At 67.3% G+C, this 393,427-nt stretch carries 347 protein-coding genes and 1 pseudogene; 218 read left to right on the forward strand and 130 right to left on the reverse strand.

Annotated features, from left to right (window positions below):
* Nucleotides 1-1,316: 1,316 nt before the first annotated feature.
* Both ACGFNJ_RS25950 and ACGFNJ_RS25955 read right to left on the reverse strand, forming a co-directional pair.
* Entirely contained in the window at nt 1,317-1,814 is a 498-nt protein-coding gene (locus ACGFNJ_RS25950) for a hypothetical protein (RefSeq protein ID WP_393453193.1), read from the reverse strand.
* Nucleotides 1,815-1,980: 166 nt separating this feature from the next.
* Nucleotides 1,981-2,907: a neutral zinc metallopeptidase gene (locus tag ACGFNJ_RS25955; protein WP_393453196.1), complete on the reverse strand. Its 927-nt coding sequence runs from the start codon at nt 2,905-2,907 to the stop codon at nt 1,981-1,983.
* A 161-nt stretch (nt 2,908-3,068) separates the two neighbouring features.
* On the opposite strand from ACGFNJ_RS25955, the gene aspS reads away from it, so the two are divergent.
* Together aspS and ACGFNJ_RS25965 are read left to right on the forward strand one after the other, a co-directional pair.
* Complete coding sequence (gene aspS, locus ACGFNJ_RS25960) at nt 3,069-4,883, forward strand: aspartate--tRNA ligase (protein WP_393453199.1); 1,815 nt, start codon at nt 3,069-3,071, stop codon at nt 4,881-4,883.
* Between the two features lie 174 nt (nt 4,884-5,057).
* Complete coding sequence (locus ACGFNJ_RS25965; protein WP_393453202.1) at nt 5,058-6,023, forward strand: DUF389 domain-containing protein; 966 nt, start codon at nt 5,058-5,060, stop codon at nt 6,021-6,023.
* 27 nt (nt 6,024-6,050) lie between these two features.
* On the opposite strand, the gene ACGFNJ_RS25970 is transcribed toward ACGFNJ_RS25965, so the two are convergent.
* Nucleotides 6,051-7,307 carry a hypothetical protein gene (locus ACGFNJ_RS25970; protein WP_393453205.1) on the reverse strand — a complete coding sequence of 419 codons (1,257 nt, stop codon included), beginning with the start codon at nt 7,305-7,307 and terminating at the stop codon, nt 6,051-6,053.
* A gap of 191 nt (nt 7,308-7,498) precedes the next feature.
* On the opposite strand from ACGFNJ_RS25970, the gene ACGFNJ_RS25975 reads away from it, so the two are divergent.
* On the forward strand, nt 7,499-8,668 hold the full coding sequence (locus tag ACGFNJ_RS25975) for a phosphotransferase family protein (protein ID WP_393453208.1): 1,170 nt from the start codon (nt 7,499-7,501) through the stop codon (nt 8,666-8,668).
* A gap of 726 nt (nt 8,669-9,394) precedes the next feature.
* A complete protein-coding gene (locus ACGFNJ_RS25980) occupies nt 9,395-9,688 on the forward strand; it encodes a hypothetical protein (RefSeq protein ID WP_393453211.1) in 294 nt (97 codons plus the stop codon).
* Nucleotides 9,689-10,048: 360 nt separating this feature from the next.
* On the opposite strand, the gene ACGFNJ_RS25985 is transcribed toward ACGFNJ_RS25980, so the two are convergent.
* Nucleotides 10,049-11,599: an alkaline phosphatase D family protein gene (locus ACGFNJ_RS25985; protein ID WP_393454162.1), complete on the reverse strand. Its 1,551-nt coding sequence runs from the start codon at nt 11,597-11,599 to the stop codon at nt 10,049-10,051.
* Between the two features lie 236 nt (nt 11,600-11,835).
* Between ACGFNJ_RS25985 and ACGFNJ_RS25990 the strand changes: the two genes are divergently transcribed.
* The 6 genes from ACGFNJ_RS25990 (at nt 11,836) to ACGFNJ_RS26015 (ending at nt 19,600) form a co-directional block, all read left to right on the forward strand.
* Nucleotides 11,836-13,182 carry a replication-associated recombination protein A gene (locus ACGFNJ_RS25990; protein ID WP_393453214.1) on the forward strand — a complete coding sequence of 449 codons (1,347 nt, stop codon included), beginning with the start codon at nt 11,836-11,838 and terminating at the stop codon, nt 13,180-13,182.
* Nucleotides 13,183-13,405: 223 nt separating this feature from the next.
* On the forward strand, nt 13,406-16,069 hold the full coding sequence (gene alaS, locus ACGFNJ_RS25995) for an alanine--tRNA ligase (protein ID WP_393453217.1): 2,664 nt from the start codon (nt 13,406-13,408) through the stop codon (nt 16,067-16,069).
* Complete coding sequence (ruvX, locus tag ACGFNJ_RS26000) at nt 16,069-16,719, forward strand: Holliday junction resolvase RuvX (RefSeq protein WP_393453220.1); 651 nt, start codon at nt 16,069-16,071, stop codon at nt 16,717-16,719. The genes alaS and ruvX overlap by 1 nt, the downstream gene beginning before the upstream one ends.
* Nucleotides 16,716-18,236, forward strand: coding sequence for an endolytic transglycosylase MltG (gene mltG, locus ACGFNJ_RS26005; protein ID WP_393453223.1), 1,521 nt, complete (start codon nt 16,716-16,718; stop codon nt 18,234-18,236). Before ruvX ends, mltG begins: the two co-directional genes overlap by 4 nt.
* Nucleotides 18,226-19,041: a shikimate dehydrogenase gene (locus ACGFNJ_RS26010; RefSeq protein WP_393453226.1), complete on the forward strand. Its 816-nt coding sequence runs from the start codon at nt 18,226-18,228 to the stop codon at nt 19,039-19,041. Before mltG ends, ACGFNJ_RS26010 begins: the two co-directional genes overlap by 11 nt.
* Nucleotides 19,042-19,117: 76 nt before the next feature.
* Complete coding sequence (locus tag ACGFNJ_RS26015; RefSeq protein ID WP_393453229.1) at nt 19,118-19,600, forward strand: B-4DMT family transporter; 483 nt, start codon at nt 19,118-19,120, stop codon at nt 19,598-19,600.
* Between the two features lie 697 nt (nt 19,601-20,297).
* Here ACGFNJ_RS26015 and aroB read toward each other — a convergent pair.
* From aroB to ACGFNJ_RS26035, 4 genes and pseudogenes are all read right to left on the reverse strand, one after another.
* Nucleotides 20,298-21,416 carry a 3-dehydroquinate synthase gene (gene aroB, locus ACGFNJ_RS26020; RefSeq protein WP_393453232.1) on the reverse strand — a complete coding sequence of 373 codons (1,119 nt, stop codon included), beginning with the start codon at nt 21,414-21,416 and terminating at the stop codon, nt 20,298-20,300.
* Between the two features lie 1,048 nt (nt 21,417-22,464).
* A pseudogene (locus ACGFNJ_RS26025) lies at nt 22,465-22,983 on the reverse strand (shikimate kinase); the annotation flags it as partial.
* The gene (gene aroC / locus ACGFNJ_RS26030; protein ID WP_393453235.1) at nt 22,980-24,191 is read right to left on the reverse strand and encodes a chorismate synthase; all 1,212 of its coding nucleotides are present in this window, start codon (nt 24,189-24,191) and stop codon (nt 22,980-22,982) included. The gene aroC and the pseudogene ACGFNJ_RS26025, both read right to left, overlap by 4 nt.
* A 121-nt stretch (nt 24,192-24,312) precedes the next feature.
* Nucleotides 24,313-24,789 carry a prepilin peptidase gene (locus ACGFNJ_RS26035; protein WP_393453238.1) on the reverse strand — a complete coding sequence of 159 codons (477 nt, stop codon included), beginning with the start codon at nt 24,787-24,789 and terminating at the stop codon, nt 24,313-24,315.
* Nucleotides 24,790-25,015: 226 nt separating this feature from the next.
* Here ACGFNJ_RS26035 and ACGFNJ_RS26040 point away from each other — a divergent pair, with 226 nt between their 5' ends.
* The 7 genes from ACGFNJ_RS26040 (at nt 25,016) to ACGFNJ_RS26070 (ending at nt 30,239) form a co-directional block, all read left to right on the forward strand.
* Nucleotides 25,016-26,143, forward strand: a complete 1,128-nt coding sequence (locus ACGFNJ_RS26040; RefSeq protein ID WP_393453240.1) for a M24 family metallopeptidase — start codon at nt 25,016-25,018, stop codon at nt 26,141-26,143.
* Between the two features lie 47 nt (nt 26,144-26,190).
* Nucleotides 26,191-26,754: an elongation factor P gene (gene efp, locus ACGFNJ_RS26045; protein WP_393454164.1), complete on the forward strand. Its 564-nt coding sequence runs from the start codon at nt 26,191-26,193 to the stop codon at nt 26,752-26,754.
* 13 nt (nt 26,755-26,767) lie between these two features.
* Nucleotides 26,768-26,893: a hypothetical protein gene (locus ACGFNJ_RS26050; RefSeq protein ID WP_393453242.1), complete on the forward strand. Its 126-nt coding sequence runs from the start codon at nt 26,768-26,770 to the stop codon at nt 26,891-26,893.
* A gap of 8 nt (nt 26,894-26,901) precedes the next feature.
* A complete protein-coding gene (nusB, locus tag ACGFNJ_RS26055; RefSeq protein WP_393453245.1) occupies nt 26,902-27,411 on the forward strand; it encodes a transcription antitermination factor NusB in 510 nt (169 codons plus the stop codon).
* A 397-nt stretch (nt 27,412-27,808) separates the two neighbouring features.
* Nucleotides 27,809-28,699, forward strand: a complete 891-nt coding sequence (locus tag ACGFNJ_RS26060) for a hypothetical protein (RefSeq protein ID WP_393453247.1) — start codon at nt 27,809-27,811, stop codon at nt 28,697-28,699.
* 26 nt (nt 28,700-28,725) lie between these two features.
* Nucleotides 28,726-29,385 carry a hypothetical protein gene (locus ACGFNJ_RS26065; RefSeq protein WP_393453250.1) on the forward strand — a complete coding sequence of 220 codons (660 nt, stop codon included), beginning with the start codon at nt 28,726-28,728 and terminating at the stop codon, nt 29,383-29,385.
* Nucleotides 29,367-30,239 carry an inositol monophosphatase family protein gene (locus ACGFNJ_RS26070; protein WP_393453253.1) on the forward strand — a complete coding sequence of 291 codons (873 nt, stop codon included), beginning with the start codon at nt 29,367-29,369 and terminating at the stop codon, nt 30,237-30,239. The genes ACGFNJ_RS26065 and ACGFNJ_RS26070 overlap by 19 nt, the downstream gene beginning before the upstream one ends.
* A 997-nt stretch (nt 30,240-31,236) precedes the next feature.
* On the opposite strand, the gene ACGFNJ_RS26075 is transcribed toward ACGFNJ_RS26070, so the two are convergent.
* Entirely contained in the window at nt 31,237-32,496 is a 1,260-nt protein-coding gene (locus ACGFNJ_RS26075) for an SLC13 family permease (protein ID WP_393453256.1), read from the reverse strand.
* 35 nt (nt 32,497-32,531) lie between these two features.
* Here ACGFNJ_RS26075 and ACGFNJ_RS26080 point away from each other — a divergent pair, with 35 nt between their 5' ends.
* The 3 genes from ACGFNJ_RS26080 to ACGFNJ_RS26090 all read left to right on the forward strand — a co-directional run bounded on the left by ACGFNJ_RS26080 (nt 32,532) and on the right by ACGFNJ_RS26090 (nt 40,243).
* Nucleotides 32,532-38,270: a TIR domain-containing protein gene (locus ACGFNJ_RS26080; RefSeq protein ID WP_393453259.1), complete on the forward strand. Its 5,739-nt coding sequence runs from the start codon at nt 32,532-32,534 to the stop codon at nt 38,268-38,270.
* 147 nt (nt 38,271-38,417) lie between these two features.
* Nucleotides 38,418-38,969, forward strand: coding sequence for a DUF4334 domain-containing protein (locus ACGFNJ_RS26085; protein ID WP_393453262.1), 552 nt, complete (start codon nt 38,418-38,420; stop codon nt 38,967-38,969).
* A 38-nt stretch (nt 38,970-39,007) separates the two neighbouring features.
* Nucleotides 39,008-40,243, forward strand: coding sequence for an FAD-dependent oxidoreductase (locus ACGFNJ_RS26090; protein ID WP_393453265.1), 1,236 nt, complete (start codon nt 39,008-39,010; stop codon nt 40,241-40,243).
* A 392-nt stretch (nt 40,244-40,635) separates the two neighbouring features.
* On the opposite strand, the gene ACGFNJ_RS26095 is transcribed toward ACGFNJ_RS26090, so the two are convergent.
* Both ACGFNJ_RS26095 and ACGFNJ_RS26100 read right to left on the reverse strand, forming a co-directional pair.
* The gene (locus ACGFNJ_RS26095; RefSeq protein ID WP_393453268.1) at nt 40,636-41,214 is read right to left on the reverse strand and encodes a serpin family protein; all 579 of its coding nucleotides are present in this window, start codon (nt 41,212-41,214) and stop codon (nt 40,636-40,638) included.
* Nucleotides 41,215-42,027: 813 nt separating this feature from the next.
* Nucleotides 42,028-42,651, reverse strand: coding sequence for a TetR/AcrR family transcriptional regulator (locus tag ACGFNJ_RS26100; protein WP_393453271.1), 624 nt, complete (start codon nt 42,649-42,651; stop codon nt 42,028-42,030).
* Nucleotides 42,652-42,789: 138 nt separating this feature from the next.
* Here ACGFNJ_RS26100 and ACGFNJ_RS26105 point away from each other — a divergent pair, with 138 nt between their 5' ends.
* Nucleotides 42,790-43,605, forward strand: a complete 816-nt coding sequence (locus ACGFNJ_RS26105; RefSeq protein ID WP_393453274.1) for an oxidoreductase — start codon at nt 42,790-42,792, stop codon at nt 43,603-43,605.
* A 34-nt stretch (nt 43,606-43,639) separates the two neighbouring features.
* The gene (locus tag ACGFNJ_RS26110) at nt 43,640-44,482 is read left to right on the forward strand and encodes an alpha/beta fold hydrolase (protein ID WP_393453277.1); all 843 of its coding nucleotides are present in this window, start codon (nt 43,640-43,642) and stop codon (nt 44,480-44,482) included.
* A 47-nt stretch (nt 44,483-44,529) separates the two neighbouring features.
* Here the strand turns inward: ACGFNJ_RS26110 and ACGFNJ_RS26115 are convergent, their stop codons facing one another.
* Nucleotides 44,530-46,173 carry an FAD-dependent oxidoreductase gene (locus tag ACGFNJ_RS26115; RefSeq protein WP_393453280.1) on the reverse strand — a complete coding sequence of 548 codons (1,644 nt, stop codon included), beginning with the start codon at nt 46,171-46,173 and terminating at the stop codon, nt 44,530-44,532.
* 362 nt (nt 46,174-46,535) lie between these two features.
* Here ACGFNJ_RS26115 and ACGFNJ_RS26120 point away from each other — a divergent pair, with 362 nt between their 5' ends.
* Entirely contained in the window at nt 46,536-47,573 is a 1,038-nt protein-coding gene (locus tag ACGFNJ_RS26120; RefSeq protein WP_393453283.1) for an NAD(P)/FAD-dependent oxidoreductase, read from the forward strand.
* A 96-nt stretch (nt 47,574-47,669) separates the two neighbouring features.
* Here ACGFNJ_RS26120 and ACGFNJ_RS26125 read toward each other — a convergent pair whose 3' ends face one another.
* Nucleotides 47,670-48,650 carry a zinc-binding alcohol dehydrogenase family protein gene (locus tag ACGFNJ_RS26125; protein WP_393453286.1) on the reverse strand — a complete coding sequence of 327 codons (981 nt, stop codon included), beginning with the start codon at nt 48,648-48,650 and terminating at the stop codon, nt 47,670-47,672.
* 85 nt (nt 48,651-48,735) lie between these two features.
* Between ACGFNJ_RS26125 and ACGFNJ_RS26130 the strand changes: the two genes are divergently transcribed.
* Both ACGFNJ_RS26130 and ACGFNJ_RS26135 read left to right on the forward strand, forming a co-directional pair.
* A complete protein-coding gene (locus ACGFNJ_RS26130; protein WP_393453289.1) occupies nt 48,736-49,311 on the forward strand; it encodes a TetR/AcrR family transcriptional regulator in 576 nt (191 codons plus the stop codon).
* Nucleotides 49,312-49,371: 60 nt separating this feature from the next.
* Nucleotides 49,372-49,866 (forward strand): HIT family protein, encoded by a 495-nt coding sequence (locus tag ACGFNJ_RS26135; RefSeq protein ID WP_393453292.1) that lies wholly within the window; start codon nt 49,372-49,374, stop codon nt 49,864-49,866.
* Between the two features lie 6 nt (nt 49,867-49,872).
* On the opposite strand, the gene ACGFNJ_RS26140 is transcribed toward ACGFNJ_RS26135, so the two are convergent.
* Entirely contained in the window at nt 49,873-50,586 is a 714-nt protein-coding gene (locus ACGFNJ_RS26140; RefSeq protein WP_393453294.1) for an HD domain-containing protein, read from the reverse strand.
* 144 nt (nt 50,587-50,730) lie between these two features.
* On the opposite strand from ACGFNJ_RS26140, the gene ACGFNJ_RS26145 reads away from it, so the two are divergent.
* On the forward strand, nt 50,731-51,570 hold the full coding sequence (locus tag ACGFNJ_RS26145) for a hypothetical protein (protein ID WP_393453297.1): 840 nt from the start codon (nt 50,731-50,733) through the stop codon (nt 51,568-51,570).
* A 230-nt stretch (nt 51,571-51,800) separates the two neighbouring features.
* Here ACGFNJ_RS26145 and ACGFNJ_RS26150 read toward each other — a convergent pair whose 3' ends face one another.
* The gene (locus ACGFNJ_RS26150) at nt 51,801-52,250 is read right to left on the reverse strand and encodes an SgcJ/EcaC family oxidoreductase (protein WP_393453300.1); all 450 of its coding nucleotides are present in this window, start codon (nt 52,248-52,250) and stop codon (nt 51,801-51,803) included.
* 139 nt (nt 52,251-52,389) lie between these two features.
* Nucleotides 52,390-53,016 carry an alpha-ketoglutarate-dependent dioxygenase AlkB gene (locus ACGFNJ_RS26155; RefSeq protein WP_393453303.1) on the reverse strand — a complete coding sequence of 209 codons (627 nt, stop codon included), beginning with the start codon at nt 53,014-53,016 and terminating at the stop codon, nt 52,390-52,392.
* A 235-nt stretch (nt 53,017-53,251) separates the two neighbouring features.
* Here ACGFNJ_RS26155 and pyrR point away from each other — a divergent pair, with 235 nt between their 5' ends.
* The 14 genes from pyrR (at nt 53,252) to ACGFNJ_RS26225 (ending at nt 69,988) form a co-directional block, all read left to right on the forward strand.
* Complete coding sequence (pyrR, locus tag ACGFNJ_RS26160; protein WP_069166433.1) at nt 53,252-53,887, forward strand: bifunctional pyr operon transcriptional regulator/uracil phosphoribosyltransferase PyrR; 636 nt, start codon at nt 53,252-53,254, stop codon at nt 53,885-53,887.
* Complete coding sequence (locus tag ACGFNJ_RS26165) at nt 53,884-54,840, forward strand: aspartate carbamoyltransferase catalytic subunit (protein WP_393453307.1); 957 nt, start codon at nt 53,884-53,886, stop codon at nt 54,838-54,840. Before pyrR ends, ACGFNJ_RS26165 begins: the two co-directional genes overlap by 4 nt.
* The gene (locus ACGFNJ_RS26170; RefSeq protein WP_393453310.1) at nt 54,837-56,144 is read left to right on the forward strand and encodes a dihydroorotase; all 1,308 of its coding nucleotides are present in this window, start codon (nt 54,837-54,839) and stop codon (nt 56,142-56,144) included. Before ACGFNJ_RS26165 ends, ACGFNJ_RS26170 begins: the two co-directional genes overlap by 4 nt.
* The gene (locus ACGFNJ_RS26175; RefSeq protein ID WP_393453313.1) at nt 56,145-56,663 is read left to right on the forward strand and encodes a transporter; all 519 of its coding nucleotides are present in this window, start codon (nt 56,145-56,147) and stop codon (nt 56,661-56,663) included.
* Nucleotides 56,660-57,778: a glutamine-hydrolyzing carbamoyl-phosphate synthase small subunit gene (carA, locus tag ACGFNJ_RS26180; RefSeq protein ID WP_393453316.1), complete on the forward strand. Its 1,119-nt coding sequence runs from the start codon at nt 56,660-56,662 to the stop codon at nt 57,776-57,778. The genes ACGFNJ_RS26175 and carA overlap by 4 nt, the downstream gene beginning before the upstream one ends.
* Nucleotides 57,778-61,128, forward strand: coding sequence for a carbamoyl-phosphate synthase large subunit (carB, locus tag ACGFNJ_RS26185; RefSeq protein WP_393453319.1), 3,351 nt, complete (start codon nt 57,778-57,780; stop codon nt 61,126-61,128). Before carA ends, carB begins: the two co-directional genes overlap by 1 nt.
* Nucleotides 61,129-61,156: 28 nt before the next feature.
* Complete coding sequence (gene pyrF / locus ACGFNJ_RS26190; protein ID WP_393453322.1) at nt 61,157-61,981, forward strand: orotidine-5'-phosphate decarboxylase; 825 nt, start codon at nt 61,157-61,159, stop codon at nt 61,979-61,981.
* A 604-nt stretch (nt 61,982-62,585) separates the two neighbouring features.
* Nucleotides 62,586-62,906 carry an integration host factor, actinobacterial type gene (gene mihF / locus ACGFNJ_RS26195; RefSeq protein ID WP_014986450.1) on the forward strand — a complete coding sequence of 107 codons (321 nt, stop codon included), beginning with the start codon at nt 62,586-62,588 and terminating at the stop codon, nt 62,904-62,906.
* Nucleotides 62,907-62,914: 8 nt separating this feature from the next.
* A complete protein-coding gene (gene gmk / locus ACGFNJ_RS26200; protein ID WP_393453325.1) occupies nt 62,915-63,499 on the forward strand; it encodes a guanylate kinase in 585 nt (194 codons plus the stop codon).
* A 92-nt stretch (nt 63,500-63,591) separates the two neighbouring features.
* On the forward strand, nt 63,592-63,873 hold the full coding sequence (gene rpoZ, locus ACGFNJ_RS26205; protein WP_069166440.1) for a DNA-directed RNA polymerase subunit omega: 282 nt from the start codon (nt 63,592-63,594) through the stop codon (nt 63,871-63,873).
* 136 nt (nt 63,874-64,009) lie between these two features.
* Nucleotides 64,010-65,233, forward strand: coding sequence for a bifunctional phosphopantothenoylcysteine decarboxylase/phosphopantothenate--cysteine ligase CoaBC (gene coaBC, locus ACGFNJ_RS26210; RefSeq protein WP_393453328.1), 1,224 nt, complete (start codon nt 64,010-64,012; stop codon nt 65,231-65,233).
* Nucleotides 65,234-65,446: 213 nt separating this feature from the next.
* Nucleotides 65,447-66,658 (forward strand): methionine adenosyltransferase, encoded by a 1,212-nt coding sequence (metK, locus tag ACGFNJ_RS26215; RefSeq protein ID WP_393453331.1) that lies wholly within the window; start codon nt 65,447-65,449, stop codon nt 66,656-66,658.
* Between the two features lie 105 nt (nt 66,659-66,763).
* Nucleotides 66,764-69,484: a primosomal protein N' gene (locus ACGFNJ_RS26220; RefSeq protein WP_393454167.1), complete on the forward strand. Its 2,721-nt coding sequence runs from the start codon at nt 66,764-66,766 to the stop codon at nt 69,482-69,484.
* Nucleotides 69,485-69,574: 90 nt separating this feature from the next.
* Nucleotides 69,575-69,988 (forward strand): SSI family serine proteinase inhibitor, encoded by a 414-nt coding sequence (locus ACGFNJ_RS26225; RefSeq protein ID WP_393453334.1) that lies wholly within the window; start codon nt 69,575-69,577, stop codon nt 69,986-69,988.
* A gap of 14 nt (nt 69,989-70,002) precedes the next feature.
* Here the strand turns inward: ACGFNJ_RS26225 and ACGFNJ_RS26230 are convergent, their stop codons facing one another.
* Nucleotides 70,003-70,554, reverse strand: a complete 552-nt coding sequence (locus ACGFNJ_RS26230) for an SMI1/KNR4 family protein (protein ID WP_393453337.1) — start codon at nt 70,552-70,554, stop codon at nt 70,003-70,005.
* A gap of 150 nt (nt 70,555-70,704) precedes the next feature.
* Here ACGFNJ_RS26230 and ACGFNJ_RS26235 point away from each other — a divergent pair, with 150 nt between their 5' ends.
* The 5 genes from ACGFNJ_RS26235 (at nt 70,705) to ACGFNJ_RS26255 (ending at nt 76,711) form a co-directional block, all read left to right on the forward strand.
* A complete protein-coding gene (locus ACGFNJ_RS26235) occupies nt 70,705-71,364 on the forward strand; it encodes a PadR family transcriptional regulator (protein ID WP_393453340.1) in 660 nt (219 codons plus the stop codon).
* Between the two features lie 145 nt (nt 71,365-71,509).
* Nucleotides 71,510-72,433, forward strand: coding sequence for an esterase/lipase family protein (locus ACGFNJ_RS26240; RefSeq protein ID WP_393453343.1), 924 nt, complete (start codon nt 71,510-71,512; stop codon nt 72,431-72,433).
* A gap of 384 nt (nt 72,434-72,817) precedes the next feature.
* On the forward strand, nt 72,818-73,384 hold the full coding sequence (gene def / locus ACGFNJ_RS26245; RefSeq protein WP_393453346.1) for a peptide deformylase: 567 nt from the start codon (nt 72,818-72,820) through the stop codon (nt 73,382-73,384).
* The gene (fmt, locus tag ACGFNJ_RS26250; protein ID WP_393453349.1) at nt 73,384-74,307 is read left to right on the forward strand and encodes a methionyl-tRNA formyltransferase; all 924 of its coding nucleotides are present in this window, start codon (nt 73,384-73,386) and stop codon (nt 74,305-74,307) included. Before def ends, fmt begins: the two co-directional genes overlap by 1 nt.
* A gap of 1,024 nt (nt 74,308-75,331) precedes the next feature.
* Nucleotides 75,332-76,711, forward strand: a complete 1,380-nt coding sequence (locus tag ACGFNJ_RS26255) for an RsmB/NOP family class I SAM-dependent RNA methyltransferase (protein WP_393453352.1) — start codon at nt 75,332-75,334, stop codon at nt 76,709-76,711.
* Nucleotides 76,712-76,861: 150 nt separating this feature from the next.
* Here ACGFNJ_RS26255 and ACGFNJ_RS26260 read toward each other — a convergent pair whose 3' ends face one another.
* Complete coding sequence (locus ACGFNJ_RS26260) at nt 76,862-78,007, reverse strand: serine hydrolase domain-containing protein (RefSeq protein WP_393453355.1); 1,146 nt, start codon at nt 78,005-78,007, stop codon at nt 76,862-76,864.
* A 367-nt stretch (nt 78,008-78,374) separates the two neighbouring features.
* On the opposite strand from ACGFNJ_RS26260, the gene ACGFNJ_RS26265 reads away from it, so the two are divergent.
* The gene (locus ACGFNJ_RS26265) at nt 78,375-79,010 is read left to right on the forward strand and encodes an HD domain-containing protein (protein ID WP_393453358.1); all 636 of its coding nucleotides are present in this window, start codon (nt 78,375-78,377) and stop codon (nt 79,008-79,010) included.
* Nucleotides 79,011-79,138: 128 nt separating this feature from the next.
* Entirely contained in the window at nt 79,139-79,489 is a 351-nt protein-coding gene (locus ACGFNJ_RS26270) for an MmcQ/YjbR family DNA-binding protein (RefSeq protein ID WP_393453361.1), read from the forward strand.
* Between the two features lie 6 nt (nt 79,490-79,495).
* Here ACGFNJ_RS26270 and ACGFNJ_RS26275 read toward each other — a convergent pair whose 3' ends face one another.
* Both ACGFNJ_RS26275 and ACGFNJ_RS26280 read right to left on the reverse strand, forming a co-directional pair.
* Complete coding sequence (locus tag ACGFNJ_RS26275; protein ID WP_393454170.1) at nt 79,496-80,269, reverse strand: RNA polymerase sigma factor SigF; 774 nt, start codon at nt 80,267-80,269, stop codon at nt 79,496-79,498.
* A 128-nt stretch (nt 80,270-80,397) separates the two neighbouring features.
* The gene (locus tag ACGFNJ_RS26280) at nt 80,398-80,820 is read right to left on the reverse strand and encodes an anti-sigma factor (RefSeq protein WP_069166451.1); all 423 of its coding nucleotides are present in this window, start codon (nt 80,818-80,820) and stop codon (nt 80,398-80,400) included.
* A gap of 96 nt (nt 80,821-80,916) precedes the next feature.
* On the opposite strand from ACGFNJ_RS26280, the gene rpe reads away from it, so the two are divergent.
* Nucleotides 80,917-81,573, forward strand: a complete 657-nt coding sequence (gene rpe / locus ACGFNJ_RS26285; protein ID WP_393454173.1) for a ribulose-phosphate 3-epimerase — start codon at nt 80,917-80,919, stop codon at nt 81,571-81,573.
* Between the two features lie 126 nt (nt 81,574-81,699).
* Here rpe and ACGFNJ_RS26290 read toward each other — a convergent pair whose 3' ends face one another.
* Nucleotides 81,700-82,170: a hypothetical protein gene (locus tag ACGFNJ_RS26290; RefSeq protein WP_393453364.1), complete on the reverse strand. Its 471-nt coding sequence runs from the start codon at nt 82,168-82,170 to the stop codon at nt 81,700-81,702.
* A gap of 565 nt (nt 82,171-82,735) precedes the next feature.
* Here ACGFNJ_RS26290 and ACGFNJ_RS26295 point away from each other — a divergent pair.
* The 4 genes from ACGFNJ_RS26295 (at nt 82,736) to ACGFNJ_RS26310 (ending at nt 85,695) form a co-directional block, all read left to right on the forward strand.
* Nucleotides 82,736-83,359 carry a riboflavin synthase gene (locus ACGFNJ_RS26295; RefSeq protein ID WP_393453367.1) on the forward strand — a complete coding sequence of 208 codons (624 nt, stop codon included), beginning with the start codon at nt 82,736-82,738 and terminating at the stop codon, nt 83,357-83,359.
* Between the two features lie 78 nt (nt 83,360-83,437).
* Nucleotides 83,438-84,682, forward strand: a complete 1,245-nt coding sequence (locus ACGFNJ_RS26300) for a bifunctional 3,4-dihydroxy-2-butanone-4-phosphate synthase/GTP cyclohydrolase II (protein WP_393453370.1) — start codon at nt 83,438-83,440, stop codon at nt 84,680-84,682.
* Between the two features lie 21 nt (nt 84,683-84,703).
* On the forward strand, nt 84,704-85,183 hold the full coding sequence (gene ribH / locus ACGFNJ_RS26305) for a 6,7-dimethyl-8-ribityllumazine synthase (protein WP_393453373.1): 480 nt from the start codon (nt 84,704-84,706) through the stop codon (nt 85,181-85,183).
* Nucleotides 85,184-85,185: 2 nt separating this feature from the next.
* Nucleotides 85,186-85,695 carry a PH domain-containing protein gene (locus ACGFNJ_RS26310; RefSeq protein WP_393453376.1) on the forward strand — a complete coding sequence of 170 codons (510 nt, stop codon included), beginning with the start codon at nt 85,186-85,188 and terminating at the stop codon, nt 85,693-85,695.
* Nucleotides 85,696-86,464: 769 nt separating this feature from the next.
* Here the strand turns inward: ACGFNJ_RS26310 and ACGFNJ_RS26315 are convergent.
* Nucleotides 86,465-87,076, reverse strand: a complete 612-nt coding sequence (locus ACGFNJ_RS26315) for a TetR/AcrR family transcriptional regulator (RefSeq protein WP_393453379.1) — start codon at nt 87,074-87,076, stop codon at nt 86,465-86,467.
* Between the two features lie 102 nt (nt 87,077-87,178).
* Here ACGFNJ_RS26315 and ACGFNJ_RS26320 point away from each other — a divergent pair, with 102 nt between their 5' ends.
* Nucleotides 87,179-87,886, forward strand: a complete 708-nt coding sequence (locus tag ACGFNJ_RS26320; protein WP_393453382.1) for a nitroreductase — start codon at nt 87,179-87,181, stop codon at nt 87,884-87,886.
* 203 nt (nt 87,887-88,089) lie between these two features.
* On the forward strand, nt 88,090-88,962 hold the full coding sequence (locus tag ACGFNJ_RS26325; RefSeq protein ID WP_393453385.1) for an NAD(P)-dependent oxidoreductase: 873 nt from the start codon (nt 88,090-88,092) through the stop codon (nt 88,960-88,962).
* 1,834 nt (nt 88,963-90,796) lie between these two features.
* On the opposite strand, the gene ggt is transcribed toward ACGFNJ_RS26325, so the two are convergent.
* Entirely contained in the window at nt 90,797-92,761 is a 1,965-nt protein-coding gene (ggt, locus tag ACGFNJ_RS26330; RefSeq protein ID WP_393453388.1) for a gamma-glutamyltransferase, read from the reverse strand.
* 196 nt (nt 92,762-92,957) lie between these two features.
* Between ggt and ACGFNJ_RS26335 the strand changes: the two genes are divergently transcribed.
* From ACGFNJ_RS26335 to tpiA, 9 genes are all read left to right on the forward strand, one after another.
* Nucleotides 92,958-93,653: an HAD family hydrolase gene (locus ACGFNJ_RS26335; RefSeq protein WP_393453391.1), complete on the forward strand. Its 696-nt coding sequence runs from the start codon at nt 92,958-92,960 to the stop codon at nt 93,651-93,653.
* A gap of 211 nt (nt 93,654-93,864) precedes the next feature.
* Complete coding sequence (locus ACGFNJ_RS26340) at nt 93,865-94,302, forward strand: hypothetical protein (RefSeq protein ID WP_393453394.1); 438 nt, start codon at nt 93,865-93,867, stop codon at nt 94,300-94,302.
* Nucleotides 94,303-94,449: 147 nt separating this feature from the next.
* Nucleotides 94,450-96,543: an excinuclease ABC subunit UvrC gene (gene uvrC, locus ACGFNJ_RS26345; protein WP_393453397.1), complete on the forward strand. Its 2,094-nt coding sequence runs from the start codon at nt 94,450-94,452 to the stop codon at nt 96,541-96,543.
* A 115-nt stretch (nt 96,544-96,658) separates the two neighbouring features.
* Nucleotides 96,659-97,639 (forward strand): RNase adapter RapZ, encoded by a 981-nt coding sequence (rapZ, locus tag ACGFNJ_RS26350; protein ID WP_084655150.1) that lies wholly within the window; start codon nt 96,659-96,661, stop codon nt 97,637-97,639.
* The gene (gene yvcK, locus ACGFNJ_RS26355) at nt 97,636-98,682 is read left to right on the forward strand and encodes a uridine diphosphate-N-acetylglucosamine-binding protein YvcK (RefSeq protein WP_069165143.1); all 1,047 of its coding nucleotides are present in this window, start codon (nt 97,636-97,638) and stop codon (nt 98,680-98,682) included. The genes rapZ and yvcK overlap by 4 nt, the downstream gene beginning before the upstream one ends.
* Complete coding sequence (gene whiA / locus ACGFNJ_RS26360) at nt 98,673-99,656, forward strand: DNA-binding protein WhiA (RefSeq protein WP_069165144.1); 984 nt, start codon at nt 98,673-98,675, stop codon at nt 99,654-99,656. The genes yvcK and whiA overlap by 10 nt, the downstream gene beginning before the upstream one ends.
* 594 nt (nt 99,657-100,250) lie before the next feature.
* Nucleotides 100,251-101,270, forward strand: a complete 1,020-nt coding sequence (gene gap, locus ACGFNJ_RS26365) for a type I glyceraldehyde-3-phosphate dehydrogenase (RefSeq protein ID WP_069165145.1) — start codon at nt 100,251-100,253, stop codon at nt 101,268-101,270.
* Between the two features lie 4 nt (nt 101,271-101,274).
* Entirely contained in the window at nt 101,275-102,489 is a 1,215-nt protein-coding gene (locus tag ACGFNJ_RS26370) for a phosphoglycerate kinase (protein WP_393453403.1), read from the forward strand.
* Between the two features lie 14 nt (nt 102,490-102,503).
* Nucleotides 102,504-103,289, forward strand: coding sequence for a triose-phosphate isomerase (gene tpiA / locus ACGFNJ_RS26375; RefSeq protein WP_393453406.1), 786 nt, complete (start codon nt 102,504-102,506; stop codon nt 103,287-103,289).
* 246 nt (nt 103,290-103,535) lie between these two features.
* Here tpiA and ACGFNJ_RS26380 read toward each other — a convergent pair whose 3' ends face one another.
* The 3 genes from ACGFNJ_RS26380 to ACGFNJ_RS26390 all read right to left on the reverse strand — a co-directional run bounded on the left by ACGFNJ_RS26380 (nt 103,536) and on the right by ACGFNJ_RS26390 (nt 106,826).
* A complete protein-coding gene (locus ACGFNJ_RS26380) occupies nt 103,536-104,255 on the reverse strand; it encodes a hypothetical protein (protein ID WP_393453409.1) in 720 nt (239 codons plus the stop codon).
* Between the two features lie 276 nt (nt 104,256-104,531).
* Nucleotides 104,532-105,356 carry an META domain-containing protein gene (locus tag ACGFNJ_RS26385; RefSeq protein WP_393453412.1) on the reverse strand — a complete coding sequence of 275 codons (825 nt, stop codon included), beginning with the start codon at nt 105,354-105,356 and terminating at the stop codon, nt 104,532-104,534.
* Nucleotides 105,357-105,404: 48 nt separating this feature from the next.
* Nucleotides 105,405-106,826, reverse strand: a complete 1,422-nt coding sequence (locus ACGFNJ_RS26390; RefSeq protein WP_393453415.1) for a lipase family protein — start codon at nt 106,824-106,826, stop codon at nt 105,405-105,407.
* 192 nt (nt 106,827-107,018) lie between these two features.
* Here ACGFNJ_RS26390 and ACGFNJ_RS26395 point away from each other — a divergent pair, with 192 nt between their 5' ends.
* The 5 genes from ACGFNJ_RS26395 (at nt 107,019) to secG (ending at nt 112,133) form a co-directional block, all read left to right on the forward strand.
* Entirely contained in the window at nt 107,019-107,648 is a 630-nt protein-coding gene (locus ACGFNJ_RS26395) for a TetR/AcrR family transcriptional regulator (protein WP_393453418.1), read from the forward strand.
* Between the two features lie 9 nt (nt 107,649-107,657).
* Nucleotides 107,658-108,206, forward strand: a complete 549-nt coding sequence (locus ACGFNJ_RS26400) for a hypothetical protein (protein ID WP_393453421.1) — start codon at nt 107,658-107,660, stop codon at nt 108,204-108,206.
* A gap of 562 nt (nt 108,207-108,768) precedes the next feature.
* Nucleotides 108,769-109,677, forward strand: coding sequence for a DMT family transporter (locus ACGFNJ_RS26405; RefSeq protein ID WP_393453424.1), 909 nt, complete (start codon nt 108,769-108,771; stop codon nt 109,675-109,677).
* 441 nt (nt 109,678-110,118) lie between these two features.
* The gene (locus tag ACGFNJ_RS26410; RefSeq protein WP_393453427.1) at nt 110,119-111,714 is read left to right on the forward strand and encodes an MFS transporter; all 1,596 of its coding nucleotides are present in this window, start codon (nt 110,119-110,121) and stop codon (nt 111,712-111,714) included.
* Between the two features lie 185 nt (nt 111,715-111,899).
* Nucleotides 111,900-112,133: a preprotein translocase subunit SecG gene (gene secG / locus ACGFNJ_RS26415; RefSeq protein WP_393453430.1), complete on the forward strand. Its 234-nt coding sequence runs from the start codon at nt 111,900-111,902 to the stop codon at nt 112,131-112,133.
* Here the strand turns inward: secG and ACGFNJ_RS26420 are convergent.
* The gene (locus ACGFNJ_RS26420; protein WP_393453433.1) at nt 112,120-113,253 is read right to left on the reverse strand and encodes a YbfB/YjiJ family MFS transporter; all 1,134 of its coding nucleotides are present in this window, start codon (nt 113,251-113,253) and stop codon (nt 112,120-112,122) included. The genes secG and ACGFNJ_RS26420 overlap by 14 nt on opposite strands.
* A 68-nt stretch (nt 113,254-113,321) precedes the next feature.
* Here ACGFNJ_RS26420 and ACGFNJ_RS26425 point away from each other — a divergent pair, with 68 nt between their 5' ends.
* The gene (locus ACGFNJ_RS26425; protein ID WP_393453436.1) at nt 113,322-114,155 is read left to right on the forward strand and encodes a LysR family transcriptional regulator; all 834 of its coding nucleotides are present in this window, start codon (nt 113,322-113,324) and stop codon (nt 114,153-114,155) included.
* A gap of 232 nt (nt 114,156-114,387) precedes the next feature.
* On the opposite strand, the gene ACGFNJ_RS26430 is transcribed toward ACGFNJ_RS26425, so the two are convergent.
* Nucleotides 114,388-115,236 carry an SDR family NAD(P)-dependent oxidoreductase gene (locus tag ACGFNJ_RS26430; protein ID WP_393453439.1) on the reverse strand — a complete coding sequence of 283 codons (849 nt, stop codon included), beginning with the start codon at nt 115,234-115,236 and terminating at the stop codon, nt 114,388-114,390.
* Between the two features lie 97 nt (nt 115,237-115,333).
* On the opposite strand from ACGFNJ_RS26430, the gene ACGFNJ_RS26435 reads away from it, so the two are divergent.
* Nucleotides 115,334-116,323 (forward strand): alpha/beta hydrolase, encoded by a 990-nt coding sequence (locus ACGFNJ_RS26435; RefSeq protein WP_393453442.1) that lies wholly within the window; start codon nt 115,334-115,336, stop codon nt 116,321-116,323.
* 60 nt (nt 116,324-116,383) lie between these two features.
* Nucleotides 116,384-116,986, forward strand: a complete 603-nt coding sequence (locus ACGFNJ_RS26440) for a hypothetical protein (RefSeq protein WP_393453445.1) — start codon at nt 116,384-116,386, stop codon at nt 116,984-116,986.
* Nucleotides 116,987-116,990: 4 nt separating this feature from the next.
* Here the strand turns inward: ACGFNJ_RS26440 and ACGFNJ_RS26445 are convergent, their stop codons facing one another.
* Entirely contained in the window at nt 116,991-117,458 is a 468-nt protein-coding gene (locus tag ACGFNJ_RS26445) for a hypothetical protein (protein ID WP_393453448.1), read from the reverse strand.
* 399 nt (nt 117,459-117,857) lie between these two features.
* Between ACGFNJ_RS26445 and ACGFNJ_RS26450 the strand changes: the two genes are divergently transcribed.
* From ACGFNJ_RS26450 to ACGFNJ_RS26480, 7 genes are all read left to right on the forward strand, one after another.
* Entirely contained in the window at nt 117,858-119,189 is a 1,332-nt protein-coding gene (locus ACGFNJ_RS26450) for an ATP-binding protein (protein ID WP_393453451.1), read from the forward strand.
* The gene (locus tag ACGFNJ_RS26455) at nt 119,186-119,602 is read left to right on the forward strand and encodes a roadblock/LC7 domain-containing protein (RefSeq protein WP_393453454.1); all 417 of its coding nucleotides are present in this window, start codon (nt 119,186-119,188) and stop codon (nt 119,600-119,602) included. The genes ACGFNJ_RS26450 and ACGFNJ_RS26455 overlap by 4 nt, the downstream gene beginning before the upstream one ends.
* Nucleotides 119,599-119,970, forward strand: a complete 372-nt coding sequence (locus tag ACGFNJ_RS26460; protein WP_069165161.1) for a DUF742 domain-containing protein — start codon at nt 119,599-119,601, stop codon at nt 119,968-119,970. The genes ACGFNJ_RS26455 and ACGFNJ_RS26460 overlap by 4 nt, the downstream gene beginning before the upstream one ends.
* Entirely contained in the window at nt 119,951-120,562 is a 612-nt protein-coding gene (locus ACGFNJ_RS26465; RefSeq protein ID WP_393453457.1) for an ATP/GTP-binding protein, read from the forward strand. The genes ACGFNJ_RS26460 and ACGFNJ_RS26465 overlap by 20 nt, the downstream gene beginning before the upstream one ends.
* Entirely contained in the window at nt 120,559-121,842 is a 1,284-nt protein-coding gene (locus tag ACGFNJ_RS26470; protein ID WP_393453460.1) for a cytochrome P450, read from the forward strand. Before ACGFNJ_RS26465 ends, ACGFNJ_RS26470 begins: the two co-directional genes overlap by 4 nt.
* Complete coding sequence (locus ACGFNJ_RS26475; protein WP_393453463.1) at nt 121,839-123,059, forward strand: cytochrome P450; 1,221 nt, start codon at nt 121,839-121,841, stop codon at nt 123,057-123,059. Before ACGFNJ_RS26470 ends, ACGFNJ_RS26475 begins: the two co-directional genes overlap by 4 nt.
* A 579-nt stretch (nt 123,060-123,638) precedes the next feature.
* Complete coding sequence (locus ACGFNJ_RS26480) at nt 123,639-124,616, forward strand: hypothetical protein (protein ID WP_393453466.1); 978 nt, start codon at nt 123,639-123,641, stop codon at nt 124,614-124,616.
* A 355-nt stretch (nt 124,617-124,971) separates the two neighbouring features.
* On the opposite strand, the gene ACGFNJ_RS26485 is transcribed toward ACGFNJ_RS26480, so the two are convergent.
* The 7 genes from ACGFNJ_RS26485 to tkt form a co-directional block, all read right to left on the reverse strand.
* Nucleotides 124,972-125,454: a DUF1877 family protein gene (locus ACGFNJ_RS26485; RefSeq protein WP_393453469.1), complete on the reverse strand. Its 483-nt coding sequence runs from the start codon at nt 125,452-125,454 to the stop codon at nt 124,972-124,974.
* 58 nt (nt 125,455-125,512) lie between these two features.
* On the reverse strand, nt 125,513-127,825 hold the full coding sequence (locus ACGFNJ_RS26490; protein ID WP_393454176.1) for a transketolase C-terminal domain-containing protein: 2,313 nt from the start codon (nt 127,823-127,825) through the stop codon (nt 125,513-125,515).
* Nucleotides 127,826-128,116: 291 nt separating this feature from the next.
* Nucleotides 128,117-128,866 carry a 6-phosphogluconolactonase gene (pgl, locus tag ACGFNJ_RS26495; protein WP_393453472.1) on the reverse strand — a complete coding sequence of 250 codons (750 nt, stop codon included), beginning with the start codon at nt 128,864-128,866 and terminating at the stop codon, nt 128,117-128,119.
* A complete protein-coding gene (gene opcA / locus ACGFNJ_RS26500) occupies nt 128,859-129,767 on the reverse strand; it encodes a glucose-6-phosphate dehydrogenase assembly protein OpcA (RefSeq protein ID WP_393453475.1) in 909 nt (302 codons plus the stop codon). The genes pgl and opcA overlap by 8 nt, the downstream gene beginning before the upstream one ends.
* On the reverse strand, nt 129,764-131,323 hold the full coding sequence (zwf, locus tag ACGFNJ_RS26505) for a glucose-6-phosphate dehydrogenase (RefSeq protein WP_393453478.1): 1,560 nt from the start codon (nt 131,321-131,323) through the stop codon (nt 129,764-129,766). The genes opcA and zwf overlap by 4 nt, the downstream gene beginning before the upstream one ends.
* A 4-nt stretch (nt 131,324-131,327) precedes the next feature.
* Entirely contained in the window at nt 131,328-132,458 is a 1,131-nt protein-coding gene (gene tal, locus ACGFNJ_RS26510) for a transaldolase (protein ID WP_393453481.1), read from the reverse strand.
* Nucleotides 132,459-132,463: 5 nt separating this feature from the next.
* Complete coding sequence (gene tkt, locus ACGFNJ_RS26515) at nt 132,464-134,605, reverse strand: transketolase (protein ID WP_393453484.1); 2,142 nt, start codon at nt 134,603-134,605, stop codon at nt 132,464-132,466.
* 476 nt (nt 134,606-135,081) lie between these two features.
* On the opposite strand from tkt, the gene ACGFNJ_RS26520 reads away from it, so the two are divergent.
* A complete protein-coding gene (locus ACGFNJ_RS26520) occupies nt 135,082-136,068 on the forward strand; it encodes a heme o synthase (protein ID WP_069165202.1) in 987 nt (328 codons plus the stop codon).
* Here the strand turns inward: ACGFNJ_RS26520 and ACGFNJ_RS26525 are convergent.
* Complete coding sequence (locus ACGFNJ_RS26525; protein WP_393453488.1) at nt 136,059-137,495, reverse strand: FAD-dependent monooxygenase; 1,437 nt, start codon at nt 137,493-137,495, stop codon at nt 136,059-136,061. The two genes, ACGFNJ_RS26520 and ACGFNJ_RS26525, sit on opposite strands and share 10 nt — an antisense overlap.
* 90 nt (nt 137,496-137,585) lie before the next feature.
* Between ACGFNJ_RS26525 and ACGFNJ_RS26530 the strand changes: the two genes are divergently transcribed.
* Nucleotides 137,586-138,182, forward strand: a complete 597-nt coding sequence (locus ACGFNJ_RS26530) for a TetR/AcrR family transcriptional regulator (RefSeq protein WP_393454179.1) — start codon at nt 137,586-137,588, stop codon at nt 138,180-138,182.
* A gap of 127 nt (nt 138,183-138,309) precedes the next feature.
* Here ACGFNJ_RS26530 and ACGFNJ_RS26535 read toward each other — a convergent pair whose 3' ends face one another.
* Nucleotides 138,310-139,272, reverse strand: coding sequence for a quinone oxidoreductase family protein (locus ACGFNJ_RS26535; protein WP_393453491.1), 963 nt, complete (start codon nt 139,270-139,272; stop codon nt 138,310-138,312).
* 61 nt (nt 139,273-139,333) lie between these two features.
* On the opposite strand from ACGFNJ_RS26535, the gene ACGFNJ_RS26540 reads away from it, so the two are divergent.
* Together ACGFNJ_RS26540 and ACGFNJ_RS26545 are read left to right on the forward strand one after the other, a co-directional pair.
* Nucleotides 139,334-139,684 (forward strand): hypothetical protein, encoded by a 351-nt coding sequence (locus ACGFNJ_RS26540; protein WP_393453494.1) that lies wholly within the window; start codon nt 139,334-139,336, stop codon nt 139,682-139,684.
* A 1-nt stretch (nt 139,685) separates the two neighbouring features.
* Nucleotides 139,686-140,507 carry a transporter substrate-binding domain-containing protein gene (locus ACGFNJ_RS26545; protein WP_393453497.1) on the forward strand — a complete coding sequence of 274 codons (822 nt, stop codon included), beginning with the start codon at nt 139,686-139,688 and terminating at the stop codon, nt 140,505-140,507.
* A gap of 6 nt (nt 140,508-140,513) precedes the next feature.
* Here ACGFNJ_RS26545 and ACGFNJ_RS26550 read toward each other — a convergent pair whose 3' ends face one another.
* The 3 genes from ACGFNJ_RS26550 to ACGFNJ_RS26560 form a co-directional block, all read right to left on the reverse strand.
* Nucleotides 140,514-141,968 (reverse strand): SPFH domain-containing protein, encoded by a 1,455-nt coding sequence (locus tag ACGFNJ_RS26550; RefSeq protein ID WP_393453499.1) that lies wholly within the window; start codon nt 141,966-141,968, stop codon nt 140,514-140,516.
* A gap of 9 nt (nt 141,969-141,977) precedes the next feature.
* Nucleotides 141,978-142,175 carry a hypothetical protein gene (locus ACGFNJ_RS26555; protein ID WP_393453502.1) on the reverse strand — a complete coding sequence of 66 codons (198 nt, stop codon included), beginning with the start codon at nt 142,173-142,175 and terminating at the stop codon, nt 141,978-141,980.
* Between the two features lie 120 nt (nt 142,176-142,295).
* Entirely contained in the window at nt 142,296-143,207 is a 912-nt protein-coding gene (locus ACGFNJ_RS26560; protein ID WP_393453505.1) for a 2-hydroxyacid dehydrogenase, read from the reverse strand.
* Nucleotides 143,208-143,416: 209 nt separating this feature from the next.
* On the opposite strand from ACGFNJ_RS26560, the gene ACGFNJ_RS26565 reads away from it, so the two are divergent.
* From ACGFNJ_RS26565 to ACGFNJ_RS26615, 11 genes are read left to right on the forward strand one after another with little or no spacing between them, the layout of a single operon-like run.
* Nucleotides 143,417-144,250, forward strand: a complete 834-nt coding sequence (locus ACGFNJ_RS26565; RefSeq protein ID WP_393453508.1) for an MlaE family ABC transporter permease — start codon at nt 143,417-143,419, stop codon at nt 144,248-144,250.
* On the forward strand, nt 144,250-145,119 hold the full coding sequence (locus ACGFNJ_RS26570) for an MlaE family ABC transporter permease (RefSeq protein ID WP_393453511.1): 870 nt from the start codon (nt 144,250-144,252) through the stop codon (nt 145,117-145,119). Before ACGFNJ_RS26565 ends, ACGFNJ_RS26570 begins: the two co-directional genes overlap by 1 nt.
* A gap of 3 nt (nt 145,120-145,122) precedes the next feature.
* Entirely contained in the window at nt 145,123-146,163 is a 1,041-nt protein-coding gene (locus ACGFNJ_RS26575) for an MlaD family protein (protein ID WP_393453514.1), read from the forward strand.
* Nucleotides 146,160-147,167, forward strand: a complete 1,008-nt coding sequence (locus ACGFNJ_RS26580; RefSeq protein ID WP_393453517.1) for an MlaD family protein — start codon at nt 146,160-146,162, stop codon at nt 147,165-147,167. The genes ACGFNJ_RS26575 and ACGFNJ_RS26580 overlap by 4 nt, the downstream gene beginning before the upstream one ends.
* Nucleotides 147,164-148,210: an MlaD family protein gene (locus tag ACGFNJ_RS26585; protein WP_393453520.1), complete on the forward strand. Its 1,047-nt coding sequence runs from the start codon at nt 147,164-147,166 to the stop codon at nt 148,208-148,210. Before ACGFNJ_RS26580 ends, ACGFNJ_RS26585 begins: the two co-directional genes overlap by 4 nt.
* A complete protein-coding gene (locus tag ACGFNJ_RS26590) occupies nt 148,210-149,265 on the forward strand; it encodes an MCE family protein (RefSeq protein WP_393454182.1) in 1,056 nt (351 codons plus the stop codon). The genes ACGFNJ_RS26585 and ACGFNJ_RS26590 overlap by 1 nt, the downstream gene beginning before the upstream one ends.
* The gene (locus ACGFNJ_RS26595) at nt 149,262-150,281 is read left to right on the forward strand and encodes an MlaD family protein (protein ID WP_393453524.1); all 1,020 of its coding nucleotides are present in this window, start codon (nt 149,262-149,264) and stop codon (nt 150,279-150,281) included. Before ACGFNJ_RS26590 ends, ACGFNJ_RS26595 begins: the two co-directional genes overlap by 4 nt.
* Entirely contained in the window at nt 150,278-151,222 is a 945-nt protein-coding gene (locus ACGFNJ_RS26600) for an MlaD family protein (protein ID WP_393453527.1), read from the forward strand. The genes ACGFNJ_RS26595 and ACGFNJ_RS26600 overlap by 4 nt, the downstream gene beginning before the upstream one ends.
* Before the next feature lie 15 nt (nt 151,223-151,237).
* A complete protein-coding gene (locus ACGFNJ_RS26605; protein WP_393453530.1) occupies nt 151,238-151,825 on the forward strand; it encodes a hypothetical protein in 588 nt (195 codons plus the stop codon).
* A gap of 53 nt (nt 151,826-151,878) precedes the next feature.
* Nucleotides 151,879-152,553 (forward strand): TetR/AcrR family transcriptional regulator, encoded by a 675-nt coding sequence (locus tag ACGFNJ_RS26610; protein WP_393453533.1) that lies wholly within the window; start codon nt 151,879-151,881, stop codon nt 152,551-152,553.
* Complete coding sequence (locus ACGFNJ_RS26615; protein ID WP_393453536.1) at nt 152,550-153,161, forward strand: TetR/AcrR family transcriptional regulator; 612 nt, start codon at nt 152,550-152,552, stop codon at nt 153,159-153,161. The genes ACGFNJ_RS26610 and ACGFNJ_RS26615 overlap by 4 nt, the downstream gene beginning before the upstream one ends.
* On the opposite strand, the gene pip is transcribed toward ACGFNJ_RS26615, so the two are convergent.
* From pip to mptB, 5 genes are all read right to left on the reverse strand, one after another.
* A complete protein-coding gene (gene pip / locus ACGFNJ_RS26620) occupies nt 153,158-154,144 on the reverse strand; it encodes a prolyl aminopeptidase (RefSeq protein ID WP_393453539.1) in 987 nt (328 codons plus the stop codon). The genes ACGFNJ_RS26615 and pip overlap by 4 nt on opposite strands.
* A 202-nt stretch (nt 154,145-154,346) precedes the next feature.
* Entirely contained in the window at nt 154,347-155,303 is a 957-nt protein-coding gene (locus tag ACGFNJ_RS26625; protein WP_393453542.1) for a heme A synthase, read from the reverse strand.
* A gap of 89 nt (nt 155,304-155,392) precedes the next feature.
* Nucleotides 155,393-156,184, reverse strand: a complete 792-nt coding sequence (locus ACGFNJ_RS26630; RefSeq protein WP_393454185.1) for an ABC transporter permease — start codon at nt 156,182-156,184, stop codon at nt 155,393-155,395.
* Nucleotides 156,184-157,116: an ABC transporter ATP-binding protein gene (locus ACGFNJ_RS26635; protein WP_393453545.1), complete on the reverse strand. Its 933-nt coding sequence runs from the start codon at nt 157,114-157,116 to the stop codon at nt 156,184-156,186. Before ACGFNJ_RS26635 ends, ACGFNJ_RS26630 begins: the two co-directional genes overlap by 1 nt.
* A 106-nt stretch (nt 157,117-157,222) precedes the next feature.
* On the reverse strand, nt 157,223-158,920 hold the full coding sequence (gene mptB, locus ACGFNJ_RS26640) for a polyprenol phosphomannose-dependent alpha 1,6 mannosyltransferase MptB (RefSeq protein WP_393453548.1): 1,698 nt from the start codon (nt 158,918-158,920) through the stop codon (nt 157,223-157,225).
* Between the two features lie 83 nt (nt 158,921-159,003).
* Between mptB and ACGFNJ_RS26645 the strand changes: the two genes are divergently transcribed.
* From ACGFNJ_RS26645 to ACGFNJ_RS26690, 10 genes are all read left to right on the forward strand, one after another.
* Nucleotides 159,004-159,768 (forward strand): TetR/AcrR family transcriptional regulator, encoded by a 765-nt coding sequence (locus ACGFNJ_RS26645; RefSeq protein ID WP_393453551.1) that lies wholly within the window; start codon nt 159,004-159,006, stop codon nt 159,766-159,768.
* Between the two features lie 27 nt (nt 159,769-159,795).
* Nucleotides 159,796-160,815, forward strand: coding sequence for a zinc-binding dehydrogenase (locus ACGFNJ_RS26650; RefSeq protein WP_393453554.1), 1,020 nt, complete (start codon nt 159,796-159,798; stop codon nt 160,813-160,815).
* 202 nt (nt 160,816-161,017) lie between these two features.
* Entirely contained in the window at nt 161,018-161,818 is an 801-nt protein-coding gene (locus tag ACGFNJ_RS26655; RefSeq protein ID WP_393453557.1) for a helix-turn-helix transcriptional regulator, read from the forward strand.
* Nucleotides 161,815-163,251, forward strand: a complete 1,437-nt coding sequence (gene sufB / locus ACGFNJ_RS26660) for a Fe-S cluster assembly protein SufB (RefSeq protein WP_393453560.1) — start codon at nt 161,815-161,817, stop codon at nt 163,249-163,251. Before ACGFNJ_RS26655 ends, sufB begins: the two co-directional genes overlap by 4 nt.
* Entirely contained in the window at nt 163,251-164,459 is a 1,209-nt protein-coding gene (sufD, locus tag ACGFNJ_RS26665) for a Fe-S cluster assembly protein SufD (protein ID WP_393453563.1), read from the forward strand. Before sufB ends, sufD begins: the two co-directional genes overlap by 1 nt.
* 37 nt (nt 164,460-164,496) lie before the next feature.
* Nucleotides 164,497-165,273 (forward strand): Fe-S cluster assembly ATPase SufC, encoded by a 777-nt coding sequence (sufC, locus tag ACGFNJ_RS26670; RefSeq protein ID WP_069165193.1) that lies wholly within the window; start codon nt 164,497-164,499, stop codon nt 165,271-165,273.
* Nucleotide 165,274: 1 nt separating this feature from the next.
* Nucleotides 165,275-166,528, forward strand: a complete 1,254-nt coding sequence (locus ACGFNJ_RS26675; RefSeq protein ID WP_393453567.1) for a cysteine desulfurase — start codon at nt 165,275-165,277, stop codon at nt 166,526-166,528.
* A 3-nt stretch (nt 166,529-166,531) separates the two neighbouring features.
* Nucleotides 166,532-167,014 (forward strand): Fe-S cluster assembly sulfur transfer protein SufU, encoded by a 483-nt coding sequence (gene sufU, locus ACGFNJ_RS26680; RefSeq protein WP_069165195.1) that lies wholly within the window; start codon nt 166,532-166,534, stop codon nt 167,012-167,014.
* Complete coding sequence (locus tag ACGFNJ_RS26685) at nt 167,011-167,415, forward strand: metal-sulfur cluster assembly factor (RefSeq protein WP_393453571.1); 405 nt, start codon at nt 167,011-167,013, stop codon at nt 167,413-167,415. The genes sufU and ACGFNJ_RS26685 overlap by 4 nt, the downstream gene beginning before the upstream one ends.
* Nucleotides 167,416-168,494: 1,079 nt before the next feature.
* On the forward strand, nt 168,495-168,965 hold the full coding sequence (locus tag ACGFNJ_RS26690; protein WP_393453574.1) for a hypothetical protein: 471 nt from the start codon (nt 168,495-168,497) through the stop codon (nt 168,963-168,965).
* A 155-nt stretch (nt 168,966-169,120) separates the two neighbouring features.
* Here ACGFNJ_RS26690 and ACGFNJ_RS26695 read toward each other — a convergent pair whose 3' ends face one another.
* Entirely contained in the window at nt 169,121-169,321 is a 201-nt protein-coding gene (locus ACGFNJ_RS26695) for a type IV toxin-antitoxin system AbiEi family antitoxin domain-containing protein (protein WP_393453577.1), read from the reverse strand.
* A gap of 407 nt (nt 169,322-169,728) precedes the next feature.
* Between ACGFNJ_RS26695 and ACGFNJ_RS26700 the strand changes: the two genes are divergently transcribed.
* The gene (locus tag ACGFNJ_RS26700; protein WP_393453580.1) at nt 169,729-170,115 is read left to right on the forward strand and encodes a DUF4189 domain-containing protein; all 387 of its coding nucleotides are present in this window, start codon (nt 169,729-169,731) and stop codon (nt 170,113-170,115) included.
* 33 nt (nt 170,116-170,148) lie between these two features.
* Here the strand turns inward: ACGFNJ_RS26700 and ACGFNJ_RS26705 are convergent, their stop codons facing one another.
* Nucleotides 170,149-170,295, reverse strand: coding sequence for a DUF1059 domain-containing protein (locus ACGFNJ_RS26705; protein ID WP_069167933.1), 147 nt, complete (start codon nt 170,293-170,295; stop codon nt 170,149-170,151).
* Nucleotides 170,296-170,540: 245 nt separating this feature from the next.
* Here ACGFNJ_RS26705 and ACGFNJ_RS26710 point away from each other — a divergent pair, with 245 nt between their 5' ends.
* Nucleotides 170,541-170,972, forward strand: a complete 432-nt coding sequence (locus ACGFNJ_RS26710) for a DUF4189 domain-containing protein (protein ID WP_393453583.1) — start codon at nt 170,541-170,543, stop codon at nt 170,970-170,972.
* Between the two features lie 65 nt (nt 170,973-171,037).
* Here the strand turns inward: ACGFNJ_RS26710 and ACGFNJ_RS26715 are convergent, their stop codons facing one another.
* The 3 genes from ACGFNJ_RS26715 to ACGFNJ_RS26725 are packed head-to-tail and all read right to left on the reverse strand — an operon-like array spanning nt 171,038 to nt 173,618.
* On the reverse strand, nt 171,038-171,700 hold the full coding sequence (locus ACGFNJ_RS26715) for a methionine ABC transporter permease (protein WP_393453586.1): 663 nt from the start codon (nt 171,698-171,700) through the stop codon (nt 171,038-171,040).
* An 11-nt stretch (nt 171,701-171,711) separates the two neighbouring features.
* Nucleotides 171,712-172,749 carry a methionine ABC transporter ATP-binding protein gene (locus tag ACGFNJ_RS26720; protein WP_393453589.1) on the reverse strand — a complete coding sequence of 346 codons (1,038 nt, stop codon included), beginning with the start codon at nt 172,747-172,749 and terminating at the stop codon, nt 171,712-171,714.
* A complete protein-coding gene (locus ACGFNJ_RS26725; protein ID WP_069167929.1) occupies nt 172,746-173,618 on the reverse strand; it encodes a MetQ/NlpA family ABC transporter substrate-binding protein in 873 nt (290 codons plus the stop codon). Before ACGFNJ_RS26725 ends, ACGFNJ_RS26720 begins: the two co-directional genes overlap by 4 nt.
* Before the next feature lie 130 nt (nt 173,619-173,748).
* Here ACGFNJ_RS26725 and ACGFNJ_RS26730 point away from each other — a divergent pair, with 130 nt between their 5' ends.
* Nucleotides 173,749-174,615 carry a MetQ/NlpA family ABC transporter substrate-binding protein gene (locus tag ACGFNJ_RS26730; RefSeq protein ID WP_393453594.1) on the forward strand — a complete coding sequence of 289 codons (867 nt, stop codon included), beginning with the start codon at nt 173,749-173,751 and terminating at the stop codon, nt 174,613-174,615.
* Between the two features lie 2 nt (nt 174,616-174,617).
* Here the strand turns inward: ACGFNJ_RS26730 and ACGFNJ_RS26735 are convergent, their stop codons facing one another.
* Nucleotides 174,618-175,622 carry an isopenicillin N synthase family dioxygenase gene (locus ACGFNJ_RS26735; protein ID WP_393454188.1) on the reverse strand — a complete coding sequence of 335 codons (1,005 nt, stop codon included), beginning with the start codon at nt 175,620-175,622 and terminating at the stop codon, nt 174,618-174,620.
* Here ACGFNJ_RS26735 and ACGFNJ_RS26740 point away from each other — a divergent pair.
* Nucleotides 175,506-176,534, forward strand: coding sequence for a hypothetical protein (locus tag ACGFNJ_RS26740; protein ID WP_393454220.1), 1,029 nt, complete (start codon nt 175,506-175,508; stop codon nt 176,532-176,534). The two genes, ACGFNJ_RS26735 and ACGFNJ_RS26740, sit on opposite strands and share 117 nt — an antisense overlap.
* 50 nt (nt 176,535-176,584) lie before the next feature.
* Nucleotides 176,585-177,202, forward strand: a complete 618-nt coding sequence (locus tag ACGFNJ_RS26745; protein WP_393453597.1) for a hypothetical protein — start codon at nt 176,585-176,587, stop codon at nt 177,200-177,202.
* Between the two features lie 79 nt (nt 177,203-177,281).
* Here ACGFNJ_RS26745 and ACGFNJ_RS26750 read toward each other — a convergent pair whose 3' ends face one another.
* From ACGFNJ_RS26750 to ACGFNJ_RS26765, 4 genes are all read right to left on the reverse strand, one after another.
* Entirely contained in the window at nt 177,282-177,836 is a 555-nt protein-coding gene (locus ACGFNJ_RS26750) for a GNAT family N-acetyltransferase (protein WP_393453600.1), read from the reverse strand.
* 35 nt (nt 177,837-177,871) lie between these two features.
* The gene (locus ACGFNJ_RS26755; protein ID WP_393453603.1) at nt 177,872-178,795 is read right to left on the reverse strand and encodes a Ku protein; all 924 of its coding nucleotides are present in this window, start codon (nt 178,793-178,795) and stop codon (nt 177,872-177,874) included.
* Nucleotides 178,768-179,904, reverse strand: a complete 1,137-nt coding sequence (locus ACGFNJ_RS26760; protein ID WP_393453606.1) for a lycopene cyclase family protein — start codon at nt 179,902-179,904, stop codon at nt 178,768-178,770. The genes ACGFNJ_RS26755 and ACGFNJ_RS26760 overlap by 28 nt, the downstream gene beginning before the upstream one ends.
* Nucleotides 179,905-180,007: 103 nt before the next feature.
* A complete protein-coding gene (locus ACGFNJ_RS26765) occupies nt 180,008-180,772 on the reverse strand; it encodes an SDR family oxidoreductase (RefSeq protein ID WP_393453609.1) in 765 nt (254 codons plus the stop codon).
* Between the two features lie 222 nt (nt 180,773-180,994).
* Between ACGFNJ_RS26765 and ACGFNJ_RS26770 the strand changes: the two genes are divergently transcribed.
* Nucleotides 180,995-182,626: an ABC-F family ATP-binding cassette domain-containing protein gene (locus tag ACGFNJ_RS26770; RefSeq protein WP_393453612.1), complete on the forward strand. Its 1,632-nt coding sequence runs from the start codon at nt 180,995-180,997 to the stop codon at nt 182,624-182,626.
* A gap of 81 nt (nt 182,627-182,707) precedes the next feature.
* Entirely contained in the window at nt 182,708-182,941 is a 234-nt protein-coding gene (locus ACGFNJ_RS26775) for a helix-turn-helix domain-containing protein (protein ID WP_393453615.1), read from the forward strand.
* Nucleotides 182,942-183,012: 71 nt separating this feature from the next.
* Here ACGFNJ_RS26775 and ACGFNJ_RS26780 read toward each other — a convergent pair whose 3' ends face one another.
* From ACGFNJ_RS26780 to ACGFNJ_RS26795, 4 genes are all read right to left on the reverse strand, one after another.
* Nucleotides 183,013-183,975 carry a hypothetical protein gene (locus ACGFNJ_RS26780; RefSeq protein ID WP_393453618.1) on the reverse strand — a complete coding sequence of 321 codons (963 nt, stop codon included), beginning with the start codon at nt 183,973-183,975 and terminating at the stop codon, nt 183,013-183,015.
* Between the two features lie 11 nt (nt 183,976-183,986).
* The gene (locus ACGFNJ_RS26785) at nt 183,987-184,451 is read right to left on the reverse strand and encodes a hypothetical protein (RefSeq protein ID WP_393453620.1); all 465 of its coding nucleotides are present in this window, start codon (nt 184,449-184,451) and stop codon (nt 183,987-183,989) included.
* A 260-nt stretch (nt 184,452-184,711) separates the two neighbouring features.
* Nucleotides 184,712-185,182, reverse strand: coding sequence for an acyl-CoA thioesterase (locus tag ACGFNJ_RS26790; RefSeq protein WP_393453623.1), 471 nt, complete (start codon nt 185,180-185,182; stop codon nt 184,712-184,714).
* A gap of 36 nt (nt 185,183-185,218) precedes the next feature.
* On the reverse strand, nt 185,219-185,722 hold the full coding sequence (locus tag ACGFNJ_RS26795; protein ID WP_393453626.1) for a cupin domain-containing protein: 504 nt from the start codon (nt 185,720-185,722) through the stop codon (nt 185,219-185,221).
* A gap of 71 nt (nt 185,723-185,793) precedes the next feature.
* Here ACGFNJ_RS26795 and ACGFNJ_RS26800 point away from each other — a divergent pair, with 71 nt between their 5' ends.
* From ACGFNJ_RS26800 to ACGFNJ_RS26815, 4 genes are all read left to right on the forward strand, one after another.
* Complete coding sequence (locus ACGFNJ_RS26800) at nt 185,794-186,300, forward strand: MarR family winged helix-turn-helix transcriptional regulator (protein WP_393453629.1); 507 nt, start codon at nt 185,794-185,796, stop codon at nt 186,298-186,300.
* A gap of 729 nt (nt 186,301-187,029) precedes the next feature.
* A complete protein-coding gene (locus ACGFNJ_RS26805) occupies nt 187,030-187,851 on the forward strand; it encodes an SDR family NAD(P)-dependent oxidoreductase (protein ID WP_393453632.1) in 822 nt (273 codons plus the stop codon).
* A 24-nt stretch (nt 187,852-187,875) separates the two neighbouring features.
* Nucleotides 187,876-187,950: a 50S ribosomal protein bL37 gene (locus ACGFNJ_RS26810; protein WP_393454191.1), complete on the forward strand. Its 75-nt coding sequence runs from the start codon at nt 187,876-187,878 to the stop codon at nt 187,948-187,950.
* A 211-nt stretch (nt 187,951-188,161) separates the two neighbouring features.
* The gene (locus ACGFNJ_RS26815) at nt 188,162-188,956 is read left to right on the forward strand and encodes a hypothetical protein (RefSeq protein WP_393453635.1); all 795 of its coding nucleotides are present in this window, start codon (nt 188,162-188,164) and stop codon (nt 188,954-188,956) included.
* Between the two features lie 45 nt (nt 188,957-189,001).
* Here ACGFNJ_RS26815 and ACGFNJ_RS26820 read toward each other — a convergent pair whose 3' ends face one another.
* Together ACGFNJ_RS26820 and ACGFNJ_RS26825 are read right to left on the reverse strand one after the other, a co-directional pair.
* Nucleotides 189,002-189,568 carry a TetR/AcrR family transcriptional regulator gene (locus ACGFNJ_RS26820; protein WP_069167150.1) on the reverse strand — a complete coding sequence of 189 codons (567 nt, stop codon included), beginning with the start codon at nt 189,566-189,568 and terminating at the stop codon, nt 189,002-189,004.
* Nucleotides 189,569-189,655: 87 nt separating this feature from the next.
* Nucleotides 189,656-192,475 (reverse strand): aconitate hydratase, encoded by a 2,820-nt coding sequence (locus ACGFNJ_RS26825; protein ID WP_393453638.1) that lies wholly within the window; start codon nt 192,473-192,475, stop codon nt 189,656-189,658.
* A gap of 323 nt (nt 192,476-192,798) precedes the next feature.
* Here ACGFNJ_RS26825 and ACGFNJ_RS26830 point away from each other — a divergent pair, with 323 nt between their 5' ends.
* The 9 genes from ACGFNJ_RS26830 (at nt 192,799) to ACGFNJ_RS26870 (ending at nt 202,205) form a co-directional block, all read left to right on the forward strand.
* Nucleotides 192,799-193,365, forward strand: coding sequence for a DUF6676 family protein (locus ACGFNJ_RS26830; protein ID WP_393453641.1), 567 nt, complete (start codon nt 192,799-192,801; stop codon nt 193,363-193,365).
* A gap of 392 nt (nt 193,366-193,757) precedes the next feature.
* Nucleotides 193,758-195,176 (forward strand): NlpC/P60 family protein, encoded by a 1,419-nt coding sequence (locus ACGFNJ_RS26835; protein ID WP_393453644.1) that lies wholly within the window; start codon nt 193,758-193,760, stop codon nt 195,174-195,176.
* A 173-nt stretch (nt 195,177-195,349) separates the two neighbouring features.
* On the forward strand, nt 195,350-196,549 hold the full coding sequence (locus tag ACGFNJ_RS26840) for an AAA family ATPase (protein ID WP_393453647.1): 1,200 nt from the start codon (nt 195,350-195,352) through the stop codon (nt 196,547-196,549).
* A gap of 26 nt (nt 196,550-196,575) precedes the next feature.
* The gene (locus ACGFNJ_RS26845; RefSeq protein WP_393453650.1) at nt 196,576-197,562 is read left to right on the forward strand and encodes a DUF58 domain-containing protein; all 987 of its coding nucleotides are present in this window, start codon (nt 196,576-196,578) and stop codon (nt 197,560-197,562) included.
* The gene (locus ACGFNJ_RS26850) at nt 197,559-198,560 is read left to right on the forward strand and encodes a VWA domain-containing protein (RefSeq protein WP_069167155.1); all 1,002 of its coding nucleotides are present in this window, start codon (nt 197,559-197,561) and stop codon (nt 198,558-198,560) included. The genes ACGFNJ_RS26845 and ACGFNJ_RS26850 overlap by 4 nt, the downstream gene beginning before the upstream one ends.
* A 265-nt stretch (nt 198,561-198,825) precedes the next feature.
* Nucleotides 198,826-199,542, forward strand: a complete 717-nt coding sequence (gene fabG1 / locus ACGFNJ_RS26855) for a 3-oxoacyl-ACP reductase FabG1 (protein WP_393453653.1) — start codon at nt 198,826-198,828, stop codon at nt 199,540-199,542.
* 45 nt (nt 199,543-199,587) lie between these two features.
* On the forward strand, nt 199,588-200,424 hold the full coding sequence (gene inhA, locus ACGFNJ_RS26860) for an NADH-dependent enoyl-ACP reductase InhA (RefSeq protein WP_069167157.1): 837 nt from the start codon (nt 199,588-199,590) through the stop codon (nt 200,422-200,424).
* Between the two features lie 15 nt (nt 200,425-200,439).
* Nucleotides 200,440-201,495, forward strand: coding sequence for a ferrochelatase (locus ACGFNJ_RS26865; RefSeq protein WP_393453657.1), 1,056 nt, complete (start codon nt 200,440-200,442; stop codon nt 201,493-201,495).
* A 245-nt stretch (nt 201,496-201,740) separates the two neighbouring features.
* Complete coding sequence (locus ACGFNJ_RS26870) at nt 201,741-202,205, forward strand: hypothetical protein (RefSeq protein ID WP_393453660.1); 465 nt, start codon at nt 201,741-201,743, stop codon at nt 202,203-202,205.
* A 293-nt stretch (nt 202,206-202,498) separates the two neighbouring features.
* Here ACGFNJ_RS26870 and ACGFNJ_RS26875 read toward each other — a convergent pair whose 3' ends face one another.
* From ACGFNJ_RS26875 to ACGFNJ_RS26885, 3 genes are all read right to left on the reverse strand, one after another.
* Nucleotides 202,499-203,242, reverse strand: a complete 744-nt coding sequence (locus ACGFNJ_RS26875) for a S1 family peptidase (protein ID WP_393453663.1) — start codon at nt 203,240-203,242, stop codon at nt 202,499-202,501.
* Nucleotides 203,243-203,474: 232 nt separating this feature from the next.
* On the reverse strand, nt 203,475-204,290 hold the full coding sequence (locus ACGFNJ_RS26880; protein WP_393453666.1) for a hypothetical protein: 816 nt from the start codon (nt 204,288-204,290) through the stop codon (nt 203,475-203,477).
* A gap of 81 nt (nt 204,291-204,371) precedes the next feature.
* Nucleotides 204,372-205,199 (reverse strand): DUF3097 domain-containing protein, encoded by an 828-nt coding sequence (locus ACGFNJ_RS26885; RefSeq protein ID WP_393453669.1) that lies wholly within the window; start codon nt 205,197-205,199, stop codon nt 204,372-204,374.
* Nucleotides 205,200-205,350: 151 nt separating this feature from the next.
* Between ACGFNJ_RS26885 and ACGFNJ_RS26890 the strand changes: the two genes are divergently transcribed.
* The 6 genes from ACGFNJ_RS26890 to ACGFNJ_RS26915 all read left to right on the forward strand — a co-directional run bounded on the left by ACGFNJ_RS26890 (nt 205,351) and on the right by ACGFNJ_RS26915 (nt 213,735).
* Nucleotides 205,351-205,782: an NfeD family protein gene (locus ACGFNJ_RS26890; RefSeq protein ID WP_393453672.1), complete on the forward strand. Its 432-nt coding sequence runs from the start codon at nt 205,351-205,353 to the stop codon at nt 205,780-205,782.
* Nucleotides 205,782-207,092: an SPFH domain-containing protein gene (locus ACGFNJ_RS26895; RefSeq protein WP_393453675.1), complete on the forward strand. Its 1,311-nt coding sequence runs from the start codon at nt 205,782-205,784 to the stop codon at nt 207,090-207,092. The genes ACGFNJ_RS26890 and ACGFNJ_RS26895 overlap by 1 nt, the downstream gene beginning before the upstream one ends.
* Nucleotides 207,093-207,124: 32 nt before the next feature.
* Nucleotides 207,125-208,417 carry an ABC transporter substrate-binding protein gene (locus tag ACGFNJ_RS26900; protein ID WP_393453678.1) on the forward strand — a complete coding sequence of 431 codons (1,293 nt, stop codon included), beginning with the start codon at nt 207,125-207,127 and terminating at the stop codon, nt 208,415-208,417.
* On the forward strand, nt 208,417-210,240 hold the full coding sequence (locus ACGFNJ_RS26905) for a hypothetical protein (RefSeq protein ID WP_393453681.1): 1,824 nt from the start codon (nt 208,417-208,419) through the stop codon (nt 210,238-210,240). Before ACGFNJ_RS26900 ends, ACGFNJ_RS26905 begins: the two co-directional genes overlap by 1 nt.
* Before the next feature lie 258 nt (nt 210,241-210,498).
* Complete coding sequence (locus tag ACGFNJ_RS26910) at nt 210,499-212,142, forward strand: tetratricopeptide repeat protein (protein ID WP_393453684.1); 1,644 nt, start codon at nt 210,499-210,501, stop codon at nt 212,140-212,142.
* A gap of 915 nt (nt 212,143-213,057) precedes the next feature.
* A complete protein-coding gene (locus tag ACGFNJ_RS26915; protein WP_393453687.1) occupies nt 213,058-213,735 on the forward strand; it encodes an O-methyltransferase in 678 nt (225 codons plus the stop codon).
* Between the two features lie 110 nt (nt 213,736-213,845).
* On the opposite strand, the gene ACGFNJ_RS26920 is transcribed toward ACGFNJ_RS26915, so the two are convergent.
* Nucleotides 213,846-214,418, reverse strand: a complete 573-nt coding sequence (locus ACGFNJ_RS26920) for an exonuclease domain-containing protein (protein ID WP_393453690.1) — start codon at nt 214,416-214,418, stop codon at nt 213,846-213,848.
* A 202-nt stretch (nt 214,419-214,620) separates the two neighbouring features.
* Here ACGFNJ_RS26920 and ACGFNJ_RS26925 point away from each other — a divergent pair, with 202 nt between their 5' ends.
* Both ACGFNJ_RS26925 and ACGFNJ_RS26930 read left to right on the forward strand, forming a co-directional pair.
* Nucleotides 214,621-215,637 (forward strand): TIGR03617 family F420-dependent LLM class oxidoreductase, encoded by a 1,017-nt coding sequence (locus ACGFNJ_RS26925; RefSeq protein ID WP_393453693.1) that lies wholly within the window; start codon nt 214,621-214,623, stop codon nt 215,635-215,637.
* 147 nt (nt 215,638-215,784) lie between these two features.
* Nucleotides 215,785-216,591, forward strand: coding sequence for an enoyl-CoA hydratase/isomerase family protein (locus ACGFNJ_RS26930; RefSeq protein WP_393453696.1), 807 nt, complete (start codon nt 215,785-215,787; stop codon nt 216,589-216,591).
* A gap of 50 nt (nt 216,592-216,641) precedes the next feature.
* On the opposite strand, the gene ACGFNJ_RS26935 is transcribed toward ACGFNJ_RS26930, so the two are convergent.
* Complete coding sequence (locus ACGFNJ_RS26935; RefSeq protein WP_393453699.1) at nt 216,642-217,637, reverse strand: zinc-binding dehydrogenase; 996 nt, start codon at nt 217,635-217,637, stop codon at nt 216,642-216,644.
* Nucleotides 217,638-217,693: 56 nt separating this feature from the next.
* The gene (locus tag ACGFNJ_RS26940; RefSeq protein WP_393453702.1) at nt 217,694-218,371 is read right to left on the reverse strand and encodes a TetR/AcrR family transcriptional regulator; all 678 of its coding nucleotides are present in this window, start codon (nt 218,369-218,371) and stop codon (nt 217,694-217,696) included.
* Nucleotides 218,372-218,463: 92 nt separating this feature from the next.
* On the opposite strand from ACGFNJ_RS26940, the gene ACGFNJ_RS26945 reads away from it, so the two are divergent.
* The 6 genes from ACGFNJ_RS26945 (at nt 218,464) to ACGFNJ_RS26970 (ending at nt 224,254) form a co-directional block, all read left to right on the forward strand.
* Entirely contained in the window at nt 218,464-219,957 is a 1,494-nt protein-coding gene (locus ACGFNJ_RS26945; RefSeq protein WP_393453705.1) for an MFS transporter, read from the forward strand.
* 230 nt (nt 219,958-220,187) lie between these two features.
* On the forward strand, nt 220,188-221,099 hold the full coding sequence (locus tag ACGFNJ_RS26950) for an SDR family NAD(P)-dependent oxidoreductase (protein ID WP_393453708.1): 912 nt from the start codon (nt 220,188-220,190) through the stop codon (nt 221,097-221,099).
* A 135-nt stretch (nt 221,100-221,234) separates the two neighbouring features.
* Entirely contained in the window at nt 221,235-222,137 is a 903-nt protein-coding gene (locus ACGFNJ_RS26955; protein ID WP_393453711.1) for a DUF559 domain-containing protein, read from the forward strand.
* Nucleotides 222,138-222,212: 75 nt separating this feature from the next.
* Nucleotides 222,213-222,863, forward strand: coding sequence for an urease accessory protein UreF (locus ACGFNJ_RS26960; RefSeq protein WP_393453714.1), 651 nt, complete (start codon nt 222,213-222,215; stop codon nt 222,861-222,863).
* Nucleotides 222,864-222,891: 28 nt separating this feature from the next.
* Nucleotides 222,892-223,608, forward strand: coding sequence for an urease accessory protein UreG (gene ureG, locus ACGFNJ_RS26965; RefSeq protein ID WP_393453716.1), 717 nt, complete (start codon nt 222,892-222,894; stop codon nt 223,606-223,608).
* The gene (locus ACGFNJ_RS26970; protein ID WP_393453718.1) at nt 223,598-224,254 is read left to right on the forward strand and encodes an urease accessory protein UreD; all 657 of its coding nucleotides are present in this window, start codon (nt 223,598-223,600) and stop codon (nt 224,252-224,254) included. The genes ureG and ACGFNJ_RS26970 overlap by 11 nt, the downstream gene beginning before the upstream one ends.
* A 492-nt stretch (nt 224,255-224,746) precedes the next feature.
* Here the strand turns inward: ACGFNJ_RS26970 and ACGFNJ_RS26975 are convergent, their stop codons facing one another.
* Both ACGFNJ_RS26975 and ACGFNJ_RS26980 read right to left on the reverse strand, forming a co-directional pair.
* The gene (locus ACGFNJ_RS26975; protein WP_393453719.1) at nt 224,747-225,466 is read right to left on the reverse strand and encodes a hypothetical protein; all 720 of its coding nucleotides are present in this window, start codon (nt 225,464-225,466) and stop codon (nt 224,747-224,749) included.
* A 348-nt stretch (nt 225,467-225,814) separates the two neighbouring features.
* On the reverse strand, nt 225,815-227,305 hold the full coding sequence (locus ACGFNJ_RS26980; protein ID WP_393453722.1) for an NAD(P)/FAD-dependent oxidoreductase: 1,491 nt from the start codon (nt 227,303-227,305) through the stop codon (nt 225,815-225,817).
* A 230-nt stretch (nt 227,306-227,535) separates the two neighbouring features.
* Between ACGFNJ_RS26980 and ACGFNJ_RS26985 the strand changes: the two genes are divergently transcribed.
* On the forward strand, nt 227,536-229,047 hold the full coding sequence (locus ACGFNJ_RS26985; RefSeq protein ID WP_393453725.1) for a cytochrome P450: 1,512 nt from the start codon (nt 227,536-227,538) through the stop codon (nt 229,045-229,047).
* 90 nt (nt 229,048-229,137) lie between these two features.
* Here ACGFNJ_RS26985 and ACGFNJ_RS26990 read toward each other — a convergent pair whose 3' ends face one another.
* Both ACGFNJ_RS26990 and ACGFNJ_RS26995 read right to left on the reverse strand, forming a co-directional pair.
* Nucleotides 229,138-229,986 (reverse strand): tat pathway signal sequence, encoded by an 849-nt coding sequence (locus tag ACGFNJ_RS26990; RefSeq protein ID WP_393453728.1) that lies wholly within the window; start codon nt 229,984-229,986, stop codon nt 229,138-229,140.
* A gap of 145 nt (nt 229,987-230,131) precedes the next feature.
* Nucleotides 230,132-230,314, reverse strand: a complete 183-nt coding sequence (locus tag ACGFNJ_RS26995; protein WP_393453731.1) for a hypothetical protein — start codon at nt 230,312-230,314, stop codon at nt 230,132-230,134.
* Nucleotides 230,315-230,643: 329 nt separating this feature from the next.
* On the opposite strand from ACGFNJ_RS26995, the gene recC reads away from it, so the two are divergent.
* The 7 genes from recC to ACGFNJ_RS27030 all read left to right on the forward strand — a co-directional run bounded on the left by recC (nt 230,644) and on the right by ACGFNJ_RS27030 (nt 242,078).
* Nucleotides 230,644-234,030, forward strand: a complete 3,387-nt coding sequence (recC, locus tag ACGFNJ_RS27000; protein WP_393453734.1) for an exodeoxyribonuclease V subunit gamma — start codon at nt 230,644-230,646, stop codon at nt 234,028-234,030.
* Nucleotides 234,031-234,211: 181 nt separating this feature from the next.
* The gene (locus tag ACGFNJ_RS27005) at nt 234,212-237,637 is read left to right on the forward strand and encodes a UvrD-helicase domain-containing protein (RefSeq protein ID WP_393453737.1); all 3,426 of its coding nucleotides are present in this window, start codon (nt 234,212-234,214) and stop codon (nt 237,635-237,637) included.
* 349 nt (nt 237,638-237,986) lie between these two features.
* Nucleotides 237,987-239,900, forward strand: a complete 1,914-nt coding sequence (gene recD / locus ACGFNJ_RS27010; RefSeq protein WP_393453740.1) for an exodeoxyribonuclease V subunit alpha — start codon at nt 237,987-237,989, stop codon at nt 239,898-239,900.
* A gap of 49 nt (nt 239,901-239,949) precedes the next feature.
* Complete coding sequence (locus ACGFNJ_RS27015; RefSeq protein WP_393454194.1) at nt 239,950-240,423, forward strand: RNA polymerase sigma factor; 474 nt, start codon at nt 239,950-239,952, stop codon at nt 240,421-240,423.
* A complete protein-coding gene (locus ACGFNJ_RS27020; protein WP_393454197.1) occupies nt 240,423-241,040 on the forward strand; it encodes a methylated-DNA--[protein]-cysteine S-methyltransferase in 618 nt (205 codons plus the stop codon). The genes ACGFNJ_RS27015 and ACGFNJ_RS27020 overlap by 1 nt, the downstream gene beginning before the upstream one ends.
* 50 nt (nt 241,041-241,090) lie before the next feature.
* Nucleotides 241,091-241,819, forward strand: a complete 729-nt coding sequence (locus tag ACGFNJ_RS27025; RefSeq protein WP_393453743.1) for a 2OG-Fe(II) oxygenase — start codon at nt 241,091-241,093, stop codon at nt 241,817-241,819.
* Between the two features lie 4 nt (nt 241,820-241,823).
* Nucleotides 241,824-242,078, forward strand: coding sequence for an Ada metal-binding domain-containing protein (locus ACGFNJ_RS27030; protein ID WP_393453746.1), 255 nt, complete (start codon nt 241,824-241,826; stop codon nt 242,076-242,078).
* A gap of 78 nt (nt 242,079-242,156) precedes the next feature.
* Here ACGFNJ_RS27030 and ACGFNJ_RS27035 read toward each other — a convergent pair whose 3' ends face one another.
* A complete protein-coding gene (locus ACGFNJ_RS27035) occupies nt 242,157-242,360 on the reverse strand; it encodes a cold-shock protein (protein ID WP_069166293.1) in 204 nt (67 codons plus the stop codon).
* A 667-nt stretch (nt 242,361-243,027) separates the two neighbouring features.
* Between ACGFNJ_RS27035 and ACGFNJ_RS27040 the strand changes: the two genes are divergently transcribed.
* Nucleotides 243,028-243,978 carry an alpha/beta hydrolase gene (locus ACGFNJ_RS27040; protein WP_393453749.1) on the forward strand — a complete coding sequence of 317 codons (951 nt, stop codon included), beginning with the start codon at nt 243,028-243,030 and terminating at the stop codon, nt 243,976-243,978.
* 33 nt (nt 243,979-244,011) lie between these two features.
* Here ACGFNJ_RS27040 and ACGFNJ_RS27045 read toward each other — a convergent pair whose 3' ends face one another.
* Nucleotides 244,012-244,365 carry a hypothetical protein gene (locus ACGFNJ_RS27045; RefSeq protein ID WP_393453752.1) on the reverse strand — a complete coding sequence of 118 codons (354 nt, stop codon included), beginning with the start codon at nt 244,363-244,365 and terminating at the stop codon, nt 244,012-244,014.
* Between the two features lie 43 nt (nt 244,366-244,408).
* Nucleotides 244,409-244,540, reverse strand: coding sequence for a hypothetical protein (locus tag ACGFNJ_RS27050; RefSeq protein ID WP_393453755.1), 132 nt, complete (start codon nt 244,538-244,540; stop codon nt 244,409-244,411).
* A 354-nt stretch (nt 244,541-244,894) separates the two neighbouring features.
* On the opposite strand from ACGFNJ_RS27050, the gene ACGFNJ_RS27055 reads away from it, so the two are divergent.
* The 3 genes from ACGFNJ_RS27055 to ACGFNJ_RS27065 all read left to right on the forward strand — a co-directional run bounded on the left by ACGFNJ_RS27055 (nt 244,895) and on the right by ACGFNJ_RS27065 (nt 247,036).
* Entirely contained in the window at nt 244,895-245,491 is a 597-nt protein-coding gene (locus ACGFNJ_RS27055; RefSeq protein WP_393453758.1) for a TetR/AcrR family transcriptional regulator, read from the forward strand.
* Between the two features lie 107 nt (nt 245,492-245,598).
* Nucleotides 245,599-246,816, forward strand: coding sequence for a cytochrome P450 (locus tag ACGFNJ_RS27060; RefSeq protein WP_393453761.1), 1,218 nt, complete (start codon nt 245,599-245,601; stop codon nt 246,814-246,816).
* A complete protein-coding gene (locus ACGFNJ_RS27065) occupies nt 246,809-247,036 on the forward strand; it encodes a ferredoxin (RefSeq protein WP_393453764.1) in 228 nt (75 codons plus the stop codon). The genes ACGFNJ_RS27060 and ACGFNJ_RS27065 overlap by 8 nt, the downstream gene beginning before the upstream one ends.
* 3 nt (nt 247,037-247,039) lie before the next feature.
* On the opposite strand, the gene ACGFNJ_RS27070 is transcribed toward ACGFNJ_RS27065, so the two are convergent.
* Nucleotides 247,040-247,777, reverse strand: coding sequence for a nucleotidyltransferase domain-containing protein (locus ACGFNJ_RS27070; protein WP_393453767.1), 738 nt, complete (start codon nt 247,775-247,777; stop codon nt 247,040-247,042).
* Between the two features lie 300 nt (nt 247,778-248,077).
* Here ACGFNJ_RS27070 and ACGFNJ_RS27075 point away from each other — a divergent pair, with 300 nt between their 5' ends.
* Nucleotides 248,078-249,097, forward strand: a complete 1,020-nt coding sequence (locus tag ACGFNJ_RS27075; protein ID WP_393454200.1) for an NAD(P)/FAD-dependent oxidoreductase — start codon at nt 248,078-248,080, stop codon at nt 249,095-249,097.
* Nucleotides 249,098-249,126: 29 nt separating this feature from the next.
* On the opposite strand, the gene ACGFNJ_RS27080 is transcribed toward ACGFNJ_RS27075, so the two are convergent.
* From ACGFNJ_RS27080 to ACGFNJ_RS27115, 8 genes are all read right to left on the reverse strand, one after another.
* Entirely contained in the window at nt 249,127-249,291 is a 165-nt protein-coding gene (locus ACGFNJ_RS27080; protein WP_393453770.1) for a hypothetical protein, read from the reverse strand.
* A gap of 226 nt (nt 249,292-249,517) precedes the next feature.
* Nucleotides 249,518-251,632, reverse strand: a complete 2,115-nt coding sequence (locus tag ACGFNJ_RS27085; RefSeq protein ID WP_393453773.1) for an MMPL family transporter — start codon at nt 251,630-251,632, stop codon at nt 249,518-249,520.
* Nucleotides 251,629-252,828, reverse strand: a complete 1,200-nt coding sequence (locus tag ACGFNJ_RS27090) for a peptide synthetase (protein WP_393453776.1) — start codon at nt 252,826-252,828, stop codon at nt 251,629-251,631. The genes ACGFNJ_RS27085 and ACGFNJ_RS27090 overlap by 4 nt, the downstream gene beginning before the upstream one ends.
* Before the next feature lie 25 nt (nt 252,829-252,853).
* Nucleotides 252,854-253,900 carry an NAD-dependent epimerase/dehydratase family protein gene (locus tag ACGFNJ_RS27095; RefSeq protein ID WP_393453779.1) on the reverse strand — a complete coding sequence of 349 codons (1,047 nt, stop codon included), beginning with the start codon at nt 253,898-253,900 and terminating at the stop codon, nt 252,854-252,856.
* Nucleotides 253,897-254,178, reverse strand: coding sequence for a hypothetical protein (locus tag ACGFNJ_RS27100; RefSeq protein WP_393453782.1), 282 nt, complete (start codon nt 254,176-254,178; stop codon nt 253,897-253,899). The genes ACGFNJ_RS27095 and ACGFNJ_RS27100 overlap by 4 nt, the downstream gene beginning before the upstream one ends.
* Nucleotides 254,175-255,854, reverse strand: coding sequence for a fatty acid CoA ligase family protein (locus ACGFNJ_RS27105; protein WP_393453785.1), 1,680 nt, complete (start codon nt 255,852-255,854; stop codon nt 254,175-254,177). Before ACGFNJ_RS27105 ends, ACGFNJ_RS27100 begins: the two co-directional genes overlap by 4 nt.
* The gene (locus tag ACGFNJ_RS27110; protein ID WP_393453788.1) at nt 255,851-256,750 is read right to left on the reverse strand and encodes a hypothetical protein; all 900 of its coding nucleotides are present in this window, start codon (nt 256,748-256,750) and stop codon (nt 255,851-255,853) included. The genes ACGFNJ_RS27105 and ACGFNJ_RS27110 overlap by 4 nt, the downstream gene beginning before the upstream one ends.
* Nucleotides 256,751-256,758: 8 nt before the next feature.
* Entirely contained in the window at nt 256,759-257,808 is a 1,050-nt protein-coding gene (locus tag ACGFNJ_RS27115; protein ID WP_393453791.1) for a 3-oxoacyl-ACP synthase III family protein, read from the reverse strand.
* Between the two features lie 557 nt (nt 257,809-258,365).
* Between ACGFNJ_RS27115 and ACGFNJ_RS27120 the strand changes: the two genes are divergently transcribed.
* Nucleotides 258,366-259,859 carry a flavin-containing monooxygenase gene (locus ACGFNJ_RS27120; RefSeq protein WP_393453794.1) on the forward strand — a complete coding sequence of 498 codons (1,494 nt, stop codon included), beginning with the start codon at nt 258,366-258,368 and terminating at the stop codon, nt 259,857-259,859.
* A gap of 34 nt (nt 259,860-259,893) precedes the next feature.
* Here ACGFNJ_RS27120 and ACGFNJ_RS27125 read toward each other — a convergent pair whose 3' ends face one another.
* Entirely contained in the window at nt 259,894-260,568 is a 675-nt protein-coding gene (locus ACGFNJ_RS27125; protein WP_393453797.1) for a TetR/AcrR family transcriptional regulator, read from the reverse strand.
* Between the two features lie 204 nt (nt 260,569-260,772).
* Here ACGFNJ_RS27125 and ACGFNJ_RS27130 point away from each other — a divergent pair, with 204 nt between their 5' ends.
* Nucleotides 260,773-262,344: a succinic semialdehyde dehydrogenase gene (locus tag ACGFNJ_RS27130; RefSeq protein WP_393453800.1), complete on the forward strand. Its 1,572-nt coding sequence runs from the start codon at nt 260,773-260,775 to the stop codon at nt 262,342-262,344.
* A 30-nt stretch (nt 262,345-262,374) separates the two neighbouring features.
* Nucleotides 262,375-263,205, forward strand: a complete 831-nt coding sequence (locus ACGFNJ_RS27135) for an SDR family NAD(P)-dependent oxidoreductase (RefSeq protein WP_393453803.1) — start codon at nt 262,375-262,377, stop codon at nt 263,203-263,205.
* 4 nt (nt 263,206-263,209) lie between these two features.
* On the opposite strand, the gene ACGFNJ_RS27140 is transcribed toward ACGFNJ_RS27135, so the two are convergent.
* Together ACGFNJ_RS27140 and ACGFNJ_RS27145 are read right to left on the reverse strand one after the other, a co-directional pair.
* On the reverse strand, nt 263,210-264,043 hold the full coding sequence (locus tag ACGFNJ_RS27140) for a putative protein N(5)-glutamine methyltransferase (protein ID WP_393453806.1): 834 nt from the start codon (nt 264,041-264,043) through the stop codon (nt 263,210-263,212).
* A gap of 120 nt (nt 264,044-264,163) precedes the next feature.
* Nucleotides 264,164-265,033: a YdcF family protein gene (locus ACGFNJ_RS27145; RefSeq protein WP_393453809.1), complete on the reverse strand. Its 870-nt coding sequence runs from the start codon at nt 265,031-265,033 to the stop codon at nt 264,164-264,166.
* Nucleotides 265,034-265,259: 226 nt separating this feature from the next.
* Here ACGFNJ_RS27145 and ACGFNJ_RS27150 point away from each other — a divergent pair, with 226 nt between their 5' ends.
* The 7 genes from ACGFNJ_RS27150 to ACGFNJ_RS27180 all read left to right on the forward strand — a co-directional run bounded on the left by ACGFNJ_RS27150 (nt 265,260) and on the right by ACGFNJ_RS27180 (nt 272,286).
* Nucleotides 265,260-266,111 (forward strand): bifunctional 5,10-methylenetetrahydrofolate dehydrogenase/5,10-methenyltetrahydrofolate cyclohydrolase, encoded by an 852-nt coding sequence (locus ACGFNJ_RS27150; RefSeq protein WP_393453812.1) that lies wholly within the window; start codon nt 265,260-265,262, stop codon nt 266,109-266,111.
* Between the two features lie 279 nt (nt 266,112-266,390).
* Nucleotides 266,391-267,725, forward strand: coding sequence for an MFS transporter (locus ACGFNJ_RS27155; RefSeq protein WP_393453815.1), 1,335 nt, complete (start codon nt 266,391-266,393; stop codon nt 267,723-267,725).
* A gap of 85 nt (nt 267,726-267,810) precedes the next feature.
* Nucleotides 267,811-268,530 carry a GntR family transcriptional regulator gene (locus tag ACGFNJ_RS27160; RefSeq protein WP_393453818.1) on the forward strand — a complete coding sequence of 240 codons (720 nt, stop codon included), beginning with the start codon at nt 267,811-267,813 and terminating at the stop codon, nt 268,528-268,530.
* Between the two features lie 126 nt (nt 268,531-268,656).
* Entirely contained in the window at nt 268,657-269,199 is a 543-nt protein-coding gene (locus tag ACGFNJ_RS27165; RefSeq protein ID WP_393453821.1) for a thiamine pyrophosphate-binding protein, read from the forward strand.
* Nucleotides 269,196-269,780, forward strand: coding sequence for a thiamine pyrophosphate-dependent enzyme (locus ACGFNJ_RS27170; RefSeq protein WP_393453824.1), 585 nt, complete (start codon nt 269,196-269,198; stop codon nt 269,778-269,780). Before ACGFNJ_RS27165 ends, ACGFNJ_RS27170 begins: the two co-directional genes overlap by 4 nt.
* Before the next feature lie 17 nt (nt 269,781-269,797).
* Nucleotides 269,798-271,156, forward strand: coding sequence for an aldehyde dehydrogenase family protein (locus ACGFNJ_RS27175; protein WP_393453827.1), 1,359 nt, complete (start codon nt 269,798-269,800; stop codon nt 271,154-271,156).
* Nucleotides 271,153-272,286, forward strand: a complete 1,134-nt coding sequence (locus tag ACGFNJ_RS27180; protein ID WP_393453830.1) for a mandelate racemase/muconate lactonizing enzyme family protein — start codon at nt 271,153-271,155, stop codon at nt 272,284-272,286. Before ACGFNJ_RS27175 ends, ACGFNJ_RS27180 begins: the two co-directional genes overlap by 4 nt.
* Nucleotides 272,287-272,349: 63 nt before the next feature.
* On the opposite strand, the gene ACGFNJ_RS27185 is transcribed toward ACGFNJ_RS27180, so the two are convergent.
* Nucleotides 272,350-273,036 (reverse strand): hypothetical protein, encoded by a 687-nt coding sequence (locus tag ACGFNJ_RS27185; RefSeq protein ID WP_393453833.1) that lies wholly within the window; start codon nt 273,034-273,036, stop codon nt 272,350-272,352.
* Nucleotides 273,037-273,323: 287 nt separating this feature from the next.
* Entirely contained in the window at nt 273,324-273,749 is a 426-nt protein-coding gene (locus ACGFNJ_RS27190; RefSeq protein ID WP_393453836.1) for a MarR family winged helix-turn-helix transcriptional regulator, read from the reverse strand.
* 84 nt (nt 273,750-273,833) lie between these two features.
* Between ACGFNJ_RS27190 and ACGFNJ_RS27195 the strand changes: the two genes are divergently transcribed.
* Entirely contained in the window at nt 273,834-275,588 is a 1,755-nt protein-coding gene (locus ACGFNJ_RS27195; RefSeq protein ID WP_393453839.1) for an ABC transporter ATP-binding protein, read from the forward strand.
* Here the strand turns inward: ACGFNJ_RS27195 and ACGFNJ_RS27200 are convergent, their stop codons facing one another.
* The 4 genes from ACGFNJ_RS27200 to ACGFNJ_RS27215 form a co-directional block, all read right to left on the reverse strand.
* The gene (locus ACGFNJ_RS27200) at nt 275,589-276,497 is read right to left on the reverse strand and encodes an alpha/beta hydrolase (protein WP_393453842.1); all 909 of its coding nucleotides are present in this window, start codon (nt 276,495-276,497) and stop codon (nt 275,589-275,591) included.
* Nucleotides 276,498-276,550: 53 nt separating this feature from the next.
* Nucleotides 276,551-277,192, reverse strand: coding sequence for a nucleotidyltransferase domain-containing protein (locus tag ACGFNJ_RS27205; protein ID WP_393453845.1), 642 nt, complete (start codon nt 277,190-277,192; stop codon nt 276,551-276,553).
* A 125-nt stretch (nt 277,193-277,317) separates the two neighbouring features.
* Nucleotides 277,318-278,067, reverse strand: coding sequence for a L,D-transpeptidase family protein (locus ACGFNJ_RS27210; protein WP_393453848.1), 750 nt, complete (start codon nt 278,065-278,067; stop codon nt 277,318-277,320).
* Between the two features lie 1,134 nt (nt 278,068-279,201).
* On the reverse strand, nt 279,202-279,861 hold the full coding sequence (locus tag ACGFNJ_RS27215; RefSeq protein ID WP_393453851.1) for a cyclodeaminase/cyclohydrolase family protein: 660 nt from the start codon (nt 279,859-279,861) through the stop codon (nt 279,202-279,204).
* A 120-nt stretch (nt 279,862-279,981) separates the two neighbouring features.
* Between ACGFNJ_RS27215 and ACGFNJ_RS27220 the strand changes: the two genes are divergently transcribed.
* Nucleotides 279,982-281,022 (forward strand): LLM class F420-dependent oxidoreductase, encoded by a 1,041-nt coding sequence (locus ACGFNJ_RS27220; protein WP_069167812.1) that lies wholly within the window; start codon nt 279,982-279,984, stop codon nt 281,020-281,022.
* 77 nt (nt 281,023-281,099) lie between these two features.
* Here the strand turns inward: ACGFNJ_RS27220 and ACGFNJ_RS27225 are convergent, their stop codons facing one another.
* On the reverse strand, nt 281,100-281,438 hold the full coding sequence (locus tag ACGFNJ_RS27225; RefSeq protein ID WP_393453855.1) for an STAS domain-containing protein: 339 nt from the start codon (nt 281,436-281,438) through the stop codon (nt 281,100-281,102).
* A gap of 707 nt (nt 281,439-282,145) precedes the next feature.
* Between ACGFNJ_RS27225 and ACGFNJ_RS27230 the strand changes: the two genes are divergently transcribed.
* Complete coding sequence (locus ACGFNJ_RS27230; RefSeq protein ID WP_393453858.1) at nt 282,146-284,200, forward strand: TerD family protein; 2,055 nt, start codon at nt 282,146-282,148, stop codon at nt 284,198-284,200.
* A 3-nt stretch (nt 284,201-284,203) separates the two neighbouring features.
* Here ACGFNJ_RS27230 and ACGFNJ_RS27235 read toward each other — a convergent pair whose 3' ends face one another.
* From ACGFNJ_RS27235 to mftR, 6 genes are all read right to left on the reverse strand, one after another.
* Nucleotides 284,204-286,534, reverse strand: coding sequence for a SpoIIE family protein phosphatase (locus ACGFNJ_RS27235; protein ID WP_393453861.1), 2,331 nt, complete (start codon nt 286,532-286,534; stop codon nt 284,204-284,206).
* Between the two features lie 130 nt (nt 286,535-286,664).
* Complete coding sequence (locus ACGFNJ_RS27240) at nt 286,665-287,306, reverse strand: SpoIIE family protein phosphatase (protein ID WP_393453864.1); 642 nt, start codon at nt 287,304-287,306, stop codon at nt 286,665-286,667.
* Complete coding sequence (locus tag ACGFNJ_RS27245; protein WP_393454203.1) at nt 287,299-287,712, reverse strand: ATP-binding protein; 414 nt, start codon at nt 287,710-287,712, stop codon at nt 287,299-287,301. The genes ACGFNJ_RS27240 and ACGFNJ_RS27245 overlap by 8 nt, the downstream gene beginning before the upstream one ends.
* Nucleotides 287,702-288,091: an STAS domain-containing protein gene (locus tag ACGFNJ_RS27250; RefSeq protein ID WP_069167808.1), complete on the reverse strand. Its 390-nt coding sequence runs from the start codon at nt 288,089-288,091 to the stop codon at nt 287,702-287,704. Before ACGFNJ_RS27250 ends, ACGFNJ_RS27245 begins: the two co-directional genes overlap by 11 nt.
* 14 nt (nt 288,092-288,105) lie before the next feature.
* Nucleotides 288,106-289,011, reverse strand: a complete 906-nt coding sequence (locus tag ACGFNJ_RS27255) for an STAS domain-containing protein (RefSeq protein ID WP_069167807.1) — start codon at nt 289,009-289,011, stop codon at nt 288,106-288,108.
* Between the two features lie 129 nt (nt 289,012-289,140).
* Complete coding sequence (mftR, locus tag ACGFNJ_RS27260) at nt 289,141-289,734, reverse strand: mycofactocin system transcriptional regulator (RefSeq protein WP_393453868.1); 594 nt, start codon at nt 289,732-289,734, stop codon at nt 289,141-289,143.
* Between the two features lie 40 nt (nt 289,735-289,774).
* Between mftR and mftE the strand changes: the two genes are divergently transcribed.
* Nucleotides 289,775-290,527 (forward strand): mycofactocin biosynthesis peptidyl-dipeptidase MftE, encoded by a 753-nt coding sequence (mftE, locus tag ACGFNJ_RS27265; protein WP_393453871.1) that lies wholly within the window; start codon nt 289,775-289,777, stop codon nt 290,525-290,527.
* Nucleotides 290,524-291,840: a pre-mycofactocin synthase MftD gene (gene mftD / locus ACGFNJ_RS27270; RefSeq protein ID WP_393453874.1), complete on the forward strand. Its 1,317-nt coding sequence runs from the start codon at nt 290,524-290,526 to the stop codon at nt 291,838-291,840. Before mftE ends, mftD begins: the two co-directional genes overlap by 4 nt.
* 104 nt (nt 291,841-291,944) lie before the next feature.
* Here the strand turns inward: mftD and ACGFNJ_RS27275 are convergent, their stop codons facing one another.
* A complete protein-coding gene (locus ACGFNJ_RS27275) occupies nt 291,945-292,415 on the reverse strand; it encodes a MarR family winged helix-turn-helix transcriptional regulator (RefSeq protein ID WP_069167804.1) in 471 nt (156 codons plus the stop codon).
* Nucleotides 292,416-292,709: 294 nt separating this feature from the next.
* Between ACGFNJ_RS27275 and ACGFNJ_RS27280 the strand changes: the two genes are divergently transcribed.
* The 3 genes from ACGFNJ_RS27280 (at nt 292,710) to ACGFNJ_RS27290 (ending at nt 296,376) form a co-directional block, all read left to right on the forward strand.
* Nucleotides 292,710-294,386, forward strand: a complete 1,677-nt coding sequence (locus ACGFNJ_RS27280) for a fumarate hydratase (RefSeq protein WP_393453878.1) — start codon at nt 292,710-292,712, stop codon at nt 294,384-294,386.
* Nucleotides 294,387-294,886: 500 nt separating this feature from the next.
* Nucleotides 294,887-295,354 carry a hypothetical protein gene (locus ACGFNJ_RS27285; RefSeq protein WP_393453881.1) on the forward strand — a complete coding sequence of 156 codons (468 nt, stop codon included), beginning with the start codon at nt 294,887-294,889 and terminating at the stop codon, nt 295,352-295,354.
* 494 nt (nt 295,355-295,848) lie between these two features.
* Nucleotides 295,849-296,376, forward strand: a complete 528-nt coding sequence (locus tag ACGFNJ_RS27290; RefSeq protein WP_393453884.1) for a M15 family metallopeptidase — start codon at nt 295,849-295,851, stop codon at nt 296,374-296,376.
* Between the two features lie 1,166 nt (nt 296,377-297,542).
* Here ACGFNJ_RS27290 and ACGFNJ_RS27295 read toward each other — a convergent pair.
* From ACGFNJ_RS27295 to ACGFNJ_RS27310, 4 genes are all read right to left on the reverse strand, one after another.
* Entirely contained in the window at nt 297,543-301,727 is a 4,185-nt protein-coding gene (locus ACGFNJ_RS27295; RefSeq protein WP_393453887.1) for a TIGR02680 family protein, read from the reverse strand.
* 4 nt (nt 301,728-301,731) lie between these two features.
* Complete coding sequence (locus tag ACGFNJ_RS27300) at nt 301,732-303,150, reverse strand: TIGR02678 family protein (RefSeq protein WP_393454206.1); 1,419 nt, start codon at nt 303,148-303,150, stop codon at nt 301,732-301,734.
* Entirely contained in the window at nt 303,150-305,054 is a 1,905-nt protein-coding gene (locus ACGFNJ_RS27305; protein ID WP_393454209.1) for a TIGR02677 family protein, read from the reverse strand. Before ACGFNJ_RS27305 ends, ACGFNJ_RS27300 begins: the two co-directional genes overlap by 1 nt.
* 707 nt (nt 305,055-305,761) lie before the next feature.
* Nucleotides 305,762-306,901, reverse strand: coding sequence for an XRE family transcriptional regulator (locus ACGFNJ_RS27310; protein WP_393453890.1), 1,140 nt, complete (start codon nt 306,899-306,901; stop codon nt 305,762-305,764).
* 408 nt (nt 306,902-307,309) lie between these two features.
* Between ACGFNJ_RS27310 and ACGFNJ_RS27315 the strand changes: the two genes are divergently transcribed.
* Nucleotides 307,310-307,615, forward strand: a complete 306-nt coding sequence (locus ACGFNJ_RS27315; RefSeq protein WP_393453893.1) for a hypothetical protein — start codon at nt 307,310-307,312, stop codon at nt 307,613-307,615.
* Nucleotides 307,616-309,298: 1,683 nt separating this feature from the next.
* Here ACGFNJ_RS27315 and ACGFNJ_RS27320 read toward each other — a convergent pair.
* Nucleotides 309,299-310,183: a PAC2 family protein gene (locus tag ACGFNJ_RS27320; RefSeq protein WP_393453896.1), complete on the reverse strand. Its 885-nt coding sequence runs from the start codon at nt 310,181-310,183 to the stop codon at nt 309,299-309,301.
* A gap of 149 nt (nt 310,184-310,332) precedes the next feature.
* On the opposite strand from ACGFNJ_RS27320, the gene metH reads away from it, so the two are divergent.
* From metH to ACGFNJ_RS27350, 6 genes are all read left to right on the forward strand, one after another.
* On the forward strand, nt 310,333-313,929 hold the full coding sequence (gene metH / locus ACGFNJ_RS27325) for a methionine synthase (RefSeq protein ID WP_393453899.1): 3,597 nt from the start codon (nt 310,333-310,335) through the stop codon (nt 313,927-313,929).
* 402 nt (nt 313,930-314,331) lie between these two features.
* Nucleotides 314,332-316,080, forward strand: a complete 1,749-nt coding sequence (locus ACGFNJ_RS27330) for a protein kinase (protein WP_393453902.1) — start codon at nt 314,332-314,334, stop codon at nt 316,078-316,080.
* Between the two features lie 93 nt (nt 316,081-316,173).
* On the forward strand, nt 316,174-316,845 hold the full coding sequence (locus tag ACGFNJ_RS27335; protein WP_393453905.1) for an HAD family hydrolase: 672 nt from the start codon (nt 316,174-316,176) through the stop codon (nt 316,843-316,845).
* Between the two features lie 147 nt (nt 316,846-316,992).
* Nucleotides 316,993-317,856, forward strand: a complete 864-nt coding sequence (locus tag ACGFNJ_RS27340) for an arpA protein (RefSeq protein WP_393453908.1) — start codon at nt 316,993-316,995, stop codon at nt 317,854-317,856.
* A 66-nt stretch (nt 317,857-317,922) separates the two neighbouring features.
* Nucleotides 317,923-318,753 carry a class I SAM-dependent methyltransferase gene (locus ACGFNJ_RS27345; protein ID WP_393453911.1) on the forward strand — a complete coding sequence of 277 codons (831 nt, stop codon included), beginning with the start codon at nt 317,923-317,925 and terminating at the stop codon, nt 318,751-318,753.
* Nucleotides 318,750-320,558 carry a choline/carnitine O-acyltransferase gene (locus ACGFNJ_RS27350; protein WP_393453914.1) on the forward strand — a complete coding sequence of 603 codons (1,809 nt, stop codon included), beginning with the start codon at nt 318,750-318,752 and terminating at the stop codon, nt 320,556-320,558. The genes ACGFNJ_RS27345 and ACGFNJ_RS27350 overlap by 4 nt, the downstream gene beginning before the upstream one ends.
* A gap of 262 nt (nt 320,559-320,820) precedes the next feature.
* On the opposite strand, the gene ACGFNJ_RS27355 is transcribed toward ACGFNJ_RS27350, so the two are convergent.
* Entirely contained in the window at nt 320,821-321,798 is a 978-nt protein-coding gene (locus tag ACGFNJ_RS27355) for an NAD(P)H-dependent flavin oxidoreductase (protein ID WP_393453917.1), read from the reverse strand.
* 84 nt (nt 321,799-321,882) lie between these two features.
* Between ACGFNJ_RS27355 and ACGFNJ_RS27360 the strand changes: the two genes are divergently transcribed.
* The 5 genes from ACGFNJ_RS27360 to ACGFNJ_RS27380 all read left to right on the forward strand — a co-directional run bounded on the left by ACGFNJ_RS27360 (nt 321,883) and on the right by ACGFNJ_RS27380 (nt 325,145).
* Nucleotides 321,883-322,164 (forward strand): phosphoribosyl-ATP diphosphatase, encoded by a 282-nt coding sequence (locus ACGFNJ_RS27360; RefSeq protein WP_393454212.1) that lies wholly within the window; start codon nt 321,883-321,885, stop codon nt 322,162-322,164.
* A 45-nt stretch (nt 322,165-322,209) separates the two neighbouring features.
* Nucleotides 322,210-323,061 (forward strand): ATP phosphoribosyltransferase, encoded by an 852-nt coding sequence (hisG, locus tag ACGFNJ_RS27365; protein ID WP_393453920.1) that lies wholly within the window; start codon nt 322,210-322,212, stop codon nt 323,059-323,061.
* Nucleotides 323,062-323,395: 334 nt separating this feature from the next.
* Complete coding sequence (locus ACGFNJ_RS27370; protein ID WP_281196907.1) at nt 323,396-323,530, forward strand: hypothetical protein; 135 nt, start codon at nt 323,396-323,398, stop codon at nt 323,528-323,530.
* Entirely contained in the window at nt 323,530-324,771 is a 1,242-nt protein-coding gene (locus ACGFNJ_RS27375) for a YeiH family protein (protein WP_393453924.1), read from the forward strand. Before ACGFNJ_RS27370 ends, ACGFNJ_RS27375 begins: the two co-directional genes overlap by 1 nt.
* Before the next feature lie 137 nt (nt 324,772-324,908).
* The gene (locus ACGFNJ_RS27380; protein WP_393453927.1) at nt 324,909-325,145 is read left to right on the forward strand and encodes a hypothetical protein; all 237 of its coding nucleotides are present in this window, start codon (nt 324,909-324,911) and stop codon (nt 325,143-325,145) included.
* Between the two features lie 16 nt (nt 325,146-325,161).
* On the opposite strand, the gene ACGFNJ_RS27385 is transcribed toward ACGFNJ_RS27380, so the two are convergent.
* The gene (locus ACGFNJ_RS27385; protein WP_393453930.1) at nt 325,162-326,073 is read right to left on the reverse strand and encodes a RecB family exonuclease; all 912 of its coding nucleotides are present in this window, start codon (nt 326,071-326,073) and stop codon (nt 325,162-325,164) included.
* A 113-nt stretch (nt 326,074-326,186) separates the two neighbouring features.
* On the opposite strand from ACGFNJ_RS27385, the gene ACGFNJ_RS27390 reads away from it, so the two are divergent.
* On the forward strand, nt 326,187-327,020 hold the full coding sequence (locus ACGFNJ_RS27390) for a tRNA (adenine-N1)-methyltransferase (RefSeq protein WP_069162618.1): 834 nt from the start codon (nt 326,187-326,189) through the stop codon (nt 327,018-327,020).
* Between the two features lie 57 nt (nt 327,021-327,077).
* On the opposite strand, the gene ACGFNJ_RS27395 is transcribed toward ACGFNJ_RS27390, so the two are convergent.
* Nucleotides 327,078-327,470: a hypothetical protein gene (locus ACGFNJ_RS27395; protein ID WP_393453934.1), complete on the reverse strand. Its 393-nt coding sequence runs from the start codon at nt 327,468-327,470 to the stop codon at nt 327,078-327,080.
* A gap of 308 nt (nt 327,471-327,778) precedes the next feature.
* Here ACGFNJ_RS27395 and arc point away from each other — a divergent pair, with 308 nt between their 5' ends.
* The 3 genes from arc (at nt 327,779) to ACGFNJ_RS27410 (ending at nt 332,916) form a co-directional block, all read left to right on the forward strand.
* Nucleotides 327,779-329,539, forward strand: coding sequence for a proteasome ATPase (gene arc / locus ACGFNJ_RS27400; RefSeq protein ID WP_393453937.1), 1,761 nt, complete (start codon nt 327,779-327,781; stop codon nt 329,537-329,539).
* Between the two features lie 1,225 nt (nt 329,540-330,764).
* A complete protein-coding gene (locus ACGFNJ_RS27405) occupies nt 330,765-331,403 on the forward strand; it encodes a TetR/AcrR family transcriptional regulator (RefSeq protein WP_393453940.1) in 639 nt (212 codons plus the stop codon).
* On the forward strand, nt 331,396-332,916 hold the full coding sequence (locus tag ACGFNJ_RS27410; RefSeq protein ID WP_393453943.1) for a glycosyltransferase family 39 protein: 1,521 nt from the start codon (nt 331,396-331,398) through the stop codon (nt 332,914-332,916). Before ACGFNJ_RS27405 ends, ACGFNJ_RS27410 begins: the two co-directional genes overlap by 8 nt.
* Before the next feature lie 540 nt (nt 332,917-333,456).
* Here the strand turns inward: ACGFNJ_RS27410 and arsM are convergent.
* Nucleotides 333,457-334,269 carry an arsenite methyltransferase gene (gene arsM / locus ACGFNJ_RS27415; RefSeq protein ID WP_393453945.1) on the reverse strand — a complete coding sequence of 271 codons (813 nt, stop codon included), beginning with the start codon at nt 334,267-334,269 and terminating at the stop codon, nt 333,457-333,459.
* Nucleotides 334,270-334,376: 107 nt separating this feature from the next.
* Here arsM and ACGFNJ_RS27420 point away from each other — a divergent pair, with 107 nt between their 5' ends.
* The 6 genes from ACGFNJ_RS27420 (at nt 334,377) to ACGFNJ_RS27445 (ending at nt 340,079) form a co-directional block, all read left to right on the forward strand.
* On the forward strand, nt 334,377-334,754 hold the full coding sequence (locus ACGFNJ_RS27420) for a metalloregulator ArsR/SmtB family transcription factor (RefSeq protein WP_393453948.1): 378 nt from the start codon (nt 334,377-334,379) through the stop codon (nt 334,752-334,754).
* The gene (locus tag ACGFNJ_RS27425; RefSeq protein ID WP_393453951.1) at nt 334,751-335,473 is read left to right on the forward strand and encodes an aquaporin; all 723 of its coding nucleotides are present in this window, start codon (nt 334,751-334,753) and stop codon (nt 335,471-335,473) included. The genes ACGFNJ_RS27420 and ACGFNJ_RS27425 overlap by 4 nt, the downstream gene beginning before the upstream one ends.
* Before the next feature lie 15 nt (nt 335,474-335,488).
* Entirely contained in the window at nt 335,489-335,896 is a 408-nt protein-coding gene (locus tag ACGFNJ_RS27430) for an arsenate reductase ArsC (protein WP_393453954.1), read from the forward strand.
* A gap of 110 nt (nt 335,897-336,006) precedes the next feature.
* A complete protein-coding gene (locus ACGFNJ_RS27435; protein WP_393453957.1) occupies nt 336,007-336,741 on the forward strand; it encodes a class I SAM-dependent methyltransferase in 735 nt (244 codons plus the stop codon).
* Between the two features lie 68 nt (nt 336,742-336,809).
* The gene (locus ACGFNJ_RS27440; protein WP_393453960.1) at nt 336,810-337,919 is read left to right on the forward strand and encodes a ThiF family adenylyltransferase; all 1,110 of its coding nucleotides are present in this window, start codon (nt 336,810-336,812) and stop codon (nt 337,917-337,919) included.
* 243 nt (nt 337,920-338,162) lie between these two features.
* Nucleotides 338,163-340,079: a CocE/NonD family hydrolase gene (locus tag ACGFNJ_RS27445; RefSeq protein WP_393454215.1), complete on the forward strand. Its 1,917-nt coding sequence runs from the start codon at nt 338,163-338,165 to the stop codon at nt 340,077-340,079.
* A gap of 120 nt (nt 340,080-340,199) precedes the next feature.
* On the opposite strand, the gene ACGFNJ_RS27450 is transcribed toward ACGFNJ_RS27445, so the two are convergent.
* Both ACGFNJ_RS27450 and ACGFNJ_RS27455 read right to left on the reverse strand, forming a co-directional pair.
* Entirely contained in the window at nt 340,200-340,928 is a 729-nt protein-coding gene (locus ACGFNJ_RS27450; protein ID WP_393453963.1) for a peptidylprolyl isomerase, read from the reverse strand.
* Nucleotides 340,929-341,344: 416 nt separating this feature from the next.
* A complete protein-coding gene (locus tag ACGFNJ_RS27455) occupies nt 341,345-342,748 on the reverse strand; it encodes a PLP-dependent aminotransferase family protein (RefSeq protein WP_393453966.1) in 1,404 nt (467 codons plus the stop codon).
* 1,219 nt (nt 342,749-343,967) lie between these two features.
* Between ACGFNJ_RS27455 and ACGFNJ_RS27460 the strand changes: the two genes are divergently transcribed.
* The 7 genes from ACGFNJ_RS27460 (at nt 343,968) to ACGFNJ_RS27490 (ending at nt 351,353) form a co-directional block, all read left to right on the forward strand.
* On the forward strand, nt 343,968-344,804 hold the full coding sequence (locus tag ACGFNJ_RS27460) for a nitrilase-related carbon-nitrogen hydrolase (protein WP_393453969.1): 837 nt from the start codon (nt 343,968-343,970) through the stop codon (nt 344,802-344,804).
* A 17-nt stretch (nt 344,805-344,821) separates the two neighbouring features.
* Complete coding sequence (gene hydA / locus ACGFNJ_RS27465; protein WP_393453972.1) at nt 344,822-346,243, forward strand: dihydropyrimidinase; 1,422 nt, start codon at nt 344,822-344,824, stop codon at nt 346,241-346,243.
* A 37-nt stretch (nt 346,244-346,280) separates the two neighbouring features.
* A complete protein-coding gene (locus tag ACGFNJ_RS27470) occupies nt 346,281-347,315 on the forward strand; it encodes a TIGR03842 family LLM class F420-dependent oxidoreductase (RefSeq protein ID WP_393453975.1) in 1,035 nt (344 codons plus the stop codon).
* Nucleotides 347,316-347,553: 238 nt separating this feature from the next.
* Complete coding sequence (locus tag ACGFNJ_RS27475; protein WP_393453978.1) at nt 347,554-348,441, forward strand: ABC transporter permease; 888 nt, start codon at nt 347,554-347,556, stop codon at nt 348,439-348,441.
* A gap of 97 nt (nt 348,442-348,538) precedes the next feature.
* A complete protein-coding gene (locus ACGFNJ_RS27480) occupies nt 348,539-349,447 on the forward strand; it encodes an ABC transporter ATP-binding protein (protein ID WP_393453981.1) in 909 nt (302 codons plus the stop codon).
* Nucleotides 349,444-350,217 (forward strand): ABC transporter permease, encoded by a 774-nt coding sequence (locus ACGFNJ_RS27485; protein WP_393453984.1) that lies wholly within the window; start codon nt 349,444-349,446, stop codon nt 350,215-350,217. The genes ACGFNJ_RS27480 and ACGFNJ_RS27485 overlap by 4 nt, the downstream gene beginning before the upstream one ends.
* Nucleotides 350,214-351,353, forward strand: a complete 1,140-nt coding sequence (locus tag ACGFNJ_RS27490) for an ABC transporter substrate-binding protein (protein WP_393453987.1) — start codon at nt 350,214-350,216, stop codon at nt 351,351-351,353. Before ACGFNJ_RS27485 ends, ACGFNJ_RS27490 begins: the two co-directional genes overlap by 4 nt.
* A 24-nt stretch (nt 351,354-351,377) precedes the next feature.
* Here ACGFNJ_RS27490 and ACGFNJ_RS27495 read toward each other — a convergent pair whose 3' ends face one another.
* Nucleotides 351,378-351,884 carry a hypothetical protein gene (locus ACGFNJ_RS27495; RefSeq protein WP_393453990.1) on the reverse strand — a complete coding sequence of 169 codons (507 nt, stop codon included), beginning with the start codon at nt 351,882-351,884 and terminating at the stop codon, nt 351,378-351,380.
* A 135-nt stretch (nt 351,885-352,019) separates the two neighbouring features.
* Between ACGFNJ_RS27495 and ACGFNJ_RS27500 the strand changes: the two genes are divergently transcribed.
* From ACGFNJ_RS27500 to ACGFNJ_RS27510, 3 genes are all read left to right on the forward strand, one after another.
* Nucleotides 352,020-353,555 (forward strand): ArnT family glycosyltransferase, encoded by a 1,536-nt coding sequence (locus ACGFNJ_RS27500; RefSeq protein ID WP_393453993.1) that lies wholly within the window; start codon nt 352,020-352,022, stop codon nt 353,553-353,555.
* A gap of 88 nt (nt 353,556-353,643) precedes the next feature.
* A complete protein-coding gene (locus ACGFNJ_RS27505; RefSeq protein ID WP_393453996.1) occupies nt 353,644-355,062 on the forward strand; it encodes an amidase in 1,419 nt (472 codons plus the stop codon).
* A 13-nt stretch (nt 355,063-355,075) separates the two neighbouring features.
* Nucleotides 355,076-355,222 carry a hypothetical protein gene (locus ACGFNJ_RS27510; RefSeq protein ID WP_393453999.1) on the forward strand — a complete coding sequence of 49 codons (147 nt, stop codon included), beginning with the start codon at nt 355,076-355,078 and terminating at the stop codon, nt 355,220-355,222.
* On the opposite strand, the gene ACGFNJ_RS27515 is transcribed toward ACGFNJ_RS27510, so the two are convergent.
* Complete coding sequence (locus ACGFNJ_RS27515) at nt 355,212-356,693, reverse strand: bifunctional phosphatase PAP2/diacylglycerol kinase family protein (RefSeq protein WP_393454002.1); 1,482 nt, start codon at nt 356,691-356,693, stop codon at nt 355,212-355,214. The two genes, ACGFNJ_RS27510 and ACGFNJ_RS27515, sit on opposite strands and share 11 nt — an antisense overlap.
* Nucleotides 356,694-356,792: 99 nt before the next feature.
* Here ACGFNJ_RS27515 and ACGFNJ_RS27520 point away from each other — a divergent pair, with 99 nt between their 5' ends.
* Complete coding sequence (locus tag ACGFNJ_RS27520; RefSeq protein ID WP_393454005.1) at nt 356,793-357,161, forward strand: arsenate reductase family protein; 369 nt, start codon at nt 356,793-356,795, stop codon at nt 357,159-357,161.
* 93 nt (nt 357,162-357,254) lie between these two features.
* On the forward strand, nt 357,255-357,935 hold the full coding sequence (locus tag ACGFNJ_RS27525; RefSeq protein ID WP_393454008.1) for a TIGR00266 family protein: 681 nt from the start codon (nt 357,255-357,257) through the stop codon (nt 357,933-357,935).
* Between the two features lie 179 nt (nt 357,936-358,114).
* On the opposite strand, the gene ACGFNJ_RS27530 is transcribed toward ACGFNJ_RS27525, so the two are convergent.
* Nucleotides 358,115-358,621 (reverse strand): NUDIX domain-containing protein, encoded by a 507-nt coding sequence (locus tag ACGFNJ_RS27530; protein WP_393454218.1) that lies wholly within the window; start codon nt 358,619-358,621, stop codon nt 358,115-358,117.
* A gap of 73 nt (nt 358,622-358,694) precedes the next feature.
* Between ACGFNJ_RS27530 and ACGFNJ_RS27535 the strand changes: the two genes are divergently transcribed.
* Together ACGFNJ_RS27535 and ACGFNJ_RS27540 are read left to right on the forward strand one after the other, a co-directional pair.
* On the forward strand, nt 358,695-359,078 hold the full coding sequence (locus ACGFNJ_RS27535) for a nitroreductase family deazaflavin-dependent oxidoreductase (protein ID WP_393454011.1): 384 nt from the start codon (nt 358,695-358,697) through the stop codon (nt 359,076-359,078).
* Between the two features lie 70 nt (nt 359,079-359,148).
* On the forward strand, nt 359,149-360,063 hold the full coding sequence (locus tag ACGFNJ_RS27540) for an RNA polymerase sigma-70 factor (protein ID WP_393454014.1): 915 nt from the start codon (nt 359,149-359,151) through the stop codon (nt 360,061-360,063).
* 6 nt (nt 360,064-360,069) lie between these two features.
* Here ACGFNJ_RS27540 and yidC read toward each other — a convergent pair whose 3' ends face one another.
* From yidC to ACGFNJ_RS27600, 12 genes are all read right to left on the reverse strand, one after another.
* Nucleotides 360,070-360,954, reverse strand: a complete 885-nt coding sequence (gene yidC, locus ACGFNJ_RS27545; RefSeq protein WP_393454017.1) for a membrane protein insertase YidC — start codon at nt 360,952-360,954, stop codon at nt 360,070-360,072.
* A 90-nt stretch (nt 360,955-361,044) separates the two neighbouring features.
* Nucleotides 361,045-361,344 (reverse strand): DUF6412 domain-containing protein, encoded by a 300-nt coding sequence (locus tag ACGFNJ_RS27550; protein ID WP_393454021.1) that lies wholly within the window; start codon nt 361,342-361,344, stop codon nt 361,045-361,047.
* 70 nt (nt 361,345-361,414) lie between these two features.
* Complete coding sequence (locus ACGFNJ_RS27555) at nt 361,415-362,197, reverse strand: helix-turn-helix domain-containing protein (protein WP_393454024.1); 783 nt, start codon at nt 362,195-362,197, stop codon at nt 361,415-361,417.
* A 118-nt stretch (nt 362,198-362,315) separates the two neighbouring features.
* Complete coding sequence (locus ACGFNJ_RS27560; RefSeq protein ID WP_393454027.1) at nt 362,316-363,695, reverse strand: condensation domain-containing protein; 1,380 nt, start codon at nt 363,693-363,695, stop codon at nt 362,316-362,318.
* Nucleotides 363,695-365,149, reverse strand: a complete 1,455-nt coding sequence (locus tag ACGFNJ_RS27565) for a condensation domain-containing protein (protein ID WP_393454030.1) — start codon at nt 365,147-365,149, stop codon at nt 363,695-363,697. Before ACGFNJ_RS27565 ends, ACGFNJ_RS27560 begins: the two co-directional genes overlap by 1 nt.
* Nucleotides 365,143-366,591: a condensation domain-containing protein gene (locus tag ACGFNJ_RS27570; protein ID WP_393454033.1), complete on the reverse strand. Its 1,449-nt coding sequence runs from the start codon at nt 366,589-366,591 to the stop codon at nt 365,143-365,145. Before ACGFNJ_RS27570 ends, ACGFNJ_RS27565 begins: the two co-directional genes overlap by 7 nt.
* A 438-nt stretch (nt 366,592-367,029) precedes the next feature.
* Nucleotides 367,030-369,045: a CocE/NonD family hydrolase gene (locus tag ACGFNJ_RS27575; protein ID WP_393454036.1), complete on the reverse strand. Its 2,016-nt coding sequence runs from the start codon at nt 369,043-369,045 to the stop codon at nt 367,030-367,032.
* Nucleotides 369,046-369,331: 286 nt separating this feature from the next.
* Nucleotides 369,332-370,504 (reverse strand): PucR family transcriptional regulator, encoded by a 1,173-nt coding sequence (locus ACGFNJ_RS27580; RefSeq protein WP_393454039.1) that lies wholly within the window; start codon nt 370,502-370,504, stop codon nt 369,332-369,334.
* Between the two features lie 19 nt (nt 370,505-370,523).
* Nucleotides 370,524-372,329 (reverse strand): AMP-dependent synthetase/ligase, encoded by a 1,806-nt coding sequence (locus ACGFNJ_RS27585; RefSeq protein ID WP_393454042.1) that lies wholly within the window; start codon nt 372,327-372,329, stop codon nt 370,524-370,526.
* Between the two features lie 164 nt (nt 372,330-372,493).
* Entirely contained in the window at nt 372,494-374,116 is a 1,623-nt protein-coding gene (locus ACGFNJ_RS27590) for a hypothetical protein (protein ID WP_393454045.1), read from the reverse strand.
* Between the two features lie 169 nt (nt 374,117-374,285).
* Complete coding sequence (locus tag ACGFNJ_RS27595) at nt 374,286-375,227, reverse strand: DUF4873 domain-containing protein (RefSeq protein ID WP_393454048.1); 942 nt, start codon at nt 375,225-375,227, stop codon at nt 374,286-374,288.
* Nucleotides 375,224-376,123, reverse strand: coding sequence for a diiron oxygenase (locus ACGFNJ_RS27600; RefSeq protein ID WP_393454051.1), 900 nt, complete (start codon nt 376,121-376,123; stop codon nt 375,224-375,226). The genes ACGFNJ_RS27595 and ACGFNJ_RS27600 overlap by 4 nt, the downstream gene beginning before the upstream one ends.
* A gap of 100 nt (nt 376,124-376,223) precedes the next feature.
* Here ACGFNJ_RS27600 and ACGFNJ_RS27605 point away from each other — a divergent pair, with 100 nt between their 5' ends.
* Entirely contained in the window at nt 376,224-376,934 is a 711-nt protein-coding gene (locus tag ACGFNJ_RS27605; protein ID WP_393454054.1) for a TetR/AcrR family transcriptional regulator, read from the forward strand.
* A gap of 15 nt (nt 376,935-376,949) precedes the next feature.
* On the opposite strand, the gene ACGFNJ_RS27610 is transcribed toward ACGFNJ_RS27605, so the two are convergent.
* Entirely contained in the window at nt 376,950-377,504 is a 555-nt protein-coding gene (locus ACGFNJ_RS27610) for an NUDIX hydrolase (protein ID WP_393454057.1), read from the reverse strand.
* A gap of 64 nt (nt 377,505-377,568) precedes the next feature.
* Between ACGFNJ_RS27610 and ACGFNJ_RS27615 the strand changes: the two genes are divergently transcribed.
* A complete protein-coding gene (locus ACGFNJ_RS27615) occupies nt 377,569-378,348 on the forward strand; it encodes a DUF6882 domain-containing protein (RefSeq protein WP_393454060.1) in 780 nt (259 codons plus the stop codon).
* 3 nt (nt 378,349-378,351) lie between these two features.
* Here ACGFNJ_RS27615 and ACGFNJ_RS27620 read toward each other — a convergent pair whose 3' ends face one another.
* Complete coding sequence (locus ACGFNJ_RS27620; RefSeq protein ID WP_393454063.1) at nt 378,352-379,590, reverse strand: DUF418 domain-containing protein; 1,239 nt, start codon at nt 379,588-379,590, stop codon at nt 378,352-378,354.
* A gap of 156 nt (nt 379,591-379,746) precedes the next feature.
* Between ACGFNJ_RS27620 and dop the strand changes: the two genes are divergently transcribed.
* The 6 genes from dop (at nt 379,747) to ACGFNJ_RS27650 (ending at nt 385,222) form a co-directional block, all read left to right on the forward strand.
* Nucleotides 379,747-381,246, forward strand: coding sequence for a depupylase/deamidase Dop (gene dop / locus ACGFNJ_RS27625; RefSeq protein WP_393454066.1), 1,500 nt, complete (start codon nt 379,747-379,749; stop codon nt 381,244-381,246).
* A 162-nt stretch (nt 381,247-381,408) separates the two neighbouring features.
* Nucleotides 381,409-381,603 carry a ubiquitin-like protein Pup gene (locus ACGFNJ_RS27630; protein WP_014986166.1) on the forward strand — a complete coding sequence of 65 codons (195 nt, stop codon included), beginning with the start codon at nt 381,409-381,411 and terminating at the stop codon, nt 381,601-381,603.
* Complete coding sequence (gene prcB, locus ACGFNJ_RS27635) at nt 381,600-382,460, forward strand: proteasome subunit beta (RefSeq protein ID WP_393454069.1); 861 nt, start codon at nt 381,600-381,602, stop codon at nt 382,458-382,460. The genes ACGFNJ_RS27630 and prcB overlap by 4 nt, the downstream gene beginning before the upstream one ends.
* Nucleotides 382,457-383,224, forward strand: a complete 768-nt coding sequence (gene prcA / locus ACGFNJ_RS27640) for a proteasome subunit alpha (RefSeq protein WP_393454072.1) — start codon at nt 382,457-382,459, stop codon at nt 383,222-383,224. Before prcB ends, prcA begins: the two co-directional genes overlap by 4 nt.
* A gap of 199 nt (nt 383,225-383,423) precedes the next feature.
* Nucleotides 383,424-384,782, forward strand: coding sequence for a Pup--protein ligase (gene pafA, locus ACGFNJ_RS27645; protein WP_218023307.1), 1,359 nt, complete (start codon nt 383,424-383,426; stop codon nt 384,780-384,782).
* 62 nt (nt 384,783-384,844) lie between these two features.
* Nucleotides 384,845-385,222 carry a nuclear transport factor 2 family protein gene (locus tag ACGFNJ_RS27650; protein ID WP_393454076.1) on the forward strand — a complete coding sequence of 126 codons (378 nt, stop codon included), beginning with the start codon at nt 384,845-384,847 and terminating at the stop codon, nt 385,220-385,222.
* A 3-nt stretch (nt 385,223-385,225) separates the two neighbouring features.
* Here the strand turns inward: ACGFNJ_RS27650 and ACGFNJ_RS27655 are convergent, their stop codons facing one another.
* Nucleotides 385,226-385,519, reverse strand: coding sequence for an MTH1187 family thiamine-binding protein (locus ACGFNJ_RS27655; RefSeq protein WP_393454079.1), 294 nt, complete (start codon nt 385,517-385,519; stop codon nt 385,226-385,228).
* Between the two features lie 112 nt (nt 385,520-385,631).
* Here ACGFNJ_RS27655 and ACGFNJ_RS27660 point away from each other — a divergent pair, with 112 nt between their 5' ends.
* The 6 genes from ACGFNJ_RS27660 (at nt 385,632) to ACGFNJ_RS27685 (ending at nt 392,828) form a co-directional block, all read left to right on the forward strand.
* Nucleotides 385,632-386,627, forward strand: coding sequence for a helix-turn-helix transcriptional regulator (locus ACGFNJ_RS27660; RefSeq protein ID WP_393454082.1), 996 nt, complete (start codon nt 385,632-385,634; stop codon nt 386,625-386,627).
* Nucleotides 386,624-387,598, forward strand: coding sequence for a helix-turn-helix transcriptional regulator (locus ACGFNJ_RS27665; RefSeq protein WP_393454085.1), 975 nt, complete (start codon nt 386,624-386,626; stop codon nt 387,596-387,598). Before ACGFNJ_RS27660 ends, ACGFNJ_RS27665 begins: the two co-directional genes overlap by 4 nt.
* 31 nt (nt 387,599-387,629) lie before the next feature.
* The gene (locus ACGFNJ_RS27670; protein ID WP_393454088.1) at nt 387,630-388,655 is read left to right on the forward strand and encodes a 2-dehydropantoate 2-reductase; all 1,026 of its coding nucleotides are present in this window, start codon (nt 387,630-387,632) and stop codon (nt 388,653-388,655) included.
* Between the two features lie 111 nt (nt 388,656-388,766).
* The gene (tatA, locus tag ACGFNJ_RS27675; RefSeq protein WP_393454091.1) at nt 388,767-389,039 is read left to right on the forward strand and encodes a Sec-independent protein translocase subunit TatA; all 273 of its coding nucleotides are present in this window, start codon (nt 388,767-388,769) and stop codon (nt 389,037-389,039) included.
* A gap of 130 nt (nt 389,040-389,169) precedes the next feature.
* On the forward strand, nt 389,170-390,123 hold the full coding sequence (gene tatC / locus ACGFNJ_RS27680; RefSeq protein ID WP_393454094.1) for a twin-arginine translocase subunit TatC: 954 nt from the start codon (nt 389,170-389,172) through the stop codon (nt 390,121-390,123).
* A 2-nt stretch (nt 390,124-390,125) separates the two neighbouring features.
* Entirely contained in the window at nt 390,126-392,828 is a 2,703-nt protein-coding gene (locus ACGFNJ_RS27685; RefSeq protein WP_393454097.1) for a DEAD/DEAH box helicase, read from the forward strand.
* Nucleotides 392,829-393,427: the final 599 nt, after the last annotated feature.

Raw genomic sequence — 393,427 nt, forward strand, 5'->3', positions numbered from 1 at the left:
CAGTGAGAGTTGATTCGGGCCGGGCTGTCGACTGCGGTCGGGTGTTGGACGTACCAGTTCCAGTGGCAGGGGTGACGGGGCCCGAGCGACAGAGTGATGGGCTCGAGCAGCCAGGGGCAACGGCTCGGGTGCCTGGGCAATGGGCTCGAGTAATGACAGTCGGCCGACTTGAGTGACGAGGGTCGTCCTGGTACGGGAGACGAGAGGGCCGCCGGCTCGAGTGACGAGGGTTGAGCGGTTCGACCGGCGTGGGGTGAGTCGCTCGAGCGGCGAGGGCAACGGGCTCGAGCAGCGAGGGGCAACCGGCTCTGGCATCAAAGTTAGCTCGGGCCGGGCTGTCGTCGTCTGCGGTCCGGCGTTGGCCGTTCCAGTTCGAGTGGCGGGCCGATGAGCTGGGGCGGCGCGGGCAGCAGGCTCGAGCAGCAATGGAATTGGCTTGACCAGTGAGAGTTGATACAGGCCGGGCTGTCGTCTGAGGTCGGGTGTTGGACGTACGAGTTCCAGCGGCAGGGGCGATGGGCTCGAGTGGCGTGGGCGATGGGACGAGTGGCGGGGCGGTGGGCTCGAGCAGTGAAAGTTGATTCGGGCAGGGCTGCCGTTGGCTGCGTTCCGGTGTAGGACGTACCAGTTCCAGCGGCAAGGTGGGGTCGGCGACCAGCTCGCGTTGACCATCGAGCGGTGTCATCAAATCCCACATACCAGGAGCTATCGGGCATCAGCTACCTCAGTTCGACGCCGAAATGCGTGGCCCACTTGTGGATTCACCATTTCGGAGTTGGTCGGTTGATCACGAGGCATTGGTGGCGGCATCGCCCGAGTAGCCCCCGCCACCAGTGCCCCCTCGGCCAGAAACCAACCCCTGGGCTCCCACATGCTGGGATCGCAGGGCTCTCCGCGGCTGGCGCCTGTGGACTCGTCCTGCTGCAACAGCGAAATCCGCGGCCCTGCTGTGCATGCGCACCGGTTCTGGAGTTGGTCGGTTGATCAGTGGGAACTGGTGGCGGCATCGCGCGAGAAGCCCCGCCACCAGTTCCCACTCGGTGTGAAGTCACCGCCTTCGATCCCAGATACCGAGATGGTCGGCGCCGCTGAGTTCATTGACTGCGGCTGCCGCTCATGAACGCCGAAATCCGCACTGCTTCTGTGGATTCCACAGAGGTTCCGTACGGTTCACAGAGGGTCTGGGCTCTGTGAACCGTAGGAAATGTCTGTGGATCCTTGGATGCTGCCCGGGTGGGGCGGTAAGTCGCGTGAGCGTGCTTTGGTGGGCGTGTTGCGTTGAGGGCCTTCGGGTGTGGGCGGGTTAGGGCGGACTCTCAGTCGTGGACGAAGGCTTCGAGGAGGGTGCGGTAGAGGTTGCGGAAGCGGGTGCGGGCGGCGATCTGTTCGTCGGTGAGGCCGGTGGTGAACTCGGGGGCGTAGATCACCAGGTGTGCTTCCTGGTCCGGCGATTGCGGCATGTAATCGATGATCTGACTGCCTTGGTCGGTGACGGTCGGATCGCCGAAGTCCACGGTGGCGAGCGACTTCGTCTCGGCGATCGCGGCGTCGAGCACTTCGCGGGGGAGGTGGCCGTTGGCTCGCACGTCGACGGTCTTCACGGCTCGGCCGTCGCTGAATATCTGCAGTTGCGGGCCGAGATCACGCTTGGGGTGCCAGGCGTTCGGGAAGGTGGTCAGCGTGAACAGGGGCGTCGCCGCCACGTCGGGGTTGGACGTCGGCTGGTCGGGTTCCGGGCCTGCGGCGGCCATGGCGCCACCGCCCGCGAACATCAGCAAGACAACCAGCAGTACCGCTTTCGTTCCGCGCATCATCCACTCTCTTTGCCGCTCTGGCGTGCCCGTCGACGGTACGGTTGTCCGTCGTCGATCAGTACAGCGCCGAAACTGTCGACGTCGACTATCGCTGTGCCACCTATTATTTCAGTGCGGCAGCGTTTATGACGGGGTGCGGCAGAAAGATTCGAGGCACGACCGAAGGTCAGCGCAATGCGGGCGGGTTCTTCAAGTCCGGTGCGGAATACGTGTCACAGGACTTGATCTGGCCGGTCTTGTAGCCGGCGAGGAACCACTTCTGCCGCTCTTCCGACGAACCATGCGTCCACGCTTCGGGATTCACCCGGCCCGTCGATGCTTTCTGGATGCGGTCGTCGCCGACCGCCGACGCGGCCGAGAGTGCGTCGCGAATATCGTTGTCCGACAGCGGCTTCAGAAACGGCTGATTGCCGCCCGGCGCGGGCGTCTTGTCCGCGAAGTACGCCCAGATTCCTGCGTAGCAGTCGGCTTGCAGTTCGGTGCGCACCGCACCGGATTCGGGCCCGCGCGGATCGTCCTGTGCGCGACCGAGAGTGCCGAGCTGGTTCTGGATGTGGTGGCCGATCTCGTGCGCCACCACGTATTCCTGGGCGAGCGGCCCACCGCTCGCGCCGAACCGGTCGACCAGCTCCTGGAAGAAGGAGGTGTCGAAGTATGCGTTGCGATCGGCCGGGCAGTAGAACGGGCCGACCGCGCTGGACGCCTGCCCGCAACCGGTGCTGACGCCGCCGGAGAACAGGCGAACGGTCAGGTTGGCGAATTTCTTGCCCGTCTGCTTGGGCAGCTGGTCGGTCCAGACGGCGCGCAGGCTCTGCGTGGTCAAGGCGATCCGGCAGTCCACGTACTTGTTGGCGTCGGCGCCGGTCTTGCAGTGTGACGGAGTGCCCGCGGGGGCGGATTGGGTCTGCTGTTGATCCTGTGCACCGGTGAGGTCGCCGAGCAGCGAACCGGGGTCGCCGCCGAGCAGCAGCGCGATAACCAGCACGATGAGCCCGCCTGCGCCGCCACCGAGTGCGATCTTGCCGCCCCGCCCGGGTCCACCCCCGGAACTGACGGCGTCCGGATCGATTTGCATGCCTTCGTTGAAGGTCATCGTCGTCGCTTTCTCGTTGTTGCTACGCCTCGGACATACCCAGCCGATACAGCTTGGCACGGGTCTGGCTGGATCGGTTTCCTCTCGGCGGATGTGTCTCACTACGATGGGACCGCACCTGGTCATATCGTGCCGGTGCCGGAGTCGTCGAAAGGAACCCTGTGCTGCGCACCCACTTGGCTGGTTCGCTGCGAAGCGAGCACGCCGGTCAGACCGTCACCCTCACCGGCTGGGTGGCCAGGCGGCGCGACCACGGTGGCGTGATCTTCATTGATCTGCGCGACGCGTCGGGTGTGGCGCAGGCGGTGTTCCGCGAGGGCGAGCCCGCCGAGCAGGCCCACCGGCTGCGTGCCGAATACTGCGTGCTCGTCACCGGTGTGGTGGAGCAGCGGCCCGATGGCAACGAGAACCCGGACCTGCCGACCGGATCCATCGAGGTGAACGTCACGCAGCTCGAGGTGTTGAACGAGAGCGCGCCGCTGCCGTTCCAGCTCGACGAGCAGCCCGGCGAAGAAGCACGGCTGAAGTACCGCTACCTCGACCTGCGCCGCGAAGGCCCGGCGCATGCGATCCGGCTGCGGTCGAAGGCGAACGCGGCCGCGCGTTCCGTGCTGGCGAACCACGAGTTCGTCGAGGTGGAGACGCCGACGCTGACCCGGTCCACACCGGAGGGCGCCCGTGACTTCCTGGTGCCCGCGCGCCTGCAGCCGGGCAGCTTCTACGCACTGCCGCAGAGCCCGCAGCTGTTCAAGCAGCTGCTCATGGTCGGTGGCATCGAGCGGTACTACCAGATCGCGCGCGCCTACCGCGACGAGGACTTCCGCGCCGACCGCCAGCCCGAGTTCACTCAGCTCGACATCGAGATGAGCTTCGTGCGCCAGGAAGATGTGATCCTGCTCGCCGAGCAGATCCTGGTCGCGCTGTGGAAGCTGATCGGCTACGACATCGCGACCCCGATCCCGCACATGACCTATGCGGAAGCCATGCGCCGCTTCGGTTCCGACAAGCCGGACCTGCGGTTCGGCATCGAAATCACCGAGTGCGCAGACTATTTCAAGGACACCCCGTTCCGGGTGTTCCAGGCGCCGTATGTCGGCGCGGTCGTGATGCCCGGCGGCGCGAGCCAGCCGCGGCGTCAGCTCGACGCGTGGCAGGAGTGGGCCAAGCAGCGCGGCGCCAAGGGTTTGGCGTACGTGCTGATCAACGAGGACGGCACGCTCGGCGGCCCGGTCGCCAAGAACCTGAGCGACGCCGAACGTGACGGGCTGGCCAAGCATGTCGGCGCGGTGCCCGGCGACTGTGTGTTCTTCGCGGCAGGCCCGGCGAAGGCGCAGCGCGCGCTGCTCGGCGCCGCGCGCGGCGAGATCGCCCGCAAGGTCGGACTGATCGACGAGAACGCCTGGGCGTTCGTGTGGATCGTGGACGCGCCGCTGTTCGAGCCCGCCGCCGAGGCGACCGCCAGTGGCGATGTGGCCCTTGGTCATTCGGCGTGGACGGCGGTGCATCACGCGTTCACCTCGCCGAAGCCGGAGTCCGTCGACACCTTCGACACCGATCCTGGCGCCGCGCTCGCCTACGCCTACGACATTGTCTGCAATGGCAACGAGATCGGCGGCGGCAGCATCCGTATCCATCGCCGGGATGTGCAGGAGCGCGTCTTCAAGGTGATGGGCATCAGCCAGGAAGAGGCGCAGGACAAGTTCGGATTCCTGTTGGACGCCTTCGCTTTCGGCGCACCGCCGCACGGCGGCATCGCGTTCGGCTGGGACCGGATTGTCGCGCTGCTCGCGGGGCTCGATTCGATCCGCGAGGTGATCGCGTTCCCGAAGACCGGCGGCGGCGTCGACCCGTTGACCGACGCGCCCGCGCCGATCACCGAGCAGCAGCGCAAGGAAGCCGGGCTGGACGCCAAACCTGCGCCGAAGGGTGAGAAGGGCGCGAAGCCGGAAGCGAAGGGCGACAACGCCGACGCGTAGGCGAGGGTGGGCCTGCAGGGTATGCAGGCCTACCCGAGGGCGACGCGACGGCGGCAACGCCGCGCAGAGGCGACGCGACGGCGGCAACGCCGCGCAGAAAGCCGGGCAAACGGTACCTTTTTGACAGTTCGATCCGTCAACCCTGCCGGGCGACACTGACCACGAGGGGATTCCGTGCTGCATCTGCGCATGATCAGCCCGCCCGAGCTGACCGACAAGGTGTTGGCCGTGCTCGCCGCGAACGTCGGCGTCACGCATGTGACGCTGGCGCGCGGCGTCGCGGTGGAGCCTGCCGGTGACCTGGTGCAAGCCGATGTGGCGCGGGAGGCCGCCAACGAGGCGCTCGCCGATCTGACCAAGCTCGGCATCTGCAAGTCCGGTGGCATCACGCTCGGACCTGTCGAAACCGTGCTGTCCGAGGCGGGAGACCGGGCGGTCGAGGCCGCGCCCGGCGATCCGACCGATGCGGTGGTGTGGGAAGAGCTGCTCGCGCAGACGAAGGAAGAGTCGACGCTCAACTCCACCTTCCTCGCCTTCCTCACCATAGCCTGCCTGCTCGGCGCGATCGGCGTTGCCACCGATTCGCCGGTGACCGTGGTCGGTGCGATGGTGGTCGGGCCGGAGTTCGGTCCGTTGGCCGCCTTCGCAGTGGGCTTGGTGCGCAGGGACTTTCGGCTCGCGCGGCGGTCCGCGCTTGCCCTCGCGGTCGGGTTTCCGGTGGCGATGGTCATCACTCTGTTCGCAACGTTGGCGTGGGAGAAGCTCGGCTGGATCAAGCTGACCAGTGTGGCCAACTTGCCCAACGTCGACTTCATCTATGAGGTTGGGCCGTTCTCTTTGGTTGTCGCCCTGCTCGCTGGTGCTGCGGGCATGCTGTCGCTGGTGACCGCCAAGTCGGCGGCGTTGATCGGCGTGTTCATCTCGGTGACGACCGTGCCTGCGGCCGGATTCGCGGTCATCGCAGCAACTTTGGGTGAGTGGCACGTCGCGTTCATGTCTGCGGGGCAACTCGCGGTGAACCTGGCAGGCATCGTGGTCGCCGGGGTGATCGTGCTCGAGCTCCGCCCTCGGGCCGGCAACGAGGGCGGGCCGGTGCATCGGTTCAAACGGTGGGTCGGGATGCGTTCCCTGGTGAACTAGGGCTGATTCGGTGCTACAGCTGCTGATTCAGGCCTGCAGCGCCGAGACGACGCCGCCGGTGAGCGTGCGATAGGCGTAGGTCACCGCGATGACCGCGACCGGTCCCGCGACCAGCAGGCCGATGCCGCAGAGCAGCACGCCGACGAGCGTCACGAAGAGCACCGAGAGCGCCAGTAGCAGCACTGGCCAGACGTTGGTGACCACCAGGGTGGCGCTGGATCGCAGCGCCTCGAAGGGGCCCTGGTCTTGATCGACGACGAAGTGGATCGAGAACATGCACAGGATGCCGACAATCAGACCGGGCAGCACGCAGAACGCCGAACCGATGCTCGTCGCCACGAACGCGAGCAGGGCGGTGAGCAGGACATTGCCCGCGTTCATGAAACGGAAGTACGCGCCGAAAGGTGGTTTGGTGCCGTCGGTTTCGTACAGCGCGCCGCGCACCATGGCGGCCTGCAGCAGCCACACGCCGACCATCACCGCGAGGAAGATCAGCAGCACGGGCAGGATCGACCTCGGGTCGGTGAGCTGGACGACCGCCACGAACGCGAGATAGATGAGCAGACCGACGGCGGTCACGCCGATCCAGGGGCCTGGATTCGAGCGGAACTTCTCCCAGCCGTAGCTGATCGCCTGTCCGACATCGAGGGTGCCCGGCACGCCGACTGCCGCCTGCTGGTAGCCGTAGGTGGGTGGCGGCGCCGTGCCGGAGGCGCCCGGCGGTGGCATCGTGCCGGGGCCGGTGCCCGGCTGTCCGTAGCTGGGTTCCGGTGCGGCCTGGCCGGGTTGGGGTTGGCCGTATTCGGGCTGCGGTTGGCCGTACGTCGGCTGTGGTGCGGCGTAGGTCGGCTGACCGTAGCCGGGTTGCGGTTGCCCTTGCTCGGGTTGACCGTAGCCAGAGTGCGGTGCGGCGTAGCCCGGTTGTGGTTGGCCTTGCTCGGATTGCGGTTGGCCGTAGGTTGGCTGGCCACCGTGTTGCTGGCCGTACTCCGGTTTCGGCGGCGCGTATCCGGCCTGCGCCGACTGCTGCGAGGGTTGCTGTGGAGTCACCGGAGGTGGCGGCTCGACGGGTTCGTCGCCGTACTGCGCGGCGCCCGGTCCTTCGAACTGCGGGTATCCGGCAGGCCCAGCCATCTCGTGGCGACCGTGCCCGCTGCTCGGTTCTGCGGGGTGCGCTGTCTGACTCTCGTGCTGGCCCGGCTGCGCCGCGTGGCGTTCGTCGTCTCCGTGATCAGGAGCGTCGCCAGCTGATTCGTGGGGCGGGGGAGGCGGTGTGCCGGTCATGCCATAGACCTTTCCACTCAACTGGTTTGCGGTGTGGCGCAGAGCAGTTGACGATGAGAAAACCTGACACGTGCAATGGTGTCAAGCAACGCGCGTCGGTTCGGTAACCTCGGGGGAGACACGCCGAACGACGCGGAAAGGTTGTGTAACCGCTCGCTAGAAGTGACCCGATGCGAGTAACTTGAAGGGCGATGACCGCACTATTGGCCGAACGCGCCGCCGAAGTCGTGTCCGCAGCGCAACAGTTGCTCACAAAGCGAATGGGTGCTCCGGTAAAGCTGAGCGATCCGATCGAACTCAGCGGTAGTGGTAGAACGACGGTTCTCCGTGTGCGTGTTGCGGAAAACGCCTTCTCGTTACCGCGAACCCTCATCGTCAAGCAAGTGCGTGGGCACGCGCAGGACCGCACCACCGGCGGTCTCGCGCCCGGAGTCGCCAGCATCGACTCCGCGTTCCTGCGTGAAGCGGTGTCGTATCAGTTCACCACCGCGCTGAGCCGCGAACACCGGCCCGGCGCGTACCTGATCGCGCACAGCCTGCCCGAGCGTTTGCTGATCCTCAGCGACCTCGGTGAAAACTCCCTGCTGACCGCGCAATTGCAGTCCGGCGCCGAGCCTGCCACCCGCAATGCTCTGATGGCGTTCGCGCAGGCGATGGGCCGGATGCACGCGGCAACCGTCGGGCGCGAAGCCGATTTCGTCGCGCTGCTGCGTCGCGTCGACGTGGTGCATCGAGTCGACGGCATCGCGCAGCAGGCCGAATCCGCGATCGCCGAGGTGCCGGGGCTACTGCAACGCGAACTCGGCATCGAAGTGCCAGGCGAGATCGCCGAACGGATCGTGCGCGGTAACCGGTTGTTCTCCTCCGGGCGATTCCGCGCGTTCAGTCCGTCGGATCTGTGCCCGGACAACGTCATTCTCAACGAGGAAGGCGCACGCTTCCTCGACTACGAGTGGGGCGGCTTCCGCGACGCCACCCTCGACATCGCCTACGCGCTCGTCTCGTTCCCCGGCTGCCTGTGCGATTTCGAGCTGTCCAGGGAACGCGGCAGGCAGATGCTGGAGGCGTGGCGCTCCGAAGTGGTCGGCGTGTGGCCCGCGCTGGCCGACGACGAGCTGCTGTCCGAGCGGATCCTCGAGGCCAGGCTGATCTGGGTCTGGTTGTCGACCTACTGGTTCCTGCCGTTGGATCACGCCCGCATCGCGGCCGCCCGTGAGCACGGGCTGTCCGTGCCGCGGTCGGAGGCGCTGATCAACCGGTGGGCGGCGCTGGCCGAAGACGCCAGGTGCACCGGCGACGATGTCATTGGCGACTTCGCCGAAGATGTCTCGGCCATGCTCGAAGAGCGCTGGTCCGAGTAAGCGACCCCTCGTCCCGGCTGACGTTCGCCGGGACGAGGCTGGTTCGCTATAAGGAATCGTTAAGCGGGTTCCTGAATTCTGTTCCCTGACAATGTTCGAGGCGCCGCAGAGCTGTGCTCTGACCATGGCGGTGCTGCGGGACAATGGGAAATGCCGCTCCGATGGCTGGGGCGGGAAAGAACGGGGGCGTTCTGATGAACTACTTGCTGGTGATCATCGTTGCGGTGCTTGTTGTCGGATTCGCTGTGTTCGCCTTCTGGCGGAAAAAGAAGCGCGCCGAACCCGGGGAGTCGCTGCCTCGTGCCGAGCAGGCTGGGACCGCGCTCAGTGCGGGTCTTGGTCGTAGCTACGGGCGACGCAACAAGCGTCGGGCGCAACAGAAGTGGTGGAAGAGCGGGTCGGGGGCTGCCTACGGCGCTGGGGCTGCCGGGTTCATGGGTGGTTCCGGCTGTAGTGGTGGGAGTCATCACGGTGGTGGGTGTGGTGGGGGTAGTGGCTGCGGGGGCGGTGGGTGTGGTGGCGGAGGTGGTGGTGGCTGCGGTGGTGGTGGGTAGACCTGGGAGGTCTTGCTGGGCGGAGAGTGGTCGCCGCGCAGCACGACTCGGCGGAATAGTCACGTGCCACGTCTAAAGATCAACGGACACCATGCAATTGGGGGCGTTGGTGGCCCGCTCTGCGCGGTATTCTTGACTGTTCCAGACCACGGGGTTCGAGAGGGGTGGTCGTGTGATCGTCGTATTGCTGATCGCCGTCGCAAGCGGTGTTGTTGTCGCTGCCTTAACGGTGCTGGTTCTGCGTCGGCGTCGTCGTACTGCGGACATCACACCGTCGATGCGCCTGCAACAGTCCGGCAGTGTGCTGAGCACACAGCTCAGCAGCTTCAGCCCACGAAACCGGCAACGCCGCAAGAAGAAAGACTTCGCGGACAAAACCATGGGCGGCGCAGGCACCGACTCGAGTGGTTACGGCGGTAGCGATCTCGGCGGCGGTGGCGCGGGATGTGGTGGCGGCGGGTTGTAACACCACCCCGCACCCATCTGCACCACTTGCGCTCCCTGCGGGCGACTTGAAGTAGGAATCGCACACTTGACCCCTGCTGCAGCAGGGGGCAAGTGCATGTTCGGTGCGCCAAGTGCGCCGGATAGAAGCGACGAGGTGGCAGAACCCGTTGGTGGGCACGAACATTCGACGGTCTTGATCTCGAAGCTTGCGAAACGGGGCACAGGCAGACGGCCTGGCTGGAACATGGCCATTCACCGATGACGGTTCCGCGAGTGGTACATGGTGGAGGCGTTTGCGGCGTGTCGCCTCCGTCATGTCCCACTCGCGGGGTGCATCTCATGGAATGGGGCATGGCGGAGGGTTGTCGCCTGTGGTGGGTCAGCTCAGGGGGGACGGGCGGGGCTCGATGCGGCCGCCGGAGCGGACGGCGAGGGAAGTGCCGTGGCGGACAGCGGAATTCGGGTCGGTGACGTCGATCAGGTAGAACCAGTCCATCTGGGTTTGGTCGGGGGTGACCTCGAAGACGCCGTAGCCGTGGGAATCCAGTTCGACGTAGCGCAGGTGGTGGTTGACGCCCTTGATCGACTCCGCGATCGCCGCCCCGGGCAGCTTCAGCAGATCGCCGATGCTCGACGAGGTGACCGACGGGACGACGAACTCGGCGCCTGCCGTCTTGCCCGCCGGGTAGGTGGCGGTGTCGACGGGCAGGTCCGCGGCCCAGGAGGAATGGATGTCGCCGGTCAGGAACACCACGTCCGAGACCTGCTGGTCGGTGATCGCGCGGAACAGTCGCTGGCGATCCGCGGTGTAGCCGTCCCACTGATCACCGTTGACGTGCGGGCCCGCTTGCGGCAACCCGATGGTGCCGGTGATCGCCGCGGTGGCGGCCGGGTCCAGCGGCGGGAACAGCAGCGGCGCGATCATCACCGAGTTGCCGACCAGCTTCCAGCGCACCGGCGCGGACGCCAAACCGGCAGTGAGCCAGTCCATTTGCGCCTTGCCGGTGATGGTGCGGGCCGGGTTGTCGGCGTCGCGCGCGCCCGGCTTCGCCTCTTGATCGCGGTAGCTGCGCAGATCGAGCATGGACAGTTCGGCGAGGGTGCCGAACCGGAGCCTGCGGTAGATCTGCACGTCGCCGCCGGTTCCCTTGGCGCGCACCGGCATCCATTCCAAGTAGGCCTTGGCGGATGCGGCCTTGCGGTCCTGCCAGCTGCCCTCGGTCGCCGGGTCGTGGTTGCCTGCGCCGCCGGACCAGGAGTTGTCGGCGGATTCGTGATCGTCCCAGGTGCAGATGAACGGCTGGCGGGCATGCAGATTCAGCAGATCGGGGTCGGTCTTGTACTGCGCGTGCCGAATTCGGTAGTCGGCCAGGGTGATGATCTCGTTCGCCGGATCGTGTGGACGGACGGTGCCGTTGCGGCCGCCGTACTTGCCGCGGCCGTACTCGTAGATGTAGTCGCCGAGGTGCACGATGGCGTCCAGATCGGTGCGCGCCGCCAGGTGGCGGTAGGCGCCGAAGTATCCGGCCTCCCAGTTCGAGCAGGACACGACGCCGAAGCGCAGGCGGTCGGGGGAGTCGGAGATCGCGGGTGCGGTGCGGGTGCGGCCGACCGAGGAGGTCTGACCGAGTGCGGTGAACCGATAGAAGTAGACCGTGCCCGGCGCGAGGCCGGACACATCGACCTTGACGGTGTGATCGGAAGCCGCACTGGCGCTGGTATTTCCGGATGCGGCGACAGAGCCGAACGCCTCGTCCCGCGCAACTTCCCAACGCACGCTTGCCGATTCGCCGACCCCCGATCCGGGCGTGGCGGCATCGGACACGGTGACGCGGGTCCAGATGATGACACCGTCCGGTAGCGGATCACCGGACGCAACGCCGTGCTGGAACACCGCACCCGCGGCATGCGCGGACGCCGGATTGAGCATCGCGGTCGCCGCCACGGCGACCGCCCCGCCCTTCAGCAGCGTGCGTCGCGCGAACGGCCCAACCGGAGAATCTGAAACGATCACGTTTTCAGCCACGAGTATTGATCACATCCGATAGACGACCGACACGCAAATCAACCCGCCACCCCCAGCTCACCCGCCGCGTGTCGTCTCGCCGTGGCGTGCGGGTGCGGTGAGTGCTGGGTTGTCGGTGTTGCTCGGTAACGTTGGGCGATGTGAGTGATGGCTTGTTCGACGTGCCTGGAGATGGGGTGCCTGCGGAGCACAGCATCGACACTGTGGTGCGCCGGGATGCCGGGGCGCCGTTGGCGGTGCGGATGCGGCCCGCTTCGTTGGACGAAGTGGTGGGGCAGCAGCACTTGCTCGGGCCTGGGTCGCCGCTGCGGCGATTGGTCGAAGGGTCCGGTGCGGCGTCGGTGTTGTTGTACGGGCCGCCCGGCACGGGCAAGACCACGCTCGCCTCGCTGATCTCGCATTCGACCGGGCGACGGTTCGAGGCGCTATCGGCGCTGTCGGCCGGGGTGAAGGAAGTGCGTGCGGTCATCGACGTGGCCCGGCGCAGGCTGTCGGTCGGCGAGCAGACCGTGCTGTTCATCGACGAGGTGCATCGCTTCTCCAAGACCCAGCAGGACGCGCTGCTCGCCGCGGTGGAGAACCGGATCGTGCTGCTGGTCGGCGCGACCACGGAAAACCCGTCGTTCTCGGTGGTGTCGCCACTGCTGTCCCGGTCGCTGGTGCTGCAACTGCAGTCCTTGACCGAGGACGACATCCGGCAGGTGCTCGGTCGCGCGATCCACGACCAGCGTGGCCTCGACGATCAGTACACGGTCACCGATGCGGCGCTCGACCACATCGTCCGCATCGCGGGCGGCGACGCCCGCCGCGCGCTCACCGCGCTGGAGGCGTCCGCGGAATCCTCGCTGGACGGCACCGTCGACGTCGAACTCGTCGAAGCCAGCGTGGACAAGGCCGCCGTCCGCTACGACCGAGCAGGCGACCAGCACTACGACGTGATCAGCGCGTTCATCAAATCGATCCGTGGCTCCGACGTCGACGCCGCGCTGCACTACCTCGCGAGAATGCTGACGGCAGGCGAGGATCCCCGCTTCATCGCGCGGCGACTGATGATCCACGCCAGCGAGGACATCGGCATGGCCGACCCCACCGCACTGCAGACGGCGACGGCCGCCGCCCAGGTGGTCCAGCTGGTCGGTCTGCCGGAAGCCCGGCTTGCCCTGGCGCAGGCCACCATTCACTTGGCCAGCGCGCCGAAGTCGGGCGCCGTGATCGCGGCACTCGGCGCCGCCATGGCCGATGTCGCCGCGGGCAAGGCAGGCGCGGTACCGCCACACCTGCGCGACGGGCACTACGCAGGCGCCGCGAAGCTCGGCAACGCCCAGGGCTACAAGTACCCGCACGACAACCGAGACGGTGTCCTCGCCCAGCAGTACCCACCAGACGAACTGGTCGGCGTCGACTACTACCAACCCACCGACCACGGCAACGAACGCGAGGTCGGCCCCCGAGTCGACAAACTCCGCCGGATCATCCGGGGAAAGTAGGCGCACCCGCCTGTGCGGGCGGACTCCGAGTCCAGTGCCTACCGTCGGCATCCGCGGGTTGACGGTGGGCTCGGGGTGAGCGGCCTGCACCGTTGCACGGAGTTCGCGCCCTGCATGATCGGCAACTAGTCGCGTGACCGGAATCGCGGTGAGGTTGCCGGGTGGCCCAGAGCACCCGAGTCGATGAAAAACCACGTGCACCGCACCGGTAGGCTGGATATCTGTGCAGACCCACGAGATTCGACGGCGCTTCCTGGACCATTTCGTCCGTGCCGGTCATACCGAGGTGCCCAGCGCCTCGCTGATCCTGGCCGACCCGAACCTGCTGTTCGTCAACGCAGGCATGGTGCAATTCGTCCCGTTCTTCCTCGGTCAGCAGACTCCGCCCTACGCGACGGCAACGAGCGTGCAGAAATGCGTGCGCACCGGCGACATCGAGAACGTCGGCGTGACCACCCGCCACAACACCTTCTTCCAGATGGCGGGCAACTTCAGCTTCGGTGACTATTTCAAGCGCGAGGCGATCACCTTCGCCTGGACGCTGCTCACCAGCAGCGTCGAGGACGGCGGCTACGGCTTCGACCCGGAAAAGCTTTGGGCCACCGTCTACCTCGACGACGACGAGGCCGAGCGGATCTGGCTGGAGACCGGCGTGCCCGCCGAGCGCATCCAGCGCCGCGGCATGGCGGACAACTACTGGTCGATGGGCATCCCCGGCCCGTGCGGCCCGTGCTCGGAGATCTACTTCGACCGCGGCCCCGAATACGGCGTCGAGGGCGGCCCTGAGGCCGACGAGGACCGCTACCTCGAAATCTGGAACCTCGTGTTCATGCAGAACGAGCGCGGCGAGGGCACCGGCAAGGACAACTTCGAGATCCTCGGCCCGCTGCCCAAGAAGAACATCGACACCGGCATGGGCGTCGAGCGGGTCGCGTTCCTGCTGCAGGGCGTGGACAACGTCTACGAGACGGACCTGCTGCGCCCGATCATCAACAAGGCCGAGGAGCTGACCGGCCGGTCTTACGGCGTCTCGCACGAGGACGACGTGCGGTTCCGGGTGATCGCCGACCACGCCCGCTCCGGCGCGATGTTGATCGCCGACGGCGTCAACCCCGGCAACGACGGCCGCGGCTATGTGCTGCGCCGCCTGCTGCGCCGCATCGTGCGCTCGGCCAGGCTGCTCGGCGCGGAGAAGCCGGTGATGGGTGAGTTCGTGAAGGTCGTCAGCGACCTGATGGCGCCGTCCTACCCGGAGCTTGCCACCGATTTCCGTCGCATCGAGACGGTCGCGGTCGGTGAGGAGACCGCGTTCCTCAAGACGTTGAACACCGGGTCGACCCTGTTCGACAACACGGCGGCGGCCGTGAAGGCCAAGGGCAGCAAGACGATTGCGGGCGCGGACGCCTTCACGTTGCACGACACGTACGGCTTCCCGATCGATCTCACCCTGGAGATGGCCGCCGAGGCGGGCCTTTCGGTGGATGAGGACGGTTTCCGGTCGTTGATGGCGGAGCAGCGTAAGCGCGCCAAGGACGACGCGAATGCCCGCAAGCACGCGCACGCCGACCTGACGGTCTACAAGGAGCTGGTCGATCGCGGTCCCACCGAGTTCACCGGTTTCGACGAGCTGACCTCCGAGGCTCATGTGCTGGCCTTGATCGTCGACGGGGTGCGGGTGCCGACCGCGACGGTCGGTCAGGACATCGAGGTGATCCTGGATCGCAGCCCGCTCTACGCCGAGTCCGGTGGCCAGATCGCCGACCGCGGCAGCATCACCGCGTCGGGTCTGAAGGTGCGCGTCAACGACGTGCAGAAGATCGCCAAGAAGCTGTGGGTGCACAAGTCCACCGTGGAGCAGGGCCAGATCACCGAGGGCGATGTTGTTCTCGCGCAAGCGGATCCGGCCTGGCGTCGGGGCGCCACCCAGGGCCATTCCGGCACGCACATGGTGCATGCCGCACTGCGCCAGATCCTCGGCCCGAACGCGGTGCAGGCCGGTTCGCTGAACAAGCCCGGCTACCTGCGCTTCGACTTCAATTGGCAGGGGCAGCTTTCCGAGCACCAGAAGGCCGATATCGAGGCCGTGTCCAATGACGCGGTCGGCGCGGACTATCCGGTGAACACCTTTGTCACCGACTTGACCAAGGCCAAGCAGATGGGCGCGATGGCGCTGTTCGGCGAGAACTACGGTGACGAGGTCCGCGTTGTCGAGATCGGTGGCCCGTTCTCGATGGAGCTCTGCGGTGGTACGCACGTGCAGCATTCCTCGCAGATCGGCCCGATCACCGTGCTCGGTGAGTCTTCGGTCGGCTCAGGCATCCGTCGCGTGGAGGCGTTCGTCGGTCTGGACTCGTACAAGTACCTGGCGAAGGAGCGCGCGCTGCTGGCCGGTGTCGCGTCGTCGCTGAAGGTGCCTTCGGACGAGGTGCCCGGGCGGGTCGAGCAGTTGGTCGAGCGGCTCAAGGCGGCCGAGAAGGAACTCGAGCGCACCAAGATGGCCGCGGTGCTGTCTTCGGCGGGCAAGTTCGTCGAGGAGGCCGAGCGGATCGGCAGCGTGCTGCTGGTTGCCGTCGCCGCGCCCGAGGGTGTTCCTGCCGGTGATCTGCGGACGCTGGCCACCGATATTCGCGGCAGATTCGGCACACTTCCCGCCGTGGTGGTGTTGCTCGGCAACGCCGACGGCAAGGTGCCGTTCGTGGTGACCGTCAACAAGGGTGCCCAGGACCTCGGCTTCAAGGCCGGTGACTTGGTCGCGAGCTTCGGCCAGAGCATCGCGGGGCGTGGTGGCGGCAAGCCTGAGATGGCGCAGGGTGCGGGTTCGGACCCGTCTGGCATTCCGACCGGCCTGGCCGCGGTTCGCGCCAGGGTGGCCGAACTCGCGAAGTAATGGCATCGCGAAGCGATTCGGTGGGGGGCGGTGGCCGGGAGACGGGTGGGCTGGCGGACCCCGATAGTCCTGAGAGGTCGGCGCCGCACGGCGCCGACCGCCCCGACCCTGACACCGATCCGGGGCGCGGCAGGCGAATTGCGATTGATGTCGGAAGTGTCCGCATCGGCGTCGCCTCGTCCGACCCGGACGGCATCCTCGCCACGCCGGTCGAGACTGTGCCTCGGGCTAAGTCGAGTCGCCGTGACGGCGGGTTAGCGCCGGACATCTTTAGAATTGCTGAAATTGTGCGGGAGTACGAGGCCGTTGAGGTTATCGTCGGACTGCCCCGAACATTGCGTGGGGAGAAAGGTACTGCGGCTACCATTGCCACCGCATTCGCTGAGCAGTTGCAAGCCGCCGTGTCGCCGGTGCCTATACGGCTTTCCGACGAACGTTTGACTACCGTGTCAGCTGCACGTGCATTGCGGGACAGTGGAGTTCGCGCACGTGGCCAGCGGCAAGTGATCGATCAGGCGGCGGCCGTCTCGATCCTGCAAGGATGGTTGGACGAACGGAGTGCGGTGTTGAGGTCGGTTGAAGCGGTCCGCGCTGAGTCTGCGGGTGAATCCGCAGGCTCCGCTCATGCATCGTCTGAGGACGATGCATGACGGATCGATGGGCACGGGCCGAGGAACGGTACCGACAGCGCGAAGCTGATCGGCGTTACCGGCGTGATGACCGAGCCTGGGGTGGGCAGAACAGCAGAGACACGCGCGGCCGGACCAGCAGGGTGGTCGGCCGGGAGCAGGACGACTGGGACGACTACGAGGACGACACCACGGTCATCCCGCGCTACACCGACGACATGGAGCCACCCGAGCCGGTCGTCGAACGTCGGCGGGCGCCGCGGGAACAGCGGGCCCGGGTCGGTCGCCGGGAAGCGCCGGAGCACGAGGACGACGACGAGTACGAGGAAGAGCCGAGGCCGCGTACGCGCAGCAGGCGTTCCTCCCGGGTCGCGTCCCGAAAGGCGAAGGAGCGCAAGCGTCGTCGGCGCACCATGTGGTTGTTCGCCGGCGTGTTCGTGCTGTTGTTCGCCGGCGCCGCGGTGTTCGCGGGGATGAAGCTGGTGCAGTCGCTCGGCTCCCCGGAGGACTATGCGGGACCGGCGGGACCGCTGGTGGTGGTGCAGGTGCACGACGGCGACACCTCGAAGCAGATCGCCACGACCATGAAGGAGCGCGGCGTCGTCGCCAGCACAGGCGCGTTCTTCGAAGCGGCAGTGCGGAATTCGAACATGAACTCGGTGCAGCCCGGCTTCTACGCGATCCCGAGCCGCAGCCCTGCCGCGCAGGCGGTCAGCGCGTTGCTCGGTAAGCAGTCGCGGGTCGGTAACCTGGTCATCCCCGAGGGGCGGTTGCTGCACGACCAGTTCGAGGTCGGCACGGGCAAGCGCACCGACGGCATCTACCGAATGATGTCCGCGGCCAGCTGCATCGGCGTCGGCGCGGCCCAGAAGTGTGTCACCCCAGAACAACTCGACGCCGCGGGCGCGAGCGCCGATCTGGCCGCGCTCGGCGTGCCTGCCTGGGCCGCGCAGGGCGTCAAGGACTGCCCCGACCGGACGAGGCAGCTGGAGGGCCTGATCGCCGCGGGCACTTTGGATTTCGACCCGAGCGGCACACCGGAGGAGATGCTGCGGCAGCTGGTGACGTCGAGCGCCAAGGCATATGAATCGACCGGGTTGTTGCAGTCCGGCGGCGAGACCAAGCTGTCGCCGTACCAGACGTTGATCGCTGCGTCGCTCGTGGAACGCGAGGCCAAGCCGCAGGACATGGGCAAGGTCGCGCGGGTGATCGTGAACCGGCTCAGGGACAACATGCCGCTGCAGTTCGACTCGACCGTGAACTATGCCCTCGACCGCACCGAGGTGCAGACCAACGACGCCGACCGGCACACCGAGACGCCGTGGAACACCTACGCGATGTCCGGCCTGCCCAAGACTCCGATCGCGGCGCCGTCGCTGAAAGCGTTGAGCGCCATGGAGAATCCGGATCCGGGCACGTGGTTGTACTTCGTCACGGTCGACAAAAAGGGCACTACCCTGTTCACCGACGACTACAAGCAGCACCAGAAGTACATCCTGCAGGCGCAGCAGAGCGGAATTCTCGACAGTGGCCGCTGAGCGCAAGGCGGCGGTGCTCGGCAAGCCGATCGCGCACTCGCGGTCGCCGCAGTTGCATCTGGCCGCGTATCGGGCGCTCAGGCTGGACTGGAGCTATGAGCGCATCGAGTGCTCGGCCGAGCAGCTGCCCGGGTTGGTCGACGGGCTCGGGCCGGAATGGGTCGGGCTGTCGGTGACCATGCCGGGCAAGGAGGCCGCGCTGGCCTACGCTGCGGAGCGCACCGAGCGGGCGGTGCTGGTCGGCTCGGCCAACACGCTGGTCCGGGTCGACGGCGGTTGGCGGGCGGACTGCACCGACGTGGACGGCGTGCTCGGCGCGTTGCGTGGCGGTGGGATCGCCGACATCGACGAGGCGGTGGTGCTCGGCGCGGGCGGCACCGCGCGGCCCGCGCTGCTCGCGTTGTCCGAGCTGGGTGCGAAGACCGTCACCGTGATCGCGCGGGATGCCGGACGGGCAAGCAGCGCATTGGATCTCGCGGAGCGGCTCGGCATGAACGCGGCGGTGACCAGTTTCGATCCGGCCGCACTGGCTGGGCTGTGTGAGCGGGCGGGCGCCGTGGTGAGCACGATTCCGGCCGCGGCGGCGGCGGAGGTCGCCGAGGCGGTCGCGGGCGCGCCGGTGGTGCTCGACGCGATCTACAACCCGTGGCCGACTCCGTTGGCCGAGGCGGTGGCGCGGGCCGGGCACACGGTGGTCAGTGGGTTGCAGATGTTGCTGAACCAGGCGTATGGGCAGGTCGAGCAGTTCACCGGGCAGCCTGCGCCGCGTGCGGCGATGGCGGCGGCGTTGGACGAGGGGCACTGACCGGTCTCTCGCTGGTCGGAAAAACTGATACCGGTTCTAGTTTGGTTCGGAGTTGCGCAGGGTTATGGTGGTGCGCATGAATGCTTGGGTGTTGCGGGCCATCGTGCTCGGTGCGCTGGTCGTCTTCCTGCGCGCCGTACTCGGATTCACGATGGTGTACTGGCCGACCCACGGGGCGTGGATGCGCGTCCTCGCGCTGCTCGTGCTCGTCGCGGCCATCCTGTACTGGGGATTCCTGGACGGACGCGCCGACAGGACCGCCCAGCCCGACCCCGAACGCGGCAGCGACCTGACCCTGCTGTGGTTGAAAGCGGCAGCCGCGGCAGGCGTCGGCAGCGGCCTCGGCGCCTGGTTGATCGACTGGCTGCCCAGGTTCGACCTCGGCGACAACGGGCTGCTCTTCGAACTCACCGCGTCCGCCGCATTCATCGTCCTGCTGATCTTCATCCCCGCACTGATCGGCGTCGGCATCGGACGCGGGCTCACCGACCGCCAAGCAAACAAGGCTGCCGCCGCACAGACCCCCGCTGTACAGACCCCCACCGGCAGCCCCGCCTGACCCGACACGGGATTCATCGGCGGCCACCAGTTCCTCTCGATCCTCCGACGCGAGGCCCCTGGCTCCGTCCCACCCCCGCCCGCACCGATTCGCCGTATCCGCACCGGTTCTGGAGTTGGTCGGCTGATCACGAGGCACTGGTGGCGGCATCGCCCGAGTAGGCCCCGCCACCAGTGCCCCGTCGGCCAGAAACCAACCCCTGGGCTCCCACATACTGGGATCGCAGGCCTCTCCGCGGCTGGCGCCTGTGGACTCGTCCTGCTGCAACAGCGAAATCCGCGGCCCTGCTGTGCATGCGCACCGGTTCTGGAGTTGGTCGGTTGATCAGTGGGAACTGGTGGCGGCATCGCGCGCGACGAACGCCGCCACCAGTTCCCGCTCGGCGCGAAACCTGCTCGCGAATCCCACATATCGGACCCGGACGGTGTCGTTGGCACCGGCGGCTGCGTCTAGCCGCAGTCGCAGTGCGGATTTCGCACTCCTTCTGTGAATCCGCATCCATTCTGGGCGCCCAGAACCAGTGCAGATTCAGAGAACGAGTGCGGATTTCGGCGCTGTGTGGCGATTGGGTGGTTCTGGAGTACAGGCACTAGACCTGCTCGTCGCCGTCAGCGGGGGCGGGCTGTATTCGGCTGATCTCGCGTACGAGAACGGCGCACCGGGTGTGGGTGCGCCGTTCTCGGTGTGCGCGTGCGGGTTACAGCAGGATGCCGCTGTTGGGGGTGCCTTCGCGGGCGACTGCGGAGTAGGCGGCGGCCAGCAGGGTGGGGTCGGGGCCCTCCAGGCGGCCCGGCTTGGCGAGGCCGTCCAGCACGACGAAACGCAGGACGCCGGAACGGGTTTTCTTGTCCGTCTGCATGGTGTCGAGCAGCTGGGGGAGGGCGTCGGCGTCATAGGTGGTCGGCAGGCCGACACTTTCCAAGACGGTGCGGTGCCGGTCGGCGGTGGCATCGTCGAGGCGTCCGGCGAGACGGCCCAGTTCGGCGGCGAAGACCAAGCCGACGGAGACCGCAGCACCGTGGCGCCAGCGGTAGCGTTCGCGGCGCTCGATCGCGTGGCCGAGCGTGTGGCCGTAATTGAGGATCTCGCGGAGGCTGGCCTCCTTGAGATCGGCGGCGACCACATCGGCCTTCACCTGGATCGCGCGCCGGATCAGTTCGGGCAGCACGTCACCGGTCGGGTCGAGCGCGGCCTGGGGATCACGCTCCACCAGGTCGAGGATCACCGGGTCGGCGATGAAACCGGCCTTGATGATCTCGGCCATGCCCGCCACGATCTCGTTGCGCGGCACCGTCTCCAGCGTGGCCAGGTCGACGAGCACGGCAGCGGGCTCGTGGAAGCAGCCGACCAGGTTCTTGCCCGCCTCGGTGTTGATGCCGGTCTTACCGCCGACCGCCGCGTCGACCATGGCGAGCAGCGTCGTCGGCACGTGCACGATCTGGACGCCGCGCATCCAGGTGGCGGCCACGAAACCCGCCAGATCGGTTGCGGCGCCACCGCCGAGGCTCACCACGACATCGTTGCGGGTCAAGCCGATTCGGCCGAGCACCTCCCAGCAGAACCCGGCGACCGCCAGCTCCTTGCCCGCCTCGGCGTCCGGGATCTCGATGCGGTGCGCGTCGATGCCGGTGTCGGCCAACGCCTTGCGCACCACCTCGGCGGTCTCGGCGAGCGGCGGCTGATGGAAGATCGCGACGGTGCGCACACCCTTGGTCGCGCCGGTGACCGACTCGACGAGTTCGCCGAGCAACCCGCGTCCGATGATCACCGGATACGGGTCGGCGGTGCGCACTTCCAGACGATTCGGTTCGGTCATGCCTGCACCTCACTCACATTCGACTGCTTCGCGCGCACGACCGCACCGCGCTGCTGCTCGGTTCCGTCGTGCGCGAGACGCGCGGTGTCCATGGTTCGCTCGCGGCGCTGGCTCAAGTCTGCTGCTCCGATTCTGTGTGTGCTTCTTGATGTTTGCGAGCGCGCATCCGCGCGCGACGGGCACGCGCCCGCCTGGCCCGCCCGCTCGTACCCACTCCGGTACCCGAATCCTCGGCCCCGTCCTGAGTTTTCGCGCCGGTGTCCTCCGGTGCGGCCGCCCGCCGCGCCCGCCACCCCCGCCCGGTCGCACCGTCAGACGACGCCGCAGATTTATCGGCAGACTCAGCAGCCGGAGGGTTTTGCCCGCCCGCCCCCGCGCCCGCACTGTTCGGCTGACCCGCCGCCCTCGTAGCGCGCCGCCGCCAACCTCGCCCACCGCCCTGCACATCGGCTCTTCCATCAGGACCCGACGTGGCCTGTTCGCGGGACCAATCCGCAGAATTCCGCACCGCCGGACCGCGATCCGATGCATCGGTGCTGAACTGTCCGGTGCCGTTATGACCCTGCGCGACAGGTGCGTCTGCGCTGCGCCCGCGCCCACCGGTGGTGTCGCCTTGCGCGGCCCCACCCTGTCCGTACACATCTACGCCGTGCCCGCCTGCGGCCGAGCTGACACCCTGTGCGGTTCCGCTGTGCCCGTGCGCTTCTGCGCCTTGCCTGCCTGTGACGGCGTTGTCACTTTGTACGGTCCCGCGGCGCCCATCGGCAGCTGCACCTTGCGCACGCCCGGCGGTGCCACGGTCTTGGGTGGCTGCACTGCGCAGCGCAGTGTTTCTTTGCGAGGCTGCACCTTTGGTGTGAGCTCGGGTGTTGTCTTCCTGGGTTGTGGTGCGGCGGGCGGCGGCTCGGGCTCGGGCGCGGCGGCGGGCGCGAGAGCGGCTGCTGCCCTGTGGCTTTCCGGGGGGTGTGGGGTCGGGGGTGGTTGTTGGCTCGGCTAGCTCAGGGGGGTCGGCGTCGGCGTCGCCGCCGGGGTTCACCGATTCGAAACCTAGTTTGGCCAGGACCATCTTGACGACGCGGCCGGGGCTGCGGCCGTCGGTGCGCACGCGGACGGTGGCGACCTCGCGGTACAGCGGGCGGCGCTTGCGCATCAGCTCGCGGTACTTCGCGGCCGGGTCCGCGCCGTTGAGCAACGGGCGGTTGGTGCTGGCGCCGGTGCGGCGAAGTCCTTCGCCCACACTGATTTCCAGGTAGACGACGGTGCGGTTGCGCAACAGTGCCCTGGTGTCCTTGGACAGCACCGCGCCGCCGCCGAGCGAAACTACGCCGCGTTCGGCGAGGATGGCGCGGCGCACCACGCGTTCCTCGATCTTGCGGAACTCCGGCTCACCGTCGGTCGCGAAGATCTCCGGGATGGTGCGCCCGGTCTCGCGCTCGATGCCGACGTCGGTGTCGTACAGCTCGACGCCGAGCTCCTTCGCGAGCCTGCGGCCGATCGTCGATTTTCCCGCGCCGGGCGGTCCGACCAGCACCACGCGTGGTGCGCGCGGGTCGGTCTGCACGATCATGGCGTGCTGGCGTCGGCGGCCGCGAGGTGTGGCCGGGCGCTGATCCGCTTCACATAGCTGGTGATGTTGTCGAGCGTCTCGCTGAGCGAGTCGCCGCCGAACTTCTCCAGCGCGGCCTGCGCGACCACCAGCGCCACCATGGATTCGGCGACGACGCCCGCGGCGGGCACGGCACACACGTCGGAACGCTGATGGATGGCGACGGCTTCTTCGCCGGTCGTCATGTCGACGGTCGCGAGGGCACGCGGCACCGTCGAGATCGGCTTCATCGCGGCGCGCACCCGCAGCGCTTCGCCGTTGGTCATGCCGCCTTCGAGCCCGCCGGCGCGGTTGGTGGAGCGCAGCACCCCGTCGGGTCCGGGGCGCATCTCGTCGTGCGCCTGGCTGCCGCGCCTGCGCGCGGTCTCGAAGCCGTCGCCGACTTCGACGCCCTTGATGGCTTGAATGCCCATGAGCGCGGCGGCGAGTCGCGAGTCGAGGCGGTTCTCGCCGCTGATGAACGAGCCGAGCCCGACCGGAAGGCCGTCGACGACCACCTCGACCACACCGCCGAGGGTGTCGCCGTCCTTCTTGGCCGCCTCGATCTCCGCGATCATCGCGGCTTCGGCGTCCTTGTCGAACGCGCGCACCGGGCTCTCGTCGATGGCCGCGATATCGGCCGCGGTCGGCACCACGCCGGTGGTGTTCTGTGCGGTGCCGATCGACACCACATGCGAGAGGACCTCGACGCCGAACGCCTGCCGTAGGAAGTTGCGCGCCACGGTGCCCGCCGCGACGCGGGCCGCGGTCTCGCGGGCGCTCGCGCGCTCCAGCACGTTGCGGGCATCGTCGAAGCCGTACTTGAGCATGCCGGAGTAGTCGGCGTGGCCGGGGCGCGGGCGGGTGAGCGGGGCGTTGCGGGCCAGTTCGGCGAGCACGGCCGGATCGACCGGATCGGCGGACATGACTTCGGTCCACTTGGGCCACTCGGAGTTGGCGACCTCGATGGCGACCGGGCCGCCCATGGTCCGGCCGTGCCGAACACCACCGATGACGGTCACCTTGTCGGCCTCGAACTTCATCCGCGCGCCGCGGCCGTAGCCGAGGCGCCTGCGCGCCAACTGCGCGGAGACCTCGTCGGATGTGACCTCGACACCGGCCACCATCCCCTCGAGGATGGTGACGAGAGCGGGACCGTGGGATTCTCCGGCAGTTATCCAGCGCAACACGCCCACCATCTTCCCATGTCGGCGTGGGTGCTTCGGCACGTGGCCCACACGGGGACGGCAGCAGGCTGAGCAGGCGGGGTGGGTGAGTCCAGTGCCGGCTGGCAGGTGCGGCCCATCGCCCTCACCCTGTTCCGCTCGCGTTTGCTGTGGCCAGCGCGCATAGCGTCGCCAGGCACATCGCAGGCCCGTGCGGCACGGTGATTCGGTGTGGCGTGTCGCCGGGCTCGCCGGGCGCGCGGATCCGGCGCAGCGCGAGCAGGACGATTCCAGCACAGGCGGTGAGCAATGGCGCGGCTACTGCCGCCGACACCCAGGTCTGCGCGCCGCCGAGCGCGGCGGCGGCACCGAGTCCGACGGCGAGCTTCACGTCGCCCGCGCCGAACGCCGCGGGCAGCGTCAGGTGCACCACCAGATAGGGAACCGCGAGCAACACGGCACCGACCAGCGCGGTTGTTAGTCGTGTTGTGGACAAGGCGTATCCGAGCACCGCGACCGCACCCCATCCGGTCAGCACATTCGGCAATCGGCGGTGTCGAAAATCGATGACGCACAAGGCAACACACCACCCCAGGAGGGCGGCGAACGCGACGAGTGGCATGGCATCCAGCATCGTCGGATAACCGCCGCGGACAACCCCGTGCGGCCCGAATGTGGATAGATTCTTCGCATGTGGACACCAGGTGATCAGCATGCCGTCCGGTATGCGAAAAACGGCGGGCGTCAACGGCATTTCGACGGCGCCGTGCCCGGCAGTCAGCGCAGTGGCGGCAGGAGTACCACGTGTTGTCTGTGGCCAACCGGCGTGTCGGCGGTAGCTTTGACACATGTGTGCTGATCACGTGGGCCATGCACCCGACTACGCCGCGCGGCGTGGCGCGCTGCGGAGCCTCCTGGTGGAAAACGGAGTGGACGCCCTCCTGGTCACCGATCTGGTGAACCTGAGATACCTCACCGGCTTCACCGGATCCAACGCGGCGCTGCTCGTGCACTCCTGGGACATGCGCAATGCCGAGGAGCGCACGGTGATCGGCACCGACGGCCGCTATCGGACCCAGGTGGCCGAGCAGGTGCCCGACCTGCGCGCGGAGATCGCCAGGGCGACCGCCCGCCGAATCGTGGAACTGGCCGGTGAATGGCAGCTCGGCCGCATCGGCTACGAGAGCCACATCGTCACCGTCGACGAGCACAAGGGCTTCGTCGAACAGCGCACCGGGCTGGAGTTCGTGGCCACGCCCGGGCTGGTCGAGCAGCTGCGGATGGTCAAGGACAACTACGAGGTAGCGCAGCTGCGCGCGGCATGCGCGACAGGCGACGCCGGCCTCGCCACCCTGATCGAACGCGGCGGGCTGCGTCCTGGCCGCACCGAACGCCAGGTCGCCAGGGACCTCGAATGGGCGATGTTCGAGCACGGCGCCGACGCGGTTGCCTTCGAGACCATCATCGCGACCGGCGCGAATTCGGCTGTCCCGCATCACCGGCCGACCGAGGCCGTGCTCGCCGCAGGCGACTTCGTCAAACTCGACTTCGGCGCGCTGATCGGCGGCTACCACTCGGACATGACCCGCACCTTCGTCCTCGGCAAGCCGAGCGACTGGCAGCGCGAGGTATACGAGCTGGTCGAGGCCGCGCAACGAGCGGGCAGGGAAGCGCTGCGGCCAGGCGCGCAGGTGTGCGACGTCGACGCGGCCGCCCGCAAGGTGATCGAGGATGCCGGATACGGCGCGCTGTTCGTGCACGGCCTCGGGCACGGGGTGGGACTGCGGATCCACGAAGCGCCGGGAATCGCGAAAAACGGAACCGGTACACTCCTTTCTGGCGTGGCGGTGACCGTCGAACCTGGTGTGTACTTTCCCGGCCGCGGCGGGGTCCGGATCGAGGACACGCTCGTGGTGCGCGAAGGGGGCCCGGAGCTGCTCACCAACACCAGCAAAGACCTGACCGTCGTCGAATGACGACGGCTGACCATCATGTTGTTTACGAACTAGGAGATCCGAGGACAGTGGCGGACACCAGCGACTTCAAGAACGGCCTTGTGCTGAAGATCGACGGTCAGCTTCAGCAGATCGTCGAATTCCAGCACGTCAAGCCGGGCAAGGGGCCCGCCTTCGTGCGGACCAAGCTGAAGAACGTGCTGTCCGGCAAGGTTGTCGACAAGACCTTCAACGCGGGCGTCAAGGTGGAGACCGCGACGGTCGACCGTCGCGACATGACCTACCTGTACCACGACGGTTCGGACTTCGTCTTCATGGACGGCGACACCTTCGACCAGATCTCCATCTCCGAGCAGACCATCGGCCCCGGCGCCCGGTTCCTGCTGGAGAACATGACCGTGCAGGTCGCCACGCACGAGGGCGCGCCGCTCTACGTCGAGCTCCCGGTGACGGTCGAGCTCGAGGTGCAACACACCGACATCGGCCTGCAGGGCGACCGCTCCACCGGTGGCACCAAGCCCGCGACGCTGGAGACCGGCGCCGAGGTGCAGGTTCCGCTGTTCATCAACACCGGCGACAAGCTGCGCATCGACTCGCGCGACGGCAGCTACCTCGGCCGAGTCAACGCCTGATCCACTGCGGCGGGTGCGGCGGCGCAGCGCGGCTGTCGCCGCCAATCAATACAGCAAGCAGCGGATGGGCCCGAAGGCGGCACGCGGCGTGACCCCGGACGGGCCCTCCGCTGCCGCCATGGACAAGCGACCGGGATAATGGTGACTGTGGCGGAACAGCCAGTAGACAAGAAGTCCACGTTCAAGAAGCTCGGCGCGCGGCACAAGGCCCGCCGTCGCGCCGTCGACCTGCTCTTCGAGGCCGAAGCGCGGGACGTGGATCCGGCCGACCTGCTCGACGAGCGGGTGGATCTGGCGACGCGTGACCAGGCGGTCGCGCCGGTGCATGCCTACACCCACACGCTGGTCGAGGGCGTCGCCGACGATCTGGACCGGGTGGACGGCACCATCGAGTCATATCTGAAGGACTGGGAGCTGTCCCGGCTGCCCGCCGTCGACCGCGCCATTCTGCGGATCGCGGTGTGGGAGTTGTTCCACGCCAACGATGTTCCGCCGGTCGTCGCGGTGGATGAGGCGGTGGAGCTGGCCAAGGAGCTGTCCACCGACGATTCGCCGTCGTTCGTGAACGGTGTGCTCGGCCAGGTGGTGCTGGTCGCGCCGCAGGTGCGGGCCGCCGCGGCCGCCACTCGTGCGCCGCGTCCGGAGCCGGAGGCGTGACGAAGTAGCATCACCGGCTCGTCGGAAGTCACCGTCTACGAACGGGATTCGACCACCCCGAACCGAGTCGTCCACGCAGCCGCATGCCTTCGGGTGTGCGGCTGTTGTCGTCTCCGGGTGGCTCCCGCTGGTGGGTGTACGGAAACCAGCGGGAGCACGACCGGCATCGCTCGGCGATGCGCGAACAAGGCGGGAATAGGGTCTCCCGGCCTCGTCCACGATCTTGGTACCTCAACTGCGCTCGAGGTCAAGGCGGCGGGGTGTGCCGTGGGCCACCTGGGCCGCAGCGCCACGGCCGTGCGACCATGCCTGGACGTCCGTTGGCGCGCACGACTTCTCGCATCCCTCGTCAGGAGCGATTCGGGCCGCCTATTCTGGTGGAAACGCAGGGGAGCGCATGGCACGGCTACTGATCTGGTTCCGCAACAACGTCGACGGATCCTTCGCGGTGATCCTTGCGATCACCGTGGGACTGTTGCAGTTCCTCGACGTCATCGGCACCGACCAGGTGAATGCGGCGATGCTGCTCGTGCTCGGCCTGGTCGCGATCACGCTGCTGCGTGATCGGCACCTGTCGGCGAAGGCGGTGCGGGACGCGTCCTCGGTGCATCTGCTGTACGGGCCGGAGATCGGTCACGCGCACACCCTCGCGCGGCGCGGCACCGAGCAATGGATCTTCAAGGGCGGCACCGGAACCTATATCCGCGCGGTGACATTGCGCGAATGCGTGGAGAACGCGCGGCGCGAGCAGCGCCCGCTGCGTGTGCAACTGGAGATCCTCGACCCCGCCAACGAACAGCTGTGCAAGACCTACGCGCAGTTCCGCTCCTCGCTGTCGCCCGAAGCCGACCGGACCGGGGAGCAGTGGACCACCGACCGCACCCGCAAAGAGGCGTTCGCCACGATCCTCGCGGCCTGCTGGTATCGGCAGCGGTTCACCTTCCTCACCATCGACGTCGGTCTGTCGTCGGTGATGACGACCTTCCGCTGGGACCTGTCGTCGAGTTGCGTCATTGTCACGCAAGACAATCCGAACACCCCGGCGATGATGTTCGAGCGGGACAAGCCGTACTACCGCGACTACAACCGGGAGCTGGTCGCCAGCTTCAAACAGACCAGGCAGGTTCCGCTGAGCCGCAGCGAGGAGCTGCCGCTGGCCGACGAGCCGAGCGTTGATCAGGTTCGTGGCCTGTTCACGGTGCTCGGGATGGAACTCCCGACCGCCTTCACCGATCGCGACGTCGCCGACATCGTGCGTCGCGCGCTCCAACCCAGAAATCCGTACTAGTGAACGAATACGACCGTCTCCGAACGTTGATCGGCTCAGAAACCGCCGCCCCCGAGGTGCGGCGCTGGGCCCGCGAACTCCTCGCGGCCATCGTCGACGGTCGTAGCGCGCTGACCGCCGTGCGACATCCGCTGGGGTTCTTGTGTTTTCCCGCGTGGCGCGGTGTCGGCCTCGGCATCTGCGTGCACGTGTGGACCGAGGGCGTGCGCGCCGAACCGACCACCTCGCCGATGCACGCCCACAGCTGGGACCTGCTCAGCACCGTGCTGTACGGCACGGTGGGCAACGAAATCTTGGACGTCGACACCGCGGCGGCCCGACCGACCCACCGGCTCTTCGAGATTCACAGCGCGGCCGACGGTGATCTGGTCCGCGCCACCCGGCGACTGGTCACCTACCGCATCCGCTCGCACGAACAGTTCCACCGGGGCGAGGTGTACACGTTGCCGCACGGCGCCTTCCACGTCTCCGATGTGCGGGGCGAGGCGGCGACGGTCGTGCTCGGCGAGGATCGACACGAGCGTCCCGACCTGTCGCTCGGCACACTCGCCACCACCGACCACTGGGTGCATCGAATCTCGTGCACTCCCACCGAAACCCGGCGTGCCGCGCGAACCGTGCTCGCCAACCTGCGGGACGAACCCCTGCCGGACCACCTGGAGGACCGATGCGAGCGAGCGACGTGATGAATCTTGTGGTGCCGGACACCATCGTCGAGGTTGCCGCCGACGTCGCCGCCGCGGCGATAGCCGAAGCGGGCCAGGCGATCCGGTCCGGCCTCACCGGTGCGTTGACCGTGCGGACCAAGGATGCGAGCGGTGACTTGGTCACCGACCTCGACCTACGGTCGGAGCGCATCATCCTCGACCACATTCGCCGTGCCTTCCCGGATCACCGCATCCTGGCCGAGGAATCCGGCTGGCAGGACAGCGCCGACGACTCCTGGTGCTGGATCGTCGACCCGTTGGACGGCACCAACAACATCGCGATCGGCCTGCCCGTCTGCACCATCGGTATCGCCCTGTGCCACAACGGAATACCGGTGCTCGGCATCGTGCACGAGCCGCTCGCCGACCGCACCTGGTCGGCCGTTCGCGGCCACGGCGCCAGCGGGCCCGACGGCCCCCTGTGGGGTCGATCGCGCCGCTCCGGGTCGTCCCCGACGCTCGCCTGGCTCCAGGGCTACCCGGTCACCCGCACCGACCCGACCGCTCGCGCACTGCGCCTCACCCTGGAATCCGCGTCCCGCAGGCTGATCCAACTCTGGTCCCCGCTGCTCTGCTGGATCATGTTGAGCCGAGGCGACATCGACGGTTTCGTCGGCTACCGCGCCGGCATCGTCGACCTCCCCGCAGGCGCCCTCATCGCCCGCGAATCCGGCATCGACCTGACCGACTTCGCGGGCACCCCCCTCGCCGACCGCCTCGAACTCCCCTCCGGCGAAGTAGATTTCATCGCCGCCACCCCCGACGCCCTCGCCGACCTCACCTTCCTGGTCAAATCCGCCGCCCAAGTAACCGTCACCGGCCTCCCCACCTGACCCGCACCCCATCCGAGCGCGATTTCGTCATCGAGGGGGAACTGGTGCAGGTATCGGCCGAGAAGCCACCTGCAGCATTACCCCCTCGGCAGTAAGCCAGCCCGCCAATCCGACATACCGAGACCATCGGCATCCTGTAGACCGTCAATCGCGCCCAGCTCCGCCTCAAAGCCGAAAACCGCACCACTTCTGTGGATCCGCACCCCTTCTAGCAGCCCAGAACGAGTGCGAATCCACAGAACCAGTGCGGATCCGACGTCCTCGATCGCGAACCCCCCCGCAGCCGCACACTTTCTGTCTTCCCGCACACGATTTGGCATGCAAAATTGTGTGCGGGAACTCAAAAGGCGTGCGGGACAGAGTCTTTGATCTTGAATCTCTGTCTTTGATCTTGAAGTTCTCGAAACGGGAGCACAGCCAAGTAACCCGGCTGGGACAAGAGAACACGCGCCCGACTGCGGAGGTCAGCCGGGTACGGCAAGCGACGCCACCACGCTATCCAGTGCAAACCCTTGGCTGCCGTACTCGTCAGGAGACCGTGGACCCGAAGGAGCTTTGCCTTCGCCGAGCCCAAAGCGGCACGTGCGCAGACCAACCCGGCCCGTGGGGCGCGGCCTCGGACGGGCGCGGCTTTGGAGGGGCGCGGCTTTGGGGGTTGGTGCGGGTTTTGTAGGGCGTGTTGCGTTTGGGGTGGTGGTTTATCCGCGGGTTTGACGGTTTCCTGGCGAGCGGGACGGTTTCGGGGTTTGCACTGGATAGCGTGGTGGCGTCGGGTGCCGTACCCGGCTGACCTCCGCTGTCAGGTGCGGGTTCTCTTGTTCCAGACCGGGTTGCTTGGCTGTGGTCCGGTTCAAAGATCTTGAAAGACATCGACGGTAGTCAAATGGTGGGCGTCTCGGTGCGTACTGCCACCATATGACTCCCGTCGATGAAGTTGATCAACCATTTGACTCCCGTCGATGGGGCGGCAACCATTTCTCTCCCGTCAACGTCAACGTCAGCTCATGAGGAGGAGGGTGGTTACTGCGCCGGTGGTGCCGAGGAGGGCTAGGCCGAGGCCGGTGAGGACGAAGCGCAGCATGGGGACTCGGACGTTGTGGGTGCGGCAGAACTCGAGGCAGAGCAGGGTGGCGAGGGATGCCCACGGCGTGACGATCGGGCCGATGTTGGTGCCGATCAACAGCGCAAGGAGTTGGTTGCGGTTTTCCGGGGGGACGACGGCCTCGCCCGCGGTGTAGGCGGGGAGGTTGTTGGCCACGTTCGAGAGGGTGGCGCCCGCACCTGCCGCGCGGAATGCGCCTACCGCGCCGGAATCCGAGCCGATCAACGTGTGCATGAGGTCGGAGAGACCGAGCCGGCCGAGGGTGGGGACGACGAGGAACAGGCCGACGACGAAAACCAGCAGCTGCCAAGGGATCAGGGACAGGCGCAGAGACGCGCGGTCGAAGATGGCGAACGCAAGCACCGCGATGGCGGCGGCGATGGTGGCGGCGATACCGATGCGGTCGCCGACGAACGGGATCGCGCCGATGAACAGCAGACACGCGCCCGCGGTGGTGTAGAGCAGGGTGCGTTCTTTGGCGTTCTCCGGGCGGACCGGTTCGGGCGGCAGGTAACGGTCGGTGTCCCGGCGTCCGCGCCGCCAGTACCAGATCCACAGGCACAGCATGGTTGCCGCGATCGAAACGAGCTGGGGCGCCCACATTTTCGTGGCGAACTCGGTGGCCGTCAGCGCGACCCGGTCGGCGGCGAGCAGGTTGGTCAGGTTGGAGACCGGCAGCAGCAGGCTGGCCGTGTTGGCGAGCCACAGCGTGGTCATGGCGAGGGGCAGCGGCGGGATGCGGGCGGGCACGGCGAGCGCGAGCATCACCGGAGTGATCAGCACTGCGGTGGTGTCGAGGTTGAGCAGGATCGTGGTCGCCGACGCGAACAGCACGCACAGCAGGAACAACGCCGGATAGTAGCCACGGCCGAGAATGGCGAGCCGGTGCGCGATCACGTCGAACACCTTGGCCTGCCTGGTGAGTTCGGCGAGCACGATCACGCTGCCGAGGAACAGCAGCAGCGGACCGATTCTGCGCATGTTGTCGGCGGCTTCGTCGCGCGGCAGCAGCCCGGTGAGCACGCACAGCAGTCCGGCGATGAGCAGCGCGATCCGGACCCAGTCCAGCACGCTCAAGCCCCAGCGGGGCCGTTCGGACGGCGCAGGGGCACTCGACGGTGGGTTCCGTTCGGAGGAGTCGACCTGTTCGGGCACACCGCCATGCTATTGGCCTGGGCCATACTGGGTGCGTGACACAGCAGGGTGGGCGGCCGCGGGACTTTTTCATCAGTTACTCCCCAGCGGACGAGAGATGGGCGACGTGGCTTGCGTGGCAATTGGAGAGCGCCGGTTTCCGCACCCTGATCCAAGCCTGGGATTTCGTGCCCGGCACCAACTTCATCGACTTCATGGACCGCGGCGTCCGCGACTCGACCGTGGTGCTCGCCATCCTCTCCGACAACTACCTCCAGTCTCGTTACGGGACAATGGAATGGCAGGCCGCGTTCCGCACCGATCCCGGCAAGCTGATGCCGATCCGGATCGCCGACTGTGCATTGGAGGGCCTGCTCGCCACGCTCACCTATGTCGATCTGGTGAACGTGCCGACCGAGGAGGAGGCCCGCCGAATCCTGCTCGAGCGCGTGCGGCACCTGCACGCCGGCCGTGCGAAGCCGAGCACCGAGCCCGGTTTCCCCAACGGGGCGGCACTTCCGGATCACTATGCCGAGGAGGATCGCGTAGGCACGGTCGAGTCGCCACTGAGCAGGCGCACTCCCGTTGCCGCCCCGGCCTTTCCCGGTGCGGCACGCGGCGACGAGCACCGCACCGGCGTCAGCGTGCTGCACGTGGCGGGGCCCCGGTTCGGCCGTGGCCTGTTCGCGCCCGACGAGCCGAGCACGGCCCGCGAGCTGCAGGCCAGGATCTGGTCGAATGTCAGTCAGCTGGTCAGCAACGGCGTGCCGAAACCCGACATGATCGTGGTGACCGGCGATCTCACCGAATCCGGCCGCCCGCGCCAGGTCGACGAAGCGCTCACCTTCCTGACGGGGCTGCGGGTGCTGCTCGGACTCGAACCGGACCGGCTGATCGTGGTGCCAGGCAACCACGATGTTTCGAAGATGGCCTGCCACGCCTACTTCCTGAATTGTGAAGCGCGCGAACGCAGGCCGCAGCCGCCGTACTTCCCGAAGCTGGAGCAGTTCGCGCGGCTGTTCAGCGAGCTGTATCAGGGGCTCGACCATCTGGTGTTCGATGTCGGGCAGCCGTGGACCCTGTTCCCGATTCCCGAATTGCGGGTGGTGGTGGCGGGTTTGAACTCGACCATGGCCGCCACCCACCTGCCCGACGACGACTACGGCCGGATCGGCGAACCCCAGGCGACCTGGTTCGCCGAGCGACTACGACCGTTCGAGGAGATGGGCTGGCTGCGGCTCGGCGTGGTCCGGCACGATCCGCTGCCGGGAACCGCTGCGTCGCCGCATGATCCGGCGCTGCTGCGCGACGCCGACACCCTGTCACGGTTGCTCGGTGGGCGGCTCAACCTGCTGCTGCACGGCCCGGGTCCCGGTGGGCTGCACCTGGATCGGTTGGACGGCAAGCTACCCGTGCTGCCCGCCGCCGCGGCGGGCCGCGACGAGATCATCCACTTCACCGCGGAGGGGCTCGCCCGGTTCTCCGCGACCTCGGCACCGGCCGGGGCGCCCACCGCGAGCCTGGCCCAGCCGTGGTCGAATGCCGTTGCGGCACTGGCCTCGCACGCCCAGCACGAACTCCCCGCCGCGGAGGGGCCCGAAGAGCCGCCCGTCGAAACGCCGACCATCATCGACCCGCACGGCAGGCTGCTCGAGCGGGTGGCCGAGGTGTGCGAAACCAGGCACGAGGGCGCCAAGATCCGCCGCGTCGAGTCCGATCCGCCGCACCTGATCATCACCCATCAGCGGGACGAGGTCACCGCGCAGTGGCGGGTCGGCGTGCACGTCGGCGACATGACGCGACAGGTGGTCGAGGACTTCCTCGGCAACGAGCCGGAATACGGCTCCGAACTCGTCTATCGCGGTGCGCCACCGCCGCGTTCGCTGCGCGAGGAGGCGGCCAGCCATGGTCTGCGGGTGCGCAGCTTCACCGAGTTCCAGGGCCTGCTCGATCTGGACGACTATCTCGCCAAGCAGGTGGATCGGCTGCGCACCGACCGCCGCTATCCACCGGATCTCTATGTACCGCAACGCTTCCGGATACTCGAACATGGCGACCAGCTGATCCGCGACGATCTCGTCGCCGAACTGCTGCGCCTGGTCGCCGCGGATCACGGCCGATTCGTGCTGGTGCTCGGCGATTTCGGGCGCGGTAAGACCTTCGCGCTGCACGAGCTCGCCCGCCGGATCACCGAAACCAGGCCCGCGCTGATTCCGATCCTCATCGAGCTGCGCACCCTGGACAAGACCCATTCGGTGGACGGCCTGGTCGCCGCGCACCTGGCCAACCACGGCGAGGACCGGATCGATCTGAAGGCGTTGCGCTACATGCTCCGTGAGGGACGGGTGGTGCTGCTGTTCGACGGCTTCGACGAGCTGGTCACCCGGATCAGCTACGAGTTCGCCGCAGACCATCTGGAAACCCTGCTGCAGGCCGCGGTCGGCAAGGCCAAAATCATTGTGGCGAGCCGCACTCAGCACTTCGAGTCACGGTCGCAGGTGCTGACCGCGCTCGGCGAACGGGTCGGCATGCTGCAGGATCGGCGCATCCTCAACATCGAGGAGTTCGCGCCCGCGCAGGTGCACGCCTTCCTCACCAACCGCTACGGTGGCGACAGTGAGCGCGCCGATGCCAGGATGCGGTTGATCACCGGCATCCAGGACCTGCTCGGGCTGGCACAGAACCCGCGCATGCTCAGCTTCATCGCGGACCTCGACGAGCGGCGGCTGCGGGCGGCGGCGGGCGCCAAACAGACGGTCGGCGCGGCCGGTCTGTATCGGGAGATCCTCGAATCCTGGCTCGCGTACGAGACGGACCGCACCGCGACCACCGCAGGCTCGATGCCCGGCCTGCGGCTGCACGAATTGTGGCTCGCGGTCACGGCTTTCGCGCTGCGCATCTGGGAGACCGGCGAACCGTATCTACGGCTGGCCGAGTTGACCGACGTTGCCCAGCATCTCGTCGAGATGACCGGCTCCAATCGAATGTCGGTGCAGCAGTCCGCACATGCCATCGGCTCGGGGAGCCTGCTGGTGCGCACCGAGGACAACCTGTTCGGCTTCATCCACTCGTCGGTGACGGAATGGCTTGTCGCCAACCACATTGCCGAGCAGTTCGCGGCCGGCGTGCGCGCGCCTGCGCAGCTCGCGCACGCGCCGCTGTCGCAGCTGTCCATCGACTTCCTGTGTGACCTGGCTGATGTCCGGCTCGCGCGTGCCTGGGCCGACCAGGTGCTGGATGATCCGGTCGCCGACGAGGCCGCCCGGACGAACGCCATCCGCTTGACCACCCGGCTGCGCACCGCACCGACCGCCGACCTGCGCGGCGCGAGCCTGGCCGGGGAGGACCTGTCCTACCGCGACATGCAGGAGGTCGACCTGACCGGCGCGGACCTGACCGGCGCCCGCCTGGTCGGGGTCAACTTGGACCGGGCGGTGCTGCACGGCGCCCGGTTGGTCGGCGCGCGGCTCGATGAGGCGAGCCTGGTCAACGCGGACCTGACCGACGCCGATTTCACCAGGGCCCGCCTGGCGCGCACCAACCTGACCGCCGCGCGCGGGCCGGGCAGTCGTTGGACGCGTGCGGCGTTGCTGAACGTCACCGGCATGCCGATGGGCACCGACCTGCGGGGTGCTGCCGTGGTGCCGGGCTCGGTGGCGCGCACCGAATTCGCGCCCGCCGCGGTCGGGGTCCGGCACGGCTTCCATGCTCGCCACGGCCGGTTGCCGCAACCGTTGGCCTACAGTCCGGACGGCGGCACCCTTGCCGTCGGCAGCGATGACGGCGGCGTGCTGATCTGCGACACCGAGACGGGCCTGCCGCTGCGCACGCTGCTTGGCCATCGGGCCCGCTCGTTCGCGGTCGCCTACACCGACACTGTGCTGATCAGCGGGTCCAGCGACGGCACCGTCGACATCTGGGACGCGCAAAGCGGCGAGGTGCGCCGAATCCTGCAGGGGCACAGCGAATGGCCGTGGCCGGTGGTGCTGAATCGCGCCGGTGATCTGCTTGCCACCGGCGACGCGGAAGGCACGTTGCGGATCTGGTCGCTGCCAAGCGGCGACCTGCTGCACGCGTGTGTTCCGGACGGCGGCCGGGAATTGATCTACAGCTTGGCTTTTCACGACGGCGTGCTTGCCGCCGCCTACCGCGACGGCGTTGTCCGGCTGTGGGATGTCGAAACCGGTCGCGAGCGTGGTGAATTCGTCGGGTCGCCGGGCGCGGTGTTCCGGATCGCGTTCGATCCGACAGGTGGCTTGCTCGCGGTCGGCGGCAGCGGCGGCACGGTCGCGCTGTGGGATCCGGTGCGCTGCGAGCGGATTCGCGACATGCCCGGCCACACCGGTCGGGTCTACACGCTGGCGTTCCATCCGCGGCTTCCGCTGTTGGCCAGCGGGGATACCCATGGCGGCCTGCGCATCTGGAACACCGAGACGGGCGCCTGCGAGCACGCGCCTGCCGACCACGGCGCGGCCATCTACTGGGTGGCCTTCGATCCGACCGGCGACCTGCTGGCCTCGGGAGACAGCGCCGGGCTGCTGTGCTTGCGCGACAGCACGACCGCGGAACTGCGGCACCGGATCACCGCGCACACCGGATCGATCTGGCCGTTCGTGTTCCGGCCGGACGGCGGTCAGCTCGCCGTCACCGACGATCAATTCACCACGCGGCTCTGGGATCCCGCCACCGGGACGTCGAAACACGTCCTGGTCGGGCACGGCAGGCAGGTCAAGTCGGTGACCTTCAACGCGGACGGCAGCCTGCTGGCGGCCTGCGGCAACGACGGCGTGGTGCGGTTGTGGGATCCGATGTCGGGCAGCCTGATTCGGCGCCTGGTCGGCAGCGAGGATCGGCTGCTCACCTTCGAGTCGGCGCTGTTCAGCGGGAAGCAGCCGAATCAGCTCGGCCTGGTCGGCAACGACGGACGGCTGAGCCTGTTCGATCTCGACGGCGATCTGTACCAGCGGCATATCAATGTCGAGTCCGCACCGGTCTGGGCGGTCGCCTTCGATCCGGAAGACCGCTACGTGGCCACGGCCAACGACGACGACACCGTGATCATCTGGATGCGCACCACCGGCGCCCTGCACGCGGTGTGCGGCGAACATCGGGGACGGGTGCGGTCGATCGCCTTCAGCGCCGACGGCAGCCTGATGGCCACCGGCTGCGACGATGCGGTAGTGCGGCTCTGGGATGTCGAGTCCGGTGAGTTCCTGCGGGAAATGCGCGGGCACAGCGACCGCGTGTACGCCGTGGTGTTCTGCGGTGACCGGCTTGCCAGCGTTTCCTGGGACACGACGGTGCGGCTCTGGGATGTCGCGACCGGCGCGAGCCTGCACGAGTTGACCAGGCACGCCGGGCGGCTGTGGGCGGCGGCGGTCGATCCGGCGAGCGGGCTGCTCGCCACTGCGGGCGACGATCTGGTGATTCGCCTGTGGGACATGGCAACCGGGCGACATCTGCACACCATGGAGGGCCACAAGCGGCGGGTGTGGTCGTTGGCGTTCCATCCGTCCGGGACGCTGCTGGCCAGCGGTGGCGACGACGGCAACACCATCCTGTGGACGGTGCCCGGCGGCGACCACTCGGACGCGCAGACCGCGCCGGCCATTCGTGCGGAGCTGCTTGGTCTGCCGGAGGGGTGGGCCGCGCTGGCGCCGGACGGCCGATACAAGTTCGAGGGCAACACGGCAGGCCAGTTCTGGCAGGTGATCGGCATGTCGCGGTTCGAGTCGGGGGAGTTGGATCCCTACCTCGAGGACGTCGGGCAGCTGCCGCCGGAGGTGCCGTTCTGAGTTCCCGCGGCCACCGGGGCTGCCCGCGTCTATGCTGAAAATACCGGTGTCGCAGGGGAATAAGCGATATCGGTCGGGCGGTCGACGACACGTCCTGAGAGAAAGATAGTGTCCTTCTTGCAACGTTCCCGTGTGAGGAGATTCGCCATGGTCGAGAAGGAGCAGTCGGCTTCGGCCGACCCCACCGCGCTGCGGACCGAGCACTATGCGCCCGAGCAGGCATTGGCGCTGTTCGACAGCCTGCCCGCGGTGCTGGCGGACGAGATCACCACCGGACGCTGGCAGGGTGACGAGGTCGACACCGGACATCCCTTCGCGGGCGTACTCGTCGCGTCGGGGTGGTACGGCAAGCAGTTCGACGACGTCGACACCGTGCATCCGTTGCTGTTCGCCACCGGGGCAGGCGAGATCTTCCCGGTCGACCCGCGACGCGTCCCGCTCGGGCTCGCAGGCAAGGTGCCGGTCGCCGGCATCCAGGCAGGCAAGCGGCTGCTGCCGCTGCTGCGTCCCGTGCTGCGCACCAGCAAGCCGACGGCGCGGTTGCGCAACGTGGAATACCGCGGGGTCAGCAGTGCCGCGATGATCTACGACCACCTGCCGATCATCGATCACTTCCGGCGAGTCGACGAGCGCACACTGCTCGGCGTGATGGACATGCGCGGCTTGGCAGAGCCGTATTTCTTTCTCCTGCATCAGTAATCCGCCGCTCGCCGGCGGGCGAACGAGGAGGACAGAAGATGGAGCGCACTACCTGCCTGGTGGTCGGCGGCGGCCCAGCCGGGATGATCCTCGGACTGCTGCTGGCGCGCGCCGGAGTCGACGTCACCGTGCTGGAGAAACACAACGACTTCCTGCGCGACTTCCGTGGTGACACAGTCCATCCCACCACCCTCGACCTGCTCGACGAGCTCGGGCTCGGCGCGGAATTCGCGAAGTTGTCCGCGCGCAAGGTCGACCAGATCGCGTTGCCGACCACCTCGGGGCTGCAGACGCTTGCGTTGCTGAAAGACCTGCCAGGCAAACACAAATACATCGCCATGGTGCCGCAGTGGGATCTGCTCGACCTGCTCGCGCGGGCCGCCGACAAGGAGCCGAGCTTCCATCTGCGGATGAATACCGAAGCGACCGAACCGCTGTGGTCGGCGGGCAAGGTCGCCGGTGTTGCCTATCGGACCGCCGACGGCGCCACCGGTGAGATCCACGCCGACCTCACCGTCGCCTGCGACGGCCGCTCATCGGTGCTGCGCGCCGCCGCCGGTCTGCCGTCGCGGAGTTGGCCGACGCCGATGGACGTGTGGTGGTTCCGTATGCCGCGCAACGACACCGATCCCGCGGGCGTCATCCCGATCGTCACCGCACACCGTGCCGCGGCCCTGCTCGACCGCGGCGACTACTGGCAGTGCGCCACCCTCATCGCCAAAGGCACCGACGAGGCCGCCAGGCGCGGACCCGTCGACGAGATCATGCGCAGCATGGCCGATGCGGTGCCCTGGTTGCGGGATCGCGTCGACGCCCTCACCAGCTGGGACGAGGTCAAACTGCTCGACGTCAAACTCGACCGCCTCACCACCTGGTACACCGTCGGCATGCTCTGCATCGGCGACGCCGCCCACGCCATGTCGCCGGTCGCGGGCGTCGGCATCAACCTCGCCGTCCAAGACGCGGTCGCCGCCGCCAGAATCCTTGCCGCCCCGCTCCTTTCCGGCACCGTCAGCACCCGCGACCTGGCGCGCGTGCAACGCCGCCGCGCGTTGCCCACCGCGGTAACCCAAGGGATGCAACGCTTCCTGCACGCCAGAGCGATCCGCCCGGCCCTCGAAGGCACCATCGACATCGCCAACTCCCCACAGGCGCCACTACCTGTCCGGATCCTCCGCCGAATCCCCGTGGTACGCACCATCCCACCGTTCCTCGTGGCGCGCGGCATCCTGCCGGAACACGCTCCAGACTTCGCGCGGCGCAGTATGTATTGAGCCGAGGCGTGGCGTGCTGCCGGGACGCGCCGCGGCTCAGTACGTACTGAATCGAGAGGGCGGCGTCCTGCCGGTACGCGCCGCCGGTTTCGCGTGGCGGAGGTATGTTCGCCGTGCCGTCCACGAGTTGCCGAACCTGGAGTGAGTGGTTGTGCGGCACTTGGCGTTACATGATGCAGCATCGCGGCGCCGGACGTGGCGCGCGGCATCCTGCCGGAACACGCCCCAGACTTCGCGCGGCGCAGTACGTATTGAGCCGAGGGCGTGGCGTGCTGCCCGGAACGGGCTCCAGGTTTCGCGCGGCGCGGCGACCGTGGTGGTGGCGTTTCGGTTACCTCGGCCCGAGGGGGTGGAGGCACCGAAGGCGGAGGCGACCGAGACGGCGGTGGTGGTTAGTCGGCGGCGGATTCTGGTGTGACTATCCAGCCTGCGACCACGGCCAAGCCGGTGGGGCGGTGGACGGCGAGGAAGCCGAAGGGGCGGTCGAAAGTGGCGGAGATGGCCGTGGCGAGGCGGGGGCGTGGGGGTGCGCTTCCGCCTCGCATGGCGAAGGCGGTGACTGCGGCGGCCTCGAATCCCTTTGGCGTGAAACGCGCCAGCACGTCTTGCGCGGCCTGTGCGATGCAGAGGGGCATGGGGGAGATCGCGGGGAAGTGGCCGCGTTCGCAGTCGGCGGCTGAGCGCAGGCCCATGAGTTCCGGGTTGTCCAGCAGGTTGTGTTTCGAGCGAATAGCGAAGGGAGGCAACCGGAGTACCAGCAGATCGGTGCGTGTGGTGACCTGATTGCTGCGCACTGTGAGGCCGGGTCCATCTGTGCCTGGCGGCAACTCCGCGCGGATCGGAATCGCACCGGCCAGCGCGGCCAGGCCCGCACCGAGCACACTGCCTGGTGTGTCCGTGCCGAGCAGCAGGTGGACGTCGAGGTCGGCGGTGCCCGCGACAACGACGCGGGTGACTGGTTCCGATCCCACCAGGAGCGAGGCAGCACCGAGGTCCGAGGTCTGGCGAAACAGGCCGGGACCGAATGGTGATGCGGGGCGACATCGAAGACGCGGCCTTCGACGAGCCTGGTCCAGTCTGCGTCGAGGGTGGTCTGACTGCGGGTGCCGCACCGGCTGCACGCGATCCCGGTCTTGCGGTCGAGGCGGTGTAGCTGCAGCGGACCCTGGGCGGGTTCAGAGCGCACGTCGCGGTTGCGAGGCGGGTCATCGGAGTACTGCATGAGCCGGGTCGCGCAGCGGCCGATCCTGTCGAGGATCCGGTCCCAGGTCTCGTAGTCGCGGCCACCGGCCGCGTCGTAGCGGCCCATCATGGGCCGGCCGTAGTTTCCAGCGTAAGAACCACGATTAGGCTGGGCAGGGTCCGGGAAGGTCTCGCTATGTGGTTGGGCACGGCCGCGGAAGTCGGGCCCCGCGCTGGTCGCGCGGAGATAAAGATCGTGGCTATGAGTGAGCCTTACCTGGACGAGTTGGTCGATGTGGTGGACCTGTGCGTCGATGTCCAGCAGGTTCTGCTCAACCGGCTGGCCGCCGACGCTGACCCGGGCCGTGTCGTGGTGGCCACGCACGCTCACGAATTCCTGCAAACGCGGTCCGTGTTGGCGGAGTGGTGGCCGAAGTACCACCGTCTGCTGGCGGCAAAGCATTCGGCGACTGACCGTGCAGTCCAAGCCCTGCGACACCGCGCATGCGGTGGAGCAACTCGACTGGATGCGGGCGCAGTTCCTCGCCAACCGCCCAGACGACCGCCAAGCGGCGCATAAACCTTCGTGCCGTGCCCCTTTCTCACTGGTGGCGCGGGCGGGGCAGCAAGGCGAACGCGCTCTCCGCAATCGAGGTCAGGCGAGCGGGACCGTGACCGTACGCACCCACGACATCCGTCCCACGGATCACAGTCAACAGAAGGTGCGCAAGTCCTTCGGGATCCGCGTCAGGGTCGATGTCGCCGTTGCGCTGCGCCGCTCGTACACACTCGGCCACCGCCGTCGCGACCGCGGCGAAGCAGTCGTTGGCCAAGCGTTTCACCTCCGGGTCGGAAGCGCCGATCTCCAGGGCCATCTTGGCGGCGAAGCAGGCCGCCGCTGCCCGATCAGGGGCGGGAGGCACGTCCTCGGCAAGCGGCACCCCATGCACGGCGCGGAGCAAGTACCCGTGCAGTCGTTCCAGAGCGCCCTCATCCGGCCCGACAAGCGCCTGCGGCGCAAACTGTGCCAGCCGGGCGAAGTACCCGGTCATCGCCTGCACCAGCACCCCGTGCTTGCCGTCGAACGCGGCATAGAGGCTGCCGCGGCCCAGGCCGGTGGCGGCGCTGAGGTCGTCGACGCTCGTGCCGTTGTAGCCCGTGGTGCGGAACTGCCGCTCGGCGGCATGCAGGACATGGTCGCGGTCAAAGCTTCGTGGTCTGGCCATACCCCGACGGTAGCTCCAATCTGCCGTAGTTGACAACTCAGTACAGAACCGTTTATGTTTATGACAGTTCAGTACATAACCATCCTGACCTCACCGGACCCGGCACGACGAGTCATGCCGACAACCGAAGGAACCACCATGCAGACAGTTTCCCCCGTGGCCCTCGTGACGGGCGCCTCCTCCGGGATCGGGCGGGCGGCAGCGCTCGCCCTCGTGGACGCCGGCTTCTCGGTGGTCGGCACGAGCCGCAACGCGGCGAACGCCGAGCCGCTCGCCGGGGTGACGTTTCTCGATCTCGACGTCGCCAGCGACGAGTCTGTCCACTCCCTGGTCGAGAAGGTGATCGAACGGTTCGGCCGGATCGACGTCCTGGTCAACAACGCAGGCGTGGGCGCGGTCGGCGCCGGCGAGGAGAGCTCGATCACCCAGGCCAAGGAGGTCTTCGACATCAACGTCTTCGGCCCGATGCGGATGACCAGCGCAGTGCTGCCCCACATGCGCGCCCAGGGCAGTGGCCGCGTGGTCAACGTCTCCTCGGTACTCGGTCTGATCCCAGCCCCCTTCATGGCCGTCTACGCCGCCACCAAGCATGCGGTCGAGGGCTACTCCGAGTCCGTCGACCACGAGCTGCGCGAGCACGGCGTCCGGGTGCTGCTGGTCGAGCCGGCCTACACGAGCACGAGTTTCGAAGCGAGCAGTCTGGGACCCGACTCGCCCCTGCCGGTCTATGCCGCACAGCGGGAAGTCGCCCGAGACGTGCTGGCCACGGCCGTGCGCAACGCCGACGACCCGGCCGTTGTCGCGAAGGTGATCGTCGCGGCTGCCACCGACTCCAAGCCCAAGTTCCGCTACACCGCTGGCTCGATGGCCCGACGCGTCAGCCTCCTGCGCCGGATCGTGCCCTCGAGCGCCTTCGACAAACAAATCCGCAAGCTCAACCGGCTGGCCCGCTGACCCCGCGATACACGCGGCGCCCGAGGAGGCACACATGAAGTTCGAACACGTCACCTTCGACCTGCCACACGGCACTTTTCACGCGCTGCAGGGTGGTGATCCCGATGGTCAACCGACGCTCGTCTTGCACGGCTTCCCGGACCATCCGCCGACCGCGAAGCCCTTCCTCGCCGAACTCGGCCGCCGCGGACGTCACGTCCTCGCACCCTGGCTTCGCGGTTACGCGCCGTCCCCGACCGCGGGGCCGTTCGACTTCGCATCCCTCACCAGCGACGTGCTCGCGCTGATCGACCGCTGGTCTCCCGGGCGAGCCGTGGAGTTGATCGGCCACGACTGGGGCGCCCTGATCACCTACGATGCGTGCGTCACCGCGCCGGAGCGGATCGAACGCGCGGTCACGCTCGCCATCCCCCACCCCATCACATTCCTGAGCCAGCCGCGCCTCGCTCAGCTGCGCCGGAGCTGGTACATGGGGCTCTTTCAACTCCCCGGAAGCGGTTTGATGGCCACCGCCCGCGATCTCGCCCTTATCGACCGCCTCTGGCGTCAGTGGTCGCCCGGCCTCTCGCTCGATCCAGCTCTCCAGGCGGAGCTGCACGAGCACCTGCGGGCGAGCATGCCCGCGCCCATAAAGTATTACCGGGCGATGCTGCGACCCGGCATGCTCGGGGCTACGCGCCGCCTATCTCAGCCGATCACGGTGCCCATGCTGCAGCTCCATGGCGCCGACGACGGCTGCTTCCTCCCCCCGCAGGCCGACGACCGGCATCGGTTCGCCGCCCCGCACACACAGGAGGTCGTCCCCGGCGTCGGTCACTTCCTGCACATCGAAGCCCCCGAGGCGATCGCGGAACGGATCGCAGCATGGGCCGAGTAGCGGATCACGCGACCCTTGTTCGACCACGGCTCGTCGTAAGGCTCGGGTCAGAACGTCCTTCTGCCGGCGAGGTAGGCGTGGACTGCGGAGATGACCACGGATCCCTCGCCGACGGCCGATGCCACCCGCTTGACAGAGTTTGCACGCACGTCACCGACGGCGAACAGCCCGGGTATCGAGGTGGCGAAGCTGTCGTGGGTGCACACGAAGCCCTTAGCGTCGAGGTCGACGCCGATGTTGTGCAGCCAGGTCGTGCAGGGGTCCGCGCCGATCATCAGGAACAGTGCGGCCGCGTCGAGTCGTACGTCCCGGTCGCGGGCGCGGTCGTGCCAGGTCAGCCCGCTGAGCCGGCTGCTGCCATGGACGGCGGACAGTTCGCAGCGAGGGTGCACGGTGATCCGCTCGTGGTGGGTCAGGCGCTGCGCCAGGTAGTTCGACATGGTGTCGCACAGGTCATCGCGGCGGATCAGGACGTGGACGTGGCCGGCGTTCCGCGCGAGAAACAGGGCCGCCTGGCCGGCAGAGTTGGCGCCCCCGACCACGACGGCGTTCCGCCCGGAGACCAGGTTGGCCTCCAGTTGGCTTGCGGCGTAGTAGACGCCACGGCCCTCCATGTCGGCCAGGCCAGGCAGGTCCAGGCGCCGGTAGCGCACGCCGCTGGCGATGATCACCGCTGAGGCGTGGATGTCGTGCTCGTCGTCGAGTCGCACCCGAAACCCGCCGGGCACCTCCGACAGCCCAGTGACTGAGCGGGGTGAGAGAAGCCTGGTCCCGAACTTGACCGCCTGCAGCATCGCCGCCCGTGCCAGTTCAACCCCGGACACGCCGCGGTAGAAGCCGAGGTAGTTCTCGATCCGTGACGAGCTGCCGGCCTGGCCGCCGATGGCGACGTCCTCGACGACGACCACGTCCAGTCCCTCCGACGCCCCGTACACAGCAGCGGCCAGCCCCGCCGGTCCGGCACCCACCACCAGCAGGTCACACCGGGAATCGTCGGCGATGCCCCACAGGTCGATTCCCAGCGCGGTTGCCAGGTCACGCGTGGTCGGCGCTGTCATTACGCGGCGCTGTGCCGTGACAACGGCCGTACCGGTCTCGGGCAAGGCGCAGGTCTGTGCCAGCTCCGACCATGCCGACCGGTTCGAACGCAGCACCGTCCGGTAGGGAATCTGGTTGCGTTCAGCGAAGTCCTGGAGGCGGTGCAGGTCGCGGTCGTCGTCTCCAGCCAGTACCAGACCGCCCTCGCCCTTCCTGCTCAGGAAGCGCCGCCGGGCATCCAAAGCAGACAGCACGACATCGCTCAGCTCTCCCGAGATCTCCACCAGCCGGCGCAGTTCCTCCACTCGAACCCGCAGGATCGCGGTGTCTTTCATGGCCACGCCCTGGAAGACGGCGCGTTGCCCCATCAACATGCCCAGCTCGCCGACGAAGTCACCGGCCTCGATCACGAAGACGACCCGGTCGTCCCGGCGGTCCACGAGGAGCACGCCACCGGTCAGCACGAGGTGCAAGTCGGTGGGATCACCGGCGTCCCACAGCAACTCGCCGGGCGCGGGGTGCAGTTCCTCACCGGATGACCGCAACAGGTCGAGGGCGTGTTGGCTCAACGCCGGCCAGGCCAGCTCATCGACTTCGCCCAGCCGACGGGACGAGTAGTGGGTCAGCTCGTCCGGCACGGGGATGCTGCTCATGCTTCTCCCTTATCTGGCGGGCGAATCGCTCCGGCCACGATTCTCCTCCGCTCGTTTTCGCCGGCGTCGGCCCAGGCTCCCGCTTTCCCCGGCTCAACTCTCGCCACGGCCATCGCGGTCGTGCCCAACCATCAACGCGAGAGCCCTTCCCGGACCCTGACCAGCCTAATCGTTGTTTTGCGCTGGAAATACGGGCGGCCCCATACGCAGAAGGTAGCGCCGACCTGCCATAGTTGACAACTCAGTACAGAACCGTCTAGGTTTATGACATTTCAGTACACAACCACCCTGGGCTCGCCGGACCGGCTTGGTCCGGGCTTGCAGGACCGCGATGCCGCGAGGGCGGCTTGGAGGTTGAACTCATGACACAGGAAACCCAGCGACCGCTCTTCGGCGAGGACTCCGCGAGCGACGCGCTGCTCGAGGGGACCGTCGACGCGGTGGTGATCGGCGGGGGCGCGGCGGGGCTGAACGGTGCCCTGATCCTCGCCCGCTCCCGCCGCTCGGTCGTCGTGATCGACAGCGGCTCCCCACGCAACGCACCCGCCGAAGCCGTGCATGGCTTCATCGTCTTCGACGGCACCCCACCATCGGAAATCCTCCGACAAGGCCGCGGCCAGGTGCGCCAGTACGGCGGACGCGTCGTCCACGGCGAAGTGGTCGCGGCCGAGTCCGCTGCCCCTGCGGCGGACGGGGACTTGCGGTTCACCGTCACCCTGGCCGACGGCCGCAGCATCACCACCCGCCGCATCCTGATCGCCACCGGCCTCACCGATGTGCTGCCGCAGCTGCCCGGGCTCGCCGAGCACTGGGGACACAGCGTGGTGCACTGCCCCTACTGCCACGGCTGGGAAGTGCGCGACGAGCCCATCGGTGTCCTCGCCACCGGACCGGCCTCCATCGGTCACGCGTTGCTGTTCCGTCAGCTGACCGAGGACCTGACCTACTTCACCCACGGCACCGACCTGGACACCGACAACCGCGCCCGCTTCGCCGCCCGCGGCATCCGCGTCATCGACACCCCGGTCACCGAGGTCGTCAACGACGAAGACGGTGCCCTCGCCGGGGTGCGCCTGGCCGACGGCCAGATCGTGGCCCGCCGCGTCCTGGCCGTCGGCCCGCAGATGCAGGCCCGCACCCAGGGCCTGGAAGGGCTGGGCCTGCCCGTGCAGGACCTGCCGAACATGGGCCGCGGTTTCGCCTCCGGCACGGCCGGCACCACCGAGGTGCCGGGTGTGTGGGTGGCCGGCAACGCCACCGATCCGGTCGCCCAGGTCGGGGCCTCCGCAGCAGCCGGCGCACTGGCCGCCGCCGACATCAACAAGATGCTGGCCATCGCGGACACCGACGCCGCCGTCCACGGGATCGCCGAGGTAAACCCGAAAGTGGCCACCGGATGATCCGCCGCGCAGCCATGTGCCACTCGTTGGGCGGTCGTGCGGATCTGCCTATTGATGCGTCGGCGGGCTCGTGGGGCGGCCGTAGTTTGTGGACAGCTATGCGCTGTTTTTTGGGCGGAGGATGAGTTTGCCCAGGACTGAGCGGGTTTCGAGGAGGTGGTGGGCGTGGGCGGCTTGGTTGAGGGGGAGGACGGCTTCTACCAGTGGGGCGAGGTCGCCTTTGGCGGCGCGTTGCAGGGTTGCGGTGTGGGCGTTGGCTACTCGGGCCAGCCAGTCGGGGCCCGCGCAGCCGATCAGGGTGCGGCCGCGCGTGATCAGGTCGGTGGCGGAGAGTTGGGCGGGGGCGCCGGAGAGCCAGCCGTAGCTGAGCATGCGGCCGGTGAGCGGGGTGGTGAGGTCCAGGATGTCGAGGGCGGTGGGGCCGCCGATCGAGTCGAAGACCACGTCGAGGGTGGTGTCGCTGAGGGTTTCGCGGAGGCGGGCGGGCCATTCAGGGTCGTTGTGGTCGATCACTTCGTCGGCGCCGAGCTTGCGTGCCTGTTCGGCTTTCGCGGTGCCGCCGGCCGTGGCGATCACGCGGGCCGCGCCGTATTCCTTGGCGAGTTGGGTGAGGATGCTGCCGATGCCGGTCGCGGCGGCCTCGACGAGCACGGTTTCGGTGCCGGTGAGTCGGGCCGTCTCCAGCAGGGGGAGTGCCACCGATCCGCTCATCAGTATCGCTGCCGCGTCGGCCGAGGACAGGCTGTCCGGGATCAGGGTCGTGGAAGTGGCTGGTGCGCTGACGAATTCGGCGTATGCGCCGAAACCCTTGGTGGCCACCGTTACTCGCTTGCCGAGCAGCGTCGGGTCGACGTCCGTACCCACTTCGGTCACCACGCCTGCCGCTTGGAAACCGAAGACCAGTGGGGGCTCGACGCCGAGCGGGAACGCGCCGGACCGGAGCTTCGTCTCCGGGAACAGGACCGGGATCGCCTCGGCACGGATCACGACCTCACCCGGACCAGCCTGCGGCACGGGCACCTCCTCGGCCACCAGCACCTCGGGCCCGCCGATCCCCGTCATTACGATTGCCTGCATCACTAACCTCATAACTTGACTGTCGGTCCACTTACCTTCGCGACGATATGGACCGCCGGTCAAGTTGTCAACGAAAGTGGGTGCAATGGCCGACGGGCGTCCCAGGGAACGGGCAGACGCCGCGCGCAACCGACGTGCGATCCTCGACGCGACCAGCGCGCTGCTCGCCGAACACGGCGCCGAGGCGATCACGATGGACCGCGTTGCCGCGGCCGCCGGAGTAGGAAAGGGCACCATCTTCCACCGCTTCGGCAACCGCGCGGGCCTGCTGCACGAAATGGTCGCGGAAAGCGCCGTCACCCTGATGGATGCCATCACGAACGGGCCGCCGCCGCTTGGCCCTGGCGCGCCTGCCGGCGACCGCCTGCTCGCCTACTTCGATGCGATGACGCGCCTGGTCATCGAGAACTCGGAGCTGATGGTCGCCTACCGCACCGAGCCGCCGCATCCTCGGACAGGCGAGTTCCATGCGTTCTGGGACAACCACATCACCACATTGCTGCGCGAAGCCCGGCCGGACCTCGACGCCGAAGTGGTCGGCCGCCTCCTGCTCGCCCCGCTCGGCGGTGAAATGGTTTCGGCGATGGTCCGCTCCGGGGAAACCGCTCGACTCCTCGACGCCATCCGCGAACTGGTCGAATCCGTGCTCCGCGCACCGTGAGCACCGCCTCCGGCCTGCACTGACGCTGCCGATCACTGGCGGCCCGTCAGAATGGTTGGTATGCAACGAATTCCGTTCGATATCGACGAATACGAGCGCCGGGTACACACGAGCCCCTGCTTCGTCTGTGCCATCGTCGCCGGTACGCACGACTCCGATCTGGAACAGATCATCGCCGAGGACGACGAGCACATCGCGTTCCTGGTTCGGTATCCGACGCTGATCGGGCACGCACTCGTGGCGCCCAAGCGGCATCGCGAACACGTGGTGCGCGATCTGGATGACGAGGCGTACCAGCGCCTGATGCGCATGGTCTACAAGGTCGCGCGGGCGGTCGAGACCGTGCTGCCGACCGAGCGGATGTACGTGATGAGTCTGGGCAGCCAGCAAGGCAATTCGCACCTGCATTGGCATGTCGCGCCGCTGCCACCGGGTGTTCCCTACCGTGAGCAGCAATTCCATGCACTCATGTCCGAAAACGGTGTGCTGCCGTGGACGTTGGAGGATGCCATCCGGCTGGCGGGGCAATTGCGTGCAGCGTTTGCGGATTCGTGAGAGCGGTCAGTCGCGGGCGAGGATGGCGGCGAAACGTTCGTCGGCGCTGTCGAGTTGGTCGAGGATGTATTGCTTGACCTCGTCGGAGAGCGGGGTGTCGGGGCGGGTGACGAGATCGCGGTAGATAGGGGTGAGGGGGCGGTATTTGACGGCCAATTTGTGCATGTGGGGGCCGGTGGCATAGAGGATGCCAACGCCGTTGTCGGTGAAGTCGGAGAGCTTGATGATTCTGGCCCACGGGGCGCGGTCGAGATTGGCGGCTACGTGCTCGCGGTACTGGACGTGGCGGTCGAGGGCGGGATCTGGTTCCGGGTTGGTCACGGCGGCAACGAGTTCGGCTACTCGGGCACCGAAGCGGTCGGACAGTTCGGCGAGGGCGGCCGCGGTGGCCTCGCCGGGGCGGTCGCCGGCCAACTCGGTCGCGTGGTCTTCGACAGCGTCGTGCAGCAGGCCTGCGGCGACCAGGTCGCTGTCGCGCACCTGGTAGTGGCTGATGATCCGGATCGCCACGCGCAGTAGATGATTGAGGTACGGCTCGCGGCCGTAGCGGTCGTTGCGGTGCAGGTCGGCGGCCAGATCGAGCGCGGCGGTGAGCCGGTCGACGTCCGGTAGTTCGGCGATCTCCAGTAACAGTCGTTCACGCAGTCCGGACTCGCCGTAGACCTCGCTGATCGTATGCAGCGGCATCACGGCCAAGACCCCCGCCCCAGGATTGCTCATGATGTCAATCTAACGGGCGTCGTTGGCCTCGAGTCCAGACGGCGGGTGAACTCCCGGTGCCGCGTGCGAGCGGCGAAAACCCGTTGCAACGCACTGATCTTCTGTGATGTGCTTTGGGTATCGCGAGGCAGAAACGGAGGAAGAGTGGCCGCGCAACAGAAACGGCCGCGACCGAGTTCGGCCACCGATGCGATGCTGAAACTGCATCGACGCACCATGGTGCTCGACGGACGGGTGTACACCGTCGTCAGCCTGCGCCCCGGCAGCGACTTCCGCTTCGCCACCAACCGTTTTCACGACACCTGGCATGTGCTGTCCGACTGGCGCGGTGCGCGGGTGCTCGCCCGGCTGCTCTGGGGGCTGGCATATCAGCGGCGACCAGGCACGCTGATCGTGATCGATCCGGCGCAGCTGGACACGAATCCGTTCGACGGGGCACGGTCGGATCCGATCGTGGTGGTGCCGTCGGATCTGACCGTGTTCACCTCGGCTGCCGCTGCGGCCCTGCGTCGCCGGCTGCCGTTCCGCGACCGTTCCGCGGGCACCGTGCGCTGGCAGACGTTCGGGTTGGCCGGAGCCGTCGACGAGTGGCGGGCATGGCGGGCCAGGGGAGCCGAGGGGTGCTACACCGACTACTTTCCGGAGCCGACCGGCTGGCTGTGGGTGGATCGCATCGGCGGGCTGATCACGGTGTTCGCCGCTGCCGACCAACTGCGTGACCTCGCAAGGACGATCGCACGCATGGGCGACGAAACCTATCGCGGGATGGGCTACGAATATCTGGACTACCCCGAAACCAACGGCGAGATCCAGATTTTCCGCCAGTACCGCACGATGGTGACCTCCGCCCGCCGCGCCCGCATCGACATCGTCGGGCAGCACAGCGGCCCGATCACCGAGGAAGCCGAAGACGCCATCTGGTCCCACTCGGCTACGTTGCGGCGCAACAGGTTACGCCGTCTGGCCGACCGCGCCCCGAACTGACACCTTCGCGTAGGGGTACCGCACCGCGCCGTGCGCCACCGCTGCACCGAACTGGCGTCACCACCCATTTCAAGTGCCACACCACGTTGTGTGCCACCACGCGTCCCAGTGTCGCACCGCGCTGTGCGTCACCACCGGACTCGTTCGAAAACTCGTCGACGCAGCGCCGCACCCCTCGATGTCGTTGCGGCACTGCGTCTTCGAGCCTTATACCGTCGAGAGACGGCCGCTCATTCGGCGCTGGGGACGAGGGTGTTCTGGCGCGCTGCCGCCCACCACCGTCCGTTCTCCTTGACCAGGACGTACACCGCGATCATCGCCGGATCGATGTCGATGAGGGTGCCGTCGGCGGTGGTGGCTCGCGCCACCTTGTGTGCGATGGCCACGTCGGGGCGCACGAAGGTGATGTCGGTGACCTCGTAGCGTACGTAGAGGTCTTTCAGAAACCCGGCCAGCCCAGCACGATTCGCGGCGAGGAGTTCGTCTCGGCCGGTCAGCAGCACTCCCATCGCGTTCACGACCGTGGCGTTGGCGGCGAAGTCGGCGGTCAGCAACTCGGCATCGTTGGTGTTGTACGCGGTTTCGGAGTTGCCGACGATCGCTGTGATCGCCGCGATGTCCGCGGTGTGGTCGACGGTGGTGTCGGCAAGGACGGGTGCCTGCGAAGTGGTAGCGCTCATGACTGCACCTCGCTGGCGCTCGGTTTCGTCATGCGCGGGGCGCGCTGCAACATGATTCGCTTACTTCGTTCGCTCATGACTTCAGCTTCCAACCTGAACAATGCTTCAGGTCAAGCGGTATCGCTCAGCTCACAACCCGTCAGCGCACACCGCGAGGGCGGAACTGAATGCTGATGCGCGGACCCGTCGGCCTGCGGGACTTCGGCACCGCATGCTCCCAGGTGCGCTGGCACGAGCCGCCCATCACGAGCAGATCCCCGTGCCCGACCTGAAATCGAATGCTCTCGCCTCCACCGCGCGGCCGCAGCAGCAATGCCCTTGGCGCACCGACGGATACGATCGCCACCATCGTGTCGTGCGTCGCCCCGCGGCCGAAGGTGTCCCCGTGCCAGGCCACGCTGTCCTGCCCGTCGCGGTAGTAGCAGAGCCCGGCCGTCGTGAACGGTTCCCCGAGCTCGCGCCGATAGTGCGCGGTCAATTCCCGTCGCGCGTCGGCGAGCACCGGATCCGGCAACGGCTCGTGTTCCTCGTAGAACTTGAGCAGCCGAGGCACATCGACGACACGGTCGTACATCGGCCGCCGCTCGGCCTTCCACGGCACATCGTCGACCAGCCGATCGAACAGCGCATCAGCGCCCGACAGCCAACCTGGCAGCACATCCACCCAGGCCCCGCGGTCGAGCACTGTGCGGCGCGCATCGCGAAGCGGCCCGAATTCGGTGTCCCCGAAACCATCGAGCAGCGATCCCTGTAGCGGTGTCGACATGCCGCCGAGCGTACCGTCAATCGAACATATGTGCTAGCAAAACCCGGTGATCGAAGGACGAGCCCAGACAATCCCGACATTCCAGGACCCCTCGAGTGGTGCCCCGCACAGCTCGCCCGTGGCGCCGCTCACACCGCGATATGCCTGGTGAAAGTGGGGTAGCGGCCGCTGTTAGGCTGCTTGCCGTAAGACATCCTTTAACGGACCGTCCGGTGAGGCGGGGAAGGAGGTCGGCATGGCCGTGCCCGAAGAACGGGCCGCCAAGTCCGGCGCTGCCGAAACATCGCAGCGACACACCCCCGAGGGGGTGGAGGCGGGGCGGGAGCTGTTGTCGGCTTCCGATGTCAGTCGGACCATCGCGCGCATCGCGCATCAGATCATCGAAAAAACCGCGCTGGACGCGGGCGAGCGGGACGCGCCACGCGTCGTGCTGGTCGGCATCCCGACCAGGGGCACCTCGCTGGCCGCGCGACTGACGGACAAGATCGAGGAGTTCTCCGGCGTCCGCCCGGCCCTCGGCTCGCTCGACATCACGCTGTACCGCGACGACCTGCGCTCGCGCCCGCACCGGCCGCTGGAACGCACCTCGGTCCCGGAGGGCGGCATCGAAGACGCGCTGGTCGTGCTGGTCGACGATGTCCTCTTCTCCGGTCGCACCGTTCGCTCGGCACTCGACGGGCTGCGCGATCTCGGCCGCCCGCGCGCGGTGCAACTCGCGGTCCTCATCGACCGCGGTCATCGCGAATTGCCCATCCGCGCGGACTATGTCGGCAAGAACGTGCCTACTTCGCGCTCCGAAGACATCTCTGTCTTGCTCACCGAACATGACGGCCGAGATGGCGTCTACTTGCGACAGGAGGCTGAAGCGTGAGGCATCTGCTGACGGTGACCGACCTTGATCGGGCCACCGCGACGGAGCTTCTCGACGAGGCCGACCGGTTCGAGCAAGCACTACTCGGCCGCGACGTGAAGAAGCTGCCGACCCTGCGCGGCCGCACCGTGATGACGGTGTTCTACGAGAACTCCACTCGCACCAGGGTGTCGTTCGAGGTCGCGGGCAAGTGGATGAGCGCGGACGTGATCAATGTCAGCGCCAGCAGCTCCTCGGTCTCCAAGGGCGAATCCTTGCGCGACACCGCGCTCACGCTGCACGCCGCGGGCGCCGACGCATTGATCGTCCGGCACCCGGCTTCCGGTGCGGCACACCAGATTGCGCGCTGGATGGACGCCTGGGCCGTCTCCTCCGGCCGCGGCGGCCCCGCCATCATCAACGCGGGCGACGGCACGCACGAGCACCCCACTCAGGCACTGCTCGACGCATTGACCCTGCGTCAGCGCCTCGGCGATATCGAAGGCAAGCGGGTCGTCATCGTCGGCGACATCCTGCACAGCCGGGTCGCCCGCTCGAATGTCTTCCTGCTGGCCACTCTTGGCGCCGAGGTGGTGCTTGTCGCCCCGCGCACGCTGCTGCCCATCGGGGTGGAAAGCTGGCCAGCCCGCGTCTCGCACGCACTGGACGCCGAATTGCCCGGCGCCGACGCGGTTCTCATGCTTCGCGTGCAGGCCGAGCGAATGAACGGCGGCTTCTTCCCCTCGGCCCGCGAATACTCGATCAACTATGGCCTGTCCGAGCGCAGGATGGCGCTGCTGGACGAGCACGCGGTGGTCCTGCATCCGGGCCCGATGCTGCGCGGCATGGAAATCGCCTCCGCGGTAGCCGATTCCGGGAAGGCCGCGATCTTGCAACAGGTGACGAACGGAGTACACATGCGCATGGCCGTCCTGTTCCGGCTGCTGGTCGGTACCCAGGAGGCGGTGGCATGACCGTACTCATCAAGGGTGCTCGTGTTTACGGCGAGGGTGATCCGGTCGACGTGCTGATCGCCGACGGCGTAATCCGCGAGATCGGCACCGATCTCGCGGCCGCCGACGCGGACGTCATCGACGCCGCAGGCCAGATCCTGCTGCCCGGCTTCGTCGACTTGCACACGCACCTGCGCGAACCCGGCCGCGAGGACACCGAGACCATCGAATCCGGTTCCGCCGCAGCGGCACTGGGTGGGTACACGGCGGTCTTCGCGATGGCGAACACCAGCCCGGTCGCCGACTCGGTGGTCGTCACCGATCACGTGTGGCGCCGCGGGCAGGAGGTCGGCCTGGTCGACGTCTACCCGGTGGGTGCCGTCACCGTCGGTCTCGAAGGCAAGCAACTCGCCGAAATGGGCACCATGGCAGCGGGTGTCGGCGCGGTCCGGATGTTCTCCGACGACGGCCACTGCGTCTACGATCCGCTGCTCATGCGCCGTGCGCTGGAGTACGCGAACACCCTCGGCGTGCTCATCGCGCAGCACGCCGAGGAACCGCGACTCACCATCGGCGCTGTCGCACACGAGGGCCCGACCGCAGCGCGGCTCGGCCTGGCCGGGTGGCCGCGCGCCGCCGAGGAGTCCATCGTCGCCCGCGACGCGCTGCTCGCCCGCGATGCCGGTGCGCGCGTGCACATTTGCCACGCCTCCACCTCCGGCACCGTCGAGCTGCTGAAATGGGCCAAGGCGCAGGGGATTTCGATCACCGCCGAGGTCACCCCGCACCACCTGCTGCTCGACGACTCGCGCCTGGAGACCTACGACGCGGTCAACAAGGTCAACCCGCCGCTGCGCGAGGCCTCCGACGCCGCCGCCCTGCGTCAGGCATTGGCCGACGGCATCATCGACTGCGTCGCCACCGACCACGCCCCGCACGCCGAGCAGGACAAGTGCTGCGAGTTCGCCGCGGCGCGCCCCGGCATGCTCGGCCTGGAGACGGCGCTGTCGATCATCGTGCAGACCATGGTCGAACCGGGCCTGCTGGATTGGCGCGGCGTCGCCGCCGTGATGAGCGAGCGCCCGGCCGCCATCGTCGGTCTCGACGAGCACGGCAGGCCGATCGAGGTCGGCGAGCCCGCGAACCTGACGCTGGTCGACCCCGCCACCAGCTGGACGGTGCGGGCGGGCGAACTCGCCAGCATCTCGAACAACACACCGTTCGAGGACATGACGTTCCCGGCCCGAGTGACGACGACGTTGCTGCGCGGCCGGGTAACCGCCCGCGAGGGCAAAGCAGTGCATCGTGGCGACGGAGGTCCGTAAGTGGAAAGAACGCTGTGGGTAATCGGACTGCTCGCGCTGTTCGCCCTGTGCATCTGGCTGATGTACCGCGGCTGGCAGAACCGGGCGAAACGACAGCAGGCCAGCATCGGTGAACTGCCCACCGTGCCAGCCGACCTCGGCGCCCAGGTGCTGGAGCCGACCACCGGCCTGTACCTCGGCAGCACCATGGCGCCGAGCTGGCAGGACCGAATCGCGGTCGGCGACTTGGGCTTCCGGGCCAATGCGGAACTCACGCGATTCGAACGAGGAATTCTGCTCGAGCGCGACGGCGCGACGGTGATCTGGATTCCGCAGGAGTCCATCACGGTGGTGCGCACCGAGCGCGGGCATGCGGGCAAAGTGATGACAGAAGATGGTGTGCTGGTAGTTCGCTGGAAGCTGCCCACCGGAACCGAGATCGATACCGGGTTCCGCGGCGACGACAAGACGGTGTACCCGGCTTGGACGCAGGGCCTGCACGCGGACCAGACGAAGACGACGGGAGACGACGAGGGATGACACAAGGACAAGAAGCCGCTTTGGTGCTGGAGGACGGCCGGGTATTCCGCGGCTCGGCCTACGGCGCCGTGGGCGAGACGCTCGGCGAGGCGGTGTTCTGCACCGCGATGACCGGGTACCAGGAGACCCTCACCGACCCCAGCTATCACCGCCAGATCGTGGTGGCCGCGGCCCCGCAGATCGGCAACACCGGCTGGAACGACGAGGACGACGAGTCCGGCAAGATCTGGGTCGCGGGCTATGTGGTGCGCGATCCCGCACGCCGCGCCTCCAACTGGCGGGCCACCACCACCCTGCCCGAGGCGATGCAGAGTCAGGACATCGTCGGCATCGCGGGCGTCGACACCCGCGCGCTGGTCCGCCACCTGCGCACCCGCGGTTCGATGAAGGCGGGCATCTTCTCCGGCGCCGCGCTCGCGGACACCGACACGCTGCTCGCCCGCGTCACCGGCCAGCCGTCCATGCTCGGCGCCGACCTGGCCGAGGAGGTGAGCACCGACGCGATGTACACCATCGAGCCGGCCGGTGACCGCCGATTCACCGTGGTCGCGGTCGACCTCGGCATCAAGACCAACACCCCGCGCATGTTCGCCGAGCGCGGCATGCGGGTGCACGTGGTGCCGTCGAACGCCTCGCTCGACCAGATCCTCGAGCTGAACCCGGACGGCGTCTTCCTGTCCAACGGACCAGGCGACCCGGCCACCCAGGACGGCGCGGTCGCGCTGACCAAGGGCGTGCTCGAGCGCGGAGTTCCATTGTTCGGCATCTGCTTCGGCAACCAGATCCTCGGCCGTGCGCTCGGCCGCGCGACCTACAAGATGAAGTTCGGCCACCGCGGCATCAACATCCCGGTGGTCGAGCACGAGACCGGCCGGATCTCGATCACCGCGCAGAACCACGGCTTCGCGCTGGAAGGCGAGCAGGGCGAGCGGTTCGACACCCCCTTCGGCAAGGCCGAAGTGAGCCACGTGTGTGCGAACGACGGCACCGTCGAGGGCGTGCGCCTGGTCGACGGCCGCGCGTTCTCCGTGCAGTACCACCCGGAGGCCGCCGCCGGACCCCACGACGCCGCTTATCTCTTCGACCGTTTCGCCGGTCTCATGGAAGGAGCCTGATGCCACGCCGCACCGATCTGAACCACATCCTGGTGATCGGCTCAGGCCCGATCGTCATCGGCCAGGCCTGCGAATTCGATTACTCCGGCACCCAGGCGTGCCGGGTGCTGCGGGCCGAGGGCCTGCGGGTCTCGCTGGTGAACTCCAACCCGGCGACCATCATGACCGACCCCGAGTTTGCGGATTCCACCTACGTGGAACCGATTACGGCGGAGTTCGTCGAGAAGGTCATCGCCAAGGAACGCCCCGATGCCATCCTCGCCACCCTCGGCGGGCAGACCGCGCTGAACACCGCGGTCGCGCTGCACGAGAACGGGGTGCTGGAGAAGTACAACGTCGAGCTGATCGGCGCCGACTTCGAGGCCATCCAGCGTGGTGAGGACCGGCAGAAGTTCAAGGACATCGTCGCCAAGGTCGGCGGCGAAAGTGCCCGCTCCCGTGTCTGTTTCACGATGGACGAGGTGCGCGACACGGTCCGCGAGCTGGGTTTCCCTGTGGTGGTACGGCCGTCGTTCACCATGGGTGGCCTCGGTTCCGGCATGGCCTACAACGACGCCGATCTCGACCGCATCGCCGGTGGCGGCCTCGCCGCATCGCCGACCGCGAACGTGCTCATCGAGGAATCCATCCTTGGCTGGAAGGAATTCGAGCTCGAGCTGATGCGCGACAGCCGCGACAACGTCGTGGTGGTCTGCTCGATCGAGAACGTCGACCCGATGGGCGTGCACACCGGCGACTCGATGACCGTCGCGCCCGCCATGACGCTCACCGACCGCGAGTACCAGAAGCTGCGCGATCTCGGCATCGCGATCCTGCGCGAGGTCGGCGTCGACACCGGCGGCTGCAACATTCAGTTCGCGGTGAACCCGGCCGACGGTCGACTGATCGTCATCGAGATGAACCCGCGCGTCTCGCGCTCGTCCGCATTGGCTTCCAAGGCAACGGGTTTCCCGATCGCCAAGATCGCCGCGAAGCTGGCCATCGGCTACACGCTCGACGAGATCGTCAACGACATCACCAAGGAAACCCCGGCCTGCTTCGAGCCGACGCTGGACTACGTGGTCGTCAAGGCGCCGCGGTTCGCCTTCGAGAAGTTCCCAGGCGCCGATGCGACGTTGACCACCACCATGAAGTCGGTGGGCGAGGCAATGTCGTTGGGCCGCAACTTCTCCGAGGCGCTCGGCAAGGTGCTGCGCTCGCTGGAGACGAAGGCCGCAGGCTTCTGGACGCAGCCCGACGGCAAGTGGGCGCCGGTCGACGGCGACGTGCGCGGCGCGATCGAGGCCATCCTCACCGACCTGCGCACGCCCACCGAGGGACGCATCTACCAGGTCGAGCGTGCCCTGCGCTTGGGCGGCAGCATCGAAGAGGTCGCGCTCGCTTCGGGTATCGACCCGTGGTTCGTCGCCGAGGTCGCCGGGCTGGTCGAGCTGCGCGGGGAGATCTTGGACGCGCCGGTGCTCGACGAGCAGCTGCTGCGCCACGCCAAGCACTACGGACTGTCCGACGGGCAGATCGCCGCGCTTCGCCCGGAGTTGGCGGGGGAGACCGGTGTTCGGTCCCTGCGCCATCGGCTCGGCGTGCGGCCGGTCTTCAAGACGGTCGACACCTGCGCCGCCGAGTTCGAGGCCAAGACCCCGTACCACTACTCGGCTTACGAGCTCGATCCGGCCGCGGAATCCGAGGTCGCCCCGCAGCGTGAACGCGACAAGGTGATCATCCTCGGCTCCGGCCCGAACCGGATCGGCCAGGGCATCGAGTTCGACTACTCGTGTGTCCATGCGGCGCAGACCCTTTCGCAGGCCGGCTACGAGACGGTGATGGTCAACTGCAACCCGGAGACCGTCTCCACCGACTACGACACCGCCGACCGGCTCTACTTCGAGCCGCTCACCTTCGAGGACGTGCTCGAGGTCTACCACGCGGAAAGCGAGTCGGGGCGCGTCATCGGCGTCATCGTGCAGCTCGGCGGGCAGACACCGCTCGGCCTGGCGCAGCGGCTCACCGACGCCGGTGTCCCCGTGGTCGGCACCAGCGCCGCCGCGATCGACTTGGCCGAGGACCGAGGCGAATTCGGTGACGTGCTGGTCGCGGCCGGACTGCCCGCGCCGAAGTACGGCACCGCGACCACCTTCGCGCAGGCCAAGAAGATCGCCGCGACCATCGGCTACCCGGTGCTCGTCCGCCCGTCCTACGTGCTCGGCGGGCGCGGCATGGAGATCGTCTACGACGAGAACTCCCTGGAGGGCTACATCTCTCGGGCCACCGAGCTCAGCCCCGAGCATCCGGTGCTGGTCGACCGGTTCCTGGAAGACGCCATCGAGATCGACGTCGACGCGCTCTGCGACGGCGAGGAGGTCTACCTCGGCGGTGTGATGGAACACATCGAAGAGGCGGGCATCCACTCCGGCGACTCCGCCTGCGCCTTGCCGCCGATCACCCTGGGCCGCAGCGATATCGAGGCCGTGCGGCGCTCGACCGTCGCGCTGGCCAAGGGCATCGGGGTGAAGGGCCTGCTCAACGTGCAGTACGCGCTCAAGGACGACGTGCTCTACGTGCTCGAGGCGAATCCGCGTGCCAGCCGGACGGTTCCGTTCGTGTCCAAGGCCACCGCGGTGCCGCTGGCCAAGGCCGCCGCGCGGATCATGCTCGGCGCCAGCATCGCCGACCTGCGCAAGGAAGGCATGCTGCCCGCTGAGGGCGACGGCGGGCACGTCCCGCTCGACGCCCCGGTCGCGGTGAAGGAGGCCGTGCTCCCGTTCCATCGGTTCCGCAAGGCCGATGGCACCGGCGTGGATTCGCTGCTCTCCCCGGAGATGAAGTCCACCGGCGAGGTGATGGGCATCGACGCCGACTTCGGCACCGCCTTCGCCAAGAGCCAGACCGCCGCCTACGGCTCGCTGCCCACCGAGGGCACCGTGTTCGTCTCGATCGCCAACCGGGACAAGCGCGCCATGGTCTTCCCGGTGAAACGCCTGCACGACCTGGGTTTCCGCATCCTGGCTACCGAAGGAACGGCGGAGATGCTGCGCCGCAACGGCATTCCGTGCGAGCGGGTGCGCAAGCATTCCGAGCCCGAAACGCTGGACGGGCCGGACCGCGCGCCGCAGCCGACGATCGTCGAGCAGATCCGCGACGGCGAGGTCGACATGGTGTTCAACACCCCGTACGGCAATTCGGGTCCGCGCGTGGACGGCTACGAGATCCGCAGTGCCGCGGTCGGCGCCAACATCCCGTGCATCACCACGGTGCAGGGTGCGGCCGCCGCGGTGCAGGGCATCGAGGCCGGTATCAACGGCGGCATCGGGGTGCGGTCCCTGCAGGAACTGCACTCGGTGCTGCGTGGGTGACGACAACGGAGCGAACGGAGCGGGCACGATGAAGACCTTCGGCGCTCGATTGCAGCACGCCATGGCGCATTTCGGCCCCGTGTGCGTCGGCATCGACCCGCATCCGGCGCTGCTGGAGTCGTGGGGCCTCGGCGCGGACGCGGACGGACTGGAGAAGTTCGCGGAGATCTGCGTCGAGGCGTTCGACGGCCGTGTCGCGATGGTGAAGCCGCAGGTCGCGTTCTTCGAGACCTACGGCTCGGCCGGAATCGCGGTGCTGGAGCGCACCATCGAGGTCTTGCGTGGTTCGGGCACGCTGGTGCTCGCCGATGCCAAGCGCGGCGATATCGGCTCGACCATGGACGCCTACGCCAACGCGTGGCTGGCCGACGGGCCGCTCGGCTCGGATGCGCTGACCGCGTCGCCTTACCTCGGATTCGATTCGCTGGCACCGGCTTTGGATCTGGCCGCGGCGAATCGGCGCGGTGTGTTCGTGCTCGCCGCCACCTCGAATCCCGAAGGGGCGCAACTGCAACGGGTCATCACCGGGGACGGCCGCAGCATCGCCCAGACGATGGTCGACGCGGCTGCCGCGCGCAACGCGGGCACCGAGTTCGGCTCGATCGGCGTCGTGGTCGGCGCGACCCTGACCGAGGCGCCTGACCTGTCCGAGCTCAACGGACCGATCCTGATGCCGGGTGTCGGTGCGCAGGGCGGCGGCCCGGAAACCATCCGTGACCTGGTCCCCGCGGCGATGTTGGCGGCCGTTGTGCCGAATGTCTCGCGGGAGGTCCTCCGTGACGGACCCGACGTCACGGCGCTGCGCGCACGAGTGAGCGCGCTGCAGGACGAATTCGGCTTCCTGCAGCGATAAATCGTGGTGAACCGGCCGGAGACCAGCGCACACGCGCCGGTCTCCGGCCGGTTTCGTCCCGCGTGCTGTCATGTGCACGCATGCATATGGCCCGTAGCGGGCCCTGTGCGCCCTGCTGCGCCCATTTTCCGCCCCGGTGGTGCACTCGTCGGCCGGTGGGGCCAGGATGCACGCAGAGGGGCAATCTCCTCGCCACCGAATCGGTATCGAATCGGCACCCAATGTGGCCCGCGCCGACCGTTCGATGTGTCTGTGACGCACGACACGCGGAAGAACACCGCGACACGCGGGAAATTCCGAGAAAGTTCCTGGTCGGGCCGTCGCCGGTTTGCTGGCAACAGATGTCACGTCACCGCAACCCTCCCGCAAACCTGTGTGCTTACTGAAAACTCCCTGCTGAGGGGGCATTTCGCGATTTCGGCGGTACGATCTGCGCAGCGACAGACGAGCGGTGCGGATAGCGCCGCTCTCGCGTCTACGGCATCCGGAATCATGCGCTGACCTGGGGGGTGGGTTCGCAATCGTGGGACGTCGTGGGTACGGTCGCTGAGACTGCCGGGTTACCGGCAGGAGTTGATGCAATGAACGATGAGACGGAGGAACCGTGGCCCTTCCCCAGCTGACTGACGAGCAGCGCGCCGCTGCTTTGGAGAAGGCGGCTGCCGCTCGCCGCGCTCGGGCGGAGCTCAAGGAGCGCCTGAAGCGAGGCGGCACCAACCTTAAGCAGGTCCTCACCGATGCCGAGTCCGATGAGATTCTCGGCAAGATGAAGGTGTCCGCGCTGCTGGAAGCCCTGCCGAAGGTGGGCAAGGTCAAGGCGGCGGAAATCATGAGTGAACTGGAGATCGCCCCCACCCGGCGTCTGCGCGGACTCGGCGATCGGCAGCGCAAGGCGCTGCTCGCCCGGTTCGACTTCGACGCCTGATAACGAGGGTGGTCGAACACACGCGGAAGGGTCGACTGGTTGTACTGGTCGGCCCCTCGGCCGTTGGCAAGTCCACCGTGGTCCGTTGCGTCCGCGAGCGACTGCCCCACCTGATCTTCAGTGTGTCGGCAACCACCCGGGCCCCGCGGCCCGGTGAGATCGATGGTGTCGATTATCGGTTCGTCTCCAGAGCCGAGTTCGACACCATGATCGAAACGAACGAGCTGCTCGAATGGGCAGACATCCACGGTGGCTTGCAACGTTCGGGCACCCCGGCCGAGCCGGTACGGGCCGCCCTCGCGGCGGGCCTACCGGTGCTGGTCGAAGTAGACCTAGAAGGCGCACGGTCGGTGCGCAAGGCCATCCCCGAGGCGATCCTCGCCTTCCTCGCCCCGCCGAGCTGGGACGAATTGGTGGCCAGGCTGACCTCGCGCGGCACGGAATCGCCGGAAGTGATCGAGCGTAGGTTGGAAACCGCCAGGACCGAATTGGCGGCGTGTGACGAGTTCGACATCGTCATCGTGAACGACGAGGTGACCAGCGCCTGTGAGCAGTTGGTATCGTTGTTCGTTAGCACGAATTCCAGTTCGTGACCCCTGTCGGCTTTTTGTCGGCCACCCGCTGAGCCCAACCCGCCCCGCCGGCTTCGTCGTCGGCCACCCATATACGCGCAGGAGCACACCTAGTGAGCAGTTCGGACATCAAGACCGTTCCCGCCTACGACACCCCGATCGGCCTGACCAACCCCCCGATCGATGAGCTGCTCGAGCGCACCTCGTCCAAGTACGCGCTGGTCATCTACGCCGCCAAGCGCGCGCGTCAGATCAACGACTACTACAACCAGCTCGGCGACGGCATCCTCGAGTACGTCGGCCCGCTGGTCGAGCCCGGCCTGCAGGAGAAGCCGCTGTCGGTCGCGATGCGCGAAATCCACTCCGACCTGCTCGAGCACTCCGAAGGCGAGTAAGCGCCGAGGGTTCGCGCGATGCCGCAGCACCGAACTCCCCGTGTGGGCGGGGAAGATCCACAGCCGGAGGCCTAGTGACCGCACGGATTGTCGTTGTTGTCCCCGCGCACGCGGGGTTCAGCCACCGGAGGCGTAAGTGACCACACGGATCGTCGTCGGCGTCGGCGGCGGGATCGCCGCATACAAGGCCTGCTCGCTTGTCCGCCGGTTCACCGAGACCGGACACCAGGTGCGGGTGATCCCGACCGAGTCGGCGCTGCAGTTCGTCGGCAAGGCCACCTTCGAGGCGCTGTCCGGGAACCCGGTGCACACCGACGTGTTCACCGATGTGCCCGAGGTGCCCCACGTTCGGCTCGGCCAGGAGGCGGACCTCGTGGTCATCGCCCCGGCGACCGCCGATCTGATGGCGCGTGCGGCCCAGGGCCGCGCGGACGACCTGCTGACCGCCACGTTGCTCACTGCCCGATGTCCGATCCTGTTCGCCCCCGCGATGCACACCGAAATGTGGGAGCATCCGGCGACCGTCGCCAATGTCGCGACGCTGCGCGCCCACGGAGCGATCGTCATGGAGCCCGCGTCGGGCAGGCTCACCGGCACCGACACCGGTCCGGGCAGGCTGCCCGAACCCGAGGAGATCTTCGGGCTCGCCACGCTGCTGCTCGAACGCGCCGACGCCATCCCGCGTGATCTGGAAGGCCGCCGGTTGGTCATCACCGCGGGCGGCACCAGGGAACCGCTGGATCCGGTGCGGTTCCTCGGCAACCGCAGCTCCGGGAAGCAGGGGTACGCCCTGGCTCGGGTCGCGGCCCAGCGCGGCGCGCACGTCACGCTCATCGCGGGCAACACGATCGAGATGGCCGCGCCCGCTGCCGTCGACCTGGTGCACATCACGACCGCCGAGCAACTCAAGACCGCGGTCGACAAGCACGCCGTCGGCGCGGACGCGGTGATCATGGCGGCGGCGGTTGCCGATTTCCGGCCGACCGACGTGGCCGCCGCCAAGATCAAGAAGGGCGCGGGTGAACCCGACGTCATCGCGCTGACCAAGACCACCGACATCCTGGCCGGTCTGGTGCAGGCACGCCGCGACGGACAGCTGAGCGGCACCGCGATCGTCGGATTCGCCGCCGAGACCGGCGACGAACACGGCGACGTGCTCACCTACGCGCGGGCCAAACTGGCTCGCAAGGGGTGTGACCTGCTGGTGGTCAACGCGGTCGGCGACGGCAAGGCGTTCGAGGTCGACACCAACGATGGCTGGCTGTTGGGTGCGGACGGCACCGAGCAGGCACTCGACCACGGGTCGAAGGCATTGCTCGCCAGTCGGGTACTCGACGCGCTCGGGCCGTTGTTGAGCTGAAATCCATTGCAGTACTGGGATAATTCCCCATGACCCCGTCGTCGATGCCGTGGTCCCCGATGCCATTCAGGGCGAGCTGTCTGAGATAGAGATCTCTCGGGGACCAGCGTGTCGGCGACTTGCCATAGTCTGAGATGAAGGGTTGTGCGGTAGCAGCAGCACGTTACTGTCGCAATTCGACACGAACAACCCGTTGAGGGAGAGGGAAAAACTGTGCGCACGTCCGGCAGCCGGCTATTCACCAGTGAGTCCGTGACCGAAGGTCACCCGGACAAGATCTGTGATGCCATCAGCGATTCCATTCTCGATGCCCTGCTCGCGGAAGACCCGCGCAGCCGTGTCGCGGTGGAAACCCTCGTCACGACCGGTCAGGTCCATGTCGCAGGTGAGGTCACCACGTCGGCGTACGCCGATATTCCCCGGATCGTTCGGGAAAAGGTGCTGGAAATCGGATATGACTCGTCGGCAAAGGGATTCGACGGTAATTCCTGCGGCGTGAATATCGCCATCGGTGCGCAGTCGCCGGATATCGCGCAGGGTGTCGACACCTCGCACGAGGCGCGCGTCGGTGGTTCCGACGACGAGATCGAGAAGCAGGGCGCGGGCGATCAGGGCCTGATGTTCGGTTATGCCACGACCGATACTCCGGAACTGATGCCGCTGCCCATTGCGCTCGCACATCGCTTGTCGCGCAGGCTCACCGAGGTTCGCAAATCGGGCGTGCTGCCGTACCTGCGGCCCGACGGCAAGACTCAGGTCACCATCGAATACGACGGCGACCGTCCGGTTCGGCTCGACACGGTCGTCATCTCGACTCAGCACGCGGCCGACATCGACCTGGACAACCTTCTCGCGCCGGACATTCGGGAGAAGGTTGTCGACTCGGTGCTCGCCGACCTCGAGCTGCCGAGCCTGGACACCTCGAACATCCGGCTGCTGGTCAACCCGACCGGCAAGTTCGTGCTCGGCGGGCCGATGGGTGACGCGGGCCTGACCGGTCGCAAGATCATCGTCGACACCTACGGCGGCATGGCTCGCCACGGTGGTGGTGCGTTCTCCGGCAAGGATCCGTCGAAGGTGGACCGTTCCGCTGCCTACGCGATGCGCTGGGTCGCCAAGAATGTCGTCGCGGCCGGGCTGTCCGACCGGGTCGAGGTTCAGGTCGCGTACGCGATCGGCAAGTCGGCTCCGGTCGGCCTGTTCGTCGAGACCTTCGGCACCGAGAAGGTCGACCCGGCGCGCATCTCGTCGGCCATCGCCGAGGTCTTCGACCTCCGCCCCGGCGCGATCATCCGCGACCTGGACCTGCTGCGTCCCATCTACGCACCGACCGCCGCGTACGGCCACTTCGGCCGCACCGACGTCGACCTGCCTTGGGAGCACACGGACCGTGCGGACAAGTTGCGCGCGGCCGTCGGTCTGTAGGCGACCCATGCGGTTCAGCGTCACAGAGTGAACGAACCCGCGGCGGACACCCCCGCCACCCAGGGGGAACTGCCTGTGGGTGGCGGCCGGACCGAGGACACGGCAATGGAGCACCCGATCGCTCGGGTGCTCCCTTTGCTGTCTCCGGCCCACCTCGACCGCGACTTCGACTACCTGGTTCCGCCCGACCTGGACGCCATCGCCCAGCCCGGCGTCCGAGTCCGGGTCCGCTTCGCGGGTCGGCTGATCGACGGCTACCTCCTGGAACGCCGCACCCACAGCGACCACGGCGGCAAGCTGGTCAAACTCGAACGCGTCGTCTCCGGCGAACGCGTCCTCACCCCCGAGATCGCGAAACTCGCCACGATAGTCGCGGCTCGATACGCGGGTACCCGCGCCGACGTCCTGCGTCTGGCGATCCCGCCCCGCCACGCCCGCACCGAGACCGGCGGGTCGAAGAAGAAGGCGGGGGATTCCGATGCGGAGGAAGAGGATTCGACGACCAGTCCGTCGGACACGGCGAATTCCGTAGGGGAGGACCCGCGTGCATCGTCGGTCGCGAAAGCGCCGCGCCGGGTGAAACCCGCTGACATCGAACTCGATTCGACTCGAGCGCCCGAGGTCGGTCCTGCGGAGAGGCCGCGAGACCTTCCGGAGTCGCCCGACACGGATGCGCCGACCTGGTCCGCGCAATCTGCCGGACCAGCCTCGGTGGGTGCGGATTCCCCTGCCAGCGAAGCAGATTCGGTGGAGACGGCCATTGCTGAGGGCTCGGTCGGTGATCGGAGTGGGCCGCCTGTGGTGTCCGGCGTCGGCACTGCCGCGGAGCTGACGGTCGAGATGTCCCCTCCGACCCCCGGTCCCGCCGGCGGGGACGCTGATTTGCTCGACTCGGCCCGCGCTGATGGCGCCGCCGAGAAGTGGAGTGGCCCGCTCGGGCCACCGGGTGCTGTGTCTGACGCGGGTACCGCGCGTGCGGATTCCGCTGTCGGCGAAGTTGTTTCGGTGGATGCGGCCAGCGTTGATGGCCGTCCGGGAGTGGGGGCTGGCCTGTCGGGGCCGTCAGGTGTTGGCGGTGCGGGGACAGCAGCATCTGTCGTGGTGCCGTTGCGTGTGGACGCGACTGGATCGGATCCGGCTCTGGCGGAGGGAGATTCGGTAGGCACGGGGTCGCAGGTGCTTGCCCACAGTGGCGAGGAGCCGCTGGTTTCGTTCGATCTGGCGCCGTGGGGGCGGTATCTGCATGGTGCGGCGTTCATGACGGCGCTGGCGGCGGGGAAGGGGCCGCGGGCGGCTTGGCAGGCGTTGCCGGGGGAGGATTGGCCGCGGCGGTTGGCTGAGTTGGCGGCGGCGGTGGTTGCGCAGGGGCGCAGTGCGATTCTGATGGTGCCGGATCAGCGGGACCTCGACCGGGTGTTGGCGGAATGTGATCGGCTGGTGGGGGATTCGGCGGTCGGGTTGTCGGCGGGGCTCGGTCCTGCCGCGCGGTATCGGCGGTGGCTCGCGGTGCTGCGCGGGACGGCACGGGTGGTGGTCGGCACCAGGAGCGCGGTGTTCGCGCCCGCCAAAGACCTTGGGCTGATGGCGATTTGGGATGACGGGGACGATACCTACGCCGAGCCGCGGGCGCCGTATCCGCACGCGCGCGAGGTGGCGATGCTGCGCTCGCACGAGACGGGGGCCGCGTTCGTCGCGGCCGGGTTCGCCAGGACCGCGGAGATCCAGGCGGTGGTGGAGAGCGGGTGGGCGCACGATCTCGTCGCGGACCGGGCGGTGGTGCGTGCGGCGTCGCCGCGGATCAGTGCGCCGGGCGACAGTGATGCCGCGCTGGAACGTGATCCGATCGCCCGCGCGGTTCGTATCCCCGAGACCGCGTTCCGTGCCGCGCGCAGTGCGCTGAAGGAAGGGGCGGGCGTCTTGGTGCAGGTGCCGCGGCGCGGCTATATTCCGTCGCTTGCCTGCACGAAATGCCGGACCCCTGCACGGTGTCGGCGGTGCAACGGTCCGCTCGCCCTTCCGGATGGTCGTGCGCGACACCAGGAATCGCAGGACGCCGCGCACAGCCCGAGCTGTCGTTGGTGCGGCATCACCGAGGCGGCGTTCCGCTGCCCGTCCTGCGGTTCGCGTGCCTTGCGCGCGGTCGTGATCGGCGCCATCCGCACCGCCGAGGAACTCGGCCGCGCCTTTCCCGGCGTGCCGATCCGCGGTTCCGGCGGCGGCGCCATGCTCGACACCGTGCCGCCCGGCCCGCAGGTCGTGGTCGCCACCGTCGGCGCCGAACCCGTGCTGCCCGGTGGCTACGGTGTTGCTCTGCTCCTCGACAGTTGGGCGTTGCTCGGCCGCGCCGACCTGCGCGCCGCCGAAGACGCGTTGCGCCGCTGGATGACCGCGGCCACCCTGGTCCGCACGCACGGCCAGGTCATCGTCATGGCCGAACCGACCATCCCTACCGTCCAGGCGTTGCTTCGCTGGGACCCGGTCTGGCATGCGAGCGCCGAACTGGCCGCCCGCACCGAGGTCGGCTTCCCGCCTGCGGTCCGCTTGGCCGCGATCGACGGCACCACCGACTCGATCGCCGAGTTGCTCTCCGCCACAACCCTTCCCGACGCCGTCGACGTTCTCGGCCCGGTCCCGCTGCCGGTCGGCGCCCGCAAACCCTTCTCCTCGGGCGATTCTCCCGCCGAGGTCGAGCGCATGCTGCTGCGCGTCGACCGCAAGTCCGGCAACGCGCTGGCCCGCGCCCTCACCACCAGTCAAGCCATTCGCAGCACACACCGATCCGACGCCCCACTGCGCGTGCAGATCGACCCGGTCGACATCGGCTGACGGCATTCGCGCCGCCCGCGCTTCGTGCTGACCGCGCCACGCGCCGCGCACAATCGGGCGTTGCGCTTTTGCTCGTGATTAACTGTGCCGATGACGATCTCCTCGCTCCGCCGCATCTTCGCGACCGTGTGCTTTGCGGTCGTCGCACTCGGTTTCGCGACGGCATGTTCCAGTGACAACAAGGACGATGCCAAGCCGACGGCCAAGTCTGTCTTGACGCTCACTGTCACTCCGGCAGCGCCGAACTCGGCCCCGACCCGCGTCACGCTCACCTGTGAACCGACCGGTGGCGATCACAAGAACGCAGAGGCGGCGTGTGCCGCGCTGACCGCTGTCGGCGGTGACTTCGACAAGCTGGCCGGCGATCCCGGCGCGGTGTGCGCTCAGGTCTACGAGCCGGTGACCGGTGAGGCGACCGGCACCTGGCAGGGCAAGCCGGTGGACTGGCGCAAGACCTTCGGCAACCTGTGCGAGCTGAGCGGTCGCACCACTCCGGTCTTCTGATTCGTCGCTGACTGTCAGCAGAAGTACGCGGCCCAGCCGAGGTCTGGCTGGTGCCGCGCCCGGCCCAGCTGGTCGACCCTGCTCGTGACCTCGGCACAGACGCCGGAGAACCATTCGGTCGTCGTCGACCACAGCCGGGCCAGCTCGCCGTCTTCGCGGAGCAGCCACACCGGGGGATCGGGCTCGTCGAGGTCGGCGCCGTCGAGCACGCAGACCTGGTACCCGCCGTGGTAGTGCAGCACCAACATGCCTTCTGGGTCCCGGAATTCGGCCGGTGGCGCGGCGACCTCGTCGAAGAATTCCAGCGCCATGCTCTTCTCGTCGAGGCGCAGCTCTACCCCGAAGGCGCTTCCGTCGCCGAAGTACGGCCCGCGGTCGTAGCCGATGAGCCGCAGGATCTCGCGCAGCGCCGCCGGAACGGCTGCGGCTTGCTGTGCCACCGCCATGCCGTCGATCTCGGCATTCGTCGCCCCGGATACCGCGTCGGCGCGTAGACCGTGCGCGAGCACGTCCTGGAACAGGGCGTGGACTCGATCGATGGCGCGGGCATGGCCACTGTCGCTCATCGCATCACCCCCGACTGTCGCTGCTGACCACAAGGTAGCGCAGGTAGCGCTGCGGGCACGCCGAAATTTTCGAACATTCCCTTGCGTTAGATGCATTGCCGATATATCGTCGATAACATGAAACGAACACGAGAGCCTGAGGAGGCTGACATGGAAAACCAAGAACAACGCGAATTCGGACGGCGCGGACGCCGTGGCTGGGCCGGTCACGAGGACTTCGATCCCCGGCAGCGGTTCCGCCGTGGCGGACGGCACGGCCACGGACCCGATTTCGGGCCCGGCGGCTTCGGTCCAGGTTTCGGACCCGGCTTCGGGCCAGGCGGTTTCGGTCGCGGTCGTGGCCGCGGCGGCCGAGGTCGGCGCGGCGATGTGCGGGCGGCGGTATTGCTGCTGCTCACCGAGCGGCCGATGCACGGCTACGAACTCATCCAGCAAATCCGTGAGCGCAGCGACGACGTCTGGCGTCCGAGCCCGGGGTCCATCTACCCCGCACTCGCGCAGCTCGAAGACGAGGGCCTGGTGCTCATCGAGAAGGTGGCCGGTCGCAAGACCGCGCAACTGACCGAGACGGGCACTGCCTACGTCACCGAGCACAAGGACGAACTGGGCGACCCGTGGGCGGACGTCAAAGAAGACGTCGGAACCCAGGCCATGGACCTGCGTTCGCTCGTCGGTCAGCTGATGGGCGCGGTCGCACAGGTCGCGGCGGCGGGCACGCCGGCGCAGGCGGCACGAGCGGCGGAGCTGCTCACCGAGACCAGGAAGTCCCTATACCGAATTCTGGCCGAAGACGAGACCCCCGAAAAGTAACGGCGGGTGAAATGCCGCGTCGGAGTGCACATTTGGACGGGGTTCGGTAGATCATTGTGAGATGCGACAGTCTCGTGGTCTTTGGGGTTGGGGATATTCACAGTTTAGGCGGGCGGTGTGGCTCGTTGCGTTGACCGGAGTCGTCATGATCGGCTCCGGGGTAGCGCATGCCGCGCCCGCCGGATATCGGCCGCCTGAGGTGCCGACCCACATCGGGCCTGCGCAGACCGACCACATGGCCGCCGCGCAGTATCAGAAGAACCACAGTGACGTGGCTCCGTTTGGCACCAACAACTTCGGGTGCGTGCCGAGCGCCGAGCGGCCACGGCCGGTGGTGCTCGCACACGGGACCGACTCGTCCGCGTACTCGGACTATTCGGCGATCGCGCCGCAGCTGGCCGCGGCCGGGTTCTGTGTTTTCGCGCTCAACTACGGGGGTAAGCCCGGGGCCGACAGTTACGGCACCGAAGATGTCGTGCTCAGCGCGCATCAGATCGGCGCCTTCGTCGACCAGGTGCTCGCCGCGACCGGTGCGGCCCAGGTCGACCTCGTCGGGTTTTCGCAGGGGGCCACGGTGACGCGGTATTTCGTCAACAAGCTCGGCGGCGCGCCGAAGGTCGGACAGTGGATCGGCCTCGCGTCGCCGAGCTACGGCGGCGTGATGTACGGGCTGGTGCCGGTCGTGAACGCGGTGCCAGGCGCCATGCAGGCGTTCGCCAGGGTGACCTCGGTGGCGGCGGTGCAGCAGGCGGAAGGGTCGCCGATCATGCTCGAACTCAACGCGGGTGGCGACACCGTGCCGGGCCCGAAGTATGTGACGATCGGCAGCCGGGTCGACGAGATGATCCAGCCGTTCAGCAATATCGCCCTGCGTGGGCCCGGTGCGGAGAACATCACGCTGCAGGACCGCTGCGCGGTCGACCTGACCGGGCATTTCCACATGGTGTACGACACGTTCGTGCAGGAGTTGCTGCTCACCGTGCTCGACCGGACCGCGCCTGCGCCGGTGTGCAGGCCGGTGATGCTCGGCACCGGCATCCCCGAGGTGATCATCGCCGGGAACTCGTAAGTCGAGAGCCTCAGCGCACGTTCGCGCACGGTGAGACGAGCGGAGTGTTGGTCATCGCTTGTCCAGGGGCTGCCGGGTGCGGCGACCGCGGCGGTTGCACGTCTGTCGGGACAAAGCCTCGGTGGGTGGCGTGTGGCGACGTGCGTGAGGCAGTAGCTCTGGGTACGGCGCGTGAGGATGCGCCGCGGCGACGTGCGTGTGGCGTGAGTACGGGGATCGACGTGCGGCGGAGCTGAGTGGCGGGGTGCTTGGGCGGCCGGGCGGGGGAGTATCACCCCGCCCGACCGCACTCGAGTTTTACCAGGTGATGACTGGTGGATCGGGGACATTCGGTCGTCTCACTAGAATGAGACGACCGTGTTCGTCCGCTTCCGGGAGTTTGCCGTGACCATTCAGCCTGTTCGCCTGTTCGGCGACCCCGTTCTGCGTGCTCGCGCGGGCGAGGTCACCGAATTCGACAGGGAACTGCAGCAGCTGGTGACCGACCTGACCGACACCATGCACGACGACGGTGGAGTCGGCATGGCGGCGCCGCAGATCGGAGTGGGGTTGCGTGTTTTCGTGTACGACACTCATGACGCCGCCGGACATCTGGTGAACCCGAAATGGGAAGTCATCGGCGACGAAGAACAGGTCGGCCCGGAAGGGTGTCTGTCCATCCCCGGTGTGCGCTACGACACCAGACGAGCGCTGCGGGTGCGCGCGACCGGCGTCGACATGCACGGCGCCCCAGTCGAATTCACCGCCGAAGGGTTGTTGGCGCGCTGCGTGCAGCATGAGACCGATCACCTCGACGGCGTGCTGTTCATCGACCGGCTGGACCCGGCGGCGCGGAAGGACGCGATGCGGACCATTCGCGAATCCGATTGGTTCAGTGCGGGAGTGACGGTGCGGCAGTCGCGGTCGGTCAGCCGCACCGGCCAGCCGGGACCGTTCGGACAGGGCCGCTGATGCGCATAGTCTTCGCAGGCACCCCTGAGCCTGCCGTGCCGTCGCTGCGGCGACTCATCGCGTCCACCCGGCACGAGGTGATTGCCGTGGTGACCAGGCCTGACGCCGTCGCCGGGCGCGGGCGCAAGGTGACAAGGTCACCGGTCGGGCTGCTGGCCGACGAGCACGGCATCCCCGTGCTGACGCCGCGGCGACCGTCCGAGCCCGAATTCATCGAGCAGCTCACGGCATTGGCGCCGGACTGCTGCCCGGTGGTGGCGTACGGCGCGCTGCTGCCGCAACAGGTGCTCGACATTCCGCGTTTCGGCTGGATCAACCTGCACTTCTCGCTGCTGCCCGCGTGGCGCGGTGCGGCGCCGGTGCAGGCCGCGATCAACGCGGGCGACGAGATCACCGGCGCCGCCACCTTCTTGATCGAGGCCGGGCTCGACACCGGCCCGGTCTTCGGCACCGTGACCGAGAAGATCGACGTCACCGACACGGCGGGCGTGCTGCTCGATCGGCTCGCCGACAGCGGCGCCCGGCTGCTCGAGACGACGCTCGACGGCGTGGAAGACGGCACGCTGCAAGCGGTTCCGCAGTCCACCGACGGTGTCTCGCATGCGCCGAAGGTCACCGCCGACGCCGCGCACATCCGCTGGGATCAGCCCGCATTGGCCATCAGCCGCCGAATCCGCGCGGTCACCCCGGCTCCCGGCGCGTGGACCGAAATCGACGGCCAGCGCCTGAAACTCGGGCCTGCCGAAATGGTCGAAGAAGACCTCCCCGCCTGGACCATCGAGGTCCGCAAATCCGGCGTCTACGTCGGTACCGCCACCACCGCCCTGCGCCTGAACCAGGTTCAGCCGCAAGGAAAACGGATGATGGCGGCGCTCGACTGGGCCCGCGGCGCTCGACTGCAGCCGGGTGCGGTGTTCGAGTGACGATCCTCGATCGTCGGCAATACCCAACGCGGGCGCAGAGTTCGGCGGCGTGCGCGCTTGCTGGACGGATGTCGGCGACCGCACCGCAGGGGCGCTCAGCTCTGCGGCGCGATGTCGCTGCTGCCCGGGGCGGCCGTGCGGCCGGTTCGGGCCGACGCCGTCCCTCGGCACAGCTACCCGCCGCCCGCAGTTGTGCGGGCCTGGTGCGGTACACGCAAACCTTTGTCCGTGGCGATGCGCCGCGACCCCAACGAGAGTGGTGGAGCATGACAGCACGGCGCACGATGGCGTTGATCGACCAGGCTGGCGCCGACGCCGGTGTGGTGGTCGCATGACATCCCCGGAGGACAAGCGCGGCAACGAGTCCGGCAGTGATCGCACCGCCGGCGCTGGGCGTGCGAACGGTGCCCGGAAGGGTGCTGCCCGCGCGGGTCAATCTGCACGCGGTGCGAACGCCGGTGGACGGACCGATGCGGTCCGCCGGTCCGGCGCCGAGAGCCAGCGCGCCACCCAGGGTGGTCGGGCGGCCAGTGGTCGACCCGATAACGCCAACCAACGCACCGCCCAGAGCGGTTCCAGGTCGACCGATCGCCGCTCAGGGGGAAGCCAGCGCGCCAAGGATGCTCGAGGCGACAATTCGCGGTCCGGCACCACAAGCGATCGTTTCGTGCGCGCCGATCGGCCGCGCAACGGCAAGTCCGGCGCAACGAGCCAGAGCTCCGCACAAGGTGCTTCGCGTTCCGCCGATCGCATCCCGGGGCGTTCCGGCTCGGCGCAGAGCGGTCGGGCGGGCGGCCCACGAGATGATGCGGCGGGTCAGCGTTCGGCGCGGGCCGGTTCGGGTTCAGCGGGCCAGGGGCGTTCCGGCTCGGCGCAAGGGGGCCGGGTAGGCGGTGCGCGGGGAGATTCCGCGGGCGGTTCGGGTCAGGGGCGTTCGGGCTCGAGTCAGCGTTCGGCGCAAGGTGGTTCGGGTTCGGCTGATCGGGGTGCGGGGCGGGCGGCTGTTGCGGCGAAACGGGGTGGGGTGGCGAAGGATCGGGGGGTCGGCGCTGCGCGGGGGCGTGGTGGGGCGGAGGAAGGGGATGGTCCTCGGTTGGTGGCGCGGGATGTGCTGCGGGCGGTGCGGGAACGGGATGCTTACGCGAACCTGGTGTTGCCGGGGCTGCTGAAGGATCGGCGGATTTCCGGGCGCGACGCGGCGTTGGCGACCGAGCTGGCGTACGGGGCGTGCCGGTCGCTCGGGCTGCTGGACGCGGTGATCGAGGCGGGGGCGGGGCGGCCGATCGCGGAGATCGACGGGCCGTTGCTGGATGTGTTGCGGCTCGGGGTATATCAGTTGCTGCGGACCCGGATTGGGGCGCACGCGGCGGTGGACACCTCGGTGGCGTTGGCGCGCACCGAGTTCGGTGCGGGCAAAGCGGGATTCGTGAACGCGGTGCTGCGGCGGGCAGGGGAGAAGACCGTCGAGGAGTGGGTCGAGGCGTTGGCGCCGCGAGATCCGGTGGGGCGGTTGGCTTTCGAGTTCGCTCATCCGGTGTGGATCGCGCAGGCGTTCGCCGATGCGCTCGGTGCGCGGGCAGGGGAGTTGCACGATGCGCTCGCCGCCGATGACGCGCGCCCCGCTGTGCATCTGGTTGCTCGGCCCGGCGACATCACCGCCGAGGAATTAGCGCTGGTAACCGGCGGTGAAGAGGGCAGATGGTCGCCCTACGCGGTCTACCTCGACGGCGGCGACCCAGGCAAACTCGAGCCGGTGCGCGACGGCATGGCAGGCGTGCAGGACGAAGGCAGCCAACTGGTGGCGCTCGCGCTGACCCGCGCGCCACTCAACGGACCGGACGGCGGGCGCTGGCTCGACCTGTGTGCCGGACCGGGCGGAAAGGCGGCGCTCCTCGGCGCACTCGCAGGCATCGACGGTTACCGCGTCGACGCCGTCGAGCCCGCCGAACACCGCGCCGAACTCGTCCGCAAGTCCGTCAACGGCTTGCCTGTTGACGTGCATGTGACCGACGGCCGCAGCAGCGGCTTGGCTCCCGGCTACGACCGCATCCTGGTCGACGCTCCGTGCACCGGCCTCGGCGCGCTCCGCCGCCGACCCGAAGCACGCTGGCGTCGCACCCCCGCCGACGTCGCCGAACTCGTCACCTTGCAACGCGAATTACTCACCGCCGCATGGGATCTCCTGCGCCCGGGCGGAGTTCTCCTGTACTCCACCTGCTCTCCGCATCTTCCGGAAACCGTGGCCGTCGTCGCCGACGCCGTCCGCCGCACCGGCGCGGAACAGCTGGACACCAGAGACCTCCTCCCCGGCGTCACCGATATCGGCGACGGTCCCACCGTCCAACTGTGGCCACACCGCCACGGCACCGACGCGATGTTCATGGCCGCTCTCCGCAAACCATGACCCAGGCGCACCGCGAGCGCGTCGGTAGTCACAGCCGCACGCTGTGACTACCGACGCGCTCGCGAGCATGTTGTGGCAGAGCAGCTTTCGTCGAGGTCAGTGTCAATCGACAGCATGATCTCGGGCAGGCACGTCTGCGGGCATCGACGGTCAGGACGCGGCGCACACCGCAGTCTCGAATGCCTTCATCATCGCGTTGTCGGTGTCGGGGCCGCCGTCGACGGCCATCTGGTTGAGCGTCACCACCACCGCACGACCGTCGGAGGCGACGCCGTTGTACGTGGTGAAACCAGGGACTGTGCCGCTGTTTCCCCACACCTCCTTGCCGCAGGACACATATCTGGGGGCAAGACCGAGGCCGTACGGCCGGTTGTTTCGGTTGGTGAGTGGCACGATGCTGCGCTTCATCTCGTCCAATTGTGCTGGCGGCAACAGCTTTCCACTGAGCAGGGCGGTGAAGAACCGGTTCACCTCGGTCCCGGTCGACACCATCGCACCTGCCGCCCCGTAGAAGGACGAGTCCATATCGGTGTACTCGATGTGCTGATTGCCGACTTCGAGATACCCCGACGGATGAGGTCCGCGCAGCGCGGTTTCGCCGGCCACCGGATAGTAGGTCGCCTGCAGCCCGAGCGGCTCGATGATGCGGTGCGTGGTCTCCGCGTCCACTGGCTGCCCGGTCACTCGCTCGATCACCATTCCGGCGATCAGGTAGTTGACGTTGTTGTATTCCGCCTGCGCGCCCGGCGCGAAGTGCGGCGGCAACGCCAGCACCCGGCGGACGAGGTCGGCAGTGTCGAACCGCCGCCATCGGTTCAGAATCTCGCCCGTCTCCGGGACAGGCAGATCGGTGGGGCTCGCCAGACCGCTGGTGTGCTGCAACAAGTTCCGCACCAGGACGCTGCCGCCGTTACCGGGTACCACGCCGGGCAGGTACCGCTCCACCGGAGCGTCGAGTTCTACCTTCCCCTCGGCGACCAGTTGCAGCAGCACCGTGGCCGTGAACGACTTGGTGATGCTGCCGATCCGGACCCGCCCGTCGTCGGGGAACCGGGCACCGGTGGCGATATCGCCGACGCCCGATGAGGCCGTCCAGTCTCGCCCCTGCTCGGTGACCACGACCTGAACTCCGGGCGCCCCCGCCCGCACCAGGGCATCCAACGCCTGCATGACCTCGGCGCGACCCGATTCCGTGGGTTCCGAATTCGCATAGACGCCATAGGAGTTCATTGCGATCATGCTCACGGTCGCGCCCAGCAGGACCGTGCGTTCCAGCACACGCCGAAACGGGCTCATACGAGTAAATCCCTTCTCACACTACGGATGACCTGGCGATCGTCGACCAGGCCGATCGTCGACCCCGAGCAGGGCAGCAGTACCGACCAGGTAGTCGCCACTGAGCGGCGGCACACTTTGACAGTGTCGGTCAGCCTGCCGCGCAACAAAATACAGCCATTGTGCCAAGCGCGAGCACAGTGGAATTCCGGCGATGCCATCCGGGATTCACCGGCCGCCACGCCGAGTATCACGGGTGTCGCGGGATCCGGAAAGCCGGTATTACTCGGGGATAGCCATGGCTATGGTGGTCGGCTAGTGGAATCGGTGGTGCGACACGGCGTGGCTGGCTCCGGTAATCGGCGCCGTGCCCAATATTCTCGCCGCCATGGAATTCTCCCTGGATCTGCCGTCCAGCTCGCTTGCCGACGCGGTTATGGCGATCGTGTGGAGCTCCCTGCCGGAGCCGATCGTCAACCACAGTGTGCGTAGCTTCCTGTTCGCTGAACTGCTTGCCAAGCATCGAGGGCTGATCGACGACCCGGAGTACGACCGCGAGTTGGTGTTCGTGGCCTCGGTGCTGCACGACCTCGGGACCGGGAAGCGGGCGCCGGGTAAGGCACGGTTCGAGGTCGAGGGGGCGGATATGGCCGCGGCGCTGCTGACCACGCACGGGTTGCCCGCCGTTGACGTGGACCGGGTGTGGGAAGCGATTGCCTTTCACACCTCGGAGGGCATTGCCGAGCGATGCGGTCTGCTGCCGTACCTCACGGCGGAGGGCAGCAAGATGGACATCGGCTACAACGCGGACGTCACCGACGGATACCAGGCGGCGATCCACGCGGCCTACCCGCGGTTGAACATGGTGAAGGTGCTCACCGACGCGATCGTCGACCACGCTCGGCGCTCCGAGGCCAGTGCCCCGATCTTCTCGCTCGGCAGTCTGCTGTTCAAGGAGCGCCAGGCCACCGGCGTCACTGAATTGGAACTGCTGACCGCCGGCGTATCTCCCTGGGGCGAATAGTCGTCGCTCCACCAGCCCACGTCCTCTAGCGGACGTGGGCTGGCGGTCGAATCCGAGACCCTCCCCGCGAATCGCGTCGGATTCCATTCGTCCAATCCCGCACCGACCTCCTCCTGCACACTGACCCCATGGCTCTGACGTGGCAAGACGTAGTCGCCCTCGCAACCGAGCTCCCGGCCGTGGAGGAATCGACCTGGTGGCGCAGCCCGGCCCTGAAGGTCGGTGGCAAAGGATTCGGCCGCCTGCGGGTCGAGGCCGAGGGCGGCCTGGCGTTGGTCTGCGATCTCGAGGAGAAAGCAGCCCTGCTCGCGTCCGGCGACCCGGCGTTCTATGCGACACCGCACTACGACGGCCACGGCTACATTCTCATCGACCTGGACAAGGTCGACCCCGAGCAGCTTCGCGAATTGCTCGACGCCGCATGGTGGCTCACCGCACCGCCGAAGATCCGCAGACAGCGTGCGCCGCAACCGGATTGAGCCGCACTATTCCCGGCTGGATTGATCCCGCAGCCGGGCAAGGGTTTTCGCGAGGATGCGGGACACGTGCATCTGCGAGATGCCCATCTGCTGGGCGATCTGGGTCTGCGTCATGGATTCGAAGAACCGCATGGTGAGGATCCGGCGTTCGCGTTCGGGCAGACCCGCCAGCAGCGGGCGAATCGCGACATACTCCTCGACCCGGTCGAATTGGGTCTCCTCCTCGCCGAGGGTGTCCAGCAGCGAGGCGTCGGTGTCGCGGCCGAGCGTGGCCGCGTCGATCGAACTGGGCTGGTAGGCGTTGCCCGCGATGACCGCCTGGGTCACCTCGTCCGGGTCGACGTCGAGTTCGGCGGCGATCTCCTTCGCGGTCGGCGACCGGCCGAGGCGCTGCGACAGCGCATCGATCGCCGCGCCGATGCGCAGGTGAGTTTCCTTGACCCGCCGCGGCACTCGCATCGCCCAGGTGTTGTCGCGGAAGTAGCGGCGCACCTCGCCCATGATGGTCGGCACCGCGAACGACAGGAAGTTGGAACCGCGTTCCACGTCGAAACGGTCCACCGCGTGCACCAATCCGACGCGCGCCACCTGGGTGAGATCGTCGAACGGCTCACCGCGCCCACTGAACTTGCGCGCGATGTGATCGGCCAGCGGAATGCAGCGGCTGATCAGTTCGGCGCGCAGGGCGGTGTGCCGTGCAGTGCCAGGCGTACTCGAACGTAACTGTCCGAACAGCAGCCCGAGGTCGTCGTAACCGGCGACCGTCCTTACGGCCTCGATGGTTTCGGTTTCCTCCGCGGCATCCGCTTCGGTGACGCTCTCCGCGTCCTCGGTGCCGTCCTCGGCATCCGCTGTGACGGTATCGCTGTCGTCTCGCTCGGGCTCGAACACGGGGTCCTCGTCTGCCACTACGCTTTCCCCCGGACCCGACGGAACTCGACCGTCGTCGGATATCCGGAAACTGACGAATCGAACGAATCCTGCGTCGCCTGCACCTCATCGGTGAGCGTGCGCAACACGTGCCAGCCGAAACTGCGCTGATCGGGTAAGCCCGCCTTGGCGGCGATGCCACTGACCCGGACCAGCAGTTCGGTCTCCCCGACGGTGAATCGACAGTTCAGGCTGGTGTCAGGTCCGGCGACCGCGATCAGTGTCGAGCAGACCTCGTCGACGGCAAGCCGAATGTCGGCGACCTCGTCCAGCGTGAAATCGCTTAGTAGGACGAGAGTTTCGGCGAGCCCACGAACGATGGGCAGCTGTGTGACCGATGCGGCCACCCGAATCTCCACCGGGGTGCTGTAGAGCCCCTGTTCCGCCGATATGTTGATCACCCTATGCAGGCTACCCACTCCTGCGCTGGACAACCCTCACTACCGATAGACTGCGGCGTTGTGTCCACCCCGACTTACGCGCGCCCGGCCGCTCCCATGATCGCTCCCTCCATCCTCTCCGCCGACTTCGCGCACCTCGCGGACGAGGCACAGAAGGTGGCGACCGCCGACTGGTTGCACGTCGATGTGATGGACGCGCATTTCGTGCCGAACCTGACGTTGGGGCTGCCCGTCGTGGAAAGCCTGTTGAAGGCGACCGACATTCCGCTGGACTGCCATCTGATGATCGACAACCCGGGTCGCTGGGCGCCGCCGTACGCGGAGGCGGGTGCACACAATGTGACGTTTCACGCGGAGGCGACCGATGACCCGGTTGCGGTGGCGCGCGATATTCGCGCGGCCGGCGCCAAGGCGGGCCTGTCGGTGAAGCCGAATACGCCGATCGAGCCGTACTTGGAGATTCTCAAGGACTTCGACACGCTGCTGGTGATGAGCGTGGAGCCCGGGTTCGGTGGTCAATCGTTCATCGCCAGTGTGCTGGACAAGGCCCGCATCGTCCGCAGGCTTGTCGACGCGGGGGAGCTGCGGTTGCTCGTCGAGATCGACGGCGGCATCAACGCCGACACCATCGAGGCGGCGGCCGAAGCGGGCATCGACTGTTTCGTCGCGGGTTCGGCGGTCTACAACACGGCCGATCCCGGTGCGACGGTCGAGGCGCTGCGCAGGCAAGCCGCCGCGGTGCGCGCCGTCTGAGCGCGTCCACAGCGTCTCTCGGCGCTGTCGTATCAGTAGGTCATCTCGGTCGAGGTCGTTCGGTCGGCGCCGTCTGAGCCGCGGCACCGCCCGGTCTGTCCTCGCCGGGCTGATCTCTGAATTCGGTTACAGCCCAGGAGTTTTACGAGCTCCGACCGCACGGGTCGCTTCGATCACCGCGTTGAGCGGTGGGCGCGAGGTCGCGGCTTCCGGCGGCCGGATCCAAGTGCGGTAGCCGGTGTGCTCGTCGTCCGGCGACGGCAGGACGACCTCGCTGCCGGTGCATGCGACGGTCGCGTACATCCGGAACAGTTCGGCGGACACCGCCGCGGTGAGCGCCTCCGGCCGGTACGGCCCGGTGAGGAAGGTCCAGCGCTTGGCGCGCGGATGATCGACGACCGGTCCCGCGATGTCGGCCTGCTCGAGCCGCTGTTGCACGCGCGCGCCGAGATCGGCGGGCATCGTGATCGCGCCATAGTGTGTGCCGATATGCAGCAAAATGCGGCGGGAGGTCGGATCGATCGATGCCGGCAGGTGGAATTTGCGCCGGTACTGTACGCAGCGAACCTCCAGCGTCGAATCGAGAAGAGTGGTCACGCCGCGCCCCCAACTGTGTCGAACTTGTTTTGACCCACTGTGGTTATCTGACTTCCTCGAGTGGTGGACATCCCTGGATCGAACTTCCCTGGCGCAACCAGCGTCCCCAGGTCGAAGCGTTCTGCACTGAACTGCTCGGTGTGGAAGTTGAACGGTAAGAATCAGCTACATAACAATATTGCGTCTATTTTGATCACGGCGCAAGCAAACGTTAAAAGTGTGTTGCCAGTGGGTACTACAGGGGATTCGGGGTCGATAATTGCTCTCTAGCGGTATCGAAATCCGATCAAATGAATGTCGCCGACAGTTAAAGGGCGATATATCCACATGCTTGAAAGCAATTCAGCGCTAATTCTTTATGAGTGCTCGCTCAGTCATGAGAAGTCCGGCCGACGGTCTGCTTCTTCCGGCGGTTGCCGGGACGAGGTCCTGACAGACAGCTGAGCGGAACCGTCCTGTCGGCTACGACCGGCCGTCGTTACGCTGAACACCGGGGGCCGACCGATGGGAATACCCGCCGGATCCGGACTGTTCCGCAACCGAGGACAACGACAGGGAGTCAGGCATGTTCACAGGCATCGTCGAGGAGCTCGGCGAGATCGTCGCCACCGAGCAGTTGGCCGACGCCGCTCGGCTGACGATCCGGGGCAAGCTGGTGACCTCCGATGCGGGCCACGGTGATTCGATCGCCGTCAACGGGGTGTGCCTGACCGTGGTCGAGGTGGTCGGCGGCGACTCGTTCACCGTCGACGTCATGCAGGAGACGCTGAACCGCTCCAGCATCGGCAAACTCGACACCGGAGCCAAGGTCAACCTGGAACGCGCCGCCGCGTTGAACAGCAGGCTCGGCGGACACCTCGTGCAGGGCCACGTCGACGGCACCGGCACCGTGCTCTCGCGCACCCCCTCGGAAAACTGGGACGTGGTGCGCATCTCGCTGCCCGACTCGATCGCCCGCTACGTGGTGCAGAAGGGCTCGATCACCGTCGACGGCATCTCGCTCACCGTCTCCGGCCTCGGCGTCACCGACCAGCCCGCGGACTCGGACAGCAGGGACTGGTTCGAGGTATCCCTCATCCCCACCACCCTTGCCCTGACAAATCTCGGCTTTGCCACCGTCGGCACCACGGTCAACCTGGAGGTGGACGTGATCGCCAAGTACGTAGAACGCTTGCAGCAGCGCGGGTGACAGCGGCCGGTCGGGGAAGACCACTGCCCGACGCCGTAGTGTAGGGACGGACCCATTTCGAGATGGAGCACAACAGACGTGACCAGGTTCGACACCATCGAGCGCGCAGTCGCCGACATCGCCGCCGGTAAGGCGGTTGTCGTCGTCGACGACGAGGACCGTGAGAACGAGGGCGACCTCATCTTCGCGGCGGAGAAGGCCACCCCGGAGTTGGTGGCCTTCATGATTCGCTACACCTCCGGTTATATCTGTGTGCCGCTGACCGGCGACGACTGCGATCGACTCGGTCTGCCGCCGATGTACGCGATGAACCAGGACAAGCACGGCACCGCCTATACGGTGTCGGTCGACGCTCGCGAAGGCATCACGACCGGCATCTCGGGCGCCGACCGCGCCACCACCATGCGACTACTCGCGGCCGCCGAGGCGAAGGCCGACGACTTCACCAGGCCGGGGCACGTGGTGCCGTTGCGCGCCAAGGACGGCGGCGTGCTGCGCAGGCCAGGCCACACCGAAGCCGCGGTCGACCTGTCTCGGATGGCCGGACTGCGGCCCGCAGGCGTGATCTGCGAGATCGTCAGCCAGAAGGACGAGGGCCACATGGCCCGCACCGAGGAACTGCGCGTCTTCGCCGACGAGCACAACCTCGCGTTGATCTCGATCGCCGACATGATCGCGTGGCGGCGCAAGCACGAAAAGCATGTGGTGCGGGTCGCGGAGGCGCGGATCCCCACGGCGCACGGCGAATTCACGGCGGTCGGCTACCAGAGCATCTATGACGAGGTCGAGCATGTCGCGCTGGTCCGCGGCGATCTCGGCGACGGCGACGACGTGCTGGTCCGGGTGCATTCGGAATGCCTCACGGGTGATGTGTTCGGCTCGTTGCGCTGCGACTGCGGCCCGCAGCTGGACGCCGCGCTGGAAATGGTGGCCATGGAAGGCCGTGGCGTGGTGCTGTACATGCGCGGTCACGAGGGGCGCGGCATCGGGCTGATGCACAAGCTGCAGGCCTACCAGCTGCAGGACTCCGGCCACGACACCGTCGACGCGAACCTGCAGCTCGGGCTGCCCGCCGACGCCCGCGACTACGGCACCGGCGCACAGATCCTGGTCGACCTGGGGATTCGGTCGATGCGGCTGCTCACCAACAACCCGGCCAAGCGGGTCGGGCTGGACGGATACGGGCTGCGGATCACCGAGCGGGTGCCGATGCCGTTGCGCGCCAACGCCGAAAACCTGCATTACCTGCGGACCAAGCGGGACCGGATGGGTCACGACCTGATCGGGCTCGACGACCTGGATCTGGGCGAGACCGCCCGCTGACGCACGGAAAGGCACACATCGATGAGCGGTACCGGCGTACCGACCTTCGCGCTCGCGGATGCCAAAGACCTCAAACTCGGCATCGTCGCGTCGCGCTGGCACACCACGATCTGCGACACGCTCGTGGCGAACGCCGAACAGGTGGCCAAGGACGCGGGCGTGCTGCACGTCACGGTGGTGCGGTGCGCAGGCGCGATGGAGCTGCCGGTGGTGGCGCAGGAGCTGGCCCGCTCGCATGACGCGGTGGTCGCGCTCGGCGTCGTGATCCGTGGTGGCACACCGCATTTCGAGTACGTGTGTGATGCGGTGACCGCCGGGCTCACCCGGGTCTCGCTCGACGCGGGCACGCCGGTCGCGAACGGGGTGCTCACCACCAACAACGAGGAGCAGGCGCTGGATCGGGCCGGGCTCCCCGGGTCCGCCGAGAACAAGGGCGAGCAGGCGTGCGCCGCGGCATTGGATGCCGCGCTCACCTTGCGTGCCCTGCGGCAGTCCGTCTAGCGATGCCGGTCAGCCGCATCTTCCGACGTGGCGCGGAACCCGCCGTCGGCGAAACACCCGAGTGGGACCTGGAGGTTCGCCCGCGGCACGCGGTCCGCACTGCGCGCATTGTCGCCGTCCTGATCGCCGCCGCCTTCCTCGCCGGCGGCATCTGGTTGCGCAGCGGGTCCACCGGTGTGAATTTCCGTGTCGCCGACCAGATTGCGATGGTGCTCATCGGCCTGCTCATCGCCGGCGCCGTCCTGATGCTGACCCGGCCGCGGGTCCGCGTCGGCCCCGCCGGTGTTTCGGTCCGAAACATCCTCGGCGACAGCGACTTCCCCTGGAACACCGTTGTCGGCGTCGCCTTCCCCGACCGCAAATCCTGGGCCCGCCTCGAACTCGTCAACGACGACTACGTGCCGCTCCTCGCGATCCGTTCCAACGACAAGGCATACGCCGCCGAAGCAATGGACAAACTCCGCGCACTCGGCGCAAAGTACACCGCCACCCAGCCCCCCGAAGCCAAGTAGCCCGCCACCAGTCCCCGCTGCCCTCAGCGTCGACGGGCGACTGCGGCTGCAACGGCTGGCGCTGCTGGTCGCCGCCATCGGCCATCCCGTCAGGATCGGGTTGCTCCTGTACTGATGCAGACTGGTTATTCTTGGTGCCCAACGGTTTACGCCGCGCACAGCACTATGACGAACAGACCCTGGCCAATAGCCACTCCACCCAGGCGAATTGGTTTCGGGCCAGCGGACGACAACCGATGAGCCGGATTGCGGCGGCGAATCGGCAGTTCCGTTGAACACGCGCTTTGTCCGCAGCGGGGTGCACTACGCACACGTGCTCGCCCTCGCCCCGCGCCCCTCGCCGTGTGCCTCTCGCCGCTTCCCCGTGCCCCTCGCTGCTGGCCCGCTCACTGAGATGCGCTTGCGCGAGTGGTACATGGTTGAGGCGACACGCCGTAAATCGCCTCAGTCATGTACCACTCGTGGGCGTCGTCGGTGAATCGGCCTTGGTCACACCGCCTCTGGCCGCTTGCCTCTGGCCGCTGTTCCGCTCGCTGAGGTGTGCTCGCACGAGTGGTACATGGTGGAGAGCTCTACTCGCGTTTTGCCGCAGCCATGTACCACTCGTGGGTGTCGTTGGTGAATCGGCCTTAGTTGCATCGACTCTGGACCCGGACGCGGCCATCTCAGATGCCACCGGCTCACTTAGCCGCTGGTTGCTGAGTTCTTCGGCGGGCGTCCAATGCAGCCTTCAGCCTTCAGCCTTCAGCTTTGGGCTTTGGGTTGGTGGCTAGGTGGTCTGGCGAACCTGGCGAGTCGGCGTTGGCACGGCTGCGTCTAGTAGGGCCGCTGCTGCTGCTTTTGCGTGCTGTCCGCAGGTGGGGTCGTTGAGGACCATTGAGCGACTGGCTGTGCCGTCGGCGAGGACGGCGAGTTGTTCGCCGAGGACTTCGGGGTGTGCGGCGCCGAGTGTGCGCACCAGCTCGACCAGGCGGTCGACGAAACGTTGTTTCTGTGCGGCCGCGTACTGGTGGACGGGGCTCTGCGGGTCCGGGTATTCGGCGGCCGCGTCGACGAAGGGGCAGCCTCGGATCGGGCCGTCGCTCTCGGGGATCGTGAAGAGGGCGAGTAGCCGGTCGCGGACGGGTAGATCCGCTCGATCGAGCAGGCCTTCCATGGTTCGTCCTGACTCGAGCAGGTACCGGAGGTAGTCGACGACAAGCTCGTCCTTGCTCGAAAAGTGCGCGTACAAGGTGCGCTTGGACACCGGCGCGGCGGCGGCCACCTGTTCCATGCCGGTCGCGGCGATTCCCTGCGACTCGAACAGTGTGGTGGCCGCGGCGATGATGCGCTCACGACCGCCACGGCCGCGGCGACGCCGGATCGTCTTCACCTCGCTCACCCTCTAAAGCATACGGGACCGTGTACTTAACGGGCGGCTCAGTGGTACTCTGCGAGCGTTATGTAAACGCGCTTGTATACATAAGGATCAGGAGAAAGAGCCTTGACCGGAAATCACGCCAGCAGCATCGCGACCCGGGACGCCTTGCCCGACTACGCCGAGCGGTTGATCCGTAACCGGCGAGCCGTGCGCGCCTTCCACCCCGATCCGGTCCCGGACGAAACGATGCAGGCGATCTTCTCCCTGGCAAGCGCGGCTCCGTCGAACTCGAACACGCAGCCGTGGACCGTCGAAGTGGTCAGTGGCGCGGCACGTGATCGACTGAGCGAGGCATTGTTGGCCGCCGACGCACGCAAACACCTCTCGGTCGACTTCCCCTACGAGGACGAGCTCTACAGCGAGGTCCATCAGCAGCGCCGCAAAGACTTCGGCGAGACGATGTACACAGCGCTCGGCATCGCTCGCGAAGACCGCGCGGCGCGCGACGCCCACAACGCGGAAAGCCTGCGGTTCTACGGTGCTCCGCACGTCGCAGTGGTGTGCGCGCCCGCCAACGCGGACCCACGAATGGCCGCGGACGTGGGCATGTACGGGCAAACCCTGCTCCTGGCGATGACCGCCTATGGCGTGGCCAGCTGCCCGCAGGGTTTGATCGGCTTCTACGGCAACACGATTCGCGAGACACTGCGGATCCGGACCGGCAAGGTGCTTTTCGGCGTCTCCTTCGGGTACGCCCTCGACTGCGCCCCCGTCAACCACATCAGGATCGCCCGGGCCGACCTCGCCGAGACGACGAGATTTCACGCATAGCGTCACGCCGCCCTCGGGTGCAACCAGTCGGCATCCGATGTCGGGAGCGTGAAGTTGAGCCATTGTGTCGCCGGGTAATCGCCGAGCGACAACAGCACGTCGGACTGCCGGAAGCAGTGAATGCTTGCGGATTACCTTGTTGCTGAACAATATTCGGTCTGTGGCAGCGGCGCGGCACTTGCCGAGTGGGTAGGGTACCCAGTGTGGCGAAGATTGCGTTTCTTGGTTTGGGTCGGATGGGCTCGGGGATGGCGGCACGGCTGATGGCCGCCGGGCACGAGGTGACCGTGTTCAACCGGTCGCCGGAGAAAGCGGCGGAGCTGGTGGCCGCAGGTGCTGTGCTCGCGGCGACACCACGCTCGGCCGCGGAGGGAGCGGACGCGATCTTTGCCATGGTGGCGGATGACGCGGCCTCGCGAAAGCTGTGGCTTGGCGACGACGGTGCGTTGGCCGCCGAGAGCGCAGCAGACGCTTTCGCGATCGAATGCTCGACCCTGTCCCGGCCGTGGATGCTCGAGTTGGCGAAAAGCGCTGATGCGCGAGGATTGCGATTCCTCGACGCACCGGTAACGGGACTACCGGATGCCGCCGCGGCAGGCCAGCTGACCCTGTTCGTCGGTGCTGACCGGAATCACCTCGACGCGGCACGCGAACTCCTGCAACCGCTGTGCACCAACATCGTTCACTTCGGCGAGGTCGGCGCGGGCACCGCCTACAAGCTGATGCAAAACCTGCTCGGCTCGATACAGATCGCCGCCACCGCAGAGGCCTTGCGCACAGCCGAGCTCGCCGGGCTGGACTTGCCAACCGTCGTCGAAACCCTCTCCAGCGGTGGCGTGGCCAGCCCGACGCTCGTCTACGCCAGCCGACTGATGCTGGACGGAATCCATGATCGCGACATCGCCTTCACCGCCGCGCTACGTCTGAAGGACACCCGGATCGGCGTCGAGCAAGCCGATGCACTGAACGCGCCCGCCGGCTTGGGACACGCCGCCCGCGCCATCTTCGAGCGGCTCGTCGAAGCTGGCCACGGCGAACTCAACGAAACCAAGCTTATCGATCTACTACGCGAATGACGTTGCCGCCGCGACACCTAGGCCGTGTGCCGAAGCCCAACCAGCGCCGCCAGGGGCAGAATCCAGCTGGCGCAGGTCCTGACGGGTGTCGCCGAGAACTGCTCCGCCGCGCGAATGACGTTGCCGCCGAGGTTTCTGGGCCATGCGCCGAAGTCCTGCCGCCGTGCCAGGTGGTGACCGAGCCCTCGGTAGCATCCGTCCGGACTTCGGCACTGCCCCAACGGGTGTCGCCGAGAACTGCTCCGCTGCGGCGCCCCACTCCCTGCGGCGCACTCTCACGAGGGGACATGGTGGAGGCGACACGCCGTGAATGACTCCGTCATGTACCACTCGTTGACCGCTACCTGTGCGAACGGGACATGGCTGCACCAATTCTCGTGCTGGGGCCACTTTGAGGTGGCGGGCCTTGTATCGGGCGTCAGAGAGGTGGTTGCTGTCCCACGTTGACGGGAGAGGAATGGTTGTTGACCCATTCACGGTAGTGAAATGGTTGCTGACCTCCGTTGACGGGAGTCATATGGTGGCAAGACGAGCCGAGACGCCCACCATATGACTCCCGTCAACCTCTCCCAAGATCACCTCCCGAGGATGTTCGGCCCGGACCGCAGCCCGACGTCCTGGCGGGTCGCGTCGGTGTGAGAGTTGCGGTGGCCGACCCTCGTTGGTGTCAGCGAAGTGGTTGCCGAGCCCATCGGCGTGAGTGAAACGGTTGCGACGCGTGTCGCGAACACGCGCCATTTCTCTCACACCAACATCTCAAGATCGCTTTGAGGGCTTGGTTGGACCGGGCCTACAGCCTGTGTGCGGGGAACCTGGCGGAGCGTCGAGTCCTGGATCGACGGACGAGGTGGTTGCTGCCCCGTTGAGGGGAGTGAAGTGGTTGAGCGGAGAGAAATGGTTGCTGATCCGCGTTGAGCGGAGTCTTATGGCTGCAACACGCCGCACGACATGCACCATTTCTCTCCGCTCAACATCCCGCAAGATCACTTCCCTGAAAAGATCTTTGGACCGGACCACAGCCAAGTGACCCGGCTGGGACGAGAGAACGCGTGATCGACTGCGGAGGTCAGCCGGGTACGGCACCCGACGCCACCACGCTATCCAGTGCAAACCCCGAGACTGTCCCGCTCGCCAGGAAACCGTTCAACCCGCGGATAAACCACCACCCCAAACGCAACACGCTCCAGCAAAACCCGCACCAACCCCAAAGCCGCGCCCGTCCAAAGCCGCGCCCGTCCAAAGCCGCGCCCGTCTGAGGTCGCGCCGGTCTGAGGTCGCGCCGGTCTGAGGTCGCGCCGGTCTGAGGTCGCGCCGGTCTGAGGCCGCGCCGGTCCGAGACCGCGCCGGTCCGAGACCACGCCGGTCCGAGACCACGCCCCACGGGCCGGGTTGGACTGCGGCCGTGCCGCTTTGGGCTCAGCGAAGGCAAAGATTTCCTCGGCTCCACGGTCTCCAGTGAATTCGGCAGCCAAGGGTTTGCACCGGATTAGCGTGGTGGCGTCGTCTGCCGTACCCGGCTGACCTCCGCAGTCGCTCACGCGTTCTCTTGTCCCAGCCGGGTCGCTTGGCTGTGGTCCCGTTTCGAGAGCTTTCAAGAAGACCTCGAATATTCGCGCCCACCAACGATTCCCGCCGCCACGCCTCCGGGTCTCGCGCTCCTGTCCATGCGCTCTTGACGTACAAAACATTCACTTGACCCACGTTGCGTCAGGAGCACATTTCGTACGTCAAGTGCTACCACGGCATCGCCAACTCAGGATTCCGGCGGCGGGGCAGTGTCTTCTCTTGCCTACCTTCGCCGTTGCCTACCTTCTCCTCCGGAGAACCCCAGCCCCTACCGCGTGTCGCCGAGCACCGCTCCTTCGCGCCGAGGATCAGCCCCGCCGGTCCACCCGTCGGATGCCCGTTGCAGCGCGCTGAGTCCGCTGGACTGAGGAGCCACCGAGACCTGGTGGCCTAGTTCGCGGAGGCGGAGAACAAGTGCGTCGTGGTCGCCGTTGTCGGCGGTGTTGATGGATGGGTGTTCGCCGCCGAGGCCAGTGGTGGGGGTGTTGCCTGCGCCGAAGGAGAGGGCGGAGACGGCTTGCTGCGGGTCCAGGCCCCAATCCAGCATGCTGATCAGGGTTTTCAGGACGAACTGGATGATCACCGAGCCGCCGGGGGAGCCTGCGACATGGGTGAGGGCGCCGCGGGTGCCGTCGGGGCCCTTGTCGAAGACGAGGGTGGGGGCCATCGAGCTGCGTGGGCGCTTGTTGGGTTGGATGCGGTTGGCGACGGGGGCGCCGTCGGTGCCGAGCGGGTCGGCGGAGAAGTCGGTGAGCTGGTTGTTCAGCACGAATCCGTCGACGAGGTGGAACGCGCCGAATTCGGATTCCACGGTGGTGGTCATCGCGGCCGCGTTGCCGTACTGGTCGACGACCGAGATGTGGCTGGTGCCGTGCTCCGGCGGCTGCGGGCCGACGCCGAGCGGGACCGGGCCGAAATCGCCGGGCTGGGCGGTGCCCATGCTGCGGTTGCGGTCGATCAGGCCGGACCGCTGCTTCAGGTAGTCCTTGTTCAGCAGGGTCTGCGGCGAATTTCCGGGCAGCGGAATGAAATCGGTGTCGGCCACATACTTGTTGCGGTCGGCGTAGGCGAGGCGCTCGGCCTCCGAGATGAGGTGCACCGCCTCGGCCTTCGGTTTGCCGCCGTTGAGTGCGCTGTCGCCGCCGTTTGCGAGGTTGTCCGGTCGCAGCGCGGCCAAGTCGAAGTTCTCGAGGATGCCGAGGGTCGCCGCGACGGTGCTGCCGCCGGACGACGGATTCGGCATGCCGCAGATCTGATGGTTGCGGTAGTCGGTGCACAGGGCGGTGCGCTTCTTCGCCTGATAGTTGGCCAGGTCGGTGGTCGTGATGAGGCCGGGGGTGCGGCCGCCGGAGCCTGCGGTCACGGCGGCGACGATGTCCTGCGCGATGGCACCGGTGTAGAAGGCCTGCGCACCGTCGGTGGCGACGGCGCCGAGCACCTTCGCCATCGCGGGGTTGGTGAGCACGGTGTCGGTGGCTTTCGGTGTGCCATCGGGGTTGAGGAAGTACGCCTTCGCCGCGTCGTCGACGGCGAGATTCTTGGCCTGTTCCGCGATCTGTGCCGCGAGCCGCGGGCCGATCGGGAACCCCTTGTCGGCGAGCCCGATGGCAGGGTCGAACAGTTCGCGCCAGCTCGTCTTGCCGTGCTCGCGGTGCGCCATCTCCAGCATCCGCAACACGCCTGGTACGCCGATGGACCGGCCACTGGCCCGCGCGTTCGGCTTCGGCGCGGACTGATCGGTGTCGCTGACCCAGCGCAGATAGTTCTCGGTCGCCGCGGCGGGCGCGACCTCTCGCCCGTCGTAGGCCTCCACCGACTTGGTCGCGGCGTCGTAGTACATCAGGAACGCGCCACCGCCGATGCCCGAGGACTGCGGCTCCACCAGTCCGAGCACGGTCTGCGCCGCGATGAGCGCGTCGGCCGCGGTACCGCCGTCGCGCAGCACCTCGCACGCGGCCTTGCTGGCGACGGTGTTCGCGGTGGCGACCGCGAAGGTCTTGGTGCTGGCCGGTTTCATCCCGGACCGGTAACCGGTGGACAGCTCCGGATTGGTGCTGATGTCCTTCGTCTTGCCGCTCGCCTCGGACTGCGTGGCCGCCATCAGCGTCCCGTTCGGCGTCGCCTCGCAGACGCCGACAGCCTTGTCCGCCTCCGACGAACAGGCCGTTGCCATCCCCGCGGTGAGCAGCACTGCCGCCACAACGCTGGTCCAGGTTCCTCGCGAGCGACTCATGCCAGGGACTCTAACGGTCGGTACCGACACCGGGGGACGGTTTAACGGACGAGCCGTGCGGCGAGTTTTGTCCGGATCAGCGATGAACGCGCTTGCGCGCCACCGCTTGTCGTCAACCCTGGGAAGACCCAGGCCAGCTGGGCTGCTTGTGCTGCGCGGATCCTGACCCGAGCGCAGCCGTCGGTAGGCTGGTCCGGTGACAATCGAGGCGGTGCTGTTCGACTATTCCGGGACCTTGTTTCGACTGGGCGAGAGCCAGGCTTGGGGTGATGGGCTCGTCGCGGCCGACGGCCGCGCCTTCGACTTGGACGAGAAGACCGAGATCCTGCGCAGGATGACCGCGCCGGTCGGCCAGCTCGTCGAGTTCGACGCCGAGGGCCAGCATGCGTGGGAGAACCGTGACCTGGACCCGAAGCTGCATCGGCACGCCTATCTCGAGGTGCTGCGCAAATCCGGCGTACCCACCGACGACCAGGCGTCCCTCCTCTATGACCACATGGTCGATCCCGCCAGCTGGACGCCCTACCCCGACGTTGAAGCGGTGCTGACTTCCCTTGCGGCTCAGGGTCTGCAGATCGCTCTCGTGAGCAATATCGCCTTCGACGTGCGCGCGGCGTTCACCGTCCGCAACTGGGACAGATACATCGATGCCTTCGCCCTCTCCTTCGAGATCGGCGCGATGAAACCCGACCCACGCATTTTCGCGGCGACTCTCGACAAGCTCGGCGTCGACCCCGCGTCGGCCCTCATGGTCGGCGACAGCGCGGAGGCAGACGGCGGCGCGACCGCCCTCGGCTGTCGATTCGCCCTCGTCGACCCGTTACCCACCTGGGAACGCCCGACAGGCTTGATCGACGCGCTACGGGAGCACGGTTTCACGATCGACCACTGAACCGCAGGACGACGCAGTGTCTTCGCCTCGGGTCGGCCGAACGATCCGGCGAATCCGGCTGATATCCAAGGTCATCCGGCGCCCGTCGGCAAACTCCAGCTCAGCCAGTGGACAGATTCGCTGAATCATCCGATGAGTGAGCCGGTTTCGCGGCACCATGGATTCGCGGCGCGGTGGCGCTGTGGATCTGGCCGTGCGATCGGGAGACGTCGTGACAGCGGAGTTATCGGATTGGGATCGGGCACTGGTCACCGAGTTGCTCGGGCGAGAGGCGCTGCCTGGACCGGTCCGCGATGCGCGGGAGATGGGATTCGGGCTCGGCGCGGTCGGTCTCGCGTATCCACTGATCATGTGGCTGACGATCGGTGATGCCGCCGGCCTCACCGCGGCGACGCAGTACTTGTTCGGAGTCCCACTCGCCCTCATTGCGCTGCGGTTCACCCGCCACAGCAGCCGGGTACGCGCCGCGGCACTGGCCGCGGCACTCGCGCAGGGCGCGATGGGCGTGCTCAGTGGCGCGGGTCCGGTTCCGTTCCCGCTCTGGCTTGTCGCCTCGCTCTATTCGCTGGTCACCTCCTGCGCCATCCTGTACCAGCTGAACCGGTCCGAAGCCATGGCGTGGTTCGACCAGCCACGTCTCGCGCACTGAGCAGGCGCGCGGCGATCTTCCTGCGGTGCAGCGTGTTTCGCCCTATCGGTGTCGGCCGGGCGCGCTGACGGCGCGCCGACCCGGCCAAATCCGACAAGCCCCCAACACCTCGGCGGACCTGTCGGACCTGCTCGATAGGCTGGATGGGTGGCAGATCCAGCGACGTACCGGCCGAAGCCGGGCACGATTCCCGTAGAACCAGGGGTGTACAAGTTCCGGGACGCGCATCGGCAGGTCATCTATGTCGGGAAGGCGAAGAGCCTGCGCAGCAGGCTGAACTCGTACTTCGCCGACGTCGCTTCGCTGCATCCGCGGACGAGGCAGATGGTCACCACGGCCGCGAGCGTCGAGTGGACGGTGGTGTCCACCGAGGTCGAGGCGCTGCAGCTGGAATACAACTGGATCAAGGAATTCGATCCGCGGTTCAATGTCCGCTACCGCGACGACAAGTCGTACCCGGTGCTCGCGGTGACGTTGAACGAGGAGTTCCCCCGCCTGTTCGTCTACCGCGGCGCCCGCAAGAAGGGCGTGCGGTACTTCGGCCCCTACGCGCACGCCTGGGCGATCCGGGAAACCCTCGACCTGCTGCTGCGCGTGTTCCCCGCCCGCACCTGCTCGAACGGAGTGTTCAAGCGGCACAACCAGATCGGGCGCCCCTGCCTGCTCGGCTACATCGACAAGTGTTCGGCGCCGTGCATCGGCAGGGTCAGCGCCGAGGAGCACCGCAGGATCGTCGAGGATTTCTGCGACTTCCTGGCCGGCCGCACCGACCGCATGGTGCGGCAGCTGGAACGCAGGATGCAGGACGCCGCCGAGGACCTGGACTTCGAGAACGCCGCCCGGCTGCGCGACGACGTGCAGGCGTTGCGCCGCGCGCTGGAGAAGCAGGCGGTGGTGCTCGGTACCGGCACCGACGCCGACGTGATCGCCTTCGCCACCGACGAGCTGGAAGCCGCGGTGCAGATCTTCCACGTGCGCGACGGCCGGGTCCGTGGCCAGCGCGGCTGGGTGGTCGACAAGTCCGGTGACGCCCTCGACCTGGTTCGGTCGAGCAGGGAAGAGGCAGCAGGCGTCACTTCGGCGGGCTCCGAGCCAGATCGCGACACGCCCGAGGCAGGCAGTGAACTCGCCGTGCTCGTCGAGCAGTTCCTCACCCAGTTCTACGGCGAGCAGGTGGCCGCCGCCGAGCTGGGCGAGGGCGAACAACCCGCCACCGTGGTGCCGAGGGAAGTGCTCGTTCCCGCGCTGCCCGCCAACGTCGAGCAGATCCAGGAGTGGCTGTCGAACCTGCGCGGTTCGACGGTGCACCTGCGGGTGCCGCAGCGCGGCGACAAGAAGGCGCTGGCCGAAACCGTGCAGCGCAACGCGATGGAGGCACTGCAGCAGCACAAGCTCAAGCGCGCGGGCGACCTCACCTCCAGATCGGCTGCGCTGCAAGCCATTCAGGACGCTCTCGACCTCGACTCGGCCCCGCTGCGGATCGAATGCGTCGACATCAGCCACGTGCAGGGCACCGACGTGGTCGCCTCGCTGGTGGTCTTCGAGGACGGTCTGCCGCGCAAATCCGAGTACCGCCACTACGCGATCAAGGAGGCCGCGGGCGACGGCCGCTCCGACGACGTCGGCAGCATCCGCGAGGTCACTCGGCGGCGGTTCTACAAGCTGCAAAAAGAACGCGACCTGATGGCGACCGCGGATCAAGCCGACAACGACGCCGCCGATGTTGTCGAAATCGGCGATACTGCAATGGAACTCAACACCCGCCCCGGCATCGACCCGCAGACCGGTCGTCCGCGCAAGTTCTCCTACCCGCCGAACCTGTACGTCGTCGACGGCGGCGCACCCCAGGTCGCGGCCGCCGCCGAGGTGCTCGACGAGCTCGGCATCACCGATGTCGCGGTGATCGGCCTCGCCAAACGACTCGAAGAGGTGTGGGTGCCGGGGGAGAGCGACCCGGTGATCATGCCCCGCAACAGCGAGGCACTGTTCCTGCTGCAACGGGTGCGGGACGAGGCACACCGATTCGCGATCACCTTCCATCGCAGCAAACGGTCGCGCAGGATGACCGCGTCCGCGCTGGACTCGGTGCCCGGCCTCGGTGCGGCGCGCCGGACCGCGTTGGTGACTCATTTCGGTTCGGTGGCCAAACTCAAGCAGGCAACGGTGGAGGAAATCACCGAGGTCCCCGGCATCGGACTGGCGACCGCCAAGGCGGTGCTCGCCGCACTGCAATCGGAATAGTCGCTCGACTACCACACCGGAAGTTTCGGTTTCGCGTACGTTGTGTGTCTGCGCCCGATACCGGAACCGGTGCGGGATGATTCGAGAGGTACCCAAGAGACGGATCCGGTAGGACATGACACGCGTCGAATCGAACAACACTGCGGGCACACCGCGACAGACCGCGGAGCAGGCCAGCCCCGCGAGCGCTGTCCCAGCGGTGAACCCGCAGGTAGAAGTCGTGATCGTGACCGGACTATCCGGCGCGGGCCGCGGCACCGCCGCCCGCGTACTCGAAGATCTCGGGTGGTATGTCACCGACAACCTGCCGCCGGAGCTGATCGGCAGGATGGTCGAACTCGGCGCCTCTGCCGAACCGCCGATCCGCAGCCTCGCGCTGGTGATGGACGTGCGCAGCCGGTTCTTCACCGGTGATCTGTCGGTGGTCACCGAACAGTTGCGGAAACTCGGCATTCAGACCAGGGTGCTGTTTCTCGAAGCATCCGACGAGGTATTGATCCGTCGGTTCGGCTTCGCCAGACGCCGTCATCCGCTGCAGAGCGAGAGCAGGGACGGCACGCTCTCGGCGGGCATCGCCGCCGAACGAATTCGGCTCTCGGCTGTGAAGAGCGCCGCCGACCTGGTCATCGACACCACCGAACTGTCCATTCACCAGCTGCACCGCAAGCTGGAGGAGGCGTATGGTGGCGGCGCGCCGAGCGCGCTGCAGCTGACCGTGCAGTCTTTCGGCTTCAAGCACGGGGTTCCACTGGACGCCGACATGGTGTTGGATGTGCGTTTTCTACCTAATCCACATTGGATTCCAGAATTGCGGGACCACACTGGTCAGGAACCAGTGGTGAGCGAGTACGTGCTGTCGCGCCCCGGCGCAGGCGATTACCTACGTACCTGCCATCACCTGGTCGATCTGACGATGAACGGTTACCGCCAAGAGGGGAAGCGATACATGACGGTCGCAGTGGGCTGCACCGGAGGCAGGCACCGCAGCGTGGCGATAGCCGAGGCTCTTGGCGAGCTGATGAGCGAGATCACCGGCGGCGCCGAAGGATCCGCCGACGTGGTGCGGGTCGTCCATCGGGATCTGGGGCGCGAATGACGGGTTGGGAAACCGATCCCAGCATTGTCGCGCTGGGTGGCGGGCATGGTCTCTACGCGACGTTGACCGCGATCCGGCGACTGACCAGAAAGATCAGTGCGGTCGTCACCGTCGCCGACGACGGCGGATCGTCCGGTCGGCTACGCGCCGAACTCGGCGTGCTACCCCCCGGCGATCTACGCATGGCGCTGGCCGCACTCGCCGCCGATGCCGACGGCGTCTGGACGAAGACCGTGCAGCACCGCTTCGGCGGCACCGGCGCGCTCGCCGGTCATTCGGTCGGCAACCTCATCCTGGCCGGGCTCACCGAGGTCCTCGGCGATCCGGTGGCCGCGCTGGACGAGGTCGCGAAGATGTTGAACATCACCGGCCGGGTACTCCCGATGTCGCCCATCGCGCTCGATATCGAAGCGGATGTGGCTGGGCTGGAAGCAGATCCGCGAGTGAGCCGGTGCATTCGTGGTCAGGTCGCCATCGCGACAACACCCGGCAAGGTGCGGCGCGTGCGGTTGATTCCGTCCGATCCGCCCGCGGGCCAGGAGGCCACCTCGGCCATCGAACACGCCGACGTCGTCGTGCTCGGTCCTGGTTCTTGGTTCACCAGCGTCATCCCCCATGTGCTCGTCCCCGAACTCCGAGAGGCGCTCGTGTACACCCGAGCCAGAAAAGTCCTGGTGCTGAACCTCGCCGCCGAACCTGGCGAAACGGCAGGTTTCTCCGCCGAACGGCACCTGCATGTATTGTCCCAGCACGCACCGGAATTCGTGGTCGACGAAGTACTGGTCGATTCCGGGTCGGTGCCCGAAGGTCGCGAACGAGAACATGTGGCCAGAGCTGCGGAACAGTTGCGGGCGCGAGTAACCTTCTCCGATGTCGCCGAAGCGGGAACGGACCGGCATCACCCCGGAAAGCTTGCCGCCGCACTGGATCAATTGATCCGGCAACCTCGGTCGCAAATGGCAGGGCTTCGAGTCGAGGGACGGCACATGGGTCAGGATGTGCGTTCCGGGTTGGGTGGAAAGGAGCGCGTCTCGTGGCGATGACAGCCGATGTGAAGGACGAGCTGAGCAGGCTCACCGTGTCGCAAGTCAGTTCCCGCAAGGCGGAACTGTCGGCGTTGCTGCGGTTCGCCGGTGGCCTGCACATCGTCGGCGGGCGGGTGATCGTCGAGGCCGAGGTGGACATGGGTTCCATCGCGCGCAGGCTGCGCAGGGAGATCTTCGAGCTATACGGCTACGGCTCCGATGTGCACGTGCTCGGTGCCGGCGGTCTGCGCAAGACCTCCCGGTACGTGGTGCGCGTGTCCAAGGAGGGCGAGGCGCTGGCCCGGCAGACCGGGCTGCTCGATGTGCGTGGTCGTCCGGTGCGCGGGCTGCCTGCACAGGTGGTCGGCGGCAGCATCGCGGACGCCGAAGCCGCTTGGCGCGGAGCATTTCTCGCGCACGGGTCGCTCACCGAGCCGGGTCGTTCCTCCGCGCTCGAGGTGAGCTGCCCCGGTCCGGAGGCGGCGCTCGCGCTGGTCGGCGCGGCCCGCAGGCTCGGCATCACGGCGAAGGCACGTGAGGTGCGCGGCACCGACCGTGTCGTCGTCCGCGACGGCGAGGCGATCGGCGCACTGCTCACCAGGATGGGCGCGCACGGCACTCGCATCGTCTGGGAGGAGCGCAGGCTGCGCCGCGAGGTGCGGGCCACCGCGAACCGGCTCGCCAACTTCGACGACGCCAACCTGCGCCGTTCGGCCAGGGCCGCGGTCGCCGCGGCCGCCAGGGTGGAGCGTGCGCTGGAGATCCTCAGCGACGATGTGCCCGACCATTTGGCCGCGGCAGGCAAGCTGCGCGTGCAGCATCGCCAGGCCTCGCTGGAGGAACTCGGCCAGCTCGCCGATCCGCCGATGACGAAAGACGCTGTGGCGGGACGGATTCGACGGCTGCTCTCGATGGCGGACCGGCGCGCCAAGGAACTCGGCGTCCCCGACACCGAATCCGCGGTCACCGCCGAACTCCTCGACGAGGCGTAGCGCTGCCCCCTTCCGGTCCGCCGGAAGGGGTCAACCCAACAGCGGTGCGTCGGCTCGAATCCGCACCCCTTCCGCGGATCCGCACTGGTTCTGGCGATCCGCACTGGTTCTGGAGGCCCAGAACGGGTGCGGATTCCCAGAACTGGTGCGAACTCTGCCGACCGATGTGCGGGCGTGGACGTACTGTCGGCGGTGCCCTGCCTGAGGTCGGTCGGACCCGCACTCGTTCTGTGGGTCCGCACTGGTTCCGGCGATCCGCACTGGTTCCGGGTGCCCGCAAGGGGTGCGAATCCACGGAATGGGTGCGGATCGTGCTCGGTGGGTGGCCGGTTCGGGACAAATCGGATTGCCAGTAGGGTTGACGCCGGTTCGGCGCTGGTCGGCAGGCCGGGCTGTGAGGAAAGAGACCGGTCGGTGATCAACTTCCCTGGTTACGGTGGTGGAGTGTCACTCGGACGGTTCACCCCTGGGAACCGGATAACCGCAGCGAGAGCATCAGTTCACAACGGACAGGTGCATGTCGGTGCGGTTACGGTCGGGCACTACTGTTACAAGACATCGGAATGATCCGCTTGAAAGCTGAGGAGCGATAACGTGACTGTCCGGGTTGGTATCAACGGCTTCGGTCGTATCGGACGTAACTTCTTCCGGGCGGTGGAGGCGCTGAAGGCGCAGGGCACCACCGACATCGAGATCGTCGCGGTCAACGACCTCACCGACAACGCGACTCTCGCGACCCTGCTGAAGTACGACTCGATCCTGGGCCGCCTGCCGCAGGATGTCTCGCTGGACGGCGACGACACCATCGTGGTCGGCGACCAGCGCATCAAGGCACTGGCCATCAAGGAGGGCCCGGCGGCCCTGCCGTGGGGTGACCTCGGTGTCGACGTGGTCGTCGAGTCCACCGGCATCTTCACCGACGCGACCAAGGCGAAGGGCCACCTCGCGGCCGGCGCCAAGAAGGTCATCATCTCCGCGCCCGCCAAGGGCGAGGACCTGACCGTCGTCATGGGCGTCAACGACGACAAGTACGACGGCAGCCAGAACATCATCTCCAACGCCTCGTGCACCACCAACTGCCTCGGCCCGCTGGCGAAGGTGCTGAACGACAGCTTCGGCATCGAGCGTGGTCTGATGACCACCATTCACGCCTACACGCAGGACCAGAACCTGCAGGACGCGCCGCACCCCGACCTGCGTCGCGCCCGCGCCGCCGCGCTGAACATCGTGCCGACCGGCACCGGCGCCGCGAAGGCGATCGGCCTCGTGCTCCCCGAACTGCAGGGCAAGCTGGACGGCTACGCGCTGCGTGTTCCGGTCCCGACGGGCTCGGTCACCGACCTCACCGCGACCCTGCGCACCTCGGCCTCGATCGATGAGATCAACGCCGCGTACAAGGCTGCCGCCGAGGGCCCGCTGAAGGGCATCCTCAAGTACAACGTCGACCCGATCGTGTCGAGCGACATCGTCACCGACCCGCACTCGTCGATCTACGACGCGCCGCTGACCAAGGTCATCGACAACCAGGTGAAGGTCGTGTCCTGGTACGACAACGAGTGGGGCTACTCGAACCGTCTCGCCGACCTCATCGGCCTCGTCGGCAAGTCGCTCTGAGGCCATGGCAGTCAAGACACTCCAAGATCTGCTGACCGAGGGTGTCGAAGGTCGGGGCGTGCTCGTGCGCTCCGACCTGAACGTCCCCCTCGACGACAGCGGCCAGATCACCGATCCGGGTCGGATCATCGCGTCGGTGCCCACCATCAAAGCGCTGGTCGAGGCCGGCGCGAAGGTGGTCGTCACGGCACACCTCGGTCGCCCGAAAGGCGAACCGGACCCCAAGCTTTCGCTGGCGCCGGTCGCCGCGAAGCTGGCCGAGGAACTCGGCCGCAACGTGCAGCTCGCCGGTGATGTGGTCGGCCAGGACGCGCTCGCGCGCTCCGAGGGGCTGACCGACGGCGATGTGCTCCTGTTGGAGAACATCCGCTTCGACGCGCGCGAGACCAGCAAGGACGACGCGGACCGAGCCAAGCTCGCGGCCGCGCTGGTCGAGCTGGTCGGCGACGACGGCGCGTTCGTCTCCGACGGTTTCGGTGTGGTGCACCGCAAGCAGGCGTCGGTGTACGACGTGGCGAAGTTGTTGCCGCACTACGCGGGCACGCTGGTCGCCGCCGAGGTCGAGGTGCTCGCGACGTTGACGCAGGATCCCGAGCGGCCGTACGCGGTCGTGCTCGGCGGCTCCAAGGTCTCCGACAAGCTCGCGGTCATCGAGGCGCTCGCGCCGAAGGTCGACACGCTGGTCATCGGTGGCGGCATGTGCTTCACCTTCCTTGCCGCACAGGGCCTTTCGGTGGGCACCTCGCTGCTGCAGGAAGAGATGATCGACACCTGCAAGGACCTGCTCGACCGGTTCGCCGACGTCATCCACCTGCCGCGCGACATCGTGGTGGCCAGCGCCTTCGCCGCCGACGCGGACTCGAAGGTGGTGCCCGCGCACGAGATCCCGGACAGCTGGATGGGTCTTGACATCGGCCCCGAGTCGGCCGCCCGCTTCGCGGCGCTGCTCACCGAGGCGAAGACCGTGTTCTGGAACGGCCCGATGGGCGTGTTCGAGTTCGAGAACTTCGCCGCAGGCACGCGTGCGGTGGCCGAGGCCATCGGCACCGCGACCGGTAAGGGCGCGTTCACCGTCGTCGGCGGCGGCGACTCGGCCGCGGCCGTGCGTGCGCTCGGGTTGCCCGAGGACGGTTTCTCGCATATCTCCACCGGCGGCGGCGCGTCGCTGGAATACCTGGAGGGCAAGGAACTTCCGGGCATCGCAGTGCTGGAAGATTGAGGAGTGCTACGGCTGTGACTAGGAAGCCGCTCATCGCGGGCAACTGGAAGATGAACCTCAACCATCTCGAGGCCATCGCCCTGGTGCAGAAGATCGCGTTCGCGTTGCCGGAGAAGTACTTCGCCAGGGTCGACGTGTCGGTGCTGCCGCCGTTCACCGATCTGCGCAGTGTGCAGACGCTGGTGGAAGGCGACAAGCTGCTCCTCACCTATGGGGCGCAGGATGTTTCGATGTACGACTCGGGTGCCTACACGGGCGAGATCAGCGGCGCCATGCTGGCCAAGCTCGGCGTCAGCTTCGTGACGGTCGGGCATTCGGAGCGGCGCCAGTACCACCACGAGGACGACGCCACCGTGCTCGGCAAGGCCAAGCAGGCGCTCAAGCACGGGATCACGCCGATCGTGTGCATCGGCGAAGGTCTCAACGTCCGCGAGGCGAAGACTCACGTCGAGTACAACGTCGAGCAGTTGCGCGGATCGCTGAAAGGCCTGACGGCGGAGGAGATCTCGAAGGTCGTCATCGCCTACGAGCCGGTCTGGGCGATCGGCACCGGCAAGGTCGCCACGCCCGCGGACGCGCAGGAAGTTTGCGGCGCCATCCGCAAAGAGCTGGCCGAGCTGGCCTCGGCGGAGGTCGCCGCGGGTGTCCGCGTGCTCTACGGCGGTTCGGTCAACGCCAAGAACGTCGGTGAGCTCGTCGCACAGCCGGACATCGACGGTGCGCTGGTCGGCGGCGCCTCGCTGAAGGGTGACGAGTTCGCCACCCTGTCCGCGATCGCCGCGGGCGGCCCACTGCCGTAACAGTTTTCACTGAAGGAGCCGGGCATCGCACTAGTGGTGTCCGGCTCTTTTCGTCGTGTGCCTGAATCGGTCTCCGCCCACTCGGCGCCGGGTGCGCCGAGAGTTCGGCGAATGTCGTTGGTAGGCATCGTGTTCGAGTCGGACTCAGTGCGGCGCCTTTGCTCGTCTTCGGCCTCAGTGCCTGCGCCGGAGTCGAGCCATGCGGCCCGGTCGGCGTTCCGGCTCGGGACAGGATGTGCGCTCGCCTCAGAGTCCGCGCCAGCTGGCGGTGCGGAAGCACTCTGCCAGACAGGCGATCTCACCGTGCAGGAAGGTGACTATCTGGGGCATCGATGCTCCGGAGGTGGAGTACTGCCAGGCGTTGGTCATCGCGAAGGCTCCGCCGGTGCGCTGGTCCTGGTGGCCGGTCCATGACCGCAAGACCTCGTCGATATGGGTGACCACCGACCGGTAATGGTCGAGTGAATCGGTCGTCCCGATCGATTGCAGGAGACCGACCAGCGCGGTCAAGTAACCGCGGTAGAACTCCGCCGGGCAGGTCGGGTCGTAGCGGTCCCGCATCAGGGTTCCGTCGAAGCGGGCGTAATTCTGCATCGCGGCGATCTCGGCGTCGGTACACCAGTGATCGACCGTCAGCCCGAAAACGGGGTCGGTGGCCGGCGCGGCGGGGATCGTTGCGCCGCCGTGGCCGGGATGCGCCGGTTCCGGGACATCCTGCGACCTCGTCTGCGAACTCCGGTGGTCCTCGACGGTCCAGCCGGTGTCTGACTGACGGCGGACCTCATGCTGGATCGCGATATCGATGCCGGGAGCGCTCGCCTGCTCGGCACCGAGATATGCGGACGCGGCGTTGTATATGTCCTGCTCGGACATATAGGAGCCGAATGCCGAATCACGCGCTCGCTGCACGGCTTCCTGAATATCTTCCTGCACGCGAGGATCGTGCGGGTCGGGATAGGTTGACATGCCCAACCCTCCTTGCCTGGATGGGGCTGTCGATTTCGTGTTCTCAGCGTATCGCCGGAACGTCGCCGCCACCGCGCGTCGCGGTGTCTACTACCAAGTCCGCGTGTTCAGTAGGTAAGGCCAGGCCGCCCGCGGTGTCGTCGGCAGTCACGATCAGGTGCAGGTAGTCGGGCGTGGCAGGTGCGCGATTATTCCTGTCGGCGAGCGGCCCACCGTCGTAGGGGCTTCCCGTAAGGAGTCGCTCTTGTCGTCGAAAGACTCATCGCGCCAAGGGTTTTACTCCGCGCGCAGAGTGAGGCCGCTTCCGTTGGCGTTGCGCAGGGTGAGGACGTTGGCGTCGACGGTGGCGGTTGCCTTGCCGTCCAAGGCTTTCAGGACCGCCTGCTCGACTTCCATCACCTCGGGGGCGCAGAGCATCTTGGTGGTGCCGATCTGGAAGGTGAGGTCGGCGCCCGCGCCGGTGGCGGTGCCGATCATCCGGTTGCAGCCTGCACTGCCGGAGACCGCGCCGTCCTCGGCGATGGTGAGGGTGGGTTTCGCGTCATCGATGGCCTGCGAACGGATTTGGGCGTCCGGGGTGATGAGGCCGGTGACGATCCAGGTGGTGCCTTTGATCGGCTTGTCGGGTTGGGCGACCTTCTTGTCCTGCAGTGTCACCGTCACGTTGTTGCCCTGCAGGGTCAGCATGTCGCCGTCGACCTGCCAGGTCGGCTTGGCATCCAGCAGGCCGCTGAGCCACCCGTCGGCGCCCTGCCGGTCGTCGCCGCAGGCCATGAGGGTGCTCGACAAGCCGGACACGGTGAGCTTGTTGTTGTCGAAAGTGACTGCGCCGCCGTGGGAATTGCAGCCGGCGTCCGCGCCGATGCGGCCGTCCTTGAAGGTGATCGTCAGCGGACCGCCGCCGGGGATCGGCGTGCCGTCGACCTTGGTCGAAATGAAGGTGCGGCCCATCGGGACCGGTCCACCACCGGGTATCGGCATGCCGGAGACGGTAGTCGAGGTGGTGGTCGATTTCGAGCCCGAGTCCCCGTCCGAGCAGGCGGCGACGCCGAGAAGTGCGAGGAGAACGACCGGACCGAACCACACCAGTTTGACCGACATGGGGCCGATGCTACCGACGCTGAGCGATCCGGTCCGGTCTCCGGCAGGTCAGACCGGCATGCCGAGCAGCGAGGCCAGCGTCTGCCCGACCGCGTTGGCGAACGCGGCGGCCGCACCGGGATCGAGGATCTGCAACGGCACATCCCGGTTGGTGCAACCTGGCTTGGCAGGCACGCCGTTGAGCCGGTCGTTGAGCCAGAGCGCGGCCGAGCCCGCGCCCGAGACGGCGGCGATGCCGTGCTCGCTGATCAGCTCGCGGGTGTAGTAGACGCTGGCGTTCGGGTCCTTGCAGTAGGCGTCGTACAGGTTGTTGACCGCGTTGATCGGCATCGCCTCGTCCAGCGGCGCCTCGTAGATGTACACCGGGAACTTCGGCGTGCCGCGCCGACCAAGGGTCATATCGTCCAGTAGCGGTTGCAATTCGGGCGCGGTCATCGGGTCGCCGCCGGGGTAGTTGAACAGTCCCTTGATGTTCACGAACGGGAATCCGGCGAATTGCAGTGCGACGCACTGACCTTCGTGAACCACCCGGACCGCCTTGCCGAGCGGGTTCATGTACTGGTCGATGAAGGTGTTGAGTATCGGGTATTCCCTTGCGACACCGAACAATCCGCCGAGCACCGCGCCGCCGAAGGTCGACGTGCCGTTGTTGTATTCGAGCGACATGCGCAAGTCGGCCAGCAGGCCGCCGACCGCGGAGCCGACGATGTTCAGTTCCGGCGCGTAGGTGTGCTGCAGTTCGGCGGCGTGCGCGGTCGGAATGGCGCCGCCGGAGTAGCCCCACAGCGCGGTCCGGGTGGCGGAGCCGTTGAGGCCGGCCTGCTCGAAGTTCTCGGCGGCCCGGATGGCGTCCAAGGTGATCCTGGCGCCGAGCGGTCCGGCCGCGTACGCCGCGTTCGGGCCCTGATGGTCGGGCACGACCACCGCGTGGCCGAGCTGCAGCATGGCCTGGACCTCGATGAACTCGGCCGAGATCACCGGGTTGGTCGGGTTGGGCAGCGAACCCATCTGCAGCACATAGGACGGCGCGCAGTTCACCGACAGCGAGTCCTCGGCGAATTGGAAGGCGACCAGATTCCGCTCGGGGGTCGGCGACGGCCGATGCGGGACGATCACGGTGGCGATCGCGGGGATGGCCTCGCCGCGAGTGTTGGTGCTGCGGAAGGACACTTGCCATGCCCGCACATTCAGCGGGATCACGAAGAAGTTGGCGAGGTTGACCTGGCGGGCCGCCAGGATCTCGCCCGGCTGGGCCGCGGCGACTCGGGCCGGGTCGGGGTTGTAGAACCCGGGATCGAGATAGGGCGGGGCAGGCGGCAGCGGGAAGGGGAGGGGCGGCGCGACCGGCACCGGATCCGCATGTGCCGCGGCGACCAGCGCCGGGCACAGTGCCACGGTCAATCCCGCGGTCAGGGCAAGGCATGCTTGCGCGACCAGTTTTCTGGTGCTCCCGGTGGTGCCCATCGTCATGTGGAACTCCTCGACATCTCCGCAGCGGCGCGGCTCACGAAAAGAAAGAGAGCATTTGCTTCTTAACAGCGGAATGAATGTAGGAGCCCGCCTCTTGCTGTGTCAACGGTCACGCCGCCCCGAGTGCTGTGGCGACGGTCACGCCGACCCGATGACCGGCGGCACCGAAGGCACGGGGCAGGATGGTTCGTCATGACCAGGAGCGCAGAACCGGCACGGCCGCGCCGCACCCAACAGGAGCGCCGCGAAGCCACCGTGACCAAGCTGGTCGACGCGACCATCGCCGCGATCGGCGAAGTCGGTTACCAGCGCACCACCGTGCAGGAGATCTGCGGGCGAGCAGGACTGTCCGTCGGCGCGATGTTCCGGCAGTTCGACAGCAGGCTCGACCTGATCGTGCGGACCGCGGAAGAAATCGTCGCACGGCAGCGCATCGCCTTCACTGCGGTGATGGAACAGCTTGGCGAGCAAGCGAATTCGCTCGACACCGCCCTGCGATTCCTGCGTGCCGCGCAGTCGGACAACATCACCCACGCGCTGCGCGAGATCTACCTGGCGGCCCGCTCCGACGCCGACCTGCGGGAGCGGATCGCGCCGACGGTCGAAACCTACTACGACGAGATCGTCGCCGCCGTCGAAGCCACCGGCATCCTGAATCGGTACCCGCAGCGCCTGCGCGAGCCGCTGTTCTTCCTTGTGCTGCATCTGTTTTCGGGACAGGCCGTGGTGCGCGGGGTCTACCAGCGTCCCGAACTGGACGACGCGGTGCTCGCGCTCATCGAGGACATGCTGCAGACCTACGCCGACGCGGTCGACAAGTAGGCCGCGCCCGTGCGGGTATGGACAGTGCAGGCGCCGGAAGTGGTTGCCACGGTGCGGTCGACGGGTGTCTACCGGGCGACCTGGGATCGTGTGTCACCGAGCCTACGTCCGCCCTTCGAGGCATTGGTGGCCGAGATGACGCGGCGCGGCATCGACTGCGGTTCGACACCGCCGGTGTGGTGCTGGCCGGGCCGCGGTCTTCGCAGATCAGTTGTCCGGCGTAAGGCGAATGCGCTACTCAGCCTCCACGAATGGGCACACGGGCGGTGGTTGCTGATCCTGGACGTGCCCGCCGATCGCACGCTCACCACGTCGTACTCGCTCTGGAACGACTACCTCGCCTACCACCTGGGTTCCGATGGTCCGTCGGAGATGGACTGGACTTGTCGAACGGTCGACAAGTGGGACCAACCGCAGGTGACAGTGCCTGAGCTGCGCCAGGATTGGATCCTGCGCGCCAGGCCGTACCCGCCCGATGCAGACATTGCGGCGCGCATCGAGGCAGATCCGATACTGCGAGCGCGGGCCCGCGCGGCAGACCTCGGCGGCGGGCATTAGTATCGACCGCGTGCACCGATGCTTTCCGATAACCCCGCCGCCCGCCTCCTGAGCGAGGTGTAGGACTCCGCGCGCCACCTTATCGGTGAGTGCGCTGGTTCGGCATTCCGGCGTTTCCGCGTGCTTCGGCGATCAGTGCCAGTGCGTTTCGTAACTCCGGTGTTCCGGTATCGGCGCGTTCTATTGATCGGTATCGGTGCTTGATGCAACTCCGGTGTCCACCAGCGGTGGGTTCCAGAGATCGGTATCGGTGACTTTCGACGATCCGGCGCAGTGCGTTTCGCGACTTCGGCGGCATCGGTGCGTTCGTCATCCGCTGTCGGTATGTCCGGCGCTCCGGAATCGCCGAGGTTCGGTGATCCGGCTCGGTGCGCTTCGCATCGTCGGCGAGCTGATGCCAGTGCGGTTCGGTGCCAGTGCGTTTCGCGGCTCCGCTGTTCCAGCGGCGGTGCTAGCCGATGTCGGTGCGGTCCACAGTCCTTCGGAATTCCGTGTTTCGGGATAACCCGTGCACCTCGCTTCCGCGACCCCAACCCTTCTGTCGCAGGAGCGCGAACCCATCATGTCTGTATCTCTGTCCACCGCAGGCCGTTCCGGCCTCGTCTACCTCGTCGGCGCCGGAATGCTCTGGGGGACCGGCGGTTTGCTCGGTACCCTGCTCGGCCGCGCCACCGGTCTCTCACCCGTCGCGGTGGCCGCCTGCCGCCTCGCGGTCGGCGGTCTGCTGCTCGTCGCGCTCTTGACCGCGACTCGGCGGCCTTGGCCGCGAAACCCCTTGGCCTGGCGCAGAATCGGTGCGGTCGCCGGTCTTGCTGCCACCTTTCAAGCGAGCTATTTCGGTGCGGTCGCCGCGTCCTCGGTCAGCGTCGCGACCTTGATCACGATCGGTGCGTCGCCCGTCCTCGTCGCGCTGCTCGAACAAGTCACCGGCCGCCGCACACTGGACCGGCGCCGAGCCGCGACCATCGGGATCGCCCTCGCCGGACTGGCCTTGCTGGTCGGCGTGCCCTCCGACGACGTAAGCGCCGCCGGACTGCTCGGCGGCGCCGCACTGGCCGTCGCCGCGGCCGCCGCGTTCGCCACGGTCACCGTGCTCAGTGCCCGCCCGGTAGTCGGACTCGACGCGATGACCACCACTGGCCTCGGCTTCACCGGCGGCGGACTTTTGCTCGCACCACTGGCGGTAACCACGGGAGTGAGTTTCCACATGACCGCAGGCGGCATCGCCTTGATCCTGGTGCTCGGCCTGGTCCCGACGGCGATCGCCTACACCCTCTACTTTCGCGGCCTCCCTGACGCAGGCCCAGGCACCGCCGCCGTACTCGCCCTCCTCGAACCCCTGACCGGCGCAGTGCTCGCCGCCCTCATCCTCGGCGAACGACTGACCCCCACAGGCTTGCTCGGCGGAGCTCTCCTCGTCCTCGCCCTGATCCTGACGAGCGCCCAATCGCGCGAGAAGGACACCCTCTAGCCCGCGCCACGCACCCTGACCGCTCCGCGCGAAGCCTGTTGTCAGCGAATCGGTTCCGCGCGGACCACCGATCATTCGGCGGGACGCGGCGGAGCTGTCCGCGGCGTGTCGCCTCCACCGTGTCCCACTCGCGGGAGCGCGTCACGCCGAGCGGGACATCATCGCGGAATCCGCCTGTTGCCAGTGAATCGGTTCCGCGCGGACCAACGATCGGCCCCACCGGCGCCGCACCGGTTCCGGACGCGCCATCGCCGCGCGGTGGCGCATCGGGCGCTCGGGATCACCCGGCCATTTCAAGATCATGAGGCACTGGTGGCGGCATCGTGCGAGAGGCCACCTGCACCAGTGCCTCATGATCTTGAAGTCGTGGCTGGACGACACAAGGGGAGCCCGAGCGGGCGGTCGGCGGGGTGGTTGGGTGGGAAAGCTAAGCTTCGGTAAGTGATTACTGCCGCCCCTGCCGCCGTCTCCACCTGGGCTCCGTTGCGGTCGAAGGTGTATCGCGCCTTGTGGATCGCGCAGCTGGTGTCCCAGCTCGGGACGTGGATGCAGACCGTCGGTGCGCAGTGGATTCTGGTCGATGAGCCGAATGCCGCGGCGTTGGTGTCGTTCGTGCAGACCGCGATCACGCTGCCGGTGATGCTGCTGGCGATCCCGTCGGGGGTGATCGCGGATCTGGTCGATCGGCGGTGGTTGCTGCTCTGTGCACAATCGTCGATGGCGATACTCGCCGCAGTGCTCGCGGTGTCGACCGCGACCGGGCACACCACGCCTGCCGTGCTGTTGACGCTGCTGTTCCTGCTCGGCTGCGGGCAGGCGCTCACCGGGCCTGCCTGGCAGGCGATTCAGCCAGAACTCGTTCCGCGCGAGCAGATTCCGTCCGCAGCTGCGCTGGGCAGCATGAGCATCAATGTGGGGCGGGCGGTGGGCCCGGCGATCGCGGGCGTGCTGGTCTCGCTGTCGGGGCCGACGCTGGTGTTCACGCTCAACGCGGTGTCGTTCGTCGGCATCGTGGTGGTGCTCGCGCTGTGGCGCAGGCCAGCGAAGGATCGGCGGTTGCCCAGCGAACGTCCGCTGGCGGCATTGCAGGCCGGGACCCGTTTCATCCGCGCGGCGCCCGCGATCCGCCGGGTGCTGCTGCGCTCGATCCTGTTCATCACGCCGGCCAGCGCGCTGTGGGCGCTGCTCCCGGTGATCGCGCGGGACGAACTCGGACTGTCCTCGTCCGGCTACGGACTGATGCTCGGCGCGCTCGGCCTCGGCGCGGTGCTCGGCGCGATCGGACTGTCGCGGTTGCGCACGCTGCTGACCCCGACCCAGCGGTTGAGCACGGCCGCAGTGCTGTTCGGGGTCGCGACGGCGGCCGCCGCGGTGCTGCATGTCGTGCCGATCGTGCTGGTGCTGCTGGTTTTCGCCGGTTTCGCCTGGCTGCTCGCCATGTCGACGATGAATTCGACCATGCAGCTGTTGCTGCCCGCATGGGTGCGGGCGCGCGGGCTCTCGGTGTATCTGCTGGTGTTCATGGGCGGGCAGGCGATCGGCTCGCTGCTGTGGGGACTGATCGCGGGCGCGGCCGGACCGGTGTTCGCGCTGCTGTGCGCCGCGGCGCTGCTCGCGTGCTGCGCGGTGAGCACGGTGTGGCTGCCGATCAGCCACAACGCCGAGAACCTCGACCAGACACCGTCGGCGTTCTGGCCGGAACCGCAGCTTGTCGTCGAACCGGATCCGGCCGACGGGCCGGTGCTGGTGCTGCGCACCTACGACGTGCCGCCGGAGCATCTCGACGAGTTCACCAGTGCGATGGCGTTCGTCGGCCGGTCGCGGCAACGCACCGGCGCGATGGAGTGGCGGTTGTACCGCGATGTCGGCGTGCTCGATCGCTATGTCGAGGCGTTCGTCGTTCGGTCCTGGGCGGAGCACATGCATCAACACCAGGTTCGGCTCACCGCGCAGGATCAGATCCGCGAGCAGGCGGTGGCGGAGTACACCAACGGTGAGGACCGGATCACCCATCTCGTGGCGATCACGCCGCACTGAGTTATCTGTTACGCAGGGCCGAGGTCGGCGGTTGCGCCGGGGTTGGGTCGGCGGTTGCGCCGGGGTTGAGTTGTCCGTCGCACAGGGCAGGGTTGTCTGTCGTACAGCGCGCGGTTCTGTTGCCCGGCGACGGTTACCGAGTGCCTGATTCGGTGGGATTCGATCGACCGCATACACTGTCCCGCATGCGGATGTTCCTGGATATCCTCCTGATCATCACCAGCGTGCTGCTGGTGCTGCTGGTGCTGCTGCACCGCGCCAAGGGTGGAGGTTTGTCCAGCCTTTTCGGTGGTGGTGTGCAGTCGAGCCTGTCCGGCTCGACCGTCGTGGAAAAGAACCTCGACCGCGTCACCATCTTCACCGGCGTCGTCTGGCTGATTGCCATCCTCGGCATTGGTCTGGAGATCAAGTTCGCCTGATCAGGCGGGTCACTACACCGGCCGCGATCGTCGCAGCCGCCAGTACCAGGGCGGCGATGACGAACGCGGCCGGATAACTGTCGCCGATCACCGGCGCGACCACCAACGGACCGAGCATCTGTCCCGCGCCGTAGACGGCGGTGAGCGGTGCCGCCGCGGTGTCGTCGGAGAGCTCGCCACCGATCCGCATAGCCAGCATGACGATGCCGAGGAACGTCGCGCCGAACAGCGCCGCCGAAATCACGGCGGGCACCACCGCGCCGGAGACGGCCGGCAGTACCGCCGAAACACATTGCGCCACTAGCGCTATCGGCATGGCCACGGCGGGGGACCAGCGTCGTGCGGCGACGCCCCACAGCACCGTTGCCGGCACGGCGGCGGCACCGACCACCACCCAGATCGCGGAGCCGACCACCGGTCCGCGTTCGTCGCTGACCGCGGCGACCAGGAACGTGCCGATCACGATGTAGCCGAGGCCTTCGAGGAAGTAGGCGACGAGCAGCGCGCGCCACGCACCGGTCGATCGGATGGTGGCCTTCCGTGCGCGCAGGCCGGGCCTGATGTCGAGTCGCCACGCGGGCAGCAGCAGTACGGCGGTCAGCACGGCCGACACCAGCCACATGCTCTGCCAGCCGAGGAACGGTCGCACTGCGAGGACCAGCACTCCGGTCAGCGCGATGCCGAAGCCGACGCCGCCGAAAGCGATGCCCGCCGCCTCCCGGCTGCTGCCCGGCCTGGCGGCGACGCCCGCGCAGGCGACGAAGATGACGGCACTGGTGACCCCGGCGATCAGGCGCAGCGCGGCCGGGAACAGCGCAGGGGCAGGCGCGGCCATCAACAGTTCGCTGAGCACCAGCAGACCCGCGGCGATGCGGAAGGTGTTGCGGCTGTTCAATTCCGGCCAGCGGGTGAGCAGGATGGCGCCGAGCAGGTAGCCCGCGTAGTTGGCGGTCGCGATCATGGCGCCGTCGTGTGCGCTGATCTGGTGTGCGTCCACCATGACGGGCAGCAGCGGCGTGTAAACGAAACGGCCGACGCCCATCGCGGCGGCCAGCCCGGCGGCGGCCGCGAAGGCCGGTGCGAGGCTCTTGCGGGGAGCGGGCGCGAGAGTAGCGGTCACTCCGCGAACGTACGGCCCGTTTCGGCGTCTGTTAAATGCTTTCTGTGCACCATGTATACGCTTGATGCATGGATATCGAGCTGCGGCATCTGCGGGCATATGTCGCGCTGTGTGAGGAGGGGAGCTACACCAAGGCCGCGGCCAGCCTGCATCTGAGTCAGCCCGCGCTGACCAGGACCATCCAGCAGCTGGAGCGAATCGTGGAGGGCAGGCTCATCGAGCGCACCTCGCGGCGCTTCGACCTGACCGACGACGGCGCCGAGCTGCTCACCCATGCCCGCCGGATCATCGCCGACGTGGATGGTGTTGTCGCGCAGCTGCGGTCGCGGGCCAGCATCGAGATCGGGTTCGCGTGGCTGCTGCCGACCACCTGGCTGGCGGCGACGCGACGTCGTTACGAGGCGCTCGGTGGCCGCATCACGCTGCGCCGGGTCGACGATCCGTTGGCCGCGCTCGAGGCCAGATCCCTCGACATCGCCATCTACCGCAGGGAGACTCGGCTGCCGAATCACCTGGCGTCGCGGGTGATCGCGACCGAGCGCCGGGTGCTCGCGGTCGCCGCGAGCTCGCCGCTGGTCGAGGCGGCCGGGCTGCGCTGGGCCGACCTGGCCGGCTATCCGCTCGTGGTGAACGCGGTGTCCGGCACCACCGATGCCGGGTCGTGGGATCCAGCAGACCCGCAACGGCCGATCATCACCTGCCGGAATTTCGACGAGTGGATCGAACTCGTCGCGGCGGATCGCGGTATCGGCGGCGTGCCCGCATTGGCGCGCAGCCGGGCCCCGCATCCCGGCGTGGTGTACGTGGACATTCCTGATGCGCCGCCGTCGCACGTGTACCTGGCGTGGCACGCCAAGCCGACGACTTCGCCTGCGGTGGCACGGTTTCTCGGGGTTGCCTAGGCGGTCATGGATAGTCGGGACCTCCCGGCCCGCGTCGTGACGCGGCTTTCCGGCCGGCGGTGGCGATGTGACTCTTCCGGCCTGCGCGGTGATGTGGCTTTTCCGGCTGGCGCTGGCGATGTGACTCGTCCGGCCTGCGCGGTGATGCGGCTTTTCCGGCTGGCGCGGTGATGCGGCTCTTCCGGCCCGCGCGGTGATGCGGCTCTTCTGGCCGGCGCGGCGATGCGCTCTTCTAGTCCGCGCGCGGGATGCGGCCGTCTACGTCGGTGAAGCCGTAGGCGTCGGCGAGGTCGGCTACTCGACAGGCGGTTCCGGTGCGGGAGCGGCGGTTAGGGTCGGTGGCCAGGGCGACAACGGCGCGGCCGGGGAAGCGAGGGGATTCGGCGTCGGCGAGGTCGAAGGTGCCCTCGCCGGGCAGGGTGACCAGTCGTTGGCCGCTAGCGTCGGTCGGAACCAGTTGCAGCAGTTCGGTATCCACGATGCCAGGCCACAGGGAGACCGCGGTGACCGAGGTGTCGGACAGATTGTGGGCCATGTCCGCGGTGAGGCGATCCACTGCGGACTTGGCGACGCCGTACACCGCGTTGTGCATATAGCGCTGCGCGCCGGGTGAGGAGATGTTGACGATCAGCCCGCCCGCCTCGATCAGCAGCGGTGCCGCGAAAACGCTTGCCACGTAGTGGGATCGGACGCCGATGTCGAAGGTCTCGTCCCACGCGTCCGGCGGCACCTCCCAGAACGGCTTGCCGAGCCAGCGGGCCGCGGCGGGGGAGTTGTAGACGTTGTTCACCAGCACGTCGAGCTTGCCGTGCTCGGCTGTGATCAGCTCGAACAGTCGTCGCACCGCGGCGTCGTCGCGGTGGTCGCAGACGAACGGGATGCCGGTGCCGCCCGCGGCGTCGATGGCGGCGGCCGTCTCGTGCACCGTTCCGGGCAGTCGGCCTGGTGTGGCCGAGCGGCCGGTCACGTACACCGTCGCCCCCGCCGCGCCGAGTTCCATGGCGATGCCCTTGCCGATGCCGCGGCTCGCGCCGGTGACCACGGCGATCCGGCCGCCGAGTGCGCTGGGTATTCCGTTCACGACTACGGGACACTACCTTGAAATAGGAACACGTTCTAGATTTTGCCCAGGCTCGGCCGCAGGCGGCCTGGTTACGACCCGTGTTGTGGAGGACGCAGTGGAGTTGACCCATCGATTCGTGACGACCAACGGCGTCCGCATGCACGTGGCCGAGCAGGGCGCCGGGTACCCGGTGATCTTCTGTCACGGCTTCCCGCACACCTGGTACATCTGGCACCACCAGCTGGCCGCGGTCGCCGCCGCCGGATACCGCGCCGTCGCGCCGGATCTGCGCGGCTACGGCCAGACCGATCGGCCGGACGAGGTCGAGGGGTACACGAACCGGGCGGTGATCGGCGATCTGCTCGGCCTGCTCGACGACATCGGCGCCGAGCAGGCGGTGTTCGTCGGCCTCGACTTCGGCGCGGCGCTGGTGTGGGAGTTGGCATTACGCGCACCGGAGCGGGTGCGCGGCGTCATCGTGTTGAACAACCCGTACGCGCCGCGCCCGCCGCGCGCCCCGTCACAGCTGTGGGCCAAGGCCGCCGCGCGACACTTCCTGCACCTGCACTACTTTCAGCAACCCGGCGTCGCCGACGCGGAATTGGGCGCGCGCACAAGGGAGTTCCTGGCCCGGGTGTACTTCTCGCTGAGCGCCGACTACCACTACCTCGACACCTGGCAGTTCCCCGCGGAGGGCACCGGCTACCTGGATGTGCTGCCCGAGGCGCCGCCGCTGCCGTGGCGGTGGCTGACCGAGGCCGAATTCGACACCCTGGCAAAGGATTTCGAGCACACCGGGTTCACCGGCGGCCTGAACTGGTATCGCGCGCTCGACCGCAACTGGGAGCTGACGGCGGACTACGCCGACGCGCTCGTCACCGTGCCCGCCTACTTCATGTACGGCGAGCGCGATCCCGACATGGAGGGCTTCAGCGGCCGTGACCCGTTGACGACGTTGCGGAACTCCGTGCCCGAGCTGCGGGAGGTGACCAAGATCGCGGGCGCCGGGCACCTGGTGCAGCTCGAGCGCGCGGCCGAGGTCGACGCGTTGCTCACCGCGCACCTGCGCCACCTCGTGCCGAACCCGTCGGATGTGCCCGCATAGCGCCAAACGCCTTCCGTCGGCGTGCCGTTCGGTGTCGGTGGGTGCCGCTAGTGTTCGATCATGAGTTACAGCCTGAGCATCTACGTCGTCGAACTGGACAGGGTCAGAAGCGCTATCGGCTCGCGGGACGACAAGCTCCGGCGGATGATCGGCGGTCGCTTCAAGGCCCAACTCGCGCACGCCGACGACTGGTTCGCCGACGAGATCGGCGCGGGCGCCCCGTCGCGCTTCGACGCGGTGCGCGCCGTGATCGACGGTGGCCCGTTCCAGTCCGAGTACGGCTTCCAATACGCCTACGCCTACCAAACGATCTGCCAGTTCTACGGCCGATTCCTCGACAACCGCTATTTCTCTCCGTTCCGCGGCAGCTGGCTCGAACAGGTCGACGAGGGTCTTGCCGAGCTCGGCATCAAGGCGATCAGCGTCGCCGACTTCCGATACCACGCGCTGCCCGCGGCGCTCCCCGCACCGGACGACTTACCCGGTTACGGCGAGTGGACGCCGGAACAGTGCGCGGAAGCGTTGGTGCAGTGGGAATCCGCGACCCCGAAGCAGCGAGAGGGCATCGATCACGAGGTCCTCGCGGCCATCGAATCCTGCGTGGAGTGGATCCGCGAGGCACAGGCCAGGCCGGGCTGGGGGATCGCAGGCTTCTTCTTCTGAACGCCTAGTACTCGTCGGCCAGCTTGGGGTAGTCGGCCCAACGCGGCAACGGTTGCTGCGCCAGGTGGGCGGTGAGTCGGTCGAGCAGGTACTGCCAGCGCGGGCCGACTGCGCCCGCGTCGGCAGGGCAGAGGTGGCGGCGGATCAGCTCGACGGTGGTGACCACACCGACCTGGGTCATCCGCACCTCCAGCGCGCAGCCGTCGATGCGCACTACCAATTCGTGTGGGGCCAGGCAGTATTCGACGCGCACGACGACGGGACCGGCAACGGGCCCGTCGAGCGGCGTGATGGTCAGCGCGCCGTCGTCCTCGTCAGCGACCGTGCCGAGCCACTCGGCCAGCTGCGCGCGTTCGGTCGTCGCCGACCACACCGCGAGCACCGGCTGGCGGAACGAACGCAGGTAGTGCAGGAGAACCAGGTCGTCGCTGGAATCGTGCTCCGGTCGGACCTCGCCGAGCATGGACATCATCGCCGTGTCCCTTCGCCGCTGGATACCGTCACCCTCACTGTATTTCCAGTATTCCGGTGGCGAATTCGAATCGCGGGATCCCGGTCCGGGGTGTCGGACGCCGGGCTTCCCCGGAATCCGAACCGACGCCGGCAACATCACCGTTGAGTTGTTGAAAACAAAAGTAACGCAATACGATCCGCCTATCGTGCGACCTAGTGACCCTTCCCAGCCTTGGTGCGCCCGGCCGAGATGCGAAACCGTTTTGTGATCTGTACATTTGGTGCAGCCCGAGCGGGCAGAAGGGGTCGGGGGAACGACGTCACACCTTCTCGGCGAAACGTGAAAGTACGGAACTTGTCACAGTCATTGAACGCGCCGGAAGGCGAACATCGCGAGTCTGTCGTTCAGCGTCTGCGCATGCCGCTCCTAGCGATGTCGACCTGCGCGGCCGTGCTCTCGGTTCTCGTCGTCGTCGCCGCGGTTCTCCTTGCGCTCACCGACGTTCGCATCCCGCTGACCGCCGCCGTCGTCGCCGCGATCGTGCTGTTCATCGCGCTGTGTGCCGCCGTCACCGCGGCACTGCACTATCGCGCCGAGACCGAGCGGGCCAGGCAGGATGCGGCGGCGCTGACCGCCGAGGTAACCGCGAGGATGGCGTCCGCGGCCGAAGCGACGAACGCGCATGTGTGGGAAGCGAAGAACAGCGAGAACCGTAGGTCCGCGGCGATGGCCGCGTTCGCGGGCGCGGCCGGTCGCATGCAGGCGATGACCACCAGCATGCTCGCCGAACTGCGCGAGATGGAACACCGGCACGCCGACCCGAAGGTGCTCGCCGACCTGCTGCAGCTCGACCATCGCACCGCCCAGGCAGGCAGGCTCGCCGACAGCATCGCGGTGCTCAGCGGCGCCCGTTCCGGTCGACGCTGGGCCAAACCGATTGCGATGGAATCGATTCTGCGCGGCGCCATGGGCCGGGTGGCCGGCTATCAACGGGTGCGGTTGCGAGCCATTGCCGAGATCGCCATCGCCGGGCATGCGGCCGAAGGCGTGATGCACACGCTCGCCGAGCTGCTCGACAACGCGTGCAACTTCTCCCCGCCGACCACCGAGGTGCACGTCTACGCCGCCGAGGTGCCCGCAGGCGTCGTGCTCACCATCGAGGACAGCGGTCTGGTCATGAGCGAGTCGGCGCTGCGGCGGGCCGAACAGGCTGTGTCGAGCACCGGCCCGAACGGGCGCGGCCAGCATTCGTCGGACCTGTCGTCGCTGAGCGGGACCCGGCTCGGCCTCGCCGTCGTCGGGCACCTCGCGCGCAAGCACGGGCTCACCGTGTCCTACCGGCCGTCGGCCATCGGCGGCACCGCGGTGGTCGTGGTGGTGCCGCGGGATCTCACTGCGCGCCTGGATCGTTCGCAGCCGACCGCGCTGTCCACCGCACCCTCGTTGCCCGTCGCGGCCCCACCGCCTGTCGTCACCCCGCAGCCGGAGGCCGTTGCCGAACCTGAACCCGAACCCGAGCTCACCAGCATGGGGCTGCCGAAGCGGCGGCGGGGCAGCACCCTGGCCGCGGTCCACCCCGCAGGCCTTTCCGTTCCCAAGCCCGATGACCCGCCCGCGGCCACCCCGCCCGCGTCGACGCCTGCGTCCTTCGGTGCCTTCCAGCGCGCAGTGACCGGTCGTGATGCCGAAAGCTCTGCTGTCGCAACACCTTCCCCCTCCCCTTCCGTTGCCGTGGAGAATGATCGATGACAACGTCTGCGCCGTCGCAGCTCAGCTGGCTGCTGGAGCAACTACTCGCCCGTACCCCGCGCACCAGGCACGCGTTGCTGCTCTCCGGCGACGGGTTGAAGATCTGCCACACTCCCGAGTTGGGCATGGACAAGGCCGATCAGCTCGCGGCCATCGCGGCAGGCATCCAAAGTCTGTCGCACGGTGCGTCTATCGAGTTCGGTGACGGCAGAGGCGGTGTGCGCCAATCGATGACCGAGTTCTACGGCGGCATCCTGTTCATCGTCGAGGCGGGGCTGGCCGCGCACATCGCGGTGGTCGCCGCCGAGGACGCCGACGCGGGCCTGGTCGGCCACAACATGCGAGAACTGGTGGAGCAGTTGGGCCACTACCTCGCGTCCGCGCCGCGTGTCGGGGGAGCGAGCGTGCCGTGAGAAGGCCAGGCCGCGACGACGACCCCGACCGGCTCTACACGCTGACCGGCGGACGCAGCAAACCGGACTCCGACAGTTTCGACCTGGTTACGCTCGTGGTCAGCGAAAGCGCGCCGACGCCAGGCATGCAGTCCGAGCACGTGGCGATCCTCGACATGTGCCGTGCGCCAACGGCCGTCGTCGAGATCGCGGCCGAACTGCGGCTCCCGGTCGGCATCGCGACCATCCTGCTGTCCGACCTGCTGCACGCAGGCAAAATCACTGTGCGGCATCCGAATACCGGCCCCACCGTACCGGGCGCGCCGTGGAACGCGGTGCCCGATTCCGCCACCCTCGAGAAGGTGCTCGTTGGACTCCGCAGTCTTTGATCCTCGGCCCGCCCGCGCCGACGCACCGCTGAACAGTGCGAGCAAACACGGGCTGAAGATCGTCATCGTCGGCGGCTTCGGCGTCGGCAAGACCACCATGGTCCGGGCGGTCAGCGAGATCCGCCCGCTCGACACCGAGGCGACCATGACCAACGCGGGCGTCGGCATCGACGACCCCACCGGTGCGCCGGGCAAGTCGACGACCACGGTCGCCTTCGACTTCGGCCGGATCACCATCGACACCGAACACGTGCTCTATCTGTTCGGTGCGCCTGGGCAGGAACGGTTTTGGTTCCTCTGGGATCGCCTGTTCGCCGGTGCGCTCGGCGCGATCGTGCTCGTCGACCAGCGCCGCATCGCCGACTCCTGGTACGCCATCGATCGGCTGGAAGCCCAGCGCACCCGATTCATCGTGGCGTGCAACAACTTCGGCGGCACCTTCCGGCCCGACGAGGTGCGCGACGCGCTGGACCTGGAACCGCATGTGCCGCTGATCGAATGCGACGCCAGGTCGCGCGAATCCTGCAAGAGCGTCCTGATCAGCCTCGTCGAGCACATCTACGCCGACGCACCGCGAGTGGAGACCGTATGACCAGCTCGAGCGCCACCTCGGCCGCCACCGGCGGCTGCCCGGTCCACCCGGAATCCGCCGCCGTGCCGTTGAGTGGCCCGCGCTTCCACACCGATCCGGAGCATCTCTACCGCGAGATGCGCCGCGAGCAGGGGCCGGTCGTCTCCGTCGAGCTGCCAGGCGGCGTCCCGGCCTGGCTGGTGATCGGCTACCGCGAGCTGCATCAGGTCACCAGCGACCCCGAGCTGTTCCCTCGTGATGTCAGCCTGTGGAACCAGTGGCCGAACATTCCCGAGGATTGGCCGCTGCTGCCGATGATCGGGCAACCGCGGCCCTCGATCTATTTCACCGCGGGCGCCGAGCATCGCAGGCATCTGGCGATGGTGGAGCCTGCGCTCGAATCGGTGGACCCGTTCGAATTGCGGCGCACCTGTGAGGATGTCGCCGACCGACTGATCGACGGCTTCTGCGGCCGTGGCACGGCCGACCTGGTCGCCGAGTTCGCCGTGCCGATGCCGGTGCTCGCGCTGGCCTGGGCGCTCGGCTTTCCCGACGAGGACGGGCCGCAGCTGGCCTGGAACATGAAGCAGCTCGCCGACGGTGGCGCCGACGCACAGGCCGCCTACGGGCGGTACTACGAGCAGATGACTCAGGTGCTCGCCGCCAAGAAGGCAAGGCCCGGTGGCGATTTGGTGTCGCAGATGCTGGCCTACCCGGCCCCGTTCACCGACGAGGAGTACGTGCAGGACCTGATGGCGGTCACCGCCGCCGGGCACCTGCCGACCGCCGACTGGATCGGAAACTCGGTGCGGCTCATGCTCGTCGACGACCGGTTCGCCGCTGCGCTCGGCGGCGGGCGGCGCAGCGTCGGCGAGGCGATGAACGAGGTGCTGTGGGAGGACTCCCCGAACCAGATCCTCGCCGGTCGCTGGGCGGCGCGCGATACCAGGTTGAGCGACAAGATCATTCGCTCCGGTGACATGCTGCTGCTCGGGTTGGCGGCGGCCAACCTCGATCCGCATGTGCGCCAGCATCTCGCCGAGGGCGCCGAACCGGCGCACACCGGCAACAGCGCGCACTTCGCCTTCAGCTACGGCGAATACCGTTGTCCCTTCCCGGCTCAGCAGCTGGCCGAGATCATCGCGCGGACCAGCATCGAGGTCCTGCTGGACCGGCTGCCCGATATCGATCTCGCCGTGCCCGCGCAGAATCTCGTCCGGCGGCCGTCACCGTTCTTGCGCGGAATGTCCTCGCTGCCAGTTCGTTTCACACCAGTTCGTGCAGTTGGAGGTACCCCATGAGTGAGACATGTCCGTTCGCCATCGCGATCGATCCGATGGTCGGCGACCTGGCCGGGGAGACAGCCCGATTGCGTGCCGCTGGCCCGCTTGCGAGGATCGAACTGCTCGGCGTGCCCGCATGGACCGTCACCGAGCACGCGGTGGCGCGGCAGCTGCTCGTCGATCCTCGGCTGATCAAGGACATCAACGGCTGGTCGCTGTGGAACTCCGGCGTTGTGACGCGGCAGTGGCCGTTGATCGGCATGATCGACGCGGGGCGTTCGATGTTCACCGTCGACGGCGCCGAGCATCGGCGGCTGCGGATCAAGACCACGCAGGCGTTGTCGCCGCGGCGGCTCGACGAGATCCGGCCGACCATCGAACGGCTGACCGTAGAGCTGCTCGACGCCATCGCCGCGTCCGGCCAGGACGTCGTCGACCTCAAGGAGGTGTTCGCCTACCCGCTGCCGATGCGGGTGGTCGGCGAGCTGATGGGCGTCGACCGCGCCGATCACCCGATGCTGCTCACCTGGTACAAGGCGTTCTTCTCGCTGATGACCCCGCAGGACGAGCGACTACGGGTGATCGACGAAATGGACGTCTACTACACCGAATTGGTGCGTAAGAAGACCGCCGACCCGACCGACGACCTCACCAGCGCCCTCATCTTCGCCGCCGACGGCGGGGATCCGCTCACCGAGGAAGAAGTCGTCGGCAACCTGAAGGCGCTGGTCGCCGCTGGCCACGAAACCACCGTCGGCCTCATCCTCAACACCGTCCGCGCCCTGCTCACCAGGCCGGAACAACTTGACAAGATCCGCGCAGGCGAATTCGAGTGGAAGAACGCCGTCGAGGAAACCCTGCGCTGGGACAGCCCGGTCACCCACCTGCTCATGCGTTTCGCCACCGAAGACATCACCGTCGGCGACACCGTCATCGAGAAGGGGGAGGGTGTCGTCATGTCCTACCGCGCCATCGGCCGCGACACCGCCGTCCACGGCGACGACTCCGACGCCTTCGACATCACCCGCGCAACCTCGCACCGCCACATGACTTTTGGGTACGGGCCGCACATCTGCCCAGGCGCCGCCCTCTCCCGCCTGGAAGCCACCATCGCCCTGCCCGCCCTCTTCGCCCGCTTCCCCGACCTCCAGCTCGCGGTCCCCGTCGAAGAGATCCGCAACCTGCCTGTCCTCACCCAAAACGACCTCGCGTCGTTCCCGGTCCGCCTCGGCTGACTCTCGCCGAGATCCGCACCGCTTCTGCGCATCCGCGCCCGTTCTGTGAATCCGCACCCTCTCTGGGCGCCCCGAACGAGTGCGGATCCATATAAGGGGTGCGAATCAGCTCTTTGATCTTGAAGCGCGCTCCAAGCGCCGCCAAACAGTCGTCCGAGATCGTTCGACCTTAGATCTTGTGACCACAGGATTCGCACCTGTTCTGTGGATCCGCACCCGTTCTAGCAGCCCGGAACGAGTGCGAATGCCCAGAGAGAGTGCGGTTCTGGGTGTTCGATCTTGAAGGCGCCCCGAGGCGCCACCATGGGGCGTTCGACGGTTCGATCAGGCCACCGTCGGATTCGCACCCTCTCTGTCGATACGCACCTGCTCTGTCGATACGCACCGGTTCTGGCCTCCCAGAGGGAGTGCGGATCCACGGAAGGGGTGCGGATCCGGGTATTTGATCTTGGAACTTTCGGGACGTGACTACAGCCAGACGATCGGCTGGGTGCGGATCTTTTGTACACAGGGGCGAGTTGTGCACATTTGGGGGTCTGACGGGTGGTGCGGGGGTGTGGGGTTGGTGACGATGCGGGGATGGAACGAGCGGTCGTGCATCGGCGGAGCGTGGAACTGCAAGGTGGGCTGAGTGATGCGGAGATTCGCCATCAGTACCGCAGTGAGTGGTGTCGGGTTCGACGTGGTGCTTATGCCGATCGTTGTGTGTACGGCGAGCTGGATCAGGTCGGGAAGCACCGCACCTTGATCGATGCCGCCGTTCCCTCAATGACCGAAGAGGCGGTCGTCAGTCACCAGTCCGCTGCGGTGCTCTATGGCGTGCCGCTGTGGTGCACCCCGCTGGACCGTGTCTGTGTGACTCGGAACAGACGCCATGGCGGACGGATCAAGTCTGACGTGAAGATCCACTGCGCACCAATGGAATCCGTTGTTGAGATAGACGGGTTGCTGGTCACTGCACCAGCAAGAACTGTGGTTGACCTAGCACGAACCTTGCCTTTCGAGTCCGCGGTCGTGGCCGGGGACGCCCTGGTCCGCGAGTTCGGCCCATCGGAAGCAGATCTCGCAGCTGAGTTGGAGCGAGCCAAGTTCCGCCGTCGGGTTTCTGCGGCACGCCGGGTGGTCGCATTCCTGAACGGGCGCAGCGAAAGTGTCGGCGAGTCCCGTAGTCGGGTGATGTGTGCCAGGCTCGGTCTCCCGGTCCCGAGTCCACAAGGAAACGTCTTCGACGCAGAGGCCAACTTCCTTGGGAGAGTGGACTTCTACTTCGAAGGCACCGGTGTGCTGTGCGAGTTCGACGGCCGACTCAAATACGGACGTCTGCTTCGACCTGGCGAAGACCCGGGCGAGGCGGTCTTTGCTGAGAAGATCCGCGAGGACGCCATCCGCGCCTGCGGATTTCAACTCGTCCGCTGGACCTGGCCGGATCTGACCACCGAGCGCCCGGCCACCAGAATCCGCGCCGCCTTGACTCGGGCACGAACCACTTACTGCGACGGCTCCATCGAACAATCCCGGCTTCCTATCCCTCGCCCCTTGCCAACCCGCCCCCTGTAACCTCTCAGGGCGCAGCGCCTGGTGGATCCGGTGAGCTCGCTCCGGTTGGTGACCACTCGCACCGCACCGCTTGGCGTAATCGCCACGACGGTAACCGGGTTCGCGGTCATCGCCGCGACTGTCTGCCTCGACTCGCGGTCGATGTCGGGCCTCGGTCGGGGTTGACCGGACCTTTGCATGGACTCCGCACCCCTTTCGTTGATTCGCACCGGTTATGGGCGCCCAGAACCGGTGCGAATCTACGGAAGGGGTGCGGATTCGTGGAGGGGTGCGGGGCGGCCGGCTGCGCGGTCCCGGACACCGATGTGGTGGTTGGGCGACTGGCGGGGTAGTTACCTCTGATGCGTCGGGTAAGTTACGGCATTTCCATGAGCAGGGCAGAGCTTGCTCCGGCGGTGGACATCATGAATTTCACCAGATCGTCGTAGGCCTCATTCAGAAAGTTCAGCGCTTCCTCGGTATCCCAACCAGACCAATCGCTGGGATTGACGTCGTCTGCCGCCATTGCCGCTCTGTCGAAATGGGCACCGAGGCGTCGGAACGGTGTCGCACCGAGGTCGGTCGCGATACGGGCGACGGTGTTGCTGTCGAGGCCGAAGATGGTTTCACCGTCCGCCAGGAGCACGATCTGCAGTTCGTCCGGGGTGTCCGGCCACCCGACGACGATGCCCATGCCTTCGGCATCGAGCAGGAACTGCAGCCCGGCAAAGGCCCACAACGTATGTTCCGCATCATCACTGCTGTCACGTTCGATTAGTTCATGCGCGAGATCTGAGTCTTCCTCGGCTTGTTCGAGTTCCACGTCGGTGACGCGCTTGAACAATACGTATTTGCTCACAGATCGGACCTTACCGAGAAATGGCCAAGGCGGTAGCAGTGAGAACCCCGCGAAATAGTTACTCGGCCAGGAGCTTTCCGGCGGCGGTTTCGATCTTGGTTTCGTCGAGGAGGACGGTGTCGGCGGCGGGGCCGAGGGGGATGAAGCTGTCGTCGCTGGTGACTCGGGCGATGCGGCCTTCGAAGCCTGCGTCGATGAGGGCGGTGCAGACGGATTCGGAGACGCCGCCGCTGTGGCGGGTTTCGTCGGCGATGAGGACTCGGCCGGTGGCGCGGGCGTGGTGGAGGATGTCGTCCAAGGGGAGGGGGGAGAGCCAGCGCAGGTCGAGGACGCGGGTTTGGATGCCGCGGTCGGCCAGGCGGCGGGCGACGCGGAGGCTCATGGGGACGCCGTTGGCGAAGGTGACGATGGTGAGGTCGGCGCCGTCGCCGTAGACACGGGCGCGGCCGATGTCGACGTGCGTGTCGGAAGGTGTTGCGAGCCAGGCATTGTCGCCGGGTTCGTGGAGGTCGCGGGTGTGGTAGAGGGCGATGGGTTCGAGGTAGAGGCAGACTCGGCCGTCGATCCGCGCGGCGGAGACACAGGTGCGCAGCAGGGCGGCGGCGTCGTCGGCGCGGGCAGGGGAGGCGATGACGAGACCGGGGATGTCGCGGAGGGCGGCGATGGAGTTGTCGTTGTGGAAGTGGCCGCCGAAACCCTTCTGGTAGGCGTAGCCGGCGATGCGCACCACCATCGGATTGCGGTACAGGCCATGGGAAAAGAACTGGAGGGTGGCCGCCTCGCCGCGGAGTTGATCGATCGCGTTGTGGACATAGGCGAGGTATTGGATCTCCGGGATCGGCACGAAGCCCGCGAGTGCGCTGCCGAGGGCGGTGCCGAGGACGCTCTGTTCGTCGAGCAAGGTGTCGAAGACGCGGCGGCGGCCGAATTGCTTGTGCAGGCCTTTGGTTACGCCGTAGACGCCGCCTTTGCGGCCGACGTCCTCGCCGAAGACCAGGACGTCGGTGTCGCGGGTGAGCAGCTGGGCGAGGGTGCTGTTGATCGACTGCGCGAGCGTCATCGGATCGCCGGTCACCGAATTCAGCGCTGGGGCACTGCTTCGCCGTGCGTCGGCCTCAGCGAGGCTCGCTGTCGAGGCTGTCCCTGTGTCTCGGTTCGATGCGTTGTTCGTCGCACCGGTCTGAGTTGTGCTGGCGGACAACGGGGATCCGGAGGGCTCGCGGGTCTGGCTCGGGGCGGCGCGGAGAACGTCTGCGCGCACCTGCTCGGGGTGGGCGGGCGCAAGCGGAGCCAGCACAGCGGACGCTGAGGTCAACTTCGGCTCGCCCGCAACGAGTTCGGCCATTGTGGTGACACGGTGGATGATGTCGGCGTAGCGGTCGAGTACCTCGGCGGGGGTGGCGATGCCCGCGGTGACCAGCAGTCGCGCGGTCGCGGTGACGGGGTCGCGGAGCAGGTCGGCGGCGATGTCGGCGGGCTTGCGGTACGCCGCTTCGACATCGGAGCCCGCATGCCCCATCAGGCGGACGGTGCGCAGCCGGAGGAAGGCAGGCCTGCGGTGCTCGCGCACCCACGCGGCGGCGGCAGTCGCCGTGGTCAGCGCGTCGAGGAGATCGGAACCGTCGGCATCGAAATACTCCAGGCCAGGACGACTTCCATAGGCCTGGCGGATCCAATCCGTCGGGGTCGGCACGCTGATGCCGATGCCGTTGTCCTCGCAGAGGAACAGGATCGGCATCGGAACCCCTTGGCGGGCCGTGTGTATCGCCGAGTTGATCGCGCCGGTGGCGGTCGAGTGGTTCGCCGACGCGTCACCGAAGCTGCACAGCACCACCGCATCCGACGGCCATTCGCTCGGAACTCCCAGGCGTGCCGCGCGATCGATGGCGAACCCGAGCCCGACGGCGCGCGGCAGATGGGACGCGATGGTCGAGGTCTGCGGGATGATCCCGGCCTGCTTGCTGCCGAAAACCTTGTGCCGCCCACCGGAAATCGGATCTGCGGCCGCCGCGACCACGCCGAGCAACACGTTCCTGATCGGGTCGAGTCCAGGCACCTGCCGCGTGCGTTGCACGAAGAACGCGCCCGAACGGTAGTGCAGCAGTGCGGGATCGGTGGTTCGCAGCGCAACGCCCAACGCCGCGTTGCCCTCATGCCCCGACGAACCGATGCTGTAATACCCGCGCCGCGCGGCACCGAGCCGCCGCGCCGCCAGATCGAGTTGCCTGCTGGTCGCCTGCGACTCGAACACCTCGAGGCACACCGCCCCGGTGATCGCGCTCCCCGGCACGACCGGTTCGTCAGAGCTCCGCCTCGGCCCCGCCGTCAGCGCAGCAACTTCGGCTCGAAACCGCTCGTCCAGATCAACCATGTGCTCAGCCACCGCACGATTCTCCCGGAAAGCGGCCACCTAGTCGACCTATTCGGCGGCATTTTTCCTGATTTGACCCGCAATCGGCGGATTAGTTCGCAACGCATGCGTGACCGACCCGTGCGGCTGGGGCGACGGATCAGCGGCATGGAGCGCGATAAGTATGCCGAAAACACCACTGTAGGCGACCGCAGGGCAGCCGCCACAGTGGTGGCGTGGAACCTCAGCCCAGTGCCGAGGCGACGTTCTGATCAGCAGCCGGGTGGGGGACTCGAGGCTGGGGCGAACGACTCAGTCCGGGAGTTGCAGGGCCGATGCCGCGTCCTGGTCCAGCAGCCAGGTGGTGGATTCGAGCCCGACGGCGCCTGCCGAGGGGATGTCGACCGGATCCGCGCCCGCGATGGCGGCGGCGACGGCCTCGGCCTTGGCGGCGCCTCCGACGACCAGCACCACATGGCGGGCGCGGCGGATGGCCGGGACGGTGAGGGTGACCCGGACCGGCGGCGGCTTCGGCGAATTCGTCACGGCGACAACGAGTTCGTGTGCCTCGCGGACCGCATCGGTGTGCGGGAACAGCGAATTGACGTGCCCTTCGCCGCCCATGCCGAGCAGGTGCAAGTCGAAGGAGCCGTGTTCGGCGAGGTAGGCGTGCACGGCCGCGGAGTATTCGGCGGCAGCCTCGACCGGGTCGGGGTATTCGCCATCGGAGGCGGCGACCCGATGCACTCGACCTGGGTCCACCGGTACATGGTCGAGCAGGGCATGGCAGGCCTGCAGATCATTGCGCTCCGCATCGCCCGCGGGCACGAAGCGTTCATCGCCCCAGAAGAAGTCGACGGCGGACCAGTCGATATCGCCGGGAGACTTGCGGACCAGCTCGAGCAGTGCGATGCCGGTGCCGCCGCCGGTCAGCACGACCGACGCGGTGCCGCGTGCGGCCTGGGCGGCGACCACAACATCGACGAACCGCGCCGCCGCGCCCGCGACGAGCGATTCGGTATCGATGTGGACTTCGACCGTGTCGTTCGCGGAGTCACTCATAGGTCACCTTCTCCAGTCCGGCCAGCGCCTCTGCGTAGATTTCGTCGGCGTCGAGCCTGCGCAGTTCCTCGGCGAGGCAGTCGCGGGTTTCCCTGCGGGCCAAGGCAATGCGCTGATCCGGATCGCCGGTGCGGGTCAGCGTCGCGGTGCGGCCGGTTTGCGGGCGTTCGATCGAGACCGACACCGAAGGGCGATGGATCTCCACCCGCAACGCGCCGGTGCGCCGGCGGACCGGGCAGTCGAGGCGGGCGGCGAGCCACCCGGCCAGGATGTCCAGGGCCGGTTCCTCGCGGAGACCGGACACCAGCACCGAATCGACCGGTTCGAATGGCGGCTCGTCCAGCGCGGCGGCGAGCAGCGCGCGCCAGTAGGTGATGCGGCTCCACGCCAGGTCGGTGTCGCCGGACGCGTAGGAGCCGAGGCGCTTCTTGATGGTGGCCTGCGGGTCGGCGGCGAAGGTGGCGTCGGTGATGCGCCGAGTCGCCAAGCGGCCCACCGAATCCTTGGACGGGACCTCCGGGGCACCCCGCGGCCACCAGGCGACCACCGGGGTGTCGGGCAGCAGAAACGGGATGACGACGCTGCTTTCGTGGTTCACCAGCTCGCCTTGCAGCCGAAGCACGATCACTTCAGCCGCGCCCGCGTCGCCGCCGACGCGGATCTGGGCGTCGAGCCTGGTCGCCGCTTCGCGATCGCCGCGCGCCAAAACAACCACCCGGCACGGGTGTTCGCGGCTGGCGTCGTTGGCGGCGTCGATCGCGTCTTCGGCCTCGGAGCTGTCCAGCGTGCACACCACCAGGGTGAGCACCCGCCCCATGGTGATCACGCCGTTGCTTTCGCGCAGCTGCACAATGCGTTTGGTGACTTCGCCGGTCGTGGTGGCCGGCATGTCGATGATCATGGCCGCCGCCATTCGCGCCCGGTGCGGGCCAGCATCTCGTCGGCCGAGGACGGGCCCCAGGTGCCTGCCTCGTACTGTTGCGGCTTGCCGTTGTCGGACCAGTGCTCGATCACCGGATCCAGGATGCTCCAGGACAATTCGACCTCCGCGTTCACCGGGAACAGCGACGGCACCCCGAGCAGCACGTCGAGGATCAGGCGCTCGTAGGCCTCGGGGGAGGACTCGGTGAACGCCTCGCCGTAGCTGAAATCCATGTTGACGTCGCGTACTTCCATGCTGGAGCCAGGCACCTTCGACCCGAAGCGGGTGGTGATGCCCTCGTCCGGCTGCACCCGGATCACCAGCGCGTTCTGCCCGAGATCCTCGGTCATGGTCTGGTCGAACGGCAGGTGTGGCGCCCGCTTGAACACCACCGCGATCTCGGTGACCCTGCGGCCCAGCCGTTTTCCGGTGCGCAGATAGAACGGCACACCCGCCCAGCGGCGGGTGTCGACCTCCAAGGTGATCGCGGCATAGGTCTCGGTGCGCGACTGCGGGTCGAAGCCTTCCTCGTCGAGCAGCCCGACGACGTGCTCGCCGCCCTGCCAGCCTTCGGCGTACTGGCCGCGCGCCGTCGTCTGATCCAGTGGCTCAACGAGTTTCGTCGCCGAGAGCACCTTGATCTTCTCGGCCTGCAACTGCTTGGGCTGGAAGCTGATCGGCTCCTCCATCGCGGTGAGCGCGAGCAGCTGCAGCAGATGGTTCTGGATGACATCGCGGGCGGCGCCGATGCCGTCGTAATAGCCTGCGCGCCCACCCAATCCGATGTCCTCGGCCATGGTGATCTGCACATGGTCGACGTAGTTGGCGTTCCAGATGGGGTCGTACAGCTGGTTGGCGAAGCGCAGCGCCAGGATGTTCTGCACCGTCTCCTTGCCGAGATAGTGGTCGATGCGGAACACCGTCTCCTCCGGGAACACCCGGTTCACCAGCGCGTTGAGCTCCTGGGCGCTTTCCAGGTCGTGCCCGAACGGCTTCTCGATCACCACCCGGCGCCACGGTTTACGGCCCGCGGCGTCGGTAGTGCTCGGCTGGGCCAGTGCGTGCTCGGAGAGCTGATCGAGCACCACCGGGAACATGTTCGGCGGAATCGACAGGTAGAAGGCGTGATTGCCGCCGGTGCCGCGCTCCTTGTCCAGCTTCGCCAGGGTGTCGGCGAGCGTCGAGAACGCGGCGTCGTCGTCGAAACTGCCCTGCACGAACCGGATGCCCTCGGCCAGGTGGTCCCAGACCTCCTGGCGAAAGGGCGTGCGCGCGTGTGTCTTCACCGAGTCGAGCACGACCTTGGCGAAATCCTCGTCGGCGTAGTCGCGCCGAGCGAAGCCGACGAGCGCGAAACCAGGGGGCAGCAGCCCCCGGTTCGCCAGGTCGTAGATGGCCGGCATCAACTTCTTCCGGGACAGGTCACCGGTGACGCCGAAGATCACCATGCTGCACGGGCCCGCGATGCGCGGGACCCGCTTGTCCCGCTCGTCCCGCAGCGGGTTTTGCCAGGGCTTGAGTTTGGGGCCGGCCATCTGCTCAGTTGTTCCCGGCCGCGGAAAGCTCTTCCGCAGTGGCGGAAAGCAGTTCCGCCCAGGACGTTTCGAACTTCTCCACGCCCTCGCGCTCCAGCAGATCGAACACGTCGACGAGGTCGATGCCGACGGCGGTGAGCTGGTCGAAGACCTCCTGAGCCGCCGCCTCGGTGCCGGTGACAGTGTCGCCGCGGATCTCGGCGTGATCGGCGACCGCCTCGAGGGTCTTCTCCGGCAGCGTGTTCACCGTGTTGCCCGCCACCAGCTCGGTGACGTACATGACATCGGAGTACTCCGGGTTCTTCACGCCGGTCGAAGCCCACAGCGGCCGTTGCCGATTCGCGCCCGCCGCACCGAGATGCGCGTAGGTGGAGGTGTGCTTGCCGCCGTCGAACACGTCCAGGTACTCGGCGTAGGCCAGCCGCGCGTTGGCGATGCCCGCCTTGCCGCGCAACGCGAGTGCCGCGTCGGTGCCGATCGCCTCGAGCCGCTTGTCGATCTCGGTGTCGACCCGGGATACGAAGAACGAGGCGACCGAGTGGATCTTGCCGATGTCGTGGCCCGCGGTCTTGGCGCTGCGCAGCCCGTCCAGGTACGCGCCCATCACCGAGCGGTAGCGCGCGACGGAGAAGATCAGCGTCACGTTCACGCTGATGCCCTCGGCGATCACCCTGGTGATCGCGGGCAGGCCCGCCTCGGTGGCCGGGATCTTGATGAACAGGTTCGGCCGGTCGACGGTCTTCCACAGGTCGATGGCCTGCGCGACGGTCTTGTCCGCGTCGAACGCCAGGCGCGGATCGACCTCGATGGAGACGCGGCCGTCGACACCGTTGCTCGCCTCGAACGTGGCAGCGAACACGTCACAGGCGGCGCGCACGTCGTCGGTGGTGATGATGCGGATCGCGGCGTCGGCGTCCGCGCCTTGGGCGGCAAGCTCTTTCAGCTGTCCGTCGTAGGCGTGGCCCTTGCTGAGCGCACCCTGGAAGATCGTCGGGTTGGTGGTGACGCCGACGACGTTGCGGGTGTCGATCAGCTCGGCCAGGTTGCCGGACTGGATCCGGTCCCTGGACAGGTCGTCGAGCCAAACCGATACGCCTGCCGCGGAGAGGGCGGCGGTGTTCTCGTTTTGTGCCATTAGCGCTATCCCTTCACGTTCTCGAGTGTGCGCTGCGCGGCGGCAACGACGTTTTCGGGAGTGAATCCGAACTCGCGGAACAGGGTCTTGAAGTCGGCGGAAGCACCGAAGTGCTCGATCGAGACGACCTCGCCCGCGTCACCGACGAACCGGTGCCACGGCATCGCGATGCCCGCCTCGACAGCGACGCGTGCGGCCACCGAGGGCGGCAGCACCTCGTCGCGGTAGGCCTTGTCCTGCGCGTCGAACCACTCCACACACGGCATCGACACCACGCGGGTTCCGATGCCCTGCGACTCCAGCGTAGTGCGGGCCTCGACGGCGAGCTGGAGCTCGGAGCCAGTGGCGAGAAGGATCACCTGCGGAGTGCCGGTGGAGGATTCGGCGAGGATGTAGCCGCCCTTCTTGACACCCTCGTAGCTGGTGCCCTCCTGGATCGGCAGATCCTGGCGGGTCAGCGCGAGCGCCGAAGGGCCGTCCTGGTGCGCGGGCTCGGACACCGAGAAGTGCGAGGTGTGCTCGGCGCTGTCGCGCTCGAGGATGGTCCGCCACGCGTAGGTGGTCTCGTTGGCGTCGCCGGGACGAACCACATTGAGGCCGGGGATGGCGCGCAGCGCGGCGAGGTGCTCGATCGGCTGGTGCGTCGGGCCGTCCTCGCCGAGGCCGATGGAGTCGTGCGTCCACACGTAGATGGCGGGCACCCGCATCAGCGCGGCGAGCCGGACCGCGGGGCGCATGTAGTCGCTGAACACCAGGAAGGTGCCGCCGTACGGGCGGGTCGGGCCGTGCAGCGCGATGCCGTTGAGGATCGCGCCCATCGCGTGCTCGCGGACGCCGAAGTGCAGCGTGCGGCCGTACGGGTTGGCCTTCCACATGCCGGTCGAGATCGACTCGGGGCCGAAGCTCGGCTCGTTCGGCATGGTGGTGTTGTTGGATTCGGCGAGGTCGGCCGAGCCGCCCCACAGTTCGGGCAGCACGGGCGCGAGCGCGGCGAGCACCTTGCCGGACGCCTTGCGGGTCGCCATGCCCTTCGGATCCGCCTCGTAGGTGGGCAGATTCGCGGCCCAGCCCTGCGGCAGCTCGCGCTTGGCGAGCCGATCGAAGAGCGCCTTGTTGTCCGGGTTGGCCTGCGCCCACGCGTCGAACTGCGCCTGCCATTCCTGGTGCGCCTGCTTGCCGCGCTCGACGGTCGCGCGGGTGTGCGCGATGACCTCGGGGGCCACCTCGAAGCTCTGCTCCGGGTCGAAGCCGAGGATCTTCTTGGTGGCGGCCACCTCGTCGGCGCCGAGCGCGGCACCGTGCGCGGCGCCGGTGTTCATCTTGGTCGGGGCCGGGTAGCCGATGATGGTGCGCAACACGATGAGCGAGGGCCGCGAGAGGTCCGCCTTCGCCGCGCGCAATGCCGACTCGATGGCGACGACGTCCTCGCCGCCCTCGACCACCTGGACCTGCCAGCCGTACGCCTCGTAGCGCTTGGCGACGTCCTCGGTGAACGCGATGGTGGTGTCGTCCTCGATGGAGATCTTGTTGTCGTCGTAGATCACCACGAGATTGCCGAGCTGCTGGGTGCCTGCGAGCGAGGACGCCTCGGAGGTGACGCCCTCCTCCATGTCACCGTCGGAGGCGATCACGTAGATGAAATGGTCGAACGGACTGGCGCCTGCCGCGGCGTTCGGATCGAACAGCCCGCGCTCGCGGCGCGCACCCATCGCCATGCCGACCGCGGAAGCCAGGCCCTGACCCAGCGGGCCGGTGGTGATCTCGACGCCGTCGGTGTGCCGGAACTCGGGGTGGCCGGGAGTGAGAGAACCCCACTTGCGCAACGTCTTCAGGTCATCCAGTTCCAGACCGAAGCCGGCCAGGTACAGCTGGATGTACTGGGTCACGCTGGAGTGTCCGCAGGACAGCACGAAACGGTCGCGGCCGACCCAGCTCGGATCGCTCGGGTCGATCCGCATGGTCCGGTGGTAGAGCGAATACGCCAACGGCGCCAGGCTCATCGCGGTGCCGGGATGACCGTTGCCCGCGTTCTGCACCGCGTCGGCGGCCAGCACCCGGATCGTGTCGACGGCTTTGGTGTCCAGATCCGTCCAGTCGTCCGGGTAGTTCGGCTGAGTGAGGGCGCGGATGTCATCTGTGACTGACACGACCGAGGTTCTCCTGACATTGGTTTCGTCGACGGCGATGGTGTGGCGGCGATGAACGCGCGGCGGCGACGGCGTGCACACCGTGGTCTGTATCCAACACCCTAGATGTGCACCTTGACCGGCACGCGAGGAACCCTGTGTTTATCGGCGGTGTTGGTCGGCCGCGTGGCCGCGAACGGGTCGCTCGTAAGACTCGCTCCGTGGTGGTTGGGTCGGGTGGGTGAGGTTGCGGTTGATGGGCCACCAGGCGGCTGGGTTGGTTCGTGTTGTGGACCACATCATGAATGCTGTTGTGCGGGGCTCGGGATGGGCAGGGTTCGCGGGGGTCTACCATCCTCTGTAGTAGTAGCCGCGCCGCAACGGCTGAAGGGGCGCCGAGGCGGGCGAAGGTCCAGCTCTCGCGCATCCAGCACAGCGGGACCGAGCGCGCTGCTTGGTCCATGCCGGATGCGATGCACAGCGTGCGAGGAGAAACAGTGCGGATTGGGCAACAGCCGGGTGGCAATGGCGCGCACGGCTCCTCTCCGACGGCGCTGGACGACCGGTTCACGGGTCCCGGCTTGCCGTCACGGCTGGTGCGACGGGTGCTCGCGTACATCGCGCTGACCAAGCCGCGGGTCATCGAACTGCTGCTCGTCGCGACGATTCCGACGATGCTGCTCGCCGACCGCGGCCACATCGACATCAAGCTCATCCTGGCGACGCTGCTCGGCGGCTGGATGGGTGCGGCAAGCGCGAACACGCTGAACTGCGTGGCCGACGCCGACATCGACAAGCTGATGAAGCGCACCGCCAAGCGGCCGCTGGCCAGGGAAGCGGTGCCGACCTCGCACGCGTTCGTGTTCGGTGTGGTGCTCGGCCTCGCGTCCTTCGCCTGGTTGTGGTGGACGGCGAATCTGCTCAGCGGTGTGCTCGTCGTCGCCACCATCCTCTTCTATGTTTTCGTCTACACCCTCGGCCTCAAGCGCCGCACCTCACAGAACGTGGTGTGGGGCGGCGCCGCAGGCTGCATGCCCGCGCTGGTCGGCTGGTCCGCGGTGACCGGCGGCATCGGCTGGCCCGCGATCGCACTGTTCGGCGTCATCTTCTTCTGGACACCGCCGCACACCTGGGCGCTGGCGATGCGCTACAAGGAGGACTACCGCGCGGCAGGCGTGCCGATGCTTCCCGTGGTGGCGACCGAGCAGGTGGTGACCAAGCAGATCGTCATCTATACCTGGCTCACCGTGCTCACCACCCTGGCGTTGGCGCCCGCGACCGGCGTCGTCTACACCGCCGTCGCGCTGGTGGCTGGAGCGTGGTTCCTGCTCATGGCACACCAGCTGTACGCGGGCGTGCGACGCGGTGAATCGGTGAAGCCGCTGCGGTTGTTCCTGCAGTCCAACAACTATCTGGCCGTGGTGTTCTGCGGTCTCGCGGTGGACTCGGTGCTCGGCTGGAACACCATCGGCAGCTACTTCTGAGTGCTGCGTCGAGCGACATAGCCGTCGGGCCGGACCAGCACCTGGGTGCCCTCGGCGGCGTCGTATGCCGCGAAAGCGTGGCCGTCGACGTCGATGAGGTGCGGCCCGTCGACGGAGGTGCCCGGCCGCACGATCGTGTGCACAGCGGTGCCGGATTCGGCTGGCAGTTCAGTGGTTTCGCCGAAGTGCAACAGCGTCGCGTGCGGGCCGCGGAACAGGTCGAACAGCCGGATCGGTTGGCCGGTGGCATCTTTCAGCGGCGCGTCGGGCGCACGATCACCCGCGACGAGCCGTCCCGAAGCCGCTGGTTCGCGGTAGCTGATGTCGAGCTGCTGGGTTTCCGGGCCGCGTTTCATGGCGTCTTCGTCGCCGTCGATCAGCTTGTCGAGCAGCGCCGAACTCAGCCCGAGCACCCGGGCGGCGACCGTCCTGCGCTCGGATTCGTAGCTGTCCAAGAGTGATTCGTCGCCATTGATGGCGGCGGCCAGCTTCCAGCCGAGGTTGTAGGCGTCCTGGATGCCGGTGTTCAGACCCTGGCCGCCGGTGGGCGGGTGCACGTGCGCGGCGTCGCCTGCCAGGAAGACACGTCCGTCCCGGAACCGTTCGGCCAGGCGGATATTCGGCCGCCACACGGTGGACCAGGTGAGATCGGTCAGGGTGATATCGGTGCGTCCGGAATAGCGGTCGACGTACTCCTGCAACACCGCGAGGCTCGGTTCGGCGTCGCCGGTCAACGGCGCGCCGAACTGGAAGTGGCGTCCGCCGGACAGCGGAGTCATCGCGATGCCTTCCATCGGCTGCTCGGCGGAGGCGAACCAGTAGCCGAAATCGTGATCGAGCGCGTCGGCGCGGACATCGCCGAGCAGCATCCGCAGCGACTCGTCGGTGCTGCCCTCGAACGCGATGCCGAGCGTTTTGCGCACCGTGCTGCGGCCGCCGTCGGCGCCGACCAGGTATGCCGCGTGCACCGTCTCCGTGTCGCCGTCGCGGACGAGGGTGGCGGTGACGCCGGTGGCGTCCTGCGTGAATGCGGCCAGGGCGGTGCCGAGTTCGACACGCACCCCGAATTCCGCGAGCCGGTCGCGCAGGATCGCCTCGGTCTTGGACTGCGCGAGGAACCAGAGGTTGGGGTAGGGGACCGTCGGTGTCGGCTCGACGGGCTCGCTCATCCGATGTTCGCCGGCGAACTCGCCGCCGAGGTAGGCGCGCAGCACCGGGGCGGGCATGCCTGCGGTGTGTACCGCGTCGAGCACGCCGAGGTCGTCGAACACCTCCAAGGTGCGCGGCTGGATGCCGTCGCCGCGCGAGCCTGCGAAGAACTCGGTGGCCTGGTCGATGACGCGCACCGGAACATCGCGGCGTGCCAGTTCCAGCGCGAGCGTCAGGCCGGTGGGTCCGGCACCTGCGACGAGTACCTGGTCCAGCATGGTTCCTCCATTAGTGAACTATTATTCAGTGAATACATATTCAGTATCGGAGTTGGTACCTTGCCTGTCAAGGAGGTGGGTGCGGTGTCGATGAGTCGTAAGGAGAAGTCGGCCGAGACCGAGCACGCGCTGAAGGCGGCGGCCCTGCGGCTGTTCGCCGAGCGCGGGTACCTGAACACCAAGATCGCCGACATCACGACCGAGGCCGGGCGCGCGGCCGGGTCGTTCTACAACCATTTCGCGGGCAAGGAAGAACTACTCCAGGCGCTGCTGAACGACATCGAGACGCAGGCCGACGTGGTGGTCGAGGGACCCGACCACAACGCGGACTTCACCGACCCGGACGCGGTGCGCTTCCACATCGAGCAGTACTGGCTGTCCTACCGCAGGCATTGGGCCGTCTTCCGCTCGATGCAGCAGGCCGCGCTCGTCAACGACGATTTCGCCAGGCAGCTGGGCGAATTCGCGAAACAGCAGCTCCGCGATATCGCCGATCACCTCGACGGGTTCGCCGAGAAAGGCCTGACGCTACCCAGCACGCCGAATGCCAGCCTGGCCATGATGTTTCAGCTCACGACCGCGATGGTGCAGGGCATCGAAGACGGCACGGTGGAGCTCACCGACAAGCAAGCCGTCGACGGGCTCACCCGATTCATCTACCGGGGCCTCACGGGACGCGACTGCTGAAGGTGCTTGTCGCACAGGCGAATCGGCGCACGATATGCTGCCCGCGCAGAAGAAGTGGTGCGCGTAGGTCCGGAACTCCTGTCGCGCAGGTGGACCGGCGGGCAGTCGGGCCCGCCGGTGCGCCTGGTCAGGGAATGAGGACGATCGAGCCGGTGGTCTGGCGAGCGGCCAGATCACGGTGCGCCTGTTCGGCCTCGGCGAGCGGGTAGCTGGCCCCGACCCGGATCTGCAGGGTGCCTGCCGCGATGGCGTTGAGGACATCGGTTGCGCGCCAGAGGAGTTCGGCGCGGTCGCGGGTGTAGGCGCCGAGCGAAGGGCGGGTGACGAACAGCGAGCCGCTGGAGTTGAGGCGCTGCAGATCGAACGGCGGGACCGGTCCGCTCGCGCCGCCGAACAGCGCGAGCATGCCGCGCACGCGCAGCGAGGCGAGGCTGCCCTCGAAGGTGGCCGCGCCGACGCCGTCGTAGACCGCCGCAACGCCGACACCGTCGGTCAGCGCGCGCACCCGCGCCGGGACATCGTCGTAGCGCAGCACCTCGGCCGCACCCGCCTCCCGAGACAGCTTCTCCTTCGCGTCCGAGGACACCGTGGTGATCACCCTGGCGCCCTTGGCCGTCGCGAGTTGGGTCAGGATCAGGCCGACACCGCCCGCGCCCGCGTGCACGAGCACGGTCTCGCCTTGTTTCGGCGTGTAGATCGATTCGAGCAGGTAGTGCGCGGTCATGCCCTGCAGCAGCGCCGACGCCGCGACCGCGGGTTCGACACCGTCGGGCACCGCGATCGCGACGGCGGCGTCCACCGCGACCCGCTCGGCGTAGCTGGCTGGGGCAGCGGCCCAGGCGACTCGATCACCGACCGCGAACTCGGTGACATTCGCGCCGACTTGCGCGACCACACCCGTTGCCTCGGAACCGGGGATATAGGGCACCTCGCGCGGGTACTGGCCGATGCGGAAGTAGATGTCGATGTAGTTGACACCGACCGCCTGGACGTCGACAAGCAGCTGATCAGGGCCGATTGCCGGGTCGGGCACCTCGGTGTATCGCAGGACTTCGGGACCGCCGAGCTCGGAAACCTGGATGGCGCGCATGAGATCTGTTCTACACCCGAGGTGATTGGACCGTTTCCTACTGGTCGGTAGACTCCCTTTCATGAGTGCTCACGCCGCAACGGCCCCGGTGAAGTTGTCGGGCGCCCTCGTTGAGTCCGTCAAGGGATTCGTCGCCGACCACGGCGGGACCGCAACGGCCGTCCTGCAGCCGATCGGCCGGCTGGGTGTCCGGGTCACGCTGGTCGGCGCGGACGGCATCCTCGGTGATCGGGTCGTCGACACCATGGACACCGCCAAGGAACTCGTCGCCACCATCGATGGCCTCACCGAGGCCGACGAGTGGGACCGCGAGCTCACCTCGATCGTCACGCCGCGCTCGGGACACTGGGCGAAGATGGCAGGCTGGGTCGCCCGTCAGCGCCGGTTCCCCAAGGCGCGCAACGAGAGCTGACGTGGGCGCGCGACGGACCGGCCGACTCGGTGCCGGGTGGCAAGGCCGCCTCGGCGTCGTGCTGCTCGCCGGGTGGACAGTCCTTGCGGCGCAAGCCGTTCCGGCCGCTGCCCAGGAACCTGCACCGGCGAACGCGCTGCGCGTGTGCACGCCGGGGGACTACCCGCCGTACTCGGTCACCGACGGCGCGGGTGCTTACCGCGGCGTCGATATCGACTTGGCGCGCGGCTTCGCCGACGTGCTGCGCCGCCCCCTCGTTTTCGTGCCGCTGACGTGGGCCGGCCTGAAGACGGATTTCGCTGCGCTGCACTGTGATATCGCCGTCGGCGGCATCTCGGACCAGCCCGCCCGCCGCGCGTTCGCCGACTTCTCGATCGTCTACGGCACCGACGGGAAGACGCCGATCACCCGCCGCGAGAGCGGCACGGACTACGCGACGATCGAGCAGATCAACCGGCCCGAGGTGCGGGTGATCGCGAACCGCGGCGGCACCAACGAAGAGTTCGCGCGCAAGAACTTTCCGGCCGCGCAGCTCACCGTGTGGCCGGAGAACCTGACGATCTTCGACGAGATCGAACAAGGCCGCGCCGACGTGTTCGTCACCGACGCGGTCGAGGGCCGCTACCGGGTCCGCCAACACCCGGATCTGCAAGTTCTGCACCCGGACAAGCCTTTCGACTCGTTCGCCAAGGTGCTGCTGGTGCGCAAGGACGATCCGGTGCTCGCGACCGCCCTCAACGCATGGTTGGCCACACAACTCGCCACCGGCGCGGTGGACCGCCTGTTCGAACAGTGGATCGGACCCACCGCGTCGGCCAACTGAGTTCCGCTACCGCGGCACGTCGACCTGGCCGTTCTCGGTCCGATCAGCCGTCGAACCCACTGCGGGCAGCAGGGATTCGCGAGCCAGCGTGGTGAGCGCCCCGGCCTGCTGAATGATTTCCGCGAGCGCCGAGGTGACGCCCTGCGCGCCGTTCAGCACGGTGAACTTGTCGATGTGTTCGAACGGTGCGGCCGCCGCGGCGACGATCTGCGGCAGCTTCTCGGCGATCTGCTGGGCGATGACGGCCTCCTGGTTCTGGCTCATCGCCTCGGCGCGCTGCTGGATGCCCGCCGCCTCGGCCGCCATGTGGGCGCGGACCGCGTCCGCCTCGGCCAACCCCTTCGCCTTGATCGCGTCGGCTTCGGCTTGGCCTGCCAGCCGGGTCGCCTCGGCCTGGGCGGCCGCGCGCAGCTTGATCGATTCCGCCTCGGCGAGAGCCTGCATCTTCGTCTGTGCCGCAGCGGCTTCCGCGCGCAACCGGGTCTCCTGGGCGTCGGCCTCGGCCTGGCTGATCCTGGCGTCCCGACTGGCGGTGGCCAGCGTGGTCTGCCGGTAGGCCTCGGCATCGGCGGGCTTGCGGATCTCCACCTGCAGTTGCTGTTCCTTCTGTCGAGCCTCCAGTTCGGAGACCCGCGTTGCGACCTCGACGACCGCCTGGCGCGCGGTGGCTTCCGCGAGCGGTCCCTGCTGTGCGGCTTCCTGGCTGGCACTGTCGACCTCGGCCTGGTAGCCGGCCTTCTTGATTTGGGTGTCGCGCACCGCGAGCGCGATCTGCGCCTGCGCGGCCTGCTCCTGCTCGATGGCCTCGCGGTCGGCATTGGCCCTGGCGATCCGTGCCTTCTGCTCCACCGCTGCTTGGTGCGGAATCGCCAGATTGGCAATGTAATTGGAGCCGCTGGCGATCGATTGGATCTGGAAGCTGTCGATCACCAGACCGAACGACTCCATCTCCTGCGAGCATCGGTCGCGGACCTGCTCGGAGAACTTGTCCTGATCGCTGATCATGTCCTCGACCGTCATCGAGCCCGCGATCGCGCGCAGGTGCCCGACGAAGACGTTCTGCACCTTGGTCTCGAGTTCCTGCGCCGGGCGATCGAGGAAGCGGCGGGCCGCGTTGGCGATCGATCGATAGTCGTCGCCGACCTTGTACACCACGACACCTGCCAGCTGCAGGCTGATCTTCTGCTGACTGACACACGGCACGGTGATCTGGCTTTCGTGCGCCTCCAACGAGATTCGACGCACCTTTGTCAGGCCGGGTGCGATGAGGCAGCCGCGGCCGGTGACGATACGGAAGCCCATGCTCTCGCCGACGCCCGATGGCCCTTCGCCGGCGCGGAAGCCCGAAATGATCAGCGCTTCATCGGGTTCGGCGACCCGCCAGGACAGGCGAAACAGCGTCACCACGACAGCCAGCGTGACAACGACGATCCCGATGACGACCACGAGGAGGGCGTCCATGATGCACCTTCATTTCCAGGGAGTGACTTCGACCGTGCGGCCACCCAGGCTCCCGGTCACGAGAACCTGGGTGTGCTTCGGAATGGTTGTCTCCCCGTCGGCGGCGCGCGCCAGGAACCGTTCGGTGCCCGCGCGCACCTCGATCACGACCTCGCCGAGATGGTCGGGGCGGATCGCCGCGGTGACCCGCGCGATCTTGCCGATCACGTCTGCCGCCACCGACACCTCCGAAACCGCCGCGGTTCGACCTTTCACGGTGACTCTGACGGCTGTTGTCGCGCAAGGACTTTTACGAAACCGATACGGGCTCTCCAGCGCCCGGTTTGCTCAATATTCGCCCAGTACTAGATTTTTCGGCTCTTCGCCCGCCGCGAAGCGGATGATCTCCGCGCGCGCCACCGCCCAGCCGCGTTCGTAGGCGCCGGTGCTGTTGCCTGCGACGTGCGGGGTGAGCAGCAGTCCTGGCGCGGTCCACAAGGGGTGGTCCGGCGGTAGCGGCTCCGGGTCGGTGACGTCGAGTGCGGCGCGGAGCCTGCCCGACTTCAGCTCGGCCAGTAGGGCATCGGTGTCGACGATCGGTCCGCGGGCGACGTTCACCAGGATGGCGTTGTCGGCCATGGCGGCGAGGAAGTCGGCGTCGACCATGCCGAGGGTGCGGCTGGTGACCGGGACAGTCAGGACAACGACGTCGTGGCCGCCGAGCAGCGCGGGCAATTCGGCGACGGCACGCACGCCGTCGCGGGCCTGGGTGCCGACCAGGGTGACGGTCACCTCGAACCCGGTCAGCCTGCGCACGAGCTCGCCGGCCAGGTCGCCCGCGCCGATCACGAGAATCCGCTTGCCGACGAGGGTTTCGGTCTGATGACGAGCCCACGCCTTGGCGCGCTGGGCGTCGGCGAATCCGCCGAGGTCGCGGTAGATGGCCAGCAGCACGGCCAGCACCCATTCGGCCGAGCTGCCCCCGTGCGCGCCACGTCCGGTGGAGATGCGCGCGCCGTCGGGGAGCTCGTCGACCCAGCCCTCGGCGCCTGCGGTGAGCATCTGCACCAGGCGCAGTTTCGGCAGCTGGGTCAAATCGACTCCGTCGGTACGACTGAGGAATTGCGGCACGAGCACTTCTGCCTGCTCGGCGCCGTCGGGGAACGGCTCGCCGTGCTGGTATCGCAGGGGCTGAACTCCGTCGATCCCGGAGAGCGCCGTGACTCCGTGGTCGTCCGGCACCAGAACAATAACCGCCATGCTCGTGAGATTAGTGGCGTTGCCAACGGGCGCAATGGGTTCCGTCGGACATTTTCCGGCGAATCGGACTCTCCGGACGCATTTTCCGGTTCTCGCCACAGCTGTCTCAGTCAGTGCGATGATTTACTTCGAATCTGCCGCAGAGTGACGTATCAGTCGGCTAAATTTGGGCCCCAGCCGGGGGTGGAGCCGGTGGAAACGAGGTTGCGGTGGTCGTCGACAAGGTCGCACGGGTGTCCGAGCCGGTGGCGCGGTGGGGATTCGATCTGGTCCTCAACAGTCTGCGAACCTTCGGGCGAACCCTGCAGCTCGCGATCGCCGCGTTCGGCTACCTGGTCACCGACATCGTCAAGCTGCGCCATCCTTGGCGCGACACCGTGCAGCAGGGCTGGTTCATCGTCAGCGTCACCGCGATTCCCGCTGTGCTGGTGGCGATTCCGTTCGGCGTCATCGTGTCCGTCCAGGTCGGCAGCCTGACCCAGCAGGTCGGCGCGACCTCGGTGGCGGGCGCGGCGGGCGGGCTCGGTGTCATCCGGCAGGGCGCGCCGATGGTGACCGCGCTGCTGCTCGGCGGCGCGGCAGGCTCGGCGATCGCGTCGGACCTGGGGGCGCGCACCATCCGCGAGGAAGTGGATGCGTTGCGCACCATGGGCATTGACCCGGTGCGGCGACTGGTCGCACCGCGGCTCGCGGCCATGCTCGTGCTGACGCCGCTGCTGTGTCTGCTCGTCATCTTCATGGGGGTCTTCACCGGATATGTGGTCGCGGTCGGGTTCCAAGGGGTGACGCCGGGCAGCTATCTGTCCTCGTTCGCTGCCTTCGCGACGATGGCCGATCTCGGGGTGGCGATCGTGAAGTCGGTCATCTTCGGGGTGATCGTGCTGATCGTCGCCTGCCAGCGCGGACTGGAGGCGGCGCACGGACCGAAGGGTGTCGCGAATGCGGTGAACGCGGCCGTGGTGATCGGGGTGATCGCGGCGTTCGGCGTGAATCTGGTGATCACTCAGCTCGTTTCGATGTTCCTGCCGCAAAAGGTGGGCTGATGACCGAGGTTCCCGCCAAGTACTACCCGTTCGGCAAGGCAGGCCGGGTCGCCGAACGCGGCGCGCGTGGTCCGCTGACCCTCTTCGAATCACTCGGCCACCAGCTGACTTTCGTCATCCAGGTGCTCGCTGCGGTGCCGCACACCCTCCGCTCTTATCGGCGCCAGACCATGCTCACGCTCACCGATATCACCTGGGGCAGCGGCAATCTCATCGTCGGCGGCGGCACGGTGGCGGTGCTGATCTTCCTCGGCGTCGCGGTCGGCGGCTCGATCGGTGTCGAAGGATTCACCGCACTGAACATGGTCGGCATGGGCCCGCTCACCGGGTTCGTCTCCGCCTACGCGAACACCAGGGAGATGGCGCCGATGGTCGCCGCGATCGGTTTCGCGGCCCAGGCAGGCTGCCGGATGACCGCGGAGATCGGTGCGATGCGCATCTCCGAGGAGATCGACGCACTGGAAGCCATTGGCATCCGCCCGGTTCCGTTCGTGGTGACCACCAGGGTGATCGCGGGCATGATCACTATTGTCCCGCTCTACCTGCTCACGCTGATCCTCAGCTATCTCTCCTGCGCGGTGGTCGTGAACGTGCTGCACGGCCAGTCCTCGGGCACCTACTACCACTACTTCGATGCCTTCCTGCAACCCGGCGACGTGCTCGCCTCGCTGCTCAAAGCGACGGTCTTCGTGGTCATGATCATCCTGATCCACGGCTACCAAGGCTTTTACGCGACCGGCGGGCCGGAAGGGGTCGGCAGGGCGTCGGGGCGGGCGATCCGCGCGAGCCTGGTCCTGGTGGTGATCGCGGACATGATCATGACGATCGTCTTCTGGGGCCTCGATGTCGGAATCAAGATCTCGGGGTGACGCGTGCCGATTTTCGTTGACCATTCAGGGCGTTCGGCCGGGCAGTGGCTGCTGCGACTGCGCGGGCTGATTGTGGCCATCATCATTCTGGTGGTTGCGGTGTTCACCACGCAGTACGCCCAGGGGAAGTTCGCGGACCGGTTCCGGCTCACCATCGACGCGGCCACTCTCGGCGAGGGTCTCACGCCGGGAGCCGAGGTGAAGTTCCGTGGCTTCGCGATCGGCACCGTGCGCAAGGTCGACACGGTCGGCTACGGGCATCAGCGCATCGAACTGGAATTGGACCGCACGCAGGCAGGCGCGCTCACCGACGATGTGTCGGCGCGATTCACCTCGTCGAACATCTTCGGTTCCAGCGCCATCGAATTGGTGAACACCGGCAAGGGTGGTCGGCTGCCGGAGAACACCACCCTGTTCATCGGCGCCAACGCGAGCAATGCCACGGTGTCGAGCGTGTTCCGCAGGGCGGCGCGGTTGACCCAGGTGCTCGATTCGGAGACCGTGCGCGCGCTGTTCGACCTGCTGCTCGACAACACCGCGGCGCTCGGGCCCGCCGTGCAGTCGTTCTTCGCCACCGCGCGGGTGCTCGCCACGAATCAGCGTGCGTCACTTGGCCATTACCTGGATATCGGGGCCGACGTCAGCACCGGCGTCGCGCAGACGACGCCGCCGGTGGTCGATGTGATCCTCGGGGTGCTGGACAACAGCGCCTACTTCGGCACCGCCGAGAACCGGGAGCGGACAAAGCATTCGCTGTCCACCCTGGACACCGCGCTGCTGCTGCCGGTCGCCGATCTGCTGCGCAGGGACAACCCGGATCTGGCCGTGATCATCGGCGGCGTACTGGATCTGGTGGTGCCGATCAGCGCATCCATCGGCACCGTTGCGCCCGCGTACAACCGGCTGCCCGCGCTGCTTGCCCGTATCGACAGTGCGTTTCCGGTGATCGACGGCCGGGTGCAGCTCCAGCTGGAGGTGATCGTGAAGAACATGCCCTACCTTGCGGATTCGATCATCGCGTCCGGGCAGGGGATGCCGCGATGAACAGCGTGACCGCCTCTGGTATCAAGCTCGCCGTCTTCGTCGCGATCGTTGCGGTGTGCTCGGCTTTCGTGGTGGCCGCGCTGAATACGCCGGTGCCGGAGGACAAGGTGTCCTATGACGCTGTCTTCACCGATGTTTCGGGGCTCTACCAGGGTGATGTGGTGCGGATGTCGGGCGTTGCGGTCGGGAAGGTCGACGCGGTCTCGCTGGACGGGACGAACGCGCGGGTCCGGTTCACCGTCGATCGCCAGCGCCCGCTCTACGACACCACCGAAGCCGCAGTGCGATACCAGGATCTGATCGGGCAGCGCTATATCGAGCTGATGGCCGGGCGGCCCGGCGGCGTCCGGCTCGCGGCGGGCGCCACCATTCCGGTGGGCCGCACCATTCCGAGTTTCGATGTGTCCAAGCTTTTCAACGGCTTCAAGCCGTTGTTCGAGACGCTGGACACCGCGCAGCTCAACCAGTTCGGCACGAACATCCTGCGAGTGCTGCAAGGCGACGGCAGTGGCATCGCCCCCGCGCTCGCCGATCTCGACCGGCTGACCAAGCACGCCAAGAGCAGCGAGGCGGTGGTGGTGCTGCTGATCCACAACCTCGGCGAGATATCCCGATCGATCAGCGGAAAGTCCGCGGCGGTCGGCGCTCTCGTCCAGCAGCTCAACGGGGTGCTCAGCCAGTTCGGCAGCCGGACCGCGACCATCATCACCGCCATCGAACAGGCCAATCGCACCATGGTGCCGCTCGTTCCGCTGCTGGACGAGCTGCGGGCCGCCTACGACGACAGCTACCTGCCGTTGGACGGCCTGCTGCGCAGGGTGCTGCCGCAGACCGATCAGCTGGTCGAAATCCTCGCGCTGGTGCCGTCGTTGATCTCGGGGCTCAATCAGAACGTTCCGGCCAGCGGGGTGGCCAAGACGTACTCATGCGCGGACGGTGAGCTCGGGATTCCCGGCATCGGCACCGTCGTCCTCGGCAATCAGAAGCTGGTGGTGTGCAAATGACCGGCGCGACACAACAATTGATCGGGTTGCCCGGCCGGCTGTTCACCGAGCTCAAAGAGCTACGGGCCGCACGAGCCGAGCCGTGGCGCCAATTGCGCTGGGGGATAGCCGGGGTGCTGGTGAGTGTGCTCGGTTTGCTTGCGGCCGCGGTGCTGTACGTGGTGCCGTTCGGGGAGCAGGCGTACACGGCCGACTTCCGCACCTCCGGCGGCGCGCGGGTCGGCGACGAGGTGCGGATCGCGGGCATCAAAGTCGGCCAAGTCCGTTCGGTGGAGTTGGTCGGCGACCACGTCGAGGTGCGGTTCGGCGTGGCCCGTGATGTGCATGTCGGCGCCGAGTCGGCGGTGGAGGTGAAGATGCTGACACCGATCGGCGGGCACTATCTGACGCTGCTGCCGCGCGGCGACAAGGCGCTGGGCGGCAAGCACATTCCGCGCGAACGCACCACCACACCCTTCGAGCTGACCGACATCATCGACCTCGCCACTCCGGTGTTGAGCAAGGTCGACGCGACCACACTGCGGGGCACGATCGCCGAGGTGAACGCCGCGCTTGCCGGGCAGCCCGACGCGGTGCGCTCGATCATCGGCAACTTCAACGACCTGACCGGCGTCCTGGCCGAGCGGTCCGGACAACTGAATTCGGCGCTACGGGTGACCGACGAATACATCGGCGCCATCGCGACCGATCGCGCGGTGCTCGCCGACTTCGTGCGCGAACTCGGCACGATCGCGGTGGTGCTCGGCGAGCGGCGCGTGGAGATCGTCCAAGTCTTCGAGCTGCTGAGACGGCTGTTCGTGATCATTCACCGGCCGGTCATGGCCTACGGCGACTCGCTCGAGCCGTCGGTGGCCGAATTCGAGCAGCTGTTCAACAAACTCGTCCAGGATCCGGGCCGGATCGACACGGTGATCGCGGGGATCAAGGACTTCATCGGGAAGATCTCGGCCATGCTCGGCCCCGACGGGGTGACCGTCGACCACTCCGCCAGCGTGGTGCGCGGTCCGGCGCTGTGCATTCCGTACGAGGGGAGGGCGTGCTGATGAAGCTCTGGGGCAGAACGGGTGTCGTCGTTGCCGTCGCGGCGGTGCTCGCCTCGGTCGCGGTGGTGGTCGGCGTGAGTGGTGCGAGCGTGGTGGACCGAGTGCAACCGGCCAAGCAGCGCCTGTGCGCCGAATTCACCGACACCGTCGGCCTTTACGAGGGCAACAGCGTCACGATGCTCGGCGTCGAGGTCGGCACGGTCGCGCGCATCGAGGCACTGGGCGATCGCATGCGGGTGACGATGCGCATCGACGGGAAGCTCGATCTGCCCGCCGACGTGCAGGCGGTGACCATGTCGAGCTCGATCGTCACCGATCGGCATGTCGAGCTGACCAAGACCTATACCGGCGGCCCGAAATTCGATACCGCACAGTGCGTTCCGCTGGCGCGCACCAGGACGCCGGTCGGCATCAGCGACGCGCTCGACGCGCTCGGACGGCTGTCCGGTGACCTGCTCGGCGGTCAGCAGTCGCCGACACCGGGTGCGCCGACGGACGCGCTGCTCGACCAGACGATCAGCGGCGCGGTGCGGGCGCTGGACGGCACGGGCCCGCAGTGGAACTCCCTGCTGCAGCGGCTGTCTCAGGTGATCGGCGATCCGGCCGATCGGGATGTGGTGCTGCGCAGGCTCGTCGACAACCTCGACGAGCTCACCACCATGTTCATCACCAACTGGCCCGATATGCAGCGGCTGCTCGACAACCTGAAGAACGGCATCGCCCTGGTCGACGGATTCTCCACCGAACTCTCGCGAGCGGTCGATCTCGCGCTGCAGTTCCTGCCGGTGATCGCCCGCAATGTCGGCAAGTACGACCACCAGTCCTTCGAGTTCCTGGACCGGATCATCCCGGAAGTCCACCGGTACGCCGTGCTGGCGGGCAGCATTGTCGATCTGCTCGCGCAGCTGCCGCCGCTGTCCGGGAAGCTGGCCTCGGTGTTCGATCCGGCGACGGGTGCGGCCATGGTGAACTACCGGCCGCCGCGCTACGAGGCGGCGGACGGCAGCCAACCCGGCCTGGTCCAGGTGATTCTCGGCTCGCTGGGGGCGCCGTGAAGCGGCTGATACCGGTGCTCGCCGCGCTGACGCTGCTGTTGACCGGCTGCGGCCTGCGCGCGACGGACGTGCCCATTCCAGGGACGTATCTAGCAGGGGACACCTTCTCGGTCAGGATCGAATTCGGTTCGGTGCTCAACCTGCCCGACCGCGCGAAGGTCATCGCCGAGGGCGTCGAGGTCGGCATGCTCGACCGGATCGAGCTGGTCGGTGACACCGCCGTCGCCACCGTCGATCTGAAATCCGATGTGCGGCTGCCGAAGTCGACCACCGCCGAGCTGCGGCAGAGCACGATCCTCGGCGATATTCACATCGCGCTGCAGGCGCCGCCCGACGCAGGACCACCGTTCCTGGTGAACGGCGACGTCATCACCCGCGCGCACACCGTGCCTGCGGCCAACGTGGAAGACATCCTGCGCGCACTGTCGAACATCGTCACCGGCGGGCGCTTCGGCGAGCTCCAGGAGCTCATCGCCAGCGTCAACGCGGCCTTCCCGACCGACCCGAAAGACCTCGACCGCATCCTGACCGGCGGGCGCAACGCGCTGCACGACCTGTCGACGCACGGCGCCGAGCTGGATCGGATCCTGGCGTCCGCGGCCAGCGTTTCGACCACGCTGGAGGCCAACAAGGCCAACGTCGACCGCACCCTCACGCTCGGGCCGGGCCGCGCCGAGGGCCTGTCCGACGTGCTGTTCGGACTGGTCCAGCTGATCATCGACGGCGGCGAATTGGCCAGGTATGTCGGCGATCTCGCGTTGCCGATCCGCGGCGACATCCACGACATCATCAGCATCCTCACCCCGGCGGCGCTGACCATCGCGCGATCCGACAGCACGATCCCGATGAACGTCGACACCATGAACCGGCTGCTGCGCGAGAAGCTGATCCCGTTTTTCAGTGCGCCGCCGAACATCCGGGTGCAGCGGGTGACACCGGAGGTCGTCGCCACCGACGCGGCGGCCCGCTCGGACCAGATGATCCAGGTGCTGCGGTCGATAGGAATGGTCCGATGAAGCTCTCCGGTCCGGTCTCGCTGGCGCTGCTCCTGGTGATGACGGTGGTGTGCGCGGCGTACCTGGCGGTCGGGGTGCTCGACATCGACCCGCGCCGCAGCACGAATACCGTTACCGTGCTGATGGATTCGTCCGGTGGGCTGATGCCGACCTCGCAGGTCGATCTGCGCGGCATGCGCATCGGGAAGGTGCGCGCCATCACCGCCACCGGCACCGGACTCGCGGTCCGGATCGAGCTGGACGCGAAATACCAGGTCCCGCTGGGTAGTGAGCTGTACATCAGCAACCTGTCGGCGGCGGGCGAGCAGTTCATCGACTTCCGGCCGACCACCACCGCGGGTCCGTATCTCGCCGACGGCAGCGTCGTCCCGGCACACCAGGTGCGGATCGCGACCACGGTCAGCGAGGCGCTTGCCAAGCTGGATGTGCTGAATTCCCAGATAGATCCGGTGAAGATCGAGAAGCTCGCCGCCATCCTGTCGCAGGGGTATGCCGGGCGGGAGCAGGAGATCGCCAACCTCACCCACACGCTGACCATGACGGCCCAGCTGCTGCACGACAAGCGGGACGCGATCACCCGGTTGTACGTGAACGGGCAGCAGCTCGGCGAGAACTTCGACGGGTACGGGCCGGTAATCGGTGACTGGGCCGATGATTTCACCAACGTATTGCCCGATGTGGTGCACCTGATCGAAGGATTCCAGGGCTATTCCTATGCGGGCGAACATGTCTGGGACGAGCCGCTCGGGCCGCTGGTGCAGAAGATCGATCAGTACATCTCGCTGCTCGGCCCTGACCTCTCGCACATCGCCACCGTGCTGAAGCCCGCCACCAGTGCGTTGAAACCTGTTCGGGTGGACGCGGGTTCGATCATCGACCTGCTGTCGGCCACCTTCCCGGAGAGCGGGACCGCCCGCATCACGCTCGCCGTTCCCCAGTAGAGAGTCGAGGACATCATGACCACCGAATCCGTGGCCGAGCCGGTGCCGCAGAGCGAAACCGAGACCGGCACAACGAAGGAGCCGGGAGTCGGGCGCAGCGGGCTCGAATACGTGTTCGGCGGTATCGCGGTGCTGCTGACCGTGCTCGCCATCGCACTCGGCCTGTCCTGGCAGTCCAGCTCCGACGATCTCGCCGCACTGCGGCAGCAGAACGCCGACCGGGACAAGGCCGCAGAGGTGGCCAAGGACTATACGACGCGCTCGCTGACCTACGACCACAAGAACCTGCCCGCCTTCTTCGACGGTGTGCAGCGCGACGCTTCCGACGCACTGCGCAAGCGCTACGACGAGGTGCACGACACCTTGGCGAAGATCATGACCGAGGCCCAGGTGGTCGCCACCGGCCAGGTGCTCGGCACCACGGTGGAAGCGCAAGGCAACGACCAGTATTCGGTCACCGTGTTCGCGACCCAGAAGACGCAGAACATCCAGCAGCCGAATCCGGCGACGGTGCCGAACATCCTGGTGGTGACGGTCGCGAAGCACGGCGACGGTTGGCAGGTCGCGGACTACGGCCCGAAGGGCGAGGCACCTGGACGGTGATGGCGCGTTGGTAGGCTGACGAGCTATTTGCCCCGGTGTCGAGAGGGAGTGCCGTGCCGGACCAGCCCCGCGCGCCGCGTCGCGGCAGGCCGCCGCTCGAAGGGCTGCCGGAACGGCGCAGACAGCAGATCATCGAGTCGGCTTACGCGGTGTTCGTCGAGCGCGGCTACGAGGCGACGGCGATCGCCGATGTGGCGGCGCATGCGGGCATCGGGCAGGGCACGGTGTATCGGTATTTCGCAAGCAAGCGCGAAATCCTGGACCATGTCGTCGATTTCGGTGCCGCGAAGCTCATCACGGCGCTCGAGCCGCACACCTTGATCAGCCGCCCGTCCTCGGTTGCCGAGCTGCTTGCCGCGATCCGGGCGGCGACCGTCCGGTTGTACGCGTTGCTCGAGCAGGAGCCGGAGTTCCTGCGTCTGGTCCATGTGGAGGCGAGCGCGATCGACCGGGAGTTGAGCGATCGCCTGGTCGGCATGGAACTGCTCGTGAGTGCTTTTGTGGCGCACGAGCTTCGGCGCGGCAGCGAGGAGGGCTGGCTGCGCGCCGACATCGACTCCGACGTCATTGCGCACGCGGTGCTCGCGATGGTGGTGCCGGGAGTGCTGCGGGAGATCCGCGGCGAAAACTCGGCGCGGGAGCGCGAACAGACCGCCACCGGAGTGCTCACGATCCTCGAAAAGGCGTTGCGGCCACGCGATCCCGCCGCGGCGGGAGCAGCGCGATGAGCGCGGCCGATCGCAGTGTGAAACGTCGTGCGGAACTGGTCTTCTCGGCCTACGAGCTGTTCGTCGACAAGGGGTACCGGTCTGTCGTCGTCGCCGATATCGTCGCCCGCGCAGGCGTCAGCCACGGCACGTTCTACAACTATTTCGACAACAAGCGCGACATTCTCGACGCCGTCATCGACCACTATTTCGCGCTGATTCGCGACCGGGTCTTCGGCCGCGTCATGGCAGGCCAGCGCCCGCAGTCCCTCGACGAATTCTGTGCACTCGTCGGCCGGATCGTCGATCAGTGCTACGAATTGGTCGAGGACGAACCGGGTTTGGTGACGTTCCTGCTGATCGAGGCGACGTCGATCGACGACCGTGTCACCGAGCGTTCGATCGAGAACCTGCGCGTCTACAGCGACGAGGCCACAAATCGGATCAAGAAGGGCATTGCCCTCGGGTACATAGATCCCACTCTCGACCCGAGGCTCACCGGCGAGGTGCTGCTCTCAGTCCTGTTGTCCGCCACCCTGTCCGCGATTCGCAAGGACGCCAACGGCCTCGACCAGGACCGGGTGCGCACTGCCGTGGTCGGTTTCGTCCGCGCGTCGCTCCAGCCCTAGCGGTGGCCGAAGCGGGCGACGGCTTCGAGGACCGCCGTACGCATCTGCGGGCTGCCGGTATGGCCGGAATCGTCGATGACCTGGAGTTCGGCGTCGGGCCACGCCTTGATGAGCTCCCATGCGGTGGACAGCGGAGAGCTGAGATCGAGGCGGCCATGGATCAAGACGCCGGGGATGCCTGCCAGCTTGTCCGCGTTGTCGAGCAGTTGGTCCTCGGCGAGCCAGGCCGCGTTGGCGAAGAAGTGCGAGCAGATCCGGACGAACGCGAGCATGGCCGCATCGTCCTTGGCGCTGTATTGGCCTGGGCTGCCGAGAGATTCGTGGGAGATGACGGCGTCCTCCCAGGCACACCACGCGCGCATGAGCGCCGTCCTGGTCGCTGGGTCCGGGCTGTTGATCGCCCGGCTGTAGGCGAGGACGATATCGCCGTCGCGCTCGTCCGGTGGCAGTGCGTCACGAAACGCCTCCCACTGCTCCGGCAGGAAACGGGCGACGCCGTTGTAGAGCCAGTCGGTCTCCTCCAGCGTCGTCATCGTGACGCCGACCAGCACGATCTCGGAGACCCGCTCGGGAAACCGTTCGGCATAGGCGAGGATCAGCGTCGACCCCCAAGAACCGCCGTACAGCAGCCACTTGTCGATGCCGAGATGGGTACGCAGCCGCTCCATGTCGGCGATGAGATGCTCGGTGGTGTTGCAGGACAGGTCGACCGCCGGATCCGACGCGTGCGGCAGGCTCTCGCCGCAGCCGCGCTGATCGAACAGCACGATCCGATAGATCGCGGGATCGAAAGTCTTACGCGCCCCGCGCGTTCCGCCGCTGCCCGGACCGCCGTGCACGACGAGTGCCGGCTTGCCCGCCGGGTTGCCGCTGGTCTCCCAATAGATCTGGTTGCCGTCGCCGACGTCGAGCAGGCCCTTGTCGTAGGGCTCGATCGGCGGAAACGGTTCGACGACAGCAGTTTCGGAATTGGTAGTGCTCATCGGAGATCTCCCGGTCTCGGTGAACGGTCCGCCGCCACCGATCCAGCGGATGAACCGGCGCCTCGACACTCACCCTAGCCGCCCACCGGATCCGCACTGATTCTCGGGATCCGCACCGTTTCTGGGCACCCGCAGCGGGTGCGGATCCGCAGAAGGGGTGTGAATCCGGAGAATCAGTGCGGCGGAGGGGAACAGTGTGGTGTCAGGCGGCTGCGGCGGCCGTCACCGGTTCGCGGCTGTGCAGTGACGCCCACAGCGCAGCGGTCGCTGCGGTGCACGCGGCGGCACCACCGACGTGGATCACCACCAATGCCGCAGGCACATCGGTGAAGTATTGGACGATGCCGACCAGGGCCTGCGTACAAACCAGGCCGAGCAGCACGAAGAGGCGCTTGCGCACCGCGGCGGTGATGCCCACCGCAAACAGGCCGAACGCCAACCCGACCAGCAACGCGAGATAGCCGACGAGCAGCTGCGAATGCAGGTGGACCAGCGTGACGATCTCGATCTGCAGCCGTTCCACCTGGCGTTCGATGCTCTTGTCGCCCGCATGCGGGCCGGCTGCGGTGACCAACGTGCCCGCGATCAGCACGCCGGCCAGCGCGACGCCGCTCAGTACGGTGAGCCAGCGCAGCGGCGCTGGAGCCTGCACCGTGTCGACGCCGTCATCTGGTTCGCAGATCTTCGCGTAGAGCACCACGGACAGCCACACCATCAGCATCGAGGCGAGCAGGTGCACCGAAACGGTCCACCACAGCAGGCCGGTGCGCACGGTGATGCCGCCGATGATGCCTTGCAACAACGTGCCGCCCGGCATCAGCCACGCGTAGACCAGCACGGTGCGGCGGCGCCGGGCGCGCGTCACGGCGAGCACGATCAGCGCGGCGAACAGCGACACCACGAAAGTCAGCAACCGGTTGCTGAATTCCACGGTCTGGTGCAGCACCGGCACCTCGGAGACGCCGATCGGGGTGAAGCTGCCCGGGAAGCATTGCGGCCAGGTCGGGCAGCCGAGTCCGGAGGCGGTGACCCGGACGACGGCGCCGGTCACGGCGATGCCCGCCTGCGTGAGGATCACCACGATCGCGGTCAGCCGCTGCACCCGCAGCGAGGGGAGCGGCAGCTTGTCGACGAGTCGCAGGAAGGCCCGATACAGCACGGCACGATGCTAGAGCACGGTCAACTACACGCTGTCGTTGGTACCGGGGTGCCGCTACTCGAGACGGAAGTCGTTGGTACCGGGGTGCCCTACTCGAAACGGAAGAAGCGCGCGGCGAGCACGCCGGACACCAGGCCCCACACCGCGAGCACGGCAATGCCGAACCAGTCGATGCTGGTGCGCATCGCCTCCTCGAGCGTCACCGCCAGCGCGCCCGAAGGCACCAGCCGGGCAAGCACATTCACCGCGCCGGGCAGATCGTCGGTGGCGAACACGATGCTTGCGATGCCGAGCATGACGAACCACAGGATGTTCGCCAGCGCCAGCACGATCTCCGCCTTCAGCGTGCCGCCGAGCAGCAGGCCCATCGCCGCGAACGTCGCGGTGCCGAGCGCGATCACCAGTGCGCCGATGGCGAGCCCGGCGAGGTCGGGCCGCCAGCCGAGCACGACACCGATGACGCCGAGCAGGATCGCTTGCAGCACAACGACGATCAGCACCGCCGCGCTCTTGCCCGCGATGATGCCCCAGCGCGGCAGGGCGGTGGCGCCGAGCCGCTTCAACGCGCCGTAGCGGCGATCGAAGCCGACAGCGATGGCCTGGCCGGTGAACGCGGTCGACATGACGGCGACCATCATCACCGCGGGCACGATCTTGTCCACCCGGTCGTCGCCGAGATCGCCGAACGGCAGCAGGCTGAGCCCGACCAGCAGGGTGATCGGAATGAACATGGTGAGCAGCAGCTGTTCGCCGTTGCGCAGCAACAGGATCAGCTCGAGCCGGGTCTGCGCGAACAGCATCGCGGTGCGCGTGCTCGGCCGCGGGTCGGGGGTGAAGGTGCCGGGCGCGAAGCGGTTGGTGGCCCGGTCTGGTTGCGTCATCATCCGCGGAGGTCCCGTCCGGTGAGTTCCAGGAAGACGTCTTCGAGCCTGCGCTGGTCGATCCGAATGTCGGTGGCGAGCACGTTCACTCGCGCGCACCACGCGGTCACCGTCGCGAGCACCTGCGGGGTGATCTCGCCCTCGACCAGATAGGTGCCCGGGTTCGTCTCGCGCGGCGAGAAACCTTCCGGCAGCGCCGATTTCAGGAGGTCGAGATCGAGTTTCGGTGGGGCGGAGAACCGCAACTGCCCGGCGGCGCCGTGCGCGGTCACCTCGGCGGGGGTGCCGGAGGCGACGATCCGGCCGTGATCGATGATCACCAGCTGGTCGGCGAGCTGCTCGGCCTCGTCCATCAGATGCGTGGTGAGCACGACGGTCACCCCGTCGCGGCGCAGCGCATCGATGAGCTCCCACACGATGAGCCGCGCCTGGGCGTCCAGGCCCGCGGTCGGTTCGTCGAGGAAGACGATCTCCGGCTTGCCGACCAGCGCGCACGCCAACGCGAGCCGCTGTTGCTGGCCGCCGGAGAGCCTGCGGTACGGCGTGCGGCGATTGTCCTGCAGGCCGAGGGTGCGCAGCAGCCAGTCGGGATCAAGCGGGTCGGCCGAATAGGAGGCGACCAGATCGAGCATCTCGCCTGCCCGCGCGCCCGGGTAGGCGCCGCCGCCCTGCAGCATCACGCCGATGCGCGGTCGCAGCCGTTCCGAATCGGCCACCGGGTCGAGCCCGAGCACCCGCACCGAACCGGCGTCGGGGGACAGGAAGCCCTCGCACATCTCGACGGTCGTGGTCTTGCCCGCGCCGTTCGGACCGAGCAGCGCGAGCACCTGCGCCCGTTCCACCTCGAAGCTCACACCGTCGACCGCGCTGATGTCGTCGTAGCGTTTGACGACGCCGTCGATGCGGACAGCGAGTTCCGCGGCTGCAGTCACGAAGCAATACCGTAAGCGGTTGCCCCATGTGACCGGGACGACACCCCAGCCCGATCCCGTTGCCGGGGACCGATCCGCCACGGGCCGATCGGATCGGCGGAAGTCATCAGGCCGCTGCCCCGTGCGCAACAACCTGGCCGGTTGGCTGCGTTTTCGGCGCACGCCATGGCAGCACGTTCCTGGTGAGCACGATGAACAGGACCGTCACGATGACGGTCGCGACCGCGGCGCCGACGATCTGGAACACCTCGAACTCGGCCCCGCGCGGCATCACCACGAGGCTGACGACCGCCGAGAAACTGATCGCGGGGATACGGAACACCGGCTGGGTCGCCCATGCGGCCAGCGGCACGATCGCCCAGAGCAGATACCAAGGCTGCACCACCGGGAAGAACAAGACGATCGCACCGAACGCGACGCCGAGCGCGCCGACCGGATGCAGCCGCCCCATGCTGGTTGCCATCAACATCCGCAGCGTCACGAATCCCGCGGCAACCGCCGCGATCGGGCGCGTGATGAACAGCAGCGCGGTGGTGTGATCACCGAGCCCGAGCAGCACCCCGCCGAACCCGGTGATGATGCCGATCACCGTCGGCAGCGACAACCAGCTGCGCACCGCATTGGCCGTGTTGATGGTGAAGAGCCAGCCGAAGCCGAGCCCACTCGCCGAACTGACGAAAAGTATGGTGACCAAGGCGATTCCGCCGAGCATGGCGGCGGAGATGGCGACGTTGCGCAGGGACAGGCCCCACCGCCGTGCCAATGCCATGCCGACGAAACCGAGCGCGATGATCGCGGTGGCCTTGACCAAACAGCCGAGCGTGATGACGACGGCTCCGCCGAACATCCAGGCATAGGCCCGTCCGTCGAACGGGTGAGTGTCCTCGATGGCCCGCAGGCAGAACTCCAGGCCCGCCAGCATCAGTCCGAGCATCAGCGCGTCGTTGTGCACGCCGCCGATCAGATGGAAGAGCACCAGCGGATTCGCCGCACCGAGCCACAGCGCGGTGACCGGCGCGACGCCGCAGCGCACCGAAAGGCGCGGCAGCGCCCAGACGATCAGCGCGACGCCGGCCAGCGCGAGCAACCGGTGCACCCAGATGCCGAGAACGATGTTGTCGCCGGTGAGTTCGGCGATGCCGCGACCGATCCAGAGGAACAGCGGACCGTACGGCGCAGGCGTCTTCTGCCAGATGGTCGGCACGTTGTTGGTCAGCACATTGTCGATGCCGAGCCCGTCGACCGGACCCTCTTGATACGGGTCGATCCCGCGCGCCGCGATTTCGCTTTGTGCCAGATAGGAATACACGTCGTTGCTGAACAACGGCGGCGCGACGCTGAGCGGGATGATCCAGAGCAGCAGCGTGCGATCGAGCTGGGATCGGGTGAGCCGGTGCAGCGGCGAGCCGCCGATCCGGCCGATGGTGAAGCGGCCGAGCAACAGCCAGGCGAGCACGACGATGACGGTGCCGACCATGCACATGGCGAGCGACCCCGTGTGTGCGCGCGCGAAGATGCCGAGCACCCGGACGCCGGAGGTCGGATTCTGGTGCACCGGCTGCGCGCCGATGCCGAGCGCGCTGATCGCCATCAGCACCGTCCCGGTGGCGCCCATCAGGCGAATCCAGTGGAGTTGGGCCAGCTCCTTGCGGTCGAGGCCCGGCACCTCGGATTCGTCTCTGTGCAACACCGCGATCGTGTGATCGGCGGCAGGCACGTCCAAACCGAGTGCCCGGCGCCCGAATGCCAGTGTTGTGCGCCGCGCGCCTTCCAGTACCGCCACGAGACGAAGCGTAATCGGCATTGCCCGCGCGAGTCCGCCCACAGCCTGTCTACGGGCCTGCTCGTTCCGATCGGCAGCGCCATCGACGGGGGCACAATCAACACATGGTTTCGGAGTCCAGGCGACGGATCGAGGTCGCCGCGTGCGAGTTGCTCGCGCGGCACGGGTATCACGGATTCGGTTTGAAAGCGCTGAGCGAGGCCGCCGGATTGCCGTATGGGTCTATCTACCACCACTTTCCGGGCGGCAAGGAGGAGATCGCGGTCGCGGCGATCACCGGAACCGGCGTGCTGTGCGGGCGGATGATCCGGCAGGCGCCGACGGACGTGTTCGCGACGACGAACACCCTGTTCGAGTTCATGGTCGCCAAGCTCGCGCACTCGGATTGGGCCGACGGCTGCCCGATCGGCACCCCGGGTCTGGACGGCGGCAGCGATGTCGAGGCGGTTCGGGCGGCGTGCGGCACGGCGTTCGACGCGATGGAGCAGGCGTTCGGCGGGTTGCTCGCCGAGTTGGGGTTGTCCGGGCAGGAGGCGGGGGAGTTGGCAACGACGGTGGTCGCCGCTTACGAGGGCGCGACCCTGTTGGCCAGGGTGCGGCGCTCCGAGGAGCCGTTGCACACGGTGGCTCGGGCGATGGAGCGGCTGATCAGGGTGACGTTCGCCGCGGCGAGTCAGGCTCAGGTCCCGGTGGTTGCCGGGGAGGGCGGGCCTTCGGGCACCGGCTCGTCGGATGTCGATACGGGCATGCCGGAGGTCGAATCGGCCGACGTCGAGGCGCGGGTGATCGCGGCAGCGGCCGAGGGTGCTGCCGAAAATATTCCGGATGTGGTTCTCGACCAACGCGATTCACGCGTAACCCTTGACTAGAAAGACCGTTCTACTGAGAATCGGATCATGCAGCGTCTGATGTTGACCGGCCCCGGCGAAATGCGCTGGGAAGAACACCCCGAACCCGAGCTGACCGGGCCGAATCAGGCGCTGGTCCGCCCGATCGCCCTGGCCACCTGCGATATCGATCCTGCGGTCCTGCGCGGCCAGTTCCCGCTGCCAGGCCCGTATCCGTTCGGGCACGAGGGCGTCGCCGAAGTGGTCGCGGTCGGGGACGATGTGCGCACCGTCGCGGTCGGGGATCGCGTCGTTGTCCCGTTCCAAATCTCTTGCGGCACTTGCCGTGCCTGCCTGCGTGGCCGCACCGGCAACTGCACGAGCCACCCTCGGCTGTCCAGCTTCGGGCTCGGTCAGCTCGGCGGGCTCGACTGGGGCGGGCTCTGGGCCGATCTCGTGCTGATCCCGCACGCCGACGCCATGCTGGTGCCGCTGCCCGCCGGTGTCGACCCGGTCGCCGTCGCCAGTGCCAGCGACAACATCCCCGACGGGTATCGCGCCGTCGGCCCGCAGCTCGCCGACAACCCTGGCGCCGAGGTGCTGGTGATCGGCGGCCCGGCGGCGCCCTCGATCGGGCTTTACGCGGCGGGGCTTGCCGTTGCGCTTGGTGCTGCCCGGGTGGTCTACCTGGACGACTCCGTCGAGCGATTGGAGATCGCCAGGTCCCTCGGCGCCGAAGCGATCGAGGGGGCACGCGACACCCGCGTCGGCCGATTCCCGATCACCGTCGAATCCGCCGGTGGCGCAAAGGCTTTGCGCGCCGCGATCGACGCCACCGACTACGACGGCGTCGCCACCAGCGTCAGCGTCCAGCTCGGCGAGGTGCCGCTGCCGATCTTCGACATGTACACCCGCTGCTGCACGTTCCACACCGGTCGCGCGCACGCCCGCCCCGCGATCCCCGTCGTGCTCGATCTGGTTGCCGAGGGCCGCTTCGATCCGTCGCTGGTCACCACGCGCACAGCAACCTGGGACGAGGCCGTCGACGCGCTGCTGGAGACGCCGATCAAGCTGGTCGCCACCCGCTGAGCACCCAGCGAAGGCGGTCGGGCGACCCCATGTGACGTAACGCACTCGGTGCGATGCGCACCGGACAATTTCCGCATCACCGTGCGGCACCTCGGATTTCGTGACGGGTGGTCCGTGATCAGGGGTCTATGCAGGTCATGAGTGGTCTGAAGTCAGGGCACCCTTATTAGATTTCGGGAACGAATTAAGCCACACTGATGTTGTGAAAACCGTGGGTTTGCGGAACAACGATGAGGGAGCTGGTCGCCGGACCAGTGCCGCGTCGTCCGCTGCCCAGGGTGCGGTCGCCGAAGGGCATACCCGCGCCGCCATCGTCCAGCTGCTGCTGGAAGAAGGCCCGATCACCGCGACCGCCATCGGAACCACGCTCGGCCTCGCGCCCGCCGGGGTGCGACGCCACCTCGATGCGCTCATCGACTCCGGTCAGGCCAGGGCGAGCAGATCCGCGCCGTGGCAGCAGAAGGGTCGCGGGCGTCCGGCCAAGCAATACCAGCTCACGGCCGCGGGCCGCGGCCAATTGGGCCACGCCTACGACGACCTGGCCGGTGCGGCGATCCGCCAGCTCGGCGAGATCGGCGGCGAACAAGCCATCGCCGAGTTCGCGCGCAAACGAGCCAGGACTATCGTGGCCGGGATCGTTCCGGTCGAGGAACACACCCCGCAGCAGACCGAGGCCAAGGCCGAGGAGATCGCGGAGGCGTTCACCGAAGCCGGTTTCGCCGCCTCCACCCGCAAGGTGGGGACAGGCGTGCAGATCTGCCAGCACCACTGCCCGGTCGCGCACGTCGCGGAGGAATTCCCGCAGTTGTGCCAGGCGGAACTCGAGGCGTTCCGTGACCTGCTCGGCACCCACGTGCAGCGGCTGGCCACGATCGCCAACGGCGATTGCGCGTGCACGACGCACGTGCCGCTGCTCGTACTGCCGATTACCAAAACTTCACCACAAACCGCGGCACAGCCCGCCGCGGTACGAACGAACGACTCCGGAAGGAGTGCCGAATGACGACAACCACCGACCAGGTGCAACCGCTCACCCAGGAAGAGACCATCGCGTCCCTGGGCAAATACGGTTACGGCTGGGCCGATTCGGACGTGGCCGGAGCGAGCGCGCAACGAGGCCTGTCCGAGGCGGTTGTTCGCGATATCTCGGCCAAGAAGAGCGAACCCGACTGGATGCTCGACATCCGGCTGAAGGCGCTGCGCATCTTCGACCGCAAGCCCATGCCGAACTGGGGCTCCAACCTCGACGGCATCGACTTCGACAACATCAAGTACTTCGTGCGTTCCAGCGAGAAGCAGGCCGCCACCTGGGACGACCTGCCCGAGGACATCAAGAACACCTACGACAAGCTCGGCATCCCGGAAGCGGAGAAGCAGCGCCTGGTCTCCGGTGTCGCCGCGCAGTACGAGTCCGAGGTCGTCTACCACTCGATCCGCGAGGACCTCGAGAAGCAGGGCGTCATCTTCCTCGACACCGACACGGCGTTGAAGGAGCACCCGGAGATCTTCCAGGAGTACTTCGGCTCGGTGATCCCCGCGGGCGACAACAAGTTCTCCGCGCTGAACACCGCGGTGTGGTCCGGTGGCTCGTTCATCTACGTGCCGCCCGGCGTGCACGTCGACATCCCGCTGCAGGCCTACTTCCGGATCAACACCGAGAACATGGGCCAGTTCGAGCGGACGCTGATCATCGTCGACGAGAACGCCTACGTGCACTACGTCGAGGGCTGCACCGCGCCGATCTACAAGTCGGACTCGCTGCACTCCGCGGTCGTCGAGATCATCGTGAAGAAGGGCGGCCGCTGCCGCTACACCACGATCCAGAACTGGTCGAACAACGTCTACAACCTGGTCACCAAGCGGGCCAAGGCCGAGGCGGGCGCGACCATGGAATGGGTCGACGGCAACATCGGCTCCAAGGTCACCATGAAGTACCCGGCGGTCTGGATGACCGGCGAGTACGCCCGCGGTGAGGTGCTCTCGGTGGCGTTCGCCGGCGAGGGCCAGCACCAGGACACCGGCGCCAAGATGCTGCACCTGGCGCCGCACACCTCGTCGAACATCATCAGCAAGTCGGTGGCGCGCGGCGGCGGCCGGGCCTCCTACCGCGGCCTCGTCCAGGTGAACAAGGGCGCGTACGGCTCCAAGTCGACGGTGAAATGCGATGCGCTGCTTGTCGATACAATCAGCCGCTCGGACACCTACCCGTACGTCGACATCCGCGAGGACGACGTGACGATGGGCCACGAGGCGACCGTCTCGAAGGTCTCCGAGGACCAGCTGTTCTACCTGATGAGCCGCGGCATGACCGAGGACGAGGCGATGGCGATGGTGGTGCGCGGCTTCGTCGAGCCCATCGCCAAGGAACTGCCGATGGAATACGCGTTGGAACTGAACCGGCTCATCGAGCTGCAGATGGAAGGAGCCGTCGGCTGATGGCGACAGGTGTCATTGGCGCGGTCGAAGGCGAGAACCCTTCGAAGCCGATTCAGAACCCGGGCGCCGGAGCCGCGATCAACAAGGGCGAGGTCTTCACTTCGTTCGATGTGAACGCCTTCGAGATTCCGTCCGGTCGCGACGAGGAGTGGCGGTTCACCCCGCTGCGCCGGTTGCGTGGGCTGCACGACGGCACTGCCGTGCGTGACGGCCAGGCGAGGGTCGAGGTCAGTCAGGTCGACGGTATCCAGGTGGAGACCGTCGGTCGCGACGACGCGCGACTCGGTGCGGCCGGCACGCCCGCGGATCGGGTTGCGGCGCAGGCGTACTCGGGCTTCGAGCAGGCCACCGTGGTGTCGGTCGCCAAGGAGACCGAGGTCGCCGAACCGGTCGTCGTCACCGTCACCGGCCCGGGTGAAGGCAAAACGGCCTACGGCCACTTGCAGATTCGGCTCGGCAACTTCGCCACCGCCACCGTGGTCATCGACCTGCGCGGCAGCGGAACTTACGCCGAGAACGTGGAATTCGTGCTCGGTGACAGCGCGAAGCTGACCGTCGTCGCAGTCCAGGACTGGGCGGACGACGCCGTGCACGCCACCGCGCACCACGCGCTGCTCGGCCGCGACGCCACGCTGCGGCACATCGCCGTCACGCTCGGCGGCGAGCTGGTTCGCCTCACCGGAACCGTGCGCTACGCGGGCCCCGGCGGCGACGCGGAACTGCTCGGCCTCTACTTCGCCGATGCCGGTCAGCATTTCGAGCAGCGGTTGCTCGTCGACCACTCGCAGCCGAACTGCAAGTCGAACGTGTTGTACAAGGGTGCGCTGCAAGGAGATCCGAGCTCGCCGAAGGGTGATGCGCGGACGGTGTGGGTCGGCGATGTGCTGATCCGCGCGGCCGCCGAAGGCACCGACACCTTCGAGGTGAACCGCAACCTGGTGCTCACCGACGGCGCCCGTGCCGACTCGGTGCCGAACCTCGAGATCGAGACCGGTGAGATCGCCGGTGCCGGACACGCCTCGGCGACCGGACGTTTCGACGACGAGCAGCTGTTCTACCTGCGCGCTCGCGGCATTCCGGAAGAGGTGGCGCGACGCCTGGTCGTGCGCGGCTTCTTCCAGGAGATCATCCAGAAGATCGCGGTCCCCGAGATCCGGGAGCGGCTCGAGTCGGCCATCGAAGCCGAACTCGCCGCTGTCGGCGTCTGAACCCGAACGTACACCCCCACAAAGGAACTCGAATTCGATGACCACCCTGGAAATCAAGGACCTGCACGTCGAGGTTGCCAACCCGGACGAGTCCGGCGAGCCCATCAAGATCCTGAAGGGCGTGAACCTCACCATCAATTCCGGTGAGACGCACGCCATCATGGGTCCGAACGGCTCGGGCAAGTCGACGCTGTCGTACGCGATCGCGGGCCACCCCAAGTACACGGTGACCTCCGGCTCGATCACCCTCGACGGTGAGGACGTCCTCGCGATGTCCGTCGACGAGCGCGCGCGGGCAGGCCTGTTCCTCGCCATGCAGTACCCGGTCGAGGTGCCCGGCGTTTCCACGTCGAACTTCCTGCGTACCGCCGCCACCGCCGTGCGCGGTGAGGCGCCCAAGCTGCGGCACTGGGTCAAGGAAGTCAAGGAGTCGATGGCCGAGCTGGAAATCGACCCTGCCTTCGCCGAGCGCAACGTCAACGAAGGCTTCTCCGGTGGCGAGAAGAAGCGGCACGAGATCCTGCAGCTCGGCCTGCTGAAGCCGAAGATCGCGATCCTGGATGAGACCGACTCGGGTCTCGACGTCGACGCGCTACGCATCGTCTCCGAGGGTGTGAACCGCTACAAGGAGCGCGAAAACGGTGGCGTGCTGCTGATTACGCACTACACCCGGATCCTGCGCTACATCCAGCCGGAATTCGTGCACGTTTTCGTCGGCGGTCGCATCGTCGCCGAGGGCGGCTCGGAGCTGGCCGACGAACTCGACGCCAACGGCTACGTCCGTTTCACTCAGACAGCTACCGCGGGAGCGTGATATGACCGCCACCGTCCACACACTCGACGTGGCCCGCGTGCGGGCCGACTTCCCGATCCTGAGCCGCACGGTTCGGGACGGGAAACCGTTGGTGTACCTGGACTCCGGCGCGACTTCGCAGCGGCCGCTCGCCGTGCTCGACGCGGAACGTCGGTTCCTGACCGAGAGCAACGCGGCGGTGCACCGAGGCGCGCATCAGCTGGCCGAGGAGGCGACCGACGCCTACGAGGCCGCCCGCGCCGACATCGGCCGGTTCGTCGGGGTCGACGCCGGTGAGATCGTGTTCACCAAGAACGCGACCGAATCGCTGAACCTGGTGACCTTCTCGTTCGCCGACGACCGGTTCCCGTACCGCGTCGGTCCCGGCGACGAGATCGTGATCACCGAGATCGAGCACCACGCGAATCTCGTTCCGTGGCAGGAGCTTGCGCGCCGGACCGGCGCGACGGTGAAGTGGTACGGCGTCACCGACGACGGTCGCATCGATCTCGATTCGCTCGAATTGTCGCCTGCCACCAAGGTTGTCGCGTTCACTCACCAGTCCAACGTGACCGGTGCGATCACCGATGTCGCCGAATTGGTCCGCCGCGCAAAGGCGGTCGGCGCGCTGACGGTGCTCGACGCGTGCCAGTCGGTGCCGCACATGCCGGTCGACTTCCGTGCCCTCGGCGTGGACTTCGCCGCGTTCTCCGGGCACAAGATGTTCGGTCCCTCCGGTGTCGGTGTGCTGTACGGGCGCCGCGCGCTGCTCGAGGAGACTCCGCCGTTCATTACCGGCGGCTCGATGATCGAGACCGTGACGATGGAGGGCAGCACCTACGCGCCGCCGCCGCAGCGGTTCGAGGCAGGCGTGCCGATGACCTCGCAGGTGGTCGGATTGGGTGCCGCCGTGCGGTATCTCGAAGCTTTGGACATGGACGCTGTTGCGGCGCACGAGCATTCGTTGGTGTCCGCGGCGCTCGCCGGGCTCGGTGCCATCGACGGCGTGCGGATCGTCGGACCGACGGAGAACATCGATCGCGGCGGTGCGGTGTCGTTCGTGGTGGACGGCATCCACGCCCACGATGTCGGCCAGATCCTCGACGACGAGGGTGTCGCCGTCCGAGTCGGGCACTTCTGCGCGTGGCCGCTGCTGCGCCGGATGGGTGTGCCCGCGGCCGTGCGTGCCTCCTTCGCCGCCTACAACACACTCGACGAGGTGGACGCACTGGTTGCCGCGGTGCGGAAGGCTCAGACCTTCTTCGGGGTTGCATAGAACATGCGCATGGAGCAGATGTACCAGGAAGTGATCCTGGACCACTACAAGCACCCGCATCACCGCGGGCTGCGGGAGCCGTTCGGTGCCGAAGTGCACCACGTGAACCCCACCTGCGGTGACGAGGTGACCCTGCGCGTCCAGCTCGACGACAACGGTGATGTCGCCGACGTCTCCTACGACGGGCAGGGCTGCTCGATCAGCCAGGCCGCCACCTCCATCCTCACCGACCAGGTGATCGGCCTGCCCGTGCAGCAGGCGCTGAAGGTGGTCGACTCGTACAGTGAGATGGTCTCCAGCCGCGGCACCATCGAAGGCGACGAAGAAATGATCGGCGACGGCATCGCGCTCGCCGGCGTCTCGAAGTACCCGGCTCGGGTCAAATGCGCGTTGCTCGGCTGGCTCGCGTTCAAGGACGCGGTACTGCGGGTAACCGCAGCGGAGGAAGCAAAGCGTCCCATGGGAAACGGGGAGAAGCAGTCATGAGTGAAACACCGACCACCGAGGCCCCCGAGCAGATCGATGCCGCGGCCTCCGTTGACGGCGCCGCGTCGGTCGAGCTGACCGAGGAGGAGATCAAGCGCCTCGAGGATCTCGAAGAGGCGATGCGTGACGTCGTCGACCCCGAACTCGGCATCAACGTGGTCGACCTCGGCCTGGTCTACGGCCTCGCCGTCCAAGACGAGGTCGCAATCCTCGACATGACCTTGACGTCCGCGGCCTGCCCCCTCACCGACGTCATCGAAGACCAGTCCCGCAACGCCCTAGTCCGCAGCGGCCTGGTAGAAGACCTCAAAATCAACTGGGTCTGGATGCCGCCTTGGGGCCCCGACAAGATCACCGAAGACGGCAGAGAACAACTCCGAGCCCTCGGCTTCACCGTATAAAAAGCTTCGAGGTCTCTGACTTAAAGCTCTCGAAACGGGACCACAGCCAAGTGACCCGGCTGGGACGAGACGCCGCGTGACTGACAGCGGAGGTCAGCCGGGTACGGCAGACGAAGCAACCACGCCAATCCAGTGCATACCCCGGATTGCCGTACTCGCCAGGAGACCGTAGAGCCGAGGCGTCTTTGGTCTTGAAGTTCTCGAAACGGGAGCACAGCCAAGTGACCCGGCTGGGACAAGAGAATGCGTGATCGACTGCGGAGGTCAGCCGGGTACGGCAGACGAAGCAACCACGCTAATCGGGTGCAAACCCTGGGCTGCCGTACTCGTCAGGAGACCGTGGACCCGAAGGAGCTTTGCCTTCGCCGAGCCCAAAGCGGCGCGACCGCAGCCCAACCCGCCCCGTGGGGCGCGGTCTCGGGCGGGCGCGGTCTCGGGCGGGCGCGGTCTCGGGCGGGCGCGGCTTCGGGCGGGCGCGGCTTTGGGGTTGGTGCGGGTTTTGCTGGGGCGTGTTGCGTTTGGGGTGGTGGTTTTATCCGCGGGTTGAACGGTTTCCTGGCGAGCGGGACGGTTTCGGGGTTTGCACTGGATAGCGTGGTGGCGTCGGGTGCCGTACCCGGCTGACCTCCGCTGTCAGGTGCGCGTTGTCTTGTTCCAGACCGGGTTGCTTGGCTGTGGTCCGGTCCAAAGATCTTTCAGAAGTGATCTTGGGACGTTGACGGGAGTCCTATGGTGGGCGTTTCGGCTCGTCTTGCCACCATTGGACTCCCGTCAATGCGGGGTAGCAACCATTTCACTCCCGTCAACGGCTCGGCAACCATTTCACTCCCGCCGAATAGGGCCAGCAGCTGGTATGGGTCGGCAACCATCTCTCCGCGCGGTGGCGTATTGGCATGTACGGCAACAATTGCCCTCCCGCCGATGGAGGTTCGCAACTACTACGCTCACGCCAACGGGTCTGCACTTACTCGACTTTGTTCGATCCGAGCGAGGGTATGTACGTGGTCTGTTCACGAGAGATTGCGGGATGCCGCTCGATGGATCACGGACCGGATGGGCTCTGTGAAGAGGTGTGGGTAGTGAAGAACAAGGGGGGCTGTGGCGTAGAAGATCGTCCAGCCTTGGGTAGTGAGGCCGTTGTGGCGCGCACTGTCTCGCGCTGCCGCGTGTGGACCGGAATGCCAAGCGATGCTCTCGTATTCGAGGCCGATGCGCCACTGTCGCCAACCGAGGTCGAGCCGTCGGCATCCGTCGGGAGTGGACACCTCCAGTTGCGGTTCCGGGTGGGGCAACCCGGCATCAATGCATCGCAGTCTGGTACGGGACTCCATTGGGGACTCGGCCCGGCCATCCGCCAGCCTGATCAATTCGGCCGCCTGCCGGAACCCGCGTCGTCGATGGTGTCGTTCGATCTCATCGACGAGTGCTTCCGCCGAAAGGCCTTGCCCGACCGCGGCATCCAGTGTGGCCAGCGCGTCCATCCGATTCACTGTGCGCGCCAGGTCAACAGCCGTACGCGCCGCATTGGTGCAGAGTGTCTCGTCGACTAGCTCAACCTCGGCCGGATCTACCCGATCCTGGTGTACGACAAGCTGTTCCGACCGCCGCCGCGGCGCCCCGAATACATGGGTGGCCGCGCCGTCGGCAACTGAGAAGCCATGTAGCTCGGCGGCCGTGTCATACCCTGCGACGAGAGCGGGCAGTCCTATCGACAGCCTCGCTGCTTCGACACGCAGTGCAGGCGTCGGAGGGTGGCGTCCTCGCGGTAGACGCCACGGAAGACGCGGACCCATTCCCCGTGGAGGACTAGGGTGCGCATCTCCTGTCGCGTGTACTCGAGCCCTGCCTGTGCAGCGGTGAATACCCCGAACTGACTGTCCCGCAGCACTCTTAACTGAGCTCTCATGGGGCAAGTATTGGAGTCGCACCCCCCATCAATAGCTGGCCCACCTGTGCAAACACCCGCTCTGTGCACAACCCAGCCCTGTGGATGAGATGCACCCGTCCTAGCGATCTAGAAGAAGTTGACGGGAGTCTTCCGGTTGCTAGTTGATCTTGGATGGCAACCCTAAAACTCCCGTCAATGTCGCTGACCACCATTTGTCTCCCGCGGATGGGCACCTCGTGCCAACGCCGATGCGCTATCTCCCGGCAAGTGGAGCTTCTGGTCGCCGTCGAGGTAGGGCGTGAAAGGGTCAGTGGCGCAAGCGAATACTGGACATTCGGGGGTGGCTCGTAGATGATCGGCGCGTTCGGTTCTTTGACTGGGGAGAAATCGTGTCGATCGTGCGAACTGCTGCGTTTGGTGCAGCTTTGACGTCTACTGCCGCGCTCATGGTGGGTGCTGGGTCTGCTGCGGCGGCGCCCAGTTACTACGGGACGGTGGCGATGTCGCCTGGTACCGGGAAGGTGGTCGGGTCGACGGATCAGCCGTCGTGGGTGGTGGCCGATGCGCGGGCCATCAAGGATTGCGCCGTGTACGACTGCCGGATCGTTCTCCGGTACGCCAACGGGTGCGCGGCGGTGGCGCGGGGCGCGGACGGGCAGCTCAACGCGGAGTCGGCGCCGACGCGGGCCGAGGCCGAGCGGTTGGCGGTCGAGAAGCTGGGCGAGAGCGCGCCGCCGTTCCCGGATCTGGGCAGCGCGTCGCCGCGCGCCGCTCAGGTCGTGCTCTCGCTGTGTACCAAGAACGCGAGCTGATCGGCGCCGGACAGGCCGCGGGCCGGGGCGAGCTCAGTAGGCGATGAAGAGGATCTCGTCGCGCGAATACTCGTGGCCGGGGTGGTTCTCGGCCAAGTGGGCTTGGGTCTTCGCGACCAGGTCGTCCTCGTCGGTTCCGACGATGGTCTCGCCGCAGGGACAGTTCAGGTTTCGCTTCATAAGTTGACCTTTCTCTCGTTCGACAGCCTAACTCCGGTCCCTGCGGCGACGCTCGTGGGCTGTCCGCTTCGGCGGCCGGGCCGCGCGGGCCGGTCGCCGGACCCGTCATGTGCGTGGTCTGTTTCGAAATCCTCTGCGCCCCAGGACGGTTCGCCCTGCAAGACCCGATGTCCCGGCTTGGACAAAGCGGGCACGGTGCGGGATGATTCGACGGCAATTGTCTCTTTATATCGGGGAGGAACTCGATGTCTCTATCTCGCAAGGCTGCCATGAGCATGGTCGCGGCAGCCGCGGCCGCTATGGTCGCAGCGGGGACCGGCGCGGCACACGCCGAGCCGGATGCGGACGGCCACTACTACGGCTCGTTGGCCTTGAACACCGTCAATGGCGACACCGGATCGTCGTGGAACTACCCGGATTACGCCGGTTCGGATGAGCGCGCGCTCAAGGAATGCGGCAGCCGGGACTGCCAGGTCGTGGTGCGCTTCTCCGACGGCTGCGGCGCCATCGCACTCAAGTCGGACGGCCACTGGGCCGTCGGCACCGGTCGGGATCGGGGCGCGGCGGAGCGGGCCGCGATCGCTGCCCTCGGGCCGCTGGCGCCGCCGTTCCCGAACCTCGGTAGCGCGGCGCCGATGACCGCCGAGATCCTGGACTCCCAGTGCTCGCCTGCGTAGTCACGGCATAACGAACGAGGGGCGTACGCGCGATGCGCGTACGCCCCTCGTTCTTCGCCAGACCTTCAGCGCCGCAGGACCTTCCGGGCCAGCCAGTTGCCGAAGAACTGAATGCCCTGCACGCCGGCGATGATGATGAGCGTGGCCACCAGCGTGACCTGCCAGTTGAACCGCTGATAGCCGTGGACCAGTGCGAAATCGCCGAGCCCGCCGCCGCCGACGGTGCCCGCCATCGCGGACATGTCGACGATGGCGATCACCACGAACGTGTAGCCGAGCACCAGTGGACCGAGTGCCTCGGGGATCAGCAGCGTCAGGATGATGCGCAACGGTCCGGCGCCGACCGCGCGCGCCGCCTCGATCACGCCGGGGTCGACCGTCACCAGGTTCTGCTCCACGATGCGGGCGATGCCGAACGACGCCGCGACGATCATCACGAATGCCGCCGCCTCGGTGCCGATGGTGGTGCCGACCACCTTCAGTGTCACCGGCCCGAGCGCCGCGAGCAGGATGATGAACGGAATCGGCCTGACCACGTTCACGATCACGTTGAGCAGCAGGTTGATCGGCGCGTTCGCCAGCAGCCCGCCCTTGCGGGTGCTGTAGAGCAGGGTGCCGAGGAACAGCCCGACAAGTCCACCCACCACGAACGTGAGCAGCACCAGGTAGATGGTGGTGCCGATCGCCTCGTACAGCAGCGGCCGGAGGGTGTCCCAATTCGCTTGCATCGGTACTCCTTTCAGCCGAGTTCGGTCGAGGCGAGCGCCGCATCGCGCCGCTCGAGTTCGTCGATCACCTTGTCGACGGCCGCATCCGGGCCGTGCAAGGCGAGGGTGATGCTGCCGAAGGTCTTGTCCTGCAAGGTGCTGACCCCGCCGTACACCACCTCGAACCGGACCTCGGCGTTGGTCGCGGTGGCCAGCGCCGCCCCGATGCCGCGCTGATCGTCGACGTCGACGGTGACCAGCCTGCCGCCGTGCAGCTCACCGAGCCTGCGCAGTTCGTCCTCGGACGGCCGGTTGTGCAGCACGGTCGCGACGAACGACTGTGTCGGTGCCGCCTGCGGCGCCGCGAACACCGCGAAGGTGTCGGCGAGCTCGACGACCTTGCCCTCGGCGAGCACCGCGACCCGATCGGCCACCGCGCGGATCACGTCCATCTCGTGGGTGATCACCACGATGGTGACGCCGAGCTCGCGGTTGACCTTCTTGAGCAGCCGAAGCACCTCGCCGGTGGTCTCCGGGTCGAGCGCCGAGGTCGACTCGTCGGCCAGCAGCAGCGACGGCGAGGTCGCCAGCGCACGGGCGATGCCGACTCGCTGCTTCTGCCCGCCGGAGAGCTGATCGGGGTAGCTGCGCGCCTTGTCGGACAGGCCGACGAACTCGAGCAGCTCCGCGACCCGTGCCTTGCGCTCGGCCCGCTTCCAGCCCGCCACCTTGAGCGGATACTCGATATTGCCTGCGGCCGTGCGGGATCGGAACAGGTTGAACTGCTGGAACACCATGCCGATATCGCGGCGCAGCCGCCGCACCTGGGACTCCCGCACGCCGGTGATAGGCGTGCCGGAGACCTCGATGGTGCCGCTCGTCGGCTTCTCCAGCGCATTGATCAGCCGGACCAGCGTGCTCTTGCCTGCGCCGGAATAGCCGATCACGCCGAAGATCTCGCCGTGTTCGATCCGCAGATCGATGGCGTCCAGCGCGACCTGACGCTGCGCGCCCTTACCGAAAACCTTGGTGACCGAACGGAACTCGACCGCGGGCGGCTTGTCCGTCACTTGCCGTCGCGGATGGTCTGCTGCACCCGCTGCAGGATCTGCTCCAATTCCGGTGCGCCGCGCTTGACCTCGACGGCCGTGCCCTTGGTGACCTCGCTGTGCGCCTTCTGCACCTCGGGGTCGTGCCACAGTTCGACCAGCTGCAGAAGCTTGGGATTGTTCTTGTCCTCGGCCCTGGTCACCAGCGTGTTGATGTACGGCTCGGCCGCGGGGTTCTTCGGATCATCCTTGTACAGCGCCGACTGGGGGTCGATGCCGGAGCGCTCCAGGAAGGTGTTGTTGATGACCGAGCCGTCGACCGAGGCGAGCGAGAGCGCGGTCTGCGCCGCGTCGACCGTGGTCACCCGGACCTTGGACGCGCCCTTGTCGATGTCGGCAGGGGAGGGCGACTTCACGTCCGAGGACAGCTTCAGCAGCCCGGCCGCCTGCAGCACGAACAGTGCGCGCGCCTGGTTGGTCGGGTCGTTCGGGATCGCGATCTCCGCGCCCTGCGGCAGGTCGGCCAGCGTCTTGTGCTTCTTCGAGTACAGGCCGAGCGGCACGATGTAGGTCGAGCCGATGGGTGTCAGCGTGTCGTTGTTGGCCACGTTGTAGGCGCCGAGGAACTGCAGGTGCTGGAACAGGTTGACGTCGATCTGCTTCTGCGACAACGCGAGATTCGGTTGCTTGTAATCGGAGAAGTTGGTGATCTTCAGCGTGATGCCCTTGTCCTTGGCCCGCTGTTCGAAGATGTCCCAGGCTTTGTCCTTGTCGGTGGTGCCGATCCGCACTACCGTGTCGGAGGATGCCTTGTCGTCACCGCACGCCGTAAGGGTGAGGGCCGCGGTGGCTACCAGGACCGGGATCGCCAGTACCCGATGGAATTTCACTCGTGCTCCCGAATGCTTGTCGAACTAGAACCCGGTAATCCAAGCGATCCGGCAACCGCCCGGACAACGGTTTGAATTGTGGTGAGCAAAACCCTTCCCAGGATTGGTACGAGCGTCTAAGTTGCTCGCAATGCGCTCCATCCCTCGGCTTTTGCTGATACCGATCCTGTTCGCCTTGGCCATCGCCTCGACTTCCTGTGGTGCACAACACGACGGCAACGCGATCCGCATAGGTGTGAACGATCTCAGCCTGCCGCACTGGGCGGTCTACAAGAAGAAGGCCGCAGAGCAGGGCATCACCGTCGAGTTCGTCAACTTCACCGACTACAACCAGCCCAACCCCGCGCTGGCGCAGAAGCAGGTGGATCTCAACAAGTTTCAGCACGTGCGCTACCTGGCCAACTACAACGCGCGCAACAACGACACCCTGGTGCCGATCGGCGCGACCGAGATCTTCCCGCTGACGCTGTACTCGCGGAAACACAAGGCGGTCAGCGAGATTCCGCAGGGCGGTCAGATCACGCTCAGCAACAACCCGGCCAACCAAGTGCGTCCGCTGCTCAGCCTGGCCGCCGCCGGCCTGATCGTGCTGAAGGGCGGAGCCAGTTGGGATTCCACCCTGCAGGACGTCGACACCGCCGCCTCCAGGGTGAAACTGACCACCATCGATCCGACGCTGACCGCGCAATCGCTGGACAGCGTCGACGCGGCGTTCGTCGACGACACTTTCGCCAGGCCCGCCGGCCTCGGCAAGAACGAGACCATCTACACCGATGATCCAGAGCGGCCGGAACTGAAGCAGTACATCAACATTTTCGCCGCCCGTGCCGCGGACAAGGACAACCCGACGTTGCAGAAACTGGCACAGCTCTACCACGATCCGGAGGTCGAGGCGGCGGTGCGCGCCGAAACCGGCTACGAGGGGATCTTCAAGACCAACGACCCGGCCGACTTGCAGGCCACGGCAACGGAATTGGAAGCCAAGTTCCGTAAGTAGGGCTAGGGCCGCGCGGAGTATGCCCGCGCGGCCTCCCGCGTCGCATTCGCATTCGGTTGCAGCGCACGGGAACCGGCCAGCTTGGCGCGGACGTGTTCGGCGACCGTGATCGGCGGATACTTGCTGCCCTCGCCGACGCAGGTCGGCAGCGTCTCGATGACGGCGTCGGTGTTGCCGTCGTGGAAAAAGGCTGCGCTGCGCCGTCTTTCGATGGTGCCGTCGACGATCGGCGGCACCACCCGGTGCAGTGTGGACAGCCAGCGCTCGTTCGTCCAGCGGGCCATCAGGTCGCCGAAGTTGATCAGCAGGGCGTCGTCGGCGGGTTGCACATCGTGCCAGCGGCCCTCTTTGTCGAGCACCTGCAAGCCGGGCACCTGATCAGCCCACAGCACGGTGACGATGCCGAAGTCGGTGTGCTCGCCCATGCCGCGCAGTTCGCCGTCGAGGTCGACCGTCCCCGGTGGCAGCGCATAGTTGTTCATGCGCAACACATCCAACGAGTGGTCGGTGAATCGGTCGAAGAATCCCACCGGCAGGTCGAGCGCATCCGCGAAGATCGTCGTGAGTATTCGGACCACCTCGGCCGCCTCGGTGAAGTACCTCCACACCGGGTCCCGAAACTCGGGAGCCGCAGTGGGCCATATATTTTCGGGATAGTCCTCGGTAAGCAGCTGCACCCCCGGATAACTGGATGCGGGCATCCCGATATTGAACGCCTCGAAATAGTCGTTCATTCGAGCCGCCGCCTGCGCGCCCAAACTCAAGCTGAGATTCTCGCTCTTCGGCGGCGAATACCCACGATTCACCTCCGGCGACGTCCGGTACTGCCTCTTGACTTCGAGGTCGAGCCCGAAGAAGCCGTCGAGTGCCGCCGCCAGCCCATCGAGTACATGCTGCTCGATCCCATGCCCCCTGATCTGCATGAACCCGACCGTCCGCGCGGCTTCGTCCACCTGCCGCGCCACGGCGGCGCGCTCGTCGGCCGTGCCGCCCCGGTAGGCGGAGATGTCGATGAGGGGAACACGAAACTCCACGGCAACGTCCCTTCGGGTCGGCGTCATCTGGGCTTGAAAATTACCAGAGAACACGCCGGTCACCTGGATCACGGTTCGATAACGATCGTTTTGAACCGTCCCAAATCGGACATGTTGGTGCACAGCGGATTTGCCGCCGATTTTCCGAATGTTCTTGGCGGCATGTGGCTCTACGCTCGGTCTTCCAACCCAAGAGTTAGGGGGATCTACATGTCAGTGACGGTGCCGCTCGAGCTTCGGGTGACCAGATTGGAGGCCAGGTACATGCGGCTGAACGAGGATCGGTGTGTGTACGAAGACGCCATCCTCGAGACCAGAGACATGGTGCAGCAGACGCACCGGGCAATGCTTACGGTCAAAAACGATCTCTGGTGGTTGAGCAAGGAATCGGAGGCCAAGTTCGGTGAGCTCGAAGAAGACGTGCGCGAAATCAAGCTGGACATAGGCACGTTCAAGCAAGAGGTCCATGCGGAGTTCGCGACGGTCAAGAGTGACATCTCGGGCCTGAAGCAGGATGTGTCGGGGCTGACGCAGGACGTGTCGAGCTTGAAGCAGGATGTGTCGGGCCTGAAGCAGGACGTGTCGAGCTTGAAGCAGGATGTGTCGGGCCTGACGCAGGACATGTCGGGTGTGAAGCAGGATGTGTCGGGCCTCAAGCAGGACGTGTCGGGCCTGACGCAGGACATGTCGGGCCTGACGCAGGACGTGTCGGGCCTGACGCAGGACATGTCGGGCCTGACGCAGGACATGTCGGGCCTGACGCAGGACATGTCGGGTGTGAAGCAGGACATGTCGGGCTTGAAACAAGGCTATTCGGGCTTGAAGTGCAGCATCGATGCGATCGTGTCGCACTTCGGGATCGTGATTGCTGAGGGCGAACACTAGTTCGGCTGAAACCTGATGCGGGTGGCGTCCACACCGGAGATGATTCCGGTGTGGACGAGAAGACGTATGGGCGGACGCGGCACGCACTGCATGCGGTGGCCGAATTGTTGATTGCCGGGCCGCAGTACCGGCAGTTCGGGACTATTCGCCTGCGGGCGGTGCACGGCGGGTTCGGGGGCGTGAAATCGGGCGTATCGGTGGTCGGCGGGGAACTGGTGTGGGCCGAGGGGCGGACGGCGCTGCAGGGCACCTATCGGGATGTCGCGAAGATCGCGGGGCTGGACGCAGGGGCGCCGGAGGGGTTGTACCAGGACACGACCGGGGTGTCGCTCGACGAAACGATCGAGGTGGATCCCACGATCGCGGCGGAGATCGGCGCGTGGTTCGAGCTGGGGGACAAGACATTGCGCTGTTTGGCGCCGGACATCACGCCGGTGCTGTGGCCGGAGCATTTCGATCTGTCGATCGCGGTCGGCGAGGTGAACTACGGTGCGTCGCCCGGCGATGACGGACACCCAGGGCCGTACGCGTATGTCGGCCCGTGGACGCCACGCACCGGCCCTTTCTGGAACGCCTCGTTCGGTGCGTTGCGCCCACGCGAGGACGTGAATTCGACCTCGAGCCTGCTGGAGTTCTTCGAGCAGGGTCGCGCCGCAGCGGTCGAATAACGCACAGCCGCACCATTTTTGATTTCCCGCACACGAAATGGCACGCCGGACCGTGTGCGGGAAAGCAGCAGGGGTGCGTCTATCGGGTGGCGCGGTTGTCACCCGCCAGGCGGCCACGGCGGATCAGCGCCCGCTTGGTGCCAGGCGCGATCGCGGCCGCGGTGAGCTGCGAATCGGGTTCGGGGTCATCGGGATTCGGCCGGACGAACAGGGTGACGGTGGCGGCGGGGGTGAATCCGCTGCGCGTCATCAGCGCGGTCGAGGCCGCGTTGCGGTCCTCGACATCGGTGACGATGCGCCGCGCACCCCGCGCGAACAACGCCTCGGAGCACACATCCACCAGCCGCCGGGCGATGCCGTGGCCCTGCATGTCGGGGGCGACGGCGATCCATTCGAGGTAGGCCCAGTCGTCGCGGTTCTCGAACTCCATGGACCCGAGCACAAAACCGACCACCCGGTCGGAATCGAGGGCGACCCAGCACGCGTTGTCCGGGCTGTCCAGGTGTTCTGCCACCGACGTCAGCGACCACGAGGTGTACGGCTTGGTGTTGACGTCGAAGACTTCGTGACCGAGATCGAGGACCTGACGCAGGTGGCCGAGACCCATCGGGACGATCACTATGGCAGATTCCATGCGGAACAGTTTGCCAGTGGGATGCCCTTCGGCCCTCACGCGCCCTTGCGGGCAGCCGTCTTCTTCGCGGCCTTCTTTGCCGGTTTCTCAGCGGTCTTCTTGGCGGCCGTCTTCTTCGCCGTCGCCTTCTTCGCGGGTGCGGCCTTGCCGTTGTCGTCGGCGCTGCCCGCCGCGCGGCGTCCGCTCGCCTCCAAGCTGCGCTGCAGGGCGGCGACCAGGTCGACTACCTCGGCGTCCATCTCGGCGGGCGCGGCCTCCGGCTGCTCGGGCACCTTGCCGGTGCCGCTGGCGATGGCCTCGTCGAGCAGTCGCTTCAGCTCGATCTGGTATTCGTCGGTGTACTGGTCCGGGTCGAAATCGTCGGACATGGTCTCGACCAGCGTCTCGGCCATCTTGATTTCCTGCGACTTGGGTTCGGCGACCCCGTCCAGGGATTCGAACTCGACCGCACGCACCTCGTCGGGCCACAGCAGCGTCTGCAACACCAACATGCCGTCGCGCACGCGCAGCGCGGCGAGCCGGGTCTTCTGCCGGAGGGTGAAGTGCACGAGCGCGGTCCGGTCGATGCGCTCCAATGTCGTCGCCAGCAGCACATACGCCTTCGGTGTGCTGGAGTCGGGCTCGAGGTAGTAGCTCTTGTCGAACAGGATCGGGTCGATCTGTTCCGACGGCACGAATTGCAGCACCGGGATCTCGTGCTTCTCGGCGGCGGGCAGTTTGGCGAAGTCCTCGTCGGTCAGGATGACCTTGTCGCCCTCGGGGGACTCGTACGCCTTGTCGATGTCGGCGTACTGCACGGACTTGCCGCACACCGTGCAGACACGGTCGTATTTGATCCGACCTCCATCCTTGGCGTGCACCTGATGGAATCGGATGTCGTGGTCCTCGGTCGCCGTATAGACCTTGACCGGGACGTTAACCAGCCCGAATGCTATCGAGCCCTTCCAGATCGATCGCATAAGTCCATGATGGCGGAACCCATTCGAATACGCGAGCGAATCGGCATCCCGAGTGTCGCGAGCGCGACGCGCCGCCGCAGCGGGCCCGGTAGTGCGGTGAACAGCGTCCGCATGGCGGTCACGGTGCCGCCGAGGTCGGCGCGTTCCGACAGGTAGGCGCGTTGAGCGGCCGTCGGCATGGTGAAGAAGGCGTCGAAGAACAGCGGGAGGTCGGCGGGCGGCAAGGCAAGCAGTGCGCGCAGGCCCGCGGCCCGGAGCCGATGCACTGCGCGGGCCGAGGCGGGCCAGGCCGACTCGCCTGCCGCGACTGTGTCGGCCGCCGCCAGCGACGCGGCGACGCTGTAGCCGGTGGCCGGATGGGCGAAGCCGCCTGCTGTGCCGAAGGTATGCGGTCCCGGCCGTCCGCCTTCGACCGGGAAGCGGACGCGTTCGACGGATTCGTCGCCGGTGAGTTCGATTCCATGGGAACGCAATCGATGATGGAGCCGGTCGCGCAGCACAGTGCCGTCGAGCGCGGGCCTGCCGACCAGGCAGGTTTCCTCGAGCAGCATGGTGCCGTCGCCGAGCGGGACCGCGTAGAGGAACGACCGTGGTGCGGCCGCGGGCGCTCCGTTGTCCGCTCGCCAGTCCATGAAGAGTGGTTCGAGGCCTGCACATCGCTGTGCGTCGAGCACGACCCCGTATGCCGTCTGTTCGGCACGTGCGGGGGATCGGCCGACGCCACGCGCATCGATGACTCGCCGAGCGGTCAGCACTCGTCCATCCGCCAGCGAGACCGTGTCCGGCGTACAGCTCGCTGCTCGGCCGACGACGATCTCGGCGCCGGTCAACTCGAGCGAGGTCCGCAGCCGCTCGGTGTCGAACACGACATACGGCCGGTCGATCCGATGCGCCAGCGTTCCCCATGCCGTCGGCTGTGCCACCGTGGCGGCTACCGCCGAAGGCGCGATCCATTCGGGCAATTCATCCGCCCAGGCCGCATAGGTCGCCTGCCACGCCCGATCCGGTGCCGGATCCACCACGGCCACCGTCACGCCGCGCACAAGGCTGCGATGCGCGAGCGCGCGCCCTGCCGGGCCGACACCGCAGACGATGACGTCAACAGTCATCGCATACCGCCGTGCGCTCGGCCTGCCGATGTCTGAACACGGTGCGCCCACGCCGCTCGGCGGCCCGGCACTGCCACGCGCCGTCAGCGTGCGTGACGATCGCTCAGATCCCGCCGGTCGACAGCAGCCCGCCGTCCACCCGGACCGTCTCCCCGGTGATCCACGCCGCCTCGTCGGAGACCAGGAACCCGATCAACTGCGCCACATCCTCGGGCGTACCGAGCCGCTTCATCGGGTAGACGCTCGCCGCCCGTTCTTCGTCGGCGGAGTACAGCGCATCGGCGAACTTCGTCTTGATCACGCCCGGCGCGACCGCGTTCACCCGGATCTTCGGCCCGAGCTGCCAGGCCAGTTCGTTGGTGAGATGGATCAGCGCGGCCTTGGACGCACCGTAGGCGGCGATGACTCCGCTGGATCGGATGCCCGCGACGCTGGCGACGTTGACGATCGCGCCGCCGTGTTCACCCATCCACGCCTTGTACGCCTCCTGGATGTAGCCGAGCGCCGCAACCACATTCACGTCGAAGATCTTGCGCACCGCATCCAGGTCGGCGTCCATCAGCGCGCCGTACACCGGGTTGATGCCCGTGTTGTTGATGAGGATGTCCACCGAGCCGAACTGGGTGAGCGCCCGCTGGACCGCCTCGGCCCGATCCTCGGCGTGGCCGGAGTTTCCCGCCAACGCCACCACTTCGCCCTGATGGCCGAGCGCCCGCAGCTCCTCGGCCGCCTGCTCCAGCGGATCCTTCTTGCGCGCGGTGATCACCACGTTCGCGCCGCGACGAAGCAGTTCCGCCGCCACCGCCTTGCCGATGCCGCGGCTGGCCCCGGACACCAGCGCACTCTTACCCAACAGATCGGTAGTCATGCAACGGCAGGTTACTCGGCGGTCAACCAAGGACTTCGCGTTACCGCCGTCACACCGCGATCGCCGGATGCGGGAGTAGCGCTCGGGGCCAGGTAAAATCGGTGGTTCTTGTGCGTAATCACGTCGCACAATCGAGCAGCACGCGCTGACCGACGCCAAACCGTATCGACCCACCCTGCTGGCTGCCGTCCCCATGCACCACTGATCCGCGAGGAGACATCTGTGATCACCGCGACCGACCTGGAGGTCCGGGCCGGAGTCCGCACGCTGCTGTCGGCCCCTGGACCGGCACTGCGGGTGCAAGCGGGCGACCGGATCGGCTTGGTCGGGCGCAACGGTGCAGGCAAGACGACCACGCTGCGGATACTCGCCGGCGAGGGCGAGCCGTATGCCGGAAAGATTCTGCGGTCCAGCGATATCGGCTATCTGCCGCAGGACCCGAAGGAAGGCAACCTGGACGTGCTCGCGCGCGACCGGGTGCTGTCCGCGCGCGGCCTCGACACGCTGATCCGCGATATGGAGAAGCAGCAGGCGCTGATGGCCGAGGTGGCCGACGAGACCGAACGTGAGAAGGCGGTCCGCAAGTACGGACGCCTCGAGGACCGGTTCTCGTCGCTCGGCGGCTATGTCGCTGAGAGCGACGCCGCACGCATCTGCAACAGCCTCGGCTTGCCCGATCGGGTGCTCGCGCAGGCGCTGCGCACCCTGTCCGGTGGTCAGCGTCGTCGAATCGAGTTGGCGCGCATCCTGTTCGCGGCCTCCGACGGCAGCGGCGGCCGCTCCGACACCGTGCTGCTGCTCGACGAGCCGACCAACCACCTCGACGCCGACTCGATCACCTGGCTGCGCGGCTTCCTGCAGAACCACAACGGCGGCCTGATCGTGATCAGCCACGACGTGGAACTGCTCGCCGACGTGGTGAACAAGGTGTGGTTCCTCGACGCGGTGCGTGGCGAAGCCGACGTCTACAACATGACCTGGCAGAAGTACCTGGACGCGCGCGCTACGGACGAGCAGCGCCGCAGGCGCGAACGCGCCAACGCCGAGAAGAAGGCGAGCGCCTTGCGCGCCCAGGCCGCCAAGCTCGGCGCCAAAGCGACCAAAGCGACTGCGGCACAGAACATGGCCAAGCGTGCCGACCGGCTGATGGCCGAACTCGACGAGGTGCGGGTCGCCGACAAGGTGGCGCGGATCAAGTTCCCGGAGCCTGCCCCGTGCGGCAAGACGCCGCTGATGGCGGAGAACCTGACCAAGGTCTACGGCTCGCTGGAGATCTTCACCGGCGTCGACCTCGCGATCGACCGCGGCAGCCGGGTCGTGGTGCTCGGCCTCAACGGCGCGGGCAAGACCACGTTGCTGCGGCTGCTCGCCGGGGTCGAGAAGCCGACCGCGGGTGGGCTGGTGCCAGGGCACGGCATGAAGGTCGGATACTTCGCCCAGGAGCACGACACCCTCGACGACCGGGCCACCGTGTGGGAGAACATCCGGCACGCCGCGCCGGACGCGGGGGAGCAGGACCTGCGTGGTCTGTTGGGCGCGTTCATGTTCACCGGTCCGCAGCTGGATCAGCTCGCGGGCACGCTGTCCGGCGGTGAGAAGACGCGTCTCGCGTTGGCCGGGCTGGTGTCCTCGGCCGCGAACGTGCTGTTGCTCGACGAGCCGACCAACAACCTCGATCCGGTCTCGCGTGAACAGGTGCTCGACGCGCTGCGCACCTACGCGGGCGCGGTCGTGCTGGTCACGCACGATCCCGGTGCGGCCGAAGCGCTGTCGCCGGAGCGGGTGATCTTGTTACCGGACGGTACGGAGGACCATTGGTCCGCCGAATATTTGGAACTTATTCAGCTCGCGTGAGTTTCATCACAAGAATTCGTTGATCACGGCCCCTCGAGTGCTTAGCCTGGAAAGACGCTGCTCGGCGACTCGGAGGAAGCCATGAGCGACAGGCCCGCACAAGTCAAAGCCACCTTGGGTAAGGGAACCCGTGTCACCGGGAAGTCTCGGGACCGCCTACAGACCCAATTGAAGAAGCAGTACGAGGCAGGAGCGAGCATTCGCTCGTTGGCGCGATCAACCGGTCGCTCCTACGGCTTCATCCACAACGTGCTGGTGGAGTCGCATGTGCAACTCCGCAGCCGTGGCGGTGCCAACCGCCGCAAAGCCCAATAGCGTTCTGACGAACCAGAAACCGGTGCGGCGGTATGTTTTTCGCCGCTGCCGGTGCTCTGTTCGGTCCGCGCTCAGTACCCGCTGACCGCCCCGTCCCCATCGACGAGGAGGTTCGCGAGGCTGTGGAAAATCGGTAGGCCCGTCTTGATCTCCAGGTACGCGAACTGTCCCTGGGGGTTGACCTCGAGGAAGTAGTACTCGCCGTCGAGGCCGAGCCGAATGTCCAAGACGCCGAACGACAATCCGAGCGCGCCCATCAACGTCGCGAGTGACTTGCTCACCGAGGCGGGGAGATGCTCCGGCACGAAATCGACCGAGGTGTCCAACCGGGAGTCGACGCGGCCGACACCTGCCTGCGAGTCGATGCGCACCGTCCATTCGACGCCGTCCACCCAGACCACGCGCAGGTCGCATTCGGCATCGATGTAGTCCTGGAAGGTGGTCGGCGCCGAGCGGATGCCGGTCAGCCTGTCGTAGTCGGCCGGGGTGATGATCCTGGTCTCGGCGAATTCGGCACGGCTGGTCCCGGTGCGTTTGTAAACGACTCGGCCAGGCCGGGATTCGGCGAAGCTGCGTGCCTCGTCCGGATCATTGGTGATCAGCGTCTCCGGCACCGCGAAGCCTGCCCGCAGCGCCGTCTCCAGCTGCACGATCTTGCGCGCCGCGGTGCGATCGGCGCCGGGATCGTTGACCCAGTTGGCCGGGATGGACCAGAGCATGCCCTGGATGAACCCGTCGCATTCGGCTTGGCGGAAGTCGTCGTCGGCGGCGCGAACGCCGGCGGGCACCTTGCTGAGATGCGGGCGGCGCCACCACACCGAGCGCACGTCGTCGAGCCCCATCAAATGCGAGAGCGAACGCGTGGTGCCGAGCCGGTCGAGCCGGAAACTGCCTGACTCACGCGGAAAGTCGCGGAGGTCGAAGTGAATCGCGCTGAGGCCGTGGTGTTCTCGCAGCGTCGCCGCCATCGCGGTGCCGTGCAGATCATCGGATTCGGACACGATCAGGACCGAGCCTGCCCGGCGTGCCGCCATGCGTGCGCCGCTCAGTCGAGACTGTCGCAGTTGATACCGTCGTCGCTGGTCGCGAACGACTTGGTCTGGCAATAGGTGTAGGTGGCACCGTGTGTTCCCGGCACGTCCACGATGTTCAGCCGGTCGGCCCAGGACGCGGTGAGCTGCTGCAGCTGCTCGTCGCCGAGCGCGGCGGACGGGGATTCCGGGATGGTCATCGGCCGGTCGACCAGGTCGATGCGCAGCCTGCGGGTGAAGTCGGCGGTGGCGCCCGCACGGATGTCGACCAGGACGGGGCGGCCGTCTCGGTCTGCCGAGAGTCCGTCGGGCAGCGCAGAATCGAGGACCCGCAGCACGTCGGACCGACGGAAGGTCCACGTTCCCTCGGCGACGCGCACGGTGATGTCGCGTTCGGACTCCGCTACCAGGAAGCCCTGGAGCGGAGGAACGCGGTCAGTCTTCGGCGCGGTTCCGGGGAGGCGGAGTGCGTCGGTCATCACGATTTCTCCGATCTGCTCGCTATTTGCCACGACCCCCGAGCGTGAGCCCGATCATATCGCGCGAAGTGCGCGGATCGGTTCGTATCGAGAGATTTCACGGCCGGTGGCAAACCGGATTTCGGCACAGGATGCGCTAGCGCCGAAAGATTTTCGGCGGGCACCTGTTAGTCTCGAAGCAACTCAATAGCTACTTCCGATTGGAAAGGATGTGCTATGCATAGCCCCGGGTTGGCGGTCGTGCATCCGTAAGTGCCGATTCAAAGTCCGAGCAGGTCGGGGCGCTCGGCGAGGGCCGAGAGCCGCGCACCCGGCGCGGGGATGAGCTTGCGGGTGGTCAGATCGAGGATCCCGGAAATTGCAGCCACTTCAGCCGAGAGGGTGCCGTCGAGTTTGCGGATCTCGTGCCGGAACGTGAATGTTTTGCCCTGTCCCCAGTGGAACTCGACCGAGACGGTGATCTCGTCGCCGCCGCGGAGTTCCCGCAGAAACTTGATGTTTGATTCCAACAGGACCGGTCCGATTCCCTCGGCGATCAGCTTGTCCTGAGGCAACCCCGCCGCGCGCAGGAGTTCCCAGCGCGCGTGCTCCGCGTATTGCGCGTAGACCGCCTGATTCAGGTGGCCCTGCGTGTCGAGTTCGTACCCACGCACCGTCACCGGGACGGTGAACGGCTGCCCGGGTGTCCGGGCGTCTGGCCTGCTGTTGGACGTGCCCGATGAAGTGCCCATGTCCTTACGAAATCAGGTGGGACGGCCGTACACAAATCAGGGTCGGTTCGCGTTGCGCTCGGCCCACCACGCCGGCGCGTCGACGAAGTGGTTGTCGAACTCATCCTGCGAGGCGGCGAGGTCGGCCAGGGTCGACTCGCCCTTCGCGATTCGGTCCAGCAGTCGGAAGTACTCGAACCGCTGCACGCCGGGCATGAGGGCGATCATGATTCGCGCCCCACTGTCGGGCGTGGCGCCGAAGGCGTGCGGCATGAACTTCGGGACCACGATGGAGCCGCCCGCGCCGACGGTGACGATCTTGTCGCCGGCCAGCAGCTGCAGTTCGCCGTCCGCGACGTAGAAGAGCTCGTCGGACCGGGTGTGATAGTGCGGCGTCGCACCGTCCGCGCCTTGTTTCATCGTCACCTCCAGCGTGCTCAACGTGCCGTCGGTGTCCGCGGCGTCGAGCAGTAGTCGCATGGTGACGTTCTCGGTGCCGAGCGTCTCGGCCTCTTGCGACTGCCGGATGGCGACGTCGATGCGCGGGGCGATGCTGCTCATGATGATCTCCAACTAGTTCGGTGCTTGATAATTCGCTACCGAACTATATCTCAGCGAATAGAATCCTGTCTATGGGCGAAGCCAAAGCAGATGTCGTGGACGCGATCGTGGCGCAGTGGCAGCGGGAACGGCCGGACCTCGAGCTGGAGGCGATGGCGATCGTCGGGCGCCTCGGCAGGCTGCTGATCGTGGCGCAGCGAGTGATCGAGGAGGTCTTCACCGCGCACGGGCTGCAGCGGGGCGAGTTCGATGTGCTTGCCGCGCTGCGCCGTTCGGGTGAACCGTGGGAGCTCAATCCCTCGGTGCTCGCCGACACGTTGATGCTGTCGCGGGCCGGGATGACCGGGCGGCTCGACCGGTTGGAGTCGGCGGGGCTGGTGCGCAGGATCGCCGATCCGGACGATCGCCGCGCGGTGCGCGTCGCGCTCACCGCGGACGGGCGCAAGCTGGTCGACACGGTCGTCACCGCACACACGGAGAACGAAACCCGCATGCTCTCGGTGCTTTCCGCGAAGGACCGCGGCGACCTCGACCGCATCGCGCGCATGCTGCTCGGCAGCCTCGAGTCGGGCGCATGAGGCAGTGCTGTTGCGGCCGAGCCGGTTACCGCTCGACGTAGACTGCGGGTACCTGTCCGAGCAGGATCGGGCCCGCATCTTCGGCGAGATCGAGACGGCGGCCGGGGAAGAGTCCGGGCAGGTGTTGCCGAGCGGTGGTGCGCTCCCGAGGTGCTGTCCGCGCGGCAGATGACCGAGGCGCTGTGTGCCGCACGGCTTCCCGGCGAGTGATCTCTCGGCGTGATCCTCGGCGAAGTGCCAGCACCGGATGGGGCGCGGTCGCGGGGCGCGGCTGCACAGGAGCGCGCGGGCCGCACGGGATATGGGGGCGCGCGGGATATGAGGCGCGCGGGGGCGCAAAGGATCCGTCAAATCGGATGCCAAAGCATTGCCCCCGATCTCGCGGATCAGTTTGATCAAGGGTGTGACCGCGACATCCGGCCTTCGACGCGCGCTGCGCGGAAGATTCGGCGTCGCCGTGTGCCGAGACTGCGCACTGCCTTCTGCGTTGGAGCGCGTCGGTTTCGGTAGTGAGGACGAGCCGCCGAGTCCGGCGCCGTCGGTCTGAATCCCCACCGCGTGGCCCATTAGCGCCACGTGTCACCTGCTCGCGCCTATCTGCGCGAGTTCCCCTCTGCGACCGCAGAATCGCGACCTCTGATCGCGAATCCATTTTCCGCCTGCGTCGTTCGTGATCGCGCGACTTGTTCGTGATCTCGCGACGCGGGCACCCACCCCGATGGGAGAGCTATGTCCGAAATCTCGTCCGGCGACCGGATCGTCCTGGTGACCGGTGTCGATCAGCGCCTCGGCTACGCCACCGCCGAGCGTCTGGTGGCTGACGGCGCCACCGTCATCCTGCATGCGCAGGACAAGGAGCTCGCGGATGCCGCGCTGGAACGGCTGGTCGCCGGCGGCGCGGAGGCCCGCCGATTGCGCATGGTGCACGCCGACTTCCGGCACCTGTCCGAGGTCGACGAGCTAGGCAGGATGCTGACCGCGACCGTGCCGGAGCTCGACGCGCTGATCAACGCCGCGTCGGTGCCTGGTCCGCAGCGGCGCTGGCACACCGAGGACGGTGTGGAATCCACGCTGCAGATCAACTATCTCGCCCCGCAGCGCCTGACGATGGCGCTGGCCCCTGCCGTTGCGGCGGCGAAGGGCCGAGTGGTCACCGTTTCGTCGCGTCTGCACGTCGGCGGCACCATCGAGTACTCCGACCTGGACCGTAACCGCGGCATCTATACCCCGATGGCGGTGTACGCGCAGTCCAAGCTGGCGCTGACCATGTTCACCCGCACGCTCGCCGAGACCGGCCCGGCCGGGCTGACCGCGATCAGCGTGGCCCCTGCGGATTTCGAGATCGACATGCCGCAGCTGCGCAGCCATGCGACCGCGCCGGTCGATTCGGCGGCGGATCTGCTTGCCGTGCTGAGCTCTTCGGCGTCGCCGGTGCTCAACGGCGGCTACTACGAGGGCACTGAGCTGGCCCGCGCTGCCGCACTCGTGCGCAACTCGCGGGCGCGGACCCGCCTCGCCTCGTGGAGCCTGCGGCTCCCGCAGGCCGCGTGATCACCTCTGACGAAAGGCATCGCAGTGTCCAAGCGCGCTGACAAGAAACGCGCACGCCGCAAGAAGAAGGCCAACCACGGCAAACGGCCAGGAGCCTGAATCCTGTTGCCGGGAACCGAGTTTCGCCTGGCCCGATGGAACCCATAACGGAATCGTAACAAGTCCGATCGGCTTGTAGAACATTCCGATCGGATTGCCATCCGGCGCCGAGCATACCGAGTAGCCTGCAACGCGTGCCACCCTTTCGCTACCGGCATACCGTGGGGTTCCACCCCGGACCCGCACGGTATGCCGTGCAAGGAGATCACCGATGATCGACATCATCACCCTGCGGGGTGTCGGCGAGCCGCGAAACCCGGACGGCGCGCCAACGGGCATGCTGCGCGACGTCACGAAACTGCTCGATCCCGAACGTTTCTCGTGCTTCGAGCCGAACTGGCCTGCCTCGGTCGGGCCGGTTCCCGAGGTGTGGGGTCCGTCCCTGGACACCTCGGTGCGCCTGGGTGTCGCCGCGGGCGTCAAAGCGATCCAAGACTCGCCGAACGTCTGTGGGCTGCTGAGCTTCTCGCTCGGCGGGCTCTGCGCGAGCCACATCCTCGAGGGCGTGCGCTCCGGAATATACAAGAACACCAACGGGTCTCCGCTGGAGATCGCGTTCGTGCTCAATATCTCCAACCCGCTGCGCAAGGCGGGGGAATCTGTCGGAAACCTGTGCCCGCCTTCGACGTTCGGCCTGCACGGCCAGCGCGGCGCCTGGCCCGACGAGGTCGCGGTGCTCGAATACGCGAACCCGGGCGACATCATCACCGCCTCGCCGGCGGATTCCCCGCTGCGATTCATCGACGTCGGCATCTCGCCGTTCTCGTTCATCGAGGGCGCCCGCGTCGGCAATCTCATGCCGCTGGTCTTCTCGGAACTGCTGCGCTTCCTGCTGCGGAACCCGATCGAGAATCTGGAGCGGTACATCGAGGCCGTGCGTGGGGTGGTCGGCTATCTCACCCCGTGGCCGGACGGTCAGCACGTGCTCTACTCCGGCCACAACATGCCCGGCACCGACGTGCTCTGGACGACCCACGCCGCGAACTATCTGAACGCGCACTTCTGAAAGACAGTGGGGCGGACTCCACAGCCGCCACCAGTGTAGGTCTGCTCACTCCTTGCGGCGCACCGATGCTTCGACGAGATCCAGTACCGCAGTGAGGTTTTCGTTCGTGTGACCGGACGCGATCCGCGCGATCAGCCCGTCGAGCACCAGATCGAGGTACCCGAGCAGCACATCGGTCGGCACGTCGTCGCGCAACGCGCCCGCCGCCTTGCGCCGCTCCAGCCGCGCCAGGGTGGCGGCGGTCAGCTCCGCGGAGCGCTGACTCCAGCCTGCCCGGAACTCCGGATCGGTGCGCAGCCGCCGCGCGATCTCCAATCGTGTTCCGAGCCAATTGAATTCCTCGGGATGGGCGAGCATGTCCCGCATGACCTGCACGATGCCCTGATTGGCCGCCACGTCGGCCATTCGTTCGGCGTCCTCCTGCGCGAGCGCGAGGAACAGCGCGTCCTTGTCGCGGAAATGATGGAAGATCGCGCCGCGCGACAGCCCGATCTCTTCCTCCAGGCGGCGCACGGTGGCGCCTTCGTACCCGTATTCGGCAAAGCAGCGGCGCGCACCGTCGAGGATCTGGCTTCGTCGGGCGGCGAGGTGGTCGTCACTGACTTTGGGCATGGCGGGCGTACTCCTCCAGGCGATGTGAGAAATCCGCGCACCGCGAAAACGCGGTGCGCGGACCCTCGACGTACGGCGAGTGCGTGATCAGCCGCGAATCATGTTGCGCAGCACGTACTGCAGGATGCCGCCGTTGCGGTAGTAATCGGCCTCACCGGGGGTGTCGATCCGCACCACCGCGTCGAACGACACCTTGTCGCCGTTCTCCTTGGTGGCGGTGACCTTCAAGGTCTTCGGAGTCGTACCCTCGTTCAGCTTGGTGATCCCCTCGATGTCGAAGGTCTCGGTGCCGTCCAGCTTCAGCGACGCGGCCGACTCGCCGGCCGGGAACTGCAGCGGGATGACGCCCATGCCGATGAGGTTGGAGCGGTGGATGCGCTCGAACGACTCGGTGATGACGGCCTTCACGCCGAGCAGGCTGGTGCCCTTGGCCGCCCAGTCACGCGAGGAACCCGAGCCGTACTCCTTGCCGCCGAGCACGACCAGCGGGATGCCCGCGGCCTGGTAGTTCTGCGAGGCGTCGTAGATGAAGGCCTGCGGGCCGCCGTCCTGGGTGAAGTCGCGGGTGTAACCACCCGAGACGTCGTCGAGGAGCTGGTTGCGCAGCCGGATGTTGGCGAACGTGCCGCGGATCATCACCTCGTGGTTACCACGACGCGAGCCGAGGGAGTTGTAGTCCTTGCGCTGCACACCGTGCGAGTCGAGGTACTGCGCGGCCGGGGTGCCCGGCTTGATCGGACCGGCCGGGGAGATGTGGTCGGTGGTGACCGAATCGCCGAGCAGTGCGAGCACGCGAGCGCCGTTGATGTCGCTGACCGGGGTCGGCTCCATCTTCATGCCGTCGAAGTACGGCGCCTTGCGGACGTAGGTCGAGTTCTCGTCCCACGCGAAGGTGTCGCCCTCGGGGGTGCTCAGGCCCTTCCAGCGCTCGTCACCCTCGAAGACGGTGGCGTAGGAGCTGGTGAACATGTCCCGGCTGATCGCCGACTTGATGGTGTCGTCGATCTCCTGCGGGGACGGCCAGATGTCCTTCAGGAACACGTCGTTGCCGTCGGAGTCCTTGCCGAGGGCGTCGGCCTCGAAGTCGAAGTCCATGGTTCCCGCGAGCGCGTACGCGATGACCAGCGGCGGCGAGGCCAGGTAGTTCATCTTCACGTCGGGGGAGATCCGGCCCTCGAAGTTACGGTTGCCCGAGAGCACCGCGGTGACCGAGAGGTCGTTGTCGTTGATCGCCTTGGAGATCTCGTCCGGCAGCGGGCCGGTGTTGCCGATGCAGGTGGTGCAGCCGTAACCGCCGACGAAGAAGCCGAGCTTCTCCAGGTACGGCCACAGGCCTGCCTTCTCGTAGTAGTCGGAGACGACCTGCGAGCCGGGCGCCATGTTGGTCTTGACCCACGGCTTGGACGCGAGGCCCTTCTCGACCGCGTTGCGCGCCAGCAGGGCCGCGCCGATCATGACCGACGGGTTGGAGGTGTTGGTGCAGGAGGTGATGCCCGCGACCACGACCGCGCCGTGATCGAGCACGAAGTCACCGCGCTCCGGATCGGAGACCTTGACCGGCTTGGACGGGCGGCCGATGTTGCCGTTGGCGGCGGACGGGATCAGCACCGCGTCGTCGTCGGCGAAGGACAGCACCGCGGGGTCGGAGGCCGGGAAGGATTCCTCGATGGCCTCGTCCAGGTGGGTGTGCGGGGTGACCGCGGCCGGGCCGGACTCCGCGTCGTTGGTGTAGTTGTGGATGTCCTTGCGGAACGCGGTCTTGGAGTCCGACAGCAGGATTCGGTCCTGCGGACGCTTCGGCCCCGCGATCGAGGGCACCACGGTGTTGAGGTCGAGCTCGAGGTACTCGGAGTAGGCGGGCTCGTTGTCCGCGTCGTGCCACAGGCCCTGCTCCTTGGCGTAGGCCTCGACGAGCGCGAGCTGCTCGTCGCTGCGGCCGGTGAGGCGCAGGTAGTTGATGGTCTCTTCGTCGATCGGGAAAATCGCTGCGGTGGAACCGAATTCGGGGCTCATGTTGCCGAGGGTGGCGCGGTTCGCGAGCGGAACCTCCGCGACGCCCTTGCCGTAGAACTCGACGAACTTGCCGACAACGCCGTGCTTGCGCAGCATGTCGGTGACGGTGAGTACCACGTCGGTGGCGGTGACGCCCGGCTTGATCTCACCGGTCAGCTTGAAGCCGACGACACGCGGGATCAGCATCGAGACGGGCTGGCCGAGCATGGCCGCCTCCGCCTCGATACCGCCTACGCCCCAACCCAATACGCCGAGGCCGTTGACCATTGTGGTGTGCGAGTCGGTGCCGACGCAGGTGTCGGGGTAGGCCTGGCCGTTGCGGACCATGATGGTTGGGGCCAAGTATTCGATGTTGACCTGGTGCACGATGCCGACGCCCGGCGGGACGACCTTGAAGTCGTCGAAGGCGCCCTGGCCCCAGCGCAGGAACTGGTAGCGCTCGCCGTTGCGCTGGTACTCGAGGTCGACGTTGCGCTCGAGGGCGTCGGCGCGACCGAAGACGTCGAGGATGACCGAGTGGTCGATGACCATGTCGGCAGGCGAGAGTGGGTTGACCTTGCTCGGGTCGCCGCCGAGGACGGTGACGGCTTCACGCATGGTGGCGAGGTCGACGATGCAGGGAACGCCGGTGAAGTCCTGCATGATCACGCGGGCCGGGGTGAACTGGATCTCGGTGTCGGGTTCGGCCGACGGATCCCAGTTCGCGATCGCGCGGACGTGATCTGCGGTGATGTTGGCGCCGTCCTCGGTACGGAGCAGATTCTCCGCGAGGACCTTGAGTGCGTAGGGGAGTTTCTCGGTGCCGGGCACGGCCGAGAGACGGAAGATCTCGTAGGAGTTGCTTCCGACCTCGAGGGTGCCCTTGGCGCCGAAAGTATCGATACTTGTCGTCACGTCAGCTCCACTCATCTGTGAGGGTTTTGCCGCCGGCGGGGCTGTGCCTGCGGCTGTTCCTTGCGGGCGATCTGCGAGCAGTCGCCACGGTAGGTTCCTGGAGGGAATTCGACGCCGTGTGCGCCGGTTCCTCGCGCTACGACCCTAACAGTACGCTTGTCCTGTGAAACACGAGGGTGGCGTACGGCGTGCCGTGTGCTCGTACTCCGACTCTTGGTCGCGTACTGTGCTTTCGAGCTAGCCGGGGGAGCGTTGGGCTCACCCTGCGTTATTGGATGCACGTCGCCTCGGATGCCGATGCGGCTCGACAGACCGGATGGAAGATGACCGTCTCGCACACCTCGGTTTTCACGCCCATGGCTGCTGGACTGCCACCGAACGTCACCGAGGACATGGTCACCGACACGATCCTGCCCGATCTGGCAGACGATCGCGTCGCGACGTTGACCGGTAAGGATGAGCCCGAGCTCGCGGCAATCGTCGCAGCGGCAGGCGAACGCAACATCCCGCTGAGCATCGTGGTCGTTCCCGGTAATCCAGGCCACGACTCGAATCTACGTGATCTGGCCACGGAGGTCGGCAAGACCCAGCACGGCACCGTTTTGGTGCTCAGCGACGACTGGGTCGGCACCTACAGCGACTCGATCAGCCGGGTCAGACTCGAATGGGCCGAGGACGTCTCGAAGAGCACCCAGGGCCACAGTGCCGTTGCGGCACAGCGCTTCCTGGACAAGGTGGAGCAGCCGGAGGCGGTGTCGTGGACGACGATCGCGAGCGTTCTCGTCGTCGGCACCGTGGCGGCGGTCGGCGGGCTGTACTGGGTGAAGGTGCGGCGGGCGAAGCGCGAAGCGGCGGACGGTGTCCGGGTTGGTGCGGACGTCCGGAGTTAGCTGAGAACCCTCGACGAGGTGCCCGGCAGCGTGCAGCTGCCGGGCACCTCTGCGTTGCGGCACCGATCGCGGCGAGTCGCGCTGCGGCGCGCAGCGCTGGGGAGTAGCCGCACGCGTGGAAGACCAAGGGGTATCCATCCAGCAACTTTTCGTGACGACCGGTTTGCTTTTCCGGCTGGAAACCCTTGCTACATCCGGCTAATTCCAGGCAACGAGCAAAATCCCGCCTGTCATTGTGTGGCTGTTGTTTCTTTGGTGACGGAAGTGTCGTACCGTTCGAGTAGTTGCTGATGGGGAAGAAGTGTTGTCAGGGGTTATCTGCCGACCACGGAGCATGCCGGTGTGGCGGGAACTCGCGGGGTGAAGCGGAAGTCGGATCCATGGGAGGTGCGATGCGCAACGACGGCAAGTCCGCCTTCCGGCGTCCGATGGTGGTCGCTATGGGGTTGCTGGTGTCCGTTGCCGTGGTGCTCGCCGGACCAGCGGCCGCGGTGCCGCCGCCACCGCCGAACCCGAGCGACGGCGAGATCGCCGATGCCGGAGCACAAGTCGACTCGGGCGTGGCGGAAGTCGGGACGCTCATCAACCAGGTCGCGTCGGTTGATCAGCAACTACAGCAACTCGACGGCGAGGTCGCGCGTAAGCGCGAAGAAGTGAACAAGGCACTCGTCGACCTGCAGGACGCCCGCGACGCCGCCGACGCGGCCGCGGCGGCGGTGGTCGCCTCCCAGCAGGAATTGGCCGACGCCGGAACCCGAGTCGGCCAGGCGCGCCGCAACTTCGATCAGTTCGCGGCCCAGGCCTACACCCGCCCCGCGGCCGAGTCGATGGTCGTCTACCTAGCCGCCGCCACGCCCGCCGCCGCCCTCGATCAGGCCCAGCTGCTCTCGCTGGTTTCGAAGAATCAGCAGCAGGTGCTCGAAGGCCTACGCCGGGCCCAGATCGATCAGGGCAACAAGAATTCCAGTGCGCGCGAAGCGAAGTCGGTCGCCGACGCGGCGGCCGCCGCGGCCGAGCAGAAGAAGATCGATGCCGAGAATGCCGTCGCCGCGGCCAAAGCCGAGCTCGACAAGCAGACGGTGCAGCGCGACAACCTACTACGCCAGCGCTCGGATGCCCAGGGCCGCTTGGATTTCGCGCGACAGAACGTGGCGGGATTACAAGGGCAACGTGATGCCTACCTATCCTGGGAACAACAGCGCAGGGCAGAGGAAGCCGCGGTGCGTGCGGCCGCGGCCGCGGCCGCCGCCAGGGCCAACGGGGATCAGAACGCCCGCGATCGCGCGAGCCAGCTCGGCGCGGGCCAACGCCCGCACATCCAGCTGGAGAACATGCCACCGAACTGGCGACCCAGCCCACGTCCGGCTCTCCCGCCCATCGGCGGCTCCGCGGCCGTCGAGACGGTGGTCGACCGCGCGATGTCCCAGTTGGGCGTCATCTACGCCTGGGGTGGTGGCGACGCGAACGGGCCGACCCAAGGCATCAGCGACGGCGGCGGCGCCGCAGACGCACACGGCGATTACGAGAAGGTCGGCTTCGACTGTTCGGGACTCATGATCTTTGCCTTCGCGGGCATCGGAGTCCCGCTGCCGCACTACAGCGGCTATCAGTACAACGCGGGCACCCGGGTGCCGGTCGATCAGCGCGTCCGCGGCGACATGCTGTTCTGGGGGGCGAATGCCAGCCAGCACGTCGCGCTGTATCTGGGTGACGGGCAAATGATCGAGGCGCCGGAGTCGGGTTCGGTGGTCCGGGTTTCGCCGGTGCGTGAAGCGGGCATCATGCCCTATGCGGTGCGAATCGTCAGCTGAGCGACGCCGTTCAGACTGGCTGACGCTGCGGGCCTCGCACGCGCCCCGCATAATTGCCCGAACCGGACGTCCGAAAGTGTCGAATTCTCTTCATGTCGGGTCCGGTTGCGGCACATATGGCCATTACCTGGAATAGTTGTGGCAGCACGCACAGGACCAAGGCGAAAGCGGGGATGTTGGTGACTTCGACAGACGGTGTGAGCGGGGCGAATTTGGCGAAAGATGCGCCTGCGTCCACGCCTGGCACCCTGGAGCGAGACGTCCAGATCCTGGAGAAGGCGATCTACGAGGTCAAGCGGGTGATCGTCGGCCAGGATCGACTGGTCGAGCGTCTGCTCGTCGGCGTGCTCGCACGTGGTCACGTCCTGCTCGAAGGTGTGCCTGGCATCGCGAAGACCCTGGCTGTCGAGACCTTCGCCAAGGTGGTCGGCGGGTCGTTCTCCCGGGTGCAGTTCACCCCCGACCTGGTGCCGACCGACCTGATCGGTACCCGCATCTACCGGCAGGGCCGCGAGGAATTCGACACCGAGCTCGGCCCGGTCGTCGCGAATTTCGTGCTCGCCGACGAGATCAACCGCGCGCCCGCCAAGGTGCAGTCGGCGCTGCTCGAGGTGATGGCCGAGCGGCACGTCTCGATCGGCGGCAAGACCTACCCGATGCCGAATCCGTTCCTGGTCATGGCGACTCAGAACCCGATCGAGAGCGAAGGCGTGTACCCGCTGCCCGAGGCGCAGCGCGACCGCTTCCTGTTCAAGGTCGTCGTCGACTACCCCTCGGTCGAGGAGGAGCGCGAGATCATCTACCGGATGGGTGTCACCCCGCCGGAGGCGACGCGGATCCTCGAGCCCGAAGAGGTGGTCCGGCTGCAGAAGGTCGCCGCCAACACCTTCGTGCACCACGCGCTCGTCGACTACGTGGTCCGGGTGATCGCGGCGACCCGTAAGCCCGCCGACTTCGGCATGCAGGACGTGGCCAACTGGATCGCCTACGGCGCCTCGCCGCGCGCCAGCCTCGGCATCATCGCCGCGGCCCGCGCCGTCGCGCTGATCCGCGGCCGCGACTACGTGGTGCCCCAGGACGTGGTCGAGGTGATCCCTGACGTGCTCCGGCACCGCCTCGTGCTGTCCTACGACGCGCTCGCCGACGAGATCAGCCCGGAGGAAGTGATCACCAGGGTGCTGCAGACCGTCGGTCTTCCTCAGGTCGCCCCGCAGGCTGTCGCGCCCGCCGCACCCGCCGTCGGTTCCGGTGCGCCGCAGCAGGTTTCGCAGCAGAACGGCCCGCAGGGCGCGCCGCAGCAGGGTGGCCAGCCGGTGCCGCAGCCGCCGAACGGGCAGCAGTCCCAGCCCGCCGGCAACATCCAGAACAAGTGACCGCAGCGCCGGAACCGTTCCCCGCAGTGTCTACCAACCCCCGGTCGGCTCCGCACCAGGTCACGCCGTCGCACGCGCCGCCGTCGTTCCACGCGGGTGAATTGACCGACCCGCGGCTGTCCGCGGCGCTCAAGACCCTCGAGCTCACGGTGCGCCGCAGGCTGGACGGCGTGCTGCACGGTGACCATCTCGGCCTGATCCCCGGCCCCGGCTCCGAGCCGGGCGAGGCGCGCACCTATCAGCCGGGTGACGATGTGCGGCAGATGGATTGGTCGGTCACCGCCCGCACCACCCATCCGCACGTGCGGCAGATGATCGCCGATCGCGAACTGGAGACCTGGCTGGTCGTCGACCTCTCGGCGAGCCTCGACTTCGGCACCGCGGCCTGCCAGAAGCGCGATCTCGCGATCGCCGCCGCGGCCGCCATCACGCATCTCACCAGCGGCGGCGGCAACCGGATCGGCGCGGTCGTCGCGACAGGCGAACAACTGGTCCGGGTGCCTGCCCGCAGCGGGCGGGTGCACGCCCAGTCGCTGTTGCGCAGCATCGCGACCACGCCGCACGCCCGCGACGGCGTCCGCGGCGACCTGCGCGGCGGCATCGAATCGCTGCGGCGGCCCCAGCGCAAGCGCGGCCTCGCGGTGATCATCAGCGACTTCCTCGGCGACATCGACTGGCAGCGGTCGCTGCGGGCCATCTCGGCGCGCCACGACCTGCTCGCGGTGGAGGTGCTCGATCCGCGCGACCTGTCGTTGCCCGATATCGGCGATGTCGTGCTGCACGACCCGGAGACCGGGCGCACCCGCGAATTCAGCGTGACGCCAACGCTGCGTGCCGATTTCGCGGCCGCCGCGCAACGGCACCGGGAACAGGTCGAGCAGGCGCTGCGCAGCTGCGGCGCGCCGGTGCTCACCTTGCAGACCGATCGGGACTGGATTGCCGACGTGGTCCGGTTCGTCTCCACCCGGCGCCACAGCATGGGCGCCCCGACCGGGCGGGTGCCACGGCAGTGAGTATTTCGCATTTCACCGCAGGCTTGTGGCTCGGCTTCCTGGCCGTCCTCGCGCTGATCGCGTTGGGCTATGTGCTTGTTCAGCGCGGCAAGTACAAGCACATGCTGCAGTTCAGCAACATGGAGCTGCTGGAGAAGGTCGCGCCGTCGCGGCCGAGCCCGTGGCGGCACGTGCCGATCGCGCTGATGCTGGTCGGCCTGGTGTTCTTGACGATCGCGGCGGCCGGGCCGACCGCGGTCAAGAAGGTGGCGCGCAACCGCGCGACCGTCATGCTCGTGATGGACGTTTCGCTGTCGATGGAGGCGACCGATGTGCCGCCGAGCCGGATCGAGGTTGCGAAGAAGGCCGGTAAGGACTTCGTCGACGGCCTGCCGGAGGGGCTCAACATCGGGTTCGTCACCTTCGCGGGTACCGCCTCGGTGATGGTCACGCCGACGACGAACCACGAATCGGTCAAGGCGGCGATCGAGAACGCCAAGCTGGCCGAGCGGACCGCGACGGGTGAGGGCATCATCACCGCGCTCAACGCGATCGACACTCTCGCCTCGGTGCTCGGCGGCGCCCAGCAGCCGCCGCCCGCGCGGATCGTGCTGATGTCGGACGGCAAGCAGACCGTGCCCGCGTTCGAGGATGTCAGCCATCCGCGCCACGAATATGTCGCGGCCAGGCTCGCCAAGAACAAGAACATTCCGATTTCGACGATCTCGTACGGCACCAAGTGGGGCAAGGTCACCATTCAGCAGCCGGACGGTTCCAGTGACTCGGTTCCGGTGCCGGTCGACGACGACGCGATGCAGGAAATCGCGCGATTGTCCGGCGGTGAGTTCTACACCGCGTCGACCTTGCAGGAATTGAGCAAGGTGTACGACACCCTCGAACAGCAGATCGGCTTCGAGCTGACCAGGGGTGATGCGAGCCGCCCGTGGTTGCTGCTCGGACTGTTGATCACCTCCGCCGGTGTGATCACCGGTTTGTTGTATCGCCAGCGGTTGCCGTAACCCGATACGCCGAGTTGTGTTGACGGGTCAGCTGTTTCGCCACTAGCTGACCCGTCTTTCGGCGTTCTCGGGGTGCCGCCGTCAGATGGAGAGGTCACCGGGCTTCGTGGGCGTTATGCGAATTTCGGTGCGGTTCCTTGTTATTGCCATCGGGTATATCCGATCGTTCGGTCGAACGCCGCGCCGCCAACCCCGCACGTCGGCGCGGTGCGGTGGGTGGCGGGCGGGTCATGACCGGCGGATCCGACCAGGTAGGTTGATGCCCATGTCGAACATCACATCCCGGTCCGTCCTGGTGACGGGCGGTAACCGTGGCATCGGTCTCGCAGTCGCCCAGCGTTTGGCCGCCGACGGTCACAAGGTGGCCGTCACCCATCGTGGTTCCGGCGCGCCCGAGGGCTTGCTCGGCGTGAAATGTGATGTGACCGATAGCGATTCGGTCGACGCCGCGTTCAGCGAGGTCGAGGAGAAGCAGGGCCCGGTCGAGGTGCTCGTCGCCAATGCGGGCATCACCGACGACACCCTGCTGATGCGGATGTCGGAGGAGCAGTTCACCAAGGTGATCGACGCGAACCTCACCGGCGCATTCCGGTGCACGAAGCGCGCGAACCGGAACATGCTGAAGGCGCGGTGGGGTCGGCTGATTTACCTCGGCTCGGTGGTCGGCATGAGCGGGCAGGCTGGCCAGATCAACTACGCGTCCTCCAAGGCAGGCGTGATCGGCCTGGCCCGTTCAGTGGCCCGCGAACTCGGCTCGCGCTCCATCACCGCCAACGTGGTCGCGCCCGGCTTCATCGAGACGGACATGACCGCGGGCCTGCCGGACGACCTGCGCGAAATGATCGAGAAGTTCGTTCCGCTCAAGCGCGTCGGCCAGCCCGAAGACGTCGCGGCGGTCGTCAGCTTCCTCGCGTCCGAGGACTCGCGCTACGTCACCGGTGCCGTCCTCCCGGTCGACGGCGGCATGGGCATGGGCCACTAGTACCTTCTATCTCGACACCCTCGACCTCAGGAGAACCGAAAACCCATGGGCGGACTGCTCGAAGGCAAGACCATTCTGGTGACCGGCATCATCACCGACTCGTCGATCGCGTTCCACGCGGCCGCGGTCGCGCAGGAGCAGGGCGCCAAGGTGATCATCACCGGCATTCCGGAACGCCTGCGGCTGATCGATCGGATCGCCAAGCGGCTGCCGCAGGAAGTCCCGCCTGCCATCCCGCTCGACGTCACCAACGAGGAGAACCTCGCCGAGCTCGCGGACAAGGTGCGCGAGCTGGCGCCCGAGGGCATCGACGGCGTGCTGCACTCGATCGCCTTCGCGCCGCGCACCCTGATGGGTCCGGAGGCGCGCCCGTTCCTCGAGGGCCCGGGCCCCGACGCGGCCAAGGCGTTCGAGATCTCCGCGTGGAGCTACGCGTCGCTGTCGCGGGCGGTGCTTCCGGTGATGAACGAGCGCGGCTCGATCGTCGGCATGGACTTCGATCCGCGCACGGCGATGCCGTACTACAACTGGATGGGTGTTGCCAAGGCCGCGCTCGAGTCGGTGAACCGGTACGTGGCGCGAGAAGTGGGCGCCGCCAAGAAGATTCGCTCGAACCTGATCGCCGCAGGCCCGATCAAGACGCTGGCCGCCAAGGCCATCGCGGGCACCGCCACCGACGACGCCGCCAAGCTCAACCAGCTCAACGAGTACTGGGACGGCGCATCGCCGATCGGCTGGGACGTCGACGACCCGACGGTGGTCGCCAAGTCGATCGTCGCGCTGCTGTCGGACTGGCTGCCCGGCACCACGGCGTCGATCATCTACGTCGACGGCGGCGCCAGCCACAACACCTGGTTCCCCGAGGGTATGGCGATCAACTGAGCGAAGGAGGGCAATGTGAGTCGGGCTGCCGACGCACTGCTGCTGCTGTCCTTCGGCGGCCCCGAACGTCCCGAGGATGTGATGCCGTTCCTGGAGAACGTCACTCGGGGCCGAGGGGTACCGCGCGAACGCCTCGACGAGGTGGCTGAGCACTACCTGCACTTCGGTGGTGTCTCGCCGATCAACCGGCTCAACCGCGACATCATCGCGGCGGTGCAGGCCGAATTGGCTACGGCGGGTATCGATCTGCCGGTGTACTTCGGCAACCGGAACTGGGCGCCCATGGTGGAGGACACCGTCGCGAGCATGGCCGCCGACGGTATCCGCTCGGCCCTGGTGTTTCCGACCTCGGCGTGGGGTGGCTACTCCGGATGCCTGCAGTATCACGAGGACATCGCAAGGGCGCGTGCCGCTTTCGGCGACGGCGCGCCGGATCTGATCAAGTTGCGTCAGTACTTCAATCATCCCTTGCTGATCGAGACGTTCGCGGATGCGATTCGTGCGGCGCGGCAGGAACTTCCGGCTGAGCGCCGGGACGGGGCGCGCCTCGTTTTCACCGCGCATTCCATCCCGGTGTCCGCCGACGCCACCGGGGGGCCGCCGTTCGATGGTGGCAGGCTGTACAGCCGCCAGGTCGCCGAGGCGGCCCGCTTGTGTGCCGCCGCAACGGGATTCACCGACTACGACCTGGTGTGGCAGTCTCGTTCCGGCCCGCCGCAGGTGCCGTGGCTCGAACCCGACATCGTCGACCACCTGGATGAGTTGTCTGCCAAGACCATCGAAGCCGTCATCGTCTGCCCTGTCGGCTTCGTCTCCGACCACCTCGAGGTGATCTGGGATCTGGACAACGAGGCGAAGGAGAAGGCGGCCGAGCTCGGCATGGCGTTCGCGCGCGCGGCCACGCCCGGCACTGATCGACGGTTCGCGCAGCTTGTCGTCGAATTGATCGGTGAGCACGTGGCGGGACGCGAACAGCGCTACCTCGGTGACGTTCCCGGCTTCGGCTGCACCACGAACGGCCGCCCCTGCGCCGAGGGCTGCTGCGCCCTCCCTCCACGGCCTCGCGGCTAGTGCGGGAGTTTCCGCACACCAACTGATTTCCCGCACACCGACTTGCCGGGCGAAACGCCGTGTGCGGCATCGGAAGGTGTGCGGGAACTTCGTCAGAACGTGACGGTGGGCACGCTGGGCGTTGGCGGCGCCATCGGTCGCGTATCCCCACGAGTGGGGATACCGGCAGGTGCTGGCGTCGAATTCGGGTGCGCTAGCATCGCTCTCGCCTTCGGACCAAGCCGAAGCGGGGTGCTAGGAAATTGATGACTTATATCGACATGGTGACGACAACCGGGTTGTTGGACATGGGGGCATGGTCCGACGACACCGTGTGGACGGCGGCGCTGGAGACCAGCGAAGCGCGGCGGCGGGGTAGCAGAGGCGGCAGCGGCGGATCTTGGGTGGTCGGCGCGGTCTGCGTCGCCGTGATCGCCGTCGTGGTGGTCGGCCTCGTGTGGCTCTCCCGGCGAAACAAGAGGCAGGGGCAGAACCAGCTCCAGCAGGCGGGCAACGGCGTACCGCCGCAGCAGTTCTCGGGTCAGCAGTACCCGCAGCAGCAGGCCTACCCGGCCCAGCAGCCGGGATACCCGCCGCAGCAGCCGCATCCCGGCCAGCAGTACCCGCAGCAGCAATACCCAGGACAACAACAGCCGTACCAGCCGCAACCGCCGTACCCGTACCAGCCGCAGCCATACCCGCCCCAGGGGCAACCACCCGCGCAGTACTAACGAGACCGCGGGCGTGTCCCGTCGATCCCCACCGGGCGCGAATGGGACTCCACCGAGCCGAAACCGGCCCGTTGCCACTGCTATGTCCCGCTCGGCGACTAGGGCCGAATCCCTGCACGCCAGCGGGGCGAGGTGATGTCGAATCGCACTTGCCGCCGCCATGTCCCGCTCGATTCCCGTATTGGCGTCGGGTGGGACATCACTGAGCCGAAATCGGCGTGTCGCCGCGGCTATGTCCCGCTCGGCGACCACGGTGCATGGCGCCTGTCAGGCGCTGAATGGCGTGTGGTGGTTCAGAACAAGGCGACGGGCACGCGGGCGTAGATGCCGGGGTAGCCGGGTTCGGTGGCGCCTTTGCCCCACGAGGTGAGGGCGACGAGCTTGCCGTCTACGAGAAGTGGTCCGCCGCTGTCGAACTGGTTGGAGTCGGACTGGGTGGAACCGGCGCACAACGCTTCTCGCGGGTCGAACGAATCACCGTAGGCGGTGCAGTCGCTGTTGAGCGGGATGGTGGCGGCGTGCAGGAGGGGGTTCGCCCAGTCCTCGTCGGAGGTGGCGCCCCAACCGAGGATGGTGCCGGAATCGCCGTGCGCCGTACCGATCTGCACGGTCGGGCGCTGGACCGGGTGCTCAAGGGTGAGCACGGCGAGGTCGTTGTGAAAGGCGAGGTCGGTCTCGAACATGGTGATCCGGAAGTCGGGGTGCACCCGAACGCCGGTGACGCGCACCGAGGTTCCGTCGGTGGTGCGCAGGTCGGTGCGATCGAACGTGACGCGCAGCGCCGCGGGCACCCGTCCGGTGAACACGGCGCAGTGGGCGGCCGTGAGCACCTGGTCGGGCGCGATGAGCGTGCCTGCGCAGATCTGCCCGGACGGGCGCAGCGGCAGCAGCGGGGTGCCGATGGCAACCAGCCACGGGTATGCGGTCGCGTCGGCGGGCTGACCACCGACCACCGCCTGCGCCGGAGCGGCTCCCGGCAGGCCAAGACCGACTACCGCGGCGGCGAGAACCGCCGCGAGCGCTGCGGTGGATCGCATCGCGCACCCTTCCTCATGATCGAGTTCCTCGAAGCACACTATGCCCGCGTCACGGTTGACGCGACCGAACTGGCTCCAGCCGTGGGATCACTCGGGCCGAGGGCCCCGTCGTCGCGGCCGTCCACGTGCGTGCCCACCTGCCGGTTCCGCCGGCTAGTGCGTCACAGCATGCACAGCGACCAATCGCGTCGCAGTGTCTGCCGTTCAGGAAGAACTTCGCAGTGTCTGCCGTTCAGGAAGAACTACGGACCGGCGCATGTATAGCCGCCAACCGAGCCGCGCGGATCGCGTCCCACAGCGGCTTCAACAGCGACTCCTGCGCGCCGATCGCACTGGCCGAGGTCGGCGAGGACGCCGGTTCCCGTTGCGCCACAGTGAGGATGGCGGCGACATGGTCGGCGGAATCGAGAATCCGCTTGGCCCGCAACGGAATCGAGCCGGGGTAATCGTGCCGCGAGTAGTCGGCCAGCTCGGCCTCGATGAGCTCACGCGGATCGGAGTCCGCCGAACCGACCGAGGTCGTGTGCAGTTGCATCAGGGCGTCGGCGGCATCGCGGACCGCCTCGCGCATCGCGTATTCGGCCTCGCCGAGCGACATGTCCGGTCCTGGCGTCGGCGGGATCGGGGTGCTGTAGACCGCCCACTGCAGCGTGTCGTCGTCGGTCCACAGGGGGATGAGGCCGGTGCCCTCGGCGCCGGGCACGCCGATGAGCAGACCCTCCTCCGCCGCGATCGCATCGGCGGCGAAGGCGGTGCCGATCGGCAGGCCGCGCACATCGCCTGGGACCGGAAGGACCAGCCGCAGCTGTGCGCCAGGCTGTGCCATCGCTTCGCGAATCACCTTGAGCAGTGCCATCATTCCGGTGCCCGGCAGGTCACCGAGCGACGGCCAGGGCAGGTCGGTGCGACCGCCGGTGACCGGATCGCCTGCAGCGATGGTGTGCGTTGGCGCCCAGGCGTGCAGGGCCTCCAAGACGTCATCGGGCGCGCTACAGCCGGCCAGCCATGAGCCGGCCCACACCGTCAGCGTCGCACTAGGAGAGCACATAATTATCGAGCATAAAGGGTGTGGGTTATTCGCGGGCATTCCCGCAAAGGGCATTCCTGACCAGGGGGACGGTCGCTGGCGTCACTCCGGTTCGGTGACGAAGTCGATGAGGCGCTCGACCGCGCCGATGAGCGGCGCCTCCAGATCTCGGAACGATTCCACCGCGCCGTAGACGCGTCGCCAGCCGTCTTGCGGGGTGCCCCAGCCGAGGCGGGTGCAGATGCCGGTCTTCCAGTCCTCGCCACGTGGCACCTCAGGCCAGGCGGCGATGCCGACGGCTGCGGGGCGCACCGCCTGCCACACGTCGATGAACGGATGTCCGGTGACGAGCACGTGCTTGCCGAGCCCGGTGGTGAGTTGGGTCTCTTTGGATCCGGTGACCAGATGGTCGACCAGAACCCCGACGCGGCGGCCCGGCCCCGGCGCGAAATCGGTCAGCCGCTCTGCCAGATTGTCCAAGCCCTCCAGATGCTCGACGACCACGCCCTCGACCCGCAGGTCGTGTCCCCACACCCGTTCGACCAGCGCGGCGTCGTGCACGCCCTCCACCCAGATGCGGCTGGACTTGGCGACCTTGGCGCGCAGGCCGTCGACCCGGGTGGAGCCGGACGCGGAACGAGTCGGCTTGGCTGGGGCGGTCGCGGTCGGCCGGATCAGCGTGACCGGCTCGCCGTCGATGAGGAACGCGGCCTCGCGCAGCGCGAACAGCCGCACCGCGCCGCGTGCGTCCTCCAGCTTGACGAACTCGCCGTCGTAGCTGCGGTCGAATCCGACGACGGCGCCGCAGAATCCGCTCGCCGCGTCCTCGACGACCAGGTCGCGATCGGCCGTCACCCGCGGTACCGCCCGCTTTTTCGCTCGGGAATGTCCGGAGAAGATGTCGCCGCCATAGCTGTCATGCCCGCTCACCCGCCTGAAGCTAGCACCGCCGCTGTGGATTTCGTACCTCGGTGCGCACCGGCGCGTCTGCGCGGTGATCGCTGCCATTTCGTGATTCACCCGAGATCGGCAGTCGTGTCAGTGCCGCCCGAGATCATCGCCGCCGCACTACAGTGGTGGCGTGGCCGCAATAGTTTGGCTGGTCGCGGGCATCTTGCTTGCGGCGGCCGAGATGCTCACCGGGGACCTGACGCTGCTGATGCTAGGTGCTGCCGCGCTCGGCACCGCGGGCATCAGCTCGGTTGCGGGCACCTCGCTGGTGGTCGACGCCGTCATCTTCGCCGTGCTCACCCTGGTGTTGATGCTCGGTGTGCGCCCGCTGCTGCGGCGCCGGTTCGGGAACCCGCCGCCGATCCCGACGAATGTGGATGCGCTGCAAGGCAAGTCGGCGACCGTGCTCGAGCAGGTTGCCGAGCATTCCGGGTTGGTGAAGCTCGGCGGCGAGGAGTGGACCGCACGGCCGATGGACGAGAACGAGGTCTACGAACCGGGCACCAAGGTATTTGTCATGAGGATCGACGGCGCCACCGCCGTCGTTTGGAAGGGGCCGTAATGGCTGTACTGATCGTTGCCGCTGTACTCATTCTCTTGGTCGTGGTGGTGGTCTTCAAGTCGATCGCGCTGGTGCCGCAGGCCGAGGCCGCGGTGATCGAACGGCTCGGGCGTTATTCACGCACGGTGTCGGGCCAGCTGACCTTCCTTGTCCCGTTCGCCGACCGCATCCGCGCGAAAGTCGACCTGCGCGAGCGGGTGGTCTCCTTCCCACCGCAGCCGGTGATCACCGAGGACAACCTGACGCTGCACATCGACACCGTGGTGTATTTCCAGGTGACGAGCCCGCAGGCGGCGGTCTACGAGATCAGCAACTACATCGCCGCGGTCGAGCAGCTCACTGTCACCACGCTGCGCAACGTGGTCGGCGGCATGACGCTGGAGCAGACGCTGACCTCGCGCGATCAGATCAACGGCCAGCTGCGCGGCGTGCTCGACGAGGCGACCGGACGCTGGGGGCTCCGGGTGGCGCGGGTCGAGCTGAAGAGCATCGATCCGCCCGCATCGATCCAGGAGTCGATGGAAAAGCAGATGAAGGCCGATCGCGAGAAGCGCGCGATGATCCTCACCGCGGAGGGCACCCGCGAATCGCAGATCAAGATGGCCGAGGGCGCCAAGCAGGCGCAGGTGCTGTCCGCCGAGGGCGCCAAGCAGTCCGCGATCCTGGAGGCCGAAGGTGAACGGCAGAGCCGCATCCTGCGTGCGCAGGGTGAGCGGGCCGCCTCCTACCTGCAGGCGCAAGGCCAGGCCAAGGCCATCGAAAAGGTCTTCGCGGCAATCAAATCCGGCAAGCCGACGCCGGAACTGCTTGCCTACCAGTACATGCAGACGTTGCCCTTGGTCGCCAGGGGCGACGCCAACAAGGTGTGGCTGGTGCCGAGCGACTTCGGCAAGGCGCTCGAAGGGTTCGCCAAGAGCTTCGGTTCGCAGGGCGAGGACGGTGTCTTCCGTTACGAGCCGCCGAGCGACGACGGTCAGCCCGTCAAGGTGGAGGACGACTCCGATGTGGCGGACTGGTTCGACACTGCCGCCGACCCGGCCATCGAACGGGCCGTTCGCGCGGCCGAGGCGACGGCCCGTACCCCGGTGGAGGGTTTGATGTCACCGCCGCCCGCGGCGCCGCGCCAGCAATCACCCCACCAGGCGGTGTTACCCGGGCAGCAAGAGGGTCTGCCTGCGCCGCAGCAGGCACCGCAGCAACAGCAGCCGCAGCAACAGCAGCCGCCGCAGCAACCGCAACAACCGCCGAACTACCGTCCCGACGACCCGCAGGGTCGGCCGTGGCAGCCGCCGGAGACCTTCTCGAAGTAGGTTTTCGACACGGCGAGGTGCCTCGGGGGGTCATGCGAAGCAGGCGGGAACTACTGCAAGTGGCGCTGGTCGCGCCGCTGGCCGCCGCCTGTGCGCCGGAGCTGCTGCTCGGCAACCCCGGTGCGATCCGCATCGGAGTGTCGTGGAGCGGAACGGAATTGGCGGCGTTCCGCGCGGTGCTGGCCAGCCTCGGCTACACCGACCAGGTGGACGTCGTCCCGCTCGGCGACGATATCGAGACCGCGTTCACCGCGGGTGGTCGCTCCGCGCCCGACATCGTGATGCTGCCGCAGGCGGGCCGGGTGCGGGCGCTCGCCGAGCAGGGCAAGCTGAAACCGGTCGCCCGCGCGCTGTGGTCCGACGAGCTCGGCTCTCGGTATCCGGACGTCTGGCGACAGTTGTTGCAGTACAAGGGCGAACCGTACGGCGTTCCGTTCAAGGCCGCCGACAAGTCGATGGTCTGGTTCAACAAGCAGCTGGTCGCGGAGTACCGTCTCGGCGACCCGGCGGGCTGGACGCTCGCGGACTGGCTGGACCGGATGGAGGTGCTCGCCGAGGCACCGGTCCGGTTGCTCGCGCTCGGCGCCGCCGACGGCTGGGTGCTCACCGACGTCTTCGAGAACGCGTTGCTCGCCGAGTCGCCGCGGATCTACGACGAGGTGGCCGTCGCGGGGGGCAGGCACGCGTGGGACAGTCCCGCTGTGCGCGCCGCGTTCGGGCATCTCGGCCTGCTCTGGGGGCATCGGCACGCGTTCCCCGGCGGTGTCGCGGCCGCGTTGACCCGGCAGTTCCCCGACGCGGTGCGGGAGGTGTTCGAGCATCGGCGCGCGGTGATGGTGGTCGAGCCGGATTTCGCCGAGCCGATCGTGAATGCCGCCGTGCAGCGTTCAGGGCGCCGAGTCGAAGATGTGGTCGGTGTCGCCGCGTTTCCGGCGGTCGAACCGGGGCTTGCGCCGCCGCGGATCGTCGGCGGCGACGTCATGGTGGTGACCAAGTCGGCGACCACGCAGGCCAGAGGACTGGTCGACGCACTCGCCGCGCCGGGTGCCGCGCTGCCGTGGATCCAACAATACGGCGGATTCCTCAGCCCGAATCTACGGACCAGCGCACCGTATTCGCCGCTGCTCGAACAGTCGGCCCGCGCACTACGCACCCGCAGCGCCTTCGACCTCTCCGACCGAATCGGCGCAGTCGGCGGCCGAAACGGCCTGTGGCGCATCCTGACCGACTTCCTGATCACCGTCGGTGACGGCGCGATAGAACGACTCGACGAGGCAACCGATCGCGCGATCATCGCGCTGGATGCCGCGGATCGGGGGCGGTGATGACGGGGCCGCTTGATTACCAGGCCAATGGGTTGCGGCTCGAGCTCGCTACCCGGCGGATGAGTGGGCCGCTCGTCGCGGGTAGTCATCCGCGTCGCTGGATCGGTTGGGCCACTGGGCTTCCCGCGACGCTGCTGACGGTGTCGTTGGTGGTGGTGCCGGTGGTGTGGACCGTCGTAATCGCGGTGCGCGCCAAGCCGTTGGTGGTCGTCGCGTGCCTGCTGGTCGCGGTTGGCGCGGTCGGCGCGACTCAACTCGCCAGGCACCGTTGGGTTTCCGGGGTCCGGCTGCTGTGCTGGCCGATCGCGCTCGGACTGGTCGGTGCGGGAATGTGGTTGCTGGGCAAGGGGCTCGGCCGCGACGGCACGTGGGCGTATGTGCGGACACTGGCCTGGGTGGTGTTCGGGGTCGTCCTGCTCGGCATCGCGTTGGGCATCGCGTGGTTGGCGCGCGACTCCCGGTGGCTGTGGCGGCCTTTGATTGTGCCGTTCGGGATCTCGGCGGTGGTGTCCGGTGTCGCCTTCCGGCTGATCTTCCAGTTCGGCGGTGATTGGCTCGGCATCGACAGTGTGGCCGTGTACAAGTGGTGGTTCCGTGCGATGCTCGGTTCCGCGTTCCTGTGGACCTGGCTCGGCTTCGTCACCGGGCTCTTTCGCGCGGGCATCCTTGCCGTCGAGGCGGATCCGGTCCGCGCGGGCTACCTGCACGGTGACGGCAAACAGTTTCCGTTCCGGCGGCTGTTCGAACTGCTGCGTCCTGTCGTGCTGATCGTCGGGCTTGCCGTCGGTGTCGCGGCGGCCAGGGTGTTCGACGTGGTGCTCATCGGGGTGCCCGGCTCGCTGCAATATCAGATCGACAGCGCGACCGTGCATTGGTGGCGGCTCGCCGTCGACCCCGGTGTCGACCCGGGCGTGGCCGCCGCATACGGCTTGCCGCTGGCGGTGCTTGTCGGCTTCGTGGCGTGGTTGCTGCAGACGAATGTGCGCAGGCACCGGACGAGTTGGGCCGCGCAGGCCGGTCAGGAAGGGATGGTGGCGCGGGACGGGCTCGGCATGCGCCGCGGGCTCGGGATGTTCACGGTGTCGGTGTTGGCGCTCGCGCCGATCGGGTGGCTGATCGTGGTCGCGCTGCGCGATCGCGGTGGATTCGGATTCGGCGCGGTCACCAGGATGTTTCGCGATCCGGCGCTGGTGCGGTCACTGGAGACCACGGCATGGGTCGCGTCGTTGGCCACCCTCGTCGTGGTCACCGCGGCGGTGCCGGTGGCGTATCGGCTTGCGGCACTGCGGCCGAACCGGCCCGCCGCAGGCATCGCGGTCCTGACACTTGTCGTGCTGTCAGTGCTGCCGGTGCAGAGCTATCTCGGCCCGGTGGACGCCTTCATCGACGCAAACGAGCTGTCCGGCACGCGAATTCCGTTGATCCTGCTGCACGCAGCGGCCGGGCTGCCGATCGCGATCCTGGTGTTGCGCGGCGCACTACTCGCCGCACCAGGCACTCCCGCCGCCGACGCCCTGCACGGGCTCGCCGGCCCCGGCGCGATCGTTCGCCGAGTACTGCACTCGGCGGGCCCCGCACTCGGCGCGGTAGCGGTGCTCGAATTCATCCAAGTGTGGAACGATTTCGTGATCGGGCTGCTGATCAGCGGTGCCGGCGCAACCCCGTGGTCCTTACTGTTGTGGGGCGGCGCACGCCAATTCACCGAGAACTCAGCCCAATTGGCGGCCGGCTCCCTGATCTCGGCGGTCCTGCCGGTCGTCCTCCTGGTGCTGACCTGGCGACGCTGGCTGGTCCCCGGCCTCACCGGCGGGGTGCTGCGATGAATGTGCCCGGTGGGCGAATTGTGTTGGGGCGTAAGCAGTGTGCGTCGTACTGGCCGTGGTCGGGTGCTGCTCGGGTACTGCGGCGAGTGCGTTCGGTGGGCGAATCTCGGTGCGGTGTGGCTTGAGTCGGGCGAGGTCGGGCGGCGAGGTGAGGATATGAGCGACGGCGGCGATCAGTCGGGGCAAGGGGCGGAGGGGGGTGTCGATCGGGTTGCGCCGAGATCGTCTGTTTGGCAAGGGTTTCTGGGAACGACGTCGGTGTTGTCGTCCACGTTGCTGCTCGAGCTCGCACACAACATGGTGGTGAACTCGTTGGGGGAGAGTTCTGTCGCCAAGGTGGCGGCGAACGCGTTGCGCGGGCTGTGGGTGGTCATCGTGCTTGTGGCGGTGGCCTACGTGGGCTACCGGAGTCTGCTCTGGTACCGCGAAAGGATCCGCACCGCACATGAACTCGATCTGATCGCGGATCTCGTCGAGCCGGGGCCGCGGGTACTTGCCGTTGAGCGGGAGCCGTGCCCGGGCCCGCCGCGCATCGTGGCAGCGCTGAACGGTCACGAGATCGGCGCGGTGCTGCGAGAGCTCCCCGTTCGCGAATTCGAGGCGATCGCACTGCTCGCCGCCCTGACTGCCGCTCTCGACGCGCCTGCGCGACTGCCGCTGGAACAGGTTGCGCCGCATCCCACCGGCACCGTGCTACTCGACGACCTCCAGCACCGCGGCATCGTGACATCCCTTGGTTCGCAACGCTTCTGTCTGCGGCAGGTGCCGCGGCTGCCGGATCGGGCGACGGTGCTCGCTGGGGCGCGGTGGCGTGCAGCGTTGACCGCGCTCGTGCATTACTACGCAGACCGGGCGACCCGGTGGGCGTTCGCGCTCAATTCGGTCCGTTTCGCGGCGGGAGCGCGGCGCTGGTTCGAGTCCGAGGAACCCTATCTGCGCACGCTGATCACCAGCTGTGCGGCGCTCGGCGACGTGGTGCCGGCGACTCTCGCGCCAGAGCTGGTGCGGATCGGTGACGCACTCGACGCATGGCATGCCCGGATCGGGTTGGGGGAGAACAGCTCCGGGCTGGCCGCCGAGTTGTGTGCGGTGCATGGGTTGGAAGACCTTGTGCTGCACCGTGATCTGGCGTGGATGCGGGCGGACCGACTGCGCGCGCGGCCGCAGCGGTACCGGCCGCGCAACCTGTCGACCAGCTTGGCCGCGCGGTGGGAACATCGTGCGGCGCTGCGCCTACTGGCTACCGCGCCGACGACGGCGGTTGAGCGTGAGGCGAAGTTGGCCGCCGCGGCGGCGCGACTGGAGGCGTCCTGGTGGTTGCTGCCGCGCGAGGATGTCGCCGGTGAGGTGTGCGCGTTGATCAATCTGGCGGTCGTGCATATTCGTCAGGGCAGGCTCGATGCCGCCCAAGATCGGTTGGAGCTGGCCGAATCCCTGACTCGCACCGGTCGCGACCCGGATGGCCGTGCCCACGTCCACGAGACGCTCGGCATCGTCTGGTGGACGCGCGGTGAACCGCGACGCGCATTGCGCTGCTGGCAGCAAGCGCTGACCGGCTATCGCACCATGGCCGACGATCACGGCACCGCCCGCTGCCTGCAGCATCTCGGCTCCGCCATGATCGTCGCCCCAGAACACGGCGGCACTCTGCTCGGCGCTGACCCGCCGCTCACCCGCAGCGAAGTCCAACGCCAAGCCAGTGGCTGGCTCGCCGAGGCGCACCGCCTGCATCCCGCCGCACGCTACGCGGAACACTATGCGGGCCAGGTGCGTTCGATGCTCACCCCATCCACCCGCCGCGAGGGCATCCGCAGGCTACTTCCGCCCCGCGAATCGACCACCTCGCTCGACCAGATCGATCGTTGGCCACTGCCTATCGCAGACCCCGCCATGACGGTGTAGCCGACGGGCGCTCATCCGAGATTTATCCTTCGGCTTTCCTGGGCCCGAGCCCGAGCCGGGGGCTCAGGCCCCGGCTCAGGCCCCGGCCCCGGCTCAGGCCCCGGCTCAGGCCCCGGCTCAGGCCCCGGCCCCGGCTCAGGCCCCGGCTCAGGCCCAGGCCCAGGCCCAGGGCAAGCGCGGCTTTGGTCGGGCGGTTTGCGTTGAGAGTCTTCGGGTGTAGTGATCCGAGTTTGGTGTGCTCTTTTCCGCGAGTTCGACGGTTTCCTGGCGAGTGCGACGGTCTCGGGGTTTGCACCGGATTAGCGTGGTGGCGTCGTGTGCCGTACCCGGCTGACCTCCGCTGTCGATCACGCGTTCTCTCGTCCCAGCCGGGTCACTTGGCTGTGGTCCGGTCCAAAGATCTTCGGGAAGTGATCTTGGGGAAGTTGACGGGAGTCATTTGGTGCCGTATCGGGACGCGTGTTGCAACCAAAGGACTCCCGTCAACAGAGAGCAGTAACCATTTGACTACCGTCGATGGGATCGCAGCCGTCCCTCGGGCCATCGTCCGGTGGTCCGGCTCAGAGCCCTCAAGCGATCTTGAAGTATTGGCGTGAGAGAAATGGCGCGTGTCACATGTCGCCACCATTTCTCTCCCGTCGACGCGAAGCTTGCCACTTCGGAGTGGTTCAGCGCGAGAGTTGTTGCAACCATGTCCCGTTGGCACTCGTGAGGGCGTGTCTCGGATAGTGGGATGCGGCGGGGATTGTGGACGCTATTCGGAGGCTGCTTTGGATCGGGCGGATAGGTCCGCTCGGTTTGGAGGCTGTGACGGGGCGGATCGACAGAGCGAGTGGGGATCTGGGGGCTGCGGGTGTGACGGAGGGTACAGGTGAGAACCGGCCGGGCGCTGAGTGAGGTGGCAGACTTCGAAGTATGACGACACCTGATTGGGCGGACGTAGACCGCTACCTTGTCGACACCCTGGTGCAGGACCCGGAGACGGAGGCCGCGCTGGCGGCGAACGCGGCGGCCGAGCTGCCTGCGATCGATGTGTCGCCGCCGCAAGGGAAATTCCTCTACTTGCTGGCGCGTACGGCGCGGGCGCGCCGGGTGCTGGAGATCGGCACACTCGGTGGGTACAGCACGATTTGGCTTGCCCGCGCGGTCGGCGAGAAGGGGCAGGTGGTGACCTTCGAGTTCGAGCAGAAGCACGCTGACGTCGCGCGCAAGAACCTCGACAGCGCCGGGGTCGGCGACCGGGTGGAGATCCGGGTCGGTGCGGCGCTCGACAACCTGCCCGGGTTGGCCGAGGAGGATCCCGAACCGTTCGACCTGGTGTTCATCGATGCCGACAAGGTCAACAACTCGAACTACGTGCAGTGGGCGTTGCGGCTGACCAAGCCCGGCTCGGTGATCATCGTCGACAACGTCGTGCGCGAAGGCGGTGTCGCCGACGCCAACTCCGACAACGCGGCAATCCAAGCGAGCCGCGCCGTACTCGAATTGCTCGCCGCCGAAACAACTTTGGACGCCACCGTCCTCCAAACCGTCGGCGCCAAAGGCTGGGACGGATTCGCCTACGCGATAGTAGACGGCGACCCAACCGACTAACCCACCAGCACAGTGATGCACGCCGGCCGATCAACTGATTCGGCGGCGTGCACACGACCTTCGCGTGACTGCCTCGGCGATCTCAGCCTTCCGCACTGCGAGACCGTAGGTCAGTCGGTGGTCGTTGCTCGCCAGGCGGTGCGGGGTGTGAGGTTGAGGATTAGGGCGGCGATGTTCCATGCGTCGTCGGCGCCGGAGTGGTGTCGGCCCTCGAGGGGGAGGTCGGCGATTCGCAGTGCCTGGGCCATTCCTTGCCGCTTCTTCAGTCCGTATGCCTCGCTGAAGAGCGCCTTGGCGTTGGTGTGCTGGCTGTTGAACGGATATGCGGTGCTTGTCGCGGCGCACTGGGTGCGGAATTGTTTGCGGTCGTAGTCGCCCCAGCTGGCCCACGGACGTATGCCTGCCTCGTGGTCGACTGCGAGCAGCTTGCATGCGTCGGCGAACGCGATGCCCGTATCGACCTCGTCCTGGGTCAACCCGGTCAGCTCTGTGCAGAACTCGCTCACCGTCGACCGGGCTGGCCGCACCAGGATCCGGTGCTTGCCGATCCGCTCACCTGCCGCCAGATCGACTACGGTCAGCCCGATTTCGATGATTTCACTGACTGCACCGGGCGGCGTCGCGCCGTCCCAGCAGGTCGCCTCGACATCGACGACATTGAGTAGTCCCGTTTCCCCTCCCATGGCCGTCGAGCGTAGGGATTTTTTCTGTCGCGCTCAACAGGATTTCGGCGTTTGATGTCCCACTGAGCGGAACTCGGGTCCTGTGGAACACGCCCAACGCTTCTAATCGATCTATGGTGCCCTGCGGTTTCGATGTGACCGACCCCGAGTTCTGGGGGCCAGAATGTCTCGACGAGGTTCGTGCATCGCAGGGTGGGCGGTGATGAAAGTCGATCTGCGCCTGGACAGTGCGTTGGAAGGCACCGCGGTCAGGGCGAAGGAGCTGGTCTCGCTCGGCGCCGACGGCTTGTTCACCTTCGAAGGCGCCAACGATGTCTTCGTGCCGCTCACGCTGGCGGCCGCCGCGGTGCGGGCCGATCTGATGTCCAATGTCGCCATCGCGCTGCCGCGTAGCCCGCTGCATCTGGCGCACGTGGCTTACGACCTGCAGACGTTGAGCCGCGGCCGATTCCGACTCGGCCTCGGCTCGCAGATTCGTCCGCATATCGAAAAGCGCTACGGCGCAACGTGGTCGAACCCGGCCGCGCGGATGCGCGAGATGGTGCTCGCGATCAAGGCGATCTTCGCGGCCTGGGAGGGCAAGGCGCCGTTGCGTTTCGAGGGACGGTTCACGACGCACACGCTGATGCCGCAGGCATTCAACCCGGGGCCCAATCCGTTTGGGCCGCCTGAGGTGTGCCTCGGTGCGCTCGGCCCGCGCATGACGCGCGCCGCGGCGGAGGTGGCCGACGGGCTGTTGGTGATGCCGTTCAACAGCGCCAAGCATTTTCGCGAACGCACCATGGGCGCGGTCGCCGAGGGGCTTGCCGCCGCCGGACGGGAGCCGACGGACCTGCGGATCTACCCCCAGGTCATCGTCGGCGTCGGACGCAAGCCCGCCGAATTGTCCGCCGCCGCAAAGGGCGTGCGTGCCCTTCTGGCGTTCTACGGTTCGACGCCCGCCTATCGGCCTGTGCTCGACGTCGAGGGCTGGTCCGAACTGCAACCGGAGCTGAATGTGCTGAGCAAGCAAGGCAACAGCGCCGCCATGGCCGACCTGATCGACGACACGATGCTCGCCACGTTGGCGGTGCACGGCACGCCCGAACAGTGCGCGGCGGCGATCCTCGAACGATTCGGGGCCTACACCGACCGAGTGTGCTGCTACTTCCCTGGTTACCCGGTGTCGAACAGCCATGTCGCGGAACTGATTCAGGCTTTGCGAGCAGGTGCCGCGTGAGCGAGCGAACCATGGCCACAGCCGAGCACTCGTTCGTGACGGAGTCGAGTGTTGGTGAGGCGCAGTCAGGAGTGAGCGGAGCGGGCGAACTATGGACGCAGTCGTGCTCTCGTTCGTGACGGAGTCGAGCGTTGGCGAGGCGCACTCATGAGCGAGGTCCGCGCACAGGTCGAGGACGGGGTCGCGGTGCTGACGTTGCATCGTCCCGAGCATCGCAACGCCTTCACGAAGAAGATGGGCGCGGCGCTGGGGGAGTACTACCGCGCCTTCGATGCCGATGATGCGGTGCGCGTCGTGGTGCTGACCGGCACCCCACCGGCGTTCTGCGCGGGCGCCGACCTCTCCGGCGCCGAGGACACTTTCGCCGCCGCCGATGCCGCGACGTTCAGCGCGTCCCCGGTGTCGCCACCCGCATTCGACCTCCGTAAGCCCGTCATCGCGGCGATGAACGGGCACGCGATCGGCATCGGATTCACCTTGGCCATGCAGGCCGACATCCGGTTGGTCGCCGCCGACGCGGCATACGCGGTGCCACAGGTGCGCTTCGGCATGGTGCCGGATGCGATGTCGCACTGGACAATTCCGCATCTGGTTGGTGCCGCCGCCGCGGCCGACATCATGTTGACCGGCCGCAGGCTCGACGGCGCCGAGGTGGTCCGGCTCGGCCTGGCGAGCCGCTGTCTGCCCGCTGCCGAGGTCCTGCCCGCCGCCATGGCGATGGCGCGCGATATCGCCACCTACGTCGCACCGATGTCGGCGGCACTCTGCAAGAAGCTGCTGTGGGACACCGCACGCCACGGCTACAGCCCGGCGCAGGTGGCCGCGCTGGAGACCGACCTACACCACCGCGTGATGGGCACGCCCGACGCCGCCGAGGGCGTCCGCGCCTACCTCGCCCGCCGAGAACCCCACTGGTCGGCCCGGGTATCGGAAGAATGGACGCCGCCCGACTGACCGACCGTCCACACCGATGAGCGGAACCGCCACCGCTTCGGACGAGACCTCTAGGGAATCAACACGACCTTGCCGGTGGTCCCGCGGGTCTCCAACGCGTGATGCGCGGTCGCAGCCTCGGCGAGCGGGAATCGTTGCACCGCAGGGCGAAGCCGACCGGCGGTGGCCTCGGCCATGGCACGGTCTTCCAGTCCGCGCAGATCACCACCGGCCCGTTGGATCATCGCCTGACCGACGACCAACTCGGAGGTCACGCCGCGCGCGGCGAGCTCGTCGGCGGAGTAGGTCGGCGTCCCAACCGCTTTCGGATCGGTGCCGGAACCGCCGTAGATGAGGTGCTGCCCGCCCTTGCCGAGGAGATCGATACCCGCGTAGGCGATTTCGCCGCCCACCGAGTCGAACAGGACGGTCGCGGTGCGGTCGCCGAGGAAGTCGCGGACCTGCTGGGTCCAGCCGGGCTGCCGGTAGTCGACGGCGAGGTCAGCGCCATTCTGTTGTACCAGCGCCACTTTCGCGGGCCCACCCGCCAGCCCGATGACGGTTGCCCCGACGTTCTTCGCGTATTGCACCAGCAGCGTGCCGATTCCGCCCGCCGCGGCCGTGACGATCGCGATGCTGTCCCGGCTCAACTCGGTGAATTGCAGCACACCCAACGTGGTCCGACCGGTGCCGATCATCGCAACGGCCTCGGCCGCATCGAGGTTCGCCGGAATCTCGTGCAGCCGAGCCACTTCGGTCACTGCCAGCTCGGCATACCCTCCTGGCACCATGCCGAGGTGCGCCACCACGCGCTTGCCGATCCAGCTCGGGTCGACGTCGGCACCCACCGCATCGACGGTCCCGGCGACCTCACGGCCGGGCACGGTCGGCAATTCGGGCAGCGGGAACGGCCCGGGCTGGCCTTTGCGAATCGCGGTGTCGATGAGATGAACTCCCGCCGCAGCCACCGTGATTCGGACCTGGCCGGGTTTGGGCGCGGGGTCGGGAACCGTTTCGTAGCGCAGATTTTCGGCGGGGCCGAAGGCGTGGAGGCGAATCGCGTGCACAGTGACTCCTAGTGGTGGTGTGCGGTCGACCACCACCGTGCAACATGAACCTAAGTTCAGGTCAACTCGCGCTGCTTCGCCCGAACCTCGAAGCCGTCGCAGAGCGCGGATAGCCCGATGTAGAGCAGCTCCTCCTGGGTCAGGTCGCTGACGCCCGTGCCTTCCAGGTCGGCGAGCGCGGGCGGCACCGGAAACTGTGATTCTCCTTTCAGCATCGTGCGCAGCCCGTTGTCGCCTTCGGGGTTCATGCCCTTGCGCGCCATCAGCGACGCACTGATGTGCGGCAGGGTTGCGCCGGAGATGTAGTTCCACACGGTGAACGACATCGTCGTCGCCTCACGGGTGGACACATTCAGCTCGGCGAAGCCCTCGACCATCCACGCCAGGCAGGCCAGGCTCTGCGGCCCGAAGCTGTAGCGCGGGGTGGCGAAGGTGAGCAGCACCCATGGATGTTGCAGGTAGAGCGCCCAATCGATCTCGGCGGCGATGCGGACCCGGTCGCGCCAGGTCCATTGCTGGCCCTCCGGCGACGGGTAGGGATTGCGGCGTGCCACCTCGTCGGTCATCGCCGCGAGCAGTTCGTCCTTGTTCGCGACGTGCCGGTACAGCGACATCGCGCCGACGCCCATCGCGTCGGCGATGCGTCGCATGGACAGGGCATCCAGGCCCTCCTCGTCGGCAAGCGTTATCGCGGTGTCGATGATGGCGGCTCGGTTGAGCTTGAGCTCAGACATCCCATGACTCACTTTCACTTCCGGGGGAGGGTGCGTACACTGTACCCGAGTTCGTGCGTACGGCGTACGCGAGTTGGAGAGGAAGTTTTAGGATGACAGACGTGGAGGCGGTGCGCGCGGCGCCTGCTGTCGGCTCGCGCCGTGCCTGGCTCGGCCTCGCAGTATTGCTGCTGCCGGTGCTGCTGGTGTCGATGGACATCTCGGTGCTGTTCCTGGCCATGCCGACCCTCACCGTCGACCTCGACCCGTCCGCGGCGCAGCAGCTGTGGATCCTCGACATCTACGGCTTCCTGATCGCAGGCCTGCTGATCACGATGGGCAACCTTGGTGACCGGATCGGGCGGCGCAACATCCTGCTCGTCGGCGCCACCATCTTCGGCATCGCGTCGGTCCTCGCCGCCTTCGCGCCGAGCGCCGCGGTGCTGATCATCGCGCGTGCGTTGATGGGTGTCGGCGGCGCGACCCTGCTGCCGTCGAGCCTCGCGCTGATCTCCAGCCTGTTCCCCGACGCCCGCGAACGCGCCGCCGCCATCGGCGTGTGGACCGCGTTCTTCGCGGGCGGCTCCGCCGTCGGCCCGATCATCGGCGGCCTGCTGCTGCACCAATTCTGGTGGGGCTCAGTGTTTCTCATCAACATCCCGGTGCTGTTGATTCTGCTCGCGTTGGGTCCGTTCGTGCTGCCCGAGCATCGCGCCGGGGTGCTCGGACCGCTGGACCTGCCCAGCGTCGCGCTGTCCATCGGCGGCATCCTGCCGCTGGTGTACGGGATCAAACACATTGCGGCCGAAGGGCTCGACGTCGAAGCGATCGTGATCTCGCTCGTCGGCGCCGTCATCCTGACCGCGTTCGTGCGCAGGCAGCGCCATCTCGACGAGCCGCTGCTCGACCTGCGGCTGTTCTCCCGTGCCGGGTTCTCGGTGGCGATCGGTTCCAGTCTCGTCGGCATGATGTCGTTGGCCGCGATGAGCTATCTCACCAGCATCTACCTGCAGTCGGTCACCGGACGTGACCCGCTCGCGGCCGCGGTGCTCGGGATTCCGATGGCGGTCGCGGTGTTCATCTTCTCGATGGGCGGCGCCAGAGTCGGTCAGCGTTTCGGCGCGCGCAACAGTTTCGCGTTCGCGCTGGCGGCCTCGGCCGTGGGCAACCTCATGCTGCTCGGTGTCGGCGTGCACGGCGGAATCTGGTGGTACCTGGCCGGTTCCACCATCGCGGGCATCGGCTACGGCATCGCGTTCACCCTGGTGTCGGACGTCGCGGTCTCCTCGGTGCCCGCCGAACGGGCAGGCTCGGCCGTCGGCATCTCCGAAACCAGCTTCGAGCTCGGCAACGCGCTCGGTCTCGCCCTGCTCGGTTCCCTTGCCGCCCTGATCTTCCGCTCCGGCGGGGACTATGCCGCGACCCTCGGCGAAACCATCCAGCACGCGGGCGCCAACACCGCCCTCATCGACTCGGCCCGCGAATCCTTCGTCTCCGGAATGCATATCGCCACCGCAGTAGGCGCGACCCTCCTCCTGGCGATGGCGTTGATCGCGCTGTTCGCCTCACCCCGCCGCCTGGAACCGAGCACAGCTAGCGTCCACTAGTAGCCCGGCCAACGCGTCGGGCGCGAGCTGCGGGAGGCGTTCCACCGCAATGTAAGCGGACGAGGCCTGGGTATGGCGACGACTCCGTATCCAGGCTCCTGGGTTGTCCCCGTCGGGCCGCCGTTCGATGCCGACTGCGCGGACAAGGGGCACAGGTACGGGTCGGGAAAGCCGACAGGTGCCGTCGATACCGGGGGTGAAGTTGGCGCTCTGCTAATACAGTCGAGAGGGTGACTGACACTTCCGCGCAGAGCAATGGGCGGCCGATGGCCGAGCGAGTGGCGAGCCGGCTGCTGTATCCGACGTCCCGTCCGCGCGAGAAGTCGTTGCGCGAGGCCGTCGACGGGAAAGTCGTGCTGGTGACCGGCGCGTCGCACGGCATCGGCAAGGCGAGCGCGCGCAAGCTCGGCGCGGCAGGGGCGATCGTGTTGCTGGTCGCCAGATCCGCGGACGACCTACATCAGGTTGCCGCCGAGATCAAAGCCGACGGCGGCACGGCGCACGTCTACCCGACCGACCTCACCGACATGGACGCGGTCGAGCAACTCGCCCTGCAACTCCTCGACGAACACGGTCACCTGGACGTGGTGATCAACAACGCGGGCAAGTCGATTCGTCGGTCGATCAACAAGTCCTACGACCGATTCCACGACTTCACCCGCACCATCGACATCAACTACCTCGGCCCGGTCCGCCTGCTGCTCACCCTGATTCCGGACATGCGCGCCCGCAAACAAGGCCACATCGTCAACATCTCCACCTGGGGCGTCCTGATGCCGCCCGCCCCACAGTGGGCGGCCTACGGCGCCTCGAAATCGGCCTTCGACGTCTGGCTGCGCAGCGTCGCCGCGGAAGTCTCCAGCGACGGCGTCACCACCACCTCCATCTACATGCCCCTGGTGCACACCAGAATGAGCGCCCCGACCGACTTCAGCCGCGTCCCCGGCCTCACCGTCGACGAAGCCTCCGACCTGGTCTGCCACGCGGTCACCGCCAAACCCCGCGAGATCGCCCCCTGGTGGTCGGCCCCCGTCCAAGCCTGGACCAACATCACCCGCAACCAAGTCCAACGCTTCTTCGAACGCAGCCTCTCCGCCGCCCCCGGCTTCCAATCCCGCCTCCGCCGCCGCTCCGACCGCTAACCAACCGCACCGTCCTCTACGCACAAGGCTGGACAGTTGATCAGGGGGCACTGGTGGCGGCAACGTTCGAGAGCCCTCCGCCATCAGTGCCCCCTCACCAAAAACTGTCGGTCGCCGAGGGCATAGTGCCTGGGCATGGGGGCATTGGATGAACCGTTTCCTGGGTCGTGGGCGATGGCGGCAGGGCTGGTTTCGCGATGGGAGCTTCGGCGCAACTTCGTGCGGGTGTTCCCGGATGTCTACCTGCGTAAGGGGTGCACGCTCGACGCAGGAGGGCGTGCTCGTGCTGCAGCACACTGGGCGAAGGGGGACGGAGTCCTGGTCGGGTACTCGGCGGCGGCATTGCACGGCACTCGCTGGCTGGACCCGGATGCACCTGCACACATCGCTCGAACGGGACACCGCAGATCGCCGTGTGGGATTCGGGTGGTGCGCGCCGCCATCGAACCCGCCGAATGCTGCGAGGTCGATGGATTTCGGGTGACGACACCCGCCAGAACAGCTTTCGACCTCGGGCGCCAGCTGCCTCGCGACGAAGCTGTCGCCGTCATCGACGCGTTGTGCGCCGCCACCGGGCTGACCCCGTCAGAGATCGAGACCGTGGCGCGCGCTCATCCCGGAGAGCGCGGCATGGCCCGCTTGTCGACCATCATCGACCTGGTCGATGGCGGTGCGGAATCACCACCGGAATCACATACCCGACTGCTGCTGATCGATGCCGGGCTACCAAGGCCCACAACGCAACTGGTCGTCCGCGATGCATGCGGCGCATTTGTCGCTCGCGTCGACATGGGTTGGGAGCCCTGGCGTGTGGCTGTCGAGTACGACGGCGCCCAACACTGGACCGACCCCACCCAACGCACCAAGGACATCGACCGCATCGCCGTCCTGGAATCCCTCGGCTGGCGCGTAATCCGCGTCAACGCCACCCTCCTGCGCCACCGCCCGCACATCATCCTCGACCGCGTCCGCGTCGCCCTCCACGCACAGGGTTGGACAGATGATCAGGGGGCACTGGTGGCGGCAACGTTCGAGTAGCGTCCGCCACCAGTGCCCCCTCACGACGACGAACCATCGACACGCCCGCAACACGCCGGGGCATAGGATCGGCGGGTGGGTGAGATCGGGTCTACGAGGCTGGCGACGCTGCTTGCGTTGGCGGATTCGCGGTTGCCGATTGGTGGGCATGTGCATTCCGGGGGTGTCGAGGAGGCGATCAGCTCGGGGGTGGTGCGTGATGTTGTGACTGTCGAGTTGTATTTGCGGCGGCGCATTCGGACTTCGGGGCTGGTCGCGGCTTCGTTGGCGGCCGCGGTGTGTGCGGGGGCGCTCGAACCGGCGCGGGCCGAGGCGGAGGCCGACGCGCGGACTCCGTCGCCCGGCGCGCGCACGGCGTCTCGCGCTCAAGGGCGTGGTCTGTTGCGGTTGGCCAAACAGCTATGGCCCCAAGAGGATTGGGGCGCTGTCGGTCCGCGGCCACACCTGTCCACCGTGTTCGGCATGGTCGGTGCCGCCTGTGCGGTGACCCCGCTGGAGATCGCGGGGGTCGTCATCTACACCACCCTCACCGGTGCCGCGACCGCCGCGCAGCGCTTGCTTGCGCTCGACCCGGCTGCCGTTGCGGGCTGCACGATCCGCCTCGCCGACCTGTGTGACCGCACCGCCGCCGAGGCGGTCGACGGCCTCGCCTGCCTGTCCGACCCGCTGCAGGATGTGCTCGCCGAGCGGCACCTGCACCGCGATATGCCGTTGTTCGCCAGTTGAGTCCCCGAAAGAAAAGGAGTCACCCACCATGCCCCCGCACCTGATCGACGGTGAACCGCACGACCACACCCACGATCGGCCCAAGCGTCAGCGCACGCCGGGCGAGGCGCTGCGCATCGGCATCGGCGGCCCGGTCGGGTCGGGCAAGACGGCGCTGGTGGCCGCGCTGTGCAGGCAGCTGCGCAACGAGCTGTCGCTCGCGGTGCTGACCAACGACATCTACACCACCGAAGACGCCGACTTCCTGCGCCGCAACGCGGTGCTGCCGGATGAGCGGATCACCGCCGTACAGACCGGCGGCTGCCCGCACACCGCGATTCGCGACGACATCACCGCCAACCTCGACGCCATCGACGACCTGATCGCCGCGAATCCACCGCTGGACCTGATCCTGGTCGAATCCGGCGGCGACAATCTGACCGCCACCTTCTCCTCCGGCCTGATCGACGTGCAGATCTTCGTGGTCGACGTCGCGGGCGGCGACAAGGTGCCGCGCAAAGGTGGTCCCGGCGTGACGTTCTCGGATCTGCTCGTGGTCAACAAGACCGATCTGGCTCCGCTGGTCGGTGCGGATCTGGGCGTGATGGAGCGCGATGCCGCGAAGGTGCGTGAGGGCCGCCCGACCGCGCTGATCTCGCTGACGGACGACCCGGCCGCCACCCCGGTGCTCGCGTGGGTGCGCGAGCAGTTGAACGTCATCACCGAGCAAGACCGCACCGGCACCGAATCCACTGTTGCGCACTGAATTACGGATCATCGCGACCGCGACGGCGGTCCCCGAGATCCACGCGAGCGGCGGGCTCTCGGCCCGCCGCACCGGCGCGCACGCCGTGCACCTGATCGGCACTGCGGCCACCCCACTCGGCGGCGACGAACTCGACATCACTATCGTGGTCGGCCCGCACGCGCGGCTCACGGTGCGTTCGGTCGCGGCCACCATCGCCTTGCCGAGCGCGGCGACGCCATTGTCGGTGGCGCACTGGCGTTTCGAGGTGGCCGACGGAGCCGAGCTCGACTTCGATCCGGAGCCGACGATCGTCGCGGGCGGCGCGCACCACCACACGATCACCTCTGTCGCGCTGGCACCGGACGCCAAACTGCGCCTGCGCGAACGCATCCAGATCGGCCGGTCGGGTGAAGACCACGGCGGCTGGCGCGGCGACCTCATCGCCGACATCGGCTCAACCCCGTTGCTGCGCCACCGACTGGAACTCGGCGCGGGCACCTCCACGGACGACAGGCTCACGGCCCCCCGTGCGTTGTCCTCCGAACTGCGCTATCCCGATGATCGCCCAGCGGAAACGGTCGGCCTGACCGAGACCCGACTTCCGCTAGCCGCCGGGGGCACCCTGCTCACTCGCACGAGTGCGCTACTGGTCGCTGTCGACTGAACCGTGCTTGGCTGAGTCGTGGTTGCCCTCGGCCGCTGGCGGCGCTCTGCTCACTCGCACGAGTGCGCTTCTGGTCGACTGAACCGTGCCTGGCCGAACTGTGGCTGCCTCGACCGTAGGCAGCGCCCTGCTCACTCGGCACAAGTGCGCTACTCCTCGCTGCCCGCTGAACTGCGTGCTGACTGGGCCGCAGTGCCCCCAGACCGCCGGCGTCGCCTGCGTGGGTGCGCTGCTCGTTGCCACCGGCTCGCTGGGTGACTGTTTACGGGTTACCGATGGCCTGCTGCACCCGCCCGCTGGGTCGAAATTGCTGTTGGGTTGCGCTGATCTTGGTGGGTGGGCGACTCGCCGTTGGCGACTCGCCGGGGGTGATTCTGGATGGGAAAGAGAGGGTTAAGAGGCGGTCAGGGGGTGAAAAAGAAGGGTGGGAACCCGACAGTGTCGTCGGATTCCCACCCTTGGTGCTTTCGCTACGAACCATGGTGCGCTACATCAGTCACCGATGACCCGCGAAGGCGCGTTGAACGAGTTGACCGCGCCGACGGCGGCACCGGCCGCCGCGCCGATCGCGGCCGCGGGCACCGTGATGATGGCCGCACCGAAGCCGGCACCGAGCATGGGCCCGGCGACAACGCCGACCGGAACGAACGGCAGGCCGACGACCAGGCCGACCACGCCACCGACGAGTGCGGAGGTGGCCGCGAACGGTGCAGCGGAGGCCGCGCCGGCGAGCGCGCCCATCGCCGCGGTGCCGACGGTCTGCCCGGCGATCCGGTCCGACCTGCTGCGTTCCATGCCGATCGAGTCGAGGAAGGTCGCCAGGTTCGCCTCGGCCATGGCCGAGTTGTCGTTGATCTGGATGGCCTGTTCCTGGTCGATCCAGTCCGGCGCGGGCACCTGCACGTCGCCGAAGCGGAACATGCCGGGCGGCGGCGCGATCGGCGGCACCGGCGCGACCGGCACCGGGGCGTGCAGCACGCCGACGGGGGCCAGATACTTCTTGTCCGGCATCGGCCGCGACCACTGCAGCGAGCTGCGGGTGTTGTCGGGGATGTTGAGACCCTCGTACGGCGTCGCGTTGGGCGGTTCGGCCGCGGGCCACTGCGCGGGACGGTCGGGCTGGGACGCTGCGTTGGGTTGTGCAGGCTCGGCGTTGGCGGTGCCGGTTCCGACCAGCGCGAGGACCAGCGGTACCGCACCTGCCGCGACCATCGAGCCCACCTTTTGGCGCTGCGGGTTGGGGGCTCTGTGCTTGCCTGTGCCCATAGGTAGATCGCCTTTCGTCAGGAGGAAAAGATGTCACTTTGCGACGTCCCACATTCGGATCCACCGGGCACATGGATGGGTCAGATTTCGGGCGACACAACACCTTTGGCATTGCCGACAATTAGCTACTGACGGGTCGATTGACCGTAGTGGTGCCAGTGTGACTGGCGTGAAAAGACTTCGGCCCGAATGCCGAGGATGTCATCAAGCATTCGGACCGAAAGGTCTGTTGGATTGGTGCGAATTCTGCTCAGAGAGACGGTAAGTCGACGAAGTCGGCCAGGTGGTCTGAACTCAGCCGACCCGGCGATCGACCGCCGCCTTCGCCTTCTCCGCGAGCTTGCCGTTCGCAGGCGGTGCGCCGAGCGCGGCGGCGAGCTCGTCCGCCTCCTCCTCATCGGAGTTCACCTGTTCGAGCGCGAGCCGCGCGAACACCCACTGCTCGGTGGCGGCCATCTGACCGCGGCTGCGTCCGAGGAAGGTGACGAACCACTGGATCACGGTGATGATCCGGCTGCGATACCCGATCAGGTAGTACAGGTGCAGCGCCAGCCAGGCCAGCCACGCGAAGAATCCGCTGAACTCCAGCTTGCCCACCTGGCAGACGGCGTTGAACCGCGACACGGTCGCCATGCTGCCCTTGTTGAAGTACTTGAACGGCTTACGGTCCTGCGGCGCTTGGCCTTTCAGCCCCGCCTTGATCTGCTTGGCCGCGTACGTCGCGCCCTGGATCGCGCCCTGCGCCTGCCCTGGCACGCCGGGCACCGACATCAGGTCGCCGACCACGAAGACGTTCGGGTGGCCCTTGATGGTGAGGTCTGGCTCGACGATGACCCGGCCCGCACGGTCGACCTGGGTGCCGTCGGAGCGTTCGGCGAGCATCTTGCCGAGCGGGCCTGCCTGCACACCGGCCGACCAGACCTTGCAGGACGATTCGATGCGGCGAATGGTCCCGTCGGCGTCCTTGACGGTCACGCCGAGCGCGTCGATGTCGGTGACCATGGCGTTGAGCTGGATCTCGACGCCCATCTTCTCCAGCCGCTTCTTGGCCTTGAGGCCGAGCTTCGGGCCCATCGGCGCGAGCACCGCGTCCGCCCCCTCGAGCAGCACAACGCGCGCGTCACGCGGGTCGATGTTGTGAAAGGTGCCTTCGAGGGTGCGATCGGCGAGTTCGGCGATCTGCCCGGCCAATTCGACACCGGTGGCTCCCGCGCCGACCACGACGAAGGTGAGCAGCCGGTCCCGCATCTCCTGGCTGGTGGCCAGCTCCGCACCCTCGAACGAACCGAGGATGCGGCCGCGTAGTTCGAGCGCGTCGTCGATGGTCTTCATGCCTGGCGCGTAGGTGGCGAACTGGTTGTTGCCGAAGTACGACTGCTGCGCGCCGGTGGCCACGATCAGGCTGTCGAACGGGGTGACCGTGTTCGAGTTGAGCAGGCGCGAGGTGACCGTCTTGGCTTCGAGGTCGATGTCGATGACATCGCCGAGCAGCACCTGCGCGTTCTTCTGCTTACGCAGCACCAACCGAGTCGCGGGCGCGATTTCACCGACCGAGAGGATGCCGGTGGCCACCTGGTAGAGCAGCGGCTGGAACAGGTGTGAGGTGGTCTTGGAGATCAACGTGATGTCGACGTCGGCGTGCTTGAGGTGCTTGGTGCCGAACAGGCCGCCGAAGCCCGACCCGATCACCACCACCCGGTGACGACGGTTCTCGACAGTCTGAGTGCGCCCACCCGCCGCCCGACCGTCGCCCCTCACCGAATCGCTGCGCGATGCCGTATTCATCGATGCTCCTCGACAGTCCTGGGGTTTTGTCCCCCGAACGGTTGGTTGACAACTACCAACCGTAGTCGGGTCGGATTCCGTGGTCGCGGCGAGATCCCCATTCCTGGTGTGTCGCGTGCGCCGCGTTGCGCTGCCGCCGGACCACCGCCACCGAGGTTCAATACGGCGAACCGACCGAACGAATATGCAAAAGAGAATACGATAAACAAGGTCTTTCAGGGAGGTTTGCCATGGTCGCCGGGGACCGTGTTGTCGGCCGAAAGTCCAGCGTGCGCGGGCATTCCGACGATACTGCCGATACCGAGAACACCGCGCTGATCGATATTCCGCACGACCATTTGATAGACCGCGCGCTCGGCCTGCTTCCGGAACGCCACCACGTCCTCGCCACGCCGCCACCGGGCAGCGCGACCACCGCGGTGCACGGCGACGCGGGCCTGCCGTATCTCGGGCGGGCGTTGCAGTACATGCGCTGGGGCCCGGCCGAGATGATGGGGCGTTATCGCACCTACGGACCGGTCTCGATGAGTACCTCGCTCGGCATCGACCGGGTCCTCGTCGCGGGACCAGAGGCGCTCGACGAGGTGCTCGGCCGCAGGCGCCGCGACTTCGGCCAGGGCTGGGACTATTTCATCGGACCGTTCTTCCGGCGCGGCCTGCTGCTGCTCGAATTCGACGAACACAAATTCCATCGCCGGATCATGCAGCAGGCGTTCACCAGGGAGCGGCTGGAAGCGCATTTGGCGGCGCTGACGCCTGCGGTGCGCGCGAGCATCGAACGCTGGGTGCCCAAGGACGGGAGCGCGGAACGCACAGTGCGCCTGTATCCGACGATCAAGGACCTGACCCTCGACATCGCGGGCGAATCGTTCATGGGTGTCGATGTCGGTTCGCGGCGACGCGAACTCATCAACGCGTTCGTCGACTGCACCCATGCGGGTCTGGCGATCATCCGGCACTCGGTGCCCGGCGGCAATTGGCGCTCCGGACTGCGCGGCCGCAAAGTGCTGGAGGACTACTTCCGTTCGATGCTGCCCGAGAAGCGGCGCGCCGAATCACCGGACTTCTTCTCCGGCCTGTGCCATGCGCGCAGCGAGGACGGCGGCGTGTTCGGCGACGCGGATGTGGTGAACCACATGATCTTTCTGATCATGGCCGCGCACGACACCACGACGACAACGGCCACCGCGGTCGCCTACTACCTGGGCAAGCATCCGGAGTGGCAGGAGCGGGTGCGCGCCGAGGTGCTCGCGCTCGACGCCGAAATCGACGGTGGCGCACCGACTATCACCGATCTGGAGCGCCTGCATGAGCTGGATCTGGTGGTGAAGGAAAGCCTGCGGCTGATGCCGCCGGTGCCTGGTCTCGCGCGTCGTGCGGTGCGCGACACCGAGATCGCCGGCCATTACATTCCGGCGGGCACCTCGGTCGATCTGGCGTATCAGGTGAACCATCTGCTACCCGAATTGTGGACGCACCCAGAGTTGTTCGATCCGGAACGATTCAGTGCGGAACGGCACGAGGACAAGTCGCATCGCCTGGCCTGGTTGCCGTTCGGCGCGGGCGCACACAAGTGCATCGGCATGCATTTCGGCACATTCGAGGTGAAGACGGTCATCGCCGCGCTGGTGCGTTCGTACACCTGGCAAATCCCGCAGAGTTACCGAATGCCCTGGGGCTTCACCACAATTCCGTTCCCAAGAGACGGCGCCCCGATGCTGCTCCGCCGTCGCTCCGCGTAGCTCGTCAGCCCAGAACCACAGACCGCCCGAACGGTGCACAGGCCTCGAATTCCCTGTGCACCGTGTGAGCGGTCTGTGAGATCAACTCGTTCAGCGACCCGCGAACAGCATCTCGGCGACCTTGGTGTCGGTGTCGGCGCCCTCGGTGTATCCGCCCTGATCGCCGAGTGAGGTCGTGATCGCCAGGGTGTAGCGCTCGCCCGGCCCCGCGAAGCCGACTGAATTCACTACCCAGCCACCCTGTTCGGCGGACCAGCCATTCTTCAGGCCGGGCCGCATCGCGGGGCCCGCACCCCACACGCCCCAGTGCTGGTTGCTGTCCACCGCGCGCATCCGCTCGACGAGATAGTTGCGATCGTCGGGGTGCATGCGGGTGAGGACGTTGTCCATCAGCCGGTCCAGATCGGCGGCGGTGCACTTCTGGAACGACCAGTCCGGGAACAGCGCGGTGGTGGTCGGCTGGGGGACCAGCGTGGTCATGCCGTTGGCGCGGAAGGCATTGTTGAACGCCATCCGGTCGATGCCCGAGTACTTGGTCCACAGGATGTTGGTCGCGCCGTCGTTGGAGGTGGCGAGCATGCCCTCCATCAGCCCGCGATCCTCCGGCGAGAGCGGCGGGATCGCGCCGATTCTGGCCCGGTTCAGCAGATCCTCGGCGATCGCCAGCTTGATCGTCGATGCGGTCCATACCGCGTTCTCCGCGTTGGCGTTCGCGTACACGCCGCCGGAAACCCGGTCGCGCACAACGTAACCGGTGACGCCGGGGCGACTCTTCAGATAGGCGTCGACCCTGGTGATCCGGCTGCTCATATCGCAGTCGAAACCGGCCAGGCACCCGCTGGTGTGGGCGAGGGGTGCAGCGGCCGCACTCGGAGCCAGAATTGGTGCGCTCGGGATGAGGATCGCCGCGGCGGCGAGGACATAGGCGGATGCGGCCACACGCGGAATGGAGCGGGTGGCGGTCGAGGGATGACGCACGAGGCAACACGATCGCACATCAGCGGGCTAGATGCACGTCTTGAGCTCGGTTGCGGCATGTGCTATCAGCGGTTGCGTCCCAGCGGGTTTCGGCCATCTGGGTCGGTCAGCGGAACGCGGCGCGCAGTTCCTCGACGGTGCGTCCGTTGAGGCGGTAGCAGTGCTCGAACGCCTCGCTGTGCTGATCTCGGGGCCAGGAGTGTAGGACGACAGTGCGGCCGTAGCCACGGGAATTGACGAGCTCCCAACGGTCTCCGACGCGGCGGACCGTGAACCCGCCTCTTGGCATAAGGGGAATCACCATCGCATCCATGAACGTGAACCAGCCTTTCGGTGCAGCTCTCTCGTTCCTCCCCGGTTCAGCACTGTTGCACATTCAACGCGCGGAACTGAGCGGACACGGCGGAGGAACCTGTTCGCGTGTGGCTTAATTCACTCTCCGTCAATCGGGAGTCCGCACGGCGCTGCGCAAACCGGGTTCCGGGCCAGCGAAGTAGCGTCAAGGTCGCTGGCGTATAAACGTGCACGACCCCCGGGGCGTCTCGCCGACGCCGGAGCACACCAGGAGCCGCGAAACCCACCGCAGTTCGACACCGCAGACCGACCGAGAGGGCGCAGATGCCGCTGCACATCCACCGTGCCGAGCGCGCCGACGTGCTGGCGGACGCGCTGGCGGAGCTGCTTGCCACGCCGCTGCCCGATCCGTTCGCGGCGGAGGTGGTCGCGGTGCCCGCGAAGGGTGTGGAGCGGTGGTTGACGCAGCGGTTGTCGTCGGTGCTCGGCGTATCGGGGGCGAACGCGGACGGGGTCGCGGCGAACATCCAGTTCCCTTCGCCTGCCGCGCTGGTCAGTACGGCGCTGGCGGCGGCGAGCGGGGTGTTGCCCGAGGATGATCCGTGGGCGTCGGAGCGGGTTGTGTGGACCCTGCTGCGGGTGATCGACGCGTCGGTGGGGGAGCCGTGGTGCGCGGTGCTCGCCCGGCATCTGGGCGCGCACGAACCGACCGGTCGCGACCATCGGATCGGGCGGCGCTATGCCACTGCCGCGCACCTCGCCGGGCTGTTCGACAGTTACGCCGCACAGCGGCCTCGGCTCATCACCGAATGGGCCGCAGGCTCCGACACCGACGGCGCGGGCAATCGGGTGCCCGACGATCTGTTGTGGCAGCCCGAACTGTGGCGACGGCTGCGCGCCGAGGTGGGTGCGCCGAGTCCGGCGGAGCGTCTCGACGCGGCCTGCGCGCGGCTGCGGGATGCGCCCGAACTCGTTCCATTTCCGGCGCGCTTTTCGTTGTTCGGCGCGACGCGGATGGCGACCGATCAACTCGCGGTGCTGGCGGGCTTGGCGGCCGCTCGCGAGATTCATCTGTGGCTCCCGCATCCGAGCCCGGTGATGTGGACCGAATTGGCACGCACGCCCTCGGCGGGTGACGTGGATCACCGCTCTCGCGCCGCGGATCTCAGTGCGGCCGTGCTGCATCACCCGTTGCTGACGGGTCTCGCCCGTGATGTCAGGGAACTTCAGCAGCGCATGGCCGGGGCCGATTCGGATACCTATCATCCGATCGATACCGCGACGGAAGGGCGTGCGCCAGAAGCCGATCCGCGCGGAGTGACGCTGCTCACAGCGTTGCAGTCCGGCGTGCGTGACGATCGGTGGCCGCCGGTCGCCGACGAGTATCTGCCCGCCGACGGCACCGTGCAGGTGCACGCATGCCACGGGCCCGCGCGGCAGGTCGAGGTGCTGCGCGACTGCCTGCTCGGATTGTTCAGCGCCGACCCGACATTGGAGCCGAGGGACGTGCTGGTCATGTGCCCCGAGGTGGAGATGTACGCGCCGCTGGTGCGCGCCGCGTTCGGCCAGCGGGCGCCGGGATCGGCAGAGCAGGCACCGGATTCGGGGCACCCCGCGCATCGGCTGCGGGTGCGGCTCGCCGATCGCGGGCGCGGCATCACCAATCCGTTGCTCGCGGTGATAGGGGTGCTGCTCGAGCTGGCCGACGGCCGGGTCACCGTCACGCAGGTGCTCGACCTGGCCGCGGCCGAAACGGTCAGGCGGCGCTGCGGATTCGACGACGACGATATCGAGCGTCTGCGCGAATGGGCCGCCGAGTCCGGCGCGCGGTGGGGCATCGGGCAGCGACAGCGGCAGGCCTTCGGGCTGGCCGACTTCGCGCAGAACACGCTGAACAGCGCGGTGGACCGGATTCTGCTCGGCGTCACCGCGGGCGAAACCTCCGACGACTGGCTGGATCTCGCGCTGCCGCTGGACGACGTGGACAGCAACGACGTCGACCTGGCAGGCCGGTTCGCGGAATTCATCGACCGCCTCGCGGTCTGCCTGCGTGATCTGCGCGGGCCACGCCCCGCGCCGGAGTGGGCCGCGGTGCTCGGCCGGGCGCTGGATCTGCTGACGGACGTGCCGGATTCGCAGGCCTGGGTGCGGACCGAGGCGCGCCAGGAACTGGCCGCCGCCACCGAACACGCGGGCCAGGTGCCGCTGCGGCTCGCCGACGTCGGGGTGCTGCTGCATTCGCGGCTCGCCGCCAGGCCGACCCGTGCCAACTTCCGCACCGGCGAGCTCACGGTGTGCACCATGGTGCCGATGCGGTCGGTGCCGCATCGGGTGGTGGTGCTGCTCGGTCTCGACGACGACGTGTTTCCCCGCCAAAGCGGAGTGGACGGCGACGACGTGCTCGCCCGCAATCCGCTACTCGGCGAACGGGATCCGCGCAGCGAGGACCGGCAGCTGCTGCTCGACGCGATTCTCGCGGCCACCGAAACGCTGCTGGTGTTGCACACCGGCGCCGATCCGGTCACCGGTGCGCACCGTCCGGCCGCCGTTCCGGTTGCCGAGTTGCTCGACGTGCTGCGCGCGCACGTCGGCGCCGAGCAACTGGACGCGGTGCACCTCCGACATCCCTTGCAGGCCTTCGACCGTCGCAACTTCCGCGCCGAGCGTCCGTTCAGTTTCGATGCCGTCGCGCTGGCGGGCGCCGTCGCCGCGGGGCAGCCCGCTCAGCCGAAGCCCGCGTTCCTGCCGGAACCGCTTCCGGTGCCGGAACTCGCGGATGTCGCACTGGCCGACCTGATTTCGTTCGTCGAGCACCCGATTCGCGCCTTCCTCTGGCAGCGACTCGGCCTGCGCGTGCCCGAACACGAGGAAGACATTGCCGACCGGCTGCCCATCGAACTCGACGGCCTGGCCAAATGGGAACTGGGCGAACGCCTGCTCGCCGCCCGGCTGACCGGCGCCGACCCGAACGGGCTTCGTGCTGCGGAGTGGCGACGGGGGACGTTGCCGCCCTTCGGTTTCGGGGCCGCGGTGCTCGACGAGGTCGAGCACACCGTCGACAAGCTGGTCCGCGCGTCGCAGGCGGATTACGCGGGTACCGCCAGGGCCGTCGACGTCGCGGTGGATCTCGGCAACGGTCGCAGGCTCACCGGCACCGTGCCGGAGGTGCGCGGAGAAACCCTGGTCCGGACCACCTTCTCCCGGCTCGCCCCGAAACACCGGATCGGCGCTTGGGTCTCGCTGCTCGCCCTCGCCGTCACCGAGGATCGCTCCTGGCACGCCGTCACCACCGGCCGCGGCCAATTCGGTCGTCCCGCATGGCGTTCCGAGCTCACCGCCCCCGATATGCCTGCGGCACGCGCCATCCTGCGTGAACTGGTCGCGCTGCGCGATGCCGGGCTGAGCGAACCGCTGCCGATTGCGCCGGGCGCCACCGCCGCCTATGCCGAACGCCGCTTCCGCGGCGCCACCGTCGACGAGGCCGTGGTCGCCGCCGAGCGCGAGTTCAACGGTGGGCCCAACGGACCTGGCCCGTTCGGCGACCACACCGACCGCCACCTCCGCTACGTCTGGGGTCCCGCACCCCGCCTCGAACATCTCATGGAGATCCCCGCCCCACCCGGCGAACCCGGCGAAACCACCCGCTTCGGCGCACTGGCCCGCCGCCTGTGGGCTCCGTTGCTCGGTGCCGAAAGCCAAGGGCAACCGTGAGCGGACCAGCGACACGTCGCGTTGTCGGCTGCGCGGGCGCGCCGGGACACCGTGCCCAGTCGGGCCAGGTCGAGCTGCGCGAAGCGGTGATCGTCGGCGGCGTCACGCGTGTCGGTGCCACCACGGCACGTGCTCGGCGGGAAGAATGGCGGTTTCGGCAGGGCGACTGGGAGGTGTGCGCGTGACTGTGCAGGACACCTCGCTCGCGGAGCTCGCGGCCGCCGACCGGTTCGAGCCGTTCGGTCCGCTGCCGACGGGCACCACGGTGTTGGAGGCCAGCGCGGGGACCGGTAAAACGCACGCGATCGTCGGGCTCGCGGTGCGGTATGTGGCCGAGGCCGGGATCGATGTTTCGGAGCTGCTGCTGGTGACGTTCAGCCGGGCCGCCACCCAGGAATTGCGCGAGCGGACCAGGGGCCGGTTCGTCGCGGTCGCGGCGGGGCTCGCGGATCCGGAGCTGGCTCGCGCGCACGCCGACGAGTTGATTCGCTATCTGGCGCAAGCGGATTCGGATGAGGTGCGGCAACGAAGGGCCCGATTGCTCGCGGCGCTTTCGGATTTCGACGCGGGCACCATTGCCACCACGCACAGCTTTTGCCAGCGCATGCTCGACGAGCTCGGGCTCGCCGGCGAGCACGATCCGGGATCGCGGCTGGTCGAGACCGTCGACGAGCTGGTCGGCACCGTCGCCGATGATCTCTACTTGAACCGCTATGCCCGTGTGGAACCGCCTTTTTCGGTCAAGGAGGCGCACACGCTTGCCCTGGCCGCGGTGCACGATCGGCATGCGGTACTGACGCCGACCGGCGACTCCGCGGCGGGGGAGCGGGCGGCGTTCGCGACGGCGGTGCGCGCGGAGACCGAGCGCCGCAAGCGGCTGGCCGGGCTGCGCGACTTCGATGATCTGCTGGTGCTGCTGCACGACGTGCTCGCCGACCCCGAACACGGTGAGCGCGCCTGCCGCCGGATTCGGGAGCGGTATCGGGTCGCGCTGGTCGACGAGTTCCAGGACACCGACCCGCTGCAGTGGGACATCCTGCGCCGCGCGTTCCACGGCCACACCACGATGGTGCTCGTCGGCGATCCGAAGCAGGCGATCTACGCCTTCCGCGGCGCCGAGGTGCTCAGCTATCTGGACGCGGTCGCGCAGGCCGAGACTCGCAAAGAACTCACCACCAACTGGCGCAGCGACGCCGGTCTGCTCGCTGCGCTGGATCATCTGCACGGTGGTGCGGCGTTGGGGCACAAGGAGATCACCGTCTATCCGGTCGCGGCGACCAGGGCGTGGTCACGCCTGTCCGGACCCGAGGAGCTGGTCACCCCGCTGCGCATGCGCTGCCTGCCGCGCACCGGCGCAGGGCCGTTGAACAAGTCCGGTTTCCCCGCCGTCGGTCGCATGCGGGCGAAGGTTGCCGCCGATCTCGCAGCGGACATCGTCGCGCTGCTCGAGTCGGGCAGCACGGTCGGCACGCAGGCCGTGCCACGCGCCGCCGCACCGGGACCGTCCGGTCCAGGGCCGGATTCTCCGGTGGCCGATGGCATCTCGTTCGACGATGCGTCGCGCAGGCCGATCAGTCCCGGCGATATCGCGGTCCTGGTGCGGACCCGGTCGCAGGTCGACGTGGTGCGTGCGGCGTTGGACCGGGTCGGGGTCGCCTCGGTGCTCGCTGGCGGCACCAGCGTATTCGCGACAAGCAGCGCCACCGACTGGCTCTGGCTGCTGCGGGCGTTGGAGCAGCCGCACCGGGCCGACCGGGTGCGCTTGGCCGCGTGCACCCCGTTGCTCGGCGTCACCGCCGCCGAGATCGACAGTGGCGGTGCGGATCTGGTCGGCCGGATCAGTGCGCAACTGCGCGAGGCCGCTCGGTTGTTCGCCCGCGCCGGATTCGCCGCCGTCTTCGAAAAGATCTCCGCCGAAGCCGATCTGGCGCACCGGCTGCTCGCCATCGAGAACGGTGAGCGGCAGCTGACCGATCTGCGGCACATCGCGCAGCTGCTGGATCAGGTGGCGCTCACCGAATCGCTCGGATTGACCGCGCTGACCCGGTGGCTCGGCGACCGGGTGCGCGATCCCGCGTCCGGCACCGTCGCCGACCGCAGCCGCAGGCTCGACCGCGACGCGGCCGCCGTGCAGATCGCCACCGTCCATGCCAGCAAGGGGCTCGAATTCCCCATCGTCTACCTGCCGTTCGCCTGGGACAACGCGAAGAACCCGTACCCGGCGACGCTGCTCTTCCACGACGACACCGGCGCCCGCGTGCTCGACGTCGGTGGCCAGGACGCGTCCGGATACGCGGAACGCAAGCTGCGCAGTGAAACCGAGGAGGCGGGTGAGGAACTGCGCCTGCTGTACGTCGCGTTGACCCGCGCCATGTGTCAGGTCGTCGCATGGTGGGCGCCCGCCATCACGACCGCCGCGGCACCGCTGCATCGGATGGTCCTCGGCCGCCCCGACGGCGGCGACATCGTGCCCGCGCGGGCGGCAGTGCCCGCGGATGCCGTTGCGCCGGGACTGCTTTCGGCCTGGGCGGGCGGCGCGGCGGCCGGCGCGATCTCGGTGACGGCGGTCGCGGGCACCGACGAGGTCGCGATCCAGCGGGTTCGCGTCGAACCGGTCACCGGCGAGCTCGCCGCCGCACACTTTGCGCGCACGCTCGATCACCAGTGGCGGCGCACCTCGTACTCGGCGCTGACCGCGTCGGCGCACGGGCCGAGCACGCCCGAGTTGGACATCGAACCCGACGACGCCCGCGGTCCCGCGGACGAACCGGGCACGCCTGCCGTCGCGGAGGTCGAAGAGGTGTTCGCGGGCGCGCCGTCGCTGATGAACTCCCTGCCTTACGGTGCGGAGTTCGGCACCCTCGTGCACGGCGTGCTCGAGCTGATCGACACGGACGCACCGGATCTGGCCGCCGAAGTGCACCGCCGCTGCCAGGCGGCGATCGACGAGCTGCTCGTCGACATCGACCCCTCAGTGCTCGGCACCGCGTTGCTCGCCGTACTGCGCACCCCGCTCGGCCACGGTTCGCTCGCCGACATCGCGAACCGGGATCGACTGAACGAGTTGGAGTTCGAGCTGCCGCTCGCCGGCGGCGACACCCCGAGCGCCGATTCGGCGACCCTGCGGCAGATCGCGAACCTGCTTCGCGCCCACTTGCCCACCAGCGACGATCTTTTCGTCTACGCCGAGCACCTGGACACCCTCGACGACATCCCGCTGCGCGGCTACCTGACCGGCAGCATCGACGCCGTGCTGCGCGTCACCGACGGCGCCGACCCGCGCTTCGTGATCGTCGACTACAAGACCAACCGCCTCGGCACCGGCGACCTCACCGTCGAGCACTACACCCGCGATCGCATGGCCGCCGAGATGTTGCGCTCGCACTATCCCCTGCAGGCCCTGCTGTATTCGGTTGCGCTGCACCGCTACCTGCGCTGGCGCATGCCGACGTATGCCCCGGTCCGCCACCTCGGCGGCGCCCGCTACCTGTTCGTCCGCGGCATGGTCGGCCCCGAGACCCCGGCAGGTCACGGCGTTTTCGAGTGGAACCCGCCCGCAGCGCTGGTCGTCGCCCTGTCGGCCCTGCTCGCCGGGGAAACGCAATGAGCTGCACCCATTCTGTGGATTCGCACCTGTTCCGGCGACCCAGAACAGGTGCGGATCCCCGTAACGGGTGCGAAACGCATGCCGGCCCCGCGTGCCCCTGCGTGCGCAGGTGCGCCCTGGGATCTGCACTCGTTCTTGGGATCCGCACCCTTCCTGACCTCCCGCACACGATCTGGCATGCCAAATCGTGTGCGGGAACTCAAAACGGGTGCGGCTCGCCGGCGTCCACGTTCGATCGCGCCGGTCGGCAACGCAGCCGCACCGTTTCTGACGTCCCGCACACGGTCTCGCATGCCAGATCGTGTGCGGGAGATCAGTCGGGGTGCGTTGCTGGTGAGGGGAGTGCGCGGTGACGTCGATTCAGTTGGCGCAGCGGGGGACCGGGTTGTTGCGGACGTTCAACGAGGCGGGTGTGCTGTCTGCCGCGGACGTGCATGTCGCGGTGCGGCTGGGCAGGCTCGGCCGCGAGGAGACCGAAGAGGTGCTGTTCGCGGCGGCGCTCGCGGTGCGCGCGGTGCGGTCCGGATCGGTCTGCCTCGAGCTGCACCGGATGCGGGAGATCGGCATCGATGCGGACGAAACCTGGGATACGGGTGAGCGGATCGATCCGGCGACACTGCCGTGGCCCGATATCGAGGCGGTGGTGGCCGCGCTGCGGGTGAGCCCGCTGGTGACCGGCGGGCAGGCAGGGCCGTTGTGCCCGCTGCGGTTGGTCGAGTCGCAGCATCGTGACGACTCGGGTCCGCTGCTCTACCTGGACCGGTACTACCAGCAGGAGCAGACGGTCCGCCGGGTATTGACCGAGCGGTCCGGGCAGCACCCGGTGGTCGACCCGAATATCATTCGCCGCGAACTGGATCGGCTGTTCGACGCGCCGACCCCCGGCACACCGGACCGGCAGCGCCTCGCGGCCGCACTTGCCGCGACGCACTGGACCACGGTCGTCGCGGGCGGACCCGGCACCGGCAAGACGCACACCATCGCGCGCATCATCGGCCTGCTCGACGCGCACCGCAAAGCGAATCCCAAACTGCCCGCACTGCGTATCGCATTGGCCGCGCCGACCGGCAAGGCGGCGGCCCGCCTGCAGGAGGCGGTCCGCGAACAAGCCGACGCACTCGGCTTGCCCGATCTCACCGCGGCCACGCTGCACCGTCTGCTCGGCTGGCAGCGCGGCCGCACCACCCGGTTCAAGTACCACGAGTTCAACCGACTGCCCTACGACGTGATCGTCGTCGACGAGACGTCCATGGTGTCGCTGACCATGATGAGCAGGCTGTTCGCCGCGCTGCGCCCGGACACCAGGCTCGTCCTCGTCGGCGACCCGGATCAGCTCGCCTCGGTCGACGCGGGCGCGGTGCTCGCCGACCTCGTCGCGGGACCCGTTGCCGGCCTGCCGAACCCGTTGCTCGACGAGATCCTCGGCGCGGACTCGCCGGAATCCGCGACCCAGGAACAGCATCCGGCGGCACTGTCCACACTGGAACGAACCCGCCTGCGCGGCGGCATCGTTCGCTTGACCAGGGGTCGTCGCTTCGGCGGCCGGATCGCCGATCTCGCGGTCGCGGTCCGCGCAGGCGATGCCGACACCGCACTCGAGCTGCTGCGCGCGGGCGGCGACGAACTGTCGCTGAGCGCGCCCGACGAGATGGCCGCGGTGCGTGCGGATGTCGTGCGCGCCGCCCGCGAGGTGACCGCCGCTGCCCTCGACGGTGACGCGACCGGCGCGCTCACCGCACTCGAATCGCACCGCCTGCTGTGTGCGCACCGCCAGGGACCATTCGGCGTCGAACGCTGGGACCGGATGGCAGGCGAATGGGCGGCCGCGGCGGGTGCTGGTGCCGAGTCGCATTCCGCGCCTTGGTATCCCGGCCAACCGCTGCTCGTCACCGCCAACGATCACGAGGCCCGCATCTACAACGGTGACACCGGCGTCGTGGTGCGCATGCCCGACGGTTCGCTGCGCGCGGCGCTGCAACGCGGCAGTGAGCCGTATCTCGTACACCCCACCCAATTCCCGGCTGTTGTCACGGTATTCGCGATGACGATCCACCGCAGTCAGGGCAGTCAGTACGACACCGTCTCGGTGGTGCTGCCCGAACCGGAATCGACGCTGCTCACCAGGGAACTGCTCTACACGGCGATCACCCGCGCCCGCCGCCACGTCCGCATCATCGGCACCGACGAGTCCATCAGGGCCGGTATCGCACGCCGGGTGCTGCGCGCCAGCGGGTTGTCCCGGCCTGTCGAGAACAGCCGATGACCAGCGCATCTCACGTTTCCGGCGACCCGCGCGTCTACCCAGTGTGAGATTGCCTCCGTTCGAGGAAGTAGTGGCCGAATACGGCCCGATGGTATTACGTGTCTGCCGGGCGGTGCTCGGTCCGACAGATGCGGCCGACGCGTGGTCGGAGACTTTCCTGTCCGCGCTACGCGCCTATCCGGACCTCGACCCCGACGCGAACATCGAGGCATGGTTGGTCACCATCGCGCACCGGCGCGCGATCGACATCGGCCGCGCGCTCACCCGCGCCCCCGTCCCGGCCGAGACACTGCCCGACCGCCCGGCCACCGACCGTGGTCCGGCCGACTACGACCCTGACCTGTGGGCAGCGCTGAAAGTGTTGCCGCCCAAGCAACGTCAGGCCGTCGCCTACCACTACCTGGCGGGCCTACCGCACGCCGAAATCGCTGAACTGCTCGGCAATTCCACCGACGCCGCGCGCCGCGCCGCCGCCGACGGCATCAAGACGCTGCGCAAGCTCTACCTGAAGGATGAGACATGATGGCTACCATTGACCGCGGCGATGCGAACGGGCTGTTCGAGGGCTTGACCTCCGACAGCGCCGAACAGCTCGCCGCACTGCACCGCCGGTTGGCGGCCGCCGCGCAGGCCGAGGGCCTGCTCGATATCGCTTACCGCACACTGGATACCCCTGTCGGCACGTTGCTGCTCGCGGCGACCCCGGTCGGGTTGGTGCGGGTCGCGTACCCCAACGAGAACCACGACGCCGTATTGACCACGCTCGCTGAACGGGTCAGCCCGCGGGTGCTCGCCGCGCCCGCCCGCCTCGATGCCGTGGCCAGGGAGATCGACGAGTACTTCGCCGGGGCCCGAACACGTTTCGACCTGCCGCTCGATCTGCAGCTGACCGGCGGATTCCGTCGTCAGGTCATCGAGCAGCTTTCCGATATCGGGTACGGACGGCGTGCCAGCTACGCCGCGGTGGCCGCCGCGGTCGGCAATCCGCGTGCTGTGCGCGCGGTCGGGTCGGCATGCGCGCACAACCCACTGCCCGTGGTGATTCCGTGCCACCGAGTGGTGCGCAGCGATGGATCGATCGGCCAGTACGTGGGCGGCATCGAAGCGAAAACCACGCTGCTGACGCTGGAAGCGGCGTAAGCAGTCCGAAATTTGTTGCCGCCAGGCAACCCGCTGACCTTGGAGGCGGTATGGAAAACACAAATACCCTTGCGACAGTGGCGGATCGAGTGGATGCGGAGCCGTGGCCCGATCTCATGGAGGAGATCGACGCGTACGGTTGCGCGCAAACCGGCCCGCTCCTGACACCCGACGAATGCGCCGAGTTCACCGAAATGTGGGACAACACAGCGCGATTCCGCTCCACCATCGACATGGCGCGCTACCGGTTCGGTCAAGGCACCTATCGATACTTCGCCGAGCCGGTGCCCGAGCTGATCATGGTATTGCGTGGCGCGTTCTATCGAAAGCTGTTGCCGGTGGCCCGTTCCTGGGCCGAACGGCTCGGTGACCCGGCACCGTGGCCCGACGACTTCGCGGACTGGCTCGGCGCATGCCATGCCGCCGGGCAGTCGAAGCCGACCCCGATCCTGTTGCGCTACACCGCGGGGGACTGGAACGCCCTGCACCGCGACCTCTACGGCGATCTGGTGTTTCCGCTCCAGGTGGTGATCGGCTTGGATCGGCCGGGCATCGACCACACGGGCGGTGAGTTCCTGCTCGTCGAACAACGGCCGCGTGCGCAGTCGAAAGCCACGGTCACTGTGCTGCAGCAGGGCCACGGCCTGATCTTCACCACCCGCGATCGCCCGACGCCGTCGAGCCGCGGCTGGTCACGTGCCCCCGTTCGGCACGGTGTCAGCCGGATCCGCGGCGGCATCCGGCACACCCTCGGGCTTGTGCTGCACGACGCTCAATAGTCGCGTGTACACGTTGCTCGACGCCGCCGGTCGCCCGTACCTGAGCCTGACTTCCGGACGGTACGGCGGCCATCGGCGCGGCAAAATCTACGGCCGCCTCGACTGTCCGTCGGCGCTGCGCGCCCTCGCGCGCGGTGCGTATCGCGCGCACCGGGTCTTCTTCGCCGACGAAGCGACGGCGGTCAGCGCGGGCTACCGGCCGTGCGCGGTATGCCTGCCTGATCGGTACGCGGTCTGGAAAGCGGCGCGATCCCAATAAAAAAGCCGCACGGGGCGGCGAACATCTGGGTGGCGTGCTCCTCCCACCGAACGTGGGAGGAGCGCCAATCCGGCCAGATCAGATGGCGCGGACGTCCGTGGCCTGCGGACCCTTCTGGCCCTGGCCGACCTCGAACTCCACACGCTGACCCTCATCGAGGGACTTGAACCCGGACCCGCCGAGAGCCGAGTAGTGGACGAAGACGTCGGGTCCGCCGCCGTCCTGCGCGATGAAGCCGAACCCCTTCTCCGCGTTGAACCACTTGACGACGCCCTGTGTCATATTTTCTCCTCTTACTCGGTGATGATTTCAGTCCACGGAATTGATGTAGAAAAAGGACTCAGTGGACAGCATTCCATGCGCAAGGCCCACTTGGTTACCGCGGACGCGCGGTCGACTACCGAAGCATTCTCCGCGCGCTGCTCGGCTAACTTACCGCCGACAGCGCTGGCGCCGCGCTAGCCTACCTTTCCGAATCGATTTCGGATAGGGCCGGGTGCACAGGGTTGATGCACAGCTGATGAACAGCCTTCGGCGCGCCGTCCTGCGGGAACGCGGTGCAAGGGGCCTTCGGCACGCCGGGTTCAGCGTTTTTCGGTTGGCAGCGGAGCCCTCGGGTGTGATTTCGAGGCGAAATTTTTGGGGTGGCGTGTCGATTTTTCGCCGATTCGAGTCGAAATTTCGGTGGAGATTTGTTGGTCGACGGTGGTTGTAAAAACACCTGGACCTGCCGAAATAGACACTGCGCGCACCGATGATGCTGTCGTGCTTGGCTTCTCGGAAAATTGTCGGACACGCGGGGAAAATCGCATGATTTGTCGACCGTAAGGTGTTCAGATCGTCTTCGGAGGGCGGCGGTGCCCCTGGTTTCGGGGGCAGCGGTGGTGCCCATGGGATTTGGGGCCTCGCTTCGTGTTTGCTGGCGGTGCTGCGGCGGTATAACGGAATAGTGGCGGCTGCAAAGAGTTTGGGTGTTTTCGTCGGTACCTTGGTGGTCGCTGTCGCGGCGTCCGTCCTCTGCGTCGGGACTGCCGGTGCGGCGCCGGGCGGCGCGCACGTGGTCGAGGAAGCCTCGCTCGGTGGGTCGGTGTCGCGGATCGACGTGTACTCGCCGTCGATGGACAAGGTGGTGAGCAACAGGGTGATTCGCGCCGCGGGCGGGCCCGCGCCCACCCTGTATCTGCTCACCGGCATCGGCGGCGGCGAAGACGGCATCTCGTGGTGGGACAACACCCATGTCCGAGAGTTCTTCGCCGACAAGCACGTCAACGTGGTGATGCCGGTCGGCGGCGCGTACAGCATGTACACCGACTGGCTCGCCGACGATCCGCGCGTCGGCCGCGCCAAATGGCAGACCTACCTCACCCACGAATTGCGGCCCGTGCTCGACGCACAACTCGGCACCACCGGCCGCAGCGCCATCGCCGGAGTCTCGATGAGCGCAGGCTCCGCGATCGATCTCGCGATCCAGGCGGGCAACATTTACAGCGCGGTCGCCGCCTACAGCGGCTGCCCGTGGAGCTCCGACCCGCTCGGCATCGCGATGGTCAGCGCCCAGGTGAGTCGCGGCGGCGGCAACACCGCCAACATGTGGGGCGCGGCAGGCGATGCCGTTTGGCGCGCCCACGACGCCTACGTCAACGCCGCCGCCCTAGCCGGAAAGACCGTCTACCTCTCCGCGGCCACCGGCACCTACGGCGCCATCGACCAGGGCGGTTTGGGCTTCCCGCCGGTCGAAGCGATCGCCAGCGCCTGCACTGCGGCCTTCGCGGGCCGCCTCACCTCGCTGGGCCTCCCGCCCATCCACGTCAACCGCCCCGAAGGCGCCCACACCTGGGGCCAATTCGAAACCGACCTCTACGACTCCTGGCCCCACCTGGCCGCCGCTCTCGGCGCCTGACCCGACTCCCGCCGCCGTAACACCGAGGGCGGATCAGGAGTTGCGATTGATCAACTCGGTGAACTCCTCGGCATGCCGACCCGACACCTCGAACGTGACACGCGCAGGCTCAACCGGCCCATGCGCACCAACAACCGGCCCAGGCACCATCGACGCGACCAACTCTCGAAGCTCATCAAAGCTCAACGCCCCGAGCCCCCGCCGCTGCCAATGCATTTCGAGCGGCGACAGCGGCCCCTCGATCAGTGCGGCCAACAGATCCTCGACCCCCACATAGTTGTGTCCGTGCTCAGCGGCGATCGCCGCCGCCCGCCGCAGCGCGATGATCACGCCCGGCGCAGCACCGGTCACCGTGGTAACGGTCTCGTCCCGCTCAGTAGCCGTCACACCGATCCTTCCCCGAGGTGGACAGTGAGTCAGAGCCCAAACGCTACTCCTTGAAGCTGTAGCGGGTATGTCCGCCGGAGTCGAGGATCTCGAGGCCGGCGTAGAAGCCGCCGACGCACCAGATTCGGGTCGTCTTTCCCGGTGCCGGGCAGACGGTCTTGTCCTTCTTGGTCACCGGCTGCTCCGAGCACCGGACGACGATGCCGCCGCCCTCGACACAGTCGGAGACGCGGATCGCGTTCGCGGGTCCTGCTGCGATGATCAGGCCGACGAGGACTCCGGCGACGACACCGGTGCCGCGGCGGATAGCAGAGATAGAAAGAGCTGTGCCGCTATCTCATTGAAGACAACGGCTTCCCCAAGCGGGTGCCGCCTCCGGGGTCACCCGCATCCTTGAATACTTGGACCCGCGGGCGGGCTGATCGGTTCCCTTGTCTTGGACAGCGGGGTTGACGCAGGTGGGTGGTCGCGTGTCCGGTTTGTCCTGGCTTACGCTGCTGGTCCGGGGGATTGGCGACCGGAGGATTTAATGGAGAGTGCGAACGAGGCTGGGAGTCGGAAGCGGGATTCGGCGGGGACGCGGGCGGCGTTGTTGGGGGCGGCGCAGGAGTTGTTCGCGGAGAAGGGGTTCGAGCGGGCTACGGTGCGGGAGATCGCGGGGCGGGCGGGGGTGAATCAGGCGCTGTTGTTCCGGTATTTCGGGAGCAAGGACGAGTTGTTCCGGGCTGCGATTGCGGATCAGGGGCGGCGGGTGTTGGAGGAAGGGCCGGTCGACGGACTGTTCGGGCGGCTGCTCGCGCGAGCGCTGGCACCGGAAGGTTCGGTGGCGCAGGGGTATTGGTTGCAGGCGGCGTTGCGGTCGAGCGGGCACGACGAGGGAGTGTCGGCGATTCGGCGGGAGTTGGGCGACGAGTATGTGCGGGCGCTGTCGTCGCTGACGGACGGGCCGGATAGCGAGTTGTGTGCGGACCTGTTGCTCGCCTGGCTGCTCGGCATCGGGTTGATGCGCTCGGTGCACCGCCGAGAACCCTTGGCCGGCGCCGATCCGGCGGTGGTTGCCGGTCATGTGCTACGCGCCGCGCAAGTTCTGCTCGCCGGTGTGGACGTGAATTTCCCACCGCCGTAACGTAATCCGGGCGTTGACGGGCCATTGTGAGCTCCCTAACATCGATGTTGTAAGCACGTGCTTACATCGAATCAATGCCCCTGTCTGCTTCGGGGAAGGGAGACTGCATGACCGTGAACACCGAGGTGCGCCACTATCCTTTCGGCGCACCAGTCCGTCTCGACATGCACCCGCTCTACGCGAAACTGCGCCAGGAGGAGCCGGTTTCCCGCGTTCAACTGCCCTATGGCGGCGAGGCCTGGTTGGTCACCCGCTACCAGGACGCCAAGCTGGTGCTCGCCGACCCGAGGTTCAGCCGCGCCGCCACCGTTGGCCGCGAGGACATTCCCCGCACCTCCCCGGAACCCTCCCGCCCCAACTCACTGCTCAGCATGGACGCGCCCGAGCACAGCCGACTCCGCAAGCTGGTCGCGAAGGCATTCACCACCCGCCGGGTCGAGCAATTGCGCCCGCGCGCACAGGAAATCGTGGCTCAACACCTCACCGCGATCGAATCCGCAGGCCCGGTGGCCGATCTGGTGCAGGGTCTCGCGCTGCCGCTGCCGGTCACCGTGATCTGCGAATTGCTCGGTGTCCCAACGCAAGACCAGCACCGATTCCGGGATTTCTCCGACACCGTGCTGACCACCACCGCGCACACCCGAGCCGAGATCGCCGACGCGCGTACCGCCCTCGAGGCCTACCTCGCCGAGGTGGTGGCGCAGCGCAGGGCCGAACCGGCGGACGACCTACTCGGCGCGCTGGTCGCCGCTCGCGACAACGAGGACCGGCTCACCGAGGACGAACTGGTCAACTTGGGCATCGGCCTGCTGATCGCGGGCCACGAAACCACCGCGAACCAGATCGCCAACTTCACGTATGTGCTGCTCGCCCAACCGGATAACTGGGCCATGCTGCGCGATCAGCCGGACCTGGTGCCCGGCGCCATCGAGGAACTGCTGCGCTTCGTGCAACTCGGCTCCGGCGGCGGATTCGCCCGCGTCGCCACCGAGGATGTTACATTGAGCGGCGGCATCATCGTGCGCGCCGGCGAATCGGTGGTCGTCAACACCCAGTCCGCCAACCGCGACGAGGCCGTGTTCGACCGTCCCGAGGACCTCGATCTCACCAGAGAACACAACCCGCACATGGCCTTCGGCCACGGCATCCACCACTGCCTCGGCGCCCAACTGGCCAGGCTCGAGTTGCAGGTCGCGCTCGGTACGTTGCTGCGACGCTTCCCGGAATTGCGTTTGGCGGTACCGGCCGAGGACGTACCGTGGAAGACGGGCCTGCTGGTACGCGGCCCGAAAGCCCTTCCAGTGAAATGGAACTCGCATGCCTGAACAGTGGCGTATCGAAGTCGACCGGGACACCTGCCTCGGCTCGGGTGTCTGCGTCGGCATGGCACCCGACCACTTCACCCTCGTCGACGGCCGCTCCAGCCCACGAGCCGACACCGTCGACCCGGACGACGTGGTCGTCGACGTCGCCGATTCCTGCCCCGTCGAGGCGATCCTGGTCCGAGTAGCCGACACGGGAAAGATCCTCGCCCCAGAACAGTGAGTGTCAGGCGGTCAGCAGGGTTTCGGCCTCGCTGACCGCCCGCTCCAAGGCATCGACCCGCAGCCCGGCCACGATCGTGTCGATGTCGCGCAGCCCGGCTCGCTCCAGTAGCCGCTTTTCGTTGGTGGTCCACTCGCCGCGGGCGGCGAGGATCGCGTGCGCGGTCTGCATGGCCGCGACGGCGAGTGCGCCCGCGACTTCGGTGGTTTGGCCGCGACGGGCGTAAGCACCTCTCGCGTACCGCAGCGTCATCGAGGCTCGGTTCCGCCAAATCGGCGGCGCCGCAACGCGTAACGCCTCCGGGTACTCGGGGTTCGGTAGTCGCCCGCGCAGCACCTGGTTGACGGCGAGCTCGGCGACGACGAGGTAACTCGGGATGCCTGCGAGATGGAACATCAGCGGCTCCCAATGGAATCGGCCTGCCCTGGCCTCGGCGAGCTCGTGTTCGACCACGTCGAGGTCGCGGTAGTGCACGTCGACCTTCCTGCCTTCGATGGTGAGCCAGGCGCCGCCGTTGAAGACGCCGCCGCCCCAGCCGCCGAGTTCGGACACCTCGCCGGGCCAGCCGATGTCGCGCAGGTGTCCTGGGTCGAAACCGTCGCGATAGTAGACGGCGAGGTCCCAGTCGCTGTCCGGCGTGTGGGTGCCTTGCGCGCGCGAACCGCCGAGCGTGACGGCGCGCACACCGGGCAGCACGGTCAATTGGTCTGCGACATGCGAAAGGAAGGTTTTGTCGGTCATCGTGTAGTCCCTGCAGAAGGTGGGTAAGAAACTGCGGCCCGCATCACCGCTGAAACCCCTTCGGGGGCAGCGTCATTCGGCGGGTGCACTAGCCATCGGGTCGTCACTCCACGACACTGAGTCTATCGACCAGCAGGTATGAGCTCGACTGATTTTCCGCACAACCGAACGGTCATTCGGCTTTCTCGGGTGGGGTGCGCTAGTCCTGGCCGGGTCCCCGTCTCGACAACTTGCCAATTCGGCAACAAATATTGCCACGCGGCTTCATGTGCGCGCATGGTGATCGTGGAGGTGGTCATGATGACTGAACAGCAGAAAAACGGCTACGACGTGGTGATTATCGGTGGCGGCGCGGCCGGGTTGAGCGGGGCGCTGATGCTGGCCCGCGCCCGCCGCTCGGTGGTGGTGCTCGATGCGGGCGAGCCGCGCAACGCCCCGGCGTCGGGCGTGCACGGGCTGTTCGCTCTGGACGGAATCCCACCGAGCGAGTTGCTGGAGCGCGGCCGCGTGCAACTGCGCGAGTACAGCGGCGACGTGGTGCACGGCCGAGTCGACGCGGCGACGCGGGTGGCCGACGGCTTTGTGGTGACGACGACGGACGGCCGTGCATTCCGCGCGCGTCGGCTGCTGGTGACCACCGGCCTCGTCGATGAACTACCGGACATCCCTGGGCTGCGCGCGCGGTGGGGCCGCGACGTCGTGCACTGCCCGTACTGCCACGGCTGGGAGGTCAGGGACCAAGCAATCGGTGTGCTCGGCGTCGGACCGATGGCGGTGCATCAAGCATTGCTGTTCCGGCAGTGGAGCCCCGACGTCACGCTCTTCGCCCACACCATGCCCGCGCTGGCTGTCGCCGACGCGGAACAGCTTGCCGCCCGCGGTATTCGGGTGGTCGACGGCGAGGTTGCGTCCCTGGAGGTCGTCGACGATCGCCTTACCGGAGTGCGGCTGTCCGACGGCACCGTCGTGCCCCGCGCGGCCGTGACGGTCATGTCGTGGATGCGTGCGCGCACCGACTTCCTTGCTGCACTGGGACTTCAGCCTGTTGCGCACCCGTCCGGTCTCGGCGAGCACATTCCCGTCGACGCGACCGGCCGCACCGAAGCACCAGGCATATGGGCGGCAGGCAACGTCACCGATCTTTCCGCGCAGGTCAGCGGTGCGGCAGCAGCGGGAGCCTTCGCGGCGGCACAGATCAACGCCGACCTGGTCGCCGAGGACACCCGCCAGGCGGTGGCCGCGTGGCGCGACCCGTTCTCTGCTGAGAACGAGTCGCGGGTCAGCGAATTGGTGGGCAACGACCATCGCCACGGCCTCTGATCGACGAAAGCGCCTGGCGTATGCGCCGATCAGCTCTCCGGGCGCGGGATCAGCTCCAGATGTTCGGCCTGCACCACCGCGGTGGTGCAGGCTCGTCGACCGGTCACGAGGGTGACACCGCCACCGTGCGCCACCAGCCATCTGCCGCATACGCAGCGCAGATACCGCACCGAACCATGCGTCGAGACGAGCATCGGCGATGGCCAGGAGCACGAGGGGCAGGGGGCAGACATGGGAGCTAAGCCTGGGTATAGATCGGATGTATTGCAATCTTCGCGGCGGCGTGGCGGCGAACTGTACGAAGATTGGTTCACAAACGCGACATTCGCAGATAACTCGGTCGATTCGGGCAGGTGGAATCGGGCGTTTCGGACGGCAGCCGTGCCGAACAGGTTGAGCAGCGTTGCCGGATGCGGAGATTCAGGGAATCGGGGCGGGCGCTGTCACCTGCTCGACGGTGGCCGGGACGAGGCGACGGCGGCGGCCCGGCGTCCACCAGTTGGCCGGGCCCATCAACTTGACCAGCGCGGGGACCAGCAGCATGCGGACCAGGGTTGCGTCGATGAGCAGCGCGATGATCATGCCGAGGCCCAGAAAGCGCATGGGGGTCAACGGGGAAAGCGTGAACGCGCCGGTGACGATGATCAGCAGCGTCGCGGCGGCGGTGATCACCCGCGCGGTCTTGAGCGTGCCGATGCGCACCGCGCCCGCGGTGTCGGCGCCCGTCGTGTGCGCCTCGACCATCCGCGACAGCAGGAAAACCTCGTAGTCGGTGGACAACCCGAACACGACCGCGATGATCAGCACGAGCATGCCCGCGGCCAGCGGACCGGGGCTGACGCCGAGCACACCGGCCAGATGGCCGTCGTCGAAGATCCAGGTGAGCACGCCGAATGTGGCCGCGAGGCTGAGGAACGCCATGACAACGGCCTTGAGCGGCAACACGATCGATCGGAACGCCGCCCACAGCAACAGCACGGTGGCGGTCACCATCGCGAGGATCATCCACGGCATGGCCCGCACGATCGAATCGACACTGTCCGCGGTCGCCGCGGTGTCGCCGCCGATGCGCCACACGGTGCCGTCCGGGGGAGTCAGTGCCCGAATGTCTTTGACGGTGGCCGTCGCGCGTTCGCTGCGATCGGTGGCGTCCAGGAAAGCGTGGAACACCACGAAATCGTCGGCGCGGCCGACGGGTAGCACCTGTTTGACGCCGTCGACGTGGCTCAGCGCGGTGCTCGCGCCGTCGACGGTGGCCGATTGCGGCGGGCCGTCGACTCCTTGGAGGACGGCGGTGACACCGCTGCTCGCCGCAGGGAAGCGCGCCGTGAGTTCCTCAACGGTGCTGCGCATCTCGTTGCCCGCGGGCAACGCCCGATGGTCGATATCGCCGAGTGTCGCACCGGTGAGCGGCGCGGCGAGGACCAGCAGCACCGCGCCGACGACGACGGTGACGACGCCGGGCCGCCGCAGCACGGCGTCCACCACCCGCCCCCAGAAACGCTCGGTCCGATCCTTGCTGCCCGCCTTGCCGATTCGCGTGCCGAACAGTGCCAGCAAGGCGGGCAGCACCGTCAGCGAGAGGAACGCGGCCAGCGCCACCGCGGCGATCGCGCCGAAACCCAACGAGCGAAGCACCGCCTGTGGAAAGACGAAAGTGCCTGCGAACGCACAGATCAGCAGCAGCGCCGAGAACGCGACGGTGCGGCCTGCGGTGGCGTAGGTGCGTGCGATCGCCGCCTCGATGGCGTGCCCACCGGCGAGCTCCTCCCGGAATCTGGTCACCAGGAAGAGCCCGTAGTCGATCGCCATGCCGAGCCCGATCAGTGAGGCGATGTTCACCGCGAAGGTACTCACCTCGGTGAATTCGGTGAGCACCCGGATGACGCCCATCGCACCGAGCACCGCGAGCGCCCCGACCGCCACCGGCAGCGCGGCGGCGACCAGGCCGCCGAACACCAACACCAGGATCAGCAATGTCAGCGGCAGCGAGAGGGATTCGGCCCGGACGAGGTCGTGCTGCGACTGGGTGTTGATCTGGGTGGCCAGCGCGCTGTAGCCGGACAGCTTGGTCGGGACGCCGGGAACTTCCAGTGCCCCTTGGATATCGGGGTAGGCCGCGACCCGCCGGTTGTCGTCGCCCGCCAGGAAGACGGCGGCGATGGCCTGCCGGTTGTCGGCCGACTTCATGAACTGTTTCCGCGGCGGCACACTGTTCCAATAGGTTTCGATCGGGCGCTGCAACAGGCGCGGATCGATGGTGGCCAGCGACTGCTGCACTCGCGGGCCGATATCGTCGAGTGTCTGCCCGTCCGGCGCCGTGTACAGCGCGACCGCGTCGGGCGTCTGCGGGCCGAAGTGCTCGCGCACCAGCCGGTCGACCAGCGCCGACTCGCTGTGCGGGTCGGTGAATCCGGCGGCGCTGACCTTGTCGGCGGTGTGCGCGCCGATCAGGCCGAGTAGCAGCATCACGCCGACCACGACGGCGAGCATCGTGCGTGGCCTGGCGATGATCAGTCGGGCAACGGCAGTCATCGGACAGGCGAATCGTGGGACGCGAGATCGGCTTCCAGTGTGCTGGCGATCGTGTCGAGCAGGGCCTCCAGGCGCGATTCGATCCCGGCACCGTTGCGACACGACACCGTCAGCTCGATCTTCCCGCGCACCTCGACCATGCCGAACAGCAGCGGCATCGACCCGGTGTGCTGCGGCAGCACCCGCATCGTTGTCGGCGTCCAGCCGGGGATGGCCAGCTCGTCCAGGTCGACCTTGCCCATGTGGGACACGGTGGCCGAGACCATGTTCCGGTTGAGCCTGGCGCCGAGCCAGTTGCTCATCCGCAGCACGGCGCGCACCGCGGCGGGCGGGAACTTCGACAGGCCGCCGTTGTCGAGCTGGTTGAGTTCGGTGCGGGCCTGCAATCCGGTGCGCATCTGCGCGCTGATGGCGTCCCAGCTGTCACCCGGCGCGACGTCGAGAAACAGTGGTAGCGCGAGATTTCCGGTCGAGCGAAGGGCAGGGTCGTGCCTGCGCAGGTCGACCGGGACCATGAAGCGGGACTTGCGCCCGTTGGCCGCGGCCAGGATTGCGGAGACCCGGGCGACGAGGCCCTTTCCGGTCGCGTGAATGGTGCGGTGTCGCAACAACCATCGCACGGCCTGCGGATCTTGGCGGCCGGTTCCGGTCGGTGCGGGATAGGTCGGGAGCACCAGGGTCTGCCTGCCGGGGGCGCCGACCTGCGCCACCAGTTCGGTGTCGGCGATCGCGTCGGGCGCGCCGATCGGCGGGACGCCGCGCAGTGCGCGGAGCACGTCGTCGGCCCACATCCGCATGCCCATTCCGTCCATCACGCCGTGGAAGACCCGGAACACGAGGGTGGTCTCGGCGCCGGTCAGCAGCAGCACCTCGGTGGTCCGTTCGGGTGTCGGTCCCATCGGACTGTTCAGCACCGCATCGTTTTCCAGCGCTGTGTAGTCCAACGTCCAGTCCGGCACCACCCGCACGGTGGCCGCGACGCCGCTGTCCACCCAGTAGGCGCCGTCGCGCACCAGGCGCGCACCGGGATTGGCCTCGGACGCCACCTCGACCGCCCGCTGCAACGCGACCGGGTCGATGCTGCCGGTGCCGTGCACGGCCATGTGCATCAGGAAAGGCGGCGTCACCTCCCTGGTGAAGAAGTACAGGCGCTCGGTCGGCGAGATCTTTCTACGGAAGACGTTGTCGGGGTACATGATTGCCTCCGGTACTGCAGCGTGTTCAGCGCAGGTTTCGAGTGAGTTCGACGGCCCCGCCCTGCGTGTCGAGCCAGGCGAGGAAGGAAGCCAGCCCGCTGTCCCGGTCGACGATCGGCTGGTAGCCGAAATCACGAGCGGCGGCGCTGGTGTCGTAGGTGGCGCTGCGGGTCATCAGCGCGACGGCGTAGCGCGACAGCGGCGGCGACCAGCGGGTCGCGACAGCCGGTATCCGCCAGACGGTTTCGAGCACGGCGACCACCGCATTGATCACCTTCGGGTTCGGTTGCCTGGTCGGCGGCTGATAGCCGAGCTCCGTCGCGACCGACGCGAGGAACTCCCAGACGTTGGTCTTTTCGGCATCGGCGAGGAAATAGGCCTTGCCGCCCACCGCATCCGAGGCCGCCGCTCGCACACAGGCCTCGACGACGTTGTCGACGTGGCACAGCGACGCGTACACGGTGCGCCCGAACGAGATGTCCGGCAGCTTCCCGGTGCCGGTGCGCCCGAGCAGTCGCACGATCGGCCCCGACCGGTCGCCCGCGCCCCAGATCGCCCGCGGCCGCAGTGCGCAGGTGGTGAATCCCGTGGTATTCGCGGCCAGTACGGCGCGTTCGGCCTCGGCCTTGGTCTCCGAGTACAGGTTCAGGTAGCGGCGTGGATAGGGCACCGACTCGTCGATGTCGAGCTGGTCGCCGCCGTCGTAGTCCATCAGCGCACTCGGGCTGGAGATGAATACGAACCGGGACGCGCCGCCGCGTCGCGCGGCGTCGAGAAGCCGCTCTGTCGCGCGCACGTTCTCGTTCCAGAACTGTTCCCGCGTGCCGCGCTCGTCCACCCGTGCGGCGCTGTGGATCACGAGGTCGACGCCGTTGGTGGCCTGCACCAGCGACGCCTGGTCGGTGAGATCGCCGTAGACGACCTCGACCCGGTCGACATCCGTGCCGAGGTCGGCGAGATTGCTGGTGCGCCGCACCAGAATCGACACATCGTGCGCGCCGTCGCGCACCAGCCTGCGCACGATCGCGCCGCCGAGGAAGCCGGACGCGCCGGTGACCAGTACCTTACTCATCGGGGTTGCTCCTGTTCGGGTTGCGTTCGCCACCAGGTCATTCCGAAGATCTGGGTGAGTACCGCCGTCTCGACGGGGGAGCGGCCCGATCCTTCGGCGGCCCGCAGTGCTGGCCGGATCTGGGCCGCGTGCACCACGACGCTGAGGAACGCGTCGATCCACCACGCGGCGCGCAGCAGCCGGTTGCCCGGCACCCGATTCGTGGCGATCGCGACCACACCGCCCGCCAGGTACACCCAGCCGAGTACGGGAATCGCCCGCAGCGCTGTTGTTTTCATCGCTTTGCGTCCGCTCCGATCCGCTGTGCCGCCCACTGCGCCAACTGCTCGCGCCCGATCTTGGCGTTGTGCCGGATGTCGACGGGGAACCCGGGATGCACCAGGAAATCGTCGATCGCCCGGGTGAGCTCGAACTCGGTGCCGCGGGCCCGCAGCGCGGCCTCGACCGTCGCCGCCACCGCATCGGGTTCGAGCTCGACACAGAGCACCGGTCGTTGCGCACCCCGCGCGCCGACTCCGACGAGCGCGGTCCGCGCCACCCCGGCCACGACATTGAAGATCTGCTCGACCTGCACGGTGAACATCGGCCCTGCGGCGGTGACCACCCGCTGGCTCTTGCGTCCGCAGAACCAGATTCGGCCGTCGTCGTCGATCCAGGCGAGATCGCCGGTGCGATGCCAGATCCGATCACCGTCGACGATCTTGCCCTGCCGGTTCGCCTCCTCCGGCCAGTAATAGTGCGTGCTGACATTCGGCCCGGCGACGACGAGTTCGCCGATCCCGCGCGAGGAGTCGAGTTCGCCCGCGAGCTCCTCGACCCGCGCCCAGGTCGGCAGCGGATCGTCGGTGATGGCGACCACTCTGGCCTCGATCTGGTCCGCCGGCTTGCCGATGCAGGTGCCCTCGCCGCGGTGCGTCCGCTCCACCAGCCCGCCGAACAGCTCCCGAGATTCGATGAGCGACATGGGCAGTGCCTCGGTGGACCCGTACCCGGCGTAGATCTGCACGTCCTCACTGAGCACCTCGCGCAGCCCGGCGATGCACCAGTCCGGTACCGGTGCACCACCGGAGTAGATGCTGTGCAACGTCTTCAGCTCGGTCGGTTGCTGTTCGAGGTGCCGCAGCAGCGGGATCAGCAGCGCGGGTGAGCCGAACATCGTCTTGACCCCGAACCGGTCGATCGCGTCCGCGACGTGCGCGGGATCGGTCGAGCCGACCTTGCTTGGAATCAATGGCGGTAGCACACAGCGTGATCCGAGCAGCAGGTCGAGAATCCCGACCAGCGGCAACGTGATCAGCGAGGTGTCCGGCGCGACCCGGCCACGGGCCGTGTGCACCTGTTCCACCATCGACGCGAGATTGCCGTGCGTCAGTTCCACCGCCTTGGCGGGACCGGTACTGCCGGTGGTGAATCCGATGACGAGCACATCGCCTGGATCGGCGGGCACCCGCTCGGGCGCGGCGCCGGTCGGCGTCGTGCCCCACGCCGCGAGCCGCTCGCCGCGCCAGAACCAGCGCTTGCCAACGGTTACCGTGGTCCGCACCTTGCGGAAGCTGCGCCGGAACAGCACCCGCACCGCGTGCGCGGGTGGAATGCCGATGAACGCCTCCGCCTCGACCGCGCGCAGGCAGTGCACCATCTTGCGCAGGCCCATGCCTGGATCGATGACCACGGGCACGGCGCCGATCTTCAAGAGCCCGAACAGGATTGCGTAGAGCTCCGGACTCGGCAGCACCAGCACGATGGTGCGGGTGCCCGACCCGACCCCGGCCGCGGTGAGCCGCTCGGCGATCGTCTCGGACCAGTCGTCGAGCTCGCGATAGCTGACGTGTCGATAGGACGGCAGGTCCGCGCCGGTCTTCCCGTCGGGGAAGATGACCGCTTCCCGATCCGGTTCCGTGCGCGCGAACGCACGGAACCGGTCGATGGCCGCCCAGTAGGTCGGCGAGGTCACCCAGCGGCCCCGGGCAGCCGGTACAGCACCGCCGCCGCCGACGGCCCCGCGCCCGCCGCGACGAACAGCACATCGGTGAACCCGGCCAGCGTGCCTGCGGCGACGGCCCGATCGTAGGCCTGTGGCAGCGAGGCAGTGTGCGGGTCGCCGTCCACCAGATCCGGTGTGCGGACCGCGTCCTGGTCGATGCCGAGGGCATCGGCGAGCTGCTTGGGGAACTGTGCGCTCGGCGTCGAGGCGATGAGCGCGATGGCGGTCACGTCGCTGTGCGCGGGCAGCGCGGCTCGCGCGGCCTCGATCGCCACGCTCAGCAACCGGTCCTCGAAGTCGGGCTCGCGCTCGACCGTCATCAGGCCGCGCCCGACGCTGCCCATGGTCGCGGTGTCGACATACGCCTCGACCGCGGGAGTGCCCTCGCCGTTCACCGTGTGCACCTTGCCGAAGCCCTCCGGCCCGTCGGTGTGCGCCAGCAGCAGCGCGGCTCCCGAAGTGGCGTAAGGGAAGTCGTCGGTGGCGGCCGACCGCGTCATCGACGGGTGACCGTCGCCTGCGACGACGAGCACGTGCCCGGCACTGCCGGTGGTCAGGATGGACGAGGCGACCTGGACCGCGTTGAGCACGCCGGTCGCGCCGTTCATCAGGTCGAACGAGAAGGTCCGCGGATCGTCCTTGGCGTATTCCAGGCCGATGCCCGCCGCCTTCTGGATCAGCGCGGAGACCGCGGGTTCCACGGTGTTGGAGTCGCGGAAGACGCCCGCGTTGATGAACACGCCGATCTGGTCGGGGCGGACCCCGGCCCGCTCCAGGCTCTGCTTCGCCGCGCGGCCGCTGTTCTCGACACTGCTGAACGTGTCGGTGGCACGGCTGATTCCGGTGGACTTGATGTACACGCCCATGGCTGACCTCAGACCTTCAGAGACGAGATGGTGGTGGACAGGAAGCCGGTCACGATGCCGGAGGCGGCCGGAATCATCAGCAGCTTCGAGCCTGCCGGGATGTTCTGGTCGCTGAGCTGGTCGTGCAGCACGATGAAATGCGAAGTGGTCGAGGTGTTTCCGTATTTCTCGATGACCCGCAGATCCGGCGGCATCGGGGTGCCGAATTCGCGTTCGCAGATCGCGTTCATCCACGGGATCGCGGCGGCGCCGAACTGGTGGTGGATGACGTAGTCGAACTTCTCGTCGGCGAAGGTGCGGCCCCGCGCCTCGAGGTAGTTGATCTGGCTGTTGGTGCCCAACAGGAAGCGGTCTTCGTTGTGCATTTTGCGGTTGTCGGTGTACAGCGCAACACCCTGGCTCTTGTCGCTCGGCATGCCGAGACACAGGTGCGAGTACTCCGAGGCCGTCATCAGCTCGATGTAGTGGATCTTGTCGTTGTCGTCGACCGCCTGGTCGAGCACGACCGCGGCGCCCGAGTCGCCGACGGACAGCGACGCGAACTGCAGATCGTATTTCTCGGAAATCTCCGCGACGGCCGTGTCGGCGATGGGAGTAATCGCCTCACCGCTGACCACCATGCCGTTGCGCACGACACCCGAGCGGATCATCCGGTCCAGAATATAAGTGCCGGTGAGCATTCCGGCACAGGCGTTGGATACGTCGAAGGTAATGGCGTTCTTCGCTCCGATAAGACGGCTTATCGACCCGGCGAAGGACGGCTCCATGTACATCCGGGTGGCGTGGTTGCTTCGGGTGATCGAGGTGGAGATGATCACGTCGAGTTCCGTTGCGTCGTAGCGCGACCTGGACAGACAGTCCTGCGCGGCCTTGACGGCGATCGCGAACGAGTCTTCGTAGGACTCCGGACCTGTGTCGTGCACCCGGCGTTCCCGCACACCGGTAATTTTTTCGAGATCGAAAGACGGGGGTTCCTTCAGCCGGGAGAGCAACTCCTGGGTTGTGACGATATTCGAAGGCAGATAGGCGCCGATGGATTCGAATCGAGAATGCGACACGCGCGCTCCTGAAAGCGTCGAAAGAATACGGTTCCGGATCGTCTCTGATCTTCGGTGCGTCGGACACTACCCGACGGTAACTAGGAATGCCTACGCCCGACAGACGCCCTTGTGCACCATTCCAAGAGTTGGTGTTTCGTGAGGTATCACTAACTGGTGATCGACTGGCTAAGCCTGCTCACGTAGGTGTTTGCGGGCGGAAGATCGCGGGTGCCAACACCTTTCGAGCGGTGTGCTGTGCGATATGCGCACAGCGCGACTATGGTCGACATCGCATTACGGCGAATAGTTGGCTAACTTCCCGACTTGGGCGACGGTGCGGCTGGTTCTATAGCGAATGTGAGTGACTTCACTGCGAAGCATGCAATTGGATACCGCTTGGTATCTCGCGCAAGACTTCTTATCGTCAAACAATCAACTATGTTGCGGCCGAGCGGAACCCGAATGCCGAGCATGCTCGAGGTGACCGGCTCGGCGCGCGATGCGTCGAGCTGCGGTGGAATACAGCCACGGTGGATAGGCTTGGACCAGCATGTCTACCAGCAAAGGAGACCGCGATGACCACCGTCGCCGAGCACATCGATGTGCTCATCGTCGGGGCCGGCCTGTCCGGCATCGGCGCCGCCTATCACGTGCAGCGGGCGTTCCCCGGGCGGACCTACGCGATCCTGGAGGGCCGCGAGTCGCTCGGCGGGACCTGGGATCTGTTCCGCTACCCCGGAATTCGCTCGGATTCGGACATGTACACCCTCGGCTACCGGTTCAAGCCGTGGCTGGGTGACAAGGCGATCGCCGATGGCGCGTCCATCCTCGACTACGTGCGCGACACCGCCACCGAGAGCGGCATCGACCGGCACATCCGCTTCCAGCACCGGGTGGTTCGGGCCGAATGGTCGTCGGAGGAGAACCGGTGGACCGTGCACGCCGAACGCGCCGACACCGGCGCTGCCGTCACCTTCAGCGCCGGATTCCTGCTGTCCTGCTGCGGCTACTACCGCTACGACGAGCCGTACACCCCGGACTTTCCCGGCGTCGACCGATTCACCGGACCCGTTGTGCACCCGCAGTTCTGGCCTGCGGACCTGGACTACGCGAACAAGAAGGTGGTACTCATCGGCAGCGGCGCCACCGCCGTCACGCTCGGCCCCGCGCTCACCGCACAGGGCGCGCACGTGACCATGCTGCAGCGCAGCCCGAGCTACATCATCTCCGCACCCGAGCGCGACAACCTTGCGCTACGGGTGCGCCGTTTTCTCTCGCCCCGCGCCGCCTACGCGGTCGCGCGCGCCAAGAACGTGGCGCTGGCCACGGTGATGTATCAACTGAGCCAACGGTATCCGGCGAACATGCGCAAGCGGATCCGCGGCTGGCAGGAACGCTGGCTGCCGCCGGGGTTCGACATCGACACGCACTTCACGCCGAGCTACAACCCGTGGGATCAGCGACTGTGCCTGGCGCCCAACGGCGATTTCTTCCGCGCCATCCGTAAGGGCAGGCTGGACGTGGTGACCGACCGGGTCGAGACGTTCACCGAGACCGGCGTGCAACTCGCCTCCGGCGCCACCCTCGACGCCGACATTGTCATCACCGCAACGGGTTTGAACCTGCTCGCGTTCGGCGGCGTCGAGCTGGAGGTGGACGGTCGGCCGGTGACCTTGTCGGAGCACATGGCCTACAAGGCGATGATGCTGTCCGACGTGCCGAACTTCGTCTACGTCATCGGCTACACCAACGCCTCGTGGACGCTGAAGGCAGATCTGGTGTCGGAGTATCTGGTTCGGCTGCTGCGGCACATGGACGCGCACGGTTATGCGCGGTGCCTGCCGGTGCGTGACCCGTCGGTCGGCGCCGAATCGTTGTTCCTGAACTTCACGCCGGGGTATGTGTTGCGGGCCGCGAATCAGTTCCCGATCCAGGGCGATCGCGCGCCGTGGCGGCTGCGGATGAACTATCTGCGTGACCTGGTGGCGTTGCGGCACCGGCCGATCGCCGACGACGCACTGAGTTTCGCGCGGGCCGGGCAGACCGAGCCGGTGGGCGCCAGGGACTGACCTCCATGCGAACTCGCACCGGCGGCGCTGCGCGTCAGGGCGCGGGCGGGAAGATGTCGGGCAGCTCCAGCGCGTACTCGACGTCGGCGCGGGTGCCGAGGGTGGTCAGCAGCACGCGGATCATCGTAAGCCGGGCCGCGGCAACGGTTTCCGCATCGGGCTCGGTGCCGGGCTCGGTGCCCGCCGACACGCGGTAGACGACGTACTCGCAGACGTGCAGTGCCGCATCGAGATCGAGCGGGCTGGGCACGCGACGGCCAAGCTCGGTGAATGTCTCGCGGACCAGCGCGCGAATATCGTCGAAGGCGCGTTCCCGGTAGGCCGACACCGGCGAGGCCGGATCGTGCAGTTCGGCGAAGAGCGGGCGCAGCATGGCGCCGTGGCCGTTGGCCCAGCCGAGATAGGCGTCGATCAGCCGGATGCCGAGTTCGACCGGCGCGTCCGTCCCGGTCAACGCGATCCGGATGCCGCCGACGAGGCCGTGGTTGGAGGCGTCGAGCACGACGTGCAGCGGCTCGAGCGCATTGCCGAAGTAGCGATAGAACGTCGGCCGCGCCAGGCCTGCCTGCTCGATGATCTGTGCGACGCTCATGCCGCGAGAACCGTTGCGGGTGAACACCTCCGCGGTCGCGAGCACGATCCGCGCCCTGACCTCGTCGGCCTGTTCCTGGGTCTGCGGTGGTCTGCCCCGCCGCGTCACCTCGCTCATGACTGCGCCCCGCTCGGTCCCGATGCCCCCTGCAAGACCTGGTGTTGCCTCACAGAGCGCAGCCCGTCATGGCTGTGTTCCATGACGAAGAGCTTGACACGCGACGCGACACGGGCATTAATCTAACACTATTGTTCAGTTAATGACGGCTACCTTGCGGCCGTCCTCGCTGCGCGACCGACCGTCCTATCGAGAGGGCCGACCATGACGACCGCCTCCCCGCTCACCGCCGCCGACGCGCTGCCGACCTCGCTGGTGCAGCCGCTGCTCGCGCGTGCCGTCGCGGGCGGGGCGCCCTCCGTCGAGGTGTTCGCGCCGGCCACCGGCCGCAAGATCGCCGACCTGCCGCAGTCCAGCACCGCCGATATCGAGACGGCCTTTGCGACAGCCCGTGCAGCACAGCAGGATTGGGCACGGCGACCGATCCGCGAGCGTGCCGCGGTGCTGCGCCGGTTCCACGACATCGTGCTCGCCGAACAGGACACCGTCCTCGACATCGTGCAGACCGAGACCGGCAAGTCCCGGGCACACGCCTTCGACGAGGTCGGCGACGTCGCGGTCAACGCCAGGTACTACGCGCAGGTGGCCGCGAAACTGCTCGCCACTCGCAAGCCGCGCGGCGTGCTTCCGGTGTTGACCCAGGTCGACGTGCGGCACCGGCCCAAGGGCGTCGTCGCGGTGATCTCGCCGTGGAACTATCCACTCGCGCTCGCCGCCTCCGACGCGCTGCCCGCCCTGGTCGCGGGCAACGCGGTGGTGGCGCGGCCGGACAACCAGACCGCGCTGACCGCGCTGTGGGCGATCGATGCCGCCGAGCGCGCCGGGCTGCCGCGCGGGCTGTGGCAGGCGGTGCTCGGCCGTGGCTCGGTGATCGGCGGCGAGGTGATCGGGCGCGCGGACTACGTCGACTACACCGGGTCGAGCGCGACCGGACGCACCATCGCCCAGCAGGCGGGGGAGCGGCTCATCGGCTACTCGCTCGAGCTCGGCGGCAAGAACCCGCTCGTAGTGCTCGCCGACGCCGACGTGTCGCGGGCCGCCAAGATCGCCATCCGCGCCTGCTTCGCCTCGGCCGGGCAGCTGTGCGAAGCGATGGAGCGAATCTATGTGCACGACAAGGTGTATGACCAGTTCGTCGCCGAATTCGTCACGCACGTCGAGGGGATCTCGCTCGGCGGCGGGCTGACCTACGACAACGACATGGGCTCGCTGACCTTCCCGCGCCAATTGGCCACGGTCCGAGCGCATGTCGAGGACGCCGTGGCCAAGGGCGCCACGGTGCTCGCGGGCGGTCGCGCGCGCCCCGACCTCGGGCCCTACTTCTACGAGCCGACGGTGTTGAGCGGGGTGCGGCCGGGAATGACCGTGTACCGGGAGGAGACCTTCGGCCCGGTCGTCTCGATCTACCGGGTCGGCAGCGACGACGAGGCGGTCGAGCAGGCCAACGACACCGCTTACGGCCTCAACGCCAGCGTCTGGACCAAGGACATCGACCACGGCCGCGCGGTTGCGGCGCGGATCAACGCCGGGTCGGTGAACGTCAACGAGGGCTTCATCGCCGCATGGGGCAGCGCCGACGCGCCGTCCGGCGGACTCGGCATTTCGGGGACCGGGCGCAGGCACGGCCCCGAAGGCCTGCTGAAATACATCGACACCCAGACGATCGCGGTGCAGCGGATGCTGCCGATCGCGCCGCTGCCCGGCATGTCCGAGCAGCTGTGGGCCAAGACCATGACCTTGTACTTCGGTCTCATGAAAACACTGCGCCAGAAATAACTTTCGCGGACTCGACAGGATGGGGAACGGATGAAACTCGACACGGTTGCGGGCAAGAAGGTGCTGGTCACGGGCGCCGCCATGGGGCTCGGCAAGCTTTTCGCCGAGCGCGCGGTGCGCGAGGGCGCGGCCGCGGTGGTGCTGTGGGACATCAACGAGATAGCGCTGAAGGACACCGCCGCGGAGCTGACCGCGGCGGGCGGCACCATCCACCACTTCGTGGTCGACGTGTCGGTGCCCGAGACCATCGCCGAGGCCGCGGCGTCGGTGCGCGCCGAGGTCGGCGACATCGACATCCTGGTCAACAACGCGGGCATCGTCCGGGGAAACAGCTACTTCTGGGAGACCGAGAACCGGGCCGACATCGAGAAGACGATGGCGATCAACGCCCACGCCCCGATGTACGTCACGCTCGAATTCCTGCCCGCGATGGTCGCCGGTGCGACCGAGGCGCGGGTGTTGACGATCGCCTCCTCGGCAGGCCTGGTCGCGAATCCGCGGATGAGCGTCTACGCGGCCTCCAAGTGGGCGGCGCTCGGCTGGTCCGACTCGGTGCGCATCGAGCTGGAGCAGGCAGGCCACGAGCACGTCAGGGTGACCACCGTCTGCCCGACCTACATCAACACCGGAATGTTCGACGGCGCAAAGGGTTTCCTGTTCACCCCGATCCTCGAGCAGGACGAGGTGGTGGACACCTCGTGGCGCGAGATGAAGAACGGCACCCCGCTGGTGATCCTGCCGTGGACCTCCCGCCTCAACAAGGCGCTGTCCGGCATCCTGCCGATCAAGCTGCGCGACATGTTCCTCAACGGCGTCGGCGTGTACCGCTCGATGGAGGAGTTCACCGGCCGCTCGAAGTAGCGGCTCAGTTCGCGGATCTGGTTCCGATGACGACCGTCGCGTAGTGCTCGTCGGATTCGGCGAGCCTGGCGTGCAGGCCGTGCGCACGCAGTTCCGCGAGCGCCTGCGGGGCTTGCTGTTCGCTGGCTTCCACCAGCAGGTGGCCGCCAGGCGCGAGCCAGGAGCTGGCGTCCGCGACCACACGGCGGAAGACGTCGAGGCCGTCGGGACCACCGTCGAGTGCGCTGTGCGGCTCGTGATCACGGGCCTCGGGCGGCATGTGCGCGATCATCGCGGACGGGACGTACGGGGTGTTCGCGAGGAGGATGTCGATACAGCCGCGTAGTTCCTCGGGGAGCGGGTCGAACAGGTCACCCTCGTACACCGGGGCGCCGAGCGGGGTCAGGTTGCGGCGAGCGCAGTCGACGGCGGCGGGATCGATATCGGCGGCGGCCAGGGTCACCGGTCGACCTTCGGCGGCCAGGACGGTCGCCAGCGCCAAACCCAATGCGCCAGTGCCGCAACACATGTCGACCACTACCGAGTGCCGGGTATTGGCACGGGCCAGTGCGGCGGCCTCGTCGACGAGGAAGGCGGTGCGTTGGCGGGGAACGAAAACGCCAGGCGCGACCGTCACCCGGATGCCGTGGAACTCGGCCCAGCCGAGCAGATATTCGAGGGGTGTCCCTGCGACCCGTTGCGCTACCAGGGTTTCGAGGTCGGCGCCGTGTTCGGCCGCTGCGGCGTGCAGCAGGCGAGCCTCGTCCTCGGCGAACACACAGCCCGCCGCACGTAAGGTCGCGACGACATCCGCCGGCTCCACCGGCTGCCGTCCCCCCATATCGATATTCCCTGCCATCACCCGCACATCCTGCCGTGGCCTGCCCCGCGTGGGCCAGCGGTTTTCGGGTGAGGTCCGGCACCAACCGCTGCCCGGAATCCGCAGGCTCGGCGAGCGCGCGGATTCCGGGCGAGCACGTCAGCGCGCGGAGGCCAACTCGAAGGTGCGGGTGGCATCCAGGTAGATGCCACGCTGCGATTGCCGCGACGGCGGCGGCAGCTGGGAGACCAGTTGCTCCAGCGACGTCGTCGCCCCGACCACCTGAGTGCCCGCCACGATGAAGTCGGCGACAGCACGCCTGATGTGATTGGGCGAGGTGACGACCACCGCGCTCGTCGCGCCGATATCGCGCAGCATCCTGGTGCTGAACAGGGCGTTCTGCACGGTCGATCCGGCTCGGTTCTCCACATGGACTCGGGCGGCAGGCACGCCGTGACCGATCAGCCAGCCCGCCATGGCATCCGCCTCGGCGATGCCGTTCTGCGGATTGCCGCCCGAGACCACGATCGGCGACAGCGGCGCGGCGATGGACTGTAGCCAGGCCGCGGTGAGCCGGTTCACCAGCTCGGGACGCAGCGCGCCGTCGGGCAGCAGGCCGTAGCCGCACACGACGATGCCGGTCTGCGGGCCGATGAGGGCGGGAAACGGATTCGGCAGGGTGCCGACGGCCGAGTTGATGGCATTGAGCACGTTCGTTGTGCCCGCCGCCATCGCGGGATCGACCGCGTTGAGCCGCGCCATCGCGTCGCCGAGTGCGGGCAGGTCGCCTGCGTAATGCGACCAGATCGCCTGCAGCGAGAGGGCGTCGGCGTCGGTGGGATCGGCGCCGATCAGGTTGCGCAGGTCGGCGCGACCTGCGGCGTCGTTGCCGTCGGTGAAATTGCGCTGGGCGGAGTTGTAGAGGGCATCGGTGTCCCCGGCATGGGCGGGAACGCCGGCTAGACCGGTCAGGGTGATGGCCGCGAACAGCGTCGCGGCTAGATGTTTCCAGTGCCTCGAGATCTTCACTACAGTCGACACCTTTCCGCGAAATGCTGTGTTGGGCATACAACGGGTTGGGCACGTGCTGGCAGTTAGCCGTGGGCAAGCAGGTTCACGATACGGCGGGGTGATCTCGAAATCACGTATTAGCCGAACGGATTCTGCGGCCGGTTTTCCGGCAGTGGGACAAACCGGGCGCGGCGATCAGGGCGCGTCGCGGCGGTCGGGCGCGTCCCCGATAGGGTGTGACAACGTGGATACCGTTTCGCTGACCGGCAAGGAACTCGCCGCCGCCCTCAACGCCGACACCAAGCAGCGCGCCGCCGCGCGCACCGAGGCGGGTGCCGCGCCACGGCTCGCCCTGATCGTCGCGAACGATGACCCGGCCAGCGCCTGGTACGTGAATTCGTTGCGCAAGTCCGCCGAGCGGCTCGGAATCGCCTGCGACACGGTCGATCTCGGTGCCGATGCGTCGGTAGCGACGATCCGCGCCGAGCTCGCGGCGCGCAGCGCCGACCCGGCGACCGACGGCATCATGCTGCAGACGCCGCTGCCCGCGGGCATCACCCTCGAAGACGTGAGCTCCGCGATCGCGGCGGCCAAGGACGTCGACGGGGTCAGCCCGCTGTCGCTCGGCCTGCTCGCCTCCGGCCTCGACGGGTTCGTTGCCGCCACCTCCGAGGCGGTGGTGGAACTGTTGAAGCACCACGAGATCCCGCTGTCCGGTCGGCATGTCGCGGTGGTCGGCCGCTCGAATGTCGTCGGCAAGCCGCTCGCCCAGCTGCTGCTCGCCGAAAATGCCACGGTCACCATCTGTCATTCGCGCACCACCGACTTGCCTGCGGTCACCTCGGCCGCCGACATCGTCGTCGCGGCGGCGGGCCGAATCGGTTTGGTCACCGGCAAACACGTGCGCGAGGGTGCGGTCGTCGTCGACGTCGGCACCAATGAATCCGCGGACGGCGGCATCGTCGGCGATGTCGACGCCGACTCGGTGCGCGGGAAGGCCGCGGCGTTGAGCCCCGTGCCCGGCGGTATCGGCCCGGTCACCACCGCGTTGCTCATGCGCCACGTCGTCGTCGCCGCGGAGAACGCCAACAGCTGAACCCGCGGGCGCTTTTGCCCTTTCTTCCGATCACGGCCGGTCCGGGCCAGCGCAGTCGCGAATCCCGGTCCGGCCGTTTTCGTGCCTCCGGGAACCGGCCATGCGGCCGCAACGAACTGACGGGTCGACCCCCGCATTTCTGCCCTCTCGCCGCACATCCTCTGCGAGGCTCTTGTGCGTCAGGTCACAGAATGAGTAGCATGCTACTCGATAAGTGAGACATGTTACTTAACACGGTGGCATGCCATCGCAGCTGGTTCTGTGCTGTGGAGGAAAGAAATGGATCGCGCTATCTCCCGGGTCGACGGGGAAGCCTTGCGGGCGAAGACGATGCGGAAGATCACCCGGCGGATCGTTCCGCTGCTGGTGGTCGGCTATATCGTCAGCTATATCGATCGGATCAACGTCAGCTTCGCCAAGTTCGGCATGGAGGAGACGTTCGGGATGAGCGCGACCCAATACGGGTTCGTCGCAGGCATCTTCTTCGTCGGTTATGTGCTCGCCGAGGTGCCGAGCAACATCATCATGACCAAGGTCGGCGCCAGGATCTGGCTCAGCCGAATCCTGGTGACCTGGGGCATCATTGCCACGCTGACCGCATTCGCGGTGAACGTCGAGATGGTCTACGTCCTTCGGTTCCTGCTCGGCGTTGCGGAGGCGGGCTTCTTTCCGGGAATCCTGGTGTATCTCACTCGCTGGTACCCCAATGCCGAACGCACCAAGGTGATTTCGACCGTGATGGTGGCGATACCGGTGGCCAGCGTGCTCGGCAGTCCACTCAACGGGTGGATCCTCGACACCTTCGACGGCGCACTGGGTTTGGACGGCTGGCGCTGGGTGTTCATCGTCGGCGGGATTCCCGCGGTGCTGCTCGGCGTGGTGTTCTTCGTCGCGCTCACCGAATCGCCAACGCAGGCAAGGTGGCTCGACGATGCCGAGCGGGCGTGGCTGAGTGAGACGCTCGAAGCGGAGCAGGCCGAACGCGCGTTGTCGGCGCCGGCTGGCCATCGCGCGGCGCTGCGGAACAAGCGGGTGATCGCGTTGTGTCTGGCTTATTTCCTGCTGCTGTGCGGTGCGTACCCGCTGGCCTACTGGATGCCGACGGTGGTCAAGGAAGTCGGGCACGGATTGAGCAGCACCCAGATCGGCTGGTTGTCCGCGGTGCCGTTCCTGCTCGCCGCGATCGGCATGTACGTCACCGGCAGGCTCGTCCGCAACGAACGTTCGTCGCGACCGGTCCTGATCGCACTGGGGATTTCGGTGCTCGCCTTCCTGGTCACCGCGCTCGCGCTCGGGTCGCCGCTGCTGGCGTTCGCCGCGATCACGGTCGCCACCATGGCGGCGCAAACCGCCAAACCCCTGTTCTGGGCCGTTCCGACGGCGTACCTGGCCGGGGTCGGCGCGGCGAGCGGTATCGCGCTGATCAATTCGCTCGGCAACGCGGCCGGATTCGTCAGCCCGTACGCCTTCGGCTGGATCAAGGACGCCTCCGGCGGGCGGACCGGTTTCGCCATCGCGGTGATGATCTTCGCCAACGTGGGCGCGCTCCTGGTGATCGGCGGCCTGGCCGCGCGGGCGAGAGCGCGCCGCGCCTCGACGGTGCCGACCGCCTGAGCGACTATGCTGGGGAATCGCCCGGGGACGGTGTGCCACGGGCGATTTCCCGATGCTCATGACGAGCGGTCCATGAAGAGGTGCCTTGTCGCAGGACGCGGTAGACAGCAAGTCCGAGCAGATCGCTGCCGAGATCAGGGACGCGATCCGGCAGGGCAAGCTCGAGCGCGGCATCCTGTACTCGTCGCGCGAGCTGGGTGAACGATTCGGCGCCTCACGGACGCCGGTGCGTGAGGCACTGCTGAAGCTGGCCGACCTCGGCCTGGTCAAGATCGAACGCAACCGCGGCGCCAGGGTGCTCGGGCAAGACGGGCGCGGCATCGTCGACCTGTGCAGCCTGCGGGTGCTGCTGGAGCCGCCCGCCTGCCGCAGCGCAGCGGCGGTGATGACCAGCCGCGACGACGAGGCGATGCTCGCCGAGTATCGGATCATGGAGCGCACGGCTGATGGTGGGACCGAATACTTCGCCGCCGATGAGCGCCTGCACGAGCTGATCCTGCAGGCCAGTGGCAATCGCAGGCTGGCTAAGTTCGTCGCCGAACTGCGCCAGACGCTCGCCCTCGACGGTCGACACAGTGTGCCGAGATATCAGACCGTCGACACCGCACTGAAGGACCACTGGGCGATCATCGACGCGCTGCGTAAGCGCGACGGTGTCGCGGCCGAGCGGGCGATGCGCATTCACCTGGTGCGCTCCGGCGATCTGCTCGTCGCGCACAGCAGCGATGACAACCGTGGCTTGGTGGCGGAGTGGCGGCGCTGGGTCTCGGTGTCGGTCCCCGAGGGCGACCAGATCGTCTACTGATAGTCCCTGCTGAAACCTGATCGGTCAGGCCGCTATCCGAGAGTTGCATGCTACTCACGATGAGTAGTATGTTTCATTCACCAAGTGGGCTGCCACTAGGCAGTCGGTCCGGCGAAGGGACATTCGGTGAATTCCAACTCGTATGCGGCGTCGGTCGCCAGAGGCATCTGGGCGGCGGAGGTCGATCTGGTCGGGTACGTGCCGTCCGTCAGCGTGGCGCCCGTCATCACCGCGCTGGTCGATACCAGCGGTGGCGGCGCGGGCATCTCGGCGCGGGTGTTCCCGCTGTCGCGGGAGGAGGAGGCGGCCGGTTTGCTCGGCGCGCTGCCACTCACCGGCAAGTTCGGTGCGATCGTCATGCAGGACAACGGTTTCGGCAACGCGCTGACGGCATTGACCACGTTCACCATGGCGTACCACCTGCCGCTGCTGATCGTCGCGAACACCCGCGGCGGGCTCGGTGAATACAACTCGATGATCCACACGTTCAGCCAGCACGTGCCTGGCGTACTCGAACGATTCGGGATCCCGTACTTCGAAGTGGACCGGCGCAGTGCGGCGGCCGACTGGGAGTCGGTGGTCACCGAGGCAGGTGTGCACGCGCGCATGACATTTCGGCCCGTAGTCGTGCTCGCGCACTTCTGGGCCACCGACGGAAAGGCCGCGTGACCGTGCAGCGTATCGAGGCATTGCGGATCGTCGCCGAGCAGACCGCGGAGCTGCCCGTTGTGGTGACCTGTGCCGCCTCCAGCCGGGAGTTGGCGGCGGTGGCTGATCGCCCGAATCATCTGTATCTGCTCGACGCCATGGGGCTGGCAGGTTCGGTGGCCACCGGCGTCGCGTTGGGTATCGCGGACACCGAGGTGCCGAAGGTGGTGGCGATCGAAGGCGACGGATCGCTGCTGATGAACCCGAATGTGCTTGCCACCGGCGGATTCCTGCGGCCGGCGAAGCTGGTGCTCGTGCTGCTCGACAACGGTGTGTACGGCGCGACGGCGAACCTGCCGACCTACGGTGCACGAATCGACCTGGGGGAGTTGGCTGTTGCGGCGGGCTGGACCGTGCGCCGGGCGGCGGATCCGGTGGAACTCGCGGCGCGCCTTGCGGAGTCGCTGACGCTGGACGGGCCGGTCCTGCTGCACGTGCGTATCGCGGTGGGTAACGCGACCGGGGTGCCGAAGCTGTTGGAGAACCCGGTCATCATCGGGCGGCGTTTCCAGGATTGGCTTGCCGAGCGGGTGGGCCGATGATCACCACGATCAATCCGGTGAGCGGAAACCCTCTGGAGACATACCCTTTCACGCCGGAACATCAGGTGTCCGCATCGCTGAACCTGGCCGTTGCCGCCGCCCGTCGCGTCGGTGACGAGCAGATCGCGGCGCGGGCCGACCGGCTGCGGCTGCTCGCGACGCGGTTGCGCGCCGACGCGCCCGCGCTGGCCATGCTGATCACCACCGAGATGGGCAAGCCGATCGATCAATCCGCCGCGGAGATCGAGAAGTGCGCGACCACCTGTGACTACTACGCCGACCGCGTCGCCGACCTGCTGCGGCCGCAGGCGGTCGACGTGTTCCCCGACGGTGGGCAGGTCCGCCTCCAGCCGCTCGGCGTGCTGCTGGCGATCATGCCGTGGAATTATCCGTTCTGGCAGGTCTTTCGGTCGATGCTGCCCGCCATCGCGATCGGCAACACCGTGCTGCTCAAGCATGCCGACAACGTCACCGGATGTGCGCTGGCCGTGCAGCGGCTGTTCGACGAGGTGTGTGGCGCCGGGGTGTTGACCAGCGTAGTGCTGCCGCCGGAGCGCATCGGTCCGCTGATCGATGACCCACGCATCGCCGCGGTGGCGTTCACCGGGAGCAACCGCGTCGGCGCGCTGGTCGGTGCCAGGGCGGGCCGGGCGGTCAAGAAGGTCGTGCTGGAACTCGGCGGATCCGATCCGTTCATTGTGCTTGCCGATGCGGACGTGGCGGCCGCCGCGGCGGCCGCGGTGCGCTCCCGGTTTCTCAACGCAGGCCAGAGCTGTATCGCCGCGAAGCGAATCATCGTCGAACAACGCGTCTTCGAGGAATTCACGGCGGCGATGGTTGCCGAGCTCGACAAGCTCGTGGTGGGGGATCCGGCCTTGCCCGGCACCGACATCGGCCCGATGGCCCGCGCGGACCTGCGCGACGAGTTGCGCAGGCAGCTGCATGCGACGGTGGCCGCGGGGGCCGACGTGCTGGTCGGTGCTACTACGGATGCCGGTCCCGGCGCCTGGTTCACGCCGACGATTGTCACGGTGCCGGACACGTATTGTGTTGCCTTTCAAGAGGAAACGTTCGGACCACTCGGCGCGGTGTTGCCGGTCGGTTCGGCGGCCGCCGCGCTCGCTGCCGCCAACACCTCGGCGTACGGCCTGAGCTGCTCGATCTGGGGCACGGATCTCGGCAGGGTCGAGCAGCTCGCGGCGCGCGTCGCCGCGGGATCCGTTTTCGTCAACCGCATCTCCGAGTCCGACCCGCGCCTGCCGGTCGGCGGAGTCAAAGCCAGTGGGTACGGCCGGGAGCTGAGCAGCTACGGCGCCACCGAGTTCGCCAATATCCAGGCGGTGCGCACCGCCCGATCCGCGAGGAGCAGTCGATGACCATCACCCGAATCCGAGCCCGCGTCGTCGGCATCCCGGTGGACAAGCCGACCCGAATGTCCAACCGTGCCTTGAACGATCGCCACTATGCCTTGGTCGAGATCACCGATGACACGGGAGCCACCGGTCTCGGCTATACGTACGCGGGCACCAGCGGGGGCGCGCTGACCAAGTGTGCGGTCGACGATCTGCTCGCGCCGGTCTATCTCGGCGCCGACCACAACGATGTGCACGGACTGTGGAGCCGCGCCTACCAGGAGGCGCTGCTCGCCGGTCGACGTGGTGCGGTGATCAGGGCGTTGTCGGCGATCGATATCGCGCTGTGGGATCTGCGGGCCAAGCGCGCCGGGCTGCCATTGGTCAGCCTGCTCGGCGGTTCGACGGCGCCGCTGCCCGCCTACGCCTCGGGCGGCTATTACCGGCCCGACGACGGCGAATGGACCGTTGCGGTCCGCAAAGAGATCGAATTCAATGCGGGACAAGGGTTTTCCGATCACAAGATCAAGGTCGGCGGGCTGAGCGTCGCCGAGGACGCGCGCCGGGTCGCGGCCGCGATCGAGGCGATCGGCGATACCGGCAGGCTTGCCCTCGACGCCAACAACGCTTACCGTTCGGTGCCGGAAGCCCGCAGTGCCATCGAGGCTTTCGAGCGTGCCGCTGGCGAGGTGGGGCTGTGGTGGTTCGAGGAGCCGCTCGCACCGGATGCGATCACCGGGCATGCCGAACTCGCCAGGCAGATCCGCACGCCGGTCGCCACCGGTGAAATCCACCAGACTCGGTGGGAGTTCCGGCAGTTGATCGAGGTGGGTGCGGCACCGATCCTGCAGGCCGACGCCGGGGTGGTCGGCGGGGTCACCGAGTGGCTGCGGGTCGCGCATGCCGCGGACGCCTTCGGCCTGCAGATGGCGCCGCACTGGCATCACAATCTGCATGTGCACCTGTGCGGCGCGGTGGCCAACACCCTTGTGGTCGAGTACTTCGCCTTGGAGAAGGGCATTTACAACTTCGAGCGGCTACTCACGCCTGCGACGCGGCTCCGGTACGAGGCAGGTCGGGTGATCGTGCCGTCGCGGCCAGGGCTCGGCATCGAGCTGGACGAGACGGCGGTCGCCGAGCACGAATTGGGTTGAGTCGCTAGCTCGTTGAGCCGGCCGACGCCGCGCAGCCCTGGACCGATCGGCCGTGCCGCTGTCCTACTGCCCGGGGCCGATGGCGCTGATGAGCGTGCGCCCATTGTCCTCGGCGGTGGTGACCAGCTGCGGGTTGTAGGTGATCGGCTGCTTGCCGGGACGGTTCTCGGTGACGACGACCACGTACTGGCCCGCGAACGCGCCAGGAGTGATGGCGACACAGTAGGTGGTGCCCGCCGGAATGGTGTCGATGCCTTGCTGGATGGCGTCGGCCGACTCGACCGCGGCAGTGGGTGTGGTTGCGGCACGGGCTTCTTCGCCGGAGCGGGCCACGTAGTACGCGTGCTGGAAGGCGAAGATCGCGGCGGGACCGGAGTCGAAACCGCCGGGGTCGTTGCCCTTGATCCGGTTGCCGACCCGCTCGGCGGTGCACTGCCCGCTCGGCGAGGTGGCCGGCGCGCCGATCCGGGGTGGGGTGGTCGCCGACGAGGGCGGCTCGGAGTCACCGAGGAGGAAGAACGCGGCTCCGGCTCCGGCGGCGACCACGACGACGCCGAGCACAGGTATCAGCCACTTGCGGGTCGATCGTCGCCCCTTCGATCGATCGATCAGGCCGCTGAACTGGTCTTCGAAGTACTCCGGCGCCGGCTCGGGTTCCCGGGCCGGTGGCCCGTCGACCCAGTCGGAGTAGGCACCCTGGTATCGGTCATCGGGTGCGTGGGGTTGTTCTTGCGCACCGCGTCTCGTCATCTGTAGCCCCCGCCCGTAGTCGTTTGCAGGTCGTCGTGCACTCATCTCCGGTCGATCCATCGCCCCACCTTCATCAGGTCATATCGCCAGGCTATCCGCACCGATCTCGAAATGCAGCATGCGTGGACGCGGAGGTACTGCCGACTTCCACCGTTGCCCCGGGCAGGATACTGCCCGGTTGCTGACGGCAGGCACACGCCCGGCGAGTACCGGCGCGTAGCGAGCGGTTCGATGCGATTCGGGAGCGTGACCGTCACCGGGGTCGAGGGCCGAGCGGTCGGATTGCGTTATGAGGTAGCGGAATCCAGCTTTGCCAACAGATCACGCAGCATGTCGCGCTGGTCGGGGGAGAGGGTGGCGAAGAGCTCCTCGGCGGCGGCGCGGCGAGCCGCGGTCATCTTGGCGAGGGCGGCGCGGCCGGATTCGGTCGTCGCGACCAGAGTGACACGGCGGTTGGTCGGATCGGGCGCGCGGGTCACCAGGTCGGCGGCGGCCAAGGCGTCGACGACCGTGGTGGCCGAGCGCGGCACGATGCCGAGGTGTTCGGCCAGCGCGGTCATGCGCAGCGGTTCCGGCTGATGGGCGATGATGCGCAGGGCGCGCGCCTGTGCCGGAGTCAGGCCGAGGGGTGCGAGCCGCGCGACCTGGTTGCGCCGGATGCGTTTGGCGGCGCGCAGGAAGAGTTCGGGCAGGTCGGTCTCGGCGGACTCCATGATTCTGAGCATAACTCATTGTTTTGGGAACAATTATGAGTCATGCTCAGTTTCATGACGTAGTTTCCTTGGAAGGAGGCGCCTATGCAGCCCCCACATCACCTGCGCCGGATCGTCCGGCTGTTCCGGCCCTATCGGGCCAGGCTGGCCCTCGTGGCCGCACTCGTATTTCTGTCCTCGATCGTCGCGCTCGCCTCGCCGTTCCTGTTGCGCGCGGTACTCGACGACGCGCTCCCGCACGGGCGTACCGGACTGCTCGCCCTGCTCGCCGCGGGCATGGTCACCGTCGCCGTGCTGACCAGCGTCTTCGGCGTGCTCCAGACCTATATCTCGACCACCGTCGGCCAAGACGTCATGCACGACCTGCGGTCCGCTGTCTACACCCAGCTGCAGCGAATGCCGTTGTCGTTCTTCACCAAGACGCGCACCGGCGAGGTGCAGTCGCGCATCGCGAACGATATCGGCGGCATGCAGTCGACCGTCACGTCGACGGCGACATCGCTGGTCTCCAACTTCACCACCGTCTTTGCGGCGGTGGTCGCGATGATCGTGCTGGACTGGCGGCTCACCATCGTCTCGCTGATCATGCTGCCGTTCTTCGTGTGGATCAGCCGCCGGGTCGGCGACGAGCGCCGCAAGATCACCGCGCAGCGCCAGCAGAAGCTGGCAGGCATGTCGGCGATCGTGGAGGAGTCGCTCTCGGTGAGCGGCATTCTGCTCGGCCGCACGATGGGCCGCTCGCCGGCGCTGGTCGACAGTTTCGCGCGGGAATCGCGCGGGCTGGTCGATCTGGAGATTCGCGCGAGCATGGCAGGGCGGTGGCGGCAGTCGACGATTCAGATCGTCATGTCGGCGATGCCCGCGGTCATCTACTTCGCGGCGGGGCTCACCGTGACGGCCGGGCAGCCGCTCGTGTCGATCGGGACACTGGTCGCGTTCACCACCTTGCAGACGACACTGCTGCGGCCGATGGTGCAGTTGCTGTCCACCGGGGTGGAGGTGCAGGCCTCAATGGCGTTGTTCGGCAGGATCTTCGAGTATCTGGATCTGCGACCCGATATCGAGGAACCGGCTCGACCGGTGACGCTGGCCGACGTCGCGGGGGAGGTGCGGTTCGACCACGTCGGGTTCTCGTACGGGTCGGGTAATCGGGATGTGTTGAGCGACATCGACATCACGGTGCCCGCCGGGTCGAGCTTGGCGATTGTCGGCGAAACCGGTTCCGGTAAGACCACTCTCGGCTACCTGGTGGCGAGACTGTACGACGTGAGTTCGGGCGCGCTCACCATCGACGGAATCGACGTGCGGGACGTGTCTTTCGCGGACCTCGCCGGTGCCGTCGGTGTGGTGTCGCAGGAGACCTATCTGTTCCACGCCACTGTTGCCGAGAACCTGCGTTTCGCGAAACCCGATGCGACAGAACAGGAACTACACGACGCGGCGCGCGCCGCGCAGATTCACGAGCACATCATGAGCCTGCCCGACGGGTACGACACCCTGGTCGGGGAGCGTGGGTATCGCTTCTCCGGCGGCGAGAAGCAGCGGCTGGCCGTCGCCAGGGTCATGCTGCGCAACCCGCCGATCCTGGTGCTGGACGAGGCGACCAGTGCGCTGGACACGCACACCGAGCAGGAGGTGCAGGACGCGATCGACGCGCTGTCGGTCAATCGCACCACGATCACCATCGCGCACCGGTTGTCCACGATTCGGGACGCGGATCAGATCGTCGTGCTCGAGCGCGGACACGTCGTGGAACGTGGATCGCATGACGAGCTCATGAAGAAGGACGGCCGCTATGCGGCGCTGGTCTCCCGCGATGACGCGCTGCTCGCGGCGTGATCAGAACGGTCGCAGGTGCTGGACGAGGAAGGCGGCTTCGTCGCCGACGACCTCATCGAAGTGCGGGGGAACATAGATGTCGAAGTGGCCTGCCGGGTATTCGTGCACCTCGACATTGGTTCCGGCCTGAGCCGCATAGCGCAGGGTGCGGCGCGGCGGAGCCACCGAGTCCTCGAGGCAGACGCCGAGGAACACGGGGACCCCGATCTTGCGCAGGCTCCGGCCGGGACGATAGAGGGGCAGAGTCAGCCCGATCCGGGCGGCGACCTCGTTCACGTGGGTGAACTGCTGGGGCACCAGCCCGTTGTACCCGGGTGCCGCGTCCGGCGCGTTCATCAGCGCGACCTGGCCAGGGGCGCCGGTCAGTGGGACGGTGACCGGCGGCCTGCGCAGAATCGCGGCGACGGTATCCAAGATCGCGCGCACCGCGATGCCGAGCAAGGGCCGGAAGCCGACCGTCGGGGCGGAGGCGGGGCCGTCGGTGAACGGGCATTGCGAAACGACCGCGGCGACGCGGCGGTCGTTCGCCGCGACGCGCAATACGTGACCACCGCTGAAAGACGTTCCGAACAAGGCGATTCGAGTCGGATCGATGCCGTCGAGGGAGGTCGCGTAGTCGATCGCGGCCGACCAGTCGTCGAGCTGACGGCCGATGCTCAACAGTTGACGAGGCGTGCCGTCGCTCGCGCCGAAATGCCGGTAGTCGAAGACCAGGGCGGCGAATCCGGCCGCGGCGAAGCGTTCGGCGAACGCGTCTAGTCGCATCTCTCTGACCGCGCCGAGCCCGTGCGCCAAGATCACGACAGGGGCGGCGGCTCCGGTTGCCGACGGCCTGTACAGCCAGCCACGCACCGTGGTGCCCGCCGACTGGAACTCGATGTCGGCGCGCGTTGGTGTGGTGGTCATCATCCCATCAACTCCCGGATCCGATCAGAGCGACTTATGTCCCAATCTGGTGATCATTACATGAACGGCAGCCATGCGTGCCCCGGGTGTAGTCGGGCTACACAATCCCGGACCGTAGTGCGCTGCGCGTTGTCGAGGGCGGGCCAGGTCCGTTCGAGGTCAGCCCGGTCCTTGGGCCTGGCCAGCTTGGCTTTGAAGATGAGGACCAGGTCCGGATTCAGGTAGCGGATGCCGTCGGTGTCCTGCCAGGTGACCTGCTCCAGCGGGGCGATCATCGTGCGGTCGCGCTTGTTGACCCACGCGCCGTCCTTGTCGGGGTTGAGCAGGACGTCGACCAGCCATGGCGACATCGCGTCGGTGCGCAGCCAGACCTGGTCGGCGCTGTCGGCCAGCTCGAACTGGTCGTTCACCGGGCGTAATCCGTCCGGTCCCGCGGACCAGATGTGCAGGCGGTCGCCGAGGGCGGCGCGCAGGGCGGGCAGATCGGTGCGGAACATCGAGATGTCGACGTCGCCGTGGTCGCGATGTGAGCCGGTGAACGCGTCGAGCGCCCAGCCGCCCGATACCCACCACGGGATGGTCAGGTCGCCGACGATCGATCGGACATCCGCGGGCGTGACCGTCGCCCACGGGCCCCACAGTCGCTGGAACTCGACTTCTTCAGTGTCGCAGGGAGTTCGGACCGGGAACTGCGGCATTCGTGATCCCCTCGTGCACGTCTGTGCGTGTCACGCTAGTGGATGTGCTCGACTCGTGTCATTCGGTTGTGCGGGGGACGCGCATGGCGAGTGGTGGGTGCCGGTTCGGCACCCACCATCGCTGATCACCAGTGGAGGTTGACCGGGTCGCCGACGTTGATGTTGGAGTAGACCCAGGCGGCGTCGTCCGGGGCGAGGTTGAGGCAGCCGTGGCTGACATTCGAGTTGCCTTGCTGTTCCACCGACCACGGGGCCGAATGGATGTAAACGCCTCCCCAGGTGAGGCGTTCGGCGTACTCGCCGTTGATCACGTAGCCCTCAGGGGAGCTCAGCGGGATGCCGATGGTCCGCGAGTCGAACACGACCCGGCGGGCCTTCTCCAGCACCGGGAAGGTGCCGGACGGGGTTTCCCAGCCTGGCTTGCCGTACGAGGCAGGCATCGTCCGTGATTCACCGCCGACGGTCAGCGTGAAGGTGTGCGCCGACATGTCGCCGTCACCGAAAACGCCTGCGTTGGTGTTGAATTCGGTGCGAGCCTGGCCGATGCCCACGGAGATCCGGGCATTGGCGGGCAGGAAGCCGGTCGGCGTCCACACCGCTTCCCGGTCATTCGTCCATGCGAACGTCCCCGGCAACGGTTGCCCTGCTCGAATGTCGACGGACCGTTCGGCTGCCGTGCGATCCGCGACCGCGGCGGCGAACGTGATGGTCACCGGATGGGCAACGCCGACAAGCGCACCCGATGACGGTCCGATGGATTCCACTGAATTGGCAGGCGGCGCCCCGATCATGGTCGCGGTCGCCGCTCCTGATCCGAACGCGGCCAATGCCCCGATCAAGATCACAAAGAAAAGAAACTGTATCGAGCGCCTCATGGCTCCACCCCTTCGAGATGGTGTGGGTAGGCAGAATTTCAGTCTAAGCCGTCATGATCAACTCGGTCTACGGGTCGACCCAGGCCGTGCTGTAGTCGTAACCGACCACCATGCCCCTCCCTATGGTGCCTACCCGCCCCACCCCCACTCAAACCCCCAACCAGCCCTTTCCCCCGAACCCAGGCCCCGCCAGCTCAGCGGTTGACGGGAGGAAAATGGTTGTTGACCCGTTGAGCGGAGAGAAATGGTTGCTGCTCCGCGTTGACGGGAGTCCAATGGTGGCAAGACGAGCCGAAACGCTCACCATAGGACTCCCGTCAACTTCCCAAGATCACTTCTGAAAGATCTTTGGACCGGACCACAGCCAAGCAACCCGGTCTGGAACAAGACAACGCGCACCTGACTGCGGAGGTCAGCCGGGTACGGCACCCGACGCCACCACGCTATCCAGTGCAAACCCCGAGACTGTCCCGCTCGCCAGGAGACCGTTCAACCTGCGGATAAACCACGACCCCAAACGCAACACGCCCTACGAATCCTGCACCAGCCCCAAAGCCGCGCCCGTCCAAGGCCGCGCCCGTCCAAGGCCGCGCCCGTCCAAGGCCGCGCCCCACAGGCCGGGTTGGATTGCGCTCGTGCCGCTTTGGGCTCGGCGAAGGCAAAGATTTCCCCGGCTCTGCGGTCTCCTGTGAGTACGGCATCTCGGTGTGTGCACCGGATTAGCGTGGTTGCTTCGCCTGCCGTACCCGGCTGACCTCCGCAGTCGCTCACGGGTTCTCACGTCCCAGCCGGGTTACTTGGCTGTGCTCTCGTTTCGAGAGCTTTCAAGATCAAACAAGTCTGATTCCCGCTACCTTCCACCGGGACACCGAGAGCGGCCGACGATCCACAGACCTTCCATACGGTTCACAGGGGTTCTGGGCCCTGTGAACCGTACAGACGGTCTGTGGGATCGACCGAAGCGGTGCGGATTTCGGCGCGGACTCGCTGCTGGTGGATTCAGCGGCATCGGCGATCTCGGTATGTGGGATCCCAGGGGTGGTTTCGTGCCGAGGGGTACTGGTGCAGGTGGGTTCTCGGGCGATGCCTGCACCAGTTTCCCGTGATCAATCGACCAACTCGGCGAGGCGTGGGTTATCCGCGCAGGGAGTGGATTACGTCGGCGTGCAGGGCGTCGGCTCGGGCGGCGATCTCTTCGATACGGAGCAGGACGGGGGCGAACTGGTCGCCCGCCTCGGCAGGGAGGGAGGCGACATTGATTTCGATGTTGAGCTGAGAGGTGGTCGCCGCGGCGCGGCACGCGTTGGCGGCGGCGCCGATATCGGTGACGACGTTGGGGTTGCCGATCGGGAAGAGCTGGGTGGCGAGCGCGAGCACCTCGTCGGCCTCGTCGACGACTGCGGCCGGGACCCTGGCGGCCTCGAGGAGCGCGGCGTTGATCGCCGCGGTGCGGGTGGCGGTCTCTTCCTCGGTGGACTTCGGCAGTTTGTAAGCCGAACCGACAGCGGTGAACGCGGCAGCGTCGGCGTCGGCGAGAGTGAGCGACCGGAGGCGGGCGGCGTCGGCGGCTTCGATAATCCGGTCGATCACCGGGCGGTTGTCGGCATCCTTCGCCCGCGTCGTGTAGCGCGCGACCATCGCGACCAGAGCGGCGCCCTGCGCCGAGTGCAGCGCGGCGACCGCGCCACCGCCCGGCGCGGGAATCTTGGCGGCCAGATCGGACAGGTACTGCGTGAGGGTGACCTCGCCGAACGAGGACGCAGTTTCCTGGGACGATGTGCTCGGCTGCGACACGGGTGCGTGGCCTTTCCTACGACGGCGAGGGATGAATGCGCGGTTAACGCTACCGGTCGTCCGGGACGGTCAACCGGTCCGGTGCACCACTGATGCGTAAGCGCGGTTATGTTGAGTCCTATGCGGATCGGATTGGGCATCAACTACTCGGGCGGCTTCAAAGAGGTGGCGGCGGAAGTCGCGGACCTCGAGCGGGCCGGTCTCGACATCGTGTTCGTGCCGGAGGCGTACTCGTTCGACGCGGTGAGCGCCCTCGGTTATCTGGCGGCCAAGACGTCGACGCTGCAGCTGGCCTCGGGCATCTTGCAGATCTACACCCGCACGCCGAGCCTGACCGCGATGACCGCCGCCGGCCTCGACTTCGTCTCCGACGGCCGGTACATCCTCGGCCTTGGTGCGTCGGGCCCGCAGGTGATCGAAGGCTTCCACGGTGTGCCCTATGACGCGCCGATCGGCCGCACCAGGGAACTGGTGGAGATCTGCCGCAAGGTGTGGCGTCGTGAGCGCCTCGAATATCAGGGCAAGTATTACCAGATCCCGCTGCCCGCCGGGCAGGGCACCGGTCTCGGCAAACCGCTGAAGTTGATCAATCACCCGGTGCGCGAACGCATTCCGGTGCTGCTCGCCGCGCTCGGCCCGAAGAACGTCGAGCTGACCGCGGAGATCGCCGAAGGCTGGCAGCCGATCTTCTTCCTGCCGGAGCAGGCGAAGGCGATCTGGGGCGAGTCACTGGCCGCGGGCCTGGCCAAGCGCGACCCGCAGCTCGGCGACCTCGACGTCTATGCGGGCCCGGCGCTGGCCATCGGCGACAACGTCGAGCCGCTGCTGGAATGGGTCAAGCCGCATCTCGCGCTCTACATCGGCGGCATGGGCGCCAAGAGCAAGAACTTCTATCACACGCTCGCCACCAAGTACGGCTACGGCGCCGAGGCCGACCGCATCCAGGACCTGTACCTGGCGGGTAAGAAGGAAGAGGCGGCCAAGGCGGTCCCGGACGCGCTGGTCCGCGACATCTCGCTGATCGGTCCCGCCGGCTACGTCAAGGAGCGGGTCGCCGCCTTCCGCGAGGCGGGTGTCACCGTCCTCAACGTCGTTCCGATGGCGGCCACCGCGGCGGAGCGGGTCAAGCTGATCGAGCAGCTGCGCGAACTCTGCGACTGAGGCACTTCGAACATTCGGCGCCGGCCGCACCCTGTCGGGTGCGTGCGGCGCCGAGTTCGTTCGAGAGGTGCTCGCCGTCAGGCGCCGCGCAGTCCTGCCAGCGCCGCTTCCAGCGTGGAATGTAGCGCGAACACTTGATCGAGGCTGGTCATCCGCAACTGCCGACTGGTGGCAGGTCCGTCGGCGACGACGGCGATCTTCGTCGCGTCGCCTGCCCGCTGATGTGTCGCGACGAGCACGGCCATGCCTGCCGAGGCCAGGAAGCTGACGTCGGTCAGATCGATGATCAGCGCCGCGGGCTTGCCGCTGAGGATCGCCTCGATCGAATTCTCCAGCGCGGGGGCCGTCGCCAGGTCGACCTCGCCGGCCACCGTCAGCACCGTCGCACCGTCCTGCGAAGCGACAGTGGTGGTCATCGTTTCCGCCAGGGGATACGCGTCTCCGGAAGTGTTGGTCACCTAATCACAACACACAAGTCGTGGCGGAATCGCAACTGTGGAACACCCATGTGTCCAAACATTACCGCAGCAAACCTCTTCCGCCCCCCGATTCCCCCAGGTCGCTCGAATCGACCCACGTGCAAGTAGCGAACCGGATCCCCCGAGTGTTCCGCCGCACCCCGACCGCCAGCAGATCACTGCCAACACCCACAACAATCCCGATCGTCGCAGTCGACAACCGACGTAACCGTGGTGACCTCCCGGGGTGGCTGCTCCTTCCTGCGCGTGACAACCTCCGACACCCTCGTTCGTTGGTACCGCGGGGCTCGCCCGAAGCTCTGCGGCAGACGGTCTCGGCGTCGCGTTCGGAGACTGGGATGCCTGCTGCTGCAATTCATCGCAGGTGAATACCGACCGAATTCATTCTTTGGCCCCTGAACTCTCCCATCCGCTGCAGGCGCGCAATTACTTCCGCATCAATCCGCGCGGTGTCGAATTTATCGCGAAATAGCAGTACTTGTAGATAAATTCGTACAACCTCCAGCCATGGTGATTGGTTGGGTGGTAGGAATTCAACTCTGACTGACGTGTCCACCCGAGGAGGTTGCGGTGAGGATCGTCCGGCGAAACAGCCTGAGTCAACTGAGAGTTCACTCCGATGGCATCCAGAAGGAGATGAATTTGTGACACTTCCCACCTTGAGCAAGGGGCAGAATATCCCGTTGCCGAATGACATTGTCCGCGTTGACATCGTTCTCGGGTGGACGGAGTCGGAAATCGAGATCGATGCGTCTGCATTATTGCTGAGGGCTGACGGAAAGGTTGGTTCCGACGGCGATTTCGTCTTCTACAACCAACCCGAATCGCCCGATGGATCGGTGCGCTTCCTGGGGGCGAGCGCGACCGAAGAGGGTGCGCAGGCCCGGATCGCGATCGAGTTGGCCGTGGTTCCGGAGAACGTCCACACTGTGGCGCTCGCAGGCAGTCTGGGCACCGGAACATTCGGGGAGCTCGGCAAGCTCACCTTTCGTGTGGTCGACGGAGCGGGGCAGTCGCTGGCAGAGTATGTCACCGCCGACGCCGCGACGGAGTCTGCCTTCGTATTCGGTGAAGTGTACCGCCGCGGTGGCGACTGGAAAGTCCGCGCGGTGGGGCAAGGCTGGGATACCGGATTGGCAGGTCTAGCAACGGATTTCGGTGTCGATATCGACGACGACACCGCTCCTGGACCGACAGGCGAGCCGGTCGACGCGACACCAATTAACAACGCGGAACCCCTCAGGGCGATAGTCGGCGCGGTTGGCGCCGACCTGTCAGGACCAGACCTTGAACCGTCCGCCGAACCACCAGCCAAGGAGCCTGTGCGAAGCCGCGGCGTGCGGACCGCCAAACGAACGGTGAAGCGGGTCAAGCCGATCGAGTTCACACTCGCCGAGGTCGACACTTGGCAGCCGGCCCGACTGTTCTCGGTGTTCGGAGTTGGTGCTGGGGAGGAGCAGGAGAAACGCGCCACATCGGCGCTGATCGCAACAATGCAGGTGGTGCGCCCGTTCGCGCGGGCATTGTGCGCCAGAATGGGGGCTCCGGCAGGAGCTTTCGAAGGCTATGTCGAGGTGCAGTACGAACGGAACGACTCGAAGGTCATCCCGGATGCGGTGCTCAAGGTGGTTCGGGGCAGCCGGGTGTGGACCGGTCTGCTCGAGGTCAAGACCGGTAGCGGCAAGCTCCGGCGTGATCAACTGGAGAGCTACCTCGATGTGGCGCGCCGGAAGAAATATGACGCGGTGATCAGCCTGTCGAACGATATACCCGCAAGTCCAGGTGAGCTTCCGATCGAGGTCGACCGCCGCAAGCTCGCCAAGGTTGCTCTGCGGCACCTGTCGTGGGCGGAGGTGGCACACGAGGCGCGGATGCTGCTGGCGCACGGCGGACTCGACAACGACCTGCATGCCTGGATTCTCGGCGAGTTTCTTCGCTACCTCGATCACCCGCGGTCTGGCGCTGCCGAATTCGTCGACATGGGACGGCATTGGGTGGCTGTCCGCGACTCGGTGACAGCAGGGACCCTTCGTGGGGGCGACCCGAAGGGTTTGGCCATCGCGGATACGTGGGTGTCGCTGTCACGGCATCTTGCGTTGCGACTGACCGCCGAACTCGGGGTCACCGTCAAACACATCCTGCCGCGTCGACACCTTTCCGATCCCGCTGCTCGCAACGCCGCCGTTGCGGATCGACTTGCGGACGACGGAACGTTCGAGGCCGTGCTCCGGATTCCGGATACCGTAGGCGATCTGGTCGTGGTGGCGGATGTGCGCACGCACAAGGTTCGTTGCCGCACCACGCTCGATGCGCCGGATGAGGGCACCTCGGGTCGTCGATTGTCGTGGCTGCTCAGACAACTCGCGGAGGCGCCCGGGGATGTCCAGGTCGAGGCGGTGTTCTCGGAGCCGGGCAACGAAGTGTGCGAGCACCTCGGCAAGGTGCGCGTGGAACCGAGGATCCTGACGGGCGGCCGCGCCGGCGCGATCGTGTCCTTCTCGCTGGAACAGACCTTTCGGATGGGCAACCGCCGGTGTGGCACGGCGGCGAGCTTTGTCAGCAGCGTGACGTCGGCGACCGATGCATTCTACGGATCGGTAGTGCAACCGCTGCGGGAATGGGTGCCCGCCGCACCGAGGCAGCCGGATCCGGTGCCGTTGCCCGAAGACGTATCACTCGACGGTGAGCCCGGCAGGTAGTGGTTAGTTGGCTATGCGGCGGGGGGTGCCGCGGAGAGGGTTGGCTACGGGGAAGGTGATGGCGGGGAGGGTTACGGACATGCGGACTCGGGTGCCTGGGCCGGTGTGGTCGATGTCGAGTTCTTCGGTGAGGGCGCGCATCATGTCGATGCCGCGGCCTCGGTAGCCGGGGTCGGCGGAGCGGGGTTTCCAGACACCGGTGTCGGCGACGGTGATGACGACGGTTTCGGTGTTGCAGGTAGCGGTGAGATGGACGAGGCCTGCGGCGGGGTCGCGGGGGAGTGCGCGGCTGGTGCGGCCCATGGAGAGGTCGGTGCTCGCGGGGCGGCCGGAGGGGACGGCGCCGTTGCGGTAGGCGTGTTCGATGCTGTTGCTGCACGCCTCGTTGGCCGCGGCGACGAGATCGGAGGCGAGGTCGTGCGGGACCGCGGCGGCGGCGAGCCAGGCTTTGAGCGTACGGCGAAGGGCCGCAAGCTCATCCGGGTGCGCGGGCACGTCGAGGCGTAGCGGTGCAGGCGGCTGGCGGTAGACGACCATGGCGACGTCGTCGTCGTAGCCCGCGGTGGGCCGCAGCCGGGACAGGACCGCGTCGGCGACCTCGCGTGGCAGCTTGGCAGAGGTGCCCGCGAGCACGTCGGCGATCTTGGTGAAGCTGTCGTCGATGTCGACACCGCGCTGTTCGACCAGCCCGTCGGTGAACAGCACCAGCGTCGATCCCGGCGTCAGCGCGGTGGTGGCCTCTGGGCGCCGCGGTGGATCGAAGGTGGCCAGCGGCACCGAACGCCCGCCTTCCAGCAGTCGCCCGGTGGTGTCGACGTCGGCCAGGATCGGCGGCATGTGGCCCGCGCTGCTGTAGCGGACGAGCCCGCGCACCGGATCGAGCACCGCCGCGCACACGGTGGTGCACATCGCGCCGGGGATTCGTCCTGCGACCGTGTCGAGTTCGGCGAGCAGCTGTGCGGGCCCCGCCCCACGCAGCAGCAAAGCCCGTGCGGCCGTACGCAATTGACCCATCACGACGGCGGCGGACAAACCACGCCCGACGCAGTCGCCGACGACGACACCAATCGTGCCGTCGCGCAACGGAACCACGTCGTACCAGTCGCCGCCGATCTCGAGCGGCGGCAGCGCAGGCTCGTAATGCACGGAGAACCGGGGCGGCAACTCGATCGGCCCGAGCATGGCCCGCTGCAATGTCAGCGAGGTGGAGCGCGCCTGGTCGAAGTTGCGTGCCCGCTGCACCGCGAGGCTGAGATGGCCGATCAGCAGCGAGAACAACGTCCAGTCGGCGGCACTGATGGCGCGGGGCGCGGCGAAACGCAACCACAGTGCGGCATCACCGGTTTGGCCGAGCGGCGCGACAATCCCCTCGGAGAACTCCGACCCTTCCGGGATCGCGAACAGGCTCCGGCCGGGTCTGCGTCTGGCGCGATCCAGCATCGCCCGTGCGCGCGCGTCGAGTTCCGGGTTCTCGGGTGTGCCCTCGGTGCCGGACGCGTACACCTCCGGCTCGGCCTGCCGGTTCGGCCACACCGAAACGACCGCGGTTTCCGCGCCGACGGTGCGCCGCACCTCGTCCAGCCCGACCGCGAGCACCTCGACCACACTGGTGGCCGCGCCGACCGCGGTGGCGAGCCTGGAGGCCGCCTGATCGCGCGCCTGCGCGTCGTGCTCGGCGGTCACGTCCCGAATGGTGCCGACGAAGATGCGTTCGTTGTTCTCCGGCTTGATCAGCGCGCTGGTGCTGACCGCCAACCACACCGACCGCCCGTCCCGATGCCGGATCGGGATGATGAAACGCTGTGCCTCCGTACCGAGATCGGGATAGCGCCCCTCCGGCATCGACCACGGATGCGGCAGCGGGTAGGGCACATCGGCGGCGCCGTAACCGGTCAGCGCGCCGAACGCGGAGTTGACTTCGACGATGGTGCCCGCCGAGTCCGCGACGAAGAACCCGTCCTGCAACGACTCGACCAGCGCGGTGCGGAACGCGTCGCGCCCGGCGAGATCGTCTGCGCGGGAACGCTGTTGCTCATATCGGCCGACACCGTCGAGATAGCCGCGGGTCGCGATATCAAGCGCGGCAAGGGTTTGCAGCAAGAACTCCAACGCCGTCTCGGCGAGCCGGCCGTCCGGCACCGCCCCTTCCGCGTGCTCGACCGCTTGGACGACCCGGAAGTGGTGCTCGGTGAGATCGAGCAGGCTGACCCCTTCGACGAGCGCCCGCCTGCCGAGCTCGTAGCCCTCGGACAGACCCGCCTGGGTCGGCGAATCCAGGTGCCGCCGTAGCGCGGTCGCGTACGCGTCGAGGAAGTCGGCCAGCGTGGCACTCATGCCTGTGCCTCGCTGTCGCTCGGCCCCGGTGCGGCTGTGGTCGTCGTTCGCTCGCTCATGCTTGCGCCTCGCTGTCGCTCGGCACCCGCCCGACCGCCGTGGCGGCCGCGCTCGCGGATCGCGCGCTTGATCATGTCACTGGGCCGTTGTGCTGTGCGGGGCCGCGGTGGCGGGCGGCCAGCACCAACGCATCGTCGGTGTCTTTGGCGTGCTTGGCCAAAATGTCGGCGGTGATCTCCGCGGTGGACTTCGACAAGTCGATCCCGTCGGTGGAGTCGCTGACGATGCCGTCGGTGGACATCAGGAGCAGGTCACCCGGTCGCACGTGAATGGTCTGCGATTGCAGGTTCTGCGGTAGCCGATAGCCGACGATGCCCGCGGTCAGCAGTACGGTCGCCCGGACGGTCAAACCGACGGGACCCATGGCGAGCACCTGGGATTCGACATTGCCGACGCCGAGCCAGCGCACCGTGTCGCTGGGATCGAACAGTGCGAGCGAGACCGCGGCGCCGCGCGTGTCGGCCATGGCCCGATGACAGAGCACCATCAGGACATCCAGCGGTTCGGCGCGGTTCTCCGCGAGCACCTGCGCGGCCCGATCGGCGGCGTCGGCGGCGGCCGCACCGTGCCCCAGCCCGTCCAGCACCGCGAAAAGCACTGTGCCGCCACCGGTGTCGAGCACGACACCGCGATCACCGGAGACCCGCTGTCCAGGGAGGGCGCGACCGGCCACCGCCCATTCGATTCGGCCGATGAACCCGTCTTCATGCACCGTTGGGTACCCACTTCCACATCTCCACCAACGTGCCGCGGCCAGGTGCCGAATCTATGACGAGTCGGTCCATCAACCTGCGGGCGCCGGGGAGACCGAGACCTAGTCCGCGCCCGGTCGAGTAACCGTCCTCCAGCGCGCGGGGAATGTCGAGGATGCCGGGCCCTTCGTCCTGGGCCTGAACCACCAGCGCTTGACGACCCTCCCGATCGTCGACGAGCAACCGGACTTCGCCGGTGCCTGCGTAACTGGTGATGTTGCGGGCGATTTCGGAGATCGCCGTGGAGATCATGGTGCGGTCCGTCAGAGAGAATCCGAGCTTCGCCGCCAGTTCGCGTCCGGCTTGACGTGCGATCACGATGTCGCCCGACACTCTGACCGCGATCACCACGTTCTCAGCGGCCACTGTCACGACCGTCTCGCTGGCGTCGAGTGCTGGTCTTCCGGTTCAGCCAGGCCAGGCCCTCCTCCAAGTCGAGGGCCGTGTGCATGTCTTCGAACGTGAGCCCGAGTTGCACCATGGCGAACGCGACTTCAGGTTGCAGCCCGACGATGACCGTTTCGGCGCCGCGCAGCTGGGTCATGTGCGCGATGGTGCGCAAGGATCTGGCGGCGAAGGAGTCCATGATGTCGATCGCGGTGACATCGACGATGATGCCGTGTGCCCGATACTTGCTGACCTGTTTCATCAGGTCGTCCTGCAGGCGTTCGGTATCGGCATCGGTCAATGCGGATTGCACCGACGCGATGAGATAGGTGCCTTGTTTGAGAATCGGTACCGGCATGTGCCCGCCCTGATCTAGCGACCGTCGCGTTCGGCGACCCGTTCGGTGACTCGGGAAACCTCGTAACCCAGTAGACGTTCCGCTTCCTCGATGCCGCCTTGGAGGTCACCGACCGCGTTCATCTTCGACAGATCCAAGCCGATGGTCACCAGGGTGAGCGCGATCTCCGAGGACAGGCCGGTGATGATCACGTTCGCGCCCATCAGGCCGGAGGCGTCGACGGTCTGCACCAGGTGGTTGGCCACCGTGGAGTCGATCTCGGGCACACCGGTGATGTCGATGACGACGACCTTGGCGCGGTTGGCCCGGATCGCGCTCAGCAACTGCTCGGTGAGCTGGCGGGCGCGCTGGCTGTCCAGCACGCCGATGATGGGCAGAATCAGCAGCTGTTCACGCACCTGCAGAACGGGCGTCGACAGCTCGCGGATCGCCTCCTGCTGCTGGCGGATGACGCGTTCGCGCTCCTGGACGAAGGAGACGCCCACCGTGTTGGCGATGCGGTTCGCGGCGGGTTCGTAGGCGTCGAGCACCGCGTTGAGCAGCTGGAAGTCGGACTGGTATTTCTCGAACAGCGAGCGGGCCAGCACGTCACGCAGCAGCAGCACGATGCCGAGGATTTCGTCGGTCTCGACGCCTCTCGGGATGATGCGTTCGGACAGATCGCGGGCGTAGGCCTGCAGCGCCTCGACGCTACCGGTCTCGAGCACCTCGACGTAGTTGTCGTACACGGACGTCGCCTCGGAGAAGATCTCCTCCGGGGTCATCGCGGTCAGCAGCTGAGCGTCGGTGATGCGCCGGGCCCACACCTCACGCAGCGCGGTGCGGTTCTGGCGCAGGTGCTCGACCAACTGCGGAAGCAGATTGTCGACCGGTCCTACGCCCAGTGAATCCGCCGAAAGGCTCATGGACACCTCGGACATGGAAACTCCTGCCCCTTTCGACGGTTTGAGTCGGGATCATCAACGTGCGGTCGGCTGCGAGGCCGACACCGAGCCTAGTCATACCCCAACGAGGTTGCTGACGAAACCTGCCGGTTGTTCAACTGCGAATCAGGGGAACTGGCTGAAACCCCGTTCGAGTCCGTGCAATGCCTCCTCGAGATAGACGGTCAGATCCGCGTCGGCCCTGGTCAGCCAGGCGTCGAAGGCGGCGCGGGCGGCGGCGAGGGTGGTGCGGCCGACCGCGAGCGGGATCAGCGCGTTGTCCGGTTCGCCGAGCCTGCGCGCGGCGAAGCTGCTGACCGCGCGTTCCCAGGCGTCGTAGTGCGCGCCCGCGGTGGCGGCCAGCGCCGGGATGGTGGCGACCAACTGCATGCGGGTGCGTAGCTCGGGCACGTCTTCGGCCCGATACCGGTTGGCGTTCACGACGACTCGACGCACGGCGGTCATCATCGGAACATCGTCTGGCACGGTGGCGAACGCTGCTCGCAGAGCGGCGACTTCGTCATCGAACTGGTACCAGAGCACTTCGGCCTTGGTGGGGAAGTAGCGGAAGAAGGTGCGGCCGCTGATGCCTGCCGCCGCGGCGATCTGTTCGACGGTGGTGTCCTCGAAGCCTTGCTCGGTGAACAGCCGCATCGCGATCAGTTCGAGTTCGCGTTTGGTGGTGCCGCGCGGGCGACCGCGGGTGGTCCTTGCTGTCACGGCTATTGATTATGTCAGTGACTGACGATAATCTCCGGACATGCTCGAAAGTGTCGCAGGCCACATCGACGCTGCGGCAGTGCCGATCCACACCGTGGCGGATCTGACCTGGCCGGAAGCGGGCGAACGGGCGGCCGCAGGCACGATTCTCGCCGTCCCGATCGGCGCGACCGAGCAGCACGGGCCGCACCTGCCGCTGTCCACCGACACCGATGTCGCCGCCGAACTGTGCGCGCGACTAGCCGCGCGGCGATCCGATGTGCTTGTCGCACCGGCGATTCCGTACGGCGCGAGCGGCGAGCACGCGGGCTTTCCCGGCACGCTGTCGATCGGACAGGCCGCGCTGGAGTTGCTGATCGTCGAGCTGTGCCGTTCGGCCACCGACACTTTCGACCGGATCCTGCTCGTCAACTGGCACGGCGGCAACCTAGAGCCGCTGCGGCGCGCGGAGACGCTGCTGCACAGCGAGTCTCGCGACGTGCGCGTGTATGTGCCGCGCTACCAGGGCGATCTGCACGCGGGTCGCGCGGAGACCGCGGTGCAACTGGCACTCGCGCCGGACAAGGTCCGTGTCGAGCGCGCCGAGGCGGGCGATGTCCGCCCGCTGCCGGAACTACTGCCGCTTCTTCGCGCCAGCGGCGTGCGCGCGATCAGCGCTAACGGCGTGCTCGGCGACCCAGCGGGCGCAAACGCCGCCGAGGGCGCCGCGCTGCTCGACCGCCTGACCACCGACCTACTCGACCGAACCCGGCTGTGGTGGCCGGCAGCCTCCCCGGAAAGGACCGGAACATGAACCCCTGGTTCGAAACCGTCGCCGAAGCGCAGCGCCGCGCGAAGAAGCGACTGCCGAAGTCGGTGTACGGCGCGCTGATCGCCGGATCCGAGCGCGGCCAGACCATCGAGGACAATCAGCTCGCGTTCACCGAACTCGGTTTCGCGCCGCACGTCGCCGGTCCGATCGGGGCTCGGGACCAGTCGACAACCGTGCTCGGCCAACCGCTTTCGATGCCGGTGCTGATCTCGCCGACCGGCGTGCAGGCGGTGCATCCCGACGGTGAGGTCGCGGTGGCTCGTGCGGCCGCCGCGCGCGGGATCGCGATGGGGCTCAGCTCGTTCGCCAGCAAGCCGATCGAAGAGGTGATCGCGGCCAATCCGTCGACCTTCTTCCAGATGTATTGGTGCGGCAGCAAAGACGAGATCCTGCAGCGGATGGCGCGGGCGAAGGCGGCGGGCGCGGTGGGGCTGATCCTCACCCTCGACTGGTCGTTCTCGCACGGGCGGGACTGGGGGAGCCCGGTCATTCCGGAGCGGCTCGATCTGCGCACCATGCTGAAGTTCGCGCCGCAGACGTTAGCCAGGCCGCGCTGGTTGTCCGCGTACGTGAAGTCCGGGCACATCCCCGACCTCACCGCGCCGAACATGGCGATCGGCGACGGTCCTGCGCCCGGATTCTTCGGCGCCTACGGCGAGTGGATGGGCACGCCGCCGCCGGACTGGGCCGATGTGCGCTGGGTCTGCGAGCAGTGGGGCGGGCCGGTCATGCTCAAGGGCGTGATCCGGGTCGACGACGCGTTGCGCGCGGTGGACGCGGGCGTCGCGGCGATCTCGGTGTCCAATCACGGCGGCAACAATCTCGACGGCACCCCCGCCGCCATCCGGGCGTTGCCCGCGGTGGCCGACGCGGTGGGTTCGCAGATCGAGGTGGTGCTCGACGGCGGCATCCGGCGCGGCAGCGATGTCGTGAAGGCGGTCGCGCTCGGCGCGCGTGCGGTGCTGATCGGGCGGGCGTACCTGTGGGGTCTGGCCGCCAACGGTCAAGCGGGCGTCGAGAACGTGCTCGACATCCTGCGTGGCGGAATAGATTCGGCGCTGCTCGGCTTGCGCAAGACCAGCGTCGCCGACCTCGATCGCGGAGATCTGGTGGTGCCGGAGGGGTTCGAGCGCGCGCTCGGGGTGCCGAAGCGCAATGGATCTGCCGGTGCTGGAACGAGTTCGACGGATATCGCGGAAGCCACCGACGAATCAGCCAGTGCGGCAGCGGAATCGTCAGACCTGCGCGCCGAACCCGCAGCGGTACAACACGAGTCCGCGAGCGCCTCGGCCTGAGCGGCCTGGCCGCTCCCGCGCGGCACGGATCTGTATGGGGGAATTGACGTCCGCCGCAACGGAATCGGTCGAATACCGGGCGGTTGACAGGTCGGGATCGGGCCCTAGTTCTCGCTTGCCGAGCTTCGGTGATGCGCAAGCAGCGTGTCGTAGATGTCGGCGAGCGCGGCCAGCTGTTGCCGGTCGAGGATGTCGATCATGTGCCTGCGCACACTGAGCACGTGCGCGGGTGCGGCGCTGCCGAGTACCTCGGCGCCGCGCGGGGTGAGCCGGGCCGCCGTGCGCCGCGCATCGTCGGGGATCGGTTCACGGACCACTAACCCGCGCTTCTCCATTCGGGTGATCTGATGGGAGAGCCTGCTCTGCGACCACTCGAGTTTCGCGGCTAGTTCGGCGAAGGTGGTGCGGTGCTCCGGAGTCTTGCTCAGGAAGGCCAACACCGAGTACTCGACATACGTGAGGTTCGACTCCCGCGTCGAGTCTCGACCGACCGCCGCGGCGATGAGGTCGCGGGTGCGCACGAAGCCCACCCAGGCGCGCATTTCGACGTCATCGAGCCAACGGGGATCGGTCACGATAGCGCTCCAAACTCTGGCGTGTCATACATTGTCGCGCGTCGTTGTGCGTTGCGCGGCAAGTTGTGCAGCGCTCCAACGGTTGGACGTCCGAGCGCATTTTTGTGTGAGACGAGAGGTAGCACTGTCAGGGTTGAACGTGCAACCTTTTGTGCCAACTAGTGCGACCTTTTGTATCAACCTCTCGAGGAAGGCTTGCCTAACCACGAGCCGACCTGGTCCGGTGGATAGGCTCGCTGTGCTTGTGACCAGCCACGGCTCCCGCAGCCCGGCCCGCCCGAAGGAGTGCGTCTCGTGACCGCGCCGGACTTCCGCTATTCCGACCTGCTGCCGATCGGCGCCGACGACACGTCGTACCGCCTGCTCACCACCGAGGGCGTCAGCACCTTCGAGGTCAATGGCCGGACCTTCCTCCAGGTGGAGCCAGAAGCGCTGCGGCTGTTGACCGCCGAGGCGATGCACGACATCAGCCACTACCTGCGGCCCGCGCATCTGTCGCAGCTGCGCAAGATCATCGATGACCCCGAGGCCAGCGGCAACGATCGCTTCGTCGCGCTCGACCTGCTCAAGAACGTGAACATCTCCGCGGGCGGCATCCTGCCGATGTGCCAGGACACCGGCACCGCGATCGTCATGGGCAAGAAGTCCGAGGGCGTGCTGACCGGCGTCGACGACGCCGAGTGGATCAGCCGCGGCGTCTACGACGCCTACACGAAGCTGAACCTGCGCTACTCCCAGCTCGCCCCGATCACCATGTGGGACGAGAAGAACACCGGAACCAACCTGCCCGCGCAGATCGAGTTGTACTCCACGCCAGGCGATCCCGCGCACCCGTCGTACAAGTTCCTGTTCATGGCCAAGGGCGGCGGTTCGGCGAACAAGTCGTTCCTGTACCAGGAAACCAAGGCCGTGCTGAACCCGACGCGGATGCTGGAGTTCCTCGACGAGAAGATCCGCTCGCTCGGCACCGCGGCCTGCCCGCCCTACCACCTCGCGGTCGTTATCGGCGGCACCAGCGCCGAATTCGCCTTGAAGACAGCCAAATACGCCTCGGCCCACTACCTGGACAACCTGCCCACCGAGGGATCGCTCGCGGCACACGCGTTCCGGGACCTGGAGCTGGAGGAGGAGGTCTTCAAGCTGACCCAGTCCTTCGGCATCGGCGCGCAGTTCGGCGGCAAGTACTTCTGCCACGACGTGCGGGTGGTGCGGCTGCCGCGGCACGGCGCCAGCTGCCCGGTGGCGCTCGCGGTGTCCTGCTCGGCCGACCGGCAGGCCCTGGCCAAGATCACGCCGGAGGGTGTGTTCCTCGAGCAGCTCGAGCGCGAACCAGCGCACTACCTGCCCGAGCAGACCGACTCGATCCTCGGCGGCGACGTGGTGCACATCGACCTCAACCGGCCGATGTCGGAGATCCGCGCCGAGCTGTCGAAATATCCGGTGAAGACCCGGCTTTCGTTGAGCGGTCCGCTGGTGGTCGCGCGCGATATCGCGCACGCCAAGATCAAGGAACGGCTCGACGCCGGCGAGCCGATGCCGGAGTATCTGCGCGAGATGGCCGTCTACTACGCAGGCCCGGCCAAGACCCCCGAGGGCTATGCGTCCGGCTCGTTCGGTCCAACCACCGCGGGCCGGATGGACTCCTACGTCGACCAATTCCAGGCCGCGGGCGGGTCCTTCGTCATGCTGGCCAAGGGCAACCGCTCGGCCCAGGTCACCAAGGCCTGCCACCAGCACGGCGGCTTCTACCTGGGGTCCATCGGCGGTCCCGCCGCCCGCCTCGCCCTGGACTGCATCAAGTCGGTCGAGGTGCTCGAATATCCCGAGCTCGGCATGGAAGCGGTCTGGAAAATCGAGGTCGAGGACTTCCCCGCCTTCATCGTCGTCGACGACAAGGGCAACGATTTCTTCGCCGAAACCCAGAAGCCGATCGCGTTGCGGGTCCGCACGCGTAGTGCCGAACGCGTCTGACATCGAATCTGCGCGGCGATAACGTTCGAATGGACCTTGCGGGTTCCTGAGAGCGGCGGCTGTGTGCGCTCGCGCGGGAACGCGGACACGGGCCATCTGCCAAGAATGGGTGCCGATGAATGCGACGGTGCCCGACGCATTCATCGAACTGCTCCAGGAATGCCGTCGCGCCGAAGCACATACCCGGGCGACCCTCGCCGGACAATTGACCGGGATGCGCACACCACGGCGGAGCCTTGCTGCATGTGCTGGCTGCCCGGGGCAGTGCGTACGTCTGCGAATTGCCGGAACCGGCTCGATAACAAGGTCTTCCGCAGGTCTAGCGCACCGGCGTACCCCCTGAACTGGGCGTTCGACCTTTATAGAGGCTTATGGGCGGACACGGCGATGTCACCCCGATCGCCGGGGTGTCGTCGGTGTTTTGCGATGCACTCTTAGCGATGTACGTCGTTGATTCCAAGTGCCGTTGATCGCAGATGCCATTGAGGTCGAGGAGGGCAATGAGTACGTCCAGGGCAGTCACGACAACACTGCGTCTTTCCCAATCCGCCAGCCGGAGATTGGCCGCACGCGCCGCACGCGAAGGTACCACTTCTGCCGCATTGCTCGATCGCCTCATTCGGGAGGGTGTCGATCAACTCGATCATCCAGGCATTGTTTTTCGCGGGCCGATGACCGACCGGCGTGCCGCGCTCGTCGCGGGCCCCGATGTCTGGGAAATCGTTGCGCGGCTACAGGAATTGGACGGGCCGGTCGATCGACGGATCGAGCAGCTGAGTGCGCGGTGTAGCCTGCACGCCGGCAAGATCAAGATCGCCATCGCGTACGCCCGCGACCACGGCAACGAGATCATCGAGCGGATCGGACGCAATCGTCAAGCCGCGGAGGCGATTCGCCGCGCGGCGGCGGAGCGTGCGCCTGGTGTTGAGCGGGACCACCTCACGCTGGTCGCGCCACTGCGCGAGTGATACGGCCGAATTGTCCGGTGCTGGAGTCGAATTGTCCGTTCCAGTAGCTGTTCACATGATGGGGAGCGAATGTGTACACCGCTCCCGCGGGGTGTGGAAACAGCTCCTACCTGTGCATAACCTGCTCGGCCCGCGGGCGGCGGTCATCGGCGGCAGCCGGGTGCCGTCCGCGGGACGATCGGAGCTGTGGGCGGCGAGCAGGAGGAAACGGTACGGTCGTGAAACTCGGGAAACCACGGCAATTTTCGCGAATCGGACTGGTAGCAGCTGCCCACACATTGTGATCCACAGCACTGGGATAGATTGTGGACAGTGAAAGTTTCAGATAGATGAAACTGCTGCCGCGCAATGGATTCGGGTACGTCTGTGCCATAAGTGACGGCTATTACTACTGGTCGATGCCCATACCTGTTCGCGCGTCTCGGGTGTGAGTGCCGACTGCTTGATGTGACAGGTTCCCGCAGACATCACGGTCGGCCGCTACCATCGCCGACATGGTGTTGAGGACTGGTGTGCGGAAACGAGTGCTGATCGGCCTACCGGTGGCGGTCATGCCCGCGCTCGTCGTGACGGGGCTGCTCGCGCCGCAGGCGGCGGCGCGGACAAGCCCCATTGCTCAACGAGAAGCGCTGGGGTCGGCCGCGGGAACCGAAGGGCTCGAACCAGGTTTGGCGGTGGCATACAGCCTGGCCGAGAACGAAGCGCACGCACAGGGCGTGCCGCTCTCGATCACCTCCGGCTATCGCACACCCGCCGAACAGCAGCAACTCTGGGACAACGGCCTCACCACCTACGGCGGCCCCGACGCCGCCCGACGCTGGGTACTGCCGCCCGACGAATCGACCCACGTCTCGGGCCAAGCCGTCGACGTCGGCCCACTCCAAGGCGCGCAATGGCTCGAAGCCAACGGAACCCGCTGGGGACTCTGCCGCATGTACGAGAACGAATGGTGGCACTTCGAGCGTGCGACCGCGCCGGGCGGCGTCTGCCCCCCGATGCGCCCAGACGCCAGCCACCGGTAATCCGTCGGCGGCGAGACCGGCCGACCTCCGCAGTCAGTAACGCGTCGTCTCGTTCCAGCCGGGCCATCTGGCTGTTGTCCATTTCGACAGCTTTCAAGATCAAAGACTCTGAGCCGCACACCTTCTGCCTTCCCGCACACGAAATCGCATGCCAAATCGTGTGCGGGGAGACAGCAGGTGTGCGGGTGTGTGGGTTTCACGATCAATACGCCGGATCCTCGTCCTCACCCACCGTGTGCTCCGTGATCCGCACCCCTTCTCGGCAACCGCACTCGTTCTGTGGATCCGCACTGGTTCTGGGCTGCTAGAAGGGGTGCGGATTCGCAGAAGGTGTGCGGATATCGGCGCTAGGCGGAGCTGGCCGTGGTTGCCGGTCTCGGAGGTGTCCGCGATCCCGGTATGGGGGATCCGGTGGGCGGTTCAATGCTGAGGGGGCACTGGTGGCGGGGGCTTCTCGCGCGATGCCGCCACCAGCGCCTCGTGATCAATCGACCAGCTCCGGGGTCTTCGGAATGTGTCAGTGGACCGCTGGTTCGGCCATTGTGTGCTGGCCCACTCCGGCGTACCTCGGCCACGGGCCGCGCTGATCGAGCCTGACCGGCGACTCCTCGGCTCAACGGTTCCGCTGCGCCCGAGTAAACCGTTTCCGCACCCCCTCTGTGGACCCGCACCGGTTCTAGGCCCCGAACGAGTGTGGATCGACGGATCCGTTGTGGCCCGGCGGATCTGGTGTGGATCGGCGGATCTGGTGTGGATCGGCGGATCTGGTGTGGATCGGCGGATCTGGTGTGGATCGGCGGATCTGGTGTGGTCCGGCGGATCTGGTGTGGTCCGGCGGATCTGGTGTGGTCCGGCGGATCTGGTGTGGTCCGGCGGATCTGGTGTGGTCCGGCGGATCCGGTGTGGCCCCGCAGATCCGGTGGGGCGGTTCAGTGCCGAGGGGCACAGGTGGCGGGGCTTCTCGCGCGATGCCGCCACCAGTGCCCCTGTAATCAATTGACCAACTCCGGGGGACGCCCTCTGCGCGCGAATGCACCGTTATACGCACCCCCTCTGCGGATCCGCACCGGTTCTGGGGCCCCGAACGAGTGCGGATCGGCAGAAGGGGTGCGGATCTACAGAACCGTTGCGGATTCGTAGGCCTGCTGCGGGGCGAGGGGCCGGGATCAGCCGACCGGGGTGAGTTCGATACCGCCTTCGATGGTGGTTGGGACGCGGCGGCGGTTGGGGGAGCCGAGTGCTGCGGTCAGGTCGGTGCCGTCGTGTTCGGCGAGCAGGTCGCCGCTGTCCCACACCAGCAGGGTTGCGCTCACGGTGTTTTCGGCGGCGGCGTGCGCGAGATCGTAGTGCGCACAACCTGGCACGTGCGCGTAAGTGATCCACAGGTCGTAGCCGGTCATGAACAGGTCGAGGTCGAATTGCACGCTGAGGCCGAGCAGTTCGCTGCGGCCGTTGTCGTCGACGCCCGCGAAAGCCTCGTCCAGGGCGAGCAGGCGCGGTGCCTGCGGGTCCGCCGAATCCAGCATCACGTGCGCGGCCGCGAAGAGCGGCAGGTGCAGCGACACCGACTGCTCGCCGCCGGAGAGCGCGCTGTGCCTGGCGACGGTGAGCTTGTCTTCGCTGCCGTCGGCGGAGATGAGGGTGAACGAGAACACCCGCCAGGTGCGGTAATCCAGGGTGGCCGCGAGGATCTCGGGGTAGGAGCGTTCCGGGTGCGCGGCCCGCGCCGCCCTGATCTCGGCCGCGAAATGCGCACGGATGGTGGCGAGTTCGTCCGCGCCGAGTGCCGACGCGTCCCGGTCGAGCAGCTTGCACATCGCGCGGGCCGCATCGGAGAGCGTGTCTGCGAGCACCCAGTGCACGCCGATGGTGTTGCCGGAGGACATCCGCCGCTGCTTCATCTCCGCGCCCATCCTGGCGATGAGATCGCGGGCGTCGCTGGTGCGTTCGTAGATCTGCTGGGCGAGCCCGGTCAGCAGCGCGTCCTCCAGGATGCGGCGCTCCGCGTCGGTGAGCAGGAGTTCCTGATCCTTGCGCGCACCGTCGATGCGGGTGGCGAAGTCGGCGAGGGCCGACATGCCGTCGTCGTCCTGCACCTGCACCACGGTCAGCCCGTCGGCGGCGTCCCACTGCAGGCGGTAGTCGCGGCCGGAGCCGGCGAGCGCGGCATCGAACTCCTGCAGCGCCGCCGTCACCGCGCTGCGGGTCGACTTGCGGGTCGCTTCACTGGCGCGCACCGACGTCGTTGCGGTGCTGAGGCTTTCGAAGAGTTCGGCGACCTCCTCGGGCAGCACCTGCGGTGCCACCTCCGGACCCGCGCTCGCGATCCGGTACAGCAGTTGTTCTGGCGTCGACCAGGCGGCGTCGCTGCTCGGCCAACGGCCGTCGGCGGGCGCGCCGAGCAGCCGGAGCAGGTCCGGGCGGGCGTACGGGGCAAGGGCTTTCACGTCGGCGAGCACCTCGGTGAGTGCGGTGCCCAAGGATTCGTGCGCGGTGCGGTAGGCGGCCTCCGCATCGCCGATGGCCTCGATCGCCTCGTTGGCGGCCTTGCGTGCCGCCTTCTGCTCGGCCTTGGTCGCCTCGATCTTCGTGCGGGCCCGCTCGAGTTCCTGATCGATGTCGGCAGCGCCCGCTCCCAGTGCCTCGCGCAGGGTTTCGAGCTTGCGCAGCTGCTCCTGGTAGCCGGTGGCGGCGGCCTCGGCTTCCTCGGCGAACGCCTCGGCCAGATCCTTGGCCTCGGCGTGCCGGTCCTCGCCCTCCCGTTCCCGTTCGCGTTCCCGCTCGTGCTCGGTGCGCAGGCGGAGCAGGCCGGTGCCGGTGTTCTCGAAATGCCGGATGGCGGCGGCCAATGCGTCGAGCTCGCGGGGGTCGCGTGGGGTCCGGTGCTTCGTCGCGGCGGCCCTGAGCTTCTTCTCGACGGCGGTGACCTCGCCGACGGCCTGGTCGAGGTCGCGCTCGGCCTGGGCGGCGGCCTCGGAGCGCGACCGCATCATGCCCGCCGTCTCCGAGACGGTGCGCAATGCCGAGGTGACCGCGGTGGTCCGCGGCAATGCCTTGGCGGCGGCCGAGATTCGGGCCAGTTCCGCGGTGGCTTCGGCCTCTTGGTCCTGTGCACCCCGCTGTGCTTCCGCGGCCGCGTCGAGGGCGGCGGCGAGCTCGGTGAGCCGGAGTTCGCGGCGGCGGGCCCGCGCGGTGGCGCCGATGAACTCGGCGTCGGCCTTCTGGTGCTTGCCCACCTGGATGCCCTGCCGAAAGCCGCCCGCGGTGCCGACCGCGATCCCGGCGGGCAGCTCGCCCTTGCCCTCGTGCAGGGCGATGGACGCGAGCACGTCGGCGACGGCCTGTTTCGGCACCGTGAGCGCGTCCGAATCCTCCTCGACGACAAGGACATCGGCGAGGGTTTTGCCCTTCGGGCGCTCCTTGGCGGGGAGCGGGACGAGGAACTGGTCGGAGTCGTACTTCGATGGCAGCTCGGCGCAGATCCAGCCGTCGAGCAGATCGGCGGCCTGCAAAGCCGCCTCGATGCCCGCCGCCGCCTGCGGTGTCACGTTCTCGGCGAAGCGGACCAGCCGCCACAGCGGCGCGCCGGGCCGCTCGGCTGCCGTCCTGGCGCGTGCGGCGAAAGCCGGTGGTGCGTCGTCACTCTGGGCGGCCACGCGGTCGCGTTCGGCGCTCAGTTCGGCGATCTGCGCCGTTGCCGTCGCCGCCCGGCCTCGGGCCTCCTGGCGCTCGTTGCGGATATCGTCCAGCAGCGGCTCGGTGCGCTCGGCGAGCACCTCCGCGATCGTCGCCTCCTCCGAACCCGCCTGGGCGAGTGCCGTATCCAGCGCCTCGAACAGGCCGTCCCGGATGGGGGAGTAGACGTCGCGGTGCTCGTCCCACCAACCGCGCAGTGCGCCAGCGGCTTCGGTGCGGGCCAGCACGACGGCGGCCTCCGCGTGTGCCACCTCGGCGGCGGCCGCCTCGCTCAGTTCGCGGGCGCGTTCGGCGAGCCGTTCGGCCCTGGTGCGTTCGGCGGCCGCGGTCTCCATGAGCCCGAGTGCCTTGCGGACCGCACGCACGTCGGCGTCGCGTTCCTCGGCGTGACTGCGCACCGCGGTGGTGAGCTGCTCGGCGCGCGCCGCCTCGGCCAGTGGCGTCCACGAGATCCCGGCTTCTTCAGCGGCGGAACGTAATTCGTCCTCGCCACGAGACAGGGCGGCTGCGGCAGTGCGGACCGCGGTACGTGCCCGCTCGGCTTCCTGAGCCCGTTGATCGAGGGTCTGGCGGGCCTTGAGTGACTTGTCGCCGTGCACGCCCGCCGACGTCTCCAGCCTGCGGACCGCGTCAGCGAGGTCGTCGAGTTGCTGTTTGCCCTCGTATGCGCTGGAGCGCTGCAGGTTCTCCCGGTCGCCGAGTGCCTGCTCGTAGGCGCGGTCGGCGTCCTCGGCGCGGGCCTCGGCGGTGGCGCGCTCGGCCTCGCGGCGCTCGCGCAGGGCGGTCGCGGCGAACAGCGCGGTGCTCGCATGGGTGACCGCGTCGAGTCGGGTCCGCAACTGGTCGACGTCCGTTTTCGCCTGCACCGCAAGGTATTTGCGGTAGACGTCGACGAAGGTCCTGGTGGCGCTGTCCGCGTGCACCAGGCCCTCCAGGGTGCGGCCGACCTCCTCCATATCGCTGAACGAGCGGGCCGCATCCAGAATCAGCTGTTCGTCGAGCGGGCGCAAACCGTCGGTGAGCGCCTGGGAAAGTCCGCGCGGGTCCAGGTTTTTCGCCAGCTGCGGGCGGCGCAGCGTGAGGATCAGGTTGATCAGCTGGTCGTAGCGTTGCGTGCCGAGCCCGAACATCCTGGCGTCGATGGCATTCCGGTATTCCACCGGCCGGTCCATGATGGCGTCGGTGCCGATCTGCTCGGCCAACTGCTTGCGGGTGAACGGCCGGTCGTCCGGGCCGATCAGCGAGAAGTCGACGCCGACCCGGCCGTCGGCGACGAAGTACCAGCGGGTCACCTTGTCCGAGGAACGGGTGGCGCGCATGCCGATGCCGACGGTGACCGCCTCCGGGTCGTCCCACCGGCCGCGCGCGAACTCCATCCAGACATAGGAGTAGGCCGATTCCTGCTTGCGGTACAACAGGTTCGACTTCATGGTGCGCTCTTCGCCGGCGAACGGATTGAGCCTGCGCGGCTCGATCCGCCCGTCCAGCACGAACGGGAACAGCACCTCGAGCGCCTTGGTCTTGCCCGACCCGTTGGGGCCGCGCAGCACCAATCGGCCGTCGCCGAAGCAGAACTCCTGGTCGCGGTAGTCCCACAGGTTGACAATTCCGGCGCGGGTCGGGATGAACCGCACTCCGCCGTGAATGAGCGACATCGTCTCAGTTCCCTTCCGTGCCGGTGCGGTCGGACCCATAGGTGTCGGCCGCGGTGACGAACAGTTCCTCGGTGCGCTTCGTCCGTACCGTGACGACAGCGCCGCGATACCGCGCAAGGGCGGGCAGCACAAGCAGACCGTCCTCGATCGCATGGACGAGGCGCAGGCGTTCCAGCAGCGCAACCACTTCGGTGGTCAGGCCAGGCACGTCGGCTTGCCATTGCGCGGCGAAGGTGGCGCCGTACCGGTCGGCGAGCGCCTGCACGGTCTCGCGCACCCAGGTTGTTTCGATGAGCGGGTAGGTGACCTCGAGCGGTTCTTCCTCGTCCGCATCCGGGTCGGCCGGCGAATCCTCCGATGTCAGTGCGTCATCGAGCAGGCGGAGGTCCGCGAGCGGGGCGAAGACCGTCGATTCCGGGATCGCGCTGTCCAGGTGCGCCGCGAGCGCCCCGCCCGAATCGGCAACGCTCGGACGCTGTTCCAGCGGATTGTCGAGGTCGAGCACACGGTCGGCGATCTCGCCCGCCAGCAGCAGTCCGACCTGCGCCAGGGTGCCGGTGCTCGGAAACCTGATGTCGGACAGGCGCCCCGATATGTCGATCAGGGCGACCCCCTCGGCGCGACGCTCGGCGCGCAGGCCGGTGAACAGTTCGACGTCGGCGATGATCCGGTCCTGGCCGAGCAGCGGCCGTTCCGAGGGGGCGAGATCCTCGAGATAGACCACAGGCCGTTCGACCAGGTTCCGCCGCACCCGGCGGGCCAGCTCGGCGGCAGTCGAGGTGGGAGTCGTTGCGGCCGAACCTTCTTCGGCGAGCAGTCCGCGCACGCTGTGCAGGTGCTGCAACGCTCGCGGCGGCCGGAACAGCGCGAACACCACCGGGCGGTCGATGTCGTAGAGCGCCTCGCCCGCCTCGGGATCGCTGGCCCAGCCGCCTGCGTCGCCGTCGGCGAGGGTGAGCGCGCCACGATGGGTCAACCAGCCGACCGCGTCGACGAACGCGTCCCTGTCCGCCGCGCGATCGGTGGACAGCTCCAGTCCCTCCACCCTGCCCGCGTACGCGGCGACCTGATCGGCCAACTCCGACAGGGTGGTCTGGTCGCCCGCACGGCCGAGCGCGGCCAGAGACAATGCGAGATAGGCGTAGCGCCGCCGGTCGAAGAGGCGATCGGCGGGCGTTCGGGCAGGCTTTCCCGCATCCAGCCGATCGATGATCGGGAACACCCTTGCGGTGGTCTCGGTGACCTCCAGCCGGTAGCCGAACAGCTCGGCGAGGTCCTCGCGTAACTCGGTGGCCCAGCGGCGAATCAGCGGCAGCGCGATCCGATCCGGATAGGTCCTGGTGACAAGGTGATTCGCGAGGACAACCCGCGCCGCGCGCTGGTAGTTGTCCAGCGCGAGCGAATCAATCTTGCGCCCGTGCATCATTCGCGCTCCTCGCTCTCGGCGAAGGCCGCTCCCTGCGGCACGCTCTCCAGCCCAGCGGCAGCATCGGTCTCAGATGCTTGCGCTGTTCGCAACGCCGCATCTGTCTTGGGCCCCTTCGCGGTTCGGCGGTTGGCGTTCGTGCGAGAGGCCGTGTCAGCTCCGGACTCCCGAGTTGTTCGAGTGGGGCCTGAGTGTGGAGCGTCCTTCGGTCCGGATCCTTTTGCTGCCCGAGGCGCGTCTGCGCGAGACGGTGTTCCACGCGGTCGAGTCCTGGTCGTCTCGCGCACCTCGAGCCTGCGGTTGTTCAGATGTAGCAGCCCGTGGGCGGTGCGGACGACCGTCGAACCGTCGTGTTCGGAGACCGTGAGCGTGACGCCGCTGTCGGAGCCGGTGGTTCCGGCGACCCTGCCGCTCACCGGAACCCAGGCGGTGGATGCTGCGTCGAGCAGGCGCAACAGCACCTCGGTCTCTCGATCGTCGAGCACGCGCTCGTGCACGTCGGCGGCGGCCAGCGACTTGGCGGCGTCGGCGCGGGCGCGTTGCGCGTCGAGTTGGGCCTCGCGCAGTCGTCGAATTCCCGCGTCGTTGCGATGGATTCGGGCGGGCGCACCGGCCGATGGCGGCCTGCCGGTCTCGGCCAGCGTGCGGGAGATCTCCAAAGGTGGTGCCTCCCACCATGATCGCAGCGCCGGGATGACGTCCGCGTCCGGGTGCTCCATCGCCAGGTGCCGCGGTCTGCCGAGGCCGAACACCACGTCGAACAGTGCGTGCGCGCTGTCCGCGGACGGCGCGGCGGTGAACCAGCCCGCCAGATGCCGCAGCGCCGACTCTCTGCTCACCCCGCCGCGCCGGGTCTCGGTGACCCGCCGCAGCAGCGAAAGCACCGCGGCGATCGCGCTCATGGTGGCCTCGCGCAACCGCTCCGCCTCGGTGGTTCCGGCATGCTCGCCGGTGCCGGTCGCGACGAACCAGGTGCGCAGCCCGTCCCAGCGGGCATGCCAATCCGCCTGGCGCTCAGCGAAACTCAGCAGCACTCGCTCGTCGCAGCCCGCGGCGCGCTCGATCAGGTCCTGGACGCCGGTCTCCTCGATCTCGGCGATCGCGCCCGCCAGCCGCGGGGTGAACCGGGCCAGGTCGAGGCTGAACTCGCGCATGTGCGCGAGCAGCGCATCTTTGTGTGCCAGAAACGATTCGGGGGTGATCTCGGTGGTCCGCACCAGATCGCCGAGCGAGAGATAGAAGTGTGCCGCCCGCGCCGCCATGTCGGTCAAAGCCGCGTCGAGGCGGCGCAGCGTGCGGTAGACGCGTTCGGCGTCGCCGTCGCGATTGGCCGCGGCCAGGGTGTGCAGATCGGCGAGCAGCTCCGGCAGCACCAGCCGCGACAGCGAGGCCTCGTCGAGCCTGGCGTTGAGCACGCCAGCCACCGCGCGGTAGGCCTGGAACCCGGCCTGCGAGAACTGGTAGACGAAGTGCCGGTTGCGGTATTCGGCCAGGGTGGCGGCGCGGGTGCCGTCGTAACTGCGCTCCAGGACGCCCCATTGGTGGAGCTGATCCAGTAGCGGTCCGATCTCGGCGGCAGTAAGGCGCGGCGCGTTCGGACGGGCGCCGCGTTCGGTCGACCAGGCGGCCGCGCTGGCGGGACCCGCATCCTGCTGCGATTTTTCGGACGAGAAAGTGTCCGAGTTGTCCTCAATCGGTTGCTGGCTCTCGACGTCAGGAGCCGGTGCGGACACCTCGACCAGGTCTGGCGTCCGCAGGTTGTGTCCGTTGCGTTCGATCCACTCCGCCACATCGTCGGCGTGCAGCAGCACCACGTACGCCGCCCGCGCGCTGTCGAAGGCGCGCAGCACCCACAGGTAGTCGGCGCGGCGTTCGGCGGTGGCGAAGGAGAACAGCCGCAGCCGGTCGTCCCACAGGACGGCGTCGGCGCTCGCGGGGTCGTCGGCGGAGTCGGTCACCGGGAACAGGGTAGTAGCGGGCCGGTCGCCGACAACGCGAACGGGGCTGTTCGGCGTGCCCGTGTCCTGTTTGCCGGATGTTCGCCGTTGAAACGGGCTGTGCCGCCGTTGAAAACGGGCCGTGTCAGATGCGCTGCAGCCGAGGGAGTCCGGCGTGTTTGGGTGGGCACAAGGGGGTGGCAGCCGAAGACGCGGCGGGTGGACGAAGTACACGGGGATGGCGGCCGAGGAGGGAGCGGGCGAGTGAGCGCAGGGGGGATGGTGGCCGAGGAGGCAGTGTTTGGGTGAGCGCAGGGGGATGGTGGCCGAGGAAGCAGTGTTTGGGTGAACACGAAGGGGATCGCGGCCGAGGACGCGGCGGGGATGAACTATAAGGGGATGGTGGCCGAAGAGGCGGCGGCGCAGGGGGATGGCGGCCGAGGAGGCAGCGGGCGAGTGAGCGCAAGGGATCGCTCGAGGATTCGGCGAGATGTGGGCGAGGGCAGGGGATGGCGGTCGAGGATTCGGCGAGACATGGTTGAGGCAGGGGAAGGCAGCCGAGAAGTCGGCGAGACGTGAATGGGAGCAGGCAAGTAGTCAGCCGTGGAGTCGGCGGGGTGGGTGGGGATGGCGTGACAGCCGCCGAAGGTGTTGGCAGGGGTGGGTACTGGTCACTCGCTCGAGAGTGCGCGCAGCTGATCGAAATACACGCGCGTGCGCGGATCTCCGGGGTAGCGGGCGATGATTTCGCGCGCGGCCTCGCCCGCGATCCACATCAACGAGGGCAGCGAACGGCGCTTACCCGCGAACGCGCGCAGTCCTTCGTCGACCGCGAGTTCCAGATCGCGATTGCGGACCGCGACCACCGCGAGGGTCAGGTGCGCCTCCGACACGCGCATCGGGTTGCGCACCGTGCCGTCTGCGCGTGTCGAGTTGCGGATGACCTCGTTCGCGTAGGTCTCGGCGAGCCGATCCTCGCCCGCGACCCGGCAGCAGTCCATCGCGTAGAAGTCGAATTTCTGTGGGTCGACGACGAAGTGGTTGTCCAGGTTGATCGGATGGTCGAGTCGCTCCAAAATTGCTCGACCCTCGCCGAGTGCCGCCTCGACCTCATGGCGGTCGCCGAGCCTGGCCCATGCTTTGGCTCGTTGCGCCGCGAGTTGGACGCCGACCCCGAGGTGCTGGCTTGCTTCCAGCGCCTGGTCGACCGCGTCGATCGCGCCGCGGTTGTTGCCCTGGGTCAGTGCGAACCAAGCGGCCATTTCCGCACTCCAGCCGGTGATTTCGGCGTTCTCGGCTTCCTGGCCCAGCGAATAGGCCGCGCGCCGGGTTGCCTCCGCGGCGGTGCGGCGGCCGAGATCGTAGTCAACGCAACCAACTAGCAACGCAACCCAGCCTGCGAGCACGAGGATGTCGCGATGCTGTGCCAGAGTAAGGCGGCCGTCCAGTAGCGAGGTGATTCGCCGCAACCAACCAGTTCCCTCGGCGTGCAGCTCGTGCGGATCCGCATAGGAGTACTCGCAACACAGCCGTTCCGCGGTGATGCGGATGGCGTCGAGGGTGGCGGGGGAGACGTCCGACATGCGGAGTCTGCCGATGAATTCGAGCGTGTCCATGCCGGTTGCCGAGAGCACTTCGTCGTCCCGATTCGGCCTGGCTTTGGGGAAGAACGCCGCCGTGACGGTGTCGAAGGCGGCGGCGATGATAGGGGCGTAGAAATCATCCGGCCGCGACTCGCCCGATTCCCAGCGGCGCCAGTTACGCAGCAGTGTACTGTCTGTCGGCAGGTTGTGGGATGACTTGGCGCGCATCACGCGGACGGCGTCTGCTTGTGACCACCCCCGCGCATCGCGTTCGGAGCGCATCCTGACAGCCCAGACGGGTCGATCGTCTCCAGCGGCCACGTCGTTAGTATCGCACCAGTTAACGCCCGGTGGCCGAGATAGGGCATATGGATGTCAGTGGGTTGACATCTGCATTCGCAGTTTGGCGTTGTGCATGCTGGACATGGGAGCGGAAAGTTTGCCGGACCCATCGAGCTTCAGCCAGATGCAATTGCATCTGTTCTTGCAAGGTTGCGTGCCCCACAATGAGATGATCCTGAGGAGAACGACTCGCTAGAGCCAGATGCAATTGCATCTGTCCTTGCAAGGCGCATTGCCCCACAATGGGGTGATCCACAGAAGAGAACAGCGGTACCCAATCCAACGGAGGTTCGGGTGGAAGCGTTGATCTATGGATACTTGCGTGACGATTTGGCCGATGGCCATAGCGAAGAGCTAGAGGATGCGATGAGCACCCTCGCCCGCGAAGAGGGGCTCTGCTTCGCCGCAACGTTCCATGAATCGACTTCCGGTGACGGCACGGCATTCGTCGAGCTGACCCAGGAGCTCAAGCGAGCGGACGCGCACCACGTGGTGGTTCCGTCGCTCGATCACCTTGCCGGCCAGACCATCCCGCGCGACATCCTGCTCGCGAAGCTGGCGCGCGAGGCCGCGGCACAGGTCTGGACCATCGAGAGCTGACTCTTCGACACTGATCGTTCGAAGACTGCGCGCAACGACGGCAGGTGCACGCGCGCCGGGCATCACCCGGCCTCGGATCCGACCGCCGCCGCGCACCCGCCAGCCCCTCGTCGCGGCCACACCGGCCAGCAGCGAGGCGAGCGCCACCGCAACATGGTGGTGCCCGACCGGCGGAAACCCCTGCGAGCGCAGGAGATAACCGAACAACGCGCCGCAGGCGACCACCGCCGCGGCAACCACGACAGATCCTCGCGCCGCCCGACCGGCAGGAGCAGCCTGGTAATCACCCAGGCGCTCCCGATCGGGCGAGCCGAAACAGCGAGGTACACAAGCGAACAGGGCAGGCGCCCACGAGCAGCCGTTGCCGGCGTGTCATCGCCGCGGCAACGGCGTCCCGTCGGAGCGCCGAAATTGCCGGGCACGCAAGCCAACTGGTCGGCATTGCCGGCGCTCCCTGCCGGTGTGTTCGCTGCGGCAGTGCCATCGAGGCAGGTCTTCAGTACCACTGGACCAGCAGGAGCGGTCGGGGTCATCGCCCAGGCGCGCACGGTTCAGATGGGCGAAGTGGCGAGGTGCACAAGCAACAGGCTGGCGCTCGCGTGCGGTCGTTGCCGGCGTGTCATCGCCGCGGCAACGGTGTGCCGTCGGAGCGCCGAAATTGCCGGGCACGCAAGCCGGCTGGTCGGCATAGACGCGTACTCGATGCGAGCCCGCATCCGCTGTGGCGACATTCGTCGTAGCAAGCCGTCGGCTGCCGGATGGCAGGCAGACCGTCGAACCTGTCGGATCAGTAAGGGCCGCTGGACCGGCACGAGCTGCCGGGCATCGCCCAGGCGCCGCTGTTCGGGCAGGCGGGGACCGCGAGGCGCACAAACATGGCCGCGTGTACGAGCAGTCGTTGTCAGGTTTCGTCGCGACGACGGCATCCAGCTGGAGCGCCGAAATGGCCGGGCACGTGAGCCAACTGGCCGGTACGGCTGACAGTAGGCGTGAGTCCGTCTGCGCTGCGGCAAGAGTGGTCACACCGTACCGAAAGCCTAGGTGCGCAAGCCAACTGGTCGGGTCTGATCGACGTTCGCTGCCGCCGTCGCCGCGGCGGCCTTCTCGTGACGAACCGTGCACTCGCAGTCGGCCCATACCTTGTTGCACAGCAATGTGTTTGCCAGCCAAGACGGTCTAGCGAGCAGCAATGACTCCGCTACCAAGCCGACTGCTCGGGGTGGCGATCAACTCGACCTCACACAGCGCCCACCGCAACCATTCGGCACTCGACGCCCTTCTGGAGTTGGTCGATTGATCACGAGGCACTGGTGGCGGCATCGCCCGAGAAGCCCCCGCCACCATTGCCCCCTCAGCGCGAAACCATCCCGTTCGATCCCACATACCGGGATCGCGGGCACTGGTGGGACGGGTGACCAGGGCCGACTCCGGTCCAGCGGCGAAATCCGCACTCGTCCTGTGGATTCGCACTGCTTCTAGCGGCCTGGAGCGAGTGGGGATCCATCGAACGAGTGCGGATACGAGTCCTTGATCATGGAACCTCGAACTCACCCGGCTTTGCCTTGCCGCACACGATTTCGTCGACGATCCCGACTCCTCGCCGACAGAACTCAACAACCATTTGAGCCCCGTCGATCGATCACCACCCCCTCGGAACCGGATGGGACTGCGGGGCAACGGGGTTCAGAGTCCGAAGCTGCCTGGCCCGCGCCTGCGCAGGTACTTTTCGAACTCTGCGGCGATCGCGTCGCCGTCGATCTTGGCCATGGCTTCGTTGACGTCGACCGCGGCGTCGCCGCGTTCTTCCAACGAGCGCACGTACTCGCTGACTTCGTCGTCGCCTGCGGTCATTTCGTTGACCGCGGTCTCCCAGTCCTCGGCTTGCTTGGGTAGTTCGCCGAGGGGGACCTCGATGTCGAGCACGTCCTCGACTCGGTGCAGGAGCGCGATGGTGGCTTTCGGGTTCGGTGGTTGGGACACGTAATGCGGCACGGCGGCCCAGAACGACACTGCGGGCACGCCCGCTTTCACGCACTGGTCCTGTAGTACACCGGTGATGCCGGTCGGTCCTTCGTATCGGGTCTGTTCGAGGTTGAAGCGTTCGGCCGCTTCCTTGCTATACGCGGAGCCGGTGACCGGAACGGGACGGGTGTGCGGCGTATCGGCGAGCAGCGCGCCGAGGATAACCACGGTCTGCACCCCGAGTTGTTCGATGAACTCCAGCAGATCCTCGCAGAAGCTGCGCCAGCGCATGTTGGGTTCGATGCCGCGCAGCAGCACGATGTCGCGCTCACTTCCCGGCGGCGAGCACACCGAGAGCATGGTGGATGGCCACTGGATTTCCCTGGTCACGCCGTCAACCTGCCGGACCGTCGGCCGGTTGACCTGATAGTCGTAGTAGTCCTCGGAGTCGAGTTCGGCTAGCGGCTCGGCGTCCCAGATCAATTCCAGATGCTCTACGGCGCCACTTGCGGCGTCGCCTGCGTCGTTCCAGCCCTCGAAGGCCGCGACCAGCACCGGTTCCCGCAATGTCGGCAGTTCCGGATCGGGAGTTTCACTGGGGTTCACTCGGTCAGCCTAATGTGTGAGACGAACTGGCGTGTCGTATGCCGTGGCCGGGCCCGGCGTGTTCGACGACCGCGTTCCACTAGGGGTGTGTCCGTGCACACGCGACGCGGCGAGCAGCAGTGTCGCACCCGACCATTACGCTTGATCTCATGTCTGCGTCCACCCCCGCCGAGTTCGACACCACGCTACTCGACACGTTGCGCCGTCGTGTCGTGATCGGCGACGGTGCGATGGGCACGATGTTGCAAGCGGCGGACCTGACGCTCGACGACTTCCGCGGTCTAGAGGGCTGCAACGAAATCCTCAACGACACCAGGCCGGATGTGCTGCGCCACATCCATCGCGCGTACTTCGAGGCCGGTGCGGACGCGGTGGAAACCAACACCTTCGGCTGCAATTTGCCGAACCTCGCCGATTACGACATTTCGGACCGCATTCGCGATCTGTCCGAGCGCGGCACCCGGCTGGCCCGCGAGGTAGCCGACGAGATGGGCCCGACCGCGGACGGAACCCCGCGCTATGTGCTCGGCTCGATGGGCCCCGGCACCAAGCTGCCCACCCTCGGCCATGCTCCTTATACCTTGCTGCGCGATGCGTACACCGAGTCGGCGCTCGGCATGCTCGAGGGCGGCGCCGACGCCATCCTCATCGAAACGTGCCAGGACCTGCTGCAGGTCAAGGCGGCGGTGACCGGAAGCCAGGCCGCGATGCGTCTGCTCGGCCGCCGCATCCCGATCATCACGCACGTGACCGTGGAGACCACCGGCACCATGCTGGTCGGCAGTGAGATCGGCGCCGCGCTCACCGCGCTGGAACCGCTCGGCATCGACATGATCGGGTTGAACTGCGCGACCGGCCCTGCCGAAATGAGCGAGCACCTGCGCCATCTGTCCAGGCACGCCCAGATTCCGGTGTCGGTGATGCCGAACGCGGGACTGCCGGTGCTCGGCGCGAACGGCGCCGAGTACCCGCTGACACCGGAGGAACTGGCGATCGCGCTGCGCGGCTTCGTCACCGAGTTCGGGCTCGCGCTGGTCGGCGGCTGCTGCGGCACCACGCCCGAGCACATCCGGCAGGTGACCGAGGCGGTGCGCGAGGTCGAGCCGACGTTGCCGCCGATCGAGCAGCGCCGCACGCCTTCCCACGAGCCGAGCGTGTCCAGCATGTACACGGCGGTGCCGTTCGAGCAGGACGCCTCGATCATGATGATCGGCGAGCGCACGAACGCCAACGGCTCCAAGGCCTTCCGCGAGGCGATGCTGGCGGAGGATTGGCAGAAGTGCCTCGATATCGCCAAGGACCAGACCCGCGACGGCGCGCACATGCTCGACCTGTGTGTCGACTACGTCGGCCGCGACGGCACCAAGGACATGGAGGCCCTCGCCTCGCGCCTGGCGACCTCCTCGACGCTGCCGATCATGCTCGACTCCACCGAAACCCCGGTGTTGCAGGCCGGTTTGGAGCACCTCGGCGGGCGCTGCGCGGTCAACTCGGTGAACTACGAGGACGGCGACGGCCCGGAATCCCGGTTCCAGCAGACGATGAAGCTGGTCGCCGAGCACGGCGCCGCGGTCGTTGCGTTGACCATCGACGAGGAGGGCCAGGCCCGCACCGCACGCAAGAAGGTGGAGATCGCCGAGCGGCTCATCGCCGATATCACCGGCAACTGGGGTGTGCTCGAGAGCGACATCATCATCGACACCCTGACCTTCACCCTCGGCACGGGTCAGGAGGAGTCGCGCAAGGACGGCATCGAGACCATCGAGGCGATCCGGCTGCTCAAGCAGCGGCATCCGGAGGTGCAGACCACGCTCGGCCTGTCCAATATCTCCTTCGGCCTGAACCCGGCCGCGCGCCAGGTGCTGAACTCGGTGTTCATGCACGAATGTGTCCAGGCCGGACTGGATTCCGCGATCGTGCACGCGTCGAAGATCCTGCCGATGGCCCGCATCCCCGACGAACAGCGGGAGACGGCACTGGATCTGGTGTACGACCGCCGTGGCGAGGACTACGACCCGCTGCAGAAGCTGATGAGCCTGTTCGAGGGCGTCTCGACGTCCTCGTCGCGCGCCTCGCGTGCCGAGGAATTGGCGGCCTTGCCGCTGTTCGAGCGGCTGGCGCGGCGCATCGTCGACGGCGAGAAGGCTGGCATGGAGGCCGACCTCGACGAGGCGATGGGCCAGGTGCCGCCGCTGCAGATCATCAACGAGACGCTGCTGTCCGGCATGAAGACCGTCGGTGAGCTGTTCGGCTCCGGGCAGATGCAGCTGCCGTTCGTGTTGCAGTCGGCCGAGGTGATGAAGTCCGCGGTCGCCTACCTGGAGCCGCACATGGAGGCCACCGACGACAGCGGCAAGGGCCGCATCGTGCTGGCCACCGTCAAGGGCGACGTGCACGACATCGGCAAGAACCTGGTCGACATCATCCTGTCCAACAACGGCTACGAGGTGGTGAATCTCGGCATCAAGCAGCCGATCGCGACCATCCTCGATGCGGCCGTCGACAAGAAGGCCGACGTGATCGGCATGTCCGGGCTGCTGGTGAAGTCGACCGTCGTCATGAAGGAGAACCTGCAGGAGCTCAACTCCAAGGGTGTCGCCGAACAGTTCCCTGTCCTGCTCGGCGGCGCGGCGCTGACCCGCGGATATGTTGAGAACGACCTGACCGAGGTGTACGAGGGCGATGTGCATTACGCGCGCGACGCCTTCGAGGGCCTGCGGTTGATGGACGACATCATGACCCGCAAGCGCGGCGGCGGACCGGATCCGGACAGCCCGGAGGCCATCGCCGAGCGGGAGAAGGCGGCCGAGCGCAAGGCGCGCCACGAGCGGTCCAAGCGGATCGCCGAGCAGCGCAAAGCGGTGGAGGTGCCGATCGAGGTGCCCGCGCGCTCCGATGTCGCCGCCGACGTGCCGGTGCCGGTGCCGCCGTTCTGGGGCACCCGGGTGGTGAAAGGCCTGGCACTGCACGAGTATTCGGGGCTGCTCGACGAGCGAGCGCTGTTCCTCGGGCAGTGGGGGCTCCGTGGTCAGCGCGGCGGCGAGGGCCCGAGCTACGAGGAGCTGGTGGAGACCGAGGGCAAGCCGCGGCTGCGCGCCTGGCTCGATCGGTTGAGCACCGAGAACGTGCTGCAACATGCGGCGGTGGTCTACGGCTATTTCCCCGCGGTGTCCGAGGGGGACGATGTGATCGTGCTCAGCGAGCCCGATCCTGGTGCGGCCGAACGGTATCGGTTCACCTTCCCGCGCCAGCAGCGCGACCGTTTCCTCTGCATCGCCGACTTCATCCGTTCTCGCGAGCGGGCGCAGGAGACCGGCCAGGTGGACGTGCTGCCGTTCCAGCTGGTCACCATGGGTCAGCCGATCGCCGACTTCGCGAACGAGCTTTTCGCGGGCGACAACTATCGCGACTATCTCGAGGTGCACGGCATCGGCGTGCAGCTCACCGAGGCGCTGGCCGAGTACTGGCATCGGCGCGTCCGCGAGGAACTGACCTTGGACGGTCACGCGGTCGCCGATTCCGACCCGACCGACGTGCTCGAGTACTTCAAGCTCGGTTATCGGGGCGCTCGCTACTCTTTCGGCTACGGCGCCTGCCCGGATCTGGACGATCGTGCCAAACTGGTCGATCTGCTCGAGGCGGAGCGGATCGGCGTCGTGCTGTCCGAGGAGCTGCAGCTGCACCCGGAGCAGTCCACCGATGCGTTCGTCTTGCTGCATCCGGAGGCGAAGTACTTCAACGTCTGAGCGTGGTTACCCCGGGCATTCCGGAGGCAGTTATGCGATCAGTCGTTCCGCTGTGACGGTGTTCACGTTGGCGCGGAACAATGTTCGCGTCGGGCTAGAGCCTTCCTTACCTGCTCATATGATGTGATTCGGGTAAATTGCGACGCGCCGAGCGGATTTCGCACTTCGGCGTGGCGGGTCGCTGACCTGGGCTATCGCGTAGGCGAAATTGGTGAGGTGGATGTGGGTCGGGTGGGTATGTCATTGTCGGAAGCGTTGCAACTGCATCCGGAGCAGTCGGCGGATGCGTCGCCATCGCTGCTTACGGTGCAAAGTACTTCGGCGCGTAGCGATTTCGGGACCTCCCGGTGTCGCGCGTCACTGCAAGACCGGCTCGGCGCGTAAGCAGGAAGGCACAACATCATGACCTCGGACCGATTGATCGCGGGACGCTATCGACTCACGGATCCGATCGGCACAGGTGCAATGGGCGTTGTGTGGCGCGGGACGGATGTCCGGTTGCGGCGCACCGTCGCGGTGAAGCAGCTGATCCTCGCGCCCGGTTTGTCGCGGTCGGCGGCGCTGGAGGCGAAGCTGCGCGCGATGCGCGAGGGACGCATCGCGGCGCGACTGCATCATCCGAACGCGATCACGGTCTTCGATGTCGCCGAGGAAGACGGCCAGCCGTGGCTGGTCATGGAATACATGGACGCGCCGAGCCTCGCGGCCAAGCTATCCGGCAAGCGCACCCTCGCCCCTGCGGAGGTCGCCAAGATCGGCGCGCAGGCCGCTGGCGCGCTGGCCGCCGCGCACGACGCCGGCATCATGCACCGCGATGTGAAGCCGGCGAACCTGCTCGTCGGTGACGACGGGACGGTGAAGATCACCGACTTCGGCATCTCCCGCGCCGTCGGCGATGTCACCGTCACCGCGACCGGATTCCTCGCAGGCACGCCCGCGTATCTGGCGCCCGAGGTGGCGCGCGGCGAGAACCCGGAGCCTGCCTCCGACGTATTCGCTTTGGGCTCAACGCTGTACGCCGCCGTGGAGGGGTTGCCGCCGTTCGGTGAGGGCGACAATCCGCTCGCCCTGCTACATGCTGTCGCGCGCGGCGATATACCGGAGCCGAAGGGCGCGGGCGCGCTCGCGCCGGTGCTGATGCGGCTGCTCGCGCCGACCATCGATGCCCGCCCGTCCATGCGGGAAGCGCAGAAGGCGCTGGAAGCCGTTGCGGAGGGCCGGGATCCGGCGATGGGCACGCCCTCGCTGACCAAGGCGTTGCCCGCGCCCGGCGCCGACAACGCGACAACCGTGCTGCCGCAGTCCGGCGCCGACGCGACGAACGCAGGCGAGGCGACAACGGTGGTGCCGACCTCGATCTTGTCGAAACCCGATGCGACCAAAAGCATTTCCGCACAACCGTCGATCCCGGCGTACTCCGCTGCGGCGCCGACTCTGGCCGGTGGCGGAACGCAGCGCGCCGGTGCGACCGGGACACAGCGCACGCGCGGCGAGGATCGCAACCGGGCCATCGTCGTCGCGACCTCCGCGTTCGTCGCGGTGCTCGTGATGATCGGGCTCGTCGCCGTGCTGGTCAACAACAACCGCAGGGGCGGCGACACCGCGCCGACGCCGCAGGCCTCGGTGCCGTCCTCGGTGGTGGGGCCACCTGCCTCGGCCGACGCGGGCACCTCGGCCCCGCAGGAACCTGCGGCACCCGCAGTGACCTCCGCGCCCGGCCAACCGACGCCGAGCCCGACTCCCGCGCCGTCGTCCGCGCCGTCCACACCACCCTCCTCAGCACCGCCTTCGTCCGCGCCTCCGACGACTCCGCCGCCGACCGTCAGCGCGACCCCCTTCGGCCCGCCGACCCCGGAGAAGGTTTCCCAGTTCGTCTCGGGGTACTACGGCATGCTCCCCGGCAACCCGAGTGCCGCGTGGTCCCAGCTCTCGCCTGCGTATCAGGGCCAGGCGGGTGGCTACAACGAGTACGTCCGCTGGTGGGGCACGATCAGTTCGATCACCGTCCGCTCGGTGACCCCGAACGGAGACAATCGCGCGGTCGCGTCGCTCACCTACGTGAAGAAGTCCGGCGAGACGGTGAACGAGACCCGCTGGTTCCAGGTCGCCTCCGAGAACGGCCGGATGTTGATCACCGCATCGGGAACGTAAGCAGGGCCACATCTGCACAACTGGCCACGGTGGTGCACCTGGCTCGGCGGTTATCGTGGCTACGGCCTGATCGGTAATCGAACGAGGAGACGCGTGACCGCACGACCAGCTGCTGTTTTGTGGGATATGGACGGCACGCTCCTGGATTCGGAGAAGCTCTGGGATATCGCGATGCGCGAGCTCGCCTGGCGGCACGACCGTGAGCTGACGGCCGAGATCCGGCACACGTTCATCGGTGCGGCCGGACCGGACTCGCTGCGGCTCCTGTTCGCCGGCATCGGCGTCGAGCCGACGCCGGAGGCGATGCATGCCGCGGCGGAGTTCATCGAGCATCGGGTGTCCGAGCTGATGACCGGACCCATCCCGTGGCGGCCCGGCGCGAAAGACGCGCTGGGGTTGGTGCAGGAGGCGGGCCTGAAGTCGGCGCTCGTCACTAATACCAAGCGGTCGCTCGCCGAATTCGGTCTCGACACGTTGGGCCGCGACTTCTTCGACGTGTCGGTCTGCGGTGACGAAGTGGCGCAAGGCAAGCCGGCGCCGGATGTGTACCTGCGGGCCGCCGAGCTGCTCGGCGTCGATCCGCGTGCCTGTGTGGCCGTGGAGGATTCGCCGACCGGCACCCGCTCTGCACACGCCGCGGGCTGCGCGGTGCTTGTGATTCCGTGCGAGATTCCGGTGCCCGCCGGACCCGGACGGACCTTCCGTGATTCACTGATCGGGTTGACCATTGCGGACCTGGAACACGCACTGACACAACGCGACTGAGCAACGCGGCCGACACTCCCGACCGCGCTCTACTGAGAGTTACTGTGCCGCAACGGGAGTGCGTGCAGCTGGCAGGTGTGATCGTGATCACCGGCAATCTCGCCGAATCTCGGGCGTGTCGGCAACGCGCTCTACCAGAATGTCGCCATGGCAGCCTTGGGTGTCCTCGACGAGATCGTTGATACCGCACGGTATCCCCTCGCGGATCCGGACGACTCCGGCAGGCGCGCCGCGGTGGACCTGGCCAGTGCGGAGTTGGCCGCGGTCGGCTGCACCGTGTTGCGCGGTTTCATTCGGCCGGAATTGACCGAAACGCTGCGGGCGCAGGGCGAAGCGATGGCGCCGCACGCCTACTACGAGGTCGAGCGGGTCAACGCCTACAACATCCCACTGGATACCGAACTGCCCGAGGATCATCCCGGTCGGATCGTGCTGGAGCGCGGCAACGCGTTCGTGCCGCGCGACCGCATCCCCGGTGACGCGCTGATCCACCAGCTCTATGTCGACGAACGATTCCAGCGTTTCGTCGCGGACTGCTTCGGCCTGTCCGAACTGCACGAATTCGCCGACCCGCTGGCCGGGCTCTGCCTCAACGTCGTTGCGCCGGGCATGTCGCACCCGTGGCACTTCGACACCAACGAATTCACCGTCAGCATGCTCACCCAGCCCGCCGAGTCGGGCGGAATCTTCGAGTACTGCCCCAACATTCGCACGCCATACGCGGAAAACCTCGACGACGTGGGCGCGGTGCTCACCGGCGACGGCGAGCGCCTGATCCAGCGGCTCGACCTGCGCCCCGGTGACCTGCAACTGTTCCGCGGCCGCTTCTCGCTGCACCGCGTGTCACCCGTCGACGGTGGCACCCAACGGCATTCGGCGATCTTCGCCTACACCGACCGGCCCGGCGTCATCGGCACGGTCGAACGCACGAGGCAACTCTTCGGCCGCGTACTACCCGACCACCTGGCCGCCGCGGCCGACGTCGTCCGCGGCGACCGTTTGCTCGACTGAGCCGAACGGCCCGATCGGATCCTGCGATCGGGAACACCGCTCGACCCGAGAGGAACGATTGTGGCAGTGCCGTTACACACGACCGGGAAAGCCTCCTTCGACGACATCTACGATCGTCCCGATCCACGCGATTACTACGCCAGAATGTCCGACCTCGACTATCGGATCCCGGAGCTGGCGAAACCCGTCTTCCAGCAACAGATTCGGGAGTACCGCGCGTCCGCGCGGGTGGACACCCCGACGGTGCTCGATATCGGCTGCTCCTACGGCGTCAACGCGGCGTTGCTGCGCCTGGATGCCACCATGCCCGAACTCGCCGAGCACTACGGCACGGCGAAAGGCGACCGGTCGGCGCTCGTCGCAGCCGACCGTGCGCTCCTCGGCGCCAGTGACACCCTGTCCGACGTGCGCTTCCTCGGCATGGACGCCTCCGCGCCCGCGCTCGCCTACGCACGGGAAACCGGGCTGCTGCACGACACGGTGCACGCCGATCTCGAGTCCGGTGAACCGACCGACGAGCAGCGCGCTATCCTCGCCTCCGCCGACATCGTCATCTCCACCGGCTGCGTCGGCTACGTCACCGAGAAGACCCTGGCTCGGGTCGCCACCGCACACCCGCGGCGGCGGCCATGGATGGCACACTTCGTGCTGCGCATGTTCGACTTCATGCCGATCGCCGCGGAACTCGCCGCGCTCGGCTACCGCACCGAACGAGCGCCAGGACTGTTCGAACAGCGCAGGTTCGCCTCCGCCGCCGAGCAGACCCAGGTGCTGAACACCCTGTCCGCCAATGGAATAGACACAACCGATCGGGAAACCGAAGGCTGGCTCTACGCTGGTCTCTATCTCTCCCGACCGTTGCCGAAGCCGCACGCCGACACCGAGGACCAGCATTGACCGAACGCACCTTCGCCGCTGAAGACCACCTGCCCCGGGTGCCGCTGCCGACGCTGGAGGCCAGCTGCGACCGGTTTCTAGAGTGGTGCGCGCCGCTGCTCAGCGCCGAACAACGCGCCGAGACCGAGGCGGCGGTTGCCGACCTGCTGCGCGCGGACGGGCCCGGCCGCACGCTGCACGCGGCGCTGGCCGAATACGACGCCACCCCGGGGGTCGGCAGCTGGCTCGACCTGTTCTGGCCGTCGCGCTATCTGGGCAGGCGGGACCGGATCGCGTTGAACGCCAACTTCTTCTTCCTCTTCCGCGACGACACCCCGCTCGCCGCATCCACGGCGGCGACGCAGGTGGATCGCGCGGCCGGAATCATCTCGGCCGCAGTGGATTACAAGCTGGCACTGGACGTCGAGGCGATTCCGCCGGTGACCCAGCGTGGGCAGCAGCTCTCGATGTGGCAGAACAAGTACCTGTTCTCCGAGACCCGCATTCCCGGCGACCCGCAGGATGGGGTGCGGGTGCCGTACACCGACGAGTGGCCGGGGCCGTCGCAAGCACGGCACATCGTGGTGTTCTTCCGCGGCAGCATCTTCCGGATGGATGTGCTCGGTCCCGATGGAGCGCCGTACTCCCTCGACGACCTCACCTGCGGGCTGCGCGAGGTGCTGAAGGCCGGTGCGCGCACCACCCGAACCGATTCCGCGGTCGGACATCTCACCACCAAGGCGCGCGCCGAATGGGCGGCCAACAGGCAGGAGCTGCTCGCCGATCCGGTCAACGCGGCCGCGCTCGACACGATCGAGACCGCGTTGTTCTGTGTCTGTCTGGAGGATTTCGCGCCGCGCGACGAACAGCACGCGTGTGATCAGCTGCTGCACGGCGACAGCGCCAATCGATGGTTCGACAAGTCGGTGTCGTTCATCGTCTTCGAGGACGGTCAGGCGGGCATCAACGTCGAGCACTGCGGGCTGGACGGCACCACCATCCTGTCCTTCGTGGACACGCTGCTCGAGACGCCCGCGAACGAGCACGCCGCGCGCTCGGGAGCGCAGGCCCAGGGGCTGCCCGCGGTCGAGCTGATCAACTTCTTCCTCGAGGCGGCCCAGCGCGACGACATTGCCGCCGCAGGCGCGGATTTCGCCAGGTACGCCGCCGACAATGCCACGCAGACAGTGTCTTTCGCCGACTTCGGGACCGGCCGCGCCAAGCAGCTCGGCATCTCACCGGATGCGTTCGCGCAGTTGAGTTATCAGCTGGCCCACCGGCGCAGCAAGGGAATCACCGGCGCCACCTACGAATCCATCGCCACCCGCCAGTACCGCAACGGGCGCACCGAGGCGATGCGGGTGGTCACCCCGGAGATGGTGGCCTTCGTCGACGCGATGCAGGATCCGTCGGTCGATCAGGAGACCAAGCTCGCCGCTGCCCGCGCGGCGGCCGCCGCGCACGTCAACCGGGCCAAGCAGTGCCAAGCGGGTGACGCGCCCGAGCAGCACCTGTGGGAGCTGCAGTGGATCCAGCGCCGCCGGGGCGCGGAACTCGGTGTCACCGAACCGATTCCGCTGTACGACAGCCCGGGCTGGCTGATCATGCGCGACGACTACCTGAGCACCAGCTCCGCGCCGTCGGTCAACATCCGCTACTTCGGTTTCGGATCGACAAGTCCCACCTGCATCGGCGTCGCCTACGTCCTGCTCCCGGACCGCTGGAACCTCTACCTCGCCACCCCGACCACGGTCGCCGACCAGATGCACGAGTTCGCGGTGCACCTCCGCACCGCAGTCGCCGACCTGGAGGCGCTCCTCTCCTGAATGATCCGCACCGTCTCTGGGGATCCGCACCCGCTACGGGCACCCAGAACGAGTGCGGATCCACGGAACGGGTGCGGGTCTTCACGTACCGACCTGGCCCTCGCCCTTGATCAGTCCGCACCTCTTCTGTTGATCCGCACTCGTTCTCGGAATCCGCACCGGTTCTGTTGATCCGCACCGGTTCTGGGCGCCCAGAACGAGTGCGGATCCGCAGAAGGTGTGCGGCCCTTCGCGTTCGGGCGTGTAGCGCGCAGGTGGGTGCTCAGCCTTCGATGTGGCGTTGTAGGCTGGCGCGGGCCAGGGCGCTGTCGGCCTCGGCGATGATGCGGGCGACGAGGTCGGCGGCGTTGTCGATCGTGGTGATGAAATCGACGCCCTCGCCCGCCCACACCGGGAGCGTCGCCGGGTCGCCGTGTTCGACCTCGGCCATGAAGCGCTGCTGGGCCGCGGTGTCGGCGCGCAGATCGTCCTCACGATCGTGCCAGCGGTCGAAGAACGAATTGCGCAGCATGCGTGCGGTGTAGCGGGCCGGCCATGGGGAGTGCCGCGCGATGTCGTACACCCGGTTGCGGGTGGTGTCGTCGCCGCTGGCGGCGACGATCGCCTTCGCTTCCTCGGGCGCGACCAGCGCCTCGTGCGTCGCCTGGAATCGAGTGCCGATCAGCGCGCCCGCCGCACCGAGAGTGATCGCGGCCGCCAGCCCACGCCCGTCCGCGATGCCGCCCGCCGCGAGCACCGGTGTCGTCGGCGCGAGGTCGGCCACCGCGGGCACCATCGTCATGGTCGACCGTCCGCCGCCGCCGTGACCGCCCGCCTCGCCGCCCTGCGCGACGATCACCTCCGCGCCGACATCGACCGCTCTGCGCGCTTCCTCCAGGTCGGTGACCTGAACCATGAGGGTTGCTCCGGCGGTGCGGACCGCCTCGACGAAGGGGCTCGGATCGCCGAACGACAGCAATATCGCGCTCGGCCGGTACCTGTCGAGCACCCACTCGACCGTCTCGAGTTCCACCGCCCAGGACAAGAATCCGACGCCCCACGGGGCCCGCGCGGTCGCCGTGACGATCGACAACTGCGACGTCAGCCACTCGCGATCGCCGCCGCCTGCGCCGAGGAAACCGAGCCCACCGGCGTTCGACACGGCGGCGGCGAGCGCACCACCGGCCACACCACCCATGGGGGCCAACGCAATCGGATGACGCAATGAGAACAATTCGGTCAACGCTGTGCGGAAAGGCATGGCACCATCATGCTCCCGCCGCGGCGGGTGGCCGAGGGCCGTTGCGCGCCCGATCGGGCCGGAGCAACAGTCCCGCACACCGGTCTGAAACAATGGTTCCTCGTGAAGAACTTCGAAACCCTGTTCGCTGAGCTGCAGGATCGTGCGGTGACCCGCCCCGAGGGGTCAGGAACCGTGGCCGCGCTGGACGCGGGCGTGCATTTCCAGGGTAAGAAGGTGCTCGAGGAGGCTGGCGAGATCTGGCTGGCCGCCGAGCACGAGAGCGACGAGGCGCTCGCCGAGGAGATCTCGCAGCTGCTGTACTGGGTTCAGGTGCTGATGGTGGGTCGTGGGCTGAAGCTCGAAGACGTGTACCGACATCTGTGACGGCCGTCTTACTCCGCAGTTTCTCCTCGTGAAAGGAACCACCCCATGCTGCGCGTCGCAGTTCCCAACAAAGGCGCCCTGTCCGAAGCCGCCACCTCCATCCTGGCCGAGGCGGGCTATCGCAAGCGCACCGACGCCCGCGACCTGACCGTCCTCGATCCGGCCAACCAGGTCGAGTTCTTCTTCCTGCGGCCCAAGGACATCGCCATCTACGTCGGGTCCGGTGAGCTTGACCTCGGCATCACCGGCCGCGATCTCGCGCTCGATTCCGGTGCGCCGGTGAGCGAGCGTCTCGGTCTCGGCTTCGGCCGCTCCACCTTCCGCTATGCGGCCCCGGCCGGGCAGGACTGGAAGGTCGACGACCTCTACGACAAGCGCATCGCCACCTCCTACCCGAACCTGGTGCTCAGCGATTTGCAGCGCCGCGGCATCGAGGCGGAGGTGATCCGCCTGGACGGTGCGGTCGAGATCTCCATTCAGCTCGGCGTCGCCGACGCGATCGCCGATGTGGTCGGCTCCGGGCGTACCCTGCGTCAGCACAATCTGGTGGCGTTCGGGGAATCGCTGTGTGATTCCGAGGGTGTGCTCATCGAACGCACCGGGTCCGATCAGAAAGAGCGGACACGCAACCAGCTCATCGCGCGCATCCAGGGCGTCGTGTTCGGCCAGCAGTACATCATGCTGGACTACGACTGCCCGAAGGAGCTGCTCCAGCAGGCGGTGGCGATCACGCCGGGCCTGGAGTCGCCGACGATCTCGCCGCTGGCCGACGAGAACTGGGTCGCGATCCGTGCGATGGTGCCGCGCAAGCAGGGCAACGAAGTGATGGACCAGCTCGCCGAGCTCGGCGCCAAGGCCATCCTGGCCTTCGACATTCGCTCCTGCCGCGCGTTCTGAGTCAGGCCGCCGCCGCGCCGGTCAGTCGCCGCGCGGCGGACCGGCCTTTTCGTTCTCGGCCGAGAACGAAAGAACCACGCGCAGAAAGAGATCGGTGCGGCCACCGGGCGAGGCTCGGCATGCCAACGGCCGAAGAGGAGTTGGCACGCCGAGCCGTCCGGGTAATCGACGAAGGGCGTTCGTCATGACCGACGAAAGGCGTTGGTCGTGACCGATTATCGCCGTCTGGTTTGTCGTGTATGCGTGAATAATTCACGCTGAATACAACCGGTGTGCTGGTGAGCGGGCATTGCTACCGTGCGGCCTCTAGATGAGGAACGCAAGGAGCACGCCCGTGTCACAGACATCGCCCGACGAACGGTCGGGGAGCATATTCGCCTGGAACGAGGACTGGCTGGCGGCGATCGTCGGGCTCGCGCTGATCGCGTTGGTTCTGGTCGGCGCGATCCCGGATTGGCTGGTGCCGTGATGTCGGGCATCGAAGATCGGAACGGCACCGCGCCAACGGATTCCGATGTGGACGGCGGTGTGGTCACTGCCGCGAAGACTGAACCGGGCACCGATCCCGTCGGCGGAACCGCTACGCCTGAAACCGCGGTTACCTCGGAAACGGCAGCGCTGCAAGCGGTCTCGCGTCCGACGGTGGGTGCGATCATCGCCGGTATCGCGGTGGTCCTCGTGCTCGGCGCGTTGACCCGCTACTTCGATACCCATGTGCCGCAATGGGCGAAGGGCACCCCGTTCCAGCGGGTGGCCAAGTCGATCGAATTCCCGGTGTACGCCATCGCGATCGGCCTGATCGGCAACGTCGTCCTCGCGAAACTGTCGCTGCGCGACCGGCTCTCGGCCGGGTTCCGCACCGAGTTCTTCATCAAGACCGGCGTGGTGCTGCTCGGCGCATCGATCAACCTGAAGATCCTGGTGACCGCGGCAGGCCCGTCGATCCTGCAGGCACTGCTGCTGATCACCGCGGTGTTCGGCTTCACCTGGTGGCTCGGCGGGCGGCTCGGGCTCGACGACAAACTGCGGGCGCTGCTGTCCTCCGCGGTGTCCATCTGCGGCGTCAGCGCGGCCATCGCGGCGGCGGGCGCGGTGCAGGCGCGGCGCGAGCAGATCGCCTACGCGGCCTCGCTGGTGATCATCTTCGCGCTGCCGTCGATCTTCGTCTTGCCGTGGCTCGCCGAGGTTTTCGGGCTGTCCGACGCGGTCGCAGGCGCCTGGATCGGCGGCAACATCGACACCACGGCGGCGGTCGCGGCGTCCGGCGCGATCGCGGGGGAGAAGGCACTGCAGATCGCGACCATCGTGAAGACCACGCAGAACGCGTTGATCGGCATCGTCGCGATCGCGCTCACCGCGTACTTCACCGTGAAGGTGGAACGCACCAAGGGTGCGGCGCTGCCGTCGCTGCGACAGTTCTGGGACCGGTTCCCGAAGTTCGTCCTCGGGTTCGTCGCGGCCTCGGTGATCGGCACGCTGTATCTGCAGTCGGCCGACAAGAAATCCGGCGCCGCGCACATCGCGATCGTCAACGACCTGCGCACCTGGTTCCTGATCCTCGCGTTCGTCTCGATCGGGCTGGAATTCTCGTTGCGCGGGCTGCGTGAGGCCGGGTGGCGGCCGATCGTGGTGTTCGGCTCGGCCGTGGTGGTGAACCTGGTTGTCGGGCTGGGCCTTTCGGTCCTGCTGTTCCACAACTTCACCGTCTGACGGAGCGCGCACGGAATCGGCAACGATTCCGTGCGCACGTCTTGACCTGGGGTTTGTGTGATATGCCCACTGTCGGAAGCCGCCAATTCAGCGCGTCTTCATGAAAACTTCACGGTCGATCCGCAACACTGTGCGGTGTGTTGAGCGAAGTACACAACGAGAACGTCGAGACCACGCTGTTGGCCTCGGCACAGACGTACGGGAGGACGTCGATGCAGACGAAGGCCGAACGAGCAGACCTATGGCCCCGCCTCAGGAACGTGCTGCTAGTGGCAGGTGATGTACTCGGGGTCGTGGTGCTGATCGTGGTGGTCGCTCTCATCGGCACCCATGGCACGTCATTGGACTTCTTGACGGCGATGATCGGGCGCTGAGGTCGATCGGGCTCGCCTACTCGGCGACCGCGTCGGCAAGCGTCTCGTCCGGCGATTCCCCGATGCCGCCGTCCGGCCAACCGGGATACGGCGGCGGCGTACCGCCGAATTCAGGGCACAGGTGCTGGTAGTCGCAGTGGGCGCACAGCCAGCTTCTGCTCGGCTGGAACTCACCGGTGCGGCCGGCCTCCAGGATGGCCTGCCACAGCGCCGACAGCGTGCGTTCGAAGCGGAGCAGCTCCTCCTCGTCCGGCGCGTAGGTGAGGATCTGCTCGTCGGCCAGATAGATCAGCCGCAGCTGCGCGGGCACGATGCCGCGGGTGCGCAGCACGACGAGCGCATAGAACTTGAGCTGGAACAGCGCCCTGGTCTCCTGGGTGGGTCCGGGAGCGCGGCCGGTCTTGTAGTCGACAACGCGCAACTGCCCGGTGGGCGCCACATCGATCCGATCGACGAAGCCGCGCAACAGAACTCCGTCGTCCAGCTCGACCTCCACCCGCGCCTCGCGCGACTCCGGTTCGAAGCGCGTCGGATCCTCCAGCCGGTAATACGCCTCGACCAGCGTGCGCACCTCGCCGAGAAAACCGTCGAGCTCCGCGTCGGTGATCAGCTCGGTCACCTCGGGCCGCTCGTCGGCCACCCTGGACCACGCGGGCCGCACCAGCGTCTGCGCCCGCTCCGGCTGCCGCTCGGCCGCGGGCAGTCCGTACAGGTCTTCCAGCACCGCGTGAACCACCGTGCCGCGCACCGCGATCCGGGTCGGCGCTTCCGGAATCCGATCGATCGCCCGATACCGGTACTTGAGCGGGCACTGCTTGAAATCCATTGCCCGCGAAGGGGACAACGCCGGCCTCGACCGGCTCGCCACCGCATCGGGTTCGGGCGGCGGCGGGCCGTCGGCAGGGGGCGTGGACACGGGCGAGGACATACCTGGCAGGCTATCCGGCGGCACCGACACGCCGATGCGCAACCGACCCGCGGTATCGAGCATGCGCGGCGCCCCTGTCACTCGAGCATTGCGCTACCAGCGAACGGAGATTCATGACGGCCAGGCGGACCGGTCCATTCACCCTCGGTGACCGGGTACAGCTGACCGATGCCAAAGGGCGCCTGTACACGGTGGTCTTGGAGGAGGGCAAGGAGTTCCACACGCATCGCGGCGGGATCAAACACGACAGTTTGATCGGCGCCGACGAAGGCAGCGTGGTGCAGTCCACCAACGGCACGCCCTATTTGGCCTTGCGCCCGTTGCTGATCGACTATGTGCTGTCGATGCCGCGCGGCGCCGCGGTGATCTACCCGAAGGACGCCGCGCAGATCGTGCACGAGGGTGACATGTTCCCCGGCGCGCGGGTGCTCGAGGCAGGCGCGGGGTCCGGCGCGCTGACGTGTTCGTTGTTGCGTGCCGTCGGGCCGCAAGGCGAGGTCGTTTCGTACGAAATTCGCGAGGATCATGCCGAACACGCGATTCGGAATGTCGAGACGTTCTATGGCGAACGACCGGCTAACTGGTCGCTGACCGTCGGCGATGTGGCCGATTACGCGGGCGAGCCGGTCGACCGCGCGGTGCTGGACATGCTCGCGCCGTGGGATGCACTCCCCGCGGTGGCGAAGGCGCTGGTCCCCGGCGGCGTGCTCATCGTGTACGTGGCGACGGTCACGCAGTTGTCGAAAGTCGTGGAGGCGCTGCGGGAGCAGGAATGCTGGACCGAGCCGCGCTCGTGGGAGTCGATGGTGCGCGGGTGGCATGTGGTCGGCCTCGCGGTGCGTCCCGAGCACCGGATGCAGGGCCATACGGCCTTCCTGGTGAGCGCACGGCGGCTGGCCGAGGGCACGGTGACCCCCAAGCCGCAGCGGCGGCCGTCGAAGGGCTGACAGTCCGGCCGAGGGCGCCCGCAACCACCCTCGGCCCCCGCCTGGATCAGCCGTGAATCAGGCGGGCAGGCACGGCGCCTGCGCGAAGCTGAGCAGGATGCAGCCGGACTGGTCAGAGAGCTTCCAAGTGCCGCCGACGTTCTCCCAGGTGAGTGGCACGGCGGGCGCGGCGCCGTGCGGCGAGGTGATGGTGACCTGTGCCGTGGCTGCGGCGCCTTGTGTTGTGATGTCGGCCACTCCGTAGGTCAGGGTGCCGTAGCCTGCCAGTGCCTTGTTCATCTGATCGATGTTCGCGGTGCGCTTTTCGCCGTCGACGATGAGCTTGGTCTTCTCCGCGGTGGGAACTGCGGGGTCGGACAATTTGACCAAGACGGACTGCAGTGCCTCGGCGGTCGGCGCGCCCGCGGCGGCGCTCGCGCTCGTCTTCGGTGCCGCGCTCGACGCCGTCACGCTGGAGGAAGAGACCTTGCCGTCGGATTTGTTGTCATCGGAGCTACAGCCGGCGAGGCCTACCGTAACGGTGAGGGCGGCAGCAGCGGTAGCCACGGAAACGCGGAGAAATCTGGCGGGAAGGAGCATAGTCAGCAACCTTTCGGCTCGGTCGGCGAGCAGGCTCACCGAGTGCGGGTTAGGGCAGGCTAACATGGTCATCCGGCGGTCGATCGCAGCCCAGATGTGATCACGACGAAACCATGTCGGAAAGCGAGAACGGTTCGCGCCCGGTAGCGTTGATAGACCGGGACTGGGAGGAGCAGCACATGAGCCCCATCGAGAATTCGGATTCGGCGGCCTGGAGAGAGCTCGAGGCAGTACGCGCCGAGGCGGCTGCACTCCGAAGGCAACTCGCCGATTCGCCGGATCGCGCACGGGAATTGGAAGCCCGCATCGATTCGCTGACCATTCGCAACACGAAGCTGATGGACACACTCAAGGAAGCGCGGCAGCAGCTGGTCGCCTTGCGCGAGGAAGTCGATCGGCTCGGTCAGCCACCGAGCGGATACGGGATTCTGATCGGTGTCTACGACGATCAGACGGTCGACGTGTTCACTTCGGGTCGCAAGATGCGGTTGACGTGTTCGCCGAACATCGAGACCTCGACCCTCGAATACGGCCAGACCGTCCGCCTCAACGAGGCGCTCACGGTGGTCGAGGCAGGCGTCTACGACGCCGTCGGTGAGATCGGCACGCTGCGCGAGATCCTCGACGACGGTCGCCGGGCGCTGGTCGTCGGTCATGCCGACGAGGAGCGCGTCGTCTGGTTGGCTGGCCCGCTGGCCAAGGTCGCCGAATACGACGACATGGACGACCCCGACTCCCCGATTCGCAAGCTGCGTCCCGGCGATTCGCTGCTGGTCGACACCAAGGCCGGCTTCGCGTTCGAGCGGATCCCCAAGGCTGAGGTCGAAGACCTTGTGCTGGAAGAGGTTCCGGACGTCGACTACACCGACATCGGTGGTCTCGGCAGGCAGATCGAGCAGATCAGGGACGCGGTGGAACTGCCGTTCCTGCACAAGGATCTGTTCCGCGAGTACGCGCTGCGCCCACCCAAGGGTGTGCTGCTGTACGGCCCGCCCGGCTGCGGTAAGACGCTCATCGCCAAGGCGGTGGCGAATTCGCTGGCCAAGAAGATCGCCGAAGCGCGTGGTGAGGATGCCAAGGAAGCCAAGTCATTCTTCCTGAACATCAAAGGCCCCGAGCTGCTCAACAAGTTCGTCGGTGAGACCGAGCGCCACATTCGGATCATCTTCCAGCGGGCTCGCGAGAAGGCGTCCGAGGGCACTCCGGTGATCGTGTTCTTCGATGAGATGGATTCCATCTTCCGCACCCGCGGTTCGGGCGTGTCCTCCGACGTGGAGACCACGGTCGTGCCGCAGCTGCTTTCGGAGATCGACGGTGTCGAGGGACTCGAGAACGTCATCGTGATCGGTGCGTCCAACCGCGAGGACATGATCGACCCCGCGATCCTGCGGCCGGGCCGCTTGGACGTGAAGATCAAGATCGAGCGGCCCGACGCGGAATCGGCACAGGACATCTTCTCGAAGTACCTGGTCGACACCCTGCCGTTGCATGCCGACGACGTCGCCGAGTTCGGTGGCGACAAGGCGGCCTGCATCCGCGCGATGATCGAACGGGTCGTCGACCGGATGTACGCCGAGAGCGAGGACAACCGCTTCCTGGAAGTCACCTACGCCAACGGTGACAAGGAAGTCCTGTACTTCAAGGACTTCAACTCCGGCGCCATGATCCAGAACATCGTGGACCGCTCCAAGAAGTACGCCATCAAGGCCGTCCTCGACACCGGCAACCCCGGCCTGCGCATCCAGCATCTCTACGATTCGATCGTGGACGAGTTCTCCGAGAACGAGGACCTGCCCAACACCACGAATCCCGATGACTGGGCTCGCATCTCGGGCAAGAAGGGCGAGCGGATCGTCTACATCCGCACCCTGGTCACCGGCAAGAACGCCAGCGCAAGCCGGGCGATCGACACCGAGTCGAACACGGGTCAGTACCTGTAGATTTCGGACCGAAAGGCCGCGCTCCCGTTGGGAGCGCGGCCTTTTCGCTGTGTGCGCACTTGGTTGTGGTTGCGGACAACTGCGGCGTGAGAGAAGTGGTCGCTGGGCTTCATTGGCGTGAGAGAAGTGGTTGCGAGCCTCATCGACGGGAGTGCAATGGTTGTTGGCCCATCGACGGGAGTGAAATGGTTGATCAACTTCATCGACGGGAGTCATATGGTGGCAGTACGCACCGAGACGCCCACCATTTGACTACCGTCGATTTCTTTCAAGATCTTTGAACCGGACCACAGCCAAGCAACCCGGTCTGGAACAAGAGAACACGCACCTGACAGCGGAGGTCAGCCGGGTACGGCACCCGACGCCACCACGCTATCCAGTGCAAACCCCGAAACCGTCCCGCTCGCCAGGAAGCCGTCCAACCCGCGGATAAACCACCACCCCAAACGCAACACGCCTTACGAAACCCGCACCAGCCCCCAAAGCCGCGCCCCCGAAGCCGCGTGCTTCCGAGGCCGCGGCCCCACGGGTCGGGTTGGGTTGCGCTCGTGCCGCTTTGGGCTCGGCGAAGGCAAAGATTTCCCCGACTACACGGTCTCCTGTGAGTACGGCATCTCGGTGTGTGCACCGGATTAGCGTGGTGGCGTCGCCTGCCGTACCCGGCTGACCTCCGCTGTCGGTCACGCGTTCTCTCGTCCCAGCCGGGTTACTTGGCTGTGCTCCCGTTTCGAGAACTTTCAAGATCAAAGACAGAGATTCAAGATCAAAGACTCTCAGCCGCACACTTTCTGTCTTCCCGCACACGATTTCGCATGCCAGATCGTGTGCGGGAAGACAGAAAGGGTGCGGCTGCGGGGGTTTCACGATCAACTACGCCGAATCCTCGCTCGCACCCACCGCGCGCTCCGTAATCCGCACCCCCTCTCGGCAACCGCACTCGTTCTGGGGATCCGCACTAGCTGTGGGCTGCTAGAACGGGTGCGGATCCGCAGAAGGGGTGCGGATTTCGGGGTCAGGCAGGCTGGGCGCGGTTACCGGCCTCAGAAGTGCCAGCGCTGCCAGCTTGTGGGATCGGAGGGGTTGTTTCGGGCCGAGGGGGTAATGGTGCAGGTGGCTTCTCGGGCGACGCCTGCACCAGTTCCCCATGATCAACCGACCAACTCCGGCGCGGGGTGGGTGGCTGCTGATCGGGGTCTTGGTTGGCCGGGTGTGTTAATATTTGGCCGTGCGGTCAGAAAATGGGCTGGATGGTCAGCGGGGGTCGTTTATCGAGCAGGCGCGGCGGCGGCAGATCATCGGGGCCGCGGTGGAGGTGATCTCCGAGGTCGGGTATGGGAGTGCGTCGTTGGCGCGGATTGCCGAGCAGGCGGGGATCTCCAAAGGGGTGATCTCGTATCACTTTGCGGGCAAGGACGACCTGATGGAGCAGGTGGTGATCCAGCTCTATGTGATGGGGGGCGAGCGGATCGGGCCCGCGGTGGAGGCCGCGGACGGCGCGCGAGACAAGTTGCTGGCCTACATCGGATCGAACCTGGACTTCATCGCGGCGAACACGAAGCACATCGCGGCACTCACCGATGTGGTGCTGAATCTGCGGGGCGCGGACGGTAAGCATCGGTTCGCCACCGCGGAGGGCGAGCAGGAGATCATGGCGCCGCTGATCGAGATCATGCGCGCGGGACAGGATTCCGGCGAATTCGGCGACGAGTTCGATCCGGTGTCGATGGCGAAGACCATTCGCGACGTGATCGACGGCGCTGCCGGGCGGGCGACCCGGGAACCGGATTTCGATATGGATAGCTACTCGGCGCACGTGCGCCGAGTGATCGACGTGGCGACACGCAAGGTGGGGAACGATGAATGATCTGATGAAAACGCAAGTACGGCATGAGGATATCTCGGAACCGCGACCGCCGTTCGCGGTCGTCGGGGTAGGCGTTGTCGCGGTGCTTTCGGCGATCGCGCTGTTGGCCTCGGTGGGGCGCTACGGATTCTTCGGCGATGAAATGTATTTCGTCGCCGCGGGACGCAGGCTCGCTGTCAGTTATGCCGATCAGGGGCCGGTGCTGCCTGCGATCGCCCGGCTGATGGATCTGCTTGCGCCGGGATCCATGGTCGCCCTGCGGATTCCGGCGGTGCTGGTCACGGTCGCCGCGATTGTGATCAGCGCGCAGATCGCCAGGGAGTTCGGTGGGTCGCGCCGCGCGCAGGTGCTCACCGCCATCGCCTACGCGACGTCGCCGTTCCTGCTCGTGCAGGGAGTCCTGTTGGCCACCAACACGATCGACACCGCCCTGTGGGTGCTGATCAGCTGGTTGCTCATCCGCTGGGTGCGAACCCGCAACGATCTGCTGCTACTCGGCGCCGCGCTGGCTACGGCGGTGGACATGCAGGTCAAATGGTTGATCCCGTTCTTCTGGATCGCGGTCGCGATCGGCGCGCTGTGCTTTGGGCCACGAGAGCTGTTGCGCCGCCCCGCATTGTGGGCCGGCGCCGCGCTGGTCCTCCTGGTGACCCTGCCGAGCCTGATCTGGCAGGCGAGTCACGACTGGCCGCAGCTGCGGCTCGGCGCGGTGGTCGCGCAGGAGCAGGCGACCATCGGTGGTCGCTACACCTGGCTGCCCCTGGCCATCATTCTCGCCGGGCTGCTCGGCGGCGCACTGCTGATCTACGGAATCGTGACGTTGTTCCGCTGGGAACCTTTGCGCCCCTACCGTTTTCTCGCTCCGCTGCCGTTGCTGCTCGCCGTCGTCTTCCTCGTCACCGACGGCAGGCCGTACTACGCGGCGGGCTGCTACGCCGCGATCATGGCGGCGGGCGCCGTCCGCTGGACCGACGCCTCGGCACGCTGGCGCACCTACGTGACAATCCCGGTGGTCGTGCTTTCGGTGGCGACCGTGCTGTTCTCGCTGCCATGGCGCGCCGAATCGGACATCACGCCGGTCAAGGACGAGAACGAGGTCGGTTTGGCACTCGACGTCTACGGCAAGTTCGGCTGGCCCGAGCTCGCCGAATCGACTGCGACCGCCTACCAGGCGATTCCGGAATCCGAGCGGGCAGGCGTCGTCATCGTCGCCGACTCCTATTGGCAGGCAAGCGCACTCGACATGTTCCGCGAAAAGTACGGCCTGCCCGCCGTTTACAGCCCGAACCGCGGTTTCGGCTATTTCGGCGCCCCGCCCGACTCCGCAACCACCGTGCTGTGGGTAGGCGGCAAGGAAGCCGACATCCGCCCGCTCTTCGGCGCGATGACCCCCATCGGCCGAGCGGACGCCACTCTCGGCTTCCCCGGCGTCACCCGAGACGTCACCATCTGGCGTTGCGACCGACCCGTCAACCCCTGGTCGACAACCTGGCCCTCCTTGTTGCACTTGTGAACTCGACCGAACTGGAGAAGTGACCCCGACGGGCGGGACCTTGCGGCGAGTGAGACCTTGCGTCGGGCGGGACCTGGCGTCGGGCGAGGCCTGGCGTCGGGCGGGACCTTGCGTCGGGCGGGACCTTGCGTCGGGCGGGACCTTGCGTCGGGCGGGGTCTGGCGTCGGGCGAGGTTTGGCGGCGAGCGGGACCTGGCGGCGAGCGGGACCTTGCGTCGGGCGGGGCCTGGCGTCGGGCGGGGCCTGGCGTCTGGCGGGGCCTGGCGTCGGGCGGGGCCTGGCGTCGGGCGGGACCTTGCGGCGAGCGGGACCTGGCGTCGGCGAGGCCTGGCGGCGAGTGAGATCCAGGGTCGAGTGGGGCCCGGCGTCGGGCGGGGTCTGGCGTCGGGCGAGGCCTGGCGAGGGGTGGGACCTGGCGAGGGGTGGGGCCTGGCGAGGGGTGGGACCTGGCGTCGGCGAGGCCTGGCGGCGAGTGGGACCCAGTGCTGAGTGGGACCCGGCGCCGAGCGCGATTCGGCGCCGGGTGATCGGAGTCCGGTTCTACACGCAGCAGGACGGTCCGCAACATGGAGTTGCGGCGTCTTCGGTGCTGTGCTGCTCGACCGGCTTGACGGCCTGCACGATCGCCGAGTGCATCCCGTCGGCCACCGAATGGGTTGGTGTGATCTCGATATCGCTGAATCCGGCTGCGGTCAGTCCCGCCCGATATTCGGCGAACGACAATGCGCCTGCGATGCACCCGACGTAGTCACCGCGCTCGCCGCGCTGTTCGGCGGACAGGGTGTCCTCGGCGACGACGTCGGAGATCCCGATGCGCCCGCCGGGGACAAGCACACGAGCCATCTCGGCGAACACGGCAGGCTTGTCGACCGACAGGTTGATCACGCAGTTCGAGATGACCACGTCGATGCTGTTGGCGGGCAACGGAATCGACTCGATCGTGCCCTTCAGGAATTCCACGTTCGTCGCTTCGGCTTTGGCGGCGTTCGCCTGTGCCAGCGCCAGCATTTCGTCGGTCATGTCGACCCCGAATGCCTTGCCGGTCGGCCCTACTCGGCGCGCGGACAACAGCACGTCGATGCCACCGCCTGAACCCAGGTCGAGCACTCGTTCACCTTCGCGGAGTTCTGCGACAGCGGTCGGATTGCCGCAGCCGAGCGACGCGGCAGTGGCCGCGATCGGGAGCTCGTCACGGTCGGCCGTGCGGTACAGGCTCGCACCGAAGTTCGCGTCGATCGCGACATCGCCACTGCCGCAGCAATCGTTCGCGACGCCACCGTCGGCGACGGTGATCGCGGCCTGGGCATACCGGGCTCGGACGGTCTCCCTGAGTTCGCTCTGCTGATCTGTCATGACACACCCCTTGCTGAATATCCGGTCCGGCGATGCCCCGACCGGGTTGTATCGATGAATGTCGATACAGCTTGCGCCGCTGAATCGATGTCTGTCAATATAGATAGGTGTCGAAACACGAACTGTCAGTGATCGCGTCCACGAACGCCTGCTGCGCACCGACGCTGACCGCGCCGCTGAGCCACAATGCCGCGGTCGAACTGGCCGTCGCGTTCAAGGCGCTGGCCGACCCGGTCCGGTTGCGGCTGTTGTCGCTGATCGCCTCCCGTCCGGGGGAAGAAGTCTGCGTGTGCGAACTGACCCCGCAGTTCGAGCAGTCCCAGCCCACCATCTCCCACCACCTCAAGGTGCTGCGCGAAGCGGGCCTCATCGACTGCGAACGCCGCGGTACCTGGGTCTACTACTGGGCGATACCGCAAGTCCTGCAGCAACTTTCCGCAGTCTTGGGCGCCGCGGGCGTCGAATCTGTCAGCACGCCGGTATGAGCGCACCGCTGACGCGGCGGCTGCTCGCGGAGTTCGTCGGGACCGCACTGCTGGTCTGCATCGTTGTCGGCTCGGGCATCGCCGCCAGTCAGCTGTCGCCCGGCGATCCCGGCCTGCAACTGCTGCAGAACTCCACCACCACGGTGTTCGGGCTCGCGGTGCTGATTCTGGTCTTCGGCCCGGTGTCCGGCGCCCATCTCAACCCGGTGGTTTCCGCCGTCGACTGGCTGCTCGGCCGCCGCGCGGGCACGGGCCTGACCGGCCGTGATGTCATCGCCTATGCGTGCGCACAGACCGGCGGCGGGATCATCGGCGCGGTCATGGCCAACCTCATGTTCGACCAAACCCCGCTGCAACTCGCCACCCACCACCGCATCACCGGCGGACATCTGATCGGCGAAATCCTTGCCACCGCAGGGCTTATCGCCGTCATCTTCACCCTCGCCCGCACGGGCCGGGCGGCCTTGTCGGCGGCTGCGGTCGCGGCGTGGATCGGCGCGGCCTACTGGTTCACCAGCTCGACCTCCTTCGCCAATCCGGCCGTCACCATCGGACGCGTCTTCTCCGACACCTTCGCCGGGATCGCCCCCGCCTCCGCTGCCGGGTTCATTGCTGCCCAACTGATCGGCGCACTGACCGGGCTCGCGTTGGTCAGCGTCCTGTATCCCGGCACGGCCTCGGCGGCAGACGTCGTCACCCCGCACCGCGCCGCACACTGAAAGGCATGTCCACCAATGGTTTCCAAGCCGAGCGTCTTGTTCGTCTGCGTCCACAACGCCGGACGCTCGCAAATGGCCCAGGGTTTCCTCAGCCGCCTAGCCGGTGATGCGGTCGAAGTTCGTTCCGCGGGCACCGCACCCGCCGACGCGATCAACCCGGTCGCCGTCGAGGCGATGGCCGAAGTCGGCATCGACATCACCGGCTACACGCCCAAGATCCTGACTGCCGACACCGTCGAAACATCCACCGTGGTCATCACTATGGGCTGCGGGGACACCTGTCCCTACTATCCTGGCGTCACCTACCGCGACTGGACACTCGGCGACCCCGCGGGCCAGGACCTCGACACCGTTCGGCAGATCCGCGACCAGATCGAACAACGCGTCCGCGACTTGCTCGACACGCTCGGCATCCGGGGCTGACTGCCGAGGCCGGGACCACCGAGTGCATCCAGCGAATGCGTATCTCTACCAACACGATCGAGCCGGAAAATCGGTAGCGGTCGGACGATCGCCGCTGCCATGCTTCGACCATGGTCGACAAGCTGTTCACCGATGTCCGGCTCGCCGCGTGGTACGACCGCTTGCATCCGTGGGACGCACGTAGCGATTTCGAGTTCTACCTGCCGTTGGTGCTGGCCGCGGAATCGGTGCTCGACGTGGGCTGCGGGACCGGTGCGCTACTGCACCGGGCCAGGGAGTCCGGCCATGTCGGCCGCCTGTGCGGACTGGACCCGGCCCCGGGGATGCTCGAGATGGCACGTGCCCGTGCCGATATCGAGTGGGTGCTCGGCGACGCGAGTGCCGCGCTGGGGCAGTTCGATCTCGTGGTCATGACCGGGCATGCGTTTCAGGTTTTGGTCGAGGACGACGAGCTGCGGGCCGCGTTGGCGGCGATCGCGGCGACGCTGACCGCTACCGGTCGCTTCGTCTTCGAGACGCGCAATCCGCTTGTGCGGGAATGGGAGACGTGGGATCGGCGGTACTCGGGGGAGGCGACGGATGAGACGGGCGCGGTGGTGCGCAGCGTCTGTGAGGTCGCACAGCCGGTCCACGGCGATCTGGTGTCTTTCACGCACACGTTCACCAGTGCCGGCTGGGAACCGGAGGTCAGTCGTTCGACGCTGCGGTTCCTGGGCCCGGAGGCTTTGTCCGGCTTTCTGTCCGAGGCGGGTTTGGTCGTCGCCGAACAGTTCGGGAACTGGGATCGCACGCCGTTAACGGACACGAGTCCGGAGATCATCACCAGTGCGCGGCGCTCTGGATGAGATTCGCCCTCGCTTGCGGCAGGTTCGCCGTTATCATTGACTGAGTCAACGATTGGCGGGAGCTAGGCATGGCCTCGTTTCAGATTGGTCGGGTGGAGCAGCGAAACCCGGTGGACTTGACGGGTTTTCGCGCAGCGTTGGGCGCGCCGCCGGGGTGGGCGGCGGTGATTGTCGCGGTAGCGGATGGCGCCGAATTCGCCGAGATCTGCCGGGAGCACCACGTCGAGGTGTTGGACACCGTGGCAGGGCAGGTCGCTGAGCTGGCGCGGATTCGACTGCCGGGGGAGGGGCAGGAGCGGGAACAGTTCATCGCCGAGACATTGGCCGGGGATTCGGCGACCTATGGATGTTGGGCGTACCTGCCGTGGACGCGGCGGGTGGTGCACGTATTGGGGCCGGACGACTTCTTCGATGTGCTCACAGATCGCAACCAAGACAAGATCACTCGGGCCGAGCAACAGGTGCTGCGCGGGAAATGTGTTGGGGTACTCGGGCTGTCGGTGGGCGGGGAAGCGGCGGTGACGTTGGCGCAGGAGCATCTGTGCGGGCACATCGTGCTGGCGGATTTCGATGCGCTGGATCTGTCGAACCTCAATCGGCTCAACGCGAGTGTGGCCGATCTCGGGGTACCTAAGGCGTGGATCGTGGCTCGACGGATCGCTGAGATCGATCCGTATCTGCACGTGACCGTCTTCGATCACGGGGTGACGGCGGAGAATGCCGACGCGTTTCTCGAAGGGCTCGATCTGCTTGTCGAGGAATGTGACGATCTGCCGACCAAGTACGACATGCGGACGCGGGCCAAGGCGCGGGGACTCGATGTGGTGTACGCGGCCGACGAGCGCGGGTTTCTGAGCGTGGAACCGTATCGGACCGAGCCGGCGTTGCCGGTCTTTCACGGGCTGGTCGACGGGCGTCCGGCGCGGCGGGCCGAGTTCGCCTCGACGGCAGGGTTTTTGCGGTCGCTCACCGGATGGCTCGGCGGTTGGGGGAGCATTTCGAGTCGGTCGCGGCGGTCTGTCGAGCAAGTCGGCCGGTCACTGTCGGGCTATCCGCAGTTGGCCAGCGAGGCGCGGTTCGCGGCGGGGCAGGTGGGGCACGTGGCGCGGCGGTTGCTGCTCGGGGAGCAGGTGGCTCCGTTCCACGATCATGTCGACTTGGCTCAGTTGGTCCCGTAGCGGATCTCGGCGCTGAGCCGCTCATGCTGTATCTGGATCACGGAAACTGTTGCAGTGCAACATGATTAGTATTGACAGAATTGCGGATGAACTCGGCGAAATTCATCGGATCTCTGATCTTGCACTGGTAAGATCAGCGCGACGGAGGCGTTCTCGAAGCTGTGCACTCCGAATCCCTGGTTGCGCCTCTGCGGGAGGTGGATCACCTTGTCCGGATATCGCATGGGTGTCGGACGTCTGCTCATGGCGGCGTTGTGTGTCGGGGTTCTGGTCGGGGGATGTACCTCCGGATCCGACACCAATAAGACCGCGAGCACGCAGACTCCTGCACCAACGGAGACCGGCCCATGGCCACCGACGTCCGGGCGGGGGAAGTGCGCCGTAGACAAAGAGACCGATGTCCCCGGGACGATGCGGGACGGGACGGTCCTGCGCGCCGACGTCTATCGCCCGAAAACCAGTGATCCGGTGCCGGTGATCCTGATGCGCACGCAATACGGGAAATCCGCTGCGCAGGTACAACCCTCGCGTTATCAGACACCGGACTGGTTCGCCTCGCAGTGCTACCTGGTGGTGATCCAGGATATTCGCGGCATCGGTAGGTCGGAGGGCACGTTCACCGAGTTCGACAACGACCTGAAAGACGGCTATGACTCGGTCGAGTGGGCGGCCCAATTGCCGGGCACCAACGGCAAAGTGGGCATGTACGGCTCGTCGTATGTCGGCGCCACCCAGTGGCTCGCCGCCGTCGAGACCCCGCCGCACCTGACCACCATCGTCCCCGCCAACACGGCCTCGGACTACTACGACGGCTGGACCTACGAGGGCGGCGCGTTCCGGCTCGGCTTCGTCGAACCGTGGGCGGTCGGCACCATCGGGCTCGAATCCGCCGAGCAGCGCAAGGACACCGCCGCGGCCGACCAGATCAAGGCGGCGATGCCGGACTTCACCACATGGATGAATTTCCGCCCGTACAAGGACTTTCCGCCACTGCAGCCCGGCAACCCCGCGGTCGCGTCGTGGTACTTCGACTGGATCCGCAACTCCACCTACAACGACTACTGGAAGCGCTGGAGCATCCGCGAGCACTATCAGGATGTGAAGATCCCGGTGCTCGACATGCAGGGCTGGTACGACGCCTTCCTCGCGGGCGGCGTCGAGAACTTCACCGGCATGGTCGACAAGGGCGGCACGCCGCAGGCACGGCAGAACCAGCGCCTGGTGATCGGGCCGTGGGACCACCTCGGTTGGGGCAGGCCGACTTCGACGATCGCCCCGCTGCTCGACAAGCTCGGACCGGTCGGCAACAGTCCCATCAACGAGCTGATGCTGGCCTGGTACGACCACTTCCTCAAGGGCGTAGACAACGGCGTCGCAGGCGACAAGCCGCGCGTCGACTACTACGTGATGGGCGCCAATCGGTGGAAGACCGCGCCGAGCTGGCCGCTGCCGCAAACCCAGTGGAAGACATACTATTTCAACGGCAGCGGGGTCAACGGCGCCATGGGACGCGCAGGCAAGCTCGTCGAACAGGTGCCGACCGGCGCGGCCGATACCGACCGCTACCGCTACGACCCCGAGGATCCCGCGCCGAGCGCGGGCGGCCACTCCTGCTGCGGCGTCGGCACCGGACCGCAGGGCCCGTTCGAGCAGGGCGCGGTGGAACAGCGGTCGGACGTACTCACCTACGACACCGCGCCTTTCACCACCGACACCGAACTCACCGGCCCGATCACGGTGCAGCTCTGGGCTTCCTCGACCGCGGTCGACACCGATTTCGTTGCGCGGCTGGAGGTGCTCGGCCAGGACGGCTCGGTGATCAACCTCAACAACGGCATCATCCGGGCCGCCTTCCGCGATTCGCTCACGAACCCAACGCATCTCGTGCCCGGTCAGCCCTACAAGTTCACCATCAAGATCTGGCCGACCAGTTACCTGTTCAAGGCAGGCGATCGCGTCCGCCTCGCCGTCTCCAGCAGCGACTACCCGCAGTACGCGCCGAACCCCAACACCGGAGAACCCTTCGGCGACAACACCCGAACCCAACCCGCGACCCAAACCATCTACAAGGACGCAGAACACCCGTCCTCCGTGATCCTGCCCATCATCCCGTCCGGCGACACCGGCGCAACCACCTTCGACCTCACTCCGCACAAGTAATGGTCCACGAGTGGCACACCACGGTGAGGCGCTCTCGGCGTTTGCCACAGCCATGTGCCACTCGTGCGCCGGACATGACTGTGGCGGCGTCCACGGACGCCGCCACAGTGGGGATGAGGGTTAGTTGCGTGCGGTGGTGACTGAATTGAGGACGACGTCGGCGGCGGGGGCGCCGTCGGAGCCGCCGCCCTGCACGCCTGCGTTGCCGATCGAATCGAGGACGTCCTGGCCCGCGGTGACCTTGCCGAACGGTGTGTAGCTCGGCGGCAGCGGGCTGTCCTTGTAGACGAGGAAGAACTGGCTGCCGTTGGTGTTCGGGCCCGCGTTGGCCATCGCGACGGTGCCCGCCGGGTAGGTGGCTCCTGCCAGGTTCTCGTCGGGGATCTGGTAGCCGGGGCCGCCCGTGCCGGTCGCTGTCGGGTCCCCGCACTGCAGGACGAAGATGCCCTGGGTGGTGACGCGGTGGCACTTGGTCAGGTCGAAGTAGTGCTTTTCGCTCAGGAAGACGAACGAGTTGACGGTTTCCGGCGCCTTGGAATCCAGCGCGATGGCCACGGCACCGCAGTTGGTTTCGAGCGTCGCGGTGTATTGGGCGTTCGGGTCGGCGACACGGTCCGGCGCAGGCCACGTATCGGTGGACGCCGTCTTCGCGGGCGCCTTCGGTGCGCCGCACTGTGCGGGCGCCTGCGTCCGCACGCTCCAGGTATTCGCCGAAACACCGCCACTCGCGAACGCCGCCAGCGCCGCGGCCACCGCCGCCACGCCGACCACGCGTAGCACCCCACGCGGCACCCCGAGCCGCCAACCACGCCTGATGTCGAATTGCCGCCCTTGCACTTCGCTGCTCACCGCTAGGAATCTCCTTCATTCGGATTGCGCACCGGACGATGCCGTCGCGAATAATGCCATCTCGGCGGCCGAAGCGGGCCAGGACGGTGCGGATCGTACGAAAAACCAACGGGTACGGCCGTCTGTGGTCCCTCGCCGCACACGGTCTGACATCCGCACGCGTGTCAGTGCGGCGAGTCGGCGTGCGGGAACGCAGAAGGTGTGCGGCGACGTCGGGTGTGGTGGGTCGGTGCTGGTCGTACGAAACCAGCGGGGTGCGCGCGTTCGTGGTTCCTTGCCGCACATGGTTTGACATCCGCACGCGTGTCAGTGCGGCGAGTCGGTGTGCGGGGACTCAGAAGGTGTGCGGCGAACAGTCTGTGTCGGATGTGGCGGTAGGCGGGTGAGTGCGGACTCGGGCGGCAGTCGGTGGAAACTCAGCTGCGTCGGATGCGGCGGTAGGTGGGGGCGGCGGTGGTGGCGGCGGCGAGTTCGGTGGTGAGCCAGTCGAGGTCTGCGTCGGTCAGCGGGGAGATGGTGATTCGGAGGTGGTCGGTCGGTGGATAGTCGCCGACTATGAAGGGCCCGCCGGGCGCTGCCTTGATGCCTGCCGCCGCTAGGGAGATCATCGCGGCGTTCTCGTCGGCGACCGGCAGCCACAGATTGATGCCGTCGCCGCGCGCGACCGTGATGCCGCGCATCGCCAGTGCGCGGCGGAGTTCGGCTGAGCGCCTGCGGTATTCGGCGCGGGCGGTGGTGACGGCGTGCACGGCGGTCTCGTCGTCGAGCATGCTCAGCAGGACGCGCTGGAGGAGTCTGCTGGTCCAGCCTGCGCCGAGCATGCGGCGTTCGATGACCGGATCGAGCAGCTCGGCCGGTCCGCCGACGACGGCGAGTCGCAGATCGGCGCCATGCGATTTCGAGTAGGAGCGGATGTGGACGGTGCGCCCGGGTAGTCGGCTGCCAAGGGAACGCAGTGGGGCGGCGGCGATTCCGGCGGAGTGGTCGTCCTCGATGATGAGTGTGTCGGCGCCGTGCAGCACATCGGACAGTTCCCGGATGCGTCGCGCGGTGAGCGAGACACCGGTGGGATTCTGGGCGCGTGGCTGCAGGATCAGGCAGCTGGCTTCGTGTTCGGTGACCGCGCGCGCGAGTTCCTCGGGCAACAGCCCGGATTCGTCCATGCGCACCGGAATCGGGCGGGCGCCGAGCCGGGCGAGCAAGTCGAGAAACGGTGGGAAACACGGATCTTCGACCGCCACCGCATCGCCGAGCCGCACATGCGTGGACAGCATCCGGTCGACCGCGTCCAGCGCACCGTCGAGCACCGCGAGGCGTTCGGCCCGAAACGGCCAGTCGGCCCGCACTTTCGCGGCAAGCTCGGGCAGCACTGCCTCGCCGAGATAGTCGGCGGCGAGGTCGTTCGCCTGGTTCCGAGTCAGGTCGCGCAGCGCGGCGCCGAGGTCGGGAAGCAGCTCAGGATCGGGCGTGCCACGGGAGAGATCGATCCGAAAAGTGCTGCAGGATGGCGGATGCAGTCGCTGGTATCGGCCGACGGCAGTAGTCGCCGGTGCGCCGACAAAGGTCCCCGCCCGCCCCCGCGCCACGATCGCACCGGCGGCCGCCAACGCCCGCCACGCCTGGTTCACCGTCGCAGGCGACACCTTCAATTCCCTGGCGACTTCACGGACCGTTGGCAGCCGAGCCCCAGGCGCCAACGCCCCGGTCCGAATCTGGCGACTGACCGCCGCCGCAATCCCCGCCGACGTCCGATCCGCCAGATCCGCAATGAACCACCCACCCGCCCCCGACGCCTCAGCCCGCACCGGCTCAACGCTCACGCCCCACCCCCAACATCCGCACCCGTCCTGCCCATCGGCACCCGTTCCGCCGGCCCAGACCGGGTGCGGATCCACAGAACCGGTGCGAATCGCCCACCGGGCCCGCGCAACTCTGCGCGCCGCGCAGCTGCGCCCCGCGGTCCGCACTCGTTCTCGGGATCCGCACCGTTTCTGCGGATTCGCACCAGCTCTGGGCGCCCGGAGAGAGTGCCGATCCACAGAAGGGGTGCGGATTGCCGATCGAGTCTGCGTGGACTTGCGTGCCGCCCGGCTGCGGCCCAAGGGCCGCGCTCGTTCTTGGGATCCGTACGCGTGCTTTGCATCCGCACCCGTTCTGGCCGCCTGGAACGGGTGCGGTTCCGCAGAACGAGTGCGAATCGCCCGCCGTGCCCGCGTGACCCTGTGCACCGCGCCGATGTGCCGCGCTCGTCGTTGGGATCCGCACCGTTTCTGTGGATTTGCACCAGCTCTGGGCGCCCGGAGAGAGTGCCGATCCACAGAAGGGGTGCGGATTGCTGGCCAAGCCTGTGTGCCCTCGAGTGGCGTGCTGGGGTGGCGCGGCTGAAGCGCTGATTTTTGGATGCGCCCCGTTGGAGTGCCATGGGCCCGCACGTCCGCCGGGCTGTCCCGACTCGACTGGAGCGGAACCACACCGTTGCACGGGCCCGACTTTCCAGTCGGCACACGGCTGCACCATGTCGGTGACTACGTCTCGCTGGCTCCCGAGCCCGCCTTGCTGATTCCCACCCGCGCCTCGCTCGCCCCCGCCTACCCGACGCTCGCCTCCGCCATGACCGAGCACCGCTTGGCTGTGTCCTCGGTTCACTCGCTGACGCTCGCTCATGACTGCGCCTCGCTGGCGCTCGGCACCGCCATGACCGAGCACCGCTTGGCTGTGTCCTTGGTTCACTCGCTGACGCTCGCTCATGACTGCGCCTCGCTGGCGCTCGGCTCCGCCATGACCGAGCGATGCTCGGCTGTGTCCTCGGTTCACTCGCTGACGCTCGCTCATGACTGCGCCTCGCTGGCGCTCGCCTCCGCCATGACCGAGCGATGCTCGGCTGTGTCCTCGGTTCACTCGCTGACGCTCGCTCACAACCGTCATTCTGCGTCGGGCGGGACACCGGAACTACGGCGAATCCCAGGATTTACGGCTACGAAACTGTTTCCGCATTCTTGTAACACAACCGAATTGGTTCGGAGTGAAGTATAACAAAGCATGGGAATCGTTCGAGCGGCGCTCGTCCAGACGAACTGGACCGGCGACAAAGAGTCCATGATCAAAGCCCACGAGGATTACGCACGTCAGGCCGCCGCGCAGGGCGCGAAGGTGATCTGTTTCCAGGAGCTGTTCTACGGCCCGTACTTCTGCCAGTTGCAGGACACGAAGTTCTACGACTACGCCGAATCGGTGCCTGGCCCGACGACGGATCGATTCGCCGCGCTGGCAAAGGAATTAGGCATGGTGATGGTTCTGCCGGTGTACGAGCAGGAACAGCCCGGCCTGCTGTACAACACCGCGGCCGTGATCGACGCCGACGGCAGTTACCTCGGCAAATATCGTAAGCACCATATTCCGCACGTCAACGGGTTCTGGGAGAAGTTCTACTTCCGTCCTGGCAACCTCGGCTGGCCGGTGTTCGACACCGCGGTCGGCAAGGTCGGCGTCTATATCTGTTACGACCGCCATTTCCCGGAGGGCTGGCGTGCCCTCGGCCTGGCGGGCGCCGAAATCGTGTTCAACCCGTCCGCCACCTCGCGCGGCCTGTCCGGCTACCTGTGGAAACTGGAGCAGCCTGCCTCCGCGGTGGCCAACGAGTACTTCATCGGCGCGATCAACCGTGTCGGCATCGAAGAGTACGGCGACGACGACTTCTACGGCACCAGCTACTTCGTCGACCCGGAGGGCAAGTTCGTCGGCGAGGTCGCCTCCGACACCGACCCCGAACTGGTGATCCGCGACCTGGACCTGGACCTGATCAAGGTGGTCCGCGACCGCTGGGCCTTCTATCGTGACCGCCGCCCGGACGCCTATGGACCGCTGGTGGCTCCGTAGAGGCGGGTGACACACAGATGACGAAGACATTCATCCATGGCGGCACGGTGGTCTCGGCCACCGGATCGCAACTGCTCGACGTGCTGGTCGACGACGAAACCATCGTCGCCGTCCTGCAACCCGGCGCCACCGCGCTCGGCGCCGACCTGTCCGCCACCGCCGATGTCGTCATCGACGCCACCGGTAAATACGTGATTCCCGGTGGCGTGGACGGACATACGCACATGCAGATGCCGTTCGGCGGCACCGAGGCGTCCGACACCTTCGAGACCGGCACCCGCGCCGCCGCCTGGGGCGGGACGACGACGATCGTCGACTTCGTGGTCCAGACGCCGGGGGAGCGGCTGCAGGACACCCTCGGCGCCTGGCATCAGAAGGCCGACGGCAAGTGCGCGATCGATTACGGCTTCCACCAGATCATCGGCGAGGTGAACGACGAATCCCTCAAGGGGATGAGCGAATTGGTGTCCGAAGGGGTCACCAGCTTCAAGTTGTTCATGGCCTACCCCGGCGTCTTCTACTCCACCGACGGCCAGATCCTGCGGGCCATGCAGTCGGCGGGTGATCTCGGCGCGCTGCTGATGATGCACGCGGAGAACGGGATCGCCATCGATGTGCTCGTCGAGCAGTCCATCGCCCGCGGTGACACCGCGCCCTACTTCCACGGCACCAGCCGCCCGTGGCAGATGGAGGAGGAGGCGACCCATCGCGCGATCATGCTGGCGCAGTTGACCGGTGCACCGCTGTACGTCGTGCACGTGTCGGCGAAACAGGCGCTGGAGCAGATCGCCACCGCACGCGGCAACGGCCAGAACGTCTTCGGCGAAACCTGCCCACAGTATCTGTATCTCTCGCTCGAAGAACAGTTGAGCGCACCGGGTTTCGAGGGCGCCAAGTGGGTGTGCTCGACCCCGCTGCGCGCCAGGGCCGAGGGCCACCAGGACGAGCTGTGGCGTTACCTGCGCACCGGCGACGTGACCACGGTCAGCACCGATCACTGCCCGTTCTGCATGAAGGACCAGAAGGAGATGGGCATCGGCGATTTCAGCAAGATCCCGAACGGGATCGGCGGCGTCGAGCACCGGATGGATCTGATGTTCCAGGGCGTCAAGAGCGGACGCATCTCGCTGGAACGCTGGGTGGAGGTCTGCTGCACCACGCCGGCCCGAATGTTCGGCATGTACCCGCGCAAGGGCGTGATCAGTCCCGGCGCGGACGCCGACATCGTGATCTATGACCCGAACGGGCACACCAGCATCGGCCTCGGCAAGACCCACCACATGAACATGGACTACTCGGCCTACGAGGGTTTCGAGATCGATGGTCACGTCGACACCGTGCTGTCACGAGGGCGCGTGATCATCGATGGCGGCGCCTATCTCGGCAGCGCCGGGCACGGCCGCTTCGTCAAACGCGCGCTGTCGCAGAACCTGATCTGACCCTTAGCCGTATCCGACTTCGAACGGAGAGTGCCGCATGGACATCGGTGTGGTGCTGCAATGCACACCCCCCGCCTCGCGCGTGGTCGAACTGGCCAGACAGGCCGAAACCCATGGCTTCTCGCATGTCTGGACCTTCGACTCGCACCTGCTGTGGCAAGAGCCGTACGTGATCTACAGCCAGATTCTGGCCGCCACCCGCAAGGTGACGGTCGGCCCGATGGTGACCAACCCCGCCACCCGGGACTGGACGGTCACCGCGTCGACCTTCGCCACGTTGAACGACATGTTCGGCAACCGCACCATCTGCGGTATCGGCCGGGGTGATTCGGCGGTGCGCACGCTCGGTGGCAAGCCGACCACGCTGGCTACGCTGCGCGAGTCCATCGAGGTGATCCGCGAACTCGGCAACGGGCGCAGCGCCAGGGTAGGGGACACCATCGTGCGGTTCCCGTGGGCCGCCGAATCTCGGCTCGAGGTGTGGATGGCCGGATACGGTCCGCGCGCACTGGATCTCACCGGCGAGGTGGCCGACGGCTTCATCTTGCAGCTGGCCGACCCGGACATCACCGCGTGGACCATCGCCAGGGTGCGGTCGGCCGCCGAACGGGCAGGCCGCGATCCCGGCGCGGTGCGGATCTGTGTCGCCGCACCGGCATACGTCACCGACGGCTCCGATGCCGCGTTGGCCCACGCCCGAGAACAGTGCCGCTGGTTCGGCGGCATGGTCGGCAACCACGTCGCCGACATCGTCGCGAAATACGGGACGGGCAGCGACGTTCCAGCCGCGCTGACCGAATACATCGCGGGCAGGCAGGGATACGACTACAACCAGCACGGTCGCGCGGGCAACACGCACGCCGAGTTCGTCCCCGACACCATCGTGGACCGCTTCTGTCTGCTCGGCACCCCCGATGATCAGCTGGCGCGGCTGCGTGAGCTGGAAAAGCTCGGAGTAGACCAGTTCGCGGTGTACCTGCAGCACGACGCGAAGACCGCGACGCTCGAGGCCTATGGCGAGTCCGTGCTGCCTCGGTTGGCGCACCCGGTGACCGCCACGGAGGGCGCTTGATGGCGGCGCACGCCGGCCGGTTCGCTGACCGGTCCGTGCGCTACCTGGCCGGCGGTAGTTCGGGTAGGAGTTCAGTGCCGGGCTGTGTCGTCGTGCACAGCGGCGCAGCCAACCAGGGCAACCCGGCGGTGCGAATGGGAGGCCTGGTGACAGCGCGCGCGTTGTCGGTGCGGACGAGCGTAGGCATTCGACCGACCAGGTCGATCGGGCGCGCTCGGCGGCAGAGGTGGGAGGTTCGGTGACAGCGCGGGTGCGGTTGGCGCGGGTCGGGTATGCGGTAGCGGTGCTGGTGCTGCTGCTCGCGGCCTGGGAACTGGTGAAGTTGGTGGTGCCGGAACGCGGTGTGAGCATCGGTGACCAACGGATCCTGCCGCGCACCGGCGATGCCGCGCTACCGCACGTGTGGTCGGTGGTGACAGTGCTCGGTGAGCGCGACGGCGCAGGGACGGTCGGCGCAACACTGGTGCGGACAGCAGGATTCACGCTCGGGCTCGCGCTGCTTGCGCTGGTGCTCGGCACGGCCGTCGGTGTCGCGCTTGCGGTGGTGATGCAGCGCTTTGCGTGGGTGGAGCGCGGGCTGTTTCCGTATATCGTGGTGTCGCAGACGGTTCCGCTGATCGCGCTGGCTCCGCTGGTCGCGGGTTGGGGCGGGAAGATCGTGATCGCGGGGGAGCCGTGGCGGCCGTGGATGAGCATCGCGGTGATCGCGTCTTATCTGGCGTTCTTCCCGGTCGCGGTCGGCATGCTGCGCGGCTTGCAGGCGCCGCCGAAGGCTTCGGTGGAACTTCTCTACAGCTATTCGGCTGGCTGGTGGGACACCTTGGTGCACTTGCGGTTTCCCGCTGCCGTCCCTCATCTGCTGCCCGCGCTACGGCTGGCCGCGGCGGCGTCGGTGATCGGCGCGGTGGTCGCCGAGATCTCCACCGGCACCGCAGGCGGCATCGGCCGCCAGATCATCGTCTTCTCTCAGCAGGCCACCGGCAATGCCGCCCGGCTGTACGCAGCTGTCCTGGCCGCCGCCCTGCTCGGTGTCGTGATCACCGCCGTGGTCGGCCTCGCCGAACTGGCGCTGCGTCGCTACAACCGCCCGGCAGGCGCGGCTCGGCCAGCGGGCGGCGGCCGGTGATCGGCGGCACCGTGTCCGGCGCCACTCGCCCCGCACCGCCCTCGACTTCGCTTCAACACCGCCGCGCCCCCAGCGGCAGCTCACCAGGAGGTACCCGTTGACCGCCAAAGCACGGCCGGCCGTCGCCGGGCCGGATACCCCAGGGCGACATCCGGATTCGCCGGACGAACAGGGGGTGATCGAGGTCGTTGTCGACACCGGGTCGGTGCAGAACGACGTTGCCGCGGTCGAGCTGACCGGGGTGGAGAAGATCTACGTGGCCGGGTCGGTGCACGCGTTGTCGGAGGTGACGCTCACCGTCGCCGCCAGCGAATTCGTCTCGCTGATCGGCCCTTCCGGGTGTGGCAAGTCCACGCTGCTTCGCATCATCGCCGACCTCGAACAGCCGACCGGTGGCACTGTGACGGTGCATGGAAAGTCCGCGAGGCAGGCGCGCATCGATCAGGACTACGGCATCGCCTTCCAACAGGCAGGCCTGCTGGACTGGCGCACGGTGCAGGCGAACGTGGAGCTTCCCCTGGAACTGCACAAGGTGGGTAAAAGCGAACGACGCACGCGCAGTGCGGAATTGCTGGAGATGGCGGGCCTCACCGACTTCGCCAAGCGGTACCCGGCCGAGCTGTCCGGCGGCATGCAGCAACGCGTCGCCATCGCGCGCGCCTTGGCGCCGAAACCGTCATTGCTGTTGATGGACGAACCATTCGGCGCACTCGACGAGATGACCCGCGAACGGATGCAAGGCGAACTGCTCCGAATAGCCGGAGAAACCGAGGCCGCCGTGGTTTTCGTGACGCACTCGATCCCGGAGGCAGTGTTCCTTTCCGACCGGGTGGTGGTGATGTCGCCACGGCCGGGCCGGATCACCGAGATCGTGCCCACCGGCGATTGGGGCCGGGATCCAGTGCTCGACGGTGACGATGTGCGTTCCAGCGCACCCTTTTTCGAGGCGGTGGCGGCGGTGCGCGAGGCATTGCACCGCGGGCACGCCGGGGACCTCCCCCGATGACGCTGCCCTGGCGGACTGTGGTGCCGCCGTTGGCCTTCGGCATCGGCGGCCTCGCGCTGTGGCAGGTGCTGACCGTCGTCGCAGGCGTCCCGTCCTTCCTGCTCCCGGCACCCACCGCCATCGCGAGCGAATTCACCGGAAATTTCGACCGCATCCTCGACGCCTCGCTGGCGACCGGAACCAATGCCCTGCTCGGCCTGCTGGTCGGCGGCGTTCTCGGCATCATCGCCGCGATGCTCGCCGTCCGCTTCCACCTCGTCGAGGGCCTGCTCACCCCGCTGGCCGCCGCGGCAGCCGCCGTGCCGATCGTCGCCCTTGCGCCCCTGTTGAATTCGATGTACTCGACCACGACGGACACCCCGCGCCGGATGGTCGTCGCCATCGTGGTGTTCTTCCCGATGTTCATCAGCACGGCCAGGGGACTGCGTCAGGTGCCGCAGGTCCACACGGATCTGATGACCTCGTACGCGGCGGGCGGCTGGCAGATCACCCGCACCGTCCGCCTCCCCGCGGCACTGCCGCACCTGTTCACCGGCCTGCGCATCGCCGCACCGGGCGCGGTGATCGCCGCCATCATCGCCGAATACTTCGGCGGCCTGCAGAACGGCCTCGGCAGCAGAATCACTTCCGCCGCAGCCAATACCGCCTACCCGCGCGCTTGGGCGTATGTGGCGGGCGCGATGCTCGTCGGCCTGCTGTTCCTGGCCGCGGTCCTGCTCCTCGAACAACTCACCCGTAGACCCCGCACCACCCTCTGGAGAACCCGATGAAGAAGACCACCCGTTTGCGCGCCTGTCTGGTGCTGGTCGCGGTGGCCGCCGCCACGCTGACCGGCTGCAGCACCACCGACGGCACCTCGACCATCACGGCCGACGGACTGACCAAGGTCCGCCTGCAGTTGCAGTGGTTCAAGCAGGGCCAGTTCGCGGGCTACCTGGCCGCGGTCGACCAAGGGTTCTACAAGGAGCAGGGCCTATCCGTCGAAATCCTGGACGGCGGAACGGATATCGTCCCGCAGACGGTGCTCGCGCAGGGCCAGGCCGACTACGCCATCGCCTGGGTGCCGAAGGCGCTCGCCTCCCGCGAGGCGGGTGCGGGCATCACCGACGTGGCGCAGATCTTCCAGCGCTCGGGCACCAAGCAGGTGTCGTTCAAGTCGGAGAACATCGCGGGACCGGCCGCGCTGCGCGGCAAGACGGTCGGAAACTGGGGCTACGGCAACGAATTCGAACTCTTCGCCGGGATGACCAAGGCGGGCATCGATCCCTCGCGCGACGTCAAGCTCGTGCAGCAGCAGTTCGACATGAACGCCTTCCTCGCCAAGGACATCGCGGCCGCACAGGCCATGTCCTACAACGAGTACGCGCAGCTGTTGGAGACGAAGAATCCGGCCACCGGAAAGCTCTACACCGCTGAGGATTTCGCCACCATCGACTGGAACGACGAAGGTGTTGCGATGTTGCAGGACGCGATCTGGGCCAACACCGAGAAGCTGAACGACGCCAAATACCAAGAGCAGACGGTGAAATTCATCGCGGCCTCGCTCAAGGGGTGGGTGTTCTGCCGCAACAATGTCGACAAGTGCCGCGACATCACCGTCGCCGCGGGCAGCACGCTCGGCGCGTCGCATCAGCAGTGGCAGATCAACGAGGTGAACAAGCTGATCTGGCCGTCGCCCGCCGGGATCGGCATGGTCGACAAGGCGGCATGGGATCGCACCGTGCGGATCGCCAAGGAGACCAAGAACCAAGAGGGCGTCACCGTCCTGAAGAAGGACCCGGACGCCAGCGCCTACACGAACGAATACGTCACCAAGGCACTGGATCTGCTGAAGTCCGGTGGCACCGACGTGACCGGCGCCAGCTTCGCGCCGAGCCAGGTCACCCTCGCCGAAGGCGGTAAGTGAGCCAGCCGATGCGAAGCAGGAGATTCAGGCCTGCGGCGTCAGCTCGATGACGACACCGCCCAGCTGCCAGGTCTGGTACAGATCGGCCTTGTTCGGCGCGCCGTCGGCGGTGTAGCCGATCCCGTTGAACTTCGCGTTGGTCTTGTTGTCCGCCGCGATGATCGCGTACAGCCGCATGACGTCCTGCTCGGTCGTGTGCACCACCGGAACGAACGTCTCCGGCTTACGGCCGCGCGAGATCTGAACCGGGTCTCCGGCCTGCAGGTTCTTGACCCACGGCCGCAGCGCGGTGCCGATCAGCAGTCTGCCGTCGTGTTTGGTGTAGGCCACCGGCACGTCGTAGCGCTTGCCGGACTTGCGCCCGACGACGTGCACCGTCATCAGATAGTTGCCGACGAAACGGGAGATCCCCGGCACTCGGAGCAGTGATCGCACGATCTTGTTGGTCCTGGCCTGCGACTTTCCGATCGGCTCCGGTCCGGTAGTGGACGGTGTGCCGTAAGGGTTTTCAGTGGTTGGTCGGTCACTCATGAGCCAAGTATCGTCCTCGAATCCGGCCGGACGCACCCAAAAAGGACGCGGACGCGCCCGGCCGGTGCCGGAGCAACACGGCGATTTCCCGCTACATTCGAGCGGTCCCGTCCCGGAAAACCTCCAGGAGCTGGCGTGACCGAGGCCGAACAACGGCAGGAGCTAGTCGCGGCAGCCGATGTCCGCCCGCCGCTCGCGACGAAGGGTCTCGCCGTGATCGCGGCCCTCGCGGCGGGGGTGCTGCTGTTCTCGGCCAGCCGCTACGACTACTTCGGCGACGAGCTCTACTTCCTCGCCGCCGGCCGGCACCCCGCGTTCGGCTACGCCGACCAGGGCCCGGTGCTTCCGTTGCTCGCCAGGCTGATGGACCTCATCGCGCCGGGATCGTTCTTCGTGCTCCGGCTGCCGGTGGTGCTGCTGACGGTGCTGGCCATCGTGCTCACCGCAGGCATCGCCCGCGAGCTCGGCGGCGGCCGGGCCGCCCAACTCGGGGCCGCCATCGCGTACGCGACCTCGCCGTTCCTGCTGCTGCAGGGCAAGATGCTGACGACCAACGCCGTGGACACGGTGCTCTGGGTGATTATCACCTGGCTCGTGGTGCGCTGGGTGCGCACCCGCCGCGACGGGCTGCTGCTGTGCGCGGCGTTGGTGACCGCGGTCGACATGCAGGTGAAGTGGCTGATCCCGTTCTTCTGGATCGGGGTCGCGCTGACCTCGCTCGTGTTCGGCCCGCGGGAGCTGGTGCGCAGGCCGCTGTTGTGGCTCGGCGCCGCGATCGTGGTGTTGGTGAGCGTCCCGATGCTGCTCTGGCAGGCCGACCACGACTGGCCGCAGCTGGCGATGGGCGAGGTGATCAGCGGCGAGCAGGGCATTCTCGGCGGCAGGGCGATGTTCGTTCCGCTCGCGGTGCTGACCGCCGGCTACCTCGGCGCGGTGGTGCTGCTGTACGGCGTGTGGGCGCTGCTGCGCACCCCGTCGCTGCGGCCGTATCGGTTCCTCGGCGCGACGCTGCTCGTCCTGGTCGCGATCTTCCTGGTGATCGGCGGGCGGATCTACTACGTGGCAGGCATGTTCGGCGTGGTGCTTGCGGCGGGCGCGGTCGGGCTCGCGGAGCTGGCCCGCGGACTGCCGGCCACCGCGCGGCGGCTGCTGACCGGCGCGGGCGTGGCGCTGGCGCTCGCCGCGACGGTGTTCGTGCTGTGGTCGACGCCGTGGCGGGCAGCGTCGGCGATCCCGCCGCCCGCCGACGACGCGGAGGCCACCATCAACATCGGGGTCTACGGCGAGTTCGGCTGGCACGAGCTGGCCGACGAAGTCCGCCGCGCTACCGACGAGCTGCCGCCCGCGGAGCGAGCGGGCGCCGTGATCATCACCGACACCTATTGGCAGTCAAGCGCTTTGGATCAACTGGCCAGGGATGAGCTGCCGCCGATCTACAGTCCGAGCCGTGGTTACGGCTATTTCGGGACCCCGCCCGATGCCGCGCCGGTGGTGCTCGCCGTCGCCATGAACGAGGCGTTCCTGCGGTGGGATTTCGAGCACGTCGAGTCCGTCGGCAAGGTCAACTCGCGCCTCGGCTATCCCGGCAACACTCAGGACGTGGTCATCTGGAAGTGCAGCGGGCAGCGGCACCCGTGGTCGCAGGTGTGGCCTGCGCTGATGCACCTGTAGCGGCGGCTGGTGCCGCTCGCGAGTGTTGTTGCCATAACTAGGGATTGATGTCATGACGGCCGTCGGAGCGGTGGCTACACTCCTGCGTGTGACGCTACCCGCCGAGCACGTGCTCCCGAGCCTCACCGCAGCCGCGGCGGCAATGCGCCGCCACGAACTCACCGCGACCGACCTACTGGATCGGGTACTGGCCACCGCCGACAAATACGACCCGACCCTCGGCGTCTATCTCACGCGATTCGACGAGCGCGCACGCAAGCAAGCGGCCGACGCGGACGCGAAGTTCGCCGCCGATCTCCCGCTCCCACCGCTGGCGGGAATTCCGGTGGGGGTCAAGGACATTCTCGCCCACTCCTACGCCAAGACGACGGCGCAGAGCCTCGTCCTCGACCCGGCCTGGGGCGCCTCGGTCGGCGATTGCACCGTCGTGCGCAGGCTGGAAGCGGCGGGCGCCATCGTCACCGGCAAGGTCACCACGATGGAGTTCGCCATCGGGCTGCCCGACCCGGACAAGCCCTTCCCGATCCCGCGCAATCCGTGGGACCCGGCTCGCTGGGCGGGCGGCTCCAGTTCTGGGTCGGCCAGCGGCGTCGCGGCGGGCATGTTCCTCGGCGCGATCGGCACCGACACCGGCGGCAGCATCCGGATGCCCGCCTTCTTCACCGGAACTACCGGCCTCAAGCCGACTTTCGGCCGGGTGCCGAAATCCGGTGTGGTGCCGCTCAGTTACACCCTCGACCACGTCGGGCCGATTGCGCGCAGCGCTGCCGATTGCGCGCTGCTGCTTTCGGTGATCGCCGGACACGACGCGGCCGACCCGTACAGCGCGGCCGCCCCGATCGATGACTATGTCGGCGCGCTCACCGGCGACCTGAACGGGATCACCATCGGCGTCGATGACCTGGATCGCTACGCGACCGCAGGCATCGATCCGCTGATGCAGCAACGGTTCACGGCGGCCGTCGACGTGCTCCGGGAGGCCGGGGCGACCATCGTCCCGATCGAACTGCCGATGTACCCCGAGGCGATGGCGGTCGGCGTCGTGGTGCTGATGGCCGAGTCGCACGCCTATCACCGCCGCACCCTGCGGTCACAATGGCAGGACTACGGGAAGAGCACCCGGCTGCTGATGGCCGTCGGATCCGCCATCGGCGGCGCGGATTATGTACAGGCGCAACGGGTTCGGCGGATTGCCAAGGAACGGATGGCCGAGCTGCTCGGCACGGTCGACCTCGTTGTTACGCCGACCGGACACCTCGCCGCACCTACCATCGACAGCCTCGATCAGTTGCGACCGTTGAGCATCCTCGATTCGATGCACACACCGTATTGGAACCCGCTCGGCAATCCAGTGCTCGCCGTGCCGATTGGGTTGGGCGGCAACAAGACTCCGCTGTCGATGTCGATCGCCGGCCGGCATTTCGCGGAGGCGTCCGTGCTGCGCGCCGGTGATGCCTATCAGCGCCGCACCGACCATCACAGCCAAATCCCCACTGCCGTCCGCTGACCGGAGGATTCCGATGTCTCTCGAAACGAGCTGGTCCACCGATCCGGAGGAGAACCGGGTGCTGGACGAGCTGACCCAGGTCGCGCGGGCGATGGCCGAGCTGTTGCACAGCGTCGACAACGCCCGCTACACCGATCCGAGCGGCGGCTTCACCGGCTGACCGGTGGTGCCTCCCGGAATACGGCCAGTGCGGCAGGCTGACTGGCGAAGCCCAATCGCATTGCGCGGTGGCCGACTTCGCCGTCGGTCGCCAGTGACACCGGAGCACCGTCGACGCTGACGTCGAGCTGTGCGACGCGTCGATGCACGTAGGTGGCCGAACGATCCAGCGTCCCGGTGAACGTCGCCCAGATCAGGCGGGTCCGCGACAGGGGGAGATCCGCACGCAGATAACGGATGTCGAGGGTCCCGTCGTGCAGTCGCGGGCGCGACATCGGGATCTGATCCGCCGGATGGTAGGCCCCGTTGCCGACGAACAACATCCAGAGTGCGCTGCGCCTGCCGTCGACCTCGGCGTGCAGCGGCGCCGCGCGAAACAGCACGCGCAGCATCGAGAATCCCGCCGCGGGCCACTTGCCTACCCGCTTCTCCCAGCGTTCCCGCAAGCGCACGAAGTCGGGGTAGCCGCCGAGGCTCGCCGTGTTGACGAACACCTGCTCCACGGCGCCGTCCAAGCGCACGCGGGCGGTGTCGACGAGCACGAGCTGACCCGATTCGAGTGCGGCGAAGGTGGTCTCGGGATCCTCGACGCCGATATCCCTGGCGAAGTGATTGAGCGTGCCGCCCGCGAAGACGGCGAGCGGAACCCCGTGGCGCACAGCGGCTTCGGCGACGGTCGACACGGTGCCGTCGCCGCCGACCACACCGAACGCCGCGACGTCGTCCTCGCGTACCTTCTTGTCGAGCTCCGCACTCAGATCGAGGTCGCCGTCGAGCTCCAGCAGTTGGGCCTCGGGCAGTCGGCTACGCAGCACGGCGAGTTGCTCGCCGCCATCACTGCTGCCCGAGGCCGGGTTCACAACCAGCAGCAGCCCGCGCCCGCCGGGTAGCGGATCGGTGCGCTTGGTGTCACCGAGGTCGGCGGGCTCGTCGTCGCGCACCGCCCACCAGCGCCGGGTGGCCAGTGCGACACCGGAACCCAGTGCGGCGCCGGCCAGCACATCGGTGGGCCAGTGCACGCCGACGTGCACGCGCGAATAGGCGACCGCCGCAGCGACGGGCGCGAGCACCGCTGCCGTCTTCGGGGCTTCGAGAGCCACCGCGGTGACGAAGGCGGCCGCCGAGGCGGCATGGCCGGACGGAAACGACGACGACTGAGGCGGTTTGACGAGCCGCCGCTGCAGCGGCACCGCTTCGACCGGCGGGCGGCGGCGCGGGAACAGCGGCTTGCCGACACCGTTGGCCACACCGCTGGCCAGGCTCACCGCGACGAGTCCGCGCACGGCGGCGCGCCGCTGCGCCCGGCCGCCCGCGACGAAGAGTCCGGCGGATATCGCCATCCAGAGGCGACTGTGGTTGGCGCTCATGGTCAGGGTGCGCAGAGATCGATCGGCGGGCGTGGAGCGCCAGCGCGCGGTGCGCTCCACAAGCCGACGATCCAGCGTGTTGATCGGGCGAAGTTGGTAACGCATCGAATCGAGCATAGTGGGCGCGCCAACCCGGGTCAGGGACGCGACCGCGGACAGCCCGCGATGCCCTGGTGTGTCAGCCGTGCTCGGTACGCTTTCCGCATGACATCTGGGCAGACCGAGATCTGGCACAACCCGCGGTGCACCAAGAGCCGCAACGCCACCGCGCACCTGGACGCGGCGGGTGTCGAGTACACAGTGCGCCGCTATCTCGACGAACCGCCGACCACCGCTGAACTGAAGTCGGTGCTGAAGCGGCTCGGCGCCGAGCCGTGGGACATCACCCGCACCGGTGAGCCGATCGCGAAGGACCTCGGCATGTCGACATGGGGCCGCACGCCCGCAGACCGGGACCGCTGGCTCGCCGCGCTGGCCGAGCACCCGAAGCTCATCCAGCGCCCGATCGTGCTGACCGCCGACGGTGGCGCGGTCGTCGCCCGCGACGACGACACCCTGCGCTCGCTGGGCTGAGTTCTCGGTGGTCCGGCCGGGATTCCGTATCCCCGATACTGGGGTCGGTGTGGGCACCCGCGTGGCGCGAATCAGGCGGTAGGGTCGGCGGATATGAAGGTACAACTGCGCCACAACCCTGCCTCGACCATCGCGCGGTGCTTCCTCGCGGGCGGCGAGCCGATGCGGGTCGAGAGCGGCGCCATGGTTGCCCACTCGGCGGGAGTCACGTTGCAGGCCAAGGCCGAAGGCGGCATCTTGGCCGGGCTCAAGCGGTCGGTGCTTGCGGGGGAGTCGTTCTTCGTCTCGACGTTCACCGCGCCCGCCAACGGTGGCTGGGTGGATGTGGCACCCGCCTTGCCAGGCGACATGCTGAACCTGCAGATCACCCCGGACCGCCCGTTTTTCATCAGCCGCGGCGGCTGGATCGCGAATTCCCATGGGGTGCAGGTGGAAAGCAAGTGGGGCGGGTTCGCGAACCTGTTCGGCGGCGAGGGCGGCTTCGGGTTGCGCGCGCACGGTGACGGCGAGATCGTGGTCGGCGTCTTCGGCGCGATCGACGTGATCGACCTGCAGGCGGGCGAGCCGATCACCATCGACACCGGACATGTGGTGGCATACGACTTGTCGATGAACTTCACCATCCGGCGCGCGGTGTCCGGCCGATCGATCCAGTCGCTGAAGTCCGGCGAGGGCTTCGTCTTCGACTTCGTCGGACCAGGTCGGGTGCTGTTGCAGACGCGCAACCCCGGCGCTTTCGCCGCGTGGGCGAGTTCGGTAGCCTCCTCCGGGTAAATGGAGCGCGGCGACCGTGTGTTCGCTCTGAGTTCAGGCGGAATTCATGTCCGTCGTCAAAGCTCCGGTGCCCCACCGATATCTCTAGCAACGGAGAAAAATGGAAATCCTCAGCGTGTTCGCCAACATCTTCACCACCCTTCTGATGCAGGGCAGCGGCAGCGCATCCTGATCGCTGATCAGGTGAGCAGATCGTCGATGAACACCCGAGTGTCCGGCACGAACGGCCATTTCGGATCGCTGAGGTGGGCGCGCAGTTGCGCATCGGTCCACCACCAGCCATCGGCGATCTCTTCGGGCTGATGACGGATGGGTCCGTCATAACGCAGCTCATAGGCGAAAAGGTGGCAGCGCATGGGTCTGCCCTGCCACCTGCCGTCCCAGGAAACGCGGGCCAGTGGCCGCGGCGCGCCTGCCTCCAACACCGTGATGCCGAGCTCTTCGGCGAGCTCCCTGACCGCGGTATCCGCCGGAGCTTCCCCCGGTTCCACCACGCCGCCCGCCAAACAGTCGTGCATCCCCGCGAACACCATCTTGGTGTCGGTGCGCCGATGCACGTAGATCCGTTCGCCGTCGCTCGAGCGCACCAGCACGCCTGCACTGGCGTGCCAGCGGCCCTCGCGATAGACCGTCGCGCGGTCGGCGGACCCGACCGCGTGGCCGTCGGCGTCGTAAACCGCGATCATTTCGGTGTTCTGCACTGACACCGGTCGAGGGTAACGTGGGCGGCGCACGACCCCTCCAGAGAGGACCGCGCCGATGGTGCTTCCGCGCACGCTGGCGAAATTCAACCGGTATGCCACCAACCCCGCCGCGGGGCTGTTCGCGGGCCGCGCGCCCGGCTTCGCCGTGGTGGCGCACAAGGGCCGAAAATCGGGTCGCGCCTATCGAACTCCGGTCTCGGTGTTCCATCGTGACGGGGTCTATCGCATCGCGCTGACCTACGGCCGCGACGTCGACTGGCTCAAGAACATCTGCGCCGCAGGCGATTTCAGTCTGCAGGTGCGTGGCAAAGAGATCGTGCTGACCGACCCGGTCGTCCATCAGGACCCCAAGATGCGCTGGGCGCCCGCCGCCGTCCGCCCCTGGTTGCGGACACTCGCGGTGCAGTACTACGTCGAGGCGAGTCCCGCGAAGGACTGATTCTCGGCGCGGTGTCACAATCGGCTCCCCATCGGTGTCTTCATGTCGTCACCGAGTACATGGAGGTCAGATGGCGGACAACACCGGGAGCCGAGCGGCCGTCGAGGCCGCGACCGAGCCGTTCGTCGCGCACCGTAGCCTGCTGTTCACCGTCGCCTACGAGATGCTCGGCTCGGCCGCCGATGCCGAGGACGTCGTGCAGGAAACCTGGCTGCGCTGGGCCGACATCGGTGACGATGCCCGCGCTGAGGTGCGCGACCCGCGCGCATACCTGGTCAGGGTGGTCACCAGGCAAGCGCTCAACCGGCTGCGGACGCTGGCGCGTCAGCGCGAGGACTACGTCGGCGAGTGGCTGCCCGAACCTCTGCTGACGAGCCCCGACGTGGCCGAGGACGTCGAGCTCGCCGAGAGCGTCTCGATCGCGATGCTCACCGTGCTGGAAACGCTCGGTCCGGCCGAGCGCGCGGTCTTCGTGCTGCGCGAGGTGTTCGAGGTGCCGTACGACGAAATCGCCGAGGCCGTCGGCAAATCCGAGGCGGCAGTCCGGCAGATCGCGAACCGCGCACGCAAGCACGTGGCCGCTCGGCGTCCACGCATGGCGGTGAGCCAGACCGAACAGCACGAGGTGGTCGCCCGGTTCCTCGCGGCGATGAACACGGGTGACGTGCAGGCCCTGCTCGACGTGCTCGCGCCGGATGTCGTCCTGGTCTCCGACGGTGGCGGCATTGTGCAGTCGGTGCTGCGGCCGATCGCCGGCCACCAGCGCGTTGCCGCACTGCTGTCCCGCTTTCCGCAGTTCGCGCCGGGCATGGCGCTCAGCACAATCGTGGTCAACGGCGCCGTCGCGGCCCGGCTCGATCCGTTCGGCACGCTCGACTCCGCGGTCACCTTCGTGATCGAGGACGGCCGGATCGCCCGCATCAACGTGATCCGCAACCCGCACAAGCTCGAACGGCTGACCGCGCCGTTCGAGCTGCGCCGATGACGAACGTCATTTGCGCCGAACGGGTTTGGCCCCCGGCTTCGGTGCGGTCGCGGCGCGCGCCGCGGCGACGCGCTGGGTCTCGGCGGCCGCCTCGGTGTCGAGCCGCCGGTAGACGAAGTGCTGCTGGGCCAGGGTCCACGCGTTGTTGGTGACGAAGTAGAGCAGGATCGCCACCGGAAGCACTGCCCCGCCGATCATGGCCCCCGCAGGGAAGATCCACAGTGTCAGCGGGCGCATCAGCGCAAGCTGCGCCGGGGTCTCCTGCCGCGCGAACGACGCGCGACCGGTGAAATGCGTTGCGACGGCGGCGATCACCATGAGCGGGACGGCGATCGCGGCCACGGTTGCCAGCAGCTCGCCCGCACCGAAGAGCGTTGCCGACAACGGCGCGCCGAATATCTTTGCCTGCAGGAAGGATTGGACGTCCGCGGTGCCGAAGACGTAATTGGGTGTCATAGCGTTCGCCTCTGGCGTCATCGGTGTCGCGATGGCCTGGAACGGGAGGTGACCGACCGCGGCGGTGCGATCGAACGAGCGCAGCACATGGAACAACCCGATGAATATCAATACCTGCCCGATCATCGGAATCAATGTCGCAAAGGTATTGATGCCGTTGTCCTTATACAGTTTCTGGATTTCTTTCGCCTGCTGCGTGCGATCGTTGGCGTACTTTTTCTTCAGACCGTCGACCTTCGACTGCACTTTCTTGACCATCGCCTGGGTGCGGGCCTGCCGCAGAAAGGGCAGGAACAGCACGGCGCGGAGGGTGAGGACGAGAAAGACGACCGAAAGCACCCAGGCGAGCGCGCTCGCGGGTCCGAGGGCGGCGCCGAAGACGTAGTGCCACAACCAGAGAATGGCGGACACCGGGTAGTAAACGAAGTCGAGCATGGGAGCACCTGACTGTGGGCGTGCGTGTGCGCACGAGAACGGAAGGGTCGGCGAGAACGCCGACGCCACCCCGCGACTGCGGAGTCGGCGTCAGGCGATCGCGAACCCTGGTGCTCGTGGACGCGGACGACCCGCGGTGTCGGGATTGCTCTGGCGCAGGAAGGAGCCGCGCCTGCGCCGCTGCGCGGACGGCGGCGGGCCGGAACAGACCGGCGCGAGCGGCAGGCTGCCTGCCGGGTGCACCGTCGCGAAGGCGACGATCAGCGACGCCGCGACGAAACCGACGACGGCCACCGAACCCGGCTCGCTCGCCGGTGCCGTGAACAGCACGAGGGCAGGCAGGACGAATGCGATAACCGCATACGCCATCAGCTGAGCCCGGGTGACCATGGCTAGAGCATACCGAGTGCGGGCAAGTGCCTCGTCCGGGAACGCCGGAACACCCGCCACGGTCGACGCGTCAGAGGCTGATGTCCCAGTCGACGTGCGTGCCCATCATCGATGGCGGCAGCCCGAAGGTCCGCCTGCAGGTGCGGATCAGGTGTGCGTCGTCGGTGAACCCGGCCGCGTAGGACGCCGTGCTGACGTCGTCGCCGGCCAGCACCCTGGTCATCGCGATGTGCAGGCGCAGCCAAAGAATGTAGCGGCGCAACGGAATACCGACCTGTTCGGTGAACAGATGGGTGAGCCTGGTCGCCGAAATCCCCAGCTGCCGTGCCACATCCGAGCCGCGGACCGAGCCGTCCTGCACCATCTCCGGCAGCAGTTGCAGCGCCGCGGTCACCACACCGTGCCGGTCGCCCTGGCCTGCCTGCGGGTCGTCGCGCAGCAGATCCGCGAGCAGATCGGTCACGTGGTCGGTGAGCTCACCGTGGGCGGGATCGACCGCGAGCGAGTGCACCCACCCGTGCAGATGCGCTCGCCGATCCGCGGCTGCGCCCGCGACGGTCTCCGGGTCGAGATACACCGCGATGCCGTGCGCGGCACCCTCGGCGACCCGATGCGGCGCGTCGGTGGGCACCACGATGTGCGCGCCGTTCCTGCGCACCCCGCCGCCGTCGACGACGACGATCGGGGTATCGGCGGCAACGATCTGCACCGCATGATGGGCGTGGATCTCGGTGGGCCACACCGGCCCTTCGAAGGCGAGGACGCCGGGCCGCAGTAGTGCGCGGCCCTGCCACCGCGTTGCGTCGGCGTCCGATGACGTCGAGAAGTCGTTGGTGACCAGAGCCTTCATCATCGGACGCTCCCGGCTGACACGAGCACACTCTCGGTGGATCCACCGCTGAGACTATCGGGTCGGGCTACTCGAACGTTGTGGTTTGTGGATCGCTGGCGCAGGCTGCGCTGCCGCATGGTCATACCCGCACCGAGATCGCGGCGGACAGGGTTGCGGTGACCCGGTCGAGGAATTCGCCGAGCAGTGCACCCGCGGTGGGGGTCGCGGGATATCTGGTGCGCAACGCGAGCCCCTCGTCGGTGCGGGTGAACCACATCTGCACGTCGTCGAGCGGTGCGCTGCGGCTGAACTGGGCCGGATTTCGCGGCACCGAGCGGCTGGTGTCGCTGCGCGAGCCGCCGGGCAGCCACCGATAGTCGGTGTAGGAAACGCTGAACAGATCGTGTCTGGTCCGGCGCAGATCGGTGCCCATCGCGGCGAGCACCCGGTTCGCGGGAACCTGGGCCAGCCGCTGTCCAGACCGGATCGCCTCTTCCGCGCCGCGGGCGGTGGCGCAGAAGTCATGCGCCACCGGGATATGCGCGGGCCCGTTGGAGACCAGCCAGCCGAAGGTGTTGTGGTGTCGCGGTTCCCGGCGGGTGTGCACCGGGAACACCAGATCGGTTCCGGTGCGCCCGCCGAGGTCGGCCGCGGCCAGCGCCACCGCCGCGAGCAGCGCCGCGAACATCGAGTACCCGTCGGCGCGCGACTTGCGGTGCAGCGCATCGGTTGCCGTCGCGCCGAGCAGCGGGCGCGCGTCGCAGCCGAACGGCGCGAGCGAGCCAGCGGGCAGGCCGAGATCGAGCGGGAAGTGCGGCAGATCGTTGCCTGCGGCATGCAGGAAGTCGCGCCACGCGCGGATCAGCGGCCCGGTGGACGCGGCGGGCACCGCGGCCTCGCGAGTCGAATAGGACAGGAAACTCCCGGGTTCCGGCAGTCGGTCGGCGGCGGCGACGGCGCCGTCGACCCCGTCCTCGCAGGCGGCGCGGTAGAGCAGATCCAGCTCGGCGACCGCGATCGTGATCGACCAGGCATCGCACACCGCGTGATCGAATCCGCAGACCACGGTGGAGGATTCGTCCCTGCTGACGGCGCCGAGGAAGTACGGCGCGAAGCTGTACGGCGAGCACGCCTCGTCGAGCCTGGCGCCGAGCACCGCCCGCAGTTCCTCCGTGCTCGAGGTGCACACGGCCTGTCGTGGCACCAGCCGAATATCGGTGTCGTGCACCACGTGCACCGCGGCGGGGCGGTCCTTGCTCGGCGGCTCGAAGCAGCAGTGCAGGGCGTCGTGGCGCGGCAGCCACACCGAAAACGCGGTGTGCAAGGCGGATTCGTCGATCGGACCCGCGACATCGAAGGTGGCGGCGAGCCAGGTGGTCGGGCCGCCGGAGGCGAGATGGATGGATTGGTTGGAGGTGGCCGGGGTGGCATCCGGCGTCGGTCCTGGTTCGGCGAGCGCGGTCCACTCGAGCAGGGTTCCCGGTGGCGCGCTCAAGTGTTCGAGAAAGAGCAGCTGCATTATGGCCTCACGAGAGCAGGTCCGGTGGCCGCGAAGTCACCGGTGTGCGCGATGGCGCGCAGGGTGGTGCGAATCTGTCCGAGGTAGTCCGCGGCCGATTTGTGCGCGATCGCGGTGTCGGGGTACATCATCGTGACGTGCAGGCGTTCCAGCTCACGGTTGAACCAGATCGGCGAGGTCTGCCCGATCCGGCTGCGCGAGCCGAGCCCATGGATTTCGGAGATACCTGGTAGAGCGTTTTCCAATGCCGCACCGGACATCGCGCGCATGTCCAGGTAAGACACCCACGGCCAGTCGGTGGTGACCGGCAGCGGTGCCCCGGTGAGCTGGGCGGCCCGTTCCAGTGCGGCATGGATCGGGACGTTCGACAGCGGCTTGGCCCAGTCCAAGGCGACGCCTGCCCGGCCGATCACCTCGGTGAACCGGTGTGCGCCTTCGAGATCGAACGCGATCGGGATGAGGTTGATGAACCAGCCCTGGGCGAGCTGATACTGCGGCGCGCTCCTGGTTCCGACCACGTTCATGCCGAGATAACTTGTCCGGCCCGCGAATTCGAGCTCGGCCAGGGCCACCGCGGCATAGAGCCCCGCTGAGAACGAACCACCCGCCGCCTTGCACGCGTCGGCGAACGCGTCGATCTCGGCCGCGTCGAGCATGTCGACCTTGGTGCCGAAGCTGTCGGCGAGCTCGCCGGGCGCCAGGCCCAGCTCGATCGGCAGCGGGCGGACCCGCTGCGCGTTCTCGGCGAGCAGCTCGGCCAGTCGAGCCAACTCCGCCGGCTGTGCGGCCACCGCGGCGCGCTCGGCCTTCGCGAACTCCACGTAGCTGCCGACCGGCGGGAGCGCAGGCTCCTGGCCAGTGCTGAACGCGGCGTACAGCGCATGGAATTCGAGGAGGGACGTGAGCACCGACATGCCGTCGGTGAACGCGTGGTCGGCGCTGTAGACCACCGTGAAGCCGTCCGCGCCGTGATCGATCGCGCAGCAGACGATCGCGGGCCAGCGCGTTGGGTTGGCGTTGGCTTTGAACTTCGCGACGAGGGCGTCGCGGAGGTCGCCGCTGTCGGTGAAGGTGGCGACGGTATGGGTTTCCAGGTCGACTGCCGCCGGGTCGAGCAGGTATCTGGTCAGCGCGAATCTGCCGTCGGTCTCGTCGATCCGGAACCACGAGCGGAGGGTCTCGTGGCGCTGCAGGAACGCGATGTAGGTGCGGCGCAACGCCTCCGGGTCGAACGGGCGCGCGACGGTGAAGCAGAACGAGAGCTCGGAGGCGAGCGGGTCATCGGTCTGCCTGCGTGCCGACCAGCGGCGGATATGGGATTCCTGCAGGTAGGTCGCGGGAATATCGGAGGGAGCCGTGGTTTCGGTGGCGGCCTTGCTGGCGGCGGTGGTGGTGAATTCGACGAGCACGCCTGGCTTCGGCTGCCAATCTTCGGTGAGGGTCATCTCTACCATGACAGCGGCGCTCCTTCGATCGGACGGATTCGTGCGTCCCCGTAGCGGGTGAACTCGGCAAGCAGATCCCGCATGCGCAGCACATGACGGTGGATATCGCGGGTCGCCTTGGTGGTGCCCGGATAGCGCATGTTGAGCGTCACGCCCATCGGCGTGCGCACGAACCAGAAGAAGAACTCGGTGGGGGAGACGTTGCGGCTGCGCAGCCAGCGGGTGTCGGTGTCGAGCCAGGTCGACGCGGACGGCGCGGAGCGAATGTCCATGTAGGACACCATGAACGAGATGCGCGGCCAGGTGCCGAGCAGCTCGCACACCCTGGCGAACGGCACCGTCGCCGCGCTGCGGGTGCGCCGCAGTTCCTGGCCTGCCGGGGTGATCAGTTCCGAAAGATTGCGGGCGACACCGCAATCGAGCTGGAACGGGGCGAGCCCGACGAACCAGCCGAGCGTTTCCGCCCACTGCGGATCGGTGCGGGTGTGCAGCGGGATCACCGTGCGGAAGTCGCGGCCCGCACCGAGTTCGGTGGTGGTCACCGCGAAGGCGGCGAGTAGCGCGGCGAACAGGCCCTGGCCTTGTTCGCGTGCCACGGCCGCCGCGGCGTCGGCGGCGTCGGCGTCGAGCACCTCGACCGACAGGTTGCGCTGCGAGACGCGGCGTGGTGCCGCCTCGGCGGGATCGGTGGTTTCGATCGGCGCCGCGGCGACCTTGCTGAGCGTGCCGCAGGGGAGGGTGTTTTCGGTGTGCTCAGGGAAGAACATGCGCCAGGTGTCGACCGCGGGGTCCGCGGCCGTCGTGCTGATGGCGCGAGTGCGCTCGTCCTGGCTGAAGTCGACGTAGCTGCCGGTCTCGAGCAGCCGCGCGGTTTCTCCCGTGCGGGCCGCAATGTAGAGCGCGTGCAGCTCGCCGCCGGTCGAGACGGTCGAGTAGCCGTCCATGATCGAGTGGTCGGCGCCGAAGACGACGGTGAAGCCGTCTCGGTTCGCGATGGTCACGCAGACGTAGGACGGCCAGCGCAGCGGCGAGGTTCCGTCGTCGAGCAGACCCTGGACCAGGCGATAGGTCGCCATCGTCGAGGTCGGTGCGCCCGCGTCGGACGGCTGGACCCGGATTTCACCGGGCGGCAAGGTGTATCTGGCCGGTCGGCCGCCCTCGATGGTGACGTGTGTGCGTAATCCTTCGTGCCGGTCGATCCAGGTGTCCAGCGCGGTGCGCCATGCCTGCGGGTCGAGCGGCTCGTCGATGTGGAAGACGTGGCCGAGCCAGTAGTGCCGATGATCTCGTATCCGGCTGTGCTCCACCGCATCTCGAAGATGATGCTCGTGATTATAGGAAACGGCGCGAGTATCTCGCGGCCAATCGGCCCAGTGTGAAGTGGCTGTCGGGAGCCACTCGATCACCCGGCCGCTCGGCAACGGATAGTCGGCCAGTTCGATGAATTCCATGACACACCTTCAGCTGCCCATCGGCAATACCCGTGCGCGGTAGGGCTATTGCCGATCCGAAATGGTGACAAGAATTTCGGCCTGCATCCGAGAACTTTGTCCGATCGGCCCCGGGACGTCATCGTCGGACCGGGACAGGGAAACTTTAGAAGAAATTTGATCGGAATGTGACGGTGAGCTGGATCACCGATATTTGCCGCAGAAACGCGGACAACGGCGTTGCGGGCGCTGCAATGAGCGAATATACCGCCGCTGCCAGCGCGAATGTGAAACGCTTAATGTTCAGGTAGCTGAGAGCTTGCTGGACAATGTGTCTCAATGCACCTGGTATTCATCCCAGGTTTCCATGATCTTTACAGGTCCCGGTGTTGATCGGGGCTTAAACGTGACTTGCCACCCACCCCCGGGCTGCGGTATTCCAGCCCGGGGGTGCGCGCCTCAGCCGCCGAACGCGGCCGCCGGTGCCAGCGGAACGATGAGACTCGATGGACGAGCGGCGTCTCGGTGGATCTGCTGGGACGAGCCGACGAGCCTGGGCAGGTCGGTCGGGATGGGCATGGTCGACGGGAACGTGCCGCTCGTAATCCGCAGGCGCAGTGCGTGTCCCGGCTCCAGTCGGTAGAAGGTCGGGCGGAGTTTGACCTCCAACCGGGTCGCCTCGCCCGGCGTCAGGAGCTGCTCGGTGTCCTTGCGGATCACATGCTCCGGCGCGTAGATGGTGCCGTCGGCCGCGCGCCAGGTCTTCTCGTCGTTCAGGGTGCGCTGGCTGGCCAGCTGCGAGCCGCCGGTGATGTTCACCGCCGTCCCGTCCGGCGCCACGTCGTCAAGCCACACTTGAAACGCGGCATCGGTACTGGTCGAGGACGCGTACAGGGTGACGCTGCTCGGGCCGGCCAGCACCGTCGGCTCGGCCACCGGGTCCATCGTGTAGCGACGGCCTGCGACGGGCTCCTGCACCCATTCCGTGCACGGGTTGTAGGCAGTGAACAGCCGGAACAGGAAATCGAACAGGCCTGCGCTGTACTGGCCGAGGCTCTGCCGGTTGCAGAGCGTGTCGATGCCGCTGTAGTCGAGCCGATCGGCGGCATTGTCGATCGACGGCGGCTGCGCGACCAGACGGTCGCCGTCGAAGTACCGTTGCTGAATGCTCGCCTGCTCGAATGGGTATCGCGAGGTAGCGACGGCCATATTGTTCGGGTCGATCACGTGCAGCGGATTGTCTGTTTTGTCAATTCCATTCGGAATGTCTTTCAACCATCGATCGAACCACGCCACGGTGATCATGCCGGTGTCCATCCGCGAACCGGGCCCGAAACCGAGACCGACGTGGTACCACGGGCCCATCAGCAGCTGGAACCGGGCGTCGGCAGCCTGTTCTTTCGCCATCGGCGCGAACTGATCCCGGCCCGCCGCGATGTTCTGCAACTGGGAGTAGTTGCGCCACGGGCCTTCCTGGTACAGATCCCAGAGACCGCCGACCTGGTACATGGCGATGCCGTTGTCGACCACCTTGCGCAGATCGGTCTCGAAACGCCGGTCCTGCCACCACTGACCGTCGTAGGCCAGCGGGCCGCCGCCGTACGCCTCGAACAACAGCTTGATCGTGCTGTCCGAGGACACCGCTGCCTGTAGGTGGTCGCCAAGCGATTTGAGGAACAGCTGCGGCGAGACCGCGGCGGTCAGGAACGGGCCGATCAGGCTGAGATAGGGCACCAGCACCGAGATGGCGGTGAGCAGGATCGGGCTCATCATGCCGTCGTGGCCGAGCACCTCGTTGAAGATGTTGTTGGGCATGGCCATCGGCACGATCGCCTTCAACGGCGAACCGGGCGCGACCGATTCGGCGGTGCGCAAGGCGGACAGCGCGGGGAACGAGTACCCGTACATGCCGACCTTGCCGTTGGCGCCTGGCAGCTTCGCCGCCCAGTCGACCAGCTGCGCGCCGTCGAGGCCGTCCTGCTGCGAGGCCGGATTCCACGCGCCGGTCGAGCCGCCGGTGCCGCGCACGTCGGCGATCACCTCGATGTAGCCGCGGCGCACCAGCATGTCCTGAGCGCTGGTGGCCTGGTTGATGATTCGGCGTGCATCCCTCAGGTGATCGGGCAGCGGGATCTGCAGCGTGTCCACCACGCTGGTGACGGCAGCGGCGAGCGCGCTCGACACGGCGCCGTAGGTGGTGAAGTTGACGACGACCGGGAACTCACCCGCCGCGCGCTGCCCGGTGGCCGGATCGGTCGGATAGCGCACCTCGGTCTGCAGCTGGGTGCCGTCGGAGAGCGGGACGATGTGGCCGAGTTCGTAGGCGATGCCATAGCGCTCCGGCGTCGGCTGATAGTCGGCGGGCAAGCCGAAGTTGGCTGGCGCGTTGGGAACCGGGCCCGAGGTGGGGACCGCCTGCGCGGCGGGGGCGAGCTGGACGAGCAAGCCGACGGCCGTGAGGGCGGCGATCGTCACGGTGCGCGAGGTTCGCGCCCGGGAAACAAATCTCAACTACCTGAACCTTTGCTGGCGAGGGTGGAAGCCGGGCCGCGAGCTACCCGTCCGCTGGTCTATACCGCGGATCGAGTGCTGAAACGGGCGCACTCGGGTCCGGATTGTGTCCGGACGTACGAGGGCAACGCCTGACTTCGTTGTCGTCATTCAGCACAACGCATAGACGGGGTGCCGCGACACGGGCAATCCGCCAGCCGGAACGACGACCGATTGGGAAAGTAACTAAAAGATGTTGTCCACGTGGGGATTACGGGGCGAAGGCGGCCGATTCGAGGCGCCTGGCCAGGCGTGCGGCGGACAAGGTCATCGCGTCGGCAGGGCGGTGCGGGTCGAGCCCGGTCAGCTCGTGCACGCGAGAAAGCCGGTAGGTCACCGTGTTTCGGTGCACGTTGAGCTGCCTTGCCGTCGCCAGCTGGTTGAAGCCGCTGTCGACGAACACCTCGAGCGTCTCGGCGAGCATCGGCTGCGCGTCGAGCGGCGCGAGCACCGACGCCAGGCCCGGCCTGGCCGCGTCGCTCACCGCCACCGTGTACTCGAACTGCAAATCCTGCCTGCGGCACAGTACTTCGCGCCGGACCAGGCAGCGGCCGAGCTCGGCGAGCACCCGCGCCTCGGCGTACATGACCGGGATCGCGTCCTTGCTGCGCGCCGCGCCGACGCCGACCCAGTACGGTGGCGGCTCGCTCGGCTCCTGCGCGGGCAGGCGTGCGGTGAGCGCGGACAGCGTGGCCGAGCCGTCGTCGCCGGGCTGCAGCGGGATGAGGGCGGTCCAACCGCCCGCGTCCAGCCGCAGGAACACCCCGGGAATTGCCTCGACCCGGTGCCGCAGCGCCGAGGCGGGACCGCCGCGGGTGCCGCACAGGCGGAACACCGCGACGAGGAAGGCATCCGACACCGGAATCACCGGATCGTTCGCCCACTCCACCGGGTCGCGCCCGGTGAGCAGCGCGTCGGCGATGCCGCGCCTGCGCTCGAGCAGCTCCCAGCGGGGGTCGTGCACCCGTTGGGTGGCCGCGGTGGCGATCCGGGAGGTGACCAGCGTGACGTACTGCAGCAGCAGCAACGACGCATCGAACAGCAGTTCGCGTTCGGCCGGGGTGGCCGAGGCGCGTAACCGCTCCCAGATGAACGTCGCGCCGAATCGATAACGCTCGAGCACCTCGGGCAGCGGGGTGCCGTCGCGTAGTCGATCCATCGCGAGCTCGACGAGTTCCCTGGTGTCTTCCTCCGAAGGTTCCTCGCCGCGGCGCAGGTATTCGAAGAACAGGTCGACGTTGAGCTTGGTGCCGCGGGCGAAATCGGTCTCCACGAGGGATTGCGGCAGCCGCTGGTACGGCGGCAGCGCGGCGTAGAACCCGTCTAGCATCGACGCGGTCCGCCGGTGCAGATCGTCGAACACCCGTGTCCGCGATGGCATCATGCTGGTCTTCTTCCCGGACTTATGTCGAGTACAGAGCTTCGATGGTATCCGTGTAATGGCTGGCTATGGGCTTGCGCTTGAGTTTGCCGGTGGCGGTCAGGTAGTCGCTGCCGTTCTCCCAGACTTCGGGAAGCACGATGTACTTCTTGATCTGTTCGACTCTGGACAGCTTGTTGTTCGCGGCCGCGACGCCCTCTTCGATCGCGGCCAGGATCACCGGGTCCTTGGACAACTCGGCGACTGTGGCGCCCGCCAGGTTGTGCCGCGTGGCGAACGCGGCGGCCAGGTCGGGGTCGAGCACGATCAGCGCCGTGTTGTAGGAGCGCTGCTCGCCGATCGCGACCACTGCGCCGATCAGGGAGCAGTTGTCGGTGATCGTATTCTCGATGTTGGCGGGCGACATGTTCTTGCCCGCCGCGTTGATGATGAGCTCCTTCTTCCTGTCGATGATCGACAGGTAGCCGTCCTCATCAATGGTGCCGATATCGCCGGTGTGCAGCCACCCGTCGCTATCGATCGCCTCCGCGGTCTTGGCCGCATCGCCACGATAACCGCGCATCACCATCTTGCCCCGGATCAGCACCTCGCCGTCGTCGGCCAGGCTGACCTCGGCGCCGGGCAGTGGGGTGCCGACGGTACCGATCTTGATCCGCTCGGGTCCGTTGAGGGTGGCGCCCGCGGTGCACTCGCTCATGCCGTAGCCCTCACACAGCGGCAGCCCGAGCCCGATGAAGAACTCGTGCACCTCCGGCGGGATGGCGATCGAGCCGGTGACCGCGACCCGGACCTTGTCCAAGCCGAGCCGCTCCAGGATGGACGCGAGCACCAGGCGCACGGCCAACCGATGCTGGAGCTTGTCGAACGCGCCGAGGGCGACACCGTCGGAGTCGGCTCGCGCCTTCTTGCGCCCGACACCGATCGCCCAGTGGATCAGGCGGCGCTTGATCGGGCTCTCGGCGGCGAACCGTTCCTCCAGTGCGCCTTTGACTTTCACCCACACCCGGGGCACACCGAGGAACACGCTCGGGTGCACCTCGGCCAAAGCCGCTGCGACCTGCTTGAAGTCGGGGACGGTGGTGATCTGGCAGCCCTCGAGCATGGTCAGGTAGTGCGCGAACCAGCGGTTGGCGGCGTGCGCGTCGGGGAGGTAGGAGATCACCCGGTCCTCGGGGCCGCCGCCGCCGAATTGTTCGAGGACGCGGGCGTTTTCGATGAAGTTGGTGTGGGTGAGCTCGACACCCTTCGGCGGGCCGGTGGTGCCGGAGGTGTAGACGATGGTGAGCAGGTCCTCGGGCTTGACGGCCTGCCAGGTGGCGTCGAAATCGAAATCCTCCGACGCGCCCTGTTCGACATCGGACAGCGCGATCGTGCCCTCGGGTGCTTCGTCCACGCAGATCACGTGCTCGACGTGGAAGCCGTTCGCGGCCGCCTTGTCCACCGCCTCCAAGACGCGTGGCACGAACTGCTTCTCGCAGATCACCACCTTGTTCCCCGCGTTGCCGAACTGATAAACGAGCAGTTCGACCGGGTTGGTGTTGTAGACCGAGAACGGTGTCGCGCCTGCGTGCAGCACGGCGGTGTCGCAGAGGTGGAATTCGGGGCGGTTGGTCAGCATCAGCGCCACCGTGTCGCCGGAACCGACGCCGAGCGCGGCGAGGCCGGTGGCGATGGCACGCACCCGGTCGCCGTACTGGCGCCAGGTGATCGAGATGTCCCCGCCGAGCGTGCGCAGGGCGACCGCGTCGGGGTATTTCGCGACATTTGACTGGAACGCCGCACATAACGTCTCCGGGCGGGCGGGCGCCGGGACTGTCGATGAAACCAAGACCTGAACCTCTGCTTGTGAAGGGCTGAGGTCACACGGGCCCCGGTGGGGACGCGGATGACCTCATCGTCACCTTTAAGCACAACGCATGAGTCGGTGTGCGCGCTAGCGGCAAACGCGCAGAGTGTGTCGCGCGACATTGTGCATTTGACCAAAGTCGCCTCTCAGTTGCAGGCCGGCCACGAACCCGGGGTGTCGAGTGGTAGCGGGGGTGCGGCCATGGTGGTCGCGGTCACCGGGGTGAAGCAGTTCTGGCCTGTGCTGCCGAGGCGTCCGCCGCCGAAATCGAGGACCGAATCGGGCCCGAGTGCGCCACCGGACCGACCGAGGGTGATGGGGCCAGCGAAGCGGGAGCGTTCGATCTTGCCGGTCAGCCCGGCCAGGTCGCCGACGGTGCGGACATGCAGGTCGGCGACGGCGGTCTCGGCGATGGAGGTATCCGCGATGTCCACCTTCATGGTGTGTTTGGCGGGCGCTGGGCCGTCGGGCGAATAGGCGTAGACGCCGATGCCGTCGGCGCTGCAGCGGTTCAGCCTGGCATTGCGCAGGGTGAGCGCCGTGGTGTTGTCGCGGCCGAAGCTGGCCGAGAACAGGCAGGTGCCGAGGTTGCCGGGGACCATCGGGTTCAGTGCTGCTGCAGGGAAGCTGGAGCCCGAGGCGGTCAATCCGTCGATGGTCATCACGTGGCGCGCGCCCTCGGCGCTGAGGTTCAGGTTCTCCACGATGTCGCCGGGCACATCGAGGAACTCGCTGTTGGTGAGCGTGACCTCGCTGTCCGGCGTGCCGTTGCTGGTGACGAATTCGATGCCGTTGGCGGAGAAGTGGCCGCCGCCGTGTCGATAGCTGTTGCGATCGATGGTGATTCGCATGCGGGACTGCTCGGCGGCGTTGATGAAGAGGCCCTCGCTGTCGGCGGCGGCATTGAGGTGGTCGTTGTCCGGCAGCGCGATGTTGCGCTGGATGTTGCCGCGCACGGTGGCGGTGAGCGCGGAGGTTCCGGTGCTCTGCATGCCCATGGCGAGCACCGAGAGCTTGGCGAGGCCCTGGTTGATGTTCTCGGTCAGGTTGTCGGCGAGGGTGGCCGTCACCCGGGCCGTTCCGGTGGTGCGGACGTCGATGCCGTCGCCGCAGGGGGTGTCGCGCACCGTGTTTCGCTCGATGGTCAGTGCGCCTGCACCGAGATCGGAGTCGATCATGATGGCGGCCCAGCCGTTGTTCAGCCCGACCAGATTCGGCGCCACCGGGAGCGACATGCCGAACGGAACGCCGAGCATCGGCGGGAAGGGCTGCACGATGAAGCCGTCGTGGCAGGCGCGGTTGGTCGCGGTGACGGTGTTGCCCGAGATCACCGTCGTGCCGACGTTGTGGCCGTAGATGCCGCCGCGCTGTGCGCTGGTGACGGTGAGGTCGCGGACCTCGGTGTCCGGCGCGAGGCGCACGGCATCGCCGTCGTTGGCGGAGGTGGTATTCGCAATGGCCGCAACGCTTCCCGATGCCGTACGGCCGACCAGGCGCTGGCCCTGTTTGAGGGCGATGCCGCCGTCCAGGGGCGGCGTGCCGAGCGGTGCGGGGAGCACCACGATCGTGTCGCCTGCGCCCGAGGCCTGCTGGACTGCCTGCAGGGTGTTGAAAGGAGCTGTCTCCGTGCCGTTTCCGCCCGCCGGTGCCGCTGCGGTCACGTACCAGGTCTGCCCGGGGCCTGCGGCGGCGTGCGTCGGAGCGGTGGCGACGATGAGCGCGCAGCACAGCACGCTCACCGCGGTACACCGCGGCGGAGACAATCTCATGAGGGCCTTCCGGATCGTGCGGTGCCGTGCACCTGCGTGTGATCCAGCCCACCCCATCGGCCGACCATGCGGTATCGGCAGAATGCCGAACGAAGTGGCGAATGTTTGTGCCGATGCCCGGATCTGGCGGTGCGAATCGCGGAATCGCGTTCGCCCCGCCGCGATTCGCTCAGTGCGCGGGCACCGACTCCAGCGGGAACGGCGGCGCGCCGATGCCGACGATGCGGACATTGCCCCAGGGGTCACGCTCCTGGAGTCGGCCCGCCGTCGGGTGGTGGCCCGGCAAGGTGAGCAGCACTTCGGCGCGGCCGGGATCGGGTAGCGCGGCGCCGTCGTCCGTGCTGATTCGGCCGTACCAGTGATAGCGGCCGTCGATCGGATCGGCGTGCCCGCTCAGCGTGACGGTGACCGGCAACAGCGAGCCGGGGGCGTCGAGCATCGCTGGGCCCGAATACTCGTGGGCCGGTTCGCGATCCGCGGCGACGGTGAGGTCGTAGTGGCCTGGGTCCGGCTTGCGCATCGCGCGGCGGTAGGAGATGCGCGCGCCTGGCAGGCGCAGGCGGCGGTGGAACTCGTGCTGCACGGCCGCGCGGACCTCGATCCTGGTGCTCGAGGTCCGGCGCAAGAGCTCGACGCACTGGCGGATGTAGCGAGCCTGCGCCTTGACCAGGAAGGCGATCGAGTGGTGTTCGCCGCCGGAGTCCGGGCCGAGCATCGAGAACATGTTGGGGAAGCCGTGCGTGGCGACGCCGAGGAACCCTGCGGTGTCCTTCCGCCATTCGTGCTGCAGCGTAAGGCTGTTGGTGGCGAGCATGACCACCCGCGGTCGCCAGCGCTTACCGTCGGCGAGCCCGACATTCCAGCGATCGTCCGCGTCGTCGAAGTCCAGCGTGACCACCTCGGCCCGCAGCCGCAGGTGCTCGCGTAGCCGGTGTTTGTCGATGGTGCGGCGCGGATCGTCTGCGGCGTCGGCCTTCTCGACGACGACGAAGTCGTGGATGCCTGCCGCGCGCAGCTCGACGGCCAGCTCGAGACCCGCGAAATCGGCACCGACAATGACGATTTCGGGCGGGCCGACGGCGATGGTCGTCCGCTCGTTGCGTCGGCTCATGCCAGCAGTCCGCGCTTGCGCCAGATCCACTCGCCGACCGGCCCGATCAGGCCCTGCTTCTGCAGGAACACACCGAGATTCGCGGCGCCGGAGCCGAGTACCCGCTTCGCCTCCGGATTGTTCACGGCGATGCGCCTGGCCTCGCGGCCGTCCAGACCGGCACGGGTGTACATGTGCCGATTGGTGAGCAGATAGACGAACAGCGGTGCGGCGATCGCGACACACAGCCTGGTGTATGCCAATTCGGCCCGCGACATGGTCGGCACCATGCGGGCGAGCGCGTCCCTGGCGAAGCCGATGTGGCGCGCCTCCTCGGTGACGTGGATGCGCATCGCGCGCGACACCAAGGGCTGCAGTTCGGGATCGTCGAGGGTGCGGCGCTGCACCGCGTCGAAGATCTCCTCGCCGACCAGCGCGCCGACCCAGGTCATGGCGCCGCGCAGGAACAGCGGCAGCACGCCGATAGCCAGCCTGCCCGCCGGGCGTGGCCAGTACGGGCGCGCCTCGATGCGGTCGATCAGCTTGCCGAACATCATCATGTGCCTGCACTCGTCGCCCATTTCGATGAGCGTGTAGTGCGAGTGCCTGGTGGTGGGGTCGTCGGCGAGCAGTTCGCGCAGCAGCAGCCGATTGAGCAGGTTCTCGAACCAGATGCCGACCGAGAGCACGTTCGCCAGTTCCTGGCGGGAGAGTTCGCGGCGCTGCTGCGGGGTCATCGACTCCCACAGCGCCGTGCCGTACAGCGAAACCACCTCCGCGGGGAGGAAGAGTTTGACCGGGTCCAGTGGTGCGTCCCAGTCCATGTCGACCACGGGGTCGTAGGACTTCTTCACCGACCCGGTCAACAGGCGCTGCGCGAACGATTCTTCGGGGATCAGTGCGGCCTCGTTGCCCATGACTGCTCTCCAACTCCGTCGTTTAACCGATACAAGGCGTCACACTCAGATTAGTGAGACAATATGTAGCAGTCAACCGTCCTGCGGGTATCGTGATTCTGTGACACCGACCAGCGGAAACCCCGAGCATCCCGTCGCCGACGGTCGCGCCACCCGCTGGCATGGGCACAAGGCCCGCCGCCGGGCCGACGTGATCGACGCGGCCATCACCGCCATCGAGGAACACGGCGACGACGTGTCCGTCCAGCAGATCGCCGACCGCCTGAACCTGCCGAGGCCGGTCGTCTACCGCCACTTCGACGGGCGCACCGACCTGGACGAGCAGATCCGTCGCCAGATCCTGGACTCGTTGCTCGCGCAGATCATGCCGACGCTGCACCCCGACGGCACCGTGGCGGACGCGGTGCGCGGGGCCGTCGGCACCTACGTCCGCTGGGTGGAACGGCACCCGAACCTGCACCGCTTCATCAGCGGTCCGGTGCCGCAGGGCGATTCCTCGCTCGCAGGCGCCCGCGACCAGATCGGCAGCAGGCTTGCCGACCTGTTCGCGATCTGGTTGTCCCGCTTCGGTATCGACCAGGGCCGGGCCCGTCCGATGGCGTTCGGGATCATCGGATTCGTCGACGGCGTCGTCAACAGCTGGCGCGCCGACTCCGCGAGCGTCCTCGCCTCGGACCAGGTCGAGGGCATTCTCACCGAATCGGTGCTCGCCCTCTTCGAAGGCAACGCCCGCAGCCTCGGCGTGCCGCTCGAGCGCGACGCGGTCGTCGGAGATCTGCTCGCACGTCCGGAAGCCTTGCGCGCCGAATAATTCAGACCGAGTCTTTCATTCGCCCGGTCGACCTGCGTTGTCCGCCGGACGATGCAGTTCGACTGCGAGAGCGATCAACTCGGCCATATGATCTCCGTCGGTGCGGGCGAGGCGGATGGCCTCGCTCAGGGGATGTGCGCGAACCTCGACAATGTGTTCCGCGTCGTCGGGGTTCGTAGGGGCGGAATCGAGCACGACATCGACGGCACACCAGAGCCAGGCCTTGTGCGGGTGCGGTTGCCAATCGCGAAAGGGGGCAGCGAGATTGCTGGTGGCGTAGTGCGCGCCGAGCCAGCGGACCGGACCGGTGGGCCGAGCGCCCGCTTCCTCGCGCAGTTCCCGGCGCAGGCATTCATCGATGGATTCACCCTTTTCGCGGGTCCCGCCGGGCAGCATCCAGACGTCGCGGTCGTCGCGACACAGCACGACAGCGTCGCCGGCGAAGCAGACGGCGTGGATGTTGGTGACCAACTCGTCGGGTGGCGGATCGGTGGAGAACTGGACGTCCATATCGCCCCAGTCCCAGTGGGTGGGGGTGTGCAGCAACGGATATCGGTCGACGAACGTCACCACATGAAACTAGTGGCACCGGACGATACATACGAGGGGGAGCGCATTGACTACGCTGTTGCCGGTGTCCGAACCTGTGCCCTTGACGCGGCTGCTCGACGACGCGAGTTTGCTGTCGCTCGAGCACCGGCTACATGTCGAGGAATTGCTCGGCGCGCACCGGTGGCAGGCCGACATGGAGGCGCCTCGGCTCGAATTCATCGGCGCCGACCGCACTTTCGTCTGCACCGACTTTCACCTCGTCGGCACCAGCGACGGCGACACCTGGTTGTGGGCATGGGCGAATCCGTGGGGCTTCGCGCCGCCGCTGATCGCGGTCGCGAAAATGGTGCGCGAGTTCGGCGTCCGCTATGGCGTCGCCGAATTGACCGCCGCGGAAATGCCGATCGCGCTCGGCAAGGCCGCGCCCGAGCCGCATCAGGTTGCCACGCTGCTCGCCGACGCCGCGAAAGTGATTTCCGGACACTGGAGTTCCTACTGCGGAGTCACCGACGACACCTGCGTGGCGTTCCTGGTCGAGCACCCCGAGTTCGAGTTGCCCGCGCCGACCGCGGCCGGCCTCGCGCGGGTACTCGCCCACGGCGTCAACGCTTTACCGTTGACCGACTATCGGCGCGCGGTGCAGAGCTATCTGAGCAGGCGCGGCCTGGTCACCGAGTTCCTGGAGAACTACCGGTTGCTCGAATTCACCGGCGCAGGCATGACGGGGACGGTCGAGTTCGACGTCGCCGGTCACGTCGCCAACCTGGAGGTCGGGGTGAGCACCGACGACTTCGAGCTCCTGACCGAGCAGGAGTCCGTCCACCCCGTCGACTGCCGTCCCGAATCAGCCAATTCGCACTGACCATCAGGCTTTTCCGCCGGTAAGCAGCTCGAAGCTGCGGTTCCACAGCAGCTCGACCGGTCCGCGATCGAAGCGGCGCAACCAGAGGTGCGCGCCCGCAATGATGATCAGCGACACCAGCAGGTAGATGCCGACGGTGAACGGGACCTTGGCGTCGGGGGAGACGCGCGCGGCCAGGCCGAGACCCCAGCCGTAGCAGCAGAACGACGCCACCAGGTTCTGCAGGATGTAGCAGCTCAACGCAGAGCGTCCGACCTCGGTGAGCCGACGCCCGACGAAGCCGACATGTGTTCGGCGCAAGTAGAACTCGGCGACCAGCGCGAGAATGCCGAGTGCGACGAACGGGGCGGTGCCGTAGCGGGTGAAGACGAAGAACTGGCCGTTGCCCGCGACCCCCGCGATCAGGTCGATCGGCAAGGCGATGCCGAAACCGATGAGCAGCAACCGCTTCCGGGTCCGCGCGCCCTCCGGCTGGAAGATTCCTCCCCGGTACAGGCGGGCACCGAGCAGGAACAACGCGATCGACATGGGGAACACGAAGATCGTTTCGATGCGGAAATGCGCCGCGTTCTGCAGGCGGAATATCACGAGGTCCCAGAAAGACCCGTCCGCGTACACCGTGGTGTGCTGCGGCCCTGTGCTCTTCGTGGACGCGCTGTCCGGGTCCGACGCCATGGCAACCGCCATGAGAGTGAGCATCGCGACATGAATGCTCGCCTGGACGATCAGCCAACGACGTTGCGCCCGTTCGCTTGTCACGAGAATGAAGGCGACGACCAGACCGGTGAGCGCGTACCCCATCAGCACGTCGAACTCCGCGACGAACACGAAGTTCAGCACGCCGTCCAAGAACAACAGCCCGGCGCGGATCGGATACTTGCCGGGCCAGCGTCGCCCAGCACGCTGCGCCGACGCCTGCTGAATGGCGAGCCCGATGCCGAACATGATGGTGAGCAGCCCGAGGAACTTGCCCTGTGCCAGCTGCTGCAGCACCCGCTCGGCCCATATCCAGCCGGTCGCGGGCTCGATCAGTTCGTCGAGGTAGCCGACGAGGCCCTCGCGGTCGGTCATGATCCAGACATTGGTGCCGAGGGTGCCGAGAATCGCGATACCGCGCAGCACGTCGAGCGCGACCACCCGGCCGCGGCTCGACCCAGTGGTTTTCGTGGTTTTCGGCAGCGGCGCGGCAGCCGGATGCCGCGCCGTGGTTTCGGCCTGCGGATCGGCTAGAGATTCGGACATGGGTCGACTATCACCGGTGACGGCGGCCGGGCAGGTCCTCCGGAAGTACCACCGGTGGTATGAATTCGAAAGCCCAAAGGTATGAATGCCACCCCGCGCCGCGCGCGGCGCAGGCTGCCGACGGACACCGTCCGAGGTGCCCGATAGGCTCGACCCATGCAGCGCATCATCGGAATCGAGGTCGAGTACGGCATTTCGACCCCAACCGAGCCGTCGGCCAACCCGATCCTCACCTCAACGCAGGCCGTGCTCGCCTATGCCGCGGCAGAGGGTGTGCCGCGGGCGAAACGCACTCGCTGGGACTACGAAGTGGAGTCGCCGCTGCGCGACGCGCGCGGCTTCGATCTGAGCCGGATGAACGGGCCTGCGCCGGTGATCGACGCCGACGAGGTCGGCGTGGCGAACATGATCCTGACCAACGGCGCCCGTCTCTACGTCGACCACGCGCACCCCGAGTACTCCGCACCGGAGGTCACCGACCCGCTGGACGCGGTCATCTGGGACAAGGCGGGCGAGCGGGTGATGGAGGCCGCTGCGCGGCACGCGTCGAGCGTGCCAGGCGCCCCGCGGCTGCAGCTGTACAAGAACAACGTCGACGGCAAGGGCGCCTCCTACGGCACCCACGAGAACTACCTGATGAGCCGCGACACCCCGTTCAACCAGATCATCCTCGGCCTGACGCCGTTCTTCGTCTCGCGTCAGGTGATCACCGGGTCCGGCCGGGTCGGCATCGGCCAGTCCGGCGACCACGCGGGCTTCCAGCTGTCCCAGCGTGCCGACTACATCGAGGTCGAGGTCGGCCTGGAGACCACGCTCAAGCGCGGCATCATCAACACTCGCGACGAGCCGCACGCCGACGCGGACAAGTACCGCAGGCTGCACGTCATCATCGGCGACGCCAACCTGGCCGAGATGTCCACCTATCTCAAGGTCGGCACGACCGCGCTGGTGCTCGACCTGATCGAGGCAGGCGAGGATCTGTCCGATCTGCAGCTGGCCCGCCCGGTCACCGCCGTGCACACGATCAGTCACGACCCGACCCTGCGCGCCACCGTCGCGCTCACCGACGGCCGCGAGCTCACCGGGCTTGCCCTGCAGCGGGTTTACCTCGATCGGGTGATCAAGTTCGTCGATCGGACCGGCAACGACGACAAGCGGGTCCAGGACATCATCGAGAACTGGGCGATGGTGCTCGATCTGCTCGAGCGCGACCCGATGGAATGCGCGAGCCTGCTCGACTGGCCTGCCAAGCTGCGCCTGCTCGAGGGCATGCGCCAGCGCGAGGGTCTCGGCTGGGCGGCGCCGAAGCTGCACCTGATGGATCTGCAGTACTCCGACGTGCGGCTGGACAAGGGTCTCTACAACCGCCTGGTGGCCCGTGGCTCGATGAAACGGCTGGTCACCGAGCAGCAGGTGCTCGACGCGATGACCAACCCGCCCACCGACACCAGGGCCTATTTCCGTGGCGAATGCCTGCGCCGGTTCGGCGCCGATATCGCGGCGGCGAGCTGGGATTCGGTGATCTTCGACCTCGGCGGCGACTCCCTGGTGCGCATCCCGACGCTCGAGCCGAGGCGCGGCACAAAGGCGCATGTCGGCAAGCTGCTCGACGGTGTGACCACCGCCGCCGATCTTGTGGAACAGCTCACAACTTGATCAACTGCCCGGTACCGACTCGATTCCATATCCGTACGGAATACGACATGGTGTCGGGGAGGCTGGGTAGTGTTGAAGGACGGGCACGGACATTGCTCATGATCGGAGCCGTGCTCGAAAATTGAGCTCCGGTCATGATGAGGACAGAGGAGGTCGGCTGCCATGGCACAAGAGCAGACCAAGCGCGCCGGGGGCGGCGACGAGGATGAGGGCCCGGACGGTGTAGACGCCGCCGGTCAGGAGCGCCGCGAGAAGCTTGCGGAGGAAACCGACGACCTGCTCGACGAGATCGATGATGTGCTCGAGGAGAACGCCGAAGACTTCGTCCGTGCGTATGTTCAGAAAGGCGGCCAGTGACAGTAGGTGACCCCTCGCGTCTCCACCTGGGGTACGCCCTCTCGTCCTTCTCCGAATACCTCCGTATGCACGCACCGGACATGTTGCCTGGCAACAAGTTCGGGACGATCGACGGCGCAGGGCTCGGTGCGACGTCCGCGAAGGACATCGCACCGCACGGCACCACGATCGTCGCGGTGAGCTACCGCGGCGGTGTGCTCATCGCGGGTGACCGGCGGGCCACACAGGGAAACCTGTTGGCCAGCAGGGACATCGAGAAGGTCTACATCACCGACAGCTTCTCCGCGGCCGGCATCGCAGGCACCGCGGGCATGGCCGTCGAGATGGTGCGGATCTTCGCGGTGGAGCTGGAGCATTACGAGAAGCTCGAGGGCGTGCCCCTGACCTTCGACGGCAAGGCCAACAAGCTGTCGAAGATGGTGCGCGAGAACTTGCCCGCGGCCCTGCAGGGCCTGGCGGTGGTGCCGATGCTGGTCGGTTTCGACCCGAACGCCACCGATCAGGACAAAGTGGGCCGCATCGTGTCGTTCGATGTGGTGGGTGGACGCAGCGAGGAGCGGTTTGGTTACGCCGCGGTGGGATCGGGTTCGGTCTTCGCCAAGTCCGCGCTGAAGAAGTTGTATGCCAAGGGAATTGATCAGGAGCGCGCGTTGCGCATCGCCGTCGAGTCGCTGGTCGACGCGGCCGACGACGACACCGCCACCGGTGGTCCCGATCTGCTGCGCGGGATCTACCCGACGGCGATCACCATCGACGCCGAAGGCGCGGTCGAGGTGACCGACGACCGGCTGGAGGCGATCGCCCGCGGGATCGTGGCAGACCGCCAGGCGGCTGAGGAAGGGAGTGCCAGCGCATGACACTGCCGTATTACGCGTCGGCCGAGCAGATCATGCGCGACAAGACCGAGCTCGCCCGCAAGGGCATCGCTCGGGGTCGCAGCGTCGTGGTGCTGGTGTACGACAAGGGTGTGCTGTTCGTCGCGGAGAACCCGTCCGCGACGCTGCACAAGGTGAGTGAGCTCTACGACCGGGTCGGTTTCGCCGCGGTCGGCAAGTACAACGAGTTCGAGAATCTGCGCCGCAGCGGCATCCTGCAGGCCGATATTCGCGGCTATCAGTACGACCGCCGCGACGTGACCGGTCGGGCCTTGGCCAACGCCTATGCCCAGGTGCTCGGCTCGATCTTCACCGATCAGCTCAAGCCCTACGAGGTGGAGATCTGTGTGGCGGAGGTGGGCTACCCGGAGCAGACGCCGACGTCGGTGCTGTACCGGATCACCTTCGACGGCTCGATCGTCGATGAGCGGGAATACGTGGTGATGGGCGGCACGACCGAGCCGATCCTCACCGCGTTGAAGGCCTCCTACAAGCCCGGTCTCGATCTCGCAGGCGCACTGCGGGTCGCGGTGCAGGCGCTGCAGGCAGGCGTTCCCGAGGGTGCGGAGAAGGAAAAGCGGGTGCTCGGCGTCAGTTCGCTCGAGGTCGCCGCGCTGGAGCAGGCGCGGCCACGGCGGGCGTTCCGCCGGGTCACCAATTCCGCGCTGGAACAGCTGCTCAACCCGGCCAAGAAGGGCAAGGCCAAGGCGGAGGAACCCGCCGCGGAGACTCCGGAAGCGGAGTAGCCAACCGACAGCAAAGTATCGGGCCCGGGTAGGGGCGTTGCGCATCGTGCGGACGCTCGAACCCGGGCCCGAACTGCGCCTGCGACGAGGCGATTCATCCCTCATGTCCGGTATGCCGGACCGAATCGTTGTGAAGACGTATGCGTTCGTGTTGTCAGCAGCCCACGCAAGCGCATGACATGGCTGTAATGTCGATAGTGTGCAGCGACGAATCATGGGGATCGAGACCGAGTTCGGTGTGACATGCACCTTCCACGGTCACCGTCGGCTGTCCCCCGACGAGGTAGCCCGGTACCTTTTTCGCCGGGTGGTGTCCTGGGGCCGTAGCTCAAACGTGTTCCTCCGCAATGGTGCTCGGCTCTACCTCGATGTCGGGTCACACCCGGAGTACGCGACTGCCGAATGCGACAGCCTGCACCAACTGGTGACCCACGACCGAGCGGGCGAGCGGGTCCTCGAAGAGTTGCTGATCGACGCCGAGCAGCGCCTTGCCGAAGAAGGCATCGGCGGCGACATCTACCTGTTCAAGAACAACACCGACTCCGCGGGCAACTCCTACGGCTGCCACGAGAACTTCCTCGTCGTGCGCGCAGGGGAGTTCTCCAGGATCTCCGACGTGCTGCTGCCGTTCCTGGTCACTCGCCAGTTGATCTGCGGCGCGGGCAAGATCCTGCAGACGCCGAAGGCGGCCACGTTCTGCCTGTCGCAGCGGGCCGAGCACATCTGGGAGGGTGTCTCGTCCGCGACCACGCGCTCGCGGCCGATCATCAACACCCGCGACGAGCCGCACGCGGACGCGGAGAAATACCGCCGCCTGCATGTCATCGTCGGCGACTCGAACATGTCCGAGACCACCACCATGCTCAAGGTCGGCACCGCCGCCCTGGTGCTGGAGATGATCGAGGCCGGTGTCTCGTTCCGTGACTTCGCGCTGGACAACCCGATTCGGGCCATCCGCGAGGTCAGCCACGATCTGACCGGTCGCAGGCCGGTCCGGCTGGCGGGCGGACGGCAGGCCAGCGCGCTCGACATCCAGCGTGAGTACTACGCACGCGCGGTCGAGCACCTGCGTAACCGGGACCGGGATCCGCAGATCGATCAGGTCGTCGACCTGTGGGGCCGCACCCTCGACGCGGTCGAGGCGCAGGACTTCGCCAAGGTCGACACCGAGATCGACTGGGTGATCAAGCGCAAGCTGTTCCAGCGCTACCAGGATCGCTACGGCATGGAGCTGTCCGACCCGAAGATCGCCCAGCTCGACCTGGCCTACCACGACATCAAGCGCGGCCGCGGCGTCTTCGACCTGCTGCAACGCAAGGGCCTGGCCAAGCGGATCACCGAGGACGAGGCCGTCGACGCCGCCGTCGACACCCCACCCCAAACCACCCGCGCCAAACTCCGCGGCGACTTCATCACCGCCGCCCAGGAAGCAGGCCGCGACTTCACCGTCGACTGGGTCCACCTGAAGCTGAACGACCAAGCCCAACGCACCGTCCTCTGCAAGGACCCGTTCCGCTCGGTCGACGAACGAGTAGACCGCCTCATCGCCTCGATGTAGAACCTGCCGCTCGTTCGCTCTGCATGGGTGTCAGGTGGCCGGTTCGTGCCTACCGTGGAGTTATGGCTGAGACGGAACTCCTGAACGAGCTGCTCGATGTTGAGCGTAGGGGATGGGACTCGCTGTGCGACGGCACAGCGGCCGATTTCTACGGGTCTTTGATGACCGGGGATGCGGTGATGGTGCTTGCCAATGGGATGGTGCTTGATCGGGCCGGAGTGGTTGCCGCGCTCAAGGATTCGCCGCCGTGGCGGACCTATGAGATTCTCGAGCCGTCTGTGATCGATGCCGGTGTGGACAGCAAGGTGCTTGTCTACACCGGCGTCGCCTATCGCGAAGGGGCGGAGCCTGCGTTTCGGGGGATCATGTCGAGTGTCTATGTGCAGGCGGGTGGCGAGTGGAAGCTGGTGTGCTATCAGCAGACACAGGTTTCCGAGTAGGGCTCATTCGGCGAGATAGCGCTCCACGCTCTCGATCTTCGAGGTCATGGCGTCGGTGACGCCGGGGCGGATGTCGGCTTTGAGGACCAGGCTGCAGCGCGGTGCTACGGCGAGGATCGCGTCGGTGGCCTGTTTGACGACGGCCATGACCTCATCCCATTCGCCCTCGAGGGTGGTGAACATGGCGTCGGTGCGATTCGGCAGCCCGCTGGCGCGCACCACCCGGACGGCTTCGGCGACCGCGCGTCCGACATCGACGCCGGTGCCGAGCGGGGACACGGAGAAAGCGATGATCATGGTGCCAATTCTGCCGTGACGGGCCTGCGTGACAGGGTGCGCACGCACATATGGTCGAGTGAAACGCGCGCCGACGCGCACGGGGGGTGCGCGGCCGATTACCCTCTATCGGGTGGCGATATCCAAGGTCGAGCGGCTGATGAATCTGGTCATCGCGCTGCTGTCGACCCGGCAGTTCCTGACCGCGGAGCGGATCCGGGACAGCGTCGCGGGGTACGAGGAGTCCGCCAGCGACGAGGCATTCAGCCGGATGTTCGAGCGAGACAAGAACGAGCTGCGCGACCTGGGCATTCCCCTGGAGATCGGGCCGGTGAGCCGGTACTCGACGGTCGAGGGTTATCGGATCAACCGGGACGCCTACGAGCTGCCCGAGATTGATTTGAGTGACGAGGAGGCGGCCGCCGTCGCGGTCGCGGTGCAGATGTGGGAGTCGCCGGAGCTGGCCGCGGCCGCGGAGGGTGCGCTGCTCAAGTTGCGCGCGGCGGGCATTCACGTGGAAACCGATGCCGCTGTCGCGTCGGTCCCCGCGGTGCCTGCGCGCACCCGTGGCTCCGAGCCGGTGCTCGGCAAGCTGCTCGCCGCGATCGACGCGGGGCAGGCGGTGCGGTTCGAGCATCGCGGCGCGATCAACGCCCCTTATCTGATGCGTGATGTGGAGCCGTGGGGTGTGGTGACCCATCACGGCCGCTGGTATCTGGTCGGGCACGATCGGGATCGCGACGCGGTGCGCAGCTTCCGGCTGTCCAGGATCGGCGACGACGTCACCCCGTACGGACCCGAGAACGCGGTGAGCAAACCGGACGGTGTCGACGTGCGCGCGATCGTCGATCGGGTCACCAGCTCGGCGCCGGTCAGCGGCACCGCCACCGTGTGGGTGGCCGAGGGCCGCGGGCGTGAGCTGCGCCGGATCGGCCAGGTCACCGGCGAGCGCACCATCGGTGGCCGCGCCGGTTCGATCATCGAGCTGCCGGTCCGTTCCCGCGACTGGGTGGCGCGGCTGATCACCGGGCTCGGCCCCGACGCGGTCGTGCTCGCCCCGGACGAACTGCGCACCGATGTGGTCGCCCGGTTACGCTCGGTGTTCGACCGCACGGAGGTCACCGCGTGAATTCTCGTCTTTCGGTTCGGCTTTCGCGGCTGCTCAACATGATTCCGTACTTCATCGCGCATCCGGGTATCAGCGCTGTCGAGGCTGCCGCCGATCTCGGCGTCACCTCCAAGCAGTTGATGAGCGATTTGAATCAGCTCTGGATGTGCGGCCTGCCCGGCTATGGGCCAGGCGATCTGATCGACCTGTCGTTCTCCGAGGAGAGCATCGAGGTCACCTTCTCCGCAGGCATCGACCGTCCGCTGCGGCTGACCTCCACCGAGGCGACCGCGCTGCTGGTTGCGCTGCGGTCGATCGTCGACATGCCAGGCATGGTCGATCCGACTGCGGCGCACGCGGCGATCGCCAAGATCGAATCGGCCATCGCCGGTGGGTCGGTGCCCGAATCGAACGGTGCGCGGACGCCGCCGGTCGAGGCGCCCGCCGTCGCCACGGTTCGCTCGGCGCTGGCCAGGCAGCGTGCGTTACGGCTGGTCTACTACTCGGCGAGCCGCGACGTCGTCTCGGAGCGGGTGGTCGATCCGATTCGAATTGTCTTGGTGGACAACAACAGTTACCTACAGGCGTGGTGCAGGCAGGCCGAGGGTGTTCGCCTGTTCCGGTTCGACCGGATCGAGGGCGCGACCGAGCTCGACGAACCGGCAAGGGCGCCGAGCCATGCCAGGGAGGAGTCCGCCGCGCTCGACCTGTTCCAGGACGATCCTGCGGTTCCCTTGGCCCGCTTGCGAATTCGCGCCGACTACGCTTGGGTACTCGATCAGTACCCAATGCATCGGCTCGCGGTGCACCCGGACGGCAGCCTGGAGGCGACGATGCGGTTCGCCACCATGGACTGGATGGCGCGACTGCTGCTCGGCTTCGGCTCCGGCGTCACCGTGCTCGGTCCGCCCGAGCTGGTCGCCGCGGTGCGCGAGCGTTCCAACGCCGCGCTCGCCGCGTACGCCGAAGCCGGATTCGAGGAGGCTCGATGATCATTCGCCGACGGCCGCAAGCAGGCCGGACGTGACCAGCCGCGTGCTGGTGGTCGGTGCGGGCAGCATCGGCCTCTTCGTCGGCGGCAAGCTCGGCGTGGCAGGCGCGCACGTCACCTTCGTCGGCAGGCGCCGAATGCTGGACGAGGTCACCGAGTTCGGACTGCGGCTCACCGACCTCGACGGCGGCGACGACGCGCTGCCGAGCGCGCGCTGCCACGTGGCCACCGAGCCGGACGACGTCGGCTCGGCCGACCTGGTGCTGGTCACGGTGAAATCGGCGGCCACCGCCGACGCCGTGCGCGAGCTGACCGGCAAGATCCGGCCAGGCACCGTAGTGCTGAGTTTGCAGAACGGCATCGGCAACGACACGGTGATCCGGGAGATCCTGCCGCACTGTGTGGTGCTGGCGGGCATGGTCATGTTCAACGTGGTGCATCACGAAGGCGGCCGATTCCATCGCGGCACCGAGGGTGGGCTCGCGGTGCAGGATGATCCGGGGCTCGCGCCGTTCCTCGGGGTTTTCGAGCAGGCCGGCCTCGCGCTGCGCCGCCACGCCGACCTGCGGCCCGTGCAGTGGGCCAAGCTGCTGCTGAACCTGAACAATCCCATCAACGCGCTGTCGGGGCGGCCGCTGCGCGAGGAACTCGGCGACCGGAACTATCGTCGCTGCCTGGCGCTGGCCCAGCGGGAAGCGCTCGCGGTGATGCAGCGGGCCCGCATCACGCCCGCTCGATTGACGCCGTTACCGCCCAAACTGGTCACGATGCTGCTGCCCGTGCCCGACGGTGTGTTCCGGCGGGTGTTCGGGCGGGTGCTCGCCGTCGACCCGATGGCGCGCTCCTCGATGGCCGATGATCTCGCGCTCGGCCGGAAGACCGAAATCTCTTGGCTCTGCGGCGAAATCGTGGGTCTCGGCGCGATGGTCGGCATGCCGACGCCGGTGAATCAGCGGCTCATCGAACTGATCGTCGCGGCCGAACAGGGTGACCGGCGCACCTGGACCGGCGCGGAACTGCTCGACGAGCTGCGGGCCGCCGACGCGGCCCAGCATTGAGACAGCGCCATCGGTTCGGCAAACACCGGGCCAACAGCGCGGACGGTGGCGTTGACGCATGTCACCCTCCGGTAGCATCAGAACCATCACCAGTCTTGGGAGGTAACAATCATGGGCAGTCTGAGCATCTGGCACTGGCTGATCATTGCGGTCGTTTTCGTGATGTTCTTCGGTGCCAAGCGGATGCCCGACGCGGCCCGCAGCTTGGGCCGGTCGTTGCGCATCTTCAAGAGCGAGGTCAGCCAGATGCAGAGCGAGGGCAAGGACGCCGACGCGCCTGCTCCCGCCCAGCAGCCCGCGCAGCCGCAGCAGCAGTTGCCGCCTGCGCAGCAGGTGACCCCCTCGGTCGCCCCGCAGCCCCAGGCCGAGCCGAAGTCGCTCTGAGTCGTTCGATCGAGTAAGCGGAGCGGGGCCGCTGACGGGCCCGCTCATGGCGGAGTGCGGAAACTCACTCCGGGCATAGTGCTGTTGCCGCGCTGAGCGAGGCACTCCGACCCAGGGGCAATCACCGACAATGCGAATCCCGTTCGATCCCCGGCGCAGCAAGCGCAGGACCAACCCTGACGGCACCATGTCGTTGGTCGAGCATCTCCAAGAGCTGCGCTACCGGCTGCTCGTGTCGATCGCCGCGGTCATCGTCACCACGGTGCTGGGATTCATCTGGTACGAGTACGGCTTCCTCGGCGTCTCCAGCCTCGGCGACATTCTCCGCGGGCCCTACTGTTCGCTGCCCGCGTCGTCGCGCGCGTCGATCAGCCCTGACGGGGCGTGCCGATTGCTGGCCACCGCGCCATTCGAACAGTTCACGTTGCGCTTGAAGGTCGGCATGACCGCGGGCATCGTGCTCGCCGCGCCGGTGTGGCTGTACCAGGTGTGGGCGTTCATCACGCCGGGCCTGTACGCGAAGGAACGCAAGTACGCGGTCGGCTTCGTGTCCTCGGGCACCGTCCTGTTCGTGACCGGTGCCGCGCTCGCCTACATCGTTGTCGCGCATGCGTTGAGCTTCCTGCTCTCGATCGGCAGCAACGTGCAGATCACCGCGCTGAGCGGTTCGCAGTACTTCGGCTTCATCATCCAACTGCTCGTCATCTTCGGCGTCAGCTTCGAAACTCCGCTGCTGATCATCGGTTTGAACCTCATCGGGGTGCTCACGTATGCGCGACTGAAGGCGTGGCGGCGCGGAATCACCTTCGGGCTCTTCGTTTTCGCGGCCATCATCACCCCGCAGGATCCGTTCTCCATGCTCGCGCTCGCGCTGGCGCTGACGGTGCTGTTCGAGGTCGCGATCCAGTTCTCCCGGATCAACGACATTCGCAAGGCCCGTAAGGAAGCCGAGGATCTTGCCGCACTCTCCGACGAGGAAGCGTCCTCGATCAGCGGCCCGGATCCGATCGCGCCCACCGAAACGATCATGACACCCCGAGAGAAAACTACGGGCTCGACGTCGGACTACTCCGATACCCTCTGACGGTGACACATCACCGGTCGCACACGGGCGAACTAGCGAAGTTTTCCGCCGAGCTGAAGTTCAGCTTGGATCCCTTCCAGCGCACCGCCTGTGCGGCACTCGAAGAAGGGCACGGCGTCCTCGTCTGTGCGCCCACCGGGGCAGGCAAGACCGTCGTCGGCGAATTCGCGGTCCATCTCGCGCTCGCCGCCGGCGGCAAATGCTTCTACACGACACCGATCAAGGCGCTGTCCAACCAGAAGTTCGCCGATCTCACCGAGCGGTACGGCCGCGAGAGCGTCGGGCTGCTCACCGGCGACCAGTCGATCAACCCGGACGCGCCGGTGGTCGTGATGACCACCGAGGTGCTGCGCAACATGCTGTACGCGTCCTCGGACGCGCTGCGCGGGTTGTCGTTCGTGGTGATGGACGAGGTGCACTACCTCGCCGACCGGTTCCGCGGCGCGGTGTGGGAGGAAGTGATCCTGCATCTGCCACCCGACGTGCGGCTCGTCAGCCTGTCCGCGACAGTCAGCAACGCCGAGGAGTTCGGCGCGTGGATGGAGACCGTGCGCGGCGACACCTCGGTGGTGGTCGATGAGACCAGGCCGGTGCCGCTGTGGCAGCACGTGATGGTTGGTCGGCGGATGTTCGACCTGTTCGACACCGAATCCACCGATCAGAAGGTGCTCGTCGACGGTGACCTGGTGCGGTTCATCAAGCAGCGCGAGTTGGCGGATCGGGCGAACAGCTGGAATGGTCCGCGTAATGGACGTGGTGGGCCGCGCCGGGACTTCCGCCCGTTGCCGCGGCCCGAGGTGCTGGCCAAGCTGGACGAAGAGGGGTTGCTGCCCGCGATCACGTTCATCTTCAGCCGGGCAGGCTGCGATGGGGCGTTGGCGCAGTGCTTACGGTCTCGGCTGGATCTGAGTCGCGACGGTGAGCGCGACGAGGTCGACGCGATCATCGAGAAGCACACCGGCGACCTGCCCAAGGCGGATCTCGAGGTGCTCGGGTACTGGGAGTGGCGCGAGTCGCTGCACCGCGGGCTGGCCGCGCATCACGCAGGCATGCTGCCCGCGTTCCGGCACACGGTCGAGGAACTGTTCGTGAAAGGCCTGGTGCGTGCCGTATTCGCTACGGAGACACTGGCTCTCGGCATCAACATGCCTGCGCGCACGGTGGTGCTCGAGCGGCTGGTCAAGTTCAACGGCGAATCGCACGCTGAGCTCACGCCTGGCGAGTACACGCAGCTGACCGGTCGTGCCGGGCGGCGCGGCATCGACGTCGAAGGTCACGCGGTGGTGCTGTGGCAGCCCGAGGTCGACACCAGTGCGGTCGCCGGCCTCGCGTCTACGCGGACCTATCCGCTGCGCAGCTCGTTCCGGCCCGGCTACAACATGTCGATCAACCTGATCGACCGGATGGGCGCCGCCGAATCGCGGGCACTCCTGGAGCGTTCGTTCGCGCAGTTCCAGGCCGATCGCTCGGTCGTTGGGCTGGTGCGCGGTATCGAACGCAACGAGGCGGCGCTGCGCAAGCTGCGCGATCAGCTCGGTGGCGCGGATGGTGGGTTCCTGGAATACATTTCGCTGCGCGAGCGGATCAAGCAGCGGGAACGGCAGCTCGAACAGCAGGGGCGGTCCGATCGGCGCGGTGCGGCGGTCAACGCGTTGACGGCGTTGCGGCGCGGTGACGTGGTGGCGATTCCGTCCGGGCGGCGGGCCGGGCTCGCGGTGATCCTCGAACCCGATGCGACGCCGGGAGACCCGCGGCCGTTGGTGCTCACCATCGACAAGTGGGCCGGACGGGTGTCGGTGGCCGACTTCCCGGTGCCCGCCGAACCGTTGGGGCATATGCGGCTGCCGCGGCGAGTCGATCACCGCACCGCGCAGGCGCGCCGCGATCTGGCTTCCGCGTTGCGCAGCACCGGAATTTCGGCGCCGGGCAGGCCGCGGCGCGGCAAGCGTTCCTCGGCGGCCGACGATCGGGAACTGGCCACGCTGCGGCGCAGTTTGCGGTCGCATCCGGTGCACACCCGCGCGGATCGGGAGCAGATGGCGCGCGTCGGCGAGCGATACAACCGACTGCTGCGGGAAACCGAGTCGATGCGCCAGCAGGTTGCCGCGACCACCAACTCGCTGGCGCGGACCTTCGATCGGATCCTCGGATTGCTGGAGGAACGCGGGTTCGTGCAGGACGCCGAGGTCACCGCGGACGGGCGCAGGCTCGCCCGGATCTACTCGGAAAGCGATCTGCTCGTTGCCGAATGCCTGCGGCAAGGACTGTGGCGTGGGCTCGGGCCCGCCGAGTTGGCCGGCGTCGTTTCGGTGCTCGTGTTCGAATCTCGCCAGGACGGTGGGTATCTCGGCCCGACCGGCCCGACCGAGCCGATCCGGCGGGCCATCGGTGCGACCATCAAGGTGTGGTCCGAGCTGCGGTCCGACGAAGCGCGGCACAAGCTTCCGCCAACCAGGGAACCCGACCTCGGGTTCGTCACCGGCGTGCACAAATGGGCGCGCGGCGACGGGTTGGCCGAGTCGTTGCTCGCCAGCGGCGACCAGGCCGCACCGCTGTCGGCAGGCGATTTCGTGCGCTGGTGCAGGCAGGTGATCGATCTGCTCGATCAGATTCACGGCAGCGCCGACGATCCAGAGGTCGCCGCGACGGCGGCAAAGGCCGTCCGCGCGATCCGGCGAGGTGTGGTCGCGATCGACGCGGCGTAGGGGTTGGTTCCTGGTGGGGGCGGATCTGCCGCGCGTCGGCTGGTGGCGGGTGTGGCTCTGTGGAGCATCGACTCGTGGTGGAGGGGGCCTGCGGCAGGTCGACTGCGCGGCGAAGGTCGTTCTGCGGCAAGTCTGCTCATGGTGGAGGCGGTGCGTGATGTGGCGGGGGTGCAGTCACGTTCGACGCGGCGTAGGTCTCTGCAGGCCCGGCGGGTCTGCCACACCTCGGTTCGTGGCGGGGGTGGTTCTCCGGTAGGTCTGCTCGTGGCGGGTGGTGCGTGATGTGGCGGGGTGGTGCGTGAGGCGGCGGGTGCGGTTGTGCTCGAGGTGGGCGGAGGTCCGGCGCGTGCCCGCACGGGGTGTTGGCGGTTTGGGCGGGAGCTTTGAAACGCGAATGCCGGCGACGAATTCGGCGAGTGAGGGCGTGCGTACGCAGATCGGCTGATGCGGGGTGGAGTCTGTCTCTAGACTGCGCATGGCCGACGTGAAGGCGGAGGTACGCGTGGTCAAGTCCCGGGGCGTGGTGTAACTGAGTGGTCACCGCATGATCCGAAGTATGGTCAGGCGGTGAGTTCTGCTGGTGCTGGGTCCTCCTGTTC

It is taken from the genome of Nocardia sp. NPDC049149 (assembly GCF_043197455.1).
In the GTDB taxonomy this organism is placed as follows: Bacteria; Actinomycetota; Actinomycetes; order Mycobacteriales; family Mycobacteriaceae; genus Nocardia.

Coding starts and splice junctions, on each gene's coding strand:
- ACGFNJ_RS26740 (WP_393454220.1), top strand. CDS start 175,506: ATGCTGCTCGATCCCATGCCCCCTGATCTGCATGAACCCGACCGTCCG.
- ACGFNJ_RS27330 (WP_393453902.1), top strand. CDS start 314,332: ATGACCTCGGACCGATTGATCGCGGGACGCTATCGACTCACGGATCCG.
- ACGFNJ_RS27185 (WP_393453833.1), bottom strand. CDS start 273,036: ATGACGAGACGCGGTGCGCAAGAACAACCCCACGCACCCGATGACCGA.
- ACGFNJ_RS26920 (WP_393453690.1), bottom strand. CDS start 214,418: ATGGGAGGGGAAACGGGACTACTCAATGTCGTCGATGTCGAGGCGACC.
- ACGFNJ_RS26880 (WP_393453666.1), bottom strand. CDS start 204,290: ATGTGCTCTCCTAGTGCGACGCTGACGGTGTGGGCCGGCTCATGGCTG.
- ACGFNJ_RS26015 (WP_393453229.1), top strand. CDS start 19,118: ATGAATGCTTGGGTGTTGCGGGCCATCGTGCTCGGTGCGCTGGTCGTC.
- ACGFNJ_RS26140 (WP_393453294.1), bottom strand. CDS start 50,586: ATGAGCAATCCTGGGGCGGGGGTCTTGGCCGTGATGCCGCTGCATACG.
- ACGFNJ_RS26220 (WP_393454167.1), top strand. CDS start 66,764: ATGGAGCACCCGATCGCTCGGGTGCTCCCTTTGCTGTCTCCGGCCCAC.
- ACGFNJ_RS26765 (WP_393453609.1), bottom strand. CDS start 180,772: ATGACTACCGATCTGTTGGGTAAGAGTGCGCTGGTGTCCGGGGCCAGC.
- ACGFNJ_RS26805 (WP_393453632.1), top strand. CDS start 187,030: ATGTCCGAAATCTCGTCCGGCGACCGGATCGTCCTGGTGACCGGTGTC.
- ACGFNJ_RS26385 (WP_393453412.1), bottom strand. CDS start 105,356: ATGTCGGTCAAACTGGTGTGGTTCGGTCCGGTCGTTCTCCTCGCACTT.
- ACGFNJ_RS27190 (WP_393453836.1), bottom strand. CDS start 273,749: ATGGAGTCCGCCGAGACCGACCTGCCCGAACTCTTCCTGCGCGCCGCC.
- yidC (WP_393454017.1), bottom strand. CDS start 360,954: ATGCTCGACTTCGTTTACTACCCGGTGTCCGCCATTCTCTGGTTGTGG.
- ACGFNJ_RS25970 (WP_393453205.1), bottom strand. CDS start 7,307: ATGACCGGCACACCGCCTCCCCCGCCCCACGAATCAGCTGGCGACGCT.
- ACGFNJ_RS26715 (WP_393453586.1), bottom strand. CDS start 171,700: ATGCAAGCGAATTGGGACACCCTCCGGCCGCTGCTGTACGAGGCGATC.
- ACGFNJ_RS26455 (WP_393453454.1), top strand. CDS start 119,186: ATGACAACGTCTGCGCCGTCGCAGCTCAGCTGGCTGCTGGAGCAACTA.
- ACGFNJ_RS26445 (WP_393453448.1), bottom strand. CDS start 117,458: ATGATGTCCATGCTCGGCGAGGTCCGACCGGAGCACGATTCCAGCGAC.
- ACGFNJ_RS26125 (WP_393453286.1), bottom strand. CDS start 48,650: ATGCAGGCAATCGTAATGACGGGGATCGGCGGGCCCGAGGTGCTGGTG.
- ACGFNJ_RS27570 (WP_393454033.1), bottom strand. CDS start 366,591: ATGGAATTCATCGAACTGGCCGACTATCCGTTGCCGAGCGGCCGGGTG.
- ACGFNJ_RS26060 (WP_393453247.1), top strand. CDS start 27,809: ATGGCACGGCTACTGATCTGGTTCCGCAACAACGTCGACGGATCCTTC.
- ACGFNJ_RS26070 (WP_393453253.1), top strand. CDS start 29,367: ATGCGAGCGAGCGACGTGATGAATCTTGTGGTGCCGGACACCATCGTC.
- ACGFNJ_RS26780 (WP_393453618.1), bottom strand. CDS start 183,975: ATGGCGGCACGCCGGGCAGGCTCGGTCCTGATCGTGTCCGAATCCGAT.
- ACGFNJ_RS26645 (WP_393453551.1), top strand. CDS start 159,004: ATGGTTTCGGAGTCCAGGCGACGGATCGAGGTCGCCGCGTGCGAGTTG.
- ACGFNJ_RS26710 (WP_393453583.1), top strand. CDS start 170,541: ATGTCTCTATCTCGCAAGGCTGCCATGAGCATGGTCGCGGCAGCCGCG.
- aroB (WP_393453232.1), bottom strand. CDS start 21,416: ATGACCGAACCGAATCGTCTGGAAGTGCGCACCGCCGACCCGTATCCG.
- ACGFNJ_RS27555 (WP_393454024.1), bottom strand. CDS start 362,197: ATGATGAAGGCTCTGGTCACCAACGACTTCTCGACGTCATCGGACGCC.
- ACGFNJ_RS26940 (WP_393453702.1), bottom strand. CDS start 218,371: ATGTCTGAGCTCAAGCTCAACCGAGCCGCCATCATCGACACCGCGATA.
- ACGFNJ_RS26815 (WP_393453635.1), top strand. CDS start 188,162: ATGATCGACATCATCACCCTGCGGGGTGTCGGCGAGCCGCGAAACCCG.
- ACGFNJ_RS26985 (WP_393453725.1), top strand. CDS start 227,536: ATGGTCGCCGGGGACCGTGTTGTCGGCCGAAAGTCCAGCGTGCGCGGG.
- ACGFNJ_RS26560 (WP_393453505.1), bottom strand. CDS start 143,207: ATGGCGGTTATTGTTCTGGTGCCGGACGACCACGGAGTCACGGCGCTC.
- ACGFNJ_RS26820 (WP_069167150.1), bottom strand. CDS start 189,568: ATGCCCAAAGTCAGTGACGACCACCTCGCCGCCCGACGAAGCCAGATC.
- ACGFNJ_RS26705 (WP_069167933.1), bottom strand. CDS start 170,295: ATGAAGCGAAACCTGAACTGTCCCTGCGGCGAGACCATCGTCGGAACC.
- ACGFNJ_RS26675 (WP_393453567.1), top strand. CDS start 165,275: ATGACCGCCACCGTCCACACACTCGACGTGGCCCGCGTGCGGGCCGAC.
- ACGFNJ_RS27200 (WP_393453842.1), bottom strand. CDS start 276,497: ATGATGACCACCACACCAACGCGCGCCGACATCGAGTTCCAGTCGGCG.
- inhA (WP_069167157.1), top strand. CDS start 199,588: ATGGGCGGACTGCTCGAAGGCAAGACCATTCTGGTGACCGGCATCATC.
- ACGFNJ_RS25955 (WP_393453196.1), bottom strand. CDS start 2,907: ATGACCTTCAACGAAGGCATGCAAATCGATCCGGACGCCGTCAGTTCC.
- hydA (WP_393453972.1), top strand. CDS start 344,822: ATGACGAAGACATTCATCCATGGCGGCACGGTGGTCTCGGCCACCGGA.
- ACGFNJ_RS26795 (WP_393453626.1), bottom strand. CDS start 185,722: ATGAGCAGCATCGCCCCGCGCATCGACGTCGCCATCCGGCAGTCGCAA.
- ACGFNJ_RS27095 (WP_393453779.1), bottom strand. CDS start 253,900: ATGAGTAAGGTACTGGTCACCGGCGCGTCCGGCTTCCTCGGCGGCGCG.
- ACGFNJ_RS26585 (WP_393453520.1), top strand. CDS start 147,164: ATGACCGGCGCGACACAACAATTGATCGGGTTGCCCGGCCGGCTGTTC.
- ACGFNJ_RS26760 (WP_393453606.1), bottom strand. CDS start 179,904: ATGACTGTTGACGTCATCGTCTGCGGTGTCGGCCCGGCAGGGCGCGCG.
- arc (WP_393453937.1), top strand. CDS start 327,779: ATGAGCCCCATCGAGAATTCGGATTCGGCGGCCTGGAGAGAGCTCGAG.
- ACGFNJ_RS26975 (WP_393453719.1), bottom strand. CDS start 225,466: ATGGTCGCGGCAGGTGCGGTACCGCTGGTCCTCGCGCTGGTCGGAACC.
- ACGFNJ_RS26110 (WP_393453277.1), top strand. CDS start 43,640: ATGAAGTTCGAACACGTCACCTTCGACCTGCCACACGGCACTTTTCAC.
- carB (WP_393453319.1), top strand. CDS start 57,778: ATGCCACGCCGCACCGATCTGAACCACATCCTGGTGATCGGCTCAGGC.
- rapZ (WP_084655150.1), top strand. CDS start 96,659: ATGACACGCGTCGAATCGAACAACACTGCGGGCACACCGCGACAGACC.
- sufU (WP_069165195.1), top strand. CDS start 166,532: ATGCGCATGGAGCAGATGTACCAGGAAGTGATCCTGGACCACTACAAG.
- ACGFNJ_RS26650 (WP_393453554.1), top strand. CDS start 159,796: ATGCAGCGTCTGATGTTGACCGGCCCCGGCGAAATGCGCTGGGAAGAA.
- ACGFNJ_RS27080 (WP_393453770.1), bottom strand. CDS start 249,291: ATGCTCGTCTCGACGCATGGTTCGGTGCGGTATCTGCGCTGCGTATGC.
- ACGFNJ_RS26535 (WP_393453491.1), bottom strand. CDS start 139,272: ATGCGCGCCATCCAGGTTTCCGAGCTCGGCGGTCCCGAAGTCCTGCGA.
- ACGFNJ_RS27460 (WP_393453969.1), top strand. CDS start 343,968: ATGGGAATCGTTCGAGCGGCGCTCGTCCAGACGAACTGGACCGGCGAC.
- ACGFNJ_RS27590 (WP_393454045.1), bottom strand. CDS start 374,116: ATGAGATTGTCTCCGCCGCGGTGTACCGCGGTGAGCGTGCTGTGCTGC.
- ACGFNJ_RS26775 (WP_393453615.1), top strand. CDS start 182,708: ATGAGCGACAGGCCCGCACAAGTCAAAGCCACCTTGGGTAAGGGAACC.
- ACGFNJ_RS26580 (WP_393453517.1), top strand. CDS start 146,160: ATGAACAGCGTGACCGCCTCTGGTATCAAGCTCGCCGTCTTCGTCGCG.
- ACGFNJ_RS26695 (WP_393453577.1), bottom strand. CDS start 169,321: ATGAGAGCTCAGTTAAGAGTGCTGCGGGACAGTCAGTTCGGGGTATTC.
- ACGFNJ_RS27565 (WP_393454030.1), bottom strand. CDS start 365,149: ATGGTAGAGATGACCCTCACCGAAGATTGGCAGCCGAAGCCAGGCGTG.
- ACGFNJ_RS25975 (WP_393453208.1), top strand. CDS start 7,499: ATGACCGCACTATTGGCCGAACGCGCCGCCGAAGTCGTGTCCGCAGCG.
- ACGFNJ_RS27600 (WP_393454051.1), bottom strand. CDS start 376,123: ATGGGCAACGAGGCCGCACTGATCCCCGAAGAATCGTTCGCGCAGCGC.
- ACGFNJ_RS27290 (WP_393453884.1), top strand. CDS start 295,849: ATGGTGTTGAGGACTGGTGTGCGGAAACGAGTGCTGATCGGCCTACCG.
- ACGFNJ_RS26170 (WP_393453310.1), top strand. CDS start 54,837: ATGACCGTACTCATCAAGGGTGCTCGTGTTTACGGCGAGGGTGATCCG.
- ACGFNJ_RS27195 (WP_393453839.1), top strand. CDS start 273,834: ATGCAGCCCCCACATCACCTGCGCCGGATCGTCCGGCTGTTCCGGCCC.
- ACGFNJ_RS26130 (WP_393453289.1), top strand. CDS start 48,736: ATGGCCGACGGGCGTCCCAGGGAACGGGCAGACGCCGCGCGCAACCGA.
- ACGFNJ_RS26235 (WP_393453340.1), top strand. CDS start 70,705: ATGGAAAACCAAGAACAACGCGAATTCGGACGGCGCGGACGCCGTGGC.
- tatC (WP_393454094.1), top strand. CDS start 389,170: ATGCGAATCCCGTTCGATCCCCGGCGCAGCAAGCGCAGGACCAACCCT.
- arsM (WP_393453945.1), bottom strand. CDS start 334,269: ATGACAGATCAGCAGAGCGAACTCAGGGAGACCGTCCGAGCCCGGTAT.
- ACGFNJ_RS26870 (WP_393453660.1), top strand. CDS start 201,741: ATGACTTATATCGACATGGTGACGACAACCGGGTTGTTGGACATGGGG.
- ACGFNJ_RS26270 (WP_393453361.1), top strand. CDS start 79,139: ATGGCTCTGACGTGGCAAGACGTAGTCGCCCTCGCAACCGAGCTCCCG.
- ACGFNJ_RS26090 (WP_393453265.1), top strand. CDS start 39,008: ATGGAGCGCACTACCTGCCTGGTGGTCGGCGGCGGCCCAGCCGGGATG.
- ACGFNJ_RS26395 (WP_393453418.1), top strand. CDS start 107,019: ATGACCAGGAGCGCAGAACCGGCACGGCCGCGCCGCACCCAACAGGAG.
- ACGFNJ_RS27020 (WP_393454197.1), top strand. CDS start 240,423: ATGGCTACCATTGACCGCGGCGATGCGAACGGGCTGTTCGAGGGCTTG.
- ACGFNJ_RS27630 (WP_014986166.1), top strand. CDS start 381,409: ATGGCACAAGAGCAGACCAAGCGCGCCGGGGGCGGCGACGAGGATGAG.
- ACGFNJ_RS27535 (WP_393454011.1), top strand. CDS start 358,695: ATGGTGCTTCCGCGCACGCTGGCGAAATTCAACCGGTATGCCACCAAC.
- ACGFNJ_RS27025 (WP_393453743.1), top strand. CDS start 241,091: ATGGAAAACACAAATACCCTTGCGACAGTGGCGGATCGAGTGGATGCG.
- ACGFNJ_RS27250 (WP_069167808.1), bottom strand. CDS start 288,091: ATGCCGGTACCGATTCTCAAACAAGGCACCTATCTCATCGCGTCGGTG.
- ACGFNJ_RS26835 (WP_393453644.1), top strand. CDS start 193,758: ATGCGCAACGACGGCAAGTCCGCCTTCCGGCGTCCGATGGTGGTCGCT.
- ACGFNJ_RS27490 (WP_393453987.1), top strand. CDS start 350,214: ATGAAGAAGACCACCCGTTTGCGCGCCTGTCTGGTGCTGGTCGCGGTG.
- ACGFNJ_RS26630 (WP_393454185.1), bottom strand. CDS start 156,184: ATGACGCAACCAGACCGGGCCACCAACCGCTTCGCGCCCGGCACCTTC.
- zwf (WP_393453478.1), bottom strand. CDS start 131,323: ATGGCCGGCCCCAAACTCAAGCCCTGGCAAAACCCGCTGCGGGACGAG.
- ACGFNJ_RS27425 (WP_393453951.1), top strand. CDS start 334,751: ATGAGCGCACCGCTGACGCGGCGGCTGCTCGCGGAGTTCGTCGGGACC.
- ACGFNJ_RS27155 (WP_393453815.1), top strand. CDS start 266,391: ATGGATCGCGCTATCTCCCGGGTCGACGGGGAAGCCTTGCGGGCGAAG.
- ACGFNJ_RS27055 (WP_393453758.1), top strand. CDS start 244,895: ATGGAGAGTGCGAACGAGGCTGGGAGTCGGAAGCGGGATTCGGCGGGG.
- ACGFNJ_RS26155 (WP_393453303.1), bottom strand. CDS start 53,016: ATGTCGACACCGCTACAGGGATCGCTGCTCGATGGTTTCGGGGACACC.
- pgl (WP_393453472.1), bottom strand. CDS start 128,866: ATGAGTGACTCCGCGAACGACACGGTCGAAGTCCACATCGATACCGAA.
- ACGFNJ_RS26905 (WP_393453681.1), top strand. CDS start 208,417: ATGACGGGGCCGCTTGATTACCAGGCCAATGGGTTGCGGCTCGAGCTC.
- ACGFNJ_RS26685 (WP_393453571.1), top strand. CDS start 167,011: ATGAGTGAAACACCGACCACCGAGGCCCCCGAGCAGATCGATGCCGCG.
- ACGFNJ_RS26875 (WP_393453663.1), bottom strand. CDS start 203,242: ATGCGATCCACCGCAGCGCTCGCGGCGGTTCTCGCCGCCGCGGTAGTC.
- hisG (WP_393453920.1), top strand. CDS start 322,210: ATGCTGCGCGTCGCAGTTCCCAACAAAGGCGCCCTGTCCGAAGCCGCC.
- ACGFNJ_RS26570 (WP_393453511.1), top strand. CDS start 144,250: ATGACCGAGGTTCCCGCCAAGTACTACCCGTTCGGCAAGGCAGGCCGG.
- ACGFNJ_RS27485 (WP_393453984.1), top strand. CDS start 349,444: ATGACGCTGCCCTGGCGGACTGTGGTGCCGCCGTTGGCCTTCGGCATC.
- ACGFNJ_RS27510 (WP_393453999.1), top strand. CDS start 355,076: ATGTCTCTCGAAACGAGCTGGTCCACCGATCCGGAGGAGAACCGGGTG.
- ureG (WP_393453716.1), top strand. CDS start 222,892: ATGCCCCCGCACCTGATCGACGGTGAACCGCACGACCACACCCACGAT.
- ACGFNJ_RS26230 (WP_393453337.1), bottom strand. CDS start 70,554: ATGAGCGACAGTGGCCATGCCCGCGCCATCGATCGAGTCCACGCCCTG.
- ACGFNJ_RS27110 (WP_393453788.1), bottom strand. CDS start 256,750: ATGGGCGTGTACATCAAGTCCACCGGAATCAGCCGTGCCACCGACACG.
- ACGFNJ_RS27515 (WP_393454002.1), bottom strand. CDS start 356,693: ATGCGTTACCAACTTCGCCCGATCAACACGCTGGATCGTCGGCTTGTG.
- ACGFNJ_RS27530 (WP_393454218.1), bottom strand. CDS start 358,621: ATGATCGCGGTTTACGACGCCGACGGCCACGCGGTCGGGTCCGCCGAC.
- ACGFNJ_RS26040 (WP_393453240.1), top strand. CDS start 25,016: ATGTGTGCTGATCACGTGGGCCATGCACCCGACTACGCCGCGCGGCGT.
- ACGFNJ_RS26785 (WP_393453620.1), bottom strand. CDS start 184,451: ATGACCGACGCACTCCGCCTCCCCGGAACCGCGCCGAAGACTGACCGC.
- ACGFNJ_RS27440 (WP_393453960.1), top strand. CDS start 336,810: ATGGCCTCGTTTCAGATTGGTCGGGTGGAGCAGCGAAACCCGGTGGAC.
- ACGFNJ_RS26530 (WP_393454179.1), top strand. CDS start 137,586: ATGAGTCGTAAGGAGAAGTCGGCCGAGACCGAGCACGCGCTGAAGGCG.
- ACGFNJ_RS26800 (WP_393453629.1), top strand. CDS start 185,794: ATGGGCGAAGCCAAAGCAGATGTCGTGGACGCGATCGTGGCGCAGTGG.
- ACGFNJ_RS26390 (WP_393453415.1), bottom strand. CDS start 106,826: ATGACGATGGGCACCACCGGGAGCACCAGAAAACTGGTCGCGCAAGCA.
- ACGFNJ_RS27060 (WP_393453761.1), top strand. CDS start 245,599: ATGACCGTGAACACCGAGGTGCGCCACTATCCTTTCGGCGCACCAGTC.
- mftE (WP_393453871.1), top strand. CDS start 289,775: ATGCTCGAAAGTGTCGCAGGCCACATCGACGCTGCGGCAGTGCCGATC.
- ACGFNJ_RS26260 (WP_393453355.1), bottom strand. CDS start 78,007: ATGAGCCCGTTTCGGCGTGTGCTGGAACGCACGGTCCTGCTGGGCGCG.
- ACGFNJ_RS27210 (WP_393453848.1), bottom strand. CDS start 278,067: ATGAGGCGCTCGATACAGTTTCTTTTCTTTGTGATCTTGATCGGGGCA.
- ACGFNJ_RS27070 (WP_393453767.1), bottom strand. CDS start 247,777: ATGACCGACAAAACCTTCCTTTCGCATGTCGCAGACCAATTGACCGTG.
- sufB (WP_393453560.1), top strand. CDS start 161,815: ATGACGACAACCACCGACCAGGTGCAACCGCTCACCCAGGAAGAGACC.
- opcA (WP_393453475.1), bottom strand. CDS start 129,767: ATGATCATCGACATGCCGGCCACCACGACCGGCGAAGTCACCAAACGC.
- pip (WP_393453539.1), bottom strand. CDS start 154,144: ATGAGCACTACCAATTCCGAAACTGCTGTCGTCGAACCGTTTCCGCCG.
- ACGFNJ_RS26830 (WP_393453641.1), top strand. CDS start 192,799: ATGACCGTCTCGCACACCTCGGTTTTCACGCCCATGGCTGCTGGACTG.
- sufC (WP_069165193.1), top strand. CDS start 164,497: ATGACCACCCTGGAAATCAAGGACCTGCACGTCGAGGTTGCCAACCCG.
- ACGFNJ_RS25985 (WP_393454162.1), bottom strand. CDS start 11,599: ATGCTCAATCCGGCGTCCGCGCATGCCGCGGGTGCGGTGTTCCAGCAC.
- ACGFNJ_RS27550 (WP_393454021.1), bottom strand. CDS start 361,344: ATGGTCACCCGGGCTCAGCTGATGGCGTATGCGGTTATCGCATTCGTC.
- dop (WP_393454066.1), top strand. CDS start 379,747: ATGCAGCGCATCATCGGAATCGAGGTCGAGTACGGCATTTCGACCCCA.
- ACGFNJ_RS27120 (WP_393453794.1), top strand. CDS start 258,366: ATGACCACCGTCGCCGAGCACATCGATGTGCTCATCGTCGGGGCCGGC.
- pyrR (WP_069166433.1), top strand. CDS start 53,252: ATGGCCGTGCCCGAAGAACGGGCCGCCAAGTCCGGCGCTGCCGAAACA.
- metH (WP_393453899.1), top strand. CDS start 310,333: ATGTCTGCGTCCACCCCCGCCGAGTTCGACACCACGCTACTCGACACG.
- ACGFNJ_RS26440 (WP_393453445.1), top strand. CDS start 116,384: ATGAGTTACAGCCTGAGCATCTACGTCGTCGAACTGGACAGGGTCAGA.
- ACGFNJ_RS26945 (WP_393453705.1), top strand. CDS start 218,464: ATGACAGACGTGGAGGCGGTGCGCGCGGCGCCTGCTGTCGGCTCGCGC.
- prcA (WP_393454072.1), top strand. CDS start 382,457: ATGACACTGCCGTATTACGCGTCGGCCGAGCAGATCATGCGCGACAAG.
- ACGFNJ_RS26470 (WP_393453460.1), top strand. CDS start 120,559: ATGACCAGCTCGAGCGCCACCTCGGCCGCCACCGGCGGCTGCCCGGTC.
- recC (WP_393453734.1), top strand. CDS start 230,644: ATGCCGCTGCACATCCACCGTGCCGAGCGCGCCGACGTGCTGGCGGAC.
- ACGFNJ_RS26600 (WP_393453527.1), top strand. CDS start 150,278: ATGAAGCTCTCCGGTCCGGTCTCGCTGGCGCTGCTCCTGGTGATGACG.
- ACGFNJ_RS27540 (WP_393454014.1), top strand. CDS start 359,149: ATGGCGGACAACACCGGGAGCCGAGCGGCCGTCGAGGCCGCGACCGAG.
- ACGFNJ_RS27100 (WP_393453782.1), bottom strand. CDS start 254,178: ATGAAAACAACAGCGCTGCGGGCGATTCCCGTACTCGGCTGGGTGTAC.
- ACGFNJ_RS26240 (WP_393453343.1), top strand. CDS start 71,510: ATGATCGGCTCCGGGGTAGCGCATGCCGCGCCCGCCGGATATCGGCCG.
- ACGFNJ_RS26100 (WP_393453271.1), bottom strand. CDS start 42,651: ATGGCCAGACCACGAAGCTTTGACCGCGACCATGTCCTGCATGCCGCC.
- ACGFNJ_RS27445 (WP_393454215.1), top strand. CDS start 338,163: ATGGCGGCGTTGTGTGTCGGGGTTCTGGTCGGGGGATGTACCTCCGGA.
- ACGFNJ_RS26895 (WP_393453675.1), top strand. CDS start 205,782: ATGGCTGTACTGATCGTTGCCGCTGTACTCATTCTCTTGGTCGTGGTG.
- ACGFNJ_RS26980 (WP_393453722.1), bottom strand. CDS start 227,305: ATGAATACGGCATCGCGCAGCGATTCGGTGAGGGGCGACGGTCGGGCG.
- ACGFNJ_RS27180 (WP_393453830.1), top strand. CDS start 271,153: ATGACCATCACCCGAATCCGAGCCCGCGTCGTCGGCATCCCGGTGGAC.
- ACGFNJ_RS26310 (WP_393453376.1), top strand. CDS start 85,186: ATGCCGGTCAGCCGCATCTTCCGACGTGGCGCGGAACCCGCCGTCGGC.
- ACGFNJ_RS27085 (WP_393453773.1), bottom strand. CDS start 251,632: ATGACTGCCGTTGCCCGACTGATCATCGCCAGGCCACGCACGATGCTC.
- ACGFNJ_RS27520 (WP_393454005.1), top strand. CDS start 356,793: ATGACATCTGGGCAGACCGAGATCTGGCACAACCCGCGGTGCACCAAG.
- ACGFNJ_RS27285 (WP_393453881.1), top strand. CDS start 294,887: ATGAGTACGTCCAGGGCAGTCACGACAACACTGCGTCTTTCCCAATCC.
- ACGFNJ_RS26265 (WP_393453358.1), top strand. CDS start 78,375: ATGGAATTCTCCCTGGATCTGCCGTCCAGCTCGCTTGCCGACGCGGTT.
- ACGFNJ_RS26490 (WP_393454176.1), bottom strand. CDS start 127,825: ATGGTTGATCTGGACGAGCGGTTTCGAGCCGAAGTTGCTGCGCTGACG.
- rpe (WP_393454173.1), top strand. CDS start 80,917: ATGATCGCTCCCTCCATCCTCTCCGCCGACTTCGCGCACCTCGCGGAC.
- ACGFNJ_RS26425 (WP_393453436.1), top strand. CDS start 113,322: ATGGATATCGAGCTGCGGCATCTGCGGGCATATGTCGCGCTGTGTGAG.
- pyrF (WP_393453322.1), top strand. CDS start 61,157: ATGAAGACCTTCGGCGCTCGATTGCAGCACGCCATGGCGCATTTCGGC.
- ACGFNJ_RS27075 (WP_393454200.1), top strand. CDS start 248,078: ATGACTGAACAGCAGAAAAACGGCTACGACGTGGTGATTATCGGTGGC.
- ACGFNJ_RS27385 (WP_393453930.1), bottom strand. CDS start 326,073: ATGTCCTCGCCCGTGTCCACGCCCCCTGCCGACGGCCCGCCGCCGCCC.
- ACGFNJ_RS27340 (WP_393453908.1), top strand. CDS start 316,993: ATGGCAGCCTTGGGTGTCCTCGACGAGATCGTTGATACCGCACGGTAT.
- ACGFNJ_RS27595 (WP_393454048.1), bottom strand. CDS start 375,227: ATGAGCCGACGCAACGAGCGGACGACCATCGCCGTCGGCCCGCCCGAA.
- ACGFNJ_RS26590 (WP_393454182.1), top strand. CDS start 148,210: ATGAAGCTCTGGGGCAGAACGGGTGTCGTCGTTGCCGTCGCGGCGGTG.
- ACGFNJ_RS27430 (WP_393453954.1), top strand. CDS start 335,489: ATGGTTTCCAAGCCGAGCGTCTTGTTCGTCTGCGTCCACAACGCCGGA.
- ACGFNJ_RS26840 (WP_393453647.1), top strand. CDS start 195,350: ATGTTGGTGACTTCGACAGACGGTGTGAGCGGGGCGAATTTGGCGAAA.
- ACGFNJ_RS26035 (WP_393453238.1), bottom strand. CDS start 24,789: ATGCCACTCGTCGCGTTCGCCGCCCTCCTGGGGTGGTGTGTTGCCTTG.
- ACGFNJ_RS27650 (WP_393454076.1), top strand. CDS start 384,845: ATGGCTGAGACGGAACTCCTGAACGAGCTGCTCGATGTTGAGCGTAGG.
- ACGFNJ_RS26550 (WP_393453499.1), bottom strand. CDS start 141,968: ATGGACGCCCTCCTCGTGGTCGTCATCGGGATCGTCGTTGTCACGCTG.
- ACGFNJ_RS26955 (WP_393453711.1), top strand. CDS start 221,235: ATGGGGGCATTGGATGAACCGTTTCCTGGGTCGTGGGCGATGGCGGCA.
- fabG1 (WP_393453653.1), top strand. CDS start 198,826: ATGTCGAACATCACATCCCGGTCCGTCCTGGTGACGGGCGGTAACCGT.
- ACGFNJ_RS26925 (WP_393453693.1), top strand. CDS start 214,621: ATGAAAGTCGATCTGCGCCTGGACAGTGCGTTGGAAGGCACCGCGGTC.
- ACGFNJ_RS26540 (WP_393453494.1), top strand. CDS start 139,334: ATGAGTGCTCACGCCGCAACGGCCCCGGTGAAGTTGTCGGGCGCCCTC.
- ACGFNJ_RS27375 (WP_393453924.1), top strand. CDS start 323,530: ATGTCGGGCATCGAAGATCGGAACGGCACCGCGCCAACGGATTCCGAT.
- ACGFNJ_RS27495 (WP_393453990.1), bottom strand. CDS start 351,884: ATGAGTGACCGACCAACCACTGAAAACCCTTACGGCACACCGTCCACT.
- ACGFNJ_RS27135 (WP_393453803.1), top strand. CDS start 262,375: ATGAAACTCGACACGGTTGCGGGCAAGAAGGTGCTGGTCACGGGCGCC.
- ACGFNJ_RS27355 (WP_393453917.1), bottom strand. CDS start 321,798: ATGCCTTTCCGCACAGCGTTGACCGAATTGTTCTCATTGCGTCATCCG.
- ACGFNJ_RS27300 (WP_393454206.1), bottom strand. CDS start 303,150: ATGCACGGGCGCAAGATTGATTCGCTCGCGCTGGACAACTACCAGCGC.
- ACGFNJ_RS27310 (WP_393453890.1), bottom strand. CDS start 306,901: ATGCGCGCCAAGTCATCCCACAACCTGCCGACAGACAGTACACTGCTG.
- ACGFNJ_RS27065 (WP_393453764.1), top strand. CDS start 246,809: ATGCCTGAACAGTGGCGTATCGAAGTCGACCGGGACACCTGCCTCGGC.
- ribH (WP_393453373.1), top strand. CDS start 84,704: ATGAGCGGTACCGGCGTACCGACCTTCGCGCTCGCGGATGCCAAAGAC.
- mftD (WP_393453874.1), top strand. CDS start 290,524: ATGAACCCCTGGTTCGAAACCGTCGCCGAAGCGCAGCGCCGCGCGAAG.
- ACGFNJ_RS26405 (WP_393453424.1), top strand. CDS start 108,769: ATGTCTGTATCTCTGTCCACCGCAGGCCGTTCCGGCCTCGTCTACCTC.
- ACGFNJ_RS25950 (WP_393453193.1), bottom strand. CDS start 1,814: ATGATGCGCGGAACGAAAGCGGTACTGCTGGTTGTCTTGCTGATGTTC.
- ACGFNJ_RS27140 (WP_393453806.1), bottom strand. CDS start 264,043: ATGGCAGGGAATATCGATATGGGGGGACGGCAGCCGGTGGAGCCGGCG.
- ACGFNJ_RS26380 (WP_393453409.1), bottom strand. CDS start 104,255: ATGTCAACCTATCCCGACCCGCACGATCCTCGCGTGCAGGAAGATATT.
- ACGFNJ_RS27620 (WP_393454063.1), bottom strand. CDS start 379,590: ATGTCCGAATCTCTAGCCGATCCGCAGGCCGAAACCACGGCGCGGCAT.
- ACGFNJ_RS27580 (WP_393454039.1), bottom strand. CDS start 370,504: ATGATGCCATCGCGGACACGGGTGTTCGACGATCTGCACCGGCGGACC.
- ACGFNJ_RS27255 (WP_069167807.1), bottom strand. CDS start 289,011: ATGTCCGAGGTGTCCATGAGCCTTTCGGCGGATTCACTGGGCGTAGGA.
- ACGFNJ_RS27130 (WP_393453800.1), top strand. CDS start 260,773: ATGACGACCGCCTCCCCGCTCACCGCCGCCGACGCGCTGCCGACCTCG.
- ACGFNJ_RS26900 (WP_393453678.1), top strand. CDS start 207,125: ATGCGAAGCAGGCGGGAACTACTGCAAGTGGCGCTGGTCGCGCCGCTG.
- ACGFNJ_RS26755 (WP_393453603.1), bottom strand. CDS start 178,795: ATGCGATCGATCTGGAAGGGCTCGATAGCATTCGGGCTGGTTAACGTC.
- ACGFNJ_RS27470 (WP_393453975.1), top strand. CDS start 346,281: ATGGACATCGGTGTGGTGCTGCAATGCACACCCCCCGCCTCGCGCGTG.
- ACGFNJ_RS26750 (WP_393453600.1), bottom strand. CDS start 177,836: ATGGAATCTGCCATAGTGATCGTCCCGATGGGTCTCGGCCACCTGCGT.
- ACGFNJ_RS26115 (WP_393453280.1), bottom strand. CDS start 46,173: ATGAGCAGCATCCCCGTGCCGGACGAGCTGACCCACTACTCGTCCCGT.
- ACGFNJ_RS26150 (WP_393453300.1), bottom strand. CDS start 52,250: ATGAGCGCTACCACTTCGCAGGCACCCGTCCTTGCCGACACCACCGTC.
- ACGFNJ_RS26135 (WP_393453292.1), top strand. CDS start 49,372: ATGCAACGAATTCCGTTCGATATCGACGAATACGAGCGCCGGGTACAC.
- ACGFNJ_RS26450 (WP_393453451.1), top strand. CDS start 117,858: ATGCCGCTCCTAGCGATGTCGACCTGCGCGGCCGTGCTCTCGGTTCTC.
- ACGFNJ_RS27235 (WP_393453861.1), bottom strand. CDS start 286,534: ATGAGTGCCACGCTGGCCGACTTCCTCGACGCGTACGCGACCGCGCTA.
- ACGFNJ_RS27035 (WP_069166293.1), bottom strand. CDS start 242,360: ATGACACAGGGCGTCGTCAAGTGGTTCAACGCGGAGAAGGGGTTCGGC.
- tal (WP_393453481.1), bottom strand. CDS start 132,458: ATGGCACAAAACGAGAACACCGCCGCCCTCTCCGCGGCAGGCGTATCG.
- sufD (WP_393453563.1), top strand. CDS start 163,251: ATGGCGACAGGTGTCATTGGCGCGGTCGAAGGCGAGAACCCTTCGAAG.
- ACGFNJ_RS27295 (WP_393453887.1), bottom strand. CDS start 301,727: ATGTCGCTCATTCACGGCGGAGTGCGGTTCATCCCGACCCGCGCCGGA.
- ACGFNJ_RS26525 (WP_393453488.1), bottom strand. CDS start 137,495: ATGCTGGACCAGGTACTCGTCGCAGGTGCCGGACCCACCGGCCTGACG.
- ruvX (WP_393453220.1), top strand. CDS start 16,069: ATGGCATCGCGAAGCGATTCGGTGGGGGGCGGTGGCCGGGAGACGGGT.
- fmt (WP_393453349.1), top strand. CDS start 73,384: ATGCGCATAGTCTTCGCAGGCACCCCTGAGCCTGCCGTGCCGTCGCTG.
- ACGFNJ_RS27205 (WP_393453845.1), bottom strand. CDS start 277,192: ATGCCGCAGTTCCCGGTCCGAACTCCCTGCGACACTGAAGAAGTCGAG.
- ACGFNJ_RS26615 (WP_393453536.1), top strand. CDS start 152,550: ATGAGCGCGGCCGATCGCAGTGTGAAACGTCGTGCGGAACTGGTCTTC.
- ACGFNJ_RS26480 (WP_393453466.1), top strand. CDS start 123,639: ATGGAACGAGCGGTCGTGCATCGGCGGAGCGTGGAACTGCAAGGTGGG.
- ACGFNJ_RS26995 (WP_393453731.1), bottom strand. CDS start 230,314: ATGCCAAGAGGCGGGTTCACGGTCCGCCGCGTCGGAGACCGTTGGGAG.
- ACGFNJ_RS26915 (WP_393453687.1), top strand. CDS start 213,058: ATGACGACACCTGATTGGGCGGACGTAGACCGCTACCTTGTCGACACC.
- ACGFNJ_RS27435 (WP_393453957.1), top strand. CDS start 336,007: ATGGTCGACAAGCTGTTCACCGATGTCCGGCTCGCCGCGTGGTACGAC.
- ACGFNJ_RS26295 (WP_393453367.1), top strand. CDS start 82,736: ATGTTCACAGGCATCGTCGAGGAGCTCGGCGAGATCGTCGCCACCGAG.
- ACGFNJ_RS26605 (WP_393453530.1), top strand. CDS start 151,238: ATGACCACCGAATCCGTGGCCGAGCCGGTGCCGCAGAGCGAAACCGAG.
- ACGFNJ_RS26930 (WP_393453696.1), top strand. CDS start 215,785: ATGAGCGAGGTCCGCGCACAGGTCGAGGACGGGGTCGCGGTGCTGACG.
- ACGFNJ_RS27390 (WP_069162618.1), top strand. CDS start 326,187: ATGACGGCCAGGCGGACCGGTCCATTCACCCTCGGTGACCGGGTACAG.
- ACGFNJ_RS26105 (WP_393453274.1), top strand. CDS start 42,790: ATGCAGACAGTTTCCCCCGTGGCCCTCGTGACGGGCGCCTCCTCCGGG.
- ggt (WP_393453388.1), bottom strand. CDS start 92,761: ATGAGTCGCTCGCGAGGAACCTGGACCAGCGTTGTGGCGGCAGTGCTG.
- ACGFNJ_RS26790 (WP_393453623.1), bottom strand. CDS start 185,182: ATGGGCACTTCATCGGGCACGTCCAACAGCAGGCCAGACGCCCGGACA.
- carA (WP_393453316.1), top strand. CDS start 56,660: ATGACACAAGGACAAGAAGCCGCTTTGGTGCTGGAGGACGGCCGGGTA.
- ACGFNJ_RS26475 (WP_393453463.1), top strand. CDS start 121,839: ATGAGTGAGACATGTCCGTTCGCCATCGCGATCGATCCGATGGTCGGC.
- ACGFNJ_RS27225 (WP_393453855.1), bottom strand. CDS start 281,438: ATGACCACCACTGTCGCTTCGCAGGACGGTGCGACGGTGCTGACGGTG.
- ACGFNJ_RS27655 (WP_393454079.1), bottom strand. CDS start 385,519: ATGATCATCGCTTTCTCCGTGTCCCCGCTCGGCACCGGCGTCGATGTC.
- ACGFNJ_RS27410 (WP_393453943.1), top strand. CDS start 331,396: ATGAATGATCTGATGAAAACGCAAGTACGGCATGAGGATATCTCGGAA.
- secG (WP_393453430.1), top strand. CDS start 111,900: ATGCGGATGTTCCTGGATATCCTCCTGATCATCACCAGCGTGCTGCTG.
- ACGFNJ_RS27125 (WP_393453797.1), bottom strand. CDS start 260,568: ATGAGCGAGGTGACGCGGCGGGGCAGACCACCGCAGACCCAGGAACAG.
- ACGFNJ_RS27090 (WP_393453776.1), bottom strand. CDS start 252,828: ATGTACCCCGACAACGTCTTCCGTAGAAAGATCTCGCCGACCGAGCGC.
- ACGFNJ_RS26370 (WP_393453403.1), top strand. CDS start 101,275: ATGGCAGTCAAGACACTCCAAGATCTGCTGACCGAGGGTGTCGAAGGT.
- ACGFNJ_RS26085 (WP_393453262.1), top strand. CDS start 38,418: ATGGTCGAGAAGGAGCAGTCGGCTTCGGCCGACCCCACCGCGCTGCGG.
- mltG (WP_393453223.1), top strand. CDS start 16,716: ATGACGGATCGATGGGCACGGGCCGAGGAACGGTACCGACAGCGCGAA.
- ACGFNJ_RS27220 (WP_069167812.1), top strand. CDS start 279,982: ATGCGGATCGGATTGGGCATCAACTACTCGGGCGGCTTCAAAGAGGTG.
- yvcK (WP_069165143.1), top strand. CDS start 97,636: ATGACGGGTTGGGAAACCGATCCCAGCATTGTCGCGCTGGGTGGCGGG.
- ACGFNJ_RS26120 (WP_393453283.1), top strand. CDS start 46,536: ATGACACAGGAAACCCAGCGACCGCTCTTCGGCGAGGACTCCGCGAGC.
- ACGFNJ_RS27525 (WP_393454008.1), top strand. CDS start 357,255: ATGAAGGTACAACTGCGCCACAACCCTGCCTCGACCATCGCGCGGTGC.
- tatA (WP_393454091.1), top strand. CDS start 388,767: ATGGGCAGTCTGAGCATCTGGCACTGGCTGATCATTGCGGTCGTTTTC.
- ACGFNJ_RS26225 (WP_393453334.1), top strand. CDS start 69,575: ATGACGATCTCCTCGCTCCGCCGCATCTTCGCGACCGTGTGCTTTGCG.
- mptB (WP_393453548.1), bottom strand. CDS start 158,920: ATGCCGATTACGCTTCGTCTCGTGGCGGTACTGGAAGGCGCGCGGCGC.
- ACGFNJ_RS27560 (WP_393454027.1), bottom strand. CDS start 363,695: ATGCAGCTGCTCTTTCTCGAACACTTGAGCGCGCCACCGGGAACCCTG.
- ACGFNJ_RS26730 (WP_393453594.1), top strand. CDS start 173,749: ATGCGCTCCATCCCTCGGCTTTTGCTGATACCGATCCTGTTCGCCTTG.